General features: G+C 61.1%; 282 protein-coding genes. 147 read left to right on the forward strand and 135 right to left on the reverse strand.

All coding sequences use genetic code 11. From position 1 onward, the window contains the following. Positions 1-234: 234 nt before the first annotated feature. From AC1DXO_RS13330 to AC1DXO_RS13400, 15 genes are all read left to right on the forward strand, one after another. Positions 235-570, forward strand: a complete 336-nt coding sequence (locus AC1DXO_RS13330) for a hypothetical protein (protein ID WP_476978650.1) — start codon at positions 235-237, stop codon at positions 568-570. A gap of 2 nt (positions 571-572) precedes the next feature. Further along, the gene (locus AC1DXO_RS13335) at positions 573-1148 is read left to right on the forward strand and encodes a GNAT family N-acetyltransferase (RefSeq protein ID WP_476978651.1); all 576 of its coding nucleotides are present in this window, start codon (positions 573-575) and stop codon (positions 1146-1148) included. A gap of 193 nt (positions 1149-1341) precedes the next feature. Beyond that, entirely contained in the window at positions 1342-1770 is a 429-nt protein-coding gene (locus AC1DXO_RS13340) for an iron chaperone (RefSeq protein WP_476978652.1), read from the forward strand. Beyond that, complete coding sequence (locus AC1DXO_RS13345; RefSeq protein ID WP_476978653.1) at positions 1771-2109, forward strand: ArsR/SmtB family transcription factor; 339 nt, start codon at positions 1771-1773, stop codon at positions 2107-2109. A 19-nt stretch (positions 2110-2128) separates the two neighbouring features. Continuing rightward, on the forward strand, positions 2129-2263 hold the full coding sequence (locus AC1DXO_RS13350; RefSeq protein WP_476978654.1) for a hypothetical protein: 135 nt from the start codon (positions 2129-2131) through the stop codon (positions 2261-2263). Next, positions 2256-2705 carry an SRPBCC domain-containing protein gene (locus AC1DXO_RS13355; protein WP_476978655.1) on the forward strand — a complete coding sequence of 150 codons (450 nt, stop codon included), beginning with the start codon at positions 2256-2258 and terminating at the stop codon, positions 2703-2705. The genes AC1DXO_RS13350 and AC1DXO_RS13355 overlap by 8 nt, the downstream gene beginning before the upstream one ends. Then, on the forward strand, positions 2702-3214 hold the full coding sequence (locus AC1DXO_RS13360) for an SRPBCC family protein (RefSeq protein ID WP_476978656.1): 513 nt from the start codon (positions 2702-2704) through the stop codon (positions 3212-3214). The genes AC1DXO_RS13355 and AC1DXO_RS13360 overlap by 4 nt, the downstream gene beginning before the upstream one ends. Next, positions 3211-3789, forward strand: a complete 579-nt coding sequence (locus AC1DXO_RS13365; protein ID WP_476978657.1) for an SRPBCC family protein — start codon at positions 3211-3213, stop codon at positions 3787-3789. Before AC1DXO_RS13360 ends, AC1DXO_RS13365 begins: the two co-directional genes overlap by 4 nt. Next, positions 3786-4463 (forward strand): YceI family protein, encoded by a 678-nt coding sequence (locus AC1DXO_RS13370; protein WP_476978658.1) that lies wholly within the window; start codon positions 3786-3788, stop codon positions 4461-4463. The genes AC1DXO_RS13365 and AC1DXO_RS13370 overlap by 4 nt, the downstream gene beginning before the upstream one ends. Before the next feature lie 23 nt (positions 4464-4486). Further along, the gene (locus tag AC1DXO_RS13375) at positions 4487-4957 is read left to right on the forward strand and encodes an SRPBCC family protein (RefSeq protein ID WP_476978659.1); all 471 of its coding nucleotides are present in this window, start codon (positions 4487-4489) and stop codon (positions 4955-4957) included. Between the two features lie 23 nt (positions 4958-4980). Then, the gene (locus AC1DXO_RS13380) at positions 4981-5394 is read left to right on the forward strand and encodes a VOC family protein (protein WP_476978660.1); all 414 of its coding nucleotides are present in this window, start codon (positions 4981-4983) and stop codon (positions 5392-5394) included. Between the two features lie 218 nt (positions 5395-5612). Beyond that, positions 5613-6086, forward strand: a complete 474-nt coding sequence (locus AC1DXO_RS13385; RefSeq protein ID WP_476978661.1) for an SRPBCC family protein — start codon at positions 5613-5615, stop codon at positions 6084-6086. Then, positions 6086-6619, forward strand: a complete 534-nt coding sequence (locus tag AC1DXO_RS13390; RefSeq protein WP_476978662.1) for an SRPBCC family protein — start codon at positions 6086-6088, stop codon at positions 6617-6619. Before AC1DXO_RS13385 ends, AC1DXO_RS13390 begins: the two co-directional genes overlap by 1 nt. 54 nt (positions 6620-6673) lie before the next feature. Then, positions 6674-7063 (forward strand): DUF3224 domain-containing protein, encoded by a 390-nt coding sequence (locus tag AC1DXO_RS13395; RefSeq protein WP_476978663.1) that lies wholly within the window; start codon positions 6674-6676, stop codon positions 7061-7063. Between the two features lie 8 nt (positions 7064-7071). Beyond that, entirely contained in the window at positions 7072-7686 is a 615-nt protein-coding gene (locus AC1DXO_RS13400) for a hypothetical protein (RefSeq protein ID WP_476978664.1), read from the forward strand. Positions 7687-8083: 397 nt separating this feature from the next. On the opposite strand, the gene AC1DXO_RS13405 is transcribed toward AC1DXO_RS13400, so the two are convergent. Next, complete coding sequence (locus AC1DXO_RS13405) at positions 8084-8842, reverse strand: LytTR family DNA-binding domain-containing protein (protein WP_476978665.1); 759 nt, start codon at positions 8840-8842, stop codon at positions 8084-8086. 126 nt (positions 8843-8968) lie between these two features. On the opposite strand from AC1DXO_RS13405, the gene AC1DXO_RS13410 reads away from it, so the two are divergent. The 10 genes from AC1DXO_RS13410 (at position 8969) to AC1DXO_RS13455 (ending at position 21615) form a co-directional block, all read left to right on the forward strand. Then, positions 8969-9409: a DUF2306 domain-containing protein gene (locus tag AC1DXO_RS13410; protein ID WP_476978666.1), complete on the forward strand. Its 441-nt coding sequence runs from the start codon at positions 8969-8971 to the stop codon at positions 9407-9409. Between the two features lie 227 nt (positions 9410-9636). After that, positions 9637-10842: an ADP-forming succinate--CoA ligase subunit beta gene (gene sucC / locus AC1DXO_RS13415; RefSeq protein ID WP_476978667.1), complete on the forward strand. Its 1206-nt coding sequence runs from the start codon at positions 9637-9639 to the stop codon at positions 10840-10842. A 5-nt stretch (positions 10843-10847) separates the two neighbouring features. Further along, positions 10848-11735 (forward strand): succinate--CoA ligase subunit alpha, encoded by an 888-nt coding sequence (gene sucD, locus AC1DXO_RS13420; RefSeq protein WP_476978668.1) that lies wholly within the window; start codon positions 10848-10850, stop codon positions 11733-11735. A 215-nt stretch (positions 11736-11950) separates the two neighbouring features. Beyond that, positions 11951-14917: a 2-oxoglutarate dehydrogenase E1 component gene (locus tag AC1DXO_RS13425; protein WP_476978669.1), complete on the forward strand. Its 2967-nt coding sequence runs from the start codon at positions 11951-11953 to the stop codon at positions 14915-14917. A gap of 91 nt (positions 14918-15008) precedes the next feature. Beyond that, positions 15009-16547 (forward strand): 2-oxoglutarate dehydrogenase complex dihydrolipoyllysine-residue succinyltransferase, encoded by a 1539-nt coding sequence (gene odhB / locus AC1DXO_RS13430; RefSeq protein ID WP_476978670.1) that lies wholly within the window; start codon positions 15009-15011, stop codon positions 16545-16547. 123 nt (positions 16548-16670) lie between these two features. Next, positions 16671-17555, forward strand: a complete 885-nt coding sequence (locus tag AC1DXO_RS13435) for a hypothetical protein (protein ID WP_476978671.1) — start codon at positions 16671-16673, stop codon at positions 17553-17555. Between the two features lie 207 nt (positions 17556-17762). Continuing rightward, positions 17763-18296, forward strand: coding sequence for a hypothetical protein (locus AC1DXO_RS13440; protein ID WP_476978672.1), 534 nt, complete (start codon positions 17763-17765; stop codon positions 18294-18296). Between the two features lie 190 nt (positions 18297-18486). Beyond that, a complete protein-coding gene (lpdA, locus tag AC1DXO_RS13445) occupies positions 18487-19896 on the forward strand; it encodes a dihydrolipoyl dehydrogenase (protein ID WP_476978673.1) in 1410 nt (469 codons plus the stop codon). A 72-nt stretch (positions 19897-19968) separates the two neighbouring features. After that, the gene (locus AC1DXO_RS13450) at positions 19969-20757 is read left to right on the forward strand and encodes a hypothetical protein (protein ID WP_476978674.1); all 789 of its coding nucleotides are present in this window, start codon (positions 19969-19971) and stop codon (positions 20755-20757) included. Positions 20758-20832: 75 nt separating this feature from the next. Beyond that, positions 20833-21615, forward strand: coding sequence for a hypothetical protein (locus tag AC1DXO_RS13455; RefSeq protein ID WP_476978675.1), 783 nt, complete (start codon positions 20833-20835; stop codon positions 21613-21615). Positions 21616-21626: 11 nt separating this feature from the next. Here the strand turns inward: AC1DXO_RS13455 and AC1DXO_RS13460 are convergent, their stop codons facing one another. The 5 genes from AC1DXO_RS13460 to AC1DXO_RS13480 all read right to left on the reverse strand — a co-directional run bounded on the left by AC1DXO_RS13460 (position 21627) and on the right by AC1DXO_RS13480 (position 26964). Further along, the gene (locus AC1DXO_RS13460) at positions 21627-21836 is read right to left on the reverse strand and encodes a helix-turn-helix transcriptional regulator (protein ID WP_476978676.1); all 210 of its coding nucleotides are present in this window, start codon (positions 21834-21836) and stop codon (positions 21627-21629) included. 19 nt (positions 21837-21855) lie between these two features. After that, positions 21856-22335, reverse strand: coding sequence for a hypothetical protein (locus AC1DXO_RS13465; RefSeq protein ID WP_476978677.1), 480 nt, complete (start codon positions 22333-22335; stop codon positions 21856-21858). Positions 22336-22468: 133 nt separating this feature from the next. Beyond that, on the reverse strand, positions 22469-24697 hold the full coding sequence (locus AC1DXO_RS13470) for a hypothetical protein (protein ID WP_476978678.1): 2229 nt from the start codon (positions 24695-24697) through the stop codon (positions 22469-22471). A gap of 382 nt (positions 24698-25079) precedes the next feature. After that, positions 25080-25994, reverse strand: a complete 915-nt coding sequence (locus AC1DXO_RS13475; protein WP_476978679.1) for a tyrosine recombinase XerC — start codon at positions 25992-25994, stop codon at positions 25080-25082. A 286-nt stretch (positions 25995-26280) separates the two neighbouring features. Further along, the gene (locus tag AC1DXO_RS13480; protein ID WP_476978680.1) at positions 26281-26964 is read right to left on the reverse strand and encodes a DUF484 family protein; all 684 of its coding nucleotides are present in this window, start codon (positions 26962-26964) and stop codon (positions 26281-26283) included. A 124-nt stretch (positions 26965-27088) separates the two neighbouring features. On the opposite strand from AC1DXO_RS13480, the gene AC1DXO_RS13485 reads away from it, so the two are divergent. The 3 genes from AC1DXO_RS13485 to AC1DXO_RS13495 are packed head-to-tail and all read left to right on the forward strand — an operon-like array spanning position 27089 to position 29893. Beyond that, the gene (locus tag AC1DXO_RS13485) at positions 27089-29305 is read left to right on the forward strand and encodes a primosomal protein N' (protein WP_476978681.1); all 2217 of its coding nucleotides are present in this window, start codon (positions 27089-27091) and stop codon (positions 29303-29305) included. A gap of 46 nt (positions 29306-29351) precedes the next feature. Continuing rightward, the gene (locus AC1DXO_RS13490; protein ID WP_476978682.1) at positions 29352-29600 is read left to right on the forward strand and encodes a type II toxin-antitoxin system ParD family antitoxin; all 249 of its coding nucleotides are present in this window, start codon (positions 29352-29354) and stop codon (positions 29598-29600) included. A gap of 2 nt (positions 29601-29602) precedes the next feature. Beyond that, complete coding sequence (locus tag AC1DXO_RS13495) at positions 29603-29893, forward strand: type II toxin-antitoxin system RelE/ParE family toxin (RefSeq protein ID WP_476978683.1); 291 nt, start codon at positions 29603-29605, stop codon at positions 29891-29893. 12 nt (positions 29894-29905) lie between these two features. Here the strand turns inward: AC1DXO_RS13495 and AC1DXO_RS13500 are convergent, their stop codons facing one another. Beyond that, positions 29906-30799: a hypothetical protein gene (locus AC1DXO_RS13500; protein WP_476978684.1), complete on the reverse strand. Its 894-nt coding sequence runs from the start codon at positions 30797-30799 to the stop codon at positions 29906-29908. A gap of 72 nt (positions 30800-30871) precedes the next feature. Beyond that, the gene (locus AC1DXO_RS13505) at positions 30872-31606 is read right to left on the reverse strand and encodes a TerC family protein (RefSeq protein WP_476978685.1); all 735 of its coding nucleotides are present in this window, start codon (positions 31604-31606) and stop codon (positions 30872-30874) included. Between the two features lie 214 nt (positions 31607-31820). On the opposite strand from AC1DXO_RS13505, the gene atpH reads away from it, so the two are divergent. The 5 genes from atpH to AC1DXO_RS13530 are packed head-to-tail and all read left to right on the forward strand — an operon-like array spanning position 31821 to position 36553. Further along, on the forward strand, positions 31821-32375 hold the full coding sequence (gene atpH, locus AC1DXO_RS13510) for an ATP synthase F1 subunit delta (protein WP_476978686.1): 555 nt from the start codon (positions 31821-31823) through the stop codon (positions 32373-32375). Positions 32376-32380: 5 nt separating this feature from the next. Next, entirely contained in the window at positions 32381-33913 is a 1533-nt protein-coding gene (atpA, locus tag AC1DXO_RS13515; RefSeq protein ID WP_476978687.1) for a F0F1 ATP synthase subunit alpha, read from the forward strand. Positions 33914-33936: 23 nt separating this feature from the next. Then, entirely contained in the window at positions 33937-34812 is an 876-nt protein-coding gene (locus tag AC1DXO_RS13520) for a F0F1 ATP synthase subunit gamma (RefSeq protein WP_476978688.1), read from the forward strand. A gap of 9 nt (positions 34813-34821) precedes the next feature. Next, positions 34822-36270, forward strand: a complete 1449-nt coding sequence (atpD, locus tag AC1DXO_RS13525; RefSeq protein ID WP_476978689.1) for a F0F1 ATP synthase subunit beta — start codon at positions 34822-34824, stop codon at positions 36268-36270. A 1-nt stretch (position 36271) separates the two neighbouring features. Continuing rightward, a complete protein-coding gene (locus AC1DXO_RS13530; RefSeq protein ID WP_476978690.1) occupies positions 36272-36553 on the forward strand; it encodes an ATP synthase F1 subunit epsilon in 282 nt (93 codons plus the stop codon). Positions 36554-36892: 339 nt separating this feature from the next. Here AC1DXO_RS13530 and AC1DXO_RS13535 read toward each other — a convergent pair whose 3' ends face one another. From AC1DXO_RS13535 to rplU, 13 genes are all read right to left on the reverse strand, one after another. Then, positions 36893-37246: a DUF1428 domain-containing protein gene (locus tag AC1DXO_RS13535; protein WP_476978691.1), complete on the reverse strand. Its 354-nt coding sequence runs from the start codon at positions 37244-37246 to the stop codon at positions 36893-36895. Positions 37247-37446: 200 nt separating this feature from the next. After that, positions 37447-37938, reverse strand: coding sequence for an RNA pyrophosphohydrolase (locus AC1DXO_RS13540; protein ID WP_476978692.1), 492 nt, complete (start codon positions 37936-37938; stop codon positions 37447-37449). Continuing rightward, entirely contained in the window at positions 37935-39086 is a 1152-nt protein-coding gene (locus tag AC1DXO_RS13545; RefSeq protein WP_476978693.1) for a divergent polysaccharide deacetylase family protein, read from the reverse strand. Before AC1DXO_RS13545 ends, AC1DXO_RS13540 begins: the two co-directional genes overlap by 4 nt. Positions 39087-39289: 203 nt before the next feature. Beyond that, the gene (locus AC1DXO_RS13550; RefSeq protein WP_476978694.1) at positions 39290-40744 is read right to left on the reverse strand and encodes a S41 family peptidase; all 1455 of its coding nucleotides are present in this window, start codon (positions 40742-40744) and stop codon (positions 39290-39292) included. 196 nt (positions 40745-40940) lie between these two features. Further along, positions 40941-42089, reverse strand: a complete 1149-nt coding sequence (locus AC1DXO_RS13555; RefSeq protein WP_476978695.1) for a murein hydrolase activator EnvC family protein — start codon at positions 42087-42089, stop codon at positions 40941-40943. A 33-nt stretch (positions 42090-42122) separates the two neighbouring features. Then, positions 42123-43607: a methyl-accepting chemotaxis protein gene (locus AC1DXO_RS13560; RefSeq protein WP_476978696.1), complete on the reverse strand. Its 1485-nt coding sequence runs from the start codon at positions 43605-43607 to the stop codon at positions 42123-42125. 323 nt (positions 43608-43930) lie between these two features. Beyond that, on the reverse strand, positions 43931-44419 hold the full coding sequence (rlmH, locus tag AC1DXO_RS13565; protein WP_476978697.1) for a 23S rRNA (pseudouridine(1915)-N(3))-methyltransferase RlmH: 489 nt from the start codon (positions 44417-44419) through the stop codon (positions 43931-43933). Further along, entirely contained in the window at positions 44416-44799 is a 384-nt protein-coding gene (gene rsfS, locus AC1DXO_RS13570) for a ribosome silencing factor (RefSeq protein WP_476978698.1), read from the reverse strand. Before rsfS ends, rlmH begins: the two co-directional genes overlap by 4 nt. 150 nt (positions 44800-44949) lie before the next feature. After that, positions 44950-45597: a nicotinate-nucleotide adenylyltransferase gene (locus AC1DXO_RS13575; RefSeq protein WP_476978699.1), complete on the reverse strand. Its 648-nt coding sequence runs from the start codon at positions 45595-45597 to the stop codon at positions 44950-44952. A gap of 29 nt (positions 45598-45626) precedes the next feature. After that, positions 45627-46688, reverse strand: a complete 1062-nt coding sequence (obgE, locus tag AC1DXO_RS13580; protein ID WP_476978700.1) for a GTPase ObgE — start codon at positions 46686-46688, stop codon at positions 45627-45629. A 267-nt stretch (positions 46689-46955) separates the two neighbouring features. Continuing rightward, positions 46956-47537, reverse strand: coding sequence for a GNAT family N-acetyltransferase (locus AC1DXO_RS13585; protein ID WP_476978701.1), 582 nt, complete (start codon positions 47535-47537; stop codon positions 46956-46958). Positions 47538-47778: 241 nt separating this feature from the next. Then, positions 47779-48048 carry a 50S ribosomal protein L27 gene (rpmA, locus tag AC1DXO_RS13590; RefSeq protein WP_476978702.1) on the reverse strand — a complete coding sequence of 90 codons (270 nt, stop codon included), beginning with the start codon at positions 48046-48048 and terminating at the stop codon, positions 47779-47781. A 26-nt stretch (positions 48049-48074) separates the two neighbouring features. Further along, a complete protein-coding gene (gene rplU / locus AC1DXO_RS13595; protein WP_476978703.1) occupies positions 48075-48620 on the reverse strand; it encodes a 50S ribosomal protein L21 in 546 nt (181 codons plus the stop codon). A 184-nt stretch (positions 48621-48804) separates the two neighbouring features. Between rplU and AC1DXO_RS13600 the strand changes: the two genes are divergently transcribed. Continuing rightward, complete coding sequence (locus AC1DXO_RS13600; protein ID WP_476978704.1) at positions 48805-49131, forward strand: hypothetical protein; 327 nt, start codon at positions 48805-48807, stop codon at positions 49129-49131. A 17-nt stretch (positions 49132-49148) separates the two neighbouring features. On the opposite strand, the gene AC1DXO_RS13605 is transcribed toward AC1DXO_RS13600, so the two are convergent. Both AC1DXO_RS13605 and AC1DXO_RS13610 read right to left on the reverse strand, forming a co-directional pair. Next, complete coding sequence (locus AC1DXO_RS13605; RefSeq protein ID WP_476978705.1) at positions 49149-49529, reverse strand: response regulator; 381 nt, start codon at positions 49527-49529, stop codon at positions 49149-49151. A 140-nt stretch (positions 49530-49669) separates the two neighbouring features. Beyond that, complete coding sequence (locus tag AC1DXO_RS13610; RefSeq protein WP_476978706.1) at positions 49670-49966, reverse strand: hypothetical protein; 297 nt, start codon at positions 49964-49966, stop codon at positions 49670-49672. A gap of 174 nt (positions 49967-50140) precedes the next feature. Here AC1DXO_RS13610 and AC1DXO_RS13615 point away from each other — a divergent pair, with 174 nt between their 5' ends. The 7 genes from AC1DXO_RS13615 to AC1DXO_RS13645 all read left to right on the forward strand — a co-directional run bounded on the left by AC1DXO_RS13615 (position 50141) and on the right by AC1DXO_RS13645 (position 57564). Further along, complete coding sequence (locus AC1DXO_RS13615; RefSeq protein WP_476978707.1) at positions 50141-51298, forward strand: CobW family GTP-binding protein; 1158 nt, start codon at positions 50141-50143, stop codon at positions 51296-51298. Between the two features lie 26 nt (positions 51299-51324). Next, the gene (locus tag AC1DXO_RS13620; RefSeq protein ID WP_476978708.1) at positions 51325-51678 is read left to right on the forward strand and encodes a hypothetical protein; all 354 of its coding nucleotides are present in this window, start codon (positions 51325-51327) and stop codon (positions 51676-51678) included. A 422-nt stretch (positions 51679-52100) separates the two neighbouring features. Continuing rightward, the gene (locus AC1DXO_RS13625; protein ID WP_476978709.1) at positions 52101-53093 is read left to right on the forward strand and encodes a WD40 repeat domain-containing protein; all 993 of its coding nucleotides are present in this window, start codon (positions 52101-52103) and stop codon (positions 53091-53093) included. An 18-nt stretch (positions 53094-53111) separates the two neighbouring features. Continuing rightward, the gene (gene mtgA, locus AC1DXO_RS13630; RefSeq protein ID WP_476978710.1) at positions 53112-54041 is read left to right on the forward strand and encodes a monofunctional biosynthetic peptidoglycan transglycosylase; all 930 of its coding nucleotides are present in this window, start codon (positions 53112-53114) and stop codon (positions 54039-54041) included. Positions 54042-54048: 7 nt separating this feature from the next. Continuing rightward, on the forward strand, positions 54049-54636 hold the full coding sequence (locus AC1DXO_RS13635; RefSeq protein ID WP_476978711.1) for a hypothetical protein: 588 nt from the start codon (positions 54049-54051) through the stop codon (positions 54634-54636). Positions 54637-54693: 57 nt separating this feature from the next. Further along, entirely contained in the window at positions 54694-56568 is a 1875-nt protein-coding gene (locus AC1DXO_RS13640) for a M2 family metallopeptidase (RefSeq protein ID WP_476978712.1), read from the forward strand. Positions 56569-56721: 153 nt separating this feature from the next. After that, on the forward strand, positions 56722-57564 hold the full coding sequence (locus tag AC1DXO_RS13645; protein ID WP_476978713.1) for a pirin family protein: 843 nt from the start codon (positions 56722-56724) through the stop codon (positions 57562-57564). 162 nt (positions 57565-57726) lie between these two features. On the opposite strand, the gene pseI is transcribed toward AC1DXO_RS13645, so the two are convergent. The 6 genes from pseI to AC1DXO_RS13675 form a co-directional block, all read right to left on the reverse strand. Further along, positions 57727-58782, reverse strand: a complete 1056-nt coding sequence (pseI, locus tag AC1DXO_RS13650) for a pseudaminic acid synthase (RefSeq protein ID WP_476978714.1) — start codon at positions 58780-58782, stop codon at positions 57727-57729. After that, positions 58779-59990 (reverse strand): UDP-4-amino-4,6-dideoxy-N-acetyl-beta-L-altrosamine transaminase, encoded by a 1212-nt coding sequence (gene pseC, locus AC1DXO_RS13655; RefSeq protein ID WP_476978715.1) that lies wholly within the window; start codon positions 59988-59990, stop codon positions 58779-58781. The genes pseI and pseC overlap by 4 nt, the downstream gene beginning before the upstream one ends. Further along, positions 59987-61039, reverse strand: a complete 1053-nt coding sequence (pseB, locus tag AC1DXO_RS13660) for a UDP-N-acetylglucosamine 4,6-dehydratase (inverting) (RefSeq protein ID WP_476978716.1) — start codon at positions 61037-61039, stop codon at positions 59987-59989. Before pseB ends, pseC begins: the two co-directional genes overlap by 4 nt. Before the next feature lie 141 nt (positions 61040-61180). Next, the gene (locus AC1DXO_RS13665) at positions 61181-61951 is read right to left on the reverse strand and encodes a WecB/TagA/CpsF family glycosyltransferase (protein WP_476978717.1); all 771 of its coding nucleotides are present in this window, start codon (positions 61949-61951) and stop codon (positions 61181-61183) included. Between the two features lie 172 nt (positions 61952-62123). Next, complete coding sequence (locus AC1DXO_RS13670) at positions 62124-62786, reverse strand: YiaD family glycine zipper/OmpA-like lipoprotein (protein WP_476978718.1); 663 nt, start codon at positions 62784-62786, stop codon at positions 62124-62126. Between the two features lie 347 nt (positions 62787-63133). Next, positions 63134-64921, reverse strand: coding sequence for a S1C family serine protease (locus tag AC1DXO_RS13675; RefSeq protein WP_476978719.1), 1788 nt, complete (start codon positions 64919-64921; stop codon positions 63134-63136). Between the two features lie 224 nt (positions 64922-65145). Between AC1DXO_RS13675 and AC1DXO_RS13680 the strand changes: the two genes are divergently transcribed. Next, positions 65146-66096, forward strand: a complete 951-nt coding sequence (locus tag AC1DXO_RS13680) for an isopenicillin N synthase family dioxygenase (RefSeq protein ID WP_476978720.1) — start codon at positions 65146-65148, stop codon at positions 66094-66096. Between the two features lie 103 nt (positions 66097-66199). Here the strand turns inward: AC1DXO_RS13680 and AC1DXO_RS13685 are convergent, their stop codons facing one another. Continuing rightward, the gene (locus AC1DXO_RS13685; protein ID WP_476978721.1) at positions 66200-66994 is read right to left on the reverse strand and encodes a LytTR family DNA-binding domain-containing protein; all 795 of its coding nucleotides are present in this window, start codon (positions 66992-66994) and stop codon (positions 66200-66202) included. Positions 66995-67103: 109 nt separating this feature from the next. Between AC1DXO_RS13685 and AC1DXO_RS13690 the strand changes: the two genes are divergently transcribed. Continuing rightward, positions 67104-68105: an alpha/beta hydrolase gene (locus tag AC1DXO_RS13690; RefSeq protein WP_476978722.1), complete on the forward strand. Its 1002-nt coding sequence runs from the start codon at positions 67104-67106 to the stop codon at positions 68103-68105. A 57-nt stretch (positions 68106-68162) separates the two neighbouring features. Beyond that, on the forward strand, positions 68163-68789 hold the full coding sequence (locus AC1DXO_RS13695; protein WP_476978723.1) for a trimeric intracellular cation channel family protein: 627 nt from the start codon (positions 68163-68165) through the stop codon (positions 68787-68789). Positions 68790-69110: 321 nt separating this feature from the next. On the opposite strand, the gene AC1DXO_RS13700 is transcribed toward AC1DXO_RS13695, so the two are convergent. Next, positions 69111-70346, reverse strand: coding sequence for a M24 family metallopeptidase (locus AC1DXO_RS13700; protein WP_476978724.1), 1236 nt, complete (start codon positions 70344-70346; stop codon positions 69111-69113). 138 nt (positions 70347-70484) lie between these two features. Here AC1DXO_RS13700 and AC1DXO_RS13705 point away from each other — a divergent pair, with 138 nt between their 5' ends. Next, positions 70485-72302, forward strand: a complete 1818-nt coding sequence (locus AC1DXO_RS13705) for a discoidin domain-containing protein (RefSeq protein ID WP_476978725.1) — start codon at positions 70485-70487, stop codon at positions 72300-72302. Positions 72303-72717: 415 nt separating this feature from the next. Here AC1DXO_RS13705 and pseF read toward each other — a convergent pair whose 3' ends face one another. From pseF to AC1DXO_RS13720, 3 genes are read right to left on the reverse strand one after another with little or no spacing between them, the layout of a single operon-like run. Next, on the reverse strand, positions 72718-73410 hold the full coding sequence (gene pseF, locus AC1DXO_RS13710) for a pseudaminic acid cytidylyltransferase (protein ID WP_476978726.1): 693 nt from the start codon (positions 73408-73410) through the stop codon (positions 72718-72720). Next, complete coding sequence (locus AC1DXO_RS13715; RefSeq protein ID WP_476978727.1) at positions 73407-74324, reverse strand: phytanoyl-CoA dioxygenase family protein; 918 nt, start codon at positions 74322-74324, stop codon at positions 73407-73409. The genes pseF and AC1DXO_RS13715 overlap by 4 nt, the downstream gene beginning before the upstream one ends. Further along, positions 74324-74545 carry a phosphopantetheine-binding protein gene (locus AC1DXO_RS13720; protein ID WP_476978728.1) on the reverse strand — a complete coding sequence of 74 codons (222 nt, stop codon included), beginning with the start codon at positions 74543-74545 and terminating at the stop codon, positions 74324-74326. The genes AC1DXO_RS13715 and AC1DXO_RS13720 overlap by 1 nt, the downstream gene beginning before the upstream one ends. A 148-nt stretch (positions 74546-74693) precedes the next feature. Between AC1DXO_RS13720 and AC1DXO_RS13725 the strand changes: the two genes are divergently transcribed. The 11 genes from AC1DXO_RS13725 (at position 74694) to msrB (ending at position 84046) form a co-directional block, all read left to right on the forward strand. After that, positions 74694-75761 carry a 3-oxoacyl-ACP synthase III family protein gene (locus AC1DXO_RS13725; protein ID WP_476978729.1) on the forward strand — a complete coding sequence of 356 codons (1068 nt, stop codon included), beginning with the start codon at positions 74694-74696 and terminating at the stop codon, positions 75759-75761. Next, a complete protein-coding gene (locus AC1DXO_RS13730) occupies positions 75761-76885 on the forward strand; it encodes an aromatic ring-hydroxylating oxygenase subunit alpha (protein ID WP_476978730.1) in 1125 nt (374 codons plus the stop codon). The genes AC1DXO_RS13725 and AC1DXO_RS13730 overlap by 1 nt, the downstream gene beginning before the upstream one ends. Next, positions 76882-77649, forward strand: coding sequence for an SDR family NAD(P)-dependent oxidoreductase (locus AC1DXO_RS13735; RefSeq protein ID WP_476978731.1), 768 nt, complete (start codon positions 76882-76884; stop codon positions 77647-77649). The genes AC1DXO_RS13730 and AC1DXO_RS13735 overlap by 4 nt, the downstream gene beginning before the upstream one ends. Beyond that, on the forward strand, positions 77646-78473 hold the full coding sequence (locus AC1DXO_RS13740; protein ID WP_476978732.1) for an alpha/beta fold hydrolase: 828 nt from the start codon (positions 77646-77648) through the stop codon (positions 78471-78473). The genes AC1DXO_RS13735 and AC1DXO_RS13740 overlap by 4 nt, the downstream gene beginning before the upstream one ends. Next, positions 78470-78706, forward strand: coding sequence for a phosphopantetheine-binding protein (locus AC1DXO_RS13745; RefSeq protein WP_476978733.1), 237 nt, complete (start codon positions 78470-78472; stop codon positions 78704-78706). The genes AC1DXO_RS13740 and AC1DXO_RS13745 overlap by 4 nt, the downstream gene beginning before the upstream one ends. Beyond that, the gene (locus AC1DXO_RS13750) at positions 78699-79766 is read left to right on the forward strand and encodes an AMP-binding protein (RefSeq protein WP_476978734.1); all 1068 of its coding nucleotides are present in this window, start codon (positions 78699-78701) and stop codon (positions 79764-79766) included. Before AC1DXO_RS13745 ends, AC1DXO_RS13750 begins: the two co-directional genes overlap by 8 nt. A 1-nt stretch (position 79767) precedes the next feature. After that, a complete protein-coding gene (locus AC1DXO_RS13755; RefSeq protein ID WP_476978735.1) occupies positions 79768-80526 on the forward strand; it encodes an SDR family NAD(P)-dependent oxidoreductase in 759 nt (252 codons plus the stop codon). Beyond that, positions 80523-81527, forward strand: a complete 1005-nt coding sequence (locus AC1DXO_RS13760; RefSeq protein ID WP_476978736.1) for a ketoacyl-ACP synthase III — start codon at positions 80523-80525, stop codon at positions 81525-81527. Before AC1DXO_RS13755 ends, AC1DXO_RS13760 begins: the two co-directional genes overlap by 4 nt. Before the next feature lie 396 nt (positions 81528-81923). Then, positions 81924-82892 carry a UDP-2,4-diacetamido-2,4,6-trideoxy-beta-L-altropyranose hydrolase gene (gene pseG, locus AC1DXO_RS13765; protein ID WP_476978737.1) on the forward strand — a complete coding sequence of 323 codons (969 nt, stop codon included), beginning with the start codon at positions 81924-81926 and terminating at the stop codon, positions 82890-82892. After that, positions 82885-83454 (forward strand): GNAT family N-acetyltransferase, encoded by a 570-nt coding sequence (locus tag AC1DXO_RS13770; RefSeq protein WP_476978738.1) that lies wholly within the window; start codon positions 82885-82887, stop codon positions 83452-83454. Before pseG ends, AC1DXO_RS13770 begins: the two co-directional genes overlap by 8 nt. A 106-nt stretch (positions 83455-83560) precedes the next feature. Continuing rightward, positions 83561-84046, forward strand: a complete 486-nt coding sequence (gene msrB, locus AC1DXO_RS13775) for a peptide-methionine (R)-S-oxide reductase MsrB (RefSeq protein ID WP_476978927.1) — start codon at positions 83561-83563, stop codon at positions 84044-84046. Here msrB and AC1DXO_RS13780 read toward each other — a convergent pair. Together AC1DXO_RS13780 and AC1DXO_RS13785 are read right to left on the reverse strand one after the other, a co-directional pair. Further along, the gene (locus AC1DXO_RS13780; RefSeq protein WP_476978739.1) at positions 84033-84440 is read right to left on the reverse strand and encodes a hypothetical protein; all 408 of its coding nucleotides are present in this window, start codon (positions 84438-84440) and stop codon (positions 84033-84035) included. The two genes, msrB and AC1DXO_RS13780, sit on opposite strands and share 14 nt — an antisense overlap. Positions 84441-84563: 123 nt before the next feature. Then, positions 84564-85997, reverse strand: a complete 1434-nt coding sequence (locus AC1DXO_RS13785) for an aldehyde dehydrogenase family protein (RefSeq protein ID WP_476978740.1) — start codon at positions 85995-85997, stop codon at positions 84564-84566. A gap of 248 nt (positions 85998-86245) precedes the next feature. Between AC1DXO_RS13785 and AC1DXO_RS13790 the strand changes: the two genes are divergently transcribed. Next, entirely contained in the window at positions 86246-87406 is a 1161-nt protein-coding gene (locus tag AC1DXO_RS13790; RefSeq protein WP_476978741.1) for a DegT/DnrJ/EryC1/StrS family aminotransferase, read from the forward strand. A 20-nt stretch (positions 87407-87426) separates the two neighbouring features. On the opposite strand, the gene AC1DXO_RS13795 is transcribed toward AC1DXO_RS13790, so the two are convergent. Continuing rightward, positions 87427-87897 carry a group II truncated hemoglobin gene (locus AC1DXO_RS13795; RefSeq protein WP_476978742.1) on the reverse strand — a complete coding sequence of 157 codons (471 nt, stop codon included), beginning with the start codon at positions 87895-87897 and terminating at the stop codon, positions 87427-87429. A gap of 372 nt (positions 87898-88269) precedes the next feature. Here AC1DXO_RS13795 and AC1DXO_RS13800 point away from each other — a divergent pair, with 372 nt between their 5' ends. The 11 genes from AC1DXO_RS13800 to AC1DXO_RS13850 all read left to right on the forward strand — a co-directional run bounded on the left by AC1DXO_RS13800 (position 88270) and on the right by AC1DXO_RS13850 (position 109879). After that, positions 88270-89613 (forward strand): ammonium transporter, encoded by a 1344-nt coding sequence (locus AC1DXO_RS13800; protein ID WP_476978743.1) that lies wholly within the window; start codon positions 88270-88272, stop codon positions 89611-89613. Positions 89614-90000: 387 nt separating this feature from the next. Beyond that, positions 90001-91434 carry an NAD(P)-dependent oxidoreductase gene (locus AC1DXO_RS13805; protein ID WP_476978744.1) on the forward strand — a complete coding sequence of 478 codons (1434 nt, stop codon included), beginning with the start codon at positions 90001-90003 and terminating at the stop codon, positions 91432-91434. A 2-nt stretch (positions 91435-91436) separates the two neighbouring features. Further along, the gene (gene gltB / locus AC1DXO_RS13810) at positions 91437-95942 is read left to right on the forward strand and encodes a glutamate synthase large subunit (RefSeq protein WP_476978745.1); all 4506 of its coding nucleotides are present in this window, start codon (positions 91437-91439) and stop codon (positions 95940-95942) included. Positions 95943-96434: 492 nt separating this feature from the next. Then, positions 96435-96824, forward strand: a complete 390-nt coding sequence (locus AC1DXO_RS13815; RefSeq protein ID WP_476978746.1) for a GxxExxY protein — start codon at positions 96435-96437, stop codon at positions 96822-96824. A 149-nt stretch (positions 96825-96973) separates the two neighbouring features. Continuing rightward, positions 96974-97657, forward strand: coding sequence for an SGNH/GDSL hydrolase family protein (locus AC1DXO_RS13820; protein ID WP_476978747.1), 684 nt, complete (start codon positions 96974-96976; stop codon positions 97655-97657). A gap of 105 nt (positions 97658-97762) precedes the next feature. Further along, positions 97763-98785 carry a cupin-like domain-containing protein gene (locus AC1DXO_RS13825; RefSeq protein ID WP_476978748.1) on the forward strand — a complete coding sequence of 341 codons (1023 nt, stop codon included), beginning with the start codon at positions 97763-97765 and terminating at the stop codon, positions 98783-98785. Continuing rightward, positions 98782-99492 (forward strand): DUF6445 family protein, encoded by a 711-nt coding sequence (locus AC1DXO_RS13830; RefSeq protein ID WP_476978749.1) that lies wholly within the window; start codon positions 98782-98784, stop codon positions 99490-99492. The genes AC1DXO_RS13825 and AC1DXO_RS13830 overlap by 4 nt, the downstream gene beginning before the upstream one ends. Positions 99493-100007: 515 nt before the next feature. Beyond that, positions 100008-103469, forward strand: coding sequence for a TonB-dependent receptor (locus tag AC1DXO_RS13835; RefSeq protein ID WP_476978750.1), 3462 nt, complete (start codon positions 100008-100010; stop codon positions 103467-103469). A gap of 60 nt (positions 103470-103529) precedes the next feature. Next, complete coding sequence (locus AC1DXO_RS13840; RefSeq protein WP_476978751.1) at positions 103530-104828, forward strand: tryptophan 7-halogenase; 1299 nt, start codon at positions 103530-103532, stop codon at positions 104826-104828. Next, positions 104825-106390 carry a tryptophan halogenase family protein gene (locus tag AC1DXO_RS13845; RefSeq protein ID WP_476978752.1) on the forward strand — a complete coding sequence of 522 codons (1566 nt, stop codon included), beginning with the start codon at positions 104825-104827 and terminating at the stop codon, positions 106388-106390. Before AC1DXO_RS13840 ends, AC1DXO_RS13845 begins: the two co-directional genes overlap by 4 nt. Before the next feature lie 96 nt (positions 106391-106486). After that, positions 106487-109879 (forward strand): beta strand repeat-containing protein, encoded by a 3393-nt coding sequence (locus AC1DXO_RS13850; protein WP_476978753.1) that lies wholly within the window; start codon positions 106487-106489, stop codon positions 109877-109879. A 61-nt stretch (positions 109880-109940) separates the two neighbouring features. On the opposite strand, the gene AC1DXO_RS13855 is transcribed toward AC1DXO_RS13850, so the two are convergent. Both AC1DXO_RS13855 and AC1DXO_RS13860 read right to left on the reverse strand, forming a co-directional pair. Next, complete coding sequence (locus tag AC1DXO_RS13855; RefSeq protein ID WP_476978754.1) at positions 109941-110402, reverse strand: SRPBCC family protein; 462 nt, start codon at positions 110400-110402, stop codon at positions 109941-109943. After that, positions 110392-110742, reverse strand: coding sequence for an ArsR/SmtB family transcription factor (locus tag AC1DXO_RS13860; RefSeq protein WP_476978755.1), 351 nt, complete (start codon positions 110740-110742; stop codon positions 110392-110394). Before AC1DXO_RS13860 ends, AC1DXO_RS13855 begins: the two co-directional genes overlap by 11 nt. Before the next feature lie 229 nt (positions 110743-110971). Here AC1DXO_RS13860 and AC1DXO_RS13865 point away from each other — a divergent pair, with 229 nt between their 5' ends. After that, on the forward strand, positions 110972-111481 hold the full coding sequence (locus tag AC1DXO_RS13865; RefSeq protein WP_476978756.1) for an O-acetyl-ADP-ribose deacetylase: 510 nt from the start codon (positions 110972-110974) through the stop codon (positions 111479-111481). On the opposite strand, the gene AC1DXO_RS13870 is transcribed toward AC1DXO_RS13865, so the two are convergent. Next, positions 111475-112446 (reverse strand): cobaltochelatase CobT-related protein, encoded by a 972-nt coding sequence (locus AC1DXO_RS13870; RefSeq protein WP_476978757.1) that lies wholly within the window; start codon positions 112444-112446, stop codon positions 111475-111477. The two genes, AC1DXO_RS13865 and AC1DXO_RS13870, sit on opposite strands and share 7 nt — an antisense overlap. 186 nt (positions 112447-112632) lie before the next feature. On the opposite strand from AC1DXO_RS13870, the gene AC1DXO_RS13875 reads away from it, so the two are divergent. Beyond that, a complete protein-coding gene (locus AC1DXO_RS13875; protein ID WP_476978758.1) occupies positions 112633-114528 on the forward strand; it encodes a caspase family protein in 1896 nt (631 codons plus the stop codon). Between the two features lie 6 nt (positions 114529-114534). On the opposite strand, the gene AC1DXO_RS13880 is transcribed toward AC1DXO_RS13875, so the two are convergent. Continuing rightward, positions 114535-115401, reverse strand: coding sequence for an aspartyl protease family protein (locus AC1DXO_RS13880; RefSeq protein ID WP_476978759.1), 867 nt, complete (start codon positions 115399-115401; stop codon positions 114535-114537). A 90-nt stretch (positions 115402-115491) separates the two neighbouring features. Between AC1DXO_RS13880 and greA the strand changes: the two genes are divergently transcribed. From greA to AC1DXO_RS13895, 3 genes are all read left to right on the forward strand, one after another. Continuing rightward, complete coding sequence (gene greA, locus AC1DXO_RS13885; protein WP_476978760.1) at positions 115492-115992, forward strand: transcription elongation factor GreA; 501 nt, start codon at positions 115492-115494, stop codon at positions 115990-115992. Between the two features lie 114 nt (positions 115993-116106). Beyond that, positions 116107-117348, forward strand: a complete 1242-nt coding sequence (locus AC1DXO_RS13890; RefSeq protein WP_476978761.1) for a glycosyltransferase family protein — start codon at positions 116107-116109, stop codon at positions 117346-117348. 172 nt (positions 117349-117520) lie between these two features. Continuing rightward, positions 117521-118468: a glucokinase gene (locus AC1DXO_RS13895; protein ID WP_476978762.1), complete on the forward strand. Its 948-nt coding sequence runs from the start codon at positions 117521-117523 to the stop codon at positions 118466-118468. Between the two features lie 37 nt (positions 118469-118505). Here AC1DXO_RS13895 and AC1DXO_RS13900 read toward each other — a convergent pair whose 3' ends face one another. Next, a complete protein-coding gene (locus AC1DXO_RS13900) occupies positions 118506-119057 on the reverse strand; it encodes an isochorismatase family protein (RefSeq protein WP_476978763.1) in 552 nt (183 codons plus the stop codon). An 88-nt stretch (positions 119058-119145) separates the two neighbouring features. Between AC1DXO_RS13900 and AC1DXO_RS13905 the strand changes: the two genes are divergently transcribed. Further along, complete coding sequence (locus AC1DXO_RS13905; protein ID WP_476978764.1) at positions 119146-119856, forward strand: DUF899 family protein; 711 nt, start codon at positions 119146-119148, stop codon at positions 119854-119856. A 33-nt stretch (positions 119857-119889) separates the two neighbouring features. Here AC1DXO_RS13905 and AC1DXO_RS13910 read toward each other — a convergent pair whose 3' ends face one another. The 10 genes from AC1DXO_RS13910 to AC1DXO_RS13955 form a co-directional block, all read right to left on the reverse strand. Further along, positions 119890-120564, reverse strand: coding sequence for a DUF4386 domain-containing protein (locus AC1DXO_RS13910; protein WP_476978765.1), 675 nt, complete (start codon positions 120562-120564; stop codon positions 119890-119892). Positions 120565-120676: 112 nt separating this feature from the next. Continuing rightward, positions 120677-121855, reverse strand: coding sequence for a helix-turn-helix domain-containing protein (locus tag AC1DXO_RS13915; RefSeq protein ID WP_476978766.1), 1179 nt, complete (start codon positions 121853-121855; stop codon positions 120677-120679). 94 nt (positions 121856-121949) lie between these two features. Next, on the reverse strand, positions 121950-129101 hold the full coding sequence (locus AC1DXO_RS13920) for a matrixin family metalloprotease (protein WP_476978767.1): 7152 nt from the start codon (positions 129099-129101) through the stop codon (positions 121950-121952). 273 nt (positions 129102-129374) lie between these two features. Further along, on the reverse strand, positions 129375-130118 hold the full coding sequence (locus AC1DXO_RS13925; protein ID WP_476978768.1) for a phosphoadenylyl-sulfate reductase: 744 nt from the start codon (positions 130116-130118) through the stop codon (positions 129375-129377). Between the two features lie 26 nt (positions 130119-130144). After that, positions 130145-130654 carry a DUF934 domain-containing protein gene (locus AC1DXO_RS13930; protein ID WP_476978769.1) on the reverse strand — a complete coding sequence of 170 codons (510 nt, stop codon included), beginning with the start codon at positions 130652-130654 and terminating at the stop codon, positions 130145-130147. Next, positions 130641-132284: a nitrite/sulfite reductase gene (locus tag AC1DXO_RS13935; RefSeq protein ID WP_476978770.1), complete on the reverse strand. Its 1644-nt coding sequence runs from the start codon at positions 132282-132284 to the stop codon at positions 130641-130643. The genes AC1DXO_RS13930 and AC1DXO_RS13935 overlap by 14 nt, the downstream gene beginning before the upstream one ends. 8 nt (positions 132285-132292) lie before the next feature. Then, positions 132293-132598, reverse strand: a complete 306-nt coding sequence (locus tag AC1DXO_RS13940) for a DUF2849 domain-containing protein (RefSeq protein WP_476978771.1) — start codon at positions 132596-132598, stop codon at positions 132293-132295. Continuing rightward, complete coding sequence (cysG, locus tag AC1DXO_RS13945) at positions 132595-133980, reverse strand: siroheme synthase CysG (protein ID WP_476978772.1); 1386 nt, start codon at positions 133978-133980, stop codon at positions 132595-132597. Before cysG ends, AC1DXO_RS13940 begins: the two co-directional genes overlap by 4 nt. A gap of 163 nt (positions 133981-134143) precedes the next feature. Next, entirely contained in the window at positions 134144-134491 is a 348-nt protein-coding gene (locus AC1DXO_RS13950; protein ID WP_476978773.1) for a GFA family protein, read from the reverse strand. A 78-nt stretch (positions 134492-134569) separates the two neighbouring features. Next, complete coding sequence (locus tag AC1DXO_RS13955; protein ID WP_476978774.1) at positions 134570-135028, reverse strand: SRPBCC family protein; 459 nt, start codon at positions 135026-135028, stop codon at positions 134570-134572. 131 nt (positions 135029-135159) lie between these two features. On the opposite strand from AC1DXO_RS13955, the gene AC1DXO_RS13960 reads away from it, so the two are divergent. Both AC1DXO_RS13960 and AC1DXO_RS13965 read left to right on the forward strand, forming a co-directional pair. Next, positions 135160-135576, forward strand: coding sequence for a hypothetical protein (locus tag AC1DXO_RS13960; RefSeq protein ID WP_476978775.1), 417 nt, complete (start codon positions 135160-135162; stop codon positions 135574-135576). An 80-nt stretch (positions 135577-135656) separates the two neighbouring features. Then, positions 135657-136094, forward strand: a complete 438-nt coding sequence (locus AC1DXO_RS13965; RefSeq protein ID WP_476978776.1) for a group III truncated hemoglobin — start codon at positions 135657-135659, stop codon at positions 136092-136094. On the opposite strand, the gene AC1DXO_RS13970 is transcribed toward AC1DXO_RS13965, so the two are convergent. After that, positions 136066-136890 (reverse strand): transglutaminase-like domain-containing protein, encoded by an 825-nt coding sequence (locus tag AC1DXO_RS13970; RefSeq protein WP_476978777.1) that lies wholly within the window; start codon positions 136888-136890, stop codon positions 136066-136068. The two genes, AC1DXO_RS13965 and AC1DXO_RS13970, sit on opposite strands and share 29 nt — an antisense overlap. An 8-nt stretch (positions 136891-136898) precedes the next feature. Then, positions 136899-137792 carry a transglutaminase family protein gene (locus AC1DXO_RS13975; RefSeq protein WP_476978778.1) on the reverse strand — a complete coding sequence of 298 codons (894 nt, stop codon included), beginning with the start codon at positions 137790-137792 and terminating at the stop codon, positions 136899-136901. Between the two features lie 171 nt (positions 137793-137963). Between AC1DXO_RS13975 and AC1DXO_RS13980 the strand changes: the two genes are divergently transcribed. After that, a complete protein-coding gene (locus AC1DXO_RS13980; RefSeq protein WP_476978779.1) occupies positions 137964-138728 on the forward strand; it encodes a hypothetical protein in 765 nt (254 codons plus the stop codon). A gap of 82 nt (positions 138729-138810) precedes the next feature. On the opposite strand, the gene AC1DXO_RS13985 is transcribed toward AC1DXO_RS13980, so the two are convergent. Further along, positions 138811-139914, reverse strand: a complete 1104-nt coding sequence (locus tag AC1DXO_RS13985; protein WP_476978780.1) for an NAD(P)/FAD-dependent oxidoreductase — start codon at positions 139912-139914, stop codon at positions 138811-138813. A 78-nt stretch (positions 139915-139992) separates the two neighbouring features. On the opposite strand from AC1DXO_RS13985, the gene gcvA reads away from it, so the two are divergent. Beyond that, entirely contained in the window at positions 139993-140958 is a 966-nt protein-coding gene (gene gcvA, locus AC1DXO_RS13990) for a transcriptional regulator GcvA (protein WP_476978781.1), read from the forward strand. A gap of 356 nt (positions 140959-141314) precedes the next feature. Here gcvA and AC1DXO_RS13995 read toward each other — a convergent pair whose 3' ends face one another. Then, positions 141315-142331 carry a cysteine synthase A gene (locus AC1DXO_RS13995; protein WP_476978782.1) on the reverse strand — a complete coding sequence of 339 codons (1017 nt, stop codon included), beginning with the start codon at positions 142329-142331 and terminating at the stop codon, positions 141315-141317. 160 nt (positions 142332-142491) lie between these two features. Here AC1DXO_RS13995 and AC1DXO_RS14000 point away from each other — a divergent pair, with 160 nt between their 5' ends. The 3 genes from AC1DXO_RS14000 to thrB all read left to right on the forward strand — a co-directional run bounded on the left by AC1DXO_RS14000 (position 142492) and on the right by thrB (position 144138). Next, positions 142492-142698, forward strand: a complete 207-nt coding sequence (locus AC1DXO_RS14000) for a hypothetical protein (protein WP_476978783.1) — start codon at positions 142492-142494, stop codon at positions 142696-142698. A gap of 81 nt (positions 142699-142779) precedes the next feature. Continuing rightward, positions 142780-143049 carry a GlsB/YeaQ/YmgE family stress response membrane protein gene (locus AC1DXO_RS14005; RefSeq protein ID WP_476978784.1) on the forward strand — a complete coding sequence of 90 codons (270 nt, stop codon included), beginning with the start codon at positions 142780-142782 and terminating at the stop codon, positions 143047-143049. A gap of 123 nt (positions 143050-143172) precedes the next feature. Further along, the gene (gene thrB, locus AC1DXO_RS14010; protein WP_476978785.1) at positions 143173-144138 is read left to right on the forward strand and encodes a homoserine kinase; all 966 of its coding nucleotides are present in this window, start codon (positions 143173-143175) and stop codon (positions 144136-144138) included. Between the two features lie 229 nt (positions 144139-144367). Here the strand turns inward: thrB and thrC are convergent, their stop codons facing one another. Continuing rightward, positions 144368-145744, reverse strand: coding sequence for a threonine synthase (thrC, locus tag AC1DXO_RS14015; protein WP_476978786.1), 1377 nt, complete (start codon positions 145742-145744; stop codon positions 144368-144370). A gap of 164 nt (positions 145745-145908) precedes the next feature. Between thrC and proB the strand changes: the two genes are divergently transcribed. The 6 genes from proB to phoB all read left to right on the forward strand — a co-directional run bounded on the left by proB (position 145909) and on the right by phoB (position 152345). Beyond that, complete coding sequence (gene proB / locus AC1DXO_RS14020; protein ID WP_476978928.1) at positions 145909-147042, forward strand: glutamate 5-kinase; 1134 nt, start codon at positions 145909-145911, stop codon at positions 147040-147042. 312 nt (positions 147043-147354) lie between these two features. After that, the gene (locus AC1DXO_RS14025) at positions 147355-148632 is read left to right on the forward strand and encodes a glutamate-5-semialdehyde dehydrogenase (protein ID WP_476978787.1); all 1278 of its coding nucleotides are present in this window, start codon (positions 147355-147357) and stop codon (positions 148630-148632) included. Positions 148633-148708: 76 nt separating this feature from the next. After that, positions 148709-149110, forward strand: a complete 402-nt coding sequence (locus AC1DXO_RS14030) for a GxxExxY protein (protein WP_476978788.1) — start codon at positions 148709-148711, stop codon at positions 149108-149110. 177 nt (positions 149111-149287) lie between these two features. Then, positions 149288-150751, forward strand: coding sequence for an ATP-binding protein (locus tag AC1DXO_RS14035; RefSeq protein ID WP_476978789.1), 1464 nt, complete (start codon positions 149288-149290; stop codon positions 150749-150751). Positions 150752-150949: 198 nt separating this feature from the next. After that, positions 150950-151648 carry a phosphate signaling complex protein PhoU gene (phoU, locus tag AC1DXO_RS14040; protein WP_476978929.1) on the forward strand — a complete coding sequence of 233 codons (699 nt, stop codon included), beginning with the start codon at positions 150950-150952 and terminating at the stop codon, positions 151646-151648. 10 nt (positions 151649-151658) lie between these two features. Further along, positions 151659-152345 (forward strand): phosphate regulon transcriptional regulator PhoB, encoded by a 687-nt coding sequence (phoB, locus tag AC1DXO_RS14045; protein ID WP_476978790.1) that lies wholly within the window; start codon positions 151659-151661, stop codon positions 152343-152345. Positions 152346-152488: 143 nt separating this feature from the next. Here phoB and AC1DXO_RS14050 read toward each other — a convergent pair whose 3' ends face one another. Beyond that, positions 152489-154201, reverse strand: coding sequence for a DUF2339 domain-containing protein (locus AC1DXO_RS14050; protein ID WP_476978791.1), 1713 nt, complete (start codon positions 154199-154201; stop codon positions 152489-152491). A 90-nt stretch (positions 154202-154291) separates the two neighbouring features. Continuing rightward, entirely contained in the window at positions 154292-155194 is a 903-nt protein-coding gene (locus AC1DXO_RS14055) for an Hsp33 family molecular chaperone HslO (RefSeq protein WP_476978792.1), read from the reverse strand. 207 nt (positions 155195-155401) lie between these two features. Here AC1DXO_RS14055 and serA point away from each other — a divergent pair, with 207 nt between their 5' ends. Then, positions 155402-157327, forward strand: a complete 1926-nt coding sequence (gene serA, locus AC1DXO_RS14060; protein ID WP_476978793.1) for a phosphoglycerate dehydrogenase — start codon at positions 155402-155404, stop codon at positions 157325-157327. 182 nt (positions 157328-157509) lie between these two features. Here serA and AC1DXO_RS14065 read toward each other — a convergent pair whose 3' ends face one another. After that, positions 157510-157677 (reverse strand): hypothetical protein, encoded by a 168-nt coding sequence (locus tag AC1DXO_RS14065; protein WP_476978794.1) that lies wholly within the window; start codon positions 157675-157677, stop codon positions 157510-157512. Between the two features lie 46 nt (positions 157678-157723). After that, positions 157724-158161 carry a hypothetical protein gene (locus AC1DXO_RS14070; RefSeq protein WP_476978795.1) on the reverse strand — a complete coding sequence of 146 codons (438 nt, stop codon included), beginning with the start codon at positions 158159-158161 and terminating at the stop codon, positions 157724-157726. 461 nt (positions 158162-158622) lie between these two features. Here AC1DXO_RS14070 and AC1DXO_RS14075 point away from each other — a divergent pair, with 461 nt between their 5' ends. Together AC1DXO_RS14075 and AC1DXO_RS14080 are read left to right on the forward strand one after the other, a co-directional pair. Continuing rightward, positions 158623-160464 (forward strand): DEAD/DEAH box helicase, encoded by a 1842-nt coding sequence (locus AC1DXO_RS14075; protein ID WP_476978796.1) that lies wholly within the window; start codon positions 158623-158625, stop codon positions 160462-160464. Positions 160465-160615: 151 nt separating this feature from the next. Then, positions 160616-162562: a M1 family metallopeptidase gene (locus AC1DXO_RS14080; protein ID WP_476978797.1), complete on the forward strand. Its 1947-nt coding sequence runs from the start codon at positions 160616-160618 to the stop codon at positions 162560-162562. Positions 162563-162880: 318 nt separating this feature from the next. Here AC1DXO_RS14080 and AC1DXO_RS14085 read toward each other — a convergent pair whose 3' ends face one another. The 11 genes from AC1DXO_RS14085 to AC1DXO_RS14135 form a co-directional block, all read right to left on the reverse strand. Then, positions 162881-163912 carry a PfkB family carbohydrate kinase gene (locus AC1DXO_RS14085; RefSeq protein ID WP_476978798.1) on the reverse strand — a complete coding sequence of 344 codons (1032 nt, stop codon included), beginning with the start codon at positions 163910-163912 and terminating at the stop codon, positions 162881-162883. Then, positions 163912-165018, reverse strand: a complete 1107-nt coding sequence (locus tag AC1DXO_RS14090; RefSeq protein ID WP_476978799.1) for a PfkB family carbohydrate kinase — start codon at positions 165016-165018, stop codon at positions 163912-163914. Before AC1DXO_RS14090 ends, AC1DXO_RS14085 begins: the two co-directional genes overlap by 1 nt. Further along, on the reverse strand, positions 165018-165692 hold the full coding sequence (locus AC1DXO_RS14095; RefSeq protein WP_476978800.1) for a bifunctional 4-hydroxy-2-oxoglutarate aldolase/2-dehydro-3-deoxy-phosphogluconate aldolase: 675 nt from the start codon (positions 165690-165692) through the stop codon (positions 165018-165020). The genes AC1DXO_RS14090 and AC1DXO_RS14095 overlap by 1 nt, the downstream gene beginning before the upstream one ends. A 613-nt stretch (positions 165693-166305) precedes the next feature. Beyond that, positions 166306-169305 (reverse strand): TonB-dependent receptor, encoded by a 3000-nt coding sequence (locus AC1DXO_RS14100; RefSeq protein WP_476978801.1) that lies wholly within the window; start codon positions 169303-169305, stop codon positions 166306-166308. A gap of 231 nt (positions 169306-169536) precedes the next feature. Beyond that, complete coding sequence (locus tag AC1DXO_RS14105; RefSeq protein WP_476978802.1) at positions 169537-170379, reverse strand: 2-keto-4-pentenoate hydratase; 843 nt, start codon at positions 170377-170379, stop codon at positions 169537-169539. Then, complete coding sequence (locus AC1DXO_RS14110; protein ID WP_476978803.1) at positions 170369-171520, reverse strand: glycoside hydrolase family 88/105 protein; 1152 nt, start codon at positions 171518-171520, stop codon at positions 170369-170371. The genes AC1DXO_RS14105 and AC1DXO_RS14110 overlap by 11 nt, the downstream gene beginning before the upstream one ends. Continuing rightward, on the reverse strand, positions 171517-173034 hold the full coding sequence (locus AC1DXO_RS14115; RefSeq protein ID WP_476978804.1) for a glycoside hydrolase family 28 protein: 1518 nt from the start codon (positions 173032-173034) through the stop codon (positions 171517-171519). The genes AC1DXO_RS14110 and AC1DXO_RS14115 overlap by 4 nt, the downstream gene beginning before the upstream one ends. 418 nt (positions 173035-173452) lie before the next feature. After that, positions 173453-174769 carry an ABC transporter substrate-binding protein gene (locus tag AC1DXO_RS14120; RefSeq protein ID WP_476978805.1) on the reverse strand — a complete coding sequence of 439 codons (1317 nt, stop codon included), beginning with the start codon at positions 174767-174769 and terminating at the stop codon, positions 173453-173455. Continuing rightward, positions 174766-175638 (reverse strand): carbohydrate ABC transporter permease, encoded by an 873-nt coding sequence (locus AC1DXO_RS14125; protein WP_476978806.1) that lies wholly within the window; start codon positions 175636-175638, stop codon positions 174766-174768. Before AC1DXO_RS14125 ends, AC1DXO_RS14120 begins: the two co-directional genes overlap by 4 nt. Beyond that, positions 175635-176531: a carbohydrate ABC transporter permease gene (locus AC1DXO_RS14130; protein WP_476978807.1), complete on the reverse strand. Its 897-nt coding sequence runs from the start codon at positions 176529-176531 to the stop codon at positions 175635-175637. Before AC1DXO_RS14130 ends, AC1DXO_RS14125 begins: the two co-directional genes overlap by 4 nt. Positions 176532-176534: 3 nt before the next feature. Beyond that, positions 176535-177686 carry an ABC transporter ATP-binding protein gene (locus tag AC1DXO_RS14135; RefSeq protein WP_476978808.1) on the reverse strand — a complete coding sequence of 384 codons (1152 nt, stop codon included), beginning with the start codon at positions 177684-177686 and terminating at the stop codon, positions 176535-176537. Between the two features lie 209 nt (positions 177687-177895). Here AC1DXO_RS14135 and AC1DXO_RS14140 point away from each other — a divergent pair, with 209 nt between their 5' ends. Further along, entirely contained in the window at positions 177896-178393 is a 498-nt protein-coding gene (locus AC1DXO_RS14140) for a hypothetical protein (RefSeq protein WP_476978809.1), read from the forward strand. A gap of 13 nt (positions 178394-178406) precedes the next feature. On the opposite strand, the gene AC1DXO_RS14145 is transcribed toward AC1DXO_RS14140, so the two are convergent. Both AC1DXO_RS14145 and AC1DXO_RS14150 read right to left on the reverse strand, forming a co-directional pair. Beyond that, on the reverse strand, positions 178407-179180 hold the full coding sequence (locus tag AC1DXO_RS14145) for an SRPBCC domain-containing protein (RefSeq protein ID WP_476978810.1): 774 nt from the start codon (positions 179178-179180) through the stop codon (positions 178407-178409). Further along, positions 179173-179520 carry an ArsR/SmtB family transcription factor gene (locus AC1DXO_RS14150; protein ID WP_476978811.1) on the reverse strand — a complete coding sequence of 116 codons (348 nt, stop codon included), beginning with the start codon at positions 179518-179520 and terminating at the stop codon, positions 179173-179175. The genes AC1DXO_RS14145 and AC1DXO_RS14150 overlap by 8 nt, the downstream gene beginning before the upstream one ends. A gap of 166 nt (positions 179521-179686) precedes the next feature. Between AC1DXO_RS14150 and AC1DXO_RS14155 the strand changes: the two genes are divergently transcribed. The 3 genes from AC1DXO_RS14155 (at position 179687) to sigJ (ending at position 182233) form a co-directional block, all read left to right on the forward strand. Beyond that, positions 179687-180799 (forward strand): alpha/beta hydrolase family protein, encoded by a 1113-nt coding sequence (locus AC1DXO_RS14155; protein WP_476978812.1) that lies wholly within the window; start codon positions 179687-179689, stop codon positions 180797-180799. Between the two features lie 97 nt (positions 180800-180896). Continuing rightward, positions 180897-181346, forward strand: coding sequence for a carboxymuconolactone decarboxylase family protein (locus tag AC1DXO_RS14160; RefSeq protein ID WP_476978813.1), 450 nt, complete (start codon positions 180897-180899; stop codon positions 181344-181346). A 5-nt stretch (positions 181347-181351) separates the two neighbouring features. Next, positions 181352-182233 carry an RNA polymerase sigma factor SigJ gene (gene sigJ / locus AC1DXO_RS14165; RefSeq protein WP_476978814.1) on the forward strand — a complete coding sequence of 294 codons (882 nt, stop codon included), beginning with the start codon at positions 181352-181354 and terminating at the stop codon, positions 182231-182233. A 6-nt stretch (positions 182234-182239) separates the two neighbouring features. On the opposite strand, the gene AC1DXO_RS14170 is transcribed toward sigJ, so the two are convergent. The 8 genes from AC1DXO_RS14170 to AC1DXO_RS14205 form a co-directional block, all read right to left on the reverse strand. Beyond that, positions 182240-183385: a class I SAM-dependent methyltransferase gene (locus AC1DXO_RS14170; protein WP_476978815.1), complete on the reverse strand. Its 1146-nt coding sequence runs from the start codon at positions 183383-183385 to the stop codon at positions 182240-182242. Then, positions 183382-183705 carry a DUF4031 domain-containing protein gene (locus tag AC1DXO_RS14175; protein WP_476978816.1) on the reverse strand — a complete coding sequence of 108 codons (324 nt, stop codon included), beginning with the start codon at positions 183703-183705 and terminating at the stop codon, positions 183382-183384. Before AC1DXO_RS14175 ends, AC1DXO_RS14170 begins: the two co-directional genes overlap by 4 nt. A gap of 15 nt (positions 183706-183720) precedes the next feature. Next, complete coding sequence (locus tag AC1DXO_RS14180) at positions 183721-187605, reverse strand: beta strand repeat-containing protein (protein ID WP_476978817.1); 3885 nt, start codon at positions 187603-187605, stop codon at positions 183721-183723. Between the two features lie 143 nt (positions 187606-187748). Beyond that, positions 187749-191912, reverse strand: a complete 4164-nt coding sequence (locus tag AC1DXO_RS14185; protein WP_476978818.1) for a cadherin-like domain-containing protein — start codon at positions 191910-191912, stop codon at positions 187749-187751. 191 nt (positions 191913-192103) lie between these two features. Next, entirely contained in the window at positions 192104-192862 is a 759-nt protein-coding gene (gene kduD, locus AC1DXO_RS14190; RefSeq protein ID WP_476978819.1) for a 2-dehydro-3-deoxy-D-gluconate 5-dehydrogenase KduD, read from the reverse strand. 52 nt (positions 192863-192914) lie between these two features. Further along, complete coding sequence (gene kduI / locus AC1DXO_RS14195) at positions 192915-193763, reverse strand: 5-dehydro-4-deoxy-D-glucuronate isomerase (protein ID WP_476978930.1); 849 nt, start codon at positions 193761-193763, stop codon at positions 192915-192917. 71 nt (positions 193764-193834) lie between these two features. Further along, on the reverse strand, positions 193835-195247 hold the full coding sequence (gene uxaC / locus AC1DXO_RS14200; protein WP_476978820.1) for a glucuronate isomerase: 1413 nt from the start codon (positions 195245-195247) through the stop codon (positions 193835-193837). Positions 195248-195470: 223 nt separating this feature from the next. Then, positions 195471-196634 (reverse strand): LacI family DNA-binding transcriptional regulator, encoded by a 1164-nt coding sequence (locus tag AC1DXO_RS14205; RefSeq protein ID WP_476978821.1) that lies wholly within the window; start codon positions 196632-196634, stop codon positions 195471-195473. A 178-nt stretch (positions 196635-196812) separates the two neighbouring features. Between AC1DXO_RS14205 and AC1DXO_RS14210 the strand changes: the two genes are divergently transcribed. The 4 genes from AC1DXO_RS14210 to AC1DXO_RS14225 all read left to right on the forward strand — a co-directional run bounded on the left by AC1DXO_RS14210 (position 196813) and on the right by AC1DXO_RS14225 (position 202113). Continuing rightward, positions 196813-198348: a UxaA family hydrolase gene (locus AC1DXO_RS14210; RefSeq protein ID WP_476978822.1), complete on the forward strand. Its 1536-nt coding sequence runs from the start codon at positions 196813-196815 to the stop codon at positions 198346-198348. Beyond that, positions 198345-199784, forward strand: a complete 1440-nt coding sequence (locus AC1DXO_RS14215; protein WP_476978823.1) for a mannitol dehydrogenase family protein — start codon at positions 198345-198347, stop codon at positions 199782-199784. The genes AC1DXO_RS14210 and AC1DXO_RS14215 overlap by 4 nt, the downstream gene beginning before the upstream one ends. A 136-nt stretch (positions 199785-199920) precedes the next feature. Next, positions 199921-201270 (forward strand): pectate lyase family protein, encoded by a 1350-nt coding sequence (locus tag AC1DXO_RS14220; protein WP_476978824.1) that lies wholly within the window; start codon positions 199921-199923, stop codon positions 201268-201270. 9 nt (positions 201271-201279) lie between these two features. Further along, a complete protein-coding gene (locus AC1DXO_RS14225) occupies positions 201280-202113 on the forward strand; it encodes an alpha/beta hydrolase family protein (RefSeq protein WP_476978825.1) in 834 nt (277 codons plus the stop codon). 281 nt (positions 202114-202394) lie between these two features. Here AC1DXO_RS14225 and AC1DXO_RS14230 read toward each other — a convergent pair whose 3' ends face one another. Next, positions 202395-202991 carry a class I SAM-dependent methyltransferase gene (locus tag AC1DXO_RS14230; protein ID WP_476978826.1) on the reverse strand — a complete coding sequence of 199 codons (597 nt, stop codon included), beginning with the start codon at positions 202989-202991 and terminating at the stop codon, positions 202395-202397. Between the two features lie 6 nt (positions 202992-202997). After that, complete coding sequence (locus AC1DXO_RS14235) at positions 202998-204581, reverse strand: carboxylesterase/lipase family protein (RefSeq protein WP_476978827.1); 1584 nt, start codon at positions 204579-204581, stop codon at positions 202998-203000. A 139-nt stretch (positions 204582-204720) separates the two neighbouring features. Between AC1DXO_RS14235 and moaA the strand changes: the two genes are divergently transcribed. Genes moaA through AC1DXO_RS14255 form a run of 4 tightly spaced genes read left to right on the forward strand, consistent with a single transcriptional unit; the run spans position 204721 to position 209275 of the window. Then, the gene (gene moaA, locus AC1DXO_RS14240; protein WP_476978828.1) at positions 204721-205740 is read left to right on the forward strand and encodes a GTP 3',8-cyclase MoaA; all 1020 of its coding nucleotides are present in this window, start codon (positions 204721-204723) and stop codon (positions 205738-205740) included. Continuing rightward, positions 205741-206310: a molybdenum cofactor biosynthesis protein B gene (moaB, locus tag AC1DXO_RS14245; protein WP_476978829.1), complete on the forward strand. Its 570-nt coding sequence runs from the start codon at positions 205741-205743 to the stop codon at positions 206308-206310. It begins immediately after the preceding gene. 17 nt (positions 206311-206327) lie between these two features. Next, positions 206328-207581 (forward strand): molybdopterin molybdotransferase MoeA, encoded by a 1254-nt coding sequence (locus tag AC1DXO_RS14250; protein ID WP_476978830.1) that lies wholly within the window; start codon positions 206328-206330, stop codon positions 207579-207581. After that, positions 207581-209275 (forward strand): bifunctional protein-serine/threonine kinase/phosphatase, encoded by a 1695-nt coding sequence (locus AC1DXO_RS14255; protein WP_476978831.1) that lies wholly within the window; start codon positions 207581-207583, stop codon positions 209273-209275. The genes AC1DXO_RS14250 and AC1DXO_RS14255 overlap by 1 nt, the downstream gene beginning before the upstream one ends. Before the next feature lie 82 nt (positions 209276-209357). Here AC1DXO_RS14255 and AC1DXO_RS14260 read toward each other — a convergent pair whose 3' ends face one another. Next, positions 209358-210224, reverse strand: coding sequence for an oxidoreductase (locus AC1DXO_RS14260; protein ID WP_476978832.1), 867 nt, complete (start codon positions 210222-210224; stop codon positions 209358-209360). 90 nt (positions 210225-210314) lie between these two features. On the opposite strand from AC1DXO_RS14260, the gene AC1DXO_RS14265 reads away from it, so the two are divergent. The 4 genes from AC1DXO_RS14265 to AC1DXO_RS14280 all read left to right on the forward strand — a co-directional run bounded on the left by AC1DXO_RS14265 (position 210315) and on the right by AC1DXO_RS14280 (position 216383). Continuing rightward, on the forward strand, positions 210315-211226 hold the full coding sequence (locus AC1DXO_RS14265) for a LysR substrate-binding domain-containing protein (protein WP_476978833.1): 912 nt from the start codon (positions 210315-210317) through the stop codon (positions 211224-211226). A gap of 388 nt (positions 211227-211614) precedes the next feature. Next, positions 211615-212829: a serine hydrolase domain-containing protein gene (locus AC1DXO_RS14270; RefSeq protein ID WP_476978834.1), complete on the forward strand. Its 1215-nt coding sequence runs from the start codon at positions 211615-211617 to the stop codon at positions 212827-212829. Positions 212830-213486: 657 nt separating this feature from the next. Further along, complete coding sequence (locus tag AC1DXO_RS14275; RefSeq protein WP_476978835.1) at positions 213487-215655, forward strand: PA5441 family protein; 2169 nt, start codon at positions 213487-213489, stop codon at positions 215653-215655. Positions 215656-215699: 44 nt separating this feature from the next. Beyond that, a complete protein-coding gene (locus AC1DXO_RS14280; protein ID WP_476978836.1) occupies positions 215700-216383 on the forward strand; it encodes a DUF3142 domain-containing protein in 684 nt (227 codons plus the stop codon). Positions 216384-216572: 189 nt separating this feature from the next. Here the strand turns inward: AC1DXO_RS14280 and AC1DXO_RS14285 are convergent, their stop codons facing one another. Together AC1DXO_RS14285 and AC1DXO_RS14290 are read right to left on the reverse strand one after the other, a co-directional pair. Further along, the gene (locus tag AC1DXO_RS14285; protein ID WP_476978837.1) at positions 216573-217994 is read right to left on the reverse strand and encodes a sodium:solute symporter family transporter; all 1422 of its coding nucleotides are present in this window, start codon (positions 217992-217994) and stop codon (positions 216573-216575) included. Between the two features lie 111 nt (positions 217995-218105). Beyond that, positions 218106-219671: an L-histidine N(alpha)-methyltransferase gene (locus AC1DXO_RS14290; protein WP_476978838.1), complete on the reverse strand. Its 1566-nt coding sequence runs from the start codon at positions 219669-219671 to the stop codon at positions 218106-218108. A 621-nt stretch (positions 219672-220292) separates the two neighbouring features. Between AC1DXO_RS14290 and AC1DXO_RS14295 the strand changes: the two genes are divergently transcribed. The 3 genes from AC1DXO_RS14295 to AC1DXO_RS14305 are packed head-to-tail and all read left to right on the forward strand — an operon-like array spanning position 220293 to position 222410. Then, positions 220293-221060, forward strand: a complete 768-nt coding sequence (locus AC1DXO_RS14295) for a 2OG-Fe dioxygenase family protein (protein ID WP_476978839.1) — start codon at positions 220293-220295, stop codon at positions 221058-221060. Positions 221061-221107: 47 nt separating this feature from the next. Next, positions 221108-221914, forward strand: a complete 807-nt coding sequence (locus AC1DXO_RS14300) for an inositol monophosphatase family protein (RefSeq protein WP_476978840.1) — start codon at positions 221108-221110, stop codon at positions 221912-221914. Positions 221915-221927: 13 nt separating this feature from the next. Beyond that, positions 221928-222410 carry a YbaK/EbsC family protein gene (locus AC1DXO_RS14305; protein ID WP_476978841.1) on the forward strand — a complete coding sequence of 161 codons (483 nt, stop codon included), beginning with the start codon at positions 221928-221930 and terminating at the stop codon, positions 222408-222410. 315 nt (positions 222411-222725) lie between these two features. Here AC1DXO_RS14305 and AC1DXO_RS14310 read toward each other — a convergent pair whose 3' ends face one another. Continuing rightward, complete coding sequence (locus AC1DXO_RS14310) at positions 222726-224354, reverse strand: ABC-F family ATP-binding cassette domain-containing protein (protein ID WP_476978842.1); 1629 nt, start codon at positions 224352-224354, stop codon at positions 222726-222728. 512 nt (positions 224355-224866) lie between these two features. Here AC1DXO_RS14310 and AC1DXO_RS14315 point away from each other — a divergent pair. Both AC1DXO_RS14315 and AC1DXO_RS14320 read left to right on the forward strand, forming a co-directional pair. Continuing rightward, positions 224867-225847, forward strand: a complete 981-nt coding sequence (locus AC1DXO_RS14315; protein ID WP_476978843.1) for an RDD family protein — start codon at positions 224867-224869, stop codon at positions 225845-225847. 65 nt (positions 225848-225912) lie between these two features. Next, a complete protein-coding gene (locus AC1DXO_RS14320) occupies positions 225913-226089 on the forward strand; it encodes a hypothetical protein (protein WP_476978844.1) in 177 nt (58 codons plus the stop codon). Between the two features lies 1 nt (position 226090). On the opposite strand, the gene AC1DXO_RS14325 is transcribed toward AC1DXO_RS14320, so the two are convergent. The 7 genes from AC1DXO_RS14325 to AC1DXO_RS14355 form a co-directional block, all read right to left on the reverse strand. Further along, on the reverse strand, positions 226091-227011 hold the full coding sequence (locus AC1DXO_RS14325; protein WP_476978845.1) for a M14 family metallopeptidase: 921 nt from the start codon (positions 227009-227011) through the stop codon (positions 226091-226093). Between the two features lie 24 nt (positions 227012-227035). Beyond that, a complete protein-coding gene (locus AC1DXO_RS14330) occupies positions 227036-229294 on the reverse strand; it encodes a glycoside hydrolase (protein WP_476978846.1) in 2259 nt (752 codons plus the stop codon). A 671-nt stretch (positions 229295-229965) separates the two neighbouring features. After that, positions 229966-231252: a glycoside hydrolase family 130 protein gene (locus tag AC1DXO_RS14335; protein ID WP_476978847.1), complete on the reverse strand. Its 1287-nt coding sequence runs from the start codon at positions 231250-231252 to the stop codon at positions 229966-229968. A 105-nt stretch (positions 231253-231357) separates the two neighbouring features. Further along, a complete protein-coding gene (locus tag AC1DXO_RS14340; RefSeq protein ID WP_476978848.1) occupies positions 231358-233676 on the reverse strand; it encodes a glycosyltransferase family 4 protein in 2319 nt (772 codons plus the stop codon). Positions 233677-233896: 220 nt separating this feature from the next. Then, on the reverse strand, positions 233897-234631 hold the full coding sequence (locus AC1DXO_RS14345) for a DUF6445 family protein (protein WP_476978849.1): 735 nt from the start codon (positions 234629-234631) through the stop codon (positions 233897-233899). Next, positions 234613-235614, reverse strand: coding sequence for a Gfo/Idh/MocA family protein (locus AC1DXO_RS14350; protein WP_476978850.1), 1002 nt, complete (start codon positions 235612-235614; stop codon positions 234613-234615). The genes AC1DXO_RS14345 and AC1DXO_RS14350 overlap by 19 nt, the downstream gene beginning before the upstream one ends. A 3-nt stretch (positions 235615-235617) precedes the next feature. Beyond that, a complete protein-coding gene (locus AC1DXO_RS14355) occupies positions 235618-236409 on the reverse strand; it encodes a DUF72 domain-containing protein (protein WP_476978851.1) in 792 nt (263 codons plus the stop codon). A 128-nt stretch (positions 236410-236537) separates the two neighbouring features. On the opposite strand from AC1DXO_RS14355, the gene dinB reads away from it, so the two are divergent. Beyond that, the gene (gene dinB / locus AC1DXO_RS14360; RefSeq protein ID WP_476978852.1) at positions 236538-237632 is read left to right on the forward strand and encodes a DNA polymerase IV; all 1095 of its coding nucleotides are present in this window, start codon (positions 236538-236540) and stop codon (positions 237630-237632) included. A 148-nt stretch (positions 237633-237780) separates the two neighbouring features. Here the strand turns inward: dinB and AC1DXO_RS14365 are convergent, their stop codons facing one another. From AC1DXO_RS14365 to rutB, 6 genes are all read right to left on the reverse strand, one after another. Continuing rightward, positions 237781-238752: a quinone oxidoreductase family protein gene (locus AC1DXO_RS14365; protein WP_476978853.1), complete on the reverse strand. Its 972-nt coding sequence runs from the start codon at positions 238750-238752 to the stop codon at positions 237781-237783. 127 nt (positions 238753-238879) lie between these two features. Beyond that, positions 238880-239815, reverse strand: coding sequence for a nucleoside hydrolase (locus tag AC1DXO_RS14370; protein WP_476978854.1), 936 nt, complete (start codon positions 239813-239815; stop codon positions 238880-238882). Continuing rightward, positions 239805-240899: a pyrimidine utilization protein A gene (rutA, locus tag AC1DXO_RS14375; protein WP_476978855.1), complete on the reverse strand. Its 1095-nt coding sequence runs from the start codon at positions 240897-240899 to the stop codon at positions 239805-239807. The genes AC1DXO_RS14370 and rutA overlap by 11 nt, the downstream gene beginning before the upstream one ends. Positions 240900-240902: 3 nt before the next feature. Continuing rightward, complete coding sequence (rutD, locus tag AC1DXO_RS14380) at positions 240903-241718, reverse strand: pyrimidine utilization protein D (RefSeq protein ID WP_476978856.1); 816 nt, start codon at positions 241716-241718, stop codon at positions 240903-240905. A gap of 222 nt (positions 241719-241940) precedes the next feature. Then, positions 241941-242327: a pyrimidine utilization protein C gene (rutC, locus tag AC1DXO_RS14385; protein WP_476978857.1), complete on the reverse strand. Its 387-nt coding sequence runs from the start codon at positions 242325-242327 to the stop codon at positions 241941-241943. Next, positions 242308-243021: a pyrimidine utilization protein B gene (gene rutB / locus AC1DXO_RS14390; RefSeq protein WP_476978858.1), complete on the reverse strand. Its 714-nt coding sequence runs from the start codon at positions 243019-243021 to the stop codon at positions 242308-242310. The genes rutC and rutB overlap by 20 nt, the downstream gene beginning before the upstream one ends. A gap of 214 nt (positions 243022-243235) precedes the next feature. Here rutB and AC1DXO_RS14395 point away from each other — a divergent pair, with 214 nt between their 5' ends. The 6 genes from AC1DXO_RS14395 (at position 243236) to AC1DXO_RS14420 (ending at position 250667) form a co-directional block, all read left to right on the forward strand. Beyond that, the gene (locus AC1DXO_RS14395; protein ID WP_476978859.1) at positions 243236-243706 is read left to right on the forward strand and encodes a hypothetical protein; all 471 of its coding nucleotides are present in this window, start codon (positions 243236-243238) and stop codon (positions 243704-243706) included. Between the two features lie 273 nt (positions 243707-243979). Further along, on the forward strand, positions 243980-244582 hold the full coding sequence (locus AC1DXO_RS14400; protein ID WP_476978860.1) for a pyridoxamine 5'-phosphate oxidase family protein: 603 nt from the start codon (positions 243980-243982) through the stop codon (positions 244580-244582). Between the two features lie 309 nt (positions 244583-244891). Continuing rightward, a complete protein-coding gene (locus tag AC1DXO_RS14405; protein WP_476978861.1) occupies positions 244892-245515 on the forward strand; it encodes a class I SAM-dependent methyltransferase in 624 nt (207 codons plus the stop codon). A gap of 349 nt (positions 245516-245864) precedes the next feature. Continuing rightward, positions 245865-246407 (forward strand): hypothetical protein, encoded by a 543-nt coding sequence (locus AC1DXO_RS14410; protein ID WP_476978862.1) that lies wholly within the window; start codon positions 245865-245867, stop codon positions 246405-246407. A gap of 414 nt (positions 246408-246821) precedes the next feature. Beyond that, complete coding sequence (locus AC1DXO_RS14415; protein WP_476978863.1) at positions 246822-249611, forward strand: TonB-dependent receptor; 2790 nt, start codon at positions 246822-246824, stop codon at positions 249609-249611. Between the two features lie 135 nt (positions 249612-249746). Continuing rightward, positions 249747-250667: a LysR substrate-binding domain-containing protein gene (locus AC1DXO_RS14420; RefSeq protein ID WP_476978864.1), complete on the forward strand. Its 921-nt coding sequence runs from the start codon at positions 249747-249749 to the stop codon at positions 250665-250667. Here AC1DXO_RS14420 and AC1DXO_RS14425 read toward each other — a convergent pair. After that, positions 250664-252511 carry a DUF8034 domain-containing protein gene (locus tag AC1DXO_RS14425; protein WP_476978865.1) on the reverse strand — a complete coding sequence of 616 codons (1848 nt, stop codon included), beginning with the start codon at positions 252509-252511 and terminating at the stop codon, positions 250664-250666. The two genes, AC1DXO_RS14420 and AC1DXO_RS14425, sit on opposite strands and share 4 nt — an antisense overlap. 3 nt (positions 252512-252514) lie before the next feature. Continuing rightward, positions 252515-253861, reverse strand: a complete 1347-nt coding sequence (locus tag AC1DXO_RS14430; RefSeq protein WP_476978866.1) for an MFS transporter — start codon at positions 253859-253861, stop codon at positions 252515-252517. A 238-nt stretch (positions 253862-254099) separates the two neighbouring features. Between AC1DXO_RS14430 and kdgD the strand changes: the two genes are divergently transcribed. Both kdgD and AC1DXO_RS14440 read left to right on the forward strand, forming a co-directional pair. Continuing rightward, entirely contained in the window at positions 254100-255038 is a 939-nt protein-coding gene (gene kdgD, locus AC1DXO_RS14435; protein WP_476978867.1) for a 5-dehydro-4-deoxyglucarate dehydratase, read from the forward strand. Next, entirely contained in the window at positions 255035-256645 is a 1611-nt protein-coding gene (locus AC1DXO_RS14440; RefSeq protein ID WP_476978868.1) for a carboxylesterase/lipase family protein, read from the forward strand. Before kdgD ends, AC1DXO_RS14440 begins: the two co-directional genes overlap by 4 nt. A gap of 248 nt (positions 256646-256893) precedes the next feature. Here AC1DXO_RS14440 and AC1DXO_RS14445 read toward each other — a convergent pair whose 3' ends face one another. The 5 genes from AC1DXO_RS14445 to AC1DXO_RS14465 all read right to left on the reverse strand — a co-directional run bounded on the left by AC1DXO_RS14445 (position 256894) and on the right by AC1DXO_RS14465 (position 260963). After that, on the reverse strand, positions 256894-258366 hold the full coding sequence (locus AC1DXO_RS14445; RefSeq protein WP_476978869.1) for a methyl-accepting chemotaxis protein: 1473 nt from the start codon (positions 258364-258366) through the stop codon (positions 256894-256896). 170 nt (positions 258367-258536) lie between these two features. Next, positions 258537-258935, reverse strand: coding sequence for a cupin domain-containing protein (locus AC1DXO_RS14450; protein ID WP_476978870.1), 399 nt, complete (start codon positions 258933-258935; stop codon positions 258537-258539). 187 nt (positions 258936-259122) lie between these two features. Next, positions 259123-259566 carry an MAPEG family protein gene (locus AC1DXO_RS14455; RefSeq protein ID WP_476978871.1) on the reverse strand — a complete coding sequence of 148 codons (444 nt, stop codon included), beginning with the start codon at positions 259564-259566 and terminating at the stop codon, positions 259123-259125. 127 nt (positions 259567-259693) lie between these two features. After that, positions 259694-260284, reverse strand: a complete 591-nt coding sequence (locus tag AC1DXO_RS14460) for a hypothetical protein (protein WP_476978872.1) — start codon at positions 260282-260284, stop codon at positions 259694-259696. A gap of 61 nt (positions 260285-260345) precedes the next feature. Beyond that, positions 260346-260963 (reverse strand): TetR family transcriptional regulator C-terminal domain-containing protein, encoded by a 618-nt coding sequence (locus AC1DXO_RS14465; RefSeq protein ID WP_476978873.1) that lies wholly within the window; start codon positions 260961-260963, stop codon positions 260346-260348. Positions 260964-261066: 103 nt separating this feature from the next. Here AC1DXO_RS14465 and AC1DXO_RS14470 point away from each other — a divergent pair, with 103 nt between their 5' ends. The 6 genes from AC1DXO_RS14470 (at position 261067) to AC1DXO_RS14495 (ending at position 269792) form a co-directional block, all read left to right on the forward strand. Then, on the forward strand, positions 261067-261990 hold the full coding sequence (locus AC1DXO_RS14470) for a ribokinase (protein ID WP_476978874.1): 924 nt from the start codon (positions 261067-261069) through the stop codon (positions 261988-261990). Between the two features lie 116 nt (positions 261991-262106). Then, positions 262107-262793, forward strand: coding sequence for a TetR/AcrR family transcriptional regulator (locus AC1DXO_RS14475; protein ID WP_476978875.1), 687 nt, complete (start codon positions 262107-262109; stop codon positions 262791-262793). Positions 262794-262964: 171 nt separating this feature from the next. Beyond that, positions 262965-264002: a LacI family DNA-binding transcriptional regulator gene (locus AC1DXO_RS14480; protein ID WP_476978876.1), complete on the forward strand. Its 1038-nt coding sequence runs from the start codon at positions 262965-262967 to the stop codon at positions 264000-264002. Positions 264003-264389: 387 nt separating this feature from the next. Beyond that, positions 264390-266483, forward strand: a complete 2094-nt coding sequence (locus AC1DXO_RS14485; RefSeq protein ID WP_476978877.1) for a glycoside hydrolase family 97 protein — start codon at positions 264390-264392, stop codon at positions 266481-266483. Between the two features lie 307 nt (positions 266484-266790). After that, positions 266791-268587 carry an amidohydrolase gene (locus AC1DXO_RS14490; protein WP_476978878.1) on the forward strand — a complete coding sequence of 599 codons (1797 nt, stop codon included), beginning with the start codon at positions 266791-266793 and terminating at the stop codon, positions 268585-268587. Then, the gene (locus AC1DXO_RS14495) at positions 268584-269792 is read left to right on the forward strand and encodes a glycosyltransferase family 4 protein (protein WP_476978879.1); all 1209 of its coding nucleotides are present in this window, start codon (positions 268584-268586) and stop codon (positions 269790-269792) included. Before AC1DXO_RS14490 ends, AC1DXO_RS14495 begins: the two co-directional genes overlap by 4 nt. Positions 269793-269937: 145 nt before the next feature. Here AC1DXO_RS14495 and AC1DXO_RS14500 read toward each other — a convergent pair whose 3' ends face one another. From AC1DXO_RS14500 to AC1DXO_RS14520, 5 genes are all read right to left on the reverse strand, one after another. Further along, a complete protein-coding gene (locus AC1DXO_RS14500; protein WP_476978880.1) occupies positions 269938-270510 on the reverse strand; it encodes a cytochrome P460 family protein in 573 nt (190 codons plus the stop codon). Positions 270511-270589: 79 nt separating this feature from the next. Next, positions 270590-271348 carry a FadR/GntR family transcriptional regulator gene (locus AC1DXO_RS14505; protein WP_476978881.1) on the reverse strand — a complete coding sequence of 253 codons (759 nt, stop codon included), beginning with the start codon at positions 271346-271348 and terminating at the stop codon, positions 270590-270592. A gap of 82 nt (positions 271349-271430) precedes the next feature. After that, positions 271431-273077 carry a GH35 family beta-galactosidase gene (locus AC1DXO_RS14510; RefSeq protein ID WP_476978882.1) on the reverse strand — a complete coding sequence of 549 codons (1647 nt, stop codon included), beginning with the start codon at positions 273075-273077 and terminating at the stop codon, positions 271431-271433. Positions 273078-273214: 137 nt separating this feature from the next. Beyond that, positions 273215-276298: a TonB-dependent receptor gene (locus tag AC1DXO_RS14515; RefSeq protein ID WP_476978883.1), complete on the reverse strand. Its 3084-nt coding sequence runs from the start codon at positions 276296-276298 to the stop codon at positions 273215-273217. A gap of 437 nt (positions 276299-276735) precedes the next feature. Continuing rightward, a complete protein-coding gene (locus AC1DXO_RS14520) occupies positions 276736-276957 on the reverse strand; it encodes a hypothetical protein (RefSeq protein WP_476978884.1) in 222 nt (73 codons plus the stop codon). Positions 276958-277039: 82 nt separating this feature from the next. Between AC1DXO_RS14520 and manD the strand changes: the two genes are divergently transcribed. The 8 genes from manD (at position 277040) to AC1DXO_RS14560 (ending at position 287892) form a co-directional block, all read left to right on the forward strand. Further along, entirely contained in the window at positions 277040-278248 is a 1209-nt protein-coding gene (gene manD, locus AC1DXO_RS14525; protein WP_476978931.1) for a D-mannonate dehydratase ManD, read from the forward strand. 230 nt (positions 278249-278478) lie between these two features. Beyond that, positions 278479-280623: an alpha-glucuronidase family glycosyl hydrolase gene (locus tag AC1DXO_RS14530; RefSeq protein WP_476978885.1), complete on the forward strand. Its 2145-nt coding sequence runs from the start codon at positions 278479-278481 to the stop codon at positions 280621-280623. Positions 280624-281004: 381 nt separating this feature from the next. After that, complete coding sequence (locus tag AC1DXO_RS14535) at positions 281005-281238, forward strand: hypothetical protein (RefSeq protein ID WP_476978886.1); 234 nt, start codon at positions 281005-281007, stop codon at positions 281236-281238. A 30-nt stretch (positions 281239-281268) separates the two neighbouring features. Next, positions 281269-281883, forward strand: a complete 615-nt coding sequence (locus AC1DXO_RS14540; protein ID WP_476978887.1) for a TetR/AcrR family transcriptional regulator — start codon at positions 281269-281271, stop codon at positions 281881-281883. A gap of 172 nt (positions 281884-282055) precedes the next feature. After that, positions 282056-283579 (forward strand): MFS transporter, encoded by a 1524-nt coding sequence (locus tag AC1DXO_RS14545; protein ID WP_476978888.1) that lies wholly within the window; start codon positions 282056-282058, stop codon positions 283577-283579. Further along, positions 283572-284711, forward strand: coding sequence for a Gfo/Idh/MocA family protein (locus AC1DXO_RS14550; RefSeq protein WP_476978889.1), 1140 nt, complete (start codon positions 283572-283574; stop codon positions 284709-284711). Before AC1DXO_RS14545 ends, AC1DXO_RS14550 begins: the two co-directional genes overlap by 8 nt. Continuing rightward, positions 284708-285775 (forward strand): sugar phosphate isomerase/epimerase family protein, encoded by a 1068-nt coding sequence (locus AC1DXO_RS14555; protein ID WP_476978890.1) that lies wholly within the window; start codon positions 284708-284710, stop codon positions 285773-285775. Before AC1DXO_RS14550 ends, AC1DXO_RS14555 begins: the two co-directional genes overlap by 4 nt. Beyond that, on the forward strand, positions 285772-287892 hold the full coding sequence (locus AC1DXO_RS14560; RefSeq protein WP_476978891.1) for an outer membrane protein assembly factor BamB family protein: 2121 nt from the start codon (positions 285772-285774) through the stop codon (positions 287890-287892). Before AC1DXO_RS14555 ends, AC1DXO_RS14560 begins: the two co-directional genes overlap by 4 nt. A gap of 85 nt (positions 287893-287977) precedes the next feature. Here AC1DXO_RS14560 and AC1DXO_RS14565 read toward each other — a convergent pair whose 3' ends face one another. After that, the gene (locus AC1DXO_RS14565) at positions 287978-288406 is read right to left on the reverse strand and encodes a hypothetical protein (protein WP_476978892.1); all 429 of its coding nucleotides are present in this window, start codon (positions 288404-288406) and stop codon (positions 287978-287980) included. Between the two features lie 480 nt (positions 288407-288886). Between AC1DXO_RS14565 and AC1DXO_RS14570 the strand changes: the two genes are divergently transcribed. After that, the gene (locus AC1DXO_RS14570; protein WP_476978893.1) at positions 288887-291814 is read left to right on the forward strand and encodes a TonB-dependent receptor plug domain-containing protein; all 2928 of its coding nucleotides are present in this window, start codon (positions 288887-288889) and stop codon (positions 291812-291814) included. Positions 291815-292264: 450 nt separating this feature from the next. Here AC1DXO_RS14570 and AC1DXO_RS14575 read toward each other — a convergent pair whose 3' ends face one another. From AC1DXO_RS14575 to AC1DXO_RS14585, 3 genes are all read right to left on the reverse strand, one after another. Beyond that, complete coding sequence (locus AC1DXO_RS14575; RefSeq protein ID WP_476978894.1) at positions 292265-292858, reverse strand: hypothetical protein; 594 nt, start codon at positions 292856-292858, stop codon at positions 292265-292267. 139 nt (positions 292859-292997) lie between these two features. Then, complete coding sequence (locus AC1DXO_RS14580) at positions 292998-293993, reverse strand: tetratricopeptide repeat protein (RefSeq protein WP_476978895.1); 996 nt, start codon at positions 293991-293993, stop codon at positions 292998-293000. Between the two features lies 1 nt (position 293994). After that, on the reverse strand, positions 293995-295194 hold the full coding sequence (locus tag AC1DXO_RS14585) for a tetratricopeptide repeat protein (RefSeq protein WP_476978896.1): 1200 nt from the start codon (positions 295192-295194) through the stop codon (positions 293995-293997). A gap of 235 nt (positions 295195-295429) precedes the next feature. Between AC1DXO_RS14585 and AC1DXO_RS14590 the strand changes: the two genes are divergently transcribed. After that, positions 295430-297436 (forward strand): TonB-dependent receptor, encoded by a 2007-nt coding sequence (locus AC1DXO_RS14590; RefSeq protein ID WP_476978897.1) that lies wholly within the window; start codon positions 295430-295432, stop codon positions 297434-297436. Here the strand turns inward: AC1DXO_RS14590 and AC1DXO_RS14595 are convergent. The 10 genes from AC1DXO_RS14595 to hmgA form a co-directional block, all read right to left on the reverse strand. After that, the gene (locus tag AC1DXO_RS14595; protein ID WP_476978898.1) at positions 297433-298350 is read right to left on the reverse strand and encodes a sugar phosphate isomerase/epimerase family protein; all 918 of its coding nucleotides are present in this window, start codon (positions 298348-298350) and stop codon (positions 297433-297435) included. The two genes, AC1DXO_RS14590 and AC1DXO_RS14595, sit on opposite strands and share 4 nt — an antisense overlap. A gap of 61 nt (positions 298351-298411) precedes the next feature. Beyond that, positions 298412-298828 (reverse strand): response regulator, encoded by a 417-nt coding sequence (locus AC1DXO_RS14600; RefSeq protein ID WP_476978899.1) that lies wholly within the window; start codon positions 298826-298828, stop codon positions 298412-298414. A 151-nt stretch (positions 298829-298979) separates the two neighbouring features. Continuing rightward, positions 298980-300623 (reverse strand): response regulator, encoded by a 1644-nt coding sequence (locus tag AC1DXO_RS14605; protein ID WP_476978900.1) that lies wholly within the window; start codon positions 300621-300623, stop codon positions 298980-298982. Continuing rightward, positions 300620-301219, reverse strand: a complete 600-nt coding sequence (locus tag AC1DXO_RS14610) for a chemotaxis protein CheB (RefSeq protein ID WP_476978901.1) — start codon at positions 301217-301219, stop codon at positions 300620-300622. The genes AC1DXO_RS14605 and AC1DXO_RS14610 overlap by 4 nt, the downstream gene beginning before the upstream one ends. Then, positions 301216-302067 (reverse strand): CheR family methyltransferase, encoded by an 852-nt coding sequence (locus AC1DXO_RS14615; RefSeq protein WP_476978902.1) that lies wholly within the window; start codon positions 302065-302067, stop codon positions 301216-301218. Before AC1DXO_RS14615 ends, AC1DXO_RS14610 begins: the two co-directional genes overlap by 4 nt. Further along, positions 302052-305483 (reverse strand): response regulator, encoded by a 3432-nt coding sequence (locus AC1DXO_RS14620; protein WP_476978903.1) that lies wholly within the window; start codon positions 305481-305483, stop codon positions 302052-302054. The genes AC1DXO_RS14615 and AC1DXO_RS14620 overlap by 16 nt, the downstream gene beginning before the upstream one ends. 141 nt (positions 305484-305624) lie before the next feature. Then, positions 305625-306611: a bile acid:sodium symporter family protein gene (locus AC1DXO_RS14625; protein WP_476978904.1), complete on the reverse strand. Its 987-nt coding sequence runs from the start codon at positions 306609-306611 to the stop codon at positions 305625-305627. A gap of 100 nt (positions 306612-306711) precedes the next feature. Then, positions 306712-307452, reverse strand: coding sequence for a hypothetical protein (locus tag AC1DXO_RS14630; protein ID WP_476978905.1), 741 nt, complete (start codon positions 307450-307452; stop codon positions 306712-306714). Between the two features lie 9 nt (positions 307453-307461). Beyond that, positions 307462-308721: a fumarylacetoacetase gene (fahA, locus tag AC1DXO_RS14635; protein ID WP_476978906.1), complete on the reverse strand. Its 1260-nt coding sequence runs from the start codon at positions 308719-308721 to the stop codon at positions 307462-307464. Next, positions 308718-310001, reverse strand: coding sequence for a homogentisate 1,2-dioxygenase (gene hmgA, locus AC1DXO_RS14640; protein ID WP_476978907.1), 1284 nt, complete (start codon positions 309999-310001; stop codon positions 308718-308720). Before hmgA ends, fahA begins: the two co-directional genes overlap by 4 nt. A gap of 279 nt (positions 310002-310280) precedes the next feature. Here hmgA and AC1DXO_RS14645 point away from each other — a divergent pair, with 279 nt between their 5' ends. After that, positions 310281-311171 (forward strand): amidohydrolase family protein, encoded by an 891-nt coding sequence (locus AC1DXO_RS14645; RefSeq protein ID WP_476978908.1) that lies wholly within the window; start codon positions 310281-310283, stop codon positions 311169-311171. Between the two features lie 42 nt (positions 311172-311213). Beyond that, a complete protein-coding gene (rhaT, locus tag AC1DXO_RS14650; protein WP_476978909.1) occupies positions 311214-312266 on the forward strand; it encodes an L-rhamnose/proton symporter RhaT in 1053 nt (350 codons plus the stop codon). A gap of 185 nt (positions 312267-312451) precedes the next feature. Here rhaT and AC1DXO_RS14655 read toward each other — a convergent pair whose 3' ends face one another. Both AC1DXO_RS14655 and AC1DXO_RS14660 read right to left on the reverse strand, forming a co-directional pair. Further along, positions 312452-313855: a rhamnogalacturonidase gene (locus AC1DXO_RS14655; protein WP_476978910.1), complete on the reverse strand. Its 1404-nt coding sequence runs from the start codon at positions 313853-313855 to the stop codon at positions 312452-312454. Next, entirely contained in the window at positions 313852-316230 is a 2379-nt protein-coding gene (locus AC1DXO_RS14660) for a glycosyl hydrolase 115 family protein (protein WP_476978911.1), read from the reverse strand. The genes AC1DXO_RS14655 and AC1DXO_RS14660 overlap by 4 nt, the downstream gene beginning before the upstream one ends. 170 nt (positions 316231-316400) lie before the next feature. Between AC1DXO_RS14660 and AC1DXO_RS14665 the strand changes: the two genes are divergently transcribed. Continuing rightward, the gene (locus AC1DXO_RS14665; protein ID WP_476978912.1) at positions 316401-317954 is read left to right on the forward strand and encodes an alpha-N-arabinofuranosidase; all 1554 of its coding nucleotides are present in this window, start codon (positions 316401-316403) and stop codon (positions 317952-317954) included. A 39-nt stretch (positions 317955-317993) separates the two neighbouring features. Here AC1DXO_RS14665 and AC1DXO_RS14670 read toward each other — a convergent pair whose 3' ends face one another. After that, positions 317994-318728, reverse strand: a complete 735-nt coding sequence (locus AC1DXO_RS14670) for a TetR/AcrR family transcriptional regulator (RefSeq protein ID WP_476978913.1) — start codon at positions 318726-318728, stop codon at positions 317994-317996. A gap of 100 nt (positions 318729-318828) precedes the next feature. On the opposite strand from AC1DXO_RS14670, the gene AC1DXO_RS14675 reads away from it, so the two are divergent. Continuing rightward, complete coding sequence (locus AC1DXO_RS14675) at positions 318829-319494, forward strand: hypothetical protein (RefSeq protein ID WP_476978914.1); 666 nt, start codon at positions 318829-318831, stop codon at positions 319492-319494. A 24-nt stretch (positions 319495-319518) separates the two neighbouring features. On the opposite strand, the gene AC1DXO_RS14680 is transcribed toward AC1DXO_RS14675, so the two are convergent. The 3 genes from AC1DXO_RS14680 to AC1DXO_RS14690 all read right to left on the reverse strand — a co-directional run bounded on the left by AC1DXO_RS14680 (position 319519) and on the right by AC1DXO_RS14690 (position 326319). Next, a complete protein-coding gene (locus AC1DXO_RS14680) occupies positions 319519-321102 on the reverse strand; it encodes an MFS transporter (RefSeq protein ID WP_476978915.1) in 1584 nt (527 codons plus the stop codon). 80 nt (positions 321103-321182) lie between these two features. Next, entirely contained in the window at positions 321183-322304 is a 1122-nt protein-coding gene (bglB, locus tag AC1DXO_RS14685) for a beta-galactosidase BglB (protein WP_476978916.1), read from the reverse strand. A gap of 13 nt (positions 322305-322317) precedes the next feature. Then, on the reverse strand, positions 322318-326319 hold the full coding sequence (locus AC1DXO_RS14690; protein ID WP_476978917.1) for a beta-galactosidase: 4002 nt from the start codon (positions 326317-326319) through the stop codon (positions 322318-322320). 152 nt (positions 326320-326471) lie between these two features. On the opposite strand from AC1DXO_RS14690, the gene AC1DXO_RS14695 reads away from it, so the two are divergent. Continuing rightward, positions 326472-327743 (forward strand): rhamnogalacturonan acetylesterase, encoded by a 1272-nt coding sequence (locus AC1DXO_RS14695; RefSeq protein WP_476978918.1) that lies wholly within the window; start codon positions 326472-326474, stop codon positions 327741-327743. 5 nt (positions 327744-327748) lie between these two features. Then, positions 327749-328081, forward strand: coding sequence for an L-rhamnose mutarotase (rhaM, locus tag AC1DXO_RS14700; protein ID WP_476978919.1), 333 nt, complete (start codon positions 327749-327751; stop codon positions 328079-328081). A gap of 143 nt (positions 328082-328224) precedes the next feature. On the opposite strand, the gene AC1DXO_RS14705 is transcribed toward rhaM, so the two are convergent. Together AC1DXO_RS14705 and AC1DXO_RS14710 are read right to left on the reverse strand one after the other, a co-directional pair. Beyond that, positions 328225-329070, reverse strand: a complete 846-nt coding sequence (locus AC1DXO_RS14705) for a DeoR/GlpR family DNA-binding transcription regulator (RefSeq protein ID WP_476978920.1) — start codon at positions 329068-329070, stop codon at positions 328225-328227. 245 nt (positions 329071-329315) lie between these two features. Beyond that, the gene (locus AC1DXO_RS14710; RefSeq protein WP_476978921.1) at positions 329316-330722 is read right to left on the reverse strand and encodes an FGGY-family carbohydrate kinase; all 1407 of its coding nucleotides are present in this window, start codon (positions 330720-330722) and stop codon (positions 329316-329318) included. A 302-nt stretch (positions 330723-331024) separates the two neighbouring features. Between AC1DXO_RS14710 and AC1DXO_RS14715 the strand changes: the two genes are divergently transcribed. From AC1DXO_RS14715 to AC1DXO_RS14735, 5 genes are all read left to right on the forward strand, one after another. Beyond that, positions 331025-333139, forward strand: coding sequence for a bifunctional rhamnulose-1-phosphate aldolase/short-chain dehydrogenase (locus tag AC1DXO_RS14715; protein ID WP_476978922.1), 2115 nt, complete (start codon positions 331025-331027; stop codon positions 333137-333139). Between the two features lie 317 nt (positions 333140-333456). After that, complete coding sequence (gene rhaI / locus AC1DXO_RS14720; RefSeq protein ID WP_476978923.1) at positions 333457-334788, forward strand: L-rhamnose catabolism isomerase; 1332 nt, start codon at positions 333457-333459, stop codon at positions 334786-334788. Continuing rightward, the gene (locus AC1DXO_RS14725; RefSeq protein WP_476978924.1) at positions 334778-335530 is read left to right on the forward strand and encodes a DUF1961 family protein; all 753 of its coding nucleotides are present in this window, start codon (positions 334778-334780) and stop codon (positions 335528-335530) included. The genes rhaI and AC1DXO_RS14725 overlap by 11 nt, the downstream gene beginning before the upstream one ends. 89 nt (positions 335531-335619) lie before the next feature. Then, a complete protein-coding gene (locus AC1DXO_RS14730) occupies positions 335620-337812 on the forward strand; it encodes a calcium-binding protein (RefSeq protein WP_476978925.1) in 2193 nt (730 codons plus the stop codon). Positions 337813-337971: 159 nt separating this feature from the next. Further along, positions 337972-339859 (forward strand): calcium-binding protein (locus tag AC1DXO_RS14735; RefSeq protein WP_476978926.1); only part of this gene is annotated, 1888 nt, incomplete at its 3' end.

Raw genomic sequence — 339859 nt, forward strand, 5'->3', positions numbered from 1 at the left:
GGGCGAAAAAAAGTCAGGCACTACCGCCTTTTGTATTACCTCTCTCACATTAAGCGTTGATCGAGTCTTGAAAAAATTTGCTGTGCCGGCAGGATTACCATGCGATTTTGCATGGGCTGGCCGGGTTTATCCGCTGGTGACCGGGGTCAACCGATTTGCGCTCCCGGCAAAGTGATTTCAAGGACCAGACTGGGTGCGGCTATGAGAGCGCATCGAATATGTTAGGAGTCAGCTATGAAATCCTTACCGTTTCTGTCACGTCGGCTGACATACGCGATTCTCGGTGCCGGGCTTGTCGTGTTGTCGGCCTGTGCTGAGCGGCCGATGGGTCATTCGGGTGACCCGGCCTTTGTGCGTGGCCTGATCGACGGCTGGCTGGCCCCGATAAGCCTCGTGTTGAGCTTGTTTTCCGATACCATCCGCATGTATGCCTATCCCAATATCGGCCGCTGGTACGATTTCGGCTTTATGCTCGGTCTGATGTGCTGGGGCGGCGGCGGGGCGACGGCAACGCGCTATATCTATGTCGATCGCTTCAGCGGGCGCAAAATTAAAGAAGAGATAAGCTGACCATGATTGCGACCTCACCGCTGGGCCCGACACTCACGACCGAGCGCCTGATCCTGCGGCCACCTGTTCCGGAGGATTTCGAAGACTTCGTCGCCTTCTGCGCCGATCCGGTGGTAACGGAATTTATCGGTGGCGTCATGTCGCGCGCCATTGCCTGGCGCTCCTTGCGCACCATGGCCGGTTCGTGGGCGCTGGACGGCTTTCACATGTTCAGCGTGCTCAACCGGGTGACCGGCGAGTGGATGGGCCGGATCGGACCGCTATATCCCGATGGCTGGCCGGGGCGGGAGGTTGGCTGGGGTCTGATGCGGCCATGGTGGGGACAGGGCTACGCCGCCGAGGCGTCGCTGGCCTGCATGGATTTCGTCTTCGACAGTCTTGGCTGGCGGGACGTCATCCACACCATCGCGCCTAACAATGTCGGATCGCAGGGCGTGGCGCGCAAGCTGGGTTCGGTCAATCGCGGGCCGGGCAAGCTGCCCGATCCCTATGCCGGCCATCCGGTCGAGCTCTGGGGCCAGACGCGCGATGCATGGCAGGTCAATCGCCGTAAACTGCTTTCGCTTCGATCGTCGTAGCCGTGACGGAGATCTCGTCGGGGGGGCAGGCCCACAGGTGTGATGGCCTACCCTGCATTTCGCATGGAAAACTTAGCGCGCCCGTGTTCCCTGTAAAAATCCGTGCCTGATGTCAAAAAGTCATTGACTCGCTTTGGCGCGAATAGTATTTAACCAAAATGTTAATTAACATATCGGTTAAATGGAGGCGAATATGGATGGGCCGCTGACAAACGTCGATGCCTATCTGGCGCAGGTCGATCCAGCCTTCGTTCCGGCGTTATATGATTTGCGCGCTCTGATCCTGACAGTGGCGCCAAAGGCCGAGGAGGGCATCAGCTATGGCGTGCCGAGCTACACATGGAACGGACCACTGGTCGCCTTCGGGGCGGCCAAGAAGCACTGCGCCTTTTATGGCATGAGTCCGAAAGTGCTGGACGGTTTCAAGTCGGAGCTGAAGGGTTTCAGCACCTCGCCCGGAACCATCCGCTTCACACCGGATCGCCGTATTCCGGAGGCTATTGTACGCGCCATTGTCGAGGCGCGGATGGATGAGAATATCGAGATCGCGGCCGCCCGAACTACCCAAAAAATAGCTGCCCGAAAAATGACGAGTCCAAAAAATATGACGAGTAAGGCGTAGATGTCCGAAGATCCCCTGAGCCTGACCCTGAATGCCCTGGCCGACCCGACGCGGCGCGCCATACTGGCGCGGCTTAGCCTGGGTGAAACGACGGTCAACGACCTGGCCGAGCCGTTCGACATGAGCCTGCCGGCCGTGTCGCGACACCTGAAGGTGCTGGAAAAGGCCGGATTGATCTCGCGCTCGCGGACCAAGCAGTGGCGGCCGTGCAAGCTTGAGGCGGAACCGCTGAAACAGGTCGATACCTGGCTGGGTGAGTATCGCAAGATGTGGGAGCAGAGGTTCGACCGGCTGGATGCCTATCTCAAGACTCTGAAGCCGGACGGCGAGGTCCACTGATACTGATGGAGGTGTTGCCATGATGTGGTTGATCAACAGTCAGGTTCTCTGGCGCAAGCTGTGGGAAGCGCGTTTCGACCGTCTGGCGGCCTATCTGAAACACTTGCAGGCCCGGGCCGCTAAAGACAAAAAGGACAAGGAAGGTCATGACTGAGAGCGAAGAGGGTATCAAAATCGTCAATCAGCGCCGGCTGGCCTTTCCGCGCCAGCGCGTCTTCGATGCCTTTGCCGACCCGCAGCAACTGACCCAGTGGTGGGGACCTGTCGGGTTCAGCAACCGCATCGACGAATTCGACTTCCGCGTCGGTGGCGCCCTGCGCCTGACCATGACCAGCGCCAACGGCAACGCCTTCGACAACATCAAGGCCTTTACCGAGATCGAGACGCCGGCGCGGATCGTCATGCACCATATCCAACCGATGCACGACTTTACCCACGCCATGCTGTTTGACGACGCAGATGGTGCGACCGACCTGACCTGGCGGCTGGACTTCGTGCCCGGCCATGCCAGCGAAGAACTGAAGGTGTTTATCACCGCCGCCAATGAACAGAATTTCGACCGTCTGATAGCCTTTCTGGAGGAAAACCCACAATGACCGCCCCCATTTCCGAAGACGAAGTTTTCGCCCTCAACCGCGTGTTCGATGCCTCGCCCGAACTGCTGTGGGCGACGTGGACGCAGGCCGAGCACCTGACTCAGTGGTTCGGCCCGGCGGGCATGGGCCTGGTGGTCAAGACGCTGAACGTGACACCGGGTGGGATATTCCATTACGGCATGCAGGGCCCGATGGGTACTATGTGGGGCAAGTGGGTCTTTCGTGAAGTCCAACAACCCAAAAAGCTGTCCTATGTCGTGTCCTTCTGCAATGAAGCAGGCCAGCCTGTGCGCCATCCGATGGCGCCGCTGTGGCCGCTCGAGGTCCTGGCGGAACAAACCCTGACGGCGGAAGGCGACAAGACGCGCATGGTCAGCCGGTCGTGGCCGATCAATGCCACACCGGAAGAACGCGCCGTGTTCAAGGCCGGTCACGCCAGCATGCAGATGGGTTTTGCCGGTACCCTGGCGCAGCTCGATACCTATCTCGCAAAAATCCGGAAGGCATGACCATGGGTCTGATCATCCTCATCCTGGTCGCGGCGGGTGTTGCCACCCTGTTGATCATTGCGGCAACCAAACCGAACAGCTTCCGCATCGAGCGTCAGGCGACCATTGCCGCGGCGCCCGGCGAAGTATTTGCCCAGGTCGCTGACTTTCACAAGTGGCTGGAATGGTCGCCATGGGAACGTATCGACCCCTCGCTGCAACGCGAATACAGCGGCGCCGAACAGGGTGTCGGCGCGGCCTATGTCTGGAAGGGTACCGGCAAGGCCGGGGCCGGCCGGATGGAGATCAAGGAGGCCGTGCCGGGGTCAAAAATCCTGATCCGTCTCGATTTCATCAAGCCGTTCAAACAGACCAATATGGCCGAGTTCAGCTTCGTTCCGCAAGGCGACGGGACGCTTATTACCTGGGCCATGTACGGACCGCAGCCCTTCATCTCCAAGGTCATGGGCACGTTGTTTAACATGGACGACCTGATCGGCAAGGATTTCAACAGCGGCCTGAACAATCTCAAGGTTCTGGTCGAACCTCACGAAGAACCGGATGCGGGGGCTATCGCAGAAGGAACCCAACCATGAAACGCTTTTTACTGACCACCTGCGCCTTGATGGCCCTGGTCGCCTGTTCCAAACCGGCGCCGCCAGCCGCGGAAACCTCGGCCAGTGCATCCTCATCGTCGACACCGTCAATAGATAAGATTCCGGCCGGCGACTATCACACCGACCCGATGCATTCGAGCCTGGTCTTCACGGTCAATCACCTGGGCTATTCGCATTATACGGCAAAGTTCGTGAAGTTCGCCGCCCAGCTCAAGCTCGATCCGGCGCATCCGGAATTGGCCAGCCTGACAGCCGAGATCGATCCGCTGTCTCTGGAATTGAACGCGCCGCCGGCTGGATTTCACGATGAGCTGATGGGCAAGGGCTTCTTTGAGGCTGCGCAGTTCCCCAAGGCGACCTTTGCCTCGACCAAGGTCGAGTTGACCGGCGCCAATACGGCGAAGGTCACCGGCGACTTCACCCTGCACGGCGTGACCAAACCGGTGACAATGGATGTCACCTTCAATGGCGGCTATCCGGGCATGAGCATGGATCCTCAGGCGCGTATCGGCTTCTCGGCCCATGGCGTCCTGAAGCGCTCCGATTTTGGCATAAGCGCCGGCATCCCGGCGCCGGGCACCAATATGGGTGTCGGCGACGAGGTCGACTTCCGTGTCGAAACCGAAATGCTCGGGCCACCCCTCAAGACCTGAAACTCCACCACAGGGCCAGGATTATGACCTATTCCACACACCACCACGACTTCAAAATAGAGCGTTATGTCGACGCTAGCCCATCCCTGGTCTTCTTTGCCTGGTCGGACGCAGACGCCAAGGCGGCCTGGTTTGCCGGCCCCGAAGGCTGGACTCTCATCGAACGGACATTCGATTTCCGGCCCGGCGGCGAAGAGCGCGTCGCCGGCCGGTTTCCCACCGGCAAGGAGAGCGATTTTCGCTGCCGATACCACGATATCGTGAAGGACCAGCGCATCATCTATGTCTACGACATGTATGTCGACGGCAAGAAGATTTCGGTGTCGCTGAACACGGTCGAGCTCAAGCCGCAGGGCGAAGGCACGCTGATGGTGTTCACCGAGCAACTGGTCCATATCGATGGCTACCCGACGCCGGAAGACCGCGAAGTCGGCAGCCGTTTCCTGGTCAACAATGTTGCGACCTATGTCGAAAGCCTGGCTGTCAAGGCCTGAAAAATCCATCTGAGGAGACCACAATGAAACTGCAATGCTATGTGAATTTCGACGGCAAATGCCGCGAAGCGATGAAGTTCTACGCCGAGACCCTTGGCGGTGAACTCACCTTCCTGCAAACCTTCGGCGAGTCGCCGATGCGTGACATGGTGCCGCCCGACCATCTCGATGCGGTTATGCACGCCACCGTCACGGTCGGCGAGGCCGTAATCATGGGGTCGGATGCGCCGGGCGGGCGCTACAACAAGCCGCAAGGTTTTGCGGTCAGTCTCGGGCTCAGCGACAAGGACCAGGCCCACAAGATTTTCGCCACCCTGGCTGACGGCGGCGCGGTCGATATGGAGATACAGGAAACCTTCTGGGCGGCGGCCTTCGGTATGGTCACCGACAAGTTCGGCATACCGTGGATGATCAACTGCGAAGCCCCCACGGCTTAATATCAAAGGTCATAAGAATGACCGTTGTTATTAAGCTCTTTTAGAGCTCAGGCGCCGCATGGCTCGCGCAAACGTGCGCGGCGGGCGGTCGCCCTTGCCAAGCCGCGATAAGTCATCGTCATCGCGGCTTGGAGTAAGATATCTTTCAATCGACTGAGCTATCCGCCGTCGTTCATTCGCGGCTGCGGCGGAGCCTTGTCCAAATTTTGAGAAACCAAATGACCCGCACCGCCAACGACCATACCTTTGTCATCGAGCGTGAATTCCCCCATCCGCGCAGCCTGCTCTTCCTTGCCTTCAGCAACCAGGCGGCCAAAAGCGCCTGGTTCGGCGACAGCGAAAACTGGACGGTCGAAACCTATGCACTCGACTTCCGTGAAGGTGGAACCGAGACCTACGTCGGACGGCCAGGGCCGGACGGGCCTGAAATCCGCAACGACGTTCTGTATTACCAGATCGTACCCGATGAGCGGATTATCATCAGTTACAGCATGCATGCTGACGGCAAGATGATCACCGTTTCGCTGCAGACCCTGGAATTCAGCGACACCGCTTCGGGCTCCAGGCTGAAGTTGCGCGAACAGATCGTCTTTCTCGACGGTTGCGATCACTTCGACCAGCGCATCGCCGGCACCGAAGGCCTGCTGGACACTTTGGGCAGCTGGCTCGACGCCAACAAGGAGGCTGCGTGATGGCCGACACACATCTGGCGCTCGAGGCGCACGATTCGATCCTGACGCGCCATTTCGACGCGCCCCGCGCCCTGGTATGGCGCGCCTGGACCGATCCGCAGATGCTGCATGCCTGGTGGGGACCGGAAGGCCTGACGACCACAGCAGTGTTGGATTTCCGCCCGGGCGGCGAACTTGCCATGACCATGCATGCGCCGGACGGTACAGACTATCCGATCACCGGTGAGTTCGGCGACATCGTCGAAAACGAACTGCTGGTCATGATCATGCGTGTCGAGCGCCATCCGCCGGAATGGCATGAAATGATCCGCAACGCTTTTGTCGAACTGGGCGGCGTCCCAGAAGCTTATGTCGGTGGTCCGATCCCGACGAAGGTCACGTTTGAGGATGAGGGCTCAGGCACGAAGGTCACCGTGCGCCAGACCTTCCCGCTGGCCCTGGTCCGCGACGCCCATATCAAGCTCGGCAATTACCAAGGTTGGAGCGGCAGCTTCCGCAAGCTGGATGCGGTGCTGGCGGCTTCACAAGCCTGATTGCCAGCGGACGGCAGGCGGACTAGATTGCCCCTGTAATCTGGGGTGAGAACCATGCCGTCCATTACCGGTCCTTTCGAGGTCAAACGCACAGCCCACGACGTCCATGAGGCGGGCTTGGGCCTCCTGGCCCGCCACGCCCTCGATAAGGCCTATCATGGCGATCTGACGGCGACCGGCGTCGGTGAAATGCTGAGCGCCGGTACGTCGACGCCGGGCTCCGCCGGCTATGTGGCGATCGAAAAGGTAACGGGCACCTTAGCCGGCAAATCGGGGTCCTTTTACCTCCAGCACAGCGGCACCCTGACGCGCGGCCAGGGCAGCCTGAGCATCCACGTCATTCCGGATTCGGGAACCGATGCGTTGAGCGGCCTGACGGGGACGATGCAGATCGTGATCGCCGAGGGCGGCAAGCACAGCTACGTCTTCGACTACGCACTGTAGGAGAACTTATGCGGGGGGTGGTTCTTGGGCTTGTGCTGGTGTCGCTGGGTGGTTGTTCGACCCAGGGCGCGGTGACGGCGTGGCACTGGAACCGCTTTTTAAAGACGCCGGGCGACCGGACCCTGGAGCCTGTGCTGGCCGATATCCGCGCCTGCCAGACCAGGCCCTGCCCGCAAAGCGAAAACATGACGGCGGTGATGATCGACGGTCTGACGGCCCATGTGCGCGCCGGCGACGTCCGGGCGGCGCGTTTGGCCATGGCGTCGGTGGGGCTGATCGGCGACAGCGCCGGTGCCGATGGTGACGTGGCGCATAGTTTCGGCCCGATGATCCGCTCGAAACCGGAAGCCTTTCTCGACGCGGCCCTGGTCGAGAACTGTCATCGTGTCGATTATGCGACAACGACGCCAATCGCCATGACCGACAATGATGGGGCGCAATATGACGAATTGGTGGCGCGGCGGACGGCGCTGCTGACGGTCACACAGCCGTATCTGCAGCCTTTGCGCGACGAATATGTGGCGGCGTTGGATGCAGCGATTGTCAAGGCCGACCGGGCCCGCTTCAAGATGCCCGATGGTGTCACAGCGAATGCCGGCTCGGGTGCGGCGATCCTGCCTTAGGTTTCGTGAAATCTCGGCTTTCCGATTAAAATTTGAAGCTTTTTCGCGTTGTGTAAGTCGATTGTGGGCGGCATGATTTTGGCATAAAAATTTGAGACTACAGCTATTTTTTAACGCGGAAAGCGCCGAAAAGTCGGAAAGACTCGGAAAAGGAGCCGGCGGACAAGCTTGTGCCGAAGGGCCGTCATTCCGAGATATTGGCCACTCACGCTGCATGAGGGCGCTTCGCGCGATAGAAGCAATATCCTGAATTTGGCTTCGCCGAACTTCGTTTCTGCGTCTTTCCGACTTTTCGGCGCTTTCCGCGTTGAAAACAACTGTAAAATCAATGCTTTTCGAAAAGGTGTAGCCGAGCGCAGATGAGAATTGGCTGCGGACGGGTCTGAAAAGCCTTCAACTAAAGCCAGCCGTCGCTTTTCAGCGCCTTAAGATAACTGCGACTGACCGGGGCGGTGACGTCGCCTTTCAGCGCCAGGGTGACACGGCCGTCGCGGCGTTTGACCGCGGTCACGGCCTCCTTGGCCACCCACCATGAGCGATGGGTTTGTGAGCCCTCGATACCGTCCAGTTCGCGGATGGCGTCGTACAGGCGCATCAGGATCAGGGTCTCGCCCACAGAGCTGTGAACGCGCAGATAGTGGTCCTCGGCCGACAAGGCGTAGATTTCAGCAGTGCGGAACTTGAAACCGAGGCGCTCGCGCAAGGCACTGCCCGGTTCGGTGATCCGGTCTTCGCGAAACGCATGGCTCTGGGCCGGGGTGCGGTTGATCTGGGTATGGATCAGCGTCATGGCCACCGAGATGATCGCCACCGGCGGAAAATAAGCCGGCAAGCGGGCAAGGTTGGGTGTTTGTCCTGTGAAGAGCGAGGTGACCAGCCAGACCAGCAGGGTAATCGGCGGCATGATGCAGACCAGCATGACCAGACATTCCTGCCAGGTGTTGAAGCGCGTCGAACGGTCGACCAGGGCGCCGATGACCTGGGCGATCAGGGTGCCGCCGATCATCAGGATCAGCCAGTAACCCAGGCGCAGGGCCAGCGGTATGGCAGTCGTACCATTGGCGCCGACCAGGCACAGCAGCACGGCCATGGCGACGGCCGCCAGCTGGGTTCTCAGCAGGGGCTGGCGCAACAGGGCTGGAATGAAGCCGGTCATTGGCGAAGCGCCAGTTGTCGGGGAGGGGTTTTCACGAAGGGTTTGGGTCGTTTCACGCATGGAGGCCGGCACATGGACGAGAGGTGTGTTTCTTATGGGGCATAACCTCCGACAAGGGAAGTAACCATGAACCTCGCCAATGATCTCCTCACAGCTTTTGCCCATCCACATGCTCCGAATCTTGACCTGATTGCCCAGGCACCGCTTGTCATCAGGGTTCACTTGATTGCCGCCCTGTGCGCCTTCACCGTGGCGACGATCCAGATATTCGGACCCAAGGGCACCTTGCCGCATCGCACACTGGGCTGGATCTGGGTGATCTTCATGATGACGGTCGCGGTCTCGAGCTTCTTTATCCAGATGATCAACCCGCACGGCTTCAGCTTTATCCATATCCTGTCGGTCCTGACCCTGATCGGCGTGCCCATGCTGGTTTTGGCGGCAAGGCGTCACGACGTTAAGGCGCACCGTAAGGCGGCGCTCAACCTGTATGTCGGTGCGCTCGTCATCGCCGGGTTTTTTACCTTCCTGCCGGGCCGCCTGATGTGGCAGATATTTTTCGGATAAATAAAAATTGTCGGACAAATGACAGCGATGTCAAAAAGTTACCGCTACCATCTCTTATGAGATCAGGTGAAACGACATTTCGCATTTTGCCATATTATGTCAAATTTCTGTGATTGAGCGGTTGCACACAAGCGCGGTGGTCATTATAAAGCGCTCGTTCGAAGGACGGGCGCGACCGCTCGTTCTGCACGTTTTTGCCCCCGTGGCAGCTTTTCAAGACCGGTTCCATGAACATTCACGAGCATCAAGCCAAGGCCGTCCTCAAGGAGTTCGGCGTCGCCGTTCCGCGCGGCTACCCCGCCTTTTCCCCGCAGGAAGCGGAAAAAGCCGCCAAGACCCTGGCCAAGGAAGCCGGCAGCAAGGTCTTCGTGGTCAAGTCGCAAATCCACGCCGGCGGGCGCGGCAAGGGCCGTTTCGAAGGCCTGGGCCCCGACGCCAAGGGTGGCGTCCGCGTCGTCAAGTCGCCGGAAGACGTCAAGAAGAACGCCGATGAAATGCTGGGCCGCGTCCTGGTCACCATCCAGACAGGCGCCGCCGGCAAGCAGGTCAATCGCCTGTATATCGAAGAAGGCGCCGACATTGCCAAGGAACTGTACCTGTCGCTGCTGGTCGATCGGGTGTCGTCCAAGGTGTCGGTCGTTGCCTCGACCGAAGGCGGAATGAGCATCGAGGACGTTGCCCACGATACGCCGGAAAAGATTCACAGCTTCACCATCGACCCGGCGACAGGCGTGTGGCCGACCCATGCCCGCGCCCTGGCCCAGGCCCTGAACCTGAAAGGCGACCTCGCCAAGCAGGGCGCCAAGCTTCTGTCCCAGCTCTATGCCGCCTTCGTGGCCAAGGACATGGACATGCTGGAAATCAACCCGCTGATCGTCACCGGCGACGACAAGCTGGTGGTGCTGGACGCCAAGTGCTCGTTCGACAGCAACGCCCTGTTCCGTCACCCGGATATGGTCGCCCTGCGCGACGAGACCGAGGAAGACGAGAAGGAAATCGAAGCCTCGAAGTTCGACCTCAGCTACATCGCGCTCGACGGTGAAATCGGCTGCATGGTCAACGGCGCCGGCCTGGCCATGGCCACGCTCGACATCATCAAGCTGTACGGTTCCGAGCCCGCCAACTTCCTCGATGTCGGCGGCGGCGCCACGACCGAAAAGGTCACGGCGGCGTTCAAGATCATCACCTCCGACCCGAAGGTCAAGGGCATACTGGTCAACATCTTCGGCGGCATCATGAAGTGCGACATCATCGCTCAGGGCGTGATCGTAGCCGTCAAGGAAGTCGGGCTTAAGGTGCCGCTGGTCGTGCGTCTCGAAGGCACCAATGTCGAGCTCGGCAAGAAGATTCTCAACGAAAGCGGCCTGAACGTCATCGCCGCCGACGACCTGGCCGATGCGGCCGCCAAAATCGTCAAGGCCGTGAAGGGTTAAGCGTTATGTCAGTTCTCGTCACTTCCGAAACCAAGGTCATCTGCCAGGGCATTACCGGCAGCCAGGGCACCTTCCACTCCGAACAGGCCATCGCCTACGGCACCAAGATGGTCGGCGGCGTTACCCCCGGCAAGGGCGGATCGACCCATATCGGTCTGCCCGTCTATGACACCGTCGCCGAGGCCCGCGAAAAGACCGGCGCCACCGCGACCGCCATCTACGTCCCGCCGCCCTTCGCCGCCGACTCGATCCTGGAAGCGATCGAAGCCGAGATGGAGCTGATTGTCTGCATCACCGAAGGTATCCCGGTGCTGGACATGGTCAAGGTCAAGAAGGCCTTGCAGGGCTCGAAGTCGCGCCTGATCGGGCCGAACTGCCCGGGTGTGCTGACGCCCAACCAGTGCAAAATCGGCATCATGCCCGGCAATATCTTTAGCCCCGGCAGCGTAGGTGTGGTATCACGGTCCGGCACGCTGACCTATGAAGCCGTGTTCCAGACCACAAATGCGGGCCTCGGCCAGACCACGGCCGTCGGTATCGGCGGCGATCCGGTCAAGGGCACCGAATTTATCGACGTGCTGGAGATGTTCCTGGCCGACGACGCTACCAAGTCGATCATCATGATCGGCGAAATTGGCGGCCAGGCTGAAGAAGACGCGGCGCAGTTCCTGCGCGACGAAGCCAAGCGCGGCCGTATCAAGCCGATGGCCGGTTTCATCGCCGGACGCACAGCCCCTCCGGGGCGTCGTATGGGCCATGCCGGCGCCATCATTTCTGGTGGCAAGGGCGGCGCCGAAGACAAGATCGCGGCCATGGAAGCTGCCGGCATTCGTGTCGCGCCTTCCCCGGCGGCGCTGGGTTCGACGCTGCTGAACGTCCTTAAGGGACTGTAAGCAGGTAAGGGGTAGAAATGCCCCGCAATACGGTTGCTTTTCCACGGCATAGCCGTGGCAAGGGCGACTGCCCGCCCGAGCCGTTGCGAGGAGCCTCGCGGCGTTTGAGCGGAAAAGCGTAAGACGTTGAAGGCTTGTGGTGTCGTAGTTGGCCACGAGTCACATAAATGGAAAGGCAGACGGTGTCGTAATTGGCCGTCTGGACGGTACATAAGATGGCGGATGATTCCGGCCGGTTAAACCAGGTCTTTGCGGAGACCTCGTTCCTCTATGGCGCCAATGCGGTGTTCATCGAGATGATGCAGGAGAAGTGGGCGGCTGATCCCACCTCCGTTCCGCCCGAGTGGCGGGCTTTCTTCGATTCCCTGATGGACAGGCCGGAAACGGTCAAGGCCAATGCCGATGCCGGCAGTTGGGCCAATCCGCAGCCTGGTCCGCGTGATGACCTGATCTCCGCCATGGACGGCTTCTGGCCGGCTGTGCAGGCCAAGGTCGAAAAGACCCTGGCGGGCAAGGCCGAGGCCAAGGGCGCGCCGGCGTCGCAGGCCGAATTGCAGGCAGCCTCGCGCGACTCGATCCGCGCTTTGATGCTGATCCGCGCCTTCCGTATCCGCGGTCACCTGCAATCCAATCTCGACCCGTTGGGTATCGAGCAGCCGGGCCAGAACCCGGAACTGACCCCCGAATACTGGGGCTTCGCCGCCGGCGACATGGACCGTCCGATCTTTATCGACGGCGTGCTGGGTCTGGAATCGGCGAGCCTTCGCGAAATCCTGCAGATCGTGCGCCGCACCTACTGCTCGAACATCGGCGTGCAATATATGCACATCGCCGATCCGGCCGAAAAGGCCTGGGTGCAGGAACGTATCGAAGGCCGCGACAAAGAAATCACCTTCACCAAGGAAGGCAAGATCGCCATCCTGAAGAAGCTCATCGAGACCGAGGGTTTCGAGCGCTTCTGTCACCGCCGTTTCCCGGGCACCAAGCGTTTCGGCCTGGACGGCGGCGAGGCCATGATCCCCGCCCTGGAACAGATCATCAAGCGCGGCGGCGCGCTGGGTATCCGCGACATCGTCTTCGGCATGGCCCACCGCGGCCGCCTCAACACCCTGGCCGGCGTCATGGGCAAGCCCTACCGCGCCATCTTCCACGAGTTCCAGGGCGGTTCGACCCTGCCCAGCGACATCGAAGGCTCATCGGACGTCAAATACCATATGGGCGCCTCCTCGGACCGCGCCTTTGACGGCAACAATGTCCACCTGTCGCTGACCGCCAACCCGTCGCACCTCGAAATCGTCAACCCGGTTGTCCTGGGCAAGACGCGCGCCAAGCAGGCGCAACAGAACAAGAACAAGCCCGACGGCACGCCCGATCGCTCCATGGCGCTCGGCCTGCTGATTCATGGTGACGCGGCCTTTGCCGGCCAGGGCGTCGGCATGGAATGCTTCGCCCTGATGGGCCTGAAGGGTTACAAGACCGGCGGCACCATCCACTTCATCATCAACAACCAGATCGGCTTCACGACCAGCCCGCGATTCTCGCGCTCGTCGCCCTATCCGTCCGATGTGGCCCTGATGGCGGCAGCCCCCATCCTGCACTGTAACGGTGACGACCCGGAAGCGGTGGTGTTCTCGGCCAAGATGGCGACCGAGTTCCGCCAGAAATTCGCCAAGGACGTCGTCATCGACATGTTCTGCTATCGGCGCTTCGGCCACAACGAAGGCGATGATCCGACCTTCACCCAGCCGATCATGTACGCCAAGATCAAGGACCATCCGTCGACGCGCGACCTGTATGCGCAGCGGCTGATCAAGGAAGGCGTATGCAGCCAGGCCGAATACGACGGCTGGCTGAAGGACTTCGACACCTTCATGGACGGCGAGTTCGACGCCGGCAAGGCCTACAAGGCAACCAAGGCCGACTGGCTGGATGGCAAGTGGTCGGGCCTGGGCCTGCCCGAGGAAGACGAGCGCCGGGGCACCACGTCGGTGCCGCGCGCCAGGCTGGTCGAACTTGGCACCAAGATCACCACCATCCCCAATGACCTCGACGTCCACAAGACGTTGAAGCGCGTTATCGACGCCCGCCAGCAGATGATTTCGACGGGTGAAAATCTCGACTGGGCGACCGCCGAAAGCCTGGCTTTCGCGTCGCTGCTGGACGAAGGTTTCCCGGTCCGCCTGTCGGGCCAGGACTCGATCCGCGGTACGTTCAGCCAGCGCCACAGCGCCTTTGTCGACCAGACGACCGAGGAACGTTACTTCCCGTTCAATCACCTGCGCGAAGGCCAGGCGATGTACGAAGGTATCGACTCGGCCCTTTCGGAAGAAGCTGTTCTGGGCTTCGAATATGGCTATAGCCTGGCCGAACCCAATACCCTGACCCTGTGGGAAGGCCAGTTCGGCGACTTCGTCAACGGCGCCCAGGTGATCATCGACCAGTTCATCAGCTCGGGCGAACGCAAGTGGCTGCGTATGTCGGGCCTGGTCATGCTGCTGCCTCACGGCTACGAAGGCCAGGGGCCGGAACACTCGTCGGCGCGTCTCGAACGCTTCCTGCAGATGTGCGCCGAAGACAATATGCAGGTCGCCAACTGCTCGACCCCGTCGAACTATTTCCACATCCTGCGCCGCCAGATCCACCGGCCCTTCCGCAAGCCGCTGATCCTGATGACGCCGAAGTCGCTGCTGCGCCACAAGAAGGCTGTCTCGCAACTGAGTGAGATTTCCGAAGGCTCCAGCTTCCACCGCGTCCTGCACGACGATGCTGAGCGCAGGCCCGACGTCGCCGGCTTGAAACTGGTGCCCGACGACAAGATTCGCCGTGTCGTCCTGTGTTCGGGTAAGGTCTATTATGACCTGCTGGAAGATCGCGAAAAGAAGCAGATCAAGGACGTCTACATCATGCGTCTGGAACAGTTCTATCCGTGGCCGATGAAGTCGCTGATGACCGAGCTGGGCCGGTTTGCCAATGCCGAGCTGGTATGGTGCCAGGAAGAGCCGAAGAACATGGGCGGATGGGCGTTTGTCGATCCGTGGCTGGAACTGACGCTCGACCGGCTGAAGATCAAGGCCAAGCGCGCCCGCTATGTCGGACGCCCGGCCTCGGCCTCGACCGCCGCCGGCCAGATGAGCCGCCACCTCAAGGAACTCGAAACTTTCCTGAATGAGGCCTTTGCTTAGGCGAAGGCCCCTTGGCCTTCGTTTTTCGCACCCTCGTTTTCCGCCCTTTTCGCGTATCGCGCCCTAAATCAAAATTCTCTGGAGCCTGACCATGGCTGACATCCTTACTCCCGTCCTGGGAGAATCCGTAACCGAAGCGACCGTTGCCAAGTGGACGAAGAAGTCCGGCGACACCGTCAAAAAGGACGAGACCCTCGTCGAGCTGGAGACCGACAAGGTTTCGCTCGAAGTCGCCTCGCCCGCCGACGGCGTATTGACCATCCTGGTCGGTGAAGGCGAGACTGTAACTCCCGGCACCGTCCTCGGTTCGGTCGGTGGCGCCGGTGCCTCTGTCGCAGCAGCCCCTGCCGCCGCTCAACCTGCCGCCGCGCCGGCCCCGGCAGCTGTTTCCGCCCCGGCGGCGGCTCCTGCTGCGCCGGCTTCCGGCGCCCTGCTCGACGTCAAGACCCCGGTCATGGGCGAAAGCGTCGCCGAAGGCACGATCGGTACCTGGACCAAGAAGGCCGGCGACGCCGTCAAGAAGGATGAGGTCCTGGTCGAGATCGAAACCGACAAGGTGGCCGTCGAGGTCGCCGCTCCGGCCGATGGTGTGCTGGCCGAAATCCTGACGCCCAACGGCGCAACCGTGACGCCGGGCCAGGTCATTGCCCGTATCTCGACCGACGGCAAGGTGGCTGCCCCCGCCCCGGCGACAGCACCTTCAGCGTCACCCGCCGTCGCGCCTGCCGCTGCGCCTGCCGAAAGCGGCAAGCCCCTGTCGCCGGCCGTGCAGCGCATTGTCTCCGAATCCGGTCTCGACCCGAACAAGGTCGATGGCACCGGCAAGGATGGCCGTCTCACCAAGGGTGACGCCCTGGCGGCGCTGTCGGGTGTTGGCACTTCAGTCGCCACGGCTCCTGTCACGCCGGCGGCGGCGCCGCGCGCCATCGGACCGCGCGAAGAGCGGGTCAAGATGACGCGCCTGCGCCAGACGATCGCCCGCCGCCTCAAGGAGTCGCAAAGCACCGCCGCCCAGTTGACGACGTTCAACGAGGTCGACATGTCGACCATCATGAACCTGCGCAATGCCTACAAGGACGCTTTCGAAAAGCGCCACGGCGTCAAGCTGGGCTTTATGAGCTTCTTCGCCAAGGCCGTGGTTGCGGCGCTGAAGGACATTCCGGCGGTCAATGCCGAGATCGACGGCGCCGACATCATCTACAAGAACCACTATGACCTGGGCGTCGCGGTCGGCACCGAAAAAGGCCTGGTCGTGCCGGTCCTGCGCGATGTCGACACACTGTCCCTGGCCGGTATCGAAAAGGGCATCGCCGCCCTGGGCAAGCAGGCCCGTGACGGCACCCTGTCGCTGGACCAGCTGCAGGGCGGCACCTTCACCATCACCAACGGCGGCATCTACGGCTCGCTGATGTCGACACCGATCCTCAACATGCCGCAGGTAGGCATCCTGGGGATGCATGCCATCAAGGATCGCCCGATGGTTGTGAACGGCCAGATCGTTATCCGTCCGATGATGTACCTGGCGCTCAGCTACGACCACCGCATCGTCGACGGCAAGGAAGCGGTTACCTTCCTCGTCCGCGTCAAGGAAGGCCTGGAAGATCCTCAGCGCTTCGTCCTCGACGTCTGATCCGGTTGTCCCAGCCCGATATCAAAAGCCCGCAAGTCATAAGCTTGCGGGCTTTTTTACTATGGCGAACATTTGTCAGATGAATTAGACTATCAAAAATATATAATTCTCAGGGGGCGTTCCGTGAAGTTTTCGAAGATTCTGGCCTGCGTATTGGTGGCGGCCCTGGTGACGCCCTTGGCGACCGGGGGCGTGGCCGACGCGGCAACGCGCAAGCGTGAGCTGAACAATAAGTCCAATTTTACCGCGGCTGATGCGGTCAAGGGCCAGGATTATGTCCGCCAGGCGATGACGACGCCGTTGCTCGACCTGCTTCGCAAGGCCGATGTCAACCATCCAGACAAGATGCTGATCTATGGCCTGGCGCTGGAACTGGGCCGGGAGTCGGTATCGCAACAGATGCCGAAGGACGAGCGCGAGCAGTTGAAGCGCGGCTTCCGCGCCATGCTGGACCTGTACATCAGCAAGAGCGACAAGTTCGATATCACCTTCGACGAGGACGCGATGCTGGACCAGCCGGAGTTCTGGATCTATCTGGCCAAGCACGCCGGCCGCAAGAAGAATACCGAACAGTTCAACCAGAACTTGCCGATCAGCGCTGATCCGGCGCAGGGCACCTCGGCCTTCTTCGTTCCGGACGGCCCGTCGTCGGACAGCGAATTCAACCTGAACCAGGACCTGATCCTGCGGCCTAATGTGGTCAATGCATCGACCAGCTGCGTCGAGTCGGCCTTTGCCTTCGCCCGCATGAAGAAGGCGCAGACGGTCGATATTGCCGAAACCAAGCTGACACCCGAACAGTTCGCGACCGTCCAGGAAAAGACGGTACGCGTCTATCGCCTGTCCTATAGCCAGGGTATTGCGGCATGCGGCGGCAAGGATTTCTTCACCGAGACCGCCGATTTCGCCAGTGGACATCTGGGTCGGCTCGGAGAGTTGAAGGACAATCCGGCAGCCGTGCTGGCGCCGCTGTCCGATCCTACTGCCGAGGATTTGAAGGACAAATAAGGCCAGGTGGGGTCGTTCGATAGAGTAGCCTGCCTTGACACCCCCGGGAAATTTTGACGGCCGACGATCTATCGGTTACCATGGCGTTAACCATTGGAGCAGAATGACTTAGATAGGGTCGTCGTTCTGCTCTAAATGTTTTGAACGCTTCATGTTAAAAAGTGGCGTCCACTTTTTGGCATGAAGCTGAAGCCGAGGGACGGGATTATGAAATATGTGCGCTGGTTTCTGGTGGCGATCGTTGTGGCCTACACGGCCTGGATCGCCTTTCCGGTGGTGAAATCTTTCCTGTTCCCGCCGGCCGGTGAGCCGACCATCGCCAGCCGCACCATGGACAGCAGCGACTATTCCGGCGGCTTCGATGGGCCGGCAGACGTCGGAACGGCCGTGACCATGGATTCGATCCAGGGCGATACCGCCGTAGAAGCCATCCAGACGCATAATACACCCGTGATTGGGCTGTGGGGCGCGGTTATCCTGCTGTATCTGGTTGCTGCCTGGTTGCATGCCAACGGCAACTTGCGCGCCGCCTTTATCTACATACTGGGCTTTATCGCCGACCTCATCCTGACCTACATTACCAACGGCAATAATGGCGGCAGCGTCTACGGCAAGATTGTCGAGGTCCTGTCGGGATGGGATCCGCGCTATGTGCTGACCCTGGTGGCTTTGATGCTCGGATTCCTCATCTATGTTTCGCGCGGCCGTCCTCAGTTGAAGCTCTCGGGCGCATTGACATAGGAGAGCTCAAACGCCGCATGGCTCGCGCAAACGTGCGCGGCGGGCGGTCGCCCTTGCCAGGCTGCGTATCGCAGCTGGAGCGGAGGCAAAGCCAAAAATATGGTGCATTTACCGTAATTGGCTTGACCAAATGGCCATGGGCACCTAACTCACGGGCAGCAAATTATCCTTGAGCGGGAAGGGCTTTCTCATGGCTGACGACCTCAATTTCGACGTGGTGATCATTGGCGGCGGACCGGGCGGTTACAATGCCGCTATCCGCGCCGGCCAGCTGGGGCTGAAGACGGCCATCGTCGAATTGCGCGGCGTGCTGGGCGGGACCTGCCTGAACGTCGGCTGCATGCCGTCAAAGGCCCTGCTGCACGCTTCGGAACTGTTCGAGCAGGCGGGTCACGAGTTCGCCAATATCGGCATCGATGTGCCGGCGCCGAAGCTCAACCTGATCCAGATGATGAAGGCCAAGCAGGACAGCGTCACCGCCCTGACCAAGGGTGTCGAGTTCCTGATGAAGAAGAACAAGGTGACCTATTTCATCGGCCGCGGCACCATCGCCGGCCAGAACCGCGTCACGGTCACCGCCAATGACGGCTCGACCCAGACCCTGGTCACGCGCAACATCGTCATCGCCACGGGCTCCGAACCGACCCCGCTGCCGGGTGTCGATATCGACCAGAAGCAGGTCGTCGACTCTACCGGCGCCCTGTCGCTGTCGGCCGTGCCGAAATCGCTGGTCGTCGTCGGCGCCGGCATTATCGGCCTGGAACTGGGTTCGGTGTGGCGTCGCCTGGGCGCCCAGGTGACGGTGGTCGAATTCCTCGACCGCATCACGCCGGGCATGGATACGGAACTGGCCACGGCCTTCCGGCGTTCGCTGGAAAAGCAGGGCGTCAGCTTCAAGCTGGGCACCAAGGTGACCTCGGCCAAGACCGGCCCGCGCGGTGTCGAACTGACGCTGGAAGCGGCGGCCGGCGGCAATGCCGAGAAGGTCACGGCCGATGTCGTGCTGGTGGCGATCGGCCGCCGTCCCTTCACCAAGGGGCTCGGGCTGGAAGCGGTCGGTGTCACGACCGACGCCCGCGGCTTTATCCCGACCAACCATTTCAAGACGGCCGCACCGGGTGTGTGGGCGATCGGCGACGTCATCCTGGGGCCGATGCTGGCCCACAAGGCCGAGGAAGACGCGGTCGCCTGTATCGAACTGATCGCCGGCAAGGCGGGCCATGTCGACTACAACCTGGTCCCGTCGGTCGTCTATACCTCGCCGGAAGTCGCCTGGGTCGGCCAGACCGAAGAGCAGGTCAAGGCCTCGGGCGTCGCCTACAAGACTGGCAAGTTCCCCTTCATGGCCAACAGCCGCGCCAAGATCAACCACGAGACGGACGGCTTTGTGAAATTCATCGCCGATGCCAAGACCGACAAGGTGCTGGGCGTCCATATGATGGGTCCGCAGGTCGGCGAAATGATCGGCGAGGCCTGCGTTTTGATGGCATTTTCGGGCGCTTCGGAAGACCTGGCGCGCATCTGCCATCCGCACCCGACGCGATCGGAAGCCGTGCGCCAGGCCGCCATGGGCGTCGAAAACTGGATCATGCAGGCTTAACAAAAGCCGCCGGAGTGATACTATGGACAGGCCGGTGCGTGAGCGCCGGCCTGAATCATTGGGGGGAATGCCATGCGTTATGGTGCGCTGTTTGCGGTTCTGAGCTTGGTGGCCGGGGAGGCCCAGGCGGCAAACACTCAGGACAACAAGATCGTAGCGGCGGCGCCCTATGTGACGGCAGCCCTGGTACGGCCGATGCGCGAGCTGTACGATAAGGCCGAACGCCACGACGCCACCGATATGCTGACCATGGGTCTGGCCCTGTTTGCCGGCCGTCAGGCCGATGCCGACGTGACCGAGGACGATATCGCCACCATCGAGGCGCTGGATGCCCGAATTGCCGAGCCAGTGGCGCAATATACCAGCGCCCATCCGGACGACAATCATACGCGGGTCAACTGGCGCAGGAAGCTGAAAGTGACCAAGGCCGAAGGTGAAGCTGTCCAGCGTTATGAAGCAGCCTACCTGGCGGACTATTGGCTGGGTTATGCGTCCAGCCGGACCCATAAGATGCGCATCAACAAATTTGTCCGCCCGACGACCGCCATGATCGACAACCACATGTATTCGGGGGGCGATTCGCTGATGGGCATGGTCAAGGCGCCCGTCCTCGATGCGACTATGATCCGCGTGGCGGCGCATTGCGTCTACGCGGTCCGCAAGGCTGCCGGGCTCGAGGTCCAGCTGCTCAGCGAGCATCCGATGGCCATCCGGCTTTTGCGTGACTATATCACCTATGATGCTGAAACGACGTTGAACCGCGACCTGTCGGAACCGTACGGGGGTGTGACGGGGGCGGCGGCTTGCGGCACACCGGATCAGTTCGATGCCTATGTGGCGCTGGTCAAGGCGCATCCTTGACTTAAGTCTGTGTAATCGATGATATGACTCGGACCGGTTGGAAAAAACGGTTCGATATCATTTGGGGGGAATATCATGCGAAGTCTTTTTGTTGCTGCGGCGCTTATGCTGGTCGCCGTGCCGGCGATCGCCAAGAAGAAAGACGACGCGCCGCCCCCGGTCGACCGGCCGGCGGCCCTGGCCCGGGCGCAGCAGTTTGTGCCCTTGGTCGAACCGGCTTTGACTGCGCCGATGACGGACCTGTATCTAAAGGCTGCAACCGGTGATGGGCGTGACAAATGGGCCTATGCCCTGAGCCTGGTGGCTGGACGAGACAATCTCGACTCGGCGCCGCCGGCGCAAAAGCAGATCTATCTTGACTATACCGGTCGGGTCGCAGCAGCGCGTCAGGCCTATCAGAAAAAACACCCCAGGGCCGATCTGTCGAAGAAATACATGAACGACTGGGTCAAGCCGACGCCGGAAGAGGTCGCCGCGGTGAAACTGGTCAACCTGATCCACGATACGGACTACTGGTTCGGTGCGCTTGACGGGTTGGATGCCGCCGCCGTGGCGCAGAGCCGGCAATGTCTGACCGGGATCAAGGACGCACTCGACGCCGAAGATATGATGCGCCAGATACTGGCCGGATTCGGTGACGTCGCGACAGATTCCGAGAGTGGCGAATCCGTCGACCTCGCTGCCCTGATCAATGGCACGGGTGACGAAGAAGCCGGCGAGCCGGAGCCCAAGGACGACGCAACTCTCGATGAAGAGGCGATCTGTGGCGGCGCCGAGGCCTATGCGCATGTTCGCGTTCTGTTCCAGGCAGTCTATAAGCCGACCCTGCAAATTACCATCACGACCGACAGGAAATAGGGTCGCGCCCGTCAGGGCTCGCGCTTCGGCAAGTCGCGTTCGAAAACGTCTTCGATCTTGCTGTCGAACGCGTCGGCGATGGCGAAGGCCAGTGACAGTGAGGGGTCGAAGTGCCCATTCTCAATCGAGATGATGGAGTTGCGAGACACACCCACCAGCGTCGCCAGCTCCGCCTGGCTCCATCGGCGCTCAGCGCGCAGTACTCTGATCTTGTTTTTCATGAAGACCTGGTCTTGTCTTTCATGAAGATGCCTGCGCGGGGCGTGACTTCCAGAACGTCCAACCAATGCTCACGACGGCCATGCACACAACCCGTGCTATGACGAGTGCCCCGAAGCCGAACGCGAAGGCGAGATATACAAGTTTCGCATCTGGACTCGGCACGCCGGCCCAGCCCGCCACCACAGAGACGATCCATTCACGGCCTGGGGGTACGGTGAGAAGCAGCGCCACCAAAGATGTGCCTATCGAGTCTCCCCAATGGCTCGAAAACCGCGAATTACTTTTTTCCCATTCATCCATCGAACGATCGTGCAAAAGCTGGAGCGCAAGACTTGCCAGGATCGTCAGAATTCCGGCGATCCCGGTGACAAGAAGAAGCAAATCGAGCGGTTGTTGCTTAAGCCAAGGAAACGCGGCGAAAACCACGATGCTGGGCAAGGCGCAAAGCGCCACGAGCAATACATAGAGGCGCGGTCGGGCTTGACGGTGCGTGGACATGCCTGCTTCTCCTGGATGAAGGCGCATGTAAGCGAGAGCGCCCAGTTTGTTTGGCAATATGCAAAGTAAACTTGGCATATTTGATTGTCACTGTCAAGCGCGACCGAGTCCGCCTTGCACAGCCAGCTCGTGTTCAGGCTTCCAGGATCACATACAGGCAGTCCGCCGGCAGCTCGATGACGAGCATTTGACCGTCACGATGTGTTTTGGCGCTGCCGGTCGCCATACCGTTACCATCGAGTGCGGTAGCTTTTGCGAGGGCCGGGTTGGCAAGGCGGATCTGGATATGGCTGTCGGCGATCAGCCATGGTGCGCGGCCGTGGTCGACGATCTCACGGCCGGAGACGTTCTCGCCATCGGCGGTCCAGGTGGCTGGGCGGTCGCTCCACCCGGTCGGACGGGCCTGAGTGCCGATCTGGACCAGGACCTTGCGGCTGGCGCGCAGGGGCAGGCCATCGAGACTGACCACCAGGACAGCGGCATAGAGGTTGGTTGAGACGATATCGCAGTCCGTCAGATGAAAGACACCGTGCTTGCTCAGAAAGCCGGTGACGCCTTGGGCGCGCGGCGTATCGATGGTCGCAATCCCGTCGCCATAATTCCAGGTCAGGGCGCCGCTCAGGTCGGTGACGGTCGTCTTGCTAGCGTCGATATGGGCGCTGAGGTCGGCTACGGTGTCCGGGCCGTCGTCATAGGAGATGCGGACGGGACCGATCAGGAAGGCGAGGGGGGAGAGGGTGTGCTCGCTGTGGTCGGCGACCGTGGGCGGCTGGGCGTCGCGATTGGGGTCGAAGCCGCTTTCTTCGGCGATCAGCGGGACACGGCGATGCCATAGGTCGTCCGGACTGCGATGCTCGGTCACAGCCGGCGTCGTGTTGGGGGCGACATAGCCCAGGCGGTACATCAGGGCAGCGGCCGGAAACTGGCCCAGGATCATCGGAGAATTGGCCGACCATTTGCTGATCGAGGGAAGGTATCCGTTGGCGCTGTGCGGCTGTTCCCACTGGCCTGCTGCACCCAGCGAAAACCAGTAATAGCCATTGACGCCGTTCAGCGATTGGAGGGCCGAGATCAGGAACGGGCCTTCGCTCTCAAAGCCGGTTGGCGGCACCCATAGCGATTCCGTGACCAACATGGTATGGCCGGCGACCTGCTTGATGGCCAGCGGGAACTTGTCGATTTCGGTCAGGGTCGAGACATCGGTAAAGCGGTCGCCGGTCTTGACGGCCCAACCGGACGTGTCGCCGCCATCGTGGTGACCGGTGACGTAGCGGTTGACGGCCAGGACCTCGCCCGGCGTGTAGCCGTAGCGTTCGGCATCGTTCAGCCGGGTCGTATCGGCGGTGCGCCAGTTGCCGGCATTGATCAGGCATTTCACACCGAGGTCTTTGCGCAGGAAATCGACGATATCGGCATTGAAGCGCCGCATGGTCTGTGTGAGGAATTCGGTCACATCGGCCAGACGGCGGGCGCGGTCGCCATCGGCGGGTTCAGGCTGCGTCAGGTCGTAGAGATTAGGCAGGCTGGTGTCGGTTTGGGGCACGCCGTAGCGCGCACTCAGCCAGTCGCCGAACTGGTGTTCCAGCAGGGCGCGATCGGCGCCGGCCAGGCCATTGAGTGTCCAGAACAGCAGCGAGTCTTCGTTCTGGATCTGGAATATGGCGACGGCCGGATCATCCTTCAGGGCGATGCCGGAATAGGGGTTGGTGCGCGTGAACAGTGACGTGATCCACCCCTTATAGGCGGCAATCATAACCGGATCGAAGAACAACAGGGCTGCGGTGGTATCGGCCTTAGGGTCGCGGGGAACGGGCCAGTTGGGAAAGCGGCGCGCGCCCTTATCGTCGTGCAGGTGCTCGAAAAAGGCCCAGTAGGGCGAAATCGTCGTATAGATGCCCTGTTTTTTCATGGCCGCGACGACGTAGAAGACCTGGTCGAGCGAGGTTTCGTTGACATCGTTGAGCTGGGAATCGTTGCGATCGGCCGGAGCCAGATTACCGTGCCAGCGCGCCATATTGACGCCGCGTTTGGCCAGGAAGCGGGCGTGGCGGTCGATCTGGGCGCGATCGCCGTCACCGTTGATGGTGCCGCCCCAGAAACGGATGGCCTCGCCGTCACCGCGGACAAAGCTTTCGCCATCGGGGGCAGCGCGGATAAAGCCGTGGTCGCCGGCTGTGGCTTCGTTGAGATAGCGCAGGTCGAGGCGCGCAGCTGGATCGAAGCTGTCGGCCGGGGGATCGAACACCCACCAGCCCTGGCCGGCCTTGGGGGTGACAGTCTGGGCGCCGACGGGTGCAGCCCCGACTGGCGCGGCGATGGCGGCGTTCGTCAGGGCCAGGAAGGCGCGGCGGGAAAGGGGCATGGTGACGTTTTCTTCAGCGAAGGAGGTTGTCGGTATTATTTCGGTAGCTTTGCATGTCGGTAACGGTCGTTGAAGAAGGTTTGAAACACGAATGGACACGAATGGGCACGAATAAGACGCTTGCTAACGCTGCGCGGCGTACCTAATCGGCTGGTGCTTAATGTTCCTTGTCCTGAACTGCGGCTGGTCATGAAATGCGCTGCGCGCGGCGGCGCATTAGATGCCCCAAGGTTTGAGCAAGACACGACAATGTCGACAAGAAGCCGTCGGCTTTGCCAGCCCGCGCAGCGTTAGCAAGCGTCTTATTCGTGCCCATTCGTGTTCATTCGTGTTTCAAAACTTCTTACGGCATAGTGGAACAGTGAACACGACAAAGCGTCGATCAACCCTTGGGATGGGCTGACGCATAGGCGCTGAGAAGCCGTTCAGCATCAACCTGGGTATATTTTTGGGTCGTCGACAACGATGCGTGACCGAGCAATTCCTGAATCGAGCGCAGATCGGCGCCGGAACCGAGCAGATGGGTGGCGAAGCTATGGCGCAGGGCGTGAGGCGTGGCGCGGTCGGACAGGCCCAGCCGCGAGCGCAGATTCTGGACGCTGGCCTGGACGTGGCGCGGCGACAGGTCGCCGCCGCGTTTGGCGCGGAACAGGCGGTCTTGCGGCTTCAGTGTAAAGGGTTGCTGCTGCTTGTAGGTTTCGACGGCGTCGCGAACGGCGTCGAGCACCGGCAGGCTGCGCATCTTGTTGCCCTTGCCGGTGATACGCAAGCTCTCGCCCAGCGGCGTTTCGCCAACCGTCAGGGACAAAGCTTCGGAAATGCGCAGGCCCAGGCCGTAGAGCAACAGATAGACAGCCTCGTCGCGGGCGTTTTCCCAGTCCTCGCGGTCGCTGTCCATCCGCGTTTCGTTGAGCAGTCCCAGCGCCTGGTCCTCGTTGAGCGGGCGGGGCAGGGTGGCTTTCAGGCGTGGCCCGCGCATCATGGCGACCTGGGCATTGGCCCTGTCGAGGTGCAGGTCGAGATAGACGTGAAAGGATTTGATCGCCGACAGGTGCTGGGCCAGCGACCGCGCCGACAGAGGCGGGTCTTTGGCGCGCATATGGGCCATCCAACCGCGCAAATCGGTCGAAGTTACCTGCGTGATGTCGTCGAGCGTGAGGCTGCTATCCACCTGACCTTGCAAGTGTGCGGCATAATAACGAAAGGCATGGGCGTAGGCTTCGAGCGTGCGCGGCGAACAACGCTTCTGGCTTTTTAACCAGCCAAGCCACGCTACACGCGCATCATCGAGAGTCATGATGGCTCCGTTATCTCTGTCCCCTGACCGCCGGGTGGTCCCCCTCCCCTTTCCTTGCGGATCAGGAAGGCGTGGTGAGAGGGCTTCGCCTCCAAAAACCTTGGGGGGCTTTGGGGAGGGAGACCTCAAGGGCGATAAGCGTTGCCGTTGAAACCATATATAGGAAGACTTTGCGGCAATTTAAGGCCGAAAGGTTACCTTTTTGTTCACCACCCTTCGCCCATGGCTTCGGGTGGCAGGCCACATTGGAGTCAGGTTCTGACGCAGAAGGCGTAAAGAATTGATTCTAATCCAAAACCGGCCAGCGCTCGGCAACTCTTTCGACCACGCGGGCGACAAACGCGACCAGTTCGGCGCCCATTTCAGGTGAGAAGCCGTCGAAATCGGAAGAACCGAAGGCGACCAGGCCAGGACGGCCTTCACGCCATAGGGCGATGCGCAGGACAGCGGCCGACTTGATGCGCTTGACGTCGTCGTCGAACAGGACGCGGCACACGCCTTCAGGACCGAGCAGGCTAAGACCGGTTTCGCCGACAATATAGTCGACGCCGCCGTAGTCGAGCGTCTTCCAGCCCAGCGGCACGGGTGCGGTGTCTTCCAGGGCGACCGAGGCGGCGATAAGGCCGAAGCGGCTGCGCGCTTCATCGTGGAGGCGGCGGGCCAGGTCGGCATGGTTGCGCGCTTCAAGCAGCGACAGAATCATGCCGTGGGTCTGGCTCTGGGCGTCGAAATTGGCCTTGGCGGTCATTTCGAGCTGGCGCCGGACGTCGAAATCCTTCAAGGCGCGGGCTTCGAGGCGGGCGAGGGCGGCCGGGCCGAAATCGATCAGGTGGCGCGACTTGGGCTGCAAGCCAAGGGCATCGAGTAGCGCCGTGTCGCGGGCGATGTCGTCAGCATGCTTAACAAGATGGCGGCGCAGGGCCTGCCAGTTGTCAATATCGAGCGAGGTCACTCCGCCTTCGGTACTCATGCTAATTGCCGGCGTCTCTTTTTTGGTCAGTTGAGCGCACCTTAAGGCCGAAGCGAGCATCTGTGAAGCGCTTTTCCCCCGCTGTTTGTGACAAACCGACGCTTTTCGTGTTAGGGGTTTATGAATGAGTCCGTCCACGCATTCCCTGTCCCTTTTCCGCGAATCCTTAACCATAGTTCCGCCTCAGGCGGTCGCCAAGGTCGTCGTGATGGCGCCGATGGCCGAGGCATTGGACTATATTGTCCCCGACGGCATGGCGCTTAGCCCCGGCGACCACGTCACGGTACCGCTGGGTCACGCCAAGGTGCGCGGTCTGGTCATCGGCATCGTTCAGGACAGCGATATCGACGGGCCGCTGAAGGCCGTGCTGGCGCGGCTGGACGATCCGCCGGTGCCGGAGGCCAGCCTGCATTTCTGGCTGTGGGCGGCCAACTGGACCCTGACTCCCCCCGGTATCTTCCTCGGCGGCTGCGTACGGGCGCTGAAAATTGCCCGCGCCCAGATACGCCAGGGCTATGTCAGGACCGAACAACCACCACAGCGCATGACGAAAGCGCGCGAACGCGTGCTGGAAACCGCCATCCTGCCCATGGCCCTTGGCGAACTGGCCTTTGCCGCCGGCGTGTCGCCCGGCGTGGTGACGGCGCTTGAAAAGGAAGGTGTGCTCGAAAAGGTCGATATGGCCGCCGACGATCGTTTTCCGCAACCCGATCCCGATTTTGCCCCGGCGCGTCTGAGCCCGGGTCAGGACGCGGCGCACCAGTTGCTGCGCATGGAACAGGCGAAGCACGGTTTCGCGCCGGTCCTGCTCGACGGGGTGACCGGATCGGGCAAGACCGAAGTCTACCTCGAAAGCGTCGCCGACGCCTTGCGTGACGATCCGCAAGCCCAGGTCCTGGTCCTGCTACCCGAAATCGCCCTGACCCAGGCGGTCATGGGCCGGTTGCAGGCGCGTTTCGGTTGCGAGGTGGCGCAGTGGCACGCTAACATTTCCAATGGCTCGCGACGGCGGATCTGGGAAGGCGTCGCGACCGGCAAGGTGCGGCTGGTGGTGGGGGCCCGTTCGGCTTTGTTCCTGCCCTATCAGCGGCTCGGCCTGATCGTTGTCGATGAGGAGCACGACAGCTCGTACAAGCAGGAAGACGGCGTGCGCTACCACGCCCGCGACCTGGCCGTGTTTCGCGCCCGGATGGACGTCGCAATGGTTATCCTGGCCTCGGCGACGCCGTCGCTGGAGACCCTGACCAATGCCGACAAGGGGCGTTATCAGTGGATCAGGCTGGAACAGCGCCATGGCTCGGCGGTCATGCCGGAGATGGCGCTGATCGACATGAAGGAACACGCGCCGGACAAGGGCTATTGGCTGTCGGATGTGATGGTCGCCGAGATCGAAGCGACCCTGGAGCGCCAGGAGCAAGTCATGTTGTTCCTCAATCGCCGCGGCTATGCGCCCTTGGTGCTGTGCAAGGCGTGCGGCGAGAAGATGAGCGCGCCCAATACCGATTCCTGGCTGGTCGAACATCGCAGCTCCGGGCGCCTGGTCTGCCACCTGACCGGATTTTCGATGCGCAAGCCGAAGCTGTGCCCACATTGTGGCGCGGTCGACAGCCTGGTCGCGGTCGGTCCTGGGGTCGAGCGCATTCTGGAAGAGGTACAGGCGCGTTTCCCGCAGGCGCGGGCGGAGGTCTTCAGCTCCGACACGGTGCCCGATGCGGCGCGTTCGGCTGACCTGATCCGCCGCATCGAGGACCACGATATCGATATCGTCATCGCCACCCAGGCGGCGGCCAAGGGCCACAACTTCCCTAACTTGACCCTGGTGGGGGTGGTTGACGCCGATTTGGGCCTGAAGGGCGGCGATCTGCGCGCGGCGGAACGCACTTTCCAGCTGTTGCAACAGGCGACGGGACGGGCGGGGCGCAAGCTGAAACCCGGCAAGGCGCTGTTGCAGACCTATAGCCCGGAACATCCTGTCATGCAGGCCCTGGCGCATCAGGATCGCGAAGCCTTCTACATGTATGAAAGCATGAACCGAGAGATCGCGCGGTTCCCGCCATTCGGCCGACTGGCGGCGCTGATCCTGTCGTCGCAGGACCAGAACCTGCTCAACCGGTTTGCCCGCGAACTGGCGCTGTTCATTCCCAATACCGACGGTGTCGACGTCTATGGCCCAGCCGATGCGCCCCTGGCCCTGGTGCGCGGACAATGGCGCAAACGGTTCCTGGTTCGGGCCGACCGCAATCGCGATCTCCAGGCCTTTGTGGCGCACTGGCTGGCGGCGATCAAACGTCCCAATGCCGTGCGGCTGGTCGTCGATATCGACCCGTACAGTTTTCTGTGATATACCAAGCTTTGGTAACGGAGGCCTGTTTTAGGAGAGAACTGGCATGGGCAAGAATACATCGTTCGCTCTGGGCGATCATTTCGCCAGCTTTGTCGACGCTCAGGTGGCGGAAGGGCGCTACAGCTCAGCCAGTGATGTTATTCGCGCCGGCCTGCGTTTGCTGGAGGCCGAAGAGACCAAGCTGAGCGTTCTCCGGGCAGCACTGATCGAGGCGGAAGAGAGTGGGCCGTCTACGCCATTCGATGTCGAGCAATTTCTTGTGGAGATGGAAAGAGACGATACGGCTGAATAAGGGTGGGAAATCTCATTGTCTCATCGGTAGCGCGGCAAGACCTAAAGAAAATATGGCGCTATAGCCGTAAAAATTGGGGCGTGGCCGCCGCCCACGACTATATCCGCAAGTTGAATGCGGAAATGTATCTGCTGGCGGAACGGCCGGACCGAGGTCGAGCCTGCGACGACATTCGTCACGGCTACATCAAGGCCGTCTGCGGGTCACATATGATATTTTATCGCCTGTCGGGTGACGGCATAAATGTCGCCCGAATACTTCACCAAACCATGGATTTTCAGCGCCACCTGTGAGGTGGCTGCGGGTCATGCGGCGATATCGAGGCGCATGCCGACGGTAGGCACGTCTTTCTTGATGTCGTCCTGCATGTCCTGCATGTCTTGCTTAAGCTCTTTCAGCTCCTTCTCGACTTCCTCGAAGGCCTTATCCATATCCTTGTTCGGCTTTTGCATCTTCATCTGGTTGCGGGCCGGAGTGAGCAGCTTGTCTTCGATCGTCTTGACGAATTCGACCAGTTCCTTGACGAACTTCATGCCATCCTCACCGATGGACTGGCGCATGGCGCCGACCACCTCGCCATAGGATACGGTGCCCGTCGGCTTGGCAGTCTCTGTCGGGTCGCCCGAATTGGTCTTCGTCCCGTCGTCCGGGGCGCCGTCTTTCTGGGTTGCGTCCGCATCGGTTTTGGCGCCGTCGGCTTCGGTCGTTTCCGTCCTGGCCTCATCCGTATCATCCTTGGCCGCGTCTTCGCCGTCCTTGGCCTCTTTCTTATCCGAAGTGTCAGCCTGTGCCATGGACGCATCGGCGGTCGCGGCTTCCGGCGGAACAACGCCTGCGGCCGCCGAGGCGCTCATACCCATCTCGTCCTTCATCGCCGCCTTGTATTCCTTGAGCGCAGCCCGCAGTTCCTTGAACACCCCTTTCAGGGCCTTGGCCATTTCCTTCGGATTGCCGGCAAACAGCTTCTTCAGGATTTTCAGCCGCTTGGCGATTTCCTGGAGCTTTTGGCGAATGCGGTTCTTGGTGTCGTTCTTGACCTTGAAGGATGGACTGTCCATCGCCTTTGCGACGTCGGCCTGCAACTCGCGTTTATGCGCGTCGGCCTTTTGCAGCGCCAGGAATTTTTCGTTCGACATGCCGCGGGCCGACCACGGCGTGATCAGCGGTGCACCGGAATTGGTGAGGATGGTACTGTCCATATGCCTTCAGCCTTCTGCTTAGGATGGCAGGAGGCTAGCACGGGCAGGATTAAGGCTTTGCTAGTGCCAAGCCTAGCGCTTGTCCTGTTTGCGTCGGGCGAACATCTGCAGCGCTTCGACAAAGCCGCCAAAGGCCATGGCGGCGTAGATATAGCCCTTGTCGATATGGGCGCCGAAGCCTTCGCCGATCAGCACCATGCCGATCATCAGCAGGAAGCCCAGGGCCAGCATAACGATCGACGGATGGCGGCCGATAAAAGCCGAGATCGGACCCGAGGCGACGAACATCAGGGCGACCGCGATCAGCACCGATACGATCATGATCGGCAGGTGATCGGTCATGCCGACGGCGGTCAGGATACTATCGATCGAGAACACGAGGTCGAGCACCAAGATCTGGATAATCGCCGCGGTAAAGCCCATCGACCGGCCCTGCGGCTTTTTGTCACCCTCGTCGTCCTTATGGTCGGTGGCGTGCTGGATTTCGCTGGTCGCCTTGTAAACCAGGAACAGGCCACCGGCGATCAGGATCAGGTCGCGCCATGAAAAACCGTGATTGAAGGCGTGAAACACCGGGTCTTTCAGTGACGCCAGGCTGGACAGGGTGAACAGGAGCAAGATGCGCATGATCAGCGCGCCGCCCAGGCCCACAGCACGCGCCCGGGCCCGCATGGCTTCAGGAAGCTTGTTGGTCAGGATCGAGATGAAGATCAGATTGTCGATGCCCAGAACGACCTCCATGACCACGAGGGTGATCAGGGCGGCATAGGCGGCCGGATCGACCAGCAGGGCTCCAATGGATTGCATCTGACTTCTGTTCCCGAGTTACATACCCCACGCAGATAAGGCGCGCGAACGGAATCGCAAGGGCGCGGCAATAGGGCGGTTTTGCGGCGGTCTTTGGGTTGCGATGCACCAAGCCCTATGCTAAGTGACGCGCGGCCCGAGGCTGGGGAGGCGCTGCGAACCGCGCCCGTGATCCTGTGCCCGCCTAATTTTAAGACCTTTAACGGACCTCAAAGTGAACGATCAATTTCGAGAAACGGAAGCCGGCGAGCGTTATGCCCGTGCCGCCTTCGACCTCGCCCTGGACACCAAGGCGCTGGACAAGGTGCATGGCGACATGGCGGCGCTGAAGGCGCTGCTGCTGTCGAGCAAGGAGCTGCGGACCTTCGTTTCGTCGCTGGTCTACAAGTCCGACGTCAAGCTTGCCGGCCTGCTGGCCGTCGCCAAGTCGCTGAAGCTGAACGATCTGACGAAGAAGCTGCTGGGTGTCATGGCCGCCAATGGCCGCCTGAACCAGCTGTTTGCCCTCATCACCGCCTTCAACAAGCGCTACGCCGCCCATACCGGTGTCGTCAGCGCCGAGGTCACCTCCGCCGTCGCCCTGACGGATGCGCAGCTGGCGTCGCTGAAAACCACTCTGGCCCAGGCATTGGGTCAAACCGCCGAGATCGCCACCCATGTCGATCCGGCCATCCTGGGCGGACTGAAAGTTCGCGTAGGCTCGCGTCTCTTCGACGCTTCGCTCAAGACCAAACTTGATTCCCTTAAATTCGCCCTTAAGAGAGCGTAACACTCATGGATATTCGCGCTGCCGAAATCTCGGCCATTCTCAAAGCTCAAATTGCTGGTTTCGGTGAAGAAGCCGACGTTTCCGACGTAGGCCAGGTCCTGTCGGTCGGCGACGGTATCGCCCGCGTCTACGGCCTCGACAAGGTCCAGGCCGGTGAAATGGTGCTGTTCCCCAAGGCCGGCGTGAAGGGCATGGCCCTGAACCTGGAAAAGGACAATGTCGGCGTCGTTATCTTCGGTGAAGACCGCGAGATCAAGGAAGGCGACGAAGTCCGCCGCCTCGGCGAAATCGTCGACGTGCCGGTCGGCAAGGGCCTGCTGGGCCGCGTCGTCAACCCGCTGGGTGAGCCGATCGACGGCAAGGGCCCGATCGTTTCCACGGAACGCCGCCGCGTCGACGTCAAGGCGCCGGGCATCATCCCGCGCAAGTCGGTGCACGAGCCCGTGCAGACCGGCATCAAGGCCATCGACACCCTCATCCCCGTCGGCCGCGGCCAGCGCGAACTGATCATCGGTGACCGTCAGACTGGCAAGACCGCTGTCGCCATCGACGCCATTCTGAACCAAAAGGCGATCAACGCCGGCGACGACGAGAAGGCCAAGCTGTACTGCATCTACGTCGCCATCGGCCAGAAGCGCTCGACCGTCGCCCAGATCGTCAAGGCCCTGGAAGAAAACGGCGCCCTGGAATACACCATCGTCGTCGCCGCCACCGCGTCGGAACCGGCGCCGCTGCAATACCTGGCCCCGTTCGGCGGTTGCGCCATGGGTGAATGGTTCCGCGACAATGGCATGCACGCCCTGATCATCTATGACGATCTGTCCAAGCAAGCCGTCGCCTACCGCCAGATGTCGCTGCTGCTGCGCCGTCCGCCGGGCCGCGAAGCCTATCCGGGCGACGTCTTCTACCTTCACTCCCGCCTGCTGGAACGCGCCGCCAAGCTGAACGAAGAAAACGGCTCGGGCTCGCTGACCGCCCTGCCGATCATCGAAACCCAGGCCAACGACGTGTCGGCCTATATCCCGACCAACGTGATCTCGATCACCGACGGCCAGATCTTCCTCGAAACCGACCTGTTCTTCCAGGGCATCCGTCCGGCCGTCAACGTCGGCCTGTCGGTGTCGCGCGTCGGTTCGTCGGCCCAGATCAAGGCGATGAAGCAGGTTGCCGGCGCCATCAAGGGCGACCTGGCCCAGTATCGCGAAATGGCTGCCTTCGCCAAGTTCGGTTCGGACCTCGACGCCGCCACCCAGCGCCTGCTGGCCCGTGGTGCGCGCCTGACCGAACTGCTGAAGCAGCCGCAATATTCGCCGCTGAAGGTCGAAGAGCAGGTCTGCGTGATCTATGCCGGTACCCGTGGCTATCTTGACAAGGTCGGCGTTGCCGACGTCAAGCGCTACGAAAAGGAACTGCTGTCCCTGCTGCGCACGCGTCACGTCGACCTTCTGTCGGCCATCCGCGACCAGAAGGCCCTCTCGGCCGATCTGGAAGACAAGCTGAAGACCGTCGTATCCGATTTCACCGCCAGCTTCGCCTAAGAGCCAGGAAAGAATAACACTCCATGGCTAGCTTGAAAGACATGCGCAATCAGATCGGAAGCGTGAAAGCCACGCAGAAGATCACGAAAGCGATGCAGATGGTGGCGGCGGCCAAGCTGAAGCGTTCCCAGGACCGGGCTGAAAATGCCCGTCCTTACGCCAAGCGCATGGCCGCGGTCATTGCCAACCTGGCAAAGGGTATCACCGGCGATTCCGCGCCCGCCATGTTGGTCGGCAACGGCTCCCAGCACAATCAGCTGGTTGTCGTCGCAGCCGCCGACCGTGGTCTGGCGGGTGGTTTCACCACCGCCATCGTCCGCGCGGCGCGCGACTATATCAACGAGCAGATCGCTGCGGGTCGCAATGTCCGTATCATCACGATCGGCCGCAAGTCGCGTGACCAGTTGAAGCGGTCTTTTGCCGACAAGATCATCGAATCCTACGATATGTCGGGTCACAAGATCCTGACCCTGGAAGCCGTCAAGCCGATCTCCGAAAAGGTCGCTGCCGAGTTCAGCGAAGGTCGCGCCGATGTGGTGACCCTGTTCTATTCGCAGTTCAAGTCGGTGATCAGCCAGGTTCCGACCGCCAAACGCCTGATCCCGGCCGATGTCGATCTCAACGCTGTCGAAGATACCCACGGCGCTGTGTACGAATATGAGCCCAGCGAGGAGGAAATCCTCGAAGTTCTGCTGCCGCGCAACCTGTCGGTTCAGATCCTGGCCTCCCTGCTCGAAAATATGGCGGGTTTCTATGCTTCGCAAATGAGCGCCATGGACAACGCCACGCGTAACGCGGGCGAAATGATCAACGCGCTCACCCTCAAATACAACCGTTCACGTCAGGCCCAGATTACCAAGGAGTTGATCGAAATCATCTCCGGTGCCGAAGCCCTGTAAGGAAACATTATGTCCGCTATTCAAAAAATCACGGTCGCCACCGGGCGCGTTTCGCAGATCATCGGCGCCGTCGTCGACGTCGAGTTCGACGGCGCCCTGCCGGCCATCCTCAACGCGCTGGAAACCACCAACACGGCTTCGGGCACCCGCCTGGTCCTCGAAGTTGCCCAGCATCTCGGTGAAAACACCGTCCGCACCATCGCCATGGACGCCACCGAAGGCCTGGTCCGCGGCCAGCCGGTGAAGGACCTGGGCGCCGCGATCACCGTTCCGGTCGGCCAGGCCACGCTCGGCCGCATCATGAACGTCATCGGCGAGCCGATCGACGAAGCCGGTCCGATCGTCACCGAATTCTACAGCCCGATCCACGCCGACGCCCCGGCCTTTGCCGACCAGGCGACCTCGGCGGAACTGCTGGTCACCGGCATCAAGGTCGTCGACCTGATCTGCCCCTACGCCAAGGGCGGCAAGATCGGCCTGTTCGGCGGCGCCGGCGTCGGCAAGACCGTGACCATCCAGGAACTGATCAACAACATCGCCAAGGCCTACGGCGGCTATTCGGTGTTCGCCGGCGTCGGCGAACGTACCCGCGAAGGCAACGACCTGTATCACGAAATGATCGAGTCGAACGTGAACCAGCACGGCGGTGGCGGCACCTCGCGCTGCACCCTGGTCTACGGCCAGATGAACGAGCCTCCCGGCGCCCGCGCCCGTGTCGCCCTGACCGGCCTGGCCCAGGCCGAATATTTCCGTGACGTCGAAGGCAAGGACGTTCTGTTCTTCGTCGACAATATCTTCCGCTTTACCCAGGCCGGTTCCGAAGTATCCGCCCTGCTGGGCCGTATTCCTTCGGCCGTGGGCTATCAGCCGACCCTGGCCACCGAAATGGGCCGTCTGCAGGAACGCATCACCTCGACCAACAAGGGCTCGATCACCTCGGTTCAGGCCGTGTACGTCCCGGCCGACGACTTGACCGACCCGGCGCCCGCCACCTCGTTCGCCCACCTTGACGCCACGACCGTTCTGTCGCGTTCGATCGCCGAACAGGGCATCTATCCGGCTGTTGACCCGCTCGACTCGACCTCGCGTATCCTCGATCCGCGTATCGTCGGCCAGGAGCACTACGACACTGCCACGCGCGTTCAGGAAATCCTGCAGCAGTACAAGGCGCTGAAGGACATCATCGCCATCCTTGGCATGGACGAACTGTCGGAAGAAGACAAGCTGACGGTCGCCCGCGCCCGCAAGATCTCGCGCTTCATGTCGCAGCCGTTCCACGTCGCCGAAGTGTTCACCGGCACGCCGGGCGTGCTGATGTCGATCGAAGACACCATCAAGGGCTTCAAGGGCATCTGCAACGGTGACTACGACCACCTGCCGGAAGCCGCCTTCTACATGGTCGGTACCATCGAGGACGCCATTGCCAAGGCTGAACGCCTGGCTGGCGAAGGCAAGTAGGATGGCCGATACAGATAAGCTTCACGTCTCTCTGGTTACCCCGGAAGCCGAACTGTACAGCGGTGACGTTGATCAGGTCGTAGCACCGGGTTCCGAAGGCGAGTTCGGCGTCCTGGCGCACCACGCGCCCTTCATGACGACCCTGGCCGAAGGCCCGGTGGTGATCCTGGATGGTGCGACGCGTCGCGTCTTCCAGGTGCGCGGCGGCTTCGCCGACGTCAACGAAGAAGGCATGACCATCCTGGCGGAATTCGCCGAGGAATATGTCGAGACCGTTCACTAAGACGGTTCGACGGTCTGAAATACATCAAGCCCTCCGGTTTCGCGCCGGAGGGCTTTTTCTATGGGCGGCATAGCCGTCGTATAATATTTTGAAATGACAGTAATTTTCATCGCGGAAAGCGCGGAAAAGTCGGAAAGACGCTGAAAAAGAAAAGATGCGGACAAGGGCTTGCCCGAAAGGCATTCATTCCACGATCCTGGCAACTTTCTGTGTAGGAAGGCGCTTCGCGCATTCGCGATCACATCCTGACTTTCCGCGTCTTTCCGACTTTTCTGCGCTTTCCGCGTTGAAAATGACCGTAGACACAGGCTTTACCGGAAAGACGTAGCCGAACTCCGCCTATGCCTTGCTTAGCAGTTCGAAACCGCCGAAGATCAGCCGCTTGCCGTCGAATGGCATTTCCTCGTCCTTCATCTGCATGCGTGGATCGGCCATGACCTTTTCGTTGCCGGCATCGCGGGCGGCGCGGTCGGGCCAGACAACCCAGGAAAAGACCACGGCTTCATCGTCTTCCTTTTTCACCGCCATCGGGAAGGACGTAACCTTGCCATCGGGAACATCGTCGCCCCAGCATTCGACCACCTCGAGCGCGCCGTGGTCTTTCCAGATTTCGGCGGCCTTCTGCGCCATCTTGCGATAGGCTTCTTTGTTGGCGGTTTTTACGGGAATGACAAATCCATCGATATAGGACACGGCACATCTCCTCAGAGCGAGATCCAAAAAGTGGATGCCACTTTTTGGAAAAATTGAGCGGCAAAGTAAAAATTATAGCCAGATGGCGATTCTATCTAAAGCGATCTGGCTATAGAGGTTGATGGCCGAACTTAAGGATGGCGGGCGAGGGGTTTCAATAGGGATCGCCACAGGACCGGACACAAGGCCGTTATCGCCGGCTATACCAGCTTGCTGAACTCAGCGATCACCTGGCGATAGCTGTCGCGCTTGAAGCTGACGACGCGACCGATCACGGAGTCGATATCGCACCATTCCCAGCGCGAAAATTCCTGCTCGTGGTGTGCCATCAGGTCGACTTCGCTGTCCTCACCGACAAAGCGGAAGGCAAACCAGATCTGCTTCTGGCCCCTGAAATTCTTGCCGATCTTCTTTTGCGCCAGGACTTCGGGCGGGAAGTCGTACATCACCCAATCCTTTGTTCGGCCGATCAGCTCGATACTCTTGATGCCGGTCTCTTCCCACAGTTCGCGCCGTGCCGCCGTCTCGAGGTCCTCGCCCTCGTCGACCCCGCCTTGCGGAAACTGCCAGGCATAGTCGCCGCCGATACCGAAGCGGTGGCCGATCCACACCTTGCCGGCCTGATTGAAGACGACAATGCCGACATTGGGCCTGTAACCGGTGGGAACCGGGTTCGGGGGTGTCTCCGTCATTGGCGCATGACGGCCGAGGCCGGCGCCAGCTGGATGCCCTTGGCGTCGAGCGACTGGGTCCAGTGCACGGCCACGGCCAGGGTCACGGGATAGGCGAAGCCGGTGCCCAAAGCGCTGCCGCGGCTCTTGGCGGTAGCTTCCAGGCCGCCCAGCTGGGCATTGATGGCGGTGGCGTTGATCTGGTTGTCGACGATGCGGTCAGCGCTGCCCCGTGCCCAGGCGCCGTTCAGGTTGCGCGCCTGGCCGTCGTCGATAAAGGCGACACCGCGCTGCTTGAGCACGTCCATGAAGGTCTGGGTGCCGGCCTTGTCCTTGAGGAAGGCGGTGCCTTGATAGTTCGACACGGCAAAGAAGCCCGTCGCACGCGACAGGGCCCAGTTGAGGTGCGCCTGCAGGTCGTCTGTCTTGGCATTGGCCATCAGGGTCTGCGGACCCGGATCGTTGTCGGGATAGTTGGACGGCTGCATCGGCACTTCGATGATCACTTCGTGGCCGGCGGCGCGCGCCAGGTCGATCCAGCCCTGCAGGCCCGCCGCGTACGGCACGAAGGACAGGGTGACCTCCGCCGGCAGTTCGTCGATCGCCTGGCGGGTTGTGGCCTGGTTAAGGCCCAATCCGCCGACGATCAGGGCGACATAGGGCCGGCCGTCACTGCGGAAGGGCCGGGCATAGGCCGAGGCCGGCGTCAGGCCGCTGGGCGCGATCATCGGCAGCGGGCCGTTGCTGGTCGTCTGGACGAGACCGGAAATCGGCGCCTGAGTCAGCGGAGTGGCGGGGCTGCGTGCGGCTGTGCCGTTGCCAACGGTGATTTCGCCGCCGGTGTCGGGCAGGGTGATCATGGCCGTGCCCTCGACGGGCTGGCCTGAGCCGTCAAAGGCGTCGACCGAGGCGTCCGAGAACATGCCCAGGCTGTCGAGCGTGAAGGATTGCATGCCGGCCTGGCTGTCGTCGGGCGCGACATTGGACGAAGGCCCGGCCGCCGCCTTGGGCTTATGCAGGTTGACGCGTACGCTGGGTGAACCGGCGTCGGGATCGCCGGCCAGGTAGAAGAAGGCCAGGAGCACGCAGACAAAGGCTGTGCCCGCCGTAGCCGGCGCGACATAGGGCTTTTTGAAGGTTTCGATTGTCTTGTTGATCAGACCGCGCACGTCAAAACCCGCACGTCGGCCAGAGGCCGGGCGGGCAGTAAAACTGGGGAGTTTCGGTTTGGCGAACATCTGGCGTTGATCCGGAAATATGGCCCGGATTGTCGCGCGTCAGGGTTAATAAAGCCTAACGAATGCTGAATGCGGAGCGCAAAAAAGCCTTCCTGCGAAAACAGGAAGGCTTTTGCAGGTCAGGTTTCGCCAGCTTATTTCGAAGCCGGGGCCGAGGAGGAGGAACTGCTGCTTGACGATGATGCGCTACCCGTAACGCCGTCGCCGGCGGCCGGCTTGGTCTTGGCTTCGAAGCGCTTGCTGCCGGTATCGACCAGGTCGCTGTCGGCCAGCTTGGCGCCACGCGGATGGGCGGCGGCCATCTGGGCATTGCCACCGTAGCCCAGCACGTCCAGCGCGCGGGTCAGTTCGAAATCGCCCTTCTTGCTGTCGAAATCGTCCGGCGGCACTTCCTGGACGGCGTGGGCCGAACGGCGGACCTTGCCTTCGTCGGCGTCCAGTGCATTGGCATAGGCAGCTTCGGTATATTGCAGGGCCGAGGTGGCGATATATTTCGCCTGGTCCTTGGACTGCGCCACTTCGAGATCGGGCTCGATACCGGTCTTCTGGATCGAACGGCCCGACGGCGTATAGTAGCGCGCCGTGGTCAGCTTGACCGCGCGGTTCTGGCCCAGGTCGATGACGCTCTGCACCGAGCCCTTGCCGAAGGTGGTCAGGCCGACAATGGTCGCCCGATGCTGGTCCTGCAGGGCGCCGGAGACGATTTCCGCCGCCGAGGCCGTACCGGGATTGGTCAGGACGACCATGGGCAGGCCCTTCAGCAGGTCGCCCTTCTTAGCCTGGTAACGGATGATGTCGTTGGGATCGCGGCCGCGCTGCGACACGATCTCGCCGCCGTTGAGGAACAGGTCGGCGACGCCGACGGACTGCTCAAGCAGGCCGCCCGGATTGTTGCGCAGGTCGAGGACCAGACCCTTCATGTTCGGGTTCTTGGCCATCAGGTCTTCCAGCGCGCTTTTGGTCTCGGCGGCCGTGTTTTGCGAGAAGCTGGCGATGCGCAGATAGCCGTAATCGCCTTCCATGCGCGTCTTGACCGATTTCACGGTGATGACTTCGCGCGTCAGGGTCAGGTCGAACGGATCGTCCTTGCCGGTGCGGACCACGGTGATGGTCAGCTTGGTGCCGGCCTCGCCCTTCATTTTCGAGACGGCGTCATTCAGCGGCAGGCCCAGTATGCTGGTGCCGTCGATGGCGGTAATATAGTCGCCCGACTCGATACCCGCCCGCGAGGCAGGCGTGTCATCCATCGGCGTGATGATCTTGACCGCGCCGTCTTCGCCGGTGACTTCCAGGCCGATACCGCCATAGGAGCCGCGTGTCTTTTCGTTCAGGTCGGTATAGTCGTCGTCGGACAGGAAGTTGGAATGCGGATCAAGGCTGGTCAGCATGCCCTGCAAGGCCGAGGTGATCAGCTTTTTCGAATCGACCTTCACCACATAGTCCTGCTGGACGATGGCCAGGACATCGCCGAACAGCTCCAGCTGCTGGTAGGTATCCGAACGCGGCGAAAATACCGGCTGATTGGCGTAGGCCACAGCGCCGGCGCTCAGACACAAGGCGGCGAAACCGCCGAGATAAAGGTTTTTCATACTGTCCTCAGGTAGGGGCAAAAGCCCCCAGGCAACTGGCAAGGCAACAAGCCTGGTTAACTACATATAAGAGTGTGAGTGTGGCGTAAACGGGGCGCGGCGTCCTGCCTGCAAAATCCCGCCAATTGTGACCGGAATGTCGGAAAACCTAATCTAGATAGGCACGCAGACATAGAAAATCCATATGGAGTTGAGTTTATCTCCCCGCCAACTGGATGATATTGGCCGGGTTGACCGGATCCTCTCCCTTGCGCAGTTCCAGATACAGCACGGTTTTCTTGTCCGACAGGTTGGGCATGCGGCCGATCGGCTCGCCGCGCCCGACCGTCTGGCCCTTGTCGACATAGACCCGGCCGATACCGGTCAGGACGACGTGATAATTATTGCCGACCCCCAAAATTACCACCTGGCCGTAGGATTCGAGCGGCCCGGCATATTCGACCTCGCCCTCTGCCGGCGCGGTTACCTGGGCGCCCGGCTGCGCGGCATAATAGACGCCGCGGCTGAACGGGGCAGCGCCGCCGGCCGCATCGGTCGCTCCGAAATCGCGCACCTTGTTGCCGACCACGGGCTGGCCCAGATGCTGCCGGTCGGTATCGCCGCCCAGCAGTCCGCGCAAGGGCAGGTTGCCGCGCATCCGGTCTTCCCTGGCCTTCATGGCTATGGCATTGGCGTCCATCTTGTCGGCCTGGCCCAGCAGTTGGTCTTCCAGGGCCGTTTTCTGGCGGATCAGGCCCTCGATTTCGCGGCGTTGGCCCGACACCTCGTTTTCCGAAATAAACAGGCCCTCGTTCTGCAACGCGGCCTGGCGGCGCAGATTGACCAATTGGGCGTTCTGTTCGACCAGGACGTGGGTGCGTTTCTGCAATTCGGGCGTAATGGCCTGCATGATAATGACGGCCAGCACGGCGTCATTGGCGCGGCGCGGCGTCAGCATGATGGCCGGCGGCGGGTTGCGCGAATAGATCTGCAGGGCCGACAGCAGCCGGGTTTCACGCCCGCGTTCCGCTGTCAGCCGCCGCGTAATGTCGGCTTCCTGAAGATTGATGGTTTCCAGCCGCGCGCGATAGACGGCGGCGCGCTGCTCCGACCCACCCTGCCGTTTCGAGATGTCGATGATCTGTTGGCGCAGGGCCTCGACCTCAAGTGCGATCTGGCGTGCCGTCTGACGCGTCTGGTCGCTCTTGCGCTCCTCGGCGCGGCGCTGGGCCGCCAGGTTGTCGAGATCGGCCTGGTCCTGGGCCGACAGGGCCTTGACCCGTACCGTGGCGTCGGACTGCATCGCGCCACCCAGGGCGAAGATGGCGAGGCCGGTCAACAACAGGGGATAGGACGAGCGATTCATGACCTCACATGTAATGGCGGAAAGCCGACTTTGCTATACGGTAACGCCGATGCGGAAGCCGCCCCAGTGGCGGCCGTGGACGCGGATCGGCGCCGAGATATCCTTCATCATGATAAACCGACCTTCGCCCATCTGGCGGCGATAGGCCTGGACCAGGGCTGTGCCGTCATTACTGCCGGCGCGCAGACCGACCCGGTCGTTGAAAATGCGGCGGTTGCGGCAATTGGCGGTGTTCCAATCGACCTCGCCCGGCCGCTGGACCTGCGAGAACTTGCGGTTATGGGTTGGCAAAAAGCCCTTGCGATCTACCGCGGCGCAAAAGGCGATACGGCTGTCCGAGCCCAGCACCGCTTCCTGGATATCCGGCAGCAGGCGATCGGTCAGGGTGACGAAGCGCGTCATATGTTGCTGCGGCGTCGTGCCGGCAATGGGCACGTAGGTTTCGTCGAACAAGTCGTTCAGCGCGATCGTGCCGTCGGCCACGGCCTTTTCGAACAGGGCACCGATGCGCGCGGCGGCGTCTTCGGCGGCGGCGATATAGGGGCTGTCGGCGCTTTTCACGCCGGCGCTGTTGGTCGCCTGCATGATCTGTTCGCCGCTCATGGCGACCTTGACCAGACGCTTGCCGCCGTCGAGCAACAGACTGTCGAGCGCCTTGACGTCCTGGACCAGGTGGGTCAGGCCGGCCCGCAGGTCGCCGGACGTTCCCTGAATGGCGTCGGCGCCCTCGCTGACCGTGTGGACGGTATCGCGTACGCGGTCGAAGGCTTCGCTCAGGGACGCCAAGGAGCCTGACTGTTCGTTGCCGTTTTGGCCGGACATGGTGCGCGCCAGGGCGAGGGTTTCGGCGCTGCTCTGAGTCAGGCTGCGGATTTCCACGGTCAGGGCGTTCAGGGTTTGCTGGATCTGGCGCGAGGCCTCACGCGTCTGGTTGGACAGCGCCTTGACCTCCTGGGCCACCACCGCAAAACCACGTCCGGCTTCACCGGCGCGGGCGGCTTCGATCGTGGCATTGAGCGCCAGGAGATTGGTATTGGCGGCGATGGTTTCGATCGACTTGGCGATGGTGCCGACCGAGTCGATCGAGTGCGACAGGGCGGCGATACGCGTGGCGGCACCGTCGGCGCTGCTGACCCAGGCTTCCATGGCGTGCATGGCGCCCTGGACGCGACGGCGAGTCTCTTCGGCAGACTGGTCGATGGCGGTTTCGGCGGCGCGTGCGCCAGCCTTGATCTGGGCGTTCTGGCCGGAAACGATCTCCGCCGCCTGGGCCAGTCGCTCCAGTTCCTTCGCCTGGGCGCCGTGACGGGTAATAACGTCGTCGACGGCGCCGGAAACCGAGACCAGCTCAAGCCCGAGCGTGCCGGCAATCGCTGAAATGCGCGCGATAACGCTAGCGCTATCGACGTTTGCTTCGGTCGGCGTTTCGAAACGGCGCGCGGCTTCACTCATGGGTATTCCTCGTGACGTATTTTGGAGTAACCATGCCATTAAGCAGGTTAAACCCCTGTTAATCATGCCGAGGTGAAGCGGGATGTTGGACGGCGCATTTGCACGGGTGGACGGCTACGCGCCTTGAGCCAAAATTTTGATTTTAAAGCAATTTTCAACGCGGAAAGCGCGGAAAGGGCGAAGAACGCGGAAAGGGAGTCGGCGGGAGACTTTCGCCCGAAGGGCATTATTTTGCGCTTGTGGGCACCGATGCGAAAAGGAAGGCGCTTCGCGCGGGCGTATGATAGCCCTAAATTTCCGCGTTTTCTGCCTTTTCCGCGCTTTCCGCGTTGAAAATTACTGTAAATTCAATATATTACTCATCGGCGCATGCAGTGCGCTGCATTGACCTAATCACGATGATAGGGCAGGCCCGCCAGTATGGTCGTGGCGCGATAAATCTGCTCCGCCAGCATGACGCGGACCAGGGCGTGGGGCCAGGTCTGGGGCCCGAAGGCCAGCGAAAACGCCGCCTGGTCGCGCAAGGTCGGGTCCAGGCCGTCGGCGCCACCGATGACAAAGGTCACCTGGCGTTCGCCGCGATCCTTATAGGTCTCAATCCGTTTGGCGATCTGGCGTGAGGTCAGGGGCTCGCCGCGCTCGTCGCAGGTGACCAGTATGCCGCCGTCGTTTAAGGCACTGCGTATGGCCTCGGCCTCGGCGGCCTTGAGCTGTGGCGAGGTCAGGCTCTTGGCTTTTTTTGCCTCGACCTCGATCAGGTCGACAGGTGAAAGACCAAGCCCGCGACCGGTTTGCGCGGCGCGGGCGAGATAGTCCTTAACGAGCGTGTTTTCCGTGGTCGTGCCCAAACGGCCGACCGCGCAGAGCGTCAGCTTCACGCCTGGATGGTGTGGCCGGTGCCGTCGGGCGACAGGGACCAGATCTTCTCGATATTGTAGAAGGTGCGGACTTCAGGACGGAAGATGTGGACGACGACATCGCCGACGTCGATCAGCACCCAGTCGCAGGCCGGCAGGCCTTCGACCTTGGCCTTGCCATAGCCGGCTTCTTTCAAAGCGCGCAGAATGTGGTCCGCCAGGGCGCCGACGTGGCGGTGCGAACGGCCCGAGGCGATAATCAGGGTATCGGCAACGGAGGATTTGCCCTTGAGATCGATGCAGACAATATCCTGCGCCTTGTCGTCATCAAGACGATCAACGATCAGGGTCTCGAGGGGGGGCAGGTTATCGTCGTGGAGGGCCTGAATGGTATCAGACACAGAGTCCTCTCGCAGAGAGGAAGCGTTCGGTTGCGCACCTTGCGCGGGTTGAAGAGACAGGGTCTGGGTTCCTTTTTGATCCACGATAAACTCAACCCTAGCACAAAAAGGCCTTCGGGTCATCCCTCCATCGTGGAGATCACTTTATTTTTAGGGGTCGGGTGTAACGGAGGCCGCGGTTTGGCGTTGCTTGGCACGGATGGCGCTGGACGAATGGCCATGCAACGGGCCCTTCAGATAGGCCCAGGCCGGCGCGTCGCGATAGGGTAGGGTCGCCGCGGATCGCTCCTTGACGCGGTAGCGGGCGAAGCGTTTGGCGGCGGGCGAAAAGCGGGCATTCATCAGGGCGCCAGGACGCGAGACGATAACCACCGGAACCATATGCATAATTTGCACCCAGCCGCGCCAGCGGTGGAAACCCGCCAGGCTGTCGCCGCCCATGATCCACACGAAGTTGACGCCGGGAAAACGGGCCTTCAGGGCGCGCAGGGTATCGAGCGTATAGGTGGCGCCGATGCGTGTCTCGAAGTCGGAGATGATGTCCCTGGGGCCGATGAAGGGGCGTATTTGCGCGATTCTGGCCGACAGGGGCGCGGTCTCAGTGCGGCTTTTGAGCGGGTTTTGCGGCGAGACCAGCCAGATGATGCGGTCGAGCCCCATCTTGATGCGCGCCGTCTCGGCGACGTGGCGATGGCCTTCGTGCGCCGGATTGAACGAGCCGCCGAACAGGCCGATCTTCATGCCGCGTTCGAGGTGGAAGCCCGGACGCAGGCCGCCACCGCGTACGGATGGATTCATCGGAGCAAGGCCGGCAAACCACATCCCGTTTAATTATCCCATGGATTGTAGGCTGAGGTGGTGACGGGCACGTCGCCGAACGCATCATCGGTCCGGGCAACGCGCCCCTGGATGGTTTCCAGCGCGGCGAACAGCAGCTCGCGTACGCCTTCGCCGGACACGCCGGAAATCATGTAGGGCGCCTGGCCGCTGGCGCGCTTGATCTTGGCCGCCAGCTTCTTGCGCGCGTCGGCGTCCATGGCGTCGACCTTGTTGATGGCGACCAGTTCCGGACGCCCCGCCAGGTCTTCGGCATAGGCCTTGAGTTCGCCACGGATGACCTTATAGGCCTTGACCGGGTCTTCGCCCGTGCCGTCGATCAGGTGAATCAGCACCTTGGTGCGTTCGACGTGGCCGAGGAAGCGCGTGCCGAGACCGGCGCCATCCGAGGCGCCTTCGATTAGGCCCGGAATATCGGCCAGGACGAAACGCTGTTCCGGCCCCAGGTCGATAACGCCGAGATTGGGCACCAGGGTAGTGAAGGGATAGTCGGCGATCTTGGGCTTGGCCGAGCTGGACGCTGCCAGGAAGGTCGACTTGCCGGCATTGGGCAGGCCCAGCAGGCCGGCGTCGGCGATCAGTTTCAGGCGCAGCCAGATCCAGCGTTCTTCGCCGTCCTGGCCGGGCAGGGCAAAGGTCGGGGCCTGGTTGACCGGGCCCTTGAAGCGTGAATTGCCCCAGCCGCCATTGCCGCCCTTGGCCAGTCGGTAACGCTTGCCGACAACATCGAGGTCAACGATCAGGGTTTCCTGGTCTTCCTCCAGCACTTCGGTGCCGACCGGGACCTTGAGCACGATATCTTCGGAATTGGCGCCGTGCATTTGCCGGCCCATGCCATGCGTGCCGGTCTGGGCCTTGAAATGTTGCTGGTAGCGGTAGTCGATCAGGGTGTTGAGGCCTTCGAAGGCTTCGATCCATACATCGCCGCCACGGCCGCCATCGCCGCCGTCGGGTCCGCCATTGGGAATGAACTTCTCACGCCGGAAGGAGACGGCGCCCGCGCCGCCATTACCCGAGCGGATGAAGATCTTGCATTGGTCGAGGAATTTCATAACTTAAAGCGTTTTCGAAAAAGTCGACGCCGATTTTTCGCAAAAAAACGTGTCTTACTAAGGATGATTGTCTTGAATGAAATTGAGCACAAGATCAATGACCTTGTGCTCAGAGGGAGGATAAGAGGGGCTGCGGAGATTAAGTTTGGGCGAATGTGGGGTGTGCTCTCTTACGGTAGGAGTCTATAGCGCTGTAACCCCTCCGCCGCCTTTGGCGCACGGCACGGGCCGTCCCGCTCCCCACGAGTGGGGAGGTGTGTTCTGCGTCTACAGGATACGTATCATATGCAGTGCCAGGTGTTCGCCCGTACGGGCCAGTGAGGTTTCGAAGCTGCGACGGCCCGTATAGAGAAAGTCGGTGGCGATCAGGGCCTGGGCCGAGGCTTCGTTGTCGGCGAAGTGCGCCGCATGGATGACGGCGTGCAACCTGCGCCGCTTGACCCAGCGCAGCAGGCCGTCGATGGCCTCGGCGCCGTAGCCGCGGTTCTGCCAATCCGGCGCGATGAAGACGCTAAGGTTCGGCCCGAAACTGTGCAGGCCGGCCACACGACCGCACGCCGACTTGGTCAGGGAGATAACGCCGATCAGCTGCTCGTCTTCCAACCTGATAGCCCAGTGGACGTGGGGCTCGGCCATCATGTCCGACAGCAGTTTTTCAGCATCCTCGCGACCCAGGGGGTGCGGGATGGCGTGGGTCATGCGGGCCGTCGATTTTTCCGAGAATACCCGCATCAGACCGTCGAGATCATCGCCGCGCAGGGCGTTGAGGCTCAAGCGCGTGGTTTCGACGCTGACCGCGTCCGGACGGGCGGCGCCTTGCAGGTGGGTGGTGTCGGTGCTCATGATCATCACTCGTCTCCTTTGGCCCCTTCGCTTACGTCGTCCTTATCCAGATGACGTAGGAAGAAGCCTAATTTAGGGTCGAACTGTGACAGTGCGACCACATCGGCTTACAGAGCGGGATCACATTTTTGTTTTTTATTCAGCTAAAACAAAATGCAAAGCGGGAGCCCGGTTACCCGGACTCCCGCATCTGATCGGTCCGGATCGGCTTTGAGTAAGCACGATCCGAAGTAAGGATTGCGTGCTTTTATTCGGCCGCTGCGGCCAGGGGAATGATCGACACGTAACAGCGATTATCGCGTTTCGTGGTGAACTTCACCGCGCCGGTGGCTGTCGCAAACAGGGTGTGGTCGCGGCCGAGGCCAACATTGTCACCCGGGAAGAACTTGGTGCCGCGTTGACGGACAAGGATATTGCCCGAAAGAACCTGTTCGCCACCGAAACGCTTTACGCCAAGGCGCTTGGCTTCGGAATCACGACCGTTACGCGACGAACCGCCAGACTTTTTATGTGCCATGGGACTATCTCCTGAATTCTATAATCTTAGGCTTCGCCGGTTTCGGTTTCAGCAGTTTCGGTTTCAGCAGCAGCCTTCTTCGGCGCGGCCTTCTTTTTGGGAGCTTCGGCAGCGACGACCGGTTCGACAACGGGTGTGGCGACGACCTCATGGGCTTCGACCTCGGTCTCGATGGCTTCGGCCAGCGACTTGGTGGCCAGGCCACGGGCGCGGGCGTCGAGCTCGGCCTTGGTGACCAGCGACACGGTGCCTTCCCACTTCGACTCGGTGCCCGCACCGAGGATCGAGGTGACGCGCAGGACGCTTATTTGCTGGCGGTGACCGCGGGTACGGCGATAGCCCTGGCGGCGCGTCTTCTTGAAGATGCGCACCTTGTCGTCCTTGCGGGTTTCGATGAGGGTCGCTTCCACGACCGCACCTTCGACCAGCGGAGCGCCGACAGTGTCGCCGATCATCAGGACTTCGTTGAACTTCACGGCAGCGCCGGGTTCGCCTGCAAGCTTTTCGACCTTGAGCAGGTCGCCGGCGGCGACACGGTATTGCTTACCGCCTGTTTTGATGACCGCGTACATGGTCAGAACCTTTGTCAGGGGCGCAAGCAACCTCAAAAAACGACTTGAGCCTTGCGCGGAAATAACGGAAAACTGCCCCACAGAGCCGTGAGGCCCGGGGCAAGAGGCGGGGACTTATACAGACGAACCCGCAGGAGTCAACGGGTTTTGTCGGCATTTGCGTGATGAAATGGCGGGGGACGGCATGAGCGATGACGACATAGCGCGGCCGGACGGGGCACCCGGATTCTCGCCAAAGGGCGTCTGGTACATTTTGCTGTTCCTGTCGTCCAGCTTCCTGCTGCCGTCTCCGGTTTGCATGGTCCTGTTTACGCCCTTGTTTCCGGTGTTCCTGCTCCTGATGATACTGCCCTTCGTCGTATTCGGATTTGCAATGTCATCAGGCAAGAACGCACCCAAACCGAAAGGTTACAGGTTCAAGCTTGGTGTCTCGATGATCGCGGGGGCTGTCGTCGGGCTTCCGTTCTGGTTCGCCGTGGTGAAATCGATTATCGGCGGCCGCTTTCTGTAAAAATGGGCGGCAGGGTCTTATGCCGACCTTGGTTTCAGCAGCGACAGCATATCCTCCAGGACCATCAGGTCGACCGGCTTGACGAGGTGCAGGTCGAAGCCCGCCGATGCTGTCAGCTTCTTGAATTCTTTTTCGCCGCGTCCCGTCTGGGCGATGATTTTCACCCCCGCCATGTCCGGATTGGCACGCAAGTTGCGGCAGACCTCAAGTCCGTCAAGGCCAGGCATGGCGATATCGAGAAGGATGACGTCCGGCCGGAATTCGGGCGCTATTTCCAGGGCGCTCCGGCCATCGTGGCAGGCGCGCACGTCGTATCCGAACGCCTGGACGGCCTGTTCCAGCATTTCCGCTATGGGGGCATAGTCGTCGACCACCAGGACCTTGAGACGAGGTCGCACCTTATCCGCTGCCGCGGATTCCGATTGTAAATGTGTTGTCATTGCACGCGCGTTTCCACCTGTCCTGCCTTCATAGGCAAGCGTCTATCAAAAAGCCGTAAGGATTTGCAGGCGGCCGTACAAAAAGAGTTGTGACAGGCTTAGGCCGGGTTGCTGGCCAGGGTGGTGGCGACCTTCACCAGCAGGTCGGAATTGGCGTACATGCGCTCATTGGCCAGGCGCAGGGCCTGGGCGATGCGTTCGGGCGGCGCCGGGTGCTTTTCGTCCTTCAACCAGCGTTCGACCGAGCTTTCCGACACGCCGATAGCTTCCGATATCTGCTTGGCCAGGCTCTTGCGCGGGTCGGTCCGCCAGGCCAGGTCGGCGATACGGGCGAATTCGAGCGGGCTCAGGAGTTGCGGACGGTCTTTGGCCGGGGGAGTCATGGTGTCGGGCATGGATGTACTTCTAATATTGTGCATCGCACCATAATCCATTTGGGCGCGGATTTGAAGCCATAAAGTGCGCCCAAAAGCGTATTGGCCCGTTCCCGACTTGATTTTAAGCCCCAAAAGCATACTTAAGCGGTTCGGATCGCTTCCATTATAAAGTAACACCTCAAAGGCCCTGATATGCCAGACACCGCCGCCGTATCGCAAAAGACCCCCGTCACCGTGTTGACCGGCTATCTCGGCGCCGGCAAGACGACCCTTCTGAACCGGATACTGACCGAGAACCACGGCCAGAAATACGCCGTCATCGTCAATGAGTTCGGCGAGATCGGCATCGACAACGACCTGATTGTCGGGGCCGATGAAGAAGTGTTCGAGATGAACAATGGCTGTGTCTGCTGCACGGTGCGCGGCGACCTGATCCGGATTCTGTCGGGCCTTATGAAACGCAAGGGCCGGTTCGATGCCATTATCGTCGAGACCACGGGTCTGGCCGATCCCGGTCCGGTGGCCCAGACCTTCTTCGTCGACGAGGAGATCAAGGCCAAGACCTATCTCGATTCCGTGACGACCCTGGTCGATGCGCGCCACTTCGACCAGGCGCTGAAGGACGGCCGTGAAGCCAAGGAACAGGTAGCGTTCGCGGACCATATCATCCTCAACAAGACCGACCTGGTCAGCCCTGAGAAGCTGGACGAGATCGAGGCGCGCCTGAAGGGTTTGAACCCGCTGGCCACCATCCAGCGCGCCACGCGCTCGGATGTGCCTATCAAGCAGTTGCTGAACCAGCATCGCTTCGACTTGTCGAAGATGGAGTCCGTGGCCAATCATGACGAGCATGGTCCAGATTGCGCGCCTGACTGCGGTCACGATCATGACCACGATCATGGACATCATCACCATGCGCACGACCACGCGCACCACGACCATGACCACGTGCATGACGAGCATTGCGGCCACGAGCATCATGATCACGAGCACGACCATGATCATGCGCATCACGATCATGGCCACAGGCATATCAATCCGATCCATGATGAAGAGATCAAGAGCGTCTCTCTGACCACGGATAAGCCGATCAACGGCGTCAAGTTCACCCAGTGGCTGGACAAGCTGCTGGCCGAACAGGGCCAGGACATCCTGCGCGCCAAGGGTATCCTGAACATTGCCGGCGAGCAGAAGCGCCTCGTCTTCCAGGCTGTGCACATGATCCTCGAAGGTGAATTGCAGCAGCCGTGGAAAGACGGCGAGGCGCGCGTGTCGCGGGCCGTGTTTATCGGCAGGCATCTCGACCAGGCAGCGCTGAAAGCCGGCTTCGAGGCGACGATCGCGGCCTAACGCCTGATGGACGTTCGTTAGCCACCATGAAGCTGGACATAGATTACGGCGGCGGTACACATAACTTCCCATTTGCCTGCTTTGTTTGTCGCAAGTCGTTCAAACGGCCATGGGTCAGTCTTGTCGCACCTTACCGCCTAAAAAGGGCACAGACCGAAACATTCACGCAGTTGGCCAGGCGCTTTGAGCGCAGCTTCAAGCACAAGTGTCCGCAATGCGCGGGGCCAACCCATTTCATGGGACGAGACTTCAAGGCGCCAAAGGTGGCTGACATAAAAGCTTGGGAACGCGTTAATCGCTTTATCCTGTCGGGCAGAACTTATCATCACGGCGTGCCAACGGACGATATCACTTGGCCGCTGCAAAGCCGCTTCAACTAACCCGCCGATGTTTTGTGCCAACGCGGTCGACTTGAGTCTAATGGGGGCACAGCCGCTTCCACGTCAATTTGCCCGAGTCTGCAATTTTCAAACACTTGAAAAGAAAGAAATTTTCCCACAGATTTTCACAGATTGGCACAGATTTTATGTGGTGGACTGCCCGGTCGCATAGCAATCCCATTTTATGCAGTATTGCTGTAGATGTCGGCTAAGCTATTGAAAATCTGTGTTAATCTGTGAAAATCTGTGGGAAAATAATCGAAACGTAGCCTTGTATGCCCATCAGGTATGTTATCGAAATCCCTTCTCGGAGGCCCTCGACGGTAGCCAAACGGTGGGGAGACGGCAGATCAACGTGCCCTTGGTACTAGGCCTGACAAATCCATCTGGCCAAATTCGCGCTCCGTCCCTATAAGCCCGCCATGACCTACGCCTATCACAAATCGCTCGACGCCTATGTCGTCGCCGCCCTGTTCGACTCGCTGGATGAACCCATTGTCGCCTTGGGCGACGGCCGTGTCGTCTTTCCCGATCTCGAAGCCGACTTCAACGCTCACCCCAACGGCGCCGTATTGTGCGCCGCCATCCATCCGACTGGCCTGGGAATCGTCACCGGCGGCGATGACGGTCGCGTGGTGTGGACCACCAAGGATTCCGGCCCGATCGAGCTGGCCAGTCACAAAGGCGCGTGGATCGACAGCCTGGCCGTGGCGCCGGAAGGCCAGACCATCGCCTATGCCGCGTCGAAAAAAGCCTATGTCCTGGATTTGCTGAGCAAGCAGCAACGGGTCTTCACCCACGAACACAGCGTGTCGGGTCTGGCCTTCGATCCGAAGGGCCGCAAGCTGTACTGCTCCACCTATAACGGAGTCGTTGTCTGGTTTGCCCGCATCGCCGAGCAGAAGCCGCAGAAGCTGTTCTGGGCCGGATCGCATACCGCGGTCGCGGTCGCACCGTCGGGTGATTTCGTCATCACCGCCATGCAGGAAAACGCCCTGCACGGCTGGCGTACGAAAGACAGCAAGGACATGCGCATGGGCGGCTATCCGGCCAAGATCAAGTCGCTCGATTTCTTCGCCAAGGGCAAGTTGCTGGCCACCTCCGGCGCCAATGGTGCTGTGGTGTGGCCGTTCCTGCGTGCCAACGGGCCAATGGGCGAAGAAGCCTCCGAGATCAACCCGGCAGAGGGCGCCATGGTGACGGTGGTGTCGGGGGCGGTTGAGGAGACTCTGCTGGCCGCCGGACTGGATGACGGCCGGGTGTGGCTGGCCGAGCTGCAGTCGACCAACATTGAATGGATCAAGCGCGAAAAGGGCTCGGCCATCACCGCCCTTTCCATGTCCAACGACGCCACCCGCATTGTATTTGGCGATGAGGAAGGTTTCGTCTATATATACGAGGCTGGTGAACAGTAACGCTTTGGGGGCGCCTGTATGAGTGACGTCAAGGATGAGGGCGAAGATGGGGCGCAAGGCCTGTCGCCGGACATCATGTACGATAAGACGGGTGACGCCAGCACTGGCGATTCCAGGCCAGAGCACGGCAAGAATACTCACGCTTTTTCGTCGCCGCCGGACGATGAGCCGGCGCCGGATTTCACGCCGGAACCTGAGCCTGAGCCCGAGATCGAGACCCTGAGCGAGCCCATGGACGTGCCGCCGGTGGCGCCTGCACCGCGGGACAAGCTGCATCCCATATTGCGCTGGGCCTTGTACGTCATTGTCGGCTTTTTCCTCTTCTCCGTCCTGTCGGTCGCTGTCCACCGTTTTGTGCCGGTGCCGATTACCTTCCTGATGGTTGAACGCCTGACCGAGGGCGAGGGCATCGATCACCACTGGGTCGGAGCCAACAGGATCAGTGATAACCTCAAAGCGGCCGTTATCGCCGCCGAGGACGCCAAGTTCTGCACCCATTCCGGTTTTGACGTCGAAGCCATCGAGAAGGCGCAAAAGTACAACGCCCATCACAAGAAGAAGCGTGGCGCCTCGACCATCTCGCAGCAGACGGCGAAGAACGTCTTCCTTTGGCCGTCGCGTTCGTGGATCCGCAAGGGCTTCGAGGTCTATTACACCTTCCTGATCGAGCATATGTGGCCCAAGGAGCGTATCCTTCAGGTCTATCTCAACAGCGTCGAGTGGGCGCCGGGCGTCTATGGCGCGGAGTCGGCATCGCAATATTGGTTCGGGCATAGTGCGGCGACCCTGAGCAAGGCTGAGGCGGCAAAGCTGGCCGCCATCCTGCCCAATCCGCGCAAATGGAAGGCGGCGAAGTCGGGCCGCTACGTCCAGTCGCGCTCGGGTCATATCCAGGCGGCGGCGCGACAGGTGCGCGATTTCGGCTTCGATGTCTGCGCCGTGGATTAGGGTGTCCATGGGCGGGTTCTTGCTGGCATGGGACAGGATGGGGTTCGACGGTGTCTTGGCAATGCTGTTGGCATTGGCAGGACTGGCTCTCGGCGCGAGAAGCTTGTTGCGGTTGGTGACCGGTGGCCCGCGTAACCGGGTCGAGAACAGTTCGCCTCGCCTGTATGATCGCGCTTACTATGTGATGGATCTTGTATTGGTTATCGCTTGGACCGGACTGGCGGCGCTTTTCGTTGTCGCCAAGTTCACCTTCGATATCAGCGATCTGGCCTTCGCCATGTTTTTGGCCGCTTTCATATGGGCGATGATGGGGATAAAGCGTCTCGCGCGTAGTGAGATGATGGCCGAGGCGACACGCTATTATCGCAGCTTCGGATCTTTCCGCGAGCGGATGATCCACCGCTTTCAGCCCGATTATCCGTATGAAATACCGCGAAAAATCTTTGCCGGCCTGCTATTGCTGATTGCCGTAGCCGGCCTTGTCATCGGCACGCGTTCCGTACCACGGGCGATAAGCCTGGTTCCCGGTCGTGTTGTCGAAGTGATACAGATGTTGACCGCGTCGACTGACGGGCGGGTTTCACCTTTAACTTGACGCTTTCCGTGAAATGGCCTTCCCTGCCGGCTGGTTAACAGACTGGGAGGTTGTGCCATGAAGCGTTGGATGATGTCGGCGGCCGCGATGGCCCTGCTGTGCGGGTGCGCCACTACTTCGTCGACGACGGGACCTGTGGCCGTTGTCACGCCGCCTGCCGAGACGCCCGCCATACCGCCGCCCGTCGTCGAGCCTGCCGGACCGACGCCGGCCGAAGCCAAGGCCTATGTCGAGGACGCCGAAAAGAAGCTGGCCGCGCTGAGCGAATACGACAACCGCGTCCAGTGGGTGCGGTCGACCTTTATCAATGTCGATACGGAGTGGCTACAAACCAAGGCCGATGCGGCGTTGAACGAGGCGACCGTGCAACTGGCCATGGGGGCGGCGAAATTCAACAATGTCGACGCCGATCCGGTGACGCGGCGCAAGTTGAACCTTTTGCGGGTGTCGCAAGTCCTGCCGGCGGCCGACAAGCCAGGTGCGGCCGAGGCCCTGGCCCAGGTGGCGACGCGGATCGATTCGACCTATTCGACCGGGAAATTCACCTACAAGGGTAAGGTCTATAATCTGGACGACGCGTCCAACGTCATGGCGTCGTCGCGCGATCCGGCGACCTTGCGCGCCATGTGGGAAGGCTGGATGAGTACGGCCCAGCCGATGAAGGGCGACTATGCGCAGCTGGCGAAGCTGTCGAACGAGGGGGCGCAGGGTCTGGGCTTTGCCGATACGGGCGCTTTGTGGCGGTCGGGTTACGACATGCCGCCGGACGCCTTTGCCGGCGAGACTGACCGGCTATGGACGCAGGTCCAGCCCTTCTACAAGAATTTGCATTGTTATGTCCGGCGCAAGCTGAACGACAAATACGGCGACAGCGTCCAGCCGAAGTTCGGGCCGATCCGCGCTGATTTGCTGGGCAATATGTGGGCCCAGGACTGGTCCAACATCTACGACGTTGTGGCGCCGAAGGGCATCAAGTCGAGTTACAGCCTGGACAAGCTGCTGGTTCAGAAGAAGTATGACGCCGTGAAGATGGTCCATACCGGTGAGAACTTCTACACCTCGCTGGGTCTGCAGGCCTTGCCGGCGACCTTCTGGGAGCGGTCGCAAATAACCCGGCCGCGCGATCGCGAAGTGGTGTGCCATGCCTCGGCGTGGGACGTCGACAATATGCAGGATCTGCGCATCAAGACCTGCCTGCAGCCCAATGGTGAAGACTTTTATACGGTCCACCACGAGTTGGGGCACAACTATTACCAGCGTGCCTATCAGGACCAGCCGTATCTGTTCAAGAACGGCGCCAATGACGGCTTCCACGAAGCGATCGGCGATTTTGTCGGCCTGTCGTCGGTGACGCCGACCTATCTCAACCAGATCGGTTTGCTGGCCAAGGTGCCGGATGAGTCCGAGGATATTCCGTACCTGCTGAAGATGGCCTTGCAGAAGGTGGCCTTCCTGCCGTTCTCGGTTATGGTCGACCGCTGGCGCTGGGAAGTGTTCTCCGGCAAGATCACCGAGGCTGAGTATAATCAGCGCTGGTGGCAGCTGATCAACCAGTATCAGGGGCTGAGCGCGCCGGGGGTTAGGCCATCGAACGCCTTCGATCCTGGCGGCAAGTATCACGTGGCGGCCAGCGTGCCCTATACGCGGTATTTCCTGGCTGACATCCTGCAGTTCCAGTTCCAGCGTGCGGCGTGTCAGCAGGCGAACTGGCAAGGTCCGTTGCATCGTTGTTCGGTCTATGGCGAGCGGGCGGTCGGTGAGAAGCTGAACCAGATGCTGGAGATGGGCCAGTCGAAACCGTGGCCGGACGCTTTGCAGGCGTTCACCGGCCAGCGTGAGATGGATGCGACGGCGATCATCGATTATTTCGCGCCGCTGAACGCGTGGTTGATTGAGCAGAACGCAGGGCAGAAGTGCGGTTGGGACATCTGATAGTTTCGGGGTTTGGGGCCTGAGGCCCCAAGCCTTCCTCTTCCTTTTCTTCCTCTCCGCCCTTGAGGGCGAGAGGAAGAAAAGGATAAGACAAGAGCTGGGGTCGCAATGAACGTTTTTTGGCCCCAGACCCCGATACGATTCAGGTGCACCATGCCCACTGCCGCCCCCATCCTGCGCCTTCACGCCGCCTACCGCGATGACATCGCCGACCTGGTCACCCGCCGCCCCGTACCCAATCGCGGGCTGGAGAACATCGGCGCCTTCCTGTTCCTCAACCACCACGGTCCGCAGGTCTATCCGCCGAACAATCGCGGCCTGCCGTTCGGCCCGCATCCCCATCGCGGCTTCGAAACCGTCACCTTTATCCTCGACGGCGATCTCGCCCATCGCGATTCGGCCGGACACGAGAGCATTATCTCCGCCGGCGGGGTCCAGTGGATGACGGCTGGCAGCGGCCTGGTCCATGCCGAAATCTCACCCGAGACTTTCAAACGAACCGGCGGACCGCTGGAGATTCTACAGTTGTGGGTCAATCTGCCGGCGCGGCTGAAAATGACCACACCACGCTACATCGGCGTCCAGCGCGACCAGATCCCGGTCGTTGCCGGTGAAGGCGTCGCAGTCCATGTTGTTTCCGGCGAATGGCATGGTGTGACGGGGGCGATCCCGTCCCTGACCGGTGTGTTTATGACCACACTGGACCTGAAACCCGGCGGACGGATCAGCTTCGACGGCCTGACCGGGCGCGATGTCTTCTGCTACGTCGTTAGTGGCGATATCGCGATCAACGGTGTCGATGTGCCCAAATGGAATCTGGTCGAGTTCAGCGCCGGCGACCTGGTCGATATCGAAGCTGTCAGTGAGAGCATCATGCTGTTCGGTCATGCCGAGCCGATCAACGAGCCCATCGTGGCGCATGGTCCGTTTGTGATGAACACGGCCCAGGAAATCCACCAGGCCTATGCCGATTATCAGGCTGGGAAGTTCGGGTAATATTAAAAGAATTTTTGCCGCGAAAAGCGCGAAAATATCAGGCTAAAATTATGCGCCCAAAGGGCAATCATTTGCGAGCCGCGTACACGATGTGAAGGCGCTTCGCGCAGGATTTTCAGCTGTACCCTTTCGCGCTTTTCGCGTTTTTCGCGGCAAAAATCTTTACGACCCGACCATATCGTCCGCCAGAGGCTCACCCCGCGCCAGATCGCGCGACGCCGGCTTACCCAGCACATCCCACAATCTCACAGGCGGCAAGCCCAATCCCGGGCGGATCGAGCGCACATTCTGCTTGGTCAGCAACTCACCCTTGCGAACATCTTCGACGACATACAGCGACCGCCGGAAGGTCTTCGAACCACGCTCAGAGCCCAGGGTATCGTAATGCACCCGGCCCAGGGCGCGCCAGGCGTCCTTGCAGTCCTGGGTCAGAGCTTTGAACTCGGCCGGCTCCAGCGAGAAGCCCGAATCCGGCCCACCATCCGCCCGCGCCAGGGTAAAATGCTTTTCGATCACGCATCCGCCCAGCGCCACCGAAGCCACCGAAGCCGCCGTGCCGAAGGTATGGTCGCTGAGACCCGACGGACATTCGAATTTGCGCCCCAGGTCGGGCACGGTTCGCACATTGGCGTCGTTGATATTGGCCGGATACTCGCTGACACAATGCAGCAGGATGATCTCGCCGGTACCGTATTTGCGCGCTGTGGCCGCGGCCGCGGCGATCTCGGCGTCATTGGCCATGCCGGTCGACATGATCAGCGGCTTGCCCTTCGAGGCGGCATAGGCGACCAGCGGCAGGTCGATCAGCTCGAACGAGGCGATCTTGAACGCTGGCGCGCCCAGGCCGTCCAGCAGGTCGACCGCCGTGTCGTCGAACGGGGACGAGAACATGGTCACCCCTCGTTTGGCCGCACGATCGAATAGGGCCGGGTGCCAGTCCCACGGCGTGTGGGCCTCGTTATAGAGGTCGTACAGCGAATAGCCGTCCCACAGTCCGCCCTTGAGCTGGAATTCCGGCCGGTCGGATTTCAGCGTAATGGTGTCGGCCGTATAGGTCTGCAGCTTGATGGCGTCGCAACCGGTTTCAGCGGCGGCATCGATCATGGTCAGGGCGCGGTCGAGGCTTCCGTTATGGTTCCCCGACAGCTCGCAGATAATGTAGGGCTCGTGGCCCGCGCCGATCTTGCGGCCGGCAATGGTGACTTCGTAGTCGCTCATGAGGTCAGGACCTCCTGCAAGGCGTGGATAACCCGTGCCGGATCGTCATCGGCCATATCGGCGTATAACGGCAGGGACAGGGTCGATTGATAGAATTGATCCGCACCCGGAAGATTGCGTTGCCCCAGGGCGTGGGTCTGCCAGTAGGGCTGGCGATGAACGGGAATATAGTGGACCTGGGTGCCGATCCCGCGTTCGCGCAGGCCCTGCATGACATGGCCGCGCGTTTGGCCAATGGCGGCGAAGTCGATCGTCACGGCGAATAGGTGAAACACCGGTTCAGTGTCCGGCGCCGGCGGTGTCCAGCGGACCGGTAGATTGGTCGCTGCCAGGGCCTTTTGATATTCCGCAACCAGTCGCGCACGCCTGGCCGCGAACAGATCCAGGCGCTTAAGCTGTGACAGACCCAGCGCGCAATTCAGGTCGGGCAGGCGATAGTTGAATCCCAGGCACTGCTGCTCATAGACCCACGGTCCGCTGTCGCCCTCGCCGTCATAGTGCAGGCCGACCATCCGGGCCGGATCGCGCTCGATGCCGTGACTGCGCAACATACGCAGACGTTTGGCCAGGACAGGGTCCTTGGTGGTGATCGCGCCGCCTTCAGCCGTCGTCAGGGTCTTCACCGGGTGGAAGGAAAAGCAGGCCATGTCGGAGATCGTACATGAACCGATCTTGCCTTGCGGCCCGCTGCCGCCCACCGCATGGCAGGCGTCTTCGAGCACAAAGGCGCCGTGCTCGCCGCAGACATCGGCCATATGGTGCAGATCGACGGGGCGGCCGGCATAGTGGACCGGTACGACGCCGGCAAAGCGATAGCCGTGATAGTCGCGGGCTATGACCGCGAGCGCCGCGTTGAAGCTGTCATCGGTGATCAGGCCGGTCAGCGGATCGACATCGGCAAACACCACCTGGGCGCCGCAATAGGCAACGCAATTGGCCGAGGCGGTAAAGGTGATGGACGGCACCACGACGACGCATTTCGGCGTCAGTTCTTCGGTCAATATGGCGAGATGCAGGGCGGCCGTGCCGTTTGAGACGACGACGGCTTCCTTTGCGCCGACGGTTTCAGCCAGGGCGGTTTCGAACTTTTCGACCAGCGGGCCGGTCGTCAGGAAATCGGACTTCAACGCCTCGACCACGGCCGAGATGTCGGACTCATCGATCGACTGGCGGCCGTAGGGCAGAAAACCGGGAGACGCTGCGCTCATTCGATATAGGCCTTCATCATGCCCTTGATGCCCTCGGCATCCAGCCGTTCTTCGTTGATATCCGAGGCATAGTAGAAGTCTTCGGCGACGCGTTTGATGCCCCGCACCTTGGAGAAGGATTTGCGGCTGTATTCGACGAATTCCGGTTCGATGACGTAGCGGTCGTCGAGTTCATAGGTCGATCGGGCGTCATCGGCCGAGATCATCATTTCGTGCAGCTTCTCGCCCGGGCGGATGCCGATAACCGTGTGGGTAGCGGTGGGCGCCATGGCCAGGGCCAGGTCGGTGACCAGGGTGGCAGGGATCTTGGGCACGAAAATTTCGCCGCCCTGGGTCAGTTCCATGCACGACAGGACAAAGGCCACGCCCTGTTCCAGAGAAATCCAGAACCGCGTCATGCGCGGGTCGGTGATCGGCAGGTCCTTGGCGCCCTGGGAAAGCAGGCGTTTGAAATAGGGGACGACCGAGCCGCGCGAGCCGACGACATTGCCGTAGCGCACAACGCAGAAACGCGTGCCGATATCGCCCGACAGGTTGTTGGCGGCGACGAAGATCTTGTCCGAGCACAGCTTGGTCGCGCCATACAGGTTGATGGGAGAGCAGGCCTTGTCGGTGCTGAGGGCGACGACGCGGTGGACGCGATTGTGCAGGCAGGCCCAGACGACGTTTTCGGCGCCGTTGACATTGGTCGAGATGCACTCCGACGGATTGTATTCGGCCGCCGGTACCTGTTTCAGCGCGGCGGCATGGATGACGATATCGACGCCGCGGAAGGCCAGTTCCAGACGGGCGCGGTCGCGGACGTCACCCAAAAAGAAACGCATCCGCGACATCTTTTCCGGCGGAAAGGTCTCTTCGAGGTCGCAGCGCATTTCGTACTGCTTCAGCTCGTCGCGTGACAGGATGATGACCTTTTTCGGGTCGTACTGCGACAGCAGGGTATGGACCATCTTGCGGCCGAACGAGCCGGTGCCGCCGGTGATCAGCACCACCTTGCCCTTGACGGGATCGATCTGGGGCGAGAAGTCGCGATACGAAGTGATGGTCATGGCGGCCTGCGGGTCAAGCCTCATGCCCAAACATGCCGATTAACAATCCGCGCACGTGTGGGGTGAGGCGTTCTGAAGAGAATCCGCCGCATGTTGCCGGGTCGCGCTTAAGTTGGCGTTAACGATAGGCGGAACATGCCATCACGTCCGGACCAGGCGTCGGCGTTGCATGATGTCGCGCAGGGCCTGGGGGATGAGGAACCAGGGCTCGATGAAATAACGCTCGAACAGGCGTTTCGGATCGGCGACGAAGCGGACCAGCCACTCGATGCCCAGCCGGCCGGTCCAGCGCGGCGGGGTATATTGCACGCCGGCTTCATAGTCGAAAGCGGCGCCGACGGGCAGGATGACGCACGGCGGCAGGCGGTGGCGGTTGGCGAGGATCCACGCTTCCTGGCGCGGCATGCCCATGCCGACGAACAGAATATTCGGGCGGCTGGCGTTGATGTCGTCGACCAGGGCATCGTTGTCGGGGCCGTTCATGTCGAAGAAACCGCTGTGGACGTCGACGTGGACGCCGGGATAGCGTTTCTGGATGGCGGCCTGGGAGGCGGCATTGTGTTCCGGGGCGCCACCGACGTGATACACCTTCCAGCCTTCGGCCTGGGCGCGGGCCCAGAAGGTTTCGCGGTAATCGAGATAGGTAACGCGGTGGTCGCGCGAGACGGCGTGGCCCATCAGCTTGCCCCAGGCGATCATCGGGGTCGAGTCGATCTCGATCAGGTCGGCCTGAGCGTAGAAGGCGCGCATGTCAGGGCGGCGCTGGAACAGGTACAGGCTGTGGAGATTGTGGTTGGCCACGACGGCGCCTTTACCGGCGGAGAGGGCGTCGGCGGCGAAGTCGAGCATCTGGGCCGGCGTGACGACGTCGACGTCGGCGCCCAAAAGCGAAAGGCGGCAGGGTGTGTCCATGCCGCCAATCTAGGGGGATACTGTTGGGATTCGGTGAGCAGAACTAGTTAACGGGGCGTGGGGTTGTGACCCCACATCTATTCTATTTCTTTTCTTCGCTCTCGCCCCTTGGGGCGAAGACGAAGAAAAGAAGAGGAAGAGCTGGGGCCGCAGGCCCCAGACCCCATACCTATTACTGCTCGATCGGCCGCAGCGTAATTTCCACGCGGCGATTGTGCGCGCGGCCTTCCGCCGTATTGTTGTCGGCGATCGGCTGGGACTCACCCGCGCCGGCGACATACATACGCTCGGCCTTGACCTTCTGGCCGTACAGATAGTCGGCCACCGCATGGGCGCGACGTTCCGACAGGTCCATATTGTAGGCATCCGAACCCTGGCTGTCAGCGTGACCGATCACGTCGATATAGGTCGACGGATACTGGTTCAGGATGGTCGCCACGTCGTTCAGAACCGGCATGAAGTTGGCGTTCAGGTCCGCGGAGGCCGAGGCAAAGGTCACATCGCCCGGCATGGACAGGATGATGTTGTCGCCGCTGCGCGTAATATAGACATTGCGGCCTTCCAGTTGCGCGCGCAGGTCCTTGTTCTGGCGGTCCATATAGGCGCCGACGCCGGCTCCGGCCAAGGCGCCGATACCCGCGCCCAGGACAGCGTTCTTGCGCGCCTGGTCGCCCTTCTTGTTCGACAGGGCGCCGACAGCGGCCCCCACGCCTGCGCCGATCAGGGCGCCGGTCTTGGTGTTGGAATGCGTCTTCACACCGTTCGACGTGTCGATCGTGTCGCAGCCAGCGACAATGAGAGCAGCGCCGGTGAGGAGGAGGAGAATTTTACGCATCGTGTTCGTTTCCTTATATGAAAGCCGTATTTTTCCTGAACCGGAGGATCGGCCAATACCCTCCCGTTTCCACGAGATTCGTAATCGGCACAATCACAATTCCAGCCGGAATTTATCAGAATTCAGTAAGTGTCGGACGCACCACGCGGTGTAACCGAAGTGTTCCGCCGTCCACTTCCTGATACGCAACTACTAAGCTCCCGCAACTGAACGCAGGATGAAGGCGTTGTTAAGGCAAAGTCCTCCCCACTCGTGGGGAGCGGGTGACCCGTGCCGAGGCTCGCGCAGCGAGACGGTGGGGTTGCTTGCAAAGCCCACTGCCATTGCGCAGCTTGCAAAGCCCACGATCAGCTCGCCTTTTGGTGACACCGCCACACGGTATGAGTTTCGGGGTCCATCGTCATGACGCTTTGCGACAGGCCGCGTACCTTGGCCAGGTTTTCCGCCAGGGCTGCAGTGGCGCCGGCATTATCGCGCAGGGAACAGCGCAACGAGCCCAGGGCCGTCTTCTGCGCCAGATAGGTCTTGTAGACCTCTGGATCGAGCCGATAGTCGCTGCTCTGGAAGGTCGTGCCATCGGCCGACAACTCGATCCGGGCGATGACTGGCGTGCTTTCATTGGTCGCGTAGCGCACCAGGCTGCCATTGCTTTGACGTTCGTAAGGTGTGCGGCCGCTGACGCAGGCATGAACGGCGTCGAACTCGAAATCGATCGGACCGGCGCCCTGCAACATGGCTGAGGACGCGCCCTTGTCGACCACACAGGCCATGTGGACGCTGCCCAGGCTGACGGCGGCCGCGGGAGTTTTGGTTGGCGACAGGCGTTTATAGATATCGCGGTCCTTGATCAGGAAGGCGATAACGACCGCGGCGACAGCGAGGCCAAGCAGCATCCAGCCCCACGGAATCGGGTGCTTCACCGCTTTTTTGGGCGTCTTTTCAGCCTTTATTGGCTTTGCCCTTTCAGGCTTGGCGACTTTGGTCTTATCGGGCACGGTCTCGGCGGAATAGGCCGTCGGCGCGTCCCATTCCTTATGGTGGCTGTCGGCGCGGTGACGCATTTCACGACGGACAATCAGCCCGATCAGGATCAGCACCAGGGCCGACAGAACGACCATGGCCGCCAGTTGCAGACGTTCCATGACGGCGCGGTCGCCTTCAGCTTTTTTCTGTTCGTCCAGTCGCACCTGCTGGGCCTGTGACGCTGCGGCCAGGGCCCGGGTCAGGGCGTCGTCCTTGACGATTTCGTCCTCGGTCTTGGCGTAGCACGGCCCGGTCGAGACCAGAGGTTGGACGCCTGTCGAGGCCAGGAAGGTGTTCAGCGCCGAAACGTGGGTGGCGACGAACTGGCCGGCGGCGACATCGAGGTCACCCCCCGCTGACACGGTCGAGGGCGCCGTCCAGGTATTGATGCCGACCACCTGGCCGCATTCGTCGAGCAGGGGACCGCCGGAATTGCCGTGATTGATCGGTGCCGTGTGGAACAGGGTGTCGACGCGGCTGCCGTCGGGATTGGTGCTGGCAAACAGGGCAATCGAGCCCTGGGTGACATAGGCGTCGGCTGGCTCCAGAAGCGCCGTGCCGGACCGGTTGAGCAGGTGGTCGGTGACGTCAGGGTAACCCATGGCCACGACGCGTTCGTTCTTGTACGGCGTCAGGTGCAGCCGCAGCGGCGCGATCTTCAGCCCTTTGGCCTGCAATAGCGCCAGGTCGCCTTCGATCCACGGCTTGACCAGCTGAACCTGCTGGTAACCGGCGCCGGAATCCTTGTGCGGCACGATATAGATGTCGGCGGAGGAGGCTTCGGGTGGGACTTCGACGACGTGATAGTTGGTGACGATATAGCCAGGGGCGACGACGAAACCGGAGCCCATGCCGACCGTATCCAGCGGCGCGCCGCCGAAACCGCGATAGACAACCAGGACACGGACGACGGACTGTTCCGAGGTCTTCAGCGCTTTGGTCGAGTTGACGGGCTGCAGGTCGGGATCGATGCTGAGCGATTGGCCGGCCGTGGCTGAGGTGTTTTGGGCTTTGAGGGGAGTGGAGCCTCCGCCGGCCAGGCACATGAGCGCGACGGCGCCAGCAAGAACCGTGCCTTTGAGAACGCTGAAACCGCCTGATCTGGAAAGCAACGCAAGAACCCTGTGAATGACGGTGCACAATTTTGTGATAAGGGTTAATACCTGCTTTTCCGGCAAAATGCATCACCTGATTATGGCTGTGATCACGCCCCTGGCCAGTCTTTATCAGTCTTGAGATAATCTGGCGGTTGCGGCGAACTGTCCGCTTGCGTAGGATGCCTTGTACGCTTAAGGTTTCTCGCCGAATATTTATGAACTGATCAGGTTTTCAGCCCATGCCCGACACAGCCACTGTATCCGCCATCCCGCCTGTTCCCCTGGCTCTGTACGACCAGGATTTCGAGGCCTTTTCCGCCAGGCTGGGCGCAGCGTTTGAGCGCTACGGTTTCGCTGTTCTCGGCGATCACGGCATCGACCCGGCCTTGCTGGCGCGGGTCGACGCGGCGACCAAGGCCTTCTTCGCCTTGCCGGAGGAGGTGAAGTACAAATATCACCGCAAGGGGCAGGGCGGGGCGCGCGGTTATACGCCGTTCGGGGTCGAGACGGCCAAGGGCTATTCGGCGCACGACCTGAAGGAATTTTATCATGTCGGCCGGGACCTGCCGGCGGGTCATCCGTATCGCGATCATATGGCCGATAATATCTGGCCGGACGAGGTGCGCGATTTCCACGACAGCACCTACGAACTGTATACGGCGCTGGACAATCTCGGAAAGAAAGTGCTGCGGGCGATTGCGGTCTATCTGGGCCTGGACAAGGAGTTTTTCACGCCGCTGGTTCGCGATGGCAATAGTGTGTTGCGCCTGCTGCATTATCCGCCGGTCAATCGTCCGGGGGAAAGCGTGCGGGCGGGGGCGCATGGCGATATCAATGTGATTACGCTGTTGCTGGGGGCGGAAGAGCCGGGATTGCAGTTGCTGGATCGCGACGGCAAGTGGTTGCCGATCACGCCACCGGAAAACTGCATCGTGTGCAATATCGGCGATATGCTGTCGCGCTTGACCAATGGGGTATTGCCGTCGACCATGCACCGGGTGGTCAATCCGGCGGAGGCGCGCAAGGATTTCGCGCGCTATTCGACGCCGTTCTTCCTGCATTTCGAAAGCCCGTATGTGATCCGGACCTTGCCGAACTGTATTTCGGAAGAGCGTCCGGATCAGTTCCCGGAGCCGATTACGGCGCATGAGTTTTTGATGCAGCGTATACGTGAGATCAAGCTGGCGTAAGGCCTGGGGTTTGGGGTCCGCGACCCCAAGGCTTTATCTTTTCCTTTCTTCGCTCTCGCCCCTTGGGGCGAAGACGAAGAAAGGAAGAGGAAGAGCTGGGGCCTCAGGCCCCAGACCCCGGAACTTGCGCCGGCGTTATCCCCGTTTCCGCCAGCCACGCTTCAAATGCCTTCCGGCGATGCCGGCTCAGTGGCAAACTCAAGCCTGTCGTCAGATGCACCCGTCCGGCGTCATAATCCTTCAACGACCGGCCGGCGATCCAATGCGAACGATGGATCTGAAACCCACCGCCCAGCACCTCGGTTGCCTCGCCCAACGCCATCAAAATCAGCGCCTCGCCCCGCGTCGTATAGACCCGCAGATAATGATCCTCCGCCGACAGGGCTAGGACGCCGGCTCCCTTCAGTGCGAACGGTAACTTCTCGGCTAAAGGGAAATCGGGCCGCGGCGCGACGGCTTCCGGAGCCGCCTGGACCAGTTGCTGGTTACGCACCAGGGCGGCGGTCAGAACGATGGCCCGGATCAACAGGGTCAACAGCAGATTTTGCCATACCAGGTCGCCGAAATGGACATAGGGCAAGGCCCCTGGCCCGAACACGCGCAGCGAACCATAGATAATCCCGGCTTCCGGTACACATAGCGCGATATCGAGGGCTAAGGCCGCCCACAATGGTAACAGGCCGGCGAAGAACTGCCGCGCCAACAGGTACGACCCTTCCAGCACCAATGTCCCGATAACCGTGAAACACAAGCCGAAATGCAGGCAACGCGACAGCAGGTCCATGCCGGTATAGCTTCCGAACGGTCCCAGCAAGCCCACCACGAAACCGGCCGCCGGCAGCGCGGCGATATAACGCCACGGCCGGTGTGGCGCGTAACTGAAACGCAGAAGATCCATTGGCGAAACCTGGCGACCGGTGGCGAAACAAGCCACCCATACCGGCGGGCCGACATGTAAGCAAGGCGGGTCAACTCAACCTCGTCCTTCCTACCCATGGAGCCCAACCGTGCTAGCCAAACTCGTTAAACACGTCCTGACCACGACCGCCGTCATTTTCGGCCTGGTGATCACGGTCGCCGCCGGTGTCCTGATCTTCACCGCGCCCAAAGCCCCGCCGCTGATCGCCGCCGTCGAAGTCGCCAATGACCCGTTCGCCAAATACGCCCGCGAACTGGGCCCCTACAGCTACTTTACGGCGCGCGACGGCACAAAACTGGCCTACCGCAACTACCCCGGCAAACCCGGCAGTGGTGTTGCGATCCTGGTCCATGGCTCCTCCGGCACGGCCCTGGCCGTTCACGGCCTGGCCAAGGCCTATGCAGCGCGCGGCGTCACCGTCTATGCCGTCGACCTGCGTGGTCACGGCATGAGCCCGGGTCCGAACGGACGCCTTGGCGATGTCGCCTATCGCGGTCAGTACGAAGACGACCTCGACGATCTGGTCCAGCTTATCAAGCGCGAACATCCCGGCGAAAAGCGTCTGCTGGTCGGTCACTCCATGGGCGGCGCCATCATCCTGCGCACAGCGTCCGGTCGCTATGCCGGCAATTTCGACGGCTACCTGGCCCTGTCGCCCTTCATTGCGCCCGGCACGGCCATGGATCGCCCGTCGGAAGGCGGATGGACGATCGTCAGTGTTCCGCGCATCGTTGTCCTGACCATCCTCGATCGGTTCGGCATCACGGCCTTCGATCACCTGAATGTCCTGGCCATGGCGGTTCCGGTCAATGACAACCAGCGCCCGCGCTTCTACAGCCACGCCCTCTTGGCCTCGGCCAATCTGCCGCGCGACTGGAAACCGGCCGTCGCGTCGATCCATCAGCCGGCGCGCATCCTGATCGGTGCCGATGACGAACTGTTCTTCGCCAACGCCTACCCCAGCGAAATCGGCGCCGTCAATCCGGCGATCAAGGTGACGGTCGTACCGGGCCTGGGCCATATGTCGATGATGTTCGACGATCGCGCCCTTACATTGGAAGCCGATACTGGTGTGGAGATGCTGAAATAAAGCCCGCCTGTTCGCCCATCTGTTCGGACGTGGCCGGCTGTGATAAAGGCCGGCCCCATGAACGCCCTGCAAACCGCTCTCTTCTGGCTCGACTACGCCGCCGTCGCCGTGTTCGCCGCCACCGGAGCCCTGGCAGCGGCGCGGCGCAAGCATGACATCATCACCTTTGCCTTCTTCGCCGCCATTACCGGCGTCGGCGGCGGTACCCTGCGCGATTTATTGATCGGTGCCCCTGTCTTCTGGGTCCAGCGACCGGGTTATCTGGTCGTCTGTCTGGCCGCCGCGGTCATCGTGTGGAGCCTGGGCAAACGCGGTTGGCGATTCCGTGCCCTGCTGTGGCTCGATGCCCTGGGCCTGGCCGCCTATGCCGTAGTGGGAACGGCCAAGGCGCTCAGCCTGGGCGTCCATCCTGTGTCGTCGGTGGTGATGGGCGTGCTGACCACAGCGTTTGGTGGCGTGATTCGCGACGTCCTGGCGGGCGAACCCAACATGCTGCTGCGCCGCGAAATCTACATCACCGCGGCGCTGCTGGGGGCGATCGTCTTTGTCGTCTGTCAGGGCTTCGGCCTGGCCTTCTGGCCATCGGGTCTGTTAGGATTCGCCGCCGCCTTTATCCTGCGCGCCGTGGCCATCCGCTACGATCTCAGCCTGCCGGGATTTCCGGGACAAGCCGACGAAGATTAGGACAAAGGTTCTTCAATCGTGTTGTATCGGCGACTATGTCTGATCTTCTTCGCTCGTCCGTTTTCCGGAGCTATCGGATTCAGAGATTTATCAAGCGTTTGATAAGAAAGAATTTTGCCCACAGATTTTCACAGATTAGCACAGATTGTCAGCATTTGAATTCCCGCTGCCAGCGCAGTGACCCTGGTCTTTTTTGGGAAGCCGCTATCGCGGCCAAGTGCATGGGCAATCTGTGCTAATCTGTGAAAATCTGTGGGCAAACCTGCAAAAAAGTGACCCGGCAATGACTGCTCGACGCGTTCTCGAAGCGCCATTCGCAGCTCAAACCGGATCGTCGAGCGACTTGGCCAGCGGCGTGAACAGCTTCGGCCCCTGGGGTGTCATATACCAGCAGTCTTCGAGACGAACGCCGAATTCGCCCGGAATATAGAGGCCGGGTTCGTCCGAAAAACACATGCCGGCCTGCAGTGGTGTCTGGTCGGAATGCACCAGATACGGCGATTCATGGCCGTCCATCCCGATGCCGTGGCCCGTACGGTGCGACAGGCCGGGCAGGTGATAGCCTGGACCCCAGCCTTCCTTTTCATAAAAGGCGCGAACCGCGTCGTCGATCCGCCCGACCGGCAGGTTGAGTGCCGCGGTTTCGAGCGCGATCTCCTGGCCGCGCTTGACCGTCTCCCACACCTTGCGTTGTTTGGCGGACGGTTGGCCGAAGATCCAGGTGCGCGAGATGTCCGATTGATAACCATGGACCGAGCAGCCGCAGTCCATCAGGATGATCGAGCCTTCGCGCACCGTCTGGGCCTGGTGCGAGCCGTGCGGATAGGCGCTGGCTTCGTTGAGCAGGGCCATCGAGAAATCGGGCTCGCCGCCGAACGCCTGGGTGGCCTTGTCCATCAGTGCAGAAAGATCGCTACCCGACATACCAACCGTGACGCCGGCATGGACGCGGCGGTAGGCAGCCAAGGTGATGTCGCTGGCCGTCTGCATCAAAGCCAGCTCGGCGGAGGACTTGATCTGGCGGCAGGCATTGACCAGGCCCTGGCCCGACACGACGTCGAATCCGACGCCCGACGCACGCAGGGCATCGAGAATAAAGGCGCGGATCGTTGGCTCATAGGCAATCCGGCCACTCGTCAGCTTGCGGTCCTTCAGGGCTTGCACCATCAGGGCTTCTGGGTTTTCGTGCTCATCCCACGTCCGCACCTCCGCCTCGATCTGCAGGGTTTCACGGACGGAGGGCTCTTCGAAGGCCGGCGTGATGATGATCGCAGCACCATCGGCCGGGATCAAGGCCGCGGTCACGCGTTCCGAACGCCACCACTGGATGCCGGTAAAATAGTCGAGCGACGATCCGCTCTCGACCAGGAAGGCGGCGATCTTCTGCGCCTGCATCAGACCCTGCAGTTTGAGACCACGCGTCTTGCGCTCATCGGCGCTGATGGGTTTGGCGTTGCGGGCCAGGTTATCATCGGGCAGGACCGGCGTGGTCGCGTTGGCAGGTATGGCGATCAAGCTTGCCGCCACACCCGACAGGATGGATCGCCTGGAGATCATGATCGCGCCCCTTTGCTTGCAACGGAAACCAAGTCTTGGACCGGCGGGGTGGCGAGGTCAAGGGGTGCGGGATTTTCATGTAAGCGTTTACATGGGCTGCCGGGAGCGCTAAGACGGTCGGCAAAACAGGAGGAAACCATGTCCAGGACAGCGTTCATAATTGCGGCCCTACTGGCGGCCGGTGCGGGGACAGCGCAGGCCGAGACGCGGCACACCTATGCCAATCCGATCGACATCGATTATCGCTATAATTTCGAGCAGATGAACGAGGGCATCTCGTACCGCACGGGCGCCGATCCGGTGATCGTCCTGCACAAGGGGACCTACTACCTGTTCGAGACCCTGGCTGATGGTTACTGGCGGTCGGACAACCTGATCGACTGGACCTTTGTTGCGCCGTCCCGTTGGCCGTTCAACAGCATTGTGGCGCCGGCGGTGATTTCGGACGGTGAACAGCTGATCATCATGCCATCCAGCATGAAGCCCCAGGCTTTATTGTCGACCAGCGATCCGGATTCGGGCAAGCTCGACTTCTATACGCGTCTGACGCCGTCCCTGCCCAACAGCGCCTGGGACGGCCAGGCGCCGACCGGCGACCAGATTCCGTCAGGGCCGTGGGACCCTGGCCTGTTCAAGGACAATGACGGCAAGTGGTTCCTGTATTGGGACTCGTCGAATGTCTATCCGATCTACGGCATCGAGCTCGATCCGGCGAAGAAGCTGGCCTATAAGGGCAAGCCAGTGGCGCTGTTCAAGCTCGACCCCAAACAGCACGGTTGGGAACGCTTCGGCCAGGACCACTGCGAATGCCTGCCCAACGGCACCCATATCGACCCCTTCATGGAAGGGGCGTGGATGAACAAGGTCGGCGGCAAATATTATCTGCAATATGGTGCTCCGGGTACGGAATATAACGCCTATAGCAACGGCACCTATGTTTCGGACAGTCCTATGGGGCCTTTCACCTATGCCGATTACAACCCGGTCGCCTATAAGCCGGGTGGCTTTGTCGAAGGCGCCGGGCACGGATCGACCTTTGCCGATCGCTACGGCAACTACTGGAACACCGGCACGCCATGGATCGGCTACAACTGGACCTTCGAGCGGCGGATCGATTTGCTGCCGGCGAAGTTCTACGACGATGGCCAGATGGCGGTGTCGTCGCGCTTCGGCGATTTTCCGCACTACATGCCCACCGCGAAGATCGAGGACCCGGAAGCGCTGTTTACCGGCTGGATGCTGCTGTCGTACCGCAAGCCGATGACGGCCTCGTCGGTGCAGGGTGAGTTTACCGCCGCAAATGCCGCCGATGAAAATCCGCGTACCTTCTGGCTGGCCGGCAGTGCGGCGCCGGGCGAGACCCTGAGCGTCGATCTCGGCGCGGTGAAAACCGTGCGCGCGGTCCAGGTCAATTATGCCGACTACAAATCCGGCCTGTTTGCCGATTCGCCTGACATCTACACCGAATTCAAGCTGGAAAGCTCGCTGGACGGCAAGGCCTGGACCCCGCTTGCCGACACCGGAGCCGAGCGCCGCGACCGGCCCAATGCCTATGTCGAGCTGTCCGCGCCGGTGAAGGCGCGTTACGTGCGCTACGTCCACGGTCATATCGGCGCGCCGAATCTCGCGATTAGCGACCTGCGGGTGTTTGGTTCAGCCGATGGTGCGGCACCGGCCAAACCTGTCGGCGTGACGGCGGTGCGCAATGCCGATGCCCGCGACGCTCATATTGCCTGGAAGCCAGTCAAGGGCGCCGTTGGCTACAATGTCCTGTGGGGGATCAAGCCTGACCGCCTGACCCTGACCTATCAACTGTTCGAGGAGGATAGTGGTCGCCAGCACGGTCATGCTCTGGACCTGAAGGCTTTGAATGTCGGCGTCGGCTACTATGTCGCGGTTGAGGCGTTCAATGAATCGGGCGTGTCGACCCTGAGCGACGTGGTGATACTGCCATGACCTCGCTCTCTGTCACGGAAATCGAGTCGTTTGAGGTTGACTAAGGGTGGCATAGCCGTCGCGTACCATTTGGAAATTACAGTCATTTTTCAACGCGGAAAGCGCGGAAAAGGCGGACTAGGCGCGGAAATCTTGGTTACGCCGTCGTCCGCGCGAAGCGCTTTCTTTTCATGATCGCTGACGCAGGCTTGGCATAAGGCCCTTCGGGCAAGACTCTGTACACTTACTTCTTTATTTCCGCGCCTTGTCGGTCTTTTCCGCGCTTTCCGCGTTGAAAATTACTGTAAAATCAGTGACTTCTGCAATCCGGTAGCCGAACGCCTGCAAAGCCCCAATCCGTCAGGCGGCCTTGGTCTTGGCGGGAGCGTACAAAATCGTAAAATGATCGCAGGCCGTTTCCGGCCTGGCGCTAAACTTACCTGCCCTTTAAAACCTTATAGGCCAGCTCTGCGACTTCCCAGTCTTCGGGTGTGTCGATATCGACGACCTGGGTGCGCGGCAGGATAACCGGCGCGGAGATGGGTGAAAAGGCGATCTCGCCACCCGTCCAGGCATCGGCCCAGCCCCAGTAGAATTGCGCCGCGTCATGATAGGCTGACTCCAGATCCTGCGAGCGTTTGCTGAGATTTTCCGGCCAGAACATTTCGATCGAATCGTTCTCTGTTCGGCGGAAAGCGCGCTGGATCGGAAAGGCATAGGAGGTGACCGAAAAAGCGAAGCGCCGGCCGGGTTGCTGCAGCTTGTCCCAGCCTTCGCACAGACGGGCGGGGTCGAGCAGAGGCGCGGTAGCATAGATACAACACACGGCGTCGTAGGGCGTACCCTGATCGCGGAACCAGTTGATGGCGTGGACAACGACCTCGCCAGTACCGGCATAGTCGTTGGCCAATTCCGGCGGACGCATGAAGGGCGTCGTGGCGCCGTGATCGCGGGCGACCTGGGCGATCTCTTCGTCGTCAGTCGAGACGATGACGTCGTCGAACTGACCGCTGTCGAGCGCCGCCTGGATCGAATAGGCGATCATCGGCTTGCCGTAGAAGGGCTTGATATTCTTGCGCGGGATGCGTTTGGAACCGCCGCGCGCCGGAATGACCGCAAGCTTCTTCATTTAAGAAACAGCCGGTTGATATAGGGATCGTAGTGCGGCGCGCGGTCTACTAGCGGCGCTTTCGGCGACAGCGGTGACGGGTAGAGATTATATTCGACCGACAACAGCAGGCGTGGTTTTGCCGTCGGCAACAGACCCTTATGAAAGCCGTAGACGTCTTCGAGGAACCAGGTGCCGGCGGGGGCCGCCAGGGTCAGGACATCCACGGCGCCGAAGGTCTCGACAATGGCGGCGTCCGTCTGCGCCTTGCCGGTTTCGAGCCGGCGGTCGCGGTGCGAACCGCGGACGTAACAGTGCGGTCCGGACTCCATATCGATGTCGGTCAGGTAATAGAAGGCCTTGAAGCTGCGCGCACAGTCGTAGTCGCGATGGAAACGTTGCACGCCCTTGGCCGTGTCGCGGCCGGGATAGGACCAGGCGCAGCCGATATTGTCGATGGTCGGCTTGCAGCCAAGATAGGCCTCGGCGACCGCCAGAACGTCGGGCGCATTCATCAACGCGACCATGCCGGGCGCGTTCAACACTTCTTCCCAGTGATAGTAGCCGATATTGGTCTCTTCCGACGCCGGCTGGTCCCATGGGAAGGTGCCGAGATGGCCGCGCCATGGGTCGTGACACGGTGTTGCCTTAAAATAGTCGAGCAGGCCGTTCAGCACGGGTGCAGACAGGGGCGGCTGATAGGCGGTTACGCCATCGGTGCGCAACTGTGTGACCATGTCGCGCGCCGCCTGTGACAGGGTCAGGTCGGTTGTCTTGGGCGAGAAGGCGGCCAGCGTCTTCGTAAACGCGTCGCGCTGGCCGAGGTTAAGCAACGGCAGCAGGTCATAGGCCGGATTGCGCGCATCGGCGCGGGCGCGCTCGATAAAGCGCTGGAAGGACGGAACGCGCGTCTTCAGGCGTTCGCGCAGACTCATCAGAGGCCGACCAGGGCCGCCAGGTCGTTGAGCGTCTTGGCGTCTTTTAGCTGTTCGCCGTCGACGATCTGGTTGAGATCGGAATCGACCATGGCGACGAAGGTAATGACCGACAGGCTGTCCCAGTTGCCCACTTCGGCAATCTTCTCGTCGCCGGTCAGGCCGGCGGGATCGGCTTCGAGTATGTCCGCCACGGCGGCGAAAAAGGCGGGTTTGTCCATGGTGTTTCCTTTGCACGCATCAGGCGTGTATTGCGGTTAATCAAATCGCGATTCCGTCAATATTCCCTTAAAACCTTGCTGCCACCTTGACGCATCTGCGTGATCGGCGAATCACGTCAAGATGGTAGCGCGTTCTGGGATTGAGATCATGACCGAAGCGGTTCTTTCCGGCATTGCTGTCCGCGGCGTCCGCGCCTGCGTGCCCGCCGCCACGCGTACGCTGGAAGAGGAAAACCTGATCCCCGACGCGGTGGAACGCGAACGCCTGATGGGCTCGATCGGTGTGCGCTCACGCCATATCGCCCGCGCCGACATCCTCACCTCTGACCTGTGTCAAAAGGCAGCCGATGGGTTGCTTGATGAGCTGGGTTGGGCGCGCGACAGCATCGATGTGCTGATCATGGTGACGCAGAGCGCCGACTTCGTCATTCCGGCCACGGCCTGCGCTTTGCAGGCGCGGCTGGGTTTGGGATCGTGCCTCGCCTTCGATATCAATCTCGGCTGTTCGGGCTATGCCTACGGCCTGTGGACGGCAGCGTCGTTGATGAAAACGCTGAAGATCGATGGCCGGCCGCCGCGGGCCCTGGTCCTGGCCGGCGATGTCTCGACGTCGAAGCTGTTGGAGGGCGATCGCAGCACCATTCCGCTGTTTGGTGACGCCGGTTCGGCGACCGCGCTGGAACTCGATGCGGCGGCGAAGGACATGTACGGCGTGTTCGGCACGGATGGATCGGGCGCGCAGCACATTATGGTCGAGGCCGGGGCGCTGAAACATCCGCTGCTGCCGCCGAAGGAGCCGCATGCGCCGGACCGGGCCGAGGAACTGTATCGCAAGTCACGTCTGCACCTGAACGGCACCGAGGTGTTCAATTTCACCCTGAAAAACGTTCCACCTCTGGTTAAGGCCATTTTCGAAACCGCGTCCGCGACGATCGACGATATCGACTATGTCCTGTTCCACCAGGCCAATGTCTTCATGCTCAACCATCTGCGCAAGAAGTCTGGCCTGCCCGAGGACAAGGTGCCGATCGCCATGGAAACCTACGGCAATACGTCCTCGGCCTCCATCCCTCTGACCATCGCGGCCAAGCTCAGTGATGCCTTCGACGCGCCGAAGGAACTGGTCGTCATGGGTTTCGGCGTCGGCTGGTCGTGGAGCGCCGTCAAGCTGACGGTCGGCCCCATGCCGGCGCCACAGGTCGTGGAACTGGCGTGATGGATACGGGCGATCATCTGCTTACCTCCTATCAGGCCAGGCTGGGCAAGATTCCCGCCGACCATTACTGGCGCGACGACGTCTTGGCCGCCGAAATAGAACAGGTGTTCAAACCTTCGTGGCTGTGTGTCGGCTTTGTCGAGGATCTGAAAAACCACCAGGATTTCGTAACGGCGCAGATCGGGCCACACAGCATCGTGGTGCAGAATTTCAACGGCGAACTACGCGCCTTTCGCAATGTCTGCTCGCACCGCTTCTCGCGGATCCAGTGCGAAAAGTCGGGCAATCGCGTGCTGCAATGTCCCTATCACGGCTGGACCTACGACGCCGGCGGCAAGCCGATCGGCATCCCGCTCAACAAGCAGAGTTTCGGATTCAATGAGGCCGACAAGCAGGCCCTGGCCCTGCAGAGCTACGCCCTGGAAACGGTCGGGCATTTCGTCTTTGTCCGCATGGCGGCCGAGGGGCCGGATCTGAAGACCTTTCTCGGTTCGTTTTACGATGACCTGGCCCACGTATCCGAAGTCTGTCCCGACCGCTTCGAGCAGGCCTCGTACGATTGGGCGGCCAACTGGAAACTCGGCATGGACAATGCCGCAGAAGGCTATCATGTGCCATTGGTCCACGCCGAAAGCTTTGGCCTGATCCTGTCGATCGATCTGGCGATTTCAACCGATGCCGACCACAGCCGATACACCGGAAACCTCAAGGAACGCTCGTTGAAATGGTGGGACCAGGTCGCGAAATCGATCAAGCTCGAGCCGTCGACCATCTATCCGCAATACGGCAATTTTCTGATCTTCCCCAATATCGTCGTAACCTTTTCCTACGGTGCCTTTCTGACCTTCCAGACCTTCGATCCGACGGGGCCTGATAAGCTGCGGATCAACTCGACTTCATGGCTGGCGAAGAACAATGGTCGAGCGGCGCGCGATATGGTGGTCGACAGCCTGAAGAGTTTTGCCGCCCAGGTGCGTAACGAGGACGCCGCCATCTGCGCCATAGCGCAACAAGGGACGCGTGAGATGACGTCGCGGCCACCTTTGCTGGGAGAGTTGGAAGGCCGTATCGCGCATTTTCAGAACGCCTATGCGCGGCAGATGGGACTGGGAAGCGATACATGAGTATGCCCGCTTTCAACCCCATGTCCCTGGCCGGTAGGACCATTCTGGTGACCGGCGCTACCTCCGGTATCGGCAAGGCCACGGCGGTCTATCTCTCACGGTTGGGTGCCAGGGTCGTCGCGTCCGGCCGCAACCAGGAACGGCTGGACGAAGTGCTGTCCCTGCTCGAAGGTGAGGGCCATTCGGGCCGGATTTTCGATCTGGCGCAACTGGAACAGATCGTGCCGTGGCTGAAAGCTCTGTGTACGGAAGTCGGGCCACTCAACGGTATCGCCCACTGCGCTGGCGTCCAGGCCACCAAGCCGATTCAAGCGATCAACGCCCAGTTTGTAACGGATGTTCTAACGCAAAATCTCGGTGCGGCACTCATGCTGGCGCAAGGGTTTCGGTTGAGAGCCTGTCATGCCAGCCCGGCCTCGCTGGTCTATGTCTCATCGTCCGCAGCTTTGAAAACAGCACCCGGCAATGTTGTCTATGCCGCGTCCAAGGGCGGTATTATTTCCGCCGTCAAGGGGCTGGGGGTAGAACTGGTGCGCGACGGTGTGCGGGTCAATGCGGTAGCGCCGGCCATGGTTGACACACCCATGTCGGACCAGTTTCGTACCATCCTGTCGGAAGAGAATTTCAAGCGGGTTGTCGACATGCATCCGCTGGGCCTCGGTCATCCCGACGACGTCGCGGCAGCTATTGCCTTTCTGCTGGCTGATACCTCGCGGTGGATTACCGGGTCGATCCTGTGCGTCGACGGAGGCTTCCTGGCATGACCCCCGCTGCTCAGGTCATGGCGCCCGTGAGACCGTCGCGGCGGATTTCGATTTCGCAAGCCACACATAGCCACGGCCATTTCTCCTATCTCGAACTGGGTGATCCCGCCAACCCCGCGGTCATGCTCATTCATGGCTTCGGGGCCGACCTGTTGACGTGGCAGCTGTGCCTGGTGCCCCTGGCCCAGCACTACCGGGTGATCGCGGTTGACCTGCCCGGTCATGGCCGTACCACGGCCGACGTCGGGGCGGCGGACCTGGCCTTCATGACGGGATGGCTGGACGAAGTCTTCGATCGTCTGGGCATGGCCGACGGTCATATTGTAGGCCACTCGATGGGCGCCAAGATCGCGCTGGGGTTTGCTCTTGCCCATCCGCATCGCGTCGCCAGCCTGGCCTTGATTGCACCGGCCGGACTGGGCGGTGAGTTCCATCACAACGCGCTGGACGCTTTCCTGGCGGCGCCGGACGAGGTCAATGCCGGTGTATTGGCGGCGCATCTGCTGGGACCGAGCGGCGACAGTCTTCGCACCTCCCTGGCTGTGTCGCTATATACGGCCGCGGGAGACGACGACCGGCGAGACGCCATGCACAAGCTGTTGGGCCAGGCGAAGGCCTACGGTCTGGCCTTGTCGCCGGAAGGTTTCGACTGGTCGAAGATCCGCGTGCCGGTCAAGCTGATGTGGGGCGATCACGACCGACTGATCCCGATGCCGAAAGACCGCTATCTGCCACCGGTCCAGATTATCGCGGGGGCGGGCCATCTGCCCCATATGGAGGCCTCCGGCGTCGTGGTGGCCGCACTGAAGGAATTCTTGCCGTGAGCACCCTGGACCTGATCCGCACCGAACTGACGCAAATCCTCAGCGACAAGGGCGCCGAGACCGGTGAGATCGCCGCCGATACCGTCTTGCTGAGCGGGCCGCTGGATATCGATAGCCTCGACCTGGCGACGCTGGTTGTCGTGCTGGAGGAGAAGACGGGCAAGACGCCGTTCGCCAACGGCTTCGTTCTGTTCCACACGGCCGGCGAGCTGGCGGCCCTGTTCGGTGATTAGGCCTGGCTTCGAACTTATCGAGGACGACCGGATCGTCAGCGACCTGACGCCGTCCGGTAACGCGGTGGTCGATGTGGCCATGTCAGGTACAGAAGGCGTCATACGCGCAATCCAGGGCGCCGGTACGTACCTGATGCGCGATGCGTCGGCGCCGCCACCAAACGACAATCCTGATGGCAAGATATGGCTGCAGACCTCGGGCACGACAGGTCTGCCGAAATGGGTCGGCCACGATCTCGCCGCCCTGACTGCGAAGATCCGCGCCGGTGAAGGCGAGCAGGCGCGCTGGCTGCTCACCTTCAATCCGGGGAGCTATGCCGGGCTGCAGGTCATTCTCTCGGCCGTGATTGGTGGTCACGTGCTGGTCGCGCCAGCCTATGGCGCCGATGTCACCGAAATGGCAGCACAGGCCGTCGCACAGGGTGTTACGCATATCTCGGGGACGCCGACCTTCTGGCGGGCCTTTCTGATGGCACTGGGCGATCGCCCGTTAGACCTGAAGGCGGTTACGCTGGGCGGGGAGGCGGCCGACCAGGCGATCCTGACGGCTCTGCGTACGCGGTTCCCCGATGCCCATCTGCGCCATATCTACGCCACGACCGAGGCTGGCACCATCCTGACCGTCAGTGATGGCCTGGCGGGCTTTCCCACCCGCCTTCTTGGCGACGATCTGGCCATAACCGATGATACCTTGCGGGTGTGCGGGCGAGATACCGGCGATGTCGTCGAGGTGATCGATGATCGCGTACTGTTTCGCGGCCGGCGCGACGCCATGGTCAATATCGGCGGGGTCAAGGTCTATCCCGAGACCGTCGAGGCCCACCTGCTGGGCCTGCCATTCATCCAGGAAGTCCGGGTGACGCCGAAGCCCAATCCGATCACGGGTCATATCCTGACGGCGGACATACTTCTGAAACCTTTTTGCGCTGACCTGTCGGGTGGCGTCGAGGCGCAAATCAGGGCACATCTGGCCCTGTTGCCACGCGCCGCACGGCCAGCGTCGCTGCGCTTTGTCGATCACATCGCGGTCGGCGCCACGGGCAAGAAACTGAGGACTTAATATGGCGACGGGCCACAGCGCATCGGCGGGCAAATGGGTAATGGTCAGCGGCGTCAGTCGTGGCCTGGGCCTGGCTCTGGTTCGCGATCTGCTGGCCCAGGGGTACGCCGTGGCCGGCTGCAGCACGACACACAATGACGATCTGGCCGCCCTGACCGCGGTGCATGACGGCCGCTTCTTCTGGCAATCGGTCGACATGGGCGATACGGCGGCGATTGAGGCCTTTGTGACGGCCGCTGTGGCGGCCTTTCCGGAGCTGCGGCTGTGGGGCGTTGTCAACAATGCCGGCATGTCGGTCGAGGGCATTTTGTCGACCCTGCCAGTCAGCGATATCGAACGCGTTTTGCAGGTCAATCTGACCGGCGCCATCTGCCTGGCGCGGGCAGCGCTGCGCCAGATGATGAAGTCGCGCAAGTCAGGCCGTGTACTGAACATCTCCTCGATCACCGGTCTGCGCGGCTATACGGGCCTCACGGCCTACGCTGCGTCGAAAGCCGGCATGGACGGCTTCAGCCGCGCCCTGGCCCGCGAGGTCGGTCGGTTGGGGATCACGGTCAATTCGATCGCGCCCGGCTATATGAAGACGGCGCTGTCGGAGGGGCTGGACGACCGGCAACTGGATCAGATCGTCCGCCGCACGCCCCTTGGCCGGCTGTGCGAACTGACCGACATCGTTCATCTCGTGCGCTTTATGCTGTCGGATGAGGCGGGTTTTATCACCGGCCAGACCCTGGTCGTCGACGGCGGTCTGACCTCATGACGGCCTTCTCCTGCCCTCCCCTGCGCCTTGTCGGCGTGGTCACCGCCCTGCCGCAGACCGTGGTCGAGAACGACAGCCTGTCCGAAGCCTTCGGCGCCGAGACGATGAAAAAGATTATCGCGGCGACGGGAATCGAGCGCCGACCGGTCAGCGCGGCCCATACAGTCAGCGATCTGGGCGTGGCGGCGGCGCAGGTGCTGCTGGAGCGCACCGGCTGGACGGCGAACAGCATCGGCCTGTTGATCGTCGTCACCCAGACGCCGGACTATCCCCTGCCATCGACAGCAGCGGTGATGCAGAACCGCCTGGGCCTGGGTCATGGTACTGTGGCGTTCGATGTGTCGCTCGGCTGTTCAGGCTATGTCTACGGTTTGTCGATCGCAGCCAGCCTGATGCAGACGGCGGGTATAAAACGTGCCCTGCTGGTCGCCGGCGACATGACCACACGCATGATCACCGATGATAATCGTGCCCTGGCGCCGTTATTTGGCGATGCCGTGGCGGTGACGGCGCTGGAAATGTCCGAAGACGGAGGATTGGCTTTTGATCTGGGCACCGATGGTTCGGGGGCGCCGTATCTGATCTCGAAAACCGGTGGTCTGGCCCAGCCGGGCAAGGCCGAGCTGTTTATGGACGGCACCCAGGTCATGGCGTTTTCGCTGAAACAGGTGGCGCCGTCGATCACTCGCGCCCTGGCCGTGGCGGAGCTGGCGATCGAAGACGTCGATCACGTCATCCTGCACCAGGCCAATGCCATGATGCTGAAGACCCTGGGCCACAAGATCAAGGCGCGCGACGACCAGATGGTCTACGCCGTCAAGGATTTTGGCAATACCTCCTCGACCTCGATACCGCTGGCCATCTGCGATCACCTGAGTCGCAAGCCGGTCGAGGGCGAGCAAACCTTTCTGCTGTGCGGATTTGGCGTTGGCTGGTCGTGGTCGACGGCCCTGTGGCGGACCCAGGCGCCGGCGGTGCATGAGATTATCCGGGTGCCATAGAATGGATTTATCTGCGCGAGCCTTTCGGCATTCGGGTGATGTTTTGCTCCGCCACCTGTCCTATGTCCTTCGGATATCCGGTTGTGATTGTATAGACAGTCCTCCACCGCCTGCGGGGGAGGTGGCGCGAAGCTCCGGAGGGGGGCATTCTACGTCTTCAACGAACACCACAGGCTATCGACAAACGCACAGGCCTTGGGTCAAGCTTGAAGTGTTGTTCAAAAGGTCCCCCCTCCGCCGCCTTCGGCGGCACCTCCCCCGCAAGCGGTGGAGGACTGTATTTATTTGGTCCAACTCAACGAAACGCCTCGATCAGATAGTCATGGCGGGGGTAGGCATTCTGTTGTTGGGGCAATTACCCGAAGCCAGCCAGATCATTCCTACATGACAGGCCGATTGTTCATTCGCACTGAAGCGTCGACGCAGACCGGCATGGGGCATTTCATGCGCTGTTTTGCCGTGGCGGAAACGGCGGTTGCGCGGAATATCCCGGTGCATTTTCTGGTCAGCCACCTGGATGCGGCCGTGACCGAGCGCTGTTTACCGGGCATGACGATCGATGCGGTTGGTGATTTCGGTCCGGATGTCGAAGGCATGAAGCGCGTAATCCTGCCCGACGACTGGCTGCTGATCGACAGCTACAAGGCTACCGCCGGCTACATCGCTGAGCTGCATGGCGTAACGCGGGTAGCCGTGCTCGACGATCTCGTTGAACTGGATCGCTTCGACTGCGACCTGCTGATCAATCCGGCTATGGCGGCGTCGTTTGAGGTCTATGGCCCAAGAACGGCCGCCCGGATGCTGCTGGGGCCGGATTATGCTCTGATCCGGCGCGAATTCCGCGAACCGGGCGCGCCGCTGATGACCGGGCCATCGGTCGCCGTCATGTTCGGCGGCAGCGATCCGACGGGCCTGACGCCGGAGGTCGCCCGGCGGCTGCACGACGCCCTGCCCGATGTCGCCATCAAGGTGATTATCGGACCGGCCAGCCAGCAATTATCCCATCTGGAAATACTTGCTGAGCATCTGCCGCGCCTGCACCTTTTCTGGTCGCCGGACGACGTTGGCCGCGTTCTTGCCTGTTCGGATCTTGTCGTAACCGCTGCCGGCGGCAGTGTCGGTGAAGTGGCCGCCATGGGTCTGCCGGCCCTGGTGCTGGTGGTTTATGATAATCAAAAGGCGGCGCTGACGGCATGCCCTTTTCCGGTGATCGATATGCGTACGGGCTTGCCCGACGATCTGGCCGCGCGCGTTGCCGATCTGCTGGCGGATGATGATCGGCGTCATCTCATCGCGACACGGGCGCATGAGATTGTCGATGGCCGTGGTGTTGGACGGATTTTGGAGGCCATGGGCTATGTTTAAATTTCTCGCCTATCGCCGGCCGACGGTCGAAGACGCCAGGCTTCTGCTCGATTGGCGGACGGCGCCGCATATCACCAAATATATGCTGACCGACGTGCCCTACGATATCGCGCGGCAGGAGGCGTGGATCGCACGTACCAATGCGCGTGACGATTACCAGCACGCCATCGTGCAGATCGAGGGCCGCGATGTTGGCTATGCTTCTGTGACGGTTACTGACCGGGTGTCGCAGATTGGCGAACTGGGCGTCTATATCGGCGATCCCGACGCGCCGAAGGAACTGACCATCTACAATTTTGTCGGCACCCTGAACCATGCGTTTTTCACCATGGGCCTGCACAAGGTGGTCAATCACGTCGTCGACTGGAACGAGCGGACGATCCGGCTGCAGCAGTTTAACGGCTATCGGCATGTCGGGGTGCTGAAGGATCATACCCTGAAGGACGGCGTGCGCCACGACCTGCATATCTTCGAGCAAAAGGCCTCGGAGTGGGCCGAGTTTCGCAAAAAATTTCGTGATGGGCGTAACTGGGACGGTCAGGAGACAGTATATAGAGGCTAACCGGTTGATCGTCGGTGGTAGTATCTTCTGACGAACGCCCCGCCCACCGCCCTCGGCGGTCCCCCCTCCCATGAATAGGGAGGGCAAAGTGAAGAAAGCCCTCGCCATGACCAAGTCCGCCCTCGGTTTTGACCTCACACCCCCGACTGCCGATCAGCTAAAGGATCTGGCTGCGCGGCTCGATCCGGAGGCGCGGCGTATCCTGCTCAATCATGGCACCGAGGCGCCCTTCTGCGGTAAATTCGACGAATACGAGGATGAGGGCACCTATGTGTGCAATCTGTGCGCCCTGCCTCTGTTCGACAGCCGCGCCAAGTTCCATTCCGGCTCGGGCTGGCCCAGCTTCTACCAGGGCATAGACCCGGACCATATCCGCAATATCCGCGATACGTCGCACGGCATGGTGCGCATCGAGATCCGCTGTGCACGCTGCGACTCGCATCTGGGACACGTGTTCAATGACGGCCCGCGCCCAACGGGCCTGCGTTACTGCATGAATTCGGTGGCCATGGACTTTGTGCCGGACGGCGAGGCGCTGCCGGATCGGCTGGACCGTGGTGCCCCGGAAGGTGAAGTCCTTAAGACAGGTTGACGGCTTTAAGCACCGCAGCGAAGGTCTTTTCATCGGTCCGTTTCAGCGCCAGCAGATCTTCGACCAGGCGAGCCTGACGTGTCTTCTGGGCATCGTGCTTGGCTTCGTCGATGCGCGCCTTGAGCTCGGCCAGGTCCTTGACGCATTTCGCGTTGGTCAGGTCAGGATTGCTCTTTTCGGCTTCCTTGACCAGCAGCTCGACCACCTCCATCATCCGGCCGATCTGGCGGCCGTAGGAGTCCTGGGCGACGATGCGGCGTTCGGTGTCGGGCGCGGAGGAATTGTTTTCATTCACCGTGAACAGCGACCAGCCCGGCAGAATAGGCTGATTGAGGTTGGCCGGCGCGGACACGGGCCACGACGGCGAGTCGAGCCAGGGAAAAAACAGGGACATGGGAATCTCCAATGCGGGGAGGCGGGAGCGTTGCCGTTATACTGGAGATTGCAGGTGTTGATAACAGCAAAAAGGCGGCCCCGTCTGGAGCCGCCTTTTCAGAGCCTTATATCGCTGTGAAACCTATAGCGGGAATTGATAGGCCGTTTTTACGATCGTGTAGAATTCCTTGGCATAGGCGCCCTGTTCGCGCGGGCCATAGCTGGAGCCTTTGCGGCCGCCAAACGGCACGTGGTAGTCGACGCCGGCGGTCGGCAGGTTCACCATGACCATGCCCGACTGGATGCGGCGCTTGAAGGTCTCGGCCGATTTCAGCGACTTGGTGCAGATGCCGGCCGACAGGCCGAATTCGGTGTCGTTGGCGACCTTGATGGCTTCTTCCAGATCCTTGACGCGGATGACCGAAGCGACGGGCCCGAAGACTTCGTCCTTGTTGATCGCCATATCGACCGTCGTCTTGTCGATCAGGGTCGGGGCGTAATAGTAGCCCGGCGTGCCGAACGTCAGGTCTTCGCCGCCGGCGACGACCGTGCCGCCTTCGGCCTTGGCCTTGGCGACCGCGTCACGCGCGATGTCGAGTTGTTCCTGTGAGGCGATCGGGCCCATCTGGACGCCGTCGGCGCGCGAATCGCCGACCTTGATCGCCTTGGTGGCTTCGGCCAGGGCGGCGACAAAGGTATCGGCGATGCCTTCGGTGACGATGATGCGCGACGACGCCGTGCAGCGGTGGCCCGACGAGAAGAAGGACGAGTTGAGCACCGAATTGACGGCGTTGTTCAGATCGGCGTCGTCGAGCACGACAACCGGGTTCTTGCCGCCCATTTCGCACTGGACGCGCTTGCCCTTGGCGACGGCCTGGTCACGAACGCGCGTGCCGGTCGGCACCGAGCCGGTGAAGGAGATGGCGTCGCAGCCGTCGATCATCAGCGGGCCGGCGACCGAACCGCGGGCGAAGACGACGTTCAGCACGCCCTTGGGCAGGCCGGCGCGGTTGAGGATGTCGGCCAGTTCCCAGGCGCAGCCCGGGGTCAGTTCGGCGGGCTTGCAGACGACCGTGTTGCCGAAGGCAATGGCCGGGGCCATCTTCCACGCCGGGATGGCGATGGGGAAGTTCCACGGACAGATCAGGCCGATGACGCCGACCGGTTCGCGGGTGATTTCGACCTTGACGCCGGGACGGACCGAATCGAGCACTTCACCGTGGGCGCGTAGCGCCTCACCGGCGAAATATTTGAAGATGTGGCCGGCGCGGGTGACTTCGCCGATACCTTCCGGCAGGGTCTTGCCCTCTTCGCGCGACAGCAGGGCACCCAGTTCGGCCTTGCGGGCCAGGATTTCGGTGCCGGCATTGTCGAGCACGTCGAAGCGCTGCTGCGGCGTCGAATACTGCCAGGTTTCGAAGGCTTCACGGGCGGCGGCGATGGCGGCCTTGACCTCCGGCTCGCCGGCGGTCGAATAGACGCCGATAATGTCATTGGTGTCGGAGGGGTTGATGTCGTTGAAGGTCTTCTCCGTGACGACCCATTCACCGTTAATCAGGCTACCTTTTACCGACATATCGTTCTCCTCGAGATTGTGTGGCATTGGAATTTGCGGCGTGTATAGGCCACAGTGTTAGCGTTAACAAGACGCATTTGCTGGTGACTATATAGTCAGACAAATGCCTGACGCCAACCCCGGATGAGCCTAGAAAGCGGTTTTTATTGAAACTTTGGGAAATGCCTTTTGAGGTGCATTGATTTCATAGACTGCTAAAGCGCATGGGTCGCCGCGTTTGCGGCCCTGTTTAGTGCAAGGTTCTTCCCATGGCTATCCCGTTCATCGACCTCGGCGTCCAACGCGAGCGTATTGGCGCGAAAATCGAGGAGGGTGTGCTGAAGGTGATCAAGCACGGCGCCTACATCATGGGCCCGGAAGTCAAGACCTTCGAAGCCAATATGGCCGCCTTTGCCGGTTCAAAACACTGCCTGTCGTGTGCCAACGGCACCGACGCCATCGAACTGATCCTGCTGGGCCTGGGTATCGGCAAGGGCGATGCCGTCTTCGTGCCGGCCTTCACCTTTGTCGCCACGGCCGAAGTGGCGCCGATGACCGGCGCCGAACCGGTTTTTGTCGATATCCTCGGCGACACCTACAATATCGATCCGGCCAAGCTGGATGCCGCCATCTCCCACGTGGCGGCGGAAGGCCGTCTCAAGCCGGCTGCCATCATCGCCGTCGACCTGTTCGGCCAGCCCGCCGACTATCCGGCCCTGGCTGAGGTAGCGCGCAAGCACAGCCTGCCTCTGATCTGTGACTCGGCCCAGGGCTTCGGCTGCACAATCAATGACAAGCAGCCGCTGGAATGGTGCGTGGCGACGGCGACCAGCTTCTATCCCGCCAAGCCCCTGGGCTGCTATGGCGACGGCGGTGCGGTGGTGACCAATGATGACGCCTTGATGGAGCGGATGATCTCGTTCCGCGTTCACGGCGGTGCGACGCCGACCGATGTCGCGACGATGCAGTTCGACCATGAAGCCAAGTATCTCAACGTCCGCGTCGGCATGAATTCGCGCCTGGACACCATCCAGGCGGCGGTGCTGATCGAGAAGCTGGAGATTTTCGGCGAGGAGATCGAACTGCGCCAGGCGGTGGCGAAGCGTTACAATGCACTGCTGGACGGCAAGGTCATGAGCGTGCCTTTTGTCAGGGACGGGTTCGTCTCGACCTGGGCGCAATATACTATCGAGCACGAGAACCGCGACGGGCTGCAGGCCCACCTGCGCAACATGGGCGTGCCGTCGGCCGTCTATTATCCGATCCCGCTGCATCAACAGCCCGGCTATTCCATGTTCACGGCCGGCGGTTGCGACCTGGGCGTATCCGAAGCCAAGTCGAAGACGGTCATCTCATTGCCGTTCAGCCCCTATATCGATGAGGCGACCCAGGACGAGATCGTCAAGGCCGTGACATCTTTTAACGGCTAGGCTGCGGATGGCCGCATCGGTCAGCCCATCCAGGGTCCTCCGGGCGGGCCCCAGTTCCACGACGGCATCGGTGCGTCTGAACTAACAGTCGCACTGCCGTCCTGGGAATTTATTCGGGCCAGTCTTGTCCCCCATTCCAGGTAACCAACAAATGCGGCCCGGAACTCAGGGTCGTCTGGCAGTCCGACTTCGTCTGCGGTATCGAGCATTAAGGCAATCCACGCGCGCCGCTGTGCCTCCGTCAGATGTCTGTTGAAATGGTGCGCAATCATGCCGGCGTGGGAACCACCCAGGTCCGAATAGCTCGTGGGCCCGCCGAAAACCTCGGTGATGAAGGCAGCGACGTGCCGCGCGTGGTCCGGGTTCATGCCGGCAAATACCGGTGCCAGGACAGGATTTAGTGGAACCTTGGCATAAAAGGATTCTGTCAGCTTTTCGAAGGCCGGCAATCCACCCGCCCAATCCGCCAATGTCGGAACGCCTTCGGTCATGTCTCTCTCTCTTCACGGTCCATGTTCGGTACATGGCGACGATCGCTGGTTTTTGCCAGCCTGGTCACATTATTCCAGCCAGGCTGACTTGAGAGGCTCGCACGGACGACGATGACAAAAAGCGGCTCTTTCCATTGCGCGGAGGTAGGTCGTTCACGGATTATGACATTCGATTGCCGGATTTTATCTTTGCGTCGGAAAATTTCCGAAAAATTGTGATGGCACGCGAAAAGTTTGCCTTTTCAAGTGGCTAATGTCCTGTTATGGACGAATTATGCGTCACATTTCGCGTCTGCACACCGGAGCCCGTTCCGGCGGTGGCTGCGTCATGCAATGCTCTGATATCGATGATTTGGCCGGGATAAGAAATTTATGGCGTTTGCTCTGATCAGTGCCGCAGTCAGTTCACAGGTCGCCGTAGCGACCGCTGTTACGGCGCCTGTAACGACGACGGCCGGTGCAGCGCCGCACCTGCTGGCCCATCAGGCGACCCTGGCCCTCAATTCCGGCGACACGGCGTGGATGATCGTCGCCACCGCCCTGGTCCTGTTCATGACCCTGCCCGGCCTGGCGCTGTTCTATGGTGGCATGGTGCGCAAGAAGAACCTGCTGGCCACCCTGGCGCAATCGGTCGCGGTCACCGTTATTGCCACAGTGATCTGGATCGCCGTCGGCTACACCCTGGCCTTCGGTATTGGCCCTAATCCGGGATGGAATGCCGTGCTCGGCAGTTTTGATTCCGTCATGCTCAACGGCGTCAACCACAACACGGCCTATTCCGCTGCCAAGGGCCTGCCGGAGTTTCTCTGGGTCGCTTACCAGATGACCTTCGCCATTATTACGCCGGCTCTGATTGCCGGTTCGATCGCCGAGCGGATGAAGTTTTCGGCCTTCATCCTCTTTACCGCCCTGTGGAGCCTGCTGGTCTATGCACCTGTCTGTCACTGGGTGTGGGGCGGCGGCTGGCTGGGCGCCTTGGGCGTGCTCGACTTCGCCGGCGGCTCGGTCGTCCACGTCAATTCCGGTGTCGCCGGCCTGGTCGCTGCCCTGGTGCTGGGCAAGCGCAAGGGGTTCGGTCGCGACAACATGGCGCCGCATAATCTCGGCTACACCATGGTCGGCGCCTCCATGCTGCTGGTCGGCTGGATCGGTTTCAACGCCGGTTCGGAATGGGCTGCGGATTCCCTGGCCTCGGTCGCCATGCTCAACACTATCGCCGCCACCATGACGGGCGCCATCGGCTGGCTGGTTCCGGAATGGATCGAGCGCAAGCGTCCGACCCTGCTGGGCATGGTTTCCGGCATGGTGGTCGGCCTGGTCGCCATCACGCCGGCGGCCGGTTTCGTCGGCCCGGGTAGCGCCATGGCCATCGGCATCATCGCCGGCCCGATCTGTTACATCGCCTCGACCTATGTCAAGAACATGTTCAAGTACGACGACAGTCTGGACGCCTTCGGCGTGCACGGCGTCGGCGGCTTTACCGGTGCGGTCCTGACAGCGGTCTTCGTCGACAAGACGATCAATACCGGCGATGCGGCAGCCCATGCCACCGTACTCAAACAGCTGATCGGCCTCGCCGCCGTTATCACATGGAGCGCGGTCGTAACCTTCGCGATCCTGATGGTCTGCAAATACACAACAGGCCTGCGTGTGACAGAGGAGGAGGAGATTGAAGGCCTCGATATGTCGCAGCACGGGGAGACACTGCACGGATGATCTAAAGACATCGGTGCCGCTTCATCCCCCTCGCGCTGCGAAAGCCAGCCGAGGGGGTTTGCATGTCAGGGCTTCGTCTGTATGGCAGAAATATTGCAATGCAGCGAAGGGTATGATTTGGTCGGGACGGTGTGCCAAAAGGCCACGAATGGGTAAAAACTTTCGCCTTAGGGCGTTTTGGCAGGTTTTTTGCCTCTTTCGGGCATATTTCCTGCCGCAAATCTGGTATCACGCGATACCACTACGGCATTTATGTCATAGACCGGAAAAAACGGCGGGACATGATGACGAACGTAACAATTTTTCCTTTCCCCGCCGGGGTTTTTCCGCTTTAAGCCCCGGCGGCTGTCACAGTCCGCTAATACAGCATAGTTAAAGGGTACGACGATGGATACGAACCGCTTTGTGGTTGAAGTCAAAAAAGGTCCGGCGAAGTCCGACGCGACAACACGCGTCGCTAACTTCAATGAGATCTATGCCGACTTCAAACCGACACATGCGTCGCATCAGGCATCGCGTTGCGCGCAGTGCGGCGTACCCTTTTGTCAGCATGGCTGTCCTCTGTCGAACAACATCCCCGACTGGCTGCGCCTGACCGCCGAAGGCCGTCCGCAGGAAGCCTGGGAACTGTCGGCCGCGACCTCGACCCTGCCGGAAATCTGCGGCCGCATCTGTCCGCAGGATCGCCTGTGTGAAGGTTCGTGCGTGCTGGAACAGTCGGGCTGGGAAAACGTCACCATCGGTTCGGTGGAACGCTATCTGTCCGACATGGCCTTTGATGAGGGCTGGATCGAGCCGATCGTCCCGGACGTCGAACGCGTCCAGAGCATCGGCATTATCGGTTCGGGCCCGGCCGGCATCGCCGCCGCCGACCGTCTGCGCAACCTGGGTTACCAGGTCACCATCTACGACCGCCACGACCGCGCCGGCGGCCTGCTGGTCTATGGCATTCCGTCCTTCAAGCTTGAAAAGCACGTCGTCGCCCGCCGCACCGATCGCCTGGCGGCGTCCAAGGTCGAATTCGTGCTCAACTGCGATATCGGCAACGACATCACCTTCGAAGAGCTGCGCGGCAAGCATGACGCCATATTGGTTGCCACCGGCGTCTACAAGGCGCGCCGCCTGACGGCACCAGGCTGCGGCTCGAAGGGCGTGGTGCCGGCGCTCGATTATCTCATCACCGCCAACAAGGTCAGCTTCGGTGACGACATCGCCGATTTTACCTCGGGCCGCCTTAATGCCGAGGGCAAGACCGTCGTCGTCATCGGCGGCGGTGACACGGCCATGGACTGCGTGCGCACGGCCACCCGCCAGGGCGCCAAGTCGGTGACCTGCGTTTATCGCCGCGACCGCGCCAACATGCCGGGCTCCGACCGCGAAGTCTCCAACGCCGAGGAAGAAGGCGTGCGCTTCGAATGGCTGAGCGCGCCCAAGGCCGTTCTGGGTGATGCCGAGCACGTGACGGGTCTGCGTATCCAGCGCATGCGCCTGACCACGCCCGACGCGCAAGGCCGCCAGGGCATCGAGGACATTCACGGCAACGAGGCCGACCTGCCTGCCGACCTGATCATCGAGGCCCTCGGCTTCGAACCGGAAAACATGCCGGTCATGTTCAATGAGCCCGCGCTCGAAGTCACCCGTTGGGGCACCATCAAGACCATGGCCGGCGAATTCGCCACCACGGTCGACGGTGTCTATGCCGCCGGCGATATCGTCCGGGGTGCGTCCCTGGTCGTCTGGGCGGTGCGCGAAGGCCAGGACGCCGCGCGCGATATCCATCATTATTTACAAGTTCAGTTGCTGGCGGAGGCCGCGGAATAGTCATGACCTCTTTCGACTCGTACAAGCATTACCAGGAAACCCGTCAGCGTCTGATCGACGGGCACGCCTATGATCCGGAATCGGAAATCTCGGCCTGCGGCGTCGGTGTTGTCTGCGCCATCGATGGCGCACCGCGCCGCGACGTCGTCGAACTGGCCGTCAAGGCGCTGAAAGCCCTGTTCCACCGCGGAGCGGTCGACGCCGACGGTAAGTCGGGCGACGGCGCCGGCATCATGATCAATGTGCCGCAGGATTTCTTCCGCGAGCAGGTCCGCAATATCGGCCACCACCCCAAGCCGGGCCCCGTTCTGGTCGGCCAGGTCTTCCTGCCGCGTTCCGACATCGGCGCCCAGGAAGCGGCCCGGACCATCGTCGAATCGGAAATCTTGCGTTCGGGCTTTTACCTCTATGGCTGGCGCCAGCCGCCGGTCGATGTGACGCAACTGGGCAGCCGCGCCATGAGCACGCGCCCGGAAATCGAACAGATCATGATGGCCGCGCCGGAAGGTCTGAGCGGCGAAGCGCTGGAACGCGCCATGTTCCTGTGCCGCCGCCGCATTGAAAAGCGCGTCGATGAGGCCAATCTCGACTGCTACCTCTGTTCCTTCTCGGCCCGCACCCTGATCTACAAGGGCATGTTCCGCGCCGAGCTGGTCGATGACTTCTATCTCGACCTGAAGGACCCGCGTTTCATTTCGTCGGTCGCCATCTTCCACCAGCGCTTCTCGACCAACACCTTCCCGGAATGGCGCCTGGCCCAGCCCTTCCGCATGCTGGCGCACAACGGTGAAATCAACACCCTGCGTGGCAACGTCAACTGGATGAAGTCGCACGAGATCCGCATGGCGGCGGCGACCTTCGGCGGCGAAGCCTCGGACGTCAAGCCGGTGATCCAGCCGCGCGGCTCCGACTCGGCGGCCCTCGACAATGTCTTCGAACTGCTGGTCCGCGCCGGCCGCTCGGCGCCGATGACCAAGGCCCTGCTGATCCCCGAAGCCGTGGCCAATAACGCTACTGTCTCAGCCGCCCACAAGGCGCTGTACGCCTATTGTAACGCCGTCATGGAGCCGTGGGATGGCCCGGCGGCGGTCTGCGCCACCGACGGCCGCTGGGTTGTCGCCGGCAAGGACCGCAACGGCCTGCGTCCGCTGCGCGTCGCCGAAACGCGTGACGGCCTGCTGATCGTCGGTTCCGAAGCCGGCATGACCGGCGTATCGGAAGACCGCATTCTGCGCCGCCTGCATATCGCCCCCGGCCGCATGATCGGCGTCGACCTCGAAGAAGGCCGTTTCTATTCCGAGAACGACCTGATCGAGGCCCTGGCGCAAAAGCACAACTACCAGGGCTGGCTCGAAAACATGATCGAGCTGGAGCCGCTGATCGCGCCCGGTCCGGAGCCACGCACCTATCACGGCGAGGAACTGCGCCGCCGTCAGATCGCGGCCGGCTTCACCCACGAAGACCTCGACACCGTCCTCGACGCCATGGTCAAGGACGGCAAGGAAGCCATCGGTTCGATGGGCGATGACACGCCCCTGGCCGTACTTTCGGAACAGTGGCGTCCCCTGGCGCATTTTTTCCGCCAGAACTTCGCCCAGGTCACCAATCCGCCGATCGACCCCTTGCGGGAATCGCAGGGCATGTCTTTGCGCACCCGCTTCAAGAACCTCGGCAATATCCTGGCCGAAGACGAGGCCCAGACCGACGTCTTCGTGCTGGAAAGCCCGTTCCTGACGACGCTGATGTACGAGCGGATGATCACCTTCGATACCGCCGGCAAGGTGGCGAAGCTCGACTGCACCTTCGATGCCGCCGATGTGGGCAAGGGTGGCCTGAAAACACGTCTCGAAGCGCTGCGTGACGAAGCCGTCAGGGCCGTCTCCGAAGACAAGAGCAGCATGATCGTCCTGACCGACGAGACCCTGGGGGCAGACCGTCTCGGCGTGCCGATGATCCTGGCCGCCGCAGCTGTCCATTCGCGCCTTGTGCAAAAGGGCCTGCGCTCGTTCGTCTCGCTCATCGTCCGCTCATCCGAGACCATGGACCCGCACGCCTTTGCCGTGCTGGTTGGTGTCGGCGCGACGGCAATCAACCCCTATCTGTCGCTGGAACTGCTGCAGGAACGCCTGGCCCAGGGCCGTTACCAGGGTCTGGACGAGCACAAGGCCTTCCTCAACTACAAGAAGTCGATCGAGCTGGGTCTGATGAAGATCCTGGCCAAGAAGGGCATTTCGGTCATTTCGTCCTATCGTGGCGGTTATGAATTCGAGGCGCTTGGCCTGTCGCGCGCCCTGGTCGCCGAATACTTCCCGGGCGTGACGTCGCGCATTTCGGGCATTGGCCTGTCGGGCATCGAGCAAAAGCTGGCCGAGCTGCACGCCAAGGCCTTCGCCAGCAAGAAGCCGGTCGTCGACATCGGCGGCTTCTACAAGATGCGCGCGGCCGGTGAGACCCACTATTATCAGCCCAAGCTGATCCACCTTTTGCAGGACGCAACGACGCGCAAGGACTACGAGACCTTCAAGCGCTATTCCGAGCTGGTCCACAAGATGTCGAAGACGCATCCGACGGCGCCGCGCGACCTGCTGAACTGGCAGAAGAAGTACCCCGAGATCGCCATCGAGGAAGTCGAAAGCGTCAACGAGATCCGCAAGCGTTTCGTCACGCCGGGCATGTCGCTGGGCGCGCTCAGCCCCGAAGCCCATGAGACGCTGAACATCGCGATGAACCGCATCGGCGCCCGCTCGGTGTCGGGTGAAGGCGGCGAGGATCCGGAACGCTATAACCGCCGCGCCAACGGCGACAATCCGAACTCGGCGATCAAGCAGGTCGCGTCGGGCCGCTTCGGCGTGACGGCGGAATATCTCAACAACTGCCGCGAAATCGAGATCAAGGTGGCCCAGGGCGCCAAGCCCGGCGAAGGCGGGCAATTGCCCGGCTTCAAGGTCACCGAATTCATCGCCCGCATGCGTCACTCGACGCCGGGTGTCGGCCTGATCTCGCCGCCGCCGCACCACGACATCTATTCGATCGAAGACCTGGCCCAGCTGATCTACGACCTGAAGCAGATCAACCCGACCGCCCGCGTCACCGTGAAACTGGTGTCGCAGTCGGGCATCGGCGCTGTCGCTGCCGGTGTAGCCAAGGCCAAGGCCGACGCCATCCTGGTCTCCGGCCACGTTGGCGGGACCGGCGCTTCGCCCCTGTCGTCGATCAAGTTCGCCGGCCTGCCGTTCGAACTGGGTCTGTCGGAAGCCCACCAGGTGCTGACGCTCAACAACCTGCGCGGCCAGATTCGCCTGCGGGCCGACGGCGGCATGCGGACGGGACGCGATATCGTGGTCGCCGCCATGCTGGGCGCCGAAGAGTTCGGTATCGGCACGGCGTCGCTGATCGCCATGGGCTGCCTGCTGGTCCGCCAATGCCAGTCCAACACCTGCCCGGTGGGAGTCTGCGTCCAGGATGAACGCCTGCGCGCCAAGTTCACCGGCACGCCGGACAAGGTGATCAACCTGTTCACCTTTATCGCCGAGGAAGTGCGCGAAATCCTGGCATCCCTTGGCCTGCGCTCGCTGCAAGAAGCCGTCGGCCGCACCGACATGCTGCACCAGATGTCGCGCGGCGGGTTACACCTAGACGATCTCGACCTCAATCCGCTGCTGGTCAAGGTCGAGATGGATCCGACGGCGCCGATCACCGCACCCGACGAACGCAACGTCGTCGCCGATACGCTGGACGCCCAGATCATCAAGGATGCTGCCTTCCTGCTCGATCGCGGCGAAAAGATGCAGCTCGACTACGAGGTGCGCAACACCATGCGCGCCGTCGGTACGCGGACGTCGAGCGCTTTGGTCCAACGCTTCAAGGATACGCTGGACGAAGGTCACCTGACCCTGCAACTGCGCGGCTCGGCGGGCCAGTCCTTGGGCGCCTTTGCCGTCAAGGGGCTGTTCATCAACCTGATCGGCGAGGCCAATGACTATGTCGGCAAGGGCCTGTCTGGCGCCACCATCGTGGTGCGGCCCAAGGTGTGGCACGAGCATCAGGCCCTGGCCGGCAATACACTTTTGTACGGCGCAACCTCGGGCCAGCTGTATATTGCCGGTTCGGTCGGTGAGCGTTTTGCGGTCCGTAACTCGGGCGCCGCGGCGGTTGTCGAAGGCGTTGGCGCCCACGGCTGCGAATATATGACCGGCGGTACGGTGGTCATTCTGGGCAAGGTTGGCATGAACTTCGCCGCCGGCATGACCGGTGGGGTTGCCTATATCTACGACCCGGACAGCACGCTGGCCAGCCATGTCAACCATGAGGGCGTGACCTTGCGCTCCGTGCCGGACACGTCGGTCGCCCGGCTGCGCTCGCTGATCGTGGCGCATCTGGAGAAGACCCTGTCACCGCGCGCCCAGGCCATTCTCGATGACTGGGAACATTCGCTGGGAGCCTTTGTCGAGGTCATGCCGAACGAGATCCTGGCCATCCAGCAAAAGCTGCAAGCCAGAAGCGCATAAGGAAAAGGCGGTCCCGATCGGGCCGCCTTTTTCGTCGTTTGGGCGTGTAATGTCGGCTGAGTTCGGCTACATTTTTTGTGTAACTCTTGATTTTACAGTAATTTTCACCGCGGAAAGCGCGGAAAAGTCGGAAAGACGCCGAAATTCAGGATGTGATTTCTGATGCGCGTAGCGCTTTCCCGTTGGGTGAATACCACCATCTCGGATGAGAGCCCTGCGGGCGATTTGCTCCCCAACGGCTATATTTCGATGGTCGCCGCAACAGGTGCGAATAATGTTTCGCGCGGTTGTCGCAACGCCCCGAATTTCGGCGACTTTCCGACTTTTCTGCGCTTTCCGCGTTGAAAATTACCGTAGATTCAGACGTTTGGCGCGAAATGTGTAGCAGCGCTCATTCAAATCGAGCGCATATTTCCGTCGGCACATAAATTAATTGTTCACCTTTTGTTCCAAAAATGCTATGACGTTTATTCAATTAAAAAGAGGGCGGTCATGGAAAAGGGGGATTTACTTTATCGCGACGAAACTTACGCGATCCGTGGTGCAATCTTCGAAGTCAGTCGGGAAATGGGTACCGGCTTTCTTGAGGGTGTCTACCAGGAATGTCTGGCACGGGAATTCAGCCGCGCGGGTATCGGGTTTATCGAACACCCGGAACTGTCATTGATCTACAAGGGTGAACGCTTGGAGACCATCTACAAGCCTGACTTCATCTGCTTCGGGAAAATAGTCGTCGAACTCAAAGTTGCTGAAATGCTCAACGACGATGCCAAAAATCAGGTCTTGAATTACCTCAAGGCGACCAAGCTACAACTTGGTTTGCTGGTCAATTTTGGCGAATATCCCAAGGCGCGAATTGAGCGATTTGTTCGTCAATATTAGTCGTTTGTAGCGATGCGGCTCGGTTTGTGGATTTTACCGGTCCAAATTTTTTACTTATTCAATAATCTCCGGCTTGACATTAGGTTAGCGTCAAACACGGGAGAGGCGATATGCGGCAGTGGGCGATACTAGCCGTAATGGCAGGGCTGATGGCCACCACACCGGGTCAGGCAAGGGTAACCGAAAAGCTGGCGGCGCTGAAACCCGGAGCCGTGGTTCTGTTCCAGGGCGATTCGATCACCGAGGGCGGGCGGTGGCCCGGTGACGACCAAAATCATATCATGGGCCAGGACTATGCCTATATGCTGGCCGGCGAGATCGGCCTGACCTATCCCGAACGCCATATCGCCTTTCTCAATCGCGGCGTCAGCGGCAATACCGCCATCGACCTCGAAAAACGCTGGCAGGCCGATACACTGGACCTGCATCCCGATGTACTCAGCCTGATGGTCGGGGTCAACGATACCTTTTACAGCTCGGGCGAAACGGTCGACGCCTACGAGGCCGCCTACGACAGCCTGATCGCGCAGACCCTGAAACAGGATCCCGGGATCAAAATCGTGCTGGGGGAATCCTTTATCCTGCCTGTGCGCAGCTATGCCGAAAACTACGAGTCCAAACGGGCTGATCTGAAAAAGCGCCAGGACGTGGCGGCGCGGCTAGCCGCCAAATACCATTTGCCACTTATCCCCTATCAGGCCGTGTTCGACGAGGCTGCCAAGCTGGCGCCGGCCGATACCTGGTCGTGGGACGGCGTGCACCCGACCTATGCCGGTCATGCCCTGATGGCCGAAGCCTGGCTGAAGACAGTCGAGGAGGCCTGGCCGCAATAGCGCCGGGTACTATTGAATTCGTATGCATACGGTCACGCAGGGTTATTGCTGCGGCCCCCTGATGTTACCCTGATCACAAAATAGACAAGGTCAGGGACAATCAGGATGGATGGGGGGCTGGACAGCCTGCCGAAGGTCATACGGCGCGTTGGCGCCGATGCCCATTCCTTTGCCCAGACCTTTGCCGGGATTGTCACCGCCGAACAGCCGGTAGTTATATCAGGCCTGTTCGACCATTGGCCGGCCCTGGCCGCCGGCCAGACGCCCCGGACCATGAATACCTATCTCAAGGCCATGGATCGCGGCGCCCAGACCACGGTCATGGAAGCGCCTTTTTCGAGCGGAGGCCGGTATGTCTACGGCTCGGACCTGCGCGAATTCAACTTCACCAAACGCAGCCGCGGCATCAGCGAAACCCTGGATCAGATCGAGCGCAATCTCGCGCGTCCCGAGGCGCCCTTTACCGCCATCCAGATGCTGCCCTTGACGAGCCACCTGCCGGCCTTTGTCGCGGATAACACCATCGCCATGATTCCACCGCAGATCACGCCACGGCTATGGATCGGCGGACCGCTGAAAACCCAGACCCACAATGATCGCGACCACAACCTGGCCTGTGTCGTCGCCGGCCGCCGGCGCTTTCTGTTGTTCCCGCCCGATCAGGTCAATAACCTCTATGTCGGGCCGCTTGACAATCCGCCGCCCCTGTCGCTGGTCGATCCCGAACAGCCGGATTATGACCGCTTCCCCAGGTTCCGCGAGGCCATGGCCCGGGCGGTCGTGGCGCATCTCGAACCTGGCGATGCCCTGTTTATGCCCAAATACTGGTGGCACCACGTCACCTCACTCGACCCGTACAATGCCATGGTCAACTATTGGTGGGGTGACAACGCCAGTGGACTGGATGGGGCCAATGACGCTTTCCAGACCGCCCTGCTGGCGCTTGGGCAGTTGCCGCCCGGCGAAAGCGCCTATTGGAAGGCAATGTTCGACGCCTATGTCTTCAAGACCCAGGGCGACGCCACCGCCCATATACCTGACGGCATGAAAGGCGTCCTGGGCCCGATGAACCGCGCCATGCGCGACCGGTTGAAGCGCGAACTGCGCCAGGCCTATCTGCGGTCATGACCGCCTTTGCGCTCAATCGCGAGATACGCATCCAGCTTCGGCGGATTGGCCATGAGGCCCAGCCCCTGTTGGTGATCGACAATGTCCTGGCCGACCCGCAGGCCATGATCGCGGCCGCGCAGGCTGGCGGTTTTTATGTCCCCGGACACACAAAATATCCCGGCCTCAATGCGCCCCTGCCCGAGGCCTACTACCAGACCGTGGTGACCGGCCTGCGTGGCGCCATCGAGGCGGCGTTCGGCCTGCCCCGCGACGCCTGGATCAAGTTTTTCGGCTTCTTCGCTTTGGCGACCACGCCGGCTGATCAGGCCCAGCCGATCCAGAAGATCCCGCACTATGATTCGCTGGATGCCGGGCGTCTGGCCATGGTCCATTATCTGTGCCGTGGCGATTTCGGCGGCACGGGCTTTTTCCGCCATAAGGCGACGGGCTTCGAATCCGTCGATGCGAGCCGTGAAGCGGCCTATGTTGCGGCTGCGAGCGCCGAGATCGAACATGCGCCGGGCAGCTTGACCGACTATGCCGGCGACGGGATGGCGTATTATGACCTGGCCGGGCAGGCGGAAGCCGTGTTTGACCGGCTGATCCTGTATCGCACCCATGTGTTGCATTCCGCACTTTTAAAGGGCGCTGCCCTGAGCCCAAACCCTGCCGCCGGACGCTTGACAGCCAACGGATTCATCGAGGTGACGCCAGCGCCGAAATGATCCGTAGACGGCCTGTTATGGGGCTGACAAAAAGACGCATAAAGCGCGACGATGTTGCAAATATGCAAATCGGCGTGAAAATATTCACTGGCGAAAAATTGAGTCCATTCCATGCAAGCACTTATCCTGTATGCTAAAAACGTGGCTGCATAATATGACGCACATAATATTATGCATGACATGGTGAAATGATGTGTGTCATAAGAATGAATGTCGAAGGCTTTTCGCAGATGCACAGTTTTTGATGACGAAAAAACCCGCGCGGCAATGACGCGGGAAGGTGGCCCTAGGGCTGCCGGATAAGAAGGGGTTGCCGCCAGGTGCGTCGAGGTCTTTGGGGCTTCGCCGCTGCGTCGGTGCGGCATGTGACCCTGCCAGTGTTGGGAAACGCGTGTCCGGGTACATCCGAGGATGAGGTTTTGCGTGTCCGTCACAGCGGCGCGCCGAATGGTCCCCGTCTGTGCCCGCTTTGCAGCAGCACGGGTCTTCATGACGGAGGCTCAAGGGAGAAAAAAATGAAAAAACATAGAACGGGCCAAGGGTCAGTTGCGGGTCTCAAGGGGCTTAAGGCGGGGGTTTCCATCGTGGCCCTGGCGGCCATAGGTCTCACCGGCATGGGCCTTGCTGGAGCCGTCTGCGCCCAGGATACGGCACAAAATCAGACCATGGCGGGCGCGCCGGCGGCCGATGACGCCCAGGAGGTCGTGGTCGTGGGCGTCCGCCGCGCGCTCAAGACCGCTCAGCAGATCAAGAAGGACGCCGACACAAATGTCGACTCCATCACCGCTACCGACATCGGCGCCTTTCCGGACAAGTCGGTCGCCGAAGCCCTGCAACGCGTCCCCGGCATCACGGTCGGCCGCCTGCAGTCCAGCGACGACAGCTCGCACTTTTCGGGCGAGCCATCCCAGGTCCTGATCCGCGGCCTGACCTTCGTCCGCACCGAATTCAACGGCCGCGACTCGTTCTCGGCCGACGCCGCGCGCGGCCTGAACTTCAACGACATATCGCCGGAACTGATGGCCGGTGTCGACAGCTACAAGAACGCCACGGCGGAAATGATCGAAGGCGGCATTGCCGGCTCGGTCAACCTGCGCACCCGCGTGCCGTTCGATTCCAAGGGCCAGCTTATCTCTATCTCGGCCAAGGCCAATTACGGCGACCGTTCGGACAAGACGACCTACGAATACTCGGGCATCTACTCCAACCGTTGGAGTACCGATGCCGGTGAATTCGGCTTCCTGGCCGACTACGCCAATTCGCACGTCCTGACCCAGACCGAAGCCGTTCACATGCTGCGTATCGGCACCCTGTGCACGTCCGGTTTCGGCTCGGCTTCGGCGCCGACGGTCAGTGCCGACGGCTCGATTCCGTGCGCCGCCAACCCCTACGGGGGCACCGGCTGGCTGTATATGCCGTCGGGCGTCAATTACAGCCAGGTCGTCTATGACCGGTCGCGTCACGGGTCGGCCCTGGCCTTCCAGTACCAGAACAACGACCATACCGTCCTGTTCACGGCGCAATACAACGACAGCTACTATCGCAACGCCTGGCTGGAACGCAGCGCCAATGTCGGCCTGTTCGGCCTGTGGGCGGCGCCCGCCTTCGCGCCACAGACCTCCGCCTTCATCGCTCCCGCCACTGGCACGCCGGCCCTGGCGTTCGGCGCCGACGGCATGCTCGATTCCGGCGACCTGACCCAGCCGCTCGACGACTGGGGCTTCGGCACCCAGGCGCATATCGACCACGGTTCCGCCGTTCCGGGCAAGCCCTTCGTCAACTACTGTGGTGAAGAGCCGGATCACACGGTCACCACCTGCGCCACTAACCGTGAAGGTGTCTATCTCGAAAACCAGGCGCGCAACTTCAACCACTCGGAAGGCACCAAAGACTTTTCGATGAACCTGAAGTGGGACGTCAACGATCATCTGAAGACCAATTTCGACCTCCAGTATATCGAGGCCGAGACCAGCAACTACGACATACTGGTCGCCAACGACACGCTGGCCAATGTCGGCTATAAGACCAATGATGACGGCACGCCGATGATCACCCTGCTGCCGGGCTCGAACGTCAACTACGCCGCCGGCGGCATCTCCAATCCGCACAACTACTTCCTGCACTTCATCCAGGATCACTACGAAAACAACGACGCCAACGAACTGGCTCTGCGGGCGGATGCACAGTACGCCTTCGAAGACATCGGTTGGCTCGACTCGCTGAAGGTGGGCGTGCGCTACGCAGACCGTGAGCAAAATGTGCGCTACACCAAGTACAACTGGTCGCCGGTTGCCGCCAACTGGGGCTGTAACGGCCCGGGCTTCAACATCGACAACACCACGCCGGCCGCCTATCCGGCCTGCCACGGCGGCACCTTCCAGGGTTACGGCGCCGGCATCTGGGAAACCGCCAGCCTGGGCAAGTTCTTCGACGGCGACTTCTATCCCAATGGCAACACGGTCTTCCTCAGCCGTGAAACCCTGGCGGATCACGACGGCGCCATCGCGGCGCTGAACGGGGCCAAGACCAATTCGCCCTTCCTGTGGACGCCTCTGTGCAACCGCACCGACGCCGACGTGGTCGACAAGTGCTACGTTCCGTCGGAAATGCTCGACGTGACGGAAAAGACCACCGCGGCCTATTTCATGCTGAAGTTCGGCGGCCCGGACAAGACGATCTTCGGCGGCGTTACCCTGCAGGGCAATGTCGGCGTACGTTACGTCCAGACCGAGAACACCAGCCATGGCGGCGTCTCCTTCCCGTCGGACACGGCCTGGTACACCTCGCAGTTCACCGATGTCGGCACCGGCAAGACCTACGCCACGGCCGCCGACAAATGCGCCCACGCGCCGCTCAACGGTGGTTCGGTCACCAATATTATCTGTTGGCTGACCCCCGACCTGCTGGCCTTCAGCAATGCCGCCGGTTCGGCCAATGACCTGAGCAAGAAGCACGAGCACTTCCTGCCCAGCCTGAACCTGCGCTTCGGCCTCGACGACCACCAGTTCATCCGCTTCGGCGCCTCGCGCGCTCTGTCGCGGCCGGACTTCGGTCAGTTGCGCAACTATACGGCCATCCATGCTCCGGCCATCTCGACCACGGCGGATTCGTCCTACGTCATCTGGACCGATCCCAATGGTCCGCATACCGCGGCGAACGTGAAGGGCTACAACTTCGTTTTCACAGCCGACTCCGGCTATGGCGGCCTGTCGCCGATCACCGCCGACCAGTTCGACCTGAGTTACGAAAACTACTTCAGCTCGACCAGCTCCTTCACGATCGACATGTTCTACAAGAAGCTGAACGGCAGCATCGAATTCGGTAACTTCCTGCGATCGTTCACGAACAACGGCGCGACCGAGAACGTCCGCATCCGTGGCCCGCAAAACGGCGACGGTGGCGGGACGCTCAAGGGTTTCGAAGTGGCCTATCAGTCCTTCTTCGACTTCCTGCCCTCGCCGTTTGATGGCCTGGGTCTCCAGGCCAACTACACCCATACCAGCCAGTCGGGCATCAACAACTCGAACCTGGCCAACCAGCCCGGGTACGCGGCCGGCGGCACGATCGCCTTCGGTGGCGGTCTGGAAACGGACGGCGCGGTCATAGATTCGCACCGTTTGGCCGGGATATCGGACGATAGCTACAACCTGGTCGTCCTGTACGAAAAGGGCAAGATCGGGGCGCGTCTGGCCTATAGCTGGCGCTCGGCCTTCCTGGCCAACAACCTCGACTGCTGTATCGGCCTGCCGATCTGGCAGAAGGCTTCGGGCTTCCTCGACGGGTCGTTCCGTTACGCGCTCAGCGACAATGTCGAACTGTCGCTGGATGCGTCCAACATGCTGGGTACGACGACCGTCATGCAGCAGCAGGTGTTTGGGGATTCCAAACAAACTCCGGGCGCCGCCGCTGTAACGATCGACTCCGACTGGATCAAGAGCGATCGCCGCTACCAGATCGGCGTGCGTTTCAAGTACTAGGTTCTTCCCGGACTGTTGCGCCGTCGTCTTCGGGTGGCGGCGCAGCTTTTTTGTATAATCATGAACACTGTAGTTATTATTGGCGGCGGTTATGCCGCGTGGACGGCCGCCCTTGTGTTTGGGCGCATGGGGGTGCGCGTGACCCTGGTCGCCGGCGATGACCCGGGCGTGCCGGAAGCCTATCTGCGCCCCGGCTTTGCGAGCTATTTACGCGATCTCGGCGTGGACACAGGCGGGCCTGGAACCGTCCTGGGTACGACATTTGAGGGTTGGGGGCCGGGCAGGTCCTATTTTCAGCCTTTTGGACCGTTCGGCGACGATATGGACGGTATCGGATTTCATCATTACTGGCTGCGCCTGCTGGCCAGCGGCGGCCATCCCGACTTCGGACGCTATAGTCCCGAGACCCTGGTCTCGCGAGAGGTGCCGCAGACGGACTGCGAACCCGTTGACCTCATCGCTGCCCTGAAGCCGGCGGCGGGTCCTGTCGGCTATCATGCGGCGCGTATACAGCACGTCCATCGTGATGCCGAGACGGGAGAGGTTGCGGGTCTGCACCTCGCCAACGGCGCGCGGATCGAGGGCCAGCTCTATATCGACGCGTCGAGCGACAGCCGGCTGATTGGCGAGGTCACAGGCGACGCCTATGAGGACTGGCGCCGCTGGCTACCCTGCGATCGGGTCACGGTCATACCGGGTGAGGCGTCATCCCGCGTCACGATCACCACCGAGGCGGCCGGCTGGCGATGGCGCGGGCCGCTGGGCCAGGGCAGGGTCTTCGACAGCCGGTGGGCCGAAATGGCGGGCGCGATTGCGGCCAGACCGGGCCATAGGTCGCGTTTCTGGTCGGGCAATGTCGTGGCCATAGGCCCGGCGGCCGGGTTTATCGAGCCTCTGGACGGGGCGGGGACGGAACTGCTTCGGGTGGGACTGACGCGGCTGGCGGAGGTTGCACCCTTTGCCAGCCTCCATCCGAGTGTGATCAACCGCCACAACGCCGATATGCGCGCCGAATTCGTCGCCTGGCGCGACTTTGCCGTGGCGCGCAATGCCTTGGTGGCGCGCCAGGACACGGCGTTCTGGCAGGACCGGCGCCAGGTCGAACTGCCGGCCAGTCTGGGCGCACGGCTCGACATGTTTGCCCGCGCCGGCCACATCCATGTGCCGCATACCGAGCCTTTTAAGGAAGCCGACTGGTTCGCCCTGTTCGCCGGCCAGGGTTTCCTGTCGCGCAGTTGGCACCCCATCGCTGACAACGTAACGGAGGATGAACTTAAGCTGCGCATGGCCCAAATACTGACCAACATAAGGACCCAGGTTCTGGACCGTGTGCGGACCATGGCGGAGACTGTTGCATGAAGCGCATCCGCAATATCGTCATTGTCGGCGGCGGCACGGCCGGCTGGATGACCGCCGCCATGCTGGCCAAGAGCCTGGGCACGGAACTCTACACGATCACCCTGGTCGAATCCGAGGAGATCGGTACGGTTGGGGTCGGCGAGGCGACCATTCCGCCGATCCTGATGTTCAATCAGGTCCTGGGGCTCGATGAAGACGAATTCCTGCGCGAGACCAGGGCGACCTATAAGCTGGGCATCGAATTCGTCGACTGGAAACGCAAGGGCGAGCGCTATTTCCATCCGTTCGGAGCTTTTGCGCCCGAAGAGCCGCGCTTTCTGCACAGCTGGCTGCGCTGGGCCAGCTTAAGCGGCGATACGGACTTCGGCGCGTTCAATCTGGAGACCGTGGCGGCGCGCCACAACCGTTTTGAGCGCGGCAAGCTGAACTATGCCTTCCAGTTCGATGCCGGCCTGTATGCCGCTTATCTGCGGCGCTATTCGGAGGCGCGCGGGGTCACGCGGGTCGAGGGCATGGTCGAGGCGGTCGATCAGGACGCTGTCAGCGGCTTTGTCACCGCTGTGCGGCTGAAGACCGGTCCGGTGGTCGCCGGTGACCTGTTTGTCGACTGCTCGGGCTTTCGCGGCCTGCTGATCGAGCAGACCCTAAAGGCCGGTTATGTCGACTGGTCGCACTGGCTGCCGCGCAACCGCGCCGTCGCTGTACCTTCTTTGCCGCGCTCAAGCGCCGCGCGGGCTCCTCGCAACGGCTCGGGCGGCCAGTCGGCCTTGCCGGAGGGCGGGCCCTCTGGAGATGAAAGTCCAGCAGGACCAATCACGCCCTATACGCGGTCGACCTCACGCGATGCCGGCTGGCAATGGCGCATCCCGCTGCAACACCGCGTCGGCAATGGCTATGTCTTCTGCAGCGACTATGTCTCGGAAGATGAAGCGACGGCCACGGTGATGGGCAACTTGGATGGCACGGTGCTGAAAGACCCGAAGGTGCTGCGCTTCGTCACCGGCCACCGCTTGAAGGTTTGGGAGAAAAACGTTGTGGCGATCGGCCTGGCCAGCGGCTTTCTGGAACCGTTGGAATCGACCTCGATCCACCTGACCCAGATGGGGATTACGCGGCTGGTGACCTTGTTCCCACGCAACGGTTTCGTGCCCAGCCTGGTCGGGCGCTATAACCGCGACATGCTGGACGATTATGAAAACGTCCGCGACTTCCTGATCGCCCATTACAAGGTAACAGAACGCGACGACACACCGTTTTGGCACCGCTGCCGGGATATGGCTGTGCCGGACAGCCTGGTCGAGCGCATGGACATCTTCCGTGATACGGGACATGTCGCGTTGCGGGCCGGAGAACTGTTCCGCGAAGCCAGCTGGTTTGCCGTCCTGGCCGGGCAGGGCATGATGCCGGCGCGCTGGCACATGGCGGCGGAGATGGAGTCCGAGGCTGAGTTGACACGGCGGATGACGGCATTGCGAGCGCGTTACGCCGGCCAGGTGGCGGGGCTGAGCGACCACCGGGCGTTTGTCGAACGTGCCATCAGACGTCAACAACTTACCTATTGAACTATGAGTCGATGTAGCTAGGGTGGCATTAAAGCAAAATTGCCGCAGTGCGCGGATGAGAGTTGATTGCGTTTTTTTGCGAGGGGGAGAATCCAAGTGGCCACTATACTTCATGACAACGGCGTGACCGATGTAGTGTCTAACAGTACTTCGCGTTATAGCAACGCAGCATTCGCGACCTTGACGGACGGCAGCTACGTCCTCCTGTGGGAAGGTTATGGTGCCAGCGATAGCTATGGGGTTTACGCGCAGCGCTATAGCACGGATGGCAATGCTGTCAGCGATGTATTCCGGGTCAATACGACAGTTGGTGGGGACCAGGACCACGCCTTGATTTCTGCTTTGGCCGACGGTGGATTCATTGTGACCTGGGTTAGCCCGCAAGGAGGGACAAGCACCGAGATCGTAAGTCAGCGTTACGACGCCCACAATCTGCCGGTTGGCGGGGAAATCCGTGTCAATACCTATATGACCGACAACCAAAACCATCCCGCAGTCACCGGTTTGAGCGACGGCGGCTATGTTGTTACCTGGGCGAGCTTTGGCCAGGACGGTGACCGGTACGGCGTTTACGCCCAACGCTATGACGCCGCCGGTCATACTGTAGGCGTAGAATCGCTTGTCAACACATATACAATCTTGTCGCAATATCTTCCCTTAGTCAGCGCGCTAAATGATGGTGGTTATGTAATTGCCTGGGAAGGCCGCAGCGAAGATGGTGATGAGTATGGCCTCTATGCTCAGCGATTTGACGAACTGGGCGCGGCTGTCGGCAGCGAGGTTCACGTCAACACGGAGACGGAGGGATTCCAACTTCTGACGAGTACGACGACCCTCAACGATGGCAGTTATGTCATTCTTTGGTATGGTGCCGGCTCGGCTGACGATCTGGGTGTTTATTTCCAACGCTATAGCGCGGTGGGCACCGCGATTGGCGGCCAAACGCTGGTCAACAATGCAACCCTGGGCGCTCAAACCTTTTCCTTGGTGCGTGGCCTGAGTGATGGCGGGTTTGTCGTCGTTTATCAAGACAGCGCTGTCGATTACGAACTCGCTTTGTCCAGATTGTATGTCCAGCGCTACGATGCGTCTGGACAGGTCATCGGCGACGCGCATGTCGTTGGTGACATCGACGACGATATAGAGGGACTTGACGTTGGAGAATTGCCGGACGGTGGCTTTGTGGTCGGATGGTCGGTCACCAAGTCGCCCGATCAGTTCCACGTCTACCAGCACGTATTCGCGGCTGTCGACGCCAACGACACCACCGATCACCTGATCTACGGTACGGGTGCAGACGACATGATTACGGCTACAACAGGCCGTGACTGGACTTATGGCGGCAACGGCCATGACAGGCTCGAAGGCCTTAGCGGTAATGACTGGCTGGACGGTGGCGTCGGCAACGATACCCTGGCTGGCGGGTTCGGCAACGATACCCTGGCTGGCGGGATCGGTAACGATGCCTACGTGATCGACTCGGCCGGTGACGTGGCAGTTGAAAATGTCAATGAAGGCATGGATACTGTCGAGAGCAGTATCAACTGGACCTTGGGCGCCAATCTTGAAAACCTGACTCTGGCGGGAGCAGCGGTCAATGGCAGCGGCAATGGCGCCGATAACATCCTGACCGGCAACGATCTGGCTAATGTCCTGCGCGGCTATGGCGGTAATGACAGCCTGATCGGTGGCTTGGGACAGGACACGCTATTCGGCGGCACGGGCAACGACAGCTACTGGGTCGAGGTCGGCGATCAGATACGCGAAGGCGCGGGTGAAGGCGCGGATGTGGTCTATGCCAGCACGTCAGTCCAGCTGTCCACCGGACAGGAAATAGAGAGCCTGATCCTCACGGGGACGGGTGACACCTGGGCCACTGGCAATGCGTTTGACAACGCTTTGATTGGCAATACTGGCAATAATCGCCTTAAAGGCGGCCAGGGCGCCGATACTTTGACCGGCGGTGACGGCAATGACACCTACTATGTCGACAGCTTGGGTGACAGCGCGGTCGAAGCCAATGGTGAAGGCAATGATCAGGTAATTGCTTCGGTTACCTGGACCCTGCTGGACAATTTCGAGTCGCTGTACCTGTCAGGCGCGGACCCCATCAATGGCATCGGCAACGCATCCGCCAATACGGTCACTGGCAATGCCGGCAACAACGCCCTGTATGGTCTGGACGGCAATGATTCTCTCTTTGGCAGCACCGGTGACGACACCATGGTCGGCGGCACGGGCGACGACCGCTACTATGTCGACAGCCTGGGCGACAGCGTGATCGAACAAAGCGCCGAAGGCAAAGACCAAGTACGCGCCTACATCACCTACACCCTGCTAGACAATTTCGAGTCGCTGTACCTGTCAGGCACGGAAGCCATCGGCGGCACCGGCAACGCGGCGGCCAATACCCTCACCGGCAATACCGCCAACAATGTCCTGTATGGTCTGGACGGCAATGATTCTCTCAGTGGCAGCGCCGGTGACGACACCATGGTCGGCGGCACGGGCGACGACCGCTACTATGTCGATAGCCTGGGCGACAGCGTCACCGAAGGCAACAACCAGGGCAACGACACAGTGCTGTCTTCGGTCACCTTCGCCCTGACCAACGCCCAGTCAATCGAGACCCTGACCCTGACCGGCACGGCCCATATCAATGCCAGCGGCAACACCCTCGCCAATGTGCTGAACGGCAATTCCGGCAACAATATCCTCAATGGCGGTTCAGGCGCCGACACCATGGCGGGTGGGGCAGGCCACGACATCTATATCGTCGAAAACATCGGCGATGTGGTCATCGAAGGGCTCAACCAAGGTACCGATACGGTCCAGTCGGCCATCACCTATGTCCTGGGTGACAATATCGAGAACCTGACTCTGGCCGGCAATGCGGCCATCGACGGCACGGGCAACGCCCTGGCCAATACTATCTACGGCAATGCTGGCGTCAACTTCCTCATCGGTGGCGGTGGCGCGGACAAGCTCTACGGCCGCGGCGGCAACGATACCTATATCGTCGACAATGCTAGTATGGGCATCTCCGAACTGCTGGCCGGTGTCGACGCGGGCGGGATCGATGAGGTACGCTCTTCAGTCTCCTATTCGCTGAAAGACTATTTCGAGGACCTGATCCTGACGGGTACAGGCAATATCAACGGCGTCGGCAACGGGCTAAGCAATCACCTTACCGGTGCCTCCGGCAACAACCTGCTGACCGGCGCTGGCGGCAATGACACTCTGCTGGGTGGCCTGGGCGCGGATCAGTTCGTCTTTGGCGCAGGCTCCGGGATCGACCAGATCCTCGACTTCAGCGCTGCACAGAACGACCGGATCAATGTCCATGCCCTGGCCCATGGCGTCGTAAATGGCGCCGGCATCGTCTTCACCCAGGTCGGTCTCGACACCGTCATCACACTGGGCAGCGGCAACAGCATCACCGTGCTCAATACCGTGATGGCGGATGTTAGCAGCCATATGGTGTGGTAAGAGAGACGACACCGGCCGTTATAGTGACACGGATGAAGGCCTTGCGGGCACGTTACGCCGGTTACTCGACGACGGCCGCCAACTGGGCGATTGCTGTTCCCCAGCCCTCCTGAAAGCCCATCTCGTCGTGCTTTTGTGCGTCGGTAGGGTTCTTGTGCAGGACGCGTGACGCGTAGCGGGTACCGCTGCCTTCGGCGTCGAAGGTGATAATCGCGGTCAGGGCCAGCCAGGGTTCGGCCGGCTGCCAGCCCTCGGTCAGGACCGTCGTGAAGACCAGGCGTGCTTCGTGCACGATCTCGAGAAAACAGCCGTCGACATGCGGCTGGAAGGCGCCTTCGCCCTCGCGCATGCGCGTCACGAAGCCGCCGCCCGGACGCATATCCAGCTTGATCACCTGGCATTCGATAGGATGCGGTATCCACCATTTCGCGAGATGCTCGGGTGTGCTCCAGGCTTTCCACACGACGGCCGGCGGCGCCTTGATAAAGCGCGAAATGGTCAGTTCGGAGGTTTCAATCGGCATCGTCCAGGCTCCTGGGCATAAGGGTTTCGACATAGTCGGCCAGCCGGTCCGTTCGGCCCTGCCAGATGGCGACCTGCTCGGACAGCCACGATTCGGCCGCTGCCAGGGTCTCGCTATTGACCCGACATGTGCGAACACGCCCGACTTTTTCGGAGGTAATCAGACCGTCCTCTTCGAGGATCCGCAGGTGCTTCATAAACGACGGCAGGCCCATGGCGAAGGGCCGCGCCAGTTCCTTGACCGGCGCCGGTCCCCGACTCAGGCGGCTGACCACAGCCCGCCGCGTTGGATCGGCGAGGGCGTGGAAGGCAGCATCGAGCGAGGTTTGATAGTTCTCCATATGGAAAACTATATTTGATAGTTCTCCGTTTGGCAAACTAATTTGGAAGCAAGATTTGACCACGAACCACACGAACCGACACGAACATTCAGGATGTGATTGAGGCGTCGGCATGACTTGTATATTGCCCCGCGTCTGGCACAGTCTGGCGGCGATCCGGCCCGAAGACGGCAACACCCTGTGCGACGTCTTCTTCCAGAGCGCCTGGGCCCTGCCTTGAGGAGACAGCATGACCATCCTGCGCGCGGAACGGATCGACATTACGCGGCTTGAGGTCGACACGATCGTCAATGCCGCCAATTCGTCGCTGCTCGGCGGCGGCGGGGTCGACGGCGCCATCCATCGCGCCGCCGGGCCGGAACTGCTCCATGAATGCCGCTTGCTGGGCGGCTGCACGACGGGCGATGCGAAGATTACCAAAGGGTACAGGTTGGCGGCGCGGCATGTCATCCATACCGTTGGACCGGTGTGGCGCGGCGGGGATGCGGGTGAACCCGAACTGCTGGCGTCCTGCTATCGCCGGTCATTGGAGGTGGCGCGGGACAATGGCCTGGTGAGCATCGCCTTTCCGGCGATCAGCACGGGTATTTTCGGCTATCCGATCGAGGCGGCGACCGAGATAGCGGTCATGACGGTACGGGCCAACCTCTATGACGGGTTGGATGAGGTGGTCTTCGCCTGTTTTTCCGATACCGATCTGGAGGTCTATGAGCGCTATCTTGGTTACGGCAGTCAGTGAATTGTCACGTCGCCGACATGAGCGCTCGCGGCGGGGACCGACTTGCGTGTCAGGGCGGTTTGAATGAGGCCGATCAGGGTTGCGTCCAGATCATCAGGCTTCGCCACCCTGACGGACTGCCTGTAGTACCGCGCCACATCGTAGCCTATCCCGATCGCAGCCAGGGAGAGGTCACTGGAGGCCTCCAGATGCGCCACGACCCGGAGGAGATGGCGGTCGAGTATGCCGGCGTCGTTAGCCCGAAAGGTCGAATGTTCCGCGGGTGCGCCATCGGAAACGACGATCAGGATCTTGCGTGTCTTCGGCAGGGCACGCAGGCGTCCGGCCGCCCATTCCAGCGCCTCGCCATCGACATTTTCCTTCAACAAGCCGGGATGCAGCATGGCTTTGAAGCTCCAGCCACCCATAGATTGCCGACGGTCGTCGACGTGGCGATAGACGATATGAAGCAGGTCGCATAAGCGACCGGGATTTGGCGGTTTACCCGCTCTTTGCCATTTTTGCCGCGACTTGCCGCCATCCCAGGTCGCGGTCGTGAAACCGAGAAGCTCGACCGTACAACCCAGTTGACCGAGAAAGTCCTGCGCAATGTCGAGCGCAGCCGCTGTCATGACCATATGGTGGCCGCGCATCGAGCCCGACTGGTCGAACAGAATGACAACCGCAGTATCGGCAAGCGCCGCCGTACTGAGGTTGCGGCGGATATCGGCGGAGGCGTCAATAGCCGTCAGCGCGCCCTTCAGCCGCCAGCCTTCGAGTGCGGCCTGAAACTTTTTCCAATCGAGATCATAGGCATAGTCGTATTCAACCGGAACTGGATCGAGATAGCGATCGAGCTCGGATGAATCGATGATCCGGTCGAACTCACGGGTGAAAACCTTGTAAGGCGGCGGGTTTTTCAGGGCAGGTACTCGCTTGGGCGCTGGCGGGCGTCTTCGTTCAGGCTCCGCAAATATCTCGCGCATAACAGGCTGCGGGCGTCGGAACAGGCCGGCCAGAAAGGACATGAGAAAACGCATTACGGGCAGCTTACAATCAAAGATGTCGCCTTGCCAAGAGCTCTCGCACCGGGTGACAAACGCTGTAACTTGCCACCAGCGGCCGCATGTGTCACCCCTTTACGGAATGAAGAAACGTAGCGGGAGGCAGCGATGAAACTCTGGGCAGGTCTTCTGACCCTATGGGCCATGTGGTGCTTTTCCACAGCGGCCCATGCCGCCGAACCGGCGCGTTTTGCCCTGATCATCAACCAGGTCCACTACGAAAGCCTGACCCCCTTGCCCGATACCGACGGTGAGGCGAAGAGCGTCGGGGATTCGCTGAAAAAGATCGGTTTCGACGTCACCCTGGCGCGCGATGCTAACCTGACCGGGCTGCAGACGGCGTTGAAGGATTTTCGCCGCAAGCTGGCCGCGTCGCCGGGCGCCATCGGCTTCATCTACTACACCGGTCACGGCATGGCCGATCCGACCGACGAGAAGGGCGACAACTACCTGCTGGGGATCGATGCCGACGTGAAGATCGTCGCCGACCTGCCGGCGTCGGGGATCAAGCTCGGCGACCTGGTCACCCAGATGTCGCGCACCGATGCCTCGGCCGTGATCATCGTGGTCGATGCCTGCCGCAATACGCCGAGCCTGGGCAAGGCGGCCACCAAAGGGCTGGTCGCCGTGGCCGCGGAACCCAATACCCTGGTCGCCTATTCGACCGACCTGGGTGACATTGCCAGCGTCGGCGTCTATGCGCCCGTGCTGTCGCGCGAACTGGTCAAGCCGGGTCTCAGCGTCACCCAGGTGTTCGACGCGGTGCAGATCGAGGTGTCGAAGCAGACCGGCCGCAAGCAGCGCCCATGGTCCAATAACCGCATCTATGACGTGATCTGTCTGGCAGGCTGCACGATCAATGTCGCGCCCACCGTGGTCAACCAGCCCGAGACGGTCGAGCAGACCTTCTGGGCCTCGGCCAAGGATTGCGGCGACTATCGCGCCTATCTGAAAAAATATCCCAGTGGCGACTTTGCCGACCTGGCCAATTCACGGCTGGCCGCGCCCCTGTGCAATATTTCGAACAAGCCTGTCTCCTGGGACCCGGGCCTGAGTGCGCCCGTCAAGGCCGGCGCCGTGGCCCTGTGCGATCTCAAGGCAGGCGCGCAGTATGATGACGATCGCCTGGCGTCCAACGGCTTTGCCGATTTCATCACGATCAATTCCGCCGATGCCGTCAATGCATGTCAAACGGCGCTGAACAACGATCCGGACAATCGCCACCTTATGGTCAATCTGGGGCGGGCCTATCTGGCCGGGTCCAGTTTCGACATGGCGACCGGCCTGTTCAAGCGCGCCGCCGATCTGGGCAGCGGCGAGGGCATGTTCGAGATGGGCGTCATGGCCAACAAAGGCGGCCAGGACCCGAGCGGCGACGCGACGGCGCGACAATGGTTCCGCAAGGCGGCCGACGCCGGCAATGTCGAAGGCACCAGCAACCTGGCAGCCTTGCTGGCCGCTGGGCGTGGCGGCTCGGCCGATCTGACCGAAGCCCTGACGCTGTACGGTAGATCGGCGCAGCGCGGCGAGCCCTTCGCCATGACAGGGCTGGGGACCATGTACTTCTACGGCCAGGGAACGACGCAGAACTATTCCGCGGCGTTACAGTGGTTCAAGGCGGCGGCCGACCGAGGCTATGCGCCGGCCATGACGACCCTGGGCTATATGTACGAGAACGGGACCGGCGTGGCGAAGGACTATAGTGCCGCGCGCACCCTTTACGAACAGGCGACCGCGCTTAACAATGTCGACGCCATGGCCTCGCTGGGGACGCTGTATTACAACGGTACCGGCGTGACGCGCGATCTTGTGACGGCGCGGCGCTATTTCGACGCCGCGGCGCAACGGGGCAATGTCGGCGCCATGGCCAGTGTGGGATTTATGAACCAGAATGGTTTGGGTGGCAGTCTGGACCTCAACACGGCGCGCTACTGGTATCAGCAGGCATCGCAGATGGGGAACGCCTGGGCGACCGAACAGTTGAAAACCCTTCCGGCGGGGTGAGGTCTCTCACGGCTCGAAGCGCACCGTGTGGGCGCGGTAGTTAAGCGTAACCTTGTAATGCTCCAGGAAATGGACGCCGAGCGCTGCCTGCGACTTCAAGGGCGCGGTGCCGAAGGTCGAATAGACCGTCTGCGGCATGGCCACCACAAACTCGCCCACCGTCAGGTCCGGCGCCTGGCCGATCAGCACCGACTGGGCGCCGGCATAGCCGTAACCTGTATGCGGCGTCGCCTGGTCCAGCCACGCCTGCAGCCCGGAAGATCGCGCGCCTGCCGGCGTGATCAGCAGTTCATAGGCGCCGCCGGAATCGATCAGGGCCGTCATCCGCCGGCCACCCACCGTGACCGGAATGCTCGGTATATCGTTGTCGAAACGGAACGGAATGTCGCAGGTGCAGGCCCGCGACGACGCGGCAAAGCGGATTTCCCGGCGCGGATAGTCGATGACCAGGATGCGGTCTTTCAGGAAGCTGTAGCCCAATACGCCGGCCAGCTGTTGACCGTCGGGCCCGATCATGCCGCTCAGCCGGGCGGCGGAGAAATCGGCGTGTGAGCGGTTCGATCCACCGGCGGCAATGTCGGCCTTTGTGGTGAAGAACAGGACCTTTTGTGTCCCGAAACCGGTGCCCGAGCCGGCACCGGGTTTGAGCGGCAGGTCCAGGCTTTTGGCATAGTCGAGATCGAGCACGGAGGGCGAGGTGCCGTCGTCGAGGCCCATCCAGCGCGGGGTCGCACCGTTGATCGACACCTGGACATAGGTCATGCCGTCGTGAAAGGCCGAGGGCAGGACGATATCGGCGGGAGGTGCGGCCACGGCCGTGCCGGCGGTCAATGCGCCAAAGGCGAGTGCGGTCATCAGACGGAAAATCAACATGGCGCCACTGTGGGCAGCGCTTTGGGCGAAAATCGGGCCGGGAAGCGTTGAGCCGATGCTATTTCCGGTCGTCTTATGTTAAGCAGCCATATGAGTGTTGCTTTTACCAAGGACGAAGACCACGAATCCCAGGCGGCGCACCTGCCCGATCGTCCGGTCTCATCGCATCCCAATCTTGTCACGCCGCAGGGCCTGGCCCAGCTTGAGGCGGCCTTTGCCGCCGCCAAGGCCGCCTGGTCGGCGGCGCAGGTGTCGGGTGAGGTCAGCGGCGACCGCACGGCCATGGCGCGAGCGACGCGCGACCTGCGCTACTATACCCAGCGCCTGGGGTCGGCCCAGCGGATCGAACCCGTGACCGCGCCGGACAAGGTGGTCTTCGGCTGTGTCGTGACGATCGAGCGCGAAGATGGTCGGCGCCAGACCTTTCGTATTGTCGGCGAGGATGAGGCTGATCCGACGGCGGGCAGTGTCAGCTATGTTTCGCCCCTGGCCCAGGCGCTGCTCGGCAAGGCGGTGGACGACGAAGCCCAGGTGGCGGGCGCTGAGGTCGCGATCGTCGCCATCGCATGCCACCCTTCAAGGCGCAGGTGATTCCCCTGGCAGTGGGGAAGCGCTTGACAGTTGCGATGCCGCGGTTATGACATCCGGGTACAGACCCTTTGTCATTTGCGCGTAGTCGGACACGCGACACGAGAGCCGGAGCGGATGTCCACAAGCGCCTACATGATCGCCCACTGCGACGACGACTATCTGTCCCAGGCCATCGACTCCGTTATCGATCATGTCGATGAACTGATCTTTGTCGATGGCGCCTATGAATGGGTTGCGCCCTTCCTGCCCGATGTTGGCATCGATCCGGAGCGGTCATGGCCGTCTACGCACGACATCCTGCGCCGTTACGGCAAGAAGATCCGCTATTTTTCCGGCCTGTGGCGCGACGAACTGCACAAACGCGAATTCGGTTTTGCCCAGTGCCGCGGCGACGTCATTATCCGCATCGACGCCGACGAAATCTTCACCATCGATGCGGCGGCGCTGCGCGAATTCCGGCGCGGCCGCCAGACCGTTGCCGATATGGAATTTCCGTACATGGTGACGGAAGACCTGCAGCGCCTGGAGGCCGGCCACACGGAAACGCCGCGCCAGGTGTGCATGTTCAAGCGCAAGGCGTTCAAGCGGCCGCTCGATCATTGCGGCTATCTGTGGCTGGTCCTGACCGATGAAGAGCGCGAGCGTTGCAAGCCGGCGGACTGGAAGCAGCTGTTTCACCGTCCGGTGTCGCGCACAGCGCACATCACCGCCTTGCGCACGCCGCGCACCTCCGTCAACCGGGCCAGGTTCTACATATTGCAGCATATCCGGGCGACCGGCCTGGTGCCGTTCGGCATTGAGGTCGAGGACCACCTGACGGGCGACGAGCGCATCCGCCGGGTGCTCGATTATCTCGGCGCGGAAGATTTCGCCGGCTATCTCGAAGGCAATGATATCGTCAGCGGTTTCGCCCACATGACCGGCTTTGTGCTGGCGCCCTATGACCTGGCCGAGCCGGCGAAGTCTGTGGTCCGGGCGGCGGTGGCGCGCCATGGCGAAGCTCTGGCGGAACGGCTGAAGGTCCATGAGCGGCCGTGTGTCATGGCGAGCAACATGCCGGCCCTGCTGAATATATCCGCCGTTCTTGATTCGTCGGTGCGTGGCATCAACCTGACCTTTGGCGATGAGGTGGTGGCGGCGTCGGGCCACCTGTCCTTCTTGCTGGCGGATAACGACACCGCCGAAGCGCGCCGCCTGCGCGCCTTTCACACCCATGCCGAAGGTTGCAAGGTCCATTGCACGTTCGAGCCTGTGACCGATACCGACGTGCTGCAGAGTTGCATGGTGCTGCTGACGCAGGCGGCGCCCGATCGCAAGGTGACGCGCCTGGTCGACATAGAAGTTCTGCGCGCCTGACCCTGTAGACAGGCGTGACAATCGGTTCGAGCAGTCCTATAGTGTTACCATCTCCTGTTCCAGGCTGTAATTTATTGCAGCCTGGCAAGGGCGCCAAAAGGCGCTTCATGGCTGCCGCCGCCGCCGATGCGGCGAGCCCAGCAGCGTTTGAGCAAAAAAATGGAATCGATCAATGGCCGAAGATGCCTTGCTTATCGATGTTAGCGGTAACCGAAAGGTCAGGTTGACGATGACGCGGTCGCGTCATCGTCCTGCGCCTTCGGTCAGTTATCCGTGTCGGTCGATCGACGATCTCAGCTTTGCCATTGATGATTTTCTGGCGAAACAGGGCGAGGTCGACCTGGAAGGCGCGGCGGTTTCGGCGTGCGGCTGGGAGCAGGATGGCGAACTGGCCATGCCGAACGATCCGTTCCGCGTGAAGCGCGACTGGCTGCGCGAAGTCCTGCATATCCGGCGGCTGAACATCGTCAATGACTGTGTATGTATTGCCATGGCGGTGCCGCTGTTGAGCGCCGCCGAGACGCTGCAGATCTGCGGCGGGCACGGCGACGACACCCAGCCCAGGCTGTTGATCGGCGCCAGTTTCGGATTGGGGACATCGCTGATCGTGACCGACGACCTGAGCGGCACGACCGTCCTGCCCAGCGAGGGCGGGCACACCGACTTGCCGGCAGTGACGGCGCGCGAGACCGCGGTGCTGGAGGTCATGAAGGCGAAGTTTGGCCGCGTATCGCGTGAACGCGCCGTATCGCTTCAGGGCCTGCCGGAAATCTGGCGCTGCCTGGGCGTGCTGGACGGGTTGGCGCCCGCGGAGGTGACGGCCGAGGCCGTTGTGGACCTCGCGCGGGCCGGCGATCCAAGGGCTGTGGAGACAGTCACGCTATGCACGGCCTGGCTGGCGGCGACGGCGTCGGATGCGGCGCTGATGACCGGGGCGCGCGGGGGAATCTATCTGGCCGGCAGCCTGATCCGGCTGCTGCACGATGTGATGGACCGGGCACTCTTTACCGAACGCTTCCACGCCAAGGGTCGGCTGTATGCCTATGTGTCGGATATACCGGTCCATATCGTCATGGCGCAGGAACCGGAGATGCTGGGGCTGAGCACGCTGTTCGGGTAAGGCCAGCCGCATCGACCGGCTGGCCGTCGTATATGTCTTAGCCGGGCATGAGCGCCAGGGCCGCCTCGGCGTCAACGACCTGGGCGAAGTCGGCCGCCAGAAGACCCAGGGAAACGTCGAAAATTTGCCGTGCCGACAGCCCGGCGTGGGGCAGGCCGAAGCCCAGGACCGCCTCACGCACGACCGTCACCTGAAAGCCGAGATCGGACGCGGCACGCACGGTTGAGGTGACGCAGAAACCGGCCACCGCTCCGGTGACGATCAGCCGCTCGATGCCTTTGTGGCGCAGATGCGCCTCCAGCCCGGTCGTGGCAAAAGCGGAAGAACTGGTCTTGATGAAGACGGCTTCGCCAGCCTGCTCGCGGTCGCAGGGCAGGGGCGGAAAACCTGGTGCCGAAGGATGAAACGGCGAGTCCGGATCTGCCTCGCTGTGGCGGACATGAATGACGGGTACACCGGCCCGCCGCGCCTGTTCGGCCAGACGCTCGATAACCGCGCCGGCGTCACCATGGATGTGGTCGTAGCCCGCATCGATACGGAGTTGCATGTCGACCTGCATATCGATGATCAGCAGCGCGGTCTGGCTCATGGGGGCGTGTTCTCCTTGGGCAAAGCCTTATTGCATCTTTAGACCGGCTTTTTTACGGGTACGCACGCTTTTTTTAAGGAGGCAGGCCATGGCCGATACACTTACCCAAACCCTGATCCCCGCCGCCGATCTGGCGCGCGACAATGTCGTCCGGATCAAGAACGAAAGCCCCGAATATCGCGCCGCGCGGACGGCCTTGTTGGCTGAGGAAATCGAGCTGCGGCGGCATCTGGAACGGGTCGCCGCCCAGCGCCGCGCCCTGCCGCCCGGTGGCCCGGTCGAAGGTGACTACCGTTTCGAGGGCGAGGGCGGGCCGGTCGATTTCGCCGGACTGTTCGGTGATAAGCAGACCCTGGTGGTTTACAGTTTCATGTTCGGCCCGCAACGCGAGCGGCCGTGCCCGATGTGCGTCAATCTGCTGGGGCCGCTGGACGCCAATGCTGCCGATATCGAGCAGAAGGTGGCGTTGGCGGTGATCGCACGCTCGCCGATTGCGAAGCTGCTGGCGTGGAAGCGCGAGCGCGGATGGAAGCATCTGCGGCTCTACAGCGACCTGAATGATGCCTATTCGCGCGACTATTTCGGCCTGTTGCCCGATGGATCGGAAGTGCCGGCCTATAATGTGTTTACGCGGCGCGACGGGACGATCCGCCATTTCTGGTCTGGCGAGATGACCGGCCCGACGGCCGATCCGGGCCAGGACCCGCGCGGCGCGCCGGACTTTGCCCCGCTGTGGAATGTGCTGGACACCACGCCGGACGGACGTGGCGCGGACTGGTACCCGAAGCTGGACTATTGAGGGTCGCTTCAGGCTGCGAAGGTGAAGCGGCGATCAGGCATCAGGTTTAACGCGGATACCGGCGATCAGCAACCACAGGCAGGTGCCCAGTTCACCTAAAGAACCGGGAATGACCATGAGGTAGGGCAGAGCGGTCGCCGCATAGGCGGGAACGAGCAGCGGCGCAAACATATTGATCAGATAGCCGGCGCAGCCCAGCAAGAGCAAAATCCCGAAAAAGCGCGGCACGGCGCCGGACTTGAGGATCAGCCATCCCAGCGGCAGCAGCCACAGGCCCCAGAAGATCGAGGCCGTGGCTTCGGCCAGGTGGTGGGCGGTGAGGTGGTCCATGACCTGTGCCGCCAGTGGGCCGGTGGCGCTGTCCAGCAGGGTCAGGATGTTGAGATAGTGCTGAATGGACACAAAGGCCATGCTGACGCCCGCGGCGGCGAATACGACCATCAAACCTGCCCATATCCGGCCGAAGGATTCGAGCAGCGCGTACAGGATGACCGGCAGGACGAGGAACAGGAGGCTGCTGACGATGCCGCTGAGGATACCGAACCGGAACAGCATTTCTGATGACTGGAGGCGAGCCAGCGTCGCTTCGGGATCGTCCATGACAAAGAGCCGCGACGGGACATAGAGCAGGTTGAAGGCGCCGGTCAGGGAGGCCGCAAGATAAAGCAGGCCGGCAAGCCGTGCGGTGGGTTTTAGCGGTAAGGTCATGGTCAGTTTCGTTCCTGTTTCTGCCTGGCCATTGGATCAGATGCGGACGGCGACGTCGTCCGAACCGGCTGGACCGGGCAAAAAAAGCGAAACGAAACGGGTAATTTCTCCGCTACGAGGGGGAAGGCGCAGTAAGAGCGGCCTGGGCTCTGGCCTGGCGGCGGAAAGCGCTGGGCGCCATGCCGGCCTGGGCCTTGAACGCGGCATTGAAGGTCGAGCGCGAATTGAAGCCGACATCATAGGCGATATTGACGATCGAATCGTCAGTGTCGGTCAGGCGTTGCCGGGCCTCTGCGACGCGATGCCTGTTAATGTATTCGAAGAAATTCGCACCAATCTTTCGGCTGAAGGTTTGTGACAGGTGGTCTTCGGAGATGCGCAGGCGATCGGACAGGCGGCGCAGGGAGAGGTTGGGGTCGGTGTACAGCCGGGTGTGCTGCATGGCGTGCGCCAGCCGGTCCTCGATCTCGCACAGGCGGTCTTCGGTGAGCAGCGAGCGGGCGTATCTGGTCTTGTCGTCGGACGGAGGTTCCGACGGTACGGTATCGAGCACAGGCCGTTGCACGAGGCCGAAAAAGGCGATCAAGCCTATCCAACCGAGGTCGAAACAGGCGGTGAGGACGGGGTACCAGGCCGGCCGGCTACCCTGGATGCCCCAGATTTCGCCCAGGCTGTACCAGGCCCAGCCGCCGGCCAGGATGAAGAGCGCCCAGCGTATCCAGGCGAGGGATTTGTCCTCGATATTGGAGAACAGGTCGCGCAATCGCGAAACGTGGTTCCGGACCAGACGATAGGCGGCTGCGAGGTAGACGAGCGACACAGCCAGGAAGGCCAGAAATGTGAGCTTACAGGCCATGAACGCCCAGTCGCGCAGTTCGGGGTCGGGATAGTGGAGCGAGATGAGGCCGGCCTTCTGCTCGCTCGACAGAAAGAAGAAGCGCGACATAATAAGGAAGATGAGCGCCGGCCCGGACAGGGCCCAGGCGTCGCTGCGGCGCAGCGGCTGGGGCGATGCGGCGGTCATCGATCGCACATAGACGTAAAAGACAGGCCCGAGCATGGTCTTGAACGGAAACACAAGGCCGGCCAACTGCGGCACGGCGATGTAACCGCCGGTGAGATAGACCAGCCAATCCGCCTTGACGAGCGCGCAAAGGCCAAGGAAAGCGACGAGGTACAGGGTCTGATCGCGGCGCCCGACCCGTTGAACCAGCAGCAAACCGATGGCGAACAGGGTCGCGGCCAGGGTCATCGCCACGGCAATCATCTCGACGAACTGGCCGTTGGTCATTCGCGTGCAACCTGACAGTCACCGGCAGGATCGTGCCCTGCCCGCCATTGAGACGGGCGGCAGACTTTACCGCCACCCGGAGTTACGATTCGATTTACCAGATAATATGACTCAGGAAGGCCGAGTTTGTTGCCGTGGTGTTGAGAACGGCAATCGTGTTTCCGCCTCCCAGTGTAATGAGCGCGGACGTTCCGCTCTGCGTTATGGTTACGCCGCCGCCGTTGACAACGCCGTTGGTGTAGGCGTGGATGTCGATGGTTTCGCCTCCGCTTCCGCCGAAGTCATTGATCGTGTCGGCGCCGCTGCCGAGGTTGAAGATGAAGCTGTCGATACCGCTGCCGCCAATCAGGATATCCGACCCACCACCGCCATTCAGTATGTCATTGGCGGAGCCGCCGTTCAGGACATTGTTACCCGCATTGCCGGTCAAGGTGTTGGCCAGGCTGTTGCCGGTGGCGTCGATATTGCCGCTGTCGAGCAGGATGATATTATCGATATACTGCGCGCCGGCGCTGTAGCTGACCGAGCTGTTGACCACGTCCGTCCCGCCGCCGCTGGCTTCGATAGCCAGGTCGCCGGCATCGTCGATATAGTAGATATCGTCGCCGAGGCCGCCGGTCATGGCGTCGGCGCCGCTTCCCCCATCGAGGATATTGTTGCCGGTATTGCCGGTCAGGACGTTGGCCAGGCTGTTGCCGGTGGCGTTGATATTGCCGCCGATATCGAGCAGGGTGATATTATCGATATATTGCGCGCCGGGGCCGTAGCTGACCGTGCTGTTGACCAGATCCGTGCCGCCGCCACTGACTTCGACGGCCGAGTCGCCGGCATCGTCGACATAGTAGGTGTCATTGCCGAGGTCGCCGGTCATGATGTCGGCGCCGGTTCCCCCGTCGAGGACATTATGGCTGGCATTGCCGGTCAGGGCGTTGACCAGGTTGTTGCCGGTGGCATTGGTGGCAGTGCCGGTCAGAAGCAGGTTTTCGACATTGGCCGTCAGAACATAGGACACGGTCGAGGACACGGTGTCGGCGCCGGTGCCAGAATCGACCACGATGTCGCCGGCATCGTCGACATAGAACAGATCGTTGCCGGTACTGCCGGTCATGGTGTCGGCGCCGAGACCGCCGGTGATAATATCGTCGCCGGTATTGCCGACCAGCGAATCGTTACCGTCGCCTCCGTACAGGGTGTCATTGCCGGCTCCGCCGTCGAGTATATTGGCGCCAATATTGCCGGTCAGGATGTTGGCCAGGGCGTTGCCGGTAGAGTTGATATTGCCGCCCACGTCAAGCAGAGTGATGTTTTCGACATAGGCGCTGCCGGGATTGTAGGTGACCGAAGTCTTGACCAGGTCGGTACCGGAAACATTGGTTTCGCTGACGACATCGCCGGCATCGTCGATGACATAGGTATCGCTGCCTACGCCGCCTGTCATGGTATCGGCGCCGGCGCCGCCATCGAAGGCATTGTTGCCGGCATTACCAATGAGAGCGTTGGCCAGGCTGTTGCCGGTAGCATTGATATCGGCGGTGCCGCCAAGGGTCAGGTTTTCGATCTCGGCGGACAGGGCATAGCTGGCCGTGGCGGTGACCAGGTCCAGGCCGTTGCCGGCCGTCTCGACGATCATGTCGCTGGCGTCGTCGACGACGTAGCTGTCATTTCCGGCGCCGCCGGCCATTGTGTCTATGCCCGCACCGCCGTTGAGCGTGTTGTTGCCGCCATTGCCGGTTAAGGCATTGGCCAGGCTGTTGCCGGTGCCGCTGATATTGGCGGCGCCGCTGAGGATCAGGTTTTCGACCTCGGCGGACAGAGTATAGCTGGCCGTGGCGGTGACCAGATCCAGTCCGTTGCCGGCCGTCTCGACAATCATGTCGCTGGTGCTGTCGACGATGTAGCTGTCATTGCCGGCTCCGCCGGTCATTGTGTCGTTGCCTGTGCCGCCGTCGAGGGTGTTGTTGCCGGTATTGCCGGTCAGGCTGTTGGCCAGGCCGTTGCCGGTGCCGCTGATATCGGCTGTGCCGCTGAGGACCAGGTTTTCGACGTCGGCGGCCAGGGTGTAGGTGGCGAGCGATGATGAAACGGTGTCGTTGCCCATGGTCGCGAGTTCGCTGACAATATCACCGGCGTTGTCGACCACGTAGCTGTCATTGCCTGCCCCGCCGGTCATGGTATCGGCGCCGACATCGCCGTTGAGGGTATTGTTACCGGCATTACCCGTCAGGCTGTTGGCCAGGCCGTTGCCGGTGCCGTTGATATCAGCTGTTCCGCTGAGGATCAGGGTTTCGACCTCGGTGGCCAGGGTGTAGGTGCTGAGCGACGATGAAACGGTGTCGTTGCCCATAGCGGCGATCTCGATGACGATATCGCCGGCATTGTCGACAATGTAGCTGTCGTTGCCGGTGCCGCCGGCCATGCTGTCGCTGCCCAGACCGCCGTCGATCGAGTCGTTGCCATCGACGGCATTGATCGTGTCGTTGCCGTCGAGACCGCTCAGGGCATTGTTGCCGCCGTTGCCGGTCAGGTTGTTGGCCAGGCTGTTGCCGGTGCCGCTGATATCGGCGGCGCCGCTGAGGGTCAGGTTTTCGACGTCGGCGGTGAGGATATAGGAGATCGACGCGCTGACCGAGTCGGTGCCCTGGCCTGCAAGTTCGCCGACAACGTCCCCGGCGTCATCGATGAAGTAAATATCGTTGCCGAGGCCGCCGACGAGGCTGTCGGCGCCGCTACTGCCGTCAAGTAAGTCATTGCCGTCGCCGGCGTTGATGGTGTCATTGCCGCCGTAACCGCTGAGGCCGTTGGCGGTGGCATTGCCGGTCAGGACGTTGTTCAGGCCATTGCCTCGGCCGTTGGCGACCGTACCCGCCAGGACCAGGTTTTCGACTTCGCCCGCCAGGATATATTCGGTGACCCATGACACAACTGTGTCATTGCCCTGCGATCCAAGTTCGACGACGAGGTCGCTGATCATGTCGACGATGTAGCCGTCATTTCCGGCGCCGCCGGTCATTGTGTCGCTGCCTGCGCCGCCGTCGAGGGTGTTGTTGCCAATATTGCCGGTCAGGTTGTTGGCCAGGCCGTTGCCGGTGCCGCTGATATCGGCAGTACCGCTGAGAATCAGGTTTTCGACCTCGGTGGCCAGGGTGTAGGTGGCGAGCGACGACGATACAGTGTCGTTGCCCATGGCCGCGAGTTCGCCGACGATATCTCCAACATTGTCGATGATGTAGCTGTCATTGCCGGCGCCACCGGTCATTGTGTCGCTTCCTGCGCCGCCGTCGAGGGTGTTGTTGCCGCCGTTGCCGGTTAAGGCATTGGCCAGGATGTTGCCGGTGGCGTTGATATTGGCGGCGCCATTCAGGGTCAGGTTTTCGATGTCGGCAGACAGCGTGTAGCTGGCCGTGGCGGTGACCAGGTCCAGGCCATTGCCGGCCGCCTCGACGATCGTGTCGCTGCTGTTGTCGACGATGTAGCTGTCATTACCGGCGCCACCTGTCATTGTGTCTACGCCCGCGCCGCCGTCGAGAGTATTGTTGCCACCGTTGCCGGTCAGGCCGTTGGCCAGGCTGTTGCCGGTGCCGCTGATGTCGGCGGGGCCGCTGAGAGTCAGGTTTTCGACGTCGGCGGTGAGGATATAGGAGATCGACGCGTTGACGGAGTCGGTGCCCTGGCCTGCAAGTTCGCCGACAACATCGCCGGCGTCATCGATGAAGTAAATATCGTTGCCGAGGCCGCCGACGAGGCTGTCGGCGCCGCTACTGCCGTCAAGTAAGTCATTTCCGTCGCCGGCGTTGATGGTGTCATTGCCGCCGTAACCGCTGAGGCCGTTGGCGGTGGCATTGCCGGTCAGGACGTTGTTCAGGCCATTGCCTCGGCCGTTGGCGACCGTACCCGCCAGGACCAGGTTTTCGACTTCGCCCGCCAGGATATATTCGGTGATCCATGACACAACTGTGTCGTTGCCCTGCGATCCAAGTTCGATGACGAGCTCGCTGATCATGTCGACGATGTAGCTGTCATTGCCTGCGCCGCCGGTCATGGTATCGGCGCCGACATCGCCGTTGAGGGTATTGTTACCGGCATTGCCCGTCAGGCTGTTGGCTAGGCCGTTGCCGGTGCCGCTGATATCGGCAGTACCGCTGAGGATCAGGTTCTCGACGTCGGCGGCCAGGATATAGGTGGCGAGCGATGACGAGACGGTGTCGTTGCCCATGGCCGCGAGTTCGCCGACGATATCTCCAACATTGTCGATGATGTAGCTGTCATTGCCGGCGCCACCGGTCATTGTGTCGCTTCCTGCGCCGCCGTCGAGGGTGTTGTTGCCAATATTGCCTGTCAGGTTGTTGGCCAGGCCGTTGCCAGTGCCGCTGATATTGGCAGTGCCGCTGAGGATCAGATTCTCGACCTCGGCGGTCAGGACATAGGTGGCGAGCGATGATGAAGCGGTGTCGTTGCCCATGGCCGCGAATTCGCTAACTATATCCCCGGCATTGTCGACAAAGTAGATGTCGTTGCCGAGACCGCCGGTCATGGTATCGGCGCCGGCGCCTCCGTCCAGAGTATCATTGCCGTCCAGCGCGGTCAGGCTGTTGGCCGCAGTGTTGCCGATCAGCCAATTGTCGGCCGCGTTGCCAGTGCCGTCAATGGCGCCTGCGCCGGTCAGGGTCAGGTTCTCGAAATTTGCGGCCAGAGCGTAGGTTACGGATGACGAAACCTGATCCGTGCCTTCGCCGGCCAGTTCGGTGATCGTGTCTGTTGTCGTGTCGAGGACAAAGGTGTCGTTGCCCGCGCCGCCGTTCAGGGTGTCGATGCCTGCGCCGCCTTCAAGGCGGTTATTGCCGCTGTTGCCGGTCAGGACGTTGGCGAGACCATTGCCGGTAGCGTCGATAGCCGCGGCTCCGGCCAGGGTGAGGTTTTCAACATCGGCAGCAAGAATCCAGGTAACGGACGACTGAATCAGGTCCGTGCCGGCGCCGCTGGCCTCGATGATGGCGTCACCTATGTTGTCGATGATGTAGGTGTCGTTGCCGAGGCCGCCGGTCAGAGTGTTGAGGCCGCTGTTGCCTGTGATCAAGTTATCGAGATCGTTGCCTGTACCGTTGATATTATTGGTGCCGGTCAGAGTCAGGCCTTCGAGCGTTGCCGTCAGGGCATAGGTCACCGCAGCCAGGACCAGGTCGCTGCCCTGGCCGGTGATTTCCGTAACGACGTCGCCGGCATTGTCGACCGTGAAGGTGTCGTTGCCGAGGCCGCCGGTCAGGGTATCGGCGCCTATCCCGCCGTCGAGCGAGTCGTTACCGTCGAGGCCGATAAGGGTGTTATTGGCCGAGTTACCGGTGATGCTGTTATCGAGTTCGTTTCCGGTACCACTTATTGGTAAGTCATAATAATTTTCCACCAGAATCAAATTCTCGACATAGGAGCCAAGAGTCCAGTCTATAAAGGTTCGAACCGTGTCGATGCCTTCATTATTCGCCTCAATAGCACGGTCGCTGATATGATCGACCAGGTAAAGGTCATCGCCTACACCTCCGTACAGGTAGTCAAAGCCCTTGTCGCCATCCAGGGTGTCGTTTCCGGCGTAGCCATAGAGGTCATTCCACCCGTTATTGCCAGACATGTAATTGTTCAGGGCGTTGCCCCGGCCATCGGCATTGTAGTCTCCCCAAAGCGAGAGATTTTCAACATTAGCACCCAGGTCATGGGAAAATAGAGTATTTACCCAGTCATTGCCTTCATCGGCATACTCGGTGACGATATCTCCCTGGTTTCCGAGATAATAGAAATCGGTGCCGGGGCCGCCAATCAAAACGTTGTAGCTCAGATCGGTCATTCGCTCAGCGTCCGTTGAACCAAGGCCGTTGCTCCACAGACCGTCACTGCCGTCACCTCCATTCAAGGTATCATGTCCGCCCCCCCCGATGAGCCCGTTTGACAGTTGATTTCCAATCATGAAGTCGTTGCCCGAGCCGCTAAAAGCCTCCTCGATCAGCGCGCGCGTGTCACCGTTATAAAGCAGAGCGTTGGCTATATTGCCCGGGGCTGGTGTCACACCGCTCTCGTACGGTCGGGTATCCGCCAGTTGCGTGGCACTGAAGGTCGACCAACCACCCGGCCGGAGGTCGACGGTCACGCTGGTTGTAAAATTTGTGAAATCATAGATGTCGTAACCGCCGCCGTCCCAAATGGTCCGAAATACGACGTTACCACTGGGCGCGCCTTGGGGTATATATACGCCAAACCGGCCGCCTTCCCTGATAGACATCTCGCCAGTCAGGGCGTCGAATATATATTCGGTTGGGCCCCCGTGGCTGTCGAAATTGGCACCGTAAAGATACTGCAGGGCAGCGATATCGTCCTGCATATAGCTTTGGGGTTGGTTGATGTGGTCGCCTTCGTAGGTGATGACATTGCCGGGATCCGAACGATAGGTCATCAGCGACCAGGCCCATCCATCATGGGCCGCAGGCAAAGCGGCCGAGCCTCCGGACGAGGTAAGGTCTTCGTGACCGTGCTTCAACCCGAGGGCATGACCGATCTCGTGCATGATTGTCGCCATACCCCAGTTACCGAACTGCGGGTTGGTGTAGTCGGTCTCGCCCGTCGTCGTGCCGAACCAGACATCTCCGGATGCCGTGTTCCCGGTGGGCAGGAAGGTGAAGGCGACCTCGTGGCCGGCAGTCGTGGAGGCATCCTGTGAGAAGCGTAGATTGGCATGCGTGGTGGCGGTTTCGGTGATCTCGGTAAAGGTCAGTCCGGTCAAGCTGGCGATCATGGCCAGGACATTGCGGACCGCCGTCTGTTGCGTGGCATTAAACACCAAATGGGTGGACGTCACGTCATTGTAGCTGCCACTGTAGACGCTGTCAGTGTAGAAACTGCCGCTGGTCGGGAAGCTGTAGGTCAGGTTGGTACTGGTCCACTTAAAACCGGAAAGAAGGCCATCCAAATCCGGATTGCCGCTGAACACCACGCCGGCACCACCCGGTATGGGGGTAGAGGAAATCGTCGTCGTCTGACCCGCGGTGGCTGCGTGACCAATCGGGGCCGAAGCGCCCGAACCCGAATCCGTCACCCTGGACGTTGGCACACTGCGCCAGGCGGGCGTCATATGGGCGGCGGTCAGCTCCGGCGCGGCGAGCAACGTAACGGCGTGAAAACTCAAACTTTTGGCATACATATACGCCGCCGGCGCGACACCAAGGTTTTCGGTTGTAAAGGTGGAGTCGATGGAAAATTTACGCATAAAGCCCCCGGCGTGCGTTTGATGATTGTGCTGACTGGAAAAATGCGCAGCTTCGCGCGCCCCCGGGTAATAGCTTTGCACGTCCTGAGTGTTTTGCAAAGAACAAATCGGAGACACTGCATTGTAATCGTGTGGGAATTTTCCGTTTATTGGTGGCTGCGTGCGGGCTAACACACAGTTCGCTTCATCGCCATGCGTGCCAACATTTACGGACTATCTCATATCGAAATTTCACTGAGCAGCCCTTTGCCGCGAAGGACTTTTGACATGAAGTCAAATCCCGTCCCCCCCGTAGATCGGGCGGTGGATGCCGCATTCGACCTTTTCCGACTCCGACCAGCGGCCCGAGCGGGCGTCGGCGCCCTGTTCGACCGGCTTTGTGCAGGTAAAGCAGCCGATCGACGGAAAGCCCTGTTCGACCAACGGATGCGGCGGCAGGTCGTGGGCGGCCGCATAGGCCGCGACGTCGGCGGCGTTCCAGGTGGCCAGGGGGTTGACCTTATAGTGCCGACCGTCGAACTCGACGATCGGCAGATGGGCCCGCGTGGCGCTCTGGTGACGCTTGCGACCCGAAATCCACGCGCCATAGCCCTGCATGGCGCGGTTTAGCGGCCGGACCTTGCGCAGGTCGCAGCACTGATCCGGATTGGTCTTCCACAGGGTGTTTTTCGCGTCCTCGACGGCGGCCTCTTCCGGGCTGGCCTTGAGGTTGATGATGTTGCTCAGGCCCAGCTTGGCCGCCAGCTCATCGCGATATTGCAGGGTCTGGAAGAAGTGGCGATCGGTGTCGAGGAACAGGACCGGAAAGGCCGGATCGATCTCGGACACCATATGCAGCAGCACCGCCGAATCCGCGCCGAAGCTGGACGACAGGACGATGTCGCCGAAGAATTCGTTGCGGATGACGTCGCGCAGGATGTCCTGCGCGTTCATGCCTTCATAGCGCTCGCTCAGGTCGCGGGCGCGTTGCGAGCCTTCGCTGGGCGCATGGGTCAGGTTGTCGATCAGGACGGTCATGTGGCGTCTTTCACGCGTGGTGTCTTTCAGGCTTGGCGGCGGGCCCAGGCGGGGCTTTGGCTGTCGGCCGCGCCCTGGTAGACAGTGTCAAAGCGCAGGGCGGCTGACTGGATGGCCTGGGCAGGGTCCTTGTCCTTGACGAGGAATTCGTCGAAGCCACAGCGCAGCATGTAGAACAGCTGGTCGCGCAGGACGTCGCCGACGGCGCGGACAATGCCGGTGAACCCTAAGTCTTCGCGCAGTATGCGGGCGGTAGAATAGCCACGGCCGTCGCGGAAGCCCGGGAAGGCGACCTCGATCAGGGTGATCTTTTCCAGGAAGGGCTCGAGCAGGCGGACATCGTCGCCGGGCTTGATGCGGACGCCGTAATGGCCGTTGCGGCCGTCGAGTTCGGCAAGCGCGCGATCGAAGCCCAGCACATAAGGCCCGTCTTCGGTCGTGGTGTCGTCGTCGGCCAGCAGGGTCCAGCCGTCGGGAATGACGTCGCCGTCGCGCGTGACCAGGGTGGGCTCGAAAGAAGAGTTAGGCTGGCTCATGCAGGGCCTCCGCAAAGGTGTCGCGCCCGAGACGCTCCAGGGTATCGATAAAGCGCTCGCTGTCGCTGGTCCGCAGTTCCAGATAGAGCCGGACAACGCGCTCGATGGCGGCGGGGACGGCTTCGGCCGGCAGGCCCTTGCCGGTAATGACACCCAAGGCGGCGCTTTCGTCGGCGCGTCCGCCCAGCAGGATCTGGTAGAATTCGATACCCTGCTTGTCGACGCCGAGGATGCCGATATGACCGACATGGTGGTGACCGCAGGCATTGATGCAGCCCGATATCTTGATCTGCAGGTCGCCGATCTGGTCGGTCAGCTGGGCGTCCTCGAAGCGCTGGGAAATGTCCTGTGCCAGGGGGATGGAGCGGGCATTGGCCAGAGAGCAATAGTCGAGACCCGGACAGACGATCATGTCGGTGATCTTGCCGCCATTGGCCGTCGACAGGTTGACCGCGTCGAGGCGGCTGTACAACGTGTACAGGTCGGCCTTGGCGACGTGCGGCAGGATGATGTTCTGTTCGTGCGAAACGCGCAGTTCGCTGTAGCCATAGGCGTCGGCGACCTCCGCCATCACGTCCATCTGTTCGGATGAGGCGTCGCCGGGCGGCAGGCCGACCGGCTTCAGCGAGATGGTCACCGAGACGTGGTCGTCGCGCTTGTGGGCGTGGGTATTGTTCCTGACCCAGCGGGCAAAGGCGGCGTCAGCCGTTTTGGCGCGTTCGAAGGCGACGCGGTCGAAAGTGCCGGCCTTGAATTCAGGATCAGGGAAGAAGCTGCGGATGCGGTTGATCTCGGCGATCGGGGCGTCGACCTTCGCCTGGTCGAGGCGCTCCCATTCTTCTTCGACCTGCCGCTTATATTCCTCCGGCCCCAGGGCGGCGACCAGGATCTTGATCCGCGCCTTGTAGATGTTGTCGCGGCGGCCATAACGGTTATAGACGCGCAGGCAGGCCTCGAGATAGCTGAGCAGTTGTTCGCCGGGCAGACCGGTGCGGATGCAATGGCCGAGCGAGGGCGTACGGCCCATGCCGCCGCCGACATAGACGTCGAAGCCTTCGGGCTTCAGATGCAGGCCGATATCGTGGACTCGGATGGCGGCGCGGTCCTTCGTGGCGCCGGTGATGGCGATCTTGAACTTGCGTGGCAGGAAGGTGAATTCCGGGTGGTTGCTCGACCACTGGCGGATAACCTCGGCCCACGGGCGCGGGTCGTCATGTTCGTCGAAGGCGGCGCCGGCGAACTGGTCGGTCGTGGTGTTGCGGATGCAGTTGCCCGAGGTCTGCAGGGCGTGCATCTCGACCTCGGCGAGTTCTTCCAGGATCTTCGGCGCGTCGGCCAGCTTGATCCAGTTGAACTGCAGGTTCTGGCGCGTGGTGAAGTGGCCGAAATCGCGGTCATAGGTGCGGGCGATATGGGCCAGGCGACGCATCTGCTGCGACGACAGCACGCCATAGGGCACGGCGATGCGCAGCATATAGGCGTGTAGTTGCAGGTACAGGCCGTTCATCAGGCGCAGCGGCTTGAACTGATCCTCGGTGATCTCACCGGTCAGGCGGCGGGCGACCTGGTCGCTGAATTCCTTGACCCGGTCGCGGACGAAGGCATGGTCGAATTGGTCGTAGACGTACATCTTGGCTCTTAGCTCTCGAAGATATCGGCGCGGCCATGGGCCTGTGAAATGGCATCGGCGGTCTGGCCGATGGTTGGGCCGTTGGCGCGAACGAATTCGCGCACATGCTCGCGCTGGACCGGCGTGCCGTTCGGATTGAGCGGGATCAGATAGGGCGCCACGACAACAGTCTCGCGGCCCTTCCATTCCAGCAGAAGAGCGTCAGCACGATCGTCGTCGAGCTGGACGGCTTTAGCGCCGTCCTCGGTCCAGCCGTCCTGGCCGAACCATAACGTAATGCCATCGGTCAACCGGTTGGCGGTGAGCAGTTTCATAGGTCTACCTTTACGGCGGCTTCGATCAGGCGGTCGGCAGCATAGAGGCCGGCGACTTCGCCGATGATCAGCAGGGCAGGCCCCGCGGGTGGGTTGTTGGCGATGGTGGCTTCCAGCGTCCCCAGGGTGGCGGGGATGCGGCGTTCATTGGCGCGGGTGCCGTTTTCGATGATCAGCACCGGCGTATCAGGCAGGCGGCCGTGACGCGTCAGCTTGGTGGCGATCTCGCTGGCCGTGGCGACGCCCATATAGACGACCAGGGTGTGATGCGGCGCCGACAGGGCGGACCAGTCGAGCATCAGCGGATTGCCGTGGTCGCCTTCTTTCGAATGGCCGGTAATGAAGGTGACGCTTTGGGCGTGGTCACGATGGGTCAGGGGCACGCCGGCGGTAGCGGCGCAACCCAGCGCCGCGGTAATGCCCGGTGTGACGTGAACCTCGATGCCGGCTTCGCGCAGGGCTTCGACCTCTTCGCCGCCGCGGCCGAAGACGAAGGGATCGCCGCCCTTTAGACGCACGACACGCTTGCCGAGGCGCGCCTGTTCGACCAGCAGCTCGTGGATCTGGTCCTGCGGCACCGAATGGTTGGAGCGTGCCTTGCCGACATAGAAGCGTTCGGAGTCGCGACGAGCCAGGTCCATGATGGCGTCGCCGACCAGGCGGTCATAGACAATGACATCGGCCTCGCCGAGCAGGCGCAGGGCTTTCAGCGTCAGCAATTCAGGATCGCCAGGGCCGGCACCGACCAGGTGGACGACACCCGTACGCGGACCTTGATTGAGGTTGAGCGCGGCCGTGACCGCGTCCTCGATCTTGCCGGAACGCGCCAGTTCGACGGCGGAAGACTTCAGGATGTCTTCCCAGGCGCGGCGGCGGTCGTCGACATTGGGGTAGAGATCGCGCAGGCGCGGGCTGAGACGTTCGGCGAATTCGGCCACCTGGGCATCGGACGGCGGAATGGCGGCCTCGATCTTGGTGCGGGTCTCGCGCGCCAGCACGGGTGCGACCCCGCCGGTAGCGACGCCGATGCTCAAGGCGCCGCGATCAATGATGGCCGGGAAATGAAAATCGCTGAGGTCGGGATAGTCGACAACGTTCAGCGGCGCACGCGCTTGACGCGCCAGGGTGGCGCCCTGTTCGGCCAGGGCACGATCTTCGAAGGCAACGACAATCAGGGCTGCGTCGGCGAGGTCTGCGGGCTCCGGCCAGCGGACATGGACGGTGGCCTGGGCTTCGATACGGGTAGGTTCTGTCGGTGTGAAAACAATGAGTTCCGCCGGGGTGCGGGCCAGGAGCGATACCTTGCGCACAAGCCATGCGCCAGCGCCGATCAATACGACGCGGCGACCTTGCAACGGCCAGGAAAGGGGCAGGGCATTCATCAGACTTCACTCGGACAGGCGCTTTTCCGTAGTGTCTAGATAGGATTTCGTCGGTCAGAATGAAAGCGATGGTTTGTAGCGGGTGGATTTAGGCGCACTAATGAAGGCAATAGTGACGCCTCATGTTTATCCAAAAAGTGGCAACCACTTTTTGGCATGAGGCTTAATGATGCGCCCCATCCCAGTGGGTAACCTTCAGTGCATCCGGGTCGATATCGGTGACACAGCGGAGATTAATCGCCACCATGGCCGATCCGTCGGATTTCTTGCCTTCCGAGAATGGCGCGATGCCGCAGGTATTGCAGAAATGGTGCGACAGGACGTGCTTATTGAAGGTGTAGGTCGACAGCGCGTTGCGGTCGGTCTTCAGGTTGAAGTCGTCAGCCGGGACAAAGGCGAGCAGGCTGCCGCGCCGCCGGCACATGGAACAGTTGCAGGCCATTCCCTCGCTGAAGTCGCCCTCGACCTCGAAAGCGATCTTGTCGCAGTGGCAGCTGCCCATATGTAGCATGCGAATCTCCCTTTGACCGGGAGGTTAGGTTTGGCGCTGTAAGGAAACAATGTGTGGGGCCGCGTGCTGCGTACCACGTCAGGCGAGCCGCCGCCGGATGCCCTCGAGGCCCCAGGCCATGACCTTGTCATGGTTCCACGCAAAGACCGGACGCAGAATGGGCGACATCAGGCGCATCCACGGTTTGGTGACCTTGACGATCCAGTCGTAGCGGACATGGGTGACGCCGTCGCGTTCCGACAGCGTCCAGCGGCCGAGACCGTCCAGTTCGCCAAAGGCTTCGCCCTCGATCAGGGTCATGGGCTCGACCCGGATGGTGCGCATGTCGAAGCTCAACTCATAGGGCAGGGCGGTACGCCAGGTCATGCGGCGGACGGCGCCGATGCCGTTGCTGTCGCCTGGCTGGATAAGTTCGACCGATTTGACGGCGCGCCACCATTGCGGCAGGTCCTCGACCTTGATCAGGAGGTCCCAAACGCGGCCGAGCGGCGCGTCCAGCTGCCAGTGTGTGATGAGATGAAAATCCTGTGCGGACATGAATGCCTCCCGAAACGGCTTGTTTACAGTTCGACATGTATTTTGGATCACCTGCAACGACAGATTGACCCCTTATGATTTGAGCCGTAATATGACGGTTACAAGACTATAAAAAGCGGGCGGATACTACCATGCGCGCAGACACCATACAGATCGAGGTCAGACCGACGGAACACTATATCCACATCCTTCTCAAGGGTGTGGTCGATACGGAAGAGCTTGTGCGTCGGCTGACCCGGACCTATGCCGCCCTTCCCGATCCGTGGCTCTACGATCAGTTGCATGATGTCCGTGCCCTGATCAATGTCTTTACCCACAAGAACTTTCTCGCCATTTCGCAGATGTGGGACGATATCGCGGCCAATTACCGCAAACTGCGCTTCGCCGTTGTGACCACCGATCCGTTTCGCCTTGAACGGACGCGCGTATTTGCACCCCAATACCAGAATATGGAGACCCTTGCCTTTCCGACGGTCGAACTGGCGGCACAATGGCTGGCCAGTGACGCGTCCGGGCCCATGGTTCTGACGGCGTCGACGGGTCAATAGCCGGGTCGTTCTGTCGCATGCAGCGCGGCTTGCGGATTTCGCGGCGGGCCCTCATTTACGGGTCAGCGGAGTAGCCACCCTTGACCTCACACACCACCCCACAAACTTCGACCGGTGCCCTTGCGGCGCGCCAGAAGATTCGTGACGACGCGGCGGCTATCGGCATCGATGAAGCTTTCATTTCGCGCCTGGTGGAGGAATTCTATGACCGGGTACGCCGGCATGAGCGGCTGGGACCTATGTTCGACGGCGTTGTGACCGACTGGCCGGAGCATCTCGACAAGCTGAAAGCCTTCTGGGCGTCGGTGGCGCTGAATGCAGGGACCTATTCCGGCCGGCCCATGCAGGCGCATATGCGTGTGCCGGCGATCGAACCGGCGCATTTCGGCGAGTGGCTGTATCTGTTCGAGCAGACCCTGCGCGACCTGGCGCCCGACGAGGCGGCGGTCGACTATTTCATGGTACGGGCCAGCCGGATCGGCGAAAGCTTCAAACTTGGGCTGTTTTATCGTCCGTGATCTCGTCGGTTATGACCTTGAACTCGACCAGGGTGGCCGGACCGAATTGGGTCGAGATCGCGACGTCTGTGGCGTCGCGGCCGACGGCCATCAGGATGCGGCCGATACGTGGATGATTGTGGCGGGCATCGGCCGTGTACCAATGGCCGCCGAGATAGACTTCGAACCAGCCTGAAAAATCCATCTCACCCTCGACGGGGACACCGATATCGCCGAGATAGCCCGTGCAGTAGCGCGCGGGGATATTCATGCAGCGACACAGGGTCAGGGCCAGGTGGGCAAAGTCGCGGCAGACACCAACCTGCTGAGTATAGCCCTCGAAGGCGCTGCGCGTGCGGTCGGCCAACTGGTAGTCGAAGCGGATACGGTTGTGGGCGAAGTCGAGAATGGCCTGGACGCGTGGCCAGCCCGGCGCCGTCTTGCCAAACAGGTTCCAGGCGATATCGGACAGCTTGTCGGTTTCGCAGTAGCGCGACCCCAGCAGGAAGACGAGCACATCGTCGGGCAGGTCGCGGATATCGTGCTGGACAGCGTCGAACGGCACATGGTCGGGGACGCCGTCGTCATAGATATCGAACTGGGTCGCGATGGTGGTCCGGCCGGCCGGCGCGGTGATCCGGGTACAGATATTGCCGAAGCTGTCGGCATAGTCCCAGGCCTGGACGCTATTTGAAAAGGTCAGGGTTTGCGGTGTCAGCAGGTCCTGCCGCCGTGAGCGATGGATGTTGAGACATAACAGCATCGGTGTCGGCTGCGGGCAATCGAAGGTGAGGGAGTAGCCGGCCCGGATTTGCATGTAGGTCCTTAGGTATAGGTGGTTGGGGGGGCGGTTTCGACCGATGTGACATTAACCTGAACGGTCATGCCTAAAGAGTCGATGCGGGAGCCTGTATGGCTGCCCCATAAAGGAACAGCCTGGTGCGGATCGCGTGTGACGCCGACGCGGATCAGGTCGCGATTGCCGATAATGCCGTTGGTCGGGTCGAATTCGAGCCAGCCGGCGCCCGGTACGAAGACCTGGACCCAGGCATGGGTGGCGCCGCCGCCCTGCCACATTTCGCCGTCGCGCAGGGGGGAATAGATATAGCCGGTGACGAAGCGGGCGGCGAGGCCCAGCGAGCGCGCTGCTTCCATCATCAGCAGGGCAAAGTCGCGGCAGGTACCGCTTTTCGAATACAACGTCATCTCGGGCGTCTGCGTGCCGGGGCTGGTGCGGCCGATATATTTGAACTCCTGCTTGACCGCATGGGTCATGGTCTCCAGCATCCTGCCCGTATCGGTCGGACCAGCCGCTTGCGTAAAGCGGCGCGCCCAGGTTTGGGTGACGTCGTCGGGATACTGGCGCCGGATGGACGGCAACAGGTCGGGCAGGTCCTCCTGGTCATAGTCGAAGGGCCAGGTCTGGGCGTCCTGATCGGCGCGGAAATGCGGCCCCAACTGCGGCGTATGGTCGAGGGTGATGTTGGTCTCGAAGCGCAGGAAGTCGGATTCAGTGTCGAAATCAGCGACAGCGACGCAGTTGCCGAACGCGTCGTGAATCCAGAACAGGTCGGACGGGACGGGCAGGATGATCAGTGACGATTCGAGCAGGTGCTGGTCGTAGCTGTCGCGTGGCCGGAACATCAGGCGGTGCTGGCCGAAGCCGACGGGACGGCGATAGCTGTAGGTGGTTACATGGTGTACGCGCAGGATCGTCATTCCGCATCCCTTACCATGGTTCGGCCCAGACGAAACCAAAGATACGGAACCTAAGAAGCCCAGCGTCAGCGAAACGTTGTTTTCGTCTGGGCAAATGCAAATTATATAGTATACGAATTTAGGGTCGGGTATTGCGGCCGGATTTGCGGGAGGTCAGTCGTGACAGGTTTCATGTCCAGGCGCGGGAGTCTGGCGGGGTTGGTGGCCTTGTCGCTGTTCGGCGCCGGCAGTTTGCGGGCGCAGACCAATCCACTGCTGCCTGACGACGACACCCAGGTCGTAACGGTGACAAAGACCGGCAGTCTCAGGGATTTTGCCGCCGCGGCCGGTTATGACGGGGCGTCGCCGGCGAATATCGCCTTCGTCGTGCCGACCGATACCGTCATCATGGGTCTCTCCGGCGGCCGGTCGGGACTCGATACCGGTAAATGGCCCGACGGGTCGCGTCTGTGGCTGACCATCGACGGCAATGTCTTTGGCGGGGGCGGTAACGGCGGCGATGGCGGTGAAGTGCCTGGACCGAGCGAAGGCGGCAAGGGGGGCGCGGGTGTCTATGTCCAGGCGCCGATCACCATCGTCATCACGGCCAACGGTTCGCTGAAGGGCGGCGGCGGGGGAGGCGGCGGTGGGCCGGGGGGCGGTACCGGTGGAAGTGGCGGCGGTGGCGGCTTCCCGAACGGTCTGCCCGGTGAAGCGGGTAGCGGCACGGCGGTTGCCGATTCCTTTGCCCGCTTCAGCGAGCGGGGACGTAATGGCACGCCGGGTGGTGGTGGCACCGGTGGCGCGACGGGCAACCCTGGGGGCAATGGCGGAAATGCTGGCTTGCCGGGTGAGAACGCTGGCCGCATCGGCGGCGCGGCGGGCAATGCCGTACAAAAGAACGGAAATGCGGTCGTGGTGCTGAACTATGGGCAGATCTATGGCGAGATTTTTTAGCAAAAGCGCCTCTCCGTCGCTGACGAAGAAGCGCTGTTAGGTAACGGGGTGTGGGGTCTGCGACCCCACGTCTTCCCTTCTTTTATTTGACCCCCAGCTTCTTTTGCAGGTCGCTGCTCGACGTCGTATATTGGAAGCGCAGCTTGCGGTCCGGGTGGACATAGGCGTGGGCCTTTTGCGCCATCAGGGCGGCTTCGTGGAAGCCCGACAGGATCAGCTTCAGCTTGCCGGGATACCAGTTGATATCGCCGATAGCGAAGATGCCCGGGGTCGAGGTCTCGAACTTTTCCGTATCCACGGGGATCAGGTTTTCGTGCAGGTTGAGGCCGAATTCGGCCACCGGACCCAGCTTCATGGTCAGGCCGAAGAAGGGCAGGAAGGCGTCGGCCGGCAGGTAGGATTCCTTGCCCTCGGAATCTTCGATATGGACGGATTCAAGGTTGCGGCCGGTTTCGCCTTTCAGCGCTACGGCCTGGGCGATGACCAGGTCCATCTCACCGGCGGCGACCAGTTCGCGCATCTTGGCGACCGAATGCGGCGCGGCGCGGAAGTCGTCGCGGCGATGGATCAGGGTCACGCGCTTGGCGATGGGTTGCAGGTTCAGCGTCCAGTCGAGCGCCGAATCGCCGCCGCCGGAAATGACGATCGTCTTGTCGCGGAAGGCTTCCATCTTGCGCACGGCATAGTGGACGCCGAGGCCGGCGCCAATGTTCTCGAAGCCGTCAATGCCGGGAATGGGCGGCTTTTTCGGCTGGAACGACCCGCCGCCAGCGGCGATAACGATCGCCTTGGCGCGGATGACCGTCTTCTGGTCGGTGGTTAACTCCCAAAGACCGGCGTCGGGCTCGTCCTCACCGATCTTGCGGATGGCGACGGCCATTTCGCCGAGATGGTACTTGGCGCCGAAGGGAGCGATCTGTTCCAGCAGGCGATGGGTCAGGTCCTGGCCTGAAATGATCGGCCAGGCCGGGATGTCGTAGATCGGCTTTTCGGGATAGAGCTCGGCGCACTGGCCGCCGACCTTGTCGAGAATGTCGACCAGATGGCATTTGATATCGAGCAGTCCCAGTTCGAAGACGCTGAACAGGCCGACGGGGCCGGCGCCGATCACGACCACATCCGTCGTCCAGGTTTCGCCGGCTTCCAGCGACTCGACGTGGTGTAGTGGGTTGGCATCTTGGGTCATTATTTGTCTCCGGATAGTTTTCTTAAACCGAGAACCGTTATAGAAGGGCGCTCGCACTGGTTCAGGTTAGGTTGGGTTATGTCTCGTGATCGTTTGCCGCCTCTGTCGGCGCTTCGGGTTTTCGAAGCGGCCGCGCGGCACGAAAGTTTCAAGCAGGCGGCGGAAGAGCTGTTCGTCACGCCCGGCGCGGTGTCGCAGCAGATCCGTCTTCTGGAAGAACATGTCGGCGTCGAGCTGTTCGTGCGCGACGGCCGGCGTGTGGTGCTGTCCGATGCCGGTAAGGCGTCGGCCCAGATCCTGAAGGAAGCCTTCGAAAAAATGTTCGAGGCGACGCGGCTGATGAAGTCCGGCACCCAGAAGGGCCGCGTCACCGTGTCCGCCGCGCCCAGCTTCGCCGCCAAGTGGCTGATGCCGCGGCTGTATGAGTTTAGCGCCGCTAACGAAGACATCGACGTCTGGGTCAGCGCCGACATGGCGCCGGTCGACTTCGCCGTATCGGACATTGATCTGGCTGTTCGCTATGGCAACGGCCATTATAACGGGCTGCATGTCGAGCACCTGCTGACCGAAGCCGTTGTGCCGGTGTGCTCGCCTTTGTTGTTCGAAGCCGCGCCGATGCGCAAGCCGGGCGACCTGGCGCACCACGTGCTTCTGCACGATGTCGGCGCCGAAACCGATCCGTCCTGCCCCGACTGGGCCATGTGGCTGAAGGCCCATGGCGTCGAAGGCGTCGATGCGACGCGCGGGCCGCGCTTCAACCAGAGCTCCATGGTCATCGAGGCGGCGGTGGCCGGTCGCGGTGTCGCCCTGGCCAAGCGCACGATTGCCGAGGCGGATTTGCAGGCCGGCCGTTTGCAGGTGCTGTTCGACGAGAAGGACAAGCCGCTCGACTATGGATATTTCCTGGTCTGGCCGCAGTCGCGCGACCCCAGTGCGGCGCAGCTGCGCTTCATGGACTGGCTGCGCGGACAGGCCAGGGCCAGCGTTGAGGCTGCACCGGGCGACGTTGCGGAACGTCCAGTTTTTGCGGCTCAGGATATTTAGCAACTGAACGCTGGCGTATGTTGGGCCGTCGGAAGCCCCCCCACCGTCACGGCTTACGCGCTGAAGAAGCGCGAGCGCCGCGCCACCTCCCCCGCTCGGCGGGGGAGTATATGAAAGTAAAGACTGATACCGCCCCGTGTTGGCTGCCGCCGTGGCCGGGGCGGGGGACCGCCCAAGACATTGCGTAGCGTAGCGCAGCTTTGGCGAAGGGTGTGCCTGCCGGCGAGGCTGGTGGGGGCCTTCCCGTCGTTCCGTTACACACTCAGGCAGAGCCAATACATGTGCGTCCCCTAGCCGCGTGGCGGCGGAGTATAACGAAGGTCGCGCTCGCTGATGTTGGCGAAGCAAATACACGATCAGGCAACAGCCTCCGGCGCGGGGTACCACGGTGGGGTCGGCAGGTTCTTTTCCGCCAAAAAGGCCGGGTTGAAAATCTTCGAGGCGTAACGGTTGCCGTAGTCGCACAGCACGGTGACGATGGTCTTGCCGGGACCCAGGTCCTTCGCCATCTTCATGGCCGCGACGACGTTCAGCGCCGACGAGGTGCCAAGGCACAGGCCTTCCTCCTCGATCATCTTGTAGAGCACGGGCAGCCATTCCTCATCCGCCACGCGATAGGAACGGTCGATGGTGACGCCTTCCAGATTGGCGGTGATGCGGCCCTGGCCGATGCCTTCGGTGATCGAGGAGCCCTCCGACTTCAGTTCGCCGGTGGTGTAGTAGCTGTACAGCGCCGCACCGTAGGGGTCGGCCAGGCCGATCTGGATGTCGGGGTTCTGAGCTTTGAAATAGAGGCTCAGGCCGCCCAGCGTCCCGCCCGAACCGACGGCGCAGATAAAGGCGTCGAGCTTGCCACCCGGAATCTCGGCGATCTGGGCCAGGATCTCCGGGCCCGTGCCGTCGATATGCGCCTGACGGTTGGCGACATTATCGAACTGGTTGGCCCACACGGCGCCCAGTTCCTGCGCCAGGGTGCCGGAATAGCGGACATAGTTGCCGGGATTGGCATAGGGCAGGGCGTCGACCTCGATCAACTGGGCGCCCAGCTGGCGAATGGCGTCCTTCTTTTCCTGGGCCTGGGTGCGTGGAATGACGATGACGCACTTGTAGCCCAGCGCATTGGCGACCATGGCCAGGCCGATGCCGGTATTGCCAGCCGTCCCCTCGACAATGGTGCCGCCGGGCTTGAGATTGCCCTTGGCCTCGTGGTCGCGGATGATCCACAGGGCGGCGCGATCCTTGATCGACTGGCCCGGATTGAGGAATTCGGCCTTGCCGTAGATCTCGCAGCCCGTCGCATCGGAAGCGCCCTTCAGGCGGATCAGCGGTGTATTGCCGATCAGATTGACGACGGAAGAGACGGTTTTGGCCATGACAGCATTCCCTTATAAGGTCGCGTTTGCTATCAAATATGGCTTCGCAACCCAAGCGATGGATTCTAATGGCGCGATTTAGCGCATCTCGCCCCAAAAACAACCACATCGTCTTTTTATTATCGGCTGGTTAGGTTGGGCGATCTGTGAGGAGAGGGTTATGGTGGTTGTCGGAATCGTTGCGGGGGTACTCGGTGCCTTTGCCCTGGGTGTCGTGGTCTATGCCGCCGTACGCAGCAAGGCCTCGGGCAGCAGCCTGTGGGATGAGGTCAGCGGCCTGGGGTTCGACGTTTTCTTCGGCTTTGTGACCTCGTGGCTGGGCGGCGGTATCGCCCGCCGGATTATCGCCCGCAAGGTGCGCGCCTGATTAAATAAGGGCCGCCGCCGCATCGTACCTTTATCGGCAGAAGGCTATGGTTAATTTTTAACCTGTTCGGGAAAAATTACCATGCACGATTTCCAAACCATCCATGTCGAAGGCCTGTTGTTGATGCTGATTGTCGGCATTGTCGCCGGCTGGCTGGCCCATCTTATCGCCGGCGGACGTGGCAGCCTGGTCGGCAACCTGATCGTCGGCCTGCTGGGCTCCGTGGTCGGCGGCTTTCTGGCCAACTATTTCGGCATCGCCTTTTACGGTATCGGCGGCGCTATTATCGTCTCGACCATCGGCGCACTTCTTCTGCTCGCCGTATTCGGTCTGGTGCGACGCAACGCCTAAGTGGAAAGCAAGGCCCGGGTAACGCCACCCGGACTTTGATAATTGCTCTGAAACAACCTCGACCTATTGTGTGCGCTTCGCTATAGCCACCGGGTCGAGGTTTTTTTCGGAGTCGCAGGCTGCATGGCCGTTTTCACACCCGTTTCGGATGACGATGCCCGTGCCTATCTCGGCGCCTACGATATCGGTGAGCTGATCCACCTCGAAGGCATCGAGGAGGGCGTTTCCAACACAAATTTCAAGGTCGAGACGACGACGGGGCTCTATGCCCTGACCCTGTTCGAGGCAGCGACGCCTGAAGACGGCCTGCCGTGGTTCATGGACTATACCCTGTATCTCGATCGCCAGGGCTATCCGGCGCCGGGCCCGGCCTTGAAACGCGACGGGTCATCGTTGGGCAAGATCAATGGCAAGTCCTGCGCCCTGATCAAGTGGCTGCCCGGTCGCTGGCCGCGCAACCCGGATGTGCGTCACGCTGCCTCGGCCGGGGAATATCTGGCGCGACTGCATCTGGTAGGCGGTGATTTCGCGCAAGTCCGCCCAAACAGCATGGGCATTGCCGCCTGGCCGGGGCTGATCGAACGTTGCGAGCCCAAGGCCAGCGCCTCGGTGCGGGCAGAAGCTATCCTTGATGATTTCCGCGCCGAACTGGCGTTTCTGCGGAGCAAGTGGCCCTCCAACCTACCCAGGGGCGCTATCCATGCCGACTATTTCACCGACAATGTGCTGATGAACGAAGACGGTCAGGTCACCGGCGTCATCGACTACTATTATGCCTGCACCGACTTTTACGCCTATGATCTGGCCGTGGCGCTCAATGCCTGGGGTTTTACGCCCGGAGGCCAGGCCATGCCGGCAATGATCAAGGCCTTCGCCAGGGCCTATCACGCGGTGCGGCCACTATCCGATGGCGAGATCGCCGCCCTGCCGCTATTCGCGCGCGGTTCGGCGGTACGATTCACACTGACGCGGCTGTACGACCTGTTGAACCACGATCCGTCATGGGTGGTGAAGCCCAAGGACCCGGAAGCCTTTTACCGCCGGCTCGACTATCACCGCGATGTGGTGTCGGGCTCGGACTATTTCTGAAAACGTGTAGCGTTAGTCAAAGAATTTAGCCACGGATGTCACGGATGATGCGCTAAGCGCATCTACACGGATGTTCCGGGCAACTGGGCCTTCGATGCGGGGCGGCTTCGGTCTGTCAAGCGCTGCGCGCTATCGCGACATGACCGCTGAGGTAGGATGTGAACATGAAATCCGTGTCGCATCTTCCTGCGATCCGTGACATCCGTGGCTAAAACCCTTTCTTGACCCGTTACTGGGCGAAGGCCTTGACGGCCGCCAGCGCCTGGGCGTGGTCGTTGGGGATGGCAGTGATGGTTTCCTTCAGGCCGTACAGCTTCTGGATGGCTTCGGGGACCTCCGGAGCAAAGCCCAGGGCCCGGGTTACGAAATCCGGGAACTTGGCCGGATGAGCGGTGGCCAGGGCGATCTGCGGACCGGAGCCCTTGCGCTTGAGCGCTGCGCCGACCGCCACCGCGGTATGCGGGCAGATGACCTTGTTCCAATGCTTCCAGGCATAGGAGATGGTGGCCTTTGTCTCGCCCTCGGAAATGGTCGAGGCCGAGACCTGGATCAGGCAGGCGGCCTGAAGCTCGCCGGCCAGGCGGACCTCACCGCGCGAGGCGAAAGTGTCGAAAAAGGCCCTTGTGCCGGCGGCGTTGCGACCCGAAGCTTCGAACAGCAGGCGTTCGAAGTTCGACGGCGCCTGGACGTCCATGCTGACGCTGGCCGTTTCCACGGCCTGGCGGCGGACATATTTGCCGTCATTCAGCGCCTGGCTAAGCGCGTCATTGTTGTTCACGGCGGCGTGCAGCGGTCCGATATTGCCGCCGATGCGTCGCGCCACCCAACCCGCGAAGGCGTCACCAAAATTGCCGGTCGGTACGACAAAGGCCGGGCGTTCGGCGCCCGAGGTGGCACTGGCGGCGAGATAATAGGGCACCTGGCCCAGCAGTCGGCCCCAGTTGATCGAATTGACCGACGAGATCAGCCCCTGTTCCTTCAGAGACGGTTCACCCAGCAGGGACTTGACGATGCGTTGGCAGTCGTCGAAATCGCCTTCGACGCCGATATTGAGGATGTTATCGGCCTCGACCGTGGTCATCTGCAGGCGCTGGACCGGCGAGACGCGGCCGAGCGGATGGAAGACCACCAGACGCACGCGCTTCGAACCGGCAAAGGCGCGGACGGCGGCCGCACCCGTATCGCCCGAGGTGGCGGTGACCAGGGTCAGGCGCTCGCCCGTTTGCGCCAGGGCAGCGTCGGTCAGCGGGGCCATCATCTGCATGGCCATGTCTTTGAAGGCGAGCGTCGGGCCGTGATACAGTTCGAGCAGCCAGAGATTATCCTCCAACTGGGTCAGCGGTGTATGACCGTCTCGCAGAAAGGCTGCCTTGGTTTTTTCGGCGGCCGCAGCCACGGCCTCAGCCCCAAGGACGTCGACGCCGAACAGGTTGAGCAGCTTCGAGGTCAGGTCGCCGTAGTCGCCGGCCGCCGCCGTCGCGAGATTAAAATCGGGGCTCGGATAGGTGGCCGGCACGTACAGTCCGCCGTCCGGCGCCAGTCCGTCCAGCAGGGCGCCGGCGAAGCTCTTGTCTCCGGAAAATCCACGCGTACCGATGTAGTTCATTTTGTTACCATTTTTGAGCTCATTTCTGAGCGATGTGTTGCGGCTTGCCCGATATCGGCTTATCCGCTAAATGCCCGCGAGTTGTGTTGCGCGCCCTAACATTTTCAGACCCTGAGATAAAGACCCCGATGAGCGACCGCGCGACTATTTCCGCCCTTCCCAACATGCTGTTGCCCGATGTTCTGATGACCGCGAAGCGCATCACCATCAAGGTCGGGTCCAGCCTGATCATCGATCCGGTCACGGGGATTGCCAATTCTGCCTGGATGGCCGGACTGGCCGCCGATATCGCCGCGCTGAGAGCGCAGGGCAAGGCGGTCATGCTGGTGACGTCGGGGGCGGTGGGCCTGGGGCGGCGTTATCTCGGCCTCACCCGGACCAGGCTGAAGCTGAACGAGAAACAAGCCGCCGCCGCCGCCGGTCAACCCCGGCTGATGAGCGCCTGGGAAGACGCTTTCCACACGGCGGGCCTGAAAACGGCGCAGGTCCTGCTGACGCGCGAGGATACCGAAAAGCGGCGGCGCTGGTTGAACGCGCGGGCGACGATCGAAACCCTGTTCGACCTCGGCTGCGTGCCGATCGTCAATGAAAATGATACCGTGGTGACCGAGGAAATCCGTTATGGCGACAACGATCGCCTGGCGGCACGGGCGGCGCAACTGGTGCGTTGCGAGGCCTTGGTCCTGCTGTCGGATATCGATGGCCTCTATACGGATGATCCGCGCCGCGACCCCAAGGCCCAGCATATCCCCGTGGTCGAGCGGCTGGATGCCCGCATCGAGGCCATGGCGGGCGGCGCCAATGCCCAGGCAGGAGTCGGCACGGGTGGCATGGCGACCAAGATCGCAGCGGCCAGGATCGCTGGTTCCGCCGGATGCGCGACCCTGATCGCCTATGGCCTGGTCAACCGGCCCCTGTCCTCCTTGAGCGGGCCGCAGGCGGCGAAATATACCCTGATCAAGCCTCAGGCGTCGCTGGGTGCGGCCTATAAAGCGTGGATCGCCGGGACGGTGGTGCCGGCCGGCAGGCTGATGCTGGATGAGGGCGCCGTGCGGGCGCTGCATAACGGGAAATCTCTGCTGCCGTCGGGGATTGTCGAGGTCATGGGCAGTTTCGAAAAGGGCGATACGGTGTCGATCACCTCGCCGGCCGGTATCGAGGTAGCGCGCGGCATCGTCAGCTACAATGCCGAGGATATCCGCCAGATTCGCGGCAGAATCAGCAAGGATATCGAGTCCCTTTTGGGCTATACGATGGGGGATGAGGTGATCCATCGCGACGACATGGTTCTGGTGTGAAAACGCGCCCTGGCGGTCTGCAAACCGTCATCTCGTTGCGATACGGTGCTCACGTACTTGAGTACGCTCCGCTCCGTTTCTCACGAGCTAACGATTTTGGCTTCGCCGAACGTTGTTTCGACTCACCATGCCGCGTTTTCGGCCGGAGTTTTCGTAAGAGGAGGTCGATCCCGCGACTTCAACGCCAATTTTGAACACGTTAGATTGTGCCAGGCCGGCTAAGTTTACCGCCAGAAGATGATGATTTCGGCTGAAACGGTCGCCTTTTTTCGCGGGTGCGCTATATAGCGCTTGTAAGACAAGGATATCGTTATGGACGACCAGAGCCGCGCCAATTCGCTGGACCAACTGATGACAGCCATGGCCGTTCGCGCCAAAGCCGGCGCCGAAGCCCTGCGCCTGGCCGGGCCGGACGTGCGCACACGTGCGATTCTCGAAGCAGCCAAGGCCATACGTCTCCGCCAGGCCCAGATCCTAGCCGCCAATGACCAGGATCAGGCCGCGGCGCGCGATAAGGGTCTGACCGAGGCGATGATCGAACGGCTGATCCTTAATCCGGCCCGTGTCGAGGCCATGGCCAAGGGCCTGGAAGAGGTAGCTGCGCTGCCCGATCCGGTTGGACGCGAACTGGCACGCTGGACGCGGCCCAACGGTCTCGACATCGCCCGGGTGTCGACGCCGATCGGCGTCATAGCCATCATCTATGAATCGCGCCCCAATGTGACCGCCGACGCGGCCGCCCTGTGCATCCGCTCGTCCAATGCCGCCATTCTGCGCACCGGCTCCGAAGCGCTCAACTCGGCCCTGGCCATCTATGCCGCCTTCGAGGACGGCTTTCGGGCGGCCGGCCTGCCCGATACCTGCGTCCAACTGGTCCCGACCTCGGATCGTGATGCGGTCGGCCTGATCCTGGGTGGCCTGGGTGGCGCCATCAACCTGATTATTCCGCGCGGCGGCCGTTCTCTCGTTGCCCGCGTCCAGGCCGAGGCGCGTGCTCCCGTCCTGGCGCATCTCGAAGGGCTGAACCACACCTATGTCCACAGCGCTGCAGATCCGGACAAGGCCGTCGCCGTGACGCTGAATGCCAAGATGCGCCGCGTTTCGGTGTGTGGGGCTACCGAGACCCTGCTGATCGACCAGGCCGTGGCGCAGGCTCTGCTGCCGAAAATTGCCGCGGCCCTGGAAGCCAAGGGTTGCGAACTGCGGGGCGATGATGCCGCGCGCGCCATCCATCCCATGAAGGCCGCATCCGAGGACGACTGGCGGACCGAATATCTGCTGCCGATCCTGGCCGTGAAGGTCGTGGCGGGACTGGACGACGCCATTGCCCATATCAAGACCTACGGTTCAGGCCATACCGAGGCCATCATCACCGAGGACGCGCAGGCCGCCGAAACCTTCCTCAACGAAGTCGATTCGGCGATCGTCATCTGGAACGCCTCGACGCAATATGCCGACGGCGGTGAATTTGGTCTGGGCGCCGAGATCGGCATTTCGACCGATCGCCTCCACGCCCGCGGCCCGGTCGGGGCGGAGCAACTGACGACGTTCAAATATATCGTACGCGGTGACGGCCAAACCCGGCCGTAAAGTTGATTTTAGACCGCAGATTTCGCAGATTTACGCAGATTTTTCGGAGTCTGTTTCTGAGATTGGGGGGCAAGCCGTGACGGGGCAAAACGATCCGCAGACCTTTGCAGTCATTGGCGCTGCTATGGAAGTTCATCGCGCCTTGGGGCGCGGTTTTGTCGAATCCGTGTATCGCGAGGCACTGGCTTTCGAATTCACTGCGCTGAATATTCCTTATCAAAAGGAGGTCCCCCTCGGCGTGCACTACAAGGGCGCCAAATTACCATGCACGTTCAGAATGGATTTCCTCTGTTTTGGAGATCTTATTCTGGAACTCAAGGTTATTCAGAAACTTTCGCCGGTCGAAGATGCGCAGGTGATAAATTACCTTAGGGCATCCGGATTTCAGAGGGCCTTGCTTCTCAATTTCGGGTCGCCGAGTCTGCAACATAAGCGCTTTGTGTTTTCCAAAAATGATATTGATCAGATTGGTAACTGAAAAATCTGCGTCAATCAGCGAAATCTGCGGTTCAAAATCTTCTTTAACAAGTTTTGCGAGCAGTCATGTAACTGTCGTGAAAACGCTTTAATAGCGCCGTTCCTTTTGGCTATATTTACGTGGTTGAGGTTTAGTACCTGAATGGACAAGCGGCGATCGGTTTGGGATGTGGTCCCCATGGGCAGCGTCATCGGCATGGTGATCCTGATCGCCATTGCATGGGCGCCTATCCTGCGGCCTTTTCTTATCTATGCCGCCCTGCTGGTCATCGCCTACACCATGTACAAATATGTGGTGATCATTGGCGACGCCGAAAGCCGTATCAAGGCGCTGAAGGCACCGGAAAAGCAGGTCAAGGTCCAGCCCCAGGGCCCGAGTTTCCAGGAAGTCCTGCGCGCCATTCCCGATCCGGTCCTGATCATCGGCGGCATTGAGCCCGACGATATTGCCGGCCGTTGGATCGTCTTTGCTAATACCGCGGCGCGGACGATGTTTCGCATGGAAAATGAAGGCGGACTTCTGGTCAGCACGATCCGTAACCCCGAAGTGTTGGAATGCGTCGACGAAGCCCTGTTCGGCGGTATCAGCGCCCAGACCGGCTTCGACATGGCGGGCGGCGCCCGCGACCAGATCTGGCGTGCCTATTCCTGCCCGCTGCCGTTCGAAGGCATGGAACGCCTGGCGCTCCTGACCCTGCGCGACGAAACCGATGCCCGACGTATGGAACGCATGCGCGCCGACTTCCTGGCCAATGCCTCACACGAACTGCGCACGCCTCTGGCCAGCCTGACCGGCTTTATCGAGACCCTGCGTGGACCGGCACGCGACGACGCCAAGGCGCGCGAAAAGTTCCTCGATATCATGGCCACCCAGGCCGACCGCATGGGCCGGCTGATCCAGGACCTGCTGTCACTGAGCCGGATCGAACTCAACGAACACGTACCACCATCGGGAGAGGCCGACCTGACCCTGGCCGTGCGCGACGTGGTCGATGGCGTCAGCCTGATCGCCGGCAGCAAGGACGTGACCATTGCCGTCACCGCGCCCAAGCCCGGTCTGTATCCGATTATCGGCGACCGCGACCAGATCCTGCAGGTGGTGCAGAACCTGGTCGACAATGCCCTGAAATACGCCCCGCGTGGCTCGAAACTGTCCGTCGACATCCGCTATGATCTGGAGCTGGAACAGGCCATGGCCGGCACGGGCACTTCGGGATCGCGGCTGGTCCTTTTGCGTCCGGACCGCAATGTCCATGACTTCTACGCCCAGGTGACGGTCCGCGACAACGGGCCGGGGATTCGTCGCGAATTCCTGCCGCGCCTGGCCGAGCGCTTCTATCGCGTCGAAGGTCAGAAGAGCGGCGACCGGCTGGGGACAGGCCTTGGCCTTGCCATCGTCAAGCATATCGTCAACCGTCACCGCGGTGGTCTGGTGGTCGAAAGCCGGAGCGCGCCCACAATCGGTGGCGACGACGTTCTGGAACGCGCCCCGGCTGGCAAGGTCGCCGCGCTGCCCGTTACCGAGCCCGAAACCTTCACATCTTTCAGCGTCTGTTTCCCGCAAAGGCACGCCTATGGCATTGGCGACGAGACGCCGCGTCTGATCGTTTCCGATGTGCGTTCAACTCGAGATGCGGGTTAAGCGCGAAATTCCAACAGTTTACGTTATTTATGACAGCAATTGGCCGCATCGCGCCCGCGGATTATAAAACTGTCACAAAATTCCCCTAAAGGGCCTGTAAAATCTTGGTTACACTTAGGTCGTAGTCTGCGAATCACAGCGGGCAACAGCCTCATGAGGCATCAGGATTGAAGGATTTCGCAGGTGGCCAATTTCAAGATGAACACGCATATCGTCAAGACCTACGGTGAAGAGCTCGATCAGCTGAGCGCAGAGGTCGTCTTGATGGGCGGTCTGGCCGAGGCCCAGGTGGCTGACGCAGTCGAAGCCGTGGCGCGCCGTGATGTCGGCCTGGCCCAGAGCGTCGTCCAGCGCGACCACAAGCTCGACGAACTGGAAAAGGACGTTGAGCGCAAGTGCATTCGCCTTATCGCCCTGCGTCAACCCATGGCCGCCGACCTGCGCAAGACGGTGGCCGCCATGAAGCTGGCAACGTCGCTGGAACGGACGGGTGACCTGGCCAAAAACATCGCCAAACGCGCCATGGTCATTTCCGAGGCCGAGCCGCTGACCCCGCTGACACGGTCGATCGAGCGCATGGGCAAGCTGGTCTCGTCGCGCCTGCGCGACGTCCTGGACGCCTACAAGTCGAGCAAGATCGAACTGGCCCAGAACGTCTGGTCGTCCGACACCGAGGTTGACGAGCATTACAACGCACTGTTCCGTGAACTGCTGACCTACATGATGGGCGACCCGCGCACCATCTCGGCCTGCACCCACCTGCTGTTCATGGCCAAGAACCTGGAACGGATTGGCGACCACGCCACCAACATGGCCGAACATATCCATTACGAACTGACGGGCGAGGATTATGTCGAAGACCGCCCCAAGGGTAACACACTAAGTTCCATCGACTGATCAGGATCCCATGAAGCCCTATATCATCATTGCCGAGGACGAGGACGCGCTGTCGACCCTCCTCCACTACAATCTCGAAAAAGAGGGCTATGAGACCGCCTTGGCCGCCGATGGCGACGAGGCGCTGATGATGATCAAGGAGCGCCAGCCCGACCTGCTGGTCTGCGACTGGATGATGCCCAAGGTGTCGGGTATCGAGGTCTGCCGCCGTCTTCGCGCCCAGGCGCCGACGCGCAATCTGCCGATCGTCATGCTGACCGCGCGCTCGGAAGAAAGCGACCGCATCCGTGGGCTCGATACCGGCGCCGATGACTATGTCGTCAAGCCCTTCTCCATGATCGAGCTGATGGCGCGCATCCGCGCCGTCCTGCGCCGTATTCGTCCGGGCCTGTCCGAGGACCGCGTCGAGTTCGGTGAAATCAGCGTCGACCGCCTGTCGCATCGGGTGCAGCGCTCCGGCCGCGATATTCATCTCGGGCCGACGGAATACAAGCTGCTCGACCACTTCATGCAGTATCCCAAGCGGGTGTTCAGCCGCGAGCAGTTGCTGGATGCCGTGTGGGGCAATGACGTCTATGTCGAGGCGCGCACCGTCGACGTCCACATCGGTCGCCTGCGCAAGGCGCTGAACATCGAAACCGAATTCGACCCGATACGCACTGTCCGTTCCGCCGGCTACTCCCTCGACCTCAGCTGAGGCGCGCTGTCGGGCTGCAAATGGCGCCTTCCTGCGCGCCCTTGCTCGTGTACTCAAGTACACGTCGCGGCAGGTGCTCGTAAGTCATCCATTTTCGCCGCAACATCACGCCTCAGCGGCCGGCGCTGGCCTAGTTCGGAAGATTACGGCTTCGGCCAGCTGGAAATCCGGCGCATGAGCAGTCCGCAGCCGTAGAGTACCACTCCGGTCAGCAGCAGGCAGACGATGCGCACGCCGGTCGGGGCGGCGGCTGCGTCGTAGAGCAGCGCCTTGCCGGCAGCCAGGCCCAGAACGACCATGGCCGACTTGGCCATGACCTCGTCGCGGCGGGCAAAGGCCAGCACGATGACCGCCACCGCATACATCAGCCAGCACGCCGACACGGCCAGTGAGCCTATCGTCGCGCCCAGGCGATAACAGGCCAGCACGGCCAGCAGATGCGTCACGCCCAGCACGGCATAGGTCCAGGCGTCGTCCGTCTTCAGCGCGCGGTTCGAGCGCAGGATCATCACCCACAGGCAGCCAAGTGTCGCAAAGGCGGCCGCCAGTCGGTTGGCATCGCCACCGACCGCCAGCTCATACAAGGTCGCCAGATATTCGATGGCCAGGATCAGCAGAAGGGCGACCAGCGGAATGACATAGGCGCCTGTTGCCTTGGGCGCCAGATCGCGCAGCGGTGTAAAGCTGATAGTCAGCAGGATGACGGGAACCAGCCACGGGTGGGCCTCACCCGGCAAGATCTGCAAATACAGGGCATGGACAAGGGCCAGGGTCATGAAGATCAGGACCAGCGAGCGGCTGGCCGGACTGTCGGCCATGTGCTTGCGCGCGGTGACATACAGCAGGCCCAGCAGCGCTGCACAGGCCAGCACCACCCATGGCGCCAGTTGCGGCTGGATACGATCGAGGAACAGATATTCCAGGGCGTAGAAGCCCAGCAGAACGGGCAGGGCGGCCCAGGCCTCGGTTTCGCTCAGTGGCGTTTGGTTCTGCACCGTATATAGCCAGGTGCCGACCGCGAAGACCAGGAAATGCAGGCCCAGCAGGCCGGCAACCAGGCCGTCCTGATGCAGGTTCTGGCCCATATAGCCTGTGATGAATAGCGCCAGATAGGCCGAGATCAGGGTCATGGTCCGCGTGCGCAGCCAGATCGAAATTACGGCGAAGGCGGTCGAACAGCACAGCAGATAGGTCAGGGTGAAGACCGCGTCGCCCGTATAGAGCAAAGCCAGTGGCGACAGATAGGATCCCACGGCCGCCGTGATGACATAGATGTCGTGGCGCATCCGGGTGTAGAGCCAGATACAGAGAATCGACACGACACTGACCGCGGCAATCCCGGTGTCGAACGAGACCAGATGGTAGAAGCTGTGCGCTGCATAGGTCGTCAGATACAGGATGATAATCCCGCCGGCCGGCAGCAGGCTGGCATATTCCTGATCCGTCTTGCGCAGCGCGAAGCCGGCACCGATCAGGCTGAGCCCCAGCAGGGCGGCCAGGGCGATCTGGCGCGGCGGGGTCAGCCAGCCAGATTCGATCGTCAGCTTGATGATGAAGCCCGCCGCGACGACAAAACAGATAATGGCCATGACGCCCAGCCAGTTGCCGGGCCGGCGTTCCGGCACATCCGGTGCCGTATAGGACGCAGCGACGGACTCGCGCGGGGGTGAGGGCCGGGCTGTCGTCTCGGCATGGGACGGAGGTGCGGGCGTGTCGCGCGGCGGGACCGCCGTCGTCTGGGGCGCTTCCGCCGCCGCCGGGCCAGCCTCCGGCCGACGCAGTTTGAGCAGCACCTCAACGCGTTTCAGCCGATCGTTCAGCCTGTGCAGTGCATAGTCGATTTCTTGCGGCGTCATGCGCTCCCCCGATAGTGGCAAGCCCTAAGCAAACGCAGCTTTTGTTTGAGAAAGCCTTAAGCGGGAGCATGGCCCCGACCGGATTGCGCTTCAGAGCCCGACCAGGAACGTCTTCGAGCAGTATTCGCAGGTGATATGCACCTTGCCGTCGCCTTCGAGCATTTCTCTCTGCTCTTCCTCCGAAAAGGACTGGACCAGGCCCTCGACGCGCTCCTGCGAACAGCGGCACAGCTTGTGGACCTGCTTCAGGGCGCTCAAGCGCACGCCGTCTTCATGGAACAGCCGGTACAGCAACCGGTCGGCCGTCAGTTCAAAGTCGGTCAATTCCTCTTCGCCCAGGGTCTCGAACAAGGCGCGGATATGGTTGAACGAGTCCTTCGTGTCGCCGCGCGTCTCGTCGCCGGCGATCGCCTGGATCATAGCCCCGGCCGCGCGCCATGTGCGGCCGGCGGCCGAGGGCTCTTCCGTGACGGCCAGCTTGATCTGGGTCGGTACCTGTTCCGACTGGGCGAAATAGTGCTCGGCGCACAGGGACAGGCTCTCGCCTTCGATCGGCGTGATGCCCTGATAGCGTTCGGCATGATCGTCCGGGTCGAGCGTCATGATAAAGGTGCCCTTGCCCAGCAGGGTCTGGGCGCCCAGGCTCAGGAACTTGCCTTCGTTTTCGAGGACCAGGGCGTTCAGTTCGTCGGGATCGAAACGGCAAAAGCCGCGCAGCCCGCCACGCGTGTCGTAGTCCGCGACGACATAACGCACCACGCCCGAACCCTGGGCCTGCAGGATCAGCCGGCCTTCGAACTTCAGCGACGCCCCAACGAGAGTCGCCAGCACGCAGGCTTCGCCCAGCAAATTGGCGATGACATCGGGATAGTCATGAGCGCGGAGAATATCGTTCAGGGTATCGCCCAGCCGGACAAGCCGCCCATGAACGGGATGCGTTTCGATGACGAAACGGGCGGAATAGTCACTGTTGGGGTCTTGGCTATCGGACATGAAATCGTGATGTGTGTACGGGTTTTGTTGCAGTTAAAACCAAATTGGCAGGCTTTTCGACAGTTTTAAAGACAATATGCCGCGCCCGCCACAATAAATGACGAAGGCGGTTGTGCGTAAGAGATATTTATCTTATCTGCGGCGCAATTGTTCGGGCCAGGCGGACCCGTCGTTTTCGCCAGGCTCCCCCATATGGGCGTGACTGTCATGAATGCAAGCTTTTCCCCGCCGAACCTCGCCACTCTGGTTCTGGACTTCGACTCGACCTTTACCTGTGTCGAAGCGCTGGACGTCCTGGCGGCGCAGCTAGCCGAGGCCGATCCGGCGCGGGCCGCCGATCTGGCCCATATCAAGACCCTGACCGACCAGGCCATGTCGGGCGACATCGGCTTTGCCGACGCCCTGCAGCGCCGAATTGAACTGCTGCGGCCGACGCGCGACGATATCGCTGCCCTGGCCGAGACCCTGAAGGGCAAGGTTAGCGCCTCGATCGCGCGTAACCGGGCGATCTTTGCGGAACACGCCGGCAAGTTCCGCATCATCTCGGGCGGCTTCCACGACTTTATCGACCCGGTGGTCGCCGACTACGGTATCGACGCACAATATGTCCTGGCCAACCGCCTGATCTATGACGATGCCGGCGTCGCCATTGGTGTCGACCTGACCAATCCGCTCAGCCAGGACGGTGGCAAGATCGTCGCCCTGGCCGGTCTCAGCCTAGCCGGCGATATCGCCATGGTCGGCGACGGCTGGACGGACTACGAAGTCTTCAAGGGCGGCGCCGCCGAACGCTTCTACGCCTTCACAGAAAACGTCGCCCGCCCGAAGGTCGTCGCGGCCACGCAAGGCTGCGAAGCGACCCATATCGCCGCCTCGTTCGACGAAGTGTTGCACGCCGAAGGCTATCAGGGACGCTATTCCTTCCCGCGCTCCAAGATGAAGGTCCTGCTGCTCGAAAACGTCCACCCCGAGGCGGTGCGCCATTTCCGCGAAGAAGGCTATGACGTCTCGACCGTCAAGGGCGCGCTCGACGAAGACGATCTGATCGCCGCCATCCAGGGCGTGCATATCCTGGGCATCCGCTCCAAGACCAATGTCACGGCCAAGGTGCTCGAGCATGCCGACAAGCTGATGGCGGTCGGGGCCTTTTGCATCGGCACCAACCAGATCGACTTGAAAGCCTGCTCGCAAAAGGGTGTCGCCGTCTTCAATGCGCCCTATTCCAATACGCGTTCGGTCGTCGAAATGGTCATGGGCCTGACCGTCATGCTGACGCGCAAGATCTTCGACAAGTCCGAAGGCATGCATGTCGGCAAGTGGGACAAGTCGGCCACAGGTTCGCATGAGGTCCGCGGCAAGACCCTGGGCATTATCGGCTACGGCGCCATCGGTTCGCAACTGTCGATCCTGGCCGAGGCCTTCGGCATGCGCGTTATCTATCACGACCTGGCGGAAAAACTGTCGCTGGGCAATGCCAAGCGTTACCGCTCGCTCGACGCCCTGCTGGCCGAGGCCGACGTCGTGTCGTTGCATGTCGACGGCCGGCGCGAGAACAGCAATATCTTCGGTGCGGCGCAATTTGCCCGCATGAAGGACGGCGCGCTGTTCATCAACCTGTCGCGCGGCCACGTCGTCGATATCGACGCGCTGGCGGCCGTCCTCACCTCCGGCAAGATCTATGGCGCTGCCATCGACGTCTTCCCGGAAGAGCCGCGGACCAATGACGATCCGTTCGCCTCGCCGCTGATGGGGCTGAAAAATACCATCCTGTCGCCTCATATCGGCGGCTCGACCGAAGAGGCCCAGGAAGCCATCGCCGAATTTGCTTCGGAACGCCTGCTGAACTTCCTCAACCGCGGCGACACGACCTTCTCGGTCAATATGCCGCACGTCCAGTTGTCGGAAGTCGAAGGCCGTCATCGCTTCCTGCACCTGCACCGCAACGTGCCGGGCGTGCTGGCCGCCATCAACCAGATCATGGCCAAGTACGACCTCAACGTCCTGGCGCAGCACCTGAAGACCAATGAGACCCTGGGCTATGTGATTGTCGATGTCGACCGCGGCTATCCCAAGGAAGCGCTGGAAGACTTGAAGGGTGTTAATGGCACCCTGAAGTTCAGATCCTTGACCTAAGCCCAAGCCGCCGGGGCGGGCTGCAAACCGTCATCTGGCTGCGATACGGTGCTCACGTACTTGAGTACGCTCCGCTCCGTGTCTCGCCAGTTAACGCTTTTCGCCGCACCCCGACGACTTGGGGGCCGGTGGGCAATATTTTCAACGAAGATATTTCGTCCGCTTCAGCGGCGCTCGAAAACCTAAGGTTCATCGAAGCCGTATTTTGCAGCAATCTCATTGAGCGGCCTGTAGGTCAGACGACCTTCGGCCTTAGCCTTCACCGTCGCCTCAATCTGCTGCCGTGCCCATATGTCGTAGGCAACGGTGTCGGCAGTGTCAGTGGGAAGCGGCTGGACAGCTTTTTTCATGTCGCGATACTAACATAATTTCTAGCAGATCGCCAAGCTCAGCAAATCAATCGAAATACAGCACGTCATCGTCGGGTGCTTCCGGCGGCGTCTCGGCCTTGGGCGCTGTCAGTTTCAGCCAGGCGTCATAGACTGGTTGCGGTACCTTGACCGGCCTCGGCTCACCCGGCTTCAGCGACAGAACCAGCGAAAATTTCAGACCCATCCGGTTGGGCATTGACCACGCGGCCGTACCGCAGCGCACCGTATTCTGGTCGAGGTCGATCAGCCAGATTTCCGCCGTCAGGTCGCCCATGGCGCCAAACGACACCCGCGCACCCGAAGCCGACTGGTCCATGATGCGGCAGGGGACGATCTCCTTCGTCGCCAGGAACAGCATGGCGCCACGATCGTCGCAGGCAAACCGCGGCTCCGCACGCCGGTCGGCATACTGATCCGGCATGATGATTTCGGCTTTTCCCGAAGGTTGCGGTAACGAAGACATGGCGAATGGCTCAATCAAATACGATATTTTTCTGGAACGCGTGGCTTTCTCAATATGTCACTACAGCCTAACGATTCAAACTGTACCCCCGCTTGGTTTATAAAGGGTTTGCAAGGTATTCTAATAACCTGGGTTCTCAATCGCAACGCAAAGCCTTATGCCTCTTGACTTTGCCAGAACTTGTGGGCATATGGCCGTCTTCGCACCCGCGAAACAATTTTACGCGCCACCACTCGGCGCACCGTCTGGCCGCGTGAGGTATGCTCGTCACCGAGTACATACCGCCAGCTACTCAAGGCGACCCACTATGGGTGGCCTGCCTGAAAACCTTTCGAAGTCCGTACACGCGCTTGCTTCGTTCCCACCCGGCCTGTGACATCACAGGCGCGGGCGCGGACCGTTTTGCATGTCTCGTATGGCGTGTCTCAGGTCCGTGCCCTTCATTTTTGAAAGCACGCTACGTGACCAAAACCTTTTCCGGTACCTTTGCTGACCTGGGCCTGTCGCCCACCCTGCTGCTGACGCTCGAGCGCGAAGGCTACCATACACCTACTCCCATCCAGGCCCAGGCCATACCCAGCCTGCTGAAAGGCCACGACCTGCTGGGTATCGCCCAGACCGGCACAGGCAAGACCGCCGCCTTTGCCCTGCCGATCATCCAGCACCTCCTGTCGAACCGCAAGTTGCCGTCGCCCAAGATGGTGCGCACGCTGATCCTGTCGCCGACGCGCGAACTGGCGTCGCAGATCGCCGAGAGCTTCAAGACCTATTCCAAGGGCATGGGCCTGCAGATCGCGACCATCTACGGCGGCGTCAAGTACGGCCCGCAATATAAGGCCCTGCTGGGTGGCCTCGATATCCTGGTCGCCACCCCCGGCCGCCTGATCGACCATATCGAACAAAAGACCGTCGACCTGTCCGCCGTCGAATATTTCGTCCTCGACGAAGCCGACCAGATGCTGGACCTTGGCTTCGTCAAGCCGATCCGCCAGGTCGCTTCGCGCATGAAGGGCAAGCGTCAGAACCTGTTCTTTTCGGCCACCATGCCGAAGGAAATCGGCATTCTGGCTTCGGAACTGCTGACCGACCCCAAGAAGGTCGAAATCACGCCGGAAGCGACGACCGCCGAACGTGTCGAACAGAGCGTCATCTTCGTCGAAGCCCTGCGCAAGCGTGCCCTGCTGAGTGAAATGTACGTCGAGGACGCCCTGGCGCGCACCTTGGTCTTCACGCGGACCAAGCGCGCCGCCGACCGCGTCGCCGCCTATCTCCAAGCCGGTGGCGTCGAGTGCGCCGCCATCCATGGTGACAAGAACCAGTCGCAGCGTGAACGCGCCCTGCAGGCCTTCAAGGCCGGCAAGCTGCGCGCCCTGGTCGCCACCGACATCGCCGCCCGCGGCATCGACGTCGACAATATCAGCCACGTCATCAATTACGAGCTGCCGAACGTGCCGGAAGCCTATGTCCACCGCATTGGCCGTACGGCGCGCGCCGGCAAGTCGGGCATCTCGATCACCCTGTGCTCGGATGATGAACGCAAGTTCCTCAAGGACATCGAACGCGTGACGCGCCAGCGCATCCCGTCGTTCGACCGCCGCAAGGACCAGGCGCTGAAGCTGCTCGACGAAGCCATCCTGGCCTCGGGCGTGACCGAAAAGCCGACCACGCCCGACCGTCTGCCGGAACATCGCAAGAAGGGCGATCCGAAGCCTGGCAAGGGCTGGCGCTCCAGCGAACGCGGCGAAGGCGAGGCGCGCCACAGCGATCCGGATGCGGAAAACGTGCACAAGCGCAGCCGCAATCGCTCGGGTTCGGGTGGCAAGGGACCAGGCGGCAAGACTTTCGGCGACCGCAAGCCGTTTAACGCTGAACCGCGCGTCGATCGCTACGATCCGATGGCCGTTGAACGTCCGGCCGCCGCTGCCGGCGCTCCCGCCGCGGCCAAGAAGCCTTTCAAGAAGGCCTGGGATAAGGACGCTCCGCGCGGTCCGAAGCCCGAGTTCCGCGGTGAGAAGCGAGATTTCGCGCCGCGTGGCGAAGGTCGTCCCGACACACGTGGCCCCAAGCCGGAGTTTCGCGGTGAACGCACCGATGCTCGCGGTCCCAAGCCCGAGCATCGCGCCGAACGCCCGGACAGCCGTGGCCCGAAGCCCGAATATCGTGGCGATGCGCGCGGCCCTAAGCCGGCCAATCGCGGTCCGAAGACCGGCGGCTTCAAGGGCAACACCAATCCAGCGCACTACTCCGAAGCCCCCAAGGCCCGGACCGAAGGCGCACAGTTCAAGCGCCGCGGTCGCGCGTAAGTCCGAGAAGTCCTAAGAATAGCCTCCGGCGGCAAGGGTGCAAGCACCCTTGACCCGGAGGCTTTTTATATGAATTCATCAGGAAATTTCACAGTTGTGTGATGACGCCTTTATCCGTTACAAGGTGTAACACCTCTGTGCGGGAGTAGGCATGAACTTCAAGGCTGGCGGGACCCTACTGCGACGTGCCGGTGCTGTACTGACAGCCCTCTGCCTTGTCACGGCAGCAACCCTGCCCCTGACGGCCTGTACACCCAAGGTGCGTGCCGACAACGACCCGAAAGCCATGGTCGAGCGCACAATTGATGATCATTCCTTTGCCAGGCCCCAGGAAGCCCGCGTCAGTCACGTCGATCTCGACCTGACCGCCGACTTCACCAAGAAGATCCTAAAAGGTACGGCTGCCCTGACCTTGGAGACGGAAGCCAACGCCAAGCAGGTCATCCTCGATACCCGCGCCCTCGATATCCAGCAGGTCACGGACGCCTCCGGGGCACCGCTGAAATATACCCTCGGCCAGGGTGACGCCATGATGGGCCGGCCGCTGACTATCGAACTGCCCCAGGGCGCCCAGAAGGTCATCGTCCATTACCAGACCACACCCCAGGGCACAGCCCTGCAATGGCTCGACCCGTCCCAGACCGCCGGCAAGCAGAAGCCCTTCCTGTTCAGCCAGGGCGAAGAAATCCATACCCGGACCTGGATTCCGACCCAGGATTCTCCCTCCATCCGCCAGACCTTTTCGGCGCGTATAGTCGTACCGTCCGACCTGGTCGCGATCATGGCCGCCAAACAGCTGACGCCCGATGGCGAAGCCGTCCCGGGCCATAGCTCGCAACACGCCTTCCGGTTCGAGATGGACCAGCCCATCGCGCCCTATCTGATGGCGATTGCCATCGGCGATATCGGCTTCAAGGCCGAAGGCACCCGTACCGGCGTCTTTGCTGAAAAGGTCATGCTGGACAAGGCCGCCTACGAGTTCGCCGACATGCAGTCGATGCTCGATGCCGCCGAAAAGCTGTACGGACCGTACAAGTGGGGCCGTTACGACGTGCTGGTCCTGCCACCCAGCTTCCCCTATGGCGGCATGGAAAACCCGACCCTGACCTTTGCCACGCCGACCGTCATCGCCGGCGACCGCTCGCTTGTGTCGCTGATCGCCCACGAACTGGCCCACAGCTGGTCGGGTAATCTGGTCACCAATGCCACCTGGGAAGACTTCTGGCTCAACGAAGGTTTTACGGTCTATTTCGAAAACCGCATCATGGAGCAGGTCTACGGCAAGGACGACGCCGACATGCTCAAGGTGCTGGGCTATCAGGATCTGCAATCGACCCTGACCGACCTCAACGCCACTCGGCCCGATTTCACGCGCCTGCATCCGGACCTGAAAGGCGTCAACCCCGACGACTACTTTTCGGATATCCCTTATGAAAAAGGTGCAGCCTTCCTGCGCATGCTGGAGGCCCATTTCGGGCGCAAGAAGCTCGACGCTTATCTCAAAGACTATTTCAAGCGCTACGCCTTCCAGAGCATGACGACCGACGCCTTTGTCGAGGATCTGCGCAGCCACCTGCTGCACAACGACACCGAGCTGGAAAAGCAGTTGAAGATTCACCAGTGGCTGTACGAACCCGGCCTGCCCGACAATGTCGTGGTGCCGACCTCACCCCTGCTCGACAAGGTGACGGCCCAGGCCCAGGCCTTTGGCGCCGGTGGCGACGTGAAATCCCTGGACGTGACCGACTTTGGCACCTCGCAATGGGTCAATCTGTTGCGTCAGCTGCCGGACAGCCTGACTGTCGACCAGATGGCGATGCTCGATGCCCAGTTCAACTTCACCCGCAGCCACAATTCGGAAATCCTGTTCGAATGGCTGCAACTGTCGATCAAGCACCACTATCTGCCGGCCATGCCGGCGATTGAGGAATTCCTCACCGGCCAGGGGCGCAACAAATATTGTACGCCGCTGTACAAGAGCCTGATGAAACAGGACTGGGGTGTCGAGATGGCGCAACGCATCTACGCCAAGGCCCGCCCTGGGTATCACGACTTCACGCGCTTCAATGTCGACAAGGTCGTAACGCCCAAGGCGTAATGCTGGTGCGTCTTCAATACTGTTGGCCTGCCGATGGCATTGACTACCGCGTAATATTTTGAATTTACTGCAATTTTCAACGCGGAAAGCGCGGAAAAGTCGGATAAACGCGGAAAAAAAAGCAGACGAAAAAGCTCTTGCCCAAAGCTCTTGCCCGAAGGGCGCTCGTTCCATTCAAGTAAAGCGCTTCGCGCGGTAGAAGCAAAAACCGAAAATTTCTGCGTCTTTCCGACTTTTCCGCGCTTTCCGCGTTGAAAAATACTGTAAAATCAGTGCTCACACAAAAGGTGTTGCCGAACGCTGATTAAAGCCGCCACCTCAACGCCGGACGTCGAAGCTGCCTTCGCTGAGGAAATCGACCAGGTCCTCGTGGGTAGCCAGGCTGATATCGCCGGGCAGGGCGTGTTTCAGGCAGCCGCAGGCGATACCGTAATCCAGCGCCGCACCATCGTCGTCACCGCGTAAAATGCCGTGCAGAACCCCGCTGGCAAAGGCGTCGCCGCCGCCGATACGGTCGATAATGCCCGTCAGGTCGTAGGTTCGCGTTTCCATCGACTGGCTGCGCGTGAACATCTGGCCCGACAGCCGGTTATGGTCGGCGCTGACCTGGGTCCGACAGGTGCTGACCAGGCGTTCGAGATAGGGAAACCGCGCAAAGGCATGATCGGCGGCGGCCCGTTCGCGCGCCACGCTGCCGGCGTCGCCTTCGAAGGTCTCACCGCTGATCAGCTCGATATCGCGATAACCGCCGAAGATCAGGTCGGCCTGGGCCATCAGCTGGCCGATCAACCCCGGGGCGCCCTCGCCCGCATCGCCCGCCCAGGTTTCCCACAGCTTGGGGCGGTAGTTGCAGTCGAACGAGACCTTGATACCGCGCTCCCGCGCCGTTTCCATGGCCTTGAGCGCTGCCGCAAAGCACGACTTGCCCAAGGCCGCCGTCACGCCCGAGACATGCAGCCACGAGGCGCCCTTGAGCAGACGCGGCCAGTTGAAGCGTGAAAAACGCGCCTGGGCAAAGGCCGAGGCGGCGCGGTCATAGATGATGTCGGCGCGGCGGTGGATGGCACCGGGCGTCAGAAAATACAGCCCCATGCGTCCTGGTCCCGTTGCGACGGCATTGACGTCGACACCCCAACGCCGCAACTCCTGGACTGCGCCTTGACCCAGGGCATTATCCGGCACGACGCTGACCATGCGCGCGGGGTGGCCGAGACGTTGCAGGGCCATGGCGACATTGGCCTCAGCCCCGCCGATAAACGGTTCCAGGGTGGGCAGGATAAACAACGGGTGTCCGCCCGTCGCCGTCAGGCGGATCAGCAATTCTCCGAAACAGACGACGGGCGAGCTCATTAGCGGATAACCCGGGCGCCCTTGCCCTTCATGACCGCTTCGACCTCTTCCTTGCGCACCATCGAGGTGTCGCCGGGCGTCGTCATGGCCAGCGCCCCGTGGGCCGCGCCGTATTCGACGGCCGCCTGCGGGCCCTTGCCTTCGAGGAAGCCATAGGCCAGGCCCGAGGCAAAGCCGTCACCGCCGCCGACCCGGTCGTAGATTTCCAGGTTCTCGCGCATCATCGAAGCGTAGAACTCGCCGCCGGCATACAGGATGGCCGACCAGTCGTTGATCGACGCCGTCTTGGCGTTGCGCAGGGTCGTTGCGGCGACCTTGAAGTTGGGGAATTCCTTGACCGCCGTTTCGATCATCTTCTTGAAATTGCCGGGGTCGATGGCGCTGATATGCTCGTCCAGCCCCTCGACCTCAAAGCCGAGGCAGGCGGTGAAGTCTTCCTCATTGCCGATCATAACGTCGACATATTTGGCGATGTGACGGTTGATCTTCTGCGCGCCCGGCTTGCCGCCCTGCGACTTCCACAGGCTGGCGCGATAGTTCAGGTCGTAGGAAACGATGGTGCCGTATTTGCGGGCGATTTCCACAGCTTCGATGACGGCTTCCGACGTATTGGGCGCCAGGGCGGCGAAGATGCCGCCGGTGTGGAACCAGCGCACACCTTCCTCACCGAACAGCTTTTCCCAGTTCACTTCGCCGGGGCGGATCTGCGAGGCGGCGGTGTGGCCGCGGTCTGAACAGCCGAGCGCCGGGCGTACGCCGAAGCCCTTTTCGGTGAAGTTCAGCCCGACGCGGGTGTTGCGGCCCAGGCCGTCGAACTCGCGCCAGATCAGGTGCGACGTGTCGACCCCGCCTTGCATGATGTGGTCCTCGACCAGCCAGCCCAGGTCATTGACCGGCAGGGCCGTGACGGCCGTGGCGCGCTTGCCCCAGCACTTCTTCATGGCGCGGGCTACATTGTATTCGCCGCCGCCTTCCCAGACATTGAAGGTCCGGGCGTTGCGCACGCGGCCGAAGCCTGGATCGAAGCGCAGCATCACTTCGCCGAAGGACGCGCAGTCCCATTTGGTTTCAGCTTCGCTGCGGATAGTGAGTATATTGTCGACCATTATGCCTTGCCCCTGACGCGTTTGATGAGTTGCACGGTCTCGCGGACCTTGTTTTCGATGCCCTTATAGTCGCCGGCATCCAGCAATTCCTTGGTGATCAGCTTGGAGCCCATACCGGCGGCGACGATACCGGCGCCGAACCAGGCCTTGACCGACGCTTCGTCGGGATCGACCCCGCCCGTTGGCATGATACGCGTCCACGGCATTGGACCCAGGACCGACTTGACGAATTCCGGGCCGCCGACCTGGGTGCCCGGAAAGACCTTGACGATCTCGCAACCCAGTTCCTCGGCATAGGAAATTTCCGAGGCCGAGCCGCAGCCGGGCGAATAGGGGATCTTGCGCCGGTTGCACACCTTGGCGACGTCGGCGTTCAGTATGGGACCGACGACGAACTTGGCGCCATTGGCGATGTAGATCCCGGCGGTCGGCGCATCGACGATCGAGCCGACGCCCATGATGACGCTGGGGTCATGCTTGTCGAAATGGCGGGTGACGTCGAGAAAGGTATAACTGGCGAAGTCGCCGCGATTGGTGAATTCGATGCACTTGGCGCCACCGGCCGAGCAGGCTTCGATCACCTTGATGCAGATCTCGGGATCCTTGTGATAAAAGACCGGGATGACACCCTGATCCATAAGGGCGGCCAGAACCGCCATTCTATCTTTGATCATTTTCGTTGAACCTGTTTTTTCCTGGGACGCTGGCGTTTTATAGAGTCACGACCGCCGGGTCGAGAAATTTTGCCTGAGCAAACCGATATTTGTGCGAATTCCGGCCTCGCGCAAGCCAATTTTGCCACCGGTGTCATTATGTGCGCAAGAGCGAGCACAGATTGCCGCCTATGCCGCGCTTAAGCTCGAAAAACGTAGCTGCCAAGCGAGTGTAAATGGTTCGCGTAGTGACGGCACGTCTTCAGTTGTGGAATTTTGGATCACGAAAAGCTCGAAAAGCAGAAAAGCACGAATGGAGTGGGCTGATCCTATATCGCCCGAAGGGCATTCAATAGAGCTCGTGACCTCAGCCGCAAAATGTAGGCGCTTTGCGCGGGAGAATTTTCAACCCTGATATTCGTGCTTTTCTGCTTTTCGAGCTTTTCGTGATCCAAAATTCCACTGTCGAAGATGTGCATCCACTGAGTCGCGCGAACGGCTTCATGTGGCTGTCAGTATGGCCTGGTCAAAGGTTTCTCGCTCGACTTGGGAGTCATCAAAAAAACAACAATAAAAAAGGCGCCGGATTGCTCCGGCGCCAGGTATCACAGAGGAGGTAAAAGCTTAAGCTATATCAATACTTATAGCGGACGCCGGCATAGATCTGGCGGCCCGAGGTTGCGTAGTCGAGCAGCACGTCCTGGCCGGTATTGCCCTGGATCGTATTGTACTGGTCGTTACGATCGTCGGCCTGGTCGGTCAGGTTGATGCCTTCAAGCGTCAGGGTGAAGTGCGAGTTCAGCTTATAGGTGAACTGGGCGTCGATGTTCTTGGTGGCGTTCTTGCCCTGGAAGTCGGCGCCCGAGCCGGGCAGGATGATCGAGATGTAAGGCGCACGGTAGGCATAGGAAACACGGGCCGCGAAGGCGTCGTTTTCATAGTACAGTGTGGCGTTCAGCGATTCCGGCGACAGGTTGAGCAGGTTGGCCTTGCGGTAGGTCACCGTGGTCGCGGTCGAGGCAACGACGTAGTTGATCTGCGATTCGACGTGGGTGTAGTTGATGATACCGCCGAAGTGCTTGAGTGGGCCCGGCAGGAAGGTGAACGGCTTCTGCAGGCTGATTTCATAGCCTTTCAGCATACCGCCCGGGGTGTTGATCGGCTGGGTGACGGTGACGTCATCCGTGGCCGTGACGCCCAGGGCCGCCGTGTCGAGACCGGTGTCTCCCCACGTCTTCTTGATGACCTGGTTCTGGATGTAGGACGTGATGTCCTTCTGGAACAGGCTGACCGTGTAGAGGCTGTCCTTATCGGGATAGTATTCGAAGCTCAGGTCCAGGGTATTGGCGCGAACCGGATCGAGGAACGGATTGCCCAGGCTCAGCGTGTTGTTGCCGGGCGTGGTGGAGATGGAGCCGCCGGGCGACAGGCTGACCAGGGTCGGACGCGCCATGGTCTTCGAGGCCGCAAAGCGGACGAACAGGTTCTTGACCGGCTCGACCATGACGTTCAGGGCCGGCAGCGTATCCTTGTACTTGCGGTGGATCGTCGTCGGGATGAGCGTCGTGCCCTTGCCAATGATGCCCGTCGTCGTCTGTTCGGTCGACACGTAGCGAACGCCCAGATTGCCGCGGAAGGTCAGGCCCATCAATTCATGTTCGAAATCGCCCTGGATGTAGCTGGACGTATCGATTTCGTGCGCATCACGGTTGTTGGCGCGCGACGAACCGTTCTGCGTATTGACCGTAAAGGTGCCGTAGCTGTTGGTGCAGCGGCAGTCGAAGTGCGTCGTGTCGCGGATGGCGTCGAGATTGGGGATCAGGTAGGTATTGCCGGCGACCGTGACGGTCTGGGAATACTGCGCCAGATTGGTGCTGAGCAGGGTGTTGAGGCCGGCCGAATAGTTGTTGTTGGAGGCTTCGTCACGGGTCAGCGGGTTGAAGGTATAGCGGCCGAATTCGACGCTGGTGAAGTCGTAGGACTTGCGCGAACCGCCGAACTTGAAGGTCAGCGAGTCGGTGGCGTCATAGACGAAGTCGACCTTGGCCGTGTTGAAGCGGTTTTCGACACTTTGCGGACGGATACGGATCAGGCTGGCGTCGCCCAGGGCCGAGCCGGCGGCCGGTTGCGTATTGGCATTGGCCGTGACGTTCGGCGTATAGCTCCAGTAACCGGCCTGGTCGATGGTGAAGCCGTTCTTGGTGCCATAGTTGAAGACCGGCGCGCGCGAGTTGGTGTAGTCGTAGGAATAGCCCTGAACGTCATAGGCGTCGAAGGTAAAGGTGGTCTGTTCAGGGTTGTCCTGCAGCGAGGTCGAGCCGCCGATCAGGGCCTTCATGCTCAGCTTGTCACCGAAGCGTTGATCCCAGGTGATGGTCGCCTGCTTGAAGGTGGTCAGCAGTTCGTCGAAGCGGTGTTCCGAACGGATATCGACATTGTTGAACGAACCCTTGACGATGTTCTGCTCGCTGTCGATCGTATAGTCGTAGATGCTGGTCTGGGGCGTGCCCTGGCCGGCACGGCTGAAGCTGATGGCTTCAATTTCATATTCTTCGCGGTTGGCGCCGTAAGTGGCGTACATACCGTCCAGGCTGATGGTGGTGTTGGGGTTCGGACGCATCTGGAACGACGCGGTCATGCCCAGGCGCTTCTGATCGGTGATCATGCGCGAATAACGCGGAATACGCGGGTGCAGGGCGTCGGTAATCTTCTGAGCGTCGCTGCCGGGCGTCAGGGCCGGGCAGGCCGCTGCCGAGTTACAAGCCGGGATGGCGATGAAGGGGCCGGCAGCGCCCGTGGTGCTGTAGTTCTTGAAGCGGAAGCCCGAAGACGCGCCCGGAGACACGGTATCGAAGCTGCCGCGGCCGTTTTCCCAGCGGCCGGTATTGGGGCCTTCTTCCTGGGCGAGGCGCTCACCGTAGGCGACCGAGAACAGGGCACCCAGGCGGCCATCGGCCCAGCGGTTCGAGATCAGGAAGGTGCCACGCGGGCTGTTGTCGCGCGACAGGTCGTTGTAGCCGATCTGGCCCGACGCCGCCATGGTGAAGCCCTTGTAGTCGAAGGGGCGGGCGGTCTGCATATCGATGGTGGCGCCCAGGCTGCCTTCTTCGATCTCGGCGGCCAGCGACTTGCGCACGGTCAGCGAGTTGAACAGGTCCGAGGCGAAGATGTTGAAGTCGAAGCCGCGGCTACGGTTTGCGCCGCCGGAATTGTCCTTGCCGCCGGCCGTGGCCAGGGCTTCCAGTCCGTTCAGGCGGACGCGGGTGAATTCCGAATTGAGGCCGCGAACGGTGATCGAGCGGCCTTCGCCGCCGTCACGGTCGATGGCGACGCCGGGAATGCGCTGCAGGCTTTCAGCCAGGTTCAGATCGGGAAAGGCCGCGATGTCTTCGGACTTGATGACATCGACGATCATGTTTTCTTTTTTCTTGGCGCTGATCGAGCTTTGCAGCGAGCCGCGGAAGCCCGTGACGACGACGACGGTGGTGTCGTCGGTCGTGCCGGCCGCCGGTGCGGTATCCTGGGCCATGGCCGGCAGCGCAAAGGCACCCGCGCCGATGGCGACGGCGGTTAATGAAACTCCGAGACGCAGGAATGTTTTGGACGCAACTTTAGCGTTGGCGGTTGTGGTCATGTGGTTGTACTCCCCGTTTTGCCACCGCTTTAGTGCGGTTGATCTTTGGCGGTTTTAATGACACCGGTGTCACAAGGCGGTATGCCCAGGCGGCTCCGAATGATGTCCAAAGTAAGACATAGATTTTCTGAGGTGACAAGGCGTGGTTCCGTCAAAAATGACACCGGTGGCATTCCGGTGATCCTTTCGCTGGGCCCTGCGTTATTTTTGCAACTTTTGTTGAAGGCGCGGTTAACCAAGCTCGCTGTTTTGCGGGGTTGCGGCGGCCGTGGCGAGTTTTAGCACCACCTCGTCGTGAGGGCCGGAATAGGTGACGATCGAGCGGCTGCCGGCGTAGATCTCATGAATGCCGGTGGTGGCGCCGGAAGATATCAGCTGACCTTTTGTCAGAGGCTTGCCGCGCGCCGCCAGGTGACCGGCCAGCCAGGCTATAGCCTTCAGCGGACCGCCGGGCATGGTGAACAGGCCGCCTTCGCCCACGACCTGACCGTCGATCTCGGTCTTGGCGGTGAAGGCCTTGAGATGGTCTGCGTTCAGCGCGGCCGGCGCGGTGTCGGAATCGAACTCCGCCAGCCGTGCGCCCAGGATCAAGCCGAAATTGTTGCCGAAGTCTGACGCGGTCACGGCGGGTCCCAGTGTGTTGATCGTCGGCAGGGGTGAGCCGGCCATCTCGATCCCGGCGAAGACGGCGTCGATCAGGCGCAGGGCCTCTTCTTCGCTATATTCGGTCTTGTCCGGATCGGCATCGTGATCGATACGAAAGACATATTCGGCTTCGACAGCGGCAAAGCCGCCGGTATAGACCGGCACGGTGACCTCCTCGCCGTCATACAGCTTCAGGGTCGGGGCAAAGATCGGCCCGGCCAGGCGTTCGGTGCCGTGGACCGGCTGGAATTCCGGCTTCAGGCGGCCAATCTTCCAGCCGATGATGGGCCGGTTCCACAGGGCGATAGCGCGATCCTGGATGGCATAGGACTGGTCCAGGGTCTGTGGCACCTCGCCGGGATAGCCGGGGAGGGCCATGCCCGTCTTGCGGGCGGTGACAAAGCGCTGCGCTATGGTCTCAATATCCATTCTGTAGTCCTTCACTTAGGGCCATCATCAGGGCGCCGACGCCCTTGGGGTCGTTGGGCGTAATCTTTTCCGACAGGTAATAGGCGTAGCTGCCGTCGCGATAAGGGATATTGCCCAATCCGGCAACACCGCAAATACCGTCCAGCGCATGGGCGGTCAGAAACCGTGCGCATACCGCTTGCAACGCCGTGTAGCCTGCCCGTCCGGCGTCGGGGTGGACAACGCCCAGCCGCGCCGCCTTCATCAGGGCGTAGGCGATCATCAGCGACGCCGAAGCCTCTTCATAATTGCCGTCGCGCGATCCCTGGTCCAGCACCTGGTACCACAGGCCGCTGGGCGAGCGCACGGCCAGCAGGGCCGTCAGGCTGCCACGCAGCAGGCGGGCCAGTTCATCGCGCGGCATCACGTCATGGGCATCGGCCAGGGCCATGACCCACCAGCCCATGGCGCGGCCCCAGAAACAGGGTGAGCAGCCGGTCACGGGATCGGCCCAGCGCTCGGTCTTCGACTCGTCCCAGCCGTGGTACGACAGGCCCGTGGTGGCGTCCTTCATGTGCAGGTCGGCATTGAGGAACTGGCGCACCATGTCGCCGACCAGGTTGGGATTGCTGGTGACGCGGGCAAACTGCGCCTGGAACGGCTGCGCCATATACAGTCCGTCGAGCCATACCTGCCACGGATAGATCTGCTTGTGCCAGTAATTGCCGCTGTGGGTGCGCGGATGGCTTTCCAGTTGCGACCATTGCACGTCCATGGCGCGGCGGTAGCGGTCGTCGCCGGTCAGTTCCCACAGCGGCAGCAGCACCTTACCGGCATGAACGCCGTCGATATTATATTCGTCGGGACGGAAGCTGGCGATAGCGCCTGCCGGGCTGACGCGCGCCGACACCTCGGTCGTGACGAAGTCGAGCAGGGCATTGTCGCCCAAAGCCGTATAGAGATCGAGCGCGCCCTTCCAGATCATGCCGTCTTCGTAGTTCCAGAAATCGCGATAAGGCATCCAGGCGCGCAGATAGGCCGTAAGGTACGTGGCGGCATCGCCAAACGGTACCAGGGCATTGATCGCCGAGGCTTCCAGGGTAAAACTGCGCTGCAGGGGAGCGGCGACAACATCGGTGGGGATTTTCGGCAGGACGATCATGATACATTCTCCAGCCGCACGCGATCACCCGACTGACCTTCGATATCGAGATCCTTCAGGCGGATATGGCGGGCATTGCAGATATAGACACCCATCCGGGCGACGGGCGTAATCGAGGCCGCCATGTCGGGCGCCTCAGCCGTGGCCTCCGGATCGAAACGGGCCGAGAGGCGGTCGATTTCGATGCCGTCGATCGGCATTTCCGGCAGGCCCAGCAGATAGACGGCGGCGTGGCGCACGCCGGTGCAGCGGATGTTGGTCAGGTGAAACCCGCCCAGGGAAGGCGTGCCGTCATCGACTGGCCGGGCATGGCGGTCGGCGACATAGTCGGTCTTGCCGTCGGAATCGGCCCAGTAGAAGCTGTTAATGACAAAGGGCGTGCCGACGTCCGTCATGACGATATTGTCGAAGCGGGCATTGCGGATAATGGCATCCTTGCCGCGTCCGCGCCGCGTCTTGATGCGCACGCCGCGGTCCGTGCCGGTAAAAAGACAGCTGGACACCGTTACGTCCGAGATGCCGGCGGCCATTTCCGATCCGAGAACGACACCGCCATGGCCCTTTTCCATCCAGCAATTGCTGATGTTCACACGGCGTGTCGGTCGCAGCGCCTTCTTCGCCATGGCGATCTTGCCGGATTTTAGGGCGATACAGTCATCGCCGACCGTGAAATGGATGCCGGCGATCCGGACATCTTGCGAGCTTTCCGGGTTGCAGCCGTCGGTATTGGGGCTGTCGGCCGGGGCGGAAATATTGAGATTGGCCACCGTCACCTGTTGGCAATGCAGCGGATGCAGGTTCCACGACGGGCTGTTGGCCAGGGAAAAGCCTTCGAAGACCAGGTTTTGGCTGTCGACGGCGAAGATCAGGCGCGGCCGCCAACTGCCATAGGGTTGCTTCGGGTGCGCCCACCAGGTGTCCTTGCCGGCGCGGCCGTCGATCAGGCCCTCGCCGAAGATGGTTACGTCCGTGGCCGACAGGATGTTGAGCAGGGCGGCGTGACAGCCCTTGGGCTCGCCTTCCCAGGATCCGAGCCACGCGGTTTCGCGACCATCGGGGTCATAGAGGCTGCCCGGCAGGATAGGCCATTGCGCAATGTCGCGCAGGCCGAGAAGTTGCCCGGAAATTTCAAGATGGCTACGGCTTTTCAGGAACAGCGGCCCGCTGGCATAGCTGCCGGTCAGGCGAACTACGGCATGGTCCGGACAAGCCGACAACGCCGCCTGCAGGGCGCGGGTGTCGTCCGTGACGCCATCGGCTTTTGCGCCGAAATCTTCCGGCTTGAGGATGACGCTGATCTTGGCTGTGCGGGCCTTCAGGGTCTTGCCGGCGGCAGTAATTTTGTAGGCTGTGTCGGGCTTGAGACCGCGCAGGGTGACGACATTGCGCTTTGTGGTCATGGCGTGGGCGCCATCGACCAGGATATCGCGCGTTGTGTCGCTCTCGAAACAACTGCCGTCGGTGATCTCGACGGTCAAGCCAAACGGCGTGGTACAGATGAGGATCAGAGACATGGCAGCCCCGGGATGCTTTCGCTGATCGAAGGATTTATCCGCAGGTTTTTTGCGATTTCCAGGCGCTGACAGCTACGTGAAGACGTTCGTTCAACGCAGTGACGGCACGTCGTCGGCTGTGGAATTTTTGGCCACGAAAAGCACGAAAAAACGAAAAGCACGAAGGGGGCAGCACTAAAAACTATTCCGCCCGAAGGGCAATCGATCACGATGCGGCCTGCTCGAATTAAGGCGCTTTCCCCTTCGCTAAAGCTTCGGGGAACAGGTCGCGCGGGTCTATCCGCAAGTCCTGTTCGTGCTTTTCGTTTTTTCGTGCTTTTCGTGGCCAAAAATTCCACTGTAGACGACGTGCCGTCATGGCGTTGCACGAACCAACGGGACGGACGGAGGGGTGACAAACCCATGGCGAATATGACCATCACCGGACCACCCGCTGAAGAATGCCATTGATGTCGTCATACAGCCGGCGGCCGGCCTCCTTTTCCGTCAGGCGGCCATAGCCCTGCATCTCGAAGATGTCCTGAAAGCCGTCGCGGACACGCGGATGCTCGAACCACGGGCTTTCCGTCACGTGAATCGGCAAGGTGGCGATCTGCTCCTCGCTCTGCTGTTTCAGGCCGGTCAGCTCGCCGTCGGCGGCCAGGACCTTGCGCGCCGCGGCCGATACCGGAATGCCGCGCTTCAGGCCCATGGCGCGCACGCCCTCAGGGTCGTTCATCAGGAAGTTCAGCAGTAGCGCCGTTTCTTCCGGATGTTTCGTCAGGCGGTTGATCGAGAACATCATCGCCGGGCGGTACAGCAGCCCGGCATCGCTGGCGCCGGCGCGCATCGGATAGGGTGCCAGGACCATCTGCTGCCCCGGTTTCAGCGTATCGACATATTTGTCGATGGCCGAGTTCCACTGATAGGCGCCGGCGAATTCGCCGTTGATCCACGGCCGCATTTCCTGCTGGGCGACATTGCCGAACGAGGCACGATAGCGGGCATTGGCCAGGCTGTGCTTGCGAACCATCTCGGCGTATAGCCAGGCCATTTCGGCCATGTCGTCGGGGGTACAGTTCAGCTGCTTTGCCGTGTCGTCAACCAGGGGCTTGCCGGTCTTCTGCACGACATAGGCCCGGGTCAGGCCGGCCAGGTCCTGAAAGGTCATGTCGATCGGGTAATAGGCCGGACCCAGCCGGTCGCGCATGGCCAGGCCCGAGGCGACCAGCCCTTCCCAGGTCGTGGGCACATCGAGACCCGCCCTGTCGAAGGTGGTCTTGTTGACATAGAACAGGCGCGCCGCATTGGACACTGACAGGGCGTCGCGGCGGCCGTGGCTGTCGCCCATGCTTAAGGAGCGCGCATCGTACTGCGAAAAATCGATGATGTCGGACATCTGGTTGAGGTCGAAAAACCCCGTGCCGTCGCGCGAAAACAGCGCCTGCCAATACCAGTTGATCTGCATCAGGTCGGGGGCGGTATTGCCGGCGATCTGGGTCGTCAGCCGTTCGAGATGGCCGATAAAGCCGGTATACTCGCCCTTGACCTCTATATGCGGATAGCGCGTCATAAAGGCCTCGAGCGCGGCCAAGGTCGCCTTGTGCGCCGACGAACCACCCCACCAGCTCATGCGCAAGCGGACAATGGCATTCTTGCGTCCGGGCTTGGTGTCCGCCGGTCCGCAACTGGAAAGCCCGCAACCGGAAAGAGCCGCGGCACCAAGTCCGGTTAGAATTTTCCGACGGCCGATCATCCCTTGACAGCCCCGGACGTAATGCCTTCGACAAAGTATTTCTGGGCGGCGAAAAACAGGATCAGCGACGGTGCCAGCGCAATGGTCGACATGGCCAGGATCTCGTTCCAGTTGGTCGCCTCGGTGACGTCGATCGACATCTTGAGCGCCAGGGAGACGGGATATTTTTCGACACTGGACAGGTAGATCAGCGGCTGGACGAAGTCGTTCATGCTCCACATGAATTGGAACAGGGCGACCGAGATGATGGCCGGCAGGATGACCGGACAGACCACCAGGGTCAGGACCTGGAAGGAATTGCAACCGTCCATGACTGCGGCTTCCTCCATGTCACGCGGCAGGGTGCGCATGAACTGGATAATCAGGAAGACAAAGAAACCTTCTACCGCGAAGGCCTGGGGGACATAGAGCGGGAAATAGGTGTCGAGCCAGCCGAATTGGCGGAACATCAGATATTGCGGGATCAACAGGACGCTCTTGGGCAGCAATACGGTCGCCATCAGCAGTCCGAAGAGCCATTTCCGGCCCGGAATGGCGAAGCGCGCAAAGCCATAGGCGACAATGACCGACGAGATGACGGTGACGATCACCTTGGGGATGACGATCTCCATCGTGTTGATCAGATAGTGGCCGAAACTGTATTCGGTCGAGGTCTTCCAGCCGCTTTTGAAGCCGTCCGCCGTCGGATGGGCCGGGATAAAGCCGATGCTGGAAAAGATATCGTGATTGTTCTTGAAGGCCGAGCCGATCATCCACAGCAGGGGATACAGCATCAGGAAGCCGATGACGATCAGCACGCCGTAACGCGTGACGTTGGTGATCAGCGGCAGGTGGCGGCGCCAGGACGGAGTTGTTGACGGGGATGTCATTGCTCATCCTCCGTGCGGTTCTCGGCGTAGAAGACCCAGCGCTTCTGCAGGCGGAAGGCCAGGCCGGTAAAGACAGCGATAATGACGAACAGCACCCACGACAGAGCGCTGGAATAGCCGACATTGAAATATTTGAAGGCTTCTTCATAGACCATCAGCGGCAGGAAGTAGCTCGACTTCATCGGACCCCCGCCCGTGATGATGTAGGGGCCGTTAAACTCCTGGAAGGCCTGGACGATCTGCATGATCAGGTTGAAGAAGATGACCGGAGTCAGCAGGGGCAGGGTGATCAAGGCGAATTGCTGCCAGCGCGGGGCGCCGTCAAGATCGGCGGCTTCGTAGAGGTCCTGCGGAATAGCCTTCAGTCCGGCCAGGAAGACGACCATGGCTGAGCCGAATTCCCACAGGCGCAGCAGGACGATGGAGAACATGGCCGTACCGGGTTCGCCCAGCCAGTTGACGCCGCCGAAGCCCAGCTGGTGCAAAAACTGGTTGATCAGGCCGTCGCCGGCGAAGACGAAGCGCCAGACCACGGCGACCGCGACACTGCCGCCCAGGATCGACGGCAGGTAGAAGGCGGTGCGGAAAAAACCGATGCCGCGCAGCTTGTAGTTCAGCACCACGGCGATAAGCAGGGCGAAGGCCAGCTTCAGCGGCACCGTAATGAAGACATAGAGAAAGGTCATGGCCAGCGACTTGTGGAAGGTCGCATCGCCCGCCATGGCCACGTAGTTATGCAGGCCGGTGAAATGGGCGGCTCCGAGCTGGTCCTGGAGCTGGGCGTCGGTCAGGCTGAGCACGAAAGAGGCGACGAACGGAAACGCCGTAAAGGCCAGGAAGCCGATGACGAAGGGCAGGACATAAAGCGATCCGGTCAGCCGATTGCCATACATGGCTCAGGCCTTTCCTGCCGGGATGCGACCAAGCGTTACACCCTGCGTGTCGAACAGATGGGTGCGTGTCGGATCGATGCGCAGGTGGACCTCCTGGTGGATGATCAGTTCGACCTCGCCGTCCAGCTTGACGATCAATGGGGGCGCATCAACCTCCTTCAGGGCGATATAGGCGAAGGTTTCGCCGCCCATGCGCTCGATCAGCGAGACATAACCCCAAAGATCGCCTTTTCGATCGGCCTCAGGTGTCATCAGGCTGAGCCCTTCGGGGCGAATGCCCAGGCTGGCGTCGCTGTTCAGTATTGTGGTTACGCCGAGACGTGGTAAGGTGATCCGGCCCTGGGATGTCGTAACGGTGACGCTGTCGGCCGTGGCGCCGGCGATCTTCACCGGCAGGATATTCATGCGCGGCGAGCCGATAAAGGTAGCGACAAACAGGTTGGCCGGATTGCGGTACAGCTCCATGGGCGCACCGGCTTGCTCGATGCGGCCGGCATTGAGCACGACGATCTTGTCGGCCAGGGTCATGGCCTCGACCTGGTCGTGGGTGACATAGATCGACGTGGCGCCCAGCTTGGCATGCAGGCGGGCGATCTCGATACGCATCTGCCCGCGCAGGGCGGCGTCGAGATTGGACAAGGGCTCATCGAACAGGAAGACGTCGGGTTCGCGGACCATGGCGCGGCCGATGGCGACGCGCTGTCGCTGTCCGCCCGACAGGGCCTTGGGGTGGCGATGCAGCAGGGCGTCGAGTTGCAGTATCTCGGCGACCTCGCGCACCCGCGCCTTGACCTGGATGGCGGGCACGCCTTTGATCTTCAGGGCGAAACCGATATTGTCCTCGACCGTCATGTGCGGATACAGGGCATAGGACTGGAACACCATGGCCACGCCGCGTTTCGACGGATGGGCGTGGGTGACGTCCTGGCCGGCTATGGTAATGGTGCCGGAGGAGGGCGTTTCCAGCCCGGCGATCAGGCGCAGAAGCGTGGACTTGCCGCACCCGGACGGGCCGACGAATACGACCAGATCCCCTTTGCCGATGTCGAGCGAAACGCCCTTGATGACATCCGTACGGCCGTTTCGGCCCTGGCCACCATGACCCTGGCCAAACGACTTGGTGATCTGGTCCAGGATGACGCTGGACGTGTACAACTGGTTCCCCGTTTTGCTCTATGCGGAATTCTGACGATCCCTTATTTCGTCGTATAGGAAACCGGTGTCATTTTCAACGCGACCAGAGAAGATTGTGCGAAAATAGGCGATAATATTTACGTCAACGGCGGCTGCCGGCAATCTGGACAGTCCATAATGCGCAGCGCATAGTGGTATTCCCATAAGTCTATTCTCAGGAGAACAGTACCATGGTCAGTGCACCCATTTTTGTTCCCAGCCATATTACCACCTATGGCGCGGCCCATACCATCGTCAGCCTGGCGCCGGTGCTGCTGGGACTTTACCTGTTCCTGGTCAAGGGGACGATCGACCTGAAAAACCCGCTGGGCAAGGCCTATTGGGCCACCGCGATGATCGGTACCCTCACAGGTCTGTTCATCTTCCACCATGGCGGTTTCGGACCGCCGCACGCGGTCACCATTTTCATGGCGGTTATTCTGTTGATCGCCGCTGTCGCACGCTGGCTGCCGTTTTCGCACAAGGTCGAGGTGATCTGCCTGTCGCTGAGCTATTTCTTCCTGTGGTTCTTCACCACGACCGAAACCCTGACGCGTTTTCCGGCGGCCAAGCCGTTCGCTCCGTCGCCTGAAGCGATAGAACTGGCGCCGGTGCGTGTGGTCTTGCTGCTGATCCTGGTGGCCGGCATCTGGCTGCAATTGCGCAAACCCAAGGCGGCTGCAGCCTGAGGTTCAAAAATACTTACGGTACCGACAGGCTCAGCATCGGGGCATTTTCGAAACGGAAACCGCGGCCAGCCAGTATGACCGGATCCTGGCCCTGCGCGGCCGTCAGTTCGGCCTCGCTCATGCCGCGCACAATGCCGAGACCATGGGCTCCGGCGCCGTCCGCCACCGGACCGATGGCCACGACCAGCCCCTTCGAGACAAAATCCGCCCAGTAGCGGCTGTGCGCCTGCATGTCGGCCATTTCCTCCGCGGTGGCGTCGAACGGAAAGGTGGGACGCGGCGCCAGCAGGCGCATGACGAAGACCGGCTGTTGAGCGGCCTCGTGCGGCGCCAGCCAGCCGTCGAGCCAGCCCAGTACGCGCTCCCAGCCATTAGCATGACCGGCGCAGGATTCGGCGTGATCGCCGAAGCCGCTGTGGCGTACCGTGACCCGGGTACCGCCGTCGATCGACCTGAGATTATAGCTGACCTGGCTTTCGAAGCTTTCCCAGTCGGGCTTCCACGTCAGGTCGAGGCGATGTGGCGGCTGGACAAGTGTGTAGACACCGCCGACGCTGAACGCGCTGCCATCCTGGCCGACGCCGCTGCTCCGCCATTCGCCGCCTTCGCGCAGGTCGGCAGTCATGGCTGTCGTCCGGTACAGGTCGTCCGAGCCCCACCATTGCGGCAATTGGGCCGGGTCGGTCAGGGCGGCAAAGACACGCTCGATCGGCGCCTTGATATCGACGGTGGCCAGGACAAGGCCGGCCTGGACATCGGCGATGGCGCGGGCGGATGGTTCAGGCATCGGGGTTTGTCTCCATATACTGTTTCAAGGCATCGAGATGACCTTGCCAGAAGCGGCGATAGGTCAGGATCCAGTGATCGATCGGCCTGAGCGTGGCTGGCTTAAGCCGGTAGATGCGTTCGCGTCCCTGGCGGGTTTCCGTCACCACACCGGATTCGCGCAGGATACGCAGATGTTTGGAAATGGCCGGACGTGAAACCGGAAAGGCTTCGGCCAGGCTATTGACGGGCCTGGGGCCGTCGCGCAGGGCGTCGATAAGCGCCCGCCGCGTTGGATCGGCAATGGCGCGGAAGACGTCGACCGCGTCCTCTTCGACCACCTTTTTCATCGCCGCCGTCATGCCAACCTCAAAAATACGTAACTATATGGTTACGTATTAACACAGGAACGTACGGACGTCGCCAAAAAATTAGCCTTGATCCCATAAGCCCGTTACGAAAGATTAAGTTCTCAATTCCGTCAGATGAACTTAACCTGCCGGTCCGGCAACAAGGGCAGGGCGTGATATGACTTCGCGACGCAGATTACTGGTTGGACTGCTGGCAGCGACCGGCGCTGGATCGTCCCTCCGCCTGACCCCGGCCCTGGCTCAATCCTCGCCGGCGGCGATGAAGACGCAGGATTTTGCCTTCGTCTCGGTCGGCAACCGGCTCTCCGGATTCATCGACCTTCCCGCCGATGGGGCGCCGCACGCCGTGATCGTGATCATCCACGGCTACGGCGAGACGGACGTAGCCGGCCGAACCTCGTATTACGACCTGCGCAGCCACTTTACCGCCCAGGGAATCGCCACCGTGATCTGGGACAAACCCGGGTGTGGCAAGAGCGAGGGCAGGTTCGACATCAACCAGTCCGTGGACAGCAGCGCCGGGGAGGTGCTGGATGCTATCCGGCAATTGCGTGAAAGCCAGGTGCCTGGTGCGCAAACCGTCGGGCTCTGGGGCATCAGTCGGGCGGGCTGGATCGCGCCCTTGGCCATCACGCAGGATTCTGGCCTGGACCCCGCCATTGCTTTCTGGATTTCGGTAAGTGGTACGGATGACAAGGAAAATTTCCCGTATCTGTTGGAGTCCAATCTGCGTATCGAGGGCAGGACGGAACCGGAGGTCCAGCGTCTGGTCGGTGAGTGGCGGCGGGGCTTCGCGATCATCAGCCAGGGCGGGACGTTCCAGGACTACCTGGCGGCAACGCAAAACCTGTGGCGCGATCCCTTCATGATCTATCTCACCGGCGGTTCGGGCGCTGATGAAGCGTCATTTCACAGTGACCAGGCCAAATTTCTCAGCGGTGCGTTCCAGGTCGATCCGGCGACCGGCCTGCAGGTCTATGTACCGGATTTCTCCGCGATGCTGGCCCGAATAAATATTCCGGTACTCGCCATCTTCGGCGAAAAGGACAGGAATGTCGATTGGCGCAAGACGGCGGCGCTTTATGCTGCAACGATCGGTGAAAATCCGCGGGCCAGCCTGACCGTTCGCACCTTTGCGGATGGCAACCACAATCTGCAGCAGGCAACGACGGGCGGCTTGCGCGAGATGATCGAAATGAAGGAACGCCGTCCGTGCGACGGTTATTTCGAAGCGACGACGAAGTGGCTGCGCGCCGGAGCGCTGGCCTGAGCAAGGCGATTTCGGCGGCAAAATCTTCTTTCCTTCATGTCACATCCGTCCATGCTGTCTCGTCTTCCTTTCAGACCCCATTTAAGGAGATACGAGAATGACCCGACTGAACATTGCCGCCCTGGCGCCCGAAGGTTTCAATGGCCTGCTGGCCGTCGAAACCTATCTGGCCGGATCCGGTCTTGACCCGAAGCTGAAAAGCCTGGTCAAGCACCGCGTGTCGCAGCTGAATGGCTGTGCCTACTGCCTGCATATGCACCGCGAGGACTTGCTGAAGCTGGGCGACACGGATGCGAGGCTGAACATGCTCAATGCCTGGCACGAGTCGTATATGTTCACCGAACGCGAGAAAGCAGCGTTATTGTGGGCCGAATCCCTGACCTTTGTCGCCAAAGATCACGTGCCGGACGCCACCTACGCCGTCGTCAAGGCGCAGTTCAGCGACAAGGAACTGGCCGACCTGACCCTGGCGGTGGCAACGATCAATGCGTGGAACCGGCTTTCGGTATCGATGCGCAAGGTTCACCCGCACGACAAGGCGGCCTGAGACCAATGACGGATTCCGGCACATGGTTCGAAGCGGAGCGGCGGCATCTCAAGGGTGTCGCCTACCGCATGCTGGGCACGCTGGGCGAGGCCGAAGACGCCGTGCAGGAGGCCTTCCTGCGCGTCCGCGACCGCGATCCGGCGACGCTCGACAGTCCGCGCGCCTATCTGACTCGGATCGTTACACGCATCTGCCTCGACATGCTGAAATCGGCGCGCCATCAGCGCACCACCTATGTCGGAACCTGGCTACCGGAAGCCTTGCACGACACCAGCGGCCTCACCGGTGGTGTTGCCGGGGATGATGCGGACGACCTGGCTCACGACCTTTCCATGGGCTTGCTGCATGCCCTGGAGCGGCTCAGCCCGCTGGAACGCGCCAGCTTCCTGCTGCGCGACGTGTTCGATGTCGATTTCGCCGAGATCGCCCGCACCCTGGAGCGCAGCGAGGCGGCCTGCCGGCAACTGGCGGCGCGCGCCCGCAGTCATGTCCGCCAGTCACGGCCGCGCTTCAAGGTGACGCCCGACGCCGAGCGGCGCTATCTCGAAGCCTTTATCACTGCCTCCCAGGCGGGCGACATGGCGGCCCTGGAGGCGCTTCTGGCCGACGACGTGAAGCTCTATTCCGACGGTGGCGGCAAGGTCGCGGCAGCGATCAACATCCTGGCCGGCCGGCGCCGGGTGGGCGGCTTCATGGCCGGCATCTACCAGAAGTTCCGCAATCATACGACACGGGCATTGCGCTACGATCACGTCAATGGCGTGTTGTCGCTGCTGACGACACACAGCGACGGCCTGACCGATGTGATCAGCATCGAAGTGAATGGCGACCGGATCAGCGCCGTCTATATCCAGCGCAATCCGGACAAGCTGGGAACGATCCAGTAACGCCCGTCAGTAGATCTGTACGATCCGCTCCGGCGCGACACCCTGGGCCAGCAAGCTCTTTTCGATATCGGCGGCGAAGCTGTACGAGGCGACGACGATCTTGTGCGGGCTGGCTATGACGACCGCAGGCGGCAGGATCGCGAAGCCCTCGACCGTGTGGCCCTGTTTCTGCGGGTCGCGGTCGGTCAGGCCCCGGACATCGGCATGGCGCATCAAAGAGGTGCGGCTGAGCAGCATCGAGGTCTGGACGCCGGCGCTCCAGATCCACACCGGCTCACCGGGCGTGAGTGCCACGCGCAGACGAGCGTCGGCCGTCTCCCACATGGCGCGGTCGCGGGCGGTGTAGGCTTCGCAAAAGGCCATGTTGTCAACGAAGGACGAGACGATGGGCGGCGGTGGCGCAGAAGTTTTGCGCGCCAACACGGTGATCACCGGATAGAGGAATTCATCATAGCAGATGGGCGCTGCGATCACGTCCAGTCCGGCCTGTCCCAGCAGGTTGGTCAGGGCGGTACGCTCGAAATAGTTGACGTGCTCCATGGTGAACATGCCGGGCGGACAGCGCTCCGGCGAGATCAGGCACGGCACCTCCATCAGGAAATGACCGCCGGGCGCCAGGGCGTCACGCACGGCTTTCAGGGAGACGGGCGGATCGTAGATGTGCTCAAGAACATGGCTGAGCGTGACCAGGTCGAGACCCTGTTCACCAGCCAGGCCGTCCTCGCAGCTGGCGACCGTCAGGTCGATATCATAGAGGGATTTGGCCTGGGAAACCGCTACGGGAGACAGGTCGGAACCGCAGACCTGCCAGCCGGCACGACGGAAGTGGAACAGCATCTTGCCGGTGGCGGCGCCGGCATCGTAAACCCGGCCGGGCGTCAGACCGGTCTCCGACACCAGGTCGAGCATGCGTTTTGCGGTCGAGATCAGCGGCGGATCGCCGGTCGTGAAGGCGGTATAGGGAGCGAAACCGGCATAATGTTTCAGCATGGTCTCGATCGGGACAATCGGGTCTTGCAGCACCAGGCCGCAGCCGGCGCAACATCGCATGGCGTAGACAACGCGGCCCAGACCGCAGACATCCATGTTGACGGAGGTGACGGTCGGGCCGTCATCCGATCCGCAAATAAAACAGGTCCGCTTTTGGCTCATGGGGCCCTCTTCCTGCGCTGCCAGGCGCGATACCATCCAGGCGCTTCCGATGGCAGGCCGCAACGGCCTTCGACCGCCTTGCGCCGGCGCATCATGCCACACTGGCGGTAGGTGATGGCGACCGCGCCGATGGCCAGCGCCAGGCTGCGCCGGTCCAGCGGCACGTCGTAATGGTCGCCTTGGTATGAGCCGCGTCGCATACCGATGCGCTGCGCCATCGCGTGCAGTTCGGCGTCACTGTCGGCGATCATATGCGACATCTGCATGCCGTGGAACTGACCGATAGCGTAACGGTACATATCATCGATATAGACAGGCATGCCCGTCGGACGCTCTTAGCTGAAAACAAAATCGCTGGCGGTTAGCGTTGTCACCCCGGTGAGGACAGCCAGGGCGATTTCGGCCGTTCCGCCGGCGCCATCCGAATCCCAATAGAGGGTGCGGTTGTGTGCATTGAAAATGAACTGCGCGTGGCTGCCGGTGGCGTAGCGGCCAAAGGTCAGTTCGGTGCCGTCGAGACTGTGGCCGATGGCAAACCCGTAGTCGGCAGCGCTGAAGGCCAGGTGGTCGACGCCCGACGTAAAGTCGGTGATCCGATCGGCACCATTGGCGCCGGCTGCCAGGAAGACGAAATCGTCCGCGTCACCGCCGCCAAACAGTGTGTCGGCGCCACCCATGCCGCTCAAACTGTTGGCACCGGCATTGCCACGCAGCATATTGTCAAGACCGTTGCCGGTACCATCGATCGTCAAGGTTCCGGTCAGGACCAGCGCCTCGACATAGTCACCCAGGCTGTAGGTTAGGCTGGAACTGACCTGGTCAGTACCTTCACCCGACACCTCGGTGACCACGTCGTCGCTACTGTCGACAAAATATGTGTCGTTGCCGTCGCCGCCGACCAGCGTGTCATCGCCTATACTGCCATTAAGGATATCGTTGCCGCCGCCAGCGGTCAGCAGATTGTTGCCGCTATTACCGGTCAGGCTGTTGCCGAGGTCGTTGCCGGTGCCGTCGATGCTTAAGTTTCCGATCAGGACCAGGGTTTCGACATCGTCACCCAGACTATAGGTGACGCTGGCATAGACCTGATCATTGCCTTCGCCGGACGCTTCGGTAACCGAGTCATCGCCGCTGTCGACATAGTATCTGTCGTCGCCCGTGCCGCCGATCAGGCTGTCGTCGCCCGCGCTGCCGTTGAGTGTGTCATTGCCATCGCCGCCGGTGAGTACATTGTTCCCGGTCGTGCCGATAATCGTATTGGCGAGGTCGTTCCCAGTACCGTCGATATTGTCCGTGCCGATCAGGTACAGCAACTCGATACTGTCACCCAGGCGGTAGGTGGCGGTGGAACGCACCGTGTCCGTACCTTCGCCGGAAACCTCGGTGATCGTGTCGTGGGCATCGTCGACGAAATAGCTGTCATTGCCGTCGCCGCCCTCCAGGGTATCGGCACCACCGCGGCCATTCAATGTGTTGCTGGCCGAATTGCCGGTCAGGACATTGTCCAGGTCGTTGCCCGTGCCGTTGATCGGGTCAGTCCCCAGAAGGACCAGGTTTTCTACCTGACTGCGCAGGGTATGGCTGATGTACGAGAAGACCGTGTCGGTTCCGCCCCCGGCCTGCTCCGCCACGCGATCCGCCAGGTCATCGACATAGTAGCTGTCGTCGCCCGATCCGCCCGTCATGGTATCGGCGCCGATTCCGCCGTCGAGGACGTTGTTGCCGGTATTGCCGCGCATGACGTTATCGTCGTCATTGCCGGTGGCGTCGATATCGGCTGTCCCGGTCAGGGTCAGGTCTTCGGTGTAGATGTTGAGCGTCCAACTGACCGAGGCAAAGACCTTGTCGTGGCCGCCATCGTCGCTGCCCGGGAAGAAATCCTCGATCGTTTCATCGTCGGCATCGTCGACATAGTAGGTATCGTCATCGGCACCGCCGTACATGGTGTCGGCGCCGAGCCCGCCGTTTACGATATCCGCGCCCTCATCGCCGTCCAGCGTGTTGTCGCCGCTGTTACCGCGGATGTTATTGTCTTCGTCATTACCGATACCGTACAGATCATCGGTACCGGACAGGGTCAGGTTCTCGACATAGTCCGGCATATAGAAATCAACCGTCGAAATGACCTTGTCGGTCCCGCCGGCGTCGCAGCCGCAGATCAGTTCTTCGGAGACTTCGTCATAGATGCTGTTGACGTAATAAACATCGTCGCCGCCAAAACCGAACATCAGGTCGTCGCCGCCCCCACCGTTCAGCACATTGTCGCCGTCATTGCCGGACAGGATATTGTCGAGCCGGTTACCGGTCAGGTTCAGGTCATCCGTGCTCGTCGGGTCGAGGAATACGCCGTCGATGTGGGCGCCCAGGGTATAGGAGATGGTCGAAAAGACGATATCTAGGCCCTGGTCGTCAGTCTCGATCACCACGTCGCCGGCCGAGTCGACGGCATAGGTATCGTCGCCGTCGCCGCCGGCCATGGTATCATCGCCCAGTCCGCCATCGATCGCGTCATCGCCGTCGAGGCCCAGCAGGACATTGTTGCCGTCATTACCGGTGAGATAGTTGTCGTCGCTATTGCCCGTACCGTCGATATTGTCGCTGCCGGTCAGGCGCAGGTCCTCAAAGTAGCCACCCTCGACCAGGGTAAAGCTCCAGCCAATATCGATCTCGTCATAGCCTTCGCCGACAGCCTCGATATAGACGTCGCCCGCGTCGTCGATGACGTAGGTATCGTCACCGTCGCCGCCTTGCATGATGTCGTCGCCGCCGCCGCCATCCAGCTTGTTGTCGCCGTCGTTGCCGATAAGGACGTTGCTGTCTGCGTTGCCCGTGCCATCGATATCGTCGAAACCATCAAGGATCAGGGCTTCGATATTGGCGCCGAGCGTGAAGCTGACGAAGGAGTCGACCACGTCATCGCCTTCACCCGGCAGTTCGGTGACCGTGTCGTCGAGGCTGTCGACGATATAGGTGTCGTCGCCGTCGCCACCCAGCATATGCACCGCCGCGCCGGTGCCGTCCATGATCTCGCCCACATTGGTTCCGACCGTATCGCCGACCGTCCAGCGTTTCATGAAGACGCCGTAAAGGTCGCCGTCCTGATGCTCGCTGGTCCAGGCCACCGTATAACCGCCGTCGGCCGTTGCCTGCACGGACGCGTACAGTTGATCCGTGGCCGTGAAGCTATTGACCAGGGTCTCTGTGCCAACTGCGCCGTCCGCCGAATTGTAACGCTGGGAATAGACGCCGTAGCCGGTGCCGTCCTGGCCGTTGCTGGTCCAGGTGATGACATAGCCGCCGTCGCTCAGGCCTGTGACAGAGGAATCGTACTGCGCGCCGGTGGTATAGCTGTTGACCGGGAATTCGCTATTGACCGGGTCGCCATTGCTATCGAACCGCTGGGCATAGATACCGTAGCTGCTGCCATCCTCGCCGGCGCTTGTCCAGGTGACGATATAGCCGCCGTCGCTGAGCGCCGCGATGGATGGCTCATCCTGAATGCCGGTGGTATAGGTATTGACCCGGATTTCCCCGTCGACCGGATCGCCGTAGGCATCATAGCGCTGCAGCGAGATGCCGCCCTGCGAACTGTCCTGGTCCGCCCAGGCGATGACGTAGCCGCCGTCGGTGAGGGCGGCTATGGCCGGCGCGGACTGGTCGCCGGTTGTTGTCGTATTGACCAGGGTCTCTGACCAGACCTCCGTGCCATCGGCATAAAACTGCTGCAGATATATCCCCGAACCGTCGCCGTCCTGATCGGCGCTTTGCCAGACGATGACGTAGCCGCCGTCGGCCAGACCGGCCGTGATCGCAAGCGTCTGGGCGCCGGTGGTTTCGGTATTGATCGGGACTTCGCCGCCCGTGGCCGCGCCCGTGGCGTCATAGCGTTGAGCGTAGATGCCGAAATCGTCGCCATCCTGCAGGCCGGATTGCCAGGTCACGATGAAGCCGCCGTCGGCCAGCGCCGTCACGCTTGCCAGGCCCTGCGCGTCGGTCGTTTCGCTGTTAACCAGGAATTCCAGGCCGACCGGGTCACCATCGGCATCGAAAATCTGGCCGTAGACACCTGCGGCATCGCCGTCCTGGCCGCTGTCGGTCCAGATCACGACGAAACCGCCATCGCTGAGCGCCGCCATCGAAGGCCCGGACTGGTCGCCCGTCGTGTAGGTGTTGACCGGGGTCTCGGTACCCGGCGTAAGGTCGGTAACAGGCAAGGTCATGGAGGCGTTCCCTGAAAAGGTCCACAGGAAGGCCAGCCGTTCCGGCCATACGCCTTACCCGTGACACCAAAAAACTGATGTCACAGGGATAACGTACGGCCGTCGCCATGTCGATTCGAATCCGCCTGCGGGTTTCCTACGCCTCAGAGGGAGCCGACGAAGCTGAGGGCGTCCAGTAAGCCGGTGTCGGTTGCCACGGTATTGAGCAAGGTGATGCTGTCGCCATTGTGCGTCATAATGACGGTGCTGTTGCCCGACTGCGTAATGGTGGTGTGGTCCAGGTCGTCATCGATCAGCAGGATGTCGCCCTGGCTGGCATCGAAGTCAGTGAGGGTGTCGGCTCCGAAGCCGCCCATGAAGTAGAATCGGTCGGCGCCCAGCCCGCCGGTCAGGTGATTATTGCCCGCATTGCTGATGATGTCATTGTCCAGCGCGTTGCCGGTTCCGTCGATGGCGGCGCTGCCGACGAGGTACAGGAGTTCGACATAGGCGCCGAGCTGGGTTGTTACCGAACTGCGCACCTGATCATAGCCGCCATCGGCATATTCACGTATGCGGTCGCCGACATTGTCGATATAGTAGCTGTCACTACCCATTCCGCCGGTCATGAGATCGGCCCCGTGCCCGCCGTCCAGTGTGTCGTTGGACAGGCCGCCGCTCAGGGTGTCGTTGCCGTCCGCGCCATACAGGGCATCGCTGCCGGCGCCACCGGTCATGACATTGCCCAGGCTATTGCCGTAAGCGGTTACGCCGGAAGCCGTGTTGATGGTCAGGTTCTCGACATAGTCGTCCATGCTGTAATTGGCGGTGACATAGACGATATCGATGCCGCCATCGTTCGTTTCGGTGATGCGATCGTGGTTGCTGTCGACATAGTATTTGTCGTCTCCTGCGCCGCCGATCAGGGTGTCGTTGCCCAGGCTGCCATTCAGGCTATCGTTACCCCCGCCACCGGTGAGGATATTGTTACCGCTATTGCCGGTGAGGCTGTTGGCGAGATCGTTGCCTGTGCCATTGACAGGGTTGCCGCCCGTAAGGACCAGGTTCTCGATAGTGTCGCTCAGGCTATAGGTGACGGAAGCGCGAACCGTGTCGATACCGCCGGCATCGGCTTCGACGACAGAGTCGCCGAGATTATCGACATAATAGAGGTCGTCGCCATTGCCGCCGGTCATGGTGTCAAGGTTCTGTCCGCCATTCAGCGTATCGTTGCCGTCGCCGCCGATAAGGGCGTTTTTGCCGCTATTGCCTGTGATGACATTGGCAAGCGCATTGCCGTTGCCGTCAATGTCGGTCGCGCCGCTCAGGATCAGGTTTTCGACGTGGTCTGACAGTGTGTAGGATATATAGGCGCGAACCGTATCGGTACCGGCGGCATCCACTTCGATCACCGAGTCGCCGATCGCATCGACATAGTACAGATCATCGCCATTGCCGCCCGTCATGGTATCGAGATTCGATCCGCCGTTCAGCGTATCGTTTCCATCGCCGCCGACGAGGCCGTTTCGGCCGCTGTTGCCGGTGATGAGGTTGGCGAGTGCATTGCCCGTGCCGCTGATACCCGTCGTGCCGGCCAGGGTCAGGTTTTCGAAGTTGACGATCAGGGTCCAGTCGATCGTCGCTATGACGGTGTCGATGCCGCCATCGTCCGGATCTAGATTACCCTGTTCGGAGGCCAGATCGCCGATATCGTCGACATAGTAGGTGTCGTTTCCGGCCTGGCCGTACATCGTGTCGGCGCCCGCCATGCCGTTCAGCACGTTATTGCCGATGTTACCGACCATGAAATTGTTGGCGTCATTGCCGATCCCCTTGAGATCGTCCGCTCCCGCCAGCTCGAGGTTTTCAATATTGGCGCCGAGCCTGAAGCTTATAAGCGACACGATCGTATCATTGCCGCCGGCGGCGTCTTCGCGTACGCGATCGCCCGCATTGTCGACATGGTAATAGTCGCTGCCCGTTCCGCCCGACAGGGTATCGGCGCCAAGGCCGCCGTCCAGCACATTGTTGCCGCTGTTGCCGGTCAGGCTGTTGTTCAGGTCGTTGCCGGTGCCCGTGAGCGCGCTGCCGGTCAGCACCAGGTTTTCAAACCGGCTGTCCAATGTCCAGTTGACGGCGCAGAACACCGTATCGTTGCCGCCGGCATCGACGCCCGGCGTGGCGCTTTCCGAAACAAGGTCCTCCAGATTATCGACAAAGTAGCTGTCGTCGCCGGCGCCGCCATACAGGCTGTCCTTGCCACTGCCGCCGTCGAGGCGATCATGGCCCGCATTGCCGCGTAGAGTGTCGTCGCCGTCCGCACCCTTCAGCGTATCGTTGCCGTCATTGCCGATAAGCGTGTTGACGCCGCGGTTGCCGGTGATGACATTGTCGGAGGCATTGCCGCTGCCGTCGATGGCGGCGTCTCCAATCAGGATCAGGTTCTCGATATAGGTGTCCAGGGTGGCGGTCGTGGCGCTGCGCACCGTATCGATAACGCCGTCGACCGTCAGGTCGTGCTCGACCTCAACAGTATTGCCGTGACCGTCGCTGACCGTATAGGTCAGGGTCAGGTCGCCGCGGAAATTGGTGGCCGGCGTGATGGTGAAGGTGCCGTCGTGGTTATCGACAGCGCTACCGTGGTCGGCGGAAATGGCGGTAATCTCCAAATCATCGCCATTGATATCGGTTACACCGGTCAGCAGGTCGGGCGCGGAAACCAGATAGTCCATGTCTTCGGTGGCATGGGTCAGAACAGCCTGCGGCCCACCTAAGACGGGCGCGCGCTGGGCGGCGTGGACCGATTTCAGAATATCGAATGCATCGGTAACCGGGTTCAAATCCTCATCGAAGGCAAAACCGGTCCAGGCCATCAGGTAGTCGCCGTCGGGTAGGCCGACCACGTCGTGCAGCAGGCTGATGCCGATGGGCGACGATACCAGCGTTTCATCATCGACCGGTTGGCCGGCGGCATCGTAGCGCTGGATATAGACGTCGAAAAACATGTGAAAGGTTTCACTCCAGCTCAGCCATGAGACGACGTAGCCGCCGTCGCTGAGGGCCGCGACCTTGCCGAAGATTTGTTGATTGGTGGTCGGCGAGTTGACTGCCGTCTCGTCGCCTACCTTTTGGCCGTCGGCATCGTAACGCTGCAGATAGACATTCGAGTCCTCGATATCGGTCCCCGACCAGGTCACGACGTAGCCGCCATCGGTCAGTGTGGCGACACTCGCCAGGCCCTGATCGCCGTACCTTACGGAATTAATCAGGGTTTCATCGCCGACCTTGTGGCCGTCGGAGTCGTAACGCTGGGCAAAGACATCGGTTCCGGTGGCGATGTCGCCGCCCATGAGGCTGTCAGAGGGTGAAGCGACGTCACCTTGCCAGACGACGATCCAGCCGCCGTCGGCAAAGGCGGACACGGTAGCGTGGGTCTGGTTGCCATCCGTGACAGTATTGACCACGGTCTGTACGCCGTCCTTTTCGCCGTCGGCGTCGAAACGCTGCATAGCAATATCGCCGTCCGTGACCCACGTCACCAGGAAACCGCCATCATGGAGCGTCGTGACCTGGGGCTCGGTTTGATCGCTTTCGGCTGTGGCATTTACCTGAACCGGGTCACCTATGGCGACGCCATCGCCGTCAAATTGCTGGATATAGATGACCGAAGGACTGCCCTCGGCAGACTGGGTCTGCCACGCAACAACGACGTTGTCGTCGGCCAGGACGGTAATACTGGCGGCCTGGCCGATCAAATCACCCGCGCCTGAATCGCTGGCAACCTGAATTTCCGCGCCCTGAGCGACGCCCGCGGCATTGTACCTTTGCATGTAAACGCCCTGGTCGTCGGGGTCACCCTCTTCGTCCGGTGCAGAAATCCATGTGATAACGTAGCCGCCGTCGCTGAACACGGCGATATCGGGTGACATTTGACTGCCGGGAGTCGTGGTATTGACGACAACGCTCGGCCCGGCGCTCAGCTCCGGCAGGAAGTAGATGGTATTGTCGACGTTCAGTGTGCCGCCACGCCCGTCGCTGATCGTATAGTTCAGATCAACCAGGCCTTTATAGCCTTCGTCGGGCGTGACCAGATAGGTGCCATCAAGGTTGTCGGTGATCGTGGCGTGCTCAGCATGCAGATCGATAACGCTGAGTGTATCGCCATCTGGGTCGATATAACCAACCAGCAGATCGATCGCCGTGACCGTATAGGGATGGCCGGCATGGGCGCCGCGAAAAAGTGTCGTCTCGCCATTATAGACCGGGGCCTGGTTGGCCAGGGGCGTACCGTTGATAGAACCGGCGTTGAGGGCATTTTTGGGCTTCATGGCGAACTCTTTCTGAGACGGGACGCACTATGTCCCGGATACGTAGAAAGATGATTTACCGATGAAGTCTCAAAATTTCATAAAAATATAAATAATTCAATATATTAATAGTGAATTAAAGTTAAGGTTGTGGTGATATTTGCCCGTTGGACAAAACTCCGGTGACACGGAACGCCGCCGGAGTTTCGCAACTATCGGGCGAGCCAGCCGCCGTCCACGGGGATGATGGCGCCGTTGACATAGTCGGACGCGCTTGCTGCCAGGAAGATCGCCGTGCCGCCGAGATCGGCCGGCACGCCCCACTTGCCGGCCGGGATGCGATCGAGAATGGCCTTGGAGCGGTCCTCGTCGGCGCGCAACTGGGCCGTATTGTCGGTCGCCATATAGCCAGGCGCGATGGCATTGATATTGATGCCCTTGGCGCCCCATTCATTGGCCAGCAGGCGGGTGATGCCGGCAATGCCCGACTTCGACGCCGTATAGCTGGGGACGCGGATACCGCCCTGGAAGGACAACATCGAGGCGATGTTGATGATCTTGCCATAGCCCTTGGCGATCATATGCTTGCCGGCGGCCTGGGCCATGAAGAAGGCGCCCTTGATATTGACGTTCATCACGTCGTCCCAGTCCTTTTCGGAGAAGTCGACGGCGTCGGCGCGGCGTATGAGGCCCGCATTATTGACCAGGATGTCGAGCCCGCCGAGGCCGGCCACGGTTTCGGCGGCGATGCGCTCAACCGGCTCGATGCTCATCAGGTTGGCGTCGATATTGAGGAACCTGCGGCCCAGGGCGCGGACCTTGTCACCCGTTTCATCGGCCGGGACGATTCCGGCCGCGGCAATGTCGGCGCCGGCCTCTGCCAGAGCCAGGGCAATACCCTGACCCAGGCCGGTATTGGCGCCCGTGACCAGGGCGACCCGGCCGGTAAGATCGAACATGGAAGTCGGCATTTTCGTTTGTCCCGTATTTAAGGCGGCCTTGGACCGCTCTGTTTTTGGTGAATTATGCGAGCTGACAGATATCGAGCACCTTCATGTCGGTGTAGTCGAGATTCTCACCGCCCATGGCCCAGATAAAGGCGTAGTTGCTGGTCCCGGCGCCCATATGGATCGACCACGGCGGCGACACCACGGCTTCGTTGTTCTGCATGACGATATGGCGCGCCGCATCGGGCTCGCCCATGAAGTGGAAGACGCGATCATTGGCGCCGAGATCGAAGTAGAAATAGACTTCGGAGCGGCGGTCGTGCAGGTGCGGCGGCATGGTGTTCCACACCGAACCCGGCGCCAGTATGGTCAGGCCCAGCAACAGCTGGCATGACTTGGCGGTGGTCGGGACGATATACTGGTAGATGACGCGCTGGTTCGAGGTTTCGAGTGCGCCGCGTTCCAGCGGCACAGCCTGGCCGATCGAGATTTTCACCGTCTCGTAGCGCGCATGGGCCGGAGTCGAGGTCAGGTAGAAGAGGGCCGGATTGGCGGCGTCCTTCGAGGTGAACAGGACTTCGGCCGTGCCCATCGGAATATAGAGGCCGTCCTTCAGATCGAGGTCGTAGACCGTACCGTCGACGGTCACCTGACCTGCGCCGGAACCGACATTGATCACGCCCAGTTCGCGGCGTTCCAGGAAGGGGTGACCGGCGGCCGAAGCGGGTTCGGTCTGGTCAGGCAGCTTGATCGTCGTGTTGACGGGGGCAGCGCCACCGATCACGAAACGCTCAAAATGCGTGTAGTTGAGCACGATGGCGTCCGGTTCGAACAGCCCGCCGACATGATACTTGTCGCGCAGGTCCTGCGTGCCGGCGCCCTGCATCATGTCGGGATGAGTGGCGTGGTAGATCTTGCGGTACAGCGAATTCTGGCACATCGAGGCAGGCTCCATTTTTGATCATTTACGATCAATTTATTGCATATTCGCTCTCTTTAGAGCTTATAGGCGGCTTTGGGAAGGTTGTAGGTCAAATCTTTTATGACCTGCGCCGCATCGTCCAGTTCCAGACGGTGTTCGCAGACCAGGCGGGCCAGGAAGTTGGCGTCGACGCGGCGGGCGACGTCGTGGCGCGCCGGAATCGACAGGAAGGCGCGCGTGTCGTCATTGAAGCCGACCGTATTGTAGAAGCCTGCCGTTTCGGTAACCTGCTCGCGGAAACGCGTCATGCCCTCGGGGCTGTCATGGAACCACCACGATGGACCGAGCTTCAGGATCGGATAGTGGCCGGCCAGCGGCGCCAGTTCGCGGGCATAGCTGGTTTCGTCCATGGTGAAGACGATGACGGTCAGGTTCTTTTCATTACCAAACGCATCCAGCAGAGGCTTGAGGTCATGGACATAATCTACCGGTAGCGGGATATCGCAGCCCTTGTCGCGGCCGTAGGTCTCAAAAACCTTGAGATTGTGATTGCGATAGGCACCGGGGTGGATCTGCATGGTCAGGCCGTCGTCCAGGCTCATCCGCGCCATCTCGGTCAGCATCTGCGCACGGAACAGCTCGGCGTCTTCGGCCGTCACGTTCGGACCGGTGACGCGGCGGAACAGGGCTTCGCTGTCGGCAGGGGACAGGTTGGCGGTCCTGGCGGTCAGGTGGCCGTGATCGGTCGAGGTCGCGCCGTGCTTCATAAAGACATCGCGGCGGATGCGGTGGGCGCGCAGATAGCCCGTCCAGTCATAGACGTCCTCGCCGGTCAACTCACCGAACTGCTTCAGCTTGTCATGGAAATCCTCGTGTTCCGGGTCGATGACCGAATCCGGGCGATAGGCCGTGACAACGCGGCCTTTCCAGCCGGAGTCCTTGATTTTCTGATGGTGTTCCAGGGTATCGGTCGGGCCCTCGGTGGTCGCCAGCAATTCGATATTGAAACGTTCGAACAGGGCGCGCGGGCGATAGGCGTCCGACGCCAGCAACTCGCCGATACGGTCGAAATAAAAGTCGGCGGTCGATTCATCGAGCAAGACGTCGAAGCCCATGATCTGACCGAAGACGTGGCGCATCCACATCGAGGTCGGGGTGCCGCGGAACAGGTGCTGGTTCTGCGCGAAAATATGCCAGGCGGCGCGGGGATCGGCGTCCGATGGTCCGGCGCGCGAACCGACGCCGACCGCGCGCATATCGATGCCCTGCGAATAGAGCATGCGGTAGATGTAGTGGTCGGGCGCCAGGAACAGGGCGGTCGCATTCTCGAACGGCAGGTTATCGGCGAACCACGACGGGTCGGTATGGCCGTGCGGCGAGAGGATCGGAAAGTCTTTGATAAGGTTGTACAAATCGCGCGCGACGGCGCGCTGCGCCGGGTCGGACGAAAACAGGCGGTCCCCATTCAGGGACAAGGGCTTTGTCATAATGATAATACCAACGTTTTCAAGGCTTAGGCAGTTGTCCTGCTTATGTCCGCCCGAACTCCCTGGCAATATAGGTAACCGGTGTCATTGCAATTTACAACAAGATTCTGGCGGGGTTCGGAGCCGCTTTGGCGCGGTTATGCAGCGTTTCAGATGTGATTAGGTAGCGGCGAAGACTTTCGCCTGGAAAAAGCTTGTCTTGGCCCCTCTAATTTGGGCCCCCTTATTTTGGTCTTGGGCCCGACGAGCCGCGTACGACCAGGGACGAACTGAAGACGAATGTGCCGCCGGGCGCCTTGACGGCTTCGGGCGACATCAGGATTTCGACCGCCTTGTGCGCCATGTCGCGTGACGGCAGGCGGACCGTGGTCAGGGGCGGATTGATGCGCGTGGCGATGGCGGCGTCGTCGAATCCGATAATGGTCAGGTCGTCGGGGATCTTCAGCCCCATCTCGTAGGCGACCTTGTAGGCGCCCGCGGCCATCTCGTCATTGCTGCACATCAGGGCGGTCGGACGCGGCGCCGTCATAAGGATCCGGCGCGCGGCATCGTAGCCGGATTCAAAGCTGTAGTCGCCGTTGACGATGGCATTGGGCGCCAGGGTCAGGCCGTTGGCCTTCAGGCCGCGCTCGAAGCCGCCGCGGCGCTCGTGAGCCGATGGATAGGCCTGGTTGCCGCCAATGAAGCCGATATGCCGGTGCCCCAGGTCGAACAGATGCTGTGCCGCCTGTTCGCAGCCTTCGTAGTCGCGCGACACGACCTGCAGGCTGTCGATGGGTGGGTCGTTATCCATGCCCGACCGGGCGGTGATACGGACAAAGGGGACGTCGAGGTCTTCCATCAGGGCCAGCAGGCGGCGGTCCTCGGCGATCGGCGGCAGGATGATGACGCCGGACAGGCGCTGCAGTTCAACGAAATCGCGGATCTCGTCGAGGAAGGTGTCGCTGCGCCGGTCGCAGGGATGGACCACCAGTTCAGTGCCCGATCCGCGCAGTCCGTCCAGCGCGCCCATCTGCATATTGACGATGAAGGTGGCGTTGGGGTTGTCGTAGATCAGTCCCATTAGGAAGGAACGGCGAAAGGCGAGGCCGCGCGCCTGGGGGTCGGGGCGGAAGCCGACGCGGGCAATGATGTCATTGACGGCGTCGCGCGTTTCCTCGCGCACCGAAGGCGAATTGTTGATGACGCGCGAGACGGTCTTCTTCGACACCTGGGCAAGATGAGCGACGTCATTGATCGTCGCCTTCTTGCGGCGGCGGAGAAAGTCTTCGACAGGATCGTCGCTGGCGCGCAGGGGCATGGTGTCGGTCAGGCTCACAGTGTCGGCTTCGCCGTTGGCGGCGGCGAGGGGGCGTGCCAAAGAACGGGGTTGAGTCGGCCGGGTCATGAGCGGCCTGATCCTGCATTGCTAACGGGTTTTGACGCTTTCGCAAGGGGGCTGCCGCTGCGGGCGGCGCCCAATATTTTCCCCAACATCTTGCAAACCACCCCGGATTGGACTTATGACACCGGTTACCATAGTGCAAACAACAAAGGTTTGCACGTGTTTTCGAATAGGGATGTTTATGCCGGACGATCGGGCCAGTTGTGCGGGCTTGGGCGCGGGGGACGTGGCGCCGTCGGGCGTCTTGCGCGTCCATGAGCGCGACCATGTCGCCGTGGCGCTCGGCGATCTGCCGGCCGGCGCGTTTGTACAGGTGGGCGGGATCGAACTCGTACTGCGCGATGATGTGCCGAAGGGCCACAAGATTGCGCTGTATGATATCGCCGCCGGGGCCGAGGTCCTGAAGTTCGGCTTTGTCATCGGCAAGGCGTCGCGGGATATATTGGCGGGCGAACATGTCCATAGCCATAATCTGGTGACGGCCCTGACGGGAGTCGAGGCCTATCATTATGAGCCGGCGGGTGCGCCTTCAGCCGAAAGTAAGAACCCCTCATCTGGCACATTTATGGGTTATCGCCGGTCGGATGGCCGGGTCGGGATCCGCAATGAAATCTGGATCCTGTGCACGGTCGGCTGTGTGGCGCGGACGGCCGAGAAGCTGGCGCGGCAGGCCGATACGCGTTTCGCCGGCCGCGTTGACGGTGTCCATGCCCTGACCCACCCGCTGGGCTGTTCGCAATTGGGCGACGATCTCGACCATACGCGCAAACTGCTGGCCGCCCTGGCCATGCATCCCAATGCCGGTGGCGTCCTGATCATTGGCCTAGGCTGTGAAAACAACCAGTTGTCGGCCCTGCTCAAGGATATAGACCGCCCGGCCGACCGGCTGAAATATTTCGCCGCCCAGATGGTCGAGGATGAAGTCGAGGCCGGACTCGAGGCCCTGGAAGAGCTAGTCAAGGTCGTTGAACTGGACCGGCGCGAACCGTGCGGCATCGAAGACCTCAGCATCGGCGTCAAGTGCGGCGGTTCCGACGGCTTTTCCGGCCTGACCGCCAACCCTCTGGTCGGGCGCGTAGCCGATCGCGTCGCCTTTGGCGGCGGCCAGGCGATCATGACCGAGATCCCCGAAATCTTCGGCGCCGAGCGTCTGCTGATGGCGCGTGCGAAGGACGAGCACGTGTTCAACGGCGTCGTGTCGGTGGTCAACGATTTCAAGCAATATTTCCTCGACCACAATCAGCCGGTTTTCGAAAATCCGTCGCCGGGCAACAAGGCCGGCGGGATCACCACGCTTGAGGAAAAATCGCTGGGCGCCGTCCAAAAAGGCGGGACGTCGCCGCTCAACGAAGTGCTGCGCTATGGCGAGCGGGCGCATGAAAAGGGTTTGAGCTTGCTGGAAGCGCCGGGCAATGACGCCGTGTCGTCGACCGCCCTGACCGCGGCCGGTGCGGTCATCGTGCTGTTCACCACGGGCCGGGGCACGCCGCTGGGCTTTCCGGCACCCACCCTGAAGATTGCCTCCAACACGGCCCTGGCCGAAAAGAAGCCGCACTGGATCGACTTCGATGCCGGCCAGGCTTTGACGAAAGACCTTGATAGCGTTACCACGGACCTTATGGACCTGATCTTGCGCACCGCCTCGGGGCAACCGGCTTGCAACGAACGTAATGACGAGCGCGAAATCGCTATCTGGAAAAACGGAGTGACCCTGTGACGCGCCTATCCCTGTCTTCAGTTGCCCAAGCTGTTGCTGACCGTCCCGCCTATGATCCGGCTGCCCTGCAGTTGGGTGTCGTACATTTTGGCCCCGGCGCCTTTCACCGCGCCCACCAGGCGGCCTATCTCGATGCCCTGGCGGTGACCGATCCGCGTTGGGGCATTTGCGGCGTGTCGCTGCATTCGCCAGGTGTGCGCGATGCCTTGGAACCGCAGGACGGGCTTTACATCCTGGCGACGCTGGATGCCGAGATCGGCTATCGCGTCATCGGATCGATGCGCGAAGTCCTGGTCGGACCGGAAAATATCGCCGCCGTCATGGAGCGCCTCCAGGCCTGCGGCATAGTTACCTCGACCGTGACCGAAAAAGGCTACTGCCTGCTGCCCGACGGGAGGTTGGATTTCGACCATGCCGATATCGTCCATGATCTCAGCCTGCCTTCGGCGCCGAAATCGTTTATCGGCTATGTCGTCGAAGGTTTGCGTTTGCGTTATGCGGCGGGGGCTGAGCCCTTCGTGCTGATCCCGTGCGACAATCTGCCCAATAATGGCAGGCGCTTGAAGGCGGCGGTCGTGGCCTTCGCGGCCCAGGGCGATGCAGCCTTTGCGGCGTGGATTGAGGCCGGACTGCAATGCCCGTGCACCATGGTCGATTCGATAACGCCGGCGACCGATGACGCCTTGCGGACTCGGGTGGCGGGCGTGATCGGATTGGAAGACGCCTGGCCGATCCAGCGCGAAGCCTTTACGCAGTGGGTGATCGAGGACCATGTCCATGTCGGCGGGCCGGACTGGGCCAGCGTTGGCGTGACCCTGACCGACAATGTGCCGGCCTATGAACGCGCGAAACTGCGCCTGCTCAATGGACCGCATTCGACCCTGGCCTATGTCGGTTTGCACCGCGGTTATGAGACCGTATCGGAGGCCATGAAGGACGCGGACTTGGCCGGGTTGGTGCGTGACCTGATGCTGAACGATGTGGCGCCCTTACTGGAGGCTCCCAAAGGCATGGACCTGCCGGGCTATTGCGAAGCCATCCTGCAGCGCTTCCGCAATCCGGCGATCCGCCATCTGTTGTCGCAGATCGCCTGGGACGGGTCGCAGAAACTGCCGATCCGGATTTTGAGCTCGGTCAGTGAGGCCTTGGCCCAAGGTCGCGACATTGCGCGCCTGGCCATGCCCCTGGCGGCCTGGATGCGCTTTGTGCGCAAAAAGGCCGTGGCGGGCGAGGCGATTACCGATCCCCTGGCGACGGAGTTGCTGGCCCTGGGCGGTTCATGCGCAGACGACGTGTCGGATGTCGCGGCGTTTCTGGAGCTGCGGGTGGTGTTTCCGGAAAGCCTGGTGGCGGACGGTCGGTTCGTCACGGCCGTGGAAGCGGCCTATGAGAGTTTGCTGGCCGTGGAGGCGGGGCGCGAGACGGTGTCTGCCTGAGGTTCGGCGACACAGCGTAAGATAAACGGGGAGGGCAGGTACGTGCCGATACGCAGGTATGCCCCTCACCCTAACCCTCTCCCCGGCCTCGGCGGCAGCCAAAACGGGAAGAGGGAATAAAACAGGGAGTACAGGAATGAAAAAATTTATGGTTTTGGCGGGTGTAGCCCTACTGACAATGATACCGGTGTCATCGCAGGCGGTGACTGGAGCCAAGCCCGCCGCGACGCTCGATCGCGCCACCTATGACGTTGTCGGCTGGGCCAAGGATACGGTCGGCGGCAAGGGCGGGCGGATCATCAAGGTCACCAATCTCAATGAGAGCGGCCCGGGTTCGTTCCGCGAAGCCGTCGAGGCCGAAGGGCCGCGCATCGTCGTCTTCGAAGTCGGCGGCGTGATCGATCTCGACAGCAAATCAATGCGCATCAAGAACCCGTTTCTGACCATTGCCGGCCAGACGGCGCCGTCGCCCGGCATCACCTTCATCAAGGGCGAGTTCAACATCTCGACCCACGACATCATCATGCAGCACGTCATGATCCGTACCGGCGAGGCCGGTCACCCCAAGAAGAGCGGGTGGAACGCCGACGGCCTGTCGACCAATGGCGCCTATAATATCATCGTCGATCACTGCTCATTCTCGTGGGCGACGGACGAGAACCTGTCGGCCTCGGGACCGCGTTTCAAGGGCGCCGATATCTATGAATGGCGGCAGAACACCTCGCACAACATTACCTACAGCCACGACCTGGTCTATGAAGGCCTGCGCCATTCGACCCACGACAAGGGCGAGCATTCCAAGGGCGGTCTGATCCACGACAACGCCACGGGTATTCTGCTGTACGCCAACATGTATGCCTCGAACGAGGAGCGCAACGCGCTGTTCAAGGGCGGGGTCCACGCCGCCGAGATCAATTCGATGATCTATAATCCCGGCCAGAAGGCGATCCACTACAACCTGATCGGCCACGAATGGGAGACCCATTCGTTTGAAACCGGGATGATCACCCTGGTCGGCAATGTCTACCGCCAGGGCCCGGATACGGTGCCGTCGACGCCCCTGTTCAGCCTGGGCGGGGACGGCAGCGTCAGCCTGTATCTAAAGGACAATATCGCGGTCGATGTGGTCGGCCGACCGGTCGCCATGACGGGACGCTATACAACCGGTTCGGCGCAGATCATGATGGCGACGGCGCCCTACCTGCCCGACGATCTCAAGCTCGTACCGGCCAACCGGCTGGAAGACGAGATCTATGGAGCGGTGGGTGCGCGGCCGTGGGATCGCGACGATGTCGACTTCAAGATCCTGTCGGATGTGGCCGAAGGCCGCGGCGAAATCATTGATCAGGAAAGCCAGAACTACTACGGTTATCCGCAGTACAAGGCGACGGCGGCGCCGTTTGTCGAGGCCGAGTGGAATCTCGACGATATGAGCCCGAAGGCAGGTTGGGATTCGCTGTTTGCCAAATCCTACCCCAAACATTGAGGTGACAGCATGACGGCGGAACCGGGACGAATTATCTCGCTGGGCGAGGGGGCGGAGAACCGGTTCGAAGGCGAATGGCCAAATCGCGTGCTGAAAGTCGTTACACGGCCGGAACTGCATATCTACGGCGTGGCGTCACCGAAAGCGCGGGCCGTGGTCTGCGCCGGCGGCGGCTACACCTCGCTGGTCCACGACAAGGAAGGCGTCGAGGTGGCGCTGTGGCTCAACAAACTGGGCTATGAGGCCTGTGTGCTGGTTCATCGCTTGCCGGGACAGTCGGACGGCAGGGGCGGCGTGTGGCCGAAGGATATCGCCCTGACCGATGGCCTGGCGGCGCTGGATTTCTTAGCCGGAGCCGAAGGCGACCACTCAAAACATGCTGCGGGGGATCTGCCGCTGGTCTGGGTCGGTCTGTCGTCGGGCGGCCATATGGCTGGGGTCATGGCCTGTCAAAGCCATGTTCGTGCCCCGTCGGCCCTGATCGTCGCCTATGGCCCGGTCAATGCCAACCACAGGGACTACAAGGCGCCGGCCGGCAAGCCCGACTATCCGCCGGTCGAGAAACAGGCGTTTTATAACGATTGGCCGATCGGTATCACCGCCGAGCCCATGGGCGTGCCGAAATGTCCGGTGTTCCTGGCCTATGCGCTGCATGACACCTCAGTGCCGGTCGATCACGCTTTGAACTTTATCCGCACGGGTCGCGATCTGGCGCTCGATCTGGATGCCCATGTGTTCGGACTGGCGCCGCATGGCTTTGCCCTGCGTGATCTCGACGGGTCACAGGCTGACTGGCCGGGTCTGGCCGAACGCTGGCTGGCGCGGAAGCTGGGTCAGACCTGAAAAGATCGGGCAGCGGAACCTGTGCATATTTACCGCAGATTTCGCCGATTAACGCAGATTTTTCAGTGTGTTATTTGCAAATTTCAGTTTGAACAAGCACGTTGCGATCGCGAAGCGATCATTTTGATATCGCGACTGCCCTTTGACGGTGAAGGCTCTGAAAAATCTGCGTTAATCGGCGAAATCTGCGGTTCTCTTACTTAAGTCATGAAGCCACACCGCGTGGCGTCGTGGCGTCGTGGCGTCGTGGCGTCGTGTCGCGAGGCGCTGGCGACCAACGACTATTTCCTGGCCAGCAGATGCAGCCAGGTTGCCGGCCGACCGTCATAACTGTCACCATCTTCGTACGTGATGACGATATCTTGCCAATTCCCGGCCGCAGAAAGGGCGTTTCGCAGCCAGTCTTCCGAGGGAAAATTGTAATACCGGTTCAGAGAATCGCGTCCTTCCGCATCACCTGACTTGAAGCTGGCATAGAGCAGCCCGCCTGGAACAAGTGCGGCATGAATACGTTTTAAGACGTCGGTCAAGCCGGGGCGAGGAACGTGCAACAGGCTGGCCGACGCCCAGACGCCATCGTACGCATCATGATCACTGAGGTCGGAAGCCGCCATGACCTTAACCGGTGTTCCCAGTCTCAGTTCGGCCTGTCTTGCCATGGGAGCGGAGGCATCTGTCGCCGTTACGCTCAGTCCGAGGCTCCGCATGGCCAAGGCATCATGTCCGCCACCACAACCGATTTCCAACACCCGCGCACCGGAGGGTAGGCGATCCACGAAGGCCTTAAGGCGTATCGGGTCGGCGCCGGGAACGACCTGGGCGTAGACCTCAGCTTCGTCGTCGTAGAATCGAATCGTCTCAGCATCAAGCCCGGCCATGTCTCATCACGTCCCCTGCTGCACGAACGGTACCTTGGCGAACAGTTTGCGTTCTTCGCCGCGCGGGTCGAGGGCCAGGGTCGGTGTCAGGTTCATCAGCATGGTTTCGCGATCGGGCAACGAATAGGGCTTCCATTGTGGCAGGGCCGGGGTTTGCGGCGAACCCGTGCGCGCAAAGGCAATGAAGGCATCCGAGAACAGGTCGGCCATCCTCTGCGCCTCGGGCGAGTTGGTCGGTAGGCTGTCAGGTACCGCCGTGGTGCGGAAGACCAGCGGAATGTCGATCGTGTGCGGCGCGCCGAATTTACCGCCCTCTTTCGGTGAGGCCCAGTCGACCTGATAGGCATAGGTCACCGCGCCTGAGCGGGCGCGGGCTTCGTCTTCCTCGATGGCGCCGCGCCATGACCGGCCGGCCGTGGTGGCGGCGAAGAAGACGTCCGATGGCGACATGGCTGGGTACAGTTTGCGATAGGTGTCGATGACCAGGTAGGGGTCGATATCGACGCGGTATTGCGGCGGCAGCTTGGCCGGCAGTTCCTCCCAGGTCAGTTCGAAATTGTGCGGATCGCCGCCCAGGAAGCCGCGCGTTTCGTCGTGCGTATTGCCGATCATCATGGGTATGTCGTGGCTCTGCGCCGGCGCGTCGGGCCAGAAGGGATGGCGGAACAGCACGGTTTCATCGAGCACCGGCCCGAAATAGAGCCCGCCCGAACCGATCACGGGATCGCGCGTCTTCAACGCCGCGATGAGGTCGTCCATCGGCAGGGTCTGGATCGCAGTCAGGCCTGCCGCATCGGGCTTGAGATTGAGCGCATTGAGGAAGGCCACGGCGCGGGTGGTGGCATTGGTCGGCCCGGACGTCGTGACCTGCTGGCCGCTCATGGTCGCGGCGCGGTGAAAAAGGCCCTTGGCGGAAGGCGTCGCCATCATGGTGGCGATCTTGGCGCCGCCGCCCGATTGGCCAAAGACCATGACGCAGCCCGGATCGCCGCCGAAGCGGGTGATATTGTCACGCACCCATTCCAGCGCCAGATGCAAGTCCAACTGGCCGCAATTGCCGGAATGAGCCAGCTTATTGCCCACACCGAGTTGGCGTTCCAGACGCGCCAGGTATAGATACCCAAAAGCATTGAGGCGGTGGTTGACCGTGACCACGACGACGTCGCCGTGCGTAGCCAGGTTGGTGCCGTCGTACAGCGGATTGCCGCCGGAGCCGTTATTGTAGGCGCCACCGTGGATATAAAACATGACCGGGCGCTTTTTGTCGTCGGCGCGCGGTGTCCAGACATTGAGGAAAAGGCAGTCCTCGCTCTTTCCGTAAGCATCCGGCGTGTCGGATTGCGGCGACGCACTGCCATAGGCGATCGCAGCGTAGGGCTTGGTCCAGGACGTCGGCTTGACGGGCGGCTGGAAGCGCAGGGCGGTGCCGTAGCGCAGACCCAGAAAGACGTCGACGCCGTTGGTCGTGGCGCCGGTGACCGGGCCGTTGGTTGTGGTGACTGAGGGCGTGCGCGGTTTGGCGGACACCGGTGTCATGGCTGAGGCAGCGGCTAAGGTTGTGAGCCCCAGGAGGGCATGGCGGCGGTTCATGAGGGGCTCCCTGTGGGCGGACGCCTGGCCGGGTTACGCTCGTAAGATTACGGCCTGCAACCTGTTTGTTACCAGCTAAACTATAGGCAATTCAGGGTTTTGTCTTGAGATAATCGCGGCGTGCGACTAGGTTTATAGCATGAGTGCCGCAATACCCCTTATCGACGGTTTTGGCCGCCGTCTCAGCTATGTCCGGCTATCGGTGACCGATCGCTGCGACCTGCGCTGCACCTATTGCATGAGCGAGCAGCAGACCTTCCTGCCGCGCAAGGACCTGCTGACCTGGGAAGAGATGGAGCGGCTGAGCCTGTTCCTGATCGACAGCGGTGTCGAGCGCCTGCGCATTACCGGCGGTGAGCCCCTGGTGCGGCGCGGCGTGCTCGATTTCATGGCGCGGCTGGGCGAGCAGGTGCACGCAGGGCGGCTGAAGGAACTAAGCCTGACAACCAACGGCACCCTGTTGGAAGGTGCGGCGAAGCGGCTGGCCGAGGCCGGCGTGAAGCGCATCAATGTGTCGTGCGATAGCCTGAAGCCCGATGTTTTCAAACGCATTACGCGCGGCGGCGACCTGGCCAAGGTGCTGGGCGGCATCGAAGCGGCGCAGGGAGAAGGCATCCGCGTCAAGCTGAACGTGGTCGCGTTGGCCCAGGACAATCGCGCCGAACTACCCGACATCATCGCCTTTGCCCACGGCCGTGGCCTGGACGTGTCGCTGATCGAGACCATGCCGATGGGCGAGATCGCCGGCCGCGAAGAACAATATGTCTCCCTGGCCGACGTACTGGCCGAATTGCGCAGTTTCTGGCAGGTCGAGGCGACGGGCGAGCAGACCGGCGGGCCGTCGCGCTACTACCACGTGGCCGAGACCGGCGGGCGGCTCGGCATGATCACGCCGCTCAGCCATAATTTTTGCGATACGTGCAACCGGGTGCGGATTACCTGTACGGGTTTGCTCTATATGTGCCTGGGCCAGGACGATCACGTTAATCTGCGTGACGCCGTGCGCGAGGATACGAGCAATGAAGGTCTGCGGGCAGCGTTGGCCCAGGCCCTGGCGCACAAGCCCAGGGCGCACGAATTTTATATCGACCAGGCGGCGGGGCAGCGTCCGGAGCGGACCTATCGCCCGGCGCGCACCATGTCGCTGACCGGAGGATAGATGTCTGAGATAGACGAAAAGGATTTGGTCCATCTGGGTGGCGGGCGGATCGACCGCGAACGGCCGTTCAAGATGGTCAATATCGCCGTACTGACCGTGTCGGATACGCGCGACGAGGAAAGCGACACCTCGGGCGATATCCTGACCAGGCGCATTACCGCGGCGGGTCACCATGTGGCGGCGCGCGAGATCGTGCGCGACGATGTCCATGCCATCCGGACGGTGGTGAAAAACTGGACCAGCTCCGGCCTGGTCGACGCCATTGTGACGACCGGCGGGACGGGCATTACCGGGCGTGACGTCACGCCGGAAGCCATCGAGCCGCTGATGAGCAAGAAGATCGACGGCTTTTCGACCATCTTCCATATGCTGAGCTACCAGACCGTCGGACTGTCGACCCTGCAGTCACGCGCGACGGCCGGGATTGTCGACGGCGTCTTCGTCTTTTGCCTACCCGGGTCGAACGGCGCGGTCAAGGACGGCTGGGACAAGGTCATACGCTGGCAGCTCGATAGCCGCCACGGTCCATGCAACATGGTCGAGCTGATGCCGCGCCTGAACGAAGAATAGACAATGAGCGCTGACCGATGGATATGACCCCGGCGCCCGATCTGCCGATTTCGCCTTTTCTCGCCACCGTCGATGAGGCCGTGGCGCGGGTGCGCAGCGCCGCCCTGGCGGTGGGCGGCGAGAGCGTGCATCTGGCCAAGGCCCTGGGGCGGGTGGTCGCTGAGCCAGTCGTGGCCGGGCGCGATCAGCCTCCGTTTCGCGCCTCGGCCATGGACGGCTATGCGGCGCACGCGGCCGACCTGGTGGGCCAGACGGCGCCGGTCGCGCTGAAGGTTGTCGGGCGCAGCCAGGCGGGCAAGGGTTTCAAGGGCAAGGTGGCCTCCGGCTGCGCCGTGCGCATCTTTACCGGCGCACCCATGCCGGACGATTGCGACGCCATCATTCTGCAGGAATATACCGAAAACAACGACGGCAAGGTTTTGGTCGGCGCCGAGGGACTGATGCCACGCGCCAGTCATCTGCGCGACGCCGGGCAGGATTTCCGCTCAGGCGATCTGTTGTTGCCGGCCGGCGTGCGGCTCGACCCGTGGCGCCTGTCCCTGGCGGCCGCGGCCGGCTATGACCGTGTTACCGTGGCAGCGCGGCCGACGGTGGCCGTGCTGTGTACCGGCGACGAGCTGGTCCTGCCGGGGACCGAGCCGAAGGGCGACCAGATCTATGAATCGGCGTCGCACGCCCTGATCGCCCTGGTCCGGCAATGGGGCGGCAAGGCCAGCTATCTGGGAGTCGGCGAAGACAGCAAGAAGGCGCTGCTGAAGGCGGTGAAATCGGTCGAGGCCGACCTGATCGTCACTATCGGGGGCGCCAGTGTCGGCGATCTCGACCTGGTCAAGCCGGCGCTGGAAAAGCTCGGTTTCGCGGCGGCCTTTGACGGCGTCAAGGTCCGGCCGGGCAAGCCGACGGCCTTTGGCGTACTGGCCGACGGGCGGCGCGTGCTGAGCCTGCCGGGTAATCCGGCCTCGGCCTTCGTCATGGCGCAACTGCTGCTTAAACCGTGGATCGAGGCCAGTCTGGGTATGGCGGAGCGGTCGCTATATGTGAAGGCGGTGGCCCTGGGCGCCATCGCGGTTACGGGTCCGCGCGAAGCGTTTCTGCGCGGCAGCGTCGGTATATCCGATCACGGACGGATGCAGGTAACGCCCTTTGCCGATCAGGATTCGTCGCTGATCCAGGTCTTTGCCCGCGCCGACGGGCTGATCCGGCTGCGGGCCCACAGCCCGGCCGTGGCGGTCGGCGACCTGGTCGAAATCCTGCCATTGGATCGGCTGTAATGGCCATTGAGAAACTCAGAATCGCCTCGGGATTCGCCAGCGATATTGGCAAGCGCGACGACAACCAGGACTTTGCCGCGGCGTGCCTGGAAGACCTGCCGCGCCATCACGGCCTGGTCGCCGCGGTGGCGGATGGCGTCGGCGGCGCGCGCGGCGGACGCGTGGCAGCCGAGCTGAGCGTGCGCTCGTTTATCGACGACTATCTCAGCCAGAGCGACGCCCTGCCGCCGCGCAAGACCGCGGCGCGGGCGCTGGAAAGCATCAATCACTGGCTGTTCCAGCAGGGGCTGAAGGACGAGAAGCTGAAGGGCATGTCGGCCTGTTTCACCGGCATCGTCGTCAAGGGCCATCGCCTGCACAGTTTCCACGCCGGCGATACGCGCCTGTACCGGCTGCGCGACGGCAGTTTGAGCCTGCTGACCCGCGATCACAAGCCGGAAGGCGCCGAGGACACCCACTACATCACCCGCGCCGTCGGCATGGAGGAGTCGATCCGCATCGACTACCGGGTGCACGATGTGGCGGTCCACGACCGGCTGCTGCTGTCGAGCGACGGCGTGCACGGGCCGCTCAATCTCGGCCAGATGACGGAGATACTGAACGCGCGCGCAGCACCCGACGAGACGGCGCGCAAGCTGGTCGCCGACGCCTTGGACGCCGGTGGAACCGACAATGCCACGGCCATGGTGATCGACGTGGTCGAGCTGCCGCCGGTGACCTTGGAAGACCTCGACGCGGTCTTTGCCAGCCTGCCCATCGTGGCGCCGCCCGAGGTCGGCCAGGTGATCGACGGCTTCAAGCTGGAAGCGGTGCTGTCGGACAGCGACTACAGCCGGGTTTTCCGGGCGCGCGATTTGAAGGAACCCAGAAACGCCCTGCTGAAGTTTCCGCGCGACGACACCATAGGCAGCGAGGCGACGGCGCGCGCGGCCTTTGCGCGCGAGGCCTGGGTGGCCAGCCGGGTCCAGCACGTGTGGATCGGCGGGGTTCTGACCCTGCCGCCCAGGCGCCAGACCTGTCTCTATATCGCCCAGCCCTTCTATGAAGGCGAGACGCTGGAAAAGCGGTTGCTGCGCGGTGGCGTTGGACTGGTGGAAGGGCTGGACATCGCGCTGAAACTGACCAAGGCCATCGGCGCCCTCCACCGCGCCGGGATCATCCATCGCGATATCAAGCCGGAAAACGTCATCGTAACACCGGGCGGCGGGCTGAAGCTGATCGACCTGGGCGTGGCCCGGCTGCCGCATCTCGATGTGGCGCGTGACCTGGAACATGTGCCGGGCACGGCCAGCTACCGTGCGCCGGAGATGTTCGACGCTAACCGCGGCGACGAGCAGACCGATATCTTCGCCCTGGGCGTGACCCTGTACCGCATGTTCACGGGCGCCTATCCCTATGGCGAGATCGAACCCTTCGTCAAGCCGCGCATGGGCCGGCCGGAATCCCTGACGGTGAAGCGCAAGGATTTGCCGGCCTGGCTGGAGAACCTTATCTTTACGGCGATTGCGGTCGATCCGTCGGAACGTTTCCAGGACGGCTTCGAGATGGCCTATCAGCTCGAAAACGGCACACTGAGCACGATCCGGACCGTACGCCACCGCTCGTGGATCGAACGCCATCCGGAAAAGCTGTGGCAGGGCGTGTCGCTCGTATTGTTCGTGGTGCTGATTATCGTGGCGGCAATGAAGCGTTGATCCGCCAGTGGACTGCTCGAATGGAAGCTTTCCCAAGCTCGCCATTCGAACTCCCAGCCAGCAACCGGCCGAGACTCGGCACTCATGAACCAATCGGCCGGACCACAGCTTCTGGATAATTGGTCGTAACCCCCATTGCCCTATACCTGTTGATGTCGGCTACTCGCTCTGCATAGATGCGGTCGAGAACCTCATAGGCATCAGGCCCCAGGACCAACCGGCGGGGAGGGGAAGCGTCATCGACAACAGCGATCATCGCCTCCGCGGCTTTGACGGGATCGCCAGGCTGATGGCCAGCCTGACCATAAAGGAAGTCCTCAATGGGTGCGATAAGTGAGCGATATGCGTTGACTGAGCGATCTGGTCGCATGTTGACGTCACCAGCGAACTCCGTGCGGAAATTCCCCGGTTCCACCAGCGTAACATGGATGCCAAGCGACTTGACCTCGTCGGCAAGTGCTTCGCTCCAGGCTTCCAGGGCAAACTTCGATGCGCAGTAAGGGCCAAAACCACCGATCGAAATCAGACCGCCGATACTTGTGAGGTTCAGAACGTGCCCTGACCCTTGAGCCCGCATCGTCGGCAGCACTTCTCGTGTCATCTCAGCAGCGGCAAAAAAGTTGAGTTCCATCTGTTCCCGCAACTGCCCAAGCGAAAATTCTTCGACGGCACCTAGGGAGCCGCGGCCGGCAATATTTGCCAGTACGTCAATGCGGCTGTACGTGTCCAAAGCTTTAGCGATAGCTTGATGCCGCGCGCCAGCATCGGTGATGTCCAGCGGCATGGCAAGCACCCGTTCCGGCGCCATCGCCACCAGGTCCAACAAGGCTGGCTTCCGGCGAGCCGCTGCAATGACGCACTCACCGCGTAAGATAACGGCCTCGGCTAACGCCCGGCCGAAGCCCGACGAGGCACCGGTAATAAACCATACTCGGTCTGTCTTGCTCATATGAGATCTCCTTCTCGCTCAGAAAATCGCTTCGAGCCAAACCTTAGCTTTTCGATTGTGGCAAATAATCAGGCTAGTTTCGGAAAAGGTATGCGATATAATTCAGCAATGGACAGATTACTTCTTACCCATCTGCCTGTCATACTCGCCGTGGCACGAACAAAAAGCTTTGTGAGGGCGGGTGCTGAATTGGGGCTTGGCGCGTCAGCTGTGAGCCACGGCGTCAGGAGCGTCGAGGACCGGCTAGGCGTCACGCTATTTGCGCGAACAACGCGAAGCGTCAGCCTGACCGAGGCGGGCACAGCATATGTAGAAGGCGCCGAACGTGCGATTCAAGAGTTGGAGGGGGCGGCGGAGACAGTTAGGGCCGGACAGCAACAGGTGTCGGGTCTGCTACGGATTAACGTGCCGCACGTTGCTCTACACCTTGGATTGACGCCTATTCTCTTGGAGGCCAGCCGCCGCCATCCCCAATTGACCATTGAGGTTATTAGCGACGACGCGCTCACCGACGTTGTCGCGGAGGGCTTCGATGCTGGCATACGGTTGGGAGAGATGATCGCGCAGGATATGGTCGCCGTGCGTATGACCCCGCCATTGCGCGCGATTATCGCGGCGTCACCGGAATATCTTGCCAGGACCGGTACGCCTGCGAATTTCGACGAACTGCGGATGCACAACTGCATTGGCTACCGACTGTTGGGTTCAGGAGCGGTTTATGCCTGGGACCTGGATGACCAAGGCAAAGACATAAGATTGGCGGTTTCGGGCACTGTGCGCGTGTCGGATTCTTCTTATGCGGCGCAGTTGGCTGTCGCTGGACTCGGGATCGCCTATCTATTCGAGCAACTTATTGCCACCGAGCTTTCCGATGGGCGACTTGTCGAGATACTTCCGCAAGCGGCGATAACGGAGCCGGGATTATTTCTGTACTTCCCACAAAGAGCGGCAAGAGCTTCGAAACTTCGAGCGTTCTTGGACGTGATCCGCGATGTCACTTGATGATCGATTTTCGCTCGACGAGATTTTGGCTCTCCGGTGAAGTGCCAATATCCTAGAGCGCAATCCGATAAAGTGGACGCCACCGCACGGGCGGCCCCGTTTTCGGTTAAATTGCGCGACAAAACAAAAAGTTAGAGCGAAATGACGATTCTATCTAAAGTCATATCGCTCTAGCGGCGGGTACGAACTGAATGGTGCAGAAAATGTCTCTGCCCCCTGACCCATGGACGCTAATGTTGCCTTACAAGCCAAAAATTCCTTAAGCTGGCAGGTACACCGGCTGATATAGCCGATGCGATTTTGAAGATTTCTACACATTGCGACGACGATATCGCCATGATACCGGCCTGGTCGGCAAGGACACCTGAACCAATAATGGGGGACGAGAATGAAGGGCAGGTCAATAAGCGCCAGTACGCCGCTTCGGTTTGCGCGGTATTCGGCTGCGTTGATGGTTGCGACGCTCCTGGCGGCATCTGGTGCCTGTGACTCCGCCGCAAAGCCAGCCCCCAATGCAGGGCTTTACGCGGAAATCGAAGACGCCATAAACGTGGCCGCGGAAAAGACGCCGGGTCGCGCTGTATCGGTAGGAATCATCGAGAACGGGGAACTGGTTGCCCAGAAGCATTATGGCTCCACCGTCATCGGAAATGATGTCTTGCCGACGTCCCGGACCATCTACCCGATTGCGTCGATAACCAAAGTCTTGACGGGGATCATGTTTCTGCAATTGGTCGACCGAGGCGTCGTTCACCTTACCGACAGGGTTGACAAATATGTGCCGGAATTTGCGGACATTCCCAACCCCTACCCCTGGGCGCCCGGCGTTACCTTGATGCAACTCGCCACGATGACGTCCGGCATCGATGCTGACGATACATATCCTGCTCCGACGACCGGCAATGCGCTCCCTTGGGAGGACGCTCTGCCAGGGAGCTGGGATCAACGCCTGGCAGACAATATGAAGCACCACAGGTTCAGGTTCGAACCTGGCACCCGGCGCGCCTATTCCAATAGCGGTTACGCAATTCTTGGGCTCGCGCTCAGCAGGGCGGCGGGGCGCGCCTATGACGAGTATGTAGAGACGGAAATCCTCGAACCTCTGGGCATGCATGACACGAGCTTCGCTATTACCGAGGAGTCTTCGAAGCGATTTGCCTATGGTGACGAAACCGTGGCGCATCTGCCATCCTGGAAGAAGAGCCCCATGCTGCCCGCGGGTGGAGCCTTCTCGACCATGGAAGACATGCTAAAGCTGATGCGCTTCCAGATGGGCTTAGGGCCTGAGACAGTTCTGTCTCACGAAGCGCTCGACGACTCCTTCAGGCTTGTTGTGCCATCCGACGGAAATCTCGAATACGGCGACGCCATTGGTTTTGCTGCCGTGAGAAACCCCGACAGCGACCTGGTCTCAATAGGCCACGGCGGCAGGACCTGGTTCTTTAGCGGCTCATATCAATTCGACCGTGCCTCAAAAGCTGGAATTATCGTGTTCACAACGCACTGGAACGACGAATTCAAGCCGGAAGTTCGCCGATCACTGAAGAAGATGCATCCGGATAGTCACGGCGGTACCGGACTTGAGCCTCTGGAACATCATTGAACAGAAGCCGGGCTATTCCGGCGCGCTTTGTTCATAGCTCCCAAGGGGATGAACGCGTCGAACAAAGTGCAAATTCGTCGATAATTCCCTTCTCCCCTCGGACGCTAGGGTATGCACAAATCTGCTTGGTTTGAGTGACTGAACGACCGAAGACCCCCACCACCACCCTTCGCCAAAGCTGCGCTACGCTTCGCAATGTCTCGGGCGGTCCCCCGCCCCACTCACGGGGCGGTATAAGTATTTGTTTTTCTTATACTCCACCGCCACGCGGGGGAGGTGGCGCTGCGCTCGCGCGTCTTCGGCGCGTAAGCCGCGACGGTGGGGGGCCTTAGCTACCGCGTAAACATGGCTCCGGATTTTAGCGTCAAAGCCCTGACATCTCACACCAAAATCTTACTGAGTTTACTTGCCTTTTTTGAGAAGTGTGAATCGCCTAGCCCTCGGGCGGGGAGAAGGGAATAATCCGCATTTTCAGTGCTTTTCAAGTTTGGGGTAGTTCCAAACTCAACAGAAGTTCAACGTCTTAAAGCTGGCTTGGGAGTAACCTTTCCTCTGGACATTTCCGCACAAAGCCGTCCGGAGATGGCTGGAATTTACGTTGCGCGTTGCGGCTAACCGAAGTCTATACTGCCCTGGTGAAACTGGGGGAGGACACCCGTGGCAGGAGCGGAATTCGCAACGAAGCGTAAAGCCAGGCGGTGGTCGAGCGCCGTCGGTCTGGGCGCCATAGTCGCCTGCGCGCTCAACTTCGGCGCGGCGTTTGCTTGTAGCGATTACAGCGTTCCGAAGCTCTATTCGCTGATCCAGACTCAAATCGAGAACAACCTGCCGTTTCTCGCCCCGTCGAACGACAGCCGGGTCAATGTCCTGTTGCTTCTCGGCGATGCCGGTTTGACCCATCCGCGCCTGCCTGCGCCCATCAGCCCGCAAACCCCGCCGGATCCTCATGCCGGCCAGACACCGCTCGATTTCGATACCCTGGCCGAGATTCTCAATGATCGGCGCAAGCCGGCGGACCCGGTCAGCGACTTCGTCGAGGGCGAAGGCGACCGCTGCCGCAGCAACGCCGCCGCGCGTGACGCCTATCTGGTGGCCCTGGCGGCAAGTCCCGCCCCGAAGACCGAGCAGGCCGTTCTCACCAAGGCCCGCAACGCGCTTGGCGAAGCCTGCAACGACGACGCACGGGCCACCGTCGCCGTGCCGGCAACCAGCATCCGGTCGGAGGCGGGCAAGGCCTTTGCCCTCTATATGGGCGCCGCGGCCGACTTCTACGCCGGCGATTTCGCCAATGCGCGGTGGGGTTTCGCCAACCTGACCGACAGCCGACTGCCGTGGTTGAAGGAAGCGTCGCGCTACATGCTGGCCCGCGTTGATCTCAATGCCGCCCAGGCGACGTCGTTCGGCGATTACGGCGAGATGATACTCGACAAGGTCGACAGGGCGCCGCTGGCCAAGGCCGAGGTGGAATTCCGCAGCTATCTGCGCGACTACCCCAACGGCAGCTATGCTGTCTCGGCGCGCGGCCTGTTGCGCCGGGTGGCGTGGCTGGGCGGCGACAGCACCAAATTTTCCGACGCCCTGGGCGAGGCCTTCGCGGCCGCCGACCCGAAGGCGCGCAACGTCTCGGCGCTCGACCTGGCCTATGAGAGCGACAACAAGCTCCTGACCCAGGTGGCGCCGAAGGATATCCACGAGCCTCGCCTGTTGGCCGCCCGCGACCTGATGTCCATGCGCCAGGAACCCGGTTCTCCCGCCACATTGAGCCGCGCCGAGCTGGAAGCCCAGCGTCCGCTGTTCGCCGCTCAAAAGCCGCTTTATGACTATCTGCTGGCGGCCTACGCCTTTTACAACGAGAATGATCCAGCCGGCGCGCTGAAGATCCTCGACGCTAACCCGGCCGGGCCCAACATGTCGTCGGTCGCCTTCAGCCAGCAGGTGCTGAAGGGGCTGGCGCTGGAGGCCGTGCATAAGCCGGCCGTGGCGCGGACGCATTGGCTGGCTCTCATCCCGCTGGCCGAGCCGATCCTGCGCCGGCCGGCCATCGAGCTGGCCCTGGCGCTGAACTACGAGCGCGCGGGGGAATTGGGCGCGGTGTTCGCCAAGGGTTCACCGATCGGCACGCCGATCTATCGCGATGTCCTGCTGACGCAAACGGCTGGGCCCGATTTGTTGAGGCAGCGCGCCGGCGCCGCTAATCCGTCCCAGCACGAACGCGAACTGGCGCTGCATGTGCTGCTGTACAAGGAACTGACGCGTGGCCGCTACCGCGCCTTTGTCGACGACCTGGCCCTGATGCCGGCGACTCTGGCGGAGGTGGAGCCTTACAGCACCTTCAGCACGCCGTTGCAGGGGATGCCGCTCGATGATTTCAACTGGGCGGGTACGAATGACGGCGACGGCTTTACCTGTCCATCGATCAGGGCGATCGGCGCCGCCCTGGCGCAGAACCCGCGTGCTGAGCGCAGCCTGATCTGCCTGGGTGAGTTCCTGCGCCTCCATTCTTATGATGGCGTGCTGCGCAATGCGCCGGTCCGGGACAGGCCCGGCACGGTGCGGCCGGACGAATTGGGCACGTCGCCGTCGCAATTCCCCGGCGTAGGCATATCACGGCTCGATATCTACAGAGGCGTCATCGCCAATCCGAAGTCCGCGGCCGATGTGCGCGCCTATGCACTGTACCGCGCGATCAACTGCTGGGCGCCCGCCGGCACGAACAGCTGCGACGACGCGGAGGATCCGATCAGCATCCGCAAGAAGTGGTTCCAGACCTTGAAAAGCCAGTACGGTACCTCTGTCTGGGCCAAAAGTTTAAAGTACTACTGGTGAGGGGGTCCAGGTGGCTGCCTATAGTTCTATCGGCGCTGCTCGCTTTGTCCGGACCGGCGCAGGCTGCGCCGGTGAAGGCGGGCGATTATGACGCCTACTGGCTGTGGGCCGGGGTGACGCCGACGCCGGTGCTAAAGCAGGCGCGCAGCCTGTACATCCTGCAGGGCCAGGTCGATTTTCCGTCGCGCGATCCGCAAGCGCCCAGCCGGCTGATCGCTCAGGGTGGTGCTGCGCCGCGCGTGGGCAAAGGCGAGGTGTGGATCGTCTACCGCGTCCATACCCTGAACTGGAGCGCGCAGACCTACAAACAGGTGCTGGCGCGGGTGCAGCGCTGGCACGACAGCGGCGTTCCGGTGGCGGGGGTGCAGATCGATTTCGATTCCGCCACCCGGCATCTCGATGATTACGAAGTCTTTCTGCGTGACTTTCGCCGCCGCCTGCCGGTCGGCTACAGGCTCAGCATAACCGGCCTGCTCGACTGGAGCACGCGCAGCGATTCCGCCGTGCTCAACAGGCTCAGCGGGGTGGTCGACGAGATCGTGCTGCAAACCTATCAGGGGCGGCGCACGATTCCGGGCTATGCCGTCTATCTCAAGAGCCTCGACGGGCTAAAGGTGCCGTTCCGCATCGGCCTGGCCGAAGGCGGAGACTGGACTGCACCCGCTGCCCTGGCGACCAATCCACGGTTTCGCGGCTATGTCGTGTTTTTGTTGAATCCGCGCAACTGACCGGAGCCAATCGAGGCAGCGAATCAACGCCCATCCCAACCAGCGCTTCGAAGACCTGCCACCCCGGAACTGGAAAAGCGATCCGAACGCAAGCGCCTCAAGCCGCTTGAAAGAAATCACCTGCCGCCGTGGCCGGATACTAACACAACACCTGAGGCCAAAATCGCTTGAGGCACAATTGACGCCGAGCTATCGCTGAGACTTTGTGCCCACGCCCGAAAACAGGAAATTCACTACTAAGCTTGTGACAATTCCAAGTCCAGCCTCGTTAAATACGGCACCATATCCGCTGGCAGTCCAGATGTATGCTGCCGCAATTCCGGAAAGTATGGAGAGCAGCAGTGAGACTGCGGAATGCTTCCAGCCGAACGCCTTGATCATCACGGGGCCAGCCAAACCTGCGCCGATCTTGGATACAGCATCAATCGCAATGCTAAACACATTGCCGGGGAGTACGAACGAAAGCGCAATGGTTACGAGTCCGATGCCAAGTGTGGCAACCGTCATTGCAATAAGTGAAAACTTCTGCGGTCCAAACAATGCTCCCAACAAATCGCGCCGCAGAGTCTGCGCTATGGCGACAAGTAGGCCGTTGGAGGTTGATGCGATTGTTGCATAAACATCTGCGAAAATTATCCCCGTAGCAATGGCATTGATATTTGTCTGAAAGAAAATGCTTAGCCCCGTTTCGGGGTCTGCAATATTTGGCATCACGCCACGCAGCATGATTCCAAAGCCCGTCATTGCCAACCAAGTGAACTGAAGGAAGCCGATATAAATCCAGCGTGCAGCCTTTGTCTCCTTAGGGCTACTGCCTGCCATATAACGAGATACAATTTGCGGCTGCCCAAGGCCAAATCCAACCGCAGCGCAGGCGTAGCCTCCAACAAACCCCAAGATGGAAATTAAGCCGGCGTTCGGAAAAGGCTTCAGGAAATCAACGCCCGCCGTGGCAATATTATTTGCGAAAGCTCCTTGGTCATGGAGGGCATACCAAAACACGGCGATCAAAGCGACGAATGTACCACCAATACGAATGAAGGATTGCAAAACGTCGACATAGACACTTCCTCTAAAGCCACCGATGCTCGAATAAACGACAATAGTAAGACCAAACACGATAAGGGCCATTGTTTTCGACATATCGAAAATGCCTGACAAGAATTTCTCACCCGCTAACCACTGTGCAGCCGTGTAGGTTGCCAAGAACGTAGCCAGCAACAGTGCCACGACAATGGCAATGGACTTCGCAGCTTTCCCGCTCAAATCATAAGTTAACATCTCAGAAATGGTCGCCGCATGCGCCTTTCGCGCCAAGCTGTTCAGTTTTTCAGGAAACAAAGACCAAAATATTAGATCTCCAATCAGCCAGCTCAGAGGAAGCATGAGCCAATGAACGCCGCCAGCATAACCCAAGCCGACTGCCCCTGTAACAATAAAACCACTGTTTCCTGTAGTGCCTGCGCTGAGTCCTATCAGCCACTTATTTAGATTTCGACCCGCCAAGTCTTCTTCTCCGCTTGAGTTGCTGGCTCGAAGGCGGGCAAATATTGCAGTGCAAAAGGTCAGCGCCAACGTGGCAAAGAACACCGTTATAGTTAAACTCGGCATGTTATCTCCTTCTGGCTTGCTCTCCGCCAATTTGCGCGGCGCCAATAATACCTGCAAGGAAAATTGCGGAAGGGCGTGGAATCCTGCGGAATCGTCTATCTTGCCCTTTGGTTAATTGGTGCGGATGGCTGACGTGCCTTTGCTCATCAGAAATTCGAACATTAAGTTCTTGTATTCGGAGATTTTGTGGGTTGCAGGCATATTGCAGGGCATCCCACTATCTGCCGGAAAAAATTTGTGCTTGATCATGAGGTTATTAAATTCAGATTCGTCATATCGTCTCGATGTGACCAAAATTAATTCGCGTGCCTCCCCTAGAGCATGGCCTATCGCCTTTTTCGTCTCAAATACTACGGCAATGGTACTTGCCGCCTCGCTAACTAAGGGCTTAGGCAGGTCCGCGGTTTTTGGAAACCTAACTTGGACGAGTTTGCAACGCTCATCTTTGCTGCTGTAATCCACGTATGGAATATTATTTTCTTTGCCAAAATCTGCGTCTTTATCAAGCATTTCTCTAATTGTACTAACTGCTAAGTTTATTGTCTCGGGTCGATTGTATGTATCATCCAGATAGTTCTTAAATTCCTGGGAATTAACGTCTCCAAATTCAGTGCCAATAATTAACACATCACCCTCTTTGGCAACACTTTTTAATGAGGATAAAATTACCTGCTCCTCAACATTATTAATTGTTAACCCTAGTATAAAAAAAACTGTGTTACTTCCGATTTTCTCATGAAAGGCCTTTCTGTAATGCTTTATATTTTCAAAATCTGCGCAACATGGGATAAATTCAACGCTGTTCTCGAAATGTGAAACACGTGCAGTCTTTTTTAGGTTAATTATAGAATCATATAGCATGTAGAAACTACTATCGAATACAAAAAATTTCAATTTATTATCTTGTGTGTGCCTATTGTTCTGCATAATACTATTAAGTATTTTTAATTCCTTTTTTGAAGCGCCGGCACCTAGAATTACGACCGATTCAATATTTCTAGTATCAAGTATATTGTTCCACGATTCACTATTTAGGCGCAATTTTAAAGCATCTTCACAATGAACATAATATTTGTATAGCTCAGCATAAATTAATTCGTTCCAATTATCCACAGAGTCTCTAGAGATATACATATATTTCTGATCAACCACCCCATTTTTAAGCCACTCTTTTTGAGGATTTACATTATGTGATGACAAATCTACTAAGAACATTGCGTGATTAGAAATATCAAACCGATTGGTATATTGCATAAATTCTTGCGATTTTATTGACCTTGAGTTGTGCCCGTTAAAACTTTGAATATGGGCAACCTCCTCTTTATCACTATAGTCTTTCAAAAATCTTTCTGCTATTTCGTTGCCGAGCATTGAAAGAAATTCAAATGGATTTGCTTGAAGATACGCTTCGGCATTTACAAATGCATTGTTAGTAGCAATCATATCGGTCGGTAATAAGAAATTTAAAAGTGTTTCAAATATTTTTGTCTTTGGAGAGGTGCGATTCCTTTTTCGTATTCTCTCCCAGCCATCAAAAAGAGCCTCAAGCTCCAATTGCTTTTCAACAGATTCATTTTTGAAATGCTCCTCTATTAAGCCGGGGTTATCGTATTTTCCTAAGGACCACCTGATTATGAGAAATTTTTCTCTTATAAAACGGACATTTTGGCCGGCCATGATCCCCTCCCTGGAGTTTCGCCTTTGGGATGAATATTACACATCATTCAACCGTGTCAATTGATGTGTTACCGCGGAAAAGGGTGGGGAAAGCTTGGAAAGCCGTTTTCCGGAATTTGCCAGGCCCTAACAGATATTGGTCTGATGTGGCAAAAGTCTAGTTCCTTCAGTTGGCTGACAAATTCCTCATGTTGCATTTGTCGCTTTTCGAACTTGTCTTATGCTTGGAGCAAGCAACGACTTGGGCAGGCATCGACTTGTATTTGCCAATCCAAAAGAGGAATTGTGAGATGAAAACGGCATACTTCATCGATGCAATATCAGAAATAACCGAAATCTGTCCGGTTATTTCGAGACAACGCATTGGCATAAAGTTTTGAACTAAGTAGTCGGAGGGACGACGCTCTGACAGGATCTCAATCGTCCCTCCTTCCGTGCAACTAGCCGCAACTCGGCCAATCGACGAAAGGACAATTACCATGTCTTCGGGAGATGACAAAAGCATTAGGCAAAACCATTCCGACTCGTTGTCACGAGGGATCGTAATTCGCTTCGTACTTCAATGAATAGCAGCACTCGGCTCATGCAGCCAAGCCAGAACTAGAAAAGGAGTCAAATGTGATGCCCCACCAACAAGCTACAGCTTTGAGCCATCGCGCTCAGCAGGCCGTGCAAGCGGCGAATCCTTACGACGCCCTGAACCATCCGGGCTTTACCTATTTTCCCGCTGCGGCGACCCGTAAGGCGGTCAGCGAGATCATCGGCGTCCCTGTCGATGAACAAGTGTTCTGGAGTAGTTGGGACCGCCTCTCCCTCGATGAGTACATGGCCGACGGCGGCACGTACCGTACGCGCAGCTTCGACACGTTCGAAGTGCGCGAGCCGAACGGCACGCTGTTCCGTACCGAACCGCGCCCCCATTTCCAGCATACTGATTTCAACCAGTTGAACGGTGGCGTCTTCCGCTTGTTCGAACCTGCGGAAGATGAATTTGTCCGCAGCGAAGCTTTCCAGACTCTGCTCGAGATCAGCCGGGCGGCGTTCGAGCGCACCTCTGATATCCGCCGCTGGCGTTGCGAAACCCACCAGTTCCGCATTACTACGTCCGCTGACGAAACCGGCCAGCCGACCCCTGAGGGCAAGCACCGCGACGGCGTAGACTTCGGCTTCATCCTGCTCGGCCGCCGCGTGAATGTCCGTGGCGGCGAAACGACCATCGAAGACGATGCGGGCAACCTGCTTGCGAAGATTACCATGCAGCAGCCCTTCGAGTGGATATTGTTCAACGATTGGCGCATCCGCCACGCCGTTTCGGCGATTACGCCTGTCGATCCTGCCAGGCCGGCCTATCGCGACACCCTCGTCGTGACGTTCAAGGCGTTGCCGTAAAGGCAACGCCCTGCCCTAAGATCAACCCCCATCACCGAGGAATAGACGTGAAACATTCTGATCAGGGCTTTGCCATCATTGCTAAGGAAGCGGCTTCTGCCGCTTCCGCTTTGATCATGGAAGCCTTTCAAAACCCATCGCGGACCGCGAACGAGAAGTCCGACGGATCGTACGTCACCGCCACCGACTGCGCGGTCCAGGCCGCAATCATCGAAATCCTGATGAAGGCGACACCGGACTTTGGCCTTTATGCAGAAGAATCGGACGCGGCTGACCGGGTTCGCAAAGACTACACATGGATTGTGGATCCGGTCGACGGTACCCACAATTTTCACTACGGCATACCGTGCTTCGCATCCCAGATCGCCCTGGAGCATAACGGGCGTGTGGTAGCTGCGGCCATGGCCCTACCTGCGGAAGGCCTGATTTTGCATAGCTGGCGCGGCGGCGGAAGCTACGCGAATGGCGAGCGGCTGAAGGTGTCAAACCGTCCCATGAGGAAAGGTGTTCTCCTTCTGGAAACACGCTGGTCCGACGCTGACCTCCAGGTTGCGAAGGCTTTCCGGGGCGAGGCGCATGACATCCGCGTCATCAGTTCCTCGTGCGCCAGCCTGGCTTATATCGCGCTTGGCCGAGCAGATATGCTGATCGATTGGGACGACAAGCCGTGGGATCTGGCGGCTGGCACCCTGCTGGTTGATGAGGCCGGAGGGGCAACAACCGACCTTTCTGGCGGGGCGTTCAATGTATACGAGCCCCGCTGCATTGCCACGAATGGCGTCTGCCATCCGGACGTTCTCGCCCGCGTTACAGCGTCCGGGGCGTTCTCACACCTGACCAATAACCTGAGCTGAAAAGGAGACCGAGATGACAAGTGCATACGAAGACTGCCGCCGCCTGCTCGACGCCGCCGGAATTGCGTACATCGATATCGAACACGAACCCGAAGGACAGACAGAGGCCGTCAGCCTGCTACGCGGCCACCCCGTTAGCCAGGCGGCTAAATGTATCATTCTTATTGTGAAGATCGGGAAGAAGCATACGCGCTTCGTGCTCGCGGTGATCCGGGGAGATGGAAAGATCGACATGAACAGGATTCGCGATCTGTACTCTGCTACCTACGTGGGTTTCGCGGGGCGGGACGTTGCAGAGCGGCTGGCTGGAAGCCCCATGGGCACAGTTTTGCCGTTTGCGATGACTGAAGAACTTGCCGTACTTACAGATCCTGCTCTTATTGCCCAAGACATGTTCTACTTCAACGCCGCACGGCTTGACCGCTCCCTTGCTATGCGGTCGGAGGACTACGTGGCGTTCGCAAAGCCAAGAATTGAATCAATTGCCTCATACTGACAGGGAACGGTTCGGCAGAGACGAAGGAAACGCAGGTACAGGCTGCAACTTGGTGGCCTTAATCTGCGCCGTCTCTGTCGAGCCGACTCAATCGCGCCATGCCGACAGCACCTGATCAGGCCTCTCCGATCGTCAGTCACTACAGTATTCCCCGCATTTCCCGTATTTCGTGAACAGGTTATGGCATGCTTATTTCGGGAGTTCGGTGCCACGTTATCAAATGCGGTAATTCCGCCTTTGGCGCTTAGCGATCCATAATACCGTCGAGCACCGACAAGCGGCATACCAGAGTGCGCCCGACATTTAGCGCCCCGACTAACCGTTCGGGTGCAGCCCCGGCGCTTCCTGGCCGGTGCGGGCGACATATTCGGTATAGCCGCCGCCGTAGCGATGCACGCCTTCCGGCGTCAGTTCCAGCACGCGGTTCGACAGCGCCGCCAGGAAATGGCGGTCGTGCGAAACGAACAGCATGGTCCCTTCGAAATCCGCCAGGGCGGCGACCAGCATTTCCTTGGTCGCCATGTCCAGGTGGTTTGTCGGCTCGTCAAGCACCAGCAGGTTGGGCGGATCGAACAACATCTTGGCCATGACCAGGCGCGCCTTTTCGCCGCCAGACAGTACGCGGCAGGGCTTCTCGACATCGTCACCGGAGAAGCCAAAACACCCCGCCAAGGTGCGCAACGGACCCTGGCCGGCTTGCGGGAAAGACCCATCCAGCGACTCGAAAATCGTCTCTTCGCCGTCCAGCAGATCCATCGAGTGCTGCGCGAAATAGCCCATTTTCACGCTGGCGCCGACGGTCACCGTTCCCTGGTCGGGCGCCACGCCGCCGGCCACCAGCTTCAGCAGGGTGGATTTGCCGGCGCCATTGGCGCCCAGGACACACCAACGTTCCTTACGGCGGACCTGGAAATCCAGCCCGGCATAGATCGACTGGCTGCCGTAGCTCTTATGGACGTTGCGCAGGTTCAGAACGTCGTCACCCGAGCGCGGTGGCGTGCGGAAGTCGAACTGGACCGTTTGGCGCCGGCGGGGCGCCTCGACCCTTTCGATCTTGTCGAGCTTCTTCACCCGGCTCTGCACCTGGGCGGCGTGGGAGGCCCGCGCCTTGAAGCGCTCGATGAACTTGATTTCCTTGGCGAGCATGGCCTGCTGGCGTTCGAACTGTGCCTGGCGCTGCTTCTCGCTAAGCGCGCGTTGCTGTTCGTAGAAATCGAGATCGCCCGAATAGGTGATCAGCGAACCGCCGTCGATCTCCACGACCTTGTTGATGATGCGATTCATGAAGGCGCGGTCGTGCGACGTCATCAGCAGGGCGCCGTCATAGGCCCTGAGGAAGGCCTCCAGCCAGATCAGGCTTTCGAGGTCCAGGTGGTTGCTGGGTTCGTCGAGCAACATCCCGTCCGGACGCATCAGCAGGATGCGGGCCAGCGCCACGCGCATCTTCCAGCCGCCGGAGAGCAGACCGACATCGCCGTCCATCCGTTCCTGGCTGAAACTCAGGCCGGCCAGCACTTCGCGCGCCCGCGCTTCCAGCGAATAGCCGTCCAGCTCCTCGTAGCGCCCCTGCACCTCGCCGTAGCGCTCGATAATGGCGTCCAGGGCGTCGGCCTGGTCCGGATCGACCATCGCCGCTTCCAGTTCCGCCATTTCGGCGGCCAGCGCGCTCACGGGGCCGACACCATCCATCACGGCGGCGACAGCGCTTTGGCCTGACATTTCGCCGACATCCTGGCTGAAATAGCCGATCGTCATGCCGGGATCGATGCCCACCTGTCCGTCGTCGGGCTGCTCCTGGCCGGTGATCATGCGGAAGAGCGTCGTCTTGCCGGCGCCGTTGGGCCCCACCAGCCCGACCTTCTCGCCCTTCTGAACGCCCATCGACGCGTCGATGAACAGAATCTGGTGGCCGTTGAGCTTGCTGATATTGTCGAGGCGGATCATGCGGTTCTTACTGACTAAACACTTGGGACGGGCGTGCGGCCGCATTTACAGTGGCGCGGACGTTTAGGGAAGGGCGAGTTTGGAGGCACAGAGACTTTGTCTGCCTCTCCGGCTCAGACCAAAGGCCGCTGATTTTGACTAATTTTTTGACATTCATAAGCGCTCTGAACTTGGTAAGGCCCCCCTCCGTCAGCGCTAAGCCTCTTTCACGACCTGAAGGTCGTAGAGGCTTGCGCCGCCACCTCCCCCGCGTAGCGGTGGAGTATAAGTAAAGTAAACAATAGCTTATACCGCCCCGTGAGCGGGGCGGGGGACCGCCCAAGGTCAAGCGTAAACGAAGTGAAGCGCCGACCTATGGGTGGTGGTGGGGGCCTTCCTGTCGCTGTTCGCAGAAAGTAGAAGATTGAGGGCGGAATAGTCGCCCGTCAGCCTTCGTCTCGTGGCTTGTTTGCAAACGCACGGGTTTGCAGTACACTCGTCCTGACTTGGGGACCAAGACATGGGGGGCGGGGATGGCTACGGATAAACCTACATACGTATCGGGATTTTGGCCGCGCGTCGGAGCGTGGTTCATCGACGCCCTCGTGCTGGGGGCCGTCGGCTACGGTATCGGCTGGCTGGCCATGGATTACGTCTCACCGCTCGGGGCGAACGGCCGCTTCATCGGCCTGGCGATCGGCGTCCTCTATCACGGCATTCTCGGCAGCAGCCTGGGCGGCGGGCGAACGATCGGTAAGCGGGTGCTCGGCCTGAAGGTCGTCGGCCTGAACGGCAAGCCGCTCAACCTGTTGGTGGCCCTGTGGCGCGCCCTGTTCCTGGTCGGGCCGGCCATCCTCAACGGCTGGTACTTCAATGTCACCGATCCTGTTCTGGTTCAGGTCCTTACAGTCGTGTGTCTTACGGCGGTGTTTGGGATTGGTCTGGCGCAGATCTATCTGCTCTTGTTCGGCTGGCCGGCGCGTCGGCTGGTCCACGACCTGTTGTCCGGCTCGATCGTCGTCCGCGCCGAGACCAGCGAATTCTCGCCGCCGAAGACGGGTGTCCATGCCCTTGTGGCAGCCGTCCTGGTTCTGGCGGCGTTGGGCCTGGCGCTGGCCGGGCCGGCCATGCTCAAGAGCTGGATGCCCAAGATTGATACGCTCTTGGCGCCGCAACAGCGCGTCGTGGATGCCGTCGGGAAACTGCCAGACGTTGGCGATGTCTCGGTCATGGACAACACCACGACCTTCTATTTGGACGGTCAGCAGACGAAAAACCGGATGCTGGTTGTCACCGCAAGGACGGGCAAGTGGCCGGCCGACACCGATCCCTTAATGGCAAGGATCGGCGCCGAGACGGTCAAGGTCTACACCTTCGCGCCTGAGCAGAGGCTGATCGTCAAAATCGTCCATGGCTTTGACCTCGGCATTGCCAGCTATACGGAGGCCCGGCAGATGCCCTACACGACCACCTGCACCACAGCTGATGCTAGGTGTCTGGAGAGAGACGAGTAGGTACGGGACGCCTGTTGAGGCAAATCTTAAGCCCGATCGCTTAGGCTCAGCGTCTGGAGACGCCCATGCCGATCGAGCAATGCCGCAATATCATCCTGCTGTACCGCCTGCGGGACCGCGCGCGCAACATGATCGCGGCGCACCAAAAGGCGGGCAACAAGACTGTGGCCCAAATCTACAGACAGATTGACGACTGGCTTGCGGTCCAGATGTCGCACGCCGTATCCGACGGCCGGAGATGACCTAACTGTCGGCCAATGCGTAGTCCAGGGCCGCGCACACTGCGGCCACCTGGGCGTCGTTGCAATCCTCGGATGTGACGCTGGGGCTATCCGGATAAACCTCGGTGATGGTCGTGTAACGCGCCCCCGTTATGCCGGTGCACAAGCCCTGTTTCGCAACCGCATATTCAATCACGCCGGGGGCGACAACCGGGGAACCGATGATGTTGCCATCCGCATCCGCCGGCGCGATATGGGTGACCTGTTCCACTGCCGCAATAATGGCCTCCTGAAACGCCGGTTGCGGGTTCTCGCTGTCGTCGACCAGATAGAACCCGTCAGGGATGACGTCTGGTTCGAAGGGCGTACCATCACGCGCCGCCAGGGCCGGCCTGAATTCACTTTCGTCGCTGTCGGTCGTTTCATGCAGGTCGATATGGAGCAGGAACTGGCCATGCAGAGGCGCAACCAGCTCGATCAGGGCTGTGCACTCGCGGGCCGGGCCGTCGGCGCGGAAGTTGCGGTTGGGGTCCAGGGCATCGTAATTCCATCGATTGATGCGTTCATAGCCCCAGGGGCTGACGCATGGTGCCACCAGCAGATTGATCCGGCCGGCGTAACTTGCAGCGTGATCTTCCAGGAACGCCAGGGCACCCATGACGCCGCTCGTCTCGTAGCCGTGGACACCGCCCGTCACCAGGGCAACCGGTAGGGCGGCATTCCAGTCGCGTGAGCGCAGAGCATAGAGCCTATAGGTGTCGTCGGCATAGTCGAGCTGGCCGTATGTGGTGACGTCAAAACGGTCCGCCAGCGCTTCGATTCTGGGCACGACGTCCTCAGCATAGCTGCGCAGACGCACGCGGCGTTCACGCCACGCGATTCTTTCGGCGTCACCCCACGGCTGTCCGGGTACGCCAATGGGGTAGAAGGCTGTCGTTGTCATCGGCTGTCTCTCGGTCGGTTAGGGTTAGGCCTGGTAGGTTTTTGGCGGCTGGCCGGGCAGCCATGCGGTAATACTGGTCGCCGGCAGGGTCACGCCGTCGATCATATAGGGTGCCACCGAGAAGTTGGCCATCAGGCGGCTGCCGTCGCTGAAGGTCGTCGCCTGGACCTGACGGTCGTCCGACAGCCAGGCAAAGGTTTCAAGCGTCTTGTCGTAAAGGGCCTCGTGCAGCGGGCGGAAGAAGGCGTCCTGCTTGACGATCACCGGCAGTCGGTCCTTCAAGGTGCCGGCGCTGAGGTGATAAAGCGGCGGGACATTGTACAGCAACTGCGTCAATTCGCGCTGGGCCCTGACATTGCTGAGCTTGAGATTGTCGAACCACCAGTGGTGGGTGGTGATGACCGAGCCATGGAACACCGTCTGGTACAGGGGCAGGCGATGTTCCGGCGCGAACCACACCTCGGCATAGATTGGCTTGATCGGCACGGGTTTGAAGAAGACCGACGGTTGGCTGCCGGGCCACCAGTTGCCGAGATACCAGGGCGAGGTCGCGGTCTTTTGCATGTCCGGATCGCCCCAGATGACCGGGGCTTCCATGCCGTGGGCGAAGGTGATCCCGCCCGTGGTGATCGCCTTGCCGTCCTCGGACCCCAGCGGCAGTTTCATCGTCTGCGACACCCAGCGCGCGGCGTCGGCATTAGCGACGGCGTTCTGCGCCATCGTGCTCTCATGGCCGGGGCGATAGTTGTCGAAGACCAGGCCAGACGCCGTGACGTCGAGGAACCAGCTGTTGAAGCCCGTGGCCTGCTGGATGGCGGTCATGCGGCCCTCCATCATCGGCCGTGTGCACACCGTGTCGACATAGACACCGGCCTGCTGGAAACCCGGCTGTAGCTTGCCATCCTGGCGGACAACGCCGCACGTCTCGAAGACCGTCTTGCCCAGTTGCGATGTCGCCCAGTCGGGCCGGTCGCCGGGCTTGATGGCGCCGCCATAGGTATCATAGGGCCCGATCAGATAGCCGGCATTTACCGCGGCCTTGACGGCTTGGGGCTGCCACAGGCCGCCTTCCCAGCCGTCGCCGAGGCCGATCCACAGACGGCTGAGGCCTGAGTTTTTCAAGGCGCCAACGGTGCGCTGTGACAGGCCCAGTCCCCAGGTCGCCGGGTCAGGTGCGAGCGTAGTGCCGAAGGTCTCGACGATCTGGTCGCGCAGGTCGGGATAGGCGGCGACCAGGGACGGCGCATCGGCTGTATCGGTCTGCCATTGTTGTCGCGCCAGGGCAGTGACGGCGGCATTGAGCGACGCGATCAGAGCGTCTTTTTCAAAGGCTGGTGGATTGGGCTTGGCGGCGTTCAGTTGTTGAACAGCCTCGGGCCCGAATTGCGCGCGCAGGTGGACGGCCAGGGGCGAAGGACCGCGCAGGACGTTGAGAAAGGCCGGCCAGTCGCGGACGTCGGCCGATGACAGCAAGTCATTGCCCCACAGATAGATATGCGACGCGCCGATCAGCTTGGCGGTATCGGGTGCGGCGGCAATCTTGTCTGTCAGGGATTCCCAGGCGTCGGTTTCGATGCGATGACGACGATAACGTTTGGCGCCGGCCAGCAAATCCGGCCCGCCGAGATGCAGGGTCAAGGTCATCGGCGTTGCAGGCGCCAGGGTGGTGAAGGCGTGGCTGACCTTGAGCTGTACGCCGTCGCCGTCGGGCGTGAAGGCCAAAAGGTTGTTGAAGGGATTGGTCAGCAGCCAGTGCAGGGTAAAGTCGCCGTGGTCGAGGCCCCATAACGGCGTGGCCATGTCGTCGGTCGTGCTCATCTCTGACTTCTGATGGGTCAGGTAGTCGCGCCATGTGGGGTTGCCGGCGGGAGCGTAGCTGCCTTCGGCGAGGGGCAGGATCAGCCCACGGCCCGTGGCGGCGGCCGGCTGGTCGATCAGGTCAAGCGTGGTGGCCTGGGCGGCGGTGACGGTGATATTGAGATCTCGGCCGTCGAGTTCGGCCGTGACCTGGTGCGGTGTTTTGCTGCCCGGTGGCTTGCGGGACCAGGTGGCACGGGTGGCGGACTGGGTCGTATCGAAGATGTCGGCCGGGCCGCCGCCGCGTGAGACGTTGATCCATGCCTGTCCTGCCGGTTGGACGCGGATGGCGAGGCTGTCATGGTCGATCTCAATCTTCCACAGGTCATTGGCGAGATCGACAGCCGGCAGGAGGGTCAGGGGACTTGCGGTCTGGGGCAGGGCGGCTGCTGCCAGGCCGGCGGCAAGAAAATGGCGGCGCTTCATGGTGCGTCTGCTCCGAATATGTCTGTATAGGCATCCTGAGCAATACGAGGTTCAGTTCGGCATATCAAACCGTTCATGAATAAACGCCTTTGCTCTACCATCAACCCACATAGCCTTTCGGCAAAAGATGGTGTGAAAAACATGTTCTTCATGTGAAAAGGACGTTTTTTTGTCGTTTTTCATGAAAAACATATCTCATGAGTTTTCGGCTGAGGCCGTGGAATTTCGACCCGCAAAGCACTGAGAGTAACCCACCCACGTATCTCTTGAAGAATGTCTTCGAAAACACAGGCTTGAGGTAACTCCCAAGGTGGGCACTTTGGAGCCTGAGATCGGTTCTAACGGAAACGCCGAAGCGCGGGAAAGCAAGAAACCCCACCACCACCCTTCGCCAAGCTACGCTACGCTCCACAATGTCTCGGGCGGTCCCCCTCCCCACGCTTCGCAAGGGCTTCGCGCAGGGATGTATAAGAAAGCTCGAGTTCGCCTTCTTATACATCCCTGGCCCGAAAGGGCTGGGGAGGGGGACCGCACGAGCGCGAATTGGTGATAGCCAATGAGACGTGAGATGTGGTGGTGGGGTTTCTTGCTTTTTTGCGCGAACGCCAGTTTCCACCTTGAAAGTTGCCACAAGTGACCTCAACCAGTCTTCACTAGTCCCGTAAGAACGCTCAAAGGCCCAGATGCTTCAGCAAATCGCTGATCTTGATCGACGCGAAATGGATGCTCGAATCAGCCACGCCATAAGGCAGGAACAGCCAATCACCGCAACGCATGGCGCCGCAGGTGTAGATGACATTGGGGACATAGCCCTCGCGATTGTCTTCCGACGGCGACAGCAGGGGTTCCTTTGACCGCGCCAGCACCTTGCGCGGGTCATTCTTGTCCAGCAGCATGGCGCCCAGCGAGTAGCGCCGTACGGCGCCGACGCCATGGGTAAGGACCAGCCAGCCTTCGTCCAGTTCGATCGGCGATCCGCAATTGCCCATCTGGATCAGCTCCCACGGCGCCAGCGGACTGACCAGGAGATCACCATTGTTCCACGTCAGGCGATCGTCAGTTTCGAGGTAGAAGATGCTTTCGTGATCCAGCCGGCCGACGGCGGCATAGCGGCCATTGATGCGGCGCGGGAACAGGGCCAGTCCCTTGTGCTGCGATGCCGCGCCGCGGAACGGCGTCAGGCGGAACGAGCGGAAATCGCTGGTTTCAAAACATTCGCACGCCGTTTCGCGGCCGTTATAGGCGGTATAGGTGCCCATAAAGGTCGAGGCGCCGTTGTCGTCCGTGAAGCGGACCATGCGCAGGTCTTCCAGGCCGTTGGACTGGGCGCGCGTCACCGGGAACAGGACGGTTTCGGAGATTGGGCACGCCTGGTGGCCGTGGATGGTGACCGCCCCGTCCAGCGGCGCATTGGCATTGGGCTTGGCGGCCACGGCGATCGAGCTGTCGGGCTTCAGTTCGACCGTGCCGTCGGGGTGGAAAGTGCCCTCGCGGAACGAGATGGTCGAGACGTGGCCTTCGCCGACCGTCCGCGTCGACATGATGAAGTTGGTCGCGCCCACCGGTGCGCCGGTCTGGTCCGGATGCGGCACCACGGACGGATTCATCACGGCCGCTGCCTGATAGCTGTATTCATGACAGAAATAGGCGCCGATCAGCGCCATATGGTCTTCGTCCAGCGTATCCATGCCGCCCTGGATCGCCTGGATCTGGCGAAAGCGGTCGAGGAAGATGCCGCGCGTCTGCCAGTGCCGGCCGGTGAAGTCGCGATTGACGACTTCCAGTTCGGTGGTCACCTGCTCTCCCGGCATGGCGATAATGGCGTCGCAGATCCGCGTCACCCGCGACATGGCGCCCATGGCGCTGTTGTGCGAGGTCAGGGAGATGCCGAAGGGCAGAATGACCACACGCTCCGGATTGGCGCGCAGGACGGTCGGGCTTAAGGTCATGTCGGTCATCTGTAGTCCCCTGATAAAAGGTGTTAGCCAAAACACGCAGGCCCAAAGCATAATAAGGAGCAAAATGCCAACGCATCTTGCTCCTTATGGGATATTGACTGCTTTTTACAGTGCGGCCTGGGTGCCCGTTTTCAGGGCGGTCCAGCTTAAAGGATAGGCAAGGATGGACTCCGCACCCTGGTTCTGATTGAAACCATGCAGGGTCAGGCCATCATAGCAGCCGCCGTCCGGCGTAATCATGTCGATATGGTGGACATTGCCGCCCTTGAACCAGCTGAAGGCGCGCATGGCCTCGTTCTTCCAGAAGGTGTCCGCCGTGGCCTTCCAGGCGGTCAGGCAGGCGTCGATCGTCGCCACGACCTCGATCGGCTGCTGATCGAACAGCGGGTGCGTCCCGTTGTCGTCGGCAAATTGCGAGGTCGGAACCGGCACGAAACAGCCGCTGTCGGGATCGCTCTGGCGCTGCATCAGCCAACGCAACGAGGCAACGCCGTCCTTCAGCATATCAGCGTCGGACAGGAATTGTCCGGCCAGGATCAGGCCTTCGCTGAGTCGCGCATTGTCATAGGCCAGGGTCGCTTCGAACCAGTTGCGCGCAATGCGGCAATGGCTGCGATAGGCGTGATGCAGCGACTGCCCCAGCTTCCGGATCATGCCCTGCACCATCTGGCCATCACCGACCACGCCGAAGCCGCGGACCAGCGACTTGATCAGGATTGCCTGGGCGCGGATCGACGTCCAGGTCATCGTACTGGGCAGGATGTCGTTGGCCAGCCCGGTCGCCCACACCCGCAGGTCGTCCGGCAGGTTCGAACGCGCCACATCGATCAGGCACTCATAGGAGCGTGCGCAGCAATCGTCGGAACCGCCGTCATCCAGCCACTTGCGGCTATAGGACATGAAGTTGCGGAACCGCCCATCATTGTTCCAGGCATGGTTCATAAAGGCGGAATAGACATAGCTCAGCTGAATCTGGCGCGGCGTCAGGGGGCCGACATTGGACAGGCGCGCCGCCAGCGACAGGGCGCGACAATTGTCGTCGGCGCAATAGCCGTGCTGGCGATCAGGCAGGCGATACTTGCCGTGCTGGAAGATGCCGCAATCGTCGGTCATGCGTTCGATGGCGCCCCAGGCCGGGGCTGCACCCAGCGCATCTTCACGGCCTTTCGGCTCGGCCAGGCGGCGCTCGGTATCGCTTTGGGCGCGCGCCACATAGGCCTGGGCCACAGCCGACCAGCGCGACGACAGGCCGGCCTGATAGGCGCGTTGCGACATGGCCTGACGGGCTGTGTCCGACGCCAGCAGGTTGGAAATGGCCAGGGTAAAGGCGCGGCTGTCCTTGAACGGGCAGAGCGCGCCAACCCCGCCGGCCAGCACTTCCTGGGCGTGCCAGTAGGGCGTCGACACAATGGGCCGGCCGAGCGCCAGGGCGTAGGACAGGGTGCCCGAGGTAATCTGGGTTTCCGTCAGGTACGGCGTCACGTAGACGTCCGTCGCCTGCAGGATCTCGATCAGGTCGTTGTCCTCGACGAAGCTGTTGATGAACTTGATATGGCGTTCGACGCCCAGTTCGCGCGCCATCTGCTTCAGGCTGTCGCGATAGGCCTCGCCTTCGTTGCGCACCAGATGCGGATGGGTGGCGCCGATAACCAGGTACATGGCTTCCGGGCAGCTGCGGATGATGTCGGGCATGGCGGCGATCACCGTCTCGATGCCCTTGTTCGGTGACAACAACCCGAAGGTCGTCAGCACCTTGCGGCCGGTCAGGCCCAATTCGATCTTGAAGCCGGTTGTGTCACGCAGCGGCCGGGAGGGGGCGCCGTGCGGAATGACGCTGATGCGTGCCGGATCGACGTGATAGACGCGTTGCAGGATGTCGGATCCCTTGTGCGCCATGGTGACCAGCGTGTCGGACAGGCGGATCAGCGAGTCCATGACCATGCGCTGCTCAGCACTCGGCTGCTCCAGTATGGTATGCAGGGTGGTGACGATCGGCATGTTCAGCCGTTCCAGGAAGGCCAGCAGATAGCGGCCCGACGGTCCGCCATAGATGCCGAACTCATGCTGGACGAAAACGACGTCCGTGCCCTTGGCATTCAGCTCTTCCGCCAGCTTGCGGTAGGCTTCGATATCGTTCTGCGCCAGTTGATGCGTGACTTCGGACGGATAATCATAGCTGGCGCCCGGATCGTTCATGGCGATCACGCTCCACTGCGCCTTCGGCAGGGCGCGGGACAGGCAGCTATACATATCGCGGGTAAATGTCGCCAGGCCGCATTGCCGCGGTGGAAAGTTACCGATGATGGCGGGGCGGGCAATAGTGCCCTGCACCAATTTCGGTTCTGACAAAAGTGGAATATCGATGACGCTGAAGTCTTCTTGTTCGATCGTATTGGCGATCTGAAAACTATTGGACTGCAGCATTTTGTACCTCTACTGGTGTATATAGGCGCGTGATAGTGAGATGTACAGCCCTAGTTTTACTCATTCACGACTGGGTAAAATCTCATCACGGAAACGTGCTAAAGTTTTGAAAACCTTGCGGGATTGAAGGCTATACTGCCTTATCACCTATAAAAATTCAGTAGGGAATACCGGAAACGCGGTAAATGGCTAATCATGCTGCAGAGCAGCATAATGCAGCTCAGCGCGGCCGGAAAAAGCTGTTCGCGGTCAATCTTCCGGTGCGCGGATCACCTGTCAGGCGCGCGCCTTCGAACAGGGCACAGTGCAGGATATTGCTCGGATAGAGCACCAGCCGGTTGAAGCGAATCTCGACGCAATCCAGCATGTCGAAGTTCGGCGTCTGCGGCCCGGTATAGCCGGTCAGCCGGGCGCCATCGCGTTCCAGTTCGGCAGTCACCGTGGCCAGATAACCGTCGCGGCGGTCCTGGGTTACCGATTCATAGCCCGTCGCCTGATGACGGAAAAAGGCCGTTCCACCCGCCTGGTCGCGGCAGAGATAATGCACCATGGCCAGGTGATCGGCCTGTAACTGGTCGTAATGCGGGATCTTCTGCCACGGGCCGAAATCCTCCAGACTTTGCGTCGCCAGGGCAAAGAAGCCGCTGACCACCAGGGGCAGGTCGGTTGCGATGCCAAAGGCCCGCGCCATACTGGGGCGCAGCACCGGCAGCAGGGTTTCGAGATAGGTCCGCGGCAGGGGCGCGTTCAGTCCGGGATAATAGGTCACCTGGGGTGGCGCGAAGGCGCTGGCGACCGCGGCCTCGACCAGGGCGTCGGGGTCGAGCACGACGTCATCGATAACCAGAACAGGAGTACCGTCGCGGCCGATACGGCGCAGACTGACCTGCGCCTTCGGATTGACCTCGACGGTCAATGACGCGTTTGGGGACGCGCTCAGTCCACTGTCTCCCACTGGCCCGAGGTCTCCGAACGGAACAGGGCATCGATAATCCGCATATTGGCGCGGGCATCGTTCATGTCATAGGCCAGGGGCGCTTCGCCGCGGACCGTCCGGCAAAAGGCCTCGGCCATCAACTGGTACTGGTCGGACGGCGGCAGGGTATGGATCACCGCCGAGTTGCCGTCCAGGGTCGCGCCATTGTCGATGACGATCTGTTGCGGCCGATCGGGTGGCTGGTTGAACGGGATCGGCAGCATCAGCCGCGCCTTGGCGCCTATGACGCTGATGCTCTGGCTGCGGCCGGCCTGGGTCGAGACGGTCAGGGTCAGGTGGCGGCCGTGACCGAAATCGAGCACGGCTGAGGTAATCACGTCGGTGCCGAAGCCCGGGTCACGCGTGACCAGCGCCAGGACGCGCAGCGGTTCGGTTTCGAAGAAGAAGCGGCCGGCGACGATGGGATAGCAACCGATATCGAGCAGCCCGCCGCCGCCCCATTCGACCTTGTTGCGAATATTGCCGGAGTCGAGATTGTTGTAGCTGAAATAGGCCTGGATCATATGCGGCCGGCCTATGGCGCCGTCGCGGATCAGCCGCCGCGCCTCAATCCATTGCAGCGAATGGCGTACCATGAAGGCTTCCTGGATGTGCACGGTCTTGGCGACCTCATCCAGCTGGTCGATCTCGGCGGCATTCAGCGCCATAGGCTTTTCGCACAGCACGTGCTTGCCGGCGCGCGCCGCCTGCAGGGTCAGCGGCACATGCAGATGGTTGGGCAGCGGGTTATAGATGACCTCGATCTCGGGGTCGGCAATCAGCTCTTCATAGGAGCCATAGGCCTGTTCCAGCCCGAGCGCCGAGACGGCCGCCTGTGCTGCGACCAGGCTGCGCGAGCCAATGCCCTTGACCTTGATCATATCGCTTTTCAGCAGGCCCGGTATGACCTTGCGAACGCCGATATTGGCCGTGCTGATGACACCCCAGACCACACGCTTCATAGATTATATCCGTTCGATCAGCGCCATGGCGGCGGCGGGGTTGTGCGTCTTGAAGCCGCTGATGAAATAGAGGAACACGTCGTGGTCCTTGGCGGCTGTCTTGGGCCCGAAGATCGCCAGATCGCCCGGCACCTGGCCCTCGGCCAGGGTCCGCGCGCGATAGGCCCACTGATCGAGGGCCTCATCGGAATAGCCTTTCGGCTCGCTCTCCTGGCTGCCCATGACGCGGACATAGGCGAAGTCGGCGGTCAGGTCGGCGATCACCGGAAAGTCGGGATCGTCGACGCCGGTGATGATCCCTGCGCCGTAGCGCCGCGCCAGTTCGACAAATTCGGCGCATTGGAATGAAGGGTGACGCACTTCCAGCCCGTGGCGCAGACGCACACCGTTCAGTTCAGGCGGCAGCAGGCGCAGGAAATTCTCGAAATCGACCGGATCGAACTTCTTGGTCGCCATGAACTGCCAGTTGAGGGGGCCCAGCTTCGGTCCGAGTTCGGTAATGCCGCTGTTGAGGAAGCGATCGACCGACTCGGCCGACTGGCTCAGGTCCTTGCGATTGGTGCAGAAGCGCGACCCCTTGAGCGTAAAGATGAAGTCGTCGGGCGTCTCGTCGCGCCACTTGGCGTAGGTTTCGGGCTTCTGCGAGCCGTAATAGGTGCCGTTGACCTCGATCGAGGTCATTTTGGAAGCGGCATATTCCAGTTCGCGTTTTTGCGACAGGTCGTCGGGATAGAAGACCCCGCGCCACGGCTCGAAGGTCCAGCCGCCGATCCCGGTATAGATACGTCCCGCCATGCGAAATTCTCCTGTTTGGGTTTTGTTACAGCCCCGTCCGGCCGAGGTCAAAATAATAGTTGTTCACTTAATGTTCCGGATGTAGGATTTCGTCAAGCCGTATTCGAGTCGCTTGTAGAAGTCGTTGTATGGACATGTCCGAGCCACCCCAGCGCAAGATCATCCATATCGATATGGACGCCTTTTTCGCCTCGGTCGAGCAGCGCGATAATCCGGACCTGCGCGGCAAACCTGTGGCGGTCGGCGGTTCGTCCCTGCGCGGCGTCGTGGCGGCGGCCTCCTATGAGGCGCGCAAGTTCGGCGTCCATTCGGCCATGCCCTCGGTCACCGCCAAACGCAAATGCCCCGACCTGATCTTCGTCAAGCATCGCTTCGAGGTCTATCGCCAGGTCTCGCATCAGATCCGCGACATCTTTGCGCAATATACGCCTCTGATCGAGCCTCTGTCGCTCGATGAGGCCTATCTCGACGTGACGGAAAATATTCCGGGTATCGCCTCGGCGACGCAAATCGCTGAGGAAATCCGGGCGAAGATCAGGGACGTCACCAACCTGACCGCCTCAGCCGGCGTGTCCTATAACAAGTTCCTCGCCAAGCTGGCCTCCGACCAGAACAAGCCCGATGGCTTGTGCGTCATCAAGCCGTCGCAGGGGCCCGATTTCGTCGCCGCCTTGCCGGTCAAGAAATTCCACGGCGTCGGACCGGCGACGGCGGCCAAGATGAACCGGCTTGGCCTCTATACCGGGCTCGATATCCGCAACCAGAGCCTGGCCTTTCTGCAGAAGCATTTCGGCTCATCGGGGCAATATTATTACGGCATCTCGCGCGGTATCTGCCATCGTCAGGTCCGCTCGGACCATGTGCGCAAATCAGTCGGCGGGGAGAATACCTTTTTTACCGACGTCGAGACGCTGGATGGGGCGTGGGAGGAGCTACAGCCGATCATCGACAAGGTGTGGCGCCATATCGACAACAACAGCATCAAGGGCCGCACAGTGACCTTGAAGGTCAAGTACAGCGACTTCACGACCATCACGCGCTCGCGCAGCCTGAGCCATCCGGTGCCCGACAAGGACGTCTTTGTGCGCCTGAGCCGTGAGTTGCTGGAAGGGGTGTTTCCGTCGCCCAGGACCATACGGCTTTTGGGTGTCACCCTGTCGTCATTGGGTGAAGAGGACGAGCCGGAGGTGGTTGATGCGGCGCAACTGAGTTTATCGTTGTGAAGGATTTCCCCACAGATTTTCACAGATTAACACAGATTGAGAATTCGGCGCTTCGCGCCCAAAAGTGCGTTTGAATTGTCACGGCATATGCCGGTAACGTGCTGAAAAATCTGTGTTAATCTGTGAAAATCTGTGGGCAAATTCTTATTCACGGTATCAGAATCGTCGCACCCGTTGTCTGGCGGCCTTCCAGGGCTTCATGGGCGCGGCGTGCGTCCTTCAGGTCGAAGCGCTGGCGGATATCGACCGAGATCACGCCCTGTGCGACCAGGTCGAACATTTCAGCGGCCATGGTCAGCAGACGTTCGCGCGTCGCCGCATAGGCATAGAGCGAAGGCCGCGTCATGTAGAGCGAGCCCTTGGTGTTCAAGATACCGACATCGAACGGCGGGATTGGGCCCGACGACTGGCCGAAGGTGACGAAAAGGCCCAGCGGCTTCAGGACATCGAGTGAGGCCGGGAAGGTATCCTTGCCGACGGAATCGTACACCACATCCAGGCGCTCCCCATGGTTCAGTTCCAGGGTTCGGGCGACGAAATCTTCGGTGCGGTAGTTGATGACGTGGTCGTAGCCGTGGGCCCGAGCCAGGTCCAGCTTGTCGTCCGAGCCGGCCGTGCCGATCACTGTGGCGCGCAGATACTTGGCCCACTGCCCAAAGACCAGGCCGACACCGCCGGCCGCGGCATGATACAGAACCGTGTGTTCGGCGCTTAATTTATAGGTCTGGCGCACCAGATACTGGACCGTCAGACCTTTCATGACGATGGCGGCCGCCGTCTCGTCGCTGACCGCGTCGGGAATGGGGATCAGCCGGTCGGCGCGGATCAGGCGCTTTTCGCTGTAGCTGGCCGGGCCGTCGACATAGCCGACGCGATCGCCGACCGCGACTTCGGTCACGCCATCACCCAAGGCTTCGACCACGCCAACGCCTTCATTGCCCGGCGTCAGCGGCAGTTGCGTCTTGTACAGGCCTGAGCGAAAATAGGTGTCGATGAAATTGACGCCGATGGCGGTGTGGCGGAGCAGGGCCTGGCCCGGACCGGGTTCCGGCACGGTGATGTCCTCGAAGACCATGACCTCGGGGCCGCCATGTTGGTGTACTCTGATGGCTTTGGTCATGATGAACTCCTGGCTTTTTTTCAGCTCAAGCGCCGCATGGCTCGCGCAAACGTGCGCGGCGGGCGGTCGCCCTTGCCAAGCTGCAATTGCAGCTTGGAATCAGTTACCCAGATAGGCCGTAAATCTTCTATGGCAAGCGTCGCAGCCGTTCAAACAGCAGATCGTAAAAACCGGCGCCATCGGCATCGATCATGAATGTGGCATTGGCCGGGCGATCGGTCGCCTTGTACCAGTCGACCACGGTCATGCCCAAGGTCAGGGCGCTTTGCGTTTCGACCATGACATTGACCTCGCGGCCCTTGAACAGGTCCGGTCTCAGCAGGTAGGCAATGGTACACGGATCGTGCAAGGGTGCCCCATCCCAGCCGAACTTCTTGATATCGAACGCTTCCGAAGCCTTCAGCATGATGGCGGCCTGCGGTCCGGTGCGATTGCCCATGTTGCGCAGGACCTGCAATCGAGCCTGTGTCGACAGCACCTTATGGGTCGCATCGAGCGGCAAAAGGGTCAGGTTCGCACCGCTTCCCAGCACGATGGCGGCAGCTTCCGGGTCGACATAGGCGTTGAATTCGGCGGTCGGCGTGACATTGCCCATCTCCTTCCACGCCCCCAGCATCATGACGATCTCGCGGATGCGCGGAATGATATCGGGCGCCTGCTGGAAGGCTCGCGCCACATCGGTCAGCGGGCCAAGCGTCACCAGGGTGACGTCGTCGACCGTGCGCAGGGTCTCGATGATGAAGTCGACGCCGGCCTGGCTCTGGGCCGGCAGGGTCGGTTCGGGCAGGTCGGGGCCGTCGAGACCGGTGGCGCCGTGCACATGCTCTGCCGTCACCAGGGTCTGGCGCAGCGGGCGGTCGCTGCCGGCATATACCTTGACGTCGGTGCGGCCCGACAGTTCGACCACCTTGCGGGCATTGTTCAGCGTGTGATGCAGCGGCACATTGCCGGCGACGGCTACCACGCCCAGAATCTCAATGTCTTCCGGTGAGGCCAGGGCCAGCAACAGGGCCAGGGCGTCGTCCTGGCCCGGGTCGGTGTCGATAATGACTTTACGCGCCAACGACTTGCGCCTCCTGGGTCTTCAGGTGGGCGCGGGTCTTCATCAGCGGCTGAATCTTGGTACCGAAGTCGTCCATGCCCTTGATGAAGTCGTCGAAGGTCAGCAGCACGCCGCCGGTGCCCTCAACCTCGGCCATCTCATCCAGCATGGCGGCGATCTTGGCGTAGGAGCCGACGAGCGTGCCCATATTGATATTGACCGCCGACACCGTGTCGCTGAGCTGGACGACATTGGTTGTCTTATTGACCGCATTGGGCGCTGACTGGGTCTTCAACCACTTGACCGCGTCTTCGTCGACGCCGTCGCGATAGGACTGCCACTTGGCTTCGGCGGCCTCGTCGGTTTCGTCGGCGATGACCATCATCAGCACGAAGACCTGGACATCGCGACCGGTCTTGTCGGTGGCGGCCTTCAGGCGTTTGTTGTTGAATTCGAACGCCTTGGGCGTATTGACGCCGACGCCCAGGCAAAAGGCATAGTCGGCATATTGCGCCGAAAAGGCCAGGCCTTCGTCGGACGAGCCGGCGCAGATGATCTTGGGCGATTCGACCGGGCGCGGGCTGACGCGGCAGTCCGTCATCTCGAAATACTTGCCCTTGAAGTTCGACACGCCGGTGTCCCACAGGTCGCGCAGGATCTGGGCATATTCCTTCAGCATGTCGTAACGCTTGAGGTAATGCTCCTCGCCCGGCCACAGGCCCATCTGGTCGTATTCGGCCTTTTGCCAGCCAGTGACCAGGTTGACACCGAAACGGCCGGGCGCGATCGAATCGATGGTCGAGGCCATGCGGGCGACAATGGCCGGCGGCAGGGTCAGGGTGGCTGATGTGGCGTAGATCTTGATCTTCGAGGTCACCGCGGCCAGGCCGGCCATCAGGGTGAAGCTTTCGAGATTGTGCTCCCAGAACTGCGTCTTGCCGCCGAAGCCGCGCAGCTTGATCATGCTGAGCGCGAAGTCGAGACCATAGGATTCGGCCTTCTGGACGATGGTCTTGTTGAGCTCGAAGCTCGGCATATATTGCGGCGCGTTCTCGGAGATGAGCCAGCCATTATTGCCGATGGGAATGAAAACGCCGATGTCCATAAGCTATAATCCCTTGAGAAAGTTCAGTAGGTGACCGTTGAAATCGTCGGGCACGGTGACATTGCAGGCATGACCGCCCCATTGCAGCGCCGCCAGGTGCGCATAGGGGAGGGTGTCGGCCAGGGCCAGCGAACAACGCACCGGCACCAGCATGTCGTCGAGACTGCCGACCACCAGGACAGGACAGTCGATTTCGCTTAAGGATTCGGAAACGTCGAATTCGCGCAGGGCGCCGATGCGGGCGCGTAAAGCGCTTTCGCTCTGGAATCCGGGGGCGTGGTGGGCGGCCTGGGCATCCAGTTCATCGAGATGATCGGCGATCCATTCGGCCGGAAACAGGAAGGCGGGTTGCGCGCGCAGATAGGCCTCGGCGCCGCCGGCTTCATAGATGGCGAGGCGGATGTCGAAGCAGCGCTTGAACCACGGATCGGCCTTGGCGAAACCATTGACCAGGGTCAGGGACTTGATCTTGTCAGGCGAGGTTCGCGCCAGTTCGAGCCCGGCCACTGCGCCGGCGGCATGGCCAACGACATGGGCGTTTTCATAGTCGAGCCCGTTGATGATGCGCTTGATATCGTCGGCCAGGTCGGCTGCGCTATAGGTATCGGGCAGTTCGCGGGCACTGTCGCCGGTGCCGCGATGATCGTAAAGTATGACGCTGTAATCGGCGAGGGCAGAGAGCTGCGGCCGCCAGTAGGCGCCGTGCCCGCCCAGGCCGGCCGACATGACAACGGGCTCGCCCGTACCGTAGACGGTCACGGCCAGTCCGTTGATATATTGGAACTGGCCCTCGGCGATGACGGGTGCGGCTGCGGTCAAGGGAAAAGAGCCCCGCCCACCGCCTTCGGCGGTCCCGATAGCTTGCAAAAGCTATACTTTTGCTGCGCTAAACCCACATAAATGGGGCGGGCAAAGTTAAGCGGATCATCAGATAGTGATGGCGCGAGTTTGTTTTGCCCTCCCTGCAAAGCGGGGAGGGGGGACCGCCGAAGGCGGTGGGCGGGGCCTCTTGATTTGCTGATCAACACCGGCTTTTCCGATCTACCGGCCGACATGCGCGACGGAGGCGATTTCGACCACCAGGCCGGGCTTGACCAGACCGCACTGGATGCAGAAACGCGCCGGCTTTTCGCCCGGGAAATACTCGGCATAGACCGCGTTCATGGCGGCATAATGCGCCCAGTCGGTCAGGAATATATGGTTGAAAGTCACGTCGTCCAATGTCCCGCCGCCGGCCTCGACCACCTTCTTGATGGTCTCCAGGATATGGCGCGTCTGGGCCGTGGCGTCGTCGGGCGCATGGATGGTGCCGTCCGGGTCGATCGCCAGGGTGCCCGATACATAGACCACGCCGTCGGCCTTGGTGCCGGACGAATAGGGGGCGAGGGGCTTGGGGAATCCCGGCGGATTAATCGCTGTTTTGGGCATGGGGTAACTCCTCGATGGCGGTGATGAAATCGTCGACCCCTGTAACCCAGCCGAAGAAGGTTTCGATATTATAAACCGTCGCCTGCTGGATAAAGGCCGGCCCCAGCTGGTGGGTGGCGTCTTCGAGCATGACGCCGAAATATTCGAGATGGAAACCGTCGCGTAAGGTGCTTTCGACACAGACATTGGTGGCGATGCCGACAAAGACCAGGTTGCGGATACCGCGCGAGCGCAGGATGCTGTCGAGCTGGGAATTGAAAAAGGCCGAATAACGCGTCTTGGCCACCCGGATATCGCCCGGCTGCGGCGTCAGCTCGTCGATGATGTCGTAGTCCCAGCCGCCGCGCGCCAGCAATTGGCCGCGCAGATTGGGGTCGCGCCGCATGGTCTTTAGCGCATTCGACTTGTGCCAGTTGGGCGACAGGGGCGTGCCGGCCTCGACATAGTCGGGGTCCCAGCCGTTTTGCAGGTAAACGACCTGGATACCGGCAGACCGGGCCGCGGTCAGGGTGCGCTTGATATTGGTGATGGTCGACTGGGCGCCGGAAATATCGAACCCGGCCAGGTCGACATAGCCGCCCAGCGAGGCATAGGCGTTCTGCATATCGATGACGATGACGGCGGTCTCAGCGGCTTTAAGCGTTAGCGCTTCGGGCCGTGCGGGCAGGGAAATGGTGCCGTCATCCGCGCTCATGAAACCCTTGATCCTTATCGTGGAAAGGCCGCTGTTCTGATGAACTAATCAGAGATTTTGCAGTTGCACAAGGGGGAAGTTGAGCCCCCAGGGCCGGGTTCCTAACAGGATTAGTAATTATGCCGGACCCGACGAAGCCTGTAGCGTCTGTCGCATCGATACGGAGGGCAATCTCGTCACCGTGGCCATGCACTTATAAAACAGGGACGTCTTCGTGAAAAAAATCCTTCTGGCAGCGGTCGCTGCGGTATTTATGCTCCCCATCGCTGCGCAGGCTCAGGACCAGAACCTGTGCCCGATCCTGCGCTCCGTCTTGGACGCCTCGCTCGCCAAGTTCAAACCCGTGCGCGGGAAGAAGATCGAGAGCCATAACTGGGAAGCGACGTCGCGACTGCCGTATGCCAGCCGGTGCGGTTTGGACGACGACTATCTCGACAAAGAGGTGAGCTACACCTGCTATTTCGATGCCGCCGACCGCAATGCCGGCCGCGCCCTGATGAAGAGCCTGGCCGACCAGTACGCCGACAACATTGCGGCGTGCCGGCCGGAGCTGACGCGCCGCCCCCACCCCTATGCCGCCGAAGACACTGAATTCGACGATGCGACGGCCAAACGCATTACGGTCAACGTATTCGATGACTTCTTCACGGTCGAGGTCTACACGCCGGAAAACAACCCGCTTTAGCCGTTACAATGCGGTGCTCCGTCGGCCGGGATACAATTAGCCAGTCCTCCACCGTAGCGAAGCGTTACGGGGGAGCGTGGCGCCCCGTGGCGTGGCGCCGCTTGTCGGCGACGGAGGGGGCAACTCCCTATAAAACAATCTATTCAATTACTTGATGCTCTGTAAATCCGACAGGTCTATGGGGAGGCGGGGCTCTTTCTTAATGGCCAGAACAACTGTTATAAGACTGGTGTTGCGTTCCCATCCGTTTCCGGCTCCAGGGAGTTCCACACCATGGCCGACAGTCTTCTGTATCACGACGGCAACCGCCAACTGCAGGACCAGTTCGATAGCCGGCGCATCGCCGACCGGCTGGAGAGCTTTGCGCGGACGGCCTTTTCCGATGACGACAAGACCTATATTGAAAGCGTCATCTATTTCTTCCTGTCGACGGCCGACGCCCGTGGCCATCCCGACTGCTCGTTCAAGGGCGGACCCGCAGGGTTTGTCCGGGTGACCGGGCCGTCGCAACTGGCCTTTCCGGACTATGACGGCAACGGCATGTTCAAGAGCCTGGGCAATGTCCTGGTCAATCCCAATGTGGCGCTGTTGTTCATCAACATGCACGGTACGCCGAAGCGTTTGCGGGTGAATGGCACAGCTTCGGTCAGCCGTGATGATCCGCTGATGGCCGAGACGGTCGGGGCGCAGATGATCGTCCGCGTCGATGCGACGGCGATCTTTCCCAACTGTCCGCGCTATATTCCGTCGCTGGAGGTGGTCGCGCCGTCGCCCTATATCCCGCAGGCCGGGGTCGATCCGGTCGAGCCGGCGTGGAAGGGCTTCGACGTGTTCAAGGACGATGTACCGCTGCGGCAGCCGACGTTTAGGGGGTAGTAGCCAGTGCGCCGCTGACGTCTCTTGCGAAACCCTGCCCAAGGTGGCCGCACTGGGCGGGCGTATGCCTTGCCAATGTCCATAAATGACACTGACCACCTTTGCACTTTTGGACTCTTGAATAGATCAGTTCATAAAACAGTGGTCTTGATATGCTGCATGGAATGACGTTGCTGCTGGTCGTTTCATTTATTCCGAAGGTTTCTTTCGCGATTTTCCACAAACAAAACTCAGCTTGGCATTGGCCTGGCTTAAGTCTTCAGACATTCTCATTCGCCACTGAATATCTAAATCAAGACATTATGCAACATGGACAGCCCTTGGTTGATGATCCCGCTGGAAGATTATGAAAGTCATATGGCTTTGCCGGAGGTGGGGCAGGCCCAGATGCTCGCGAACGCGTTTGAGGAGCTACTGAACACCTATGGCCCTACCTCCGTGGCGCTCATTGGCTGTGCAGGTGGCAATGGCTTTCAAGAGGCGGTGAAGGCAGGCGTTACGCGCCTGGTCGGTCTCGATATAAACCCGACATACATCACGGATGCCAAGGCGCGCTATGGTGGACGTATATCGGGACTGGAACTCTTTTGCGCCGACATCGAGGGCGACATGCCACAGGTGGCACCCGTCGATATGGTCTACGCGGCTTTGGTTTTCGAGTATGTGGAGATCACCAAGGCATTGAAAAACCTGCAAGGCATTTGTTTACCGGGTGGAATTTTCGCCGCTCTCCTGCAACTGCCAAAAGAAGGAGCCGCAAGCGTTTCCCCCTCACCATTTGAGACCTTGAAGGCATTAGGTTCCATTATGCGATTGGTGCCACCGGATGATTTCCGCAGGGTCGCAGAAGCGGCAGGGTTTGGCTTTCTCTCCCAAAAGCTCATTACTCTCGAGTCTGGAAAGCAGTTTGCCTTGCAGGTCTTCAAGCAATAGTGGCCTGGCGAGGCAGTTTCTCGCTTCGGCAGGAGAATTGTCTCAAAGTCGCAGGGCAAGTGCTTGGCGAATGAAAGAGCAGTAGTCGGGAATGTAAGGGATGCTTTACTAAATGCCCAGACAATCGTTACGCTTTCGACCGCCCATGGTTTTGGCATCTCACAGTCCGTCCCTCGAACGGCCTGAAGGCATATTTGAACGATCAGAGTGGAAGGCAAGGTAAGTAAATCGGTAGTCTTAAAGAGCTAAGCCGAATTCATCTATACAATTAGTAAGGCGTACCGGAAATACCCGTAATACACGCGAATACACGAAATACAAATACATAGAATACATGGGGTGCCAGTAGATGACATATTTTCAGAAAATTATCGCTTGTGTCGTAATATCTATATTCTGCAGCACTATATCAGGCTGCGCAGGGGGCAAAGATGTTCCTTATAACCAAGTCTTTACTGGCTTCAATGGACCAACACTTCCTGGTACTTTTTCTTATTTAACAGAACAAGATGTGGATAAATCATGGGTAAAGCGTGCTCTGACCCCGGAAGACTACACCAAGGTGACAAAGGCCATGCGCGACGGGAATAAAGCGCTGGTTGCCGTGGCCGCCGGTAATAGTGAGCGGGCAAATGGGCAAATAAACATTATTCGCGTCTATTTTTATGATGGCAATTTGAAGGGAACATTGGGAGACTCGGCAATATCAAGCACAGTTACTGTCGGTGTCATTGGGCCGGAATGCAAAGGTGACTTTAAGTCGTCATATCCGTTTGCCTTGGCGCTGATTACCAAGCCGAGTAAGTTATTTCCTCCCGTAGCCGGAAGTTATGATGTGTCGGAGTTTGCTAATGGATGCGCACCGGTGAGGACCGGAACGCCAAATGACTGATAAATCCACCCGAGCATATGACCGGAAGAAATAGAAGAAAGGCGGCGTGTTTTTAATGGGTCGGAGTCATTAAATGACCTAACGCTCTGAAACGGAGCCTCGACCAGCAAGTCCATAGAACGCCAGCCGCAAGCGAAAAATCCAATAGAATGGGTTCGGAGTCATGCCTTGACGTTCCTGACGCAGGTACGGTCCACAATCGTTCTCAGCCGGCAGTTGCGCGAAATTCTCTTTGAAAAGCGCCCGTATTTGCGTTTCACCAAAGCCTGGCGAAGCGACATATTCCTTTCAATCCGTGCATAGATTGATGCCTGATTTGGATTCGTTACATGACCCTGCCCTGCATATAGTTGTGACAAATAACAAGGCGCCAGCCGGCTGCGGTTGTGCTGCCAACAGGCAAGGAAGCGAAACATGTTACCGGGAACCAGGAAATCCGTCCATCTTCACCGCCTTTTTGGCGGCGTATCCGCAGCGACTCTGACCTTGCTGGGAGCCGGTGTTGCCTGCGCACAGGATGCGGCACCCGCCGAAGACGTTCAGGTCGTCGTCGTTACCGGCTTCCGCGGCAGCCTGCAGGGCGCCATCAACGTCAAACGCCAGGAAAGCGGCGTTGTTGATGTCATCAAGGCCGAAGACATTGCCGACTTCCCCGATCTTAACCTGGCCGAATCGCTGCAGCGCGTCCCTGGCGTCGCCATCACGCGCGCCAATGGCGAAGGGCGCCAGATTTCAGTGCGCGGTTTGGGTTCGGAATATACCCGCGTCCGCATCAACGGCATGGAAGCCATAGCTACGACCGGTGGCACGGTCAACAGTGGCGGCACCAACCGGACCCGGGGGTTCGACTTCAATATCTTCGCTTCGGAACTGTTCAACAGCCTGACGGTGCGCAAGACGGCTTCGGCCGATGTCGAGGAAGGTTCGCTCGGCGCCACGGTCGATCTGCAAACCGCCCGCCCGTTCGACTACAAGACGTCTCAACTGGTGGTTTCGGCCCAAGCCAGCTACAACGACCTGGCGCGCGACATCACGCCGCGTGTCACCATGCTGGCCAGCCGCCGTTGGTTCGATGGCAAGATGGGCGCGCTGATTTCGGTTGCCTATGAAAAGCGCCATATCAAGGAAGAAGGCGCCAATATCACGCGCTGGACGTACGGCGGCGCCAATGGCGGCTTCAATGCGGCCTCGACCCTGTCAGGCTACACCCTGGCGCAGATCAACGACGCCAATACTGCCACCGCCATCTATCATCCGCGCATTCCGGGCTATGTCAGCTACGACATCAATTCGGAGCGTTTGGGCGTCACCGGCTCCTTCCAGATCCGTCCGGACGACAACACCCTGATTACGCTCGATGGCCTGTTTTCGGACGTCAAGACGACACGCGACGAAGCGCAGTTCCAGGCGATCGGCTTCAGTCGCGGCGGCGCAGGCAAGCCGCAAACCATCATTCGCAGCGGCATTGTCGACAGCAACCGCAATCTCGTCCAGGGCGTGTTCGACTCGGTCGATGTGCGCACACAATCGGCCTGGGACGAGATGGAAACCGAGTTCTCGCAATTCACCCTGACTGCGCGCCACGACTTCTCGAATCGTTTCCGCATGACCTTCCTGGCCGGCGTGGCCGACTCGAAGTTTGGCAATCCCGTCTCAACCATCATCACCTTCGATCGCGCCAACACCAACGGCTATTCCTATGATTTCCGCAGCCGCCTGCCGGCGGTCAATTGGGGTTTCGACACGACGAACCCGGCCAATTGGTCGATGGTCACCGGCACATCGGAAGTGCGTATCCGTCCCAATGCGGTTGAGAACAAGTTCGCCACGGCCAACCTCAGCGGCGAGTACCGGGTCAGCGACAACCTGACCATCAAGGGCGGTGTCGACTACCGCAAGTTCGACTTTAACTCTTCCGGCCTCTTCCGGACCACCGAAACCGTGGTGAACACGCTGAGCGCGACCGATCTCGCCAATGTCTCGATGCAATTCACCGGATTTGGCCGCGGCCTTGATCAACCCGCCGGCAATATCACCGGCTGGCTGCGTCCCGACCTGCAGAAGTTTGCCCAACTCTATAATATCTACTGCAACTGCGGCATCTACGCCCTGACCGGCACCAACAACTCGTCGGCGCGCGGCCAGTACATCCAGGTCAATGAAGGCGATCTCGGCCTCTATCTGCTGGCGGACTTCAAGTTCGACATGTTCGGCAAGTCCGTGCGCGGAGACGTGGGCGTTCGCAATGTCCAGACGACCCAACATTCGGCAGGCTACGCCGCCGTCGGCACGACGATCAACTGGGTCGAGGCCGACCGCACCTACGACATGACCCTGCCGTCGGCGAATCTCGCCATGGACATCAGCGATACCGTCATTGCCCGTGTCAGCGCCGCCCAGACGATTGCTCGCCCTTCGATCTCGTCCCTGACGCCGGGTGGCGACGTCGCCATCCAGGGCGCCAACCGATCGTTCTCGTCGGGCAACCCTTATATCGCCCCGACCAAGTCGAACAATCTCGACCTGTCGCTCGAATGGTATCCCAGGGCCAATTCGCTCTACGCCGTCGGTTTCTTCTACAAGAAAATCGACACCTTCGTGCAGACCCTGCGCCAGGACATTCCGTTCAACCAGCTCGGCCTGCCCGATTCGCTTCTCGCCGGTACGACGGCGACACCGACCGACATCTTCGCCGTCAGCCAGCCCGTCAATTCGCCCGGCGGCGAGCTGAAGGGCGTCGAACTCAACATCCAGCAGACCTTCGATTTCCTGCCTGGCTTCTGGAAGAATTTCGGCGTGCTGGCCAACTACACCTTCGTCGACTCCAATATCGCTTACCTGACCTCGACGACGCCCGGCGCCCCGACGATCAGCGAGACCCTGGTCGGCCTGTCGAAGAATGCCGCCAATTTCACACTCTATTACGAGGCGCCGAAATTCAGCATCCGCGGTTCACTCGCCTACCGTGAAGGCTACCTGACGGCGGTGCCGAGCAATGACGGCAACAGCGTCGCCGGCACCAATGCAACAACCAATTTCGACATGCAGGCGTCGTACAATCTTCGTGACAACCTGAGGGTCACACTCGAAGGCATCAACCTGACCGACGAGTTTAACGACCAGTATGTCGACGCCTCAAATCGCCTCAATGTGCGCAGCCACACGGGCCGTCAGGTCTTCCTCAGCCTGCGCTACAACTTCTGACTCTTCTCAAGTGTCCAAGGTCACCGGATTTCACCCCGTTTTTCGGTAACTTCCTCTGGTGCGGCTGTCCCGGCAGCCGCACCCTTTTTTATGGTGCACATGACGACACGAGCCTATACAGGCGGACAGATTGTAATGGGAACACCTGCGCCGATGAGTCTGTTCGAGTTGAGCCAGTTGCGCTGCTTTGTGACGGCGGCAGAAGAGCTGCATTTTGGCAGGGCTGCCGCGCGCCTCAACATGACCCAGCCGCCACTGAGCCGGCAGATTCAGGTTTTGGAACGCCTGCTCGGTGTGACCCTTTTTGAGCGCACCACGCGTAACGTCAAGCTGACGCCGGCGGGCCGGGTCTTCCTGCCCGAGGCGCGTCGGATCGTCTGGTTGGCTGAGAGCGCGACCCTGGCGGCGCGGCGCGTGGCCCAGGGCGATGCAGGGCGCATCAGTATCGGTTTCACCGCCGTCTCGGGTTACAGCTTCCTGCCGCAAATCATCGCCAGCGCCCGGGCGCGCCTGCCCAATATCGAGCTCGAGCTGCGCGAAATGGTCTCAGGCCAGCAGGCCGAAGCCCTGATGACGGGCCTGATCGATATCGGCTTTGTCCGCCCGCCGGTCGAGCGTCAGGAATTCGCCACACTGAAGGTCGTCAGCGAAAGCCTCGTGGCGGCCCTGCCGACCAATGACCCGCGCCTGTCGAGCTCCGAACTGACCTTGCAGCAATTCGACGGCATGCCGCTGATCATGTATTCGCGTGAAGGCGCCAGCTATTTCCACAACATGCTGGTCGGCCTGTTCGATGGCGCCGGCGTGACACCCGACTATGTACAGACGGTCACGCAGATCCATTCGATGATGGGGCTCGTGAAAGCCGGGCTGGGCGCCGCCCTGGTGCCGCGCACGGCGATGAGCCTGCAATTTGCCGACGTGCATTTTCGCGGTGTCGTCACCGCGCCGGAAAAGCCGGTGGAACTTCACATGGCCTGGCGCCGTGACAACACCAATCCGGCCCTGGCGCCGGTCCGCGACCTGTGCGCCGAAATCGCCCCCATGACAGTCTAAGCCTGCCAGGGCATATTCAGACTCGGCGCATTGACATGGCGCCGCATGGTGAAGGTCACGGTCGTCCCCGAACCCGCCGCCAGTTCGAACGTAGCGTATTTTCCGTCCAGCGCCTGGATATTGCCCTCGCGCGCGTAACCGGTAAATTGATGCTCGCCGTAACCGCCGGCCTGAACCGTGATGGTGCGCGCCTGAACCGGATCGATATTGACCAGGGTCAGGGTCGTCGTCGTATCGGTCAGTCCGCTGACCAGAGCCGCCACACCTTCGGGCAATCCGGCGCGCCTGGCCACGGGATCGAAGTGCCGCAGGCGCGCATACATCGGCGCCCCGCCCTGGGCCGGAGACGTTTTCGACCACGGTGGGCGGGCGATGTGGATTCCGCCGCACGTCAGGTGGATCAACTGCGTCACCACAGCCGGATTGTAGGTGAGCAAGGCATCGGCCAGCCGCGTCTCTTTGGTCGTCGCGTCCTTATGCAGCAGATAGTCCATGCGCATGCGCACAGCCTCCAGGGCTTCACGTTGCGCCTTGACCGGATAATCGGGGTTCTTGCCTGTCAGGTAGTCGATCCAGGGATGGTCGGTATTGGCGCGTCTGAAATCGTCGTCGCGCATCGACAAATACCAGATTTCCAGGCCGTTGGCCTGGTAGAGGCCCGGCTTATAGCTGTACCAACCCTTCGGTCCGTACATGGTCGGCGTCTGCACCACGCCGTTAATAGTCCTGGCTTGCGCATTGATGACGTTGGCCTGGGTGCGCCAGACCTGAAGATAGCGGTCATCGCCGGTCATCACATAGGCATTCATGAAGGCGACGATCGCCCGCGGCACACGGTTGCGGTCCTCGCGCAGGCCGGTCTGCGGCACGACGGGCGAGAATCCCCAGCCATAGGTGCCGCCGTACCATTTTTTCGCCTTGCCACCGATACGGCCCTTCAGGTCGATATAGCTCGGCAGGACGCCTCCGTTCCGTTGCGCCCGCTCTATCCAGGCGGTGAGATAGGTCTCGATCCAGTCGCGAAACCTGGGTTCACGGGCGATCATATAGGCGTTCATCACCAGACTGACGGCCTGCAGGTTGAGCGGATTGTCGCCGACGACATCGGTATATTCCGCATAGTGGTCAAGCGTCTGCTGGTAGCTGCCTTCGCCGTGCTCCATGAAGAACTTCGACGTGTCGAACGGATCGCCGGCCCAGTCGATCGGCGTCGCCGGGCGCAGCATCGGCCCGCGGCTGCCGCTGATCATCGAGCGGATGAGCTTGCGGCGCGGGTCGTAATTGGCGGCTTCGCTATCCTCGCCGATATAGAAGCTGGAATAGAGGCGGGCGCGTTCGGCCAGTTTCGGGTCTTTCGGATCGGACAGGCCAAGCAGATTAAAGGTCGTCAGAAATTCCGATATGTGCTGCCAATCGTTCATCACCGGAAAGTCGCGGTAATACATGCCCTTGCGCGCGATCTCGGTCTCGACCGTATGGGCTTCGGTATACTGTTTCAGATGGCCTTCCCAGGCGGTCCTGGTGAGCTCAAGCACACGATCCGACCCGCCCAATGCGTGCAGGTACGGCCAGTTGTTGACATTCTCGATGGCGTCGTCCGGGCCGTCATTGGCGCCCCAGCGCTCAAAGCACTGGAAATAGCCGCGTGCATCGAAATAGCGGTCAAAATAAGCCTCGCACGCCGCAGATTCGGCGCGCAGCAATTCCCGCTGCAACAGCGCCCACTCCGGCGGCGCCATCGGTGTTGTGACCACAATCCTGTCTGTCGTCTGGGCGGGGGCGGGCAGGGCCGCCATCGTCGCCAGGGCTGTCGCGCCCGTCAGGCATTCGCGCCGGGTGAGCATGGGTTACGCCTTTTCGGGTAGTTTCAGACGCTGGATCGGCCCGACGATAAAGGCGAACGACAAGATGGTCAGCAGGCAATGCAGGCCGACATAGACCAGCGCCAGGTCGAACGATTTTGTTGTGGCGACGATGTAGCCGATGACGATCGGCGTGACGATCCCGGCCGTATTGCCGAACATGTTGAAAACGCCGCCCGCCAGGCCGATATATTCGCGCGGAGATACATCCGACACCACCGCCCAGCCGAGACTGGCGACCCCCTTGCCGAAGAAGGCGGCCGCCATCAGCGGCACGATCATCCATGCCTCCCGGACATAGGCGCAGGCGATGATCGACATGGCCAGAGTCATGCCGACATAGATCGGCAGCTTGCGCGCCATCGAGGCGTTCTTGGTCGTCCGCAGCAACAGGTCCGAGACAAGCCCGCCGAGCAGGCCACCGATAAAGCCGCAGAGGGCAGGGGCGGCGGCGGCAAATCCCGCTTGCATGATGTTCATGCCGCGTTCCTTGACCAGGTAGATCGGAAACCACGTAACGAAGAAATAGGTCAGCACATTGGTGCAATATTGCGCGATATAGATGCCGATCAACATCCGGTTGGTCAGCAGGAAGCCCAGGCGGGACCAGGTAAAACCGCCGGCACCGCCCTTGGCCCGCGCATCCATGCTGACCGCCCCGCCCTCTTCTATGACCGCCAGTTCTGCGGCATTGACCGCCGGATGGCTGGCTGGACTACGGATAAACCGGGCAAAGGCGACGGCGGCGATCAGGCCGATAATGCCCATGACGAAGAAGACGCTCCGCCAACCGAAATCGTGCACCAGCCATGACATCAGGGGCGCAAAGGCGACCAGGGCAAAATACTGCGCCGAATTGAAGATGGCCGACGCCGTACCGCGTTCGGCGGCAGGAAACCAGGCGGCGACGATGCGAGCATTGCCGGGGAAGGACGGCGCTTCGGCAAGGCCTACCAGAAAGCGCATGACGAACAGGGAGGCGACGACCGGCAGCCCGGCGATCAAGCCGATCGCGCCCTGTACGGCCGTAAAGATCGACCACAGGGCAATGGCGCCAATATAGACGCGCTTGACCCCGAGGCGGTCGAGGAGGGCGCCGCCAGGGATCTGCGCCAGGACATAGGCCCAGCCGAACGCGGAGAGGATAAAGCCCATCTGCACCGGATCGATGCCGAGGTCGCCCGACGCCGCCGAACCCGCGATCGAAAAGGTCGAGCGGTCGGCGTAGTTGAGTGTGGTGATCAGGAACAGGAAAGCGATCAGCCAGTAGCGCACATGGCTGGCCTTGGCAGGCTTTGCCGTGGCGGGTGTGGCCGCAATGGTATCGGGCATTGGTCCTCGCTGTCCTTTTTGCGCCGGCCTGCGGCGCTTATTCTATGTCGCCAATTAGACACGGATAGTGACGGGATTGAACCCCAAGAGTGCTGCCCTTCATTGCGAACGCGACATCGATTGATGCTGCCTTTGACTTGGACGCAGGCGCATTCGGCCGCTAGCGTGACATCAACCCGGACCGACGGCGCAGCATTGCCCTCGCACTCCCAAATGATAAACTGCAGAGGAGGCCTTGATGGCTGTCATGACGCCCGACGAAATGGCGCAAACGATCGGCAAGGGGCTGTTGTCCTTCCCCGTCACCCACTTCGATGACCAGAACCGGTTCGACGAAGCGCCCTATCGCGAGCATTGTGCCTGGATGCTGGAAAAGCCCCTCGCCGGCCTGTTCGCCGCCGGCGGCACCGGCGAGTTCTTCTCGCTCGGCCACAACGAGGTCGCCCGGGTCGTCGCCGCCGCGGTCGCTGAAACCAGGGGCAGGGTGCCCGTCGTCGCCGGCTGTGGCTATGGGACGCAGATGGCCATCGAGCTGGCTCAGGCCGCCGAAGCCAGCGGCGCCGATGGCATCCTGCTGTTGCCGCCGTTCCTGGTGACCGGTACGCAGGAAGGTTTTTCCGCCCACATCGAAGCCGTCTGCCGCGCCACCAAACTGGGCGTCATCGTCTATAACCGCGACAATGGCATTATCGAGGATGAGGCCCTGGCCCGTCTGTGCGACCGCAACGCCAACCTGGTCGGCTATAAGGACGGCATCGGTGACATCGAGCTGATGACGCGTATCTACACCCGCCTGGGCGACCGCCTGACCTATATCGGTGGCCTGCCGACGGCGGAGACTTTCGCCGCTCCCTATCTCAAGATGGGCGTCACCACCTATTCGTCCGCCATCTTCAACTTTTTGCCGGACTGGGCGCTCGACTTCTACAAGGCCGTGCGCGCCGAAAACCAGGATGCCGTGCTGGCGGGTCTGCGCGATTTCGTCATGCCCTATATTGCCCTGCGCAATCGCAGCAAGGGCTACGCCGTCTCGATCGTCAAGGCCGGGATGCGCGCCATTGGCCGCCCCGCTGGCCCGGTCCGCACGCCGCTGACCGATCTGAACGACGCCGAATATGCCGAACTGTGCGCCCTGATCGCCAAGGTGCAACCCAAGGCCCTGGATACCGCTGCATGACGCAGGTGCAGCGCCGCCAGGTGATTGCCGGCGCTGCCGCCGCGTTGTCCACAGCCGTGGCGGGGACGATGTCGGCCCTGGCCAGCGAGGTTTTTCCTGTTGCCGAGACACGGTATGGCCGTGTGCGCGGCAAGCTCGACAAGGGCGTGATGGTCTTCAAGGGCGTACGTTACGGCGCTGATACCAAGCCTAATCGCTTTCGCCCGCCGAGCCCGCCCGAAGCCTGGAAAGGCGTTGTCGACGCCTTCGATTATGGCGCGCCGTGTCCGCAATCGTCCAGGACCTCGATCGCCCAAAGTGAAGATTGCCTGTTCCTCAATATCTGGACACGCGGCCTGAAGGACGGCGGCAAGCGCCCGGTTCTGGTCTATATCCACGGCGGCGCCCACGCCAATGGTGACGGTTCGTCTCCGCTCTGTGACGGAATCAATCTGGCGCTGAAGTGCGACGTCGTTGTCCTGACGCTCAATCATCGCCTCAACGTCTTCGGCTATGGCTATTTCGCCCGACTTGGCGCGGCTGCCGGCGATAGCGATTTCGATTATTCCGGCAATGTCGGTCATCTCGATCTGATTCAGGCACTTGAATGGGTTCGCGACACTATCGCCGAATTCGGCGGTGATCCGGCCAATGTCACCCTGTTCGGGCAGTCCGGCGGTGGCGGCAAGATCATCGGCCTGATGACCATGCGCGCGGCTGACGGCCTTTACCGTCAATGCCTTACCATGAGTGGTCAGCATGTCACCGCCAGTGCGCCGTTGAATGCCACTGTTCGCGCGACGGCCTTTCTGAAGACGCTCAACCTGGCGCCTGAGCAGGTCTCGCAGGTAAAGACCCTGCCGGCTGATCAGCTGGTGGCGGCGCTGGCCATGAAAGACCCGATCGTGGCCAGGGACGCTATTCTGTTTGCCGCTACGCTCGATTACAAGACCCTGTTCCGCCATCCCATGTATCCGGACGCGCCCGAAGAAACGGCCAATGTGCCGCTGATCATCGGCAATACGCGCGACGAGACGGCTGCCTTCATGCGCGACATGATGATCAGGGACGACACGACATGGGAAAACCTGCCGGGCCGACTGGCCCGCGAGGCACTTGTCGATATCGCTCCCGAATGGGTCATCGCCCATTATCGCCAATGGCACCCCGACTGGACGCCGACCGAGGTCCTGCGCGCCGCTGCCACCGCAGGCCGCAGCTGGCGCCCACATCTCATCCAGGCCGAGGCGCGCGCCGCCCGTAAAGGCCCAACCTGGATGTACCAGCTTGATTTCGGCTCGCCGCTCTACGGCGGGCGACTGGGCGCCTATCACAGCTTTGATATCTCGCTGATCTTCGGCAATATCGACAAGCCAGGTGCCGATGTCGGTGATACGCCGGACCAACGCGCGGCCGCGCAGGGTGTGTCGGACCAGATGATGGCGATGCTGCTGCAATTCGCCCGCACCGGTCAGCCGCAGACCGGCGTCTATCCGGACTGGCCGACCTACAATCTCGACCGCCGCAGCACGATGATCTTCGACCGCACATCCCGCATCGAAGATGACCCCCGGTCGGCAGAACGACGACTGTTTGCGGCCGTGCCCTATACGAAGCCCGGCACCTGATGAACGTCCCGCCAAGGTGGCCGCAATCCCACGGTCAGCACCATCTTCCTGCGTCGTGATATTTGATCGCATCAGCCGCTGGCCGCAGGCGGCTTATACCAGGTTGCAATAACGCTGACTCATTGCAACCTGGCAAGGGCGCCCGCCCGCCCCAGCTTATGCGAGGAGCCAGGCGGCGTTTGAGCTGAAAAATGCGAATACCACTGCACCTTGTGTGTCAGTATCTGTGCAGGTTGGTATTCGCGCTGCTACCCCAAAGACCGTGCTGCCTCACGAACGCTCTTTGCCGATTGATCGACCTGTTCGGCCGCGCTCGCGATCGTCGACGTATTTTGCGTGATGGTATCGACGCTCCCCGCCGCATGTTGCATGTTCTGTGCAATGTCGCGAACGACGGCTGACTGCTCGTTCATCGCTCCGGCAATACCCGTCGAGATCATGTTGATCTGGCCGATGATGTCCGTGATCGTTTCGATGGCCCCAACGGCGTCGGCAGTCGACGCCTGAACGCCGGCGATCTGGGTTCGGATTTCATTGGTAGCGCTCGAGGTCTGCGCGGCAAGGGTCTTTACTTCCGTGGCAACCACCGCGAAGCCCTTGCCCGCCTCTCCGGCACGCGCGGCCTCGATCGTGGCATTCAGGGCCAGAAGATTCGTTTGCGCGGCAATCTGGTTGATCAGGCCGATGACATCGCCGATGCGTTGAGCCGCGGACGACAGACCTGAAACAATGCCCGTGGTCTCTTCCGCCTTCTTTACGGCTTCGGAGGACACATCCAAGGCAAGATGGACCTGTTGGTTGATTTCTCCCACACTGGCCACCAATTCCTCGGCGCCGGTTGCGACGACCTGGACATTGCTGGAAGTTTGCGTCGAGGCGGCGGCGGTATCAACCGCCAGTGAGCTGACCTCCGTGACGGCGGTGGTGATTTCTTCAAGATCGCGACTTATCCTTGCCTGCACCTTTTCGCGACGCAGTCTTTCCTGGACCTGAGGCGTGATATCCGTGGCGAACTTGACGACCTCACTGGGCTTGCCGTTGGCATCCAGGATGGGATTGTAGGACGCCTGGATCCAGACTTCCTTGCCGTTCTTGCCGAGGCGCTTATATTCCGCGACCTGAAATTCCCCCTTGGCGAGTGCTGCCCAAAAGGTCCGGTATTCGGGACTGTCGCGGTAGTTCGCCTCGACGAACATCGAGTGATGTTGACCGCGAACCTCGTCGATCCGGTAGCCGAACGTCTTCAGGAAGTTGTCATTGGCGTCGAGCACGATGCCCTTGAGGTCGAAATGGATAACGGCCTGAGCCCTGTTGATGGCCGCGATTTGCCCTTCTGATTCGGCGGCGCGCATCTTTTGGCTTGTCACGTCCGTCGCAATCTTCACGACCTTCAACGGGCGGCCCTGGGCGTTGAGAACCGGATTGTAGGACGCCTGGATCCAGACCTCCTTGCCGCCCTTGCCGATCCGTGGATATTCGGCGATATCGAAACGTCCCTGGTTCAAGCTGGCCCAAAACTGCTTGTACGCCTCGCTCTCCCGATAGGCCGGCGTGACGAAAATGCTGTGATGCTTCCCCTTAATTTCGTCGAGTCGATAGCCCATGGCTTGAAGGAAGTTTTCGTTGGCGGTCAAAATGGTGCCATCCATCGAAAACTCGATGATCGCCTGGGACTTCATGAAAGCGGCGAGCGTGGCGTGAGCGCTGGAGCTGAAAAACATGTGGTAGCTCAATACATTAGGTTGCGATTGGGGAGATCGTTCGGTGTAAACAATGTTCTCTATTGCCTAAAAATTCCTTACCTGCTGTTAAGACCCCGGGATACTGTCGATGCTGCATGTGGCAACGCATGCCTGTCCGCCCGTTGTTTCCAATGGCTCTATCCGCACATCTAGTCCCTGGGCCGGCTCTGGGTTCCGTTACCGCGCGTAATATACAGAGCATGGCCGGCGACCACGACGTCGGCGGTATGCCAGACCTGGCGCGGTACAATGGTGAAGTGTCCCGCCTCCAGCCGAAGGGTCATGTCCCGGCCGTCGATCTGTGCGATCAGATCGATGGCGCCATCCAGTTGCAGGATGAATTCATCACCATCCGGGTGCATTTCCCAGTTGGACCAGTCGGACTCGGTTCGAAAATAACTGACCAGCCGACCTTGCGATGGCGCGTCGTCGGCGCGCGTCCAAAAGCTGTCGTCGATCGGGACCGGGTCGATGGCGGCGCCATCCGACAGGGAGACAAACGTCGGCCCCAGGGTATAGGCACTTAGGGTTTTCAACGTTTCGCCCATCTCGGTCTCTCCACAGTCGCGTGTCAATCGGTGCGGTACGTGCCCAAACGCGATACACAATCTTTACAGCTGGCTCAATATCGCCACGTCCTTGATCTTGCCCCAACGGGTCGGGGATCGACAGGCGTGGCGCAAGGGCGGCGATCAACTCTTTCCAGGTCGCGGAAACCTCGGCGGAGGCTCAGCGCTACGATGCGTAGGGAAAGGGCAACAGAAACACCTGCTGGGCGACGCGGGCCATCAGGATGACGACGGCGACGAAGTTGATCGTGAAGACCACCCCGCGCAAAGGGACATTTTCCGTCAGGGTTTGCACCGCCGTGTGGACGACGCGCCCGAACAGGAACAGCCAGGCGGCCGCCACGTCGAGCATCTCTGTCTTGTGGGACAAATACAGGAAAAGGGCGGCGAACAGGGCGAAGACAGGCAGTTCGAACTGGTTGCCCAGGTTGCGCGCTATGCGCTTCGAGCGCGCCGGATCGGCGCCGGCATTAACAAAGGCGATGGGCCTTATCTCACCCTTGAAGACGGCCAGCTGGCGCTCCCAGGTCAGCCAGGCATAAAGCATCACAACCCAGCCGAAATGGGCGAGGAACGGCAGGATAAAGAGCTGTTCCGTAGTCAAGGTCATGGTGAGGCCCCTGTACATAGGCGGTTATGTTCGACCGGTGGAGGGGATGGGTCAATCGGGCTGATTGCCGCACGGCCTGCTGGCACCTTCTGACCATTGCGCGGACACGCGGTTTGCAGGGGCTCGGCTAATTCGTCGGCTCGATGGGAGGCGGGACGGCCAGGGCGGCATCCAGGGCCGCCAGAGCGCGCACGGGAAAGCCATTGTCGCCGATCCAGGCCGCGCGATAGCCGTCCTCGCCGTATTTGTCCCAGATGTCGTGGGCTGCCTTTTGCACGGCGTGGGCAAAGTCGTCGCGTTTGACGCGGGCTTCAAACGTCACGACGCCTTTTTGTTCGTCCATACGCGGACTGATATTGGGAAACTCGACAACCCGCAGACGCATGTCAGGCTTCCAGCCTTCATCGAGTATGATGCGCCATTCGTTGGGTTCGCCATCCAGGCTGAGTTCAGCGCGATAGGCGGAGGTTGCCACTGTAATGGCGGCGCGGATCAAATCGTCCAGGGCATTGGTTGTATAGCTGAACGTGCCGATTTCAGCGCTCTTGTCACCGACACGCAATATGAAGCTGGACCAGCCGACTTCGCCAAGATCGTAGTCGATGGACACCAGGTTGACGGTCGCAGCAGATGGCTGGGCACGGACGACGGGTGAGAGGGCCGATGCTGTCAATGCGGCCAAGGCCGAGGCCGAGGCAATCAGATCGCGCCGTTTCATAGTATTCCCCTCTGCCAGCGGCCGAGACTAGCATGAGGTGTCGGCGTGTGGAAGCCTGAGCTCAAACCTGCAACCCCCGCAGGATAATCTCACTGATCGAGTCCTCCGCGGCGGCGAAGTGCGCCTTGCTCAGCTTTGGCACATCCATGATGGCGCGAATCTGGGCGCCGAAGTCGGCATAGTGCTGGGTGGCGCTCCAGATCAGGAAAACCAGATGATACGGGTCGACGGCGCGGATGCGGCCCGCCGCCGCCCAGCCTTCGATCACCTCGGCAAAATGGCGGACATTGGCGCGCACCCGCGTCTTCAGCATGACCTTCAGCACCGGGGCGCCCTGCAAAACCTCATTGGCGAAGACCCGTGACGCTTCGGGAAAGCGCCGCGACAGTTCCATCTTCTGGGCAATATAGCGCCGAAGTTCGACAAACGGGTCGCCTTCCGCATCGAGATCGTCGATGAGGTCGAGCCACAGGGTCAGGGTCTGGTCCAGGACGGCCGTGTACAGATCGGCCTTGGTCTTGAAATAGTTGTGCAGATTGGGCTGCGACATGCCGGCGCGTGCCGCCACCTTGTCGATCGTCGCACCATGAAAACCGTAGGCCGAAAAGACGTGCTGGGCCGCGTCGATAATCTTCGCCGCGTTGCGGAGTTTCAGGCGTGACGGCGGCGGCTTCCCCATGCTAATCACCTTATGCCTTTCGGGCCAGGAATTGAAGCTGTAATCAGAAAAGCGTAATAAAGAGTTGTTTTCATATCAGTTTGGGCAAACCAGAGGGCCCCGCATGCGCAAACCCATCGTCGTCGTAGGTAGTATCAATTTCGATTTTATCCTCGATGTCTCGACCCTGCCGCGGCCGAACGAAACCATCATGGGTAACGGTCTCAGGACGGCGATCGGCGGCAAGGGGCTGAACCAGGCCGTCGCCTGCGCCAATTTCGGCATGCTGACCCAGATGGTCGCGGCCGTCGGCGACGACGCGTTCGGCACCCAGGCGCTCGACCACCTGGCTGAACACGGCGTCAGTACCGGTTATGTCACCAGCTTGCCTGGCGCTTCGACCGGTGTCGCCAACATCATCGTCGCCGAGGGCGGTGATAACATGATTGTTGTGACGCCCGGCGCCAACGACCTGCTGACCGCCGCCGATGTCGACGCCGCCGAAACAATCATAAAATCGGCCGCGGCCCTGATCGTCCAGCTGGAAGTGCCGCTTCCGGCCGTCCGCCGCGCTCTGGAAATCGCCCGCCAGCATAAGGTCCTGACGGTGGTCAATCCGGCGCCAGTCGATATCGCTGCTCTGGATCTGATGCCCCTGACCGACCTGGTTACGCCCAACGAAGTCGAACTGATGAGCCTGACCGGCATCGAAGACCTGTCGGACAAGTCGCTGATCACAGGCCTCAACATGTTGCACAAGGCCGGCGCGCGCCGTGCCCTGGTCACTCTGGGTGCCGAAGGCTGCGCCACCCTGATCTCGGGGCAACTGGTGCGTCAACCGGCCTATAAGGTCGATGCGGTCGACGCCACCGGCGCCGGCGACGTGTTCAACGGCGCCTTGGTCAGCCGTATCGTCAGCGGCGCCAATATCGTCGACGCCATGCGTTTCGCCGCCGCCGCTGCGGCCTTGTCGGTCAGGAAGGCCTCGGCCGACTCGGCACCGGTCAGCGAAGAGGTCGACGCCCTGATGGCGGCCAATCCAGCTTAATTCCAAGCGGCGTCTGAGCCGAGACAAATGCCCGCCATGTTTTTGGTGTAATATTTGCACAGTATCGAAGAATGCGTATAGTGGTTGGGCTTTAAGACCTGCGGCGGAAATTTCAGATGCGTTATGACGGGGAACATAAGGAACGGACGCGCCTGCGGCTACTGACGGAAGCGGCCATCATGCTGCGTGAGGAAGGCCCCCACGGACTCAGCGTCGTGACCCTGATGAAGCGACAGGGCCTGACCCACGGCGGTTTCTATGCCCATTTCAGCTCGAAGGACGACCTGATCGCCAATGCGATCGACACGATGTTCGAGCGCACCTGCGAGCGTTACCTCACCAAGACGCGCGGTCTGGCGCCGGCTGGGGCACTCGCCAACTACGTCGCCTATTACCTGTCCGCTGCCCACGTCAATAAGCCCGGCCAGGGATGTCCCATCCCGGCGACCGGCGGTGATGTCGCGCGTCTGGGTCCCCAGGCGCGCAAGCGTTTCGAAGCCGGCATGGGGGCGCTGCAGCGCCTGGTCGCGCTTGAATTCGAAGGCCTGGGCCGGTCCGTCGACGGCGCCCTGGTCGAGGCCCTGGCCCTGCTTTCGGAACTGTCTGGCGCCGTGACCATGGCGCGTGCCGTGAAAACCGCCAATATGGCGCGCCAGATCTGCCTGGCGGCCCACTCAGCCATCGCCACGCGCCTGGGCCTGCCCCAGCCGAAGAGCGATCCCGTGCCGGCCGACAGCGACGGCGAGGCAACGCATCCAGGCCGGTCGCGGCCGCCTTTGTCCGACGAGACGGCTGTTCTTTGAAACCTGCCTTGTCTGGTGAGGCTGAAGAGTTCCAAACCTCTTGCGTCGATGACTCATACACGACCTCGCCGGATACAGCGATGTGACTTTACGAAGTCTGCCGTCCGCGTTACGCTCCCCCGGTTCGCACAGAAGGCCATAAGGCCCGGGGCGAGCCCCAGGGAGACTGAGTTGAAACAACAAAGACCGACGTCGCTGGATATCGCCGCGCTGGCGGGTGTCTCGCAAACCACGGTATCGCGCGCCCTGTCGCAGTCGCCCCTGGTCAGTGAAGACGCGCGCCGCCGCGTCATCGAAGCCGCCAAGTCGCTGCGCTACAAGGTCGACGTCAACGCGCGCAAACTGCGGTCGCGCAAGATCCATACCCTGGCTGTGCTGATCTCGGAGGACCTCAACAGCAATGACAGTCCGATCAACCCCTTCTTCCTGCCGCTGATCGGCTCGATCCTCAAATATGCCGGCCAGAAGGGCTACGACGTCCTGATCTCGCTGCAGCAGCAAAGCGACGAATGGGGCACCGACTACGGCTTTTCGCGCCGCGCCGACGGCATCATCTTCCTGGGATGCAAGGATTATCAGGTCTATACCCACCTGTTCGAATATCTCAACGAGGTCGGCGATCCGTGGGTGGTGTGGGGCGTCAACCGACCGGACTGCGCGCGCCTGTGTATCGGCACCGACAACGAAGGCGGCGGTTATGCGGCGACAAAACACCTGATAGAACTGGGCCGCAGGCGCATTGCCTATGTCGGAAAGTACCAGCCCGAACATCCCGAATTCCGCGACCGCTATCAAGGCTATTGTCGCGCGCTGAAGGAAGCCGGTTTGCCGGTCGACGGCGCCCTGCGCGTCGAAGCCTTCCTGGATCGCGAGGAAGGCAGCGCCGCGATCGACAAGATGCTGGATGAGGGTACGGCCTTCGACAGCGTGTTCTGCGCCACCGACCTGCTGGCCATGGGCGCCATGCAGGCCCTGCACCGCTGCGGCCTGCATGTCCCCAATGATGTGTCGGTTGTGGGCTTCGACGACCTGTGGGTCTGCTCGTCGCTGTCGCCTGCCCTGACGACGGTCCGCCAGGATACCGAAGCCGCCGCGCGGGCCTTAATTGACGGCCTGTCGTGCCTGATCGAGGAAGAGCCGGTGCAAGACACCCTGATGCCCGCCCGCCTTGTTATCCGCGAATCCTGCGGTTACGCCAGGCCATCCTGACGAGGCTGCAACTGTCCGTTTGCTGCGATACGATGCTCACGTACTTGAGTACGCTCCGCTTCGTGTCTCGCAAGCCGAACAGTTTCGCCGCATCATTATGGCCTGGCTCGACGGTGGCATAAAGAAAAAGCGCAACATCGTTCTTTCATTGCCCCGGAATATGTAAGCGATTACAACAACCTCGATCTTTGTGGCCAGAGCCTTGCCCGACTTGGTTTTGGAAGGGTTCTATTGAATACGTATGCATTCGGTTTTAGGGGCTTTTTTGCCAAAGCCTCATGCCCTAGGTTAACAACGAAAAATAATGACGGGCAAACCATGCCTGATATTCGGGAGCAGGAAGCGATGAACCACCTCCACAAACGTCATCCGTCGAGACGTCCACTGATGGCTGCCTTGGCCGGCGTCCTGCTGGCCGGTGGCGCTTTTGCCCTGGCAGCGCAATCGGCTGCTGCTGCCGACAGTGATGTCGTGCAGCGTCCGCCGGTAGCCAGCGTCATCGCCTCGGCCGAGTCGCCTAACCACGCCCTCAGCGTCGATATCTCGCTCGACGTCAACGGCAGCCTCGGCTACTCGGTCAAGCGCCTGGGCAAGGAGGTCATCTCGCCGTCGCGTCTCGGCCTGATTCTGACCAACGCTTTCAAGATGGATCGCAACTTCACCGTCGATTCGACGTCCAGCTCGACCCATGACGACACCTGGGAGCAGCCATGGGGCGAATGGAAGACCATTCGCAACAACTACAACGAGGTCCGCGTCACCGTCGTTCAGAATAAGCCGGCCGGTCGTAAAATGACCGTTGTCTTCCGCGTCTTCGACGACGGTGTTGGCTTTCGTTACGAATTCCCCGACCAGGCCTCGCTGAAACACCTCAGCATCATCGACGAACTGACCGAATTCAACGTCGATGACAATGCCACCGCGTGGTGGAACGCCGCCGGCGAATGGAACCGCGAGGAATATCCGGTCGACAAGACGCCGCTGAACCAGGTCAGCCTGGCCCAGACGCCCTTGACGGTGAAGACCGACGACGGCCTCTACATCGCCTTCCACGAAGCCGCCCTGGTCGACTACGCCGCCGTCTGGCTGCGCCGGGTGAACGGTCAGCGCCTGAAGGTCCAACTGGCCCCGACGGGCGAGCCCGGCGCCAAGACGGTCGAGCGCGACGCCCCCTTCGACACGCCGTGGCGGACCATGATCATCGCCGATTCCGCGCCCGGCCTGTACATGTCGCATATCGAGCTGAACCTGAACGAGCCCAACAAGCTGGGCGACGTCTCGTGGTTCAAGCCCAGCAAATATGTCGGCATCTGGTGGGAAATGCACCTTGGGCTCAAGACCTGGGAAGCCGGTCCGAAGCATGGCGCCACAACCGAAAACACCAAGAAATATATCGATTTCGCCGCCGAAAACGGCTTCCGTGGCGTTCTGGTCGAAGGCTGGAACAAGGGCTGGGACGACTGGTTCGCCACCGGCTATAACTTCTCCTTCACCGAAGCCTACCCCGATTTCGACCTGCCGGGCTTAAGCGCCTACGGCCTGAAAAAGGGCGTCCACCTGATCGGCCACAACGAAACCGGCGGCAATGCCGGGGTTTATGAGCCGCAGATGGATGCGGGCTTTGCGCAATACCAGAAATACGGTGTCGACGCGGTGAAGACCGGCTATGTCGCCGACGCCGGCGGCGCCCAGCTGGGTCCTGTCGGCAACGAACACTATACGTGGAACGACAGCCAGGAAATGGTCCGCCACTACCAGAAGGTTGTCACCGAGGCCGCCAAATATCATATCGCCATCGACACCCACGAACCGATCAAGGATACCGGCCTGCGCCGCACCTATCCCAACTGGGTGTCGCGAGAAGGCCAGCGCGGCATGGAATACAATGCCTGGGGTTCGCCGCCCAACATGCCGGAACACGACTCCGAACTGTTCTTCACGCGCATGCTGGCCGGACCCATGGACTATACGCCGGGCGTGCTGAGCCTGCAGGGCAATGGCCAGTCGATCAATTCGACCCAGGCGCGGCAGTTGGCTCTGTATGTCGTCATCTATTCGCCGGTCGCCATGGCGGCCGACCTGCCGGAAAACTATGCGAAATATCCCGGTCCGTTCCAGTTCATCAAGGACGTGGTGACCGACTGGTCCGACACGCGCGTGCTGAACGGCGAACCGGGCGATTTCGTCACGGTCGCCCGCAAGGACCGCAATTCCGACCAGTGGTTCCTCGGCGCCGTGACCGACGAAAACGGTCGTGAAATGCCAGTGTCCCTGAGCTTCCTCGATCCGGGTCGGACCTATACCGCCGAAATCTACCGCGATGGCGACAAGGCCGGCTACACAGGCGACGCCCGCTTCGACATCGTCATCGAAAAGAAGACGGTGACGGCGGCGGACAGCTTCGACATGCGCCTGGCTCCCGGCGGCGGCTTGGCGATCCGGTTCGTGCCGCAGGGAGCTGCACCAAAAAAGCGAAAGTAAGCGGCAACCGCTTTTTTTAGGCGCTTTCGTTGCGGGAAATCCGGTCTATAACGTCAGCGAAGTTTGAAATGAGCCGATCAAACTCCCTCCTTCCTGGCGCACAGCGACGGGGAGGTGGCGTCGCAAGTCCGGGCGACCGTCAGGTCGCGAGGATGCCGCGATGACGGAGGGGTGATGACGTAAGACGGGCCCCTCCGTCGCGGACTTCGCGCGAAGAGCGCGAGCGCCGCGCCACCTCCCCATCATCGCTTCGCTCGACAAGGAGGAGGGAGATGGTCCGGTCTCTGTGTGGGGTAGGGACAACCGAATGAAGAGGTGGATTCGACCGCTCGCTCTGCTGCTAGCTGTTGTTGCAACACCGGCGATGGCCAAGCCCAAACCGGCTGATACCGTCTTCCTGCACGGCTACGTCTATACGGTCGACGCGACCGAGTCCGTGGCGCAGGCCCTCGCTGTAAAGGACGGTGTCATCACCTTTGTCGGCAGCGATGCCGGCGCCCAGGCCTTTGTTGGCCGCAGGACCCAGGTCATCGACCTGCACGGCCGCATGATGACGCCCGGCCTGATCGACGGTCATATGCATCCCCAGTCGGGTGGCCTGCGCCTGCTCAACTGCAGTCTCGACTACCAACCCCTAAGCGTGCCGCAATTTCAGGCGCGTATCCAAAAATGTCTCGACGACGACAAGACCGCCGGTCCCGACGCCTGGCTGATGGTCATCAACTGGTTCGAACAGGCGGCCCTCCCCACCGGCACGGTCCTGACCCACGCCGATCTCGATGCGCTCAAGACGACACGGCCGATCGTGGTCCACAACTCGTTCGGTCATTCCAACCTGACCAACCGTCGCGGCCTGGAACTGGCGCACATCACGCGCGACACGCCGAACCCGAAGGACGGCGTCATCGTTCGCGATGCAGCCGGCGAACCGACCGGCCTGCTCGAAGACGCGGCGCAGGATCTGGTCTCCAGCCTGGTTCCGCCGCCGACGTCGGAAACCAACCTGAAAGCAACGAAACTGGCGCTCGACGCCATGCGGCGCCAGGGCATTACCAGCTTTCTCGACGCCTATACCGACATCGAAACCATGACGGCCTATCAGACAGTGGCGCGTCAGGACCAGTTGACGGCGCGGGCGCATTTTGCCGTCTTGATCGACTCGATCGCCGATTACGATCCGGACAAGGCCATCGCCGAGGTCCTGCGCCAGAAGGCCCTGTTCGATACGCCGGCCGATGGCGCCCGGCCGGCCATGACCGTCGATACGGCCAAGCTGTTTCTCGACGGAGTCTATTCGGCGCCGTCCTTTACCGCCGTCATGCTGCAACCCTATTTCGAAAACGCCGGCACCGCCGACAAGCCCGACTGGCGGCCGGGCCATAACCTGGGACCCAAGCCCTATTTCACGCAGGCCCAGCTCGACACCACCCTGGTCAAGTTGGCGGTGGCCGGGCTCAACCCGCATATGCACGCCGATGGTGACGGCTCGGTAAGCCAGGGCCTTAACGCCATCGCCACCATGCGCTATGCCCATCCCGGCGACGATATTCGCCCGGCGATCGCCCATGACGAAATTGTCGATCCTGCCGACTATCCGCGCTTTGCCGGGCTCAACGCCCTGCCGGTCCTGTCATTCCAGTGGGAAAAACCGTCGATCGACCTGAATGCCGAGGCCGCGCGCTATCTTGGGCCGGTGCGCTTTGCCCTGGCCGAGCCCGCCGGCCTGCTGGATACCTATGGCGCGCGCCTGGTCTATGGCAGCGACTGGCCGGTCGATGCGCTCGACGAATGGCTGGCGCTTCAGGTCGCTGTTACGCGTACGGCGGTCGGCGATGACGCGGTCAAGTTCCCTGGGCGGCTGGGTATCGACCCGGGACTCAGCGTCAAGACGGCTTTGCGCGCCATCACATTGAACGCCGCCTACAGCCTGCGCCAGGACAAGGTGACGGGTTCGCTGGAAGTGGGCAAATTTGCCGATCTGATCGTGCTCGACCAGAACCTGTTCAACATCGCACCTGATCGCATTGCGGCGACGCACGTGTTGCTGACCATGGTCGGTGGCCGCATCGTCTTCCATCAATCCCCTTACGACAGCGTGAAATGAAAGCTCTCTTCGTCCACCGCAACATGCCGGGCCAGTTCAAGCATCTGGCGCGCGCCCTCGCCGACCGCGGCCATCAGGTCGTGTTCATCACGCGTCGCGACGACCGCGAACTGCGCGGCGTCAAGCGCCTGACCTATGCCGCGCCACGTGAAGTGCACAAAACGACCCATCCCTATCTGCGCGGCATGGAAGACGCGGTCCTGCACGGACAGCAGGTCATCCGCACCTGCCAGGCCCTGGGCCAGGCCGGCTTTGTGCCCAACCTGATGATCGGCCATCCCGGCTGGGGCGAGACCCTGTTCCTCAAGGAAGTCTTTCCCGCCTCGCCGCTGATCGCCTACAGCGAATATTTCTTCCGCCCCGATGGCCCAATGGTGACCTTTGATCCGGAGCGCAAGCAGGATCTCAATGCTGCCTGTCATCTGCGGGTGTCCAATTCGCACCTGACCGTGGCCCTGGAAGGCGCGGACCTGGGGTGGAGCGCTACGGAATGGCAGAAATCGACCTATCCGGAATGCCTGCGCGACCGGATTCGTGCCATTTTCGACGGCATCGACACCAATGTGGTTAAACCCGATCCGCAGGCTAGTTTTACCCTCGAAGGTGGCCGTGTCCTGACTGCCGCCGACGAAGTCATCACCTATGTCGCGCGCAATCTCGAACCGGTGCGCGGCTTTCCGACCTTCATGCGGGCGCTGCCGTCACTGCTCAAGGCCCGGCCGAATGCCACCGTCGTCATCATGGGTGGCGATGAGGTGTCCTATGGCGTCGGCGGGTCAAAGACCAAATGGCGCGAAAAAATGCTGGAAGAGGTCGAACTGCCGCCCGGGCGGGTGCATTTCTTCGGCCAGAGTACGTACGACGTCTACCTGTCGCTGTTGCAGGTCTCGTCGGTCCACGTCTATCTGACCTATCCGTTTGTGTTGTCGTGGTCGATGATGGAGGCCCTGTCGACGGGTTGCCTGATCGTGGCCTCGGCGACACCGCCGGTGCTTGAGGTCGTACGCGATGGTGAAAACGGTCTGCTGACCGACTTCTTCGACCACGAAAAGGTGGCGGACGACGTCGCGGCGGCGCTGGAAAACCCGAACCGGGCAAGGATCCGCGAAAATGCCCGCCGGACCATTCTCGACAACTATAATCTCGAACTCTGCATGACCAAACAAATGGAGATGCTCAGAGAAGCCACCGGCCACGCCTGGTAAGCCTAGGCGATACGAGTGGCTGCAAAACGTCATCTTGCTGTGCTCCGGTTCTCACGTACTTGAGTACGCTCCGCTCCGGTGCTCGCAGGCTAACATTTTTCGCCGGCTTGGATCGCCCCGGTGCGCTGACACAACTTTGCTATTTTCAGGGCTTCGGAGCAGAATGGCCGAACCGCGTGACGGTCGGATAGTGCTGGGCGAACGTGCCGTCCAGGCTCCCCTGAGCATTGTGACAAACGGCGCAGCTGTTGCCGGCGGGTAAGGGCTTTGCGGTCACGGCACCCGGTGCGAAGACATAGAACCGGCGGCCGTCGGGATGCTTGCGGTCGATCACTTCTGTCACGAACCCGACCTTCTTGTCGCCCGCATACAAAGGCGGCGTCTGAGACTTGTCGAGCGTCACGGAATAGAAGGTCGCGGCCAGGACCGCGCCGTCGGGATAGGCGCCGGTGCGCGCTAGCTCGCGATATGCCGCAGGCTCCAGCTGGACTTGCCGCATCTGCCACGGCACAGTCCCATGGTCGTGATCCATCCGCACCGTCGTTCCCAATGTGGGCCAGATATCGACGTCCGTCGGCCGTGACGCTTCGACGCCGTCGCCGGCCTGCGGCGGGGCCATGGTGCTCATATCCGTCTGGCCATAGGCGCAGCCGAAACCGAATATGGCGACCGCGAACACCGTCGCGGCGATGACGTGAATATTCCGATTGTCCGGCACTGTCGCAACCCCTGGCCAGTAGAGGCCGCAAACCTACCATGGGTGCTGAGACCGGTCGAATTAACTTTTGTTCAGGGTATTACAGGTCGGCCGAAATGGCCCGGAAGCGATGGCTCATGGCCTTGCGGCGTTCGTGGCTGGCCTGTTTGGCCGTCTCCACCGCGAGGACCTCGGTCGCGTTGAGCAGATGTTCGATAACCCGGTCCATATGGTCGTGCATCGCTTGCCGCGCCTGGGCCGCCGAGCGGTTCTTCAAAGCCGTCACGATGCCCGTATGTTCGTCGATGCGTTGCTTCATGCCAAGGTCAGCGGCACGCGCCAAAATGGTCTTGGCCAGGGGCGAGCGGTAGCGCCAGTCCCACAGGTTCTCGACGCAGGCGATCAGCGCGCCATTGCCGGTTATATTGGCGATCGTCAGGTGAAACTCGCGGTCGGCGCTTTCGGCAACGACCGGGTCCTTGTCGTCCATCTTGTCGAGGAGTTTCTCAAGATCAGCGATCTGGTCGTCATGCACAAGGGTTGCCGCCATGGCCGCAACCTCGCCCTCGAACAGGCGCCGTGCCTCGATCAGCTCGAAAGCGCCGATTTCCGAATCGGCGATGGGTGACGCCTTGCCCTTGTTCTCGACAACCAGAATGCCATGGCCGTGCCGGGCTTCGATCATGCCCAGGATTTCCAGGGCGATCAGCGCTTCGCGCAGCGTTGGCCGCGATACCCCAAACTGCAGTGCCAGATCGCGCTCGGTCGGCAAGCGGTCACCCGGCTTGTAACGGCCGGATTCGATCTCGGCGGCTATGGAATCAGCAATCTGGCGGTAGAGCTTCTTGGTGTCGGACATCGTTCGCGTGAAAGTATGAAAGACTCAAGGGTATGACCTCTAACCTTGCGCGCCGCAACAGAAAAAACCGCTGGCCGGGCTGCTAGCGGAACCGGTACAGGGTCAGCTTCTGGATGCCGAACGTGTCCGCCGACAGCTTCAGGTGCCGGCCCTGATGGCTTTCGTCGCCGTTCAGCCATCGCCCGGGTTGCCAGACCCCATTGACATAACGGCCTTCGACGATGCGTTCGATTCCAGTGGCGGCCTTGTCGGTCGCGGCGTCCTCAAAGGTCACCACCACACCCTTGCCAGCGACGATAAAGTCGTTGTCACCGGTCTGGATGATCAACCCGCCATTGGTCGCGATCTGTTGTTTGTCCTTCGGCGTCCAGGGATCGACGAAGGTAACGGTAAAGCGATAACCGCCGAGTACGAAGGATTGTGGCGTCTCGTCGGCCACGCCGTCGAACGACACGCGCGGCGTAAAACCGCGCATACGGCCCGTACCTTGCGCCGCCACGATCTCAGGTGTCAGTTGGCGCAGGACGTCATAGGCCTGGGTCAGGTTGGCGGAGGTGTCGGGCTTCAGCTTGTCGATGGCGAAGGGCGAAAAGCCGATCGAATCGAGCTGGCCAAAGGCGTAGAAGGCATTGGCGCCGGCTTCGGGCTTTCCGGCCTGATTGGCTTCGGGAATGAAGAATGGATTGTCCGGCCGCTTGAACTGATCCGCCCACTGGGTAAAGTTGTTGAAATACATGTCGATGGCCAGCAGGTCGAGATCCGGCGCACCGGCTTTCCAGACGTCGAACAGGTGCGGCAACGGCCCGGCGCTGGGATACTGGCCGGGCGCCTTGCCTGGCCGGATCAGGGCAGCATTGACATACATGGGCAGCGGATATTTCGCCTTGCCGGCCTTGGCCAGGCTGTTGGCGAAGGCGGCGTAATACCAGGCCTGGAAAATCTCCTGGGCTTCGGTCGAGGTACCGAAGACCTCCGCCCATGTGCCAGCGTCCTTCGTTCCATTGGCCTCCCACAAGGTGCGGACATAGGGGTTCAGCGTCGCATGGTGGGCCTTCAGATAGGTGATCAGCTCGGCCGGCACCGGCCCGTTAAACGCCGCCTGGGCCTGGGGGCTGTAGTCGCGCACGACCGGCAGCATGCCGATCTCGTTTTCGACCTGGATCATGACCACGCTGCGTTGCAGGTCTGACGTGCGCAGGTGATCCAGCATGGCGGCATAGGCGCGGGCGTCGGCGGCCAGGGTGTCGGGATCGAAGGCCGACAGTATGTCCTGGGGCTGGCCCTTGTCGTCCTGGGCCTTGGCGTATTTGACATAGTCATGCTTGATATAGGCCGGCACATAGGTCGACATGGAATTTTTCCACGCGCCGAACCACAGGACGACGATGCGCATGTGATTGGCCTGCGCCTGTTTGACCATGCCGTCCAGAACGGTGAAGTCGTACTGGCCTTCGCGCGGTTCGATCTGGTCCCACTCGACTGGTGCGATGACGGTATTCAGCCCGGCCGCGGTCAGGGTCGGCCACTGCGCCTGCAGGTAATCCAGGCTCGACGCGCTGGAATTGGCCAGTTCTCCGCCCAGGATCAGGAACGGTTTGCCGTCGACCATCAGTTGCTTCGTCGAGCCGTGGGCTTCCAGCCGGGGGACTTCGCGCGGCTGGGGCGGGGCCGCCTGGGCACTGCCGGCGAGGGCAAGCGAAATAAGGATTGCGGGCAAAAGTGTGCGCATGCGGGTGACTCCGTCGTTCAGCACGTCATCAAGTCTATAGACTCAAAAAAAAGGTGGCGCACCCCTATCCGGGATGCGCCACCTGATTACCGCTGGTTTCGGGAGAAGCCGATGCGGTTACGCTTGAGCTCTAAAACCTAGAATTTACCGCGGAAGCCGAGCATGACGGTCGTGCCGGGCTTGTAGTACCAGTTGGGCGCGTTATCGAACTGGAAGTTCTGCTGCATCGTGGCGTCGTTGAGGTTGGTGGCGTCGAAGGTGATGTCGCCGTCAATGCCAAGGCCGAAGGCTTCCTTCAGATTGACGCTGGCGGCAAGGTCGAGCTGTTCATAGCTGGTGTTGAACAGGGCTGCGGCCGTGATGCCGTTCTGGTTGGCGGTGGACGCCTGGAAGCCATCACGATAGGTATCCGACAGACGGATCGAGTAGCCATGCTTTTCGTAGAAGGCCGTGAAGTTCCACGTCGTCTTCGGCACGCCCAGAGCGATGGCCGGGGCAGCGCCCGTACCCTTTTGTTTGATGTAGGTATAGTTGGCGCTATAGCCAAAGCCGTCGAGGGCTTCGAACCACTGGTCGAGCGGCTGCACCCAGGCGACTTCCAGGCCGTCGATGGTCAGCAGGCCGGTCGCATTGACCTGCTGGGTCAGGACGACGGTTGCCGCATTGGGACCGCCGCGCAGGTTGATGGCCGCCTGCTGGGTCGGGTTCAGCGTGTCATAGGTCACGCCGTACTGTGCCAGATAGGCGAACGGATAGGTGTTGTTCTTCGCCGAGGTGAAGCCCGTCACCTTCTTGTTGAAGTGGGCGATCGAGATATAGCCTTCCTTGCCGGTATAGTATTCAAGACCGAAATCGAGGTTCTTCGAGATGTAAGGCTCCAGGCTTGGATTACCAACCGAACCGAGGTCGGCCGACGGGCTGCCGAAGCTCAGGCCCGGCAGCATGCTGCTGGGGTTCGGACGCGTCATGGTCGTTGAAATGGCGACGCGTGCAATCATCTTGTCCATTATGTCGTAGGCAAAGTTGGCCGACGGCAGGTAGTTCTTGTAGTGGGAGTTCGTATAGATGAACTTTACGATACCTGGGTACTTGCCGCCGTCAGCCGGAGCCGGGCCGGTGGCCGGCGTGTTGCGTGGATCGGTGTAGGACGCCTGGCCGGCAATGGTCTGGTCCGTCGTGACGGCGCGGATGCCGAAATCATAGCGCAGGCGACGGCCGAAGAGGTCGCGGTCGCCATTGACCTGAATGAAGGCCGCCTCGACCTTTTCCTGCACGAAGGAGCGCGGCGAACTGATGTTCGATCCGCCGGCAACCGGTGCACTGGAAAGGAACTGGTCATAGTGCGAATCGGCGGCAAACTTGTCCCAGTTGACATTGATATAGCCGAACGGTCCGGGTGTCAGATAGTTGGCCAGGCTGGCTTGCGGGATCAGCGAGCCGCCGTAGGTGACGGGGCCGGTGGAGCCTTGCGTATAGAAGGTGCCGTAGCCGGGATAGGCCGGATAGCCGGCAGCCTGGGCAGCGGCCGTATTGGTGATGACCTCCCCCTTACAGGCCGGCTGCGAGTTCGGGCCGGGCAGGAAGACGCTCGGATTGTTGCCGCAGGCCGCGTTCTGCCACGCCTGGGAATTGTCGTAGGGCGTGATGCTGCGTGACATGTCGTCATAGGCCATGCCGAACTTGATATTGAATTCCGGCGTGCCCCAGGTCATGTCGGCATGCAGACCCTTGGTTTCGGTCTCGCGCTCTTCGGACTGGATATTCAGCCGGCCGCCGTTCCACTGGAAGTTCGCCGGGTTGTTCAGGTCGACATTGGACTTGAAGTTCGGGATGCCATTTGTGTTGGTGTAGGTCGCCGTAACGCCGGAAGACGGGGCGGTGATAACGAGAACGGTCGGTGAGTCGCGGCGGAACGTGCCCTTGGTATAGTTGGCGTCGACCGACAGCTTCAGGGTGTCGTTAATCGTCCAGGCCATGCCCGGATTGAACGAAGTAAAGGTATTCTTTTCGATGAAGGGGCGGTATTCCAGGAAGAACTGGCCGTTGGCCAGGGTTGCCTCGGTGATGACGCAGCCTTGCGAGCAATCGCTGCGGTCGACCTTCATGTTGAGCGGGATGAAGGAACCGTTGCGGCCGACGAAATTGATGTCGGTCCGTTGCTGGTCGTTATCCTTTTGCGTCGCCATGGCGTCGAACCAGAAGCGCAGGTCGTCGCTGGGGCGGTATTCGACGCTCAGCACGCCGCTGACGCGGTCACGCGTACCGTAATAATGCATGGGACGACCCAGGCGCGGCAGGATTCCGTTATCGATGGCGTCGATGCTGACGCCCGGATTGTGGGCCAGCAGGAAGGCTTCGTTGATTGTGTCGCCCGTGGTAAGGCCATTGCCGGCATTGGCCGGAACCGTGCCCGGTATGGTCCAGTTGCCGCCGCCGGTGCCATTGCGCGCGCCTGTCGTACGCTGCGTGGCGGACAGGTTGGCATTGGTCCAGCCGATGGTTTCATAGCCTTCGACATTGATCAGGCTGTGCTGGTAGGCCACGCCGCCCAGAACACCCCAGTTGCCGAAGCGCTTGGAGACGAGCAGGGAGCCCTTGTAACCGCCACTGTCGGCCAGGCTGTTCTTGATGCCCTGAACCGAGAACTGCAGCCGGTCGCCCTTGTAGTCGAACGGACGCGCCTGACGCATATTGACGATGCCGGTCAGGCCGCCTTCGGACATGTTGGCGCCGGGCGACTTGGAAACGGTCAGTTGGGTGAACAGCTCGGGCGGGAAGATGTCGAGGTCGACTTCACGGTTGGAGTTGTTGGTGTTGACGTCGCCGGTCGAAGCGACCGAGACCGGAGCGCCGTTCAGCAGGACGCGGGTGAAGCTGGAACCCAGGCCGCGGATGGCGACCGTCGTGCCTTCACCGGTGATTTCGCGCGAAATCGTGATGCCCGGAATGCGGTTGAACGATTCCGCCAGATTGGTGTCCGGGAACTTGCCCATGTCTTCGGCATAGATCGAATCTTCGAAATTGACCGCCCGCTTCTTGGCCGTGGCCGAGCTCTGCAGGCTGCCGCGATAACCGGTAACCACGACCGTGGTCACGTCGTCCGACGCCGCCGCGTCCTGCGCCGAAGCGGAGCTGACGCCCACGGCGGTATAGCCGCTGAGCAGGGTGGCGCCAAGAAGCGCCAGTTTGAAACCGCGGGCCTTGCCCGATGATGAAGCCATTTTAGTTCTCTCCCTGTATGGGTTCTTCCACTGCGTATTATTTTTATATGAGCCGCCCCGGAGGCTGGTCGCATGACCGTTGTGGTAATTGGCCTGTCCGCCTTTGTCAATAAAGGCCTGACCAATTCGCCGTAATGCATCAGGCCAAATGACAGCGCTTACCCTCGCCTGCTTGGCGAGTGCGGGCAATTTTGCTGACGTATATCAGGGATTAAGTAATTGAAAATATGATATTTAAATGCAAAATATCGGCGGCTGCCGAAAGTGAATTCATCTTACCAGTCTGACATGATTATTGGTCTGATGTGCTATTTATGCGACGCTTAACCCTTGGCAGGTCCGCAATACCTGAGGCGAAGATAAGGCCTTATTTATATGAATTATAATACCACGTTGGTAAGATGAATGCGATGAATGACCCCAATTGACGCCTAGGGTCAGTCGTCTGACAAAAAATCGCTTGCAATCGGACCTTGGATCAGATCAAAGTGACTTATTGGTAAGACCAATTTGAAGCTTCCTGATACGCCGCCAGTTTCTGTCTTCAGGCCTGTCAGCTTGCCGCCCTGCGTAACCTGGGCGGTGAAGGCCCCGGTGACACAAGGTGTCGACAAGAGGCGAAGCGCGATTGAGGGCGGAAACACGAGGTAGAGTATCATGGCGGAATCCTCCTATGCGCCCGTCGACGCGGCGACGCCCCAGACTGCCGCTGCCGATCAGGCGCGCGCCACGTATGGCGCCCTGACGATCCGCTCGGCGCGAGTCATCGTTACCTGCCCGGGGCGTAATTTCGTCACTTTGAAGATTGAGACCGACCAGGGTGTCTATGGCATTGGCGATGCGACCCTGAACGGGCGTGAAAAAGCCGTGGCCAGCTATCTCGAGGACCATGTCGTACCCTGTCTGATCGGACGTGATGCTCATCGTATCGAGGACATCTGGCAATTTCTCTATAAGGGCGCCTATTGGCGCCGCGGCCCGGTGACCATGTCGGCCATCGCCGCGGTCGACACGGCGTTGTGGGATATCAAGGCCAAAGTCGCCGGCCTGCCGCTGTATCAGTTGTTGGGCGGGCGTTGCCGTGACGGGGTGATGGTGTATGGCCACGCCAACGGCACCAGCATCGAGGATACCCTGGAAGTCGCCCAGGATTACAAGCGCCTCGGTTACAAGGCCATCCGCCTGCAATGCGGCGTGCCCGGCCTCAACTCGACCTACGGCGTATCGAAGGACAAGATGTTCTACGAGCCGGCCGACAATGACCTGCCCAGCGAGAATGTCTGGGACACCCCTGCCTATATGCGTGTCGTGCCCAAGCTGTTCGCTGCTGCGCGTGACGTGTTGGGCGACGACGTCCATCTGTTGCATGACATTCACCATCGCCTGACGCCGATCGAGGCCGGGCGCCTGGGCAAGGATCTGGAACCCTATCGCCCGTTCTGGCTGGAAGACGCCACGCCGGCCGAAAACCAGGACGCGTTCCGGCTGATCCGCCAGCACACGACGACGCCACTAGCCGTGGGCGAGATTTTCAATACCCTGTGGGACTGCAAGGATCTGATCCAGAACCAGCTGATCGACTATATCCGCGCTACCGTCGTCCATGCCGGTGGCATCAGCCATCTGAAACGCATCGCCCAGTTCGCCGAGATTTATGGCGTGCGCACGGGCTGTCACGGCGCGACGGATCTGTCGCCTGTGACCATGGCAGCGGCCCTGCACTTCGATCTGTCGATCCCCAATTTCGGCATCCAGGAATATATGCGCCATACGCCGGCAACCGATGAGGTTTTCCCGCATGGCTACAGCTTCGCCAACGGCTTTCTCGATGTATCTGAAGCGCCGGGCCTTGGGGTCGATATCGACGAAGCCAAGGCGGCCAAATATCCGTACAAACGCGCCTATCTGCCGGTCAATCGCCTGCAAGACGGGACGATGTACAACTGGTAAGATCGGTCGCAAAGAAGGTCGATCCACCGATTACACCGATTACACAGATTTTCGGAGCGTGATGGCCACCGCTTCAGCCAGGTTGCATAAGGGCGCTTCGCGCCGTTAAAGGTTTGCGGCGGCTACAGGCGGTCAGTCCGCGCTCTGAAAAATCTGTGTAATCGGTGTAATCTGTGGATCCAAGATACCGACGGAGGTCGAAAACTCCGCAGATGCCACAAGGAGACGCCATGTTCCGCCGCCTGATTGTCGCTGCCTGCCTGGCCATGAGCCTGGCTACGCCCGCTCTTGCCGATCCACAAAAGGGGGAAGACGGCTATGATCTGTGGCTGCGTTATCGCCCGGTCGAAGCCGCCGTCCAGTCCGGCTATAGCGGCCATGCCACGGCGATTGTCGGTGGACACAGTCCGACCCTCTATGCCGCCGAATCCGAACTTCAGCGCGGCCTGAAGGGTTTGCTCAACCGCGATGCGCCTCTGTCGACGACCATCAGTGACGGCGCCATCGTCCTGGCGACCCCGGCCGACAGCCATGGCCTCGACCTGTCGGCCATCCCCGCCGAAGGATTCCGCATCCAGACGACGACGCTCGACGGCCATCCGGTTACCGTCATTGCAGGGAAGACCGATACCGGTGTGCTGTATGGCGCCTTTCGCTATCTCAGCCTGATCCAGACGCGGAAATCGACGGACACGCTCAACATCGCCGATGCGCCGAAGTTGCAGATCCGCGTGATGGACCACTGGGACAATCTCGATGGCCATGTCGAGCGCGGCTACGCCGGCAATTCGATCTGGGACTGGTGGCGGCTGCCCGACCTGGTCGATGCGCGCTATTCCGACTATGCCCGTGCCCAGGCCTCGATCGGCGTCAACGGCGTCGTGCTCAACAATGTCAATGCCAAGGCCGACAGCTTGACCGAACCCTATCTGAAGAAGGCCGAGGCGATTGCCGCCGTCCTGCGCCCCTATGGCATCAGAGTTTATCTCTCCGCACGCTTCTCGGCGCCGATCGACCTGGGCGGGCTTAAAACCGCCGACCCGCAGGATGCGCAGGTTCAGGCGTGGTGGAAGGCCAAGGCTGATGAAATCTACGCCATCATTCCCGATTTTGGCGGCTTCCTGGTCAAGGCCAATTCCGAAGGCCAGCCCGGTCCCGGCGATTACGGCCGCACCCATGCGGAAGGCGCCAACATGCTGGCGGCAGCGCTGAAGCCGCATGGCGGTATCGTCATGTGGCGCGCCTTCGTCTATTCCGAACACGACGCCAATGACCGGGCGAAACAGGCCTATAACGAGTTCAAGCCGGTCGAAGGCCAGTTTGCCGACAATGTCCTGTTGCAGATCAAGAACGGCGCCATCGACTTCCAGCCGCGCGAGCCCTTCCATCCCCTGTTCGGCGCCATGCCGAAGACCCAGGAGATGCTGGAAGTCGAGATCACCAAGGAATATCTCGGTTTCGCCACCCACCTGGCCTATCTGGCGCCGATGTGGGAGGAAACCCTGAAGGCCGACACCTATGCGCAAGGCAAGAGCTCGACCGTCGCCCGGATCATCGACGGGACGCTGGATCATCACGCTTTAACCGGTATGGCAGGTGTGTCGAATATCGGCGACGATCGCAACTGGTCGGGCTCTGACTTCGACCAAGCCAACTGGTACGCCTTCGGGCGACTGGCGTGGAACCCGGAGGCCTCAAGCAGCGATGTCGCCGCTGACTGGACGCGCATGACCTTCAGCAACGATCCGGACTTCGTCACGCCGGTGGTCGCCATGATGATGGGCTCGCGCGAGGCCGTCGTCCACTATATGACGCCCTTGGGCCTAGCCCACCTGATGGATACCGGTCACCATTACGGCCCGGGGCCGTGGGTCAGCGACCTGGCGCGGCCGGAATGGAATCCGGCCTATTATCATAAGGCGGACGCGACGGGCATCGGCTTCGATCGTACGAAGACCGGCTCGGACGCCCTGGCGCAATACGCCCCCCTGGCTGCCAGGCAATGGGGCGATCCGAAAAAGACAGATGAACGCTATCTGCTGTGGTTCCACCACCTGCCATGGGATTACAGGATGAGGTCCGGCCGCACCCTATGGGACGAACTGGTCGTCGACTACAGCCAGGGCGTCGACGAGGTCTCGGCCATGCGCAGGACATGGGCCCAGATGGAGCCCTATGTCGATCACGAGCGGTTTGCCGCCGTGTCGGCCAATCTGGCGATCCAGGAACGCGAGGCTAAATGGTGGCGCGACGCCTGTATCGCCTATTTCCAAAGTGTGTCTAAGCGCCCATTGCCGGCGGGTTACGCCGCGCCGCCCGAAACGGTCGAACAATACCGCGCCCGCAAGTTCCCCTATGCACCAGGAAGGGGCTGAACCTTACACATGGCGTGCGGCCAGAGCCACGGGTTGAATTAACGGCGGCGCGGCCGCCATTTTGAGCAAGCTTAGCTTCCATGGAGCGTCAGAACGCCCCGTGAAAAATCTGCGTCAATCCGCGAAATCTGCGGTTAAAATCTTATATTGCGAACCAGCTAGATCCGCCCAATCACGCCCCGTGCCTTTCATTTAATATATTTGTTATATTTAATTGTTGACAAAACTGTACGTTCAGTTCATTTAATAGTTCCTGGTACCGCTACCATGTCAAAGCTTCGGTTCGCGCTGCGTGTCGGCGACGGGCAGGGGGCTTGCCGCACCTGACCGTTTCCGACCGTTTTAGAGAACATCGAACCTATGTCTAACAAGCCACCTACCATGGCCTCGAAGCTTTATGCCCTGGCCATTGCCAAGGATACAGCCAACCTGATCGATATGGACGCAGCCTTGGCCCTGTCGCGCGCTTCGGTCCGCACCCTGGTCGCCCTGTCGCCTCAGTCGGCCCTGTTTGCCAAGTCCTTTGCCCAGGAAGAGGTCGACCGCCTGCACATGGACTGCACCGAGGAATCACAAGGCTCCATCGCCATGATCATGGACGCTGTCTCAGGTTAACAAACTACGCCTCTCTTTCCGGAACCATCCATGACATCAGACACGGCTCCAGAAAAAACATCGGTGACGCGTGGCCGTCCACGCAGCAAATCCGTCGAGGAGGCCATCGTCCGGGCGGCGTCCGAACTGATGGAAGAGTTGAAGTTCCGCGACATCACGGCCGAGGCCATCGCCAAACGGGCGGGCGTCGGCAAGGCCACCCTGTACAAATGGTGGCCGAACAAGACCCATATCCTGGTCGATGCCGTCTTGCGCCAGACGGTTCAGACCATTCCTTTGCCCGACACTGGATCGGCGCTGGAAGATTTCACGATTCTGCTGCGCGGCTTCATCGCCTTCCATAAGGAAACCAGCTTCGGCGCCACGGTCACCCAGATCTTCGCCGAAGCCCTGCTCGACCCCGATCTCATGCATATCTATGCCGAGCGCTATGTCCTGCCGCGCCGGGCGCATCTCAAGCATATCTGGAAGCGCGGCGTGGAACGCGGCGATATCCGGCCGGATGTCGATCCCGACCTGGTCCTCGACATGTTGTATGGTGTCGCCATCTATCGCTATCTGCAAAAGCACGCCGAGATCACCCCCGACACGGCTCAGGCTATTGTGCGCACGGCGTTCGAGGGCTTTGGCCGACCCTCAGTATAATGCGGAGATTAACGGCTCTATTCTCCGCATGTGATGCGGAGAATACCGGAATGGGGCCTGCCGGTGTAAGTACGCGCGCGCCTCTACCGCGATTTCCATTTGTAATCGATTACACTTTATGCTTTCCTCCCACCCATAACCGCGCCAAGCGGAGGCTCCTCGGGAGGGAACCATGACAACCGATACCAAGGGCAATGGTGCCGTGTTCGCCACGTGCTTTGCCGCCATAACTGCCACATCCTTCTGTTTTATCCTGCGCGCACTGGTTATCGACAATTGGGGCGTTGATTTCGGCCTCAGCGAAACGCAAAAGGGCGAGCTCCTGGGCGTCGGCCTGTGGCCTTTCGCCATCTCGATCGTCCTCATTTCACTAATCATCGACCGAATCGGTTTCCGCCTGACCCTGTGGTTCGCTGCGGCATGCCATCTGGTCGGCATGGGACTGCTATTCACCGCTCACGGTTACTGGTCGCTCTATGCCGGCACTTTCATCATGGCCCTGGGCAATGGCGCGGTCGAGGCCGCTGCCAATCCTTTGATCGCCACCGTCTACAATCACGATAAGCCGAAATGGCTCAACCGCCTGCACGCCGGCTGGCCGGGCGGCATGATCCTGGGCGGCTTGTTGGCCATGGGTCTCGATCACTTCGTCACCGGCGCTGACTGGCGAATAAAGATTGCCCTGATGCTGGCGCCCGTCCTTGTCTACACCGTCCTGCTGGTCGGCCGCAAATTCCCGGTCAGCGAACGCGTCGCCCACGGCATCTCCTATCGCACCATGTTGGGTGAAGCCGGCTTTATCTCGGCTTTCCTGCTGGCCGCCCTGATCATGCTCGAAATCGGCCGCGTCTTCTCTCTCAATCCCATCTTCACCTTCGGCGGCATGGCCGTCCTGACGCTGATCTATGCCTTTTTCGCCCGCTCGCCGGGCCGTCCGCTCTATATCCTGCTGGTCCTGATCATGATGCCGCTGGCCGTCACCGAACTGGCCACCGACAGCTGGATCTCGTCCCTGATGACGCCGGAAATGAACAAGCTCGGTCTCGCCGCCGGCTGGGTGCTGATCTACACCTCGCTGATCGTCTTCGTCATCCGCATCTTCGCCGGCACCCTGATCGAAAAATTCAAGCCGCTGGGCGTCCTGGCCATGGCCTCGGCCATTGCCGCCCTGGGCATCTTCATGATGTCGGGCGCCACCGGTGGCATGATCCTGGCTGCCGCCACGCTGTATGGCATCGGCAAGAGCTTCTTTTGGGGCACATCGATGGCGGTTGCCTCGGAGCAATTTCCCAAGGGCGGCGCGGTTGCCATCAACATGCTGGGTGGCGCAGGCATGCTGGCCGCCGGCATTGTTGGTTCGGTCCTTCTGGGCGCGGCCCAGGACCATTCGACCAAGGAAGGCCTGGCTGCCTGGGACAGCGCCCATAACGGCGCCCTGACCCAGACCTATCTCACCCAGGACAAGGTCAGCATCTTCGGCCACTATAAAGCGCTCGACGAAGCGGCAGTAGCCGCGGCGCCTGACGCCGACAAGGCCGTCTTTGCCGACCTGGCCACCGCCAGCAAGAAAGATGCGCTGAAAGAAATGGCCCTGCTGCCGCTCGGCACATTGCTGGTCTATCTTGGCCTGATCGCCTGGTTCCGTACGCGCGGCGGCTACAAGCCTGTTGTCCTTGGCGAAAGCGAAAATGCCTGATTTGACACCCAGAAAGCTGCGCATGGGTCTGGCCGGCGGCGGGCCGGGATCGTTCATCGGTCCCGTGCACGTCATGGCTGCCCAGCTCGATGGCCGCATAGCCCTGACGGGTGGCGTGTTCAGCCGCAATGCCGGCAAGTCGGCGGAGGCTGCCGCCGCCTACGGGGTCACCGCCTGGCCGTCGATTGACGCCATGCTGTCGTCCGGTGCTGTCGACTTCATATGCGTCGCCACGCCCAATGACAGCCACTATGCCATCGCCAGGGTGGCGCTGAACGCCGGCATCCACGTCATGAGCGACAAGCCGGCGACCCTGACCCTGGCCGAGGCTCACGCTCTCTACGCTGATGTCAAGGCGTCGCGCGCCCATTACGGCCTGACCCATACCTATACCGGCTATCCATTGATCCGCGACGCCCGCGCCATTGTCGCCGCCGGCCGCCTGGGCGCAATTCGCAAGGTCGTGGTCGAATACAGCCAGGGTTGGCTCACCCAGCCCTTGCACAACAAGCAGGCCGACTGGCGTACCGATCCGTCGAAATCGGGCCTCGGCGGTTGTTCCGGCGATATCGGCACCCACGCCTTCCAACTGGCCGAATTTGTTACCGGCCTGCGCACGACCGAGCTGTTCGGCGATCTCGCCGCCGTGGTCCCCGGGCGCCGGCTCGACGACGACTGTAACCTTTTGCTGCGCTACGCCAATGGCGCGCGCGGCGTATTGATAGCCTCCCAGATCGCCGCCGGAGACCGCAACGGTCTGCGTTTGCGTGTGTATGGCGAGAACGGTGGGCTGGACTGGCGTCAGGAAAACCCCAACACCCTGACGCTCAACTGGCATGACGGACTGACCGAGGTCCGTCATGCCGGCTCTTCCTATCTGGCCGCCGGAGCGCAAAGTGCGACGCGCCTGCCCGCCGGTCACCCGGAAGGCTATATCGAGGCCTTCGCCAATCTCTACCGCGATTTCGCACTCCAGATCGAAGGTGGGCAGATATCGACTGCCGCGCCATCCCTGGTGCCTGGCATTGTCGATGCCGTGCGCGGCATGGCCTTTGTCGCCGTCGCCGTGCAATCCAGCGCCGAAAAGCGTTGGCTCACCCTGAACGATTTCCTCCCGAAAGATTTGACATGACCAAACCGCGCACGCTCAAGGGGCCAGCCATCTTCCTCGCGCAGTTCCTCGGTGACGCGGCGCCGTTCAACCGACTCGAATCCATGGCGCAGTGGGCGGCCGCCCTCGGCTATAAGGGTTTGCAGGTTCCGACCTCGACACCGCATATTTTCGACCTCGAAAAGGCCGCCGAGTCGCAGACCTATTGCGATGACATCAAGGGCATGCTGGCCCAATACGGTCTCGAAGTCACCGAACTGTCGACCCATCTGCAGGGCCAGCTGGTCGCCGTCCATCCTGCCTATGACGCCCTGTTTGACGGCTTTGCGCCCATCGCCCTGCACGGCAAGCCGGTCGAGCGCCAGGCCTGGGCAGTCGAGCAACTGAAACTGGCCGCGAAGGCTTCTCAGCGCCTGGGCCTGAAGGCCCACGCCACCTTTTCCGGCGCCCTGGCTTGGCCCTATTTTTATCCGTGGCCGCAGCGCCCGGCCGGTCTGGTCGAAGAGGCCTTTGCCGAACTTGGCCGGCGCTGGCGCCCCATCCTCAACGCCTTCGACGCCGCCGGTGTCGACTGCTGCTACGAAATCCATCCCGGCGAGGACCTGCACGACGGCGCGACCTTCGAGCGCTTCCTGGCCGAGGTCGGCGGTCATCAGCGCGCCAATATCCTGTTTGACCCCAGTCACTTCGTGCTGCAGCAGCTCGACTATCTCAGCTACATCGACATCTATCATGACCGTATCAAGATGTTCCACGTCAAGGATGCCGAGTTCAACCCCAATGGCCGTTCCGGCGTCTATGGCGGCTATCAGAGCTGGCTCGACCGTCCCGGCCGCTTCCGCAGCCTGGGCGACGGCCAGGTCGACTTCAAGGGCATCTTCTCGAAACTGGCGCAATACGGCTACGAGGGCTGGGCGGTGCTGGAATGGGAGTGCTGCCTGAAGCACCCGGAAGACGGCGCCCGCGAAGGGGCGACCTTTATCCGCGACCATATCATTCACGTGACGGACAAGGCTTTCGATGATTTCGCCGGCAGCCGGCGCGCGGCCGATTTCAACCTGCGCGTCCTCGGCTTGAAGTCGTGAAACGGCTTGCGTCCCTTTTGGTCCTGGCCCTCGCCGCCGGCCTGCTTAGCTGCCAGTCGGCCCAGATCGACGTGACTAGCCTCGACGCCACGTCCGGCACCTCTTCTTCCGACTGGCCGGTCTATAATGGTAACGCCAACGGGACGCACTATTCGACGCTCGACCAGATCACGACCGGTAATGTCGCCGGGCTAAAGGTTGCCTGGCGCTTCGACTCCGGCGATGCCTTCGACGGTTCGGAGATGGAAGGCAACCCACTGATCGTCCACGGCCGGCTCTATTTCATCTCGCCCAAGGGCCGCCTGTTCTGCCTCGACGCTGCCACCGGCAAGCAGGCTTGGGTCTTCGACCCGGCCCATGGTGACGTGGTCAATACCAAGCAGCGCCTGCGCGGCGTGTCCTACTGGAGCGATGGCAAGAACGAACGCATCCTGTTCACCTTCAAGGGCCACCTGATCGCCGTCGACGCCAAATCCGGCAAGATGTTCAAATCCTTCGGCGACAACGGCTCGGTCGACCTGCGCCAGGGGCTGGACCGCGATCCCGAGTCGATCTCCGTCGGCGTGGTCTCGCCCGGTATCGTCTACAAGGACCTGGTCATCCTGGGCAGCACCGGTAATACGCCGGGCCATGTCCGCGCCTACGACGTCAAGACCGGCAAGCAACGCTGGATTTTCCATACCATCCCGCATCCCGGCGAATTCGGCTACGACACCTGGCCGAAGGACGCCTGGAAGACCGCCATGGGCGCCAATGCCTGGTCGGGGGTGACGCTCGATCCGGAACGCGGCATCGTCTACCTGCCGCTCGGCTCGGCCGGCATGGGCGACAAGGATTTCTATGGCGCCGACCGTCCGGGCGACAATCTGTTCGGCACCTCGATCGTAGCAGTCGAGGCAGCAACGGGCAGGCGTCTGTGGCATTTCCAGCTGGTCCGCCACGACCTGTGGGATCGTGACCCGCCGACCCCGCCGACCCTGGTGACCGTGCGCAGATTCGGCCAGGACATCCCCGCCCTGGCCCAAATCACCAAGTCCGGCGTCGTCTTCGTTCTCAACCGCGTGACGGGTGAGCCTCTCTATCCGCTGAAGGAAGTGCCGGGGATCGCCACCGGTATGCCCGGTGAGACCACGGCGCCCACCCAGCACCTGCCGGCCGCGCCTGAGCCCTTCGCACGTCCGCACTTCAACGAAGACATGATCACCAACCGCACCCCTGCTGCCCATGCAGCTGTAGCGGCGCAATACGCCAAGGTCAGCAATCGCGGCCCGTTCGATCCGCCGTCGTTGCAGGGTACCATCCTGTTCCCCGGCATGGACGGCGGCGGCGAATATGGCGGTGCAGCCTGGGACCCCGACACCGGTGTGCTCTATATCAACGCCAATGAAATGGCGTGGACCATGAAGCTGAAGCCCCGCCCCAAGGCGACCGGCACGGACGGAGCTGCGGTCTATGCCAATGCTTGCGCTTCCTGTCATGGTGACGACCGCAAGGGCAGCCCGCCGGAATTCCCTTCGCTTTTCGGCGTCGCCAAACGCCTGACTCCGGCACAGATGACGAAACAGATTCACGACGGCGGAGGCCGCATGCCGGCGTTTGGCGCAGCCCTCAATGACGCTGAAATCTCGTCCGTCGTCGCCTATATATCCGATGACGGCGCCAAACAGGCTCCGGCCTATCCGTCGACGGCGAATGACGACTATGTCTTCGACGGCTATCACCGTTTCCTCGATCCGGACGGCTATCCGGCCGTCACCCCGCCCTGGGGCACGCTCAACGCGCTGAACCTGAATACCGGTCAGTATGAATGGCGTATTCCGCTGGGCAGCTATCCCGAACTCAACGACCCGACAACCGGCAGCGAGAACTATGGCGGATCGGTCGTGACCCGGGGCGGATTGCTGTTCATCGCGGCCAGCATCTTCGACAACCAGTTCCGCGCCTTCGACAAAAAGACCGGAAAACTGCTGTGGCAGACGACCTTGCCGGCGTCGGGCATTGCCACGCCGGCGACCTACGCTGTGTCGGGCAAGCAGTATGTCGTTATCCAGGCCGGCGGCGGCAAGAACCCGAAGGTCAAGCCGAGCGGCGAAATCATCGCCTATGCCCTGCCGTAGTTCGCGCGTAAATAAACATGGCGCGCAATACGCAAAAGCCCCGCATCTTCCGATGCGAGGCCGCTTTATCTCTTGAAACTATCGCTTATCGCGTCAGTTCGGCGACTCGCTTGGCGCCATTATGGGTCGCCTGCCTGGCCTTTTCCACCACGCGACGGCGGCTGTCGTTCAACTTGTCGAAGTCGATATTTCTGTAGGTCGAGCGCAGATGTTTGAAATCGACTTCGGATAATCCCAACTGGTCGCGCAGCTTTTCCAGGCGCGTCTGCGGTTTCTTCTGCTGACCGCGCCAGTAGGCATAGCCCACGGACACCACGGCAACGGCCGCGGCACTGTAGCCGGCAACGGCCCACCAGTTCACCTTGCGCGCCACCTTTTCGGCTTCCTGGGTGACAATGTCGGCGGTATCGCTGAGCGTGTCTTCCAGACCGTCAATGGCGGTTTCGCGGGCATCGTCTCGCGCCGTCTGAAGCGGCTTGTTCGGTGCGGTTGTGATCTTATCCAGGCTATCCATGTTCAAACTCCGTCGCGTTCAATTGACCCAAGATTGCAGCGGAGAATAACCATAAGTACGTAAGAAAGATCGCCGTTATGGGGCGGATCAGTGTCAAGAATCGATAAGGGGCGCGCTCGATCCGCGTGGCCACCGCAATTAAAATCTGCCGGCTTTGTTGAACTCGGAACGGGTTGCGCATTTCCGGTGTCGACCTGCATGCCTGATTTAAGCGAGTTGCCGCGTGACAAATTTGCTGCATCGAATCATGTCTGACATAATGTCACGCAATCGCATTTGACACGCCAACTGCTTTTTGCTTACAAGCGAAATGTTGGCATGAACGCGTCGAGCAATGTTAGCGCTGTCATTGCGATTTTGCCGTGATTGCGGCGGGAAGGTGGCTGCGCCTGCCTGCTGCGTCGAAATGTAATCTGGCTGCTATGTCAGCGCTGTCATGACCAAAAATGGTCGGACATAATGTACCAAAGGGAAAGAAACATGAGACATATCAAGCGAAATCTGATCGTGACATCCTGCTCTGTATTGGCGCTGAGCGCCTTTGCAGGCATGGTCTGTGCTGCGGAACCGGCCCCACAGGCCACGGAGGACAAGGCCGACGATACGACGGTGGTCGTCGTGACGGCCTCGCGTCTTACGTCGCGTGGCTTCAAGGCTCCCACGCCGACAACTTCGATCGGCACCCTAGACATCGCCAATAATGCCGAGCCGAACATTTTCACCACCATCACGCAATTGCCATCGCTTCAGGGGTCGAGCGGTGTGGCCACCAACACGTTCAGCACGTCCAGCGGCCAGCAAGGGCTTAGCTCTTTTGCTTTGCGTGGCCTGGGTGTCAGCCGCACGCTGACCTTGCTGGATGGCCAGCGCGTCGTGCCGTCCAACATCGGCACCGGCGCTCCGGACGTCAGCCTGTTCCCGCAATTGCTGATCAAGCGCGTTGATGTCGTGAACGGTGGCGCGTCGGCTTCCTGGGGTTCGGATGCCGTTGGCGGTGTGGTCAACTTCATCACCGACAAGCATTTCGAGGGCATCAAGGGCAATTTCGAGATCGGTGAGACGACCTATGGGGATGACAAGCAGGGCTTGATTCAGTTGGCCCTGGGCAAGTCCTTCCTGAATGACCGCCTCCATACCGCTGTGGCCCTGGAATATCATCGCGAAGATGGCGTTCCGGCGGGCGATTTTGGCGAGAGGGCCGCAAATGGTCGTGACTGGTACCGCAGCTCGACCCTGGTCAATAGTGGCGTCACCACCGGTGGAGCCCCGCAATTTACCTATGTCGATCATGCGCAATCCTACACCTATTCCAAGTACGGCCTGATTACGTCGGGGCCGCTGCAGGGGATTGCCTTCGATCAAAACGGCAACCCGTATAATTTCGTGTACGGCTCGAATGGCGTACCGGCGAAGAATGCCGCGGGCAATGTTACGGGCTGCTATGTCGGCTTCTGCGTCGGTGGCGACACGTCGGCCAATGTCGGCGTCGGCGCGACGCTTCAGTCGTCGATCACGCGTTCGAACTTCTACAACCGCACATCCTTTGATCTGGATGCGGACAACGAAATCTACGTGACGGTCAACTACGCCAAGGTCGACACCAGCAACCAGCCAAATCCAGGTTTCACGGAACCCGGTTTGACGATACAGTGTTCGAACCCCTATGTTCCCGCATCGATCTCGGCCCAATGCGGTCCTAACAACATCACCAGCTTCAAGCTGGGCACGGTCACGCCGTTCCTGACGAGCATCAAGGTCAATACCGAGCGCACCCAGAAGCGGTTTGTCCTCGGCGCGGACGGCAAGTTCGGTATGTTCGGCACCGACTGGCATTACGACGCCTATTACCAGCACGGTGAGGAAAATTCGGATATCGCCGTCCACAACCTCTTGCTGAAAGCCCGCTTCACAGCCGCGATCAATGCCACGATGCTGGGCGGGGCTATCGTCTGCGCCGATCCGGTGGCGCGCGCCAATGGCTGCCAGCCGATCAATGTCATCGGCAATCAAACCCCCAGTGCATCGGCCATCGCCTATCTTCAGCCCGCGGTCGGCGCCTTCCAGCACACCATTCAGACTCAGGACGTCGCCAGCGTCAGCTTCTCGGGCGAACCCTTCTCGCTTTGGGCGGGCCCTGTCTCGGTGGCAGCCGGTGCGGAATACCGCCGCGAACATTATCGCGCGGTCGCCGATCCCTACGGCAATGGTACGACCAGCCCGTATACAGCGGACTACCCCGCTGATCCGCTGCTCAGCACCGGTGGCGGCAACTTCTACGCCGGCAACTACCGCAACGGTACCGGCAGTTTCAACGTGGCTGAAGCCTTCCTCGAATTCAACGTGCCCCTGATCAACTCCGATGAACTTGGCCAGTTGAACCTGAACACGGCAGGTCGTGCCACCAACTACAGCACCGCCGGCGACGTCACTACGTGGAAGGTCGGCTTGACCTGGGATACGCCTTTGAGCGGCATCCGCCTTCGTACCGTCAAGTCGCGGGACGTGCGGGCGCCGAACCTGAACGACCTGTTTGGTCCGACCGTGTCGACGAACCTGCCTAACTTCACCAACCCGTTCACAAATTCGACCCTGACCGTATCGCAAAACGCCGGTTCGAACCCGGGCCTCAAGCCGGAATTCGCCGAAAACTTCAGCTTCGGTATCGTATTGGCGAACCCGACCTGGGCGCCCGGCTTTAACGCTTCGATCGATTACTATGATATCAAGTTGACCGACGCGATCGCCAGCGGCCCGAATGCTACTCAGCTGGTGCAATACTGCTTCGATGGTACGGTGCCCGGGGCGTGTTCTTCCTTTGATCTGACCGGCCCGAACCCTTACGTCAATGTGGGCAGCATCAACGCCGCCTCCATCAAGACCAGTGGCGTTGACTACGAACTGAGCTATCAAAGGGCCAAGCCGTTTGGTCTGGCGGGTAATCTCGTGTTGCGGGCCCTGGCCACCAATGTCCGTGATTTCACCACCATTCCCGGTCTGCCGGGTACGATCGCGCAGCATACGGCCGGACAGAATTCTGGGGCAACGCCGGATTGGAAAGCGCTGTTCGTCCAGAGCTACTCGACCAGCACCTACAGCCTGACGCTTCAGGAACGCTGGTTCAGCGATGGCGTCATCGGCAATCAGTATGTGGTCTGCAGTAGCGGTTGCCCGGTGTCGACGTCCAACAATCCGACCCTTAATAACAACAGCATGCCTGGGGCGACCTATGTCGATTTTGCTGGCTCCTACAATGTCAGCAAAGGCGTCGTGGCCTATTTCAAGATCGACAATCTGTTGGACGAAGCACCAACTCCGTCGCCCCAAACCAATACGGGTCTCGACGTAAATCCGGCCCTCTACGACACCCTGGGCCGTTTCTACCACGCTGGCGTGCGGTTCGCGTTCTAGAGCCAGTCTAATAAGCGGATCCGTGCGTCGTCCCCTGGGACGTACGGATCCGCTAAACTTCGCCTGACGCCGAACGATGCAAGCGGTCGAAGCGGTTTTTCAGGTACCATGTTTCCGGATGGCTGTGTTGCTTCCTGCCGCGGCCGTCCGGAAACATGATTTTTTTGCAGCGTTAAATGGACGTGGAAGCAGAAAAAAATCTAAGCAAAACAATGTGCAATATGCAAATCGCAACGGACAACCCACAAAACTCCACCGGGCCTGGACAACAAACAAGTAACCGACGGATCGGTTGATTTTCAGGTCAGCAAGGAGTTGACCGCCGAAGCGGTGGTTGAAAATTGAACACCCGAAGGTGCCATTTCGTTTGTGCCTCGACTCGTCTCCACTTCCACGCCCCGGCCGGCAGGTGCGTCGCCGAAGCTCCGCCTCTCGCCGCACCGAGCCTGTTCAGACCAGCTTGAAGCGGGTCAGAAGCTCTTCGGCGAACGCCGACACCGGAACCTTGGCGGAGGTGTTCAGTGCCAGCAGTTCATCCGCAATCTGTGTCTTGCGCCGTCGTATCGCCAGAAGGTCATCCTTCAGAGGCGCCACGGTTTCGACCGTCGCGACCTTGACCGCAAGCTCTTCGGACAGACCGTAACGCTGTTCGCCGATCGCCAGGCGCTGCCGCACGGACTCCAGCTTGGCAGCGGCGATCGGCGCCGTGACCGCGCTGTTGAAAGCGGCATCACTAATCGGTTCAGCCACGGAGGCGATCAGCTTTTCCTTGGCGTCCAGCGCGGCTTTCTCAGTCAGCAGGGCTGAGATGCCAGAACTTGAATTGGCGATACCGATCGCGGCGCGCAGCTCGAAGCCTGCTCGGGTGAGATCACCGGCATCCCTAAGGTTGTTCAGCAATATCGCTGTCGCATCTTTTACCAGATCCTCAGGTGTGACCTGATCATAGACGGAGATCTGGACCGTCCGGCTCAGCGGCAGCTTGCGGGCAGCATCCAGCAACGACTTGGACAAGGTGCTGGCTTTGCGAAGCGTAAGTTCCATCAATCCCCCTGGGTTGGTGCGCGCTATCCCGCGGCCGATTCTGTCTGGTGATGACCAATCTGCCAGAGCTGCTCGCGTTTGCAAATCTTTCGTTCAAATCGCGGATAATATGAGACAGAGGTCAGGCCAGTAACCGCGCCTATTGAAGTATTGGCTTCCATGCCTTGGCCTGGGCCTTGGCATCTGCAATCTGCTTCGCCGTTATTTTCGTGGAAAGATAAGAGATCATCTTGCCGGACATGTCCCGCTTATTCGCGTCCGTGGCATGTGCCGCTGCAATGTTGGCCCAAATGTACGCCTTGACATAGTCTCTGGGGACCCCTTTACCCTGCATATAGGCCAGCCCCATATCGAACTGGGCAAGGAACAGGCCCTGATCTGCGGCCTTTTGAAACCAGAAGGCCGCTTTCGTATCGTTCTTGGCGACTCCCCTACCTTCCATATAGGCCTCGCCCAGGCACATCTGCGCCGGCACAACGCCCTGATCGGCCGCCTTCTGGCACCAGTATGCGGTCTTGGCGTAATCCTGAGGGACACCTTCCCCAATTGCGTACGCACGAGCCAGACTGTATTCGGCGTTGGGATGGCCCTGGTCTGCCGCCTTTCGCAGCCAACTGGTGGCAGCATCGACATCATGCGGCACACCTTTGCCCGAAAGGTACAGCCGGGCCAGGCCGAATTGTGCCGGACTGTAACCGTGCTCGGCCGACTTGCGGTACCAACTGGCGGCCGTCGCACTATCCTGCCGCACGCCCTCGCCGTCTTCGTACATCTGTGCAAGTATGTGTTGCGCTGAAGCAAAACCTTGCTCGGCGGCCTTGCCATACCAAGTGGCCGCGGTCACTGAATCTTTTGGCATGCCGATGCCGTCGCCGTAAATCATGCCCAGATTGAACTGGACACAGGCGATACCGGCGTCGCCGAGTGGCATCCAAAGCGACAGTGCGCCTTTGGTGTCACCGCTTTTGACCGCCATGAGGCCGGCGTCGAACTCAGCCTGCCGTTCTGCACCGACCCGGCAGATTCCGCCACCAATTGTATGGCCGTCAATAGCTTCACCGTCCGCCCAGGCCGGCCCGACCGGACCCAACGCCAGACACATCATGCCCAAAATCGCCAACGCCCTGACACGCATATCAATTCCCTTGATTTTCAGCCAAAACCGGCTTCCAGGCCTTTGCACGCTTCTGCGCAGTGGCGACCTGTGCTGGCGTCATGGCCTGGGCCAGCCGTTTCATAGCCGCCGTCGCCGCCGTCCGCACCTTGTCTGTCGTGGCTCTTCCGGCGGCCAGACTTATCCACTGATAGGCCGAAACTAGATCCCTGGTCACGCCCTGCCCGTTGTCGTATCCGACCCCTACATTGAACATGGCCATGGCGTTACCCTGGTCAGCGGCCTTTCGGTACCAAGCGGCCGCCTTTGTCTTGTCTTGCGCAACTCCCAGCCCCTGTTCGTATAGAACGCCGAGATCATATTGCGCCCGAACAAAGCCTTGGTCGGCCGACTTTCGGTACCAGGCCGCTGTGGTGCCGTAGTCCCTTGCCACACCGTGGCCGAAAAAATAACGCTGGCCCATCCTGTACTGCGCCATGGCCAGACCTTGGTCGGCCGCCTTGCCGTACCACACCCACGCAGCGGCCTCATCTCGAACGACGCCTTCACCGTACTCGCACATCAGGGCCAAGTTGAACTGGGCCTGGGCCAGCCCCTGCTCCGCCGCTTGTCGATACCAGCCCGCCGCAATACCATAGTCCTGCGGCACACCGTGACCGTTCGCATACATCAAGGCGAGATTATACTGGGACTTCGCAAAGCCGCCCTCGGCTGCTTTTCGAAACCAGGCTACAGCCGGCGCGTAGTCCGGCGTGACCCCTTGGCCATCCCTGTAATGCACGCCAAGATTATATTCCGCCTGCACCAGACCCTGGTCGGCCGCCTTCAGATACCAGTCGATGGCAGAATCATAGTCCTGAGCTAAACCCCGCCCGTTATCGTACATCACCGCCAGATTGTACTGGCACAGCGCCAGTCCCTGTCCTGCCGCTTTTCGATACCAGTCTGCAGCCACGACGTCATCGTTCGCAACGCCCGTGCCTCTGGCGTATAGCACACCCATGTCGCACTGCGCGACGGCGTCACCTTGTTCGGCCAAAGGTTGCCACAGCGTGATCGCATCCGCATAATTTCCGGCATTATAGGCAGCCAGCCCTGCATTGACCTTCGGTTCGCCGCCGGACAGCATCTCAAGAACGGACGACGTCTCCGCCCGCACCGGCCCACCTGCGCCCAACGCCAGCCCCATCAGACCCAGCGCCACCCGTAACCTGATACGCATCATACCCCCAGACCGGGACGTGCGCTCACCGGTCGTTAGCCCGTTATCGCCCCGGACACTATATAACCCGACATTCGCGCCTCTGGCCAGACATGACCGACGCCTTTACAGTATGCAGCGCATGCAGCCGGATAGAAAACGCGGCCAGGGTCACTTTGACTCGTGATCGCTGGCCTTTCCCCATTGCTCCATGGCCTGCTACCGCGTTAACTGCGCTAGCAACCGCGGAGCCTCCATGCGACACCTGATCCTGACTTCCGCCGCCCTGCTGGCCTTGGCGCCTGCCGCCTATGCCGAGGCGCCGACCGAAGTCATCGTCCAGGCCAACCGCTTTGCCGTTTATCGTGGTGACCGCGCCTTCTCGACCGTCGACCTCGATGCCGCGGCCCTCCAGCGCGGCGGCTCGCTGGACCGGAGCCTGAAACTCGGCTCCCAGGCCGCCCTGTTTCGCCGTTCGTCGTCCCTGACCGCCAATCCGACCATCCAGGGCCTCAGCCTGCGCGCCATCGCCCCGTCGGGCGCCGGCCGGGCCCTGGTCGTGCTGGACGGCATCCCGCAGAACGATCCCTTCGGCGGCTGGGTCATCTGGTCCGCCATACCTGTGGACGCTGTGGCTCACGGCCATATCGTGCGCGGCGCCGGCGGCGGGGCCTATGGCGCCGGAGCGCTGACCGGTATCGTCGATCTCGATCTCCTGCCGCCCCAGGCGACACCGACCTATGTTCGCGCGGAGATGGGCGAGGGTGGGGCACATCGCATCGCGCTTGGCGCAGGCCTCGGTGATCTCAGCCTGCACTATAACGACCAGGTTCAGCACGGCGATTCCCCCATCCACGCTCCGCAGCGCGGCGCGGCCGATATCGCCACCTATGGCCACGACCGGTCATGGCTGGCCAACTACCAGCGTGATGTCTGTTTGGGCCTGTGCGGTCACGTCGATGTCCTGGCCAGTGGCTATGACAGCCGCCGCGACACCGGCCTTAAGGGCGCGACGGCGCAGGCCACCGGCGACGCCTGGTCGCTCAGCTTCACCCAAGCGCCCAGCGACGATCACAGCGGCCTGCGCCTGCAAATCTGGCACAAGGATTCCGACCTCGCCAACCGTTCGGTCTCGGTCGCCGCCGGACGTGCCACCACGACTCTGGCCAACGACCAGGTCGCGACACCGGCCTCAGCCGATGGCGTCAAGATGGCGCTGCGCCATCAGACCCGGGACTTCGAATGGGAGGTCGGCGTCGACGCCAGCCGTTCAGAAGGCCGTTCAGAAGAATATTACCGTTACATGGCCGGGGTGCCGACCCGCTTTCGCACGGCCGGCGGTGCCAGCGACCTGGCCGCCCTCTATGCCGAGGCGAGCCGTACCTTCGAGCGTCTGACCCTGACGGGCGCCGTGCGGTCGGAAAGCTGGAAAAAGCGGTCCGCCCGTCGCACTGAAACGGATACGGCCACGCATCAAACCGTGCTGAGCCTGACACCGGCCGACAGCCAGACCCGCTTTGTCTCGGCCCGCTTCGGCGCCGATTACGCCGTGTCCGCCACGACGACCCTGCGCGTGGCGGCCTATAACGGCTTTCGGCCACCGTCGCTGAACGAACTGTATCGGCCTTTCCGCGTCGGCAATGACGTCACCGAGGCCAATGCCAATCTGCGCCCCGAAACCTTGGCCGGATTCGAATTTGGTCTGCGCAACCGCCGCTTCGGTCTGGGCGTTTTCTACAATGTCCTCAGCGATCCGGTGACCAATGTCACCATCGGTGTCGGTCCGGGCACCTTTCCGACCGCTGGCTTTATCCCGGCTGGCGGCACCCTGCGTCAACGGCAGAATGGCAACACGATCAAGGCCCTGGGGCTGGAATTCAATGCCGAATACCCTCTGACCGACCATATAGACCTGATCTCGTCAGCGACGGTCACCCGTGCGCGCAGCGGCGGTTTGCGGCCTGCCCAGGCGCCTGGCTACAGCGCTTCGATCGGTCTGCAAGGCACGTGGTCGGTCATTACCGTTTCCGCCGACCTGGCGTTTGACGGCGAGGCCTGGGAGGACGATCTCAATACCCTGAAACTGAAGGCATCCCAGCGCCTTGACCTGCGCGCGGCCTATGCCCTGACGCGCGATGTGACGCTGTCGGCGACTGTGGCCAATGCGCTCGACGCCGATATCCAAATCGCCCGCAGCGCCGACGGCACGCCCAGTTTCGATACCGGTCGCCGCGTCACCATAGCCCTGGTCTACCGGCGTTAGATTTTCAGCAGATAGGCCCGGCTTTCGGCCAGAGACGTCATGATCGGCTTCTTGTAGGGCGCTTCCTGCTCGATAAAATAGCCTTTGACGCCCAGCGTCTTGGCTGTGTCGAACACCGCTTTCCAGTCGATCATGCCGACACCGATCTCCACCGAGCGGTAGCCTGTCGGTTCGGCATCGTCGCGCGCCATATCCTTGACGTGCAACAGATCGAGCCGGTCGCCATATTTTTTCATCGTCGCCACCACGTCCTGGCCGGACACGGCCACCCAGCCCAGGTCCATCTCCAGGCGCAAGGAGTCCTTGTCGGCGCCGGTCAGCAGCACGTCGTAGCCAGTCTTGCCGGCTCCCAGATCTTTAAACTCCATGGGATGGTTGTGATAGGCGAACTTCAGACCGGCCGCCTTGACCTTGGGCGCCAGGATGGAAATCTGCTCGGCATTGTAGCTATAGGCATCGGCCGTCATCGCCTCACCCATGGCGATCACCCAGTCCTTGGCGGGGTCCAGCGCCATCGGCGGTTTGGGCGACGACGCCACCAGCCATTCAGCCCCCAAGGCGACGGCGTCAGCAATCTTCTGGTCGCCAAAGGCAATCAGGTCGCTCATTGACGTATGGGCCGAGCGGATGACCAGGCCCGAAGCGTCAACCAGGGCCTTGAACTCGGCCGCCGTATGGCCCAGCGTGCCGGCCGTCTCGACGGTCTCGTAGCCCGCGTCTTTCAAGGCTTTCAATGTGCCGGGAATGTCGGTTTTCAGTTCGGCATTGACCGTCCATAGCTGCACACCCATCGGCCACATATCGATTCGGCCTCCGCCGGTCCCGGGCATGGCGCAGCTCGCCAAACCCGAGGCACCCAGGGCCAGTCCGCCCAGCAGCAAGCCGCGGCGCGACGATAGGGACGGAGATGTCATGAGGAACCCCTGCAAAATTATTATTTATTGCCGGCGTTTGTAATCGGTTACAACGGGTCTGTCAAACGGACGCGACGCCGCCCTTGAGCGCGTGTTCAATCTCGCCCAGCAGGGTTTGCAGCGCCTCGAGATACAGGGGTTTTACCATATGATAATGGAATCCGGCGTCGGCGGTCATGCGGCGATGTTCAGCTTCACCCCAGCCTGTCTGGGCAATAAAGATCGACTTTTCCAGCGTTGGCTCCTTGCGCAGCACGCGGCACAGCTCATAGCCGCTCATGCCCGGCAGGCCCAGATCGAGCATCAAGACGTCGGGCCGGTAGATGGGGGCGTCCGCGATGGCTTCCTTGGGGCTGAGGGCCAGCTTGTAGTCATAGCCCAGCATTTCGACCAGCCAGCCTGTGGTCTGGGCCAAGGCCTCATTATCCTCGACGATCATGATTTTCATAACCGCCCTGTTGCTTGAGTCATCAGCCATAAACTCTTTCCCCTGCCGTCACAGCGTTTTTGTGGTCGTTCCAGCCTGCCGTGAGGACTCCAAGGTCCACCCTCACAATGGAAAATTTATTATAAGTGTAAAGCGGCGATCCGTGACCTGAATAATAAAAAAGATATAAACATGACGATCATCATATGTCGGCAGGCGTCCTGTATTCACCCAGCGCATGCACGAGCAAGTCCAGGCTGACCGGCTTGGTGATGTGGTGATCGAAGCCGGCGTCGAAGGCGCGCTGGCGATCGCTTTCCTGGCCCCATCCGGTCTGAGCGATCATCAGTGTCTTGTCGAGACCTGGCAACTGGCGCAGTTCGCGGCAAACTTCGTAGCCGTCCATGCCCGGCATGCCAATGTCGAGCAGGACGACGTCGGGTTTGTGGCGTGCTACGGCCTCGAGCGCCGCGGGGCCGCTATTTTCGACGCGCGTATTATGGCCCATCATTTCCAACATCCAGCGCGTGGTCTGGGCGGAATCGACATTGTCATCGACGATCAGGACATCGAGCGGCCGGACCACAGTAGGTGCAGCGTCGTCGGCGGGCGCTTCGGCCTGCGGTTCACTGGCGCGCGGCAGGCGGACGGTAAAGGTGCTGCCCCGGCCGGCACCTGGACTGTCGGCGCGGGTGGTGCCGCCATGCATCTCCACCAGCTTGTGCACGAGCGCCAGGCCAATGCCCAGGCCGCCTTGCGAACGATCGAGATTCTGGTCGACCTGGGTGAAGAGCTCGAACACCTTGGGCAGCATGTCGGCCTCAATGCCGACACCGGTATCGGCAACGCAAAGATCGATCCACCCACCGTTGTCGCCTTCGCTTTGCGTCACCGTCAGGTCGATATGGCCGCCTTGCGGGGTGTATTTGGCGGCGTTGTTGAGCAGGTTCGACACCACTTGCGACAGGCGCGTCGGGTCGCCCTCGACCCACAGGGGCGTGTCGGGCAGGGTCACGGTCAGGGTGTGCTCGGCCGCGTCGATGAGGGGGCGGCTGGCTTCCAGGGCGGCGCGCACGGCGTCCTGAATGGCGATGCGTTCGGTGCGCAGGTCGATCTTGCCGCGGCTGACGCGCGAGACGTCGAGCAGGTCGTCGATCAGGCGTACCAGGTGGGTCAATTGCCGGTCCATCATGTCGCGCACGACGTCGCCGCGTTCGCTGTCGGGCGACAGCTTGAGAATCTGCAGGCCATTGCGGATCGGCGCCAGTGGATTGCGCAGTTCGTGAGCCAGGGTGGCGAGGAACTCGTCCTTGCGCTGATCGGCTTCCTTAAGGGCATTGGCGTAGCGCCGGCTTTCCTTGAGAAGGCGCATATTCTCTTCGGCGAAGACGCGCAGATTGTCGCGCTGTGTCGCAATCTGCTGTCTTTGCAGATACAGGTCGAAGAAGACCGAAACCTTGGAACGCAGGATATCGCCGTCCAGCGGCTTTTCCAGGAAATCGACGGCGCCGGCTTCGTAGCCGCGGAAACGGCGCTGGCGATCGGTCGATCCGGCGGTCAGGAAGATGATTGGCACCCGGCGGGTCCGTTCATTGCCGCGCATGGTCTCGGCCAGCTCGAAACCGTCCATGTCAGGCATCTGGACATCGAGCAGCGTCAGGGCGACGTCATGCTTAAGAAGGATTTCGAGCGCTTCGGTGGCTGAGCTGGCCTTGAGCGCCACCAGGCCGTCGCGGCGCAGCAGGGCCTCGAGCGACAGCAGGTTTTCCTTCAGATCGTCGACCAGAAGGATGTTGACGGGCGTGAGCCCGCCCAGGGGTGTTATATGTCCCGGCATAACGGTCATGACGCTACCCGTTGCAGGCTTAGCAGGTGCTGAACGATGGCGTCGCTGGCCATGACCCTGGCCTTCGGTACGGCCTTGCGCGCCGCCAGCGGCATTTCGGCCGCCCGGGCCTCTTCCGGCGCCTGGACGACGGCCTGACCGCCAGCCTCGACGATGGTCTTCAAACCGTGGGCGCCGTCTTCATTGGCGCCGCTGAGCACAATGCCCAGCAGGGCCGGCCCGTAGGCATCGGCGGCGGTTTCGAACAGGACATCGATCGAGGGCCGCGAAAACAGCACCGGTTCTTCGCTGGACAGCGACAGGCGGCGATCGGATTCGACCAGCAGATGGTAATCGGCCGGCGCGAAATAGATTGTGCCGGGTTCGATCGGCTCCTTGTCCTCGGCTTCACGTACCTTCATCAGGCACTTGGCGTCGAACAGGTCGGCCATCAGGCTGCGGCGGTCGGCCGGCAGGTGAATGACGACCATGATCGGCAGGGGATAGTCGGCCGGCAGGTGCGGCAGGATGGCCGACATGGCCTCGACACCGCCGGCTGAGGCGCCGATGACAAGGGCCTGCGTAGGGATTTCATGGGGGTTGCCGGCCTTTCTCATGTCACGTCCCGTTTCTGGTAGATGCGCTCCTCGCGGGAAAACTCGGTGAAGGCTTCGGCGTGTTTCGAAAACCGCAGGGTCTCCTTGGCGCCCAGGCCCAGAAAGCCTTTGCGGGTCAGGGAGCCGTCGAACAGGCCGATGGCGCGATCCTGCAGGGCGCGGTCGAAATAGATCAGCACATTACGGCACGACACCAGGTGGGTTTCAGCGAAGACCGCGTCGGTGGCCAGGCTGTGGTCGGAAAAGACTGTGTTTTTGCGCAGGCTTTTGTCGAAGGCGGCCGCGCCATAGGCAACGCGGTAATAGTCCGACAGCGACGACTTGCCGCCCGAAAGGCGGTGATTTTCGGTGAACAGCTTCATCCGGTCCAGTGTGTAGATGCCGGCCTCGGCCTTTTTCAAGGCCTCGGGATTGATGTCGGTAGCGTAGAACAGGGTACGGTCTTCCAGTCCCTCCTCCCGGAACAGGATAGAGAAGGAATAGAGCTCCTCGCCGGTCGAACAGCCGGCAATCCACACCTTCAGCGATGGGTAGGTGCGCAGATGCGGAATAACCTTTTCGCGCAGGGTCCGGAAATACTGCGGGTCACGGAACAGTTCGCTGACCTGGACGGTCAGGAAGGGCAGGAGATCGGTCATGACCTGCGGCTCGCGCAGCACGCGCTCTTGCAGCGCCGAGGCCGTGGCGCAGCCGAACCGTTCCTTCGCCTGGCCCAGCCGGCGTTTGATCGAGGCCAGGGCATAGCCACGGAAGTCATAATGGTACTTCAGGAAGATGGCCTCCAGCAGCAGCCGGATCTCGATCTCGTCGGTACGCCCGGTACCGTCACGCTCTACTTCGGCATCCATACCCGCACCAGCGACACGAGCTTGTCGACATCGATCGGCTTGGCCATGTAATCATTGGCTCCGGCCTCGAGACAGCGCTCCTGGTCGTCCTTCATTGCCTTGGCCGTCAGCATGATGACGGGCAGCTTCTTCCAGTCCTTGTTCTTGCGGATCTCCCGCGTTGCCGTCAGCCCGTCCATCTCGGGCATCATGACGTCCATCAGCACCAGGTCGATAGCCGTTTCCGGCTGGCCCTGAGCGCTTTCCAGGGCGTCGAGGGCCTCGCGACCGTTGCGGGCGATGGTGATGACGGCGCCCAGCGGCTCGAAGATGTTGGTGACGGCATAGACATTGCGAACATCGTCCTCGACCAGCAGGATCTTGCGGCCTTCCAGCATGGCGTCGCGATGTTTGGCTTTCTTGAGCAGTTTCTGTTGCTCGGGCGACAGTTCCGACACCACCTGGTGCAGGAAGAGGGTGACTTCATCGAGCAGGCGTTCGGGCGACTTGGCGCCCTTGATGATGATCGAGCGCGAGTAGCGGCGCAGGCGCTGCTCGTCAGCATAGCTCAGGTCGTGGCCGGTATAGACGATGACCGGCGGGAAGGCGTAGGCTTCTTCCTGAGAGAGGGTCTCGAGCAACGAATAGCCCGAAGCGTCGGGCAGGTTGAGGTCCAGGACCATGCAGTCGAAGGTCTGTTCCTTAAGTTTGTCCAGGCATTCGGCGGCGGTGCCGACGGTAATGCATTCGACGTCCTGTGACACCAGCAGCCGCGCCATGGCGTCGCGCTGGACGCTGTCATCCTCGACGATCAGGACGCGACGCACGCCGTGGCTCAGCCGCGCTTCCAGGTTCTTGAAGGCGTCGACCAGTTCCTCGTGCTTGACCGGTTTCAACATATAGCCGATGGCGCCCAGCGACAGGGCGGCGTGGGCATGATCGCCGGCCGAAACGACGTGAACCGGGATGTGACGGGTGCGGATGTCGCGCTTGAGGCGATCCAGCACCGACAGGCCGGAATGGTCGGGCAGGCCGACGTCGAGCACGACGGCCGAGGGCGAATACTGTCGTGCCACGGCTATGGCCTCTTCCGCCGTATGCGAGATCAGGCACAGAAAGTCGAGGTCGTGGGCGAGGTCGTAAAGAATGTGGCAGAAGGCCGGATCATCTTCGATGACCAGGATGCTGCGGCTTCCGGCGGTCAGCTTGTCGCGGTCGTCGGAGACCGCGGCGCGTGGTGCCATCGCCGGTGCGGGGATGTCCTCGGGTGCGGGGGCCGGGATCGGCTCAACCGGCGCCACCCTGATCTCGCTGCGGGTCGTCACCTGGCCGGCGTCATAGACCAGCGGCATGGACATGGAGAATGTGCTGCCGCGACCTACCTGGCTGATGACACCCAGGGTCCCGCCCAACAGCCGCGATAACTCGCGCGAGATCGACAGGCCAAGGCCTGTGCCGCCGTATTTGCGGCTGATCGTGCCGTCGGCCTGGCGGAAGGCTTCGAAGACCTGCTGCTGATGTTCCTGCGAGATACCGATGCCGGTGTCCTTGACGGCAAAGACGATGCGATCGCCGTCCTTCAGGATTGCCAGTTCGACCGAACCCTTCTCGGTAAACTTGCAGGCATTGGACATCAGGTTCTTAAGTACCTGCTCGACGCGCTGGCGGTCAGACTGGATGGTTTCGGGCACGCCTTCGCCCAGCCGCGTGGTCAGTTTCAGGCCCTTCTGGTTGGCGATAGGATCGAATATGCGCTGCATATCGCTGGCCAGGCGTTTCAGCGACATCGGTTCGGCATGGATCTCCATCTGGCCGGCCTCGATCTTCGACAGGTCGAGAATGTCGTTGATCAGGGCCAGCAGGTCGTTGCCCGACGACTGGATTGTACGAGCGAACTGGACCTGTTCATCCGTCAGATTGCCTTCTGTATTGTCGCTGAGCAGTTTGGCCAGGATCAGGGATGAGTTGAGCGGCGTGCGCAACTCGTGCGACATATTGGCCAGGAAGTCCGACTTGTAGCGGCTGGCCTGTTCCAGTTCCATCGCCTTGGCGTCGACCTGCTGCTTGGCGCGCCCCAGGTCGTCGCGTTGGGTCTCCAGGATGGCGGCCTGTTCCTCGAGCTGGACATTGGTCTGTTCCAGCTCGGCCTGCTGCTGTTCCAGGCGGACATGCGATTCCTTGAGCGCCCGGCTCTGCTCCTCCAGTTCCTCGTTATTGACGCGCAGTTCCTCGGACTGGCTCTGCAATTCCTCGGACTGGCGCTGGGTCTCCTCGAGGAAGTTCTGCAGCGAAGCGCGGTAATTGGCCGAACGGACGGCGATGCTGATCACCTCGGAGGCGCGTTCCAGCAGTTCGAGCGTCGCGTCGTGATAGGGGTGCAGAAAGCCCAGCTCGACCACGGCCTCGACAATGCCGTCGGAACGGGCGGGCAGAATGACGATATGGCGCGGCCGCCACTGGCCCAGGGCGGCGCCGGTGGCGAGGTGGCCGTCGGGTATATCGCCGACCGCCAGTATCTTGTTGTCGTTGACCACCTGGCCCAGCAGGCTTTCGCCGCGGCGGAAGACCTCGGGTACATCGGCATCGTCGGGCACGCCATAGGTGCCGACCCGGCGATAGAGGTTGCCGTCGGCGCTGAAGAAGGCGCCGGCGTGGGCGTCGGTGTATTGGGCGAGATAGGTCAGGGCGTTCTTGGCCAGTTGATCGACCCTCTGTTCACCCAGCAGGGCGGCGCTGAGACCGGCTTGGCCTGTCTGCAGCCACTCGGTCCGCCGCCGCGCCGCCGTCGTCCGGCTGATCATCCAAGTGATGGCGATCGACAGGATGACGCCGATAATAGCGGCGACGACCACGCTGATCGCCGTTGTCGTATGGGCCTGCTCACGCTCGGCGATCCGGGCTTCGCGGACCTGGTTGACCTCATTGCGGATATCCTCGACCAGATTACGGATGGCGTCCATATCCGCCTTGCCCCGGTTGGTCCTGACCACCGCCAGGGCAGCATCGTGGCCCTCGGCCTGATAAAGGCTGATGGTCTGCGCCAGTTCCTTCAGCTTGGCGGCGACATGGCCCTTGATGGCCTTGACCTGGCGCTGCTGGTCGGCGTCGCCGGCGGTCAGCCGGTCGAGGTCGATCAACTGCCGTTCGATTTCCGGCAGGGCGGCGTTGTAGGGCTCGAGATAGGCCTGTTCACCGGTCAGGATATAGCCGCGCTGGCCGGTCTCGGCGTCCTTGAGCAGCGACAGGGTCTTTTCCAGGTCGAGCAGTATGTCGTGCGTTTCGGTGACGAGGGCCGTGTTGCGGTCGAGAGTCTGGATATTGACGTAGGAGATGGTGCCGCTGATGATGAAAAAAACGGCGATCATGGCTAGGCTGAGCGAAACGCCCAGATCGGCGCGAAACTTGCGACTGTCGACAGCCTTTTTCAATACGGCCATTTGTATGTTTCCCCTTTGCCTGTCCGCCCAACGCTTATCCGGCCCGCCTCTTTGCAAGGTTTGCCATCTGCGACCCTATGGATGACGACATAAGCATCCAATAAGGAGCGTACAATTTTTGGTAAAATTTACGTAAGATGCTTAATTTACGACGCTTTTTTCGGCTGCTTCGGCGTAGCGCCGGGCCAGCACACTGCACACGATCAACTGCAACTGGTGGTACAGCATGATCGGTAGCATGATCATACCCATGGCCGGATTGCCAGCAAATAACACCGCGGCGATCGGCGCGCCATTGGCCAGGCTCTTCTTGGAGCCGCAAAATACGCCGGCGACCTCGTCTTCGCGCGGAAAACCGAACGCACGGGCGGCATGGCGGGTGATGAGCAGAACGACGGCCAGCAGCGCGCCGACCATCAGGGCGATGCCGAGCAGGATCCACGGGCTGTAGTCCTTCCAGATTCCCTGTTGCGTCGATTCGCAGAAGGCGCCGTAGACGATCAGCAGAATGACCGTGCGATCGGCCTTGGTGATCCACGGTTTGTGCCTGGCGATAAAAGCCTTGAGCAGGGGCCGGCACAGTTGACCGGCGACGAAGGGCAGCAGCAGCTTAAGCGCAACGTCCAGGATGGCGGGCAGCAGCGGCAGGCTGTGGCCGGTGCCCGTGGAGACAACAATCGACACCAGAAATGGCGTCATGACCATGCCGATCAGACCGGACAGGGTGGCGTCGAACACGGCGCCCGGTACATTGCCCTTGCCCAGGGCGGTCATGGCGACCGATGACGAAATGGTCGATGGCAGGGCGCAGAGATAGAAGAAGCCCAGCCGTACGTCCTCGGGCAGCCAGGCGGAGGTGCCGAAAAACACTGCAAAGCCGATGGCCGGAAACAGCACGAAGGTCGACAGATGGACGAACAGATGCAGTTTCCAGTTCGCGGCCCCTGCCTTTACCGCTTCGGGCGACAGGTTGGCGCCGTGCAGGAAGAAGACGATGGCGATGCCGATGGCGGTGACGATATCGAGATGCAGGATTCCGCCCTTGACGCCCAACGCCGGGAACCGCAGTCCCAGCAACACTGCGCCCAGCATGGCGGCAACAAAACCGTCGAGTTTCAGGAACTTCATTCAGGCCGCCTCACCACCAGATCATAACTATCACCTTCCTCCCCATGCTTCGCACAGGGAGGAGGGTGCGAAACCATGTCTTACAAACATTGGCTCTTCCTTAAAGAAAATTATTCGGCCAGATCATGCTGCGCCACATATGGGCGACCGGTGAGCCATCAAAGCCCAGCCCTTGTGAGGGCGTCTTGAAATGGCGGCCGATAATGTCTTCGAACATCGCCACGTCAGGTAACGGGCCGGCATCGAACAGATAGGTATCGAAGATCGTCACCTGGCGCGATGACATGTACCACCTGTGGCCCCGGGCAAACTCGGCATCGTGGCGGATATAGTCGGGCGGGACGTAGTCTTCACCGAAAAAGCGGTCGTAATTCTTGGGATACGGATAGCCGTTGGGCTCGTCGGCGAAATAGCGCAGCGCCTGGTGATATTGCACCGCCCATGCGACCTCTTCGGAGACATAGGGTGCTATCATCTGGGCGCTCCAGTAGCCATGGTCGGAGCGGATCAGGCAGGTGTTGGAAATATCGTGCAGCAGCACGGCCAGCACGACATGATCATCCATCCCGGCCTCAAGAGCTTTCTGGGCCGAGATCAGCAGGTGGCGCCCGGTCGCGCCAAGCAGCAGGAATCGGTGGCGGAAAAAGTCGAGCAGGGTCGGCGCATCGGGCATGCGCGGCAGGGCCGGATTGTCGCCCATCATGAACACCGCGCCGGGCGACAGCTGCTTCAGGCCTTCGGTCTCGTAGTCGGGCATGTCGGTACCCAACTGTGCCGCGGCCGCCGGTACAATGATGCGCCGCCGACCGGCTTGTGGAAACTCGTCGTCATGCCCGCACATGGTTTTGTCCTACCCCGTGATCCGCGCGCGGCATTCACCAAACCCGATGCTGACAAACCCGTTCGCCTGCGCCCGGCCAGTCAACCACACCTCGTCGCCGTCCTCAAGGAAGCGGCGCATTTCACCCGACTTAAGTTCGATCGGCAGCTTGCCACCGTGGCTCAGTTCCAGCAGGCTGCCGGCCTGTTCGGGCGCGGGTCCGGACAGGGTGCCAGTGCCCAACAGATCGCCCGTTGTCAGGTTGCAGCCATTACTGGCGTGATGGGTGATAATCTGGTCGAAGCTCCAGTACATGGCGTCGCGCGCCGAACTGGTGCTGATGGTTTCGGGCTCCAGGCCCTGGTCGCGCATGGTGGCTGTCTGCAGGCGGACATCTAGCGCAATGGCATAGGCGGCCTTTGGATCGTCGCCGCGCAGATAGGGCAGGGGCTCCGGGTCGCCGTCAGGACGCGGCATGGCAGAAATACGGAAGGGCTCCAGCGCCTCAGCCGTCACCACCCATGCGGAGACGGTGGTGTGGAAGTTTTTGGCGAGGAATGGCCCCAACGGTTGATATTCCCACGCCTGGACGTCGCGCGCCGACCAGTCATTGAGCAGGCAAAGCCCCGCCAGATGCTGACGCGCCTGATCGATAGCAACGCTGGTGCCCAGCGCATTGCCGCCACCGATCCAGATGCCCATTTCGAGCTCGAAATCGAGCCGTTTGCTGACGCCCCACACCGGTACATCGCTGTCGGCTGGTTTGGTCTGACCGTGCGGCCGCACCACCGGTACGCCTGAGGGGCGCACGCTGGAGGCGCGGCCGTGATAGCCGATCGGCACGTGCTTGTAGTTGGGCAGCAGGGGATTGTCGGGCCGGAACAGGGCGCCGACCGCGCCGGCATGATGGATGCCGACATAGAAGTCGGTATAGTCGCCGATGCGCACGGGCAGGTGCAGGGTGCAGTCAGCGGCGCGGTGCAGATAGGGCTCGGCCACGGCGCGATAGACAGGATCGCTGAGCAGTTTCGACATCTGGCGGCGCAGGGTGCGACGCAGCGCCGGCGTACCCAGAACGTCGGTCAGGTCCCGCGGCGCGGTCTGGATCAGGCCGGCCTCGGCCAGGGCTTCCAGCTCAATGATGAAATCACCGATGGCCACGCCTGGACGCGGCGCTTCATTGGTCGGGCTGAACAGGCCGAACGGCAGATTCTGAATCGGAAAGTCACTATGGCCTTGGCTGCCTGTCACCCAACTGGTGCGTGCGGGATCGTGGGTTTCGTCGATCATCTAAGTATCGCCTTCTCAAATCCGTCCCAGCAGGCGCTGTAATCGGCCTGGCGCGTTGTGCTGTCCATGGCCCAGGTCGTTGGCCGCAGGACCCAGCGGCTTTCGAACATGAAGGCCATGGTGTTGTCGATTCTGTGCGGCTTCAGTTCGGCCGCGACGGCCTTGTCGTAACTGGCCTTGTCGGGGCCGTGGGCGTTCATGCAATTGTGCAAAGACGCGCCACCCGGGGCGAAGCCGTCAGCCTTGGCGTCATAAGCGCCTTCGATCAAGCCCATGAATTCGCTCATGATATTGCGGTGGAACCACGGCGGGCGGAAGGTCTCCTCGGCCACCATCCAGCGCGGCGGAAAGATGACGAAGTCGCAATTGGCCGTGCCCGGCAGCTCCGACGGAGAGGTCAGGACGGTGAAGATCGACGGATCGGGATGGTCGAAACTGACCGTATTTACGGTGTTGAAACGGCGCAGGTCGTAACGGTAGGGGGCATGATTGCCGTGCCAGGCGACGACGTCGAACGGCGAATGATCCAGGGTCGTCGTCCACAGTCCACCCTGGAATTTCTGCACCAGTTCGTACCGGCTATCGTCATCTTCGAAGGCGGCCACCGGTGTTTCGAAATCGCGTGCATTGGCCAGGCCGTTGGCGCCGATGGGGCCCAGTTCCGGCAGGCGGAAGGGCGCGCCGTAGTTTTCCAGAACATAGCCGCGCGACGGACCTGTGACCTCGACGCGGAAACGCAGCCCGCGCGGGATCACCGCGATGGAGAGTGGTGGCACAGTCATCACCCCGCACTCGGTCACAACGCGCAATTCCCCCTGTTGCGGTACGATCAGCATTTCGCCGTCGCTGTTCATCAGGGCGCGGTCGTTCATCGAGGCTGTCACGGCATAGAGGTGCACGGCAACGCCGCCTTGTGTCGCCACATCGCCATTGCCGGCAAAGGTGGTCAGCCCGTCGATGAAATCGACCTCGCCGTCGGGAAAGGCCTGGGGCGACCAGCGAAGGCGGTCGGGCGTCGGCGGCTCGACGATCGGCGCCGAGCGCCACAGTCCGCCGGATGCATAGGGCGCAAATGGCGGGTGCCCGGCAGACGGGCGCAGGCGGTAAAACCAGGTACGGCGGTTGTCGCTGCGCGGCGCCGTGAAGGCGGTACCGGAAAACTGCTCGGCATAGAGGCCGAACGGCACCTTTTGCGGCGAATTACTGCCCTGGGGCAGGGCGCCGACTACGGCTTCGCTGGCAAACTGATTGCCGAACCCGCTGAGATAATTCGTGTCCATGGCGCGCCTCCGAAAACGTCAACTAGAGCGCTTCCCGATAAAGTGGATGCCACTTTTCGGATAAGAAGCGCGACAAAACATGAGCCTAGAGGACTTCCCGATCAACCTGATCGGAAGTGCTCTAGGCTGATTTCGCGCAAGGCGAAAGCCCGTTTTCAGACAGTGTAGTATCATATGAAACATTATGCCAGCCTTGTGAAGACTTGACTCATTGATCCCACATAGTATGGTCGCGTTATAATAAATGGGACAAATGGTCCCGACCGCAGGGCGAGGGCCATGACCATAGAGCGTTTTGTCGACGCCCATATCCATCTCTGGCACCTGTCGCGGCTGCGTTATCCGTGGCTGACGCCACCCTTTTCCGACGACGGCCCCAACGGCAGCGTCGAGCCGATTGCCCGTGACTATGGCCCGGCCGATTACCTGGCTGATGCGGCTGGTTTCCCTGTCACCAAGACCGTCCATATCGACGCCGGCGCCCACCCCGACGATGCTGTGGCCGAAACGCGCTGGCTGCAGTCCCTGGCTGACGAGGGCGGCATACCAAATGCCATCGTCGCCTTTGCGGCGCTCAACGATCCCAATGTCGAAAGCTTGCTGGCGCAGCACGTCCAAAGCCGCAATGTCCGCGGCATCCGCCATATCCTCAACTGGCACCCCGACCCGCGTTACAGCTATACGCCATCGAACCTGCTCGAAGATCCCGCGACGGCGTACGGCTATGGCCTGCTCGAGAAATATGGCCTTTCCTTCGACCTGCAGATCTATCCCAACCAGATGCAGCAGGCCTTTGACCTGGCGCGCCGGCATGCCGGCGTCCCGGTGATGATCAATCATATGGGCATGCCGGTATTGAGCGATGGCCTGGAGGGATGGCGGTCGGGCATGAAGACCCTGGCGCAGCTGCCCCAGGTGGCGGTCAAGATCTCCGGCCTCGGTTTTGTCGACCGCAACTGGACGGCAGAATCGATCCGCCATCTGATCCTCGACACAATTGATATCTTCGGAACTTCGCGGGTGATGTTCGCCAGCGATTTTCCGACCGACAAGCTGTTCAACAGCTATGCACGCCAATTGACCACTTTTGACGAGCTGACAGCCAAGTTCAGCCGCGAAGAACGGGACGCTATGTTCGCGGCGAACGCCGAACGTTTATATAGGATTTAGCCCTCAAGTAGCGAAGCGTAGGGCAAGAAAGGGATCTACTCTATGAACCCATTGTTGGGCGTCTTTTTCCACTGGTTGGGCGGTCTGTCCTCGGCCAGCTTTTACGTGCCTTACAAGCGAATCCGCCTGTGGTCGTGGGAGATCTTCTGGCTGACCGGCGGGATCTTCTCCTGGGTGATCGCGCCGTGGCTGTTCGCCTCCTTCCAGACCCACGACCTCCTGGGTGTGCTGGGCAAGACACCGCCCGACGTCATCCTGAAATGCATCGGTTGCGGCGCCTTGTGGGGGATCGGTGGGCTGACGTTTGGCCTGACCATGCGCTATCTCGGCCTGTCGCTCGGTATGGCGGTGGCCCTGGGCCTGTGCACCGTCATTGGTACCTTGGGGCCTCCGCTATTTAACGGCACACTGGGTGCGGTCGCCGCCAAGGCCGGCAGCACCTACACCTTTGCCGGTATCGCCCTGGTCGTCGTCGGCATCCTGATCGTCGCCTGGGCCGGCCACGCCAAGGAGAAGGAAGTGCCCGGCGAAAAAGAGGGCATGAGCGAATTCCACCTGACCAAGGGCCTGATGGTCGCCATTCTGTGCGGCGTCATGTCGTCCTTCTTTGCCTTCGGCCTCGACGCCGGCGCGCCCATCAAGGCACTCGGTGCGGCCGCAGGCACCGGCCCTCTGTGGGTCGGCCTGCCGGTCCTGTGCGTCGTGCTGATCGGTGGTTTCCTGACCAACCTGATCTGGAGTGGCTATCTGATCCTCAAGAACAAGTCGGCATCGGAGTGGGTGGGCAAGCCGATCATCGCTTCCGATACCAAGATACCGCTGCTGACCAACTACCTGCTGGCAGCCTTCGGCGGCACGCTGTGGTACTTCCAGTTCTTCTTCTACTCGATGGGCGAAAGCCAGATGGGCAGGTTCGGTTTCTCGTCCTGGACGCTGCACATGGGCTCGATCATCCTGTTCTCGACCCTGTGGGGCTTCGCGCTGAAGGAATGGAAGGGTACATCGGGCAAGACCAAGGGTATTGTCTGGCTGGGCATTGCGACCCTGTTGGCCTCGACCGTGGTCATAGGCATCGGCAACATGCTGAGCGCATAGATTAAGGTGTTTTAACCGCAGATTTCGCAGATTAGCGCAGATTTTTCAGAGCGTTATCGGACGTGTTGTGCGCTCTTATGGGGATGTTCGATCGCAAAGCGATCCTTAGGTCGACGTGTTGCACTGTCTATTGCGACGGGCTGAAAAAATCTGCGCTAATCTGCGAAATCTGCGGTTAACACCTTCTATTCAACGTCTTCGAACATGGTTTCCGGCCTTGCATCGGGAACCACTGTGGTCATCTCGATCCGTTCCAATAACAGGCCACGGACGTGGCGCGCCCACAGACCCCAGGCTGGCGTGACGCCGAACATGGACGGCTCCGGATAGGCGTCGGCCAGTTCGCCGGGCATGCTGTCCGGCGCAACCCCGCCGCCGCGATAACTTAGCCGGATGTCGCGCAGGACCACGTCCTCGATCGGATGGTCGGGCAGGCCCATGATCATGGCACAATAATCCGGCAGGATATTCGTCGCCGTCAGATGGCTGATCGACACCCGCCGGATCGTGCCGGGTACAGCGCCTTCCGGAGCCCGCAAACGCGCGCCGATGCGCAGGAACAGCGGTGCCGTCGTCACCTCGTTCATCGTCACATTGTCGACCGTCACGTCCTCGATCACCCCGCCATCGACCGTCTCCAGCGCCAGGCCGCGCGCGCGTTCGAAATGGCAGTTGCGTATGGCGATACGGCGGAAATCGCCCGACGATTCGGTGCCGATCTTGATCCGCCCGGTCACGCGGTCCTGGTCCGGTGACAAGAGTTGCGTCCGCCCAAAAGTGCCGTCGATCATGGTGCCGGGGTCGAACCCGCTGACCCGGCAATTGTCGATCGTCACGTCCTCGACTGCTCGCTTCTCCCCCAGGGCAAAGGAGCTTTTCAGCACGATCGCGTCGTCATTTGGGGTATTGACCTGGCAGCCGCTTAACCTCACCCGCCGGCAGCCATCGATATCGATGCCGTCGCGATTGGTGTCGATGATCAGGTTCTCGCACAGCAGCTCGTCGACCCCCGTCGCCAGCAGCGCAAAATGTCCGCCACGGACGATGGTGAGGTCACGCACCGTCACCCGCCGGCAATCGCGAAAGGCCAGCGTCTTGTTGCCCAGACCCTGCATGGCCGATACCTCGGGCGCCAGTTCCGCCATAACCTCGGCCGACAGCCCGCGCATGCTGAGTGGAAACTCGCCTGCCTGTTTGCGCCATTGCGAACCTGGACCTTCGCGTGTCAGGCCGATCCCGTCGATAATGCCCGCGCCCTCGATGACGATATCCTCGACCCCGTCGCCCCAGATCAGGCTGTTGCGCCAATGGCTATGGCCGAAGTCCTGGTACAGGTCCCACGGATTGTCCTCGGGAAGGTCGTACCGACCTGCGTGACGGCGCGGGTCGGCGGCTTCCAGTACGCAACCCTTGGCCAGATGCAGGGTCACACCGCTTATCAGGCGCAGTGAAAAACTGAGATAGCGCCCGGCCGGCAGAAGTACGGTCCCGCCGCCGGCCGCCGCAGCAATGGCGGCATTGATGGCGTCACCGTCGAGGGTGACACCACCGCCCCGGGCGCCGAAGTTACGGACATTGAAAGTCGTCATGGCCGCTTCCATAGCACGCCATAGTGCGGCATGGCGCCGTCGAGATCGATCTCGACGCGGTCGATGATGACGCCGGGATCGAGCGCGGTCAGCCTGATCGTGTGCGGTCCGGCGGCGATATATTTCAGCGCTACTTCGCCGATGGCGGTATTGCTCAGCACGTTGAAGCGCCACTGATCGCTGCGCCCGACGGTGGCAAAATCCACCAGTTGCTCCGGGCCGTCATCGAGCGACAGCTTGACCCGCACGCCGCCGTCGGCTGTCAGGGCATGGGTCGGCAACGCCACGACGCGGATCACGCCGCCGCCTTCCGTGGCCGTGAAGCTGTAGGTCGCGCTGGCCGCCGTTCCGTCCAGCGGGGCGCGCAAGGCCTGGCCCTGGCTGCCCAGGTCGTCGATCCGTTCGAAGCCCTGCGTCTCCGCCGTCGGCACCACGACCCGGTCGGGATTGCCGCGCCGGACGGTTCCGGAAGTGCCTTGCGGATAATCCGGCCACAACGGCTCGGCAAACACCGCCTGGCGCCTTGGCGCCATATCCATCATACCGCGCCACTTGCCGTCGTTCAGACTGTTATAAAGGGCGGTATCAGCGACAATGCCCTGGTGGGCCGCTCGGGCTTCCGTGACCAGGCTCGATGCAGTTCTGCCATTGCGCCCATACAGTGCCGCCAGGTCCAGTTTCAGCGTGCGGGTGTTCATATTGGCCGCCGCCCGCACCGGATACAGGACCAGTTCAAAAAAGGCGTCCTGGCGATCGGCGGGCAGGGCTGCGCCCAGGGCTTTGGCCCGCTTCACCAAACCGTCATAGGCGGCTATCCGTGCCTGGGCCTCGCGATCGTCGCCCTGGACATAGTCGCTGGGCCTGACCGGCGTCGTCGGCTCGGTCTGGCTGAAACCCATGAATTCCGGCCGCCGCTCGAAGGCCAGGTCGTAATAGCCCATCAGGATGTTCGTGGCCTCATCGGCCGCGGCATCGCCGAACTGTTCGGCCATCCAGACGCGCAGATGGGCCTTGGGTGTCTCCTCGAACCGGCCGGAAAAGGCGAGGTCGAGGAAATAGCTGGTCAGATATTCGGCCGGCTTGATGTCGCCGATATTGGCGATCCAGATCTGCCGCGCCCCTGTCGCATAGGCCCGGCCCATCTGTTCGCGGATCAATCCGGGATGGGTGGTGCCCAGCCACAGATAGTCGTGTGGCCGCCCCCAGTAGGACAGGTGATAATAGACGCCCGACCCGCCGCTGCGCTTGCGTTCGGCCGCATCAGGCAGGCGGCTGATATAGCCGTAATTATCGTCGCACCAGACCAGGGTGACGTCGTCGGGGACCTTCAGCCCGGCGCTGTAGGCCTCCAGCACCTCCTTATAGAGCACCATCTGCTGGGCCGCGCCCGCCGGCAACATCCGCCGCTGTTCACCGATCGCCTCGGCCATGATATCGCGCCGCGCCTGCGCCGTATCGGCGCCCTGCAGCGGGCCATCGTGCAGCCCGCGCAGGCCGATTGTGTACAGGGTCTCGAAATCTTTGGTTTCTCCAACCCGCTGTCGCCAGTAGTCCAGCATCGCGGCGCGGTTTTGCGTCCAGTCGAACGGGCCGCGTTTCTTCTCATCCCATTCGCGGACATTGTTGCGCCCCATCGGCTCGGCGTGCGAAGTGCTGACGACGATGGCATAGGCATCGGCCAGTTTCGCATTGTTGGGATCGCGGTAGAAGGGCGATGACACATCGTGCATGGCCGGCCAGATCGTATTGGCCTTCAGCCGCCACATTAGCTCATAGACCCGGGAGTAGGTTTTCGGCCCGATATTGCCATAGGCCGGATCGAAGGTCTTCGCCGCCCAGGGTTCCAGCCCCCAATCCTCGTCATTGAGGAAGACGCCGCGATATTTCACCGCCGGCGCGGCCGACACGACCGGCTCGCCATCTATGGACAAATGCGTGACACGGCGAGGCGTCACATCGGCCCACCACGACCATGGCGACACGCCCAGTTCACGGCTGAGATCGCTGACGCCCCAGACGGCGCCGCGCCGATCCGATCCGGTAATGACGACATAGGTCCGGCCGGGATGGCGCTTTGACGGAATGACCCGCCGCTCATAGCGTTCCCACTGTCCCGACAAATCCTCCAGCACGACACCTTCCTCACGCATCATCTGCCTGACGACGGCCGCATCCGCCGGACCGATAAGGATGCACACGCCGGTACAATCGCTCAGATGCGTCGAGGTTCGCGCCTTTTGACCGGTCAAAGCTTCGATATCGCCGGCCAGCATATCCGCGGCCAGGGTCGCTGTCGGCCGATCGTCGTGGATGATGACGGGCACGGCACCACCGTCATACAAGGTCAGGTCCGCGCCCATGGTGCTTGTTGCCATAGCCCACCCCATCGCCACCAGGAGCAAAAATCTGTTCATTTGAGCACTATGCATTATCGCGCAAGACAAATCATTATCAAACATTTCATGGGCTGGACTTTAATTGTAGGACAATATAAGACAGGGTTCCTAATCAGAAATAATGCCCGATAACAGTCCCAGGAAATGCCATGTTTCGTACCCTGACCGCCCTCGCGCTTGTCGCCGCCGTCTTTGCCTTGCCGGTAGACGCCAAAACCCTGCAGGCGAGCGCTACACTGAAGGCCGACCAGCCCGGCGCCCCGATCAGCCGCTATATCTACGGCCAGTTTTCCGAACATCTCGGCCGTGGCATCTATGACGGCGTCTGGGTCGGTGAAGACTCGAAGATCCCCAATGTCCGCGGTATCCGCTCCGACGTGGTGAATGCGCTGAAAGACGCCCATGTGCCGATCATCCGCTGGCCGGGTGGTTGTTTCGCAGACGAATACCGCTGGCGCGACGGAATCGGCCCGCGCGACAAGCGTCCGTCGCGCAAGAACAACTGGTGGGGCGGTTCACCGGAAAGCAACGCCTTCGGCACGCACGAATTCATGGACTTTGTCGAACAGGTCGGCGCCGATCCCTATGTCTCGATCAATGCCGGCTCCAGCGATCCGACCGAAATGCGCGAATGGATCGAATATATGACCTCGCCGGGCGACGATACCCTGGCCCAGGAACGCCGCGCCAATGGCCGCGACAAACCCTTTAAGGTGCCGGTGATCGGCATCGGCAACGAAAGCTGGGGCTGCGGCGGCGAGATGACGCCGGAATATTATGCTAACGAATACAAGCGCTTCAACGCCTTCTTCCACAAGAATTCGGACAATCCGGCCGTCCGCGTCGCGTCGGGCGCCAACAGCTTCGACACCCACTGGACCGAAGTCATGATGCGCGATGTCGGCCCGCGCCGCATGGACGCCATCAGCCTGCATTACTACACTCTGCCGACCGGCGACTGGAGTCATAAGGGTCCGGCCACTGGCTTCTCGCAACAGGACTGGGTCGATACCTTCTCCCAGACCCTGCGCATGGAAGACCTGCTGCAAAAGCAGATCGCCGTAATGGACGCGGCTGATCCGGAAAAGAAGGTCGGCCTCTATGTCGACGAGTGGGGCACCTGGTATGATGTCGAAAAGGGCACCAATCCCGGCCACCTGTATCAGCTCAACACCCTGCGCGACGGCGTCCTGGCGGCGGCCAATTTCAATATCTTCCACCATCATACGGATCGTGTGCGCCTGACCGCGATCGCCCAGACGATCAACGTCCTGCAGGCGATGATCCTGACCGAGGGCGACCAGATCGCCCTGACGCCGACCTACTATGCCTACAAGATGTACGTGCCGTTCCAGGATTCGACGGCCCTGCCGCTCGATATCACCTCGCCGAACTTCACGCTTGGCGGCAAGACCATCCCGGCGGTCAATGCCTCGGCGGCCAAGGGCAAGGACGGCAAGACGTGGATCGGCCTGAGCAATATGGACCCGGAAGACGAGGTCACCCTGACCATCGATCTCGGTACGCTGAAGGCGAAGAACGTCTCGGGCACGGTCATGACCTCGGACAAGATGGACGCCTACAATGCCATCGGCAAGCCGGCAACGGTTATGCCGGTGACCTATAAAGGCGGAAAGCTAAAAGGTAGTACCCTGACCCTGACCCTGCCCGCCAAGTCGGTCGTGGTCGTCTCGGTCGAATAGTTTGTGGGCGTCTCCCCGGCTTGCGCCGGGGAGACGATCTCAGGCACGGCGTGCCTCGACGAAGGCTTCCACACCGTCGAGAAGACGGTCGAGGCCGAACTGGAACATGCCGTCAAGATCCAGCCCCGGCTCTGCGAACCGACCGGTGATGACCATATCGGTCAGGGCCGGGTAGCTTTCGTCGCCGGTTACTCGATGCAGCATCCGGCCGAAATTGCTTGCCCATTCGGCGGTTGCCTTGGCGCCGACCATCACCTGCGCCGAAGCGCGAAAGTGACCGTCGACCAACATCAGGACAGCCAACATCTCGCTTGCTGACAAGGGCAGCCCCGCCAGGGCTTGCAAGCCGGCGTCAAGCCAGCGCGCCCAGTTCGGTCCCACGGCGGCCCGCGTGCTCATGACGTCGAACAGCCATGGATGGCGCCGGATCAGAATCAGATTTGCATGCGCCCACCGCGAAATATCGGCCCGCCAGTCCCCTCCGGAAAGTTCCGGCGGATATTTCATTATGTCATCCGCCATCAGGTCGATTAGGGCCGACTTGCCCGGGACGTGGCGATAAAGCGCCATGGTGGTAACGCCCGTCTTCACGGCTACCCGATTCATGGTGATGGCGCCCAGGCCTTCGGCGTCGGCAATGGCAATTCCCGCCTGGATTGTGTCGTCCAACGTAAACGACGGCTTGGGGCCCCGACGCGGCGGAGTCGGAGTCCCCCACAGCAGGTCGAACGACGCGCCCGTGTCATGGATGTCAGCCGAATTATGCCGCGCCACATCTGTCTCCATCCGGCATCGTCAAAGGCGACCCGTTCCCTGCTATAGCATTGACAAAAAACAGTGTACCATATACACAATTAAAAAAAGGGAGGCTGATATGGACGATAAACCTGTTCGCATAGTGACGGCTCTGGCCGGAATTTTAATGATGGCCACGGTACTGGTCGTGATTCCGCTCTATTTCATCTACAGCGGTCCGCCGCCCGTGTGGAACGTCCTCACACGTATTCTGCTCAGTCTGTTCACCTGCGCCGGATTGCTGGTGTTCATGGCGGGCTTCAGCCATCTGGCACGCCGTTCGTCGCCGGCCGCGGAATTTCCGGCCCTGCTGTTTGCGGGCGCCGGTTTCATCTTCGTCGCCATTGCGTTCATGACCGCGTCGCTGGAAGCCGGTGTGGTCTTCGGTGCGCCCCAGGGCGGTCTCGATCCGACCACAGACGGCCCTCTGGCCCACGCCAATATGCTCGCACACGGACCGATCAAACGTTTGCTTACGTTGATTCTGTTGATCGCGGCGGGATACGCCGCCGCACCGGGCCGGCTATTGCCCGCCTGGATCCGCTGGTTCGGTTACCTGATCGCTCTGATCAATCTTGCCTTCGTTCCCTCGTTGTATTTCGGGACCGATCCGTCGCGCTTCTATGCCGTCCACAGTTGGGGGAACGCCGCCCTGGCCGCGAGCTTTCTGACCTACTGGATATTGGCCGCCAGCATCGCCTTGCTGATGCCGCGACGCGCGAACACGAGCGCGCAGCCGGCATAGCCTGCCCAGATACTGACACATCGTCTATCCTCGACCCCACAGACGGGCATAGCTGCGGCCGGTTAGGTCCTCGACGATGCGACCGCTTTCCTCCGACTCCGGCGCCGTGGCGCCGTGGCGCAGGCGTTCGACCTCGTGTATCAGCACGGCATGGGTTCTGGCATTGAGGCGGAACTTCCATGAAATGATCGCGCCCAACACCATGACCAGGATCGGTCCTCCGACCATGACCAGGACAATGGCGTGGATGGCTTGTGGTGTCTGGGCGATAACCTGGCCCGGATGGTCCTTGGGCGAGATATAGCCGCCGATATCGATAAGCCACGCCGTTGCCAGCACAGCACCGGATTGTGCGAGCTTACGAACCAGGGTCATGACGCCCGCGAAGATGCCCTCGCGGCGCTGGCCGGTCACGGCTTCATCGACGTCGGGCAGGTAGTTGTAGACGCTCCACGGCACAAAGTTGAGCGTGCCGCGGCCAAGACCAGCCAGCAGGATCGGTACGAACAGCCATAAAGCAAGCATGGGATTCAAGCTGAGGGCCTTAGGGTTCAGCGCACCGAAAATATTACCATTCAACGCTGTCAATCCAGCATTGAAACCCAACGGTCGGACCAGATAAAACACCAGGAATAACAGGAGGCCCAGGCTGAACGCGCCAATCGCCCAACGATAGGCGACAGTCGGGCCGGTGCGGATCACGACGTAAATTGCGATCATCACCGAAATCAACTGGGCGAAGTACATGGCTGTCATCAGTTGCGAGATAAGCAGAGTCGCGCCCATCATCACGGTGGCCACGAATATTGGAAATGCAGTGTTGAAAATGTCCTGGGAGATATAGCCGCCAAGATAGACGCTCAGGTGCTGACGGAAAGCGCGCACGCGGAGCGTCGAGAATAGGTCCCGGAACATATTCACCGGAATCATCAATACTGTGAACCAGTCAATCGGTTGCGGCCGGATCTCCTTTTCTGCTTCGGTATAGGGCCGCTCCCATGTCGTCTTCAGGACAATCAACACGGCAACAGAGAATACCACGCCGAAGATTGCCGCCATGATCAGGAAGGTATTAGGCGAATCCCTCAAGTGGAAATGATCGATGATCAGGGTCGGCAGGATGGATGCGAGGATGGCTGAGGATTGCGCGACTACCATTCTGGCACCGGCGAATTTTGCCTTCGCCTTGTAGTCCTTGGTCATTTCCGCCGCCAGCGTTTCCCACGGGATGAGGAACATGGTGTAGAGGAATTCGAAGAAGACGAAGGTGATCAGATAGTAGTGAAAGCTATGCCCGGTCATGAAGATCAGGGCGAAACTGGGGAGCAGGGGTAGGGCGATGATCAGGAAGATCTTGCGCCGCCCGATTTTGCGGCCGATCCAGGTGTGGCGCAGATTGTCCGAGACATAGCCGATTAGCGGGCAGGTCACGGCCTCGATCAGGCGCGGCAGGGCCAGGATGGCGCCGGCCTGCAGGGCGCTGAGGCTGCAGAAGGTGGTGAAGAAATAGAACAGCCAGCCGGTGATAACCGCCTGCGCGCCGGCGCCCAGCATATCGCCGGAACCCCAGCCGAAATAATTGATCCAACCTGGCTTGCGTTGTTCCACGCCTTTACTCCCTTATTCTCGTGCCTTCCCGCTACGCGGGGAGGGGGACCGCCCAAAGGGCGGTGGTTGGGGCTCTTTTCTTACACAAACCGGTGCGTGAATTCGCCCAGCGCCAACAGGGCCATCGACTGGCCGTAGGGCATCGAGGTCAGAGGTATGTCCTTGTATTCCTGGACCGAGTTGAACACCGGCGTGCCGAACGACACCTGCTGCAACTCGCCGTCGTCCGAGATATGGCCGCGTACCGCCTTGACCGCCTTGATGCCCATGGCTTCATACGACTTGTCGATATAGCCCTTGCGGACCGCCTTCAGGATACCGAAGGCAAAACCGGCCGAGGCCGAGGCTTCCTCGTAGGAGGTCGCATCATCCAGGATGGTCCGCCACAGGCCCGACGCAGCCTGGCAGCCGGCCAGGGCCTTGATTTGCGCTTCCAGGGTCTCGACCAGGAACAGGCGCAGCCCGTCGTCCGCCTTCAGGTCCAGCAGTTCGATGAATTCCGGAATGGCGATTGTCACCCACGAATTGCCGCGCGCCCACAGGGCATCGGCGAAATTATGCCGGCCGTCGAAAGTCCAGCCATGGAACCACAGGCCGGTCTTGCGGTCGGTCAGGTATTTGATGTGCAGCATGAACTGCCGCTTGGCTTCCTCGACATAGTGCGGCCGGTCGAGCAGCAGGCCGATCTTGGCCAGGGGCAGGACCGACATCATCAAGGTGTCGTCCCACATCTGCTGGTGGTTGACCGAGTTGAACACGATATGCTGGAAGCCGTTTTCTTCGGTGCGCGGCAGGCCGTCCATCAACCATTCGGCCCAGATGTCGAGATAGGGCAGGTAGGTCGTGTTACCCGTGCGCTCATACAGATAGGCCAGGGTCAGGAAGGGCGCCATGGTGTTGATGTTTTTCGACGGCGTGCCTTCCTTGAAGCGCGCCTCGAACCAGTCGACCATGATGTCCCAGGCGTCCTGGTTCCCCGTCACTTCCCAATGCTTGTAGATGCCATAGAGGCCCACGCCATGCGTCCATTCCCAGCCGGCCCAGCCCTTGGTATCGATCACCCGTCCGTCGTCCAGATGCAGCAGGAACTCGCCCGACTCGTCCTTGATATTGACCAGGTTATGGATCAGGCGGCGGATGGCGTCGTCATAGTCTGCACGTGTAGCGCCGAGCGAGGTGACATGGTGGGCGAGAAGCGACATGGGAGAAATGCCTTTAGCGTTGGTTTTTACTGGGTTGGGGGACAGGATCTACCGGCACGCCGCCACGCACATTGCGTAAGGTCACCAGCTTCACGGGTTCAGGGGCGTTTTGCGGTTTGCCGTCAGTGGTGACAGCAAAGGTCAGGGTATTGTCGCCCTGGCTGTTAAGGATGCCGGGCGGCAGGATGAAGGTATTTTGCGGACCGACATGGCCGATAAAGTTGCCGACGTGCCAGCCGTTGACGAAGATCAGCACGCGCGTACGGTGGTCGGTGCGTGGGACACTGGCGTCGCCGAAGACAAGCCCCAACTGGACGTCCTGATCCTTCGGCAGGTCCAGCTTGAACTTTGTGCGCAGCCAGTAGGTGCCGGGTGCCGGCGGATCGTCGTCGACCGCCCCCAGTTCCCAGCCCGCCTGGTCGGCATAGGCGTCGATCGGCAGGTACCAGCCGTTGCGCTCGCCATACAGGCCGCCATTGTTCATCGGGCCGCGCACCAGGTCGGAGATCAGCTCGCCGCCCTGATTGCCCTGGATCTTCCAGGTGATGGTGGTCTTGCGCAGGTCGGCCGAGATCAGGCCGCGCGCCTCCTTATGCTCGTCATCGGCGCCGAGGTCCCAGTTATGGGCGTTGTTGCGCACCATGATCGACAGGACGTGCTGGCCGTTGCTCATCTTGGGCAGGTAGAAGTGCGAGGCCGTGGTCGTCTTTGGCCGTGCTTCGCCGGCCGCCCCGTCACGTTCACCCATGAATCGTCCGTCGAGCCACACCTGGACGACGCCGGCGGGGCCGCCATTAAAGGTCAGGTTCAGGGTTTCGGGCGACTGCCCCCGGACATTGAAGCGGCCGCGATACCAGACGTCGCCGTGGTGGAAGCCGTAGTCGCTCATGCTGAGCACGGGCTGACCGGCCGGCGGTTGCGTTGCCGCGGTGGCGGCGGACTCCTTGAGGTCAGCAGCGCGCCACTGGCTGTCGTCGAACTTAGGATCGGCCTCCAGCGAATCCTTGCGCTTCATCCACTGCGCCTGCATCAGGTCGGGCAGGACCACGTCCTTCGGTCCGGCGATGCCGGTCACCCACAGCGCGCCGGCCATGGGCTCGGATTTCACCGTTTCGCGGTTGAAAGTCACGGTGGTAACCGGTTTCGGCGCCCAGATCTCGATATCGCCGGCTTCCGATGTATCTCCGGTCAGGTTCAGGGTCGTACCGTCGAACTTCGCCTCGCGGATCAGGGCGTAGGTCCGCTCCAGGACCGGGCCGTCGGGCGTGTCCTGGCGCCAGAAGGTCTTGGCGACCGCATCCTCGGCCAGCAGTAGTTCAAGTCTTTCGGTGTCTTTGGCCGTCGTCCCGGTTTCGATGCGCACGCGGTTCATGCTGGTATGGACGTAGTTGAGGCGCAGGTCGTGGGACTTGACGTCCCAGGTCACGGTGACATTGCCGCTCAGCACGGTGACGACCGGCTTCTTCTTGAAGCGCAATACCGTCTCGCCGTCCTCGCCGCGCGGGCCATAGAGCACGGCGATATCGCGGTCTCCCTGGCGCAGATGGGTCAACAGGGTCGAGGTCGTATAGACCAGATGCTGGCGCTCCAGGGCGTAGTCGGCAACCAGAAGCTTGGCGTCCTGGCCGTTGATGCGCAGGGTGCCGGCCTGGGGCAGGTGGAAGGTTCCGTCGCGTGTGGTCAGGTCGAAGCTGAAGGCGTCGTCACCGGTCGCATCCGACGGTTCGTGACGGGCATAGATCAGGTCGCCCAGTCCCGCGCCCGACACGTCGTGATAGATCTTCACATTCGGTGATGACGAGGCAATCGGCGCGCCCTTGTCGAGGTCGCTGAGCAGGGGTGTCGCTGCCTGGACGAACTGGCCCATCTGTTTCAGGGTATATTGCTTGTCGCGCAGGCCGCGTGCTTCATCGATGCCGGCGCCGTAGTCGTAAGAGGTGTAGACGACGCTGGCCGGCAGCCAGCCCCACGACGTGCCGCCATAGGCCATGTAGATGCTATGGATCGACAGGCCGTTGATCAGGCTGGAGCCGAAGACCGTCTTGACATAGCCCGAGCCGACGCGCTGCGCCGTGCAGTCGTAGGACCCGACACTGCCCCAGAAATCAAACCAGCCGCCACCGATCTCAGCCGCAAAACCCGGCGTCTTGGGTGAGGTCAGGGCGCCGATCTTGACCGGCTTGGCGAGGTCGACGTGATCGGCGCCGGCGGGGATTTCGGCCCACATGCCCCAGTCGGGGACCTTGTTCGGCTTGCCGATATCGTGGGTATTGGTGCAGCCGCCGCCGGGATAGCCGTCGAAACCGTAGAGGTCGGTCGGGCCCGATACCGCCCACGGCGCCGTCGATGACGGCGGCGTCCAGTAGGGCAGGCGGCTGGCCGAATTGTGGAAGATCGGCACGGTAATGCCGTCGGCATGAACCTTGTCAGCCAGGTGCTGCATATAGCGTTTGTGCGTGTCGCTGGTCAGGCCCAGTTCGTTCTCGATCTGGACGGCGATGACCTTGCCGCCGCCGGTAGTGATCTGGTGGCGGGCGACAATGGCGTCGATCTGGGTCATCCAGGCGTCGACCTGGGCCAGGTATTGCGGATCGTCGGTCCGCGCTACAGCCTTTTGCCGTGCCATATAGCCCGGAAAGCCGCCCATGGTCAGTTCGGCGTTCACATAGGGTCCCGGCCGGGCGATGACGTACAGCCCTTCGTCCTCGGCCATCTGGATGGCCTTTTCCATGTCGCGGACGCCGGAGAAGTCGTATTCGCCGGGCGCCGCCGAATGGTAGCCCCAGTCGAAATAGAAGGTGACGGCGTTGTAGCCGGTCGCCTTCATCTTTTGCAGCACATCGCGCCACAAACTGGGCGACGGCAGGCGGAAGGGATGGAATTCGCCGGCCCAGATCATGGTCCGCTTGCCGTCGATCATCAGCGAATGGTTGTCCCAGGTGACGGCCTGGCCCTTGGCCTTCGGTGCCGTCGCGGCCTGGACCGTCGCCGTCGGTTCGGAAATGACGGTGAAATGACGCACAGCCCCCGACACGCCGCCGACCTCGGCGCGTTTGGTCCAGGTGCGCAGGCCGTCGAAACTGTCGGAATACCAGTAGCGCTTGGTCATATAGTCGTCGAAATAGACGCGGATACCCGATTGGCCGGCGTCATTCTGGATCGTCACGGCCGCCGGGCCTTCGATCCACGATCCCCATCCGGCCCAGTCGCCGTGGCGCACGATGGTCCACGGTCCGGTCAGGCTGGTCGCGGTGGCCAGTTCGATATTTTTCGTCGTCTCGTTCTTGACGTAGGCGTAGTAGGATTCGCTGTAAACATAGGGGAAGGTGTCGATATAGTTGCCCTGCAAGCCTTCCATGGCCACCGGCGTTTCGAACTTCGCGCTGGCCAGGTCGGTTGCCTTGATGAGCCAAGCGCCGAACGGCCCCTTGGTGCCGCCCTTTGACAGCGACACGACGATATAGATCTGGCCGTCGCGATCGCGCAGCCATTCCGGCGCCCAAACATTCGTAATTCCGGGGAGGCTGATATCGACATCGCCGACAGGCTCCCATGTTTTCAGGTCGTGACTGCGCGCCATGCCGAAGCTGTGGCCGTCCCAGCCGGTGGTGTAGGCGACATAATAGTAGCCGTCGGCGGCATGCAGGATCGACGGATCGCGCAGCAGGCCCTTGGCCGGCTTATAGGCATCGGTCGCAAGCGTGGTGAAGGTCTTGCCGTCATAGGACGTGAACAGGCTCATCCGGTCCTGTGACGTCGCCGGAAAGGCCGACATGACAAAGGTGGTGGGTCCGCCCGTCGCGATCGGCGGCATGTCAGATGCGCCCTGCGTCGTCGGTGCGGTTTGCGGCTTGTTCTGCGAGGTCAGCCCGAAGCTATCCATCATGGCATCACCGGACGCCGGAGTCGTTTGGGCGGTTGCGGTGGACGCCAGAATTACGCCCATTGCCGCGCCCAGCATCAGCCCGGCCCGCACGGGGTGGCGGCGCAAAAGACTGGCGGGGCTAGAATTCATACGAAACTCACCTGGACGATCGGCTCCGGTTCTGTACAGCCGGATTGGGCCCAGGCAGCGCCGTGACCTGACCGGCAACTTGGCATTGACAGCCCGCAAGATCAATGAAAAAATATCAACATGAAGCAAATTCGAGCACATTATGGGGCCTCGTGATCAAAAACAATCATTCTCTGCGGTGGTCGCTGGGCGGTGTTACGGCCCTCGTTCTGGCGATGACCCAGACGATTGCCATGCCAGCAGCCCTGGCGCAAACTGTTGTCATGCCTGTTCAACTGAATGTGCCCATTGACCGCACGCCCTATGATGCAAATACCGGTTCCGGCGACGTTTCCATACCGGGCGGCAACGAAGCCGCCTTCTCGGTCCGGCTGGCGCCCGGCGACTATCGCGTTACCGCGACCGTGGGCGATACTGGCCGTGCCAGTCGTACCACCCTTTGGGCCGAGGACCGCCGTCTGGTTGCGGGGCCGGTCGATCTGAAGGCGGGAGAGACGCGGGACGTCATCTTTGTCGTCAATGTGCGCAATACAGCTGTAGCCCAGGCCGAGCAGGATTCGATCGCGGGCCCAAAGGTCGGTATTCGCGGTGATGAGATCGGCAGTCGCAACTGGGACGACCAGTTGACGGTATCGGCCTCGGGCGCCACGGCGGCCATGACCAGGTTAAAGATCGAACCGATCATCGCACGCCGCATCCTGCTGGCCGGCGACAGCACGGTCTGCGACCAGGCCGGCGGCGACTATGCCTCGTGGGGCCAGATGCTGCCGCGTTTCGTCACCGGCGATGTCATCGCCAACCATGCGCGCGGCGGCGAGACCATGAAGTCGTTCCTCACCACCCTGCGCTGGGACAAGCTGCTGAGCGAGGTCCGGCCGGGCGATATCGTGCTGATCCAGTTCGGCCATAACGACGAAAAGAAGCAGTGGCCGCGCACCTATGCTGCGGCTGACGGCGCCTATCCGGCCTATCTGGCGGCCTTCGTCGCCGATATCCGTCAACACGGTGCCCAGCCCGTGCTGATCACGCCGGTCGCCCGGCGTTTCTTCGACGCGACCGGCCATATTGAAAACAGCCACGGTGCCTATCCCGATGCCGTTCGTAATGTGGCGAAAGACCTGGGCGTGTCGCTGATCGATTTAACGAAGGAAACGACGGCCTTTTACGAGCTGATGGGGCCTGAACGCTCGGTCCTGGCCTTCGGCGGCAAGGGCAGCGACAAGACGCACCACAATGCCTATGGCGCCTGGGTGATTGCGTCGTTCGTGGCGCGCGACCTGGCGGCTTTGAACCTGGGCGTTACGGCCCAAGTTCCGGCGGACATGCCGGCGCCGGAATCCTTCGAGATCGCTGCCGCCGACTGGCCGATCATGCGCACACCCGAACAGCCGAAACAGGGCCTCGAAGTGAAGCCCGTCAAATAGGATCCATGATGGAAACGCCAGTTCTTGAGACCATCGCCTTTACCATGCAGTTGAAGCCTGGCTTCGAGGCCGAGTATCAGAAGCGTCACGACGAAATCTGGCCGGAACTGTCGGACCTGCTGCATGCGGCGGGGGTATCGGACTATTCGATCTTCCTCAATCCGGTATCTCTGGTTCTGTTCGGGGTATTAAAGCGCACGCCTGACCACACCATGCCGGACCTGCCTAGTCATCCGGTGATGAAAAAATGGTGGGCCTATATGGCCGATATCATGGACAGCAACCCGGATAATTCGCCGGTGGTCACAGATTTGAAGCCGGTGTTCTATATGGCGTAAGCTATTTGGCCCACAGATTGACACAGATTTTCACAGATTGGCGCTTTGCGCCTTTGAATTTTTCGGCGGTTAGGCCAGGGCCGGTGCGGTTCAGTCTTTGCGAATAATCTGTGAAAATCTGTGCCAATCTGTGGGCCAAAACCTTACTGCCGCGGGATCGGCAGGGGTGCGCTGCGGTCCTCGGCGGTCAGCGCAGCTACCCTGACCTCGACCCCGGCAGCCTTCAGCCACTGCATGGCGTCTGGCGCAATCTCGTCATCGGTGATCAGCACGTCGATCTTGCTCAGCGGACAGACGGCCAAAGATCCCGAGGCATTGATCTTGCTCGAATCCGCCAGGACGATGATCTCGTTCGCCCGTTCGATCAGCCGGCGCTCCGACTGGACCAGCAAACCATCGGTCTGCAACAGGCCGTTGCGGGTGATGGCCTGGGCGCCGATAAACATTCGCGCCGCCGTGAAATGCTGCAAAATCCCGTCCTCATACGGATTGAGAATAATGCTCTGTTCACGGAAGAATTCGCCGCCGGGGAGGGTCACACGCACCTTCGGCCGGGCAATCAGTCCCTGCAGGATGGCGATCGAGGTCGTCAGCACGTGGTACGACTCGTTCGGCATCATTGACGCCATGGTGTAGGTCGTCGTCCCCCCGTCGATGATCATTGACAGGCCGGGGCTAAGGTACTCCAGGGCCAGCCGTGCAATCGCCCGTTTGGCCGGCGCATTGCTGATCACGCTGTCGAGAAAGCCGGCCTGGCCCTGCAAGCCATCATTGCGCTTGTCTTCGGCCGCCGCCTTGTACGACTTGGCCTCGGCGCGCATGGCGCCGCCGCGCACGCGCAGCAGATAACCCAGGCTGTCCAGTTCATTAAGATCGCGACGAATGGTGGCCGGTGACACGCCCAGGCGTTCGGTCAGTTCATCGACCGACGTCACGCGCTCGGGGCTCAACTCGTCGATAATTCGCTTCCAGCGATCCTGAAAATGCATGGTTTCCCCGGTACTTACCCGCGCCTGCACGAATCGGTCAGGCCTAATGATCGAACTTGATCGAATCTATAGGCGGGTTTCCGGGATTTGTCGATAAGGGCCTTATCCAAGCCACGATGACTCATCGTGGCTTGGCAAGGGCGACCGCCCGTCGCCGCCTTTGCGGCGAGCCATGCGGCGATTGAGCTGAAACAAAGCGAATACCAACCTGCACCTCAATATATCAGGGTCTGTGCAGGTTGGTATTAAGCTACCAGTTCGGCCTCGACCCGGCCGCGCCACAGGTCGCGATAACGCCGCATATCGTCGCCCAGCACGGGTGCTATAACGCGCTGCGCCCGGGCGGGCGCGGCCGGGCGATCGTGGAAGGCCAGGGCCGCCGCGCCCAGGGTGACGGCATTGCAGCGATCATTGACCACGACCTCACCGGGCCGCAGCGCCGCGATCAGGCCGCACAGCAGTGGATTGCCGGCTGCGGGACCCTCGATCAGCAACTGCTCCGACGCCTTGACCAGGTCGAGGCAGGTCGAGGCCATCAGCGCGACATATAAAAGTCCAAGCGTCGCCCGGCCGCGCGTCGTTTCGACCCCGCGGCCCAGAATACCGCCGCGCAGCCCCGGAAAGGGGCCGCCGGCATCTATAAAGCTGGGCAGGGCCAGGGCGCCCTGGCGCATGACCACACGCAGCGACGATTCATCGACAGCGGTCTCGCCATGTGTGGACATGCCGCCCGTGAACATTTCATAGATGCGGCCGCCCATGAAGCGCGCGCAGGCAACGGGCCGGCCATAGATATCGACGTTGGCCAGGCAATCGCGCTGCGCCGGCAAGGTATTTGACAGCGTGCCGGGGGCCATGGCGATATACCAGGTGCCCGTCGAGAGCAGGGCCGGTGGTGTTTTCACCGGGTTGACGATGACGCTGGCCAGGGCGGCATTGGAATCGTGCAGCCCAACGCAGACCCTGACTGACGGCGGCAGGTTGGCGGCTTCGGCCACGTCGCGGCGCAGGGTTCCGGCGGGCTCCCAGGCCGGCTGCATGGCAGGAAACAGGTCGGACCAGCCCTGGGATTTGGCGAGCGATGAGAAGTCGTTGCGCACCGGGCACCACAGGTCGGTATGGCAACCCATGGAGGTGACTTCATTGCATAAGGCGCCGGTCAGCCGCCACGCCCAGTATTGCGGGTAGTTGAGGATATGACGCACGCGGCGGAACTGCGACGGTGCGCGTCGGGCATGCCAGTAGATCTGGCAGCCGAGATTGAGGCCGTGCGGCAGGCGTGGCGACTGGGTCTCGTCGAAACCGGGGCGGACGCGGCCATAGGCGGTGACATAGGCTTCCGGCACGGCCGATTCATAGTCCTGAATCGGCTGGACCAGGCGGTGTTCAGCATCGAGAAAGGCGCAGGTCGCGCCATGCGTCACGGGCATGATGCGGTCGATGGCAAAGTTCTGGCCCAATTCGCGAAGCGTGGCGATCAGCCAGCGATACAGGGTCTCGACGTCGAAGGCGCGATAGAGCGGAGTATCGAGATGCGGTACGGTCCGGCGGCGTTCCGCCCACACAAACCCTTCGTCATCGACGACACTGACCTTGGCAAAGGTCTTGCCGACATCGAAAACGACGCACTTCCCCTGACTCTTTTTTGGCATACCATCCCGACCCTGTTTATCGGCCCGCTGGCGGAAGGCTCCGTCCACGGCCCTTTATTTTTTATTGTATGACTATATCGCATTTTTGCCGTTAGACAAGGATGGCGTAACGCCGGGCGACAGGTGATCGCCAAATGACCGATTATGATTTTTACGGCTAAAATTGCGAGTTGCAGCAGAAATATTCCCACATTTTAGAATGAAAATGGCTGAAAATGCGGATTTGACGATTGAAAACTATCGAATGAGATTGTATTAGTTTGATGCGGCGATGACGATGGCCGACAACAGGTGGGATGAATATGGGTGTGTCGCAACCGACGCCGGCATTGCTGATGACGCGCCCGCAGGCCGATATCGATCTGTGTGCAAAAAATGTGTGGGATGCGGCGGTCCATGATCGGTTGTCCCCGGAACGCAGCCTGCTCTACCGCTCCAACCTGCTGGGCAGCGACCCGGCGATTACCAATTTCGGCGGCGGCAATACCTCCGCCAAGATCGTCATGGCCGATCCTCTGACCGGCGAACCGGTCGAAGTCCTGTGGGTCAAGGGGTCGGGTGGCGATCTCGGTTCCATGGCGCTGGACGGTTTCGCAACCCTGTATCTCGATCGCGTCCGCGGACTGGAAAAGCGTTATCGCGGACGGGCTTTCGAAGACGAAATGGTCGCCTTCCTGCCGCATTGCACCTATGGCCTGAACGCGCGTGCGGCCAGTATCGACACGCCACTGCACGCCTTTATCGATCATGCGCATGTCGATCATCTCCATCCCGACGCCGTCATCGCCATCGCTGCCAGCGCCCATTCCGAAGACCTGACGCGTCAGGTCTATGGCGATGAGGTCGGCTGGATCGGCTGGCAGCGCCCGGGTTTCGACCTGGGTCTGCGTATCCGCGATGCCGTGGCGGCCAATCCGCAGTGGCGCGGCATGGTCATGGCCGGCCATGGCCTGATCAGCTGGGCCGATACGTCGGAGGCCTGTTATCGCAACAGCCTGGACCTGATCCGCCGGGCCACCGATTTCATTGCCGGTCACACGACACGCCCGGCCTTTGGTGGACCGCGCACAGCGCCACGCGACGCCGGTGAGCGCATTGCCGAATTCACCCGCCTCGTGCCCCTGTTGCGCAACCGCCTGAGCCGCGAAACCCTGAAGGTCGGCCATGTCGTCGACACACCCGATGTCCTCAACTTCGTCTGTTCCCATCACATGGCGCGTCTGGCGGCGCTCGGCACCTCCTGCCCGGACCATTTCCTGCGCACCAAGATCAAGCCGCTGGTGCTCGATCCGGACCATCTCGACGAAGCGACGATAGATGCGGTTCTTTCTGGCTATCGCGCCGAATACACTGCCTATTACAACCGCTGCAAACGTCCGGACAGTCCACCGCAGCGCGATGCCGATCCAGTGGTTATTCTCATTCCCGGCCTTGGCATGGTCACCTTCGCCGCCGACAAGGCGACGGCGCGCATCGCCGGCGAATACTATGTCAACGCCATTGCGGTCATGCGCGGCGCGGAAGCCATCGACGCCTATGTCGCCTTGGCCGAACAGGAAGCTTTCGATATCGAATACTGGCAGCTCGAAGAAGCCAAGTTGAAGCGAATGCCCAGACCCGGCCCCTTCGCCGGCCAGGTTGCCTATATCACCGGCGCCGCCGGCGGCATCGGCCGTGCGGTGGCCGAGGCTGTTCTGGCGCGCGGCGGCAATGTCGTCCTGACCGACATCGACGGCGGGCGCCTGGAAGCTTTGCGTCAGGATCTCAGTGTCGCCCATTCCCCGGACCGCGTCCGCGCCATCGAAGCCGATGTGACCAGCGAGCCGGCCATCCTTAGCTCGTTCGCCTATGCCGCCTGCGAATATGGCGGGGTCGATATCTTCGTCGCCAATGCCGGCATAGCCTCGGCGGCGCCCATCGAGGATACTTCGCTCGACATGTGGCGGCGCAATTTCGCCGTGCTCAGCGACGGCTATTTCCTGGCCGTGCGCGAAGCCTTCAAGGCGATGAAAGCCCTCGGCGGTTCCATCGTCTTCGTCGCCTCGAAAAATGCCCTGGCGCCGTCGGTCAATGCCGCGGCCTATTCCTCGGCCAAGGCGGCGGAAGTCCATCTGGCGCGCTGTCTGGCCCTGGAAGGTGCGCCGCACGGCATCCGGGTCAATGTCGTCAATCCAGACGCCGTCATCCGCGGCTCGCATATCTGGACCGGCGCCTGGCGTGCCGAACGCGCCGCCGCCTATCAGCTGGCCGACGAGGACCTGGAAGACTTCTACCGCAAGCGCAGCCTGCTGAAACGTTCGGTCTTTCCGGAAGACGTGGCCGAGGCGGTAATCTTCCTGGCGTCGGCCGCCGCCTCGAAATCGACCGGCAATATCCTCAATGTCGACGGCGGCAATGCGATGAGCTTCACGCGGTGATGTTCTGTAGGAATCAGAAAGGCAGGTAAGGATTTTTGCCGCGAAAAGCGCGAAAAGCGCGAAAAAGGTTTTGCTGCGAACATTGCGCGAAGCGCTTTTAGCATCTCAGCCACGGTCACAAACGATTGCCCTGCGGGCGCAGAAAGTTCCGCTGCCTTTTCGCGCTTTTCGCGTTTTTCGCGGCAAAAATCTTGCTTTCGATCCATCGTCGATTTGGCCTGAAAACCACCTACGCACCAAAAACCACTTCTTGAATTGACCTTACGGCTACTCTGCGCGATGCTCCGCAAAACATATAAAATACGGGAACGGGTCGCATGGGCTTTCTCACTGTCGACAGGAAAATCGCTACCATTCCACAAGATGTCATCGCGCGCGCCAATGCGAAGCTGATGGACGCGCATATGGCCGATTACGACGCCCTGGGCGCCCGGCTGGCCCGCGTCGGCATCGACATCGAGACGATCGTAGAAAAGCTGATGACGCTCGGCGTCGGCCTGCCCAGTTGGGGCATGGTGTCGGGCGGCACGCGCTTTGCCCGCTACCCCTTGCCGGGTGAACCGACCAATGTCTTCGAAAAGATCGAGGATTGCAGCGTCGTCAACCAGCTGACCGGCCTGACACCGCGCGTTTCGCTGCACCTGCCGTGGGACAAGACCGACGACTATGATGCGCTCCGCCAATACAGCCACACCCTGGGGATAGGTTTCGACGCCGTCAATTCCAACACCTTCCAGGACCAGACCGGCCAGAAGCGCTCCTACAAGTTCGGCTCGCTCAGCCACAGCCAGTCGGCGACGCGCCAGCAGGCGATCGAGCACAATCTCGAATGCATGGAAATCGGCAAGAAGGTCGGCTCCAAGGCCCTGACCGTGTGGATCGGCGACGGCTCCAACTTCCCGGGCCAGGTCGAATTCACCGACACCCTGGAACGCTATCTCGAAAGCCTGCACACCGTCTATGACGCCCTGCCGGCCGACTGGCGGCTGCTCATCGAACACAAGATGTACGAGCCGGCCTTCTACTCGACCGTCGTCCAGGACTGGGGGACCAGCATCCTGTGCGCCCAGGCCCTGGGGGAGCGCGCGCAATGCCTGGTCGACCTCGGCCACCATGCACCCAATGTCAATATCGAGATGATCGTTGCGCGTCTATCTCAGTTCGGCAAGCTGGGCGGCTTCCATTTCAACGACAGCAAATACGGCGACGACGACCTCGATTCCGGCTCGATCAATCCGTTCCAGCTCTTTCTGGTGTTCAACGAACTGGTCTCGGCCGAGAACCGCATGCTGAAGGCCGGCAAGGGGCCGTTCAATCCGGCCTATATGATGGACCAGTCGCACAACGTCACCGATCCGATCGAAAGCCTGCTCAACTCGGCGCGCGCTATTGCCGGCGCCTATGTCAAGGCGCTGATTGTCGATCGCGACGCCCTGCGCGCCTATCAGGAAGACAATGATGTCATCATGGCGCACAACAGCCTGCGCCTGGCCTTCGAAAGCGACGTCCGCGCCGCCCTGGCCATGGCCCGGGTGCGCAGCGGTGGCGCCATCGATCCGATCGCCACCTATCGCGAATCCGGCTATCGCGCCCACAAGGCCGACATGCGCAAGTCGCTCGGCAGCCTGGGCGGCGGACTTGTTGGATAGGCGCCACCTGCTGCTATCGGGCGCCGCTATCGCCATGGCGGGTCGCGTTCAGGCCGAACCTGTTCACCCCGAAGGCGGCGAGCTGATCTATACCAATCCGCTGACCAAGCCTTCGGACATTGCCGGTTGGCGTGTGGAAGGCGAGGCGGCCGTCGATTTCGATACCGGTCATATGCGGCTGAAAAACAGGCTGTCGGCCGATCTGGGCCAGGCGTCTAACTTCGTCTTCTGGTGCCCGGAGGTCTTTCCGGACGATGTCGCCATCTCGTGGAAGTTCCGCCCCCTCGCCGAGCCTGGCCTGGCCATCCTGTTCTTCGCGGCGGGCGGTATGGCGGGCCAGCATATTCTCGATCCGGGACTTAAGCCGCGCGCCGGCGTCTATGAACAATATACCCAGTCGGATGTGTCGGCCCTGCAGATCGCCTATTTCCGCAGGCGGTGGCCGGAGGAGCGCGCCTTCCACCTGTGTAACCTGCGCCGGGCGCCCGGTTTCGAGCTGCTGGCGCAGGGCGCCGACCCCATGCCCGACGTCAAGGATATGCCGGCCGAGCCCTACCGCATGCGTCTGGAAAAGTCGCAGGCCGGCGTGGTCTTCTTTATCAACGATCTGAAGGTGGTCGACTGGCGCGCCGACCCATTGAGCGCTGCAAAGCCTGCTCCAGGTAAAGGTAGCATAGGCTTTCGCCAGATGGCGCCTCTCGAAGCTGTGTACAGCGACCTGGAGGTCAGGCGGTTGCCGTAAGCTGCGGTATGTGATTAAGTTGATCGCCGGCGGCTCGCGGGGGGCTGACATCTGGTATCCGGGAAGGATGCCCTGAGCAGGAGGTTTTGATGACCACGGTTCTGCAACATGGCGAAGACACGCCGGGCGTCGCGACCCAGCCGCCATCCGACGCTGTCGTCCTCAGCGACGGCACCTATCTCCTGAAGATTTTGATACCGACTGAAACGCCCGGGGGCACCTTCGACGCGATCTGGTTGCAGCGCTATGCGGCTGACGGCACAGAACTGGGCAGCCTGGTCGGTCTGGATGCGTACGAGCAATTCGATACCTTGCGCATCATTCCATTGAGCGAAGGTTATGTTGTTGCCGACAGGGTTCGATATCAGGGTAATCCCACCGGTGAATACTTTTCCGACTCTTTCCAGGTCTTCTCGGCCGACGGGAACGCCTTGGGTACCAAGACCCTGGTGACGCATTATCTCGCCTCGTTGCCTGAGGTCGACGAACTCGATTCCGGTCGTCTGCTGTTTTCCTGGTTGTTCGGCACGATCGGTAATTTTGTCGTCTACGAGCAGAGTGGCGCCGTGGTCACCAGCCAGACCTTCCGGTCCTTGGTTGAGCCAAAAGCCTCGGCTGTTGCAGGCGGCGGATTTGTCGAGACATGGATTGGGATCGACGGTCACAGCCACAGCCAGTTTTATGATGCGGCTGGACAGCCCCAGGGCACTGGTTCCGCCATTCCGCGCGGCGACACGCTGACGCGCGGCCTGGACGGCAGCCTCCTTGTGACCTGGACCAGCTACGACGCTGCCACGCACACACACTTCGTGGTGGCCCAGGCCTATGACGCGACAGGACATTCTACGTCAGAGGTGACTCGTCTTGGCACCTATATCGACCGGCATGACACTATGGTCTCTGCGCTGAGTGACGGCGGCTTTATTGTGGTGTGGACAGCGGGTGACCACAGCGACATCTATGCCAGACATCTCGACAGTACTGGTCATCTCGTGGGCCAACCATTCCCCGTTAATAATCTGGCAGCAGGCCAGATCAGCATCGAGGGCGTAACCGCCACCGCCGACGGCGGCTTTACTGTTAAGTGGGTCGGCTTCACGGATCACTGGGATCATTATAGCACAGCCTTCTCCGCGACGACGGACATGTCGGGCGCCAACCTGCTGTTTGGCACCTCGGGCAACGACTCGCTAGACGGCCGTCAAGGCGCGGATACAATGGCCGGCGGCGTTGGCAATGACACCTACTATGTCGACAATGCCGGCGACCAGGTCCAGGAACTGGCCGGCGCCGGCGCCGACTGGGTCTTTTCGCTGGTCACCTATACCCTGCCCACCGATGTCGAAATCCTGACACTGCGCGGCACGGCCGACATCGACGGCCTGGGTAATGCGCTCAACAACCGCATCTCCGGGAATGCCGGAGCCAACCACCTGTATGGCGGGGCGGGCAATGATGACCTGCGCGCCCTGGCCGGTAATGACACGCTTAGCGGCAACAGCGGCGCCGACACCATGTACGGCGGGGCCGGTAATGACCTCTACTATGCTGACGATGCCGGTGACCGCGTCTTTGAGACCGCCGCCGGTGACGGCATTGATACCGTCCGCGCCTCGGTCGATTTTGCGCTGGGCGCCAATTTCGAAAACCTGACTCTGGTCGGTACAACGAACCTGCGCGGTTTCGGCAATACGCTCAACAACACGATAGCCGGCAACAGTGGCGGTAATATCCTGCGTGGATTGGATGGCAATGACGTCATCAATGGCGCAGCAGGCGCAGACAGCCTGATCGGCGGCACGGGCGACGACATCTACTATGTCGATAATGCCGGCGACAAGGTTTACGAGACCGCCGGCGAAGGCACCGACCGCGTCTACAGTTCGGTCACTTTCGCCATCAACAGCCAGTCGATCGAATATGTCACCCTGACCGGCTCGGCCAATATCAATGCGGCGGGTGGCGATGCGGCTGACCAGGTGTCGGGCAATGCCGGCGCCAATATCCTGACCGGCGGTGCGGGATCGGACACCCTGATCGGCGGTGCTGGAAGCGACACCTTCGTCTTCGGTCTCGCCAGCGGGACAGACACGATCAGCGATTTCCTCAGTTCGAACAACGACCATATCGAGCTGCACGCCTATAGCCTGGGCGTGGTCAATGGCGGCGGCATCACCATCACCCAATCGGGTCTCGATACGATCATCGACCTGGGCGGCGGCAATGTCGTTACCGTCGTGTTTGCTGTCGCGGCAGACGTGAACAGTCATATCATCTGGTAAGGGCCGGTTTCCGGTTCCCTATCCCGAAGCTGTGTACGCGACCTTGAGCTCGGTGGTTGCCCGGAGCGGCGGTATGTGCCTAATTTGCCGCCTACAGGCGTCGGTGGGGAGCTGATTGGCAATCTGGAAGTGAATTGCCTTATTCAGGGAGAATAAATAATGGTGAGTGTACTTACGGACGGGATTGATACGCCTTATGGCGCCAATCCCCTACCGATAGACGCCGTACTGCTCGACGACGGCACCTATGTCGGCTTTATCACCCAGCCGACCCCGGATCCTCAACTCGACGATATCCTCATTCAGCGCTATGCCGCCGACGGTACCCTGCTGGGCGGACCGGTCGCCACCGCTCTGCACGACACGCATTCTCTCGACACCTACGATCATCCCCGGTTGATACCGATCGATGGCGGTTACATGGTTCTGAACGTGTTCGGCGTGTCATATTTCGACAGCACCTACGAAGGCATGAAGCACCAGCTCTACACTTACGAAGGCGTTAAAACAGGTCAGGAGGTCGGCAGCAATGCCGTCGGCGTCCCGGTGAAGAGCCTTGATGCCGAACAGCTCGACACCGGCCATATACTGATCTCGTATCTGTGGGGGTCCATAATCTTCAGCGAGGTCTACGACACGTCTGGCAACCTTCTTGCGTTCCAGGAGGATCGCGGCATAAACGCCGTTGCTACCGCCGCGCTCGACGGCGGCGGCTATGTCCAGGCTTTTACCGGCCTTAACGGCCGGCTCTATGCCCATGTGTATGGGGCAGACCTGCAGCCCGTCGGCGCAGCCATAGGGATAACGCCGAGTTGGGCCAATGTGTCTGCCATCACACCCCATGGTAATGGCGGCTTCGCTATCGCCTGGCTCGCACAAGCCCCCGGTCCCGTCATCCATAGTTATCTGACTGTACAGAATTTTGACGCCGGCGGTCATGCCACAAGTGCGGCCACCATCGTTGGCGACTTCCCTGTCTATGCGTCGTCGACATATGCTTTTCCCCTCCGTATGGTCGAGCTCAGCGACGGCGGATTCGTCTTGGTCTGGCAGCAACCCAGCTTCAATGGCGGCGATCCAGGTATCTTCGCGCGCCGTTTCGATGACCATGGCGACGCTGTCGGCTTCGCCACATCGGTGGCGGGTTTATCCGAGCTCAAGGGTCTGGTTGCAACCGCCGACGGAGGTTTCGTCGTAGAATGGCGGGGCACGGGAGACAGCGGTTACGATGTCTACCATACAGCCTTCTCCGCGACGACGGACATGTCGGGCGCCAACCTGCTGTTCGGCACGTCCGGAAATGACTCGCTCGATGGCCGTCAGGGCGCCGACGTCATGGCGGGTGGGGTCGGCAACGACACCTACTATATCGACAATGCCGGCGATCAGGTCCAGGAACTGGCGGGCGCGGGGACCGACTGGGTCTTTTCGTTTGTCACCTATACCCTGCCCACCGATGTCGAAATCCTGACACTGCGCGGCACGGCCGATATCGACGGCCTGGGCAATGCGCTCAACAACCGCATCTCCGGTAATGCCGGAGCCAACCACCTGTATGGTGGAGCGGGCAATGACGACCTGCGCGCTCTGGCCGGTAATGACACGCTTAGCGGCAACAGCGGGGCCGACACCATGTACGGCGGGGCCGGTAATGACCTCTACTATGCTGACGATGCCGGTGACCGCGTCTTTGAGACCGCCACCGCCGACGGTGTCGACACGGTCCGCGCCTCGGTCGATTTTGCGCTCGGCGCCAATTTCGAAAACCTGACTCTGGTCGGTACAGCGAACCTGCGCGGTTTCGGCAATACACTCAACAACACGATCACCGGCAACAGTGGCGGCAACATCCTGCGTGGACTGGACGGCAACGACGTCATCAATGGCGGAGCAGGCGCCGACAGCCTGATCGGCGGCACCGGCGACGACACCTACTATGTCGATAATGCCGGTGACAAGGTTTACGAGACCGCAGGCGAAGGCACCGACCGCGTCTACAGTTCGGTCACTTTCGCCGTCAACAGCCAGTCGATCGAATCCGTCACCC

Source organism: Asticcacaulis sp. P2_C5, from assembly GCF_056404555.1.

What these genes read in the sequence shown, in the direction of transcription:
- AC1DXO_RS13330 (WP_476978650.1), top strand. Translation starts at nt 235, where the DNA reads ATGAAATCCTTACCGTTTCTGTCACGTCGGCTGACATACGCGATTCTC.
- AC1DXO_RS13335 (WP_476978651.1), top strand. Translation starts at nt 573, where the DNA reads ATGATTGCGACCTCACCGCTGGGCCCGACACTCACGACCGAGCGCCTG.
- AC1DXO_RS13340 (WP_476978652.1), top strand. Translation starts at nt 1,342, where the DNA reads ATGGATGGGCCGCTGACAAACGTCGATGCCTATCTGGCGCAGGTCGAT.
- AC1DXO_RS13345 (WP_476978653.1), top strand. Translation starts at nt 1,771, where the DNA reads ATGTCCGAAGATCCCCTGAGCCTGACCCTGAATGCCCTGGCCGACCCG.
- AC1DXO_RS13350 (WP_476978654.1), top strand. Translation starts at nt 2,129, where the DNA reads ATGATGTGGTTGATCAACAGTCAGGTTCTCTGGCGCAAGCTGTGGGAA.
- AC1DXO_RS13355 (WP_476978655.1), top strand. Translation starts at nt 2,256, where the DNA reads ATGACTGAGAGCGAAGAGGGTATCAAAATCGTCAATCAGCGCCGGCTG.
- AC1DXO_RS13360 (WP_476978656.1), top strand. Translation starts at nt 2,702, where the DNA reads ATGACCGCCCCCATTTCCGAAGACGAAGTTTTCGCCCTCAACCGCGTG.
- AC1DXO_RS13365 (WP_476978657.1), top strand. Translation starts at nt 3,211, where the DNA reads ATGACCATGGGTCTGATCATCCTCATCCTGGTCGCGGCGGGTGTTGCC.
- AC1DXO_RS13370 (WP_476978658.1), top strand. Translation starts at nt 3,786, where the DNA reads ATGAAACGCTTTTTACTGACCACCTGCGCCTTGATGGCCCTGGTCGCC.
- AC1DXO_RS13375 (WP_476978659.1), top strand. Translation starts at nt 4,487, where the DNA reads ATGACCTATTCCACACACCACCACGACTTCAAAATAGAGCGTTATGTC.
- AC1DXO_RS13380 (WP_476978660.1), top strand. Translation starts at nt 4,981, where the DNA reads ATGAAACTGCAATGCTATGTGAATTTCGACGGCAAATGCCGCGAAGCG.
- AC1DXO_RS13385 (WP_476978661.1), top strand. Translation starts at nt 5,613, where the DNA reads ATGACCCGCACCGCCAACGACCATACCTTTGTCATCGAGCGTGAATTC.
- AC1DXO_RS13390 (WP_476978662.1), top strand. Translation starts at nt 6,086, where the DNA reads ATGGCCGACACACATCTGGCGCTCGAGGCGCACGATTCGATCCTGACG.
- AC1DXO_RS13395 (WP_476978663.1), top strand. Translation starts at nt 6,674, where the DNA reads ATGCCGTCCATTACCGGTCCTTTCGAGGTCAAACGCACAGCCCACGAC.
- AC1DXO_RS13400 (WP_476978664.1), top strand. Translation starts at nt 7,072, where the DNA reads ATGCGGGGGGTGGTTCTTGGGCTTGTGCTGGTGTCGCTGGGTGGTTGT.
- AC1DXO_RS13405 (WP_476978665.1), bottom strand. Translation starts at nt 8,842, where the DNA reads ATGACCGGCTTCATTCCAGCCCTGTTGCGCCAGCCCCTGCTGAGAACC.
- AC1DXO_RS13410 (WP_476978666.1), top strand. Translation starts at nt 8,969, where the DNA reads ATGAACCTCGCCAATGATCTCCTCACAGCTTTTGCCCATCCACATGCT.
- sucC (WP_476978667.1), top strand. Translation starts at nt 9,637, where the DNA reads ATGAACATTCACGAGCATCAAGCCAAGGCCGTCCTCAAGGAGTTCGGC.
- sucD (WP_476978668.1), top strand. Translation starts at nt 10,848, where the DNA reads ATGTCAGTTCTCGTCACTTCCGAAACCAAGGTCATCTGCCAGGGCATT.
- AC1DXO_RS13425 (WP_476978669.1), top strand. Translation starts at nt 11,951, where the DNA reads ATGGCGGATGATTCCGGCCGGTTAAACCAGGTCTTTGCGGAGACCTCG.
- odhB (WP_476978670.1), top strand. Translation starts at nt 15,009, where the DNA reads ATGGCTGACATCCTTACTCCCGTCCTGGGAGAATCCGTAACCGAAGCG.
- AC1DXO_RS13440 (WP_476978672.1), top strand. Translation starts at nt 17,763, where the DNA reads ATGAAATATGTGCGCTGGTTTCTGGTGGCGATCGTTGTGGCCTACACG.
- lpdA (WP_476978673.1), top strand. Translation starts at nt 18,487, where the DNA reads ATGGCTGACGACCTCAATTTCGACGTGGTGATCATTGGCGGCGGACCG.
- AC1DXO_RS13450 (WP_476978674.1), top strand. Translation starts at nt 19,969, where the DNA reads ATGCGTTATGGTGCGCTGTTTGCGGTTCTGAGCTTGGTGGCCGGGGAG.
- AC1DXO_RS13455 (WP_476978675.1), top strand. Translation starts at nt 20,833, where the DNA reads ATGCGAAGTCTTTTTGTTGCTGCGGCGCTTATGCTGGTCGCCGTGCCG.
- AC1DXO_RS13460 (WP_476978676.1), bottom strand. Translation starts at nt 21,836, where the DNA reads ATGAAAAACAAGATCAGAGTACTGCGCGCTGAGCGCCGATGGAGCCAG.
- AC1DXO_RS13465 (WP_476978677.1), bottom strand. Translation starts at nt 22,335, where the DNA reads ATGTCCACGCACCGTCAAGCCCGACCGCGCCTCTATGTATTGCTCGTG.
- AC1DXO_RS13470 (WP_476978678.1), bottom strand. Translation starts at nt 24,697, where the DNA reads ATGCCCCTTTCCCGCCGCGCCTTCCTGGCCCTGACGAACGCCGCCATC.
- AC1DXO_RS13475 (WP_476978679.1), bottom strand. Translation starts at nt 25,994, where the DNA reads ATGACTCTCGATGATGCGCGTGTAGCGTGGCTTGGCTGGTTAAAAAGC.
- AC1DXO_RS13480 (WP_476978680.1), bottom strand. Translation starts at nt 26,964, where the DNA reads ATGAGTACCGAAGGCGGAGTGACCTCGCTCGATATTGACAACTGGCAG.
- AC1DXO_RS13485 (WP_476978681.1), top strand. Translation starts at nt 27,089, where the DNA reads ATGAGTCCGTCCACGCATTCCCTGTCCCTTTTCCGCGAATCCTTAACC.
- AC1DXO_RS13490 (WP_476978682.1), top strand. Translation starts at nt 29,352, where the DNA reads ATGGGCAAGAATACATCGTTCGCTCTGGGCGATCATTTCGCCAGCTTT.
- AC1DXO_RS13500 (WP_476978684.1), bottom strand. Translation starts at nt 30,799, where the DNA reads ATGGACAGTACCATCCTCACCAATTCCGGTGCACCGCTGATCACGCCG.
- AC1DXO_RS13505 (WP_476978685.1), bottom strand. Translation starts at nt 31,606, where the DNA reads ATGCAATCCATTGGAGCCCTGCTGGTCGATCCGGCCGCCTATGCCGCC.
- atpA (WP_476978687.1), top strand. Translation starts at nt 32,381, where the DNA reads ATGGATATTCGCGCTGCCGAAATCTCGGCCATTCTCAAAGCTCAAATT.
- AC1DXO_RS13520 (WP_476978688.1), top strand. Translation starts at nt 33,937, where the DNA reads ATGGCTAGCTTGAAAGACATGCGCAATCAGATCGGAAGCGTGAAAGCC.
- atpD (WP_476978689.1), top strand. Translation starts at nt 34,822, where the DNA reads ATGTCCGCTATTCAAAAAATCACGGTCGCCACCGGGCGCGTTTCGCAG.
- AC1DXO_RS13530 (WP_476978690.1), top strand. Translation starts at nt 36,272, where the DNA reads ATGGCCGATACAGATAAGCTTCACGTCTCTCTGGTTACCCCGGAAGCC.
- AC1DXO_RS13540 (WP_476978692.1), bottom strand. Translation starts at nt 37,938, where the DNA reads ATGACGGAGACACCCCCGAACCCGGTTCCCACCGGTTACAGGCCCAAT.
- AC1DXO_RS13550 (WP_476978694.1), bottom strand. Translation starts at nt 40,744, where the DNA reads ATGAAAAACCTTTATCTCGGCGGTTTCGCCGCCTTGTGTCTGAGCGCC.
- AC1DXO_RS13555 (WP_476978695.1), bottom strand. Translation starts at nt 42,089, where the DNA reads ATGAATCGCTCGTCCTATCCCCTGTTGTTGACCGGCCTCGCCATCTTC.
- AC1DXO_RS13560 (WP_476978696.1), bottom strand. Translation starts at nt 43,607, where the DNA reads ATGATTAACAGGGGTTTAACCTGCTTAATGGCATGGTTACTCCAAAAT.
- AC1DXO_RS13575 (WP_476978699.1), bottom strand. Translation starts at nt 45,597, where the DNA reads ATGAATCCATCCGTACGCGGTGGCGGCCTGCGTCCGGGCTTCCACCTC.
- obgE (WP_476978700.1), bottom strand. Translation starts at nt 46,688, where the DNA reads ATGAAATTCCTCGACCAATGCAAGATCTTCATCCGCTCGGGTAATGGC.
- AC1DXO_RS13585 (WP_476978701.1), bottom strand. Translation starts at nt 47,537, where the DNA reads ATGATCATGAGCACCGACACCACCCACCTGCAAGGCGCCGCCCGTCCG.
- rpmA (WP_476978702.1), bottom strand. Translation starts at nt 48,048, where the DNA reads ATGGCACATAAAAAGTCTGGCGGTTCGTCGCGTAACGGTCGTGATTCC.
- rplU (WP_476978703.1), bottom strand. Translation starts at nt 48,620, where the DNA reads ATGTACGCGGTCATCAAAACAGGCGGTAAGCAATACCGTGTCGCCGCC.
- AC1DXO_RS13600 (WP_476978704.1), top strand. Translation starts at nt 48,805, where the DNA reads ATGAGCGATGACGACATAGCGCGGCCGGACGGGGCACCCGGATTCTCG.
- AC1DXO_RS13610 (WP_476978706.1), bottom strand. Translation starts at nt 49,966, where the DNA reads ATGCCCGACACCATGACTCCCCCGGCCAAAGACCGTCCGCAACTCCTG.
- AC1DXO_RS13615 (WP_476978707.1), top strand. Translation starts at nt 50,141, where the DNA reads ATGCCAGACACCGCCGCCGTATCGCAAAAGACCCCCGTCACCGTGTTG.
- AC1DXO_RS13620 (WP_476978708.1), top strand. Translation starts at nt 51,325, where the DNA reads ATGAAGCTGGACATAGATTACGGCGGCGGTACACATAACTTCCCATTT.
- AC1DXO_RS13625 (WP_476978709.1), top strand. Translation starts at nt 52,101, where the DNA reads ATGACCTACGCCTATCACAAATCGCTCGACGCCTATGTCGTCGCCGCC.
- mtgA (WP_476978710.1), top strand. Translation starts at nt 53,112, where the DNA reads ATGAGTGACGTCAAGGATGAGGGCGAAGATGGGGCGCAAGGCCTGTCG.
- AC1DXO_RS13635 (WP_476978711.1), top strand. Translation starts at nt 54,049, where the DNA reads ATGGGCGGGTTCTTGCTGGCATGGGACAGGATGGGGTTCGACGGTGTC.
- AC1DXO_RS13640 (WP_476978712.1), top strand. Translation starts at nt 54,694, where the DNA reads ATGAAGCGTTGGATGATGTCGGCGGCCGCGATGGCCCTGCTGTGCGGG.
- AC1DXO_RS13645 (WP_476978713.1), top strand. Translation starts at nt 56,722, where the DNA reads ATGCCCACTGCCGCCCCCATCCTGCGCCTTCACGCCGCCTACCGCGAT.
- pseI (WP_476978714.1), bottom strand. Translation starts at nt 58,782, where the DNA reads ATGAGCGACTACGAAGTCACCATTGCCGGCCGCAAGATCGGCGCGGGC.
- pseC (WP_476978715.1), bottom strand. Translation starts at nt 59,990, where the DNA reads ATGAGCGCAGCGTCTCCCGGTTTTCTGCCCTACGGCCGCCAGTCGATC.
- pseB (WP_476978716.1), bottom strand. Translation starts at nt 61,039, where the DNA reads ATGACCATCACTTCGTATCGCGACTTCTCGCCCCAGATCGATCCCGTC.
- AC1DXO_RS13665 (WP_476978717.1), bottom strand. Translation starts at nt 61,951, where the DNA reads ATGGACACACCCTGCCGCCTTTCGCTTTTGGGCGCCGACGTCGACGTC.
- AC1DXO_RS13670 (WP_476978718.1), bottom strand. Translation starts at nt 62,786, where the DNA reads ATGCGTAAAATTCTCCTCCTCCTCACCGGCGCTGCTCTCATTGTCGCT.
- AC1DXO_RS13680 (WP_476978720.1), top strand. Translation starts at nt 65,146, where the DNA reads ATGCCCGACACAGCCACTGTATCCGCCATCCCGCCTGTTCCCCTGGCT.
- AC1DXO_RS13685 (WP_476978721.1), bottom strand. Translation starts at nt 66,994, where the DNA reads ATGGATCTTCTGCGTTTCAGTTACGCGCCACACCGGCCGTGGCGTTAT.
- AC1DXO_RS13695 (WP_476978723.1), top strand. Translation starts at nt 68,163, where the DNA reads ATGAACGCCCTGCAAACCGCTCTCTTCTGGCTCGACTACGCCGCCGTC.
- AC1DXO_RS13700 (WP_476978724.1), bottom strand. Translation starts at nt 70,346, where the DNA reads ATGATCTCCAGGCGATCCATCCTGTCGGGTGTGGCGGCAAGCTTGATC.
- AC1DXO_RS13705 (WP_476978725.1), top strand. Translation starts at nt 70,485, where the DNA reads ATGTCCAGGACAGCGTTCATAATTGCGGCCCTACTGGCGGCCGGTGCG.
- pseF (WP_476978726.1), bottom strand. Translation starts at nt 73,410, where the DNA reads ATGAAGAAGCTTGCGGTCATTCCGGCGCGCGGCGGTTCCAAACGCATC.
- AC1DXO_RS13715 (WP_476978727.1), bottom strand. Translation starts at nt 74,324, where the DNA reads ATGAGTCTGCGCGAACGCCTGAAGACGCGCGTTCCGTCCTTCCAGCGC.
- AC1DXO_RS13720 (WP_476978728.1), bottom strand. Translation starts at nt 74,545, where the DNA reads ATGGACAAACCCGCCTTTTTCGCCGCCGTGGCGGACATACTCGAAGCC.
- AC1DXO_RS13725 (WP_476978729.1), top strand. Translation starts at nt 74,694, where the DNA reads ATGACCGAAGCGGTTCTTTCCGGCATTGCTGTCCGCGGCGTCCGCGCC.
- AC1DXO_RS13730 (WP_476978730.1), top strand. Translation starts at nt 75,761, where the DNA reads ATGGATACGGGCGATCATCTGCTTACCTCCTATCAGGCCAGGCTGGGC.
- AC1DXO_RS13735 (WP_476978731.1), top strand. Translation starts at nt 76,882, where the DNA reads ATGAGTATGCCCGCTTTCAACCCCATGTCCCTGGCCGGTAGGACCATT.
- AC1DXO_RS13740 (WP_476978732.1), top strand. Translation starts at nt 77,646, where the DNA reads ATGACCCCCGCTGCTCAGGTCATGGCGCCCGTGAGACCGTCGCGGCGG.
- AC1DXO_RS13755 (WP_476978735.1), top strand. Translation starts at nt 79,768, where the DNA reads ATGGCGACGGGCCACAGCGCATCGGCGGGCAAATGGGTAATGGTCAGC.
- AC1DXO_RS13760 (WP_476978736.1), top strand. Translation starts at nt 80,523, where the DNA reads ATGACGGCCTTCTCCTGCCCTCCCCTGCGCCTTGTCGGCGTGGTCACC.
- AC1DXO_RS13770 (WP_476978738.1), top strand. Translation starts at nt 82,885, where the DNA reads ATGTTTAAATTTCTCGCCTATCGCCGGCCGACGGTCGAAGACGCCAGG.
- msrB (WP_476978927.1), top strand. Translation starts at nt 83,561, where the DNA reads ATGACCAAGTCCGCCCTCGGTTTTGACCTCACACCCCCGACTGCCGAT.
- AC1DXO_RS13780 (WP_476978739.1), bottom strand. Translation starts at nt 84,440, where the DNA reads ATGTCCCTGTTTTTTCCCTGGCTCGACTCGCCGTCGTGGCCCGTGTCC.
- AC1DXO_RS13785 (WP_476978740.1), bottom strand. Translation starts at nt 85,997, where the DNA reads ATGTCGGTAAAAGGTAGCCTGATTAACGGTGAATGGGTCGTCACGGAG.
- AC1DXO_RS13790 (WP_476978741.1), top strand. Translation starts at nt 86,246, where the DNA reads ATGGCTATCCCGTTCATCGACCTCGGCGTCCAACGCGAGCGTATTGGC.
- AC1DXO_RS13795 (WP_476978742.1), bottom strand. Translation starts at nt 87,897, where the DNA reads ATGACCGAAGGCGTTCCGACATTGGCGGATTGGGCGGGTGGATTGCCG.
- AC1DXO_RS13800 (WP_476978743.1), top strand. Translation starts at nt 88,270, where the DNA reads ATGGCGTTTGCTCTGATCAGTGCCGCAGTCAGTTCACAGGTCGCCGTA.
- AC1DXO_RS13805 (WP_476978744.1), top strand. Translation starts at nt 90,001, where the DNA reads ATGGATACGAACCGCTTTGTGGTTGAAGTCAAAAAAGGTCCGGCGAAG.
- gltB (WP_476978745.1), top strand. Translation starts at nt 91,437, where the DNA reads ATGACCTCTTTCGACTCGTACAAGCATTACCAGGAAACCCGTCAGCGT.
- AC1DXO_RS13815 (WP_476978746.1), top strand. Translation starts at nt 96,435, where the DNA reads ATGGAAAAGGGGGATTTACTTTATCGCGACGAAACTTACGCGATCCGT.
- AC1DXO_RS13820 (WP_476978747.1), top strand. Translation starts at nt 96,974, where the DNA reads ATGGCCACCACACCGGGTCAGGCAAGGGTAACCGAAAAGCTGGCGGCG.
- AC1DXO_RS13825 (WP_476978748.1), top strand. Translation starts at nt 97,763, where the DNA reads ATGGATGGGGGGCTGGACAGCCTGCCGAAGGTCATACGGCGCGTTGGC.
- AC1DXO_RS13830 (WP_476978749.1), top strand. Translation starts at nt 98,782, where the DNA reads ATGACCGCCTTTGCGCTCAATCGCGAGATACGCATCCAGCTTCGGCGG.
- AC1DXO_RS13835 (WP_476978750.1), top strand. Translation starts at nt 100,008, where the DNA reads ATGAAAAAACATAGAACGGGCCAAGGGTCAGTTGCGGGTCTCAAGGGG.
- AC1DXO_RS13840 (WP_476978751.1), top strand. Translation starts at nt 103,530, where the DNA reads ATGAACACTGTAGTTATTATTGGCGGCGGTTATGCCGCGTGGACGGCC.
- AC1DXO_RS13845 (WP_476978752.1), top strand. Translation starts at nt 104,825, where the DNA reads ATGAAGCGCATCCGCAATATCGTCATTGTCGGCGGCGGCACGGCCGGC.
- AC1DXO_RS13855 (WP_476978754.1), bottom strand. Translation starts at nt 110,402, where the DNA reads ATGCCGATTGAAACCTCCGAACTGACCATTTCGCGCTTTATCAAGGCG.
- AC1DXO_RS13860 (WP_476978755.1), bottom strand. Translation starts at nt 110,742, where the DNA reads ATGGAGAACTATCAAACCTCGCTCGATGCTGCCTTCCACGCCCTCGCC.
- AC1DXO_RS13865 (WP_476978756.1), top strand. Translation starts at nt 110,972, where the DNA reads ATGACCATCCTGCGCGCGGAACGGATCGACATTACGCGGCTTGAGGTC.
- AC1DXO_RS13870 (WP_476978757.1), bottom strand. Translation starts at nt 112,446, where the DNA reads ATGCGCGAGATATTTGCGGAGCCTGAACGAAGACGCCCGCCAGCGCCC.
- AC1DXO_RS13875 (WP_476978758.1), top strand. Translation starts at nt 112,633, where the DNA reads ATGAAACTCTGGGCAGGTCTTCTGACCCTATGGGCCATGTGGTGCTTT.
- AC1DXO_RS13880 (WP_476978759.1), bottom strand. Translation starts at nt 115,401, where the DNA reads ATGTTGATTTTCCGTCTGATGACCGCACTCGCCTTTGGCGCATTGACC.
- greA (WP_476978760.1), top strand. Translation starts at nt 115,492, where the DNA reads ATGAGTGTTGCTTTTACCAAGGACGAAGACCACGAATCCCAGGCGGCG.
- AC1DXO_RS13890 (WP_476978761.1), top strand. Translation starts at nt 116,107, where the DNA reads ATGTCCACAAGCGCCTACATGATCGCCCACTGCGACGACGACTATCTG.
- AC1DXO_RS13895 (WP_476978762.1), top strand. Translation starts at nt 117,521, where the DNA reads ATGGCCGAAGATGCCTTGCTTATCGATGTTAGCGGTAACCGAAAGGTC.
- AC1DXO_RS13900 (WP_476978763.1), bottom strand. Translation starts at nt 119,057, where the DNA reads ATGAGCCAGACCGCGCTGCTGATCATCGATATGCAGGTCGACATGCAA.
- AC1DXO_RS13905 (WP_476978764.1), top strand. Translation starts at nt 119,146, where the DNA reads ATGGCCGATACACTTACCCAAACCCTGATCCCCGCCGCCGATCTGGCG.
- AC1DXO_RS13910 (WP_476978765.1), bottom strand. Translation starts at nt 120,564, where the DNA reads ATGACCTTACCGCTAAAACCCACCGCACGGCTTGCCGGCCTGCTTTAT.
- AC1DXO_RS13915 (WP_476978766.1), bottom strand. Translation starts at nt 121,855, where the DNA reads ATGACCAACGGCCAGTTCGTCGAGATGATTGCCGTGGCGATGACCCTG.
- AC1DXO_RS13920 (WP_476978767.1), bottom strand. Translation starts at nt 129,101, where the DNA reads ATGCGTAAATTTTCCATCGACTCCACCTTTACAACCGAAAACCTTGGT.
- AC1DXO_RS13925 (WP_476978768.1), bottom strand. Translation starts at nt 130,118, where the DNA reads ATGACCGTCCTGATCGACAACCTGACCCATGCGCCCAGCGAAGGCTCG.
- AC1DXO_RS13930 (WP_476978769.1), bottom strand. Translation starts at nt 130,654, where the DNA reads ATGAGCCAGCCTAACTCTTCTTTCGAGCCCACCCTGGTCACGCGCGAC.
- AC1DXO_RS13935 (WP_476978770.1), bottom strand. Translation starts at nt 132,284, where the DNA reads ATGTACGTCTACGACCAATTCGACCATGCCTTCGTCCGCGACCGGGTC.
- AC1DXO_RS13940 (WP_476978771.1), bottom strand. Translation starts at nt 132,598, where the DNA reads ATGAAACTGCTCACCGCCAACCGGTTGACCGATGGCATTACGTTATGG.
- cysG (WP_476978772.1), bottom strand. Translation starts at nt 133,980, where the DNA reads ATGAATGCCCTGCCCCTTTCCTGGCCGTTGCAAGGTCGCCGCGTCGTA.
- AC1DXO_RS13950 (WP_476978773.1), bottom strand. Translation starts at nt 134,491, where the DNA reads ATGCTACATATGGGCAGCTGCCACTGCGACAAGATCGCTTTCGAGGTC.
- AC1DXO_RS13955 (WP_476978774.1), bottom strand. Translation starts at nt 135,028, where the DNA reads ATGTCCGCACAGGATTTTCATCTCATCACACACTGGCAGCTGGACGCG.
- AC1DXO_RS13960 (WP_476978775.1), top strand. Translation starts at nt 135,160, where the DNA reads ATGCGCGCAGACACCATACAGATCGAGGTCAGACCGACGGAACACTAT.
- AC1DXO_RS13970 (WP_476978777.1), bottom strand. Translation starts at nt 136,890, where the DNA reads ATGCAAATCCGGGCCGGCTACTCCCTCACCTTCGATTGCCCGCAGCCG.
- AC1DXO_RS13975 (WP_476978778.1), bottom strand. Translation starts at nt 137,792, where the DNA reads ATGACGATCCTGCGCGTACACCATGTAACCACCTACAGCTATCGCCGT.
- AC1DXO_RS13980 (WP_476978779.1), top strand. Translation starts at nt 137,964, where the DNA reads ATGTCCAGGCGCGGGAGTCTGGCGGGGTTGGTGGCCTTGTCGCTGTTC.
- AC1DXO_RS13985 (WP_476978780.1), bottom strand. Translation starts at nt 139,914, where the DNA reads ATGACCCAAGATGCCAACCCACTACACCACGTCGAGTCGCTGGAAGCC.
- gcvA (WP_476978781.1), top strand. Translation starts at nt 139,993, where the DNA reads ATGTCTCGTGATCGTTTGCCGCCTCTGTCGGCGCTTCGGGTTTTCGAA.
- AC1DXO_RS13995 (WP_476978782.1), bottom strand. Translation starts at nt 142,331, where the DNA reads ATGGCCAAAACCGTCTCTTCCGTCGTCAATCTGATCGGCAATACACCG.
- AC1DXO_RS14000 (WP_476978783.1), top strand. Translation starts at nt 142,492, where the DNA reads ATGGTGGTTGTCGGAATCGTTGCGGGGGTACTCGGTGCCTTTGCCCTG.
- AC1DXO_RS14005 (WP_476978784.1), top strand. Translation starts at nt 142,780, where the DNA reads ATGCACGATTTCCAAACCATCCATGTCGAAGGCCTGTTGTTGATGCTG.
- thrB (WP_476978785.1), top strand. Translation starts at nt 143,173, where the DNA reads ATGGCCGTTTTCACACCCGTTTCGGATGACGATGCCCGTGCCTATCTC.
- thrC (WP_476978786.1), bottom strand. Translation starts at nt 145,744, where the DNA reads ATGAACTACATCGGTACGCGTGGATTTTCCGGAGACAAGAGCTTCGCC.
- proB (WP_476978928.1), top strand. Translation starts at nt 145,909, where the DNA reads ATGCTGTTGCCCGATGTTCTGATGACCGCGAAGCGCATCACCATCAAG.
- AC1DXO_RS14025 (WP_476978787.1), top strand. Translation starts at nt 147,355, where the DNA reads ATGGACGACCAGAGCCGCGCCAATTCGCTGGACCAACTGATGACAGCC.
- AC1DXO_RS14035 (WP_476978789.1), top strand. Translation starts at nt 149,288, where the DNA reads ATGGGCAGCGTCATCGGCATGGTGATCCTGATCGCCATTGCATGGGCG.
- phoU (WP_476978929.1), top strand. Translation starts at nt 150,950, where the DNA reads ATGAACACGCATATCGTCAAGACCTACGGTGAAGAGCTCGATCAGCTG.
- phoB (WP_476978790.1), top strand. Translation starts at nt 151,659, where the DNA reads ATGAAGCCCTATATCATCATTGCCGAGGACGAGGACGCGCTGTCGACC.
- AC1DXO_RS14050 (WP_476978791.1), bottom strand. Translation starts at nt 154,201, where the DNA reads ATGACGCCGCAAGAAATCGACTATGCACTGCACAGGCTGAACGATCGG.
- AC1DXO_RS14055 (WP_476978792.1), bottom strand. Translation starts at nt 155,194, where the DNA reads ATGTCCGATAGCCAAGACCCCAACAGTGACTATTCCGCCCGTTTCGTC.
- serA (WP_476978793.1), top strand. Translation starts at nt 155,402, where the DNA reads ATGAATGCAAGCTTTTCCCCGCCGAACCTCGCCACTCTGGTTCTGGAC.
- AC1DXO_RS14065 (WP_476978794.1), bottom strand. Translation starts at nt 157,677, where the DNA reads ATGAAAAAAGCTGTCCAGCCGCTTCCCACTGACACTGCCGACACCGTT.
- AC1DXO_RS14070 (WP_476978795.1), bottom strand. Translation starts at nt 158,161, where the DNA reads ATGTCTTCGTTACCGCAACCTTCGGGAAAAGCCGAAATCATCATGCCG.
- AC1DXO_RS14080 (WP_476978797.1), top strand. Translation starts at nt 160,616, where the DNA reads ATGAACTTCAAGGCTGGCGGGACCCTACTGCGACGTGCCGGTGCTGTA.
- AC1DXO_RS14085 (WP_476978798.1), bottom strand. Translation starts at nt 163,912, where the DNA reads ATGAGCTCGCCCGTCGTCTGTTTCGGAGAATTGCTGATCCGCCTGACG.
- AC1DXO_RS14090 (WP_476978799.1), bottom strand. Translation starts at nt 165,018, where the DNA reads ATGGTCGACAATATACTCACTATCCGCAGCGAAGCTGAAACCAAATGG.
- AC1DXO_RS14095 (WP_476978800.1), bottom strand. Translation starts at nt 165,692, where the DNA reads ATGATCAAAGATAGAATGGCGGTTCTGGCCGCCCTTATGGATCAGGGT.
- AC1DXO_RS14100 (WP_476978801.1), bottom strand. Translation starts at nt 169,305, where the DNA reads ATGACCACAACCGCCAACGCTAAAGTTGCGTCCAAAACATTCCTGCGT.
- AC1DXO_RS14105 (WP_476978802.1), bottom strand. Translation starts at nt 170,379, where the DNA reads ATGGATATTGAGACCATAGCGCAGCGCTTTGTCACCGCCCGCAAGACG.
- AC1DXO_RS14110 (WP_476978803.1), bottom strand. Translation starts at nt 171,520, where the DNA reads ATGATCGTCCTGCCGAAAATCCCCACCGATGTTGTCGCCGCTCCCCTG.
- AC1DXO_RS14115 (WP_476978804.1), bottom strand. Translation starts at nt 173,034, where the DNA reads ATGTCTCTGATCCTCATCTGTACCACGCCGTTTGGCTTGACCGTCGAG.
- AC1DXO_RS14120 (WP_476978805.1), bottom strand. Translation starts at nt 174,769, where the DNA reads ATGATCGGCCGTCGGAAAATTCTAACCGGACTTGGTGCCGCGGCTCTT.
- AC1DXO_RS14125 (WP_476978806.1), bottom strand. Translation starts at nt 175,638, where the DNA reads ATGACATCCCCGTCAACAACTCCGTCCTGGCGCCGCCACCTGCCGCTG.
- AC1DXO_RS14130 (WP_476978807.1), bottom strand. Translation starts at nt 176,531, where the DNA reads ATGTATGGCAATCGGCTGACCGGATCGCTTTATGTCCTGCCCTTCGTC.
- AC1DXO_RS14140 (WP_476978809.1), top strand. Translation starts at nt 177,896, where the DNA reads ATGGTCAGTGCACCCATTTTTGTTCCCAGCCATATTACCACCTATGGC.
- AC1DXO_RS14145 (WP_476978810.1), bottom strand. Translation starts at nt 179,180, where the DNA reads ATGCCTGAACCATCCGCCCGCGCCATCGCCGATGTCCAGGCCGGCCTT.
- AC1DXO_RS14150 (WP_476978811.1), bottom strand. Translation starts at nt 179,520, where the DNA reads ATGACGGCGGCGATGAAAAAGGTGGTCGAAGAGGACGCGGTCGACGTC.
- AC1DXO_RS14155 (WP_476978812.1), top strand. Translation starts at nt 179,687, where the DNA reads ATGACTTCGCGACGCAGATTACTGGTTGGACTGCTGGCAGCGACCGGC.
- AC1DXO_RS14160 (WP_476978813.1), top strand. Translation starts at nt 180,897, where the DNA reads ATGACCCGACTGAACATTGCCGCCCTGGCGCCCGAAGGTTTCAATGGC.
- sigJ (WP_476978814.1), top strand. Translation starts at nt 181,352, where the DNA reads ATGACGGATTCCGGCACATGGTTCGAAGCGGAGCGGCGGCATCTCAAG.
- AC1DXO_RS14170 (WP_476978815.1), bottom strand. Translation starts at nt 183,385, where the DNA reads ATGAGCCAAAAGCGGACCTGTTTTATTTGCGGATCGGATGACGGCCCG.
- AC1DXO_RS14175 (WP_476978816.1), bottom strand. Translation starts at nt 183,705, where the DNA reads ATGCCTGTCTATATCGATGATATGTACCGTTACGCTATCGGTCAGTTC.
- AC1DXO_RS14180 (WP_476978817.1), bottom strand. Translation starts at nt 187,605, where the DNA reads ATGACCTTGCCTGTTACCGACCTTACGCCGGGTACCGAGACCCCGGTC.
- AC1DXO_RS14185 (WP_476978818.1), bottom strand. Translation starts at nt 191,912, where the DNA reads ATGAAGCCCAAAAATGCCCTCAACGCCGGTTCTATCAACGGTACGCCC.
- kduD (WP_476978819.1), bottom strand. Translation starts at nt 192,862, where the DNA reads ATGCCGACTTCCATGTTCGATCTTACCGGCCGGGTCGCCCTGGTCACG.
- uxaC (WP_476978820.1), bottom strand. Translation starts at nt 195,247, where the DNA reads ATGACAAAGCCCTTGTCCCTGAATGGGGACCGCCTGTTTTCGTCCGAC.
- AC1DXO_RS14205 (WP_476978821.1), bottom strand. Translation starts at nt 196,634, where the DNA reads ATGACCCGGCCGACTCAACCCCGTTCTTTGGCACGCCCCCTCGCCGCC.
- AC1DXO_RS14210 (WP_476978822.1), top strand. Translation starts at nt 196,813, where the DNA reads ATGCCGGACGATCGGGCCAGTTGTGCGGGCTTGGGCGCGGGGGACGTG.
- AC1DXO_RS14220 (WP_476978824.1), top strand. Translation starts at nt 199,921, where the DNA reads ATGAAAAAATTTATGGTTTTGGCGGGTGTAGCCCTACTGACAATGATA.
- AC1DXO_RS14225 (WP_476978825.1), top strand. Translation starts at nt 201,280, where the DNA reads ATGACGGCGGAACCGGGACGAATTATCTCGCTGGGCGAGGGGGCGGAG.
- AC1DXO_RS14230 (WP_476978826.1), bottom strand. Translation starts at nt 202,991, where the DNA reads ATGGCCGGGCTTGATGCTGAGACGATTCGATTCTACGACGACGAAGCT.
- AC1DXO_RS14235 (WP_476978827.1), bottom strand. Translation starts at nt 204,581, where the DNA reads ATGAACCGCCGCCATGCCCTCCTGGGGCTCACAACCTTAGCCGCTGCC.
- moaA (WP_476978828.1), top strand. Translation starts at nt 204,721, where the DNA reads ATGAGTGCCGCAATACCCCTTATCGACGGTTTTGGCCGCCGTCTCAGC.
- moaB (WP_476978829.1), top strand. Translation starts at nt 205,741, where the DNA reads ATGTCTGAGATAGACGAAAAGGATTTGGTCCATCTGGGTGGCGGGCGG.
- AC1DXO_RS14250 (WP_476978830.1), top strand. Translation starts at nt 206,328, where the DNA reads ATGGATATGACCCCGGCGCCCGATCTGCCGATTTCGCCTTTTCTCGCC.
- AC1DXO_RS14255 (WP_476978831.1), top strand. Translation starts at nt 207,581, where the DNA reads ATGGCCATTGAGAAACTCAGAATCGCCTCGGGATTCGCCAGCGATATT.
- AC1DXO_RS14260 (WP_476978832.1), bottom strand. Translation starts at nt 210,224, where the DNA reads ATGAGCAAGACAGACCGAGTATGGTTTATTACCGGTGCCTCGTCGGGC.
- AC1DXO_RS14265 (WP_476978833.1), top strand. Translation starts at nt 210,315, where the DNA reads ATGCGATATAATTCAGCAATGGACAGATTACTTCTTACCCATCTGCCT.
- AC1DXO_RS14270 (WP_476978834.1), top strand. Translation starts at nt 211,615, where the DNA reads ATGAAGGGCAGGTCAATAAGCGCCAGTACGCCGCTTCGGTTTGCGCGG.
- AC1DXO_RS14285 (WP_476978837.1), bottom strand. Translation starts at nt 217,994, where the DNA reads ATGCCGAGTTTAACTATAACGGTGTTCTTTGCCACGTTGGCGCTGACC.
- AC1DXO_RS14290 (WP_476978838.1), bottom strand. Translation starts at nt 219,671, where the DNA reads ATGGCCGGCCAAAATGTCCGTTTTATAAGAGAAAAATTTCTCATAATC.
- AC1DXO_RS14295 (WP_476978839.1), top strand. Translation starts at nt 220,293, where the DNA reads ATGCCCCACCAACAAGCTACAGCTTTGAGCCATCGCGCTCAGCAGGCC.
- AC1DXO_RS14305 (WP_476978841.1), top strand. Translation starts at nt 221,928, where the DNA reads ATGACAAGTGCATACGAAGACTGCCGCCGCCTGCTCGACGCCGCCGGA.
- AC1DXO_RS14310 (WP_476978842.1), bottom strand. Translation starts at nt 224,354, where the DNA reads ATGATCCGCCTCGACAATATCAGCAAGCTCAACGGCCACCAGATTCTG.
- AC1DXO_RS14315 (WP_476978843.1), top strand. Translation starts at nt 224,867, where the DNA reads ATGGCTACGGATAAACCTACATACGTATCGGGATTTTGGCCGCGCGTC.
- AC1DXO_RS14320 (WP_476978844.1), top strand. Translation starts at nt 225,913, where the DNA reads ATGCCGATCGAGCAATGCCGCAATATCATCCTGCTGTACCGCCTGCGG.
- AC1DXO_RS14325 (WP_476978845.1), bottom strand. Translation starts at nt 227,011, where the DNA reads ATGACAACGACAGCCTTCTACCCCATTGGCGTACCCGGACAGCCGTGG.
- AC1DXO_RS14330 (WP_476978846.1), bottom strand. Translation starts at nt 229,294, where the DNA reads ATGAAGCGCCGCCATTTTCTTGCCGCCGGCCTGGCAGCAGCCGCCCTG.
- AC1DXO_RS14335 (WP_476978847.1), bottom strand. Translation starts at nt 231,252, where the DNA reads ATGACCGACATGACCTTAAGCCCGACCGTCCTGCGCGCCAATCCGGAG.
- AC1DXO_RS14340 (WP_476978848.1), bottom strand. Translation starts at nt 233,676, where the DNA reads ATGCTGCAGTCCAATAGTTTTCAGATCGCCAATACGATCGAACAAGAA.
- AC1DXO_RS14350 (WP_476978850.1), bottom strand. Translation starts at nt 235,614, where the DNA reads ATGAAGCGTGTGGTCTGGGGTGTCATCAGCACGGCCAATATCGGCGTT.
- AC1DXO_RS14355 (WP_476978851.1), bottom strand. Translation starts at nt 236,409, where the DNA reads ATGGCGGGACGTATCTATACCGGGATCGGCGGCTGGACCTTCGAGCCG.
- dinB (WP_476978852.1), top strand. Translation starts at nt 236,538, where the DNA reads ATGGACATGTCCGAGCCACCCCAGCGCAAGATCATCCATATCGATATG.
- AC1DXO_RS14365 (WP_476978853.1), bottom strand. Translation starts at nt 238,752, where the DNA reads ATGACCAAAGCCATCAGAGTACACCAACATGGCGGCCCCGAGGTCATG.
- rutA (WP_476978855.1), bottom strand. Translation starts at nt 240,899, where the DNA reads ATGGACATCGGCGTTTTCATTCCCATCGGCAATAATGGCTGGCTCATC.
- rutC (WP_476978857.1), bottom strand. Translation starts at nt 242,327, where the DNA reads ATGCCCAAAACAGCGATTAATCCGCCGGGATTCCCCAAGCCCCTCGCC.
- rutB (WP_476978858.1), bottom strand. Translation starts at nt 243,021, where the DNA reads ATGAGCGCGGATGACGGCACCATTTCCCTGCCCGCACGGCCCGAAGCG.
- AC1DXO_RS14400 (WP_476978860.1), top strand. Translation starts at nt 243,980, where the DNA reads ATGGCCGACAGTCTTCTGTATCACGACGGCAACCGCCAACTGCAGGAC.
- AC1DXO_RS14405 (WP_476978861.1), top strand. Translation starts at nt 244,892, where the DNA reads ATGGACAGCCCTTGGTTGATGATCCCGCTGGAAGATTATGAAAGTCAT.
- AC1DXO_RS14410 (WP_476978862.1), top strand. Translation starts at nt 245,865, where the DNA reads ATGACATATTTTCAGAAAATTATCGCTTGTGTCGTAATATCTATATTC.
- AC1DXO_RS14415 (WP_476978863.1), top strand. Translation starts at nt 246,822, where the DNA reads ATGTTACCGGGAACCAGGAAATCCGTCCATCTTCACCGCCTTTTTGGC.
- AC1DXO_RS14420 (WP_476978864.1), top strand. Translation starts at nt 249,747, where the DNA reads ATGGGAACACCTGCGCCGATGAGTCTGTTCGAGTTGAGCCAGTTGCGC.
- AC1DXO_RS14425 (WP_476978865.1), bottom strand. Translation starts at nt 252,511, where the DNA reads ATGCTCACCCGGCGCGAATGCCTGACGGGCGCGACAGCCCTGGCGACG.
- AC1DXO_RS14430 (WP_476978866.1), bottom strand. Translation starts at nt 253,861, where the DNA reads ATGCCCGATACCATTGCGGCCACACCCGCCACGGCAAAGCCTGCCAAG.
- kdgD (WP_476978867.1), top strand. Translation starts at nt 254,100, where the DNA reads ATGGCTGTCATGACGCCCGACGAAATGGCGCAAACGATCGGCAAGGGG.
- AC1DXO_RS14440 (WP_476978868.1), top strand. Translation starts at nt 255,035, where the DNA reads ATGACGCAGGTGCAGCGCCGCCAGGTGATTGCCGGCGCTGCCGCCGCG.
- AC1DXO_RS14445 (WP_476978869.1), bottom strand. Translation starts at nt 258,366, where the DNA reads ATGTTTTTCAGCTCCAGCGCTCACGCCACGCTCGCCGCTTTCATGAAG.
- AC1DXO_RS14450 (WP_476978870.1), bottom strand. Translation starts at nt 258,935, where the DNA reads ATGGGCGAAACGTTGAAAACCCTAAGTGCCTATACCCTGGGGCCGACG.
- AC1DXO_RS14455 (WP_476978871.1), bottom strand. Translation starts at nt 259,566, where the DNA reads ATGACCTTGACTACGGAACAGCTCTTTATCCTGCCGTTCCTCGCCCAT.
- AC1DXO_RS14460 (WP_476978872.1), bottom strand. Translation starts at nt 260,284, where the DNA reads ATGAAACGGCGCGATCTGATTGCCTCGGCCTCGGCCTTGGCCGCATTG.
- AC1DXO_RS14465 (WP_476978873.1), bottom strand. Translation starts at nt 260,963, where the DNA reads ATGGGGAAGCCGCCGCCGTCACGCCTGAAACTCCGCAACGCGGCGAAG.
- AC1DXO_RS14470 (WP_476978874.1), top strand. Translation starts at nt 261,067, where the DNA reads ATGCGCAAACCCATCGTCGTCGTAGGTAGTATCAATTTCGATTTTATC.
- AC1DXO_RS14475 (WP_476978875.1), top strand. Translation starts at nt 262,107, where the DNA reads ATGCGTTATGACGGGGAACATAAGGAACGGACGCGCCTGCGGCTACTG.
- AC1DXO_RS14485 (WP_476978877.1), top strand. Translation starts at nt 264,390, where the DNA reads ATGGCTGCCTTGGCCGGCGTCCTGCTGGCCGGTGGCGCTTTTGCCCTG.
- AC1DXO_RS14490 (WP_476978878.1), top strand. Translation starts at nt 266,791, where the DNA reads ATGAAGAGGTGGATTCGACCGCTCGCTCTGCTGCTAGCTGTTGTTGCA.
- AC1DXO_RS14495 (WP_476978879.1), top strand. Translation starts at nt 268,584, where the DNA reads ATGAAAGCTCTCTTCGTCCACCGCAACATGCCGGGCCAGTTCAAGCAT.
- AC1DXO_RS14505 (WP_476978881.1), bottom strand. Translation starts at nt 271,348, where the DNA reads ATGTCCGACACCAAGAAGCTCTACCGCCAGATTGCTGATTCCATAGCC.
- AC1DXO_RS14510 (WP_476978882.1), bottom strand. Translation starts at nt 273,077, where the DNA reads ATGCGCACACTTTTGCCCGCAATCCTTATTTCGCTTGCCCTCGCCGGC.
- AC1DXO_RS14515 (WP_476978883.1), bottom strand. Translation starts at nt 276,298, where the DNA reads ATGGCTTCATCATCGGGCAAGGCCCGCGGTTTCAAACTGGCGCTTCTT.
- AC1DXO_RS14520 (WP_476978884.1), bottom strand. Translation starts at nt 276,957, where the DNA reads ATGATACTCTACCTCGTGTTTCCGCCCTCAATCGCGCTTCGCCTCTTG.
- AC1DXO_RS14530 (WP_476978885.1), top strand. Translation starts at nt 278,479, where the DNA reads ATGTTCCGCCGCCTGATTGTCGCTGCCTGCCTGGCCATGAGCCTGGCT.
- AC1DXO_RS14535 (WP_476978886.1), top strand. Translation starts at nt 281,005, where the DNA reads ATGGCCTCGAAGCTTTATGCCCTGGCCATTGCCAAGGATACAGCCAAC.
- AC1DXO_RS14540 (WP_476978887.1), top strand. Translation starts at nt 281,269, where the DNA reads ATGACATCAGACACGGCTCCAGAAAAAACATCGGTGACGCGTGGCCGT.
- AC1DXO_RS14545 (WP_476978888.1), top strand. Translation starts at nt 282,056, where the DNA reads ATGACAACCGATACCAAGGGCAATGGTGCCGTGTTCGCCACGTGCTTT.
- AC1DXO_RS14550 (WP_476978889.1), top strand. Translation starts at nt 283,572, where the DNA reads ATGCCTGATTTGACACCCAGAAAGCTGCGCATGGGTCTGGCCGGCGGC.
- AC1DXO_RS14555 (WP_476978890.1), top strand. Translation starts at nt 284,708, where the DNA reads ATGACCAAACCGCGCACGCTCAAGGGGCCAGCCATCTTCCTCGCGCAG.
- AC1DXO_RS14565 (WP_476978892.1), bottom strand. Translation starts at nt 288,406, where the DNA reads ATGGATAGCCTGGATAAGATCACAACCGCACCGAACAAGCCGCTTCAG.
- AC1DXO_RS14570 (WP_476978893.1), top strand. Translation starts at nt 288,887, where the DNA reads ATGAGACATATCAAGCGAAATCTGATCGTGACATCCTGCTCTGTATTG.
- AC1DXO_RS14575 (WP_476978894.1), bottom strand. Translation starts at nt 292,858, where the DNA reads ATGGAACTTACGCTTCGCAAAGCCAGCACCTTGTCCAAGTCGTTGCTG.
- AC1DXO_RS14580 (WP_476978895.1), bottom strand. Translation starts at nt 293,993, where the DNA reads ATGCGTGTCAGGGCGTTGGCGATTTTGGGCATGATGTGTCTGGCGTTG.
- AC1DXO_RS14585 (WP_476978896.1), bottom strand. Translation starts at nt 295,194, where the DNA reads ATGCGTATCAGGTTACGGGTGGCGCTGGGTCTGATGGGGCTGGCGTTG.
- AC1DXO_RS14590 (WP_476978897.1), top strand. Translation starts at nt 295,430, where the DNA reads ATGCGACACCTGATCCTGACTTCCGCCGCCCTGCTGGCCTTGGCGCCT.
- AC1DXO_RS14595 (WP_476978898.1), bottom strand. Translation starts at nt 298,350, where the DNA reads ATGACATCTCCGTCCCTATCGTCGCGCCGCGGCTTGCTGCTGGGCGGA.
- AC1DXO_RS14600 (WP_476978899.1), bottom strand. Translation starts at nt 298,828, where the DNA reads ATGGCTGATGACTCAAGCAACAGGGCGGTTATGAAAATCATGATCGTC.
- AC1DXO_RS14605 (WP_476978900.1), bottom strand. Translation starts at nt 300,623, where the DNA reads ATGACCGTTATGCCGGGACATATAACACCCCTGGGCGGGCTCACGCCC.
- AC1DXO_RS14610 (WP_476978901.1), bottom strand. Translation starts at nt 301,219, where the DNA reads ATGAGAAAGGCCGGCAACCCCCATGAAATCCCTACGCAGGCCCTTGTC.
- AC1DXO_RS14615 (WP_476978902.1), bottom strand. Translation starts at nt 302,067, where the DNA reads ATGGATGCCGAAGTAGAGCGTGACGGTACCGGGCGTACCGACGAGATC.
- AC1DXO_RS14620 (WP_476978903.1), bottom strand. Translation starts at nt 305,483, where the DNA reads ATGGCCGTATTGAAAAAGGCTGTCGACAGTCGCAAGTTTCGCGCCGAT.
- AC1DXO_RS14625 (WP_476978904.1), bottom strand. Translation starts at nt 306,611, where the DNA reads ATGAAGTTCCTGAAACTCGACGGTTTTGTTGCCGCCATGCTGGGCGCA.
- AC1DXO_RS14630 (WP_476978905.1), bottom strand. Translation starts at nt 307,452, where the DNA reads ATGTGCGGGCATGACGACGAGTTTCCACAAGCCGGTCGGCGGCGCATC.
- fahA (WP_476978906.1), bottom strand. Translation starts at nt 308,721, where the DNA reads ATGATCGACGAAACCCACGATCCCGCACGCACCAGTTGGGTGACAGGC.
- hmgA (WP_476978907.1), bottom strand. Translation starts at nt 310,001, where the DNA reads ATGGACACGAATTATCTCAGCGGGTTCGGCAATCAGTTTGCCAGCGAA.
- AC1DXO_RS14645 (WP_476978908.1), top strand. Translation starts at nt 310,281, where the DNA reads ATGACCATAGAGCGTTTTGTCGACGCCCATATCCATCTCTGGCACCTG.
- rhaT (WP_476978909.1), top strand. Translation starts at nt 311,214, where the DNA reads ATGAACCCATTGTTGGGCGTCTTTTTCCACTGGTTGGGCGGTCTGTCC.
- AC1DXO_RS14655 (WP_476978910.1), bottom strand. Translation starts at nt 313,855, where the DNA reads ATGACGACTTTCAATGTCCGTAACTTCGGCGCCCGGGGCGGTGGTGTC.
- AC1DXO_RS14660 (WP_476978911.1), bottom strand. Translation starts at nt 316,230, where the DNA reads ATGGCAACAAGCACCATGGGCGCGGACCTGACCTTGTATGACGGTGGT.
- AC1DXO_RS14665 (WP_476978912.1), top strand. Translation starts at nt 316,401, where the DNA reads ATGTTTCGTACCCTGACCGCCCTCGCGCTTGTCGCCGCCGTCTTTGCC.
- AC1DXO_RS14675 (WP_476978914.1), top strand. Translation starts at nt 318,829, where the DNA reads ATGGACGATAAACCTGTTCGCATAGTGACGGCTCTGGCCGGAATTTTA.
- bglB (WP_476978916.1), bottom strand. Translation starts at nt 322,304, where the DNA reads ATGTCGCTTCTCGCCCACCATGTCACCTCGCTCGGCGCTACACGTGCA.
- AC1DXO_RS14690 (WP_476978917.1), bottom strand. Translation starts at nt 326,319, where the DNA reads ATGAATTCTAGCCCCGCCAGTCTTTTGCGCCGCCACCCCGTGCGGGCC.
- rhaM (WP_476978919.1), top strand. Translation starts at nt 327,749, where the DNA reads ATGATGGAAACGCCAGTTCTTGAGACCATCGCCTTTACCATGCAGTTG.
- AC1DXO_RS14705 (WP_476978920.1), bottom strand. Translation starts at nt 329,070, where the DNA reads ATGCATTTTCAGGATCGCTGGAAGCGAATTATCGACGAGTTGAGCCCC.
- AC1DXO_RS14710 (WP_476978921.1), bottom strand. Translation starts at nt 330,722, where the DNA reads ATGCCAAAAAAGAGTCAGGGGAAGTGCGTCGTTTTCGATGTCGGCAAG.
- AC1DXO_RS14715 (WP_476978922.1), top strand. Translation starts at nt 331,025, where the DNA reads ATGGGTGTGTCGCAACCGACGCCGGCATTGCTGATGACGCGCCCGCAG.
- rhaI (WP_476978923.1), top strand. Translation starts at nt 333,457, where the DNA reads ATGGGCTTTCTCACTGTCGACAGGAAAATCGCTACCATTCCACAAGAT.
- AC1DXO_RS14730 (WP_476978925.1), top strand. Translation starts at nt 335,620, where the DNA reads ATGACCACGGTTCTGCAACATGGCGAAGACACGCCGGGCGTCGCGACC.